A 457818-nucleotide genomic window follows, 5' to 3' on the forward strand; every position below is an offset into this window, starting at 1 on the left:
CGAGGCGATGTCGGTCGGCACCACCAACGTGCCGCTCGCCATAGGCCTCATCCTGATGATGTACCCGCCGCTCGCCAAGGTGAATTACGGCACCATGGGCGCCATGACCCGGGATCGCCGCGCCATCACCCTCTCCCTGGTGATGAACTGGCTGGTGGGCCCCATCCTGATGTTCGTCATCGCCCTGGTGTTTTTGCATGATCAGCCGGGCTACATGGTGGGCCTCATCCTGATAGGCCTGGCGCGCTGCATCGCCATGGTGCTGGTGTGGAACGACCTCGGCGGCGGCAGCAAGGAGTACGGTGCGGGTCTGGTGGCGCTCAACAGCGCGTTCCAGATCCTCACCTACAGCTTCATGGCCTGGCTGTTCATTACAGTGCTGCCGCCGCTGTTCGGGCTGCAGGGCTTTGCGGTGGACATCACCATGCTGGATATTGCGCAGAGCGTGCTGATCTATCTCGGCATTCCCTTCCTGGCAGGTTTCCTGAGCCGCCACTACCTGGTCAAGGCCAAGGGGGATAAGTGGTACAGAGAGCGCTTCATTCCGGCCATCTCCCCCATCACCCTGATCGCCTTGCTGGCCACCATAGTGCTGATGTTCAGTCTCAAGGGGGAGATGCTCGTCGAGCTGCCCATGGATGTGCTGAGGGTCGCTATCCCACTGGTGGTCTATTTCGTGCTGATGTTCTTCACCAGCTTCCTGGTGGGCAAGAAGCTGGGCATTCCCTATGACAAGAATGCCTCCATCGCCTTTACCGCCACCGGCAACAACTTCGAGCTGGCCATTGCGGTCTCCATCGCCGTGTTCGGACTGAGCTCGGATCAGGCCTTCGCCGGTGTCATAGGCCCGCTGGTTGAGGTGCCCGTGCTGATCGCCCTGGTCAACGTGGCCCTGCGCATGAAGCGCCACTATGGCAAAGCGGAGGCCCAGGCATGAGTGACCCCAAGATCACCATCTACCACAACCCGGCCTGTGGTACCTCTCGCAATACGCTGGCACTTATCCGCAACTCAGGTGTGGAGCCGACCGTCATCCACTATCTGGAGATGCCGCCGAGCCGCGAGACCCTGGTCACGCTCATTGCCGCCATGGGAATACCGGCGCGCGGGCTGCTGCGCCAGAATGTGCCCCCCTACGAGGCGCTGGGGCTGGCCGGGGAGGGATTCAGCGACGAGGAACTGATCGACGCCATGTTGTCCCATCCCATCCTGATCAACCGCCCCATAGTGGTGACCCCGCTGGGCACCAAACTGTGCCGTCCGTCAGAAGTGGTGCTGGAGATACTGCCGAGCCCCCAGCAAGGGGCCTTCACCAAGGAAGATGGAGAGCGAGTGGTGGATGAGCAAGGCCGGCGTATCGAGTGACAGTCCCTTTGCTGCCGCGCCCCGGCGGCAATCTAATGCGACCTGAGACGGGCTGACCACTAGGGGCAGACCGGCTCAGGCTGGCGAGGCAAGCACCCCATCCGGCCGTTGCAGGTGGCGAAGCAGATGGGGGATCAGGTGTCCGGCATCGGGCCCGACTCCTCTGAGGGTGGCAGAGGCGAAGTTGCGCTGTTTGGGCAGACCGACGAAGTACAAACCGGGCACCTGGCTGGCCCGCCCATCGCGCTGCATCACCTTGCCGGTTTCATCCATCACGGGCAGGCCCTCGAGAAAGGGCAGATTGGGGCGAAAACCGGTGGCAAACAGCAGAGTGTCAACGGCTTCATGCTGTCCATCTGCCCAGACGACACCCGTTGGGGTGATCCGGGTGAACATGGGGTGCTGCTTGAAATAGCCGTTTTTCAGCGCCTTGCGATAGGTGCCATTGTCCAGAACCGGGGTGCTCTGGTCGTTCAACCAGCGGGTTTTCTCCAGGCCTGTCCATTTCAACCAGGTGTGAAAATCGGCCCCCAGTATCCGTTGGGGGGCGAATCGGATGGCGTCTCGTGTGGCCAGCGTCACCTCGGCCACGGCGGCCAGATCATGGGCTATCTGCACGGCGGAGTTCGCCGCGCCAATGACGACGACGCGTTGGCCGCGAAATGGCGCTCCATGTCGATAATCGGCGCTGTGAAGCTGTGTGCCGTTGAAGTCCTCGCGTCCTGGAATATCGGGCAGGTAGGGGCGGCTGAAGGCCCCAGATGCCACTATGACAGCCCTCGCCTGGTAGTACTCTCCGCTGGCTGTTGTTATCTGGAAGCCCTGCTCCAAGCCCATGACCCGGGTGACTCTGACCCCTTGGCGAACCGGTAGCTGGAACCGGTCGGCATACTGCTCCAGGTAACGCACCACCTCATCACGACCGGGATAGTGACCCGGTGTGCCGGGGAAGGGCATGCCGGGCAGCGCGGAATAGGCCGCCGGTGAGAACAGCTTTAGGCTTTCGTAGTAATTGTGCCAGTTGCCGCCAGGACCTCTTTGCTCATCAAGGAGCATGAAGTTAAGCCCTTGCTGCTTCAGGTGCCAACCAGATGCCAAACCTGCCTGGCCTGCTCCGATGACAACGACATCAAATTGCTGACCCATCAAGTTCATATGTGCACATCCATACACGTATTTAGGTAAAGAAAAATCAATCTGATCTGCCTGGGCAGCACAGTGCGGTAATGTGCTTGGTGTGACGGAGGATCTCCTCCAGGCGCTGGACAATGGCCGGGCCATCCACTTCGTAGAACACCTGTCGCCCAACCTTGGAAGAGCGCAGTATCCCTGCATCGAGCAGCAGCTGGAGATGGCGGGAAACCACAGAGCGCTCCTGGGGCAACTCGGCCGCTATCTCCGTGATGTCTGCCCGGCCCAGCTGCATGACGCGTTTCAGGACGGCAACCCGTGGCGGCTCGCACAGAGCCTTGAAGAAGGCTCCATCCAGAGAGGCAATGGCGGCATCTATGGCCTGGGTTCGGGTCTGTACTGTGGTCATGGCTGGACTATATGTGCATATATGTGCACATGTAAAGTGCCAACATGAAGGCCTGATCAGGAGGGTACAAAGCGCGGGCTGATGAGAGCAGGGGATGAGGGCGGCGTTAGGGTCACGCCAGAGCACAAAACAGGCGTAGGGCGCATGCTGGCAGCCAGGGGGCGGCAGGAAAGCCCGGGGGTCTTGCGAACAGGTCGCCGGCAGGCTCAGGCACTGTAGTGATCAGGATCTCTGTTTTAAGCGAAAAAGGTTTGTTTTTAGTGCAAACCTTATATTAATCATATGTAATTAATATGGTTTCACATATTAGATGCTGCCTGTTTACCATTGGTAGCATTTTTCTCTATTGGTTGTCCCTGTTCTGATGGGGCCTGCCATGTCGCTGTCTCTTCCGGGTCGCCCACACTCCAGGCCTCGGTAGCGTGTCATTTCCACTTGTTGGCATGTGATTCAGCCCCTATTGGGATTCATGCTGAACAATATGGTCACCGTTTATAAGCAACTTGATCACATGAATACAACTAACGCATTAGACCTCATCGCCCGTTTCGAGCAGGCCAGCGATGAACGCACCATAGTGGCGTTGCTGCGCCAGTTGACGGAACAGGCAGGCTTTGACTATTTCCGGTTGGCCCTATTGTTTCCCAGTACCATACAGCGCCCGGATGTCATCATCTTCAATGGTTGCCCCCAGACCTGGGTAGATGCGTATACCCAGGCAAATTTCTTTGCCATAGATCCCGTCGTGCAGCGTGGCATGGTGCAGAGCACGCCCATTCTGTGGGCCGAGCTCATGGCGCAGGGGACATGTGATGAGCAGAGCCTGGCAGTCATGACGCTGGCGCAGGAGGCAGGCCTGCGCGATGGCATCACCTTTCCCTGGCATGGTGCCAACGGGCATGTGGGTCTGCTCTCCCTGATCACACGTGAACCTCGCAGCGAGCAGCAGTGGCTGGCGGCCGTGCCTTCACTGACCTGGTTGTCCATGCATATCTTCGAGGCCGTGGTACGGGTCTGTCTGGTGGGGTCGTCACCTCACGATGCCCTGAGCCTGCGTGAACTGGAAGTATGTCGCTGGGCGGCGGAGGGCAAGCAGGTGAGCGATATCGCCCAGATCCTGGGGATCACCCCCCGTACGGTGACATTTCATCTGAACAATGTGGTGAGCAAGCTGGGGGCTAGCAGCAAGTGCCAGGCCATCTCCTGGGCGCTCAAGCAGGGGGTCGTCCGCTTGAATGTGGAGCTGGCGTCCGTTGCCAATGTGGATGAGCAGCAGTGATCTCGTCCGCATGGCGCAACACATTGCTCAAAAAACGGAATATTAAACTGGTCAGGCAATCATTGGTGGACGAAAACGTTGATAAACACAACTTATTGCGCTGGACATGCTTCGATATTGTCGCGGTGAGATGGTAACCTATTGAAATTGCTCAATTAAAAAGAGTGGCATGGTCACTGCTAATGGTTTCGGTCGAGTGTCATTACCGTTCAACCCATCAGGAGCAAACTCATGCCAACTCCATGTTATATCAGCATCGAAGGTAAAACCCAGGGCAACATCACCGCCGGTGCCTTCACCTCCGACTCCGTCGGCAACATCTTCGTGCAGGGTCATGAAGACGAGATGCTGGTACAAGAGTTCCAGCACATCGTCACAGTCCCGACCGATCCGCAATCCGGTCAACCTGCGGGCCAGCGTGTCCACAAGCCGTTCAAATTCACCGTGGCCCTGAACAAGGCCGTACCGCTGATGTACAACTCCCTGGCCTCCGGCGAGATGCTGCCGAAAGTGACCCTGAAGTGGTACCGCACCTCGGTGGAGGGCAAGCAGGAGCACTTCTTCTCTACCGTGCTGACCGATGCCACCATCGTCGACATCGATTGCCAGATGCCCCACTGCCAGGATCCGGCGAAGTCTGACTTCACCCAGCTGATCCAGGTCTCCATGGCCTATCGCAAGATCGACTGGGAACACACAGTGGCCGGCACCTCTGGCGCCGATGACTGGCGTGCCCCGATCGAGGCATAAGCCCCGATTTTTTATCAACGTAATTCCTTTGTAGTGCCCCAGGGTTCTGGCGTCGTCAGTGTCAGCGGTCGCCAGACCCGTGCAAGCTTTCTCCGACCCGTTCAACCGGATGTGGTCGGAGCTTTTGTGTTTTGCCATAAGGCCGCAAGGCGGCTTGATGGCAAAACACAACAGAGGCCGGTCTTGATGTGTCCCACCATGGCATTGCTCGGTGACATAGGTGCCGACCACCAAGGGTTTCCCTTTCTCAGCTAGTTGTAGCCAGTCCTGATCTGCTCCTCGATGGCAAACCCGTCGCAATGGGAGCTTAGCCATCGCTTGCATGGTGATAGGCGCAAGCAGCGGACCGGCAGGATAAGGAGTCACTGATGGCAGACAGCACAGGATTACAATTTACCGTCAAGGTGGGGGCCCTGCCCGAGAGCACCTTCGTGGTGGCGGAGTTTGCCCTGGAAGAGGGGTTGAACCGGCCGTTCAACCTGCGCCTTGAGCTGGCAAGCCCCGAGCCCGATGTGGATTTCGGCGCCGTGCTGGACCAGCCCTGCGAGCTGCTGGTGTGGTACAACGGAGAGCTGCAACGGCGGGTGTGCGGGGTGGTGAGCGACATGGCGCAGGGGGACAGCGGCTTTCGGCGTACCCGCTACAGCCTTGAGGTTAAACCGGCGCTATGGCGGCTGTCCCTCCGCCAGAACTCCCGCATCTTCCAGGCGCAGAAGCCCGACGAAATCCTCAGTATCCTGCTGCAAGAGCACGGCATCACCGACTACGCCTTTGCGCTCAAGAATGAGCACGCCAAGCGGGAATACTGCGTCCAGTACCGGGAGACCGACCTCGACTTCGTCAATCGCCTCGCTGCCGAAGAGGGGCTCTTCTACTTCTTTGAGTTCGAGCAGGGCAAGCATCGCATCGTCTTTGCCGACGACGCGGCGGCCCTGACCGCCGGCCCCGAGCTCTTCTTCAACCTCGGCAACCGCTCCCTGGAACAGGGCCACTATGTGCGCCAGTTCCACTACCGGGAGGCGGTGCGCCCCTCGGATGTGGAGCTCAAAGACTACAGCTTCAAGACCCCGGCCTATGGGCTCTCCCACAAGAAGCTGGGGGCAGAGCTTGCGCACCAGCGCGATACCTACCAGCACTTCGACTACCCGGGCCGCTACAAGCTGGACCCGAGCGGCAAGGCCTTTGCCCAGCACCGGCTGGATGCCCTGCGCAATGACGCTGTCACCGGCAGTGGCAAGTCCAACAGCGCGGCCCTGCTGCCGGGCCAGACTTTTACCCTCAGCGAGCACCCGAACGGCAGCCTCAATGCCGACTGGCAAGTGGTGCGCATCAGCCACACCGGCTTGCAGCCCCAGGCGCTGGAAGAGGAGGGGGGCAGCGGCCCCACCGTTTACCACAACGAATTTGGGGTGGTGAAAGCGAGCACGACCTGGCGGGCACGCATCGACAGCCCGGAGGCCCCTCACAAGCCGATGGTGGATGGCCCGCAAATCGCCATCGTAGTGGGGCCGGAGGGGGAGGAGATTTACTGCGACGAGCACGGCCGGGTGAAGCTGCAATTCCCCTGGGACCGTTACGGCAGCTCCAACGAGCAGAGCTCCTGCTGGGTACGAGTGAGTCAGGGCTGGGCCGGCGGCCAGTACGGCATTATGGCCATCCCGCGCATCGGCCACGAGGTCATAGTGAGTTTCCTGGAAGGGGACCCGGACCAGCCCATCGTCACGGGGCGCACCTTCCACGCCACCAACCGGCCCCCCTACGAGTTGCCGGCCAACAAGACCCGCACAGTGCTGCGCACCGAAACCCATCAGGGGGAGGGCTTCAACGAGCTGCGCTTCGAAGACCAGGCTGGCAAGGAAGAGATTTACATCCACGGTCAGAAAGACCTGAACGTACTCATCGAAAACGACGCCGCCTGGCATATCAAGCACGACGAGCACAGGGACATCGACAATGAGCGGGTGACCCGCATCAAGGCCAACGACCACCTGATGGTGGAGGGGGAGAAGCGGGACCAGATCAAGGCGGACTACTCCCTCACCGTGGATGCCAGCATGCATCAGAAGCTCGGTCAATCCCTGCTGGTGGAGGCGGCCAGTGAAGTACACCACAAGGCGGGCATGAAGATAGTGATGGAAGCGGGCGCCGAGCTGACCCTGAAAGTGGGTGGCAGCTTTGTGAAGATTGATGCTGGTGGCGTGACCCTCAGTGGTGGCTCCATCAAGATGAACTCCGGCGGCAGCCCGGGCTCAGGCTCCGGCTGGGGTGGCCAGATGCCGATCCAGCCCGGCGCGGTTGAAGTGGTGGCGCCGCCGCCTCCCATGGACCCCGCACGTCAGATTGCGACGCTCAAGTCTGCCGAACCTGTGTGCGAGATCTGTGAGCAACTGGCCAGACAGGTGAACCCGTAATGGTTTTGCCCGCGTTTGAGTTGGCCACAGGGGAGCACCTCTATCTGTTGCTCGATGGCGGGCAGATCCCCGAGCTTGAGCGGCAGCTGTTTGAGGTAACCGATAGCCCTGTTTATCAACCTATATATCTCTATGCACCTTGGGATGCCCTGCGAGAAGCCTCTCCTTGCTTGGTTGAGGCGTCACCAGAGCTGCTTAACTGGTATTCCCACGGAGAAGATGAGTGGGGATATCTCCTTTCCTCTCGTCTCCCGTTATTACCACTCGCTGAGCGACTACGCCAATTGATCGAGGTTGAAAGCCCCTATGGTAGTTGTATTTTGCTCAAGATGGCTCAACCCGATGGCATGTTCCGCTTACTGCTCGATGACGAGCCTTGGCTTTGGCAGGCTATTGAGCAGGTATGGATCCCTGTGCACAGGTTGCTGCGCCCAAACTCCTCGGCCGAATGGTGGAACAAAAAGGTTTCCACATTGGAACGGCCAGTTGGCAAGTTGCTACGTCTGAGTGACGCCCAGTGGGCACGTCTTGGAGAGGTAACCTGGTTGAACACCCTAAATGGTATCTGGCGCCATATGGAGAAATGGTTCCCCGAACGTCTGGGTGAACAGCTTGATGCTCGTCAGTGGGTAGCAGAGTGGGCTGAATGGGGCTATGGCAAAGGGTTCGAAAGTACAAGGGACCTGCTGTTTTTCTTCAATGTACTGGGCTACCTCGGCATTACCTGGAAGGAGAGTGATGCTTATCCCGCCATCACGGCATTGATCATGCGTACTTCTTCACTCACCCCCTCACAGAGAATTGAGCAAGCTGCCGAGCGCGCCGAAACACAACACAGAATGGGAACTGAGATATGAGTGCTAATCAAGACGCTGCAGCAGCAAGCAGTGCCAATGCTCAGGGAAGCACCAAGGCTTGCCCATTGAAGAAGAACAAGATTCAACTATTGCCGGTTCGTTATGCGTTGGTTGAACAGAAAACGACCCATCCGGCCATAGCCAGCAACCATGCTGCCAACATCAAGTACCGCCCCGTCGGGATCCGATTGATTGATGAGACGAGCTATCTCTACCTGATCCACAGCAAGCGTCCCGATATCATTCATGCCTATCAACTGGCGGAGAACGGAGTCGTTGCCAAGCTGGAGCAGAAAGGACTGGCATCCGCATGGGGCAAGGAGGCGTTTGTTTATCAGGAATCGGACTCCACCATAGTGGTCAGTCGCTCCGGTTCTGTGCAGGTGCTTTACAGTCGCACCAAGATCTCGCCCAAGTTGCAAGGTCAGTTGTTGAGATCCCCCAAGCTGCGTCAAAAGATGATGCAAACCTGCAAGGTGGGCAGTTTCGATTGTCAAAATGGGTCTCGACATCTGCTGCCGCCTGAGCAGCTTGAGAAGCACCTTGCAGAGGTACACCCGCAGCAAAGCACTCACGCCAAAACCGAGCAATGGTGTTGGTTGACCCAAATGCCAAAAACGCAAAGTGCTAGCGTATTGACCAGCAAAATACTGCCTACTTACCAGGGGGAGGCCGCCATCCTGCTGCTGGAGGATCCGATCGGTCTGATGACCGAGTTGGCCAGCGCCTATCAGGCGATGGTGGAGCAAGAAGAGCAGTGGATGGCCGAAGGTTATAACCGGGCGGATTACTTTGCTGCGGCTCAGTTGCTCCAGCTGATTGAAATGAGCGACGACCTCTTGTTGATGCAGTCGGCGGACAATCAAAAGTTGGCCGAGTACAGCAAGGCCCATCCCAATGCGTTGGAAAATCGCTATCGCGACTATTGGAAGGCCAAGCAGGACTATGAAGCCGCATTGGAGAAGGTGAATCGTCCCAGTGCCTCGCCATTTGGCGATAAAAAGACGTTCGAAGCCTACCGCTCCGAGTTGGCCAAGAACGACGTGATGGCAAAGAAAGCAGGCGTCTCCAGTCAAGAGCTAAAGGCGATGTTTGATCGCGCTGGTGAGCAGAAGCAAGACCTGCTCTACGGCGAAAGCTGGATGGGCATGCGGATAGCACGAGGGATCCTGGAGCGTATTGATGAAGAGGCCATGCGCGCCTGGTACGGGCCGGCTCAGACCAAGGTCACCCATTGGCGGGAAACCTGTTTCCAGCTCGAAACCGACAGGGTTGCCATGTTGCCAGCGGCCTACACGGCCATTCCCGTCTATGACAAAGAGGTGCAGGAGCAGTTCAAACGTCGGCTGGAGTTGGAATATCACTGGTTGCTCGGTCTGGGGGACGATCCGGAACACAGGCAGAAAGTCAGTGCATTTTTCGCCACCCTGGGTGAGCAGAACACCCATCTCTGGGTCTCCAACGCCGACAATATCGCCACCGTTGAAGACTATGACGGGCTTGCAGGGGACATCAACAACGCGCTGGGGGTGAAGGACAGTACCAGTGCGCTGATCGATGGCCTGGCTGGCCTCAAGGAGTTTCAGGCGCAGATGGCAGGCATGCATCTCAAGCTCATAGACAGCGTCCCTGCTGAGTTGCAAGGCTCCATGAGCAGGCTGGCGTCGGAACTCGGCCGTCTGGCGATCCCCGAGCTGCAAAAAATGGCTGAACGGATACATGCGGCCCAGGGGCAGGCAGATAGCCTGCTGCGCCATGCCAGACCCGGCACCATTGCCATGCTGCTGGGTCAGGCGAAGAATGCGGCCGTCACCCTGGATATCGGCACACAGAGTGACGCCGGTTACACCCAGTGGCTGCAAAAAACCTTGGGCACGCTGGAGAAGCTGCGCGAACGGGCTGACTCTGCCACCCGCCAATACAACAAGGCGAGCAAGAGTACGCCCACCGACAGCAAGATCCGGGCTAGAGCCAATGCCGAGTGGGCCGCGGTGCAGCGTGAAAGTGCGGCGCTGCGCGAGCAGGTGTTTGCACACAGCCAACCGGTGGCCCGCCCCGGCGAGCTACACCCCGTATCCCATATCGTGATCAAGGCCAGCGGCGCGACCCTGACCGAGATAGAAGAGCATTTGCGTGTAAGCCGCGCCGCCTTGCGCAACCAGGTGCTGTTTGGCAATGCGGCCAGACCCGCCTTGGGCGGGGCAACCCTCAGCGGCAGCCTGGGTCTGGTGGTGCTGATGGCCAACTGGTTTAACTTCGCCAAAACATCGGGGGATCTGACCCATAAGAGTGAAAATACAAGAGCGCAGAACTTTGACTTATGGTCTGCCGCCTTGGGGCTGGTGGGAGCAGCATTGGCACTTGGTGTCGAGGTTGTACGCACCTCCGCTTATTGCCGCTGGCTCAAGGAGGGGGCTGAGAGCAGCCTAAAGAATGCTGGCAAGGTAGTAACGTTAGGAACCACATGGGTTGCTGGTCTGGGCACTTTTTCTGCACTTTCGGATGGTTATAAGCAAGCCTCTCAGATAGCTCGTCATTGGCGCCGGGGGGAGTGGGAGCCCATGGTCGCCTCGGCGATAACCCTGAGCGGTGATGGTTTGCAGGCCTATGCCAGCGGCAAGATAGCAGTGGCTGGTACCCGCATGACCATGGCCGCCATCGCCGGGGAGATCAGCTGGCAGCGGGCCGCCGCCGTCACGCTGCGCTTTGCGGTGCGCTTCAATCCCTATATGTGGCTGGCCAGCGCCCTGATCTTCGGCGGCGAACTGGCCTACAACTTCCTCAGCTCGGCCCCGCTGATGCGCTGGGTCAGCGAGTCCCGTTGGGGCAAACGCGGCATACTGCCATTTCTGCACGCCAATCAGGAGTGGGAGTACGACATTCAACTGCGCAAGTGGCAAGAGGTGATGCAGACCCCGCGCCTGAGGATTAAGTACCACACCGAGACCAAGACGCAGCAGCGCTTGATGGTGGGCACCATCGTCGATGTGCCGGTACAGCAACGGGTGTTGACCCAGCTGCGTATCCTGCTGCCCATGACAGCCCCCGAGCAGGTTAAACTCGCCGTCCTGGTGAAGAGCGAAGGCAAGCTGGTCGATTTCACCGACCACTTTCGCCAGACCGCTCCTGTAGCTCAGGAGGGGTTGTACACCCGCCTCGACTTCGACTGGCCCCAGGATGATGTCAGCAGACGACGCATGGAGTGGCTGCATCTGGTGCTCTCGGTCACTACGGCGGAGGACAACCAGTTGTTTGAGGAGCAGGGAGGGCTGCGCTTCTCCCTCAATCTGCAGCAGCTCCCGGGGCTGGAAGAGGCCAAGCTGGCCGGTGATGAGCCGGGCTGGAGCCAGGTGGAGGCACTCGACGAGGATGACTATTTCCCCCTGACCCGTGGCAAGATAGTGGCCCAACTGCAACCCCTGCTGAACCGATAACGAGGATCTATGAAACATTCCCCATTGCCGTTTTTTGCCGGCCAGCACCGCCAGGAGCGCCTCGGCGCCCGCACCGTATTCAGCCCTCTGCCGGTGATGACCAATGTACCGCCGATGCGCCGCACCGACTGGCTGACTAAAAAGTACCCCCATTATATCGAGCTGGGGGGGGCGGGCGGCTCTCTCTTTCAAACCCAAATTCTGTATTCGTTCTGGGTGCTCGGTTTACTTATCTTCGCCGGAATGTTCTGGGGGCCGCCAGGATCTGGCATGAGTAATGGTCAGGGTTGGGCTGGCGTCTGGGCTGGCAACTATCAGGAGGTCTGGGTTGGACATAACCAGTGGGTGATGGAGTTTAGCTGGATGAATCTGCTGGGGGCCGTTCTGGGATTGGGGATGGGGCCGGGGTTTGCCTTGTTTTTGACATTAAAAATGTTGTGGGAGCATCAGCAGCAGCTGCGCCGGGTGTTGCCATTTCGCTTTCACCGCCAGCGCCGCGAGGTGATGCTGTCGCGCTGGGACAAGCGCACCAAGCGCACCGAAGTCCGGATTTTCCCTTGGGAAGAAATGTGCGCCATGGTGGGAGAGGGGTCAGCGGTCTCGGTGAGTGGTGTCATGACCATGGCGAGCCTGTTTTTCGGTATCAACTCGGACGAGCGACCCGGCCACTTCTGGTCCGGCATGAACGTCGGCACCCTTAGCAAGGAGGTGGGGGCTAGCGAGTGGGAGATGATCCGCCGTTATATGGAAGAGGGGCCCGAGGCCATCGATGAGCCGGCTCCGGTCACCTTTGACGGCATGATTGAGGAGTTCTGTCGGGAGCGGAAGATACCCCGCAGCGCCTTCTCCCCCTTGCGCAGGCTCTGGTGGGAACTGAACGGTACCCGCTTTGGCATACTGCGCATCAATATCCAGAGCCGTTTGCAGCAGCGCTTTGCTGAGCGCTACTTCGCTGCCCATCCCGAGCTGGCAGCCTGGAGTGAGCCATTGCCACCCGAACAGTGGGCCAAGCCGAGCGAACGGTTGACCCGTTGCAACCAGCTGCTGGCGGAACAATATGCCCAGGGCCGTAATATCTTCACCGTGGGTGACGTGCGCGAGTTGCTGGGGGAAGAGATAACCCCGGAAGCAGCTCAGGCGTTGACACCCTAGACAGCAAGAATGCGTGGTCTTGCAAGCGGGCAATCGGTGCCAGGGTTTGCCAGTCTGTGGTCTGCCCATAACAGAGCCCCCCTTGCCAGTGGCAAGGGGGGCTCTGTCGTTCCAAGGGGAATGCCTGGTGCGGTTATGGCAAGACCTAAGGGGGCAACACCATGGGGCCGGCTACCGCAAGGGCAGCTTCGTCACCTCGCAGCACCCGAACTATCTCGAGGGCGAACTCGATGGCGGTGCCGGGGCCCTGGCTGGTGATGAGACGATGGGCATCATCCCGCACCACCCGGGCCGTACTCAGTTGCGCGGCGGGCAGGCGGGCCTGAAAGCCCGGGTGACAGGTGGCGCTGGCGTCCCCCAGCAAGCCGTGATGATGCAGTACCACGGCGGGGGCGGCGCAGATGGCCGCGCGCCAGCGGCCGAGGGCCGCCTGCTCCTTTAGCAGGTCGATGGCGAGGGGAGTGTCGCGGATCACTTCGCTGCCGGGCAGACCGCCCGGCACGACCATGGCATCGAAGTCACGGCTGGTCAGCTCATCGAGATGGCAATCCGCCACCAGCTGTACCCCGCGGGAGGCGCGGATCTGGCGCGCTCCCGTGGGGCAGCAGGAGGCCAGCACCACCTCTATGCCGCCGCGCACCAGGGTGTCGACGATGGCGACAGTCTCTATCTCTTCCGACCCCGGGGCCACCAATACCAGTACTGTCATCCTGTACTCCTTCATCGCCGGCAGTGCCGCTCTGCTCAGCGCTTCTCTTTGACGGCCTGATAGAGGCCCTGGTTGACCGGCACCGCTATGCCGTGGGCGGCGGCCTTGCCGAGCAGGAAGCCGGTGATGGCCTCGATCTCGGTCTCACGCCCCTGCTCCATGTCCTGATACATGGAAGAGTAATTGTCGGCGGTGAGTTCCACCACCGTCATGACGCGGCGCAGCAGCTCGTCGCTGCCGGTCGGCTGGCCTTCGGCCTGCATCACGTCAGCCACTTCCACGCAGATCTGTTGCAGCACATCGGCGAAGCGCGGGCCGGCCAGCTCGCCATTCTTGAGCTTGTAAAGCGCAGTGAGCGGGTTGATGGCGCAGTTGATGGCGAGTTTCTGCCACTGGCGGGTCAGGATCTGCTCATCCCAGCCGGCTTGACCGAGAGCGGTGGCGAGCTGGTCTGCCAGGGCGGAATGGGCCTTGGCGGCCTCATTGATCGGACCGAGCCAGGTTTCGCCCTTGCCGGTATGGCGGAACACGAAGTGGCCGCATTGCATGGCGCCGTGGCTGGTGACACCGGCAATGACGGGGTTATGCGGAAACAGCTGTACCACCTGTTCGGCTATGCCCATGCCATTGTGCAACAGCACTATGGGAACCCCTGCCGCCAGCTTGCCCACCAGGGGCGTCAGGGCCGACACAACCTGACCCGCCTTGGTCATCACCAGCAGTCGCTGGATGGTGCCGGGCTTGTCGATGAAACCCCGCTCGATGGCGAGCAACTGGGTGTGGCCCTCGAGGGAAGTGAAGTCGATGCCGGGGTGCAGGGTGGCGCGGTGCCGCTCGCTCAGCAGGACACGGGTCGGCTGGCCACTTTGGGTCAGCAAGGAGGCGAAGACGCCGCCCAGGGCACCGCAGCCCAGCAAGGACCAGTGAGGGGAGGAGGGGTGTCGGCTGTTTTTCAGGTTGTTGTCGCGTAATCCGCTTGGCATGGAGAGGCTCAATCAGGGTAGTGGCTGCGTTCCGAACAACTCGCTACCGGGGATAAGTGAAGATGTCGCTCGGCGGACACTAACGGGTCTCGCCATTCCTGTGCGCAGGGGATTCTAGCAGAGCAATCCCATTGAAATCAGCAAATTTGCCGGTTTTCTGGTAGATTTGCCCCTTTGTCAGCACAACCTGAAGTACAGCATGAGGAGCCCGGCTATGCCGTCATTCGATATTGTCTCTGAAGTCAAAATGAACGAGGTGTTGAACGCCGTCGATAACGCCAATCGTGAACTGGCGACCCGTTTCGATTTTCGTGGTGTGGAAGCCAGCTTCGAATTGAACAAGGAAGAGGTCAAGCTGGAGGCCGATGCGGATTTCCAGCTCAAGCAGATGGTCGAGATCCTGCGCGCAGCCCTGCTCAAGCGCAACATCGAGAACAGCTCAATGGACGTGGGTGACAGCGTTCACTCCGGCAAGCGTTTCCACCTGACGGTGAAATTCAAGCAGGGGATCGAGAAAGAGATCGCCAAGAAGCTGGTGAAGCTCATCAAGGATTCCAAGATCAAGGTGCAGGTCGCCATCCAGGGTGACGAAGTGCGCGTCACCGGCAAGAAGCGTGACGATCTGCAGGAGACCATGGCACTGGTGCGTGGCGCCGAGCTGGGTCAGCCGATGCAGTTCCAGAACTTCCGCGATTGATTATGAAGGGGGAGGGCCCTGGCCACTCCCCTCATCGAGGAAGCGCCATAAAAAAACCGGAGCAGATGCTCCGGTTTTTTGTGTCCGTGTGACGAGTTCGATTAGAACTTGTAGGTCACGGAGAAGTAGTGGCCGAAACCAGTGGTCTTCAGACCGTAGGAACCGTTCTGGATGCCATAGATGTCGTTGAAGTACTTCAGACCGTAACCGACGGCGTAGCGGTCGGAGTGCCAGTACAGGCCGTTGAACATGGCGGTACCGTCGGTGGAAGTGTCCTTGGCATCAAACAGGTGATCCAGGTAACCCTGATAGGCTACGAAGCTGCCGTTGGAGAAGGTGTAGAAAGGCTTGAACCAGTTCATGGAGAACTGATAGCCGTTCCAGCCCTGCTCGCCGCCGCCTTCGTTGACGTGACGGGCATACAGGTTCATGCCAACCTTGCCGAACCAGGGCACTTGTACGTCTGCACCCAGACCGGTCATGGCTTCAAACAGACCATCCGGACCACCCACGTTGATCAGGTTGGCGATGTAGACTTCCTGCACCGGGCCGAAGGAGAGATCTTTGCCGGTCATGGCATCGATGGAGATACGCGGTGCGAACTTGATGAACAGGTTGTCTTGGTTGTGCTTGTCGTCGTGACGGTTCTGGAAGATGTCGAAGACGTCGACGTAACCGTACAGATCGAAGATACCAGAGCGGCCACCAAACTCCATTTCGAAGTAGGTATCGTTGTAACCACCTTCAGATTCGCTGTAGGGCAGCTGATCGATGGTGTGCATCACGTTGAACTGGAACCACTTGTAGTCGTTCTTGTGGATGTCGCCGCTGTAATCGGCAGCAAGGGCCGGAGTGGCGGATGCAGCCAGCAGACCGGCAGCGATCAGAGTCTTGGTAAATTTGGCCATTTTATTGGTCTCTTGTGCGTTAGTTGAGGTTTTCCGTAGCCTGCCCACAAGGAGCGGAAGGGATTCTAGCCAAATAAATTCATCGGATAAACAAGAGCCAGGGAACTTTGTCCGGTTTTGTGAATCTAATCACCCCCAAAATGGCGCAAACGCTTGCTATTTGTCCGCTTGTGGTAACAAAGCATCGCCTCGTTTGGCAACCATGATGATCAGTATCATGACAGGGATGCCGAGCAGACTGGTGCCGACGAAGAAGCTGCTGTAGCCGATCTGTTCGACCACCTGGCCGGAAAAACCCGCCAGCAGCTTGGGCATCAGCAACATGATGGAGCTGAACAGGGCGTACTGGGTCGCCGAGAAGGCGACGTTGGTCAGGCTCGACAGATAGGTCACAAAGGCCGCCGTCGCAATGCCGGCGCTGAGGTTGTCCAGGGAGATGATGAGGGTCAGCAGCTCCAGATCGTGACCCACTTCGTTGAGCAGGGCGAACAGCAGATTGGTGCTGGCGGTGAGCACTGCGCCGAGAAACAGGATGCGCAGGGTGCCGAAGCGCATCACCAATACGCCCCCCAGGGCCGCCCCCACCAGCGTCATGATGACGCCATACACCTTGGTGATGGTGGCCACCTCCGTCTTGCTGAACTGCAGATCCACATAGAAGCTGTTGGACATCACCCCCATCACCACATCCGAGATGCGATAGCAGGCGATGAGCCCGAGGATCAGCAGGGCCGAGCCGCCGTAGCGGCGGAAGAAATCGGCAAAGGGGCACCAGATGGCCTCATAGGTCCAGGCGCCCAGCCCGGCCAGGGTCCGCGGCCAGCCCCGCTCGAGCAGCAGCGCCTTGCGCTCCATCTGTTGCTCGTTCTGGCGATGGAGGTCGATATCCGGCTCGTGGCTTAGCAGTGTGGTGATGATGCCGAGGGACATCAGTCCCGCCATCAGCAGGTAGGTGAGCTGCCAGCCGCGGTAGTCATAGCTGTCGTTGCTGCCAAGCCAGGCCGCCAGCGCCAGCGCGCCCGCCCCTGCCATTATCATGGCGAGCCGGTAACCCGTCATGTAGGAGGCCGCCATGGCCGCCTGCAGGCGCTCAGGTGCCGACTCGATACGGTAGGCATCGATGACGATATCCTGGGTCGCGGAGCAAAACGCCACCAGCAGGGCGAACAGGGCGAGCTGGGCGAGCTGGGTTTTGGGATCGCAATAGGCCATGCCCACCAGGGAGAGGGCGATCAGCACCTGGGAGAGCAGCATCCAGCTGCGTCGCCGCCCCAGCAGCCGGGAGAGCAATGGCAGCGGCATCCTGTCAACCAGCGGCGACCACAGCCACTTGAAGCCATAGGCCAGCGCCACCCAGCTCATGTAGCCGATGTCGGTCAGGCTGACATCGGCTTCGCGCAGCCAAAAGGAGAGGGTGCCGAAGACCAGCAGCAAGGGCAAGCCGGAGGAGAAGCCCATGGCAAACAGAGTGAGTACCCGCGCTTCCAGATAGACGGCGAGGGCGTCTCGCCAGCTTGTGGCGCGGTCCGGGGTGTGGCTGGGCGGGCGGAGATTGTTCAACTGCCTGACTCCTCAGAGAAAAGGGGGTCATTTTGTCAGGTTCGAGGGGGATAGCCAAGGCAAGCCGAACTGAGTGGCCCGGGATTCAGGGTCTTGAGCCGATGCAGTGGCGCGGACAGGGCCCCTCTGCCACGAGGAAGCTGGCGCAGGCCATCAGTTGCTGACGCAACCAGGTGTCTGTGATGAGTTGATGCTCGTCCCACAGATGCAGGCTGTGGAGCAGGTGCCAGAACACCCCCTCCTGCTCGGTGGCGGGCGCTTTGTCAATGGGGATGGCGGGCAGCGCCTGCCAGCGGGAGAGGAGTTGCCAGCTCAGATCCTCGAGCTGCCGATAGGGCATTTCCCGTGCCAGAAAGTGACGAACCGCCTGAGCCAGCTCAATGGCGTGTTGGGCAATGTAATCGTGACAAGTCACCGGAACCTCCTCTCTCTGCCTGGCCATGTCCCGCACAAATAGGACAAGGCCAGAGTATAGAAAGGGGGCGCCGGTGACCCGGGCAACGCTGTGGTGGAATGTGATCCGCCCCGCGTTATTTGTCTGCCAGCAGCACCACTTTTTTCAGGATGATGGGGCTGGTCGGCACGTCATTGGCGCGCAGTATGGAGCTGTAGCCGGTCTGGACCTGAGCCAGCTTGTCCAGCACCTCCATGCCCTGCACCACCTGGCCGAACACCGTATAACCGGCGCCGGCATTGGCGTTGAGGTTGTCGTTGTCCACCAGGTTGAAGTAGAACTGGCGGGTGGCGCTGTCGACCGCCTGGGTGCGGGCCATGGCGATGCTGCCACGCTTGTTGGGCAGGCCGCCCCTGGACTCGTTGACCACGGGGTCGAAGGTCGGCAGCGGCTGGAATTGCTGATTATAGCCCCCGCCCTGCACCACGAAGTTCTGGATCACCCGGTGGAACAGGCTGCCGTCATAGCTGCCATCCGCCACGTAGCGCAGGAAGTTCTTCACCGTCTGCGGCGCCTGCTTGGGGGCCAGCTCCACCACTATGTTGCCGTGGTTGGTCTCCATCTGGACTTTTTGTCCGGCGAACGCCAGGGGGGCGATCAGGGTGGCCAGTAACCAGAGTTTCTTCATTTATAAGCTCCTTGCTCAGCTAGGCTGGCCTTTGAGATAACCGCGCAGTGCCTGGTCGGCCATGATCTGTTGCAGCACGCTGCCCAGTTGCTGGTTCAGGGTGGACTCCAGATCGGCCATGGTAGGCTCACCCGGCTCCTCCTTGCTGGAAGACATGTTGAACTGCTTGGTCAGCTTGTTGCCCTGGAAGTCGGCGATCACCTGCAGGCTGACCTTGGACTTGGTGACATAGGTAAAGGTCTTCTCCTCGACCGTGACGGCGGCGGTGGAGATGGCCAGGGTCAGGTTGGTGGTGCCGCTGTTACCCACTTCGAGGCCTTGGCTGCGCAACCCTTCCGCCAGTTTTTCCGCCAGCAGGTTGTTGAGGGGCTGGCTGCTGTTGACCAGCACGGGAGCCTTCTCTTTCTTCTTGATGGAGAAGACATAGGCGGCCTCGCGCTTGTCCACCCCTTCCATGGTGATGCGGTTGCCAGAGTAGTACTGCTGGTTGGAGGGGATGACTTGCGGATTGAGCAACGCCGTCTCCGGCCAGTGGGTGGCACAACCACCCAGTATCAGGGCGGCCAGCAGCAAGAGTGACTTTTTCATCATGGGTTTCCTTTAGCTTTATCTTTAGCGTTTGATGGCTTTCAAAATAACGAATTTGCTGTTCGACGCAACGACTTGTGCGTTGGCAAACAAGCGCTTGAGTTTGTTGTGATAGTCCAGATGACGGTTGCCTACTATCCAGAGTTCACCCCCCTGAGGCAACACCCGGTGTGCGTCGGTGAACATCTGCCAGGCGATGTGATCGGTGATCGCCTGCAACTGATGGAAGGGGGGATTGCAGAGGATCCGATCCGCTGCCCCGACCGCCACGCCGTCGAGACAGTTGTTGACCATGAAGTGGGCCCGCGGCAGGGCGTCCGGCAGGTTGTGCTCGACGTTGAGCCGCGCCGAGGCGACCGCCATGTGGGATTCGTCGATGAAGGTCACCTCCACCTCGCTGTCCTTTGCCAGCAGCGAGAGACCCAGCACCCCGTTGCCGCAGCCAAGGTCTATCACCTTGCGGGCACTGTGGATCGGCAAATTGTCCAGCATGAAGCGGGCGCCTATATCCAGGCTGGTGCGCGAGAAGACGTTGGCATGGTTGTGGATGAGCATGTCGGTGCCCTCCAGCGGCCAGACGGTCGGGAAGGGGTTGGTCAGGGCAGAGCGATCGGCCTGCGGCTCGCAGTGAATGAGGCGCGCCTTCTTCCAGGCCAGCGAGGTGCGAGTCGCTCCCAGGTATTTCTCAAACAGCTTGAGGGTGGAGCTGTGAATGTCTTTTGCCTTGCCGGCGGCCAGGATGCGGGTGGCCGGGGTGACTACCGCACGCAGGGCCAGCAGTTGCTGCTCCAGCAGCGCCTGATACTTGGAGACCTTGATCACCACCAGTGCAGGGGCTGAAGGCAGCGGGGCCAGGGCATCCTGCAGGGTGATCCCGCTCGCCTCCAGCCCGTTCTCCGCCAGATTGGCCAGGGTGGCCCGCTCGCTGATGTAGGAGTCGCTCACGCAGACCGGGCCATGGCCGTGCAGATAGGCGGCCAGGGCGCCGAAGCCGTCGTTCATGATGATGACGGGGCCATCCTGTTCGAGCGGCTCCTCGGCCAGGGTGTTGATCAGGTACTCGTCCGCCGCATCCCAGGCCTGCAGGGGATCCTGGCTCTGCCGTGGGTAGCGATACAGGGTCAGACGACAATGGGCAGTGTCGAGCAGGGTTTGCATAAGTAAGAGAGTCCAAGGTGTTGCTGATAGATGACGCCTGCCCGCACCGTGTTGCCCGGCAGGCAGGGAAAGTGGCGCTATTCTAGCGGCGACGGAGAATTTCACCAGCCCGCAGCGAGGAGGCGCCCGGCCATCCTCTATATTGAAGCGGGCCTGATGCATCCGGCATGCAACCCTGGCTACAATGGCCGGATATTCAACGAGGGAGTCTTGCCCGTGAGCATGCAACAACAGATAGAGGCCAAACTGGCCGCCGCCTTGTCCCCCAGTCATCTGGAAGTGATCAACGAGAGCTACATGCACAGGGTGGAACCGGGATCCGAGAGCCACTTCAAGGTCATAGTGGTGAGCCAGGCCTTCGAGGGGCAGCGCCTGCTGGGACGCCATCGTCAGGTCAACGGCGTGCTGGCAGAGGAGCTGGCGGGGACCATCCATGCGCTGGCGCTACATACCTATACCGAGGCGGAGTGGCAGGCCCGGGAGCAGGCCCCCAAAACCCCGGGCTGTGTCAGCAAGTCCCCCTTTGCCTGACCCATTGACCTTTTCATTACCCAATTGTCGATTAATTAACAAAATTATCACGACAGGGCCGGGGCGCTAGCCTCCGGCCCCGAGCGCATTGGAACAGGGTAATGATTACTTTTTCTAATCAACCTTTGAGGCAAGGGAAAATACCTCCATATGGGTAGCAAAACAAAGAATCCTTTAAAACCACGGGTTGCAGGGATGGAAGGGAAATATTCATTGGAGGTTAATTTTGTGATAGGACGGGGATTTTCCCCATTTGGCGTGGCGACTGACTTGTCTAAGGTGGTAAACTCAGTCGCTTTTGAATGATCCTGTATGTTGCTGATTTGTTTGTTTTATCGACATTTTACCGCGATGTTGACGGGCTCATTCAACAACTCGTCGTGATGTATTTCTCGGCGCTAACCAACCTGTCTTCCCTTAACGGTAGTGCAAGTGAGTATGATTACAATTAAAAGAGGACTGGACATCCCCGTGCTGGGTGCTCCGGAGCAAGTAATCTACGATGGCCCGGCCATCACCCGTGTTGCTACACTCGGCGAAGAGTTCGTGGGGATGCGTCCTACTATGTTCGTCAAAGTAGGTGATCGCGTCATTAAAGGTCAGGAGCTCTTCGAAGATAAGAAGAATCCCGGCGTTAAATTCACGGCCCCTGCCACCGGTGTGGTTTCTGAGATCAACCGTGGTGCCAAGCGTGTTCTGCAATCCGTTGTCATCGACATCGATGGTTCTGACGAACAGGTGACCTTTGAACACTTTGCGTCTGCCGAGCTGGCACAGCTCGAGCGCAGCAAGGTGCAGGACATCCTGGTCGCATCAGGCCAATGGACCGCATTGCGTACCCGTCCATTCAGCAAGGTGCCGGCAGTGGGCTCTGCCCCGCGTGCCATCTTCGTCACCGCCATGGACACCAACCCGCTGGCCGCCAACGCCGAGATCATCATCAAGGAACAGGCCCAGGCCTTCCTCGACGGTCTGGCCGTGCTGAGCCGCCTGACCGATGGCACCGTCCACGTCTGCAAGGGCGAAGCCAGCCTGCCGCACGCCTCCCTGGCCCAGGTCAAGGAAGCCGTGTTTGTCGGCCCGCACCCTGCCGGCCTGCCCGGTACCCACATCCACTTTCTGGACCCGGTCGGTGCCAAGAAAGTGCAGTGGCACATCAACTATCAGGATGTGATCGCCTACGGCAAGCTGTTCACCACCGGTCAGATCTTCACCGACAAGGTGATCGCCCTGGCCGGCCCGAACGTGATCAAGCCGCGCCTGCTGCGCACCCGTCTGGGCGCCTGCATCAGCCAGCTGACCAACAACGAGCTGCGTGCGGACGAGAATCGCATCATCTCCGGTTCCCTGCTCAGCGGTGCCAAGGCCGAAGGGGTTCATGACTACCTGGGTCGCTACCACAATCAGGTGAGCGTACTGGGTGAAGGTCGTGAGAAAGAGTTCCTGGGCTGGGTCAAACCCAGTGCCGACAAGTTCTCCATCACCCGCACCACCCTCTCTCATCTGATGAAGGGCAAACTCATCAACTTCACTACCACCACCAACGGTAGTGATCGCTCCATGGTGCCTATCGGCAACTATGAGCGCGTGATGCCGCTCGACATCCTGCCGACCCTGCTGCTGCGGGATCTGGTCTCCGGCGACACCGACAGCGCACAAGCGCTCGGCTGCCTGGAGCTGGATGAGGAAGATCTGGCGCTCTGTGCCTTCGTCTGCCCCGGCAAGACAGAGTACGGCCCAGTCTTGCGTGAGTGCCTGACCAAGATAGAACTGGAAGGTTAAGCGATGAGTTTCAAGCAACTTCTTGAAAATATGGAACATCACTTCGAGCCGGGTGGCAAGTACGCCAAGTACTATGCCCTGTTCGAGGCGGCGTATACCCTGTTTTATACCCCCGGGTCCGTGACCCGCAATGCCGCCCACGTCCGTGATGCGATCGATCTGAAGCGCATGATGATCATGGTGTGGCTGGCCGTGTTCCCGGCCATGTTCTGGGGCATGTACAACGTCGGCAACCAGTCCATCGCCGCCATCGCCCATCTGGGCAGCGCGGCCGGTGCCGATACCTGGCAATACACCATAGCGACCCTGCTGGGTGCCTCGCTGGATCCGGCCGTGGCCGGCATCGGCAGCAAGATGCTGATCGGTGCGGCGCACTTCCTGCCCATCTACCTGACCGTGTTCCTGGTCGGTGGCTTCTGGGAAGTGCTGTTCGCCATGGTGCGCAAGCACGAGATCAACGAAGGCTTCTTCGTGACCTCCATCCTGTTCGCCCTGATAGTGCCGCCCGAGCTGCCCCTGTGGCAAGCCGCGCTCGGCATCACCTTCGGCGTGGTGCTGGCCAAGGAAGTGTTCGGTGGGACCGGCAAGAACTTCCTGAACCCGGCCCTGGCAGGTCGTGCGTTCCTGTTCTTCGCCTACCCGGGTCAGATCTCCGGCGATGCCGTCTGGGTGGCCGTTGACGGCTATTCAGGCGCAACTGCCCTGAGCCAGTGGGCTCAGGGCGGCCAGATGGCGCTGATCAACGGTGCCACCGGTGAAGCCATCAGCTGGATGGATGCCTTCCTCGGCAACCTGCCGGGTTCCATCGGTGAAGTCTCCACCCTGATGATCCTCATCGGTGCGGCCATGATCGTCTATATGCGGATCGCCTCCTGGCGCATCATCGCCGGCGTCATGATCGGCATGGTGGCGACCTCTCTGCTGTTCAACGTCATAGGTTCAGACACCAACCCCATGTTCAGCATGCCGTGGCACTGGCATCTGGTGCTGGGCGGCTTCGCCTTCGGCATGGCCTTCATGGCGACTGATCCTGTCTCCGCCGCCTTTACCAACAAGGGCAAGTGGTGGTACGGCGCCCTCATCGGCGTCATGGTCGTGCTGATCCGTGTCGTGAACCCCGCGTTCCCGGAAGGCATGATGCTGGCCATTCTGTTTGCCAACCTGTTTGCCCCCTTGTTTGACCATTTCGTGGCGCAGGCGAACATCAAGCGGAGGATCGCACGTGGCGTTTAATAAAGACTCTACTACCGGCACTCTCGCCGTAGTGACCGGTCTGTGTCTGGTCTGCTCCATCGTGGTCTCCGTGGCCGCCGTGGGTCTGCGTCCGGCCCAGCTGGAAAACAAGGCGCTGGACAAGCAAAGCAACATACTGTCCGTTGCCGGTGTCGATGTCAGCTCTGTGGCCAAGCGTGACCTGGCCCAGCTGTATGGCGACAAGATTGAAGCGCGTCTGGTGGATCTGGCCACCGGTGAGTTCGTTGACGGCGATGCCGACAACTTCGACACCAAGCTGGCGGCCAAAGATCCGGCCAAGAGTGTTCGTCTGGCACCTGCCGACGACAAGGCTGGTCTGCGTCAGATCTCCAAGCTGATCCCGGTGTTCTTCGCGAAAGATGCCCAAGGCAAGGTCGACAACATCATATTGCCGATCTACGGCCAGGGTCTGTGGTCCACCATGTATGCCTTCGTGGCAGTCGCGGCCGATGGCCAGACCATCAAGGGCATCACCTACTATGACCACGGTGAAACCCCGGGTCTGGGCGGCGAGATCGAGAACCCGGCCTGGCGCGAGCTGTTCGTCGGCAAGAAGCTGTTCGATCAGGACGGTCAGCCTGCGCTGCGGGTGATCAAGGGCCATGCTCCGGCTGGTTCCGAGCATGAAATCGACGGCCTGTCTGGCGCAACCCTGACCGGTAATGGCGTACAGCACACCTTCGACTTCTGGATGGGCCCCAAGGGCTTCGGTCCCTTCCTGGCCAAGGTACGTGCAGGAGAAATCAACAATGGCTGACAAGAGCGAAATGAAAAAATTGCTGTTGACGCCTGTGCTCGGCAACAACCCCATCGCACTGCAGGTGCTGGGTGTCTGTTCCGCGCTGGCCGTTACCAGCCAGATGAAGACGGCGTTCGTGATGACGCTGGCCGTTACCGCGGTCACCGCCTTCTCCAACCTGTTCATCTCCCTGATCCGCAACCAGATCCCGAACAGCGTGCGGATCATCGCCCAGATGGCGGTGATTGCCTCGCTGGTTATCGTGGTTGACCAGGTGCTCAAGGCCTATGCCTATGACATCTCCAAGCAGCTGTCGGTGTTCGTCGGCCTCATCATCACCAACTGTATCGTGATGGGTCGTGCCGAAGCCTATGCCATGAAGAGCGCACCGCTGCCCTCCTTCCTGGACGGCATCGGCAACGGTCTGGGGTATGGCGCCGTGCTGCTGGTGGTGGCGACTGTGCGCGAGATCCTGGGCTCCGGCACCTGGTTCGGCATCGAGCTGCTGCCGCTGGTGAACAACGGTGGCTGGTATGTGCCTAACGGCCTGCTGCTGCTGCCGCCGAGTGCATTCTTCATCATTGGTCTGATCATCTGGGGCGTACGCACCAAGGATCCCAAGCAGGTGGAGGCAAAGGATTAAGGTATGGAACACTATCTGAGTCTGTTGATTCGTTCGATCTTCATCGAAAACCTGGCGCTCTCCTTCTTCCTGGGGATGTGTACCTTCCTGGCGGTGTCCAAGAAGGTCAAGACCGCCATGGGTCTGGGTATTGCCGTTATCGTGGTTCAGACCGTTGCCGTTCCGGCCAACAACCTGATCTACAACTACGTGCTCAAAGACGGTGCCCTGGTCTCCGGCCTGGATCTCAGCTTCCTGAGCTTCATCACCTTCATCGGGGTGATCGCGGCCCTGGTGCAGATCCTGGAGATGGCGCTGGACAAGTACTTCCCGGCGCTCTACAACGCCCTCGGCATCTTCCTGCCGCTCATCACGGTGAACTGCGCCATCTTCGGCGGCGTCTCCTTCATGGTGCAGCGTGACTACAACTTCGTGGAGTCTGTGGTCTATGGCGTGGGGTCGGGTGCAGGCTGGATGCTGGCCATAGTCGCGATGGCAGGGATCCGCGAGAAGATGAAGTACTCCGATGTTCCGGAAGGCCTGCGTGGCCTCGGCATCACCTTCATCACCGCGGGTCTGATGGCACTGGGCTTCATGTCCTTCTCTGGTATTTCCCTGTAATCGGAAAGGAAATATAGATGGAAATTATTCTGGGTGTGGTCATGTTCACCGTGATCCTGCTGGCCTTGGTGGCAGTCATTCTGTTCGCCAAGTCCAAGCTGGTGACCGCAGGTGACGTGACAATCAGCATCAACGGCGACCCGGCCAAGGCTGTCACCAGCCCGGCGGGTGGCAAGCTGCTCGGCGTGTTGGCCGGCAGCGGTATCTTCGTCTCCTCCGCCTGTGGCGGCGGCGGCTCCTGTGGTCAGTGCAAGGTGCGAGTGAAAGCCGGCGGCGGCGACATATTGCCGACCGAGCTGGATCACATCAGCAAGGGCGAAGCCCGTCATGGCGAGCGTCTGGCCTGTCAGGTCACAGTCCGTTCCGACATGGACATCGAGCTGCCGGAAGAGATCTTCGGCGTGAAGAAGTGGGACTGTACCGTCATCTCCAATGACAACAAGGCCACCTTCATCAAGGAGCTCAAGCTGCAGATCCCCGATGGGGAGAGCGTGCCGTTCCGCGCCGGTGGTTATATCCAGATCGAAGCCCCTGCCCACCACGTGCAGTACAAGAACTTCGACATTCCCGAGGAGTATCGCGGGGACTGGGATCGCTTCAAGATCTTCGAGCTGGAGTCCAAGGTCAACGAGCCGATCATCCGCGCCTACTCCATGGCGAACTATCCGGAAGAGTTCGGCATCATCATGCTGAACGTACGGATCGCGACCCCGCCGCCCAGCAACTGGACTGCGCCTCCCGGCCAGATGTCCTCCTACATCTTCAGCCTCAAGGCTGGTGACAAGGTGACCATCTCGGGTCCGTTCGGCGAGTTCTTCGCCAAGGACACCGACGCCGAAATGGTGTTCATCGGTGGTGGTGCCGGCATGGCGCCGATGCGTTCCCACATCTTCGACCAGCTGCGTCGCCTGAAGTCCAAGCGCAAGATGAGCTTCTGGTACGGTGCCCGTTCCAAGCGCGAGATGTTCTATGTCGAGGACTTCGACATGCTGGCCGCCGAGAACGACAACTTCCAGTGGCACGTCGCCCTGTCGGATCCGCAACCGGAAGACAACTGGGATGGCTACACCGGCTTCATCCACAACGTCTTGTTCGAGAACTACCTCAAGAACCACGAGGCACCGGAAGACTGCGAGTTCTACATGTGTGGACCTCCCGTCATGAACGCTGCCGTCATCAACATGCTGAAAAACCTCGGCGTTGAAGACGAGAACATCCTCCTGGATGACTTTGGTGGTTAATCCATGCACAGTGTTGTAAAGACCTGGCTAGCCTTCGGGCTAGCCTTTTTCTTGACTGGGTGCGGTCAGGAATCGGTCCAATCGAAGCCGGAGATCCACATCACCGGCAGCACCATGGGCACCTACTACTCCATCAAGGTGGCGGATGCCGCCGTCACGGATGCCGCCAAGCTTCAGGCCGAGGTGGATGTCCTGCTGGAACGGGTCAACGATCAGATGTCCACTTACCGCCCGGATTCCGAGCTGTCGCGCTTCAACCAGCACAAGGGCAATACCCCGCTGGTGGTCTCCCGTGACACGGCCCGGGTGGTGACCGAGGCCATTCACATTGGCCGCGAGAGCCGCGGGGCGCTGGACGTCACCGTGGGCCCCCTGGTCAATCTGTGGGGCTTTGGGCCGGATGCCAAACCGACCAAGGTGCCATCCGACGAGCAGATCACCCAGACCCGGCAGAAGACGGGCCTCGGCAATCTGCATGTGGTAACCTCGGTCGACGCCGACACCCTGCAAAAGGACATCCCGGATCTCTACGTGGATCTCTCCGCCATCGCCAAGGGCTTCGGGGTGGACAAGGTGGCCGAGTACCTGGAGTCCCTGGGGGCGCGCAACTACCTGGTGGAGATCGGCGGCGAGCTGCGGATCAATGGCGTCAACGGCAAGGGTCATCCCTGGCGTGTCGCCATCGAGAAGCCGACCGCCAATGCCGGCTCGGTGCAGGAAGTGATAGTGCCAGGGGACAACGGCGTCGCCACCTCGGGGGACTATCGCAACTACTACGAGCTGGATGGCAAGCGCGTCTCCCACACCATAGATCCGCTGACGGGCAAGCCCATCACCCATCGCATGGTGTCGGTGACAGTGATCCACCCCTCCTGCATGACGGCAGACGGGCTGGCCACGGCGCTGACCGTCATGGGTACGCAGAAGAGCCTGGCCTATGCCAAGGAGCGGGGTCTGGCCATCTTCGTCATCACCAAGACGGACGAGGGCTTCGAGGAGGCTTACTCGGATGCCTTCAAGCCCTACCTGGCCAAGCAGCCCGGCTAACAGTACAGGTAGCGCCATCACTCATCGGGATGGCGCTGCCTGAGAATCTTGTCGCCGGATGCCGTTGAGCCGTATCTGGTTAAACAGTAAAGGGGTAATACCATGCAGATCTTTCTGATCACCTTCGGGGTGTTTCTGGTGGTGGTGGTGGCTATGGCCATCGGCTACATCTTCCAGAAGAAGACCATCTCCGGCTCCTGTGGCGGCCTTGGCACCATAGGGATCGAGAAGGAGTGTGACTGCCCGGAGCCCTGCGACAATCGCAAGAAGAAGATGGCCAAGGAAGAGGCCCGTCGCAAGATGCTGGTGGACAACCGCATCCTCTGAGGGCGAGCCCCTGTGCGGGGGCATCGAATCCACGCGAGCCGACCCTGGGTCGGCTCGCGTTTTCATGGCGCTCAGTAATCGTATTTGTGGCAGGATTTCTTGCTAAATTCCGCTTTCCTCTGCGCCAGCTCCTCCCTGGTGCCCAGCTCGTCCCCCTGCTTGATGGCCTTCTCCAGTATCTCTATGCGCTCAAACAGCCAGCTGCACTCGGCGGTCGGATGGTCCTTGGTCATGCCCGTCAGCGGCAACAGCAGCAGGCAGAGTCCCGGCCAGATCGCTCTCATCTCTCCTCCTTGAGTCTGATGTGGATGGTGCCTTGAGAGTCTATCCGTCCGTCGCCTTCCGTGCGCTGGCAGAAATGACAGGGCTGGGGTAGCATGGGGTCTTGACTGGTTATTCATACAGTGGTGTTGCCGCCTCGTCACCACAGCGGCGGGTGCACCCAACCACGCGGCAGGCGCCGACGGCTCAACAGACTCTGGCATGCGCAAGATCATTCACATCGACATGGACTGCTTCTTCGCCGCGGTGGAGATGCGGGACAACCCGGCCCTGCGGGAGGTGCCGCTGGCCATCGGCGGCTCGGCCGACCGGCGCGGCGTCATCTCCACCTGCAACTATGTGGCGCGCCGCTTCGGGGTGCGCTCCGCCATGCCGAGCGCCCTGGCCAGGAAGCTCTGCCCGCCGCTGGTGCTGCTGCCGGGCCGGATGGCCGTCTACAAGGAGACCTCCCGCCAGTTGCAGGCCATCTTCCTGCGCTACACCGACAGGGTGGAGCCGCTCTCACTGGATGAGGCCTACCTCGATGTCACGGACAGCCCCCACTGCGGCGGCAGCGCCACCCTGATGGCGGCCGAGATCCGCGCCGCCATCGCCCGCGAACTGGGGCTGACCGCCTCGGCCGGGGTGGCGCCGAACAAGTTTCTGGCCAAGCTCGCCTCCGAGCAACGCAAGCCGGACGGGCTGTTCGTGATAAGGCCCCGGGAGGTGGACGAGTTCGTGCGCCAGCTGCCGCTTGGCAAGCTACCCGGCATAGGCCGCAAGACGGCCCAGCGGCTGGAGTCCCTCGGGCTCTACTCCTGCGAGGATGCGCGCCAGCTCGGCAACGAGGAGCTGGTGAGCCGCTTCGGCAAGCTGGGGGAGATGCTCGCCGGTCGCATCTGGGGGCACGATGAGCAGCCGGTGCAAGCCCAGCGGACCCGCAAGACCATAGGGGTGGAGACGACCCTGGCCAGCGACGTGCTGGATGAAGCCGCCTGTTGGGAGGTGCTCAGCCGGCTCATTCCCGAGCTGGAGCTGCGCTTTGCCAGGGCCTGCCCTGCGGAGGCGCTGATGGGGCAGGGGATCAAGCTGAAGTTTGCCGATTTTCAGCAGACCACCGTCTATCGCAAGGGGAGCTACCAGGCGACCCGTTTCCACGATCTGCTGCACGAGGGGCTGCAACGGGCTCAAGGAAAACCCATCCGCCTGCTCGGTCTGGTGGTCGGCCTGCCAGGGGCCGGGGAAATCAATCAACTGAGCCTGGATCTCAGCTGATTTAGTTAAGTTTTTGTGTCCAAAACCGATACAGTGTTCACATCTGTAGACGTTAGGAAATCGTGGCATGAGTTCTCTTTCTGTTCAGGGACGGATCACCCTGATCGCCGGTTGTTGCCTGTTGGCCAGTGCCGCCGCACTGGTCGCCTCTTCCCTCTTCAATGCGGCCCGTATGCAGGAGCAGGTGCTCACCTCCACCACCCTGGAGGGGCAGCACGCGGCAGAAAACTGGATGAAGGCCATGGGGTCCACCCAGGCGGCCAGAGTGACCAGCTACCTCGACGAGGCCTATTTCAGGGCCACCCTGCTGGCGGAGGGCATTTTGTTCCAGCGCAAGAATGCGGCCGACAACTTCGTTCACTCCGAGGCGCTGCGCAATGCCGTGAACCAGCAGTTGCAGGACGCGGCAGAATCCTCCGCCAACCTGCTTGGGGTCTATGCGGTATTCGAACCCAACCAGCTCGACGGCGAAGACGCCAACTATCAGGGCTCGACCGCGCTCGGGGCCAACGACAAGGGGCGCTTCTCCAGCTACTGGGCCAGAGTCGACGGCAAGGTGACCCTGGAGGTGATGGACGAGGCGCTGCTGGCCAACGACAAGCCGTCCGGGCACGGTGGCCTGGAGAATGACTGGTACAGCTGCAGCATTCGCAGCCGTGCCCTCTGCCTGCTCGATCCCTATGTGGACGAGGTGGGCACCCGGCAGGTGCTGATGACCTCGGTAACGGCCCCCTTGCTGGATCAGGGGGCCCTGCTCGGCATGGTCGGGGTCGACATCTCGCTGGCCACCTTGCAAAACCTGGTGGAGGAGATGGACAAGACGCTCTATGAGGGGCAGGGCAAGGTGCTGCTGCTCAGTCACGAGGGCCGGGTGGCCGGGGTCGAAGGGTTCAAGGTCGCCCTTGGGGATACCCTGGATCAGCAGGGGCTGTCGGCGGATCTCAACGGCTGGCTCGCCAAGGGGGAGGTGGTCACGCGCTGGAGCCCGGATGGTGCCCTGCTGCAGACCTTCGTGCCGGTCAGCATGCGCGGGACGGATCGCCAGTGGGGCATCTATATCGAGCTGCCCCGCGCCGTGGTGCTCGCCTCTGCCCTGCAACTCCAGGATGAGCTCGAGACTCAGTCCCAGCGCAGCGTCGCCACCCAGCTGTTGATCGGCGGGGCCATCTCGGCCCTTGCTCTGCTCTGCATCTGGCTGATGGCTCAGCGCATCGTCGCCCCCATTCGCACCGTGGTGGCCCGCCTCAAGGACATCGCCAGCGGCGAGGGGGATCTGACTCAGCGCATCGACCTGCGCCGTGATGACGAGATCGGCGAGCTGGCGAAGTGGTTCAACAACTTCCTGGACAAGCTGCAGTCCACCATCAGCCAGGTGATCGATACGGTGGCCGGTACCCGGGCCAGCGCGGCGCTGGCGGCGCAGGGGGCCGAGCGCACCAGTGCCGGCATGCAGTCCCAGTATCAGGAGGTGGATCTGGTGGCGACGGCGTTCGAGGAGCTGAGCGCCACCGCCCTGCAGGTCGCGGGCAATGCCAGCTCGGCGGTGAGCGCGGCCAACCAGGCGGACATGGCGGCGCAGGAGGGCAAGTCCGTGGTTGCCGATACCCAGCAGGCCATGTCCAGGCTGATGGCGGTGATCAGCGACGCCAAACCGGTGGTGGAGCGGCTGGCCGCCAACAGCGACAACATCAACGACATCCTCATCGTGATCCAGGGGATAGCCGAACAGACCAACCTGCTGGCGCTCAATGCCGCCATAGAGGCGGCGCGGGCCGGTGAACAGGGTCGCGGCTTCGCCGTGGTGGCCGACGAGGTGCGCAACCTGGCCGGTCGTACCCAGAATGCCATCGTCGAGATCCAGAACCTGATAGGCCAGTTGCAGTCGGGCACAGAGGCGGTGGTCAAGGCGATCATGACGGGTCACAGCCAGGCGGATCTGACCCTCGGCAAGGTGGAGCTGTCGGTCAGCGTGCTGGAGCAGATCATCCATGCGGTGGCCACCATCCATCAGATGAACGAGCAGATAGCCAGGGCTGCGCAGGAGCAGAGCGGGGTGGCGGACGAGATCAACCGCAACGTCAGCAACATCCGCGACGTGAGCCACAACATCAGGGCCGAGGCGGCCACCTCTGCCGACAACGGACGGGAGCTGTCGCAACTGGCGGACAAGCAGCAGCAACTGGTGGGACAGTTCAGGGTATAGAGATAAGAAAAAAGGCGCCATCCAACCGGAGGCGCCAAACACATTCAGATGACAGACTGGGTTAAATCGCATCGATTTAGCCCTTCTTCCCGCAGAGGAAGAAACACAACACCACAATCGCTGTCGGCCCACTCACAAAAACCACATGTAAACCAACATGGAAGAGAAGGTGTGAGCCATATGGCAACGGATTGCGTGGCGAATTATGTTTATTCACTGGTCGACCCGCAACCGACAATTTATAATGCGCCCCATTAGAAAAACTCATCGTCGGCTGGTGTCATGTCTCGTCGTTTACCCCCGCTCAATGCCCTGAAAGCATTCGAAGCAGCGGCTCGCCACTTAAGCTTTACCCGCGCAGCAGAAGAGTTGTTTGTGACTCAGGCCGCCATCAGCCACCAGATCAAGGCGCTGGAGGAGTACCTCGGCATCAAGCTGTTCCGTCGCAAGAACCGCTCCCTGCTGCTGACCGAGGAGGGGCAGAGCTACTTCCTCGACATCAAGGACATCTTCGCCTCCATCTCCGAGGCCACCGACAAGTTGCTGGCCCGCAGCGCCAAGGGGGCGCTCACCGTCTCCCTGCAGCCGAGTTTCGCCATCCAGTGGCTGGTACCCAGGCTGGTGAAGTTCAGCGAGCGCCACCCCGACATCGATGTGCGGATCAAGGCGGTGGACATGGACGAGGGATCCCTGACCGACGATGTGGACGTGGCTATCTACTACGGCCGTGGCAACTGGCCCGGGCTGCGCTCGGACAAGCTGCACACCGAGTACCTGATCCCGGTCTGCTCCCCCCTGCTGCTGACCGGCCCCAAGCCCCTGCGCACCCCGGAGGATCTGACCAGGCACACCCTGCTGCACGACACCTCCCGGCGCGACTGGAAGGCCTGGTTCCGCCAGCTCGACATCGACGCCCCCAACGTTAACCAGGGGCCCATCTTCAGCCACTCCACCATGGTGATCCAGGCGGCGATCCACGGTCAGGGGGTGGCGCTCGGTCACAGCGTGCTGGCCCAACCCGAGATTGAGGCGGGTCGCCTCATCTGCCCGTTCGAGCAGGTGTTGGTGAGCAAGAATGCCTTCTACCTGGTGTGCCAGGAGCAGCAGTCCGATCAGGGCAAGATAGTGGCCTTCCGCGATTGGATGCTGGAGCTGGTGGAGCAGGAGGAGGCCCGTCGCCGGGCCCGTCTCGCCGATGGTTGAGGGGATGGATGTGACAAGAGAGGGGGCGAGCGACGCCCCCGTTCGCATTCTGCTGGCCCACGGCGCGGGCGCCGGCATGGATCATGGGTTTCTCGCCGAGCTGTCGCGGCTGCTGGCGGGGGCGGATATCGAGGTGGTGCGCTTCAACTTCCCCTACATGAGCAAACGGGCCCAGGACGGCAAGCGCAGGCCGCCGGACCGGCAACCCGTGCTGCTCGCCCACTGGCGCGAGATGGTGCGCGCGTTTGCCCACCCCCGGTTGTTCCTGGCGGGCAAGTCCATGGGGGGGCGGATGGCGGCCGAGCTCTATCATGACGGGGGCGACGAGATGAATGCTGCAGGATTGCTCATTCTCGGGTATCCTTTCCACCCCCCGGCCAGCCCCGATCGCTGGCGGGGTGACGTGCTCAAGCAGATCACGACGCCGACCCTGCTGCTGCAGGGGGAGCGCGACACCTTTGGCTCTCGCGCCGAGCTGGCCGATTTCCCCTTCTCCCCCGCCGTATCGGTCCACTGGCTGACCGATGGGGATCATGGCTTCAAGCCGAGGAAGGCCAGCGGCCTGAGCGAGCAGGAGAACCTGCGACAGGCTGTGGAGCGGATCAAGGGGTTTATCGCGGCGACCCCGTCCCGGTGTGCCTGAAGGGATGGCCGCGCGCAGAGAACGAGGAGAGAGGATGCAAGTCCATCGACATTGGCTGGTGCTGGCGGGTGGTTTCGGCCTGACGGCCACCATGCTGGGAGCCTATGGGGCTCACGGGCTGGCGGCGACCGGCATAGCCCCTTCACTGCTGGCGGCGTTCAACACCGCCGTGCAGTATCAGTTTTTTCACGCCCTGGCCCTGCTGGTGCTGGGGTGGTGCGGCGTGCGCAGCAAGGTGATTACCTTTGCTGGCACCGCCTTTGTGCTGGGGATCCTGGGATTCTCCGGCAGTATTTACGCCATGGTGCTGCTTGGCAGCAAGGGGCTGGGGCTCATCACCCCGGCCGGTGGCCTCTGTTTTATGTTGGGATGGGCGGCTCTGATATGGGCCGGCTGTCGTCTTGGAGGAAAAAATGAATAATCTGCTGCTTTATTGCCGCCCGGGTTTTGAGAAAGAGGCGGCGGCAGAGATCACCGAACGAGCCAGCAACATGCAGTGCTACGGCTTCGCCCGGGTCAAGGACGACAGCGGTTACGTGATTTTCGAGCTGTATGACGAGGAGCAGGCGGATCTGCTGGCCCGCAAGCTGCCGTTCCGTGAGCTCATCTTCATCCGCCAGATGCTGGTGGTGACCCATGAGCTGAAGGATCTGGACCTTTCCGATCGGGTTTCCCCCATCATAGAGGCGACCCGTGACTATGCCATCTGTGGCGATCTGCGGGTGGAAACGGCCGACACCAACGAGGCGAAGGAGCTCTCTGCCTTCTGCCGCAAGTTCACGGTGCCGCTGCGCCAGGCGCTGCGCGGCAACGAGATCCTGACCAAGAAGGAGACGCCGCACCGTCCGGTGTTCCACGCCTTCTTCATGGCCAATGATCACCTGTTGCTGGGCTACTCCTACTCCTTCAACAACTCCGAATTCCACATGGGCATTCCGCGCCTGCGCTGCCCGCCGGACGCCCCGAGTCGTTCCAGCCTCAAGCTGGAAGAGGCCTTCTATGTGTTCGTGCCGCGGGAAGAGTGGGAGCTGCGTCTCACCTCCGGCATGAAGGCCGTCGATCTGGGCGCATGCCCGGGCGGCTGGACCTATCAGCTGGTGCGCCGTGGCATGATGGTGACCGCGGTGGACAACGGCTCCATGGCCCAGTCCCTGATGGATACCGGTCAGGTCAAACACATTCGCGACGATGGTTTCGTCTGGCGGCCCGGCAAGAAGAACACCTACTGGCTGGTGTGCGACATGGTGGACAAGCCGGCGCGGGTGGTCCACATGATTGCCGACTGGTTCCGCGAGAACGACTGCCAGGAGGCCATGTTCAACCTCAAGCTGCCGATGAAGAAGCGTTATGCCGAGGCGGTGCACAACATAGAGGTGCTGCGGGAGATGCTCAAGGAGATCGACAATGCGTTCGTGATCCAGGCAAAGCAGCTCTACCACGATCGCGAAGAGATCACCGTGCACGTCTACAACAAGTTCTGGGTCTCCAAGCTCGAACCCAAGTCCTGAGCAGGGCACCCGCGTCACCCGGTGTGACGCCAAATAAAAACCGGACGGCTGACCCCGTCCGGTTTTTTGCTTTCTGATGCATCAGAAACGGTAGTCGAAGCGCATCATGGACTCGTCATCGGTGATCTTGAGCTCGATCTGGAGGGGAATGGTCTTGTCGGTGGGATTGAACTGCATCTTGACGCCGTCCCCCCGGAGCTTGACCGAGGTGTGGATGCCACCGGCGTTGAACTTGATCCTGGGTTTGTGCTTCTCGAAGGAGAGGCTCACGCTCTTCTCGGCCGTCAGGTTCAGTTTCTGGTAGGGCGTGACCCGCTGGGTGCCGTTGCTGTCGGTCATGATGTCCACGCCGAGGGAGAGCGGCTTGGGGCTCTTGAGCAGATCGTTGGTGTCTATGGTGGACTGCCAGGTCTGCTTGGCCGGCGGCGTGTGCTGAGGGGGCGGTGTCAACCAGGCGTTGTCGATGGGCCTGTCTAGTGCCATGGTACTGCTGCTGAAGATCAGCAAGATGAAAGTAGCACGCATGATGGATCTCCTTATCCCTCTTATGAACATAGTATTCATCCGACAAGGGAGATAGGGGGATCAGGTATAAAACGAAGGGAGCCTAAGCTCCCTTTTTAAATCAATCAGTTAGATATGATTTATAGACGGTCTATGATGGCCTGGGTGAATTCGCTGGTGGAGGCCGTGCCCCCCAGATCCCGGGTCACCCGATCGCCGGACTCGATGGTCGCCCGCACAGCCTCGCGGATGCGTTCGGCCTTGTCCTGCATGCCCAGGTACTCCAGCATCTGGATGGAGGCGAGGATCACCGAGGTCGGGTTGGCGATGTTCTTGCCGGCGATGTCCGGCGCAGAGCCGTGCACCGCTTCGAAGATGGCGGCGCCCTCACCTATGTTGGCACCGGGGGCCATCCCCAGACCACCGACCAGACCGGCGCAGAGATCCGAGAGGATGTCGCCGAACAGGTTGGTGGTGACCATGACATCGAACCGCTCCGGGTACATCACCAGGTTCATGCAGGCGGCGTCGACTATCATCTCTTCGTTCTGGATATCCGGATAGCGGGCGGCCACCTCGCGCGCCACTTCCAGGAACAGGCCCGAGGTGGACTTGAGGATGTTGGCCTTGTGGATGATGGTGACCTTCTTGCGCCCTTCCTGGCGCGCCAGCTCGAAGGCGAAGGTGACGATGCGCTCAGCACCGTCGCGGGTGATGATGCTCATCGCCTCGGCGCTCTGGTTGTCATCGCTGCGCTTCTGGCCGGCACCCGAGTACATGCCCTCGGTATTTTCACGCACCGTGATGATGTCGATGTTGTCGTAACGGCTCCTGGTGCCCTTGAAGGAGATCACCGGGCGCACGTTGGCGTAGAGGTTGAACTTCTTGCGCAGGGAGACGTTGATGGAGGTGAAGCCGCCACCGACAGGGGTGGTGAGGGGGCCCTTCAGGCTGACCTTGTTCTTCTCAATCAAATCGAGGGTGGACTGGGGCAGCAGCTCGCCGTGCTTCTCCAGTGCGACCAGACCGGCATCGGCATAGTCATAGTCAAAATCACAGCCGGCGTGGGTCAGGATCTGGATGGCGGATTCGATGATGCTGGGGCCTATGCCGTCGCCCGGAATGACGGTAATTTTTCTTTTTGACATGAGACGTATCCACTTCTAGGGAACAGAGGGGGAGGATTCGGCGGTTTTATACCATTTTTGCACCACTTCCTCCATGTTTCTTTACATTTTTCCCATTTATGTCAACAGGTACGGCCTGTTTCGGGGAATAGTGTGCCGGGGATCACGCCCCCGAGTCGGGCTCGGGCGGGTAGCGGATCTCCCTCAGGTTGAAGCCGAGGGGGATGTCCCGCTGCAGCCGCACCAGCCGCTGGGCCAGCAGGGCCTCATCCTTGTGCTGGCGCAGCTTGAGCAGAGGCTTGCCGGCGTCTTCCTGCTGGCAGGCGTCCAGCATGGCAACCAGATCGCCATATTGCTGCAGCAGCTGGGTCGCCGTCTTTGGCCCTATGCCCGGCACCCCCTTGATATGGGAGCCGCCGATGCCGGTCAGGGCCCAGAAGTCCACCAGCTGCGCCGGGACGACACCATATTGCTGCTGGACGAAGGCCTCATCCAGCCAGCGCTTGTTGAAGTAGTCGCGGACCCGGATCTGCGGGCTGATGAGCTGGCAGAAGCCCTTGTCGGTGGAGATGATGGTGGCCCTGGCGCCGTGCTGGGCGATCCCGCAGGCCAGGGTGGCGATAAGATCGTCCGCCTCGTCGGTCTGGGAGAGCAGGGCATCCACGCCGCACTCCCAGAAGGCGTCCTGCAGGTCGGCCAGTCCCTCCCTCAGCTCCTGTGGCATGGGAGTGCGCCCCTCCTTGTAGGCCGGATAGATCTCCTTGCGCCAGCTGTGTACCTCGCCGTCAAACACGGCGATGACGTGGGTCGGCTCGCTGGCGGCCAGCAGCTTCTTGCAGGTGTTGATGAGGTTGGCGCGAGTGGCGATCAGGGCCTGGGCCGGGGTCAGCGCCTGCTGGGCCTGCACCGCGTGCAGTCGGCGGATGAGGTTGAGGGCATCGATGATGAGCAGGTGTGGCCTGAGGTGTTGCATGGCAGGGAGCACTCTTGGCGGTCGGGACGGCCCATTGTAACAAGGGATGGGCGCCATGCTAACCCTGCGCCAGGGCCGGGAAGTGAAGGAGGGGCACCGGGCCCCTCCTGTCATCACGGGCACTGCGCCCTTATTTCACGATTTCGTAGCAGGGAATGTACTGGCTGCCCGGCAGCTTCATGCGCTGCTGCCTGACGAAGCTCTCCAGCAGCCTGTCCATCAGGTGCATCAGCTCCTTGTCGCCGTGCAGCTTGAAGGGGCCCTTCTTCTCGATGGCGCGAATGCCCCCTTCCTTGACGTTGCCGGCGACTATGCCGGAGAAGGCGCGCCTCAGGTTGGCCGCCAGCAGCTGGGGCGGCTGGTGGCGGTGCAGATCCAGGCTCGCCATGCTGGCGTGATCCGGCTCGAACGGCAGCTGGAACTCCGGCTCTATGCGCAAGGACCAGTTGAAGGAGTAGGCATCGCCCACCGATTTGCGGTATTCGCGGATCTTCGGCATCGCCTCCTTCATCACCCGCGCCACTTCCGGGGCATCCCCGACAATGATGCGGTAGAGGCTGGTGGCCGGCTCACCCAGGGTGGCCTTGATGAAGTCGTCGATGGCGCGGAAGTAGTCGGCGCTCTCTTTCGGACCCGTCAGTATGATGGGCATGGGCTGCCGCTCGTTGGCCGGGTGCATCATGATGCCGAGCAGATAGAGCAGCTCCTCGGCGGTGCCGACCCCGCCCGGGAAGATGATGATGCCATGGCCAAGACGCACGAAGGCCTCCAGCCGCTTCTCGATGTCCGGCAGTATCACCAGCTCGTTGACGATGGGGTTCGGCGGCTCGGCGGCGATGATGGAGGGCTCGGTGAGGCCGATATAACGGCCGTTGCGCACCCGCTGCTTGGCGTGGCCGACGGCGGCCCCCTTCATGGGACCCTCCATGGCACCCGGTCCGCAGCCGGTGCAGATGTTGAGCTCCCGCAGGCCCAGCTCGTTGCCCACGGCACGGGTGTACTGGTATTCCACCTCGTTGATGGAGTGACCGCCCCAGCAGACCACCAGGTTGGGATCCGCCCCCGGCAGGATCGCCTTGGCGTTGCGCAGTATGGCGAACACCACGTTGGAGATGTGGGTGGAGCTGGTCAGGTTGACCAGGCGGTTGGACTCCAGCTGGGTCGAGACATAGAGGATGTCGCGCAGCACGGAGAACAGGTGCTCCTGAATGCCGCGGATGATCTCGCCATCGACGAAGGCGTGCTCGGGGGCGTTGAACAGCTCGAGTTTGACCCCGCGCTCGCGCCGGATCACATGAATATCGAAGGACTTGAAGCGCTCCAGTATCTCTTTGGAGCTGTCGGTGTGGCTGCCGGAGTTGAGCACCGCCAGCGAACAGTTGCGAAACAGTTGATAGATATCGCTGGAGGCGGTCTGCTTGAGGCGATCCACCTCAAGTTGGGACAGCAGGTCCATGCTGCCCACGGGATTGATGTGTGTAATCATAATTTCCCCTTTCACTCGCTTGTTATCGTTGTGCTTTCCCTGGGGAGAAAACGGGATGCCATGGCATCCCTCGATTTCGATAGTAGAGGCAAGGGGTGGGGCAGGGGAATAGGGGGGCGGTGCGTTTGCCTGTTTTTTAGCCGCAGTTCAACCCGGGTTCAGGCCAGATTGACCTGATCCCGGCCCAGATTCTTGGAGCTGTAGAGTGCCTTGTCGGCGCGCTCGAATGCGTCCGTGGTGTGGTCCCCTTCGCGAAACAGGGTGGCGCCGATGGAGATGGTGATCTCGACTCTGGCGTCTCTGAACCGGAACGGAATGCTCTTGACCGTCTGGCGCAGGTTCTCCAGGGGTTTCTGGTATTTGTCCGGATTGATGTTCGGCAGCAATACCACGAACTCTTCCCCCCCGAAGCGGGCGATGAAGTCGGTATCGCGCAAGGCGTTTTGCAGGGCCTTGGCGACCACCTTCAATGCCTTGTCCCCGGCCATGTGGCCGTAGTTGTCATTGATGTTCTTGAAGTGGTCTATGTCGATGATCGCTAGGCACAGGGGGGTGCCGTAGCGCAGCCAACGCTTGTACTCGAGCTCGAGCCGCTCGTCGAGGGCCGCCCTGTTGTGCACCTGAGTCAGGCTGTCGAGGAACAGCTTGTGCTTCTGGATGGTGAGCCGTTTCTTGTACTCGGCCGTCTCCTCCTTCATCAGTCGCAGCTTGGCTTCCATGTTGGAGAGGTGGGTGAGCAGGTGACGCTCGCGGCTGGCCATGGCCTCCCGCTCCTGCTGCAGGCGGCGTATGGTATCCAGATGGCTGGAGATGGCTCCCTTGAGAGACAGCGGAGAATCATGGGTCGCCATGGTGCGATCGATGGCCGCGAGTTCCCGCTCCAGTGCCTGGCCGCTGAGGTGGGTGGCATTTTGCAGCGCCCGCCCCTCGTCCAGGGACTCGGTAAAGTTGAAATGTACCGCCGAGAGGCTCTCGTTGAGGGAGCTCAGGAAGGCCTGGGAGGATTTACGCTCCTCCCGCGTTCCCTCAATGATGAGCTCGATGATCTGCAGGCAGATCTCCGCCAGCAGGGGCGGGGTGATCCCTCCCAGCAGCTGGCGGCGGATGTCCGCCAGGCTCTCCCCCACGGCGCCGGCAAAGTCGAGCTCGGTGATGAGTCGCTGCAGCTCATCGGAGATCTGGGCGTGGGCCTTGATATCGAAGGAGTCGGTGGGTGCCGGGTTGGAGAGCTCGGTGGCCATCTCCGGGGCGAGCAGCGGCTGGCGTGGCAGCAGCTGGATCTTGATGGCCTGCTGGTAGAACTCCAGCAAGCGGATCACCTTCTTCTGGTGATCGCCTATGCCATAGCCCTCGGGGCTCGCGAGAAACTCCTTGAGGGAGCGACGGGTATCTTCCGGAAAACCTTTCAATGACTTGAGCTGTTTGCTGCCGAGATCGATGGCGGCCCGGGTCAGACTGATGGACTCCTCCATGGCGTGGCCATGTTGCTGCAACAGCTTCTCGATGACGGCGAGATCGGCGTCGAGGGAGGAGAGGGGAGGGTTGCCATCGAGCTTCTGCTTGAGCTTGGCGAGCCGGCTGTCCAGTTCACGATCGTGACCACGGCAGGCCTGCATCAGCTTGCCGATAAACTGGATGCTGCGGGTGCGTTCGGCATCGGAGAACGTGGTCATGCCATCGAGCTCCTGCTGTTTTTGCTGAAGGGATTCCCTGAGTCTTGCCAGTTGTCCAGTTACGGCAGCCATATCATTCATTGTTCAGGTCGCCCTGTTGTCATTATCGTTTTTGTGTCGTCCAGCAACAGTAAGCCAATGAAAGACCCCGTTGAGTACCTTGTTGTTATGGGTTATCCGGCACTTTCGTCCGTGAAAGCAAAAGCCAATTAACCCATTGCTTTTCATGAGAAGAATTTACTTTTACCAGTCCCTTGTCAATTGCCATCAAGCAGCATTGCCACACATCGCCATTAAAAAATGCGGCCTGTTGGCAATCGATGGCCGCCAGTTCCAGCCAGACGCTCTGCTGGTATTTGTCACTGAGTTGCATGGCCCCCGAGAGCGCCAGATAACAGAGATCGAACAGGCCGTGATGATCGAGGGCCATGGCCGCCTTGGGCAGGAAGGGGTGGCTGACGATGCCGAGGCTGATGTGCCTGTCCAGGGGGTATTCGCAGGGGAAGGCGGCCAGGGTATCCAGCAGCTCCTGTGCCAGCTGGTGCAGCTGGGCCACGTGGCGCTGGGGCACCACATAGAGCAGGTGCCCCTCGCGCAGGTCATAGATACGGCCATCCTTGGGGGTCAGCTGATTGATGTAGTGGCCGAAGGCCTGCTCAATCTCGCGGCTGACCTGATATCCATGCCTCTCCAGGCTGTTGACCAGGAAGGGCACCCGAAACAGCAGGTAGTGGAGCTTGTCGTCAAACTCGCTGGTGGGGCGCTCGCTCAGGTACCAGCGATCGGATTTTTGCTGGCGCTTGGCCATCTCGCGAGGCCAGCGGCTCATCAGTCGCTGCCAGTTGGCCAGGCCGCTGCGCGGCTCGATGAGCAGGGCTTCGCCCAGCTGTCTGGCATTGAGTCGGGCGACCCGCAGCTTGAGCCAGAGGGTGAAGAAGAGGTAGATGAACAGGACCAGCAGCAGGCCAGTGCTGACGCTGGTCCAGAGATAGCGCTCCTGCTGATGCTGGCTCTGGTCGAGGCGCTGCTCCAGCTCCTTGACCTGCTGGGCGCGCTCCACCTGGGCGTAGTTGTCGCGGACCGCCTCCTGCTCCAGATCGAGCTGCTGCTGGCGGACCAGCTCGCTGCGCTGGTGATAGTTCTTGTAGCTCTCGAGGGCCTGCTGAAGGTAGCCCTTCTGCTCGTAGGCGATGGCGAGCAGCCGGAAGATTTCAAACTGGCGGCGGATGTCGCCAATCCGGTTGGCCAGGGTCAGGGCATTCTCCAGCTGCAGGATGGCGATGCCCGCCTCCTGTTGCTTGAGGTGCAGCTCCCCCAGCAGCAGCAGGGTGTCGATCAGCGACTCCTTGTCGTCCCCCAGCTCGTGGGACTGGCGCGCCGCATTGAGGTAGTTGCGGGCCAGGGTGAGGTTGCCGGTCTGCAGATAGGTCTTGCCGATCTCGAACTTGAGGTGGGCGATGCGGGTGCGGTTGCTGCTCTCGTCCAGCAGATCCAGGGCGTTGAAGAAGTAGACCAGCGCCATGTTCATTTCCCCCTGATCCCGGTTGAGGCGGGCGAGCACTATCAGGGCGTCGCTGAGCAGGGAGGGGTTGCCGAGGGCATGGAAGTAGTTGGCCGCCTCGTTGGCATACTGGAGCGCTTTTTGCGGCTCCTGCTCCGCCTGATAGAGGCTGATCATCTGGTTCGACAGCAGGCCGAGGAAGAGGGGATCCTGCAGATTCTTGGCCTGCTGCTGGGCGTCGATATACTCCCCGAGGGCGAGCTGGGGCTGCCCGATCGCCTGATAGAGATCCCCTCCCACTGCGCTGACCCAGGCCCTGGCCAGGGGGTTCTTGGCCTGTTCCGCCCACTGGCGCGCCTCTGTCAGCTGGCGCTTGGCCAGATCGAACTGGCGCCCCTCCATGCTGGCGTTGACGTGCAGCAGGCGGCTGTAGACCTGCAGCTGACTCTCTTTGAGGCCGGGGTTGGTCAGCAGCTTGTCCAGCTGTTCGAGCGCCATAGTGCTGGCGCCAGGGGCATGCTCCTGCATCTCCCGGCTGCGGATCTTGAGGTAGAGACCATGGGCCTGCAGCTCGAACTGCTGCTCCTTCTCGGCCATGGCGATGCCCTTGTCGAAGGACTCCTGGGCCGGCTGGCTCTGTCCCAGCTGTTGCAGGCATTCGCCCTGGAGCAGGTAGGCGCCCGTGGTCTGGGTCGCAGTGCCATAGCTCAGGATCGGCTCCCGATAGCCGTATTCCTGACGGTTGCTGATGATTTGCTTGGGGTTATTGGCCGTGCGTTCGAGGAAGGAGGTGGCAATCTGGACACATCTGGCGGGATCGGTCAGCACCAGGGTCTGTGCCTGCTGCAGATCGATAGACAACTGCTCCTTGGCCAGATCCAGATCCGGAGCCGACAGGGAGGACATCATCATTGCCAGAAAAAACAGTTGATTCATTGGATTAAGAACGGCACGCAGGTGCAGGCATGTTATCCAAGCCCACCCCCGCCCGTCCAGAGTTCATTGATGACATGGGTGATGGGCCGGATCCCCCGGGTTGTGGCGCCGGGCTTACTGGCGGATGAGGCGCAGGTTGGCGGGCACCGGCTCCCAGTCGCTGCGGAAGGGGTTGATGTCCAGGCCCCCGCGGCGGGTATAGCGGGCATAGACGGTCAGCTGCTGCGGGGTGCAGAAGTGCTTGAGATCGATGAAGATGCGCTCTATGCACTGCTCGTGGAACTCGTTGTGCTGGCGGAAGGAGATGAGATAGCGCAGCAGCTTCTCCCGATTGAGGCGCGGGCCGCGGTAGTGGATCACCAGGGATCCCCAGTCCGGCTGGCTGGTGACCAGGCAGTTGGACTTGAGCAGATGGCTGTGCAGTGTCTCTTCCACTATGTCCGCCTCTGCGGCCCCTTGCAGCAGGGTCTGGTCAAACTCGTAGCTGTCGATCTCGATGTCCAGCTCGTCGATGCATTCACCCGGCAGCAGCGCTATCTGGTGGGGAGCCTGATCGAGGGGGAAGAGGGTGACACTCACATCCGCCCCGGCACAGGCGCTCAGATCCTGGACCAGCAGTGCCTGCACCGCCGCCAGGGAGTCGCAGCGGGTCTGGTTGAAGGAGTTGAGGTAGAGCTTGAACGACTTGGATTCGATGAGGTTAGGGCTGGTGGCGGGCACGGCCACTTCGCCGAGCGCGACCACGGGCTTGCCCTTGGCATTGAGCCAGGAGAGTTCGTACAGGGTCCAGACGTCGCAGCCCTGGAAGGGCAGCGTTTCGCCAAGGCCGAGATCGTCGCGGTTCAGACTGCGTGGCACGGGTTGCAGCAGGGACGGGGTGTACTGGCTGATGTAGGCGGACTGCTGCCCCAGGCTCAGGCCCTGCAACGCGCTGGCGCCTGCGTATCTCTCTTGTTTGCTCATGCTTGTTTGCTCACGCTTGTCTGATAAAGGGTTTGATGGTGCAATGCCCGGATTTTTCGGTCAGGTTCTTGCGGCGATCAGAGGCCGCTATTGTGGGGAATATCGATGTCGGATCAAGTCCTGTCTGCCCTGGAGCAGTTCTTTTTACGCTGGCAGCGCGATGGCGAGGCGAGGCGAGGGCTGCCTCTGTGCGAGTGGGAGGCCGACTGGCGCTCCCCTTGCGAGCTGGATGAGCCCAGGGAGGGGCGGGTGGCCTGGCGCCCGCACCGGCGCCCTGTGCCCGCCGACTTTGCGGCCATGGCCGATGCCCTGGAGCTGACCCTGCACCCGAGCGCCCTTGCCCTGTTTGGCCACTGGTTCAGCCGCCCGCTCCCCTGCTGCTACAAGGGGCTGCGCATCGAACTCATACTGCCGTGGAACGAGGCGGATCTGGATCTGCTCAAGGAGAACCTCATCGGCCACCTGCTGATGCTGCGCAAGTTGAAGCGCCCCCCTTCGCTCTTCATCGCCACCACCCGCAACGAGATGACGCTGATATCGCTCGACAACGAGAGCGGCCAGGTCTGGCTGGAGTGGCTGGACTCCGGTCGCCGTCTGGTGCTGGCCCCCTCGCTGCCCGATTTTCTCGCGCGGCTGGAAACCTTGCCGCAGTAGGCGGACCCGTTTTCCCTAGCCAAGCATGAAAGAAGGGCCTTGCCATCCGGCAAGGCCCTTCTTTCATGGGGGGGAACGGCGCAGGAGCTAGTCCTTGAAATCCCAGGAGAGGTTGGAGACCAGCCGGCAGGGATCGCACTTGAAGTCGAAGATCTCGTGCAATGGGGCTGCCAGTGCCCAGTGGCCGCCACAGCCCGGGCAGGGGCGTGCCAACTCCGCCGCCTTGCTCAGGCCGCCGACCCTGTAGAGGTAGTAGTAAGTCGGGATCCCGCAGAGCCCCTCCAGTCGTCTGGCCAGATCGCTGCCCCGGCGCTGCAGGCGGCTGCCCACCTCGCTGATTTCGTGCAGCACAGCGTGCTCGGCGATGGAGCCATTCATCTGCAACTGATCGCAGGCCTCCCAATCCTCCTGCCACTTGATGATCTGCTTGTGGTCGCCGTTGGCGATAGCGGGCAGACGGTAGAGCGGAATGGGGGCGAAATGATCGCCGCAGCGCAGGGGGGAGCAAGTGTGCACAAAGCTGGTGTAGAGCAGCATCCAGCTCGGCCGCTCGCCCTCCTGGCCGCAAGGATCCGTGCTGTCGGAGAGCAGATCCATGCCGAGCAGATGGGGCTTGGGGGCCAGCAGTCCCGCCTGGTGCAGGCCCTGTTCGGCCAGCGCGACCTGCTCGCTCTGGTTGTCCGGGTGCAGGCTGTCCTGCTCCGGGCAGACCACCCGGCTGACGAAGCAACCATCCTGCATGCTGGTGGGAAACTCCCGCCCCAGGATCTGCCCCTGGTAGCGCAGCATGTCGAGGTAGTTGACGATGGCCGGCTCGGCTTCGCCGAGGGAGGTGTCACGGTAGCATTCAAAGTTGAGTTCGAGGATATACATGGGGAGGCATCAATCCTGCTGCTGTTTGAGCAGCAGGGCGGTCAGGCGATCGACCTTCTGCTCGAGGCGATTGAGCTGCTCGCCCAGCTGTTGCAAATCGATGGCCTGGGCCGGGGCGGCAGCGGTGGGCGCGCTGGCCGGGGCTGGGTCTGCCGACTGGGGCTGTTGCTTCCACTGGCTCAACACCTTGAGCAGCTCCGCCATGGGCACGGGGTGACTGAGGCGGGCCTTGACCATGGCGGTGGAGGGGGTGATCCCCCTGGCACTCAGTTCATTGGCTATCTGGATGATCTCTTGGGCTGACATCTTGGCTCCTGCGCTGCTGTCTTGCTGCTTGCGGATGGTGGCACAGAGCTTAATCAAAGCCTGTCCATCAGGAAAGCGGCGCCAAGGGGGGAGGCTCAGTTTGTTGAGGTGGGGGAAACCGGGGCGATTGAGATGTGATTGGTGGCACAGAGCTCAAACCCCGGCCCTCGGGAAAGCGGGGGACGCGGGCCGCTCAGTTTGCCTGGCGCAGCATCACGTCCAGTTGGTCGATGGCTTCGGACCAGTCGGAGTCGTTCCAGAGTGCGTCGCGCAGGAACACGGCCTGGGAAGGGCTCCAGAAGCTGGCCTCTGGCAGCAGGGTCTGGTTGTCCAGATGGTGCTCACGGATGAAGCGGTGCAGGCTTATCTCGTCATTGGCCAGGCCCAGCTGGGCGAAGAGGGCAGGCATGTCATGGGTCAGCAATTCCATCTCGTGTCTCCTTGAAGGGCGATTGTCGAGAATTATAGCCAGCCGCCACGGCCTTGCCCTTATGGGCTAGGAGGGGAGGCGATGGGGCGGCAGCTCGACCCCGGCGACATGCAGGCCCTGCATGCAGAGCTGGCCCTGGTAATGGCTCTCCCCGTCGCTGGAGAACTCGAACTGGTAATAGGTCAGCAGGCGCAGGGGCTTGTGCCCCAGGGCGCGATGGGTGCGAGCCAGCGACAGCAGTTGCAGATCGTGATGCTGGCAGTATCGCCGCATATATTGCCAGGCCAGCTCCGCCTGGCGGCGCTGTTGCCAGAAGGCCCAGCCGATGGCTCCCAGCAGCAAGATTCCAAGCATTTCTCCCATCAGCGGGTTCCTTCTGTGATGTATGGCCTGGGCCGTGCTTCCCCGGGAAAGCACAGCCGCACCGAGAGTGGTTATACCGAGGCGAACAGTCGGCCTATGGCCTGGCCGAGGGCCTCGCTGCGCTCGGGGTCACGCAGCCTTGCCAGCATATCATTGCGCAGGGCGGGCAGTGTCACCAGCTCGGCAAAGACCTGATTGAAGAACTGGGTGGGCTGCAGGGCGAGCTGCTCCAGAAACAGCCCCAGCAGCTCGGGGTTTTTCAGATCGGGCCAGAGACGGCCTGCGATGGCGAGCAGCAGGGCCGGGCTCGGCCGGGTGTGCAACAGGGTGAGCAGCTTGTTGCTGCGCAAGGCATTGCCTGAGCAGGAGGCCAGCGCCCGGCACAGGTAGGCCAGGGTCTCGGCATTGGGGTCGGCACACTCCTGCTCCTTGCCGATGCGCTCGAGCAGGGCACCCTGCAGCGCCGGGGGCAGGGGGGCGTTTTCCAGGCTCTGGCACAGGGCGTAGAGCGGCTCCAGAGGGAGCCTTGGCAGCGCCTTGCACACCAGGGCCAGATTGCGTTCATCCTGCAGCCGCTCCGCCAGATCGGCGAAGCCTTGCAGCCCCAGGGCCTGCCACCCCTCTTCCCCCGGCGCCGCCAGGTAGTGGCAGAGGGCCTCGTAGTAGGCGGAAGGCGCCTGTTCCAGCTGGCGGGCCAGCTTGGCATGCAGGCTGGCCATCTTGGCCTCGGCCGGTCGGAAGGTGTAGGGATTGTCGGCCAGTCGCTGCGCCTTCTCCTCGTCCAGATCGCCGGTGAGCTTGTAACCCAGGGTCTCGATCACCTGATCCATGAAGTGCTTGGGGCCGCTGGCGATGAGCAGACCATGCTCGTCGAGGGCAAACTTGAGGAACCAGAGGTAGTGCCTGGATTCAGCTGGCTGGAAGAAGTGCACACCGAGCCAGGCATGCTGTTGCAGTGGCCAGGGGTAGGGCTCCTGCTGCTGTTCGATGCGAACGAAGAGATCGCTCGCCAGCGGGCGCACCTGGCGGCCCATGTCGAACAGCTGGAACTGGGTCTCGGCCTGGGTCAGAAATTCGGTCAGGGTATTGATGGCAGACATGAAGGCATCCGGCTGAATGTGATGCGGGCGATTATAAGGAGGCTGCATCAGATAGCCAGTGGTGCAGGTGCGGGCCATGAAAGTGATGGCAGCATGGCAGCCACCCCGGGGGCGGTGTATAGTAACGCCCCTTTTTGGCACGCGTGTTTGAATGAAGACGGGATCCCTGCCCTCTGGCAGCGGGATGACCGTCGAGACGAGGAAGAGGACGAGATGAATCAATATTTGCTGGTCGCCGGTCTGCTGGGTGAACTCACCGCCGAGTTGCAACGCCTCGAACGCTGGCAAGCCGAGCATCCGGGGGCCGAGGCGCTGGCGAGCGAGCTGCCGTTTTGCGTCGATACCCTGAGCTTCGATCAATGGTTGCAGTTCGTGCTGATCCCGCGCATGGAGCAACTGGTGCTGCTGCAGGCGCCGCTGCCCACCAGCGTATCCCTCTATCCCATGGCGAGCGAAGCCTACAAGGACGAGCTGGCCGAGGTGGCCGGACTGCTGCGCCTCATCGGTCGTTTCGATCTGCTGCTGACCGGAAAAGTGGTGGAGCAATGATCAATCCCCTGCCTGCCCAGCCACGGGCTCTGGCCGCGGCGTACTTCATTGGCGATACCCGGAGGGCGGCATGAAACTGACTCTGCTCTATCAGGATGACTGGCTGGTGGCGGTCAACAAGCCGTCGGGCCTGCTGGTGCATCGCAGCTGGCTCGACAAGGCCGAGACCCGTTTCGCCATGCAGATGACCCGGGATCTCATCGGGGGGCGTCATGTCTACCCCGTGCACCGGCTCGACAGGCCCACCTCTGGGGTGTTGCTGTTTGCCCTCGATCCCGCCGTGGCCCGTACCCTGACCGAAGCCTTTGCCGCCCGTCAGGTGCACAAGGAGTATCTGGCGCTGGTGCGGGGCTGGGCCCCCGAGCAGGGGCTGATCGACTATCCCCTCAAGGAGCAGCTGGACAAGATAGCCGACGCCATGAGCTCCCCCGATCGCCCGGCCCAGGAGGCGGTGACGGCGTTTCGTCGCCTGCACCAGGTCGAACTGCCCCACGCCGTCTCGAAGAAGCACCCCACCAGCCGCTACAGCCTGGTCAGGCTCTTCCCCAAGACGGGCCGCAAGCATCAGCTGCGTCGTCATCTGGATCACCTGTTCCACCCCATCGTCGGCGACACCACCCACGGCGATGGCCGGCATAATCGCTTCTTTCGCGAGCACTATGGGTGCGAGCGGCTGCTGCTGGTCGCCCACCGCTTGAGCTTCGAGCACCCGGTGCTCAAGGTGCCGATGCGGATCCAGGCGCCACTCGGCCCGGAAGTGCTGGGCCTGTTCGCCAGGCTGGGGTGGCCCGCCAGCGAGAGCGACTACGGCGCCTGACCCCCGTCATCATTTGTGACCTCTGACCGGGCTGTGGCATGCTGTAGGCCACGTCTGTCAGAGGAACCACTTATGGCTCAACGAGATACCCCGCTAGCAACCCCGCGCCCCCAGGCCCTGTCCGGGGCCAAGACTCCGGGCATGATGCCAGAGTCGGGCCCTCTCCTTCGCTCAAGGAGTCGCTGATGGCCGACATCGATATCCTGGTCGGCACCGTCTACGGCTCGGCCATGCTGGTGGCCGAGACACTGCGGGATCACCTGCAAGCCCAGGGGCATGTCTGCCAGCTCTTCGACGAAGCCGAGCTGACCGACATAGACGGGTCCCGCTTCTTGCTGATCGTCAGCGCCACCACGGGGCAGGGGGATATTCCTCCCAATCTGCAACCCTTCGCCACGGCGCTGGCCGATCGCGCTCCTTATATGAAGGGATGGCGTTATGCCCTCATCGCCATGGGGGACAGCAGCTATGAACACTTCTGCGGGGCCGGACGCAGGCTCGATGAGCTGCTGCAGGAGCTGGCCGCCGACGCCCTGGTACCGCGCCTGGAGATAGACGCGACACTGGAGGATGAGCCTGAGGTGGCGGCGCTGGCCTGGTTGAAAAGCTGGGAAAATAGGCTCTAGCCGGATTGCCTTAGTATTTTAAATTTCTCCCTCGTGAGCATGCTCACGGGGGAGTGTTATTTTGGGGCTCACTTAACCTTCCTTGAAATATATCCCGCATTTTATCGGGTTATTTTCCCCCGTCAGATCGGATTCCTCAGACCCATATTCATCAGAACGGCGACACATCAGAAAATTAAAAGTTCCGCACTGAAAGCGATTTCAATCATGTTTTCGTCACGGAGTGACTGATTAACCACTTAATCTTCATCGCAAATTAATAGTTGAAAGCGCTTTCTTTGGTGTGATTTTGCGAGCTTTATTTATTTATTGGTGTTTTATTGCCTTGTTTTGCATTTTCAGACTTGATGTATGTCGTCCGGGGTGGGGGCGCGCGATTTGTCACCGTTTTGTGAATCAGCTCATGTTTGTCGCGAAATTGGCTACATATAATCGACCCCGGTTATCGCTGAAACGTTTTTCAGTGATAAGAACTTGAATATCAGGATCACACTCCCAGCGGGAATAAGGAAAATGAAAATGAAAGCAAAGTGGCTCCCGATTGCAGCAGCAGTAACCGCTGCCCTGGCTTCTCAAGCCGCCTTCGCCGTTGATTTCCACGGCTACTTCCGTTCAGGTGTCGGTGTTTCCGGTGACGGGGACATGGTTAAATACAACGTCAACAAGGTTGGCCGTCTGGGTAACGAAAATGATACCTACGGCGAAGTGCAACTGGGTCAGGAAGTCTTCAACAAAGATGGCAAGACTTTCTATGTAGATTCCATGTTTGCCATGGCATCCAACGGTTCCAATGACTGGGAAGGCACCGGTACCGTCTGTAACTTCGACGCCAAACAGTGCAACGGCGACTCCGACTTCGCACTGCGTCAGTTCAACGTACAAGCCAAGGGCCTGCTGGGCTTTGCACCTGAAGCCACCCTCTGGGCCGGTAAGCGTTACTACCAACGTCACGACATCCACATCTCTGACTTCTACTACTGGAACATCTCCGGTGCCGGCGCCGGTATCGAAGGCATCCAGGCTGGTCCTGGCAAGGTCTCCTTCGCCTGGGTTCGCAACGACCGCAGCGCGGCCGATGTGTTCGGTCAGTACACCCAGACCGGTGTAGATGCCAACGGTGATCCGACCTATCAGAAGAACGAAGATCTGAACGTCAACACCCTGGACCTGCGTTATGCCGGTATCCCGCTGTGGCAAGACGGCTCTCTGGAACTGGGCGTTGACTATGCCATCGTCAACGAGACCGAAGCCCAGAAAGATCTGAAAAACGACAACATGAAAGACGGCGTCATGCTGACTGCCGAACTGACCCAAGGCATCTTTGGCGGCTTCAACAAGACCGTGCTGCAGTACGGTACCGAAGGCTACTCCAAGACCATGGCCTACTACGGTGATGGCTCCTGGTACGGTGCCGAAGCCAAGGGCGGTGCCGACGGCTACCGTATCATCAACTGGGGCGTCATCCCGATGGGTAACTCCTGGGAAATGGGTCACCAGCTGGTCTACGGTGTAGGCAACGAGATGTGGAGTGGTCACGACGAGACTCAAACCTTCTCCGCCGTTGTCCGTCCTATGTACAAGTGGGATGACTTCAACAAGACCATCTTTGAAGGCGGTATCTTCAAGGACAAGACCAGCTACACCAGTGGTGGCAGCGACAAGGATGGCGGTTACAAGCTGACCCTGGCGCAGGCCTGGTCTGCCGGTTCCAGCTTCTGGGCCCGTCCGGAAATCCGTGTGTTCGCTTCCTATCTGGCTGATACCGAAGCCGATGGCTCCGGTAGCAAGAACAGCTTCGAAAGTGGCACCTCCGATGACACCTGGCAAGTTGGCGTCCAGGCAGAAGCCTGGTGGTAAGCAATATCTTCAGTTAAGTTAGTCACTGCCCCCTGATGGGGGCAGTTTTGTTTAGCAGGATTTGGCAACCGGGTTATGGAGATAAGAAGAATGAAACTGGTAAAGATGTCTATCGCGGCCGTGGTTACCGCGCTGTTGGCCGGTTGTTCCGGTAGCATGGTGGTGCCCGTACAGGAACACGCCTCCATTCTGAGTAATGCCGATCAGGCCAAGCAGGCCCTCTCCCAGGCCAGCAGTTGCTGCCAGGGGTTCAACGAATTCAATTATGTGGCTCTGCCGGAGGGGGATACGCTCCTGACCCTGGATGGCAAGCAACCCAGCTATCAGTTTGACGAGGGGATGAGCTATTTTGCCGCCTATCGTCTGCCGGCCAATACCGGCAACCTGGCCATCACTCTGGCCTCCCAGGTGAGCAAGACGGTACTCGTGCCCAAGGTGATCATGCTGGATGCCCAGTTCAAGGTAACCCGCGTGCTGGGTGAATCTGTCTTCACGTATCAGCCAGCCCACCTGCTCGACAATGACAGGATCGAAGGCAAGGTGTTCGTGGACCGCAGCATGCCGGGCAATCCCGCGGCCGAAACCTACATGGTGATCTATGCCCCGGCCGACGAGCTGTCCGGCAGCACCACCATATTGCATCCCGCCAAGGCGTTTGCCCGTGCCAATGGCACTGTCGAGCCGGATATCAAGGATCCCGTCATCCCCCATTCCCCCTGGGGCCTGCTGCAACTCGAGGTCGTCGACATGGCCAAGGGGCAGGGCCTGGAAGCCGTGTTCAAGCCCGAGTATTCGGACAAGGTGGCGATGAGTCAGGCCAAGCCAGCCACGACGGCCGTGGCTGCGACGGCGGCGACTACTGCCGCTGTTGCCGCTACCCCCAGCACACCTGCCCCCGCCATGCTGAGCGAGACCGAGACCTTCTACAACAGCCAGATCGAGAAGGCGGTCAAGGCCGGGGATATCGACAAGGCGATGCAACTCGTGAGTGAAGCCGAGCGGGCCGGTTCAACCAAGGCGAAATCCGTCTTTATTGATGCGGTGAAGCGTTCACAAAAAAACTGAATGACTGAATATATGTAGACTAATATTTATTTCAGGCCTCCCTTGTTGGAGGCCTTTTTAATCGGTAGACTGGATAATATAAAACATCAATGTGTTACATTGAGTTACAATAAGTTTCCTTTGGCATTATGTAGTTTCTCTATGATTTATTTTGAAGTGATTCTTTTCTTTTTGCCGCGTGACTATAACAATACGAAATAATATTCAAGATTCCCTCCCTTCCCCTTATTTAATTATCTTGTGATCTCTCCTCCAAATTTATTATTCCCTTGGGTGCGGTGCAGGCATTTTAAAAGCTGCTGGGTTATATTCTGTTGGTCAAAATAAGCAACCCGGGAAACGCATCCAGTACAACGTCAGATGAAGAAGGTCGTCATCTATAGCTGCACTGAGTCGTTGACGGAAAAAAATCCATTCAGGAGCGCACACATGTTAAAAAATGCTTTCTCTAATCTGCAAAAGGTCGGTAAGGCGCTGATGCTGCCCGTATCGGTCTTGCCCGTTGCAGGTATTCTGCTGGGGGTGGGCGCTGCTCACTTCAGCTGGTTGCCGGAAATTGTCTCCCAGCTGATGGAGCAGGCCGGTGGTTCAGTGTTTGGCCAGATGGCACTGCTGTTCGCCGTCGGCGTGGCACTTGGCTTTACCAATAACGACGGTGTATCCGGTCTGTCTGCCATCGTCGGCTACGGCATCATGGTCGCGACCCTGAAGGTCATGGCACCTGTGATGGGCGTCGAAAGCATAGACACCGGTGTGCTGGGGGGTATCCTCGCCGGTGGTGTCGCTGCCTGGGCGTTCAACCGTTTCTACAAGATCCAGCTGCCCGAGTACCTTGGCTTCTTCGCCGGTAAGCGTGCCGTGCCCATCATCACCGGCTTCGTCTCCATCGGCCTGGGTGTTGTGCTTTCCTTCATCTGGCCGCCGATCGGTGGTGCCATCGGTGCCTTCTCCGACTGGGCTGCCAACCAGAACCCGGTACTGGCCTTCGGTATCTACGGCGTGGTCGAGCGCTCCCTGATCCCGTTCGGTCTGCACCACATCTGGAACGTCCCTTTCTTCTATCAGGCTGGTACCTGTGTCAACGCCGCTGGCGAAACCGTACACGGCATCATGACCTGCTTCCTGACTGCTGATGACGCTTCCCGTGCTGCCGGTAACGGCTTCGGTCAACTGGCTGGTGGTTACCTGTTCAAGATGTTCGGTCTGCCTGCTGCTGCGTTTGCCATCGCTCACTCAGCCAAGCCGGAAAACCGCGCCAAGATCGTTGGTATCATGGCCTCCGCTGCCCTGACCTCCTTCCTGACCGGCATCACCGAGCCTATCGAATTCTCCTTCCTGTTCGTAGCACCTGTGCTGTATGCGATTCACGCTCTGCTGGCCGGTCTGGCTTACGTCCTGACCAACATGCTGGGTGTCGTTCACGGTCACACCTTCTCCAACGGCTTCATCGACTTCGTGGTGCAATCACCCCGTGCCGATAACATGCTGCTGCTGGTCGGTCTGGGTCTGGTCTACGCCGTCATCTACTACGTGGTCTTCACCGTGGTTATTCGTGCCATGAACCTGAAAACCCCGGGTCGTGAAGATGAAGCTGCTGAAGAGACAGTTGGTCAAAGCAAAGACGAGATGTCTGCTGCCCTGGTGTCTGCCTTCGGTGGTAAAGAGAACATCGCCTCCCTGGATGCCTGCATCACCCGTCTGCGTGTTGGCGTGAAGGATGTGGCCAAGGTTGACCAGGCTGGTCTGAAGAAGCTGGGCGCCGCCGGTGTGGTGGTTGCTGGCTCCGGCGTACAAGCCATCTTCGGTACCAAGTCCGACAACCTGAAAACCGACATGGACATCTGGATGAAGAGCAACTAATCCTGTTGCCTGACGATCAGAGTTCTTGAAGAGGGAGGCGCAAGCCTCCCTTCTTGTTGGGCGCTGGTCAGCCCGCTGGGCGAGGGGTCGAGCAGATCCGGGGGGAGGACGTTGGCATCTCCCTGTGCATCGGCATTAAAAAAGGCGCCTGATGGCGCCTTTTGCTGGGTGGGAGACTGCCTAGAGTTTTTCCAGGTCCCGCTCTATTTCGCTTATCTTGTTCTGCACCACTTTTTCCAGGTGGCGCAGGTCGCGCAGGATTTTCTTCTTGATGTCCTGATCGATCTCGACCTGTACGCCCTGGGTCAGGTTATCCAGCTCATCCACCACGTACTTGAGGTTGGCGTTGATCTCGGTGACATCCTTGTACTCATGGGTGCCCGAGTCTATCAGCATGGTCTTGCGCTGACGGGGATACTTGAATTTGACGCTCTTGGCGAAGAACTCTCCCTTCTGCTTCTTGAAATAGATCTTGAGGATGTCGTGGTTGGCTTCCTGGCGCAGGGTATAGCTGTCCACTGAGGTGGGCTCCTGGATCCCCAGGCTCTTCAGATTCTCGTACATCGGGCTTCCTCGGTTTGAAACGATCCTGACCCATCTATCTTAACCGAGTCACAGTGGCTTGCCTGTGACAGGAGCGCCAAAATCACCAGGGCCCCAAAAGATTCCTTTTTGCCGCTGTTCGCCAGAGTCGTGCATGACGGCCAGCCAAATAGTCTGGCTGGGTTACCACCATAAAAAAGGGCGCCATCAGGCGCCCTTTTAATCACGGTAACGCGGATTACTCGTCGATGGAACGCAACAGGGCGTTGATGCCGACCTTGGCTCGGGTCTTGGCATCCACCTTCTTGACGATGACGGCGGCATACAGGCTGTACTTGCCGCACTTGGAGGGCAGGGAGCCGGAGACCACCACTGAACCGGCCGGCACGCGACCATAGTGGATCTCGCCGGTTTCGCGGTCATAGATGCGGGTGGACTGGCCGATGAAGACGCCCATGGAAATGACGGAACCTTCCTCGACGATGACCCCTTCAACCACTTCTGAGCGGGCACCGATGAAGCAGTTGTCCTCGATGATGGTCGGGTTAGCCTGCAGCGGCTCCAGTACGCCGCCGATGCCGACGCCGCCGGAGAGGTGCACGTTCTTGCCGATCTGGGCGCAGGAGCCCACTGTGGCCCAGGTATCGACCATGGTGCCTTCATCGACGAAGGCGCCGATGTTGACATAGGAGGGCATCAGCACTGTATTGGGGGCGATGAAGGAGCCCTTGCGAGCGGTGGCCGGCGGCACCACGCGCACGCCCGCCGCCTTGAACTGCTCGGCGCTGTAGTCGGAGAACTTGAGGGGAACCTTGTCGTAGTACTGGGCGTCGTCGCCCTTGATGATGCCGTTGTCATTGATACGGAAGTAGAGCAGCACGGCCTTCTTCAGCCACTGGTGGACGACCCACTCACCGGCAATCTTCTCGGCGACCCGGGCCTTGCCGGAGTCCAGCAGATCGATGGCCTCCAGGATGGCGGCCTTGGTGGCGGCATCGACGGAGCCGGGGGTGATGGAATCACGGCGCTCGAAGGCCGCTTCGATGGTCTGTTGCAACTGGGTCATGACAGGTTTCCTTTAAAAAATTCTGTTTGTTGTATCACACTTTTCCAATCGTTTTTAAGGGCTCTGGCCGATTTCTTCAAAAGAAAGGCGGTTTATTGTACTTGAGTGGCCCAACCACTTGTTCTGATTGATAAATCAGAACGATAAACGGCGTCTTGTGAAGCCTTTCCCGGGCCTTATCGCCCCTCCTCGTCCCCCTGCTCCTGGGGGTTGAGCTGATTGACCAGTCGCTCCTCCAGCGCCTGCTGTTCGGCCTGGTTCAGCGGCTCGCCTTCGAGGGTGGTGAGGCTGAAAAAGTCTTCTACCCGCTCGCCTATGGTGGTGATCTTGGCGGCATGCAGTTCGATGCCGCACTGCTGGAAGACGGCACCGATGCGGGCCAGCAGGCCCGGGGTATCCAGGGCGGTCAGCTCCAGCAGGGTGTGGCGGCTCTCCCCCTTCGTGGGTGAAGTGCGGGGCAAGAAGACCACCCGGGTCGGCACGCTGAACTGGCGGTGGCGCCGTGACAGGGGCTTGTTGCGTAGCACCAGCTTGCCCGGCTCCTGCAGCGCCTTCTCCAGCGCCTTCTTGATGGTGGCGGTGCGGTTGGGGCTGATGGGCTCGCCATTGGGTTCGAGCACGATGAAGGTGTCCAGCACATAGTCGTTGCGCGAATTCATGATCTGGGCGTCGTGGATGTTGAGGTTCTTCTGATCCAGCGCCGAGGCCACGGTGGCGAACAGATTCGGGGTGTCGCGGCAATAGATGAACACCTCGCTGCCGCCCCGGATGGGGTGTTTGCCGATGAGCACCAGGGGGGCAGGGTTGTCGCCGTGTGCGATGATCTTGCGGCAATGCCAGGCGATCTGCTCCGGGCTGTGGCGCAGGAAATAGTCGGCCTTGAAATCATTCCAGAGGGCGCTGACCGCTTCCTCGGGCACCTCGCGCTGGGCCAGGATCTGCCTGGCCTGACGCTGGTTCTCGCGGATCTTGAGGCGCATGTCCGGCGGGTTTTCCAGCCCCTGGCGGAGCGCCTTCTGGGTGGCGAAGTAGAGCTCCCGCAGCAATGTGCCTTTCCAGTCGTTCCACAGGGTGTCGTTGGTGGCGCAGATATCGGCCACGGTCAGGCAATAGAGCAGATCCAGGTGCAGTTCGTCGCGCACCTTGTGGGCGAAGTCGGTGACCACCTCGGGATCGTAGATGTCGCGGCGCTGGGCGGTGACCGACATCAGCAGGTGATGGCGCACCAGCCAGGCCACCAAGCGGCTCTCGTAGCGATCCAGTCCGTGCAACTGGCAGAACTCCAGCGCATCGACGGCGCCGAGCTCCGAGTGATCGCCGCGCCGTCCCTTGGCGATGTCGTGGAACAGGGCGGCGATGCTGAGCAGCTCCGGCTTGCGCAACTGGGTGAACACCTCGTGGCAGAGCGGGTGGGTCTGGCGGCTGGCCGGGTTCGGGAAGCGATGGATGTTCTGGAGCAGGCGATGGGTGTGCTCATCCACAGTGTAAGCGTGGAACATGTCGAACTGCATCTGGCCTACGATGAGGTTCCACTGGGGCAGATAGGCCGCGAGGATCCCGTACTTATGCATAAGAGTGAGGGGCTGGCCGATGCCGTTGGGGTGGCGCAGCAGCGCCATGAACAGACGACGGCATTCGGGCAAGTCCTGCAGCCAGCAGCTGAGGGTGCGTCTGGCCTCCCGCAGCTGGCGCAGGGTGGCGGAGTGGATGCCGGCGATGTCCGGGTGCTGGGCTATCTGGTAGAAGAGTCGCAGTATGGCGGCGGGGTCGCGGCCAAACAGCTCGGAGTCCACCGCATCGATGAGGCGGCCACGGAGCTGGAACTCGTCGCTGATGCGGCGTACATCCATGGCGGTGTTGCCGAGGATAGCCTCGTCAAACAGCTGCAGCAGCATCTCGTTGAGCTCGGCCACCCGCCGTACCGTCTGATAGAAGCGCTTCATCATCTGCTCGACCGGGCCGTTGCCTTCCCCCTCGAACCCCAGCATCTGGGCCACGGTACGCTGGCGATCGAACAAGAGGCGGTTGTCCCCCTTGTTGATGGCCATGTGCAGGGCGAAACGCACCTTCCACAGGAAGTTCTGGCAGTCGAGCAGCTCGCGGTACTCGGCCCGGTTGAGGAAGCCGTGGCTGGTCATCTCGAACAGTGTGGTGGCGCCGAAGTGGCGGCGGGCGACCCAGGCCAGGGTCTGGATGTCCCGCAGCCCGCCGGGATTGTTCTTGAGATCGGGTTCCAGCTTGTAGGCGGTGCCGAGAAACTGCTGGTGGCGCAGGCTCTGCTCCTCGCGCTTGGCGCGAAAGAAGGCCTCGCTCGGCCAGAAGTGCTGAGGCTGGGTGGCCGCCTGCAACTGCTCGAACCCCGCCAGGCGCCCGGTGATGTAGCGCGCTTCTATGAGGTTGGTGGCAACAGTGATATCGCTGCGGCCCTGCTCGATGCACTCGCTCACGTTGCGCACCGATTGCCCGACTTCCAGCTTGAGATCCCACAGCAAGGTGATGAACTCGCCGATGCGCAGCCCCAGCACCTCGTCCAGCTCGTCCCCTTCATAGAGGATGAGCAGGTCGATGTCGGAGTGGGGGTGCAGTTCACCCCGACCATAGCCGCCCACCGCGATCAGGGTCAGGCTGGTCTTGTCGAAGCCGAACTTGTGCCAGAGCCTGGTCAGCAGTGCGTCCATGTATTCGGAGCGGGTGGCCACCAGTTCGATGATGTTGTCGCCGGCATCGAAGCGCTCGTGCAGCCAGACAAGGAAGCGGCTCAGATACTCCTTGCAGTTGTCACGGGTGAGCTGGTCGTCGGGTAACAGGTGGGGGGAAAGCAGACTGGCATCCATGGCATCTCACACACAAGTGGCAGGCAAACGGCTGGAACGGGCAGTAAAAACCCCGGCGCTTTGAGGTCAGGGCCGGGGTTCGATGTTAGCTGTGTTTGATGACGCGGTCGATAGTGTCGTCGGGGCGCAAGGTGAGCACCTCGCAGCCATCCTCGGTGACCAGCAGGGTGTGTTCCCACTGGGCGGAGTCGCCGCCGTCCTTGGTGGTGACGGTCCAGCCATCCTTGGGATTGATGCGGCAGTGGTATTTCTTGCTGTTGACCATGGGCTCTATGGTGAAGCACATGCCCGGTTTCAGTTCCAGCTTGCCGCCGTTGCGGTAGTGCAGGATCTGCGGCTCTTCGTGGAACTCGCTGCCGATGCCGTGGCCGCAGTAGTCACGTACCACGGAGAAACCGGCCTGCTCGACGATGGGCTGGATCACGGCGCCGATCTCGGTGATGCACATGCCAGGACGCACCTGCTTGATGGCGGCGTACAGGCTCTCCTGCGCAACCTTGCACAGCTGGCGACGCAGGGGCGTGGTCTGGCCCACGATGAACATGGCGGAGGTGTCGCCGTGGTAGCCATCCTTGATGACGGTGATGTCCAGGTTGATGATGTCCCCTTCCCGCAGCTTCTTGTGATTGGGGATGCCGTGGCAGATCACATCATTGACCGAGGTGCAGATGGACTTGGGGAAGCCGTGATAGTTGAGCGGCGCGGGAATGGCCTGCTGTACCTCGACGATATGGTTGTGGCACAGGGTGTTCAGCTCGTCTGTGGTGACGCCAGCCTTGACATGGGGGGCGATCATGACCAGCACATCGGCGGCCAGCTGGCCGGCAATGCGCATCTTTTCAATCTCTTCCGGTGTCTTGATTTTAATGGACATGGGATCTCTCTTGGGGCCCGACTGCGCATCCTGCCGATGCCCAACAATCAGGTAATAAAAAATAGATGCGTTTGCAATCAGGGCAAAATTTTATCCCCAACCCCCGTTTACTTCCAGTGTGATCGTCATCGCAACGTCATCCAGCGGTCGCAGTCCCCGTCGGGATCCATTTTTAGCGGTCCACCTGGTGGTGTCCTGACCAAAGTTATGGTATAAAGCGCGCCGGAATGGGGAACTTGTGTCCTCATGCCATCACCCTTAATCAATAACACACACACATCGACACCTGTACCGGGGTGCCCCTTTGGGGTCGGTTACATGGGATGTGTGGAGGCCTAACCCCAATACAGAGGTATAAAATGGCTAAAGTTTCTATGCGCGACATGCTGCAAGCCGGCGTTCACTTCGGTCACCAGACTCGTTACTGGAACCCGAAAATGAAGTCCTACATCTTCGGCGCCCGCAGCAAGGTTCACATCATCAACTTGGAAAAAACCGTTCCGATGTTTGACGATGCCATGAACTTCATCAGCTCCGTAGCTGCCAAGAAGGGCAAGGTCCTGTTTGTAGGTACCAAGCGTGCCGCGTCTGAAGCCGTAAAAGAAGCCGCTGAGCGTTGCGACCAGTTCTATGTTAACCACCGCTGGCTGGGCGGCATGCTGACCAACTGGAAAACCGTTCGTCAGTCCATCAAGCGCCTGAAAGATCTGGAAACCCAGAGCCAAGACGGTACCTTTGACAAGCTGACCAAGAAAGAGGCGCTGATGCGTACTCGCGAAATGGACAAGCTGGAGAAGAGCCTGGGTGGTATCAAGAACATGGGCGGCCTGCCTGACGTTCTGTTCGTTGTCGATGCCGACCACGAGCACATCGCTATCAAAGAAGCCAATAACCTGGGTATCCCGGTAGTTTCCATCGTTGATACCAACTCCAACCCGGACGGCGTTGACTATGTCATCCCGGGTAACGACGACGCTATCCGTGCCGTACAGCTGTACCTGAATGCTGCTGCTGACACCGTACTGGAAGCTCGCGCTCAGGACATCGTTGTTCAAGCCGAACAAGATGGCTTCGTTGAAGCTGAGTAATTGATAAGGACTGTAAAGCCCTTATTAACCAAGCTGATGTAATTGGTTAGCAGGGGCCCTTGTGGCCCCTGTTTCTTGTCAATTCAAGACCGAGGATACTGGACATGGCTAACGTTACTGCCGCCCTGGTAAAAGAACTGCGCGAGCGCACTGCCGCTGGCATGATGGATTGCAAAAAAGCGCTGGAAGAAGCCGCTGGTGACATCGAGCTGGCCATCGAGAACATGCGCAAATCCGGTCAGGCCAAGGCCGCCAAGAAAGCGGGCCGTATCGCCGCTGAAGGCGTGATCTTCGCCCGTACCGAAGGCAACATTGCCGCCATGATCGAGCTGAACAGCGAAACCGACTTCGTCGCCAAAGACGCCAGCTTCATGGCCATGGGCCAGAAGATCGCCGACATCGCCGCGACCCAGAAAATTGCTGACATCGACGCCCTGAAGGCCGCCGATTTCGGTAACGGTGAGTCCGTTGAGCTGACCATCACCAACCTGATCGCCAAGATCGGTGAGAACATGAACCTGCGTCGCGTGATGCTGGTTGAAGGTGACAACCTGGGCACCTACGTACACGGTTCCCGTATCGGTGTTATCACCAAGCTGATCGGTGGTACTGCCGACCTGGCCAAAGATCTGGCCATGCACGTCGCTGCCAACAGCCCGCAGTTCGTCAAGCCTGAAGACGTGTCTGCTGAAGTCGTTGCCAAAGAGCGCGAAATTCAGATCGACATCGCCATCAACTCCGGCAAGCCGAAAGACATCGCCGAGAAGATGGTTGAAGGCCGCATGAAGAAGTTCACCGGTGAGGTTTCCCTGACTGGTCAACCCTTCGTGAAGGACCCGTCCATCACTGTGGCTGAGCTGCTGAAGAAAGAAGGCGCTGACGTTGTTTCCTTCACCCGTTTCGAAGTGGGCGAAGGCATCGAGAAGCAAGAGACCGATTTCGCGGCTGAAGTTGCAGCCCAGATCGCGGCCGCTCAAAAGGCCTAATCGAACCGGTTTTTCCGTTTCCCCAGACCGCGACTTATGTCGCGGTCTTTATATGACCAGGAATCAGTGACATGAGTACCAATCCCAAGCCTGCATACAGACGTGTTCTTCTGAAGTTGAGTGGTGAAGCCCTGCAAGGATCCGAGGGTTTTGGCATTGATCCAGCGGTGCTGGAGCGGATGGCCCAAGAGATCAAAGAGCTGGTTGAGCTGGGTGTTCAGGTCGGTCTGGTCATTGGCGGCGGCAACCTGTTCCGTGGTGCCGGTCTTGCCAAGGCGGGCATGAACCGCGTGGTGGGTGACCACATGGGCATGCTGGCGACCGTCATGAACGGCCTGGCCATGCGTGATGCCCTGCATCGTGCTTATGTGAATGCCCGTCTGATGTCTGCCATCTCCCTGCAGGGTGTCTGCGATTCCTACAGCTGGGCCGAGGCCATCAGCCAGCTGCGTGCCGGCAAGGTGGTGATCTTCTCCGCCGGTACCGGCAACCCCTTCTTCACCACCGACTCCGCAGCCTGCCTGCGCGGCATCGAGATCGAAGCCGACGTGGTGCTCAAGGCCACCAAGGTCGATGGTGTGTTCACCGATGATCCGGTCAAGAACCCGGATGCAGTGCTCTATCAAGAACTGAGTTATGATGAAGTTCTTGAAAAAGAACTCAAAGTGATGGATCTTGCTGCTTTTACCCTGGCCCGCGACCACGATCTGCCGATCCGGGTGTTCAACATGAACAAACCGGGTGCATTGCGTCGGGTTATCATGGGTGAGCCGGAAGGTACCCTGATCCACCACGTCAGCAAGTAAGACAAGCCTGAGCCGCCTGGCGCGCTTGTCCATTACGCCAGTAAACAAGATAGATACGGGCCGCATGCCGGCTCGTTCGCCAAAAGGAAAACCACTGTGATCAACGAGATTAAAAACGACGCCAAGGACCGCATGGCCAAGAGCGTAGAAGCGCTCAAGACCCAGATGTCCAAGATCCGTACCGGCCGCGCTCACCCGAGCCTGCTCGACGGTATCCAGGTGGAGTATTACGGTGCCGCCACTCCTCTGAAACAGTTGGCTAACGTAGTGGCAGAAGATGCCCGCACCCTGTCCATCTCCATCTTCGATCGCTCCATGATCCAGGCGGTGGAAAAAGCCATCCTGACCTCCGATCTGGGCCTGAACCCGTCCAGCAACGGCCAGACTCTGCGTGTGCCGCTGCCCCCGCTGACCGAAGAGCGTCGCCGCGATCTGACCAAGATCGTCCGTGCCGAAGCCGAAGGTGCCCGGGTTGCCGTGCGCAACATCCGTCGCGATGCCAACGCCGATCTGAAGGCTCTGCTGAAGGACAAGGAGATCTCCGAGGACGACGACCGTCGCGCCCAGGAAGAGATCCAGAAACTGACCGACGCCTTCGTCAAGCTGGTGGATGACGCCCTGGCCGCGAAGGAAAAGGAGCTAATGGAAATCTAAGCCTCCGACAGGTATATTACGAGCGCCGTGTAGTGCCCCTGCACGGCGCTTTTGTCTTTGTGGGAGAAATGAATGTCGCTTTTGGCAGCGCTAGGCGATAGCGCCAGCTCGTCCTTGCCTCGTCACGTCGCCATCATCATGGATGGCAATGGTCGCTGGGCTCAGAACCGTGGCAAGATGCGGGTCTCTGGCCACAAGGCGGGCGTGAAATCCGTGCGTGAGGCCGTGGCCTTTGCCGCCCGTGCCAAGATGGAGGCGCTGACCCTGTTCGCGTTCTCCAGTGAAAACTGGCGCCGCCCGGAAGGGGAGGTCAATGCCCTGATGGAGCTGTTCATGACGGTGCTTGGCCGCGAGGTGAACAAGTTGCACAGCAATGGCATCCGGCTCAAGGTGATAGGCGATACCGCCCGTTTCAGTGAGCGGCTGCAGGCCAAGATCGCCAAGGCCGAGGCCCTGACCGCCGGCAACCAGGGACTGACCCTCAACATCGCCGCCAACTATGGCGGCCAGTGGGACATCGCCCAGGCGGCCCGCAAGCTGGCTCGCGCCGTGGCAGCGGGCGAGCTGGATGCAGAGGCGGTCGATGAAGAGGCGCTGGCACGTCAGGTCTGCATGGCCGACCTGCCTCCGGTGGATCTGCTGATCCGCACCGGCGGGGATCATCGCATCAGCAATTTTGTGTTATGGCAGCTTGCTTATGCCGAGCTCTATTTTACCCCGGTCTTGTGGCCCGACTTTGACGAGGCCGAGTTCAGCGGGGCAGTTGCCTCCTTCGTTGCTCGCGAACGTCGCTTCGGGTGTACGGGTGAACAGATACGGGAATTGATCGCCGCGCAACAGACCGGCTAAACCCCGCTCCCAAGAGAGAGGTTTCTTTTGCTAAAACAACGAATTATTACCGCATTACTGTTAGTACCCCTGGTGTTGGGGGCACTGTTTTTCCTGCCATTGAAATTCTTTGCCCTGCTCGCTGCCCTGGTCTTTCTGCTGGCCAGCCGTGAGTGGAGCGCCTTCGTCTCTGCCCAGCCGCAACAATGGTTGCCGCTGGTATTCTGCCTGTTGCTCGGTGCCAGCCTGTTCTGGGTGCCGGTAGAGCAACTCTGGATCCCCCAGCTGCATCCGCTGGTGATGGGCGTGCTCTGGACTGCCATCAGCTGGTGGCTGCTCGGGCTGCTGCTGGTGCTGCGCTACCCCCGCAGCGCCAGGCTGTGGAAGGAGTCCGTCTGGCTCAAGTCCCTGTTCGGTCTGGTGACCCTGGTGCCCTTCTTCTGGTCCCTGGTGGCCATCCGCGGGTACAACTTCTATCACGACCCCATGATGGGGGCCTGGATCCTGCTGTTCGTCATGGGTCTGGTCTGGGCGGCAGATTCTGGCGCGTATTTTTTCGGCAAGGCGTTCGGCAAGCACAAGCTGGCGCCGGCCGTCAGCCCGGGTAAAACCATAGAGGGCATGCTGGGTGGGCTCTTTACCGCCAGCGTGCTGGCCATCGGCGTGACCTGGTTCATGGGCTTCGTGCCGGCCAAGATGGGGGTGATACTGCTCTGCTCCCTGCTGGCGGTGCTGGCGTCCGTGCTCGGCGATTTGACCGAAAGCATGTTCAAGCGGGAGGCCGGCATCAAGGATTCCGGCACCCTGCTGCCGGGCCACGGCGGCATTCTCGATCGCATCGACAGCCTGACGGCGGCGCTGCCCGTCTTCCTGCTCAGCTATCTGTTACTCGGTCAGGAGTTCTGATGCGCAATCTGGTCATTCTGGGAGCCTCCGGCTCCATCGGTCAGAGCACCCTCAAGGTGCTGCGGCAGAATCCGGGGCGCTGGCAGGTGCTGGCGCTGACTGCGGCTCGCAGCGTGGACGCCATGGTGCGGGACTGTCTTGAATTCTCCCCCCGTTTCGCCGTCATGGTGGATGAGAGCGCCGCCAGCGATCTGGCCGGGCGCCTCAAGACCCACGGCTGCGCCACCCGGGTGCTCTGCGGTCAGAGCGCCCTGTGCGAAGTGGCCGCTCACCCTGACGCCCACAGCGTCATGGCGGCTATCGTCGGTGCGGCGGGTCTGGCACCCACCATGGCCGCCGTGCGTGCCGGCAAGCGGATCCTGCTGGCCAACAAGGAGGCCCTGGTGATGTCCGGTGCCTTCTTCATGGAGGCGGTTCGCCACCATGGTGCCGAGCTGCTGCCCATCGACAGCGAACACAATGCGATTTTCCAGTGCCTGCCCGAGGCCATTCAGCGCGAGCCGGGCTTCTGCGATCTGGCGGGGGCGGGCATCAGCAAGATACTGCTGACCGGCTCAGGCGGCCCCTTCCGCTATACCGACATCGACGAGCTGGCCAGGGTCACGCCGGCCCAGGCGGTGGCGCACCCCAACTGGTCCATGGGGGCCAAGATCTCGGTGGACTCCGCCACCATGATCAACAAGGGGCTGGAGTACATAGAGGCGCGCTGGCTGTTCAACGCCCTCCCGGAGCAGATCCAGGTGGTGATCCACCCCCAGTCGGTGATCCACTCCATGGTGCAGTACAAGGACGGTTCAGTGCTGGCCCAGCTCGGCAACCCGGACATGTGTACCCCCATCGCCCACGCCCTGGCTTACCCGGCCAGGATTGAGTCCGGTGTGGAACCTTTGGATTTCTTCAATGTCGGAGAGTTCAGCTTTATCCGCCCCGACTACGCCCGTTATCCCTGCCTGGCACTGGCCATGGCGGCCTGCCAGCAAGGGCAGGCGGCGACGACCTCTCTCAATGCCGCCAATGAAGAGGCCGTCGCGGCTTTTCTTGCAGAGCGCATTGGATTTATGGATATTGCCAGAGTCAACGAATCCATCATGACGTCACTGGGCACCAGTGCCGCAGGTTCGCTGGAGGATCTGATTGCGCTGGATGGCAGGGCCCGTGCCCATGCCCAGCAACTGATAGAGGAGCTTGCCGTATGAACGGACTGTGGTGGCCTGGTGCCGCTCTCTACGCCCTCGAGCGCAGAACTGGACATGACCCCGAGGTGATCGGCTGATGGGCGCGTTGTTATGGAATATTGGCGCCTTCATCGTGGCCCTGGGGCTGCTGGTGGCGGTGCATGAATTTGGCCACTTCTGGGTAGCCCGCCGCTGCGGCGTCAAGGTCGAGCGTTTCTCCATCGGCTTTGGCAAGGCTATCTGGCGCCGCATCGGCAAGGATGGCACCGAATATGTGCTGGCCCTGATCCCGCTGGGGGGCTATGTCAAGATGCTGGACGGCCGGGTCGATGAACTCAAGCCGGGGGAGGAGGCACAGGCCTTCAACCACAAGAGCGTCTGGGCACGGATGGCCATAGTGGCGGCCGGCCCCATGGCAAACTTCGTGTTTGCCCTGTTCGCCTTCTGGCTGATGTTCATGATAGGGGTGCCCAGCGTCAAGCCGGTGGTGGGCGAGGTGCGCCCTGCGTCCATAGTAGCCCAGGCCGGCATAGAGCCTGGCATGGAGATCGTCGGCGTCGGCGACGAGGCCACCGGAGACTGGGAGAGCGTGACCTATGCCCTCATCAGCCATCTGGGAGACAAATCGGTACTGCTCAAGCTGAAGGCGCCAGGCGCCAGCTACGCCGTCGACAAGACGCTGATGCTGGATAGCTGGACCTTCGATCCGGACAAAGAGTCCCCCATCGGCAGCCTGGGGATAGTCCCTCTCGGCGGCAAGGTGCTGCCGGTGGTGCAGGCCATAGTGCCCTCGAGCGCCAGCGAGAAGGCGGGTCTGCAGGTGGGGGATCGCATCAAGGGCGTGGGTGATCAGGCGATCAACGAATGGACCGAATTTGTCGAGAGGGTGCAGCAGTCGCCGGAGCAGCCACTGCAGGTGACGGTGGAGCGCGAGGGCAGCGATCTGACCCTGACCCTGACCCCGGATGTGAAAAAAGTACGGGGCCAGCTGGTCGGTTTCGTCGGCCTGTCGCCGCAACTGGTTCCATTACCGGATGAGTATCGAGTTCTGTTACAGTATGGGCCTTTGCAAGCCCTGTGGCATGGGGTCCAGAAGACCTGGAGCCTGATCACGCTGACCTTCGACATGATCGGCAAGCTGATCGGTGGCATCGTCTCCCTGGACAACCTGAGCGGCCCCATCTCCATCGCCAAGGGGGCTGGCAGCAGCGCAGATTACGGGTTGGTCTATTTCCTCGGTTTCCTGGCGCTCATCAGCGTCAACCTGGGGATCATCAATCTGTTCCCCCTGCCGGTGCTGGATGGGGGCCATTTGGTCTACTTCCTCATCGAGGCAGTCACCGGCAAGCCGGTACCAGAAAAAATTCAGGAAATTGGGTTCAGGATCGGCGCCGCCATTCTGATGTTACTGATGGGCATTGCGCTGTTTAATGATTTCGCTCGCCTCTGAGGCTAGAGCATCAACAAGGACACATAAGAACAAAATGGCTGTTAAAAAAGCATTGGTGTTGAGTTGCCTGCTGGGAGCCAGCTTCCTGGCTCAGGCGGCCCCTGCCTCTTTTGTGGTGCAAGACATTCAGGTCGAGGGTCTGCAGCGGGTGACCCTGGGCGCCGCCCTGTTGAATCTGCCGGTCCGGGTCGGTGACTCCGTCGACTCGGTGGCCCTGGCCAACGCCATCAAGAAGCTCTATGCCTCCGGCAACTTCGAGGACGTCAAGGTCTATCGTGACGGCCAGGTGCTGCAAGTCGTGGTGAAGGAACGCCCGACCATCTCCAGCATCGAGTTTTCCGGCAACAAGGACATCAAGGAGGAGCAACTGACCCAGAGCCTGGAGTCCTCCGGCATCCGCGTCGGTGATCCCCTGGATCGTACCGTGCTGAGCTCCCTCGAGAAGGGACTCGAAGATTTCTACTACGGCGTGGGCAAGTACTCCGCCAAGGTCAAGGCCATAGTCACCCCGCTGCCCCGCAACCGGGTCGACCTCAAGTTCACCTTCGTGGAAGGGGAAGCGGCCAAGATCCAGCAGATCAACATCGTCGGCAACCAGGTGTTCCCGGAAGAGAAACTGCTGGCCCAGCTCTCCTTGAAGGACGACGTGCCCTGGTGGAACTTCACCGGCGATCAGCGCTATCAGAAGCAGAAGCTGGCCGGTGACATCGAAGTGCTGCGCTCCTACTACATGGACCGCGGCTACATCCGTTTCGCTCAGGAGTCCACCCAGGTCTCCATGACCCCGGACAAGAAGGGCGTCTACGTCACCCTGAACATCAAGGAAGGGGATCAGTACAAGGTCTCCGGCGTGCAGCTCAAGGGCGATCTCATCGACCGTGGCGGCGAGATGAAGGGGCTCATCCCCATAGAGGCAGGCAGCGTCTACTCCGCCAGCCAGGTGACCCACACCGAAGAGGTGCTCTCCAAGTTCCTCGGCCGTTATGGCTATGCCTACCCGAAGGTGGTCACCTTCCCCCAGGTCAATGACCAGACCAAGGAAGTCGAGCTCATCGTCAACATAGAGCCCGGCCCCCGTGTCTATGTGCGCAACATCAACTTCAGCGGCAACGTCACCACCAAGGACGAAGTGCTGCGTCGCGAGATGCGTCAGATGGAAGGCACCTGGCTCTCCTCCGACAACGTCGAGCAGTCCAAGACCCGTCTCAACCGCCTCGGCTTCTTCGAGACCGCGGAAGTGGACACCAAGCGGGTGGCGGGCAGCGACGATCAGGTCGATCTGGACTTCAAGGTCAAGGAGCAGCCGGCAGGCTCCATCAACGCCGGCATCGGCTACGGTACCGAGTCTGGTCTGAGTCTGCAGGCGGGCCTGCAGCAAGACAACTTCATGGGGACCGGCAAGAAGATCGGCATCAACGCCAGCACCAACGACTACTCGAAGAACATCGATCTCAGCTACAACGATCCCTACTTCACCGTCGATGGCGTCAGCCTGGGCGGCCGCCTCTACTACAACAAGTTCAGCGCGGCCGATGCCAACATCGTCGACTACGAGAACACCACCATAGGCTTCCGCCTCTCCAGCGGTTTCCCGGTCAACGAGAACAACCGTCTCGACTTCAGCCTCGGCTACGAGAACAACAAGCTGTCCCAGCCCAACCCCTATGTGCAGGTGGATGAGTTCTGGAAGGTGTACCAGGCCAACCTGGACGGCGACAACCGCATGGTGTTCAACACCGTGGACGTCACCGCCGGCTGGACCCGTTCCACCCTCAACAAGGGCCAGTTCCCGACCGCGGGTGACCGTCAGCGGGTGAACGCCAAGGTGACTGTGCCTGGCATGGACCTGCAGTACTTCAAGCTCAACGCCGAAGACGCCCATTACTTCCCGTTTGATGCCGACCACCAGTGGGTCATGCTGGCCAAGGCCCGCGCCTCTTACGGCAATGGCTACGGCAGCAACGGTGACTACGACCACGTGCTGCCCTTCTTCGAGAACTACTACGCCGGTGGCTTCGACACCCTGCGCGGCTTCAAGAGCAACACCGTCGGTCCTAAGGCGCTCTACTACTACAACCTGGGCGGTAACGATGTGATCCAGGGCACCGACAGCTCTGTGGGGGGCAATGCCCTGGCGGTGGCCTCCCTCGAGATGATAGTGCCGACACCCTTCGCGTCTGAAAGCTACCAGCCCCAGCTGCGTACCAGCTTCTTCATCGATGCCGGTACTGTGTGGGACACCACCTTCGAATATGGTCAGTACCAGAACCGTTGCTTCAGTGGTTGCAACTATCTGATGGACTATTCTGACCCCACCAATATCCGGATGTCTGCGGGTCTGTCACTGCAGTGGCTCTCCCCCATGGGACCCCTGGTGTTCGTGATTGCACAACCGCTCAAGAAATACGAAGGGGACGATACCGAAGTCTTCTCCTTCAACATCGGCCGTACCTTCTAAAGGCACGGACGCTCCCCCACTTCGGTGGGGGTATTCAATGATGGGACGCGCAGCTTGCGTGCCTCACCAGGTAACAAGCAGGTCCCAGAGATCGCTTGCACAATCAGGTAAATCAGGTAGCCCTCGACCGAGGGACCAAGGAGTAAGTGTGAATAAAGCGTTGAAAGTAGCTGGTTTGAGTTTTGCACTGATGGCTGCCGGTATGGGCTCCGCCTGGGCTGAGACCAAGATCGCCGTGGTCGACATGGGCGAAGTCTTCCAAAAGCTGCCCCAGCGTGAAGCCGTGGCCAAGAAGCTGAAGGGTGAGTTCGAGCCGCGCATGCGCGAGCTGCAGAAACTGGAATCCGACGGTCAGGCTCTGGTCGAGAAGTTCAAGAAGGACGAAGCCTTCATGAGCAACGAGCAGAAGAAGCAGAACCAGGAGAAGCTGGCCAAGCTGCAGATGGAGTTCAACCAGAAGCGTCAGGCGTTCGAGCAGGACAACGGCCGTCGTCAGGCTGAAGAGCGCAACAAGATCCTGACCAAGGTGCAGGCTGCCATCGATTCCATCGCCAAGAGCAATGGCTATGATCTGGTGCTGGAGCGCAATGCTGCTCCCTATGCCGCCAGCAAGCTGGACATCTCCAGCCAGGTTATCTCTCAGGTAAGCAAGAGCAACTAATTGATGGCATTCACTCTCGCACAGCTGGCCCAGCAACTGGGGGCCGAGGTCCATGGGGATGGGACCCGGGAAATCCGCAAGGTAGCGACACTGGAAAAAGCCGGGGAGGGGGAGATTGCCTTCCTGTCCAACAAGAAGTACCGGCATTTCCTGGAGCAGAGCAAGGCGACTGCCGTGCTCATCACTGAGGCGGACCTGCCGTTTTGCCCCACCAATGCCCTGGTGCTCAAAGACCCCTATGTGGGGTTTGCCCGGGTAGCCCAACTGCTGGACACCACACCGCAGCCGGCCACGGATATACATCCGAGTGCCGTCATAGCGGCGGATGTGCAACTGGGCGAGAGAGTGGCCATCGGCGCCAATGCGGTCATCGAATCCGGCGTCGTGCTGGGGGATGATGTCCGCATAGGTCCGGGCTGTTTCGTTGGCAAGAATACCCGACTGGGAGCACGCTCCCGGTTGTGGGCCAACGTCACCCTGTATCATAACGTGACCCTGGGCACGGATTGTCTGGTGCAAGCCGGCACAGTGATCGGGGCCGACGGTTTCGGTTATGCCAACGAGCGTGGCGAGTGGATCAAGATCCCCCAGCTCGGTGGCGTGACCATAGGCAACCGGGTGGAAATCGGTGCCTGCACCACCATAGACCGCGGTGCCCTGGAAGACACCCGCATCGCGGACAACGTCATCATCGACAACCAGTGCCAGATCGCCCACAACGTCGAGATTGGCTACGGCACCGCCGTGGCGGGCTCGACCGTGATGGCCGGTAGTCTCAAGGTCGGCAAATACTGTATCATTGGCGGCGCCTCCGTCTTTAACGGGCACATGGAGATCTGCGACCAGGCCACCGTCACCGGTATGGCCATGGTGATGCGACCCATTACCGAGCCCGGCATCTACTCTTCCGGCATCCCCCTGCAAACCAATAAAGAGTGGCGCAAGACCGCCGCCCGGGTGATGCGTATCGAAGAGATGCACAAGCGGTTGAGCCGACTTGAGAAAAAGCTGGATCAAGAATAATCACGATTGGTATAGGGTACTGTTTTGACTACTGAAAAGAAAAGCCTGGGGATCCAGGAAATCATGGATCTGCTGCCCCACCGTTATCCGTTCCTGATGGTGGACAAGGTGGAAAATTACGAGATCAGCGATGAGCGCAAGACCCTGCGCGCCATCAAGAACGTCTCGTTCAACGAGCCGATCTTCCAGGGGCACTTCCCGGCCAAGCCGGTGTTCCCCGGCGTGCTGATCCTGGAGGCCATGGCCCAGGCGACCGGTATCCTGGCCTTTACCATGGTGGGCAAGCCGTCCCCCAATGAGCTCTATTACTTCGCCTCCATCGACAATGCCCGCTTCAAGCGTCCGGTCGGCCCTGGCGATCAGCTGGTGCTCGACGTAGAGTTCCTGAAGGAGCGTCGCGGCATCGCCAAGTTCACCGGCGTTGCCACCGTCGACGGTGAAGTGGTCTGTACCGCCGAACTGATGTGTGCCAAACGCGAGGTGTAACCGTGATCGACCAGACTGCCATCATCCACGATACCGCCATCGTCCATGAGTCTGCCGTGATCGGCAAAGGGGTTGAAATCGGCCCCTTTACCGTTATCGGTGCCGAGGTGGAGATAGGTGACGACACCTGGGTGGGTTCCCACGTGGTGATCAAGGGCCCGACCAAGATCGGTCGCGGCAACAAGATCTTCCAGCACACCTCCATCGGTGAGGATTGCCAGGACAAGAAGTACGCCGGTGAGCGTACCTTCCTCGAGATCGGTGATAACAACGTGTTTCGCGAGAACTGCACAGTGCACCGCGGCACCACCCAGGACCAGAGCCTGACCAAGGTCGGCAGCGGCAACCTCTTCATGGTCAACGTCCACGTGGCCCACGACTGCATGATCGGTGACAACTGCATCTTCGCCAACAACGCGACCCTGGCGGGCCACGTTCACATCGGCGACTTCGTGATCTTCGGCGGTCTGTCTGCCATCCATCAGTTCGGCCGCGTCGGCTCCCACGCCTTCGTCGGTGGCTGCGCCGCCCTGAACAAGGACGTGCCCCCCTACGTGATGGCCGCAGGCAACTACGCCAAGCCGTTCGGGGTCAACTCCGAAGGCCTGCGTCGTCGTGGCTTCACGCCCGAAGCCATCTCGGCCGTCAAGCGTGCCTACAAGGAGATCTTCCGCTCCGGCAAGACCATCGAAGAGGTGTTGCCGGTACTGAGCGAGATGGCGGCCACCGAGCCGGCCGTCCAGCTCTATGTGGATTTCCTCAAGGACAACGAGCGCGGGATCATCCGTGCCTAAGCCTATCCGCATCGGCATAGTCGCCGGAGAGACCTCCGGCGATATCCTGGCTGCCGGTCTGGTGCGCGAGCTGCTGGCTCGCTATCCCGATGCCCAGTTCGAAGGGATCGCCGGGCCGCGCATGCAGGCCCTGGGCGTCAAGGCCCTGTTCGAGATGGAGGAGCTTTCCGTCATGGGCATCAGCGAGGTGCTGGGACGTCTGCCCCGGATCCTCCAGGTGCGCCGCGAGCTGCTGCGTCACTTTATCGCCAATCCCCCTGACATCTTCGTCGGGGTGGATGCACCTGATTTCAATATCGGGGTGGAGCTGAAACTGCGCCGCGCCGGTATCAAGACGGTCCACTACGTCAGCCCCTCGGTCTGGGCCTGGCGTCAGGGCCGTATTCACAAGATCAAGGCCGCCACCGACATGGTGCTCGCCTTCCTGCCGTTCGAGAAAGCCTTCTACGACCGTTTCGACGCCCCTTGCCGCTTTGTCGGCCACACCATGGCGGACGACATTCCCCTGGTGCCGGATCAGCGGGAGATGCGCGAGGCACTCGGCCTGGAGCCGGGCCGCCGCTGGCTGGCGGTGTTGCCGGGCAGCCGCAGCGCCGAAGTCGGCTTCATGTCTCCCGTCTTCCTCGAGGCGTGCAAGCACCTGACGGTGCACTGCCCGGATCTCGGCTTCATAGTGCCGCTGGTGAACGAGACGCGGCGCGAGCAGTTCCTCGCCATCAAGGCCGAAGTGGCGCCGGATCTTGACATGGTGCTGCTGGACGGTCAGGGCCGTGAGGCCATGATCGCCGCCGACGTGGTGATGCTGGCGTCCGGCACGGCCGCGCTGGAAGCCATGCTGGTGAAGCGGCCCATGGTGGTGGGTTACAAGCTCAAGCCGCTCAGCTACTGGCTGGCCCAGTGGCTGGTGAAGACGGAGTACGTCTCCCTGCCGAATCTGCTGGCAGACAGGATGCTGGTGCCCGAGCTCATCCAGCACGAGTGCACCCCGGCCAATCTGGTGGAAGAGGTCAGCAAGTTGCTGGAGCATGACAACAGCGAGCTCATCGCCACCTTCACCAAGTTGCACCAGAAGATCCGTTGCAACGCCGATGTGCAGGCCGCCGAGGCGGTGGCCGAGCTGCTCGACAGTTAGGGTGGCTGGCGGCGCGCTTTTGGCGTTATGTTGTGCTGATACTGGCCCTGCGGGGCCGGTTTTGATTCAAGGCCTGTGATATGACGATCGATATTCCACAAGACAAGCTGGTTGCCGGGGTTGACGAGGTGGGCCGTGGCCCCCTGGTGGGTGACGTGGTCACCGCCGCCGTGATCCTGGATCCCGCCAATCCCATTGAAGGCCTCGCCGACTCCAAGAAGCTCTCCGAGAAGAAGCGCCTCGCCCTCTATGGCGAGATCAAGGCAAAGGCCCTGGCCTGGTCCATCGGCCGCGCCACCCCGGATGAGATCGACCAGCTCAACATACTGCACGCCACCATGCTGGCCATGCAGCGCGCCGTGGCGGGCCTCTCCATGACACCCGAGCTGGTCTTTATCGACGGCAACCGCTGCCCAAGCTTGCCGATGGAGGCGCGTGCCGTGGTCAAGGGCGACAGCCTGGTGGCCGCCATCAGCGCCGCCTCCATCCTCGCCAAGGTGACTCGTGACGCCGAGATGACCGAGCTGGACAGCCGTCATCCCGAGTACGGCTTCGCCCGCCACAAGGGCTATCCCACTGCCGAACACCTCGCCATATTGGCCGAGCGCGGCCCCCTGCCCGAATATCGGCAGAGCTTCAAACCGGTGCGCCGGGCGCTGGGGATCGAATAACCATGGCCGATCCTCGTTTCGTCCACCTGCGGGTCCACTCCGACTTCTCCATGGTCGATGGCCTGCAAAAGATTGGCCCCATCGTCTCGGCGGCCGCGGCCAACAACATGCCGGCCCTGGCCCTGACAGATCAGATGAACATGTGCGGCCTGGTGCGCTTCTATGGCTCGGCCCACGGCAAGGGGATCAAGCCCATCGTCGGGGCGGATTTCTGGGTACAGAGCGATGAGCTCGGCGACGAGCAGTTCCGCCTCACCCTGCTCGCCATGGACAACGACGGCTACCAGAACATCACCCTGCTCATCTCCCGCGGCTACCAGCGCGGTCACGTGCAGGGGCGCCCCGTCATCGACAAGGGCTGGCTGGTCGAGCATGCCAAGGGGGTGATAGTGCTCTCGGGCGGTCGGGAGGGGGATCTGGGCAAGTTCCTGCTCAAGGGCAACCGCCAGATGGTGGAGCAGAGCCTCGCCTTCTACCGGACCCACTTCCCGGATGCCTACTACCTGGAGCTGCTGCGTACCGGCCGTCCCGACGAGGAGGTCTACCTGCACATGGCGGTGGCCATCGCCGCCGAGTTCGAGCTGCCGGTGGTGGCCACCAACGAGGTGGTCTTCCTCGGGGCCGATGACTTCGATGCCCACGAGATCCGGGTCGCCATCCACGACGGTTACACCCTGATGGACAAGCGCCGTCCGCGCCGCTACAGCCCGCAGCAGTACCTGCGCAGCCAGGAGGAGATGGCCGAGCTGTTCGCCGACATTCCCGAGGCGCTGGAGAACACGGTGGAGATCGCCAAGCGCTGCAACGTGACGGTGCGTCTCGGCGAATACTTCCTGCCGAACTTCCCGACCGGTGACATGACCACCGAAGACTTCCTGGTGATGAAGTCCAAGGAGGGGCTGGAAGACCGCCTGGCCTTCCTGTTCCCGGATCCGCAAGTGCGCGCCGCCAAGCGTGGCGAGTACGACGAGCGCCTCGACATCGAGCTCAAGGTGATCAACCAGATGGGCTTCCCGGGTTACTTCCTCATAGTGATGGAGTTTATCCAGTGGTCCAAGGACAACGGCATTCCGGTTGGCCCGGGCCGGGGCTCGGGGGCGGGATCCCTGGTGGCTTACGCCCTCAAGATCACCGATCTGGATCCCCTCGAGTTTGATCTGCTGTTCGAACGTTTCCTCAACCCCGAGCGGGTCTCCATGCCCGACTTCGACGTCGACTTCTGCATGGACAGACGGGACGAGGTGATAGAGCACGTCTCCGAGATGTATGGCCGGGAGGCGGTGTCCCAGATCATCACCTTCGGCAGCATGGCGGCCAAGGCGGTGGTGCGGGACGTGGGCCGGGTGCTGGGCCACGCCTACGGGTTCGTGGATCGCATCTCCAAGCTCATTCCGCCGGATCCGGGCATGACGCTCGCCAAGGCGTTCGAGGTCGAGCCCAAGCTGCCGGAGCTCTACGAGCAGGACGAGGAGGTCAAGGACCTCATCGACATGGCGCGCCGGCTGGAAGGTGTGGTGCGCAACGCCGGCAAACACGCCGGCGGCGTGGTGATAGCCCCCACCAAGATCACCGACTTCGCGCCGCTCTACTGCGACGATTCCGGCCATCACCCTGTTACCCAGTTCGACAAGAACGACGTGGAATACGCGGGGCTGGTGAAGTTCGACTTCCTGGGGCTGCGGACCCTCACCATCATCGACTGGGCGCTCGGCATGATCAACCCGCGCCTGGCCAAGGAGGGCAAACCGCCGGTCGACATCGCCGCCATCCCCATCGACGACAAGAAGTCGTTCGCGCTGTTGCAGCGCTTCGAGACCACGGCGGTGTTCCAGCTCGAATCCCGCGGCATGAAGGATCTGATCAAGCGGCTGCAGCCCGACTGCTTCGAAGACATGATCGCCCTGGTGGCCCTGTTCCGTCCGGGGCCGCTGCAGTCCGGCATGGTGGACAACTTCATCGAGCGCAAGCACGGCAAGGAGGCCATCTCCTACCCGGACGAGAAGTGGCAGCACGAGAGCCTCAAACCCATACTGGAGCCCACCTACGGCATCATCCTCTATCAGGAGCAGGTGATGCAGATCGCCCAGACCCTGGCGGGTTATACCCTGGGTGGGGCGGACATGCTGCGCCGGGCCATGGGCAAGAAGAAACCCGAGGAGATGGCCAAGCAGCGGGCCGGCTTCGAGGAGGGGGCGGTCAAGAACGGCGTCGACGGCGAGCTGGCGATCAAGATCTTCGATCTGGTGGAGAAGTTTGCGGGCTACGGCTTCAACAAGTCCCACTCCGCCGCCTATGCGCTGGTCTCCTACCAGACCCTCTGGCTCAAGACCCACTTCCCGGCGGAGTTCATGGCGGCGGTAATGACCGCCGACATGGACAACACCGACAAGATAGTGACCCTGGTGGACGAGTGCCAGCGCATGGGGCTCACCGTCATACCCCCCGACGTGAATACCGGCCGCTATCGCTTCTCGGTCAACGAGGACGGTCATATCGTCTATGGCATAGGCGCGGTGAAAGGGGTCGGCGAAGGCCCCATAGATGCGATTCTCAGCGCGCGGGATCAGGACGGGCCCTTCCGGGATCTGTTCGACTTCTGCAACAGAGTCGACATCAAGAAGCTCAACAAGAGGGTGATGGAAAAGCTCATCCTCTCCGGCGCCATGGACCGACTGGGCCCGCACCGCGCCGCCCTGATGGCGACGCTGGAAGAGGCCATGCGCGCCGCCGAGCAGCACGCCAAGGCGCAGGCGGTGGGGCAGGTCGACATGTTCGGGGTGCTCACCGAGGAGATAGACGACGTCAAGAAGGCGTTCGCCAATGTGCCGCACTGGCCCGACAAGGTGTGGCTGGAGGGGGAGCGCGAGACCCTCGGGCTCTACCTCACCGGCCACCCCATCAACCAGTACAGCGGCGAGCTGCGTCGCTACACCTCGGGCCGTCTGTGCGATCTGCATCCCACCTCCCGGGATACGGTGACCACGGCAGCCGGGCTGGTGATCGCGGCCCGCAGCATGGTGACCAAGCGCGGCAACAAGATGGGGATCTTCACCCTGGACGACAGATCCGGCCGTCTGGATGTGACCCTCTTCAGTGAAGCGCTGGAAAAATACGAAGAATTGATGCAAAAAGACCGTATTTTAGTGGTTTCTGGACAGGTCAGCTTTGATGACTTCTCCGGTGGCCTTAAAATGTCGGCCCGCGAATTGCTGGATATCAACGATGCGAGGGAGCGTTTCGCCAGGGCGATCCGCCTTTCCCTCGATGAACAACGCATTGACGAACGCTTTTTCCCGCGTTTGTGCGAGATTTTGGAGCCCGCCCGTGCCGGAGTCTGTCCGGTTCAGGTAAACTATCGTCGGCCCGGCTCCCGGGCGCGATTGACGCTCGGTACCGAGTGGCGGGTGACGCCCACCGATCAACTGATAGATGACTTGCGAGTCCTGCTTGGACGAGAGCGGGTTGAATTGGTTTTTGATTAGAGGATCTATTGTCCCTATGAGTCTTTTTCTGGATTTTGAACAGCCGATCGCCGAATTGCAGGCTCAGATCGATGAACTTCGCCATGTGAGCGAGCACAACAGTGCCGTGGATCTCAGCGAAGATATCCGTCGGCTGGAGAAGAAAAACGAAGAGCTGACCAAGAAGATCTTCGGCGATCTGGGTGCCTGGCAGGTGTCCCAGATGGCGCGTCATCCCCAGCGCCCCTACACCCTCGACTACATCGAGCAGATCTTCACCGACTTCGACGAGCTGGCCGGTGATCGCGCCTACGCCGATGACAAGGCCATCGTCGGCGGCATCGCCCGCCTGGACGGCGAGCCTGTGATGGTGATTGGTCAGCAGAAGGGTCGCGAGACCAAGGAGAAGATCCGTCGCAACTTCGGCATGCCGCGCCCGGAAGGGTACCGCAAGGCCCTGCGCCTGATGCAGATGGCCGAACGCTTCAAGATGCCGATCATCACCTTCATCGACACCCCGGGCGCCTACCCCGGCGTGGGTGCCGAGGAGCGTGGCCAGTCCGAGGCCATCGCCCGCAACCTGAAAGTCATGGCCGGTCTGACCGTGCCGGTAGTCTGCACCGTGATAGGTGAAGGCGGCTCCGGCGGCGCCCTCGCCATCGGCGTGGGCGATCGGGTCAACATGCTGCAGTACTCCACCTACTCCGTCATCTCGCCGGAAGGCTGCGCCTCCATACTGTGGAAGAGCGCCGACAAGGCTCCGGTGGCTGCCGATGCCATGGGCATCACGGCCCAGCGTCTGAAGGAGCTCAAACTCATCGACAGCATTGTCGAAGAGCCCCTCGGCGGCGCCCACCGCAACGTGGAGCTGATGGCCCAGCGCCTGAAGGATCGCATCAAGCAAGATCTGGCAGCCTTGCGCCCGCTGGACAGCGACCAGTTGCTGGAGCAGCGCTACCAGCGCCTGCTGGGTTACGGCTACTGCTGATGCCCGGCCTTGTGCCCTGATGAGTGCCGGAAGGCCCCTGCTGATGCGGGGGCCTTCTTTTTTGGGCTGAACCTTGGGGCCCTGCCGGCGGGGCGCCTCATCGCCCTTGATGGTGCATGCCATGGAATGGGTTGCGTTCGGTTGGACAAGCAGGGGAGAGAGTGCGTTTTCGACGGCTTTGTTCGCCAGCGTACAGACCGGGAGGGAGAAGGGGAATAGCCTGGGTATCAGGTATACAGGTTGCCGCCGATATTCCATTCATTCAGCCTGCATCAACGATGACAGCTCTGTGGTGTGAGAGGCAGGGCGCCATGGTTGGCAATCATCCAGATATTGCCAGCGTCATGTTCACTCGAAATGGAGTCAGCTCGTTATGAAAAAACCTAACAGCTTTACCAAGACATTCGTTGCCGCCCTGTTGTTGTCAGCCGTCACAGTGGGTTGTGCTTCAACGGCCAGCAAGGAAGGAACGGGAGAATATATCGATGATTCCGTGGTCACCACCAAGGTGATTTCTGCGATATTTTCCGACCCCGAACTTAAATCGGCAGAAATCAATGTGGAAACCTTCAAAGGGGTGGTGCAATTGAGTGGTTTTGTCAGCTCCAAGGCGAGTATCGACAGAGCCAGCAGGGTGGCCAGCGGGGTCAATGGAGTCACATCAGTCAAAAATGACCTGCGTCTGAAATAATGACCTGACTCAACCCTTGAACAATGAAATATAAGGGGTGGATATAGCCACCCCTTATTCACATAGATCCCCAGAGAAATCCCTTCTGTCGTCTTTCCGATAGGGCCATCGACATCCTTGCCGGTCTATGCTGGATCTTCTTTTGCCAGGTTGACATGCATGACGAAATGGCCCCGAGGTCCATGATGGGCCTCGGGGCTTTTCGCTAGAAAATGGCTATCAACAACCAGCTTGCGATAAAGCCGATGGCGATCGCTATGCCGATGCTGCCCATGGGATTGACCTTGATTTTCCCCCTAAGATCCTTGAGGTAGGTGACTCTGGCCTCCTTCATGTCATTGCCTTTCTCGCTCAGGACGGTGGCGGTTGAATTGACCGCCTTGGCCATTTTGTCGACCGCCTCGTGGGTGTTCTCCGTCATGTGTTTCACGGTGGGATGAACGCTGTGAGCGGCATGGTCTGCCTCTCTCTTCTCCCCCGCAGGGATAACAACGCCTTCATCTTTCGTGACTGAGGCGCTTTTTTCAGCTGGGCTCATGATATTTCTCCGTATCCGATGTGTGTCAGGGGGGCTACCTTCGGGCATGGATAGGTGGCTGAGGTGACAGTCCCATTGAGTCGTAATCCCGATAAATGACCGTGCTTCCCTGGTCTATGCAGTGGCACCCGAACAAGCATGCCGCCCACTGCGTCTGTCGATGTCAGAACGACATCAATATGCGTCATCCAGATTGCGGTGTCGGTACGTTAGGACACATAGACAGGGATTGGAGTATTTAAATGGACGGGCATATTGTCGCTCGGTGACCGAGATAGGTTTATCCCTGATGGCGGCGATTGTTTCGTCCCTGTCGCTTTTTCGCTCTATTATCTTTAACGCTGTATGGAATTTTCGTGTGAGTCGCCACCTGGAGAGAAAGATATGCCCGAGCATCATCCGCGGCTGAACCATTTGCTGGCGGCCCTGCCTCCCGAGGTCTACACGCGTCTGCTGCCGCACCTCGAATATATAGAATTACCCCTTGGCAAGGTGTTATATGAATCTGGCGATGCCCTGCGCCATGTCTATTTCCCCGTCGACAGCATCGTCTCCCTGCTCTATGTGATGAAAGACGGCGCTTCGGCGGAGATCTCCGTGGTGGGCAACGAGGGGCTGATCGGGGTGGCCCTGTTCATGGGGGGTGAGAGCACCACCAGCCGAGCCCTGGTGCAGAGTGCAGGCCACGCCTACCGCCTGAAAGGGCAGTTGCTGAAAAGCGAATTCAATCTGCACGGCGACATGCTGCACCTGGTGCTGCGCTACACCCAGGCGCTCTTGACCCAGATGGCGCAGACGGCGGTGTGCAATCGTCACCACTCCATCGATCAGCAACTCTGCCGCTGGCTGCTGCTCTCCCTCGACAGGCTCTCCGGTGACAAGCTCTCCATGACCCAGGAGCTGATCGCCAACATGCTGGGGGTCAGGCGGGAGGGGGTCACGGATGCGGCGAGCAAGCTGCAAAAGCTGGGGGTGATAGAGTACCGCCGTGGCCACATCACGGTGCTGGACAGGCCCAAGCTGGAGCAGCTCAGCTGCGAATGCTATGCGGTGGTCAAGGCCGAGACGGACCGGCTGTTGCCCTATCTGCCCATAGTCCCCAAACCCTGAACACACCCCATACCCGGACTCCGATAGCCTCCCCTGACGGCCATGGGGTGGCCGTCAGCGCGCCAGCGTGATCTCGAGCCTGTGCTGCCCCTCCTGAAGAGGGATGCGCAGTGGCAGGGGGGCGGGCGCCAGGAGCACGCCATCGAGTCGAACGCTTCCCCCTTGCTGCCCTGATGGGGGCTCGGCATTCACCTCTATCCTGTAGTGACAGTTCTCCAGGGTGATAGCCACGCTGAACCCGGGCCAGTGGCTGGGCAGTCTGGGGGTGATGAGCAGAGCCTGCCCCTCACGTGTTATGCCCAGTATGCCGTCGAGCCCTGCCTGATACATCCAGCCCGCCGCCCCCGTGTACCAGGTCCAGCCACCCCGGCCCTGATGGGGGGCGACCGAGTAGATATCCGCCGCCATCACATAGGGCTCCACCTTGTAGCGCGCCATGGCCGAGCCATTCAGGGCGTGGTTGATGGGGTTGAGCAGGGCAAATTGCCGGCAGGCCTTGTCCGTCTCCCCCAGGCGGGCAAAGGCCAGGACGGCCCAGACGGCGGCATGGGTATATTGCCCCCCGTTCTCGCGAAGCCCCGGGGGATAGCCGCGAATGTAGCCGGGGTCCTGGGTCAGGGTGTCGAATGGGGGGCTGAACAGCAGGGAGAGGCTCTCCTCGTAGCGCACCAGATGGTGCTCCAGGGAGTGCATGGCCATCCTGGCCCGGGCCGGGTCGGCGGCGCCGGAGAGGACGGCCCAGGATTGGGCGATGGCGTCTATCTGGCATTCCGGGCTCTCTCTCGCTCCCAGCCAGGTACCGTCGTCGAAGGTGGCCCGGCGATACCAGGCGCCATCCCAGGCATGCTGCTCCAGGGCTGCCTCGACCCGCTCGGCGTGAGCCAGCCAGCGTTCGGCGCGGCTGTCGTGACGGGCCCGGGCCAGGGGGGCGAACAGGCTGATGGTGCGCAGCAGCAACCAGCCCAGCCAGACACTCTCTCCCTTGCCGCCACTGCCGACCCGGTTCATGCCATCGTTCCAGTCCCCCGACCCCATGAGCGGCAGCCCCAGGCTGCCGGTGAGCGCCATGGCCTGATCCAGGCCGCGGGCACAGTGCTCATAGAGGGAGGCGACCTCCTCGCTGACCTGGGGCAGGAAGAAGGCATCCTGCTGATCCGGTCCAAGGGAGGGGCCCTCCAGGAAGGGGATCTGCTCCTCGAGAACAGCGTCATTGGCGCTGCTGCGCACATAGGTGGCCGTGGCGAGTGCCAGCCAGACCCTGTCATCCGAGATCCGGGTGCGCACCCCTTGACCGGAGTGGGGCAACCACCAGTGCTGCATGTCCCCTTCCACGAACTGGCGAGCCGCCGCCCGCAGCAGGTGTTGCCGGGTATCCCGGGGCGCGGCGAACCCCAGGGCCATGCCGTCTTGCAGCTGATCGCGAAAACCATAGGCCCCTCCCGCCTGATAGAAGGCGGAGCGGGCCCAGAGCCGGCAGGCCAGGGTCTGGTAGAGCAGCCAGCCGTTGAGCATGATGTCCATGGCCAGATCGGGGGTCTTGACCTGTACGGCGCCAAGCAGCCCCTGCCATTGGGCTTCGACCTTCGCCAGTACCTCATCGAGATCCTGGCGATAGCGCAGTATGAGGGCAGAGGCCTGCTCGTCCGACTCCCCCTGACCGAGCAGCACCAGGATCTCCAGCCGCTGGCCCGGCGCCAGATCAACGTGAGTCTGCAGCGCCGAGCAAGGGTCTATGCCGGCCCCGGTTCTGCCGGACAGGGGCCGGCCGCCCTGCAGCGCCGCCGGGGCGGCGAGCTGGCCCTGGTATCCCAAGAACTCGCTGCGATCGCCGGTCCAGCTGGTCTGGCTGCCACCGAGGTCGAGGAAGGCCACCCGCTCGGGGAAGGCGGCGTTCCAGGGATTGCGGGCCAGCATGGCCCCGGTCTGCTCGTCCATCCTGGTGGTGATGAAGGGGGCGCTGGCAGAGCGGGAGGCCCCCAGCACCCACTCCGCATAGCAGGTGATGCAGAGCCGGCGGGCGTTGCCGGTCAGGTTGTGCAGCGTCAGGCGAGAGATCTTGACGGCATCCGCCACCGGCACGTATTGCAGCAGCTCGCTGTGGATGCCGTGGGCCTGGTGCTCGAAGCGGCTGTAACCAAAGCCATGGCGGGCGACATACTGGCCCCCGTCGCGGATGGGCTGGGCTGTGGGGCTCCAGAGCGCCAGGCTGTCCTCGTCGCGAATGTAGATGGCCTCGCCGGTGGGGTCCGTCACAGGGTCATTGGACCAGGGGGTCAGCTGGTTCTCCTTGCTGTTGCCGGCCCAGGTGTAGCCACTGCCGAGGGCGGAGGCCTGGAAGCCAAAGCCGGGATTGGCGATCACATTGATCCAGGGGGCAGGCGTGGTCTGCTCGCCGCTGAGCAGGGTGACGTATTCGCGCCCCTCCCTGGCAAAGCCCCCCAGGCCATTGAAAAACGCCAGCTCGCGGTAATGGGGGGGCTTGATGGGCGCCTGGCCATGGCCCTTGGCGGGGGCGACCAGGGAGGGCCGCTGTGGCGGCTCCTTGAGGCGGGCGAGCTGCTCTTGCAGGGTGCCGCGGCGTGCTATCAGCACGACCCGCGCCGCGGCGTACAGCAGCTCGCACAGCTCGCCGCTCATCAGGTCGCGACGCACCGTGTAGACGGAGCCCTGGGCCAGCTCGGCATGGAAGCGCGGCCGGGACTGGCTGCTGCGCACTGCGGTGTCTATGCCGTTTTGCAGATCCTGCACATAGGTGGAGACGTGCTCGTTCATGATCACCAGATCCACGGCCAGCCGCTTCATCCGCAAGTATTCGTGGGCCAGCAGCAGCTCATACACCTGGGCCAGATCCTCCACATCGTCGATGCGCAGCAGCATGATGGGCAGATCTCCCGAGATGGACTGTTGCCAGAGGGCCGATTGCCGCGTCAGGCCACGGGCTATGGTGGCCGAGGCGGCGCGGAACCGGGTATCCCCATAGAGCAGGGGGGCGGCCAGCCGCTGGAAATTGGCCCCGTCGGAGGGCTGGATGTTGAGATGGTGCAACTGCACCTGGGCCTGGGTCCAGGCCAGCGTCTTGGCCCGCTGGAAGGCGTGGCGGTTGTGGTGCTGGTCGATGAGATCGAGCAGCGCCGGCCGAGAGGGGGCCACCAGGGTCCAGAAGGCGACATGGGTACTGCTGCCAGGCAGTACGTGGACCCGCTGGCGCAGGGCGAAGATGGGGTCGAGCACTGTGCCCGTGGTGTTGGAGAGGGGGACATGTCGCTGCAAGGCGTGGGCGGTGGCCAGGGTGCGCCCCTGGCCGATGAAGCGGGCACGATCGGATTCATATTGCAGGGTCCCGGCCAGATGGTCCTCGACGATGATGAAATGGGCGGCCCACACCTCCTCCTCCTCGGGGGATCTGGGCCGCCGGGTGGCGATCAGGGCCCCCAGCTCGGCCAGGTATTCGGTGACCACAAAGAGCTTGCTGAAGGCCGGGTGGGCGCGATCCGCCTCCGGTGTGGTCAGCACCAGCTCGGCATAGGAGGTGAGCTCGATATGACGAAGGCGGCGACCGCGGTTGCTCAGGGAGATGCGCCTCACTTCCCCGTCCGCCTCACCGGAGACCAGCACCTCCAGGGTGGTGGTCAGGCGATCGTGATGATGAACGAACTGGGCGCGATCCTCGGCGAAAACCACCTCTCCCTTCGGATCCGAGTTGCCAAGGGGATGAGCGCAGGGGGACCAGGTCTCACCGCTCTGGACATCATGGAGGAAGAGGAAGGAGCCCCAGTGGTCGCGGGTGGCGTCCTCCTGCCAGCGGGTGATGGCGATGTGGCGCCAGCGGCTGTAACCGGCCCCGGCCCCGGTCAGCATGACGCAGTAGCGGCCATTGGAGAGCAGGTGGGTGACAGGGGCCCCCAGGCTGGCCGAGGAGAGGCGGCGCACCGAACTCACCTCGAAGCCGCTCTGGGTGAGGGAGGCCTTGATCTCGGCGGCGTGGGGCCGAACGATGGCCATGTCCTGGGGGATCCGCTCCTGCAGCAGCAGATCGCAGGCCTGCACCATGGGGTCTTCATGGAAACGGTCGCGCATCTGCCCCCCGTGAAGGGCGTTGGCGAGGGCCACTATGGTCATCCCCTGGTGGTGGGCCATGAAGCTCTGCACTATGGCAACCTGCTGGCTGTCGGGCAGGCGTGAGGGGGTAAAGTCGAGGGCCTCGTAGAAGCCGTAACGGCCGCGGCCTCCCATGGCCGCCAGCCGCTGGAAGTTTGCCAGAGCCGCCCCCGGGTTGATCATGGCGGCCAGCCCGGTGGCGTAGGGGGCGACCACCCTGTCCTCGGCCAGCCCGCGCTTGAGGGCGAGCTGGGGGATGCCGAAATTGGAGTACTGGTAGGTGAACTCCATGTCCCTGGCGTTGTAGGCGGACTCCGAGATGCCCCATGGGATGCCGAGGGCGTGGCCGTAGCGGATCTGGGCGTCGACGATCAGCCGGCTGGTCTGCTCAAGCTGCGAGCCGACCGGGGCCCGCATCACCAGGGCGGGCATCAGGTACTCGAACATGGAGCCGGACCAGGAGATGAGGGCGGCCCCTGTGCCCAGGGGGGTGGCCGCCCGTCCCAGCCTGAACCAGTGGCTGGTGACGACATCCCCCTTGGCGATGGCAAACAGGCTGGCCAGCCTCGCCTCCGAGGCGAGCAGATCGTAACAGCTGCCGTCGAGCCGGTTGTCGGAGAGGGAGTAGCCGATGGAGAGCAGGCGGCGCTCCTGATTGAGCAGAAACCCGAAGTCCATCCCCATGGCGAGGGCACGGGCCTGGGCTGCCAGGGCGTGCAGCCGTCGCTGGCGCATCTCGGGGGCGGCAGCCTGATCCTGCAGATGTTCGGCCACCACCCGCTTGAGGGCCTCCAGCCAGAAGAGGAGCTCCTCCCCCTCCCGTTGACAGGCCTGCAGATCGAGCTGGTGCGCCGTGTTGCTGGCTTGCACCGTCAGCCGGGCGAGCACCGGTAACTGGTGGGTTGCCGACAGGGGGCGGGCGAGCTGGCCACGGATCTCCTTGAGGCTGGCGCCGAGCGCCTGCACCTGGCCGCTCTCCTTCATGGCGTAGGCCTGCAGAGCCTGCTCCGCCAGCAGGCAGGTATCCAGAATGCCGCTGCAAATGGCGCCGTCCCCTTCCTGTTGCTGCCAGCGCTCGCAGCCGGTGGCGATCACCAGCAGGTGGCCGGCGAGGTTGCCGCTGTCCACCGAAGAGACGTAGGCCGGCTCCAGGGTGAGCAGACTGCGGGTGTCGTACCAGTTGAAGAAGTGACCCTTGAAGCGGGGCAGACGCTGCATCACGGCCAGGGTGGTTTCCAGCCGCTTGAGGGTGGCGCAGCGCCCGGCCCAGCCAAAATCATTGGCCGCCATGGCGGAGAGCAGGTAGAGCCCCATGTTGGTGGGGGAGGTGCGATGGGCGATGACCTCCTGCGGACTCTCCTGCACGTTGTCCGGTGGCAGCTGGTTGTCCAGATCGGTGACCAGGGTCTCGAAATAGCGCCACGTCTGGCGGGCAACCAGGCGCAGCTCGGCGGCCTGGGCGGGAGTACAGCTCATCTGCCTGGTGAGGTCGGGGGGGCGGCTGGTCCAGTAGGCCACCAGCGGGGCCAGCAGCCAGAGCAGGCTGATCGGCAGCACCAGGGGCCAGGCGGAGGGGGCGCTCAGCAGGCTGAGGCCGCTGACCCCCATGGCCAGCAGCACCCCGGCCGTCATCAGCCGATAAAACCCGGTCCAGGCCAGGCGCGGTGAACCCGAACTCTGGGCCGAGGTGGTCCATTCCAGCAGGTGGCGATGGGAGAGGAAGAGGCGAAACAGGGTGCGCACTATGGCATCCGTCATGCGCCAGGCCTGATCGACCAGAAACACCAGGCTGAGCAGGGCCTGCATGAAGGCCCGCTGCAGCCGCTGGCCGACCATCCCCAGGTAGTGGCGCCACAGGATGTCCCGCTTGCGGGGGATCAGGGTGAAGAGCAGCGGCAGGAAGAGGGGCAGGGCCAGGGCTGCGAACAGCAGGAGGCTGGCGATTGTTGCTGTGCCCAGCGGCAGTTGCCAGCCGGCCAGCAGCGCCAGCAAGGTGCTTGGCGCCAGCAGGGAGCGGCAGAGGTTGTCAAACATCTTCCAGCGCCCGATGAGCGGCAGGGCATCCTGCCCGCGGCTGCGCCGGCAGATCCAGGCGAGCAGCTGCCAGTCCCCTCGGGTCCAGCGGTGCTGGCGCTTGGCACTGACGTCATAGCGGGAGGGAAACTCCTCGACGACCTCGATATCCGAGGCGAGCCCCGCCCGGGCGAAGATCCCCTCGAACAGGTCATGGCTCAGGTGGCTGTTGTCCGGCACGCGCCCCGCCAGGGCGGCGGTGAAGGCATCCACGTCATAGATGCCCTTGCCGGTGAAGGATCCCTCCCCGAACAGATCCTGATAGAGGTCGGAGACGGTGGCGGCATAGGGATCCATGCCCCCGGGCCCCGAGTAGAGCCGCTGATAGTAGGAGCCGTCCTGACCCAGCGGCAAGGAGGGGGTGACCCGGGGTTGCAGTATGCCGTAGCCATGGGTGACACGCTGGCGCCCGGCGTCGAGGTGGGGGTGATTGAGGGGGTGGGCCATCTTGCCAATGAGCCGGCTGGCGGCATCCCTTGGCAGGCGGGTATCCGCGTCCAGGGTGATGACATAGCGCACCCCCTGGGGGATGGCGGGGGGCTGGCCGTCCGTCGCCATGAAGCTGGTATCCGCCGCGCCGCGCAGCAAGCGGTTCAGCTCGTAGAGCTTGCCCCGCTTGCGCTCCCACCCCATCCAGCACCCCTCGCCCGGGTTGAACCTGCGGTGGCGATGGAGCAGCCAGAAGCGATCCCCCGAGGGGCCAGGGCCATATTTTTCGTTGAGCCGGGCAATGGCCTGGCGTGCCGCCGCCAGCAGGGCCTCATCCCCCGGCAGCCGCTCTTGCTGCGCATCCAAGCCGTCGCTGAGCAGGGCAAAGCTGATATCGCCGCTGACCCCGGAGAGATGATGCACCTCCAGCTGCTCGATCTGTGCCAGCAGTTCGGATGGCGACACCAGCAGGGTCGGCATGACCACCAGGGTGCGCAACGAGGGCGGGATGCCGTGGGTGAGATCCATGGCGGGGAGGGGGCTGGGAACCAGGTGCGCGCTGATGAGGTAGTTGACCAGGGCGGCGGCCACGGCATGGGCCGGCAGGAGTGCAAACAGGAAGAAGAGCCCCATCCAGGGTGACCAGGGCTCGCCCGCAGAGACCAGCAGAGAGTGGCTCAGGGCCAGCAGAAAGAGGGTCAGCAAGGTGATGATGCCGATGTAACCCCGGATGCCGAGCCTGGCGTAAAAGCGGTGCAGGCGAAGGCGCAGGGGAGGGCGAAATCCGAGCTCGGCCTCGAGGGCGGGTCGCCCCTCTGCGATCAGGTGATAGCCGGGCTCCGCTGCTCTTCGCCGGATCTCGTCCTGCTCCTCCTCTGGGGGGCGCCGGGTCGCGGCCAGGACCCTGGCCGTGACCGCCAGCTCGTCGTGGTCGGAGTAGCGAGCCAACTCTTCTATGGCCTGGCGGTAGAGGTTGCGGGTAGGGAAGTCCATCTCGGCAAAGGGGCTCTCTGCGCGCAGTTGATGGTCCACCAGGCTCATCCCCTCGACGAGCTCACTCCAGTCCATGCCGGAGATGAGCCGCATGCTGGTGATGACGTTGCGAATGGTGACATTGGAGGCACCCTGGCGCTGCTGGGCATGCTGCACCACCTCCTCCACCGACAGGCCTTGCCGGGTGAGGCGCTCCTCCAGCCAGCCGAGGGCCGGTGTGGTGTTGGGATCCTGATCCCGCAGCTGCTTGACTAGTTGGGCGGCAAACAGCTCCGAGAGCGGGCCGCTCGCCCGGGAGGCGATGTCTTCGTTGAGCGCCGAGACGGCGCAGCCCTCCACGAGCAGCCGGGTGCAGAGGGCATCGGCATCGGCTCTGATCTGCTGGGCCAGGGTGATCTGCTCCACCAGGCGGCGCAGGTTTTCAATGAGCACGATCCTGAGGGTGATGGGCACGGCCCACAGCTCCCCTATGGTCAGGGGCTGCACGCGCTGATAGGCGAGGATGAAGCGGCTCAGGATCTCGGCGTCGAAGTGGCTGTCGTTGTGGGCGATGAAGGCCCAGGCGATGCCAAAGACTCTGGGGTAGCCGGCGAAGGGGCCGGCGGCGAGCTTGGGCAGCTGACGGTAGTAACCGCCGGGCAGGCTGCTGCGGATCTCGTAGAGCTGGGCCTCGACCAGGTGATAGTTGTCGAGGAACCACTCGGCCGCGTGGGTCAGATCATGACCCAGCTCGAGCTCGGCGGCGCTGCTCCGGTAGGCGCGAGAGAGGACGGCCTCGTTGGCCTTGAGCCGCAGGTGCAGGGAGGGGACAGAGATGGGGGTCGCCGTCACCGGCTGCGCCTCCGCCAGGGTGGAGGCATGGAGCTCCAGCCGCTCTATGCCGAACAGCTCTTCACGAATGGGCTCCTTGCTCTGCCAGGGGCCGATGGCGCTATGCACGCCAAGCCATCCGGCTAACCACTCATTCATGGGCCCTCTCCTGCTCGTTCAGGGCGGGGGCAGAGCCGTCACTGCATGGCCGTTGGGACATGGGCAATCCTCGCTGGCAAGGGGTGACGGGGCTGCTGTCATCGGCATGCCGGATGAAGTGAAAACCCCGCCGCCCTGGTCAGAGGCAAGGGAGGGAGGCTGGCTGTCGCCGTGCCGGGGCTATGGGCCCCGGGCCGGCAACCGCGATGGGTCGCCGCGCCCCCGGCCTGACAAACGCAGGGGAAGGGGGCTGGCAACACTGAGACTATGGGGCAGGGGAAGGGGGCTGTCTGTTCGTTAACGTACATAAGGTGAGGGGCAGTTCACCGCCTCGCCTCAGTCGTCAGCCGAGATCGGTCGAGGCGAACCGCTCCCCCGTCGCCAGCGCCCGGCTGGCCAGGGCGGGGCTGTGCTGGTGGTGGCGGGCCTTGCCCTGCGCGAGGCGACGCCACTCCCGCCACAACAGCCAGCAGAGCGGCGGTGTCAGCAGCAGCACGGTCGCGGGCTGGGCCAGCAGCACGCCGTCGCGGCCCCACCAGAGCGGCAGCAGGAAGATGAGGGGCAGCAGCAGCGCCGTCTTGGCGGCCGAGATGACCAGGGCCTGGCGGGTGCGCGCCATGGATTGCAGCAGCACTATGCCGAACATGATGATCCCCTCCAGGGGTATGGCGGCGAGGTTGAGGGTCAGGCTGCTGACGGCGGCGGCCAGCAGCTCGGCATCCTGATCCCCGGTGTAGAGCATGGCGACCTGGCGCGGCAGCAGCTGGATCAGCAGCCAGACTCCCATGCCATAGGCCAGCGTGATCTTGAGCCCCATGGCCATCAGGAATCTGAGATCCCGCTGGCGCCCGGCCCCGGTGGCCTGGCTGATCAGCGGCTGGATGCCGAAGGCCAGCCCCTGCAGGATCACGATGAACACCGCCTCTGTGTAACCCGCCACCGTGAAGCCCGCCAGATCCTTGACCGAGCCGTGCACCATCAGCTGGCTGTTGTGCAGCAGCAGCAGCAGCCCCAGGTTGAACTGGGCGATCAGGCTCGGCAGCCCGGTGAACAGCAGCTTGGGCATGGCCGGTAAGCTGGGCACCAGCTGGCGCCAGTCAAGGCGCAGCCTGGCATGGGAGGTGAAGAAATAGCCAAGGCCAAGCAGGCTGACCACCCCTTCCGAGATGAGGGTGGCCTGGGCCGTGCCCACCAGTCCCAGCCCCAGGCGGCCGACCATGATGTAGTTGAGCAGTATGTTGAGCAGGGCGCCGCCGCTCACCAGCACCATGGCGAGGCGGGGGCGACCGTCGTTGCGCAGCAGATAGGGCACCGCCAGGTTGCTGGCCAGCAGCAGGGTGCCGCCTCCTATCCAGCCAAGGTAGTCGCTGGCCTGTTGCCAGGTCTCGGTATCCGGTGCTATGCCCAGGGCCAGCAGGATGTCGATGTGCCAGTGGTGCAACAGCAGCGGAGCCAGGGCCCCCAGCAGCCCCAGCAGCCAGAATGCATTGACCAGGGCCTGGCGGGCCAGGGCGAGGTTTCTGGCCCCCTGCTGGAGGGAGATGGCGGTCGCCGCCCCCATGGCGACCATGGCGGCGAGGCCGATCAGCACCATGATGACCGGGTAGACCAGGTTGATCCCGGCGAGACCGGCGGCCCCCACATAGTGGCCGACGAAGATGCCATCCACCAGGTAATAGGCGCCGGAGACCAGCATGGCCATGATGGAGGGGAGGGCATAGCCCCAGAAACGGCGGGTCATGGCCCGCTGACGGCGAATGAAATAGGCTGACATATCTGTGCTTCTGCCGGGTCGGGGATCGAAGCCACAGTGTAGATTCTTAGCTTTCTATTGATAATCCGGTGTTTATTTGATGCATTGATGAGTATTGCTCATCAGTCTCGCGGGCTATGGTGGGCCTTCAACATGTCTATCAGGGCCCGCAGGCCATGGCCCAGCTGGTGGCGGCTGGGATAGAAGAGATTGAAGCCGGCAAAGGTGGGGCTCCAGTCGGCCAGCACAGTCACCAGCCGACCCGCCGCCAGGGCCTCGCTCACCTCCTCCTCGTAGCAGTAGGCCAGCCCCAGGCCCGCCTCGGCCGCCCCCAGATAGAGGGCGGGAGTGCTGGTGGTCAGCGGCCCGCTCACCTCTATCTCCAGCAGCTCGCCGTCGGCGGCAAAGGCCCAGCGATAGTGGTGATGGGGGGTGAGGCGATAGCCGATGCAGTCGTGCTGGCTGAGCTCGGAGGGGTGCAGGGGGATGCCACGCCTTGCCAGGTAGTCGGGGGAGCCCACCACCAGATAGCGCTGCAGCGGACCCAGGGGCACGGCTATCATCTCCTGGGGCAGCAGATCGCCGTAGAAGAGGGCGGCGTCATAGCCATCCTCGATGAGACGGGGCATCAGCTCCTGCTCCACCACCTCCACCTGCATGCGCGGATAGCGCACCAGGTAGTCGATCAGCACCGGGGCCAGCACCTCCTGGATGGCGGCCCTGGGCGCACAGATCTTCAGCCTGCCGACCGGCTCATCCCCATGACGCCTCAACTCCTCCAGTGCCTCCTTCAGCTGACCCAGGGTCGGCAGCAGCTGCGTCAGCAATCGCTCCCCCGCATCGGTCGGCACCACGGCTCTGGTACTGCGATTGAGCAGCCTGACTCCCAGACGACTCTCCAGCCCCTTGAGGGAGTGGCTCAGGGCCGAGGCCGAGACCCCGAGCTCGAGGGCGGCCCTGCTGAAACTGCGGTGGCGGGCGACGGCGGCAAATACCGCCAGTTCGGCAAGATCGGTGCGGGTGATGGTCATGTTCAGCAAGGGGCAGTGGGGGAAAACCAAGGGTACGCCAAGGGCGGACGGGAGACAATCGGCACGCTGTCGCGGGGATTGTAACTGTCTTGTTGCTTTTTTCAGGGGGCTGAAAATCACCACCTATTTTTAATTTGTTAAAAAATTTTCGCAACACGGGGCCTGTAATGTGATCTTGCTCGTTTGAAAGGCGACTGAAGTCAAACTTTGGTTGATTAATTCAAAAAAACGCTGTGATTAATAGGGCCTTTTAACTAGAGTCAGCTCATCGGATGAGGTGCCTGTTGCCAAAATGTTAATTGGTCGCGAGCGACACCTTCAGCATCACGATCTCATGCCTTCGTTTGTTGCAATTTGGTTGTCACATGGAGTGATGGCCGGATCGCCGGGGCCTGAGAATAAAAAAGGACGAACAGCAGGTGTTCCAGGGAGAGGAACCGGGCCCATGCCCACTGACTAGTAAGAATCCACCTTCCTTGATGACAGGAACATCCCTATGTCTGACATGAATATTGCAGTTGAAGGCAGCTTGAGCAAAGCCTCCTCCCGTGGCATCAACAAGGCCGACCTGGTCTGGATGCTGGGCCTGTACGGTACCGCCATCGGTGCCGGTGTCCTCTTCCTGCCGATCAACGCCGGTGTCGGTGGTCTCTGGCCGCTGGTGGCCATGCTGGTCCTGGCCCTGCCGCTGACCTTCTTCGCACACCGCGGCCTGACCCGCTTCGTGCTGTCCGGCTCCACCCGTGATGGCGACATCACCGAGGTCGTGGAAGAACACTTCGGCAAGACCGCAGGCAAGTTCATCACCCTGCTCTACTTCTTCGCCATCTACCCGATCCTGTTGATGTACTCGGTCGCCATCACCAACACCGTCGAGAGCCTGATGGTGCACCAGCTGGGCATGACCGCACCTCCCCGTGCCATACTGTCGCTGGTACTGATCCTGGGCCTGATGGCGATCGTTCGCCTCGGCGGCCAGGTCATCGTCAAGGCGATGAGCGTGCTGGTGTTCCCGTTCGTGATCACCCTGATGGGCCTGGCGCTCTACCTGATCCCGCACTGGAATGGTGCCATCATCACCGAAGCCCCGGCCCTGTCCGACGCCTTCAACGGTGACTTCATCAAGACCCTGTGGCTGGCCATCCCGGTGATGGTGTTCTCCTTCAACCACTCCCCGATCATCTCCTCCTTCGCGGTGGACAACAAAGGCCGCTACGGCGAGAACGCCGAGAAGAAGTGCAGCAACATACTGCTGGGCGCCCACGTCATGATGGTCATGACCGTCATGTTCTTCGTGTTCAGCTGCGTACTGAGCCTCTCCCCGGCCGACCTGGCTGCCGCCAAGGAACAGAACATCTCCATCCTGTCCTACCTGGCCAACCACTTCGACAACCCGGTGATCGCCACCGTGGCGCCGCTGATCGCCCTGGTCGCCATCAGCAAATCCTTCCTGGGTCACTACCTGGGTGCACAAGAAGGCATGAACGGCCTGATGGCCAAGGCACTGCGCGAGAAGGGCAAGAAGGTCGAGATCAAGCAGCTGAACAAGGTGACCGCTCTCTTCATGATCCTGACCACCTGGGCCATCGCCACCATCAACCCGAGCATCCTCGGCATGATCGAAGACCTGGGCGGCCCCATCATCGCCATGCTGCTGTTCCTGATGCCGATGTACGCCATCGCCAAGATCCCGGCCATGCGCAAATACGCTGGCAACATCAGCAACGGCTTCGTGACCCTGATTGGCCTGATCGCCATGTCCGGCATCATCTACAAGCTGATTGCCTGATAATTCCGGTTACGCCGTTGAATGAAGAAGCCGCCTCCCAAGAGGCGGCTTTTTTATTTGCGGCGCAGAGTGCTTAACAAAGCCGTGGCAGCGGCCTAACATGGCGGGATGTTTTTCTAGACAGGACAAAAGGATATGTCTGGGTTGAAAAAGGATCTCGGGCTCTGGCAGGGGATGGGGCTGCTCGCCACCTCATTGCTCGGCACCGGGATCTTCGTGGTGCCGGCGACAGCGGCCTCGCTGGCGGGAGGGGCGTCGCTGTGGGCCTGGGTGCTGCTCATCGTACTGGTACTGCCCATCGCCTTCACCTTTGCCCGCCTCGGTCGCCGCTACCCCCATGCGGGCGGGGCGCCGCACCTCATCGGGCTCGCCTTTGGCAACGGCGCCGAGCGCTTCTCCGCCTTCCTGTTTCTGGCGGTGCTGCCGGTGGGGTTGCCTGCCGCCCTCACCATCGCCGCCGGTTTCTGGCACGCCCTGTTCGACATGGGGGAGTGGACCCTGTGGGCCATCCAGCTGCTGACCTTGCTCGGGGTCTTCCTGCTCGGCTTGAGGGGGGCGCGCTCCTCCGGCAACCTGCAACTGCTCATCGCCCTGGCCATATTGGGGCTGACCCTGCTCATCTGGTTCAAGGGGGATCTCGGCTGGCGTGATGGGGCCCAGCCGCTGCCGACGGCCGCCGAGTGGCCCGCCATGGGCACGGCGCTGGCGGTGATGTTCTGGTGCTTCGTCGGGCTGGAAGCCTTCGCCCACATGGGGGAGGAGTTCAAGCGACCGGAGCGGGACTATCCCCTGGCCCTGCTCGGCGGCGTCTTGCTGGCGGGGCTCATCTACTGGGTGCACTCCCTGGTGGTGCTGAAATACGGTCTCTATGGGGATGAGGCGACCAATGCCACCGCCATCCCGGCCCTGCTCTCCCTGCTGTTCGGCCCCACCGCCAAGTGGCTGGTGGCGGTGCTCGGCTACCTCTCCTGCTTTGCCAGCATCAACATCTATCTGCAAGGGTTTGCGCGCCTTATCTGGAGCATGGCGCGGGAGGGCAAGCTGCCCGCCTCCCTCTCCCGCCTCTCGGCCCGGGGTGCGCCCCTCAATGCCCTGTGCTGGGTGCTCGCCATCTGCCTGGTCTCCATCACCCTGATCCTCTGGCTCAAGCTGCCGCTCGATGAGCTCATCCGCTATGCCAACGGCAACTTCGTGCTGGTCTATCTGCTCTGTATGGCGGCGGGCTGGCGCCTGCTCGGCGGCATGGGCAAGGGGCTGGCGGGGGTGAGCGTCTTGCTCTGCGCGGCCGTGCTGGTGGCGCTCGCCTCCCAGGTGCTCTATGCGGTGGTGCTGAGCCTGGGGTATGGCTGCTTCTCCCTGTGGCGGCGCAGGCGCCGCCGCTCGGCATCAGACGAGCGAGTCTGCGCCATCAAGTAGCCACCCAAAAAAAGCCCCGCAGTGCGGGGCTTTTTGCTGGCTATCAGATGTGGTGGTGCTTAAAGGTCTGGCAGGTCGCTGCGCAGCAGGGCGTAGTGGTGAAGGGAGATGAAGCCATCCCCTTTCCACTCGCACTCCCGCGCCGTGCCTTCGTAGCGAAAGCCGGCTCGCTCCAGCAGGCGGGTGGAGGGACGGTTTGGTTCCTCCACCACCGCCAGCAGCCGGTGCAGCGCTGTGGTGCGGTAAGTGAGCGGGAGCCACTGCCGCAGCGCCGCGCTCATTACCCCCTTGCCCCAGTGTTCGGGGTAGAGCCAGTAGCCGATCTCGGCCCCTTTGTGCTGCGGGTCGGCATCGTTGTAGCCGATGGCTCCCAGCGGCTCTTTGGTGCGCGTATTGAGAATGAGGTGCCAGGCACCTCGGCCCGTGCGGGTCAGCTCGGCGTACCACTCCATCTGGGCCTGGCACGCCGTCAGGCTGTCGTAGCTGGTGCCGTAGTAGGCGATGACTCGCGGATCCGACAGGCCACGATAGATGTGGGGCAGGTCGGCATAGGTGACGGGATCCAGCCTGATCTCCGGTGGTGAAGTTGACGTCATGGTGGCTCCTTGCGGCCAGCCGTGGCTGGCCGCTTGTGTTGAGTCAAACAGGGGGGGATGGCCAAGGCGGTTCATGGCTGTGCTCATGATTCGACAAGCCCGAGCAAGCCGGCAAGCCTTGCCAGCTCATGGCGCCACTCCTGCTGTAGCCGCGGGGTCTGATGCCTGGGCTTGCGGGCGAGATCGGCGCTCAGCAGGGCATCGAGCTCATACCAGCGGGCCAGCAGTGCCTCTTCGTCATCCTCAGTGCTGGCAGCGGCCTGGCGAGCGTCGTGCCCGGATGGTCCGCCAGCTACCGGCCTCTGCTGGTGGTCGATCAGCTCGGCATAGGCCCGCTCGGCACTGTGGGCCTCCTGGATGCGTCCATCCCTGATCAGCCAGAAGCGGTTACAGCTGCGTTCGATCAGATCCCGATCGTGGGAGACCAGCAAGACGCCCCCGGGGAAGGCGTTCAAGGCCTCGGCCAGCTCCTCCTTGCCCGCCAGATCCAGGTGGTTGGTGGGTTCATCGAGCCAGAGCAGATGGTGGCTCGCCAGGGAGAGGGCGAGAAACAGCAGCCTGGCCCGCTCTCCCCCGCTCAAGGCGTGCACCCGCTGGCCATGACGGGAGTAGGGGAAGCCAGCGCGGATCAGGGCCTGGCGCAGTGTCACCTCCGGCAAGGGCGCCAGGGGATAGAGGGCGTCGCTCAGGGTGGCGTCCCCGTCCAGCTGCTGCAGGGACTGATCGTAGTAGGCGATGCTGGCGCCGGGGTGGCGATACCAGCCCTCACCCGGCCCTTGATCGCAGACCTCGCGCCAGCACTGGCGCAGCAGGGAGGACTTGCCGGTGCCGTTGGCGCCGAGCAGGGCGACCCTGTCGCCGGCCCGCAACCAGAGATCCTCGGCCCGCAGCAGGGGTGGCAAGCCGGGGGCGGGGCGCACCTCCAGGGCTTCCAGTCGCAGCAGGGCATCGGCGGGCAGCGCCTGCCCGTGCAGCTCGAGGCGCCAGGGGGCGGGTGCTGCGACCTGGCTCTGCTCCTCCTGCAGGCGGGTGATGCGTTTTTCCATGGACTTGGCCTGGCGCACCAGCTTCTCGTTGTCATGCTCCCGCCCCCAGATGGCGAGGCGCTTGCTGCTGGCACTCAGGCGATCTATCTCCTTCTGCTCGTCGGCCCGGCGCAGGCGTGCCTGCTCGTCCTCCTCCGCCAGCGCCACCCTGGCCTGACTGCAGGGCAGGGCGAAGCGATGGAGTCGTCCATCCCGCAGGATCAGGGTCTCGCTGGTCACCCGATCGAGCAGGCGGGCATCGTGGGAGACCAGCACCAGGGCGCCCCGCCAGCCCAGGAGGAACTGCTCCAGCCAGAGCAGGGCGGGCAGGTCCAGGTGGTTGCTGGGTTCATCGAGCAGCAGCAGGTTGGGCTGGCGCAGCAGGGCGCGGCCTATCTGCAACCGGCTGTGCTGGCCGCCGCTCAGGGCGCTGACGGGGAGCTCGGCCTGCTCTTCGAGCTGCAGCTCGGCCAGCATCTTGTCCACCTGCCAGTCGGCGGCGGGGTCACCCCCCAGGGCATCCTGCAGCACGGCGCGGGTGTTGAGCCCTTGCAGCCTTGGGGGCAGGTGCTGGGCCACGAACTCGCAGCGGCAGGGGGCAGCCTGCTCCACCCGTCCGTCATGGGGTTGCAGCTCACCGGCCAGCAGGGCGAGCAGTGTGCTCTTGCCGCAGCCATTGGCGCCAATCAGGCCCAGGCGATCGCCGCTCTGGATACCGAGATTGATGTGGTCAAACAAGGGGAGGTGTCCCGCAGTCATCTGCAGGGAGTGGGTACTCATCAGTGTCGTCATGCTCTTGCTCTCTTAAATGGCGGGATCGGAAATCCCTGTCATCAGGAGCGCTGGCGACAACGGTCGAGAAAGGTCTCGGTGTGGAAGGAGTCGGCTTTGCTCGAACCCGCTATCGCAGCGCGATGGTATGCAGGCAAGAGCATTCGAATGTGCCGAACAGGCGGGCCGAGAACATCGGACACGCTTGGATAACCATTTTTTACCTCCTTGTGTTTCGTTATGGTCAGGTGCGGCGATTATAGGCGTAGAAAAAATAGCCGTCTATCGGGGAATAGGGGGGATATCGGGCTGTTATGGGGGCATCTGGCAGTGAAAAGGGACCTTCATCGCAGCCTCCGGCAAAACAAGAGCCCCGCAGGGCGGGGCTCTTGAATCAGGTATGCGGGTGCATCAGATGAGAGGGATCAGTCGCGCGGTGTCTTGAGCGCCTGGATCACATCGTCATTGGGGGTCAGCCCCTCCACGTGATTGAAGCTCTCCAGCCCCTCCTGCGCATTGATGGTGAAGGCGTCGGCGCTCTGGTAGCTGCCGCTGCCGGCGCTCTCGACCAGGACGATGAGCTCGGGCTGCTTGTCACCGTTGAGATCCAGCAGCTTGAGCGCCTTGATGCTGCCATCGCGGGGCATCACCTTGCCGTCGATGAACTGATCCAGGGGAAACTCGGGGTTGGCGCCTGAGTAGAGGCGGACGTCGTAGCTGCCGGTGGAGGCGGGCTCACCGCGCCCCTCGCCGACGGTGAGCACCTGGCCCGTGGGCAGCGTCAGCTGCTGGAAGAATCCCTCCGCCGCCTGGGTGGTCAGGGGCAGGCTGAGCAGGCCGAGAGTAATGAGTAAGGCTTTCATGGATGTGACCCTTGTTGCTGCTTGTGTTGCGGTGTCAGTGGGCAGGGGCCTGGCCCCCGCCTTGTCTGTGGCCGACCCGGGGCTGGCGCTTGACCAGCCCCTGTCGACCCCCTGTTTACCATATCTTGACCCGTTTGGCCGGGTCCAGATAGAGCTTGTCACCCGGCTGTATGTTGAACGCCTCGTAGAAGGCGGGGATGTTCGGCACCACGCCGTTGACTCTGTACTCGGGTGGAGAGTGGGGATCCGAGGCGAGCAGCATCTGCATCAGCTCGGGACGATACATGCCCTTCCATACCTGGGCCCAGCCGAGGAAGAAGCGCTGCTCGCCGGTGAAGCCGTCCAGCACTGGGGCTTCCTTGCCATCCAGCGACAGCAGGTAGGCCTTGTGGGCTATGGTGAGGCCGCCGAGATCGCCTATGTTCTCCCCCAGGGTGAACTGGCCGTTGACGTACTGCCCCTTGATGGGCTCGAAGCGGTTGTACTGGGCCACCAGCCGGCTGGTACGGAAGCGGAACTCCTTGAGATCCTGGGGCGTCCACCAGTCGCGCATCACGCCATCACCGTCGGATCTGGCCCCCTGATCGTCGAAACCATGGCCCATCTCGTGGCCTATCACCCCGCCGATGGCGCCGTAGTTCACAGCGTCGTCCGCGCTCATGTCGAAGAAGGGGGGTTGCAGTATGGCGGCCGGGAAGACGATCTCGTTGTTGCTCGCGTTGTAGTAGGCGTTTACCGTCTGGGGCGACATGTGCCACTCGTCCCTGTCCACCGGCTTGCCGAGGCGGGCCAGGCTGTCGGCATATTCGAAGGCGCGGGCGCGCTGCAGGTTGCCCACCAGGTCATCGGCGCGGATCTCGATGGCGCTGTAGTCCTTCCACTTGTCCGGATAGCCTATCTTGGGCCTGAACTTGGCGAGCTTGGCCAGGGCCTGGGTCTTGGTGGCCGGCGACATCCAGTCCAGCTCCTGGATGCTCTGGCCGTAGGCGGTGCGCAGGTTCTCCACCAGCTGCTCCATGCGGGCCTTGGCCTCTGGCGGGAAGTAGCGCTCCACATAGAGCTTGCCCACCGCTTCCCCCAGGTTGTTGTCAAGTACGCCGAGGGCTCGCTCCCAGGGGGCGCGCTGCTTGGGCGTACCGCTCAGGGTGGTGCCGAAGAAGGCGAAGTTCTGGGCATCGGTCTGGCTGTCGAGGTAGGGGGCGAAATCGGTGATGAGCTGCCACTTGAGGTAGGCCTGCCAGTCGCCCATGGGGGTCTGCTTCATCACCTCGTCCAGGGCCGTCAGGTAGCTCGGCTGGCCTATGATGAGGCTCTGCTGGCCGCTCAGGCCGGCCTGATCCAGGTAGCTGTTCCAGTCGATGCTGGGGGCGAGGCGCTTGAGCTCGCCGATGGGGGCCTTGTTGTAGTTCTTCTGCCGATCCCGCAGGGCGACGTTGTCCCACTGGATCTGGGCGAGCCGGGTCTCGAGGGCCAGGATGCGCTTGGCCTTGGCCCCCGCATCCGCCTCGCCGAAGCGGCTCAGCATGCCGGCGATGTGTTGCTCGTATTTCTGCTGCAGCGCCTGGCTGGCGGCATCCTGCTTGAGGTAGTAGTCCCTGTCCGGCAGGCCGAGCCCGGATTGATAGAGGTAGACCGCATAGCTGTCCGGCGCCTTGGCATCGGCATCTATCCAGAAGCCGAAGGGGGCGCTGCCCCCCAGCTTGCCGGCGCGGGCGAAGGCCTGGGCCAGACCCTGCTGATCATGGATCTGATCGATGTCGCCGAGCAGGGGCAGCAGGGGCGTGGTGCCCCTGGCGTTGCGGGTCTGCTGATCCAGATAGCTTCGGTAGAGGTCGTGGATCTGCTGGGCCGGGGTACCGGTGGCGGCCTTGCCGTCCAGCCCCTCCACCAGCACCCGCACGTCCGCCAGGGACTTGTCCCGCAGCAGGTAGAAGGCGCCATCGGCGGGCCTGTCATCCGGGATCTTGGCGGTGGCCAGCCAGTGGCCGTTCACGTAGCGGAAGAAGTCGTCACCGGGTTTGACCCTGGTGTCCATGTTGGCCAGCGCGAGGCCGGAGTGCTTGTCTGCCTGGTCCGGTCCCTGACTGCAACCGGCCAGCAAGGCCAGCCCGATGAGGGCGGCCAGTATGCTTTTCTTATTGTTCATTGTCTGATTCCAATTCGGGTTACTCAGCGTCCCGGCCCAGGTCGGGAGGAGACTCACTCTAGCAGTCGGGTTAGCGCTTGATAAGCCCGACTCTGCTAAGATCGGCCTGGTCGTATTGGGGAAGCCTATGATTTCTCGTGTTTATTCTCGTTTTTGTCAGACTCTGCCCGCGCCGGAAGGTTCCCGGGGCCTGCTGGTGGCCTTCAGTGGCGGGCTCGACTCCACTGTGCTGCTGGTGCTGGCGGCGCGTTTTGCCCGGGAGCAGGGCCTTGCCCTGCGTGCCCTGCATGTCCATCACGGCCTGAGCCCTCATGCCGACGACTGGGTGGCCCATTGTGAAGGGGTGTGCCAGCAACTGGCGGTGCCGCTCATGGTCGAGCGGGTGCAACTGCAACGGGGCAACGGCGACAGCCTGGAGGCCCAGGCGCGGGAGGCCCGCTACCAGCGCCTCGCCGCCAGCCTGGGGGAGGGGGAGTGGCTGCTCACCGCCCATCATCAGGACGATCAGCTGGAGACCCTGCTGCTGGCGCTCAAGCGGGGCGCCGGATTGCGGGGGCTGGCGGGCATGGTGCCGAACCAGCCCTTTGCCGGCGGCCGCTTGCTGCGCCCGCTGCTCGAGGTCAGCCGGGCCGAGCTGGCGGAACTGGCCGAGACCCTGCCCTATGGCTGGGTGGAGGATGAGAGCAATCAGGATGTGAGCTACGATCGCAACTTCCTGCGCCAGCAGCTCATTCCCCAGCTCAAGGCGCGCTGGCCCGCCATGGCCCAGACGGCGGCGCGCAGCATGGCCCTGTGCGCCGAGCAGGAGGCGCTGATCAGCGAGCTGGCGGAGGCGGACTGGCAACGGGCAGGGGAGGGGGAGGCGCTGCGCATCGAGGCGCTGCTGCCGCTCTCCCCGGTGCGGCGCAACAACCTGCTGCGCCACTGGATCCGTCGTCAGGGGGGGGAGATGCCGTCCCGGGAGCTGCTGGGGCTGCTGTGGCAGGAGGTGGCGCTGGCGCGCGAAGACGCCAACCCCAGGCTGAGCCTGCAGGGGCTGGAGTGTCGCCGCTTTCAGGGACGACTCCACCTGGTGCCGCCCGGCCTTGCCCCTCGTGAGGAGGTGTTGCCCATCCGGGTGGGGGAGACGCTCTGCCTGCCGGACGGACTGGGGGCCTTCAGGCTGCTGTCATCGGATGGGGGGGAAGGGCTGCGCCCGCCACGGGAGGACGAGCCCCTGTCGGTGCGTTTTCAGGTGGCGTCCGGCGTCATGCTCAAGCCGGTGGGGCGGGTTGGCAGCCGGCGCCTGAAGAAGTTGCTGCAAGAGCACGGGGTGCCCTCCTGGCAACGGGGGCGTATTCCCATCCTCTATTACGGGGAGCAGGTGGCGCTGGTGGCCGGACTCTTCGTCTGCGACGGATTTCTGGCGCCCGAGGGGGGCATCAAGGGAGACTGGCTACGAGCCGTCACCCCGGAACTTGACTGAAGGCCGCCGAGGGAGTGCCAGGCCGCCCTATTCGGACGACCCTGTCACGCCGGCCTTCTTGCGGGCGTAGAGGTGGGCATCTGCCGTGGCATAGAGGCGCTGCACGTCCATGCCCGAGTGCCAGCTGGCGGCCCCCAGGCTGCAGCCCACCGAGAAGGCGCTGAGCTCCTTGTGGCTGTGCAGCACATGTTGCAGCCGCAGCCAGACCGGGCGCCAGGCCTCGGGATCGGCGGGTTGCAGCAGCAGGGCGAACTCGTCGCCGCCGAGGCGAAACGCCTGATCCGTGCCGCGAATGCAGCCCTGCAGCAGCTGGGCGAAGCGGCTCAGCACCAGATCCCCCACCGGATGACCCCAGGTGTCATTGACCTGCTTGAAGCGATCGAGATCCAGCAGCACCAGCACCAGACCGTGGGGCTCCCGGCAGTGTTGCTCCACCGCCCGGCCAATGGCCTCGTCGAAATAGGAGCGGTTGCCAAGCCCGGTCAGGTGATCGAGCCGCACCTGCTGCTCCAGCCGGCTCAGCCGCAGATAGAGCGGCAGAGGCAGGCAGAACAGCTGGTGATATTGCCCCAGCTGCCGCCGCTGGCCGTCGCTCAGGGGCTGCTCCAGCTCGTAGTGCAGCTGTCCGAGCAACTGCTCGTGCTGGCCGCGCAGCTCGAAGCGGTAGCTATGCAGCACCTGCCGGGCCTGGGGGGCGTGGGCGATGAGGCTATGGGGCTGACCGCAGTCGAGGTGGAGCGTGTGGATCCGGACAATCTTTGCCACCCGCTCGGCAAAGATTGCCAGCAGGGCGTCAAGATCCCGTTGCCTCAGCAGCTCCTGAAGCTGCTGATAAGTATCCTGCCCGGTCAGCGGCGTGAGCCGCTCCATCTGCTGTACCCACTGCTCTATGCCATGTCCGAAGCCGTTCAAAGACGATGTGTTTTCCACGTTGCAGCCTTACACCTCTCCACTCATTGTTAGGTTTCTTGCAATCCCCGTGCCCAAAATATGTTCGATGGAAAACAAAGGGGCTGGCTAGGCTTAGCAACATGAAATGGGAGGGCAAACAACCCCGTGCGCCGCTGGCCGCGCGCCAGCGTCAAGGGCGGGATCCTGCCCCGCAGCGACGAGGGCCGGAGAGTGCCAGGGGCCTGAGGCGGCGCGTCTCAGGGCCATGGGGACAGATAAGAGGGAGGGATGTGTGTACGCCGATGTGTTGATCCTGCTGCTCTCCGCCGTTCTGCTGGTGGCCATCTTCCGACGCCTGGGCCAGCCGGTGATCCTCGCCTATCTGTTCGTCGGCATGCTGCTCGGCCCCCATGGCGCGGCCATCGTCACCGGGCAGGCCATGATGCAGACCATAGGGGAGCTCGGCATCGTCTTCCTGATGTTCTCCCTCGGCCTAGAATTCTCGCTGCCGCGCCTGCTCGCCATGCGCAAGCTGGTGCTGGGGGTCGGCGGTCTGCAGGTGCTGCTCACCTCATTGCTGTTCTTCTGGCTCGGCTGGTGGTGGGGTCTGAGTCTCTCCCAGGCGCTGGTGGTGTCCGGCACCCTGGCCCTCTCCTCCACCGCCGTGGTGATCAAGCAGCTCGGGGAGTTGCAGCAACTCCATACCCGGCGTGCCCAGCTCGGGGTGAGCGTCTTGCTGTTTCAGGATCTGGCGGTGGTACCGCTGCTGGTGATGATCCCCATACTGGCCAGGCCCGAGGTGCAGGGCAGCGCCCTGCTGGCGGAGGTGGCCTGGGCCTCCCTCAAGGGGCTGTTCGCCCTCTCGGTGCTGCTGGCGGTGGGAAAGTGGCTGCTGCCCATGGTGTTTCACGAGGTGGCGCGGGCACGCTCCGACGAGCTGTTCGTGCTCAGTACCCTGCTGGTGGCCCTGCTGGCGGCCTCCCTCACCCAGTGGATGGGGCTCTCCATGGCACTCGGGGCCTTCCTGGCCGGCATGATGCTGGGGGAGTCCCACTACCGCCATCAGCTGGAGGTGGACATCAAGCCGTTTCGGGACGTGCTGCTGGGGCTCTTCTTCATCACCATCGGCATGACCATGGAGTGGACGCTGGTGGCGAACGCCTGGTGGCAGGTGCTGCTCTGCGTGCTCGGGCTCATCCTGTGCAAGTCGCTGCTGGTGCTGCTGGCGGGCCGGCTGATGGGGGAACGCAAGCGTGATGCCATGGCCGCCGGCATCATGCTGAGCCAGGTCGGCGAGTTCGGCTTCGTGCTGCTGGCGCTGGCGAGCCACCATGGCCTGCTCGGCCACGAGCTGGTCTCCCTGCTCATCGGCGTCGGCGTCATCACCATTTCTCTCACCCCCTGGCTGGTGCAGCGGGCCCTGGGGCTGGCCCACTCCCTCACCGACGCTACCCTGCTTTCACGCGCCGGGGTCGCCCAGTCGGGGCTCAGCAAGCACCAGCATGTCATCATCGCCGGCTTCGGGCGCACCGGGCAGACCTGCGCCCGCTTTCTCAAGTTAGAGGAGATCCCCTTTCTCGCGCTGGATCTCGATCCCGAGCGGGTGAGCGAGGCCAAGCTGGCGGGGGAGCAGGTGGCGTTCGGCGATGCCAGCCGGCGCGACATCCTGCTGGCGGCCGGTCTGATGCGGGCCCGCCTGGTGATCATCACCTTCGACGATCGCAAGCGGGTCGATGCCATGCTGATGCAGATCCGGGCGCTGGCGGGGGATCTCAAGGTGCTGGTGCGAACCCGGGACGACAGCTTCCTCGAGCACTACAAGCAGGCCGGGGCCTTCGAGGTGATCCCCGAATCCCAGGAGGGGGCCCTGATGCTGGTCTCCCACCTGCTGGTCAACTGCGACATCCCCATAGGTCGGGTGATCCGGCGCATGGAGCACGAGCGCAGCAGTCAGTACCGCTTTCTCCACGGCTTCTACTGGGGGGATCAGAGCGCGGGCAACCTGGAGACGGATCAGTTGCTGGAGCGGCTGCATCCCGTGCTGCTGCACGATCAGGCCTGGGCTGTGGGGCGCCGGGTGCGGGAACTGCCCCTGGGGGAGGTGCGCATCAAGGCGGTGCATCGCGGGGAGCGCAGCCTGGAGCCTAAGGCCGATCTGAGGCTGGTGGCGGGTGATCGGCTGGTACTCTTTGGGACGGCCGTGGCCATGGAGCAGGCGGAGCAGCGCCTGCTGGAGGGTCACTAGGCTGTGCTCTCAACATGCTCAGGGGCCCTTGCCCGGGTGGCGGCTCCCCCCTGGTGGAAGCAGGCCTGTTCAGGCCTCCTCGCGGATCCGCTCTTCGATGTCGAGGAAGGACTCGATGCGCTGGCGCTGATCCAGCGCATCCTGATACCCCAGCCTTATCAGCTGCTGACAGTAACCCGGGTGAAACATCAGGAAGCTGGCCAGGCTGCTGCTCTCCTGGCCGTTCACCCCCAGCACCCGCAGCAGGCGGCGTAACTGGGTCGGCAGCTTGGGCAGGTAGTCCAGGGCAATAAGATCCAGATCCTGGCTCGGCCTGACCACGCAGGTCTCCACCTGACGCAGCTTCAGACGGTTGCGTTCCCGCGCCGGGATCAGCGACAGGGTCTGGTTGATGCGCCCCAGCCGCTCCAGATCCGAATTGAGGGTGTCGGAGAAGACGGTGTTGAGCAGGTGGCTGGCGATGTTGGAGCTGGTCAGGTGATCCTGGCGGGGGGCAGCGCTCCCCTGATGGGGGGAGTCCAGGGTCACCAGCAGGATCCGCTCCGCCCCCAGGTGAATGGCGGGGCTCAAGGGGCTCAGCTGGTGGATGGAGCCGTCACCGTAGAAGCGTTCGCCGATGCGGGTGGCCGGAAAGACGAAGGGCAGGGCCGCCGAGGCCATCAGGTGATCCGAGGTGAGCAGGGTGCGCAGGCCGCGCCGCCTGGCCCGCTCCCAGGGCAGATGCTCGGCCCGCCCCTGGAAGAAGGTGGTGGAGAGGCCGTCGTCATAGTCGGAGGCGGTGATGGCGATGGCCTCCAGACTGCCATAGAGGATGTTGTCGTCGATGCGGTGATAGTCGATGAGCTGATCCAGCAGGCGGCGCAGGGGGGCGTTGTCGAACAGGTGGAAGGCGCGGTTGCTCTGGGGGCTGATGAGACCGGCCGAGCCCTGATACAGGGTGCGCCACAGCAGCTGGCAGGGGCGGAAGTCGAAGATGTGATGGGTCTCGAAACGGCGCCAGACCCACTCCAGCTTGCGCACCCCCAGGTGAAAACAGGAGGCGTAGCACGCCAGTGCCGTGATGTTGAGGGCCCCCGCCGAGGTGCCGCACAGTATGGGGAAGGGGATGCCGAGGTTGCGGGGATAGAGCTCGGCCACCGCCTTGAGTACGCCGACCTGATAGGCGGCGCGAGCACCACCACCGGTGAGCAGAAGAGCTGTATTGGGTCTGGCCATGCTGCTGCGCCTTATTGTGATTGCAAGGGCGGGTTGCCACCGCGCAATTTAACTATAAGACGTTGTATCCCGGATAAAAATGGGCCGCCTCATCATTTTTTGAGGCGACCGGTGCGGCGGGATCAGGCCGTGCCCCTGGGCTGGGTCAGCTGATCGAAAGCGGCGAAAACGGGGGGGCTTGCCAGGATGCGGCCATGGCCGAGCCCACGGGTACTCACCAGCCGGGTACGGCCGTCCTCTGCCGCCCGCAACGAGTCTTTATGGGGGGCAAACCTGTCCTCCTCGTCATGGACGATCAGGGCCACCCCTTCGCGATTGGCGAGCCGGCCGAGGGGGTCCACAGTGCTCAAGGGATGCTGGTATTCGTGCTCGATCTCCTTGACCACGGCATCGAACAGCCGGATGGAGTAGCCGGAACGGGCCACCATGCCATAGAGCTGGGGCACGTAGTCGAGCACGGGGGAGATGAGCAGCAGCGGCAGCGCGTCGAGGTCGGGGTGGCGGCTGCTGAGGGTGACGGCGCCTCCCATGCTGTGGGTGATGACCCCCTGAACTGGGCCGACGCGGGCGAGGATCTCGTCGAAGGCACGCACGAAGCGGGGCAGGTGACCCGTGCTGCCCTCGCTCTGGCCGTGGGCGGGGTGATCATAGGCCAGCGCCGTGAAGCCCTGGGCGGCGATATGGCTCATCAGCGGGTAGAACTGGCTGGCACTGCCGGACCACCCGTGCATCAGCAGCCAGACCGGTCCCTGGCCGAGGCGATAGCTCATCAGGGTGCCCTCTCCGGTGTGGATGGCCTGCTGCACCAGGCCGGCGGGGGCGGCGACCTCACGGGTGGGGCGCTGCGGGGTGAGCAGCAACTTGCTGGCGGTGCGTTTGGCGTGGGCCGGGGCCAGTGCGTGGTGCAGTCGGGTGCCAAGGCCCAGCAGCAACTTGCTCGGGCTGACGCGGCGGGTGTTGAAATAGATCTTGCTGCTCATGGTCATCCTGTGGTTTTTATGTGCGAACGCTCGTGCTTTTTTGTCTGTTTTTAAAAAGAAGAGCCAAAACCTCAGCGCCAGCTGGTCAGCAGATCTTCCACCTCGGGCCAGAAGTGACGGCCCGGATCCTGACACAAGTCCAGCGCGTTGAACACCTGATCTCCCAGATAGAGGCCATAGAGCCGGTAGACGGCGCGCCAGGGATCCAGGTCCCCGCGCCACTCTCCCTTCTCCTGGCCCTGCACCACCTGGCGAGCCAGGTAGTCGAGCCAGAAGCGCACCAGCTGGCGGGCCGCCTGCTGCACCTCCCCCTCCTGGGCCGAGGTCCAGGCGTCGAGGAACATGCAGCGTCCGGCAAAGCTCTGGTTCCAGGCCAGCCAGGCCTGCAGCAGGGCCAGCAGTTTTTCCTGCTGGGTGCCGTGCTGCTGCTGGCGCACCGGCTGGATCACCCGCTCCCGGAACACCTCGGCGGAATGGGTGAGCACGGCGATCTGCAGGTTGTCGCGAGACTGGAAATGGGCGAACAGACCGCTCTTGGACATCTCGCACGCACTGGCCAGCGAGCCTATGGTCAGGCTCTCGAGCCCCTGCTGGCTCGCCTGCTCGAACGCAGTCTGCAAAATGTTGTCGCGGGTCAGGCGGCCCTTGCTCATCGCACTCTCCTCTCTGGGTCCTGCAGCATAAAGTACGATCGTGCTAATTGTCGAGCCGCAAACCGCTATTGTGCTGGAGAGAAGGCGCTGACTCAGTTGTCCTCGGTGTCGAACGTGCGATGGGTTTGTGGCTACGGCTCAGTTGTCCTTGATGTCCATCTGCTGCAGGGCGATGACCGCCTGGGTGCGGTTCTTGACGCCGAGTTTGCGGAAGGTGGAAGTGATATGGGCCCTGAGGGTGACAAGAGTCTCAGTTGTCCTTGATGTCCATCTGCTGCAGAGCGATGACCGCCTGGGTGCGGTGCTTGACGCCGAGCTTGCGGAAGGTGGAAGTGATATGGGCCCTGAGGGTAACAAGAATCTCAGTTGTCCTTGATGTCCATCTGCTGCAGGGCGATGACCGCCTGGGTGCGATTCTTGACGCCGAGTTTGCGGAAGATGGCGGTGATGTGTGCCTTGATGGTGGCCTCGGAGACGTTGAGCTCCCAGGCGATCTGCTTGTTGAGGCTGCCGTCCCGCAGCATGATCAGCACCTTGTATTGCTGGGGGGTGAGGCTGGCCAGCTTGCTGGCGAAGTCGGGACCATCCTCGGACTCGGGGTGAAGGGAGATCCCTTCCGGCACCCAGTTATCTCCCCCGATCACCGTATTGAGGGCGCTGACCAGCTCCTTCATGGGAACCGACTTGGGAATGAAGCCCAGGGCCCCGAGGCGCAGCACCTGCTGGATGATGGCGGCATCTTCCGAGGCGGAGACCACGACGATGGGGAGGTCCGGGTACTGGCCGCGCAGATAGGCCAGTCCCTCGAAGCCGTTGGCCCCCGGCATCTTGAGATCGAGCAGCAGCAGATCGACTTCGGGGTGCTCCGCGAGCAGGTGGGTCAGGCTGTCGATGGAGTCGGCCTCCAGCAGCCTGGCCTCGTCGATGGCCATGTGCACCGCTTGATAGAGGGCGCCCCGAAACAGGGGGTGGTCATCTGCGATGACGATGGTAAATTGGCTGTCCATTGCTCACATTTTTGCTAACTGATTGTTTTGAAAAATCAAACTAGCACTGCTCCCCAAGGGGGTCAAACTCGCAGGTGTGCAAATGTGAGGCGACCATGAGATGTCGTGCCCGCGGGGCCGATGCCGGGTCATGAACAACCCCAACGCAGGAGGCAATAAATGGGATCCTTGGTATTGACGGTAGGCACAGGTTCCACCTGGGCGATGCGGGCGTCGCTGGTGCTCGCCATGAGCGGACTGGAGTGGCAGGAGCAGGTGTTCGATCTGGAGGATGCCAAGGCGTTGGCGCGGCTCAAGCGCACGGCGCCAGCCGGGCTGGTGCCCTGGCTGGATGACGGTGAGCTGCGGATCCACGACTCCCTCGCCATCGCCGAGTATCTCCACGAGCTGTGCCCGGCGCGCCACCTCTATCCGGTGGATAGGGCCGAGCGGGCATTGGCCCGCAGCCTCTGCGCCGAGCTGCACTCGGGCTTTGGCCAGATCCGCAGTCGCTTGCCCTTCTTCCTCGGTGCACCGACCCAGAGCGAACCCCCGGTAGAGACCCTGGGGGAGCTGGCCCGGCTGCAGACGCTCTGGTCCCAGGCTCGGGGGCCCTTCTACTTTGAGGAGGCGGGGATCCTCGATGCCTTCTATGCCGTGATGGCCTATCGGCTGGCGAGCTACGGCATAGACTTGCCCGGTCAGGCGGGGGCCTATCAGCAAGCCTTGCTGGCCTGGCCCCTGTGGCAGGAGACCCTGGTCAAGGCGCGGCTGCAGTGGCCGGCCATCGCCCGGCAGCCGGCATGAGGTGAAGGGGCCTGCGCAATAAGAGAGGGGAGCCATTGGCTCCCCTCTCGTTTGTCTGGTGCTGGCCGGGTTACGGCTGCCGGCCGGCGAACACCACCACCACCTTGTCCTCCCCCTTCTCCCGCACGAAGCTGTAGGGGGCATCGGACAGCTTCTTGTGGCTGCCTGCCGCCACCGCCGGGTGGGCGGCGCGGAACTGGCCGAGCCTTTGCCAGTGCTTGACCAGCTCAGCCTTCTCGCCGCTCCCGATCTCCTGCCAGTTCATGTCGGATCGCACGCTCTGATCGAACACGCCGCCATCCTTGGCCAGACCCCGGCCAGACTCGTCCCCGTAGTAGAGCTGGATGCCCCCCGGCAACAGCATAAAGCTGTTGGCGACTCTGCGTTGCAGCGGCACGTCCTGATAGTCACCAAAGAACAGCTTGGTGTCGTGGGAGCTGATGTAGCTCAGCACGTTGAACTCGGGATCCTGGTTGATGCGGCTGGCGTAGCTGGCATAGGTGGGATCGGCGCCTGCCATGCACTGGGCCTGGGGCAGGGCGAACTCCCGCTGATAGTCGAAGTTGATCAGGGAATCGAAGCCGTTCTGGTACCAGAAATCCTTGGCGACCCCGTGATCCCACACCTCGCCCACCATGTAGAAGGGTAGATCGTCGAGGGCCTTGCCCGGGTTGGCGGTCTTCCACTCCTTGAGCGCCGCCGTGCCCGCCTGCTTGAGCCTGGCCCAGACCGCCGGCTCCAGGTGCTTGACGGTGTCGGCCCGGAAGCCGTCGATGCCGAAGCGGCGTACCCAGTCGGTGTGCCAGGCAATGAGATAATCGCTGACGCTTGCGTTGGGGAGCGCCTTGGCCCGGGTATCCTGCTTGGCGGCGAGCAGAGGGGGCAGGCCCACCGGCTTGCTGGACTCGGTCAGGAAGTCCGGCAGCCCCGCCACCGAGCCGGTGACGTCGTCAGTGCCGGGCTGCGGGTAACCGGGCAGGCCTGCACGCACCCAGTCAGGGCCCCACCATTTGCTCCACTCGCTCGATTGGTAGTCGATAAACTGGTTGTAGCCATGCCAGTTGAGGCCACCACTCGGGCTCCACTGGTTCCAGGTGGCCGGCAACTTGCCGCTGTTCTGGGTGAGGTCGGTGAGCCCCAGATCCTGCAGATCCGCCAGGGTGGCGTAACCGGCGTGGTTCATCACCACGTCCAGGATGATCCGCATGCCGCGCTTGTGGGCCTCGTCCACTAGCGTCTTCAGGCTCTCCTCGTCGCCGTAGTTGGGATCTATCTTGGTGAAGTCCAGCGCCCAGTAGCCGTGGTAGGCATAGAAGGGGAAGTTGCCCTGCTCGCCGCCGCCGATGAAGCCGTGCACCTGTTCCACCATAGGAGTGATCCAGATGGCATTCATGCCGAGGCTCTTGATGTAGTCGAGCTTCTCGGTCAGCCCCTTGAAGTCGCCGCCATGCCAGGTGGCGACCTCATCCTGACCATCCTTCTGGCGGCCGAAGCTGTGATCGTTGGCGGGATCGCCGTTGTGGAAGCGGTCGGTCAGGAGGAAATAGACGCTCGCCTGATCCCAGCTGAAGGGGGCCGCCTTGGCCGCCTTGACCGGTTCGAGCAGCAGCAGGCCGCCGCTCTCCTTGCTCGGGGTCAGGGTCAGCTTGCCCTGGGTGACCACGGCCTCCTGTCTGGAGTAGGCATCCCGCAGCCGGGTGCCGTCGGGCCAGACTCCTTTCAGCAACACCGTCACCGGGCCACCATCCCAGGCGATACAGGGCTCTGTCGGGGGCTGGCGTTTGAACTCGCTCTTTTTGGTCGCCCGCAGCACCTTGAGGCTGGGGGTATCAGGGTTGAAGGTGAACTCGTAGTCCCCCGCCAGCATCACCCTCAGGTTGAAGCTTGCCCCCTTGCTGCACTTGTCCATGGGCTGGGCGGTGCCGAAGGGGAGCGCCTTGACCTCGGTCGGCCCGAAGCTGGTGCCGCAGCTGTTGCCGGCATCGCTGATGCGGATCTGGTGGCTGCCCTTGTCCAGCCTGTGGGTCAGGGTGACGGTGCCCTTGTCCAGCGTCAGCGCCTCTGCCACCGGTTTGCCATCCACGTGGAGATAGACCTCGGGGGCGGCCATCGCCTGACCGGCGAACAGTGGCGTGACCAGCAGTGCGAGCCACAGGGCTGATGGGCGGAGATCGAGACGAGACGAGGAGCGCATAGGCCATTCCTTGAGCTGAGTGGGGTCCGTTGAGGCACTCATTCTAGGGGGTGCAGGGTCGGGGTTGGACCGGTAAAACACCGATTTGTGACGTCAGTTCAAATGGTTACGTTTTCAAGCTCGGCAAAGTGTGATGACTGCCCTGCTGCCCGGAGCGAGGCGCCATAAAAAATGCCGGTCGATGGACCGGCATGTTCAGGTTGGGGTTGTTCGCCTGCGGGCGACCGCTCGTCAGACGGTAAAGAACTTGAAGTTGACGAAGGCCACCGCGATGAAGGAGGCGACCATGCCGCTGATGCAGAGCACCGCAGGGCGGATGGCGGGCCAGCGATGGGCCAGCAAGATGATGGCCAGCAGGGTCGGGTAGAGGCCGAACATATAACGCGGCATGGCGTTGAGCCCTGTCATCAGCGGTATGGTGCAGCAGATGAACATCAGGGTCGCCTCGGCCCAGCGCTTCTGGCTGAACAGGTAGCCGTTCAGGCACCAGCCGAAGATCACCATGATGGAGAGGTAGGCCTTGCGACCGCCCAGCTCGAAGCCGCTCAGCCACCAGTCCAGGGGGCTGTCCATGTAGCGACCCCAGGCGACCTGGATGTGCTTGAAGGCGAGCGCATCTCCGGTCAGGTGATAGAGGTAGACCATGTAGGAGAAGAGGCCGAGGGGGATGAGCCAGAGGGTGAACACCACCTTGAAGGCCCGCTCGGTGAAGCGGAAGAACTCGCGCCAGCCATAGGCCTGCAGCGCCAGGATCAGCACGGGGAACACCATCATTACCCCCAGGTTGCGGGTCCCGGAGATGAAGATGCCGAGGAAGGCGACCATCAGCCACTGCTCGCGGTAGGCGAACAGGAACATGCCCAGCATCAGCGCCATGAACATGGGTTCGGTGTAGCCGGACACGAAGTAGGCGGAGAAGGGGGAGAAGGCCAGCAGCCAGACCCCGAAGCGGGCTGTCTCATCCCCCAGCTTGAGCTGGCGCAGCACCAGCAGCATCAGCGGCAGGCTGATGAAGAAGGCGATGTTGGCCACCAGCATCAGGCCGATCAGGCTCTCCATGTTGAGCAGGCTGGAGAGCCCGCCGGCGAGCATGGGGTAGAGCGGCATGAAGGCCCAGTTCGCCGCGTTGCCCTTGCTCAGCCAGCGTGGGTAGAGGTCGTAGCCGTTCTCTATGATGCGCTGGAACCAGACGCAGTCGAACTGGCAATAGGCTTGCAGCGGGCCTATGTCGGGGGCGCCGTAGAGCTGGACACCGAAATAGCCCATGCCGTACAGGGCCACCCGGCTCAGCACGAAGGCGGCGATGATCATCAGCCAGTCGCGGCTGCTGATGCGCAGTGACGGGCGATAGGGGAGTGCATCCCCGGCGAGGGGAGGAGTATTGGTCATGTCATTCATCAGGCAAAAACCCAGACGCGAGAGAGTATGTAGGTGAGTACGGTAACGGTCAGGGTGGCAATCACCACCGGCAGCAGTCCGGAGAGACCCGCAAACAGCAGGCCGCTCAGGATGAGGTTACGCACCGCCAGGGAGAAGAGGGCCACCAGCAGAAACTTGCTGGCGGCACCTTGCTTCTGGAAGGTGATGTAGCGATGGCCGAAAAACGAGAACCAGAACGCGATGGCAAAGGCCAGGGTCGTGACCAGATGCTCAGAGATGGCGGGCCAGGTGTGGAACAGGGCGATGGAGGTGCCCAGATCGACGAGGGTGGCCCCCCCGCCGACAAAACCGAAGCGAACCAGCCGCCAGAATTCCTCGCGGGAGATCATTGGGACGCCGGCTCCTGCTTGTCCGCATCCTGCGCCTTCTCACTTTGGGTTGCCGCCGCATCCGGCTGCTTGCCCGCGTCCTGCTGGGCATACTGGCCGTAGATCCCCTCGATGAGGTAGACGGGGCGCTGCTTCACTTCCACGAACATGCGGCCTATGTACTCGCCTATGATGCCAAGGGACAGCAGCTGAATGCCGCCGAGGAACAGCATTACCGACATCAGGGAGGCGTAGCCCGGCACGTCTATGCCGAAGAAGAGCACCTGGGTGATGATCTTGAGGATATAGAGGAAGGCGATGAAGGAGACGCCGACCCCCACGTAGCTCCAGACCCGCAGCGGCCAGCTGGAGAAGCTCATCAGGCCGTCGAGGGCGAAGTTCCACAGCTTCCAGTAGTTGAACTTGGTTTCACCGGCGTGGCGTGCCGGACGCTCGTAGGGGACACCGACGGCACGGAAACCGGCCCAGGCGAAGAGCCCCTTCATGAAGCGGTTGCGCTCCGGCAGTTGCTTGAGGGCCTCGACCACCTTGCGATCGATGAGTCGGAAGTCACCGGCGTTCTCCGGCAGCTTGGTGCTGGTGGAGAGGGCGTTGAAGAAGCGGTAGAAGCCGCCGGCGGTGAGGCGCTTCATCGGGGTGTCGGCGCTGCGATCGACCCGGATGCCGTAGACGGTGTCGTAGTCACCTGTCTGCCACAGCTTGACGAACTCCAGGATGAGGGAGGGGGGATCTTGCAGATCCACGTCCATGGGGACCATGGCATCGCCCTTGGCCTGATGCAGGCCTGCGGTCATGGCCGCTTCCTTGCCGAAGTTGCGGGCCAGGTTGACCAGGGTCACGCGCGGGTCGCGGGCGATGGCCTGCTCGACCACTTCGCGGGTACGGTCGCGGCTGCCGTCGTTGACGAACACGATTTCAAGCCGGTCTTTGAGGGGGGCCAGTTCGGCATCTATCGCGCTGATGAAGGCGTCTATGCTCTCTTCCTCGTTGTAAACGGGCACGACCAGAGAGAGTCGAAAATCGGCATGCGACATGGGAACTTCCTTATTGAAAGAATTATTTTATAAGACTGCAGGGATCTTCAACTTCACTGAGCGACGGTCAGACGTACCGACTGGACGTTGAGCGGTGTCGGAGCGGAGAGCGCCAGGAAGTTGGGATGCTTGGGATCGGCCGTCAGGGAGTCGCCCGGCAGGTTGAGCCGGATCTCGTTGATGCCCGCCTTGGCCAGCTTGACCGTGGTGGTGAAATCATGACCCAGGGCCACCTTGAGCAGGGTGCCTGCTTCCGGGCTGTTGATCCTGGCCTGGATGGTGAGCTGCTCAGGTTGGGCCTGCTGCTTGGGCAGCACGAAATAGAGGCCGCCCTTGCCACTGAGCTGGGTGCCTTCGGCACTGGGCTTCTTGGCCCAGCCTTCGCTAGAGAGGAAGCGGCTCGGTTTGGTCAGGTTGAGCTCGTTGCCCGGCTGGTAAGTCATGCTGGAGTTGTGCTCCCAGAAGCGGGTCTTGCCTTCCAGGTAATAGAGCTTGTAAGCCAGGCTCACGTTGGGGTGAGCGGCCAAGTAGAGGGTGTAAAGGTAAAAACCGCTCAATGCCAGTATGGCAGCCAGAAAACCGAACTTTTTGTAGGTCATATTACTCACTCGATGCCCGACGGATAGGTAGGCTGGATTCGCGCATATGCTAATCCAATTGCAAAAAAAGCATAGTGGATCACAAAAATAAATTTGCTCACATATTAACCCCCAATGCCCCTGCAGACCAAGGGACTTTGGGGTCGTGTGCATCCTGCCTCTGCAGTGGGCTTGCAGCATGGCCTGGGGCCCTGTCCTGCCCATGGCTTCATCAGGCAAATGGCTGATATTGCGCATTGCTGTGGCAGGATCTGTCGCCATTTCTCTTCGGCAGAATTAAGATGGGCCGTCCCGCCGTCAAGGATGACTCATGAGACTGCTAGTTCTGTGCCTGCTCTGCTGCCTGCCCCTTCACTCGCTGTTGGCCCAACCGCTCTGTACTTCTCCCCTGCGCGTCGGTTTCGACGACTGGCCCCCTTATCACTATTACCAGCAGGAGAACGGCCACCGGGAGTTGCGCGGCTTCGCGGTCGACTATCTCAACGCCGTCTCGGCCAGGCTGGGCTGTCGCCTCGTCTATCTGGAGCGTCCCTGGAAGCGGGGGCTGCACGATCTGGAGCAGGGCCGGCTGGACATCGCCATGGAAGCCTATTTCGTTGAAGACAGGGCGCGCTATGCCTGGTTCTCCAACGCCTACAACCCGGGGCGCACGGCACTCTGGGTGCGCAAGTCCGGTGACAAGGGGGAGCAGGATCTGGCGAGTTGGCTGGCCAGGGGCAACAGGCTGGGGGTGACCAGGGACTACAACTATGGCCCCGAGATAGCCCGTCTGTTGCAGCGCTACCGCGCCCAGGTGAGCGAGGTCAATGACGTGCAAAACTATCGCAAGCTGCAGCTGGGACGGATAGACGGATTTCTTGGGGATATTCTGGCCACCCCCTGGGGTCTGAAGAGAGAGGGACTGGCAGAGGAGGTCGTCCCCCATATCATGGGGGTCTATGAGACGCCGACCTTCTTCATGCTGAGCAAGAAGACCTTGTCGGGGGAGTTTGTGCAGCGTTTCAACCAGGCGCTCGAGGCCGTTGGCAAGAGTGAGGAGCATGCGCTCATCTGGCGCCGTTACGTGCCCGCCCGCTAGCAAAGTCGCCAGCATTCACGCATCATGGGCACCTGACCGTGGCGCCTGACAGGCCGAAGTGAACCGATATGAGGTAAGCGTGGTAAGAAGCATGGGTAAGAAGTATTGGTTGGCATTGGCAAACCTTATCTGGCTGGGCTGCTGGCCGGTGGGCATGGTCCACGCCAGCACAGAACAGATGGTGGTGGCCAGTCCCAGCATCCAGCATGACTGGTATCAGAACAGCACCGCCGAGCAGGCGCGCCATGAGCTCGAACTGCAGCTGCAGGAGGCGGTACTTGCCCAGCTGCACCCGGATTTCTACCGGCTCTGGCAGCAGTTGCAGAAGACTCCGGCCGACAGGCGTGGTGCCCTCTATGACGAAGCCTTCGGCAAGCTGGCGCGTTTCCAGCAAGCCTGGCGCGCCATGGACCTGGTCGCCCGCGAGCAGATGCAGACCCTCAAGCTGGACCTGACCAAGCCCCTGGCCCACGAGCCCCTGGGTGACAACCTGCTGGATCAGGTCAAGCAGCTCAGGCCCCAGGTCGCCGAATACGAGGCCGTGCGCGACGAAGTGCGCAAGCTGCTGGCCATGCCCATGGCCAAGCATTGGCCGACTCTGGACATGCCGACCCTGCGAGCCGGGGAGAGCGCCACCGAGCTGGGGCAGATCCGCTCCATCCTCAACGAGCTGGGGGACGGTGCCCCCACCCATCAGGACAGCCTCTACGACGCGTATACCGAGCAGGCCATCAAGCAGTTCCAGCGCCGCCACGGCCTGACCGCCGACGGCATCATAGGCCGCCAGACCCGCTCCTGGCTCAATACCGGGCCGCAGGTGCGTGCCAGCCTGCTGCTGCGCAACCTGTGGCGACGGGACCTGGTGGATCACCTCGCCGGTCGCTACGTGCTGGTCAATATCCCGGATTACCGCCTGAGCGTGGTGGAGTCCGGCAGCGAGGTCTTCACCAGCAGAGTCATCGTCGGCAAGGAGCAGCGGGCCACCCCCATCCTCGCCAGCGAGATCCGCTCCATAGTGCTCAACCCCGCCTGGCATGTGCCGCGCTCCATCCTGAGCAAGGACATTCTGCCCAAGCTGGGTCGGGATCCCGCCTATCTGGATCGCGAGCAGTTCGAGGTGATCGACGGCGAGGGCAACCCGGTGCAGTTCAGCGAAGATGGCTGGCACCATGCGCTGGCGTCCGGCTTCCCTTACCGGTTGCGGCAAAAGCCGGGGGATCACAATGCCCTGGGGCGCTACAAGTTCTACCTGCCCAACAACGACGCCATCTACCTGCATTCGACGCCGCGCAAGGCCCTGTTCGAGCAGGGGGCGCGTGCCTTCAGCTCCGGCTGCATCCGGGTCGAGCACGCGGACGATCTGGCCGAGCTGCTGCTCGCCGACTCCCGTTATCAGCCGGACAAGGTCGCCAGCATACTGAAAGAGACCCAGACCAAGTGGCTGCCGTTGACCACTCCTATCCCTGTCTTCACCGTCTACTGGAGCAGCTGGATCGATGAAGAGGGACGTCAGCAACTGCGCAATGACATCTACGGATTCGATCGAGTGAGCTTCCAGAGCCGCTTGCTGTGATCCCCGCCACAGAGTGAAGCGCCCGGCTCATGCCGGGCTTTTTCATGGGCGCTTGCGGTTTGACATGACTTTCATGGGCGGGTAGTTTCGGCCTCTGTATCAAATTCATTCACCACTGTTACTTCACTCTGGAATGGACGGACAACGGATGCTGGAACAAGAGATAAGCCGACGCCGTCTGCTGCTGGGGGCCGGTTGCCTGATGGGGGCCAGCCTGCTGTCGTTCCCGGCCGCGGCGAGCCGCAGCACGACAGGGCGTGAACTCAGCTTCTTCAACCTCAATACCGGCGAGCGGGTCAACGCCAGCTATTGGGAGAATGGCCGCTATCTGAACGATGGCCTGGCGGAACTCAACCATATCTTCCGCGACTATCGCCGCAACGAAGTGTTCAACATCGACAGAAAGCTGTTCGATCAGCTGTTTCTGCTGCAGCACAAGCTGGGCCGCAAGGGGGAAATTCAGCTCATCTCGGGTTACCGCTCCCCGGCCACCAATCGCCAGAAGCGCCAGCGCAGCCGTGGGGTCGCCAAACACAGCTACCACACCCTGGGGCAGGCGGTGGATGTGCGGATCCCCGGCGTGCAGCTGGCGCACCTGCGCAAGGCGGCCCTGAACCTCAAGGTCGGCGGCGTGGGTTACTACCCCTCCGACAACTTCGTCCACCTCGATACCGGGCCGGTACGGAGCTGGTAACGGGTTGGCACAGGGTGGCCCCGAGCTGCTAGGCTCTGGACACTATCCAGAGGAGAGACAGATGAAGCATATTTTGCTTGGCGGGCTGATCGCCCTGCTGCTGACCGGGTGCAGCAAGCTGAACCGGGAAAACTACGACAAGCTGAAGATGGGGATCAGCTATGCCGAGGCGAGCGCCATCTTGGGCAAGGCGGAGCGTTGCGACGATGCGCTCGGCACCACCAGCTGCGTCTGGGGCGGGGACGGCAAGAACATCAAGATCCGTTTCATCGCCGACAAGGCCACCTTCTTCAGTTCGGAAGGGATCAACTGAGTCAGTTTTTCACTGTCATCAGCAACAAAAAAGCGCCATCCGGCGCTTTTTTGTTGCGTGCAATCCAGCCAATCCAGCCAGAAACTGGCGCGCTCAGTGGGTGGCGTACTGGTAATTGAAGGTGGGGAGTCCCCACTTGAAGCGCACCGCCAGCAGCCGCAGCACGAAGCCGATGCCGATGGCCCCGAAGGCGGCCCAGTCATTGGGCAGGCCTTGATCCAGTGCGAAGCAGTAGAGGGCGGCCGTCACCAGGGAGACGGCGGCGTAGAGCTCGCGCTTGAACACCAGCGGGATGCGCTGGCACAAGAGATCCCGCAGCACGCCGCCAAAGACGCCTGTCACCACCGCCATGATGCAGGCGATGCCGGCCCCGTGCCCCATCTCGAGCGCCCGGGCCGCACCAAAGATGGAGAAGACCACCAGTCCCAGGGCATCGAGGGCCAGGAACAGCTTGCCGAGATAGCGCATCAGCGGGGCCGAAATGACCCCCGCCATGGCCGCCCCCGCCACCAGCAGCACATATTCGGGGTGTTCCACCCAGAGCAGGGGATAGTGCCCGAGCAGCACATCCCGGATGGTACCTCCCCCTATGGCCGTCGCCGAGGCGATGATGACGACACCAAACAGATCCATCCGCCGCCGACCCGCCGCCAGCGCGCCAGTCATCCCTTCGGCCACCAGGCCGAGCAAGAAGAGTGCATGTAACATGAGTTATCCCAGGGTGCGAGAAAGGCCCGCATCCTAACAAGCCTGGCCTGGCACGACAAGCACTCTCATGTTTGCATTAGATTAAGTAATGAAAAGGGGGCCTGTGCCCCCGTTTTTGGTTATGACTGCGCGGCTCAGCGGCGGAGCTGTTCGCTGCGATACTGATCCACCCACATGGCGGTGGCGCCACAGATGGCGACCGGCATCACGAACAGATTGACCACGGGAATGGCGGAGAAGAGGGTGACCAGGGCGCCGAAGCTCAGGCACTTGCCGCGGCGCTGCTTCAAGGCATCGCGCATGGTGATGAAGTCGATCTTGTGGTTGTCGAACGGGTAGTCCACATACTGGATCGCCATCATCCAGGCGCTGAACAGGAACCAGAGCACGGGGGCCAGGGTCTGGCCCACCACCGGAATGAAGAACAGGATCATGCAGCCGATGGCCTTGGGCAGGTAGTACTTCAGCTTGGTCCATTCGCGGCTGAAGGTGCGCGGCACATCCTTGACCACGTCCAGCATGCCGGTGTCGCTCACCGCCTCGCCGGTGAGGATCTGCTCCACCTTCTCCGCCAGCAGGCCGTTGAAGGGGGCCGCTATCCAGTTGATCACCGAGCTGAAGATGAAAGAGAACACCACCAGTATGGTGATGAGGGCGATGGGCCACAGCAGGTAGTCGAGCCAGGAGAGCCAGGCCGGGATCTGCTGGTGCAGCCAGGCGAACAGGCCGTCGAGTTGCAGCAGCAGGGCATAGAAGGCGCCGGCGAACAGCACGAAGTTGACCAGCAAGGGGATCAGCACGAAGGTGCGGATGCCCGGCTGGCGGATGAGGGAGAAGCCGCGCAGGAAGTAGTCTGCACCGCTGACCGAATCTTTGACCATGTGAGGAGATTGGCTCATCTGAGATCCATCAATGAAGGGGTAGGGTGCCAGCATATTACAAACAAGCCTCCAATTTGGTAAAGTCGCGAACTATTCCTGATATCCCGCCCGGTCAGGCCGGGCGTCGGATGATATTCGTGGGCTGACAGCCCGCCCGCAGCCTCTTCACTTCTCCACTGATACGGGTCGCCATGCGTCTGAAACTGATCAAACTCGCCGGCTTCAAGTCGTTCGTCGAGCCGACCCGCATCGAACTGTCGGCCGACATGACCGCCGTGGTGGGCCCCAACGGCTGTGGCAAATCCAACGTCATCGACGCCGTGCGCTGGGTGCTGGGGGAGAGTTCAGCCCGCCACCTGCGCGGCGAGAACATGACGGACGTCATCTTCAACGGCTCCATCAACCGCAGCCCCCATGGCCGCGCCTCGGTGGAGCTGGTGTTCGACAATCCCCACAACCGGGTGCCCGGTGAATTTGGCCGTTATACCGAGATCTCGGTACGCCGCGAGGTGTTGCGAGACGGATCCAACCACTACCAGATCAACGGCCAGAAGTGCCGCCGCAAGGACGTGACCGATCTCTTCCTCGGCACCGGCCTGGGTCCGCGCAGCTACGCCATCATAGAGCAAGGCACCGTCAGCCGGCTGGTGGAGTCGCGCCCGGCGGATCTCAAGCTCTTCATGGAGGAGGCGGCGGGGGTCTCCCGCTACAAGGAGCGGCGCCGGGAAACGGAGCAGCGCATCCGCCACACCCAGGAGAACCTGGAGCGCCTCGGCGACATTCGTGGCGAACTGGGCTCCCGCCTCGAGCACCTCAAATCCCAGGCCGAAACCGCCGAGCGCTACAAGCAGCTCAAGGGTCGTTCGCGCGCCGCAAGGGCCGAGCTCATCGGCTCCGAGCTGTGGGCGCTGGAGACCCGCCTCGGCGAGGCCAAGAGCGAGCTGGCCCAGGCCGAGCAGGCGCTGGCGGCGCTCGATGCCAAGCGCACCGCCGACGAGGGGCGCCACGTCACCCTGTCGGTGGCCCGCCAGGAGGCCCAGGCCGAGCAGGCGAGTCGTCAGCAGCAGATCTTCCTCGGCGGCCAGGCCATCGCCCGCCTCGAGCAACAGCAGCTGCACCAGACCGAGCTCGGTCGCGACTGGCAGGTGCGGCGTCAGGCCCTCGGCGAGCGCATCGACAGCATCAAGGAGCAGCTGGCCAGCCAGCAGGAGCAGCAGGCCGAGGGCGTCCTCCAGGGAGAGGTGGAGTCGGCGCGCCTCGAGCAGTGTGAGCAGTTACTCGCCGACCAGCAGGCCGTTCGCCTCGCGGCCGGCGAGCGGCTGGAACTGGCCCGCCAACGCCAGCAGCAGTGGCAGCAGCAGCTCGGCCAGGCACAGGGCAGTCTCAACCAGACCCGCACCCAGTTGAATGGCCTGCAGGAGCTGCAGGCCAAGACCCGGCTGGCGCGACTCAAGCTGGCGGATGAACAGGCCGGCCCCCTCGGCGGGGAAGGTGAGAGCCTGCAACCCGCGCTGGATGCCCTGTCGGCCGAGCTGGCGCTCTCCCGGGCCCGCCACGGGGAGCTGGAGGCGCAATGGCAGGCCAGCCTGGCCAGTCACGAGGCTCTCAAGGGAGAGCGGGATCGGCAGGGCGGTCTGCTGCGCGAGCTCGGGGCCCGCCTCACCACTCTTAATCAGATGCTGGGGGAGCAGATGCTGGGCGCCACCCTGGCGGATCGGCTGCAGGTCGCCCCCGAGTGGACCCAGGCGCTGGACAAGGTGCTCGGGCGCTGGCTCACCGCCCAGCCGGGGGACCAATGCAACCTCGAGCAGGGGGGGCTCTGGATAGGCCCGGCTCACCCTGCGGTGCCTGGCACCCTGGCGGCCCGGCTCGAGGGGGATCACATCCCCGCCTTCCTCAACGTCATCTGGCTGGCCGATGACAGGGAGACGGCCCTGGCCCGCCAGCCATCTCTCTTGGCCGGTGAGTCTGTGCTGACCCCCGCGGGGGACTGGTTTGGCCCGAACTGGGCCGATCTCGGCCAGGGCGGCGCTCTCGGCACCCTGGCGTTGCTCGGTGAACGTGAGCGGTTACACACCGAACTGACCGCAGGGGAGCAGGCGCTGGTTCAGCTGGATGCCCAGTTGAAGGCAGCAGATGCCGACCGTGCCCATTTGCACAGCGCCTTTGAGGCGAGTCAGCGCACCCTGCGCGAGCAGGAGCAGCAATGGCAGCAACTGCGGGAAGCCTGGAGCCTGCAGCAGGGTCAGCGTCAGGAGCGGCTGCTGCGCCTCGGCCAGCTTGGGGAAGAGTTGATCCGGCTGGACAAGGAGCAGGCCGAGGAGGCCGAGCGACTGGCCGTGGCCCAGCAGCAGCTCGAGCTGGAAGAGGCGCACCTTGCCGAGCTGCAGGAGCAGGGAGAGCCGCTTGCCGAGGCACTCTTGCTGGCCCAGGAAGGGGTCACAGGTGCCGAGCGAGCGCTGGAGGAGGCGCGTGCGCGCCGGGAGCAGCAGCAGGCAAGCTGCCAGCGCTGGCAACTGGCGCAGCAAAATCTGGCGCAGCTCATCACCCTGCGCGAGCAGGAGCTGGCCCGGCTCGGGCTGGAGCTGGCCGAGCTAAAGGGACCGGACGCCCAGGCGGTGCAGGACATCTCGCCCCTGCTGGCGGAGCAACGCAACCTGGAGGCGCAGCAGCTCGCCTGCCATCAGCGGCTCGCCGAGCTGGAGCGCCAACTGGCCGAGCTGGAGCAGGCCAGAAGCGCCGATCACAAGCAGCTGGTGACCCTGCAGGAGAAACTCGCCCAGCTCAGACTGGAGCGGGAGCGCAACCTGACCCGGCGACAGGGGCTGCACGAGCAGTTCGAAGAGCTGGGAGTGCGCCTGGTGGATCTCGATCAGGCCGTGCTGATCGCCGCCGATCGCGGCAAGTTGCGCCAGGAGATCCACATGCTGGAGACACAAGTGGAGGCACTTGGCGCCATCAACCTGGCGGCGCTGGAGGAGTATGAAGAGGCGAAAACCCGCGCAAGCTACCTGGAAAACCAGTGCCAGGATCTGGAGCAGGCGCTGGAAACCTTGAGCCAAGCCATTAAAAGAATTGATAAAGAAACACAAATACGCTTCCGCGACACTTTCGATAAGGTCAACGAAGATTTAAAATCCCTGTTCCCGAAAGTGTTCGGGGGGGGCAGTGCCTGGCTTGAGCTGACCTCGGACGATCTTTTGGAAGCCGGAGTGAGCATCATGGCAAGACCTCCGGGCAAGAAGAATGCTACCATTGCCCTGCTTTCCGGGGGGGAGAAGGCGCTAACCGCCCTTGCGCTGGTTTTTGCCATCTTCAGACTCAATCCAGCACCCTTCTGTCTGCTGGATGAGGTGGATGCACCGCTCGATGAAGTGAACGTGGGTCGCTTCTGTTCTCTTGTCAAAGAGATGTCGAGCACAGTACAGTTCGTTTACATCAGTCATAATAAGGTCTCCATGGAGATGGCCGAGCAGCTGATAGGCGTCACGATGCAAGAGCCCGGGGTTTCTCGCATCGTGTCGGTTGACATCGGTGAAGCCGTCGCTTTGGCTGAGCAAAACTAGAAAGAGAAGCAGCTAATGCAGGAATTGCGTTACATCTTGGTTGCCCTGGGCGGTATTGCCATCGCGGCATTGCTCATTCACGGGTTGTGGAGCAACAGAAAGAACCGTCAGGCACCGATCAAGGAAAAACCCCTGGGTCGGATGGAGTCCAAGTCACGGGATCGTGACAGCGATGCGTTTGACAGCGATGGCATTGGCCAGGTGCGTGTGGTCAGCGGTGGCCGTCGTGCCGAGCCCAAGCTGCGCAGCGACGAGGCCCATCAGCCGGAACCCCGCCGTGCCGCCACAGTGCCCGCCTTCGATGACGACGAGGATGACGAGCTGCCGCCGCCCGTGGTTCGCAAGCCAGCCCCTCGTCCGGTGACGCCGCCGCCCGTCTATGAAGAAGAAGACGACTATGACGAGCCGAGCGCCGAGCCTGTCGAAGAGGTGCCTGCCGCGCCGGTACGCAAGCCTGCCCAGGTGATCCGCCGCACCCCGGTGCACCGCTCCCGCCCCCAGCGCGAACCCATGATGCAGCCACTGGACGACGAGCCGCTGGTGGAGCCGGCCTACGCCCAGGCGCCGACCTTCGGTGCCCGCGAGCCCGCGCCGCAGCAGCAAGTCCGCTATGCCCAGCCCGCGCCTGCGTATGAAGAGCCCGATTATGATGACGAGCCCGCCTACGAAGAGCCGGTCCAGGTGGCCGAGCCCGTCCAGGAGCTGCCGCCGGTCGAGAAGATCTGGCAGGACGTCTATGTCATCAACCTGATGGCGCGTCCTGGTCACGATCTGCAAGGGGCTACCCTGCTCTCCTCCCTGCTGGCGCTGGGTTTCAAGTTTGGCGAGATGGATATCTTCCACCGTCACGAGGATCTCAACGGCAAGGGTGAAGTGCTCTTCTCCATGATCAACATGGTCAAGCCGGGCACCTTCAACCCCTACCGCATGGAGCAGTTCAGCACCCCGGGTGTCTCCCTCTTCATGCAACTGCCCCTGCGCAGCAACGCGGCTTTTGCGTTCGAGCACATGCTGCAGGCGGCGGATCAGCTGGCGAGCGATCTCGATGCCATGCTGACCGATGCCTCGCGCAGCCCGCTCAGCGATGACGATATTGCCCGTTATCGCCATGAGCTGGCGGCCTACGAGGCCAGCCGCGACTGATGCGCCGTGGGCCTCAGCAATGAAAAGTGCGGTACCCCGGTGCCGCATTTTCATTTCTGCCCCAGACTGATTGTTCCATCACACTTCGAGACTTCTTCATGAGCGACATCCTCTCCCGCCACCGTCAACTGTGTGAGCTGCTGACCGAATACGGCCATCAGTACTATGTGCTGGACGAGCCGACTGTGCCGGACGCCGAATACGATCGCCTGATGCGCGAGCTGATTGCGCTCGAGGCCGAGCACCCCGAGCTGAAAACCCCGGCCTCTCCCAGCGTGCGGGTCGGCGGCCAGCCGCTCTCGGCCTTCAGCCAGGTGCGCCACGAGATCCCCATGCTGAGCCTGGACAACGTCTTCAGCGCCGAGGAGCTGCAGGCCTTCGAGCAGCGTATGCGCGACCGCCTCAAGCGCGAGATAAGCTTCACCTTCTGCTGCGAGCCCAAGCTGGATGGTCTGGCGGTCAGCCTGCTCTATGTGGACGGCCAGCTGATGCAGGCGGCCACCCGGGGGGATGGCGCCACGGGGGAGGAGATCACCGAGAACGTGCGCACCATCAAGGCCATTCCGCTCATCCTGCGGGGCTCGGGCTGGCCCGCCCGTTTAGAGGTGAGGGGGGAGGTCTTCATGCCCAAGGCCGGTTTCGAGGCGATGAATGCCAAGGCGCTGGCTGCTGGCGAGAAGGTGTTCGTCAACCCGCGCAACGCCGCCGCCGGCAGCCTGCGCCAGCTCGATTCCCGCATCACCGCCAGCCGTCCCCTGAGCTTTTACGCCTATGGCGTGGGGGTAGGCGGCGACGAGCTGGGGAACTCCCACTATCGTCGCCTCACTCAGCTCAACGCCTGGGGGCTGCCGCTCAGTCCCGAGGTGAAGCTCAAGGAGGGGGCGGCCGGCTGCCAGGCTTTCCACGACGACATCCTGGCCCGCCGTGGCGAGCTGCCCTACGAGATCGACGGCGTGGTCTACAAGGTGGACGACATAGCACTGCAACAGGAGCTCGGCTTCGTGGCCCGGGCCCCGCGCTGGGCCACGGCCCACAAGTTCCCGGCAGAAGAGGAGATGACCCTGCTGGAGAATGTCGAGTTCCAGGTCGGCCGCACCGGCGCCGTGACCCCGGTGGCCAAGCTCAAACCCGTGTTCGTCGGTGGCGTCACCGTCTCCAATGCCACCCTGCACAATGCCGACGAGATTGAACGCCTTGGCGTCATGATCGGCGATACCGTGATAGTGCGCCGGGCGGGGGACGTGATCCCGCAGATCGTCGCCGTGGTGGAGGCCCAGCGCCCCGCGGATGCCCGCGAGATCCTCTTCCCCACCCAGTGCCCTGTGTGCGGCTCGGCGGTGGAGCGACTGGAAGGGGAGGCGGTGACCCGCTGCTCAGGCGGCCTCTTCTGCGAGGCGCAGCGCAAGGAGGCGATCAAGCACTTCGCCGCTCGCCGCGCCATGGACGTGGACGGTCTGGGTGACAAGATAGTGGAGCAGCTGGTGGACAAGGGGCTGGTGAAGACCCCGGCGGATCTGTTCAGCCTCAACGCCATCCAGCTGGCGGGTCTCGAGCGGATGGGGCAAAAATCTGCCCTCAATCTGGTGGCGGCCATCGACAAGGCCCGCAGCACCACCTTGCCCCGCTTCCTGTTTGCCTTGGGCATTCGCGAAGTGGGGGAGGCGACTGCCCTCAACCTGGCCAACCACTTCCTCACCCTGGAGGCCCTGCGTGCCGCCTCGGTGGAGCAGTTGCTCGAGGTGGCCGATGTGGGCGACATAGTGGCCAAGCATGTCTATTACTTCCTGCGCCAGCCCCACAACATCGAAGTGCTGGAGGCCCTGCTGGCGGCAGGTATCCACTGGCCGGCCATCGAGAAGAAGGAGGCTGCACAACAGCCCTTCGCCGGCAAGACCTTCGTGCTGACCGGCACCCTCACCACCTTGTCGCGCAACGATGCCAAGGCGGCGCTGCAGGCCCTGGGGGCCAAGGTGGCGGGCTCGGTGTCGGCCAAGACGGATGTGCTGGTGGCAGGGGAAGCCGCTGGCTCCAAGCTCGCCAAGGCGCAGGAGCTCGGCATCACCGTCTGGACCGAAGCCGAGTTGCAGGCGGCGCTCCAGCCCTGAGTCGACAGGCGCACAAGAGAGACAGACCCGGCCATCTGGCCGGGTCTGTCGTTTTCGGGTTCAGTCGACATAGATCACCCGCCCCTGCCATCTGGGTGGTGCCTCAAGCTGCCAGCGTGCCAGCTCGCTCTTGCTGAACAGGTATTCGCCGCGCTGGGCGGCGCGGGGTGAGAGGGCCCCCGGCGCCGTGCCCGCCAGTATGGCATTGGCAAGCTCGGCCGCCTTCTCCCCCTGAGTGCGACCATCGAGCACCAGGCCGCCTATGGTGCGGCCCGGCCCTACCGCAAACTCCCAGAAACCGAACAGGGGCACAGGGCTGTTGGCGCTGGTCCAGGCCAGTACCTGCTGCTCGCTCACATGGAGCCCCTGCTCGTCAGTGAGTGTGTGATAGAGGCCGAGGAAGATAGCTTCATAGCCGTTCTGCCGACTGGCGAGCACCGTCTCCTGCCAGCGCCTGTAGTCGTTGAATTGCCGGCTGCTTACCCGGGTCTGGCCGACCTTGAGCTCGCTGCGGGCCTTGAACTCGTGCTCTATGGCGGTGCGCGCCACCTCGCTCTCGTCAAACAGCACCAGCGCCTGCCTGATGCCCCCCATCAGCTGGCTCATCTCGCTGATGTTGCGCTTGAGCAGGGGGCGCTCCAGCACGCCTGTGATCAGGGGGGAGCCGACCAGTCCCTTGGGGCGCGGGTTTTCGTTCATGCCGAGAAACACCACAGGGGTGCCGAGGGCGGCGATGGGGCGGGCGAGAGCATTGATGGCGTTGTCGTCGCCGAGCACCACCAGGGCCGGCTTGCGCGCCTGATAGGCCGCCATCCCCTGGCTGACGAGCTGCTCCCGGGTCTGGTGAGGCTGGCGCTTGGTATCCAGGTAGAGATGGCTGATGTGGTGTTCGCCCTTTAGGTGCTTCTTCAGGCCGGCGCTGTAGCTCTGATCCCACAGATTGGCCTGATGGTAGCTGCTGATCACCAGGATCTCGGCGGCCATCAACTGGAGCGGGAAAAGGGCTAGCAGGAACAACACCTTGGTCACGTTCATCTTCCATTGGCAGGACACTGCACCCATTATGTGCGTTCCGGCTCCTTGATGCCTTCGTCAATTGTTGTCAGATGGTGCCTTTCTTGCTTGGCTCCCTCATCGGGCGCCAGCCCGCCCCCCGTCTGGGATGCGCAGGAATGGCCTCTTTTGGCGCTGGCTGTGAACTGCGCCACTCCTTCCAAAACCTGTCCTGGATCAAGAAACGGGCTATCGCTTTGGGGCCTAATAGCTACCACATATAGGGTTTAGCATAAAAAAAACACCCATATATAGTGTTATCAAGCTGTGCATAAGTCGTCTCCCTCTCAGCGTCAGTCCTGGCCTCTCACGCCTCGGCTGAATGCATGTGCGCCGGGGATAGGGTGTGGAGAAGGGGACTCAACAAGGGTGAGCCCAGGGTGGCTGCCAGGCCTTTAATGCGGGGAAAATCGATGAAACCGGTAGTGATCAAACGTGATGGATGTCGCGCACCATTCAATGGCCAGCTGATCGCCGAGGCAGTGAGCCGGGCGGCGGAAGCGGTCAATCAGGCCAATCCGGCGCTGGCACTGCGCATTGCCAATGCGGTCAGTCAGGAGCTGGAAGGGCGGGGTGAGGTGGATATCCACGAGATCCAGAACCGGGTCGAGAACCACCTGATGGCTTCCGACGACAAGGCCATCGCCCGTGCCTACATCGAATACCGTCACGACCGGGATCAGGCTCGCGAGGCCCGCGGCCGGCTGGCCCAGGAGATCCGTGGCCTGGTGGAGCAGACCAATGCGGCTCTGCTCAACGAGAACGCCAACAAGGACTCCAAGGTGATCCCGACCCAGCGCGACCTGCTGGCGGGCATCGTCGCCAAGCACTACGCCATCAGCCATATGCTGCCCCGGGAGGTGGTGCAGGCCCACGAGAGCGGCGATCTGCACTTCCACGATCTCGACTACTCCCCCTTCTTCCCCATGTTCAACTGCATGCTGATCGACTTGCAGGGGATGCTGACCCACGGCTTCAAGATGGGCAATGCAGAGATTGACACCCCCAAATCCATCAGCACCGCCACTGCCGTGACCGCCCAGATCATCGCCCAGGTGGCGAGCCACATCTATGGCGGTACCACCATCAACCGCATCGACGAGGTACTGGCCCCCTATGTGACCATCAGCTGGCAGAAACACAGGGAAGTGGCCGAGGAGTGGGGCATCAGCGACGTGGACGCCTACGCCATGGCCCGCACCGAGAAGGAGTGCTACGACGCCTTCCAGTCCCTGGAGTACGAGGTCAACACCCTGCACACCGCCAATGGCCAGACCCCCTTCGTCACCTTCGGCTTCGGCCTCGGTGACAGCTGGGAGTCGCGGATGATCCAGGGGGCCATCCTCGGCAACCGCATCGCGGGCCTTGGCAAGAACAAGAAGACCGCCGTCTTCCCGAAACTGGTGTTTGCCATCAAGGATGGCCTCAACCACAAGCCGGGGGATCCCAACTACGACATCAAGCAACTGGCGCTGGAGTGCGCCTCCAAGCGGATGTACCCGGACATCCTCAACCATGACCAGGTGGTGAAGGTGACCGGCTCCTTCAAGACCCCCATGGGCTGCCGCTCCTTCCTCGGCGCTTATGAGGAAAATGGCGAGCTCATTCATGAAGGGCGCAACAACATAGGGGTGGTCAGCCTTAACCTGCCGCGCATCGCCCTCAAATCCCGCGACGAGGCGGATTTCTGGGACAAGCTGGATGCGGCCCTGCGAGTGGCCAAGCAGGCGCTGATGTACCGCATCAAGCGACTGGACGGCGTCAAGGCGCGGGTCGCCCCCATCCTCTATATGGAAGGGGCCTGCGGCGTGCGGCTGAAAGCGGACGACAACGTCAGCGAGATCTTTAAAAATGGCCGCGCTTCCATTTCGCTCGGCTACATAGGGGTGCACGAGACCATCAACGCCCTGTTCGGCACCCAGACTCATCTGTTCGATAGCGATGTGCTACGGGTGAAGGCCATCGCCATCATAGCGCGACTCAAGGCGGCCACCGACGAGTGGAAGGAGGAGACCGGCTACGGCTTCAGTCTCTACTCCACCCCGAGCGAGAACCTCTGCACCCGCTTCTGCCGCATCGATGCCAAGGAGTTCGGCGTGGTAGCCGGGGTGACCGACAAGGGTTACTACACCAACAGCTTCCACCTCGACGTGGAGAAGCAGGTGAACCCCTACGACAAGCTGGACTTCGAGGCACCCTATCCGCCCATCGCCAGCGGCGGCTTCATCTGCTACGGCGAGTACCCCAACATCCAGCACAACCTGGAAGCGCTCGAAAACGTCTGGGACTACAGCTATGACAAGGTGCCCTACTACGGCACCAACACCCCCATAGACGAGTGCTACGACTGCGGCTTCACCGGCGAGTTCGAGTGCACCTCCAAGGGCTTTACCTGCCCGCGCTGCGGCAACCACGACCCGGCCAAGGTGTCGGTGACCCGCCGTGTCTGCGGCTACCTCGGCAGCCCGGATGCGCGCCCCTTTAACGCGGGCAAGCAGGAAGAGGTGAAGCGCCGGGTCAAGCATATGTGAGCCGAGCCCTCACCCTGGCCCTCTCCCAGAGGGAGAGGGAACCGATAGTTGAGCTGTGGGGGCCGAAGAGCGACAGCCATCTCTTGTTCTGATTGGCAAGCTGGTTTCCTCGGGACTATCCGCAATACGTCGCTCTGCACCCTTCTCCCGCTCACCTTGAAAAGAGTGGGAGAAGGGCTGGGGATGAGGGGGCTGAAAATCCATCATCACTTGCCTGTCAAACAGTGAACCGAGAGACAAGATGCACTACCACCAATACTACCCGGTCGATGTGATCAATGGCCCCGGCACCCGGGCTACATTGTTCGTGTCCGGCTGCGAACACCAGTGCCCGGGCTGCTACAACCAGAGCACCTGGCGCCTCGATGGGGGCAAGCCGTTCGATGAGGCGATGAGCGATCGCGTCATCAGGGATCTCAACGACACCCGCATCAAGCGGCGCGGACTGTCGCTCTCCGGCGGCGATCCGCTCCACCCCGCCAACGTCCCCCAGGTGCTGGCGCTGGTGCAGCGGGTGCGGGCCGACTGCCCCGGCAAGGACATCTGGTGCTGGACCGGCTACCTGCTTGGTGAGCTCAGCCCGGCCCAGCGCGAGCTGGTTTGCTTACTGGATGTGCTGGTGGATGGCAAGTTCGAGAAGGAGCTGGCCGACCCCGGCCTGCTCTGGCGCGGCAGCAGCAACCAGATCATCCACGACCTCGACGTCTGGCGTGAGCAGGAGTACAAAAGCCGGATCCCCTGCCAGCTGCTGGCCTGAACATTGCGCTTCCTGGGTGCGCCGACCTCCGTCGGCTGAACCCTGGCTCAATCCCGGGTGAGAAAGGCGCGAAAGGTGTCCGCTGTGGTTTGCAGTTGTGGGCAATGCTGTTTATGGTTAGCCCATCCGAATCACATGACATCTTTCATGAGGAACCATGAGATGAACAATCTGCTCAAGATCCTGCTGGCCATCTTTCTGCCGCCGGTCTGTGCCTTTATCCAGGTGGGGCTCAGCCTGCATTTCTTCATCAACATAGTGCTGACCCTGCTCGGCGGCCTGCCCGGCATGGTTCACGCGCTCTGGCTGGTGGTCAGCGACAAGCGCGCCTGAGTCATTCCTATGCGAACAAGGCCAACCCCAGGGTTGGCCTTTTTATTGCCTGCGAGACTCGCCTGCCAGATGGGAGGGTTCTGAATGAGGTCGATTGGTTGACACTGCCCCTGGTCAAGCCGACCGTTCAGGGAGTCGAGCGGTCACAGGACAAGGAGTGTTGAATGAACTTGAAGATAGTGCTGCTGGGGGCCGCCCTGACGGCACTGTCAAAGATGCGCTATCGGGTCGCCAAGCAGAATCCGGAGGCCATCCCCGTCCAGATGGTGCAGAGCTTCCGGCTCAAGGGGAGGCCCCAATGACAAAGACCCCGGCCAAGGCCGGGGTCTTTGTCATTGTGCGGGGGAGCTGTTGCTGTCGGGGCTTACTGCTCCTTGCAGTCGTTGTAGCGGCTCTGCCACTCCCCGGCTTCATCGCGCATCTCCACAAATCCTTCCTTCCCCTTGTTCCACCAGACCACCTCGTGATCGTCGGTGTAGCGGGCCCCGGAGGCTGAGACCGCCTGGGGCAGGGTGTAGTCCTTGCCATCGGGCAGGGAGAGCTTGACGAAGTTCAGGCTCTCGTCCGAGAGGGAGAAGTAGCGCACCTGCACCTTCTGGTTCTGCTCGCACAGATAGGTGACAGGATCGCCCCCCGTGACTCCCAGTTTGCCAGCGCCCAGATCGCAGCCGCTCAGCAGGGTCAGGGTACCCAGACCCAGTAGTGCCAAATTGGCCTCTTTCATGTTGTCTCCTTAATCGGCGTCATATGGCATTGAGCCTAACAGTTTGGGCCTGCGTCGCAATCTTGATGAGTGCTGGCCGCGTCGGTAAGTGTCCGGATGCATCTATGAGTCAGGCCGGCACGGGCTGGCGGATGTCCGGTGTGGCGAGGGGGCACATCATGGCGCGCTCCAGTATATCCAGGATGTCGCTGTCTAGGGTCTCGTCAAACTTGCGGGCGAACAGGTGATCGCTTTGCTGCAGGGCGTCTGCGTCATCCACCGTGTAGTCGCGCGGGCGCAGCTTGATGTCGCCCATGGGGATCCAGTCGATGGCGCGCTTGTCATCGTTGACTATCTGGCCCTGATAGCTGGTGTTCATGATCACCGTCTGGAAGAAGCCCTCGTCGGCGATCAGGGTGTGGCGGTAGAAAGCCTTGAAGCGATCGACCTCGGGGCTGTGGCTGACGAACTCGCAGAAGGCCCGGCTCAGTATCATCCACTGGTTGCCAATGTAGGGGGTCACACCCGCCAGATAGGGACGGGTCTTCACCGGCTCGCATAGCAGCTCCTGGGCGGTTTCGGTCACATAGTGATCGATGCGGTGCAGGGTGTCCGGCCTGTGCTGGCGCTGATCCGCGACCTTGAGGAAATCCTTGCCCCTGTGATCGCGCAGGAAGTCGTGAATGTCGCGCTGGGAGCGCAGCGGGAAGTCCTGGGCGCTCAGATTGATGAAGAACTCCCACTCCTGGTTCTGCTCCAGCAGCGCCGCTATGCCGCGCAGCTCCGCATCCACCAGGCTGTAACCGCCCCAGAGCGCATTCTTGCTGGGCAGCGTGGCGGCGTTGGGGTAATCGGCCAGAAAGTCGGCTATCTCCTGCTGCAGCTCGGGGCCAGAGCGCTTGTCCACGTGGATCAGGTAGTGGTTGCTGTGGTGGTAAATCGCCCTGAACAGGCGCTTGAACTGATCGGGATAGCGATGAACCAGAATGAGGTAGGCAATCATGTCTATGTGTCCTGTGTGGGCGGCAGGGCGGCGCCAACCAGAACACGGCCTCAGGCCGCAGGCTTGATGCCGGTTCTCGTGGTCTGGCCGCTGTCGCAGAAAAAACGGATGGATGCAGATAACAACAGTGAGAGCCGGCTGCGACAGGGAGGGATGCGCCTAATGGCATCGGGTCGATACAGCGGGTCTGGCGACATCAGGTTGAGGGTGAGAGGTGGGCAAGGGCTGCCCTGGCTGGCGACTCTTTTGCATGACAAGCCTGTCATCAGGTGCAGAGCGCAATCGGCCGGTGAGTGAGGGGCCACAGTAGCACGGTTCCGGCCAGGTTCGGCATTTATCGCCTGCGCCGCAGAATCGTCACTCAATGGAGTCCGGATCTGGTCTCCATATTCACCGCAGTCTCCCAGGCCAGCACCCCGGCCGCAAAAAAAACGCCCCGCAGGGTTGCGGGGCGAAAGACAGCACATCCTTGGCCATTGGAAAGGGGATCAATAACCGAAGCGGGTTGCCTCGAAACGGTTGAGCAGACGGTGGATCAGGTAGCAGGCCAGCAGGGTGGCGACGATGGCAAAGAGGATGCTGCTGACCCGGTAGAGGGCGCTGAACACCAGATCGTTGCCCGGGGTCAGGTACTGGCCAAACAGAATGCCGAGGGTGGTGAGGGCGCCGAAGCCGACCCCGGAGCCGCTCGCCTCCTTCACGTGGGCATGGCTGAACAGCATGGCGCCGAGCCAAAGCAGGGGGGTCACCAGCAAGAGCAAACCGGACCAGTCGTAGAGCACCAGCTGGCCCAGGATGCCGAAACTCACCCCCAGCAGGGTGCCCATGGCGCGCTTGCGGGCGTAGCTCAGGGCCCCGTTCCAGTGCATGGGGAAGAGCACCAGCAGGGTGGTCGCCTGGGCGGACATGGAGTCGCGCAGATCGAACAGCTGGAATACCAGGAACGACAGGGTGGCGATGCTGGCACCTAGCAGGGCCTCGTGGCGCATCCGGTGGGGGGCCTTGGGAGAGGGGGCGGGGGCGGGCCGCGTCTCCGCATCCGGGATCAGGGCCGTCATCAGGTAGGCGATGAGCACCGACAGTATGCTGGCCCAGAGGTTGCTGAAAATGAGATCGTTCAGATCGGTTCCGGGGTAGCTGGCAAAGTGCAGCATGATGCTGAGGCTGAGCACGCCGTTGGCGCCAAACAGGAAGAGGCTGCCCCTGGACATGGCGGCGAAACGGTAGAGGAACAGCAGGAAGACGAGGGGGGTCATCAGCCCGGGATGACTGCCGAACAGGCCGCCCAGCAGGCCGACCTCCAGCCCGCACATGGCGGCGGAGGCGATAAGCTGGCGGGCGGCGTGGCCGTTCATCACCGGGATCATGCCAAGCAGCAACACAGGGGTGACGGTGAAGAAGACCCCGTTGCTCCAGCCGAAGATCTTGCACAGTACAAACCCCAGGGTGCAGCCGAAGGCGATGCGCAGACACTGGCGCAGCTCGTTGGCGGTGAGGGGTCTGTGCCACAGGTTCATGGTCGTCATCTCAATAGATGTAGTGCAGCAGGCTGAGCAGGCGGATCTGGCCGCGGGCAAAGAGCGCGCTCAGGGCGTTGTCCGGCAGCAGCTGGACGGTGGCGCGGGCCCCGGCCGGCAGATGGGCGGGCAACTGATCCAGGGTCAGGTGCAGGCGCAGTCGCTGGGCATCCCGCACCCAGCGATCCGATTCGATGGGGTTGGCCAAGAGGCCGTTGGCGTCGAACTGGCCGGCGCTGACCCCCGCATCCAGGCTGGCGACCCGGGCCGGATAGAGGCGGCCGGGCTCGCCGTCGAAGGCGACCAGTGCGCGGCTTTGCGGGGTGATGTTACGCAGGCTCTTCTCGCGAAAATCGGCGATCACATCCACCTGCTCCGAGACCAGGGCCAGCAGGGGAGCGCCCGCCGTGGCCACGCTGCCGGGCTTGAGCTGCAGGTTGGTGATGATGCCATCCTGGCTCGCATGGACCTGGCTGTAGGTGAGGTTGAGCTCTGCCTGGGCGAGGCGGTTGCGCGCCTGGCGCAGCAGCAGGTTGTCATCACCGGTGAGGCCACGGTTGACGCGAGCCTGCTCCATGCGGGCCTGGCTGGCCAGCAGGTTGGCACGGGCGGTGCGGGCGGCGCTGTCTGCGTCATCTTTCTGCTGCTCAGAGACCATGTGACGGCGATAGAGGGTATCGATGCGCTCGGCCTCCCGCTGTTTCTGGGCGGTCTGGGTCTGCAGCGAGCTGAAGTCGGCGGTGGCGGCGTTCAGGGTCGCATCCAGCTGGCGATTCTGTTGCTCGGCTTGATCTAGGGCGAGTCTGGCCTGCTCGACCGCGAGCTCGAAGGGGGCCGGATCCAGCACGAACAGCAGATCTCCCTGTTTGACGTGCTGATTGTTCACCACCGCGACCTCGATCACCTTGCCGCTGACCTGGGGCGCCATCTTGGTGACGACCCGAGTGGCCATGGCCTGGGGGGTGAGGGGCATCTTGATGTCGGCCAGCAGGAAGTAGCCGAACACCAGGATGAAGCAGGCCATGGCCCACTTGATCCAGCGTTTGAATTGTTGATCCGGGGTCATCTTATTCTCTCTCTTCATGCTGGGCACCGATCTTGCCGAGGGCATTGGCGGAGATGCGGTGCACTATCTCTTCAAACTGGGCCAGCTCCTGCTGGCTGATGCCCGCCAGCAGATCCCGGCGGACTTCCATGATGCGATCTTCGATCTTGTCGAGTAGCGCCTTGCCGGCCGGGGTCAGGGTGACGATGCGGGCGCGCTTGTCCTGGCTGCAGCAGTGGCGCTCGACAAGAGCCAGCTCTTCCAGCTGACCCAGGGTGCGCATCAGGGAGGGCAGCTCTATCTCCAGCGCCTCGGCCAGGGTCTTCTGGCTGAGGTGGCCGCCGAGGCGGCTCAGCTTCCAGAGCGCGGTCCAGCGCGGATGGGTCAAACCCAGGGGGGCCAGCTCGATATCGGCCACGGTGCGCCACAGCCGGTGCAGTCGCCCCAGCTGTTCGGCGAGGGAGAGCTCGCGCAACATCTCCAGATCCTTTTTCATGGCAGATACCTCATATACTTAGCCTGCTAAGCATTATATTTATTTCGCAGGCTAAGTAAAGCGTGATTCAGTTCACATTCAGTTTCTGGGGCAGGGGACGCGGGGAGGGCAATGGTGCTTAAGGTTTCAATGTTTTTATATGGCTTTGCAGGCCCGCTAACCGACAGCAGAGGAGGGGATACGTAGAGTGGCGCCACACCACCCGTTGGAGCATAACAATGAAAAACCTCTCTACCCCCGCAGTACAGATGAAGGGCGCCTGGAGCGACCAGCAGATCGCCGGCATGCCCATGATGATCTTCCTCGGGCTTGCCACCTGCGTCCTCTACGCCGGCTGGAACGGCTCCCTGCCGCTCGGCATGGTCGGCGCCCTGGCGCTGATGTTCGTGCTCGGCACCCTGCTGAGCGAGCTGGGCGAGCGGATCCCCCCCATACGGGAATACCTGGGGGGCGGCACCATACTCGCCATCTTCGGCGGCGCCGCGCTGTTCGAGTACCGGATACTGCCGGCCGAGGCGGGTGAGGTGATCAGCCGCTTCATGAAGGAGGGGGGCTTTCTGAACTTCTTCATCGCCAGTCTGGTGACCGGATCTGTGTTCGGCATGAGCGGTGCCCTGCTGAAAAATGCCGCCATGCGCTACCTGCCGGTGATCCTGGGGGGCGTGGCGCTGGCGCTGCTGAGCGTCGGCCTGGTCGGCTCCCTGATGGGGTACGGCTTCAAGAATGCGGTGCTGCTCATCGGTCTGCCCATCATGGGTGGCGGCATGGGCGCCGGCGCCGTGCCGCTGGTGGAGATCCTCTCCGGCCCCTTGCAGATGTCCAGCGCCGATCTGTTGTCGCGCATGGTGCCCGCCGTGGTGATCGCCAACACCCTGGCCATACTGGTGGGCTCCCTGCTGGCGCGCCTCGGTCGTCGTTACCCCTCCCTGACCGGCAACGGCAAGCTGATGGTCAAGGAAAGCAGCCAGAGCGTCGCCGACGAGCAAGCCGAGGCGCCGACCCTGCAGAGCCTGGGTCTCGGGCTCTTCATCAGCTCCAGCATGTTCGTGCTGGGATCCTTGCTCGGCAACTTCATCCCCATGCACCCCTTCGCCCTGATGATACTGGCGGTGGCCTTTATCAAGGTGAGTGGTGTGTTGCCCCGCCGTTATGAACAGGCGGCCGCCGACTGGTACCAGTTCGTGGTGAGCAACCTCACCCCCTCCCTGCTGGTGGGCATAGGGGTGGCCTACACCAGCATCCCCGAGCTCATCGGCGCCTTCTCGGTCAACTACTTCATCATGGTGCTGACCACTGTGGTCGGCGGCGCCCTGGGGGCTGCCCTGGTGGGGCGCATGATCGGTTTTTATCCCATAGAGGCGGCCATCACCGGCGGCCTCTGCATGGCCAACATGGGGGGCACCGGCGATGTGGCCGTGCTGTCGGCAGCCCAGCGCATGAAGCTGATGCCCTTCGCCCAGATCTCTTCTCGCCTCGGCGGGGCCGTGATGCTGATCCTGGCCACCGCCCTCATCTCTCTGCTCGCCTGACGACCGGATACAGGAAAACGACATGAACGACATCATGATGGGCACCAGTCTGCCCTATGCCGAACGCAAGCGTCAGGGGCTGATGGGGCGCATGCCCCACAAGGAGGAGTCCCTCTCCCAGCAGCGCCGCCGCATCTACCGCCTGGTCTCGGCCATGCAGAGCCCCTTCGATCAGCACCTGCTGCTGCGCCAGTTGCAGGAGGACAACCCCGTGCTGTTTTACGATCTGGTGCGCCACCATCTGCCGGAGCTGCTGCCCATCATCTACACCCCTGTGGTGGGTGAGGCCTGCCAGCGCCACAGCGATCTCTACCTGCGCAGCCACGGTCTCTACCTTTCCTGGCACGACAGGGACGAGCTGGACGCCATCTTCGCTGCGGTGGAGCAGGAGGTGGACGTCATCGTCATCTCCGACGGGGAGCGGGTGCTGGGACTCGGGGATCTCGGCATCGGCGGCATGGGGATCTGCATCGGCAAGCTGGCGCTCTACAGCGCAGCCGGTGGCATCAACCCGGCTCGCACCCTGCCCCTGTGCGTGGATGTGGGCACCAACAACCCGGCCCTGCTGGAGGATGACTCCTACCTCGGCTGGCAGGCCCCGCGCATCGACGGCGAGACCTACTACAGCTTCATGGACAAGGTAGTGGCGGCCATCCATAAACGCTGGCCCCGGGTGGTGCTGCAGTTCGAGGACTTCGCCGGCAAGCATGCCGCCAACCTCCTGGCCCGCTACCGGGACCAGCTCTGCATGTTCAACGACGACATCCAGGGCACGGCGGCGGTCGCCTCCGCCTGCGTGCTGGCGGGATTGCAACAGGCGGGAAGCAGGCTTGCCGACACCCCGGTGCTCATCGTCGGAGCGGGCTCGGCGGGCTGCGGCATCGCCGCCATGCTGGCCCGCCTGGCGGGCAGCACTGAGCGGGTGCAGCTGTTCGACCAGGACGGCCTGGTCTGCCTGGACAGGGCCAACCTGACTCCCTCCCAGCAGCCCTTCGCCCGCCCGGTAGAGGAGGTCTGCGGTTCCCTGCCCGAGCTCATCGCCCGGCTGCGCCCCGGGGTGCTGATCGGGGTGAGCGGCCAGGGCGGCCTGTTCGACGAGGCGGTGCTGACGGCCATGGGGGTGGCGTGCGAGCGCCCTGTGATCTTGCCGCTCTCCAACCCGACCCGCAGCGCCGAGGCGACCCCGGAGCAGGTGTGGCGGGCCACGAGCGGGCACGCCCTGCTCGCCACCGGCAGCCCCTTCGCCCCGGTCGAGGTAGGGGGGGAGATGCGGGTGGTCTCCCAGTGCAACAACGTCTATGTCTTCCCGGGCATTGGCCTCGGGGCCTGCGCGGTCAAGGCGCGGCGCATCAGCGATGGCATGTTGCAGGCGGCGGTGCGGGCGGTGGGGGCCTATCAGCTGGCGGAGGGGCGGTTGCTGCCCCCCATAGAGGAAGTGGGGGAGGTAGCCCGCGCTGTTGCCAGGGCCGTGGCCCTGACCGCCCGCGAAGAGGGGCTGGCGGATTTTGACGGTGATCCCGCGCCGCTCATTGACCAGACCTGGTGGCGCCCGCACTATTGGTCCGCCTCCTGAGCTTGCAAGGTTAATCGATGAAACTGCGCCACCAACTGGTCACCCTCTCCCTCGGGCTGTCACTGCTGCTGATCCTGATCCTGGGAGCCCTGCTCGCCCTCTTCATCCGCCACCTGCTGGAGAGCAACCTGGAGGAGAAGGGGAGCGATCTGGCCCGGGTGCTGGCGGCGGATACCCGGGTGGTGCAGGCCCTGCAGCAGGGTAATGATCCCGGCCTGCGGGACTATGTGCAGGGGATCTGCAACCGCACCGATGCCGCCTACATGGTGGTGACCGACGAGCATGCCCGCCGCCTGAGCCACCCCTCCTCCGAGCTGATCGGCGCAACCTTCCGTGGCGAGGACATCTGGCCGGCGATCCAGGAGCGGCGCAGTTATTGCTCCAGGGACAAAGGCACGCTCGGCCCGGCCATTCGCTGCTTCTCGCCGGTGATAGGGGCGGACGGACGCACCATAGGGGCGGTGGCGGTGGGTTACCTGATGAAGACGGTGGAGGGCATCTATCTGGAGCGGATCGCCCTGCTCATCAGTGCCATCGGCGCCGTGCTGGGCTGCGGCCTGCTGCTGGCGCTCTTGTTGCAGCACCGGCTGCGGCGCACCCTGCTGGATCTGGAGCCGGAGACCATAGTCAACCGCTTCGCCCAGCAGGATCTGGTGCTGGAGGGCATCTCGGAGGGGATAGTGGCCCTCGATGGCAATCATCGCATCAAGATGCTCAACAGCGCGGCCTTCTACCAGTTGCGGCTACCGGGCACCGGCCGCCACGCCCTGCTGGGTCAATCCCTGGCCGAGCTGGCCCCCAGCCTGCTGCCCGCCCTGAACCAGCAGGGGGGGGTGAACTTCACCGTGCAGGGGGAGGCGTTCGTCGGTCACTGGCAGGATCTCAGCGGTCGCGAGCCGGGCCGCATGCTGATCTTCAGCCGACCGGATGGCACCGGCAGCCTGGGGATGCAGGTGACCCATCTGCGCCAGTATGCCGAGATGCTGCGGATCCAGACCCACGAGTTCGCCAACAAGCTGAGCAGCCTCTCCGGCCTGCTGCAGCTCGGTCATGTGGAGCAGGCGGTGGAGCTGATCCAGCAAGAGAACGAGGCCTGCCAGACCATGTTGCAGGATCTGCTGCGCTCCATCGAGAACAAGCCGGTGGCCGGTCTCATCCTCGGCAAGTTCAGCCGGGCGCGGGAGCTCGGGGTCGAGCTGGTGCTGGATCCCGGCTCGGCCCTCGGGGAGTACCCGGCCGAGGTGTCGGCGGATCTCATCACCTGTATCGGCAACCTGCTGGACAACGGCATCAGGGCCGCCTGGGCGAACCGCCTGCGGTGCGCCCCCCGGGTGCTCATCTCGGTGGATGACTTCGGCCGCCGGCTGGTGATCGAGGTGGAGGACAGCGGTGAGGGGGTGGACGAGGCGCTGGCGGATCACCTGTTCGACTATGGGGTCAGCCGCCAGACCGGGGATCATGGCGTAGGTCTCTTTCTGGTCAAGAAGACGGTGGCCCGCCGTGGCGGTGTGATAGAATGGCGCCGCACCGCCGAACAGACAACCTTGTTCGGTATCTATTTGAATAAAAACCAATTGGTGTGAGTCATGAAGCCAATTTTCACTCTTGTTATCGAGGACGACGAGCGGATCGGCGCCATCCTGGCGGAGCTGATCTCCTCGACCCCGGGCTACTCCCTGCTGGGGCGGGCCGAGAGCCTGGCCCAGGCCGATCTCATGATGCGTGCCACCGAACCCCAGTTGCTGGTGGTGGACATCTCCCTGCCAGACGGCTCGGGTCTCGAGTGGGTGAACCGGCTGCGCAGCCACAATCGGGAGGTCCTGGTGGTCATGGTGACCGCCTCCTGCGACGTGGAGACCATACAGCAGGCCCTGAACCTGGGGGTGCAGGACTACATCATCAAGCCGCTGCGGCTGTTTCGCATCCAGCAGAGCCTGGACGAGATCCTGACCCTGCATCGCCGCCTGTGCGAGCGCGGCCTGCTGGAGCAGAGCGATCTCGACCGCCTGATGGGCAAGGGGCGCATTCAGCCGAGGGAGGTGCGCGACACCCCCAAGGGCATAGACGCCATCACCTTGCGCCAGGTGCTGGAGCTGCTGGCCGGGGAGCCGGACACCGCCTTCTCCACCGATACGGTGGCGCTGCGCCTGTCCCTCAGCCGCACCACGGCGCGCCGCTACCTGGAGTTTCTGGAGTCCGAAGACAAGCTGGACGTGGATCTCAACTACGGTCAGCGCGGTCGCCCCGAGCGGCGCTACCACTGGCGCCGGAGCAGCTAAGGCCGCTCGAATCCGGCGATGCAAAAAAGGGAGCCCGAGGCTCCCTTTTTTCATTGCGCAGCAACGGCGTTCGCCGGCTTATGCCCCTTCTACCAGGGCGGGGCGCACCCTCGGCTTGAACTGGGAGATCATGACGCCGGTCAGGATCAGGCCACCGCCTATCAGGTGAAAGCCGTGGATGGGCTCTCCCAGGGTGATGACGGCGATCAGCGCCGTGCACAGGGGCATCAGGTTCATGAACACAGAGGTGCGCTCCGCCCCCAGGGTGGCGAGGCCGCGCATCCAGCAGTAGGCCGCCAGCAGGGAGGAGGCGAGCCCGGCGAACAGCACCAGACTCCAGCCTTCGGCGGGTACCGCCAGGGAGTCAGCACTCAGGGCGACCGGGATCAGCAGCAGCACCGCCAGCAGGATCTGCAGATAGAGGTTGAGCCAGGGGCCGAACGGCAGTTGCCAGCGGCGGATCAGCAGGCCATAGAGCGCATAGCTGGCGGAGCCGAGCAGCATGAGGCCATCCCCCGGATTGATGCCGTCGTGCAGCAGGGCCAGGGGGTTGCCCTGACCCAGCAGCCAGAGCACCCCGAACAGGGAGAGGCTCATGCCGAGCAGCGCCTGCTTGCCCGGGCGCTGGCCGAAGAAGAGGGCGCTCTGCAGCAGGGTCAGCAGCGGTATGAGGGAGCCGATGACCCCCATGTTGGTGGCCGAGGTACTGTGGGCGGCGTAGTAGGCCAGGCACTGGTAGAGCACCATGCCAAGGGCCGCCAGCACCAGCAGCTTGCCGAGCCAGGGGCGGATCTCGGCACGGCGGCGCCACAGTTGCGGCAGGCAGAAGGGGGAGAGTGCCAGGGCGGCGATGACCCAGCGGTAGAAGGAGATGGCGGCGGGATCCAGCACGCCGGCGGCGGCCTTGGAGACCACAGTATTGGCGGCCCAGATCAGGATGGCGAACAGGGGGAAGAGAAAGGGCATAGGCACTCCTTGATACGATGACGAGAGTCTAGCCTTGTCTTGAACGATGCAAGTAGCGTAAATAAGACATGTCATAACCGCTTTGGGACAATCTGCATGGGCAGCCTCACCCTGGCCGAGCAGGATCGCCTGCTGGCCGACCCCAACCCCCTCTATTTTCGCTATAGCCAGATCCAGGGGGGCAACGCCTGTGCCGAGCACGCCCACCCCTGGGGCCAGCTCAGCCTCATCAGCCTGGGAGTCATGGTGGTGGAGGTCGAGGGAGAGCGACTGGTGGCGCCGGCCGACTACCTCATCTGGGTGCCGGCCAACCTGCCCCACAGCGCCTTCAACGAGCAGACCCTGGACTACACCTCCATCTACGTGAGCCACGCGCTGGCGCCGCGCCTGCCAAGGGAACCCCAGTTGCTGGAACTGACCCCCTTGCTGCGCGCCCTGCTGGAGGACTTTACCCAGCGCCGGGTAGGCCATCTGGAAGACGAGTGGGACGCCCGTCAGGGGGAGCTCTTCATCGAGAAGCTGGCCCGCACCCGCTGCCAGCCGAGCTACCTGCCCCAGAGTCGCGACCGCCTGCTGGCCCCGCTGCTGGCCGCCCTGCACGCAGCTCCCGAGGACAACCGCACCCTGGCCGAATGGGCCAAGGTCTTGCACAGCACCGAGCGCACCCTGGCGCGGCGTTGCCAGAAGGAGCTGGGTATGAGCCTGGGGCAGTGGCGCACCCGGCTGCGGCTGGTGAAAGCGCTGGACTGGCTGCGGGGGGACATGCCGGTGCAGGAGATAGCCTGGCGCCTGGGTTACACCTCGACCTCGGCTTTCATCGCCATGTTCCAGCGCGAGCAGGGATGCGCCCCCCAGCGTTATCGCCAGCAGCTGGGCCAACCCGGGGCCTGAGCCGGACGGCGGGGGCAGTAATGAAACAAGGGCGCCCGCAGGCGCCCTTGTCATCAGAGATGGCAGGCTCAGAAGAAGCCGAGGGGGTTGATGTCGTGGCTCACCAGCAGGTTCTTGGTGTTCTGGTAGTGGTCCAGCATCATCTTGTGGGTCTCGCGGCCTATCCCTGACTTCTTGTAGCCGCCGAAGGCGGCGTGGGCCGGGTAGGCGTGGTAGCAGTTGACCCAGACCCGGCCGGCCTGGATGCCGCGCCCCATGCGCCAGGCCAGGTTGCTGTCCCGGGTCCAGAGCCCCGCCCCCAGCCCATACTGGGTGTCGTTGGCAATGGCCAGGGCATCTGCCTCGTCCTTGAAGGTGGTGACCCCGAGGGCCGGCCCGAAGATCTCCTCCTGGAACACCCGCATCTTGTTCTGGCCCGAGAAGATGGTGGGCTGGATGTAGAAGCCCCCCTCCAGGCCGCTCACCTTGGCCGGGCCACCGCCTATCAGCATCTTGGCCCCTTCGCCGCGACCAATCTCCATGTAGCTCAGGATCTTGTCGAACTGCTCGCGGGACGCCTGGGCGCCTACCTGGGTCGTGGTGTCCAGGGGGTTGCCCTGCACTATGGTGCGGGCGCGGGCCAGCACCCTGTCCATAAACTCGTCGTAGATCTTCTCGTGTACCAGCGCGCGGGAGGGGCAGGTGCACACCTCGCCCTGGTTGAAGAAGGTCATCAGCATCCCTTCCACCGCCTTGTCGATGTACTGGCTCTCGTGCTGCATCACATCGGCAAAATAGATGTTGGGGGACTTGCCGCCGAGCTCGACGGTGGAGGGGATCAGCTTGTCGGCGGCGCAGCGCAGTATATGGGCGCCGACTTCAGTCGAACCGGTGAACGCCAGCTTCTGGATCCGGTCGCTGGTCGCCAGCGCCTGACCCGCCTCGGCGCCGAAGCCATTGACCACGTTGACCACGCCAGGGGGCAGTATGTCCTTGATGAGATCCATCATCAGCATGATGGTGACCGGGGTCTGCTCGGCGGGCTTGAGCACGCTGCAGCAGCCGGCCGCCAACACAGGAGCCAGCTTCCAGGCCGCCATCAGCAGGGGGAAGTTCCAGGGAATGATCTGGCCGACCACGCCGATGGGCTCCTTGAAGTGGTAGCTGACGGTGTGCTGATCCAGCTCGGCGGCCGAGCCCTCCTGGGCACGGATGCAGCCGGCGAAGTAGCGGAAGTGATCCACCACTAGCGGCAGGTCGGCGGCCAGGGTTTCGCGCACCGCCTTGCCGTTCTCCCAGGTCTCGGCGATGGCGAGCACTTCGATGTTCTGCTCGATGCGATCGGCGATGCGCAGCAGCAGGTTGCTGCGCTCGGTGACGCTGGTCTTGCTCCAGCTGGCGAACGCCTTGTGGGCGGCATCCAGCGCCAGCTCTATGTCGGCGGAGTCGGATCGGGCCACCTCGCAGAACACCCGGCCATCCACCGGCGAGATGTTCTCGAAATAGCGACCGGCGCGGGGGGCCACCCAGTCGCCCCCGATGAAGTTGTCGTAACGGGACTTGAAGCTGACCAGGGCGCCTGCCTGACCGGGAGCGGTATAAATCATCTCATCATCCTTATGTGTGTGAAGGTCCTGCCCGGCTGCATGTGCTGGCTGGCCGGGGTGGTACGCAGGGGGTATCGCAAGGGCCATGCCAAAGGGTCTGACCAGCACATGAAAGGTTACAAAAACGTTATCAAACTGGGTGCGGCGGCGTATCTTGGTTAACCAATGACCAAGGCTGTGGCGAGAAAACTGTGCCGTTTCTGGACAGTGGCCGCGACAGTCGTGCCGTTTTTGAACAGGAGGCGTGATGAGCGAGTTACTTCAATCCAGCTCCATTCATGCTCTGTATGAACAGGAGGCGTGATGAGCGAGTTACCGCAGTACAGTTCCAGCCCCAGTCCGATCCAGCGCTCCTGGCAGCGCTGCCTGCATCAGGGCCTGCTCCGCCAGCAGAGCGCCGAGCTGGACTTGCTTCCCCAGGGAGAGCTGTCGGCCCGCCAGGAGCAGCACAAAACGCTTATCACCTGCTTTCAGCGCTTCGTGTTGCCGCTGTTTGCCCAGTTGCTGGCGGGCAGGCCTTGTCGCCTGCTGCTGTGTGACGGTGAGGGGGCCATTTTGGCCGCCAGCGGTGACGATGGCTTCGCCCGCCACGCCGAGCGGATCTTCTTGCGCAGCGGCGCCCGCTGGGGGGAGGCGAGCAAGGGCACCAACGCCATCGGCACAGCGCTGGCCGAGCAGAGCGAGGTGCAGGTGCTGGGGGCGCAGCACTTCTTCGCCCAGCACAGCTTCCTCAGTTGCAGTGCCTGCCCCCTGCTCGGGCCGGACGGGCAACTGCTGGGGGTGCTCGACATCTCCACCGATGCGGCCCACCACGACGGCGATATGCTGGGCACTGTGCGGCTGCTGGCGATGACCCTGGAAAACGCCCTGCTGGCGCGTCAGCCGGGCTGGTTGGTGGATCTCGATCCCCAGAGTCTCTGGTCCGCCCGCCTGCTGCTGGGAGAGGGGGGCGAGCTGCTCGGGGCCAACCGGGCCGGACGGCTCTGGCTCGGCCAGCACCCGTTTGACGGCAAGCAGCTGCTGCGGGATCGCCGCGGCCTGCGGCTGGAGCCCGAACCTGTGGTGATTCAAACCGAAAACCAGCCCCAGCCAGCCGTTACCGCCGGGGTGCCCCTCAAGATGCTGGAGCGGGGCATCTCCCTGCTCATCGAGGGGGAGACCGGCAGCGGCAAGGAGCACCTGGTGCGTGCCCTGCACAGTCAGTCGAGCCGACGGGACAAGCCCCTGGTATGCGTCAACTGCGGCGCCCTGCCGGCCGAGCTGGTGGAGGCCGAGCTGTTTGGCTACGTGGGCGGGGCCTTCAGCGGCGCCCGCAGCCAGGGCAGCCAGGGTTATCTGCGCGCCGCCCACAACGGCATCCTGATGCTGGACGAGATCGGCGAGTTGCCGCTCCCGGCTCAGACCCGACTGCTGCGGGTGTTGCAGGAGCGCGCCGTCACCCCGGTTGGCAGCCACAAGCCCGAAGCGGTGGATTTCTGGCTGGTCAGCGCCAGCCATCGGGATCTGGCGGTCATGGTACAAGCCGGGACGTTTCGCGAGGATCTCTATTACCGGATCTGCGGCTGGCGCCAGCAGCTTGCGCCGCTGCGGGCCTGGTCACAGTGCGATCGCCTGGGGCTGATCCGGCGCCTGCTCTCGGAGATGGACCCGGACCTGCAACTGACGCCGGAGGCGGAGCGGCAACTGCTGACCCATCCCTTGCCCGGCAACGTGCGCCAGCTCAAGCAGGCGCTGGAGGTAGCCTGCGTGCTGGCAGAAGGGCAGGGCTGGATTGAACCCGCCCACCTGCATCTGCCCGAGGTGGCCGCCATGCCGGCTCCCCGGGGCGCCACCACCTTGCGCGAACAGAGCCGGCTGCGGGTGCAGCAGACCCTGACGGAGTGTGGCGGCAACGTGAGCGAGGCGGCGCGGCGGCTCGGTATCAGCCGCACCACCCTCTACCGGGCACTGCGGGAAGAGGGATAGGGGTGTTGCCGCACCGCTTGCTTGTGTAGACTGGGGCTCAGCGATGATTTTTCTTTATTTTTCCATGGCATGGAGTGCTCAGTGGTGAAAGGAATGATGACATCGGGAACCCGCTTCCCCAGGAGCTGGCGTCCGCCTCTTGCGGTGCAATGCCGACAGGATTCAGCCCGGCGGATGGCAGGCGACGCCCTGCACGCGGGCTGAGCCGACCAATCCCCCTGCGCCCACGAGGGCGTGTGTAATAACCTTGGATCTGGATCAGCACGGTGCGGAATCTCAAGGTGTAGAGTAAAAGCTCTTTTCCAGGTGTGATCGCCATGACCCCATCCTATTCCCGCGTGACCAATATGTTGTTCTGGAGCCTGCTGCTCGGCAGCCTGCTGGCCATCCTGGTGTTCGAGTTCGGGCCAGAACGGCGGCTGGATATCCTGAGCCAGGCCAGCCTGGCCGCCAGGGCCCAGGATGATCGCACCCATGGCGGCCAATCGATCACCACGCTGATCGCTGGTGGCGAAAAGCCCGCCATCGACTGCAAGCTGCGCGCGGGCCACAGCTCCCCCTTCTGTGAACTGATCCTGACCCTGTCTGCCCCCGAGCGGGGGCTGGATCTCTCCCACTTCAGCGGCGTGCGGGTCAAGTTGAGGGTGGAGGGGCGCGAGCCGCAGAGCTGGCGCCTCTATTTGCGCAACTATGATCCCGCCTACTCGATAGCCGGGGACGAGACTTCCCACAAGTTCAACGAGGTACTCTTTCGTCCCGACGATTACGGCCGCCTCCAGGACGTCCCCCTCAAGGTGTTTGCCCCCAGCTCCTGGTGGGTGCAGCAGTACCGGATCCCGCTGGCGCAGCAGGGGACGGATCTGCACCATGTCTATGCCATCGAGCTTGCCACCGACGACAGCATGCAGCCCGGGGACTACCGGTTGATCCTGGAGAATCTGGAGTTCTATGGCCGCTGGGGCAAGCCGGGGGACTTCTACCGCCAGCTGCTGCTGGGCTGGCTGATATACGGAATACTGCTGTTTCTGACCCAGTACCTGCTGATGGGAGACAAGCTGCGCAAGGCTCGTGAGGCGCGGCTGGCGGCGGAGGCGCTCAGCCAGAGCCTGTCCGAGCAGTACCGCCGCACCGAGGAGGAGGCCCGCTATGATCCCCTGACCGGGGCCCTCAACCGGCTCGGCGGCGAGAAGCTCCTGAGCGAACTGGGGGAGATGCCGCTCTCCTTCATCTACATCGACATCGATCACTTCAAGGGGGTCAACGACACCCACGGTCACCCCATGGGGGACGAGGTGCTCAAGCACATGGTGAGCGAGCTGCTGCGCCATTGTGACAGCCTGTGCCGCCTGGTGCGCTGGGGGGGAGAGGAGTTCGTGCTGGTCTGCCTGCACCATGAGCAGGCGAGGGCCGAGAGGCTGGCCGAGCGGCTGAGGGGGGCGCTGGAGGCCTACAGGGAGTGGCCCCTCGGGCTCAGGATCACCGCCTCCTTCGGGGTGGCGGAGCGGCGCGGGGACTCCCTTGAGCTGACCCTCAAGCGGGCGGACGAGGCGCTCTATCAGGCCAAGGAACGGGGGCGCAACCGGGTCGAGGTGGGCTAGGGCGCGGGTCTGCCAATCGACGCAGGGCCCTGCCTTCGCGAAGCTGATTGCGGCTGGAGCCCCGGCCTCCCAGCCGCTATGATGCGCGCCAGCCGGGGCGCAGGCCCCCCCTTCATCAGCCGAGGAGTTTCCCATGTCCCAACACCTAGGTGCCCTGACCCTGCTGGTGGCCGACTACGATCAGGCCATTCGCTTTTTTACCAAGGGTCTCGGATTTGCGCTGCTGGAAGACAGCCCCCTCGACGAGCCGGGCAAACCGGGCAAGCGCTGGGTGCGGGTCGCCCCGAAAGGTGCCTCCGGGTCGGCCCTGTTGCTGGCCCGGGCTGCCAATGCGCAGCAGCAGGCCGCCATCGGCCAGCAGGGGGGCGGCCGGGTCTTCCTGTTTCTCGAGACCGACGATTTCTGGGGTGACTACCAGCGCATGCAGCAGTACGGCGTGCATTTTTGTGAAGAGCCCCGCCACGAGCCCTATGGCACAGTGGTGGTGTTCGAAGACATCAGTGGCAACCGCTGGGACCTGCTGCAACGCATTGCTGCCAACTGAATCTGAAAACGTTTATCATCCCGCCTGTCATAACGTCATAAAAGTGTCACAGAAAGTTCTAATAATTGGCGCACCCATCTTCACAGAGGAGAGAGAAGGGATATGGCTAAGCGAATTCTGGTGGTCGAGGACGAGGCACCAATCCGCGAGATGCTCTGCTTCGTGCTCGAGCAAAAAGGATATGAGACGATTGAGGCAGAAGATTATGCCGATGGACTGGCGAAGGTGCGTGAACCTTACCCCGAGCTCATCGTACTGGACTGGATGATGCCAGGCGGCAGTGGTATCCAGTTCATCAAGCAGCTCAAGCAGGACGAGGTGACCCGCCAGATCCCGGTGGTGATGCTGACCGCCCGCGGTGAGGAAGAGGACAAGGTGCGCGGCCTCGAGGCGGGCGCCGACGACTACATCACCAAGCCGTTCTCTCCCAAGGAGCTGACCGCCCGGCTGCACGCCGTGATGCGCCGGGTCTCCCCCACCTCGGTGGACGAGGTGATCGAGGTGCAGGGGCTCAAGCTGGATCCCGTCTCCCACAGGGTCAGCGCCGAGGAGAAGGCGCTGGACATGGGGCCGACCGAATTCAAGCTGCTGCACTTCTTCATGACCCATCCCGAGCGGGTCTACAGCCGCGAGCAACTGCTCAACAACGTCTGGGGCACCAATGTGTATGTGGAAGACAGGACGGTGGACGTGCACATCCGTCGTCTGCGCAAGGCCATCGAAGAGACCGGGCATGACAGATTGATCCAGACGGTGCGTGGAGCCGGATACCGCTTCTCAACCCGTCTCTAGGGGATAACATGTTGCAACCTTACGCCTGGCGGCGACAGTTGTGGCGAATGGCGTTCTTCTACGCCCCCTTCGTCTTGGTAGGTTGGTTGATAGAACACCTCTCCCTCTGCCTGCTGGTGGCGACGGTGCTGCACCTGGGCTGGCACTACCGCTTCCAGAAGCGGCTGTCGGACTGGCTGTGGCACGATCGCAGCCTGGTACCGCCCCATGGCAGCGGCAGTTGGGAATACATCTTCAATGGCATTTACAAGTTGCAGCAGCGCCACCGTGCCCGGCGCCGCGAGCTGGCGGGTCTCATCCGCCGGTTCCGGGAGGGTGCAGAGGCCCTGCCCGATGCCGCCGTGGTGTTTCGCACCGACGGCAGCATCCTCTGGTGCAACCGGCTGGCGGAGCAGCTGCTCGGTTTTCGCTGGCCCGAGGATGCCGGCCAGCACATCGGTAACCTCATCCGTCACCCCGGTTTCGTCGCCTACCTCGGCAAGGGGCAGTATGACGAGCCGTTCGAGATGAGCTCCCCCATCAACGAGGAGAAGTTTCTCGAGTTTCGCATCATGCCTTATGCCGAGGATCAGGCCATGCTGGTGGTGCGTGACGTGACCCGGCTGCGCAGCCTCGAGAAGACCCGCAAGCATTTCGTCTCCAACGTCTCCCACGAGCTGCGCACCCCGCTCACCGTGCTCAAGGGGTACCTGGAGATGACAGAGGAGCCGCCGCCCCCCGCCATGTGGGCCAAGGCGCACCGGGTGATGATGGAGCAGACCATTCGCATGGACAACCTGGTCAATCAGCTGCTCACCCTGTCGCGCATCGAGGCAGCCCCGACCGTGGATCTCTCCCATCTGGTGGACATGCCCGCCATGCTGGGGCTGCTGGAGCAGGAGGCGCGTGCCCTGTCGGGAGAGAGTGCCCATCAGATCGAGTTTCAGGTGCAGCCTAACCTGTTCGTGAAAGGGGACAGGGACCAGCTGCGCAGCGCCGTCTCCAACCTGGTCTACAACGCCATTCACTACACACCGGCGGGTCGCAAGATCAGGGTGGAGTGGCGCAAGCAGGGGGCCATGGCGCTCTTTGTGGTGCAGGACGAGGGGGAGGGGATAGCCCCGGAGCACCTGACGCGGCTCACCGAGCGCTTCTATCGGGTCGACAAGGCGAGATCCCGCCACACCGGCGGCTCAGGCCTTGGCCTCGCCATCGTCAAGCATGCCCTGAGCCATCACGATGCCCAGCTCGAGATAGAGAGCCGGGTCGGCCAGGGCAGCCGTTTCAGCTTCCTCATTCCTGCCAGGATGGTGGTGGTAAAATAGCCTTTATTGACAACTGGTTAGCAATAAGAAAGGGGGCGGCGAGAGCGGCCCCCTTGGCATTTGTGCCGTGCTGGGCCCATGTCATCAAAGTGTCATATAAATTCCATAAATTTGTCACTGCCAGGTCAGATACTGGCGCCGTCTTAAGAACAGACCCAGCGTCACCTTGGGAAAGAGGGGACGGATAAAATTCAACAAGCTGGCTGATGCAGTCAGCTTGACCACCGCAAGACAGTGTTAATCGGCGCCATGTATTGGCAATTGCCTTCTGTAACTTTGGAGAGATTGGATGAAACTCAACAAACTGGCTGGTGTAATCGGATTCACCGCAGCAACCCTGTTTTCTGTCAGCGCCCTGGCTGCCGGTGTGGATAAAGATCTGCCGGATTACACCCCGACCAGTGGCATCTCGGGCAACCTGTCCTCTGTCGGCTCGGACACCCTGGCCAACATGATGACCCTGTGGGCCGAAGAATTTAAGCGCGTCTACCCCAACGTCAACGTGCAGATCCAGGCCGCCGGTTCTTCCACAGCCCCGACTGCACTGACCGAGGGCGTCGCCCAGTTTGGCCCCATGAGCCGTGCCATGAAGGCCGGTGAAGAGGAAGCATTCGAGAAGCGCTACGGCTACAAGCCGACCGCCATCCGCGTCGCGGTCGATGCCCTGGCGGTGTTCGTGAACAAGGACAACCCCATCAAGGGGCTGACCATGGAGCAGGTTGACTCCGTCTTCTCCAGCACCCTCAAGTGCGGCGAAGCCAAAGCCGCCACCAAATGGTCCGATCTGGGTCTGGATGGCAACTGGTCCAGCAAGGACCTGCAACTGTTCGGTCGCAACTCGGTCTCCGGTACCTATGGCTACTTCAAGGAGCATGCCCTGTGCAACGGTGACTTCAAGAGCGGCGTGAACGAGCAGCCGGGCTCCGCCTCAGTGGTGCAATCCGTCTCCGCTTCCCTGAACGGCATCGGCTACTCCGGCATCGGCTACGTTACCTCAGGCGTGCGCGCCGTACCGCTCTCCAAGGATGGCAAGACCTTCGTTGAAGCGACCGCAGAGAACGCCTTGACCGGCAAGTACCCGCTGTCGCGCTTCCTGTACGTTTACGTGAACAAGGCTCCGAACAAGCCGCTCTCCCCGATGGAGCAAGAGTTTGTGAAGATGATGCTCTCCAAGGCCGGTCAGACCATAGTGGCGAAGGATGGCTATGTGCCGGTCCCCGCCAAGATTGTTCAGGCCGATCTGAAGAAGCTGGGTATCATGTAATCCTGCTTTCGCACTCTATACAGACGAGCCTCCAAAACGAGCCCAAGCGGGCTCGTTTTTATTTTGGCGTTGCGGGATCTTTTTGGTCGCATGGGGTGGCGCCTGGCTTGCACCGGACGGCGGCATTCCCGAGAATAGGGCAACTTCACGGTAAAGGACTCTCTCATGCGTGCATCTTCCCTGTCCAAATTCGGCCTGGCAGCCTTGTGCAGCGCCCTGCTGGCCAGTTGTGCCCAGTCGCCAACCGGTCGCAGCCAGATGCTGCTCTTCTCCCCCCAGCAGATGAACCAGCTGGGGGCCGACTCCTTCGAGCAGATGAAGAAGCAGGAGAAGGTAAGCAAGGATGCCAAGGTGAATGCCTATGTCTCCTGCGTGGCCAAGGCGGTCACCGCCCAGGTGCCTGCCAGCTATGGCATCACCAGCTGGGAGGTGGTGGTGTTTGACTCCAAGGAGGTCAACGCCTTCGCCCTGCCCGGGGGCAAGATCGGCGTCTACAGCGGCCTGCTCAAAGTCGCCAAGAATCAGGATCAGCTCGCCACCGTGATCGGCCACGAGCTGACCCACGTGCTGGCACAACACTCCAACGAACGCCTCTCCCGGGATCAGCTGACCGGCATAGGGCTGGCGGTGGCCGATGCCGCCATCGGCAGCAGCCAGGGGGGCGGTGCCACCATGGCGGCGCTCGGGCTCGGGGTCCAGGTGGGGATCGCTCTGCCCTATGGCCGGGCTCAGGAGAGCGAGGCCGACCGGTTGGGGCTGGATCTGATGGCTCGCGCCGGTTTCAACCCGGCCGAGGCCATCCCCCTGTGGCAGAACATGAGTGCCGCCGCCGGGGGCAAGGCGCCGCCCCAGTTGCTCTCTACTCACCCGAGCGATGAGAACCGCATTACCGAGTTGCAGGCCCAACAGGCTCAGGCAGAGCCCCTGTATCGGCAGGCCCGTGCCGCTGGGTTGACTCCCCAGTGCAAGGCATAACACTGCGTCTGGCCCGTCCCGCCGATGCCGCCGCCATGACGGTGATGCAGCGGGCCAGCTGGTTGGCAGCCTATGGCGGCGTGCTCGGTGAGGATCTGCTGGCCCAGCTGGCGGTCACCGAGCATCTGCAGATCTGGCGTCGCCGGCTCGCCGAGCCGGCCCCCATCCCCATGCTGCTCTGTCAGGACGAGGTCGTCATCGGCCTGCTCTATTGGCACCCTGTCCATGAGGAGGGGCTGATGACGGCGCGCATCCGGGCGCTCTATCTGCACCCGGATCACTGGCGTCGGGGCCATGGCAAGCGGCTGTGGCAGGCGGTGGCGGTGCAGATGCGCCGGGCCGGTTGCGAGTGCGTCAGACTATGGCTGCTCGATGGCAATCACATCGGCGAGGGGTTCTACCTGCGCCGCGGCTTCGTGTTTGACGGCCAGGAGCGCACCCTGACGAGCCTGGGACAAGCTTGCCTTCAGCGGCAAATGTTCCGTTTGCTTTGAGCTGGCTCCCGTTTTTCGCCCATGGTCACTTTATTTTTTTTGCGAATTAATACAATGTGCCCCATCTGGACAGACTGAGGTGATTAGGTTCACCGGCAAGGGAGTGTGGCATGTATTACGGATTTGATATTGGTGGTACCAAGATTGCCTTCGCGGTGTATGACGGTGGCCTGAATCTCTGTCACGAAGAGCGCATGAGCACCCCCGGCAACGATTACGAGGGGCTGTTGCAGCTGATCCTGACGCGGGTCGAGGCTGCGGATGCGCGCTTCGGCGCGAAAGGCGCCGTCGGCATCGGGTTTCCTGGCATCATCAATCGCCTGGATGGGAGCATAGTGGCGGCGAACCTGCCCGCCATTCACGGTCGTCATCTGGGAGCGGATCTGGCAGGCCGACTGGCACGCACTGTCAGCGTCGACAACGACGCCAACTGCTTCCTCTGGTCCGAAGTGCACCAGGGGGCCGCCGCCGCGGCCGAGAGTGCGCTGGGGGTGACGATTGGCACCGGCATAGGTGGCGCCGTCTACTTGGCGGGCAAGCTCATCCAGGGTCGCAACTGGCTGGCGGGGGAGATAGGCCATTACCCGCTGCCGGCCACCATATTGATGAAGTATCCCGACCTGCCCCGTCCCCGCTGCGGCTGCGGTCGCCTGGTCTGTTTCGAAACCTACGCCTCGGGCACCGGCCTGGAGCGGCTCTATCACCACTTCAACGGCGAGCGCGCCAGTGGTCACCAGATAGTCACCCGTGCCGAGGCCCGGGAACCCGCGGCGCTCTCGGCCATCGACTGCTGGCTGGAGATCCTGGCCGCCGGGCTCGCCACCGCCATCTCGGTGATAGACCCCGAGGTGGTGGTGCTGGGAGGCGGCCTCAGCGGGCTGCCTGCCCTGTATGAAGAGCTGCCCAAGCGTCTGCCTGGTCACCTGCTGCCCGGCGTCGCCCTGCCGGCTATCCGCCAGGCCCGCTTCGGCGGCGCCGGTGGCGTGCGTGGCGCCGCCCTGCTGAATTTATGAGATCAGGCACTGGGTCTGATCTCCCCGGATAAGGAGTCATCATGACCCGTCTTGAAATCTGCATCGACAACCTGGAATCCCTGTTCACCGCCCAGCAAGCCGGGGCGGATCGCATCGAGCTCTGCTCTGCGCTGGGGCTAGGCGGTCTCACCCCCTCCTATGGTTTCATGCAGCAGGTGGCGCGCCACGCCACCATTCCTGTCTACGCCATGATCCGCCCCCGTGCCGGGGATTTCTGCTTCAGTGCCGCCGAGTTCGAACTCATGTTGCTGGACATCGCCGCAGCCCGGGCCGCAGGCTTGCAAGGGGTGGTGGTGGGTCTGCTGGACGAGGGGGGCAGGGTGCCTGCCGCCCAGTTGCAACAACTGGTCGAAGCGGCCGGTCCCCTGGGGGTCACCTTCCATCGCGCCATCGATCTCAGCTCCAACTGGCGCGCCGATCTGGAGACCATAGTGGCGGCCGGCTGTGAGCGTATCCTGAGCTCCGGCCATGCCCCGACCGCCCTGGCGGGTCTGGAGACACTGCAGGCGATGCAACAGACCCTGGCGGGTCGCGCCAGCCTGATGCCCGGCGCCGGGGTCAATGCCGACAACGTGCGCACCATACTCGAGTTCACCGGGGTGAGCGAGGTACACATGTCCGGCATGGGCTGGCGCGGCGGCATGGTGCCCCACGGAGTGAACATGGGCACCTCGGACGACGGCCGGGTCAATATCACCGACGGCGCCAAGGTGGCTGCGGTGAGGGCCCTGCTGGATCGCGCCTGAGTCAGGGTGTGGTTGTCGTCGCCTCTCCCTTCTCCCCTCGCGGGAGAAGGGCCGGGGATGAGGGGGATGTGAAGTCTCTCCCACGGGGGGGGAAATCAGGACGGCAGCCGGCAGCACCTCGCCAAAAAGTCTGATATTATCCCGTCTCTTTTACCCTCAGGACCCGGAGCAATATCTCAATGTCCCAATACGACTCTATCGAACAGAAGGCCAGCTATGGCATCGGCCGCAACATGGGTGATCAGCTGGCTCAGCAAGCCTTCGCCGGTCTGGATATCCCTGCCCTGCAACAAGGTCTGGCAGATGCCCTGAACGGCCTGGAGTTCGCGGTCAGCCGTGACGATATCAATGATGCCTTCCAGGTCATCACTGCCCGCATGCAGGAAGAGCAGGAAGCCGTTGCCAAGGCGGCCGCCGCCGATGGCGAAGCCTTCCTGGCCGATAACGCCAAGCGTGCCGACGTGAAAGTGACCGACTCCGGTCTGCAATACGAAGTCATGGTAGAAGGCAACGGCGCCGTGCCGGTGGCCGGTCAGTCCGTGCGTGTGCACTACCACGGTACCTTCACCCACGGTGGCGTGTTCGACAGCTCTGTCGCCCGCGGCCAGCCTGCCGAGTTCCCGGTCACCGGCGTCATTGCCGGTTGGGTGGAAGCGCTGCAGATGATGCCGGTTGGCTCCAAGTGGAAGCTCTACATTCCGCAGGATCTGGCCTACGGTGCCCGTGGCGCCGGCTCCATCCCGCCCTACTCCGCACTGGTATTCGAAGTGGAGCTGCTGGACATCCTGTGATCCGGCTGGCGTGATGCAAACGGCGACCTCTGGGTCGCCGTTTGTTTTTGCGCGCCGCCACGCCCAGGTGGATGAGCCATGGCCTTCTCGGGAGATTTGGATATAGTCAGGACGTCGCACTCTCGGCCACCCAGGGAGGCAGGCCATGGCTGCCATCATAGAAGTCGTCGATCTCATCAAGCACTTTCCCGGTGTCAGGGCGGTGGACGGACTCAGCTTTGCCATTCCCGCCGGTAGCTGTTTCGGCCTGCTCGGCCCGAACGGGGCTGGCAAGACCACCACCATAGAGCTGCTTGAGGGGATCCTCACCCCGGACAGCGGCCAGATCCTGTTTCATGGCGCCCCCCGCGGCCCCGACTATCGCTCCCGCATCGGCATCCAGTTCCAGCACACGGCGTTGCAGGATTTTCTGACGGTGCGCGACACCCTGCGCCTGTTCGCCAGCCTCTATCCCAACCCCCTGCCACGGGAGCTGCTCATCGAGCTGTGCGCCCTTGGCGAGTTCATCGACAGGGACAGCCGCAAGCTCTCCGGCGGCCAGCGTCAGCGCCTGTTGCTGGCCCTGGCCCTGCTCGGCGACCCCGAACTGTTGTTTCTGGACGAGCCCACCACAGGGCTGGATCCCCAGGCCCGTCACCACTTCTGGCAGCGGATAGAGGCGATCAAGGCCCAGGGCAAGACGGTGGTGCTCACCACCCACTACATGGACGAGGCGCAGCAACTGTGCGATCGCATCGCCATCGTCGATCACGGCCATCTGCTCAGCCTGGACACGCCGGCGGCCCTGCTGGCGCGGCACTTCGACGGCGTGCTGGTGCGCCTCTCGGATCACCCGGCCCTCGCCAGCCTGGGTTATCCGCTGCTGCCCCACGGCGATCAGGTGGAGCTGAGCTGCCCGGACGTGGCGGCCTTGCTGCCACGGCTGCTGAGTCTGGGGGTACCGCTGACCGGCATGCAGGTGCGCTCCCCCAATCTGGAGGATCTCTTCCTGCACCTGACCGGTCACAGCCTCCGGAGCGGTGCATGAAAAATCCCATCAAGCGCAGTGTCGTTGCGCTCTGTTACCCGCAAGCCTTGTTATCTCGACGGGGTTCGAGTCCGAGGAGCGGAACATGAAGGGAGCGATCAAGCGCATAGGCGCCCTCTTTTATGCCCGTACCCTGGAGTTCGTGCGCGACAGGGCGGCCCTGGTCTGGAACCTGCTTTTTCCGCTCTTGCTGGTGATTGGCTTCTCCCTCATCTTCTCGGGCCCCCCCAAGCCGCTGGTACAGATAGGGGTGGTGGGGGAGCTGACGACGGCCTATCAGCCCCTGAGCCATATCCCGTTGCTCAAGCTCATCCCCTATGACGACGAGGCGAGGGGCGTCCTCAAGGTGCGCCATCATCAGCTGGACTTGCTGCTGGCACCGGCGCGCGGTCACTACTGGGTCAACCCGGATGCGCCCCAGGGGACCATGGCTGAATATCTGCTGCGCCAGGCGGTGCAGGAGCCCTTGCAAAGGGAGGCCCTGAGCGGGCGGGCCATTCGCTATGGCGACTGGTTGTTGCCCGGGGTGATCGGCATGAACCTGATGTTCTCCGGCCTGTTCGGGGTGGGGTTCGTCATAGTGCGCTATCGCAAGAACGGGGTGCTCAAGCGCTTGCGAGCCACGCCACTCTCGGCGGCCGAGTTTCTCTGCGCCCAGTTGCTGTCGCGGGTGCTGATCACCCTGGTGGTGAGCCTGCTGGTCTTCCTGGTGGCTTACTGGCTGCTGGATGTCCCCCTGCTCGGCTCTGGCTGGCTGCTGCTCTTCATCGCCCTGGTCGGCGGGACCGCCATGGCCTCCCTCGGGTTGCTCATCGCCGCCCGCATTCAGAATGAGGAGCTGGCGAGCGGTTTGCTCAATCTCATCAGCTTGCCCATGATGTTCTTATCCGGCGTCTGGTTCTCGCTGGAAGGATCTCCCCCCTGGTTGCAGGCCTTGGCGGCCCGCCTGCCCCTCAGCCAGATCATAGAGGCGGCCCGCGCCGTCATGCTGGAAGGGGCGGGCTGGCAGGCGGTGGCGGGGATGCTGGCCCAGGTCATGGTGTTTGCCCTGGTGTGCATCACGCTGGGGGCGGTGTTATTCAAATGGAGCGCAAAATGAAGCCAATACTGTGGTTGCTGCTGGTGGCGACGCTGCCGGTGGATGCCGGCACCCTGCGCTGCAAGAGCGCCCTGCTGACCGAGGGAGACACCACGGCCGAGCTGCTGATCCGCTGCGGTCAGCCGATGCTCAAGGAGGATCTGACCCGCTACGAGGAAAACGGCTTCGGGGCTAGGATGACGGTCAAGTATGCCGAACGCTGGACCTACAACTTCGGCAGGAGTGAATTCATGCAGTTCGTCACCGTCGAAAACGGCGTCATCACCGAGATTGAAGATGGCCCCCGCGGAGGTTGAACCGCCGAGTACCGACCCCGTGTCGGCGCCCTGATATTGAGGCGCCTTATCCCGACCTCGTTTCCCGCCAAAAGATAGGCTGCTGGAGCCTGATCTCCCTCCGCAATAGCGCCATATCGACGCTGCCCAATATTTGCCCCAGCTTCCCCGCCTTGGGGCTTGCCGATAGAAAAGTGAGTCTGATGAGTCAGTTGGAGTCCGATTTCGCTGCCCCATCCCGGTGCGCCCCATTTTTTTGTGAAAATAATCCTCACAGTGGGAATGGCCTTTAACAGCAGGCTATTTGGTGAATAAGGGTCTACTTTTGATTCTGAGAGTGCATATCACATCGTTCGAACATTTTGTGCTGTTGCACCACTATTGTGCCGGGTTGCACCGATTGACAGGTTTTTGAAGCGCTGGATAAGCTGCAAAAAAGCAGGGAAACGATGGCATCTTGCTCGGTTTGGGTGCCAATTCGAATCAAACCACAGGGAAGAGTGACATGAAGCAGATACACAAGGCAGGTATGGTGATAGTGCTGTCGCTGGCGGCAGCCAATGTCTGGGCAGAGGGGACCCTGGATGCCGTGAAGAAGAAGGGGTTCGTGCAGTGCGGGGTCGGTGATGGCCTGCCCGGGTTCTCCAACCCAGACGCCAAGGGCACCTGGACCGGGCTGGATGTGGATGTGTGCCGCGCCGTCGCCGCGGCCGTGCTCGGGGATGCCGGCAAGGTCAAGTATGTGTCCCTCACCGCCAAGGAGCGTTTCACCGCCCTGCAATCCGGTGAAGTGGATCTGCTGTCGCGCAACACCACCTGGACCCTGACCCGGGACGGCTCGCTGGGCCTGACCTTCGCCGGGGTGAACTACTACGATGGCCAGGGCTTCCTGGTCAACAAGTCCCTCGGGGTCAAGAGCGCCAAGGAGCTGGACGGAGCCGCCGTCTGCATCCAGTCCGGCACCACTACCGAGCTCAACCTGGCGGATTACTTCCGCGCCAACGGCGCCATGAAATATACCCCAGTGGTGTTCGACACCTCGGATCAGACCGTCAAAGGCTTCGAGGCGGGGCGTTGTGATGTGCTGACCTCGGATCAATCCCAGCTCTACTCCCTCAAGATCAAGCTGACCAAGCCGGAGGATGCCCTGGTGTTGCCGGAGGTCATCTCCAAGGAGCCGCTGGGCCCGGCGGTGCGCCAGGGTGACGAGCAGTGGTTCAAGGTGGTGCGCTGGAGTCTCTACGCCATGCTCAACGCCGAGGAGGCCGGGGTCACCAGCGCCAACGTGGACGAGATGCTCAAGTCCACCAACCCTGATATCCGCCGTCTGCTCGGGCTGGAAGAGCCCAAGGGCAGCGTGCTGGGGCTGGATGACAAGTGGGCCTACAACATCGTCAAACAGGTCGGCAACTACGGTGAGTCCTTCGATCGCAACGTCGGCGCCGGTTCTCCCCTCAAGATCGACCGTGGCATCAACGCGCTCTGGAACAAGGGCGGTCTGATGTATGCGCCACCCATCCGCTAAATAGACAGCTGTCGGGGGGCCTGGCCCCCCATTTTCCCCTTGCCCTGGCTTTGTCGGAGTCATCCTCATGGCGATACAAGCATCAAACCATAGGAAAGAACAGGGCCGCTGGTGGTATGACGCTAAGGTGCGGGCGCAGATCTTCCAGTGCCTGGCCATTGCGGCCGTTCTCGCGTTTCTGTTCTACATCATCAACAATGCCCTGACCAATCTGGCGACCCGTGGCATCACCACAGGTTTCGATTTTCTGGGCAACACCGCCGGGTTCGGCATCTTGCAGAGCCTGATCCCCTACGACGAGACCTATACCTTCGGTCGCACCTTCGTGGTCGGCCTGCTCAATACCCTGCTGGTCTCGGTGCTCGGCATCCTGTTTGCCACCCTGCTCGGCTTCGTGCTCGGGATAGCGCGTCTGTCCCGCAACTGGCTGGTGGCCAAGATAGCCACCGTCTACATAGAGACGTTCCGCAACATTCCGCTGCTGCTGCAGATCTTCTTCTGGTACTTCTCGGTGCTGCGCACCCTGCCATCTCCCCGCGAGAGCGTGGAGCTGGGAGGGCTCGCCTTCTTGAACGTGCGGGGCTTCTATCTGCCCAAACCCTTGTTTGAAGAGGGATTTGGCTATGTGATCTGTGCCCTGCTGCTGGCAGTCGTCCTGAGCTGGGGGCTGAGCCGCTGGGCAAGGCGCCGTCAGGCGCTGACCGGCAGGATCTTCCCGTTCTGGCGCTGTGCGGCCGCTCTGGTGATCCTGCTCCCCGCCATCGTCTTCCTGCTGGCAGGCAGCCCGCTCTCCTGGAGTGTGCCCATACTGCAAGGCTTCAACTTCCGGGGCGGCTTGACGGTACTGCCCGAGCTCGCGGCGCTGCTGCTGGCGCTCACCATCTATACGGCGGCCTTCATCGCCGAGATAGTGAGATCCGGCATACTGGCCATCAGCAAGGGGCAGACCGAGGCCGCTTCCGCCCTCGGGCTCTCGCCCACCAAGACGCTGCGGCTGGTGGTCATTCCCCAGGCGATGCGGGTCATCATTCCCCCGCTGACCAGCCAGTACCTGAACCTCACCAAGAACTCCTCGCTGGCCACCGCTATCGGTTATCCGGATCTCGTCTCTGTGTTCATGGGCACCACCCTCAACCAGACCGGGCAGGCCATCGAGGTTATCGCCATGACCATGGGGGTCTATCTCATCATCAGTATTACCACCTCAGTCCTGATGAACATCTACAACCGCAGGATGACGCTGGTCGAGCGCTAGGGAGTTGTCATGTTTGTGAACGAGTTGCAGGAGGCGCTGCCGCCTCCCAATCATCGCCGGGGGCTGGTCGCCTGGATCAGGCAGAACCTCTTCCCCAACTGGTGGAACGGCCTGCTGACCCTGGTGCTGGCCTACCTGCTGCTGCCACTGCTCTGGTCTGCGCTGGACTGGGCTATCTTCTCCGCCAACTGGCAGGGAAGCAGCCGTGCCGACTGCACCCAGGGCGGGGCCTGCTGGGTCTTTATCGAGAGCCGTCTGGGGCAATATCTCTACGGCTTTTACCCGGTCGACCAGTATTGGCGCATCAATCTGGCTTTCGCCGGCCTGGCCGTGCTGCTGGCGCTGCTGATCTGGCCGCGCACCCCGCGCAAGGGCTGGCTGGCGCTCTTCACCCTGCTGGTGTTCCCTGTCATCGCCTTCGTGCTGATCCACGGCGGGGCCGGTCTCGAGGTGGTGGAAACCAACCGTTGGGGCGGCCTGATGCTGACCCTGGTGCTGGCGGTGGTGGGCATAGTGGTTGCCCTGCCATTCGGGATCCTGCTGGCGCTGGGACGCCGATCCCACATGCCGGTCATCTCCAGCCTATCCACTGTCTACATCGAGTTCTGGCGGGCGGTGCCGCTCATCACTGTGCTCTTCATGGCCTCCGTCATGCTGCCGCTGTTCATGACCAGCGAGGTGGAGCTCGACAAGCTGCTGCGGGCGCTCATCGGCATCATTCTGTTCCAGGCGGCCTATGTGGCCGAGGTGGTCAGAGGGGGGTTGCAGGCGATCCCCAAGGGGCAGTACGAGGCGGGTGAAGCCTTGGGGCTCTCCTACTGGAAGGTGATGGGACTGGTGATCATGCCCCAGGCCCTCAAGATCACCATTCCCTCCCTGGTGAACACCTTCATCTCCCTGTTCAAGGACACCAGCCTGGTGCTGATCATAGGGCTGTTCGATCTGCTGGCCATCTCCAAGGTGGCGCTGGCGGATCCGGCCTGGCTGGGTTTCTCAACCGAGGCCTATGTGTTCATCGCCATGATCTTCTGGATGTTCTGTTTTGGCATGTCCCGCTACTCCATCTATCTGGAGCGCAAACTCAACACCGGTCACAAGCATTAGGAGTAGTTTCGAGATGAAAACGGACGCTGTGGTAGAACTCAAGGACGTCAACAAGTGGTACGGTGAGTTTCATGTGCTGCGCAACATCAATCTGCAGGTGGGCAGGGGGGAGAAGATCGTCATCTGCGGGCCCTCTGGCTCGGGCAAGTCCACCATGATCCGCTGCATCAACCGGCTGGAGGAGCATCAGAGCGGTGACATCCTGGTCAAGGGCACGGCCCTGACCTCGGATCTCAAGAACATAGAGACGGTGCGCCGTGAGGTGGGCATGGTTTTCCAGCACTTCAACCTCTTCCCCCACCTGACGGTGCTGGAGAACTGCTGCCTGGCCCCCATCTGGGTCAAGCAGTTGCCACGCAAGGAGGCCGAGGAGATCGCCATGACCTTCCTGCGCCGGGTCAGGATCCCGGAGCAGGCCCTCAAGTACCCGGGCCAGCTCTCCGGTGGCCAGCAGCAACGGGTCGCCATCGCTCGCAGTCTCTGCATGAATCCCCAGGTGATGCTGTTTGACGAGCCGACCTCGGCGCTGGATCCCGAGATGGTGCGCGAGGTGCTGGATGTCATGGTGGAGCTGGCCCACGAGGGGATGACCATGCTTTGCGTCACCCACGAGATGGGCTTTGCCAAGCAGGTGGCGGACAGGGTGATCTTCATGGACCGCGGCCAGATCATCGAGGAGAACGTGCCGGATCAGTTCTTCGACCATCCCCAGTCGGAGCGGACCAAGCTGTTCCTCTCCCAGATCCTGCAGCACTGATGCGGATAAGGCGCGGCCCATCCCATGGAAAATAGCCCGCACGCTCGGTGAGCGGCGGGCAAAGACATGCATGAAAGCAGACTACAGACGGAAAGGAGTATGTCAGCCCGGCAACAGGGTGGTGGTGCGCAGATCGCGCACGGCCAGGTTGATCTGCCGGGCCAGGCTCAACGCCTGACGGCAGTCCAGCGTCTTCACATCGATGACTCCCCCCTTAAACTCGAATCGTCCCAGTGCTTCGACCATGAAGCTGCCGTGATGGAAGCTTTTGATATAGCGGGCAATTCTACGAGGAGACAACTGCTTGAACACCTTCATGGCAAGACACCCTGTTGTTTGGACAGGGCACACTATGCCGCCTCACCGTGACACTGATGTGACACTTGATAAAGGTTTGTATGAATCCTTGTTGCGGTGCGCTGGCGTCCTGCTCCCGGTGTAGAAAAAGTAGTGCCGCCCCTGACCCCGGCCCCGATATACTGCGTCCATCGCTGTATGGACAAAGGTGCCGCACGTGGAGTGGGTGGACGTAGTAGACGAGCAGGACAGGGTGATCGGAGTGGCCGATCGAACCCGGGTGCGTCAGGAGAACTTGCGCCATCGCGCCAGCTATATCCTGGTGCTCGATGAGGTCGGGCGCGTGCTGGTGCAGCGGCGCACCCCGAGCAAGGATTTTTGCCCCGGCATGCTGGACGCCTGCGCGGGTGGCGTGGTGACCACTGGGGAGGCGATGGAGCCCTCCGCCCGGCGCGAGCTGGCCGAGGAGCTGGGGATCCATGACGTGCCCCTGCACGACTTCGGCACCTTCTACGCCGAGGGGGAGGCGAGCGGGGGAGGTTATCGGGTCTGGGGGGGTCTGTTCAGCTGCCAGTATCAGGGGCCGCTGCAACTCCAGGCGGAGGAGGTGAGCGAGGTGCACTGGATGAGCCTGGCCGAGATAGCCGAGCGGGCCGCCGAGTTCACGCCGGACTCATTGCTCGCCATCGCCACCTGGCAGGCGCGACGCTCGCAATAAGGGCGAGGTGCGGGCGGCGACAGGGGAGCCGGTGTCGTCTCTTTCCGGCTTGGAGTAGACTGGGCCTCTTTCAATCACTTAAGGACGAGACATCATGATCACGGTCGGACAATCCCTGCCAGCGGGGGAATTTACCTTCATCACCGCCGAAGGCAAGCAGGTGCAGGACAGCCAGGCCCTGTTTGCGGGCAAGAAGGTGGTGTTGTTCGCGGTGCCGGGGGCCTTCACCCCCACCTGCTCCAACGCCCATCTGCCGGGCTATGTGGTGCTGGCGGATCAGTTCAAGGCCAAGGGGGTCGATGCCCTCTATTGTCTCTCGGTCAACGATGCCTTCGTGATGAAGGCGTGGCAGGCGGCCCAGAATGCCGACGCCATCACCATGCTGGCGGATGGCGACGGCAGCTGGACCCGGGCCCTGGGCCTGGCCAAGGAGACCGGCGCCTTCGGCGGCCTGCGTGCCCAGCGCTTTGCCCTGATCGCCAATGACGGCGTGGTCGAGCAGCTGTTCGTGGAGGCCCCCGGCAAGTTCGAGGTGTCGGATGCCGAGAGTCTGCTGGCCGCCTTGTGAATTGTTAATCGTCGTTTGATTTCAGCTTGAAATAGCAAGGCGGCTCGATACACTGAGGCCGCGTTTGGATGGAGCCAGGCTAGCCGCCTGGCTCTCGTGTTTGCAGCCGATGAGATGGAAGAATATGACCCTGGCTTTTGTTGCCCTGATTGCAGGACTGGCGTTGCTGGTCTGGAGTGCGGATAAATTTGTGGATGGCGCCGCCGCCACCGCTCGTTATGCCGGCATGCCGCCGCTGCTGATCGGCATGGTGATCATCGGCTTTGGTACCTCGGCCCCCGAGATGGTGGTCTCGGCCCTGGCATCCATGCAGGGTAATCCGGGCCTGGCCCTGGGCAATGCCTATGGCTCCAACATCACCAACATCGCCCTTATTCTCGGACTGACAGCCCTCATCAGCCCCATCGCCGTCTCCTCCCAGGTGGTGCGCAAGGAGATCCCCATATTGCTCGGCATCACCCTGCTGACCGGTGCCTTGCTCATCGATGGTCACCTGGGGCGTGGTGATGCGCTCATTTTGGGTGGCGTCTTCATCATGCTGCTGGGCTGGTCTATCTGGGCCGGGATCAAGGGGAAGGGAGACGCCCTGGACGCCGATGTGAATGTGGAGATCGACAGCGAAGCCATGCCGCTCAAGAAAGCCATCTTCTGGTTGATCGTGGGTCTGGTTCTCCTGGTCGGCGCTTCCCGCCTACTGGTGTGGGGCGCTGTGACCATAGCCCAGGCATTTGGCATCAGCGATCTGGTCATCGGTCTGACCATAGTGGCGGTGGGCACCTCGCTGCCTGAGCTGGCCTCCTCCCTGATGGCCATCAAGAAGAAGGAACATGACTTGGCGCTCGGCAACGTGCTCGGCTCCAACCTGTTCAACACCCTGGCCGTGGTCGGCATCGCCGCTGGCATAGCGCCCCTGGATGTGGAGCCTGCGGTGCTCTCTCGCGACTGGAGCCTGATGATGGGGCTGACCCTGCTGCTGCTGGTGATGTGCCTGGGCCGCAAGGGACAGGGCCGCATCAACAGGGTGGAAGGGGGCATCTTGCTCTGCATCTTCGTCGCCTATACCGGTTGGCTGTTGACCAGCCAGTTCTGATGTAGGGCAACGATGCACACAAGAAGGGGAGCCAATGGCTCCCCTTCTCTATATCGCTGGCGTGATCAAGCCGTTCAGGCCACCGCCACCAGTTTCTGCTTCTGGGCGCTGTCCAGAATGAGGATGCTCGCCTTGGGGAAGAAGTTGAAGGTGGAGGCCGACGCCCAGGTGTAGGCCCCCATCACCCGGCCTATGACCAGCTCGCCGATGGCCAGATCCGGCAGCATGATGCCGTCGCGAATCACGTCCACGCTGTCGCAGGTGGGGCCGGAGAGCACGGCATTGTGCAGCGGGCCTTGGGCGTAGGGGGTGCTCACCGGGTAGGTAACGTGGTCATAGAGCTGGCCGTTGTAGCTGCCGTAGAGGCCGTCATCCAGGTAGTACCAGATCTTGTCGCCGCGGTGGGCCTTGCCCATCACGCTGGAGACCGAGGTCATGGCCGGCGCGCTGATGAAGCGGCCCGGCTCGGCGATCTTCTGCACAGTGGCGGGCAGCTTGGCCAGCGCCTCGCGGATCGGGGCGCAGAAGCCGTCGATGTCGAACTCGCCACCGTCATAATCCACCGGGAAACCGCCACCGATATCCAGCACCCAGGGCTTGAGCCCCAGATCCCAGGCCTGCTCCATGATCTCGCGGCAGGCGTCGATGGCCTGCACGTGGCGACGGGCGTGGGGCACCTGGGAGCCGACGTGGAACGACAGCCCCATCACCTTGATCCCCTTGGCCTGGGCCAGTTGCAGCAGCGGCAGTGCCTGCTCCGGGGTGCAGCCGAACTTCTTGGAGAGATCGACCTTGGTCTCGGGATTCGGGAAGCTGACGCGCAGCAGCAGCTTGACCTCATCCTTGTAGGGCAGGAACTTCTCCAGCTCCAGCGGGTTGTCATAGACAAACACGGTACAGCCGAATTCCAGCGCATAACGGATGTCGCTGTCGCGCTTGATGGGATGGGTGTGAATGCAGCGTCCCGGGCGAACCCCTTGGCTGCGCACCAGATCCACTTCGCCATTGGTGGCCAGATCGAAACAGGCCCCCTCTTCCTTCAAGACAGAGACCACAGCCTCATGGGGCAGCGGCTTGAGTGCATAGTGCAAGCGCACATCGGGCAGGGCGGCGGCCAGGGCCCGATACTGTTTGCGGACGGCTGCCTTGTCGAGCAGCAGCAGGGGGGAGCCAAATTGTTCAACCAGCTGACGGTAATCTTGTGCGACCAGGGTCTCGTTCATTCTCTTTTGATCATCCTTAGGGGGCGTGATATGCCCAAGCCATATGCGATTGAACCGGCGACGGCCGGCTCAGGCGAGTGGTCCGGAGGGACCGACCAGGCACAATGCATAACTCCCTCGCAAAGTGCTTAGTTATGCGCGGGATTATCGACTTATTGAGTTTGTGTGCAAGCATTTTGATTGGATATGTTGGCAAGTATTTCTGGTCGAGACGAAACATCATCTTGATATGGGACAGTCTGCCCCTGTCGGTGCGCGCCATTGGCAGAGAAAATCTCATAAGCTATTGATAGTTAACGAACATTTAACATGTGTTCCGCTCATGGCCGGGACAGAAAAAAGCGGCGCCGAGGCCGGCCGAGTGGGAGACAGCTCACATTTTTTCGATTAACATGCCCGCTTCCTAATCCAAACTAGTTCGGATGAAGGTAGCAGGAGAGCGATGGGGGACCATCCACCGAAGAAGTGAATCTTTCAGGTACCGGGCAACCGGTGTGGACTGCTACTGGACGATACTCTGGAGAGACCCGTTAGATCGGGCGCCGAAGGAGCAAGGCACCATGACGACCCGCAAGGGCGGCTGGCGCCGGAAACTCTCAGGCAAAAGGACAGAGGGGATGGGATGGTTGTACCTGGGCTTGGCCCGCATCCGATCGCCTCTGGCCGATCGCGACACCTATGGGAAGATCATCCTTCTCCTCCTTAATCGTTGTTTTTTAAGGAGGATGCATGTCATCAATTCAATCGGCGCTCGCCGCCATCGATAGCTTTGTCTGGGGTCCGCCCCTGCTGATCCTGCTGGTCGGGACCGGCATCTATCTCACCCTGCGTCTGGGTCTGCTTCAGCTGGTGCGCTTGCCGCTCGCCCTGCGGTTGGTCTTTGGCCGCGATCAGGGTCAGGGCAAGCAGGGGGATGTCTCCAGCTTCGCCGCCCTCTGCACCGCGCTCTCTGCCACCATCGGCACCGGCAACATCGTCGGTGTTGCCACCGCCATCAAGCTCGGCGGCCCCGGCGCCCTGTTCTGGATGTGGATGGCGGCCCTGTTCGGCATGGCCACCAAGTACGCCGAGTGCCTGCTGGCGGTCAAATATCGCGAGCAGGATGCCAACGGTCAGATGGCGGGCGGCCCCATGTACTATCTGGAGAAGGGGCTCGGCTCCAAGCCGCTGGCCAAGCTGTTTGCCCTGTTTGGTATAGGCGTCGCCTTCTTCGGTATCGGCACCTTCCCCCAGGTCAACGCCATCTCCGACGCCATGAGCCTCTCCTTCTCGGTACCCCGGGAGGCGACCGCAGTGGTGCTGACCCTGATAGTGGCCCTGGTGACCCTGGGGGGTATCCAGTCCATCTCCAGCGTGTCGAGCAAGGTGGTGCCCTTCATGGCCATCTTCTACATCCTCGCCTGCGCCGGTGTGCTGGTGAACAACGCCGCCGCCCTGCCCGAGGCGATTACCCTGGTCATCAGCAGCGCCTTTACCGGCCATGCGGCCACCGGCGGCTTCGTCGGGGCCGGCATCATGCTGGCTATTCAGTCCGGGGTGGCGCGCGGTGTCTTCTCCAACGAGTCGGGGCTGGGCTCGGCCCCCATAGCCGCGGCGGCGGCCAAGACGGACTCCTGCGTGGAGCAGGGGCTGGTCTCCATGACCGGCACCTTCATCGACACCATCATCATCTGCACCATGACCGGCCTGACCCTGGTGGTGACAGGGGTGTGGAGCGGGGACTTGAGCGGCGCCGCCATGACCAGCCAGGCCTTTGCCCAGGGGCTGGATGCTCACATAGGCCAGTATCTGGTGAGCATAGGGCTGCTGTTCTTCGCCTTTACCACCATCCTCGGCTGGAACTATTACGGCGAGCGCTGCACCGAGTACCTGTTCGGGGTCAAGGCGATCAAGCCCTATCGCCTCATCTATCTGGTGCTGGTGGCGAGCGGTGCCTTCCTCCATCTGGACATGATTTGGCTCTTGGCAGATATCGTCAACGGCCTGATGGCGGTGCCCAACCTCATCGGCCTCATCGGCCTGCGCCACGTGGTGATCGCCGAGACCCGGGCCTACTTCAGCCGGGGTCAGGATAGTGAAGCCGAGCCGGAGCCGCAGACGGCCTGATTTGAGCGCTATTGAAAACAAGAAAGCCACGACCCGGGTCGTGGCTTTCTTGTTGGCGTCATCGCAATGAGTGTGGGGGGGCCTAGAAACCGGCCAGCAGCGCCTGCAGTCGCCGCCAAACCTGCGTCACCAGATCCTCGGGACTGCCCTGCCAACCGATCTGTTGTGCCAGGGTGGTGGAGGTGCCGGGTGCAAAGCGCAGCTCCCCGCCCGCCAGCTCGTAGAAGCGGCTCGCCATCCGGGTACCCTCGTCCACATCACCCGCCACCAGCAGCATGGCCTGGGCCAGCACGGCGCCCTGGTGATCCTGGCCCGGCGCCAGCCAGCGCTGGGCGGTGCCGGTGATCTTGCGACCCCCGATCACCAGATTGTACTGGCCGTCGCAAAAGGATCCGGGCACGAAGTCATAGTTTCCTTCAAGGCCGTGCTCCTCCAGCAGGGCCAGCAGCGGCGCCCCCAGCAGCCGGTAGTAGTGAGCCAGATCCGTGGTGGTGCGGGGCAGCAGCAGGGAGAGGTTGAGGATGCCGGCCCCGTGGGGCACTGCGGTGCCGCCGCTGTCGCGCACATGGACGGGCCAGCCTTCGTTGGCGAGCTGCTCGCAGGCCGCCTGATAGCGGGGCAGACGCATGTCCTTGCGGGTGACGATGAGGCACTGGGGTGCCTGCCAGAGGTGGGCACGCGCCAGGCCGTCACGGGCACAGTCCCGAAGCCAGCGTTGCTCCTCGGCCAGTATCTGATCCGGGGTGTGGCGGGTGGGCAAGGAGGGAAGCAGGGCATAGGGCATCAAGGGCATCAAGGGCATCAAGGGCATCAAGGGCATCAAGGGCATCCTGGGCAGAGGCTGCCGAGCACAGTACCCGTGGCGGCAAACAAGGTAAAGCCCCGCACGGCGGGGCGCTACCTGTTTGTTGACGAGAGAGTCAGGCCTGCGCGGCGGCGCGCCTGGGCAGCAGCAGGTTCATGATGATGGCGGTCAGACCGCCGGTGGCGACGCCGTAGGAGAGCACGCTTCTGGCCAGCTCCGGCAGGTGTTGCAGCACCTCCGGCACCTGCGCGACCCCCAGCCCCATGGCCAGCGACACCGCCAGTATCATCAGGGCGCGGCGGTCCAGCTCCTCGCGGGAGATGATGCGCACCCCGGCGGCGGCGATGGTGCCGAACATGACGATGGTGGCGCCCCCCAGCACGGGCTCGGGGATCTGCTGCACCAGGCTGGCGACCGCCGGGAAGAGGCCGAGCAGGGCCAGCATGGCGGCGATGAAGAGGCCGACATGGCGGCTGGCGACCCCGGTCAGCTGGATGACGCCATTGTTCTGGGCGAAGGTGGACATGGGGAAGGTGGAGAAGAGAGCCGCCAGCATGGAGTTGGCGCCGTCGGCCAGCACGCCCCCCTTGATCCGCGCCATGTAGACGGGCCCGTCCAGCGGCTCGCCCGAGATATCCGAGGTGGCTGTCATGTCGCCGATGGCTTCCAGCGCCGTCACCACGAAGATGATGGCGAGCGGCACGAACAGCTGCCAGTCAAAGCCGATGCCGTAGTGAAGCGGGATGGGCACCATCACCAGGGGGCCCTCGAAGGTGGGAGGGCTGACCTTGCCCAGCAACAGGGCGACGGCGTAGCCCGCCAGCATGGCAATCATGATGGCGGAGAGGCGCAGCCAGGGGTTGCGGCTGCGCTGCAGCAGCACGATGAGGCCGAGCACCAGCAGGGAGAGGAAGAGGTTGCTGTGGCTGGCGAAGCTGCCGTCAGAGAGGGCAGCATAACCGCCCCCCATGCTGATGAGGCCCACCTTGATCAGGGTCAGGCCGATGAGCAGCACCACTATGCCGGTCACCAGGGGGGTAATGATGCGCTTGACCAGATGGAGGAAGCGACTCATCACCACTATGGTGAGGGCCGCCGCCAGCATGGTGCCAAACAGGGTGCCCAGCAGATCCTCGGTGGGCATGGCGGCCTGCTTGAGGGCGAGACCGGAGGCGATGATGGGGCCGAGGAAGTTGAAGCTGGTGCCCTGCACCGACAACAGGCCCGAGCCGAGGGGGCCGAAGCGGCGGGTCTGGATGAAGGAGGCGATGCCGGACATGACCAGGGACATGGAGACGATGTAGCGGGTGTCGGCGGCGGGGAGGCCGAGGGCATTGGCGATGATGAGGGGTGGGGTGATGATGGCGACAAACATGGCGAGCATGTGCTGAAGGGCGGCGAACAGGGTCTGGGGCAGGGGCGGGACCTCGTCTATGCCGTAGATGAGTTCGCTGTGGGCTCGCCTGGGGGGATGGGTCTCTGGGGTCGCGCGCACGGCGGCAGCCTGTTCCATAAATACCTCTAAGTGTGGGGAGGGGGAGAAAATTGGGCGCTATTCTAGTGGCTGAACCTGGGCTGACCAGCGCTAATTGGATCAATCAAGGGTTTATTTTTCGATGGGTTGAAACGTTTGCGCGCGGCGATTATGATCCGCCGGTTTGTGTGAGGCAGTTCTCGTTATAAATGGGGGACATGCTGATGCATCCCGTGAGGGACGGTGTAGAATGAGCCCTCAGTTGTAAAATGGAGACTCTGGATGCTGAAGCTGTCGGAGTTCTGGAGTGCCCGCGCCCATTCCGAAGATTTCACCCTGACCCGCATGGGCTTTATGACGGTGCGTCTGCGCCTGCTCACCTGCCTGCTGATGGTGGGGTTGCCCGCCTGGGCGCTGGTGGACTGGCTGACTCTGCCCGCCACCCAGTTTGACGAATTGTTTCAGGTCAGGATCTTCTGCCTGCTGGCCCTCTCCCCCCTCATTCCCCTCTCCTATCTCATCCACTTCAAGCGCGAACGCATGAAGCTGGCGCTGGGCTACCTGATGGCGGTGATGATGCTCTTCTCCCTCATCTGTCTGCACAGCTTCGGGACGGAGCAGGAGCTGCAGGCGGGCTACATGGCGTTTCCCTATCTGCTCATCAGCCTGTTTGCCATCTTCCCCATACCGCTCTCCCTCAGCCTGCAACTGGCGGGCGGCATTCTGATCACCATGCTGGCGGGCAACTGGCTCCTAGTGGGCCAGCCGCTCCTGAGCGTGCAGACCCTCAACCAGGTCTGGCTGCTGGGGCTCTTCACGGTGGCGAGTGCCTGGGTGCAGTGCGGTCAGCTCAACATGCTGCTGCAGCTCTATCGGGAATCCACCACGGACGAGCTGACCGGCATGATGAACCGCCGCCTGCTGATGAAGCGGCTCGAGAAGGCCAGGGTCACCATGATCCGCAAGCAGGCATCCTTTGCCGTGCTGCTGCTGGATCTGGACAGATTCAAGCGCATCAACGACACCTTCGGCCATCTGGCGGGGGATGCCGTGCTGAAAGAGGTGGCGGCGACCTTGGCGGAGCAGCTGGAGCCCGGCATGGTGCTCGGTCGCTACGGCGGCGAGGAGTTCGCCATACTGCTGCCCAACTGCGCCGATCTGGCCCAGGCGAAACGGATCGCCGAGCGACTGAGGGTGGCGGTGGAGGCGCGGCTGGTGAAGAGTCCGACGTCGGATGAACTGCTGGAGGTGACGGTGAGCATCGGCCTGACTCTGTCCCTGCGCGGGGAGAGCGTCGAGGAGCTGCTCAACCGGGCGGACGAGTGCCTCTACATGGCCAAGATGGCGGGGCGCAACTGCGTGGTGGGCGAGCTGGCGAAGATGCCGGACAAGCCCGGGCCCACAAAGACGGATGCCGCCTGAGGGCGGCATCTTGTCTGGAGGGCTACATCAGTTCAGCCGGTACTTGCCTGACAACTGCTGGGCAAGCAGCTTGAACATGTTGAACACCGCCATTGTCTTGCCGGTCGGGGTGCCATCCTCGGCCAGGAAGAACTCCCCCTTGAACACTAGGATCTCCCCCTTCTGCTCCACCGAATCGGCACGCATGCCGTGGATGAAATCTTCGTGGCTCTTGATGATGCCGTTGGCCATCTCCAGCAGGGCAGTCTCGGTGATCAGCTCTTTTTGTGGTTGCATGTGCGTCTCCTTAAACGACTACTGGCAGGGCGCGGTGTGCCCCGCCGCTGATTGAAGAGGCGGTTAGCATACTGCAAGGGGGGATTTTCTGTCATTGATATGACCCCGCTTTTTGCCCGGCAGCGGGCAGCCGTCACCCCATCACCAGATTCTTGAGCCAGTGACGCTGGCGGATCCTGCGCTGCACCAGCAGCACCTTGCACAGCTCCTCCAGCAGCACCACGGCCACCACCCAGGAGAGAGGCCAGCCCAGCAGGCTGACCGCCACCCAGGCGAGGGGCAGGCCGATGCACCACATGGCGACGATGTCGATGAAGATGCTGTAGTTCACGTCGCCCCCCGAGCGCAGCACCCCGACAATGCCCACCATGTTGAACACCTTGAGCAACATGCCGAGGCACATGATGGCAAGCACCTGACCCGCTTCCCCCATCAGCTCGCCGGGCAGGTTGCCGACCCACTGCAGCAGGTTGGTCTGCAGCAGCCAGACGGCTATTCCCACCAACAGGGCGCCTATGGGGGCGAGCAGCAGGAACAGCTGGGAGTGTTGCCAGGCCGCCTCGTATTCCTCGGCCCCGAGCCGGTGGCCGAGCAGGGTGGAGCAGGCCACCGCCAGCCCGAAGAAGAGAGAGATGAGGATGCTCTCGAGGGTGCCCAGGGTGGTCATGATGGCCAGGGAATCTGTGCCCAAATGAGCGTAAAGGAAGCCGTAGAGCAGCATGCCGAAGGCCCAGAGCCCGTCGTGGAACAAGAGCGGCAGGGCGATCAGGGTGAAGCGCACCACCTCCTTGCGCCGGAAGGCGTCCCACCAGTCCTGTCTGCGCGGGATGAGGCGTGGCTCCTGGCGCCACACATAGGCAAGCAGCAGCGCCGTCTGCAGCAGCCGTGAAATCGTGGTGCCCCAGGCCGAGCCCGCGACCCCCATGGCCTCGAAGCCGAAGTTGCCGAAGATGAGGGCGTAGTTGAGGATGACGTTGGCGATGATGGCAATGATGCCGATCCGGGTCGGCGCCGCCGCGTTGCCCACGGAGCGCAGGGCCGCCTCCAGGGGCACGACTATGGCGGTACAGAGGATGGTGGCACCGGTGATCATCAAAAACTCGTCGGCCAGCAGGCGCAGCGCGGGATCCTGGCTGGCAAAGCCGAGTACGCTGCCCGGCGAGAGCACATAGATGAGGGCAAACGGCAGGCTCACCAGCAGGGCGCCCACCAGGGCCAGCGCCAGGGAGCGGCGCACTCCGGCCAGCTCGCCCCGGCCATAGTATTGGGCCGCCAACACCGAGACCCCGCCAGAGAGCCCCGCTATCACCAGCAGGTTGAAGAAGAAGACCCGGTTACCCAAGCCGACCGCCGCCACAGCCGTGGTGCCAAGCTGGCTCACCATCATGATGTCGATGAGACCGAGCAGGGAGAACATCATGGATTGCAGCGACACCGGCAGGGCCAGTCGCCACAGTCGGGTCATGAACTCACGATCGGTGGTTTGTTTTAAAATCGCTTGCCAATAATTCATATATGTTAACCGGGTATGTGAAAAGCAAGGTTTGTCATGGGTATGATAGGGGGTGATGCGGGTGGCTTCACTGTGAGCACCTCTCGGCTTTCTTGTTCAAAACTATCATGTTGAGGCGTTATGGCATTTGTCAGCGAGTGTCTTGAGATAGCTCCCGGCTGCGAGGAGCGGATGCTGGGGCGCGAAGGTCTGCCCCTGCTGGGGGAGGCGGGAGTCTTCTTGACCGGTCTCTCGAACATCCGGGAGCACTACCTTATTCGCCGCAACAGACCCGAGTTCCACATCCTGATGGTGAGCCATGACGAGGGGGGCGTCCTGCTAACCGATGACGGAGAGCTGCCCATCCCGGCGGGAGCCCTGGTCTTTCTCCCCGCCGCCGTGCCCGGCGGCCTCAGGTTGGTGGGGGAAGAGTGGCGCACCAGCTGGATCCTGCTCGATGACGTGCCGCGCTGGCAGCATCTGCACCGGCTCGGCCACCGCATCTGGCAGGGGGAGGAGGGGGAGCAGCTCTACCATCTGCTCAGCCTGATGCAGGGGGAGGGAGTGCGATCACCCTTGCAGCCCCAGCTGCTCAGCCTGTTGCTGGCCCTGCTGGACCGCACCCTGCAAGGGGAGGTGCGCGGCACCCCCGAGCTCAGGCTGCAGGCGCTGTTTCGCCGGGTGGAGGCGCGTCTCGATGAACCCTGGAGCGTGACCCTGCTCGCCAGCCAGATGGCCTGCTCTGTGCCCCATCTGCACCGGCTCTGCCAGCAGGTGTTCGGCATGGGGCCCATGGCCTGGCTGACGGGGCTTAGGATGAACAAGGCGCGCCAGCTGCTGCTCTATACCAACTGGCCCCTCGGCGAGCTGGCGGCCCGGGTCGGTTACAGCGACGGCGCCAACTTTGCGAACCGTTTTCGCCGCCTCACTGGTCAGACCCCCGGCGCCTTTCGTCGCCTGGGTCGCAAACCTGTTGCCACTGAGGTGCAAACCCTTTGAAATTGTTGGCCCAAGCCCATAGGATCGGCGGGCCACACAGTCAAGGTACAGATCCATGTTTGAAGATAATAATCAGAAACGTCCCCTCTACATTCCCTACGCCGGCCCGGCCCTGCTGGAGACCCCGCTGCTCAACAAGGGCAGTGCCTTCACCAGCGAGGAGCGCAGCAGCTTCAATCTGGAAGGCCTGCTGCCCCAGAACATAGAGACCATAGAAGAGCAGGCCGAGCGCGCCTATCGCCAGTTCATGGCGTTTGGCAACGACATGGACAAGCACATCTATCTGCGCAACATCCAGGACACCAACGAAACCTTGTTCTATCGCCTGCTGAACAACCACCTGACCGAGATGCTGCCGGTCATCTACACCCCGACCGTGGGCAAGGCGTGCGAGGAGTTCTCCAACATCTACCGTCGTGCCCGCGGCCTCTTCATCTCCTATCCGGACAAGGACAGGATCGATGACATGCTGCAAAACGCCACCAAGCAGAACGTCAAGGTGATAGTGGTCACCGACGGCGAGCGGATCCTGGGGCTGGGGGATCAGGGCATCGGCGGCATGGGCATTCCCATCGGCAAGCTCTCCCTCTACACCGCCTGCGGCGGCATCTCGCCAGCCTACTGCCTGCCGGTGGTGCTGGACGTGGGCACCAACAACCAGCAGCTGCTCAACGATCCCTTCTACATGGGCTGGCGCCATCCGCGCATCTCCGGGGAGGAGTACGACGAGTTCGTCGATGCCTTCATCCAGGCAGTCAAGCGCCGCTGGCCCGAGATCCTGCTGCAGTTCGAAGACTTCGCCCAGGGCAATGCCACCCCGCTGCTCAACCGCTACAAGGACGAGCTGTGCTGCTTCAACGATGACATCCAGGGCACAGCAGCCGTGACCCTGGGCAGCCTGATCGCCGCCTGCAAGGCCTCCGGGGCCAAGCTCTCCGAGAAGCGGGTCGCCTTCCTCGGCGCGGGCAGCGCCGGTTGCGGCATCGCCGAGCAGATAGTGGCGCAGATGAAGGCCGAAGGACTGAATGATGCCGAAGCTCGCGGCCGGGTCTTCATGGTGGACAGGTTCGGCCTCATCACCGACAAGATCCCCAACCAGCTCGACTTCCAGCGCAAGCTCTCCCAGCCGCTGGAGCGGATCAAGGAGTGGCCGGTGGGGGACAACATCTCCCTCCTGGAGGTGATGGAGCACGGTCGTCCGGACATCCTGATCGGGGTCTCCGGCCAGCCTGGCCTCTTCACCGAAGAGGTGGTCAAGACCATGCACAAGCACTGCAGTCGCCCCATCATATTCCCGCTCTCCAACCCCACCTCCCGGGTGGAGGCGACGCCGGCGGATCTCATCCGCTGGACCGACGGCCAGGTGCTGGTGGCCACCGGCAGCCCGTTCGCGCCGGTGGAGTACAAGGGCAAGCGCTACGTCATCGCCCAGTGCAACAACTCCTTCATCTTCCCGGGCATCGGCCTCGGCGTCATCGCCTCCGGCGCCACCCGGGTGACCGACGCCATGCTGATGTCGGCCAGCCGGGCACTGGCTGAGTGCTCCTCCCTGGTGAAGGGAGAGGAGGGCTCCTTGCTGCCGGATCTGGCGGATATCCATCGGGTGTCCCGCTACATCGCCAAGATGGTGGCCAAGACCGCCATGCTGCAGGGCAAGGCGGTGCAGACCCCCGATGATGTGATAGACCAGGCCATAGAAGCGAACTTCTGGCGGCCGGAATACCGCCGCTATCGTCGCACTTCGTTCTGATCGAAGAGGCCGCAAAAGCAGAAGGGATGCGCAAGCATCCCTTTTTTGTGCACGGCAGAGGCGGATGAGGGGTTATTGTGCCGGTTGCTCGGCAGCGGGCTCGGTGGCCGCTGGTGCGGCGGCCTGCACGCCGGTCACCCGGATCTCGACCCGGCGATCCGGGGCCAGGCAGTCGATGAGGGCGGCTCTCGCCTTGACGTCATCGCACTGGGTGCCGGTGACCGGATTGCTCTCGCCATTGCCCTGGATGCTCACCTTGTCGGCGGGCAGGCCCTTGCCGATGAGGAAGTTGGCGACCGTGCTGGCACGGGCCTCGGACAATGCCTGATTGTTGGCATCCGAGCCGATGCGGTCGGTATAGCCCATCACCACGGCGTTGCCATCCTTGGGCTTGATGTCGACTATCTGCTGGTAGAGGTCTTCCAGGGCGGCCATGCCTTCCGGCTTGAGCTCGGCCTTGCCAAAGGCAAATAGCACGTCCGAACTCAGGTTGAAGGTCTGATCCACCGGCTCGGGGGGCGGCGGGGTCACCACCAGGGGGGCGGCCACCGGCACTGCGGCCACGGTGCGGTTGGGGTGCAGTACCAGCTCTAAGGTCGCGGTACTGATGTCGCTGACCCAGCGCTGGGTGCCGCTGCCCAGCTTGTCGTTGTCAGGATCGTCCCCGACCCGCACCAGGTAGCGGTAGCGCGCCTGGATATCGACCCAGTCGGTGAGCCTGGCGGTCAGCCCCAGACCCGCCAGCGGGGCCAGGTTGTCATCGCCACCGTTGACGGAGTCGACGTGGTAGAGATAGCCGCCACCTTCGGCGAACACCGAGAAGATGTCGCCAAGGGGCAGTCGGCCTATCACCGACAGGGTGGCCCCCTGACTGTTGAAGTCGTTGCTGGCGATGTCCCAGTCACCGGTCGACAGATAGCCGAGTTCGGCGCCCAGGTTCTCGGTGAAGTTGTAGCCGACAAAGGCGTCGATGGCTGTGGCGTCCTTGTCGACATCCTGGCTGAAATCATTGATGTCGTGGGCAATGGCCCAGCCTCCCCCAGCCCCTATATACCAGTCGTGAGCAGGCGCAGCCTGGGCGCCACTCGTCGCCAATGCCAATGCAATCCACACGGGTTTCAGTCTTATGTTCATCGCGTATCCTCGTCGATGTTGGGTGTTATAGGGCTCCCAGCCCTTTGTTATGTATAGCCACCATTATGTATAGGCGATATGAGAGGTTTAACCACTTAAGTGGCGCATCTGTATGGAGAATTCGTGAGAAAGCAGGCAAGTGTGGCGCTTTGGACACAGCCTCGGGCGGGCATGGGGGGCAACAAAAAAAGGGGCCGTACGGCCCCTTTTTTTCAGGTGCGGATTGACCGCATCAGCTGAACTTACTGTTGAACTTCCTGCACGCCGGTGACACGCACTTCGACGCGGCGATCCGGTGCCAGGCAGGCGATCAGCTGGTTCTTGCCCTTGACGCCGTCACACTGGGTGCCGGTGACCGGATTGGCTTCGCCACGGCCCTCGATGGCCACCTTGCCAGCCGGCAGACCCTTGCCGACCAGGAAGTCGGCCACGGTGCGGGCACGGGCTTCGGACAGCTTCTGGTTGTAGGCGTCAGAGCCGATACGGTCGGTGTAACCGACTACCACGGCGCTGCCATCTTTCGGCTGAACGTCAACGATCTGCTGATACAGGGTGTTGAGGGCGGCAGTCCCTTCCGGCTTCAGGGTGGATTTGCCGAAGGCAAACAGCACGTCAGAGCTCAGGGAGAAGTTCTTGTCGACCATGACGGGCTCGGGAACCGGCTCGGGAGCCGGTGCGGCCACAGGGGCTACATAGGCTTTGCGGTTCGGGTGCATCACCAGTTCCAGGGTCGCGACGCTCATGTCGGTCTTCCAGGTCTTCTGCTCGTCACCCAGATCCCAGATGTAGCGGTAGCGGGCCTGCAGATCGAGCAGATCGGAGACCTTGGCGGTCAGACCCAGGCCGGCCAGGGGCGAGGTGCCGTTGTCGCTCTCGCCATTGCCGTTGACATGGTTGAAGTAGGCACCGCCTTCGGCGAACACGGAGAAGATGTCACCCAGCGGCAGACGACCAAGGGCGGACAGGGTAGCGCCTTGGGTCTTGAAGTCGACGCCATCGACGCCACCCTTGCCTGCATAGAGATAACCGAGCTCGGCCGCGTAGTAATCGTTGAAGTTGTAACCGCCGAACAGGGAGATCGCGGTGGCGTCCTTGTCGGCATCCAGACCGAAGGAGTCCAGGTCATGGCCATAGGCCCAACCTGCACCCATACCTGTGTACCAGTCATCGGCCGCCTGGGCGGTGGAGGTTCCCATGGCTGCAATAGCCAGAGCAATCAGGGTTGGAGCCATTTTCATTTTCATCATTTTATCCTCGTTGAGTTGCCGTGCTACGGGCGTACTGCGCACTCTTTGTTATACCGATCGCAGATGACACTTCATGTTGCGATTCCGTGACCTGGTCACGGACGGCTTGAATAAAAAATGGATGGTAACCTGGATTCTCATGAAGCTGTTTCTCCATGGACAACTAACCGGGCAATAAGCACTTTTAATAGTTCATCCAATGTCTTACAAGCGCAGCTACTGTATTCTTTTGAATCGGCTTGATCAAGTTTCTGCACAGAAATGCAGCTGTGGGGTTGGCGCGACGGGGACGCGGCCTGACCTGCGAGGAGGGGCGGGGGCAAGCTGGTGAGACAGAGGGTGACGTTTGAGACGACCGACATGCAAAAGGGGATGCCGTGGCATCCCCTTTTCGCGTTATCTGAGCGGAGTCAGATTACTGCTGAACTTCCTGTACGCCGGATACGCGCACTTCTACGCGACGATCCGGGGCCAGGCAGGAGATCAGCTGAGCCTTGGCGGTTACGCCGTTGCACTTGGTGCCGGTAACCGGGTTGGCTTCGCCACGACCTTCGATGGCAACCTTGCTGGCAGCCATACCCTTGCTGACCAGGAAGTTGGCAACGGTGCGGGCACGGGCTTCAGACAGCTTCTGGTTGTAAGCGTCGGAACCGATACGGTCGGTGTAACCAACAACAACGGCGTTACCGTCTTTCGGCTGGAACTCGACGATCTGCTGGTACAGGGCGTTCAGGGCTTCCACGCCTTCGGCCTTCAGGCTGTCTTTGCCAAAGGCAAACAGCACGTCGGAGTTCAGGGCGAAGTTCTTCTCAACGATCTGCGGAGCAGGAGCAGGAGCTTCTTCAACAACAGGAGCCGGAGCCGGAGCTACGTAGGAAGTACGGAACGGGTGGTAAACGGCTTCCAGGGTCGCAACGCTCTGGTTGGACTTGTAGCGTACGTTGTCGGCGTGCAGGTCAGCCACGTCCCACATGTAGCGGTAACGAGCTTGCAGATCCAGCGCGTCGTTGACCTTGTAGGTCACACCGGCACCGGCCAGCGGGGATACCTTGGTATCGCTGGTGCCCATACCGTCGGTGTGGCCCCAGTAGGCGCCAGCTTCACCGAACAGGGAGAAGTCGTTGCCCAGCGGCAGACGAGCGATACCGGACAGGGTGGCACCCTGGCTCTCGTAACGGTTGCCATCGGTGTTGCCACGGCCGGTGTACTGGTAGCCCAGTTCGGAACCGAAGTACTCGTTGAAGTTGTAACCGACGAAGGCATTGGCAGCAGCCGCGTCTTCTTCACCAGCGTTCACGCCTTCGATCTTGTTCAGACCGTTGAAGTGAGTTGCACCGACACCGGCACCGAAGTAGATATCATCAGCGGCGTGTGCAGCAGTTGCACCCATGGCAGCCATGGCGATGGCGATCAGGGAAGGAGCCATTTTCATCATAAAATTAATCCTCGTTGAGATGGCACGTTGTTCACGTGCTTCGCACTTTGTAATTTATGTAAGCTGCTGGCTCTGCCGGGCAACAAGAGTTGCGCCGAGCAGGGATCCTAGATCCATCCAGGAGGCACGTTAACTGGGTGCACAAGTGAGCGAGTTGCACTATCGGGAGCGCATACTTCGCCACGAACAGCCGATGTCATTCCGATGACGTGGCGCACTTTATGCTCATTTCAAAACATGATCAAGCTCACAGATAATCTGTGGGGCAGATTGTGTCGTATGGATAACTGGCTGTTTATCTGGATTTATTAGTGATCCAAGTAGGCGCGATGCAGCTTTCGCTCAAGCTTCATATAGGCCTCAACCCAAGCGTGCTGCGGGGTGGCGATGGCGTCCCTGGTCGCAAAAACCGCGAGATAGTCGGCCTCGGTTGCTTCGCACAGCAAGGGTGTGAAGCCGAGTAAAAAATGACGGGCGAGATAGGGGTCCAGGGGCCAAATATTGAGGATGGCCCTGGCCACCGGCTGAATCGCGGCTGAACAGATGAAATGTTGATGGCCGGCCTCCAGCCACAGGGCCATCTCCTGCAGGCCCTGCTCGGGCACCAGTCCCCCATCCCCTTTCTCCGTCGCCAGCGTCATATGGTTACCGTTGCCAAGCAACAGGCGGCCATCTTGCTGCAGGACTCCGTCGTGGCTGCGCAGGGGCAGCGGGGAGGCTTGCTCGAGATAGAGGCTGCACTTGTCCGGGAGGGAAGCCAGTACGGATGCGGCCTCGCTCTGCATGGCGGCGGGCAGCCAGAGTGCCTCGGCCCGGGTTTGCTGACTCTGACGGAGCTGACGGGGGAGGGAATCCGGGTCTGAATCCGGGTGAAGTCGGGAGATGATGCCGGGAAATGCCATGCTGAATACTCTTTAAGGGATAACCGGCGAATTATACGAGTTATGGCCGTGGCAACAATAAAGGTTTCTCTTCGAGACTGTTTACCTGAAGCGACTCTGCGATTACCATCCCCGAGGTTTGTTAGGGTTGTCGTCGAAAGACGCTTATTAAAGATAGAGGCTCGACCATAACGAGTCCGTTCAAAACTGATACACTTGACTACGAGTCGTCGCGAAAAATAAAGGTGGAGTGAATCCGCCGAACGGAGTATGGAACACATGAATTCAAATATCGTAACTGTTGGCAAGAAGATCCGTCAGATCCGCGAAGCGGTTGGCCTGAGCCGTCCCAAGTTTGCCGATCTGCTGGGCGTCCCCCCGACTACCCTGAAGAACTATGAACTGGGTTACCGTGAAGTTGGAGGCGCCTTCCTGGTCGCCCTGGCTCATCACCCGGAGCTGCACAAGTTCACCCTCTGGCTGCTGGCCGACAAGAAAGTCGCCGAAATCGGCCAGATCGGTCCGGACGATATTGCCAAGGCTTGATTGCCTGAGCCTTGATAAAAATGCCGCCCGCGAGGCGGCATTTTTTATTTGTCAAAACAGGCATTTATTTAAATAACGAGTGTGTTGTGTGCTTCATGTGGCGATTTCAACTAAATCACCTTGGCAAGCTGGATTAATCCCCGGAAAATTCCGACCCTTTAATTTCAGGCCCCTGATCCACAAAGCGAGACACGCATGAGCAATACCCTTCCCAAGGCCAGAGATGGCTTTACCAGCACCTTCGGCGTGCTTGCCGCGACCCTGGGTTCGGCGGTCGGCCTTGGCAACATCTGGAAGTTTCCCTATCTGACCGGTGAAAACGGGGGCGCCGGTTTTCTGCTGGTCTATGTGATCGCCACCCTGCTGGTGGGGCTGCCGGTGATGATCTCGGAGATCATGCTGGGGCGTCAGGCAAAATCCGATGCGGTGAGCGGGCTCATCAAGCTGGCGCCCAAGGGGCAACCCTGGTGGCTGATCGCGGCCATGGGGGTGACGGCGGCCTTCCTCATCATGTCGTTTTACTCCGAAGTGGCGGCCTGGGTGTTTGCCTACATCTTCAAGGCGGCCAGTGGCGAGATCCTCTCGACCGATCCCGCCGTCACGGGGGCGGCCTTCAATTCGCTCATCACGGATCCCTTGCAGAGCCTGCTCTGGCAATGGCTGGTGCTGGCCCTGATGGGGGGCATATTGCTGATGGGGGTGTCGAAGGGAATCGAGGCCGTCACCAAGCGACTGATGCCGGTGCTCTTCATCCTGCTGCTGGTGATCGGCATCCGCAGTCTGACCCTGCCCGGGGCGAGCGAGGGACTGAGTTTCCTGTTCTCTCCTGATTTTTCCAAGGTCACCGCCGGCGTGGTGCTGACGGCCATGGGGCTGGCCTTCTTCAAGCTCTCCATCGGCATGGGCTGCATGATGACCTATGGCAGCTACTTTCGGGACGATCAGCACATACCGCTCACCACTGTCCGGGTGATGTGCGCCGATCTATTCGTCTCCATGCTGGCGGGGATCGCCATCTTTCCGGCGGTGTTTGCCTTCGGCTTCGAGCCGACCGCCGGCCCCTCCCTGCTGTTCATCACCATTCCGGCGGTGTTTGCCAGCATACCGTTCGGCCACCTCTTCATGGTGCTCTTCTTCGTGCTCTCCGCCATAGCGGCAACGGGGGCCATGCTCTCCATTCTGGAAGTGCCGGTCTCGGTACTCTCCGAGCGTTTCCACATGAGCCGAAGAAGGGCGACTCTGCTCAACCTGCTGGTGCTGGGGGCGGTCGGATCGACCTGTGCGCTCTCCAACAGCACGCTGGCAGACGTGCAGATAGCCGGCAAGACCTTCTTCGATCTGTTCGACTTCGTCTCTTCCAATGTGTTGATGCCCCTTGGCGGTATCTTCCTCTGCCTGTTCGTGGGCTGGGTCTGGGGCTTCGAGCGGATGAAGGCCGCGCTGACCAATGGGGGCGAGCTGGAGCTGGCCATCCTCAAGCCCCTGTTCTTCATCATCCGTTACGTGTCGCCGCTGCTCATCCTGATCGTCATGCTCAAGGGGCTGGGGCTGTTCTGAGCGCCAGCCACCCTGACAAAAAGAGCGCCCAGGGGCGCTCTTTTTATTGGGATTTTGTCCGGAGTCCTCAGATCAAACCGAGTCGGGAGAGCTCCTCCTTGAGCTGGTCCAGGTTGCGCTCGACGCAAGCCTCTCCCTCGTTGATGGCATCGCTGGCGTGGTGGAAGTCCATGATGGAAAGGCTGCCAAGGCGCGGACAGAGCTGGATCTCGGGGGGATCCCCGGCCATGCGGGCGCGGGTGATGCGCTCCTGCATGATGTTGATGGAGCCTGTCATCACCCCCCACATGCCGGGGGTGCTGGGTTCTCCCCGGCCCAGCCACTGGCTGAAGAGGCCTCCCGGAGCGGGTTCGTCCGGCTCGTCGGTCCAGGGTTGATGCATGTCGGTGTTGAGGTTGACGGCGATCACCACCTCGGCCCCCATGGCCCTGGCCAGGGAGATGGGGACAGGGTTGACCACGGCGCCATCCACCAGCCAGCGATCATCGATCCGGGTCGGGGTCAGAATGCCGGGCATGCCGCAGGAGGCGCGCACGCACTGGCGCAGAGGCCCCTCTTGCAGCCAGATCTCGCGGCCGGTATCGAGCTCGGTGGCGACGCAGGCGAAGGGCAGCGGCAGGCTCTCGATGGCGGGATCCCCCAGGTGGCTGGCGGCGATGCCAAACACCTTGTCACCGCGGAACAGGCCGCCGGAGAGGGCGGGATCGAGCAACCCCATCACCTGCAAGCGGCTGAAGCCGCGCACCCAGGACTCCAGTTTGTCCAGCTCGCCGGCGGCATAGGCGGCACCGACGAAACTGCCGATGGAGCAGCCGGCCACCAGATCCGGTTTGACACCGAGGCGCTCCAGCGCCCGTATGATGCCGATGTGCGCCCATCCGCGGGCGGCGCCGCTGCCAAGGGCCAGGCCCAGGCGGGGTTTTCGTGCCACAGTGCATCTCCTGTCGTGAATTGGGGTTCCAGCTTACTCCTGCTTCTCCTGTGCGTCACCCTGCCAGCCTTCGCTGCGATTGCGACCATTGGCCTTGGCCTGATAGAGGGCGATATCGGCACGGCTGATCACTTCCTGCAGGCGAACCTCGGGGCCCTGGCGGCAATGGCCCAGGCTGACGGTCACCCTCAGTTCGGGGGCTATCTCGGTCCAGTCGTGTTCCGCAATCCGCAGCCGCAGCTGTTCGGCAAGCTGAGCCAGGGGGAGATCCTTGTCCGTGACCAGCAGCAGAAACTCCTCGCCGCCCCAGCGGATCAGGGTGCAGCCCCGGTCCTGCAGAGGCTGGCAGAGCTGAACCAGACGGATCAGCACCTGATCCCCCACCCCGTGACCGAAGCGATCGTTGACCAGCTTGAAGTGATCGCAGTCGAACATGATGGCGCCTATGTGGCGGGTACCCGCCAGTATGTGGCGGCGCTCGAAGGCATCGAAGTGGTGGCGGTTGAAGGCGCCGGTCAGCGCGTCATGGCTGGAGAGGTAATTCAACCGACGATTGAGACGGCGGGATCGCAGGCTGGAGAAGATGGCCACCACCAGACAGAGCAGGGTGAGGAGCGCCGTTGCCGATTGCCACAGCAGCATCTCGATCAGGGGCAGCAGTGCGATGCGGTGGATCAGGATGAGCGGCGTGTCCGGGACGGGATGGACGAGCTGGAAGGCGCCCTGCTGCCAGTGGTAGTACTCCTGCGGTGCCCCTCGCTTGAGGGGCGGCGCCGTGCCGGACTGGCTGCTGGCCAGGATCTGCCGGTGCTGATTGACCAGAAACAGGGTGCCGCTCTGGGGCGAGAGTCGGCGCAGTGTCTGCTCCAGGGTGGCTATCTCTATGTCGATGCTGATCAGGCCGATGATCTGCCCGGCCTGGGTAATGGGCTGAGACAGGGTGATCATCTGCCCTTTGCCGGCAAAATCCTGATAGGGGCGCGACAACGTGGCGTGCTCGGCGGGCGGGTGGCGGGTCAGTGCCTCCTGCCAGTAAGACTTGTGGTAGATGTCGGGGTCGAAACGAAATTGGTTGGAGGGCACCCAGGGGTAGAGATAGATGAAGTTGTCGGTGCTGGTGAAATAGATCCAGGCCACGGCCTTGTCCAGCAGCTTGCTGGCGGTCGCGAGCAGGGGAGAGAGGCTGAGCGCCAGGTGTATTCGGGCTTCCCGTTCACTGCCCGGGGCGGGCAAGGGGCCCAGTCCGGTCAGGTTGCCGATGAGGGCGGGGGGCAGATCGACGGGGATGCGATCCAGGCTGATGTGCCCGCTCGAATCGGCTTGCAGCGCAGGATAAAGCTGGCGAGAGAGGGCCGACTGGGGGTTGCTGCGCAGCCGCTCTTCGGCCTGGCCGCGCATGGCCTCGAGAAAGGTCTCCATCCTCTGATGCTGGCTGCTGAGCTGGGCCGCGGCATTGATGACGTCACGCCTGTTCAGCTCGGTGATCTGGCGCAAGGCGTGTTGCAGGGCGAGCAGCAGCAACAGCATGCTCAGTCCCAGCAGCAGCCACTGCAACCGATATTTGGCAAAGGCATGGGGTAATGTGGGCATGGGGCACCGGGAAGATGACGGGAGCGGCACCTCAGTGTAAGGCAGAAAAAAAAGTACAGTCTCAGCTGGATGTGATTTTGATGATCTTCCACCCGGGCTGTTACGTTTTGTCACATTTATACATAGTCACGGCATAGTCAGGGGGTAACATGGTGCCATCATTGATGAAGTTCCCTCTTCTCCTTATCTCTTACCTTGCATGGATTGTTTGATGAAAATGCGCGTATGGCTGTGGCTTGTTCCTCTTCTCCTGCTGCTGGGGGCCGGCACCTGGTATTTCCGGCAGGCCAAACCGGTCAGCAAGCCCGAGCCCAGACAGGTCAACATCAGGGCGGAAACGGTCAGGCAGAGCCTGGCAGAGCCCTCCATCAAGCTGGTCAGCAAGCTGGCGGCCAATCGCTCCGTGGTGGTCAGCCCCGAAGTCACGGGGCGCATCGTCAATATTGCGGTGCGCTCAGGTCAGCGGGTCAAGCAGGGGGAGACCCTGATCGCCCTGGATGCGGGCAAGCAGCAGGCCGAACTCGCCGAGCAGAGCGCCAGCGTGCGCGACGAGAGCCGCAAGCTGCGGGACATGCGTCGCCTGGTGGCGCGCGGTGCCATCACCAATTCGGAGCTGGAAGGGCAGGAGGCGACAGTGGCCCAGGCCCAGGCCAGGGTCGACGCGGCGCGCTATGAGCTGTCATTGCGCACCCTGGCGGCCCCCTTCGACGGCACCGTCAGCCTGATCGATCTCAGCGAAGGGGCCCTGGTCAACAGCGGCGACGTGCTGCTCCACCTGGACGAGCTGGCCAGATTGCGGCTCGATCTGGCGGTGCCGGAGCGCTACCTCTCCCTGCTCAAACCCGGCATGACGGTGACGGCCACCAGCTCGGCCTGGCCGGATCAATCCTTCTCCGGCGTGCTGGAGACCCTCGACAGCCGCATCTCCAACGAAACCCAGAACATCAAGGCGCGGGTCATACTTCCCAACCCCGGCGGCCAGCTTCGGCCCGGCATGCTGATGAATGTGGATCTCTCGCTGCCTGCCCAGAAGATGACCCTGATCCCCGCCCAGTCGGTGGAGTATGCGGGGGAGCTTCGCTTCGTCTACCGCCTGGAGGCGGACGGCCGGGTGAAACGCATTCCGGTGGAGCTGGGGGACACCCATGGCGAGGAAGTGTGGGTGCTCAAGGGGCTGAACGTCGGCGATCGCATCGCTGTGGAGGGGCTGGTCAACCTGCGTGACGGCGCCCTGGTCCGCGATCTGACCGAGGTAAAAGGCTGATGTGGCTCTCCGATATGTCAGTGCGCCGCCCCCTGGTGGCGGTTGTCATCAGTGCCCTGCTCACAGTATTCGGTCTGGTGGCTTTCGCCAAGTTGACGGTGCGGGAGATGCCGGACGTGCAGACGCCCTCCGTCTCCATCACCACGACTTATGAGGGGGCCGCCCCCGAGGTGATGGAGAGCCAGGTTACCAAGCCCATCGAGGATCAGCTCTCCGGTATCAGCGGCATCAAGAACATCAACTCGGTGACCCGCAAGGGACGCTCCTCCATCACTGTGGAGTTCAAGCTCGGCTGGAATATGCTGGAGGGCACCTCGGACGTGCGCGACGCCATCTCTCGCGCCCGGCCCAAACTGCCGGATGAGGCGGACGAGCCCATGGTCACCAAGGACAACGGCAACGGCGACGTGGCCATCTGGCTCAACTTCAGCAGCACCCAGATGGATCGCACCGCCATGACAGACTATGTCAACCGCATGCTGGTCGACTCCTTGAGCCTGGTGGACGGGGTGAGCGAGGTGTCCCTCTCAGGTGACCTGACTCAGGTGATGTATGTGAGGCTGCGCCCCGCCGACATGGCGGCTCGCGGCATCACTGTGGCCGATGTGCAGGATGCCCTCAAGCGGGAGAACATCGAGTTGCCCGGGGGGGAGATCCGCAACAACAGCATGACGATGGCGGTGCAGATAGCCCGCCTCTACCACAGCGCCGAGGATTTTCGCGGCCTGCCGGTGAAGACGGCCGTCAATGGCCAGAGCATCTATCTGGCGGACATCGCCGACGTTGAGGTGGGAGCCAAGAACGAAGACAGCGCCTATCAGCGCAACGGCCGCGAGAGCTTAGGGATTGGCATAGTCGCGCAATCCACCGCCAACCCCCTGGCGGTGGCCCAGGGCATAGAGCGCAAGATGACAGAGATGCAGCGCTTCCTGCCAGCGGGGGCCACCCTGGAGGTGGACTATGACTCCACCGTCTTCATCAAGCAGGCCATCGACGAGGTGTACGAGACCCTCGCCATCTGCGCCCTGCTGGTGGTGGCCGTGCTCTACCTCTTCCTGGGGCAGGCGCGCACCACCCTGATCCCCGCCATCACTGTGCCGGTGTCGCTTATTTCGGCCTTCATCGGTGCCTGGTATCTCGGTTTTTCCATCAACCTCATCACCCTGCTGGCGCTCATTCTCGCCATCGGCCTGGTGGTGGACGACGCCATAGTGGTGGTGGAGAACATCCACCACCACCTGCAGCGGGGTGAATCTCCCCTGATGGCGGCCTGGCACGGCACCCGGGAGGTGGGCTTTGCCGTGGTGGCCACCACGGCCGTGCTGGTGATGGTGTTCGTGCCCATCGCCTTCATGGAGGGCATGGTCGGGCGACTCTTTACCGAGTTTGCGATCCTGCTATCTCTCGCGGTGCTCTTCTCCTCTCTGGTGGCGCTCACCCTGACCCCGGCCATGGGCTCCTGGCTGATGCGTGCCGTCGACAAGCCCAATGCCCTGACAGCAGCGCTGGATCGGGGCCTCGGCCGGGTGGAGACACAGTACCGCAAGTTGCTGGGCTGGGTGCTGCGCCGCTCCGTCTGGATGCCGCTGGTGCTGCTGCTCTGCCTGGGGGGCATCGGTGTCCTCTTTGGCAAGTTGCCCGCGAGCCTCACCCCGACCGAAGACCGGGGGGTCATCTATGTGTTCGTGAAAGGGGCAGAGGGCACCAGCATAGAGCGGATGAAGCGCAACATGCAGCAGGTGGAGGCCGCCATCATGCCGCTGCTCGGCAAGGGGGTGGTGCAGGCCATGAGTTTCAGCACCCCGGCCTTCGGGCGCGGCGGCGATCAGACAGGCATGGTCATCATACAGCTCACCGACTGGGCGGTGCGGGACGAGACCGCCACCGAGTTTGGCCGTAGCTTGAGCGGGCGGCTGGCCGGCATTCCGGATGTGATGATCCGCACCTTCCAGCCCGGATTCAGGGGAGGCTCCACCGCCGCCGTGCAGTTCGTGCTGCAGGGCTCCGACTATGCGGAGCTCTATCAGCAGGGGCTGGCGCTGCAACAGGCCGCCGGCCAGAGCGGATTGATGCTGACCCCGGATCTCGACTACGCCGAGAAGACCCCGGAGCTGCAGGTGACCATAGAGCGGGAGCGGGCCAGCCAGCTCGGCATTCCTGTCTCCACAGTAGCCAGCTCCCTGCAGGCCCTGCTCGGCGGCGTCAGCCAGACCACCTATGTGGACAGGGGGGAGGAGTATGACGTCTACCTGAGGGCCAACCAGACCCAGTTCAACGGCATCTCGGACGTCAGCCGCATCTATCTCAAGGCCGCCAGCGGCGAGATGGTGAGCCTCTCCACCCTGGCCACCGTCACCCAGGTGGCGAGTCCGCAGCGCCTCAACCACTACCAGCGTCAGAAGGCGATTGCCCTGACCGCAGACGTGGCCCCCGGCCACACCCTGGGGGAGGCGCTCGACTTCCTCGATGGCTGGGCAGGGGAGCATCTGCCGAGCGGCATGACGGTGGATTACGCCGGTGAGTCCAAGGATTATCGCGACAACCAGGGGGAGATGGTGATGGTGTTCGGCCTCGCCCTGCTGGTGGTCTACCTGGTGCTGGTGGCGCAGTTCGAGAGCCTGCTGACCCCCACCGTGGTGATGGTGACTGTGCCCCTCGGCATCTTCGGCGGCCTGCTTGGCCTCTGGCTCACGGGACAGGAGCTGAGCATCTACAGCCAGATAGGGATGATCATGCTGATCGGCATGGTGACCAAGAACGGCATCCTCATAGTGGAGTTCATCAACCAGCTGCGCCAGCGGGGGGAATCCTTCGAGGAGGCCATCATAGCCGCCTCGGTGCGCCGCCTGCGCCCCATCCTGATGACCTCACTCACCGCCATCATAGGTGCCGTGCCCCTGATGGTCTCCATGGGGGCGGGGTATGAGAGCCGGATGGCTGTGGGGACCGTGGTCTTCTTCGGGTTGTCGCTCGCGACCCTGATCACCCTGCTGATAGTGCCGGCCATCTATCACCTGATCGCCAGAGGGGCGGGGATGACGGGGGCGCGGGATCTGCTGGTGGACGAGGCGCTGGCCGAGGGGAGCGCCCCGGTCAGCGAGGCCGCCCCCGAGAGCCGGGACAAGCCGGCGGCCTGATCCTGCCCCCCATCCGGGGGGCGGGATGCAAAAGAGGTGGCGGCCGAGGCCGGGCTGGTTAGCATATGACCAGTTCCCACAGGGGTCATCCTTCATGCTGCCATCCGCCATCTACGAGCCGTTGCCTTTTCTCTATCTGGGCAGCGGCTTGCTGCTGTTGAGCCTTGCCGGGCAGCCTGCGCTGCTGCTGGCCGGGCTGGCCTTCTATCTGGCCGGGTCGCTCGCCTGGTTCAGGCGAAGTGCCCATCGCAGGCCAGACAAGTCTCGCCAGCCGCGGCGGCGAGGTTGGCCGCAGTGGCTCTACGAGAGCCGCCCCTTCGCCCTCATCCTGCTGGGCCTGTTGATGCTGCGCCTTGCCACTCACCCCATCTTCCTGGCGCCAGCCTTCATCTGGTGCCTGCTCGGTGGCTATCAGCTGCTGCTGCGCCACCACCACAGGTTTATGCCGGCCCGCCCCTCTCTCTGAGGGCGGCCGCTTCTCCCCTTGTTCTATGGGGGCAAAAAGCCATCGCCCCCGCCTGTCTCTGCCGGTATAATGCGCGACCCGAATTGTTCCAGGTGTTCAAAATGCAGCCGGTTACCCACCTTTTCTCCTATCCCCGCTACTGGGCCGAGTGCTACGGCACTGCGCCCTTCCTGCCCATGTCCAGAGCGGAGATGGACAAGCTCGGCTGGGACAGCTGTGACATCGTCCTGGTGACCGGTGACGCCTACGTGGATCACCCGAGTTTCGGCATGGCGGTTATCGGCCGCATGCTGGAATCCCAGGGCTTTCGGGTCGGCATCATCGCCCAGCCGGACTGGTCATCGAAAGATGACTTTATGCGCCTGGGCAAGCCGAACCTCTTCTACGGGGTGACCGCGGGCAATATGGACTCCATGATCAACCGCTACACCTCCGACAAGAAGCTGCGCCACGACGACGCCTACACCCCGGGGGATGTGGGCGGCAAGCGGCCGGATCGCGCCACCCTGGTCTACACCCAGCGCTGCAAGGAGGCCTTCAAGGAGGTCCCCGTGGTCATCGGCGGCATAGAGGCGTCCCTTCGCCGTATCGCCCACTACGACTACTGGTCCGAGACCATCCGCCGCTCCATACTGCTGGACGCCAAGGCCGACATCCTCATCTACGGCAACGCCGAGCGGCCCCTCATCGAGGTGGCGCACCGCATCGCCAATGGCGAGACCATAGAGACCATGCAGGACATTCGCGGCACCGCCGTGATCCGCAAGGAGCCGCTGCCGGGCTGGCGCGGGGTGGATTCGAGCAAGCTCGACCAGATCGGCCGCATCGATCCCATCATGAACCCCTATATGGAAGGGGCGCCCTGCTCGGATGACGAAGGCACGGCACCGGTGGAGCAGGAGGCCAAGCCCGTACTGGTGCAGCCGCCGAAGCAGAAGCCCTGGGAGAAAACCTACGTCAAGCTGCCGGCGTTCGAGCGGGTGAAGGAAGACAAGGTGCTCTACGCCCATGCGTCGCGCATTTTGCACCACGAGACCAACCCGGGTTGTGCCCGCGCGCTCTCCCAGGCCCACGGCGATCGCATCATCTGGGTCAATCCGCCCGCCTTCCCGCTGGAAACCGACGAGATGGACGGCGTGTTTGGCCTGCCTTATCAGCGGGTGCCGCACCCGGCCTATGGCAAGGAGAAGATCCCGGCCTACGAGATGATCAAGACCTCGGTCAACATCATGCGTGGCTGCTTTGGTGGCTGCTCCTTCTGCTCCATCACCGAGCACGAGGGGCGCATCATCCAGAGCCGCTCGGAAGAGTCGATCATCAAAGAGATCGAAGAGATCCGCGACAAGGTGCCGGGCTTCACCGGCGTCATCTCGGATCTCGGCGGCCCCACTGCCAACATGTACCGCTTACGTTGCAAGAGCCCCAAGGCCGAGCAGACCTGTCGCCGTGCCTCCTGCGTCTGGCCGACCATATGCCCGCACATGGACACCGACCATACCCCGACCATAGATCTCTATCGCAAGGCGCGGGATGTGAAGGGGATCAAGAAGATTTTGATCGCCTCCGGGGTGCGCTACGACATAGCGGTGGAAGATCCGCGCTACATCAAGGAGCTGGCCAAGTACCACGTCGGCGGCTACCTCAAGATCGCACCCGAGCACACCGAAGAGGGCCCGCTCTCCAAGATGATGAAGCCGGGCATGGGCAGCTACTACAGCTTCAAGGAGCTGTTCGACAAGTATTCCAAAGAGGCGGGCAAGCAGCAGTACCTGATCCCCTACTTCATCTCGGCCCACCCGGGCACCACGGATGAAGACATGGTGAACATGGCGCTCTGGGTCAAGACCAACAGCTTCAAGCTGGATCAGGTGCAGAACTTCTACCCGTCGCCGCTCGCCAACGCGACCACCATGTATTACACCGAGAAAAACCCCCTCAACAAGGTGAGCCGCCAGGGCGGGGACGTGTTCGTGGTGAAAGGGGAGCGTCGCCGTCGCCTGCACAAGGCGCTGCTGCGCTACCACGATCCGGCCGGCTGGCCCATGATCCGCGAGGCCCTGCTGGAAATGGGCAAGGGCCACCTGATCGGTAACGGCCCCAACTGCCTGGTGCCACCGGAAGGACGTGGCGAAGCCAAGGCCGAGCGCAGCATCAACAAGGGGCTGAAACCGGCCCTGACTCGCCACAGCGCTATCACGCACCAGTGCAGCAATGGGGCTGGCAACAAGGCAACGGGCGGCAAGCCGGTGGGTTCCCAGCTGCAGAAAGGCGCGGGTAATGGCAAACCGGCCGCACAAGGCGCAGGTCAGAGTGCTGGTAAGAGCAAACCGACTGTCAAACCCGCCCATAAGGGCAAAGCGCCAACCCGCGCAGGCTCGGCCAAGCCGGGCGCCAAACCCGCCGTTCAAGGCGGCAAGCCTGCTGCCAAAGGAAATGGCGCCAAGCGACCGGCTCGCTGATATTTCCGTGCTTGGGAAGGGCCAGAAATAACAAGGGCGACCAGATGGTCGCCCTTGTTTTATTTGTATCTCGTATGTTGGCAGGAGGAAGCAGTCGCTCAAGATAGCGGTTGGTATCGATAACTATATGTTTTTTTATTTATATTTAACATTTTTAACTATAGGCGGGCAGTATATGTACCATTGATACGGCTGACTACACCGGGCAAGTGGCCACGACCTGCTCATTCTCGATCTTCACCAACATAGTCACAGGTTGGAGTTGCTTGGCAATGACTGCTTCCACTGCCCGTAGATCCCTGGCGATCTGTTCTTTGCATTGTGAGACTTCAGCCACCAGCCGGTCGTTCCATTCCAAGAGCGAGAGCTTACGTTCGTTCACGGTGAGGTTCTTGTTCCAGAGCGCCGACATAGACTTCACCTTCCGTCGCATGAATGCGTCGGTGCTGGAAAGCAGATCGCCGCCTTCCACCAGCTCCTCTATGGCCTCCTCGATGCTCCGCTTCCTGGTCTCCTTCAGACGGTCCTCACCTGGATAGGCGGCCAGGAGCTGCAAACCGCAAGCTCTTGCTCGGATGCAGAGCAGCAACTGCTGGTACAGATCATTCAGGAGATTCTGGTGCCCGCGGATAGCATCTTCCATGCCCTTCGACCCGAACATAGTCTCGTCTTTCACGTTCAGGATTGCCTGGTTCTCGTGTCGGATGTCGGCCATAAGGTGCTCTTGGACCTGGATCAGTTGGGCTTCATGGTACTCAATCTGGCTCCGAACGCTTTCGGATAGCTCACCAGAGAGGACTGCCTGTGCCACCTGCTCGAAGTAGCGAGTAGCGCCCTTTATAACAGAGCAGCGCTCGTTCTTCTGAAAGTCAAGGATCCTGTCGACGCTCATTTTTATCTCGGAGAGCTTCCTGCTGATGTCCGCCAAGTGTTTCTGTGCAACTACCACCGATGCCACCTGGAGCAAGGCCGATGCGTTTACGATTGTGGAAAGTTTGTTGGGATCCATCAGGGTGCCGTGACTGGGCTTACCATCGATCATTGTTATGAGCCTGTAGCCATCCTGCCCCTTGGCCTTCAGTAGCGGCCCGTTGATCACGACCTCCATATATTTACCTGTCGCGACCTCGCCAGCCGTCGCTAGGCTTGGTACTCCCTGGAGGAGAGAATTGAGCCTGCTAATGCCATCGTCACCGTCAACAGGGTTCCATTCAACCACCTTCGGCTTCGGGATGCGCGCTAGCGACAGCACCGGGACTTCTTCAGACGTCCCGATGACGAGCGCGTCCGAACGAACCAGAGACCGGACTGCAGGTGCCGTATTAGCAACAGTCTGATGCACCCGAGCCGGGCTTGTGACCTCCAGGTGCTTCTTGCGCAGGTACGCGATGTGCAGGACGCAAGGAACCGTCACTGAGAAGGCGGGATCTGCGATGCTGAAGACCGCCGCACCCCACCCTATTGGGCCGAGAGCCAACCGTGCCATCAGCAGAGTGCCGCCTTCCCGGATGACGTTTTTCGCATTGATATTGGTTCCTTTGGCTGCATCGGCACGAGCCTCCGCGATGAGTATCTCTCGCTCCTCCTCACTAAGCGCTTTCCACTGTCGGTCTAGGAAGATGGTCAGCAGGTTACTCTCGTTCCTGACTGTCTCGCCATCGCGGCACGGAACGTCGAGTTTCTTGCAGACGTCGAGGACCACCTCGTCATAAGAGGGCCCTTCTCCGCCGCGCATCAGGTTCCGGATCGTGTTCCCGCCGAACAGCCGAATTTCGTCTGCGATGAACCGGTGGTACTTGGTGTGGTCGGGACTGTGTCGCTTGTAGTCTTCGTTGATGTCCAGTAGGTTTGAGAGCTTTTCGGTGATGCAGATCACCAGAGGATCCAAGTCTTCCTTGGTGCAGGCGGACAGAAGGGCGTACAGGTCCCCCTTGGCGATGTCCTTGATCTTTGTTCTCATTCAATTTCCTCATGGCCCGATCTCGTATGTTGGGCTTTACAGGCTTAGCGCCAACCTCCGTTTGTGGAGGTTGTGACTGGGCAGAGCGAAGCTCAACGTTTAGCGCGACGCCAATGTTACCGAACCATCCAATGTTTATCAGGTGGCTATTCCCTTATTCCGTACCAGAAGCAATATCAGTGGCCCAATTACGGTTTATCTATCCCATCACTGATGTTGGACTTCGCAAGCTCCGCACCAATCTACGAATTACAAAAAAACACGCTACCGCCCGTGGATTACAGCCATTGACCGGCAGGGTATCCATCATGGTTCAACAGGCACTGATGAGTAGACTAAGCCAAACGAATCAGCTCATGCGAGCTCAGAAGTAATGCAACCATCAGAAAATCATCGTTTTTTGAGCCGTATCATCAAAGAGCTTAAGCAGGTGCGATAAAGGCGGGCAAGCTGGTGCGGCTTTGCTATCTTGTTCAGCCTATGGATAAGGGGAGGGGTTGAATGGCCGGTTCCCTTGCACAGGAGCAATAGATGGCGGTTAAAGCAAAATCCAGAAGAGAGAAGATTGGCAGCGGGCTCGGGCTGGTGCTGGGGGTCATCGGCTTCAACCTCATGGTGCCCCTGCTGTTTGAGAAGCAGGCAAGCTTTGATTTCAACCAGCTGCTCTGGGCTGTGGTCAGCGCCATGGTGAGCTCCGAGCTGGGGGGCAGAGTGGGCAAGTGGCTGGATGCCAGAGAGCAGGCCAAGGGGCTCTCGAAAGAGCTCGAATAGAAAGCTCTCTATAGCAAGGCCGGATGCTACCCTGCGGCTATCGCACTCATCACAAGGAATTCCCATGCGCATTGCCCTCGTAGGTCTTGGTGATATCGCCCAGAAGGCCTATCTGCCGCTGCTGGCCAGCGACGAGCGAGTGACACCGCTGCTCTGTACCCGCAATCCAGCGGTGCTGGATAAGCTGGCCCACCAGTACCGCATTGCCGAGTGCTTTACCGAGGTGGACGCGCTGCTCGCGAGCCGCCCGGATGCCGTGATGATCCACGCCGCCACCTCGGTGCACTTCGCGCTGGCCCGCCAATGTCTGCAAGCAGGCATCCCCACCTTCGTCGACAAGCCGCTCTGTGACAACGCCGCCGAGGTGGAGGCGCTCGCCAACCTCGCCCTGGCGCAGGATTGCCCGCTGTTTGTGGGCTTCAACCGCCGCTATCTGCCTGCCATGAGCGCCGCCTGCAGCCAGCAGCTTACCGAACTTCACTGGCAGAAGCACAGGCATGCCCTGCCTGGGTTGCCGCGCCAGTTCCTGTTCGACGACTTTATCCATGTGCTCGACAGCCTCTGCTTCTATGGCGGCGCCCCGAGCGGGGATCTCCATGCTGTGCTAAGGCGCAGTGCCCAGCAGCCCGAGCGGCTGGCCGGAGTGAGCGTCGCCTGGCAGAGCGGTCAGGCGGCCGTGAGCGGCAGCATGAACCGCAGCGCCGGCCTCACCGAGGAGCGCATCGACGCCTATGGCGACAACCTCTCTTTGCATATCGAGAACTGTACCAGAGGCACCCTGACCCGGGGCAAGGTGGTGCAGACCCTGGCCCCCGATGACTGGCAGCCGGTGCTGGCGAGCCGGGGTTTTGTCGCCATGCTGGTCCACTGGTATCAGCAGATTGAAACGGGCAAGGCAGATGGGGGACTTATCGAGAGCTATCTGCACAGCCACCGGCTGGCGGAGCGACTGGTTGAGCTGGCGGGGGAGTGAGCCCGGCTCGCCCTTCCCATGGACTGCCGATGGGCAGCGGGGGCGAGAAAACAACCAGAGTACTGTACAAGATGGCGCATCCCTGCGCGGTTGACAGGGGAGGGCGCCGCCGCGCGAGCCAAGGGGGCGCTTGTTTGCTATCTTGGCGCCCATGAAAGATTTGCAGAGCAACAGAGTGTGATGAACAACGTTTCGCAAATGGCGCCGGGTTTTCCTCGGGTCGCTGATGAGCGCCCGGTCGCGGCGGACAAGGTGATCCCTTCATGAGCATTATTCTGGGCATAGACCCCGGTTCGCGGATCACCGGCTACGGCGTCATCCGCATAGTCGCGGGCAAGGCGGAGTATCTGGGTTCCGGCTGCATTCGCACCGACCTGGGCGAGCTGCCGTCGCGCCTCAAGCAGGTGTATGACGGGGTGAGCGAGATCATCACCCAGTTCAAGCCCGATGACTTTGCCATAGAGCGGGTCTTCATGGCCCGCAACGCCGATTCGGCCTTGAAGCTGGGTCAGGCGCGGGGCAGCGCCATAGTGGCGGCGGTCAATGCCCTGCTGCCGGTGAGCGAATACTCGGCGACCCAGATCAAGCAGGCGGTGGTGGGCACGGGTGGTGCGGCCAAGGAGCAGGTGCAGCACATGGTGACCCATCTGCTCAAGCTCTCTGCTACCCCCCAGGCGGATGCGGCGGATGCCCTCGGGGTGGCGCTCTGTCACTTCCACACCCGCCAGAGCCTCATCAAGATGGCGGGGCGTGCCACCGGCTCGGTACGTGGCCGTTACCGCTGATCCCTGGACGGGCTCTGCGAGGATGCTTATAGCGTCTGACACAACCCTGTTGCCCGGCGTGCTGTTGTCAAAAGCGCTGATTGGGTCACAATTTGTCGCACGATCAGGGGGGACTCTGATGAGAAATGGGGGCGGCGCGGGTGCTGAAGCTCCCGCCGAATCAACAACTTGTGATGCACATCACACATTCTGCGTAAAATAAGCCGGCTTCGTCTTACTCCACCACACTCCCATAATATGGCGCCTGTTGAATAGCAGTGTCCGTATGAGCCTTTTCCTGGCTCCTGTTCTAGTCATCATCGGGAGATATGAGAGTGAAACCATTTGCAGCTGAATTTATGGGCACCTTCTGGCTGGTGCTGGGGGGCTGTGGCAGTGCCGTGCTGGCTGCCGCTTTCCCGAATGTGGGGATAGGCCTGCTGGGCGTGGCCCTGGCGTTCGGTCTGACCGTGCTGACCATGGCCTTCGCCATAGGCTACATCTCTGGTTGTCACCTGAACCCGGCCGTGACCCTGGGTCTGTGGGCCGGTGGCCGTTTCCCGGCATCGGGCGTCGTGCCTTACATCGTGGCTCAAGTCCTTGGCGGGATAGCGGCGGGTGGCGTGCTCTATGTGATCGCCAGCGGCCAGGCCGGATTTGACGTGAGCGCCGGCTTTGCCTCCAACGGTTATGGTGAGCACTCACCGGGCGGTTACAGCCTGCTGGCGGCACTGGTGTGTGAAGTGGTGATGACCGGCTTCTTCCTGTTCGTCATCATGGGGGCCACCGACAGCCGCGCACCGGCGGGCTTTGCCCCGATCGCCATCGGTCTGTGCCTGACCCTTATCCACCTCATCAGCATCCCGGTGACCAACACCTCGGTGAACCCGGCTCGCAGCACGGGTGTGGCACTGTTCGTGGGTGACTGGGCCGTCAGCCAGCTCTGGCTGTTCTGGGTCGCTCCCATCGTCGGTGCCATTCTGGGGGCATTGGCCTATCGCGTGATCGCCACTAAAGAGTGAGCAGTTACTGAACTATGTGTGGTATCGACACGCCTGCGGGCGTGTTTTTTTGTTTCTGGAGGGCAGCAAAACCGGGATGACCCCGGTGTTATTGGTTGGTTGAGGAAGAGGAGGGAGGGGCTTACAGGCCCCTGGCGCTCAGCATCTCTTTATAGCGTTGGTGCAGCAGCTTGACCCGCGCCACATAGGCGCGGGTTTCGGCGTAGGGCGGTATGCCACCGTGTTTTTGCACCGCACCGGCCCCGGCGTTGTAGGCGGCCGTGGCCAGGGCAACGTTGCCGTCATACTGCTTGAGCAGGCCCGCCAGATATTTCACCCCGCCGAAGATATTCTGCTCGGCCATCAGGGCATTGCCGACCCCGAGCTCGCGGGCAGTCGCCGGCATCAGCTGGGTCAGCCCCATGGCCCCCTTGCGGGAGACGGCCAGCGGGTTGAAGGCGGATTCGGCGTGGATCAGCGCCCGGATGAGGGCTGGCTCCACCTGATAAGTCTTGGCCGCCGCCTGTATGGTGCTGGCATAGTCGTAGAGGAAAAGACCTGTGGTGCGCCAGTTGATCCTGGAGGCGGGATCGCAGGCGTAGCAGTCATTGAACAGCAGCAGCTCGTAATGGCCCTGCTCCGGCATCATGTCGGAATAGCGCACCACACCGTTCTTTTGCACCGACTTGTAGACCTGGATCTGGCGCGCGGCGGGAGGCGGAGCGGGCTCTGCCACCTTGGGTGACGGGATCGACTCGGATGTCAGGACCACCACCTCGGCCGGTGGCGGCGTCTGACTCCAGGCACTGAGGGGGAACAGTGGAATGGCTCCCAGCAACATCCATGCTTTCAACGGCTTGCTCCTTAAGCCTTGTTAGCCACGTTGAGTAAAGCATCCGGGGCGAGGCAGAACAAGGGCCCCGACGACGAGTCACAAGAAAAGCCCGGGCAGAGGGGGCCATCAGCCCCCCGAGGTGGGTTCCACCGCCTCGCAAGGGGCAGTGGACGGCGCCGCAACTCCCCAGCTGGCTATTGGCTTTTTTGTAAGTTAAAGGCGTGTTATCTTGCTGTTGCTCCACTCTGGTCTGATCTCTTCGTGGGGCCGGTTGATGGGTCAAGAGAGGGCCAGGTGGCCAGAGCGAAATGGGTATGAGAAGCAGGCGGGCGATGGAGCTCAGATTCGAAGAGTACTGCGATGCGGATCTTTCCCTGATCAGGGACTATTACGAGACGACGTTTTCCCACTATGTACCGGATCTGGCCGAACGGATCTTCGTGGTACGGGATGCCCATTGGCTGGTGGGGGCCGTGCGCCTGCGCGATGAACAGGACTATTACCACCTCTGCGGTTTCCGGCTGTTGCCGCACTACCAGTCATTGGGGCTGGGTTCCCGGCTGCTGCAGCACGCCTGCAGCGATCTGCTGGACAAGCCCGTGATCTGCCACGCCTTGCCCTTCGAGAAACCTTTCTACCTCAAGGCGGGCTTTGCCCACCTTCCCCTGCATGAACTCGACGGACCGCTTCATACCCTCTATCACCAGCAGCGCGAACAGGGTTACCAGATCGAGCTGCTGGTGCGTCAGGCGATGGCCACTGTCTACAACTGATCCTTCGGCTTGGTCAGCAGGCGGATCTTGCCCGGTGACAGCTCCAGCCCCAGCAGGTTCTCCTTGAGCCAGGCCTGGTTGGGATCCTTGTCGTCGAGCTTGTAGACGGGCTGGGTCTCCAGCCGCTTCTCCATGCTCTGCAGCAGCATCCTCAGCATGAAACCGAACTTCTGCTCCGCCGCCGCGGGCTCCAGCTTGTAGTCAATCAGCTTCATGTTGTCGAGGAAGAGCGCGCTCTGGGTCTTGTCGTAGCGCGGTCTGGCCTCATAGGTCATGTTCAGCAAGGCATCGTACTGGGTCTGGTCCGGCAGGGAGATCTTCAGCTTGCCCTTGCCAAAGACCCTGGCGGTATCCGGGCTCTGGCGACCGATCTGGACATCGCTCTGCTCGAGCTGGACATGGGCCTTGATGATGCCGGGCAACTCCAGCTGTTTGTCGACTTGCACCTGGGATTGCAGGTACTGGTTTATCTGTTGCTCATTGATGTCATATGAGCCTTGACCTAGCATGGCCAGACTCAGCAGCATAGATTGCAGGATCATGCTAACGACCTGATAGAATGGGTTTGTCCCACAGCATACCATTGTGGCCCTGTGGGATCTGCCCATGCCCTTTGTTCATTACACCAAGGAGTTGTCTTGCTCGACGGTCTGGAATACGACATTCAGTTGCTGTTCTCCCGCTTTCTCGGCTGGCTGTTGCTGTTGTTTCACACCGTGATAGTGGCGGGGATCTCCCTGCGAGTGGTGATGAAGCGACGCCCCATAGGGGTATCCCTCGCCTGGCTGGCGCTCATCTATGCCATCCCCTTCGCCGGGGTCGGCTTCTATGTGCTGTTTGGGGAGATACGGCTCGGCCGCAAGCGGGCCGAACGTGCCCAGGCCATGTATCGCCCTTATGCCATCTGGATCCGCCAGCTCGCCCGCCTCTTCCCCCAGCACTGCTGCGAGGTGGGCAGCAAGGCGCGCCCGCTCCATGATCTGATCCAGGGGCGGCTGGCCATGCCCATGCTCTCGGGCAACCGGATGACGTTGCTGCACAGGCCCGACACCATCATTCAGGAGATAGTGCGCGACATCCGCGGCTCCTCCCAGTCCTGCTACCTGGAGTTCTACATCTGGCATCCCGGCGGGGACGTGGACGCTGTGTGCGAGGCCCTTGTCGAGGTGGCGGCGCGCGGCGTGGATTGTCGCTTGTTGCTCGATTCCGTCGGCAGCAAGGCCTTTTTCCGCTCCCATTGGCCAAGAACGCTGCGCTCGGCCGGGGTCAAGGTGGTGGAGGTGCTGCCGGTCGGGGCCTGGCGCATTCCGTTCCAGCGCCAGGACTTGCGCATGCACCGCAAGCTGGTGGTGATAGACGACAGGGTCGGTTACACCGGCTCCATGAACATGGTGGATCCCCGCTTCTTCAAGCAGGATGCCGGTGTCGGCCAGTGGGTCGACATCATGATCCGGGTGCAGGGGCCAGTGGTGCCCCTGATGTGGTCCACCTTCGTCTGGGACTGGGAGATGGAGACCGGCGAGCGGCTGCTCGACAGCCTGCAGCACGAACCCGAGGCCTGGCCGCAAACCAACTATCGGGCCCAGCTCATCCCCTCCGGCCCCTTCGTCGGCGGGGACTGCATCCAGCAGAGCCTGCTGCTGGCCATCTATCAGGCACGCCACCACCTGGTGCTGACCACCCCCTATTTCGTACCGGACGATCCCCTGGCGGCGGCGCTCTCCTCGGCGGCGGCGCGGGGCGTGCTGGTGCAGCTGGTGCTGCCTGCGCGCAACGACTCCCTGATGGCCAACCACGCCAGCAACTCCTTCATGGAGGATCTGCTGGCGGCCGGGGTCGAAATTTACCGCTATGATGCCGGTCTGCTGCACACCAAGAGCGTGCTGGTGGACGACGACTTCGCCCTGGTGGGCACGGTCAATCTCGACAGACGCAGCCTCTGGCTCAATTTCGAGATCACTCTGCTCATCGACAATCCGGTGTTTGTCGCCGAGATGAATCAGCTGGTGCAGGGCTACATGCTGGAGGCGACCCCCATGTCGCTGACCCAGTGGCGGGCCCGCCCCTGGTACAAAAAATTGCTGGAGAACATCTTCTATCTGTTCAGCCCCTTGCTGTGACAGTCGAGAATGGGCCATGAGCCGGGATCTGGCTTGCTTGTGTTCCCATCCTCCCCGTAGAGTGCGCCTAGGCACCCGCCATAGAAAAATCAGGAGTAAGAGAGCAGATGAAAAAGACAGTGGCCATGGCTGCCGGAGCGGCATTGGTGGTGGGTGGGCTGGGCGCCTGCTGGTACACGGGCAATGCCTTCGATCGCATCCTCGGGGAGCAGATCGTGAGGGCCAGGCAGGAGAGCGGCGTCGAGATCACCTGGTTGCCCACCAGCGAGAACCTGTTCACCCGTGATGGGGTGCTCAAGGTGGTGGTGACACCGGAGACGCTGGCGAGCTTCGATCCCCAGATGGCGGGAAGCGACCCCATCGAGCTGCAGCTGCGCGTCAACAGCCGCCTGCTGCCGCTCTATATCAAGAGCAACATGCTGCTCGACACCTCGGCGGGGACCCTGGCCCCGGTCTTCACCGCCCTCGGCATGCAGCAGTGGCAGCTTGGCCTGGAGTCGGCCAGCAGCCTCTGGACCATGAGCAACAGCTCCCGTTTCTGGGCCAGCGACTTCAAGGTCAAGGAGGGGCTCAACGAGTTCAGCTTCCTGCCCCTGAGCGGCGATTATCGCGGGGATCTCGATGGCAATGGCCACCTGGTCTTCCAGTGGCTGGGCATGACGGTCCACGATGCGCAGAGCAAGATGGATCTGGCCCTGGCGGATCTCAAGGGCAGTGCCGACATGGCCGAAATCAGCGGCATCTGGCTCTCTCCTAACAGCGAGATGACGCTGTCCGCCCTCTCCTTGCAACTGCCGGAGAGCGTCAAGCTCTCGTTGCAGGGGGTCAGCACCAACACCCAGCTGGCGGGGGACGATGCCCAGACCCTCTCCAGTCGCTATCAGATGAAGGTGGCGACCCTCAACCTGGAGAACGAGAGCGACAGCCTGGCACTGACCCAGGGAAGTCTGGATCTGGCGCTCAAGGGGCTGGATCTGGAGGGCTATCAGACCCTGCAGGAGGCCAGCAGCCAGCGGGTGGACGAGGCGGCTATCCAGCAGGCGCTGGACAAGATGCTGCAACGGGGCGCCACGCTGGAGCTGACCGATCTCAGCGCCCGGCTCAACGGCGAACCCGTCAGCCTGAAAGGGGAGGCCAAGCTGGCGCCAACGACCCTGGCACAGCTGATGGGAAGCGAGGAGGGGATGCAGGCCCTGTCCGGGCTGCTCCATGCCAGCCTCGGGGACCAGCTGGGCAAGGCGGTGCCGCAGCTGGCGCCCATGCTGGCCCAGTTCACTGCCCTGGGTTACCTGAAGGCGGAGTCGGCGCACCTCAATGCCGAGCTCAAGCTCGACAAGGGGTTGGTCACCATCAACGGTTTGCCACTGCCTCAATAAGTGCAGTCAGACGAAAAAGGCTCCCTCGGGAGCCTTTTTGCTGGGCGTCGAACGACGGACAGGTTACTTGAACACCACCGTCTTGTTGCCGTAGACGAAGACCCGCTCGTTCAGCACCAGCTCCAGGGCACGGCTCAGCACGGATTTCTCCACATCCCGCCCCGCCTTGGCCATGTCGTCGGCGCTGAAGGCATGACCCACGTGGATCACGTCCTGCTCTATGATGGGGCCTTCATCCAGATCGTCGGTGACGAAGTGGGCGGTGGCACCGATCAGCTTGACCCCGCGATCGAAGGCCTGACGATAGGGGCGGGCACCGATGAAGGCGGGCAGGAAGGAGTGATGGATGTTGATGAGCTTGCGCGGATAGGCCTCCACGAAGCTCGGGGTCAGTACCCGCATGTACTTGGCCAGGATCACGTAATCCGGTTGGTAGCCGTCGATGAGGGCGCGTACCTGCTCCTCGTGCTCGGTGCGGCTGAGATCTTCATGGCTCACGGCATGGAAGGGGATGTCGAACTTGCCGGTCAGCTCGGCCAGGGTGTCGTAGTTGCCGATCACCGCCACTATGTCCATGTCCAGCGCGCCGGCGTAGTTCTTCATCAGGATGTCGCCGAGGCAGTGGGTCTCCTTGGTGACCAGGATGACGATGCGCTTCTTGCCCGCCTTGACCAGCCGGCGCTGGGCGCCCGCCGGCAGGGCGTCGTCGAGATCCGCCAGCAGGGTCTCGTCATTGAAACGCCCCTCCAGCTCGGTACGCATGAAGAAGCGACCGTTTTCGTGATCCACGAACTCGTCGTTCTTGTTGATGTTGAGCTGGTGCTTGTAGCAGATGTTGGTGATCTTGGCGATGAGCCCCTTGGCGTCGGGGCAATCGGTCAGCAGTATTTTCTTTTCCATCTCTGTCATGATTCCGTTTGTGGTGTTGGCGCCCGAGTCTGCGCGGGCTGCACGTTTTTGCTGGCACTATGCCATAAACAAAATCAGAAAGGACAGCGCGCCGTGCACCTGAGTGGCAAGTCGCCAGCGGGCGGCGGTGCGCGGCATCCTATTCATCTTTGATGGGTTTTGGGCTGGTATCCTGCGTTTTTTTTCTTTAGGCTGTCTGCGCTTATTCTCAGGGCGGGGTGAAATTCCCCACCGGCGGTATCCCGATCTGACTCGGGGAGCCCGCGAGCGCCCGACCCAGGTTTGGAACCTGGGTCGGGGTCAGCAGATCCGGTGAGATGCCGGAGCCGACGGTCACAGTCCGGATGAAAGAGGATAAGACAGATATTGCAGTCATGGCTCCCCGCGGGCCGGCTGCTGCATACCTATCTCTGTCTGCCTTTCCATGCCCTGATTCTGGTCCTTGTCTTATTTAGGAGTCTTACCATGAATCAGTCTCTACTCAGTGAATTTGGTGATCCCATTGCCCGCGTCGAAGCCGCGCTGGCCGCATTGCGTGCCGGTCAAGGTGTGCTGGTAGCCGATGATGAAGATCGGGAGAACGAGGGTGACCTCATCTTCGCCGCAGAATCCATGACCAACGAACAGATGGCCATGATGATCCGCGAATGCTCCGGCATCGTCTGCCTCTGTCTGACCGATGAGCGGGTACGCCAGCTCGAGCTGCCCATGATGGTGGAGGCCAACTCCAGCCATTATCAGACCGCCTTCACCGTGACCATAGAAGCGGCCCAGGGCGTCACCACTGGTGTCTCCGCCGCCGACCGCATCACCACCATCCAGGCCGCCATTGCCGACGGCGCCCGGCCGTCGGATCTGCATCGCCCCGGCCATGTCTTCCCGCTGCGTGCCCGCACCGGCGGTGTGCTGACCCGGCGTGGTCATACCGAAGCCACTGTCGAGCTGATGCAGCTGGCCGGCCTCAAGCCTTACGGAGTCTTGTGCGAGCTGACCAAGGCCGATGGCTCCATGGCCAGGTTGCCCGATCTGGTGGCCTTTGGTCGCCAGCACCGGATGCCGGTGCTGACCATCGAAGATCTGGTGCAATATCGTCAAATGCTGTCAGAACGTTCGGCTTAAGCTTCATACGAAATTGTAATAAGGGCATTTTTTGGTTACGCTTGGTGCGAACCTCATCCAGAGCACTCGTTTTTGACTTAGATTTGCACAAAAAGTGTGCGTTTAAAAAAAAATGAGGGTTTTAATGCATTTATCTGTGATGGGGCCTATCCAAACTCGTATTTATTTGTGCCATAATCACGCCGCTTGCTAAACGTCTGGCGAGTTAAAGGGAGCTTTAAAAATGAAGAAAATGTTGTTGGTAGGTGTTGTTGGTCTGTCTGCCCTGCTGGGCGGTTGTGCAAACACCAGCGAACTGGAAACTTCCGTTCAGAATCTGTCTAACAAAGTTGACCAACTGGCTCAAGATGTTAGCGCAGTTCGTGCTGATCAATCCAAGATGGCTGCTGATATCGCAACTGCTAACCAAGAAGCAGCTCGTGCTAACCAGCGCATCGACAACATGGCTACTTCCTACAAGAAGTAATCCATGCGAAAAAATGGCGCATTTTAATGCGCCATTTTTTTTGCCTGAAATTCGTCATTTCTCTTATTACTGCACTGCCTGCCTGAACAAGGCAATGCCGATTGCTCGGCATCCCCTGATATCTTCATCGATCAATAAAGCAGGCTATAGAGCTTGCGACGATAACTCTGCGCAGCCGGGTGTGCCCCCATGGTGGTCAGGATATCGAGATAGATCTTCTTGGCATCGCCAAATGCCATGTCGCGCTTGAGAATGTTGAACAGCAATGCCAGGGCTTCTTCCTGACGGCCGACCTGACTGTATTGCACCGCCAGCTCCTGGCTGAGGGCGTCGTCGTCCGGTGTCTCGGCGTGACGCTGCTCCAGGGCACGCAACTCGGGGCTGTCGCTGGCTTGCAGCGCCAGGGCCAGGCGGGAACTCAGGGTCTGATAGTGATCATCCTGTGCCACCATGGGGATGGTCGCGAGCAGGGCCTGTGCCTCATCCAGCAAATTCAGATCCAGCGCCGCCTGTACCAGCCAGAGGCTGATGTCGTGACGCTCGGGGGCCAGTCGGTGGGCCTGGGTGAGATGGGCATGGGCCACATCTGCCTGACCCCCAGTCAGGGCCTGCTGACCCTTCTCGAGCAGCAGCTCCTCTTCCTTGGGGGCGAAGGCGGCGAAGTACTGGCGCAGGGTGGCCTCATCTTGCGGGCCTTCCAGGATGGCCTGCTCGTCCGGGCGCCCCTGATGGAACAGCACCAGTGCGGGCAGCGCGCGCAGACCCAGCTGGCTGGCCAGGGGTTGCAGCTGGGGATCGTTCATGTCGACCTTGGCCAGGGTGACTGCGGTATTGGCCGGGCCGACCAGGGTCTCCACCAGCGGGGTCATGCCCTGGCATTCTGGCATCTGCGGGGCGTGGAAATAGATGACGACCGGCTTTTTCATGGACGCATCGATCAGTTCGGCGTGGAAGTTCTGGGGATTGATGTCGACGATCATGAGGCTGACTCTCGGAAAATGGTGTGGATCAACATGGGGTCCAGGGGCGTGGATTTCAAGCGCTCGTCCAGCAGGTAGCCATTGATCTGGCGAGTCGGGGCGGCGAGGCTCAGCCAACCGCTGCCAAAACGCCAGTCCAGCACCAGATAGCTACGGGTATCGAGCCTGTTATCCAGCCGCCACCCCTCTTTTGGCACAAAACGCACCTTGTCGAGCCCGGCGGCAATGCCGGCCCCCTGGGCTTTCAGCACCGCCTCCTTACGTGACCAGAGCCGATAGAAGGCCGAGGCCTGCTCCCGGGATGGCAGGGTGCACAGCCACTGATATTCGTCAGGGGCATAGAAACGCTGGGCCAATGGCAGAACGGGGCGCTGGCGCAAGCCCATCTCGACATCCACGCCGAGAGGGCCTTGCTGGCAGAGGGCGAGCACCAGCCAGTCTCCGCTGTGGCTGAGATTGAATTGCCAGTCATGGCTGACCAGAGCGGGTTTGCCGTGCTCGCTGGTGCGAAACACCAGCGTATCGGGCGGACAGCCAAGCCGCTCGGCCAGCAGGCGGCGCAGCAGTATCCGGCCGAGCAGGTACTCTCGCTGGCGGCCAGGCTGGCGGATCTCATGCCAATGGCGATATTCGTCCGGCGAGAGCTCTGATTGCAGCCCGATCAACTGCTCTGCGTCGATGAGCGCCGGTTTTAACAAATAGAGATCCGCATAGAGCATAATATTTCACTTTAAAATGAGGTCGAAACAGCGATAACGATCCGTTTTGACAGGGCAAAACCGCTACTTTTGCGATTGTATATTGTTTGGCCATGATCACATTAATCATGCAAAACAGTGCATTTCCTTGCAAAAATGTGAGGTCGATAGGGATTTTCGCTTGCCTCGATAGAATTCTTGGATATAGTCGGGTGCTGTTGCCTTATAAATTGCCCTGTCGGGCTGCATTTTAACAAGTTTCACTCTATTTGCGGGGATAAAGGATTGCGCCACCTGATGCTACTGCTGGTCGCGCTCGGAATGGTGGGTTGTGCTTCTGCACCCCAGACCGAGGTCGCGAGCAAGATCGAGGTTTCCATGATGGAACCCGTGATTGAACCCGAAGTTTCACCCACCCCAGATGTCAACGAAATCCTGACCGTATACAAAGAGTGGCGTGGCGTCCCTTACCGCATGGGGGGCAGCAGCCAGCGAGGCATAGATTGCTCCGCCTTCGCCCGTGAAGTGTTCCGCAATGCCGTCGGCATCGAATTGCCCCGCGATACCCGCTCCCAGGTTCATGAAGGCACCCGCGTTTCCAAGCAGGATCTGGTGGAAGGGGATCTGGTCTTCTTCAAGATCAACCGCCGCCTCAATCATGTGGGCATCTATGTCGGCAACGGTGAGTTCATCCACGCCTCCACCCGCGCCGGGGTGACCCGCTCCAAGCTAGACAACTCCTATTGGCGCAGCAAGTTCTGGCAGGCACGCCGGATCGAGATCTGAGTCAGGCTGGACAAACGGCTCGCAGTACGGACTGTTTTTCCAACCTCACTTGAACCGGGCTCCTCGAAGCCCGGTTTTTTATGGCCCTCGTTTAGACTTTCCCTGGCCGACTCTCTATAGTGTGGCCCCTTCGATCCTCGGCAGGCCCAGCATGAAGACCCAGCATAAATCCGGATTGCACCCGCGTAATCGCCACCAGACCCCTTACGATTTTGACGCTCTCTGTCAGCGTACCCCCGAGCTGCTGCCCTTCGTGTTCGTCAACGAGCATGGCACCCGGACCCTGGATTTCGCCGATCCGGCCGCCGTCAAGGCGCTCAACCGGGCCCTGTTGGCGTTGCATTACGGCATCCAGCACTGGGATCTGCCGCCGGGCTACCTCTGTCCTCCCATTCCGGGCCGGGTCGATTACCTGCATCGGGTGGCGGATCTGCTGGCCGAGAGTGTGGGGGAAGTACCAAGGGGCAAGGGGGTGCGGGTGCTGGACATAGGCGTCGGGGCAAACTGCATCTATCCCCTGCTGGGGACCCGTGAGTACGGCTGGCGCTTCGTGGGGTCGGACATCGACCCCGTGTCGGTCAAGGCGGCGACCCTGCTGGCGGCGAGCAATGGCCTGGGCAGCCAGATAGCGTGCCGCCATCAGGAAAACCCCAAGCAGATCTTTCGCGGCATCCTGGGTCCGAAGGAGCGCTTCGCCCTGACCCTGTGCAACCCGCCGTTCCACGCCTCTCTGGCAGAGGCGAGCAAGGGGACTGAGCGCAAGCTGCGCAACCTCGGCAAGGCGGTGACGGGAGCTCCCGTGCTCAACTTCGGCGGCCAGAAAGCGGAGCTCTGGTGCGAGGGAGGCGAGGCAGCGTTTCTGGCCGGCATGATAGAGCAGAGCAAGGAGTTTGCCGGTCAGTGCCTCTGGTTCAGCTCGCTGGTGTCGAAAAAGGAGAATCTGCCTGCCGCACGAAAGGCGCTGGCTCGGGTGGGGGCGCAGGATGTCAGGGTGATCGACATGGCGCAGGGCAACAAGGTGAGCCGGATCCTGGCCTGGAGCTTCCTGGACGAGGCGAGCCGAACCGCCTGGTGGTCTGCCCCCGGCCGCTGAGGGAAAGGGGTGTTGAGAGTAAAAACACCCCAGACTGCCTCCTTTTCCTGCCTTGACGGTTTCCGCCCAGGAGCCGCCACCGCAATCGTTTTTCCGCTTTATGCCTGCCCATTTTTCCCTGCGTGTTAGTGACCACTTTCATCCCCGGTACAGTTGTACGCCGAGATTTTTTTGTACTTACCTGTGAAACTTTCATAAAATGGGACTGGTTAGACCTCTTTACAGGCTTTGAATCGAATAGGGATCGGTACATGAAAGTTGTCGATTTTCTGAAGCACAAGCGCGAAATCCTGGCGCAGCACCCCTTTGAGCTCAAGGATTGGCTCTCTCCGGCGATCCGTGACTACTGGCGTGAGTTTCAGCAAAAGGCACACCTTCACCCTTTGCTGGGACGGGTGCTGGATCTGCAGGCCGACCAGTCGCTGGTGCGGCAGCAGCGCGCATCCCAGGCTCAGGCGGTCAACAGCCAGCCGACCCTGATCGAAGGGAATGCGGTGGAGCTGAGTGGCGAAGCCGCCACCCTCTACGCCGAGCTGCAGGCCCGGATCGGGGAAGAGACCCATGTGGGTGAGTGGTTGCAGATAAACCAGGGGTTGATCGATCAGTTCGCGGCCGTGACCGGGGACCATCAGTGGATCCACACCGACCCCGAGCGTGCGGCGGCCGAGTCGCCGTTCAAGACCACCATTGCCCACGGTTTCCTGACCCTGGCCCTGCTGCCCCAGCTCACCGGCTCGGTGGACGAGGCGACGCCGGAATTCCCGAGCGCCCGCATGGTGGTGAATTTCGGTCTGGAGCAGGTTCGCTTCCCATACCCCATCAAGGTGGACAGCAACATCCGTGCCCGTACCAAGTTGTCCAGAGTGACTCCCATCAAGGGCGGGCTCGAGCTGCTCAAGGAGATCAAGATAGAGATCGAGGGGATCCGCCGCCCTGGCTGCGTCATCGAGTCGGTCACCCGTATCTATTTCTGACGCCCGTCCCTCACGGCGATACACACAGGCCCACTTCGGTGGGCCTGTGTCGTTTCCGGGTTCCTAGAAGCTGGCGCCCAGGGTGATGATATGGCGCCACTCCTTCTCGCTCAGACTGGTCCTTGCGTCCTGATAGTCGAGCCAGGCGTCGTCCCAATCCAGCTCGCTCGACCAGGAGAGGCGCAGGTGATCGTTGAAATAGTACCTGAGCCCCAGGCTGCCGTTGATGGACTGCTGTCTGGTCAGATAGGGTGAGGGCTGATCGATGAACTTCTCGTAGCGCCCCTTGCTGAAGAGTTCAAACTTCTCCTGCCACAGCTCGAGGGGCTGGCGATAATCCCATCCCAGGCTGAGGAAGGGGTAGTTGATGATCCGCTCGTCGAACAGATCCGAGTTGCTCCACACATCAGGGGTGAAGTAGGCCCGCTCCAGACCCAGCTGGCTGATCAGCTCCAGGCGGCGTCGCTTGTCATTCCAGAAGCGGTAGCCGGGGCCGGAGGCATAGTCTATTTCCAGATAGCCGGCCTCGATCAGGTTGTAGTCGATGTCCACGGAGGAGCTCAGGAACCAGTGGTCGTCGAAGAAGAAGTCGAGCTTGGGCTTGAGCTTGTATTCGTGGCTGTCGGTGATGTTGTTCGCCGTCTCGTAGATATATTCGCCATCCAGGCTGTAACGCCAGTCCAGATTGGCCAGCTCGGTGGAGACCTTGAGGTTGACGTTGTTGGTCTTCTTGGTGTTCTCCTTGAGCTTGATGTTCAGATCGCTGGTGCCGGTCAGGAGCCAGGCATTCACTTCGTCAGGGGAGTCCAGCAAGGGTATCCCCGTCTTGGTCAGGGGCTTGGGTTTCTCCTGTTTGTCCAGCCGCCAGCGCTTGATGGCATGGCGCTGGACAGTCAGGGCCTTGCTATAGGATGGCTTGATGCGGATCTGCTCGTCCGTGATCTCTTCTATGGTGCCGGTCAGGCGATCGCCGTTCTGCATCCACAGGATGTCCGCCATCGCGGCTGAGCCGGGCAGCAGGGTCAACAGGAGTGCCAGCAGGGGAAGGCCGCATCTCGTCATGGTGATCTCCGGGAGAGTCTTAGCCGCTGATGGGGCGGGGCAGCCCGTTCTTGTCGTCGAGCAGGGCCGTCACCCGGGAGCCATCTATCTCGGGGGCCGCGATGAACTGCTCGACCTCGGGGGAGAGCACCAGCGGGGCACCCTCTGACATCTCCTCCTCGGTGCGGGAGAGAGGGGAGTGCACCTCCAGCCAGCGGCGACCGTCCGGCTCCAGCGCCGTCTTGACCGGCTGGTTGATCACCTGCACCCGGGTACCGACAGGCACCAGGCTGAACAAGGTCTCTATGTCATCCGGGCGCAGCCGGATGCAGCCCGCGCTGACCCGCAGACCGACCCCGAAATCCTTGTTGGTGCCGTGAATGAGGTAGTCCTTGTTGCCATAACCCAGGCGCATGGCGAACTTGCCGAGGGGGTTGTCCGGGCCCGGGGGCACCACGGCCGGCAGGTCTATGCCCTTTTGCTCCAGCCAGGACTTGCGCACCATGGGGCCGGGTACCCAGGTCGGGTTCGGATTCTTCGCGATGACGGTGGTGGTCATCTCAGGGGTCTCGCGGCCTATGTCACCTATGCCGATGGGCAGCACCATCACCTCCGCCTTGTCCTTGGGGAAGTAGTAGAGTCGCAGCTCCGGCAGGTTGATGACGATGCCCTCCCGCGGCACATCGGGCAGCAGCATCTGGGTCGGCAGGGTCAGCCGGGTGCCGGGTGTGGGCAAATAGGGATCTACCCCGGGATTTGCCTCGAGCAGCGCCAAAAAGCCAATTTGGGTATGTTTGCCGACCAGCTCCAGATGATCGCCAGGTTGAACTATGTAGTCTTCCAGCTCACCGATGAGACGGCTGTCCGCCGGCGGAAGCGGATAGGTTTTCGACCAGGCCGGCGTGGTCCAGAGGCTGGTAGCGGCCAGCAGCAGTGAGACGATACGGGTATTGCGCATGGTGTTTCCTATCGGCAGTTCTCGAGGGAAGCGCTTCCCTCCCCAAAAATGAGCGGAGATTGTCAACCAATCGACCGGGGATTACCAGCGTCGGACCGCGCTTCTCCCGGGCCGGATTGAGGCAGGTTGAGGGGGATTTTCGGCCCTCAGCCCCTGGTTTGTCGGGGAAAGGCGGATAAGCCTGGATCGGCGCCGGGGTGGTCGGCCCTGAGACCATGTCTGACACCTTGGCGCCGCATGTCGGCAAGCAAGCCTGGGCCTGGCAAGGGGGGGAGAGTCGCCACAGGCTGACGGTTTAATAGCCAGTCGTCTGATCTGCAACGAGATTTACGTTGATTTCCCGACTCGGGTTGGGTCAATATGAGGGCCCGCGGAGAGATGCCGGAGTGGCCGAACGGGATTGACTCGAAATCAATTGTGGCAGCAATGCCACCCAGGGTTCGAATCCCTGTCTCTCCGCCATTTATGCCCTTCAAGCACGCGCCAGTCGCGGGTTTGTCATTTCCAGCCTATGCCAGCCCATATCTCAGTTCAGCTATGGCCAATGCCTTTCAGGGGAAGCTTCCCTGTTGGGGGTTATGGGAAAGGCAGGGAACCTGGATAAACGCCCCCATTCCGGGTCCATCTCCCATTAGCTAACGCTACTGATGTGCCGGTCTGGATGTCACCATGCACAGCCATGGCTGTGTATGGTTGGCGTACTTCTCTACTTCACGAATATGCCAGTCAGGTCTGCTGTTGCCCCGGAAGATTCAGGGGGGAGGGGCGTTGCCAAGACGCGCACTCAGAGTTCGAGTTGCACACCCAGCTCCACCACTCTGTTGGCCGGGATCTGGAAGAAGTCGGTTACTCGAAGAGCGTTGCGGTTCATCCAGATGAACAACTTTTCACGCCAGCGCGCCATACCCGGTATGTCCGTGCTGATGAGGTACTCGTAGGAGAGGAAGAAGGTGGTGGTATTGAGCCGCACCTTCAACCCCTGTCTGGCGCACTCCTGGAAGATCGCCTCCATGGATGGCGCCTCCTGGTAGCCGAAATGGGCCACCACCTGCCAGAATCCTTCCCCGATCTGCAGCAGTTCCAGCCGATCCTCCCCCGTCAGCCAGGGCTCATCCTTCACCTTGATGGTCAGGAAGATGACCCGCTCGTGTAACACCTTGTTGTGCTTTAGATTGTGCAGGAGTGCGTGGGGCACGACCTTGACGGATTTGGACAGGAATACGGCCGTCCCCGGTACCCGTAGCGGCGGACGTATCTGGATATTGTCGACGAAGCCCTGCAAGGATAACGCCTGGCGCTCGAGCTTCTCGAGCACCAGCTCGCGGCCACGCTTCCAGGTGGTCATCACCACGATGATCAGCAGGGCAAACAGCACGGGCAGCCAGCCCCCCGCGAGGAACTTGGTGGTATTGGCGCTGAAGAAGGCCAGATCCATCACCAGCAGCGGCGTACCCACCAGGCCGATCAGCCAGAGCGGCTGTTTCCAGCGCTGGAAGGCGACCACCATCAGCAGCAGCGTGGTGATCACCATGGTGCCGGTCACGGCGATGCCGTAGGCGGCCGCCAGGTTGCTCGAGCTCTTGAACCAGAAGATCACCAGCACTATGCCGCCGAGCAGCAGCCAGTTGACCAGCGGCAGATAGATCTGCCCCTTCTCGTGCTCGGAGGTGTGGCGGATCTCCTGGCGCGGCAGAAATCCCAGCAAGATGGCCTGGCGCACCACCGAATAGGCGCCGGAGATGACCGCCTGAGACGCAATCACTGTCGCCATGGTGGCCAGCACGATCAGCGGCAGTGTCATCCAGCCGGGGGCCAACAGGTAGAAGGGGTTCTCGATGGCTTCTGGGTGGTTCAGCAGCAAAGCGCCCTGGCCGAAGTAGTTGAGCAGCAGCGCCGGCATCACCCAGCAATTCCATGCCAGCTGGATCGGACCCCGTCCGAAGTGCCCCATGTCGGCATAGAGGGCCTCGGCTCCGGTCACGCACAACACCACAGCGCCCAGCACCACGAAGGCCGTTCCCGGTCTCGCCAGCAGGAAATCCAGGGCGTAGAGCGGGTTGATGGCTGCCAGTATGGCGGGCGTCTTGGCTATTTCGAGTACGCCGAGCAGTGCCAGTATGGTGAACCAGAGCAGCATGACGGGCCCGAACCAGCGTCCGATCCCGGCGGTGCCGTAGTGCTGGACGCCAAACAGCACCACCAGCACGATCAGGGCGATGGGGAGCACGAAGGGCGCAAGCTCCGGGGCCATGATCTCCAGCCCCTCGACGGCGGAGAGGACGGATATCGCAGGAGTGATCACCGCATCCCCGACAAAGAGCCCCACTCCGGCCAGCCCCAGCAGCATCACGACGGTGCGTGCGCGGGTGGAGAGGCGCCGGGCGGCGAGGGAGGCCAGGGTCAGTATGCCCCCTTCCCCCTTGTTGTCAGCCTTCAGCACCAGCAACACATATTTGAGGGACACGACGAGCATGATGGTCCAGAAGAAGAGGGAGACTATGGCATAGATCTCTTCTTTACCCGGCTCTAGCCCCATATTCCCGGCAAAACTCTGTTTCAGGGCATAAAGCGGACTGGTGCCTATGTCACCGTAGACGACCCCCAAAGCCGCCAGCGTGATGGTCATGCGACCTCGCCCCGCTTCGTTGCTCATTATGAAATCCCATTTCAATTCATTATGTTAACCATAGTATGGCTCGCTATCTCGAAAGTGAAATGGCGACTGCTGGCGGGCCGTTCGGGTTGAACCTTTTGCTGTCTGCCCGTTCCACCGGTAGCCATGGGCTCTCGTAGCCTCTGGAGGGGCAAGAGCGTTTCTCCTCGGTGTATGGGGCGTTGCAGAGGAGCCAGCCGCGGATCCAGGTCCATTCTGCACGAATGTTCGGCGGGCGGCGGCCAGAACCCTATGGACAGCCGGTGAATTCAGGCCAAGTTCAGCGCTCCCCCGGTATGGTGCCCGGCGTCGATGCGAGGCAACGAATGGCAAACTGAGGTGGCTGCAGGCTGAGCTCTGTCCGTTTCTCTTCAAGGCCGCCAAGGCACTGAGGGACGGCGGTATGGGGTGACATCCTGAACCGGGTTTGCTCTCACGGACGACGCCCCTTTTCTGCCGCGACGAGCGGCCGTCCCCATGCCGCTCCATGATCTCTTTCTGCCGCACCGGCGGCCCCCATTCTCATGCCGTCCAGGAGGACATATGACCGAATGCCATCTGCCCAAGTGCAACCCCGCCTCTCTCATTCGCCAGATAGGGATAGGTCTGGCGGCCGGCGGCCTCTGCTTGCTGATACTGAGCTATGTGAGCCCTGCTCGACAGAGCGCCCCTGAGACGGCCCCCGCGCCAGCAGAAGCCTCCTCGCCCCAATCCCAGACGAGCGGCGCCGCGGCAACCGCCCGCCAGGGGGATGAGGCGAGCTTCCCCCTGCCGGCGCTGACGGCCGGAGCTGATGGAGAGAAAGGAGAGGGGATGACCGCCGGGGTGACAGTCACCCCCATGATGGGCGAGCCGAGCACGGCCCTCTCCACAGGGCCGCAAGAGATAGCGGCGCAAGAGCAGGAGCCACCCATGGGGATACCGGCGAGCCTCCCCCCAGCAGCGCCTCAGCCTGTGGCCAAGGCTGCAGTCCCCTCCGAGCCGGTGCCCAGGCCTGCCTCCAAACCGTCGCCCACGTCCGAGAGCAAGCCCGAAATAAAGCCTGCGGCCAAGGCGCAAGCCACGGCGCCCGGCAAGGTGAGTCTGACGCCAGCCAGGGTCCTGCAACAGAAGAACGGCAACCACCTCAGCGTTCAACTGATGGGGTCCCGCAGCCTAGAGGCGATAGCGCAGTTTGTGCTCGCCAACCGGCTCACTGGCCAGGTGTGGGTCTATCAGACCCGGTTCAACGCCGGCCCCTGGTACGTGGTGCTGAAGGGGGAGTATGCCGGCATGAGCCAGGCCCAGGCGGCCATTCGCACGCTGTCGCCAGCCCTGCAGAAGGCGGATCCCTGGCCCAAGTCATTCGCCCAGGTGAAGCGCGAATTGCAGCAGTAACCCTGCTGCCTGGATGACGGGGCTCAGCCCTTGCGGCTGGCGAGCTGAGCTTGTCCGTGATCGTCGCCTGTACAGGCCCCGCCCGGGGATCCCCTTCGCCATCTGTCCAAGACAAAAAACAGCCGCAAGGCGGCTGAAAAAGCGAGTCATCGTTCGTGACCAGTCCGTAGGCATTCGCTCACATCGCTCGTGCGGCCAGGTGCGGCACCTGAGCGGGCCGGGTCTGGGAGCGGATCCTCATCCGTTCTTCCCGTTATCCGTTCATCTGGGCAGGTTGCAGCCGCTTGCCGCTGCCTACCACCAGCGTGGCCACCATCAACAGCACAGCGCTGCCAGTCAAGGTGGCGTCTATGGTGTAGTGATCGAGCAGCCAGCCTCCGATGCCAGCTCCCAGCATGATGGAGAGCTGGATGGCGGCAACGATGAGGCCGCCACCACTCTCGGGGGCATCCTGGATCCCCCGGGCTATCCAGGCGGACCAGGCCACTGGAATGGCGGCATTGATGGCGCCCCACAGGGTCAGCATCAGCGCGACGCCCCAGAAGGAGTGCTGCATGGTGAGCAGGCCAAGGGTGATGAGACCAAGTATCAGGGGCAGCCATCGCAGCAGCCGATAGAGGTGGCGATGCAGGGTGGCGCTGGCCACTGCGGTGCCCACGAAACCGGCCATTCCCAGTGCCAGCAGCAGGGAGGAGAGCTCCGGCAGGCTTGTTTGTGTACGCGTTTCCAGAAACGGCCGGAAGTAGGTAAACGCACAGAAGGCGCCAGCAAAGGTGAGCATGACGCCGAGCATGGCCATCGCCACATTGGGCCGCGTCAGCAGTCCCAACGCTTGTGCCATGCGGCGTTCGCTTCGCATCGAGGGCAGGCTGGCTGCCATCCATAGCAGGTTCAGCACCACCAGCGGGGTTAGCAGCCAGAACACGCCCCGCCAGCCGATGATGCCACCCAGATAACTGCCGAGCGGAGCGGCAAAGGCGGTCGCGACGGCATTGCCGGTGTACATCAGACCGAGGGCTCTGGGTACCGAGTCGGAGGCCACCAGCCTCATGATGGTGGCGGTGGCCAGTGCCCAGAATCCGCCGATGACTATCCCGAGCAGGGCCCGGGCCAGCATCAGCAGTGCAAAGTTGGGGCTCAGCGCGATCAGGATGAGGGATAGCAGCATCACCAGTGTCAATACCATCAGCACATGGCGCCGCTCATGGTGGGCGCAGACCCGGGTGACCAGCAGGCTGGCGATGACGGCGAAGAGACCCGAGATGGAGATGGCAAGGCCCGCCTGACCATCACTGACACCGAGATCGCGGGCGATCGGGGTCAGCAGGCTGACCGGCATAAACTCTGCGGCGATCAGCAGGGCCACGCAGAGGGACATGGCCCCCACGGCCCCCCAATGCTCTTGTACCACGGGGGCGGATTCGACAGCGGCATGATGAGTCTTCATTTCACGACCTGATATTGAAGGAATGATGGTGCGTCATTTGACGGCTTCAATGGTGAGGGCGCCCGAGGGCTGGGCGGTCAAGGCATCCAGACCCGATTCAATGCGCCCCAGCTTGATAAGTCCGGTTGAATAGCCAAAGTCCCGATAGAAGATCGCGAGATTTCCCCAGGGGGCGTAATAGGTGAGATCCCCCACGCCCGGGTCTATACCCTTTGGGGCGCCCAGCGTGATCAATTTGCGCGGCAGATAGGCAATTTTTTCGGTCTCGGCGTAATCCTCGATCGGCAGTGTCAGGGGGAGCATGGCGAAAAAGTCCCGGGCGCTGTGATTATCTTCCAACCTGGCCGTGATGATCTGGCCGGCGATCGTCATCTTGATATTCATGGTCTCTCTTGGGTTCTGATTTGCTGTTCGGGTGGCGGCTGACGCACAGGTCACCATCAGGAGCAGGGTTATCGCACAGGCGAATATGCCTCTGATCATCATTCGTCTCCCTGCATGGGCGCGGATTAGTCAGATGAGAAAAACGCGGCTAAGGGGCCGCCGCGTTTTCGGCACTTACTTCAGGTTGGTCTGGAAGAACTGTTCAATCTTGTCAAACGGGATCTTGTCCACCTGATCGTACAGATCGACGTGGTTGGCGCCTTTGACGATGTACAACTCCTTAGGCTCATTGGCTGCCGCGTAAGCGGTCTCGCTAAAGTAGCGTGAATGAGCTTTTTCGCCGTGAACCAGCAGCAGCGGACGTGGCGATATCTCCTTGATGTAACTCAATATCGGCATATTCATAAACGAGATCGGTGTGGTCTGGGTCCATGCGTTACCTGAGTTGACAGCCCTCGGGTGGTAGCCGCGCTTGGTCATGTAGTAGTCGTGGTAGTCCACCAGAAATTGCGCCTCGCCACCCTTAAGGGTGTTGTAGGCGGGTTGGTAGGCTGGCGCACCGTTTTCGGCATCCTGCCAACGCTGTTGACTCAATTGCTCCAGTACCTTGGTTCGTTGATCAAGGGTCATGCTGTCGTTGTAGCCCTTGTACATGACGCGGGTCATGTCGTACATGGTACTGGCGACCACGGCTTTGACCCGCTTGTCCACAGCGGTCGCATTGAGGGCCATGCCGCCCCAACCGCAGATACCTATGATGCCAATGCGGTTAGGGTCTACTTCTTTTTGCAGGCCGAGGAAATCGATGGCGGCACTGAAGTCTTCGGTGTTGATGTCGGGCGAGGCCACATTGCGCGGTTGGCCGCCGCTCTCGCCGGTGTAGGAGGGATCAAACGCCAGCGTGGCAAAGCCGCGCTCGGCCAGGATCTGGGCATAGAGGCCGCTCGACTGCTCTTTTACGGCACCAAATGGACCGCCCAAGGCAATCGCGGCGAGCTTGGCAGCCCCCCGATTTTTCGGCAGATAGAGGTCGGCGACCAGGGTCAGGCCGTAGCGGTTCTTGAAGCTCACCTTGCGATGCTCGACCTTGTCGCTTTGAGCAAAGGTCTTGTCCCATTGGGTCAGCATGGAGACAGGTTCTGTGGGATTGGCCGTTTGGGCATGGCTCATGGTGGAGACCCCGGTTAATGCTGCGCCCAGCAGCAGGGCAGACGCGACAGCTGTCAGCTTCTTGGGAAGAACATTCATGGTAAAGCTCCTTGAATTCGGATTTCTGATTCGTGGTCCTGAGGAGGGCTTGATGGTGTTGTGACCCAGGCACTGCATTCTAGTTAGAACTGATGGTGATGATTAGGCGGGTATTTTTGATAACATTAATGCGAAATAGTTATTAATTTGGCGTTCAATGGGCGTTGAACAGGCCATGGCTGGCTGAAAATAGATGGGTGGAACAAGATGACAAGCCGCGAGAATTACAACGATCTCCACGTCTTCATGCTGGTTGCCCGGGAAGGCAGCTTTACCCGGGCGGCAGCCAGACTGGGACTGGCCCAGTCCGGGATCAGTCGCACCATCCGGGAGCTCGAGGCCAGGCTCGGGGTGCAACTGCTGGTGCGCACTACCCGCAGTCTGTCACTGACCCAGGCTGGCGAGCAGTTGTACCGCATGGCACTGAGCGGCTTTCAGTCCCTGGATGCGGGGCTGGCTACGCTAGCCCATTTTCGCGACATCCCTTCCGGCACTGTGAGGATCAACGCCAGTCAGCACGCCATCGACAAGGTGCTGCTGCCCAAGCTGGCCATCTTCAGACAGCGTTATCCTGACATTCGACTGGAGCTCATCAGCGAAAGCCGCTTCGTGAACATCATCGACGAGCGCTTCGATGCCGGTGTGCGACTGGGCGGCGAGGTGGGCGAGGGGATGGTGGCCGTGCGCATTACCCCTGATATGGAGATGGTGATGGTGGCGACGCCGGATCATTTTCTGCAATACGGCTTTCCGCAGACGCCGGCCGAGCTGGCGGTCCACCCCTGCATTGCCTACCAGTTTGCCGATGGCAGTCTCTATCAGTGGGAACTGTGGCAGGAGGGCAAACTCGTCAAGCATCGACCGCAGGGACAGTGGGTCTTCTCCGACAGCTACTTGGAGGCGGCGGCAGCAAGAATGGGGTTGGGGTTGGCCTATGTACCTGAGGAGCTGGTCACCGATGAACTGGAACGCGGAACCCTGATCCGGGTGTTATCGCGGTTTAGCCACCGTCTGGAAGGTATGTATCTTTACTACCCTCATCGCAACGTATCACCCGCCCTGAGAGCCCTCGTCGACACGCTGAAACACTGAAGGCAGAAGCCGACGGATGGCAGTTTCTGCCTGTGGCGGCGACAGGCCGGCGAGCCTGCCGTCCTGTGCAAGGCCCCATGGCGTGCGGCAGGACGGGGCTCAGCCCTTGCGGCTGGCGAGCTGACGCAGCAGCTGGGTGCTCTGGTGCAGGCTCTGCTGCTGCACCTCGCTCAAGGGGCACTGCTTGAGCACGTATTCGGCGCTGGCCACCACCGTCTTCCAGCGTGGCGCCTTGGGCAGGGTGTCCAGGCTCAGGTATTTGTCGAGAGTACGGGTCTGGGGGCTGGATCTGTCCATGTAGACGCGCCACAGCTTGCTCTTCTCCGCCAGCACTATCTTGCCCTTGCCGGTGCTCTGCTGCCAGGTATCCAGGGTGAGGCGCATGGTGTCCACCAGAGCCCGGCGCAAGGGTTCGTCATCCTGCTGGCGAATGAGGTTGTCCGCGAGCGATCTGAACTCGCCCCCCAGCCGGCTCAGCTCACCCAGCAACTGGCCGTCTTCGATGATGGCCTGGCGCGACAGGCTCTTTAGGGCGTTCTCCAGGGCCATCACCCTGTTGTCGTCCTGGCGCTGCTCGGTGCTGAGGGTGAGGGCGAAGGCGTGCTGGCCCCCCAGGCTGATGGGCAGGGCCCGGGCATTGAGTCCGTCCTTCTGGCCCGCCACCAGGAAGCTCAGATCCTGCTCCGGCCGCGCCACCATGTCGGGCCACTGGCTCGCCAGCGGGGTCGCCAGCCACTCGTCCAGCGGCAGCCCCTCCATGGCTTCCGGCTCCTGGCCCAGCAAGCGGGCCAGGGCGCGGGAGGCAAACAGCACCACCCCCTGCTCGTCGATGAAGACCATGGGATCGGCCCCCTCCCCAAGCAGCGCCAGCAGCCGCTCCTGATCCTGATGCAGCTGGGCCTGCAGGCGCAGGCGGTGCTCTATCTCCTGCTTGAGCAGGTGATTTTCCACCAGGGAGGCGCGGCCTGCGCTGGCCTCCAGCAGGGCCCTGACCCGGGCAAACAGCTCCTCCTTGCAGAAGGGCTTCACCAGATAGTCGTTGGCCCCGGCGTTGAAGCCCTCTTCGATGTCCTTGGGCTGGTTGAGGGCGGTGAGCAGCAGCACCGGCAGCTTGTCCTTGGGATGCTGCTGGCGCAGCCGGCGACAGACGTCGAAGCCCGACAGGGTCGGCATCATCACGTCCAGCAGAATGAGATCCACCGGCTCCTGGGCCAGCTTGGCCAGGGCGTCGTGGCCGTCGCTGCTCGGCAGTATGCGGTAACCGCAGGGCTGCAGCAGGTGGCGCAGTATGTGCAGGTTGATGGGCTCGTCATCCACCACCAGTATGAGAGGCGCGTCTGGTGGGGGCGGGGGCAGATCGTCGCTCTCCCAGTCCGGCAGTATGAGGGGTTGCTGGCGCACCAGCTGATGCTCTATCTGGCGGCTGTCGAGGGTCAGGCTGCCTGCCTTGCCGCTGGCAAGGGGCAGGGTGAAGGCGAAGGTGGAGCCGACGCTAGGCTCGCTCTCCACGAACAGCTCGCCCCCCATCAGGTGCACCAGCTGGCGGGTGATGGACAGACCCAGCCCGGCCCCCTGCTTGCTCACCTCGGGGCTCATCTGCACCAGGGGCTCGAAGATGTGCTCCAGGTGCTCTTTGGCAATGCCGATGCCGGTGTCCGTCACCCTGATGCGCAAGAAATTGCCCTCCACCTGGGCGCTCAGCACCACCTTGCCCTGGGGGGTGTACTTGATGGCGTTGCCCACCAGGTTGTAGAGCACCTGTTCTAGGCGCTGCTCGTCCGCCAGCACCGGCGGCAGCTCGGCCGGGCTGATGTCCACCAGAGTGAGGGGCTTGGCCTGCACCAGGTGCTGGCAGAGATCCAGCACCAGCCGGATTACCCCCTTGGAGGCGACCGGCTGGGGATGGATCTCCAGCTGGCCGTAGCGCATCTGGTGGTAGTCGAGCAGATCGTCCACCAGCCGGGCCAGGCCGTCGGCGCTCTTGATGATGAGGCCGAGCTGATTTTGCTGCCCTTCGGTCAGGTCCTGCTGACTGGCAAGCATGGACTCCGCCATCCCCTTGATGCCGTGGATGGGGGTGCGCAGCTCGTGGGAGGTGTTGGCCAAGAGCTCGTCCTTGAGCTTGTCCGCCTGTTGCAGGCTGAGGTTCTGCTTGTGGGTCAGCTTGACCTGCTGTTGCAGCTCCTGGGTCTGGCGCTCGATAAGCTCAATCTTGTCTTTCACCGAGCGCTGCATGTGACGAAACGCCTGGGCCAGCCGGTCGATGTCGTCGTCGGTGCGGGGAATGGTGATGGGGTGCTCCAGGGCGCCATCGGCCACCTGCTCGGCGGCGGCGGTGAGGGATCGCAGGGGCGCCGTGATGGAGTGGGAGAGCCAGCGTGAGAACAGGATAAGCAGCAGCAGGGAGCACGCCCCCAGCAGGATCACCAGGGTCTCCAGCTGGCGGATGGGGGCATAGGCCTCGCTGGTGGAGATCTCGGCGATGAAGGCCCACTCGGTGTCGAACACCTTGACCTGGGTGTAGGCGGCCAGCACCTCGTCATCGTGATAGGAGAGGAAGGGGCCGACCCCCTGCTCGCCGGAGAGGGCCTTGATGACCAGCGGTGTCTGCAGTGGCCGGAAGTTGGGGCTGAAGCTGTTCTCCACACTGAATTCGGGGGCGAGAGAGGCGTTGGCGCGCATCCGCTTGTCCGGGCCTATGAGGATGGTCTCGCCGGTCTCGCCGAGCCCCTCCCGCTCCGCCATGATCTGGTTGAGCTTGTCCGGCAGCAGCTCGAAGATCACCACGCCGCGCACATAGTCGTACTGCATCACGGGGGCGGCCAGATAGGCGACCACCTGGCCAGTCAGCTCGTTGCGGCCAAAGTCGGTGAACTCGAAGATCTGCTGGGGCTTCTGGCCGCCGTCGAGGCGACGCTTGATCTTGGCGAAGGTGTTGCCAAGGCCGCTGGCCTGATAGGGGCCTGAGAGCAGGTTGGTGGCAAAGTTGGGGTGCTTGGTGACCGAATAGACAACGTCGCCGTTGAGGTCCACCAGAAAGATGTCGCTGTAGTTGGACTTGCGCACCATGTCGGCGTAGCCGCGGTGAAACCGCTGGTGCACCCGGCCATACATCTCGTCTGCCAGGATCAGGGCGCTGATGGAGGGCTCTATGTCCACCTGGCTGTCCGGCTGTTGCAGCTTGTCCCAGGAGCCGGGCACATAGCGGGCCTGGGCGCGGGCGCGGGCCTCCTGGGGCGTGGTGCCGAGCTTTTCGAAGGCCCCGGTGAAACCGTAGAAGCGACCGATACTGTTGCCGGCAAAGTCCTGTTGGGAGAAGTTGATGATCTGCTCTTTGAGGTTGCCGAAGTAGTCTTCCAGCTGGCTCTTCTTGATGTTGCGCACCGAGACCAGATGGTTGGAAGTCTGGGTGGTGAGGTCCTTGCCGTGGCTGTAGAGGAAAAACAGGGTGACGACCAGGAAGGGCACCAGGCCCAACATGAAGAAAGCCAGCATCAGCTGCGGTCTGAGCCCACGAGGCCTGAAGATCCATTTCATGGTGTGATTTTCAATTGAGAATCCAGTTACTAAGCGGCTTGAGTTTCTGATTAAAGGCTAACTATTTCAATGGCTTTATCTTAAATTCGCTCGTCGGGTCACAGGGCGTGGCGGGAATTTTGAGCAAGGCGTTTAAAGCCTGAGCAAACGCTCCGTAAAAGTGCTCAAAGTCATAAAAAAGGGTTGTGCCCGGGCTCGGGGTACGTATAATGCGCCTCGTTGTCAGGCAACTGGCATCATGCAGTCAGGCGGGAATAGCTCAGTTGGTAGAGCACGACCTTGCCAAGGTCGGGGTCGCGAGTTCGAGTCTCGTTTCCCGCTCCAATTTTCCATCGCACCAACGGTGGATATCACTTTCAAGACAATCAGTCTTGTCAGCATGGCGCGTTAGCAAAGCGGTTATGCAGCGGATTGCAAATCCGTTTAGTCCGGTTCGACTCCGGAACGTGCCTCCATCTTTTTCCTCAGTTTCATTCCTGTTCCATGCCCTGTTTCATTCCGGAAACCTCTTTCGGCATATCCCCTTGCGTTCAATATCCTTGCTGGGTCAATAACAGCTCGCAGCCCTGCTTGCGCCACTCTCTTTGCAGATAGTGACTTATCTCGTCGAGGGATTGCCCCCGATACTGAGGTTGCAGTTCGGCGGCGTGGCCGGTCAGATCGGCCATCTTCTGCTTCAGTTGACCGCACTGCCACAGGCTGACGACAGGCACCCCCTGGTACGCCAACGTGATGGCGTCATTCTGGTTGAGCCGCCACTCCTGCCACTGTGACCAGGCGAGCAGACCCAGCGCGCTCAGGACAGCAATGTCTGCCAGTTTCATGCGCTTTTCTCCCCATTTACCTGCCCATGTTCTAACTCTTGCCCAAGGCGTGGTTTTTGCCAGCCTTGTTACTCTTTGGTTAAATAATGTAACCCAGTTTCACTTTCTGGTTTTTAGGCGGTTTTTTTATAAAAAAAGGGGCTTGTTGGTGTAGTAATCCTACAGCTTGTGGAGTAATCTTTGCTCAGTGGTCTTACCAGTGAGGCGTTAAATCATGTTTCATCCCTTCTCCCTGACTCAGATAATCCTTCGCCGCATCTTCGTACTGATGGTGGGTCTGCTTGCCTTCCCGGTGATGCTGTTTCGCCGGGATCGCGCCCGCTTCTACAGCTACCTGCACCGGATCTGGAACAAGACCAGCACCAAGCCGGTGTGGCTCAAGATGAGCGAACGCGGGGAGCGGATCTTCTACTGATCCCTGCCCACAATGAAAAAAGACAGCCCAGGCTGTCTTTTTTTATGGCCTGCCCCCGGCATGGGCCTCTTTCCCGCATGGCTGAGAAGTCAGTCCCAGGCTTGCAGTCGGGTGGGCACCTGCCTTGGCCATCCAGAACCTCTCTCCCCTCTACACCCCCGATGGCGCCCCGTCATGCCTCCCGGCCGAGTTCGGCCAGCGCCGCGCGCAGGCGGGCGAGGCCTATGGGCTTGAACAGGCAGTCGTTCATGCCGGCGGCCAGGCAGAGCTCCCGCTCCCTGGGCAAGGCGTGGGCGGTAAAGCCCCAGATCGGCAGCTCATGACCACGGGCGCGCAGGTTGCGGGTCAGTTCGAAGCCGTCCATCACCGGCATCTGGCAGTCGGTGATGACGAGGTCGAAGGGGTGGCTGCCGACGGCGCGCAAGGCCTCCAGCCCGTTGCTGCGCACGCTCACCTCGTGTCCCAGGTGCTTGAGCTGCTGGCGCAGCAGGATCTGGTTGGCATGGTTGTCATCCACCACCAGTATCCGCAGCCGGGGCCCTGGCTCCCGGGGAGGGAGGAGGGTGGCCGTCACCTGCGGGAGAGCCGGGGTGGCCAGGGTCAGGGGCAGTCTTATCTCGAGGCGGGTCCCCCGTCCCGTCTCGCTGTCGATGCCTATCTCTCCTCCCATCATCTGGCACAGGATGCGGGCCAGGTTCAGGCCAAGGCCGCTGCCCGGGTACTGCTGGGGGGAGTGCGCACGGTAGAAGGGGGTGAACAGCTGGGGCAGCTTGTCCGCCGGGATGCCGACCCCGGTATCTGCGATGACCAGGTGCAGCACGGGGGCCTGCAGGGTGTCTCCCGTCAGGGCGGCGCTGATGCTCACCTCGCCCTGCTCCGTGAACTTGATGGCGTTGCCGATCAGGTTGAAGAGGATCTGGCGCAGTCGAAGGGAATCGATCAGCACAGTCGGCAGGGGGGCGCCGGGCAGCTCGACGCGATAGGCCACCCCCTTTTGCCCGGCCATGCCCCCGAACACCCGGGTGACCGACAGCAGCAGCGGCGTAAGCTCGCAGGGGGTCGGGGTCAGGGTCATCTGGCCCGCCTCTATGCTGGAGATATCCAGGGTATCACCGAGCAGATCCAGCAGACCGTGCGCCGAGTCCGCGGCGATGCGCAGCAGCTCGGCGCTGTGACGACTGAGGGCGGGATCCTCGGTGGCGAGTTCCAGCATGCCGAGGATGGCGTTCATGGGGGTACGGATCTCGTGACTCATGGTGGCGAGAAAGTCGCTCTTGGCCCGGCTGGCGCTGTCGGCCTGCAGCTTGGCCTGGCGCAGGGCCTCCTCCAGCTGCTTGCGGTCCGTGATGTCGATCCAGCCATCGATCACCCCGCTGATGACGCCCTCGCCATCGAAGTAGGGCACCATCCAGTGATAGATGTGGGTCTGGCTCCCTTCGCGGTTGAAAATCCGATCGACGAAGATGGGCTGGCCATGCTGCAGCACCTTGGCAAAGTCCTGCTCCAGGGCGGCGATGCTCTGGGAGTCGATCAGTCCTTCCAGTCCCTGGACGAAGGGGTGCCCCATGACCTCTTCCGGGCGGGCACCGAGCTGGGCCAGGTATTTGCTGTTGCACAGCAATACCTTGCCGCTCTTGTCGCGCACCACTATGGGGTGGGGCTGGCTCTCCCCGAGCGCCTTGATGAACCTCACGTGGGCCTCCAGCTGCTGGCGGGAGGCCTGCTCGGCGCGGGCCAGCCGCTTGAGCATGAGGTTGCGGTAGAGCAGCACCAGGGCCAGGGCGAAGAGTACCGCAAACAACAGGTAGAAGGCGTGGGCGTGGCGCTCGATAAAGCCGGGCACCGGCAGTTTGCGGTTGCGCCACTCGTAGCTCACCATGGCCAGCTCGTTGGGCGGGATGGCGAGCAGGGTCTTGTCGAGGATATTCATCAGCATCTCGTTGCCGGGCTGGCTGGCAAAGCCCATCCGGATGGGCTCGTCATCGGCGGGCCCCGCGATGCGCAGCCGGGTTCGCGGATCATTGTCCAGGGCGTGGCGGGCAAAATAGAGCGGCACTATGGCGGCATCCAGCCTGCCCCCCTCGACGGCCTGCATCGCCTCCTCGGCGCTCTCCATGATGGTGAGCCTGCTGTCCTCCAGCTGATCGGCGAGCGGGTTGTAGCGGGTGATCCCCAGGCGCTTGCCCGCCAGACTCTGCAGCGAATCAATGCTCTCCTCCCCCTGATGGGTGAGGATCACGTAGATGTCGTCCGTGGCATAGGGGACCGAGGGGCGCAGGCCATAGCGCTCGGCCACGGGCCGGGAGATGGCACCGATGAGATCGAGGCGCCCCGATCGGATGGCCTTGTCCCGCTGCCGGTCGGAGTCGAAACGGATGAACTCGAAGGAGAGGCCGGTGCGTTTGCTCACCTTGGCCAGCATGTCGACCGTCATGCCGGTGAGCTGGCCGTCGTGATCCAGGGCGCCATAGGGGTAGAGGTTGTCCATCAGCCACACCCTGATGGGGGGTGACTGGCGTATCCAGGCCCGCTCGGCGGCGTCATAGCGCTCGCTCGCGCTGTCATTCATGTCACGTATGGGCCCGTTCCACTGGCTGAAGATGGCATTGCGGGTCCCGTCGTCGATGGCCTCCAGGCCGCGGTTGATGAGGCCGAGCAGGGCCGGCACGCGGGCGGAGAGCGCGAAGCGAAAGTCGGCCGGTGCCAGGCTGGGTTGTGCCTCGCCGCGCAGCCTGAGGTGGTCGAAGCGCTCGCTGTTGAGATAGTGCATGGCGTGGGCGTCGCTGAGCAGTATCTCCTGGCGGCCGAAGAAGACGGCGTCGAAGGCCTCCATGTTGGAGGGGTGGGTCACCAGGGTGAGGGTGGGGTAGTAGAGCCTGAACCTCTGGGGATCAATCTGCCCCGCAACGGCGGCGACGCGCTGGCCCGGGGTCAGCAGGGGACCCTGATAGGGTTTGGGGGTCGAGAAGACCAGGGCGCTGCTGAAGTAGGGCCGGCTGAGCCGGATCCCGGAGGCCTCGGTGTCCGCCAGGGTCAGGTTGCCGAGGTTGACCAGATCGATTTCTCCCCGGCGCAGGGCGAGCAGGGCGCTCTCCTTGTCGGCGAAGCGGTGCAGTGACAGGGGTTTTTGCAGCAGATGGGCGAGGATGCCGAGGTAATCGGCGGAGATCCCCTCGAACCTGTGCCGGGAGACGATCATGCTGAAGGGGCGGTAATCCTCTGCGAGGAGCCCGACCCGCAGCTGCCTTGCCTGCCGCAACCAGCCCTGCTCGGCCTTGGACCAGCGGGGAGGGACTATCTCGGGGTCGTGACGGCTGTGCAGGGTCAAGGCCAGCGCAGGCTGGATGAACAGCAGACAGAGCAGGATCAGTGATCGATAGAGGTTCATCATGCCACCTGGAACGGGACAGCCATCCTTGCCGGGTCTGGGTCAAAGGCGGCCATTCTACCGGAAAATGGCTATAACGAGTCCCTTATTTGGCCGTAGCCAGCATGAAAGGCACAAGGATGGCGGCATGAGCCGCCATCCTTGTCCAGGGGGGGCGGGATCAGCCGAACCGGTAGGCGCCCATATAAAGGCTGCCGTAATCCCAGCTCTGGTGCAGCCTGTTCGGCCTGTCGCTTCCCGCCGCCCCGAGCGCCACGAACAGCGGGCGCAGGTGATCGTCATGGGGATGGGACTCCACGGCGCCAGGTGCCCGGGCCCGATAATCTTCCAGCGCCGCCCTGTCACCCTCATCCATGGTCTGCTCCAGCCAGTGCACGAAGGCGCTTGCCCAGCGTGGCACCGGGCTGTCGTCCGGCCCGAGCGCCCTCAGGTTGTGGGTGATGGCGCCGGAGGCGAGGATGCCTATGCCCTGGGCGCGCAGGCCCTGCAGCGCCTCCCCCAGTTGCCACAGCTGGGCCGGGGTGAAGCCAGCCGGGATGGAGAGCTGCACCAGGGGGAGTTCGCTCTGGGGATCCATCAGGGAGAGGGGCGACCAGACCCCGTGATCCAGCTCCCGGTGTACCGCAGTGGCGGGCAGGCCCGCCAGCAGCAGCTGATCGCCCACCGCCTCCTGCAGCCACTGGGGGCTCTTGGCCGGCCAGCGGATTTGATAGAGGGGCTCGGGGAAGCCGTAGAAGTCGTACATCAGGGCCGGGCTCGGCTCGACGTTGAGCTGCAGCTCGCTGCGGCTGAACCAGTGGGCCGAGATCACCACCAGTCCCCTGACGCCCTCAAGGCGCAGCTGTTTCAGGAACTGGGTGGCAGGCTGATCCCGCAGCACCAGATCCGGGGCGCCGTGGGAGATGAACCAGACGGGGGCGATAGCCATAGGGAGACTCCTATCAATGAGGCCGGCACGCAGAGCATGGCCGGGTCAGGGCAAGGGGCCACTGACGATGGGGTCATTATCTGCCCCCGATAGGAAGTTAACAATGTGGCAATATGTATAAGCACTGTTCACTATGAGTTGATAGATGAAGACGGGAGATGAGCCTAAAACAACGGGGCCAGCATCGCCATGCTGGCCCCGTTGTTCTTCATCAGCCGGTTATTGCTGGATGCCCGGCGGGCTCTCGCCTGGTGGTGGCCGAGCCAGAAGCCTTACTGAATACCCAGCAGCTCCACGTCGAAGATCAGCACCGAGCCAGGTGGAATTTTACCGGCAGCCCTGTCGCCATAGGCCAGGTTGGCGGGGATGTAGAAGCGGGTCTTCTCCCCTTCCACCATCAGCTGCACCCCTTCGGTCCAGCCCTTTATCACCTGATTGAGGCCAAACTCGATGGGCTCGCCGCGGGCGACCGAGCTGTCGAATACGGTGCCGTCCAGCAGCTTGCCCTCGTAGTGCACCTTCACCTTGCTGGTGGCGGTGGGGTGAACAGTGCCGCTGCCCTGGGTCAGCACTTCGTACTGCAGGCCGGAGGCCGTGGTGGTCACCAGGGGCTTCTCCTTGTTGCTGGCGAGGAACTCGGCGCCCTTGCGCACGTTCTCTTCGGCCAGTTTCTTGTTGTTGCTGCTGGAGTAGAGGTAGTAGGCCACCCCGGCGACGAGCAAGGCGATCAGAATGAATTTCATCGGTTTTCCTATTCCCTGAAATGCAAAGAGTGCAATGAGAACGGCATCTTATCCCAGTTGGGGAGGGAGGGCGAGTGGGACGCAGGGGGATCTGACGAGGCTGGCAGAGGATCAGGGGGCCAGGATCTGGCCCCCTGGTTTCAAGGTGGCAGCTTACTTCGCCGCCACCATCATCAGGGCGGGCAGGGCGAAGAAGAGCCCGGCCACATAGCCCAGCGCCAGCAGCTTGTTCTCGCTGCCGACCCTGGCCAGGGTCTCGGCGGCCTTGATGGGCAGCTCCCGCAGGAAAGGGACCCCGTAGATGAGCACCACGGCAAACAGGTTGAACAGCACGTGGACCAGGGCGATGGTCAGCGCCAGCTGGGCACCGGCACCGCTGATGGCGGTGGCGGCCAGCAGGGCTGTGATGGTGGTGCCTATGTTGGCCCCCAGGGTGAAGGGGTAGAGCTGACGGGTGGTGAAGACGCCGCCGCCGGCCAGGGGGATCATCAGGCTGGTGGTGGTGGAGGAGGACTGCACCATCACCGTCATCAGGGTACCGGAGGCGATGCCGGTCAGGGGGCCACGGCCCAGGGCCTTGTGCAGCAGCTCCTTGGCGCGGCCCACCATGACCCGTTGCAGCACCTTGCCGAGGCTGGTGACGCAACCCAGGATCAGCAGTATGCCGATGACGATGGTGGCGATGGCGGGGCCCTTGCCCGGCAGGAAGGCTACGACCGCGTCGATGAGATCCAGCGACGGCGAGATGAGGGGCTTCATGAAGTCCATCCCCTTCATCGACATGTCGGCGGAGCCCATCAGCAGGACTGAGATCCACTCGGCGCTTTGCTGCAGCAGGCCGAACATCAGCTCAAGGGGCAGGAAGATGAAGACCGCCAGCAGGTTGAAGAAGTCGTGTACTGTGGCGGCGGCGAAGGCGCGGCGAAACTCGCCTCTGTCCCGGATGTGGCCGAGGGAAACGATGGTGTTGGTGATGGTGGTGCCGAGGTTGGCCCCCATCACCATGGGGATGGCCATCTCCATGGGCAGGCCACCGGCCACCAGGCCGACGATCACCGAGGTGACAGTGCTGGAGGATTGCACCAGGGCGGTGGCCAGGATGCCGAGCAGCAGGGCGACGAAGGGGTTGTTGGCGAAAGCGAAGATCTGGGCCGCGCCCTCGGCGCCGCCGGAGAAGCCCTTGAAGCCGTGGGAGACGGCGCCAACGGCGACCAGGATCAGGTAGATCAGCGTGATCACCGCGAGCCAGTTGAACAGGGGGCCGGGACGGCGGGTCTGCTGGGGTGCGGAAGATGCGGTGCTGTGCATATGGCCTCTTGGGGTCGTTCTGCGTTGAAATGGACGGGCGCATTACAGCAGCGCTCCATGACAGAAATATGACAAAGTGACACTTTTATGATGTTTTGGTGACAGGGCGGCAGGGGGCGTCGCAGACAAAAAGTGTCGGAGCAAACGGCGATATGGCGCCATCCGGCACAGAGTCGGCCCCCGCCCTTGCACCGAGATCCCAGGGTTATATGCTGTCAGGCTTTCCTGTCTTCAAACTGAGGAAGTGATGATGCGTGCATGGGTTTTGTGTCTCTCTCTGGGTCTGCTGTCTGCCGGTGCGCAGGCCAGCGTGTTCAAGTCCGAGTGCAACCTCGACAAGGCGGCCAGAAACGAGGCGATGAATGCGACCCTGGGGGTCAAGGGCAACTGCGATGCGGACAAGCTGGTGCGTCAGCAGAAGGAGAAGGCCAAGGCCGAGGTGAAGAACACCACCACGGGCGTGCTGGACAAGAAGACGGCGGGCCTGAAAGAGGCAAAGCAGAACACCGGTGCGGCCCTGGACAAGCAGACCGCCGAGCTGAAACAGACTCAGGACAAGGTCAACCAGACCCGCAAGGATGTCAAAGCCGTGGCCAAGGATCCGGTCAAGGCGGCCGCCACCGCGGTGATCAACCAGGGGTGAGGGATAGTCCGGCACAGGTCTGCATGCAAGAAGGGGAGCCATGGGCTCCCCTTCTGTTTGGCTGTCGTCCGGCCGGGCTTACTGGCCGTCGGCCGTTTCCTCGTACTGACGGAAGGGGATGCGGAACACCGCCAGGCGCAGGAAGAGGTAGGTGACCCCGATCCCCGCCCAGATGAGGCCAAGCTCCAGGGAGCTCTGCTCCAGGTTGATCCAGAGCGCGCCTATGGTGGCGGCCCCCAGCAGCGGCAGCACCAGGAACAGCAGGTGCTCCTTCAGGCTCTTGTTGCGCTGCTCGCGCACCCAGAACTGGCCGATGACCGACAGGTTGACGAAGGTGAAGGCCACCAGGGCGCCGAAGTTCACCAGCGCCAGCGCCATGTCCAGATCGAAGGACACCGCGGAGAGGGCCAGGGCCCCCACCAGCAGCACGTTGATGGCCGGGGTGCGCCAGGTGGGGTGGATGTAGCCGAACACCCGCTCCGGGATCATGCGATCGCGCCCCATCACGTAGAGGATGCGCGAGACGCCGGCGTGGGCCGCCATGCCGGAGGCGAGCACGGCCGCCGTGGTGCACACCAGCACCACGCTCTGGAACAGGGTGCCGCCGACGTAGAGGGCGATCTCAGGCAGCACGGCATCCGGCTCCTTGAAGCGGGCCAGGTCCGGGAAGAAGAGCTGCAGGCTGTAGGAGACGGTGACGAAGATGATGCCGCCGATGAGCGCGGTCAGCACTATGGCACGGGGGATCACCTTGCCGGCGTTCGGGGTCTCTTCCGACAGGGAGCTCAGGCCGTCGAAGCCGAGGAAGGAGAAGCAGAGAATGGTGGCGCCGGTGAACAGCGGCAGCATGCCGGCGGACTCAACGTGGAAGGGGCGGCTGCTCAGCAGGGTGCCGGTTCCTTCGCCGTGCAGCAGTCCCCAGGCGATGAGGCCGAGGAAGGTGAGGATGATGGCAACCTGGATAAAGACGATGAAGCCATTGAGGTTGGCCACCAGCTTGATGCCGCGCAGGTTCAGGAAGGTCATCACCGTCACCAGGCCGAAGATGAAGATCCAGGGATCGACGTTCGGGAACATGGCGGTCAGATAGATCTTGGCCAGCAGTATGTTGATCATCGGCATGAACATGTAGTCGAGCAGGGAAGACCAGCCCACCATGAAGCCCACATAGGGGTGGAACACCTTCTGGGCATAGGTGTAGGCGGAGCCTGCGGACGGGAAGCGACGCACCAGGTGGCCGTAGCTGAAGGCGGTCAGCAGGATGCCGCCCAATGCCAGCAGGTAGGCGGTGGCGACCCGGCCCTCGGTGATGTCACCGACGATGGCGAAGGTGTCGAACACGGCCATGGGGGTCAGATAGGCCAGGCCCATCACCACCACCTGCCACATGCTGAGGGTTTTTTTCAGACGAACGGGTTGCTGGCTCACTCAGGCTCCCTCCTTGCACGGCAGGCAGGAGGTGGAATGGCGTGAGGCCATGGGACTGGTTTCTCGCATCCGCAGCGGATCGGTATGCAAACCACAGACGTTGGTCGCGCGGCGACCAAAGCAGGTTCCGGTGACAACCGGAGACAAAGCCAATAAGAGCCCCATGTTTTTCCTCATTGCGGCATTAGGTTCATCTGAACCTAGATATCATTTCCGGAATGGTTCCGGCCTCGAAGTAGACACTTGTTTTCAAAATGAAAAATAACCGATGTGAGGATCACATCGGTTATTCAAATCGGCGCGCATTTTGCCCCAGATGGGGGGGGATGACAAGCCAGGATCGGCATTCCCGGCAAGAGAATGCACAAGGACAGGGTTTACATCAAAAAACCGCGCCTATTCCGGGGTCGACGACAGGGGGGCCAGCCCGCTGCTGGCAAGGCTTGCCGCCTGCTGGCTCGGTAGCGAGACCCGCCAGACGGTGGTGCGCAAAAACAGGTAAATCCCGCCGATGGCGGCCCAGATCAGCCCCAGCACCAGGGAGGTCTGCTCCAGGTTGAGCCAGAGTATGGCCACAGTCCCTGCCCCGAGCAGGGGCAGCACCAGGTATTGCAGGCGATCCTGCCAGGTTTTGTTGCGCCCCTGACGCAGGTAGTAGCAGGAGATCACCGACAGATTGACCACGGTGAAGGCCACCAGGGCGCCAAAGTTGATCAGCGCCAGGGCGATCTCCAGATCGAAGCTGACGGCCGACAAGGCCAGCAGGCCCACCAGCAGTATGTTGAACACCGGGGTGCGCCACTTGGGATGGATGTAGCCGAAGGTGCGCTGGGGCAGCACCTTGTCCCGTCCCATCACGTAGAGGATGCGGGAGACCCCGGCGTGGGAGGAGAGCCCCGAGGCCAGCACCGCCACGCAGGCACAGACCAGCACCACGCTCTGGAACAGCTTGCCGCCGACGTAGAGGGCGATCTCCGGCAGCACGGCGTCCGGCGCCTTGAAGCGGGAGGCATCCGGGAAGTAGAGCTGCAGGGCATAGGCCACCACCACGAAGATGAGGCCGCCAAGCAGGGCGGTCAGGATGATGGCCCTGGGGATCACCTTGCCGGCCTCCGGGGTCTCCTCGGAGAGGGCGCTCAGGCTGTCGAAGCCGAGGAAGGAGAAGCAGAGGATGGTGGCCCCGGTCAGCAGCGGCAAGATCTCTGTGCTGCTGCTGTAGATGGGCTGCAGGCTGAGGGTGCCGAACCCTTCCCCCTGATAGACCCCATGAGCGAGCAGGCCGAGGAAGACCAGCATGATGGCCACCTGGATGAAGATGATGAGGCCGTTGAGGTTAGCCACCAGATCGATGCCGCGCAGGTTGATGGCGGTCATCAGCACCGTCATGCCGAGGATGAAGATCCAGGGCTCGACGCCGGGGAAGAGGGCGCTCAGATAGATCTTGGCCAGCAGCATGTTGATCATCGGCAGGAAGATGTAGTCGAGCAGGGAGGACCAGCCCACCATGAAGCCCACCACGGGGGAGAACTCCCGCTGGGCATAGGTGTAGGCCGAGCCCGCGATCGGGTAGTGACGCACCATCTTGCTGTAGCTGGAGGCGGTGAAGAGCACCCCGACCAGGGCCAGCAGGTAGGCGGTGGTGACATGACCCTGGGTGATGTCGGTGACGATGCCGAAGGTATCGAACACCACCATGGGGGTCATGTAGGCCAGGCCCATCACGACCACTTGCCACAGGGTCAGGGTTTGTTTCAGTCGCGCAGGGCGTGGGGCCATGGGGCCGTCTCCTAAGAATGCAGTGGTGAAGGGCCTGCCTGCCGAGCAGGGCCCCATGACAGGGTGACTGGTCACTGAGGGAGCCAAGTGCTCCTGCCATCATTTTTTGGGGGCGAGATGATACCGTATAAGCAGGCCATCCGCGATGGACGGCCTGTCGTTATCTGACGATATTGTTCGTGCCAGCGAGAAACGTGGGCACTAGCCCTGACTGGCGGCGGCCAGCGCCTGCTCCAGCAGGTCGAGTCCCTCGTCGATCAGCGCCGGGGAGGCGGTGAGGGGGGCGAGGAAGCGGATGACGTTGGCACGCACGCCGCAGGCCAGCAGCACCAGGCCCCGTTTGCCTGCCTCTGCCACCAGCCGTTTGGTGAGATCCGGGTCCGGTTTGATGGCATCGCGCCCCTTGACCAGCTCCATGGCCACCATGGCGCCGGGGCCGCGGATGTTGCCTATGCTGTCAAATCGCTCCGCCAGCTGGTGCAGGCGCGCCTTGATCTGCTCCCCCTGCACCAGGGCCTGCTGGTTCAGGCGCTCCTCCTCGATGACCTCCAGCACCGCCAGGGCGGCGGCGCAGGCGATGGGGGAGCCCGCATAGGTACCCCCCAGGCCACCTGGCTTGGCGGCGTTCATCACCTCGCTCTTGCCCACCACGGCGGAGAGCGGGAAGCCGCCGGCCAGGCTCTTGGCGAGGGTCATGATGTCCGGCTCGACGCCGCTGTATTCGGTGGCGAAGGTCTTGCCGGTGCGACAGAAACCTGTCTGGATCTCGTCGCAGATGAGCAGTATGCCGTGCTGATCGCAGATCTTGCGCAGCGCTTGCAGGAAGCTCGGGGAGGCGACATAGAAGCCACCCTCACCCTGCACCGGCTCTATGATGATGGCGGCCACCCGGGCCGGTTCGATGTCGGCGCTGAAGCAGAGATCCAGCGCCGCAAGGGCATCGGCCTCGCTCACCCCCAGGTAGTCGGCCGGGAAGGGGAGGTGATAGACCTCCCCCGGGAAGGGGCCGAAGCCGGTCTTGTAGGGCACCACCTTGCCGGTGAGCGCCATACCCATCATGGTGCGGCCGTGGAAGCCGCCCTTGAAGGCGATGGTGCCGCTGCGGCCGGTGTGGGCGCGGGCTATCTTGATGGCGTTCTCCACCGCCTCGGCACCGGTGGAGAGGAAGAGGGTACGCTTGGGGGTCGGGCCCGGCACCAGGGCGTTGAGCTTCTCGGCAAGCTTGATATAGCCCGGGTAGGGGGTGACCTGGAAGCAGGTGTGGCTGAACTTCTCGAGCTGCTCGCGCACGGCGGCGACCACCTTGGGGTGGTTGTGGCCGGTGTTGAGCACGGCGATGCCGGAGGCAAAATCGATGTAACGGTTGCCCTCCACGTCCCACAGCTCGGCGTTTTGCGCCCGGTCGATGAAGACCGGCAGCAGGGTGCCGACGCCCTGTACCACGGCCGCTTCGCGGCGCGCTTGCCACGCCTGGTTTGAATGCTGTTCTGACTGACTCATCTTTCCTCCCTGAGGGGCATGGCCCCTGATATTCCTGTGCAATCTGCTCGTCGATTGAACCGCGCACTGCCATCTGGCAGGGCGGCATGTCTGGTGCGGGGCGCGGGTGGCGTACCGCAGGGCGCCGTCGAGGCTCTCGTGAGGCCGAGCTGGCGCCCATGTCTATCTATAAAAACGATGGACGGGTGTCAGAGGCATCTTTTTCAGCGATGCCTCTGCGGGGCATGGGCATCAACGGATGCCGCCAAAGCAGAGGTATTTGGTCTCGAGGTACTCCTCCAGCCCCTCTGCCGCCCCTTCCCGACCCAGTCCCGACTCCTTGATGCCGCCAAAGGGGGCCAGCTCGGTCGAGATGATCCCCTCGTTGATGCCCACCATGCCGTATTCCAGCTGCTCGGCCACCCGCCACACCCGGGCAACGTCCCGGCCATAGAAGTAGGCGGCCAGGCCATAAGGGGTGTCGTTGGCGATGGCGATGGCCTCGGCCTCGGTCTCGAAGCGCACCAGGGGGGCGACGGGGCCGAAGATCTCTTCCTGCAGTATGGGGTTGTCCCGGGTCACGCCGGTCAGGATGGTGGGGTGGTAGAAGAGCGGGCCGGCGGGGTGGGCTTGCCCCCCCACCAGCACACTGGCCCCGGCGGCCTCGGCCTGGCTGACCAGGGAGGCGACCTTGTCGGCGGCGGCGGCATTGATGAGGGGGCCGATCTGGGTGCCTTCACCCATGCCATCCCCCACCTTGAAGGCGCGCACCGCGGCGGCCAGCTTCTCGGCGAAGGCGTCATGGACGCTGGCCTGCACCAGGATGCGGTTGGCACAGACGCAGGTCTGGCCGGCGTTGCGGTATTTGGAGGCGAGTGCCCCGGCCACGGCGGCGTCGAGGTCGGCATCGTCAAACACGATGAAGGGGGCGTTGCCACCCAGCTCCAGGGAGAGCCGCTTCATGGTATCGGCGCACTGGCGCATCAGCAGCTTGCCGATGCGGGTGGAGCCGGTGAAGGAGAGCTTGCGCACCTTGGGGTTGCGGCACAGCTCGTCGCCCACGACCGAGGCCTGATGGGAGGTGACTATGTTGATGACCCCGGCGGGAATGCCCGCCTGCTCGGCCAGGGCTGCCAGCGCCAGCGCGCACAGCGGTGTCTCGGCGGCGGGCTTGATGACGATGGTGCAACCGGCGGCCAGTGCAGGGCCGGCCTTGCGGGTGATCATGGCGATGGGGAAGTTCCAGGGGGTGATGGCGGCCACCACGCCCACCGGCTGCTTGATGGTGGCCAGGCGCCGGTCGCCGGAGAAACCGGGAATGGTGCGGCCATAGGCGCGTTTGCCCTCTTCCGCGAACCACTGGATGAAGCTGGCACCGTAGGCCACCTCGCCCTTGGCCTCGGCGAGCGGTTTGCCCTGCTCGCAGGTCATGATGCGGGCCAGTTCATCCTGGTTGGCCATGATCAGTTCGAACCAGGTGTGGAGCCGGCTGCCGCGCTCCTTGGCGGTGAGGGCGGCCCAGGCGGGCTGGGCATTGTGAGCCGCCGCTATGGCGAGCCGGGTGTCCGCCTCGCCCATGTCGGGTACCTGGGTGATGAGCTGGCCGGTCGCCGGGTTCAGGACCTCGAATCGTTGTCCGCCATGGGCCTCGCACCAGCGGCCATCTATATAGGCAAGGGACTTGATCAGGGAGAGTGCGGGTTGTGATGCTGACATAGATAGGAAGCCTCGATTGTGGGTCTGGGTGGCCAACTCATCCCGTGGTGCCACCGTATAGAATAATAAGCACCTAACGACCATAAAGTGAGCCGAAATGTTTTTCAAGTGTTAAATATATTTGAGTGAATGGTGCGGTGCATGCTAGAAATGGGGCTCTCAGGACGATTCTAGCGTTTCTCATCCGGTGAGGTGTGCAAAATAATGAACATACTTGGCTGTGCAGGATAGCGAACAGGGTGCCGGGATTGACGCATTATTTTAACCAGTCGCCACAAGGTATTCGAATGGCCATACAAGGAGGTGGGGATGCAGCAACCACAAGGCGAGGTCCAGTGGCAGACCATGACGGATAACCCCTTGTCTGACAAAGGGATGGATAAAACCATGGGGGAGCGGCTCGCCCTCTTGCGCCGTCGCCTCGGGCTCTCCCAGCGCCGGGCCGCCGAGCTGAGCGGCCTGACTCACGGCGCCATCTGCATGATAGAGCAGAACAAGGTGAGCCCCTCGGTCGCCTCGTTGCAAAAATTGCTCAGCGTCTACGAGCTGCCGCTCTCCCGCTTCTTCGCCGAGGAGGAGGCGCGGGCGCCGAGCGTGGTGATCAAGGCGGAGCAGCTCATCGAGCTGGGCAGCCAGGGGGTCTCCATGAAGCTGGTGCACAACGGCAACAATCGTCGCCAGCTCGGCTTCATGCTGGAGACCTATGCCCCGGGCACGGACACCGGAGGGCAGGTCAAGCACCTGGGGGAGGAGGTGGGCACAGTGCTGGAGGGGTCGGTCGTGCTGAGCCTGGCCGGGCAGACCTATCAGCTCAGCGCCGGAGACAGCTATGTGATCGACACCGGCGAACCCCACAGCTTCAGCAATCCGTCGGGGCAGGTCTGCCGCATCGTCAGCGCCCACACCCCCGCCAGCTTTTGACATTCAACAGCACGAACATTGGAAACGAACCGGTAAGGAAACAGGGATCATGACCGAACATGTAAAGAGTTACTACGCAGCCAGTGCCAACCCGCACGCCCCCTACCCGACGCTCACCGAGCAGCTTGAGTGCGACGTCTGTGTCATAGGGGCCGGGTATACCGGCCTCTCCAGCGCCCTGCACCTGGTGGAGAAAGGTTACAAGGTGGTGGTGCTGGAGGCGGCCAGGGTGGGGTTTGGCGCCAGCGGCCGCAACGGCGGCCAGATCGTCAACTCCTACAGCCGCGACATCGACACCATAGAAGCGAACTGCCCGCCGGATCAGGCCAGGCTGCTCGGCTCCATGTTGTTTGAGGGGGGAGACATCATCCGCGAGCGGATCCAGCGCTACAACATCCAGTGCGATCTGCAGCAGGGCGGTGTCTTTGCCGCCGAGACCCAGAAGCAGCTCCACGAGCTCAAGGCACAACATGCCCGCTGGCAGAAGTGGGGCAACGATCAGCTGGAGCTGCTCGATGCCGAAGGGGTGCGTGAGGTGGTGGCAAGCGATCGCTACGTCGGCGCCCTGCTGGACAAGCGCGGTGGTCATATCCACCCCCTCAACCTGGCGCTGGGGGAAGCGGAAGCCATCCGCACCCTGGGGGGCCGCATCTTCGAGCAATCCGCCGTCACCAGCATCACTCCGGGCCAGATTGCCCAGGTGAAGACGGCCAAGGGGGCGGTGAAGGCGCGCTTCGTGGTGGTGGCCGGCAACGCCTATCTCGGCAATCTGGTGCCGGAGCTCGCGAGCAAGAGCATGCCGTGCGGCACGCAAGTCATCGCCACCGAGGTGCTGGGGGAGGAGCGGGCTCGCGCCCTGCTGCCGCAGAACTACTGCCTGGAAGATTGCAACTACCTGCTCGACTACTACAGAACCACAGGGGATCACCGGCTGATCTACGGCGGCGGCGTTGTCTATGGGGCGCGGGATCCGGCAGACATAGAACGGCTGATCATCCCCAAGATGCTCAAGACCTTCCCGCAGCTGGCGGACGTCAAGGTGGAGTACACCTGGACCGGCAACTTCCTCTTGACCCTGTCGCGCCTGCCGCAGTTTGGCCGTATCGGTCACAACATCTACTACATGCAGGGTTACAGCGGCCACGGCGTGACCTGTACCCATCTGGCGGGCAAGCTGCTCTCGGAAGTGTTGAGTGGTCAGGCGGAGCGCTTCGATGCCTTCGCCAAGCTGCCGCACTACCCCTTCCCGGGTGGGCGGCTGTTCCGCATCCCCTTCACCGCCGCGGGGGCCGCCTGGTATACCCTGCGAGACAGGCTGGGGGTGTGACGCCCATAAACGGCATAGCGCTATGGCGTCATGACTGCCGAATGGTGAAGGGCATGGGCTTCTGGTGATTCGGCGGCCGCATTATGGAGAGTGGCAAGCCATTTCCTGCACCGCAGGAGACTGCCTACCCTGCAAGAAAAACTGGGGGGGCTCATAAACGATGATCGCACTATGGCGTCATGACTGCCGAATGGCGAGGGACCTGCGCTTTTGGTGATATGGCGGCCAAATAGGGGGAAGCCACTCCCTGTTGGGCTGAATTGCGTTGAGTGGGAGGGCGTCCCAGGCACTCCTCTCAGGGTGACTAAGCTGCCAGCAGGTGAGCGCTGGCAGCCAGAAGGCAGATGAAACGACAGGGGGAGGCATCATGCCTCCCCCTCTGCTCTGGGTGAACAACTTGAACCAGCTTTAATAGTGTGGGGTCATCGTCTGCCCGCTCAGGTTCTATCGGATCGCCGGTCTCAGAATCTATAGGGGAAGCGCAGCCCTATGCTGTAGTCGGGTGCATCCGTGGTGAGCCCTGCCGACCAGTTGACCGCCATGGAGAGCTTGTCCGTAATGGCCCAGGTTGACCCCATGCCGAAACTGGCGGCGTTGGCATCGGAGCCGGTGACCTTCTCCATGTCAAAGCCTTCGGCTCCCTGGCTGGATTCGAGGGTGATGCGCTGGTTGATGTTGAAGGAGAGGCTGAAGCGCTCGTTCAGTGCAAACGCGACCCCCAATCCATATTCATACCAGTCACCGAGCTGGATGCTGCCTGGCTGATCGCCGGGCTGGTAGGAGACATCGTCAAAGTCTTGCTTGAGGCTGTGGCCATAGTTGAGGTTGGCGAACAGGATGGCGGGGTCCATGGTCTTGACCAGGGAGAAGCCGGTGGACAGCTGCCAAAGCCCGTTGCCGGTGGCGAGATCCTTGGGGACCATCAGGTTGCCGGACTCCGAGGTCATGATCTCTATCCCGTAGGGATCCTTGCCGGTCGGCGCCTTGGCCCGCAGGTTCCAGACCAGATCCGGCCAATCTTCATCCTCGGCCAGGACTCTGTAGTAGATGGCGAGGCTGAGATCGCCGAGCCCGCCATCGCTGACGGTCTGCTCCTCAAACTCACGGCTGGAGTTCTCCTTGCCAGTGCTCTGGTAGTTGGTGTTGCGATACATATAGGGCACGGCCAGTTCCAGCTGCCAGCGATCATTGAGGGTGTAACGGGTCACCAGGTCTGCCGTCCATTGATCGGAGCGGACTCTGTCCAGATTGATTTCGCCAAGGAAGATGGCGTCCAGGGCAAGAAAACCGCGCAGGGCGAGATCCTTGCGATTGTAGTGCTGATAAGAGAGGCCGAAGTCGAGGGTCAAGGCACGATCGAATACGTTGTGCTGCTCGATCATCAGGTCTTCGGTACTGCGACCGACTTCGGGGGCCCGGCGAGCCGGGTCAGGTTGGGAGGGGGCCGCGGCGGCAGCCCCTTCTGCGGCGACTGTGGTCGCACCGGTGGCCTTGACGGCCTCCAGGCGGGCCTGTAACTGATGGAGTGCCTGATTTTGCTGGATCAATTGCTGACGCAGCTGATCAAGCTGTTGTTGTAGGGCCTCTTCCTCTGCGGTCGCGCCCCAGCAGGCGAAAGGGGTCAGTGCAATCAACAGCACGGTAGACTGTTTCATCGAGATACGTCCTTGTTGTTTATTATCCTTTTTATAGTTCAGTCCATGGGATTCATCTGTTCTCAGCGAGAAAGCCAGATCCTGGTCTGATTGAGGGTCTGCAAACCGTCACCCCTGACTCTATTGAGCTGCAGCAGACCTCGACTGAAATCGGTTCCTCTCAGACTCTGTTCCAATCGGACTCGTCCATCGGACGAGTTTAGTTGCAGCCCGGCATAATTGCCTGAAACTCGGTAACTGGCAGTACCAAGGTTCCCCTGATGCTCGTAATTGCCCGCGGAGACGATCTGTCCCGTCATTTCGGGGGCCGTCAGTGTAATCCCCGCCTGGTTCACGGAGCTGTTGCCGCTCCCCTCCAGCTGCACGACTTGCACCAAGCCCGCGCCTTGTACGGGGGCACTCTGAGGCGTCGTTGTTACTGTCTTGACCTCATCCTTGATGCGTACATCCAGTTTGGGTTTATTTTGCACCACGCTCAGGGCCAGGTTCATGGCGGCAGTTTGCTGGGCCTGGGCAGTCGTCAGGGTTGAAATGAACTCGATGCCGAAATAGCTGATCCCGTGGGTACTGACATAGCGACCGCGTAAATGGGCCAGCTCTCCATCGGCCAGTTCAGGAGCAAAATGGTCTGACAGCAGTGCCAGAGGATCCGAATCGGCCAGCAGTGGGCAGGCAAAGCCACCCAGACTGCAGATGAGGCATATGGCGGGTCGGGTATTCATGATGACCTCACATTAGCTCTTTGTGCTGAAAACCAAATTCCAGCAAGGATGTTTCATTGACGGGGGCGAACAGCCCATCTTTTCCTCTGGCAGAGAGTGGAGGAGAAGGATTGGCCAGAGGCGCATCCGGGCGATAACCGGCACCAATAACGGCGAGCAGTATGCCGTTCCAGCTTTCCTTGAACTCCTGGAACGTAATGACACGATTTCCGAGGGCCGGATCTGCCAGATAGACACGGTCGTGGCGATCGATGGCACGCAGCACGGCAAAGTGCTGATAGCCGCGAATATTGAGCAGCACTATGGTGGGTACTCTCACCTGCCGCAATTTTTCATCTCCCAGGCGATACCCTCTGACGCGCATGCCGAGCATTTGCAAATATTGCTTCATGTCGAGCATGGAGAAGCCATAGCGTTTGACCTGTTCCGGGTCTGTCATGGCCAACATGCCATCCATCACCCAGCGTTCATTCGTTGTATGGCCGTAGGAGTAGCGCAGTATGGTTGCGACGGCGGCAGCCCCACAGCTGAAATCTGTCTGTTGGCGCTCGATATTGGCATAACGGCGCTCCAGAATGCTCTGTACCGGTTTGTTGAGATCCCCCAGTGCCGGAAGATGTTCTCCCAATGGCATATTGGCCGACCAGGCCGCAGGGCAGAATAACAACAACAGTAGCCAGCGCATTGAGACCTCCATGTCCTGAAAAAAGGGGGCGCAAAGGCCCCCTCTGAAGTGCATTACTTGGCAAAACCTGCGGCCAGCGAGAGGTTGTTCGCTTGCAGATTGTTGGTGCCCGACGACACGTTCACCCCGATGTTGCCCACGGCACCGTTGAAGGCGCCGCCATCGATGGTTGCCCGGTTGAAGGTTTCGCGGCTGGTGTAGGTATTGACCACGGGGATGAAGCCAGTTGCATAGCCACTGAGCTTGATATCACCCTCTTCCTCGAACTTGAACTTGGAGTCCTTGCTGCCATTATCGTCCTGATTGTCATAGTCGATGTGGCCCCAGAGACTGCCGCCATTGGGATGATCACCATCTTTCCAGATTTCCGGATAGACGTTGTTGGTCTGCTTGCTCGTCCCTTCGTACTCACCCTCGGCTTTGAGCTTCAGGAAGATGGGGTTGTAGTCCACGGTCTTGGTGGCACTCAGGCTCTTGTTCTCGGTCATGTTCTTGGACACGCTCTGGCTGTTTGCCACTGTGGCCACGGCCATGTTGCCGGTGGACACCGAGGCTGCCATGTTGTTGGCCTGGACGTTACCCGAGCCAGATGTCACGTTGGCACCTATGTTGCCCGCGGCATTCTGGAATGCCCCGTCGCCGATCCCGGCCTTGTTCTGATGACCGTGGTTGGTAGTCCAGTTTTGGCTGGCACTTTGGGTGGAGAAGATCTCGGCATCCGAAGAGCCACCGGGCATGCCTTGTTGTTGGCCGCGGCCCATGATGAACTCGGCATCGACTTCGTCATAGGCTGCTAGGGAAGCGCTGTTGCCTTGTACGTTGGAGTCACCGGCTGCTACGTTGGCGCCGACGTTACCGGATGCACCCTCGAAGGAGCCGTCAATCTTGCTCGTGTTCTCCGTTCTTGTGTTGGCAGTGCCGATCATGGAGCTGGATTGCTGGTTGTCCACCACCGCCATGCCGAGTTTGTTGACATTGATGTAGCCGCCGATGCGAACGTCGCCTTCGTACTCCACATCGACCTCTGCCTTGACCTTCTTGGTCAAGGTTGCCCCTGTCTCATCCCTGTCACCGCGGTAATCGGCGGAGGCGGTGCCCGACATGGCCATGACAACCGCAGCGGCTAATGAGCTATAAATAAGTCCACGCATAATGAGTCTCTCCATTGAACTTTCTGTGGAAGATTTGCCCATCGGCTGAATCTACGCCCCCGGACTCGGCTTCCGATCCCTGCGACATCATGGGGATGTCGTTACTGCGCCAGCCAGAGGCAGGGAGACCATGTTAACTGCCTGGTTTCCCTGTCCCGTGACCTGGTTCACCTGGATGACGCCTTTGCTGCCCGTCAGGGCGTTGTCGTCCAGATAGATACTGGTGGTTGTGTTGGAGGGCACCTTGCCCGCAGGTGTCTTTGCAACACTGGTGCTGAGGTTGATGTCGGTCACCACGCCGATGCCGCTGTCATCCAGCGACAAGGCGAAGGCATTCAGCTGTTGGTTGGCCTCACCGGCACCCTGATTGATCCCGACCAGCCCCTGGCTCTGGCTCAGCGCCGAGCCCAGAATGGCCACGCTCTGGTTGCCATTGAGATTGGTAGTGGATTGATTCTGCTGACTAAACTGAACGATGGCCGGCCCTGATAGCGCTATGGCGGCGAGGTTGCCCTGCTGGTTGTTATTACCGGCGACCATATTGACACCCATGGCGCCACGAATATTGCTGAGGGCTTGCGAGCCGAGATCAACACGATTCTCTGCTTGTGACTGTTGTGCGAATACGGAAAGGGAAATAATTGCCAGTGCAATATATGTTTTCATGCTCTGTCTCCATATGCCAGGAGGGCTTATTAGAGAGAGCAATGAATGTGCCAGTTGGTAACTTGTTGATATATATTGTTTTTGTATTTGAGTTATTTGTGTTTAAGTCTCAGTTTTGATAATGAACTTTTATATGATTCATCAACACATTGTTTATCAATGACTTTATTGTTTCTCACCGTTAATTTTGCTGTCTCATTATTGTGGTGTCATCAGTCTAAATGCGGGATGGTTTATAGTTATCATCGTCTGGTTATCTTGAGTTGGTGTCATTTGACGATCGCCATGCCCTTTCCAGATGAAAGAGTGAGCCTCAAAGAGCAATGGTCAGACTCTCTCGTGCAGAGGCTATAACAAGGAGTTTTCCCTATGACAGAAACGGCATTGTTACTCATCAATTCATGTGCCGTGCTGGAAAGCCTGCTGATAAAAGGCGAGTGGCAAGTGGAGCAGGCGAGTTCCCTGGCGGTGGCAGAACAGAAATTGCAGGAAAAGGCGTATCCCCTGGTGCTGGTGGCCATCAAGCCGGAGCAGCATGACGCCTTGTATTCCCTGATTGGCCAATACTCCAGCAGCCTGTGGATTGGCCTGATCGAGCGTGATTGCCTGGCCAGCGAAGCCCTGCGCAACCTGCTTGCAGCCTGTTTCCATGATTTCCACACCTTCCCGCTCGATCAGGAAAGACTCTCCCACAGCCTGGGTCATGCGCTGGGAATGGCGCAGCTCATCCGGCGCCATCGACCCAAGATGCCGGCTCAGCTGCGCTTCATCCAGGGGGAGAGCAGCGCCATTCGTCAGTTGCGCGAGCAGATCATGCGGCTGCAACATTGTCGCCTGCCCGTGCTGGTGACCGGACCCAGCGGAACCGGCAAGGAGCTGGTGGCTCGTGAGCTGCACTACAGCACCTTCGGTGAAGACAGTCCTTTTGTGGCCGTCAACTGCGGCGCCATGCCCCATCAGCTGATCCAGTCCGAGCTGTTCGGCCACGTCAAGGGGGCCTTCACCGGTGCCCAGAGCCGCAAGATAGGCAAGATTGAGGCGGCCGATGGCGGCACCCTGTTCCTCGACGAGATCGGGGAGTTGCCACTGGAGGACCAGGCGACCCTGCTGCGCTTCTTGCAGGAACAGAGCATAGAGGCCGTGGGCAGTCATCTGACCCGGACTGTGGATGTGAGGGTCATCGCAGCCACCAATATCGACGTGGAGCAGGCGGTGGCCAGCGGCGGATTTCGCATGGACCTCTACTATCGGCTCAATGTGGTACGGCTGCGCACCCCTGCCTTGTGCGAACGGGCCGAGGATATCCAGCTGCTTGCCGACGATATACTGGCAGAAGTGCGGGGAGGGCGGATGCTGAGCTTTACCCACAAGGCGCGTCAGGCCATGCAATCCTATGGCTGGCCTGGCAATGTCAGGGAGCTGCGCAACCGGGTGCAACGGGCTGCAGTCATGTGTTCGGGCCCCTTCATCGAGGCCGATGACATGGAGCTGACCAACATGGATTCCCTGTTGCTCGATGGCTCGCTCAAAGCCGTGCGTGAGGCAGCAGAGCGCCAGGCGCTGCAACGGACGCTGGCCCGTTTCCCGGATCAGCTGGAGGAGGTGGCGCGCACCCTGGACATCTCGCGCGCCACCCTCTACCGTCTGCTGGACAAGCACGACCTGCTGTAGTCCTCGTCATTGCGTGCATGGCGGCTCTTGCTCCATGCCGTTCGGTGCCAAACCCCGGGCAACAGGCCCGGGTTTTTATTTGTGCAAATGTGCACAACCCGGCCGGGCGGCGGATGCGTTCGAGGGGGTCGTCAGGAGGCGTGCGTTGCCAGCTGGCACAGACGGCGCGCCGCCTCCTCTTCACTTTGGACCACCTGATGGACGCCGCGGATCAGCAGGTGATGCACCTCTTCCGCCTGGTGACCACAGGCGGCAATGCGCAGCAGGTCTCCCTGTTCACGGGCTCTCGCAGCAATTTCTCCGGCCAGCAGGCTGTCATCCAGGGTGATGAGCAACCAGCTGGCATCGGGGAGCGCCACCGAGAGCAGGTCGTTCTGGATGGGGTGGCCTGCGAGGCAGGTGATCCCCTGAGCGCGCCAGGGTTCCAGCAACTGCTCATCCGGATCTATCACCACCATCTCCCTTCCTTGCTCATGCAACTGCCGAATCAAATGGCTGCCGATGGCGTCGGCCCCGACCACCACCACATGACCCTGCAGGGGACAGAGGGAAGTACCGGTCTCGACCTGGGGCTCAGGCTTGCTTCTTAGCCAGCTCTCGACCTGGTTGAACACCAGTGGATTGAGCATGATGGAGAAGCAGGCGCCCACCAGCACCAGATCGCGCGCCACATCGGGCACCAAGCCGAGCATGGCACCCAGCCCCATCAGGATGAAGGAGAACTCCCCCACCTGGGCCAGGCTGGCCGAGATGGTCAGTGCCGTGCGCACGCTGTGGCCAAACAGGCGCACTATGGCGAAGGCCGCCACCGACTTGCCGATGACAATGACAAAGAGGGTTGCCAGCACCGCCATCGGCTCGCGCAGCAAGATGGTGGGGTCAAACAGCATGCCCACAGAGACGAAGAAGAGCACGGCGAAGGCATCCTGCAGTGGCAGGGTATCGTTGGCAGCCTTGTGGCTGAGGTGGGAGCTGTTCATCACTACCCCGGCGAAGAAGGCGCCGAGGGCGAAGGAGACACCGAACAGCTTGACCGCCCCGAAGGCGATACCCAGGGAGCAGGAGAGCACGGCCAGGGTAAAGAGTTCGCGGGAGCCGGTGGCGGCGGTGCGGGCCAGCATCCAGGGGATGAGGCGGCGGCCCCCTATGGTCATCAGTGCGATGAAGGCGGCCACCTTGGCCAGGGTGAAGCCCAGATCCCGGAGTACATGGGCCAGGGTCAGGGCCTCGCCTCCGGTCTGCAGGTTCGCCAGTATGGGGAGCAGCACCAGGGCCAGCACCATCACCAGATCCTCGACGATGAGCCAGCCGATGGCGATGCGCCCCTCCTTGGTATCCAGTTGCCCCCGGCTCTCCAGCGCCCGCAGCAGCACCACTGTGCTGGCGGTGGAGAGTGCCAGCCCGAACACCAGGCCGGCGGTGATGCTCCAGCCGAGCAACTGGGAGAGGCCGAGCCCGAGCAGGGTCGCCAGGGTGATCTGCACTATGGCGCCCGGGATGGCGATGTGTTTGACCGAGAGCAGATCTTTCAGGGAGAAGTGCAGGCCGACGCCAAACATCAACAGAATGACGCCGATCTCCGCCAATTCGGGGGCGAGTCTCAAATCGGCCACATAGCCGGGGGTGAATGGGCCGCATACGACCCCGGCTGCCAGATAACCCACCATGGGGGAGATGCGCAGGCGTTGAGCCAGCATGCCAAAAAGATAGGCGAGCACGAAGCCGCCAACCAGGGTTGTGATCAGGGGGAGTGAATGGTCCATGTCGTCACCTCGCTAATGGCAGTCAGGGGCTACCAGATCACCAGGAGGCGAAGAGGGCAGCTGTCAATGAGCAGGGGGCGAAAGAGACAGAAGTTGGCCGCATCAAGCACAATATCTTGGAGGCAACAGATGCCGTTTCCATTGAAAAGTAATGTATTTTTACTGCTCGAGCAACACTTATCCAAGTTTCAGATCTAATTTGACTTCAAGCTCATATAAAACATTGTTTTGTGAGTGGTTAAAAAGTCTTTTCCGGTAAATATTGGCAGGAGTAATCAATCCTTGATGGGTTTTTGGCTCGCCGGGGAGCCAAGATGACGGAGGCGGCCTCCTGGCCGCCTCCGTTGATGCGCACCAAGGATTACTCGCCCCTGGCAACCCCCTCCCGCCTCGGGTCTGCGGCGCCAAACCAGCCACCGGCATTGCGTTGCACCCCCTGCAAGCCCGAAGTCTGCTCGCTGAGCACTATCTCGTGTCCCCTGGCCTTGAGCCCCTGGATAACGGACTCGGGCGTGCGTCCCTGCTCCAGCTCGGTGGGGCCGTTGCGGCTGCCGAAGTTGGGCAGGTCGATGGCCTGCTGCAGGTTCAGCCCCCAGTCCTGGGTGCCGAGCAGCGTCTTGCCCACGTAGTTGATGATGGCCGAGCCACCGGGGGAGCCCAGGCTCATCTCCAGCTGCTTGCTCTGCTTGTCGAACACCAGCAGGGGCGACATGGAGGAGCGCGGGCGCTTGCCGGGCTCGACCCGGTTGGCCACCGGCAGACCGGCGGCATCCACCGAGGTGAAGGAGAAGTCGGTGAGCTGGTTGTTGAGCAGGTAGCCGTTGACCATCAGCCGGGAGCCGAAGCCGTCCTCGATGGAGCTGGTCATGGAGACCGCCATGCCGTCCCCATCCACTATGGAGACGTGGCTGGTGGAGGGCAGCTCAGGGGTGGCGTCCTTGCCCATGGTCAGCGCCAGTGGCGGCGTGCCCGGTTGGGCGACGCCCATGGACTTGGCACCGATGAGCCGGCCCCGCTCGGCGAGATAGCCCTTGTCCAGCATGCCGCGCACCGGCACCTCGACGAAGTCGCCGTCGGCCACGTACTGGTTGCGATCGGCGAAGGCGAGTCGCGCCGCCTCGCTGTAAAGGTGGATCGCCTCGCTTGAGGCGGCCAGCCGGCCGTCCGCCCCCTGTACCGGCCTGAGGGCCGCCATGTCGCGGCTCTCCAGCATGCCGAAGATCTGGCCGAGGGCCAGGGTGCCCGAGGAGGGCGTCGGGAAGCCGCACACCTCGCTCTGGCGATAGTCAAAGCAGAGGCCGTCCCGCAGCCTGGCGCTGTAGCTGGCCAGATCCGCGGCGCTCAGCACCCCGGGGTTGGTGGGATGGGCGTGGACTTTGGCCACCATGGCCTCGGCGATGGGCCCTCGATAGAAGGCATCGGCGCCATCCCGTGCCAGCGTCCTGAGTACCCCGGCCAGTGCCGGGTTGGTGAGGCGGGTGCCCGCCGCCCTGGGGCTGCCATCCGCCTGATAGAAGTAAGCCCTGGCCTCGGGGTCTTTGGCCAGATAGGGATCCTTGGCGAGCAGGGTGGCGAGGCGGGGGCTTATCACAAAGCCCTGCTCTGCCAGGGCGATGGCGGGCTCGAACAGGCTGGCCCAGGGCAGCTTGCCATAGCGGGCGTGGGCCAGCGCCAGGGCGCGTACAGTACCGGGGGCGCCGACCGAGCGACCGCCCACCACACCGTCATAGAACGCCATCGGCTTGCCGTCCTTCATGAACAGCTGATCCGTGGCCGCTGCCGGTGCCGTCTCCCGGCCATCCACGGCCGCCACCTGCTTGCCATCCCACACCAGCATGAGGGAGCCGCCGCCGATCCCGGAAGATTGCGGCTCCACCAGAGTCAATACCAGCTGGACGGCGATGGCCGCATCGACGGCGCTGCCGCCCGCCTTGACGATCTGGTAACCCGCATCCGCCGCCAGCGGGTTGGCCGCGGCCACCATGAAGTCGCGCCCCTGCCAGCCCGGCTTGTCGGTCCAGCCGCTGGCCGCCTCGGGGGCTGTCAGGGTCTGGGGAGGGGGGACATAATGAAAGGCACTCTGGGGGGCGCAGCCGGTGAGCAGGCCGAAGGCCACCAGCAGGGCGAGGGGTTTGAGGGACATGACAGGCTCCTTGTCGGTTTATTGTACAGTCATCGGAATGTGGCACAGTTGGAGCCCGATTGAAAGATTGTCTTTATACTCATATGGTTACAAAAATCTCAAGGAGGGCCCAGGATGCACAAGGAACGACTGGTGAGGCGTTGCGTGACGGGGCTGCTCTGCCTGCTGCTGGCCGCCTGCGGCGAGCCGGGGTTCAGACCCCTGGGGGCGGGGGAGACCATACTGGCCTTTGGTGACAGCCTGACCGAAGGGCGCGGTGCCAGCCCGGCCCAGAGCTACCCCAGCGTACTGGCGAGCTTGAGTGGTCACCCCGTCATCAATGCCGGGGTGTCGGGGGAACTGAGCCAGGCGGGCAGGGCCCGCTTGCCGGCGCTGCTGGCCGAGCACAGGCCCGCCCTGGTGATCTTGCTGGAGGGAGGCAACGACATGCTGCGCGGCAGCGGCGAGGTGGCGCTCAAGGCCAATCTCGCCGCCATGATAGAGGCGGTGCAGGGCAGCGGTGCCCAGGTGCTGCTGGTGGCCGTGCCCCGCAAGTCCCTGTTTGCCGATGGTGCGCCGCTATACGGGGAACTGGCAGAGCAGTATGGGCTGGTGCTGGACGAGGAGAGCATTGGCGAGCTGCTGCGCAGCCGCGAGTTCAAGTCCGACGCGGTGCATCTCAATGGGGCGGGTTATCGCGCCCTGGCCGAGCGGCTATACCGGCTTTTGCAGGAGCGCGGCGCGTTCTGAAGCGGGTGCTCCTGCCGTGTCGGCGGGGCTACCCGGGATCAAAAAAAACCGCCGAGGCGGTTTTTTTTACAGGCAAGGGACAACTCAGAGGGACTGCTCTTCGCCACCCAGGGCGGCAAACAGCGCCGGGATGAACTGGGCCAGCTCGGCGGTCACCAGGGCAAAGTCCGCATCCAGGCGGGCGGCGGGATCCTCGCTGGTCACGTCGTCGTTCTGCTCGCGCAGCTCTTCGCTGAACTTGAGGCGCTTGATGGAGAGATCGTCCCCCAGCACGAAGCTCAGGGTCTCGCCCCAGTTCAGGGCCAGCTTGGTCACCAGCTTGTCGTTGGCCAGGTGATTCTTGATCTCGTCGCTCATCAGATCCTGCTGCTTGCAGCGGATGATGCCGCCGTGTTCCATGGCACTGCGCAGCTCGGCCTCGTCTTCCAGGGTGAAGCTGGCGGGCAGATTGCCCTCGTTCAGCCACTCGGTCATGGTGATCTCGGGCGGGTTCTTGAGGGCCACCGGCACCACGGGCAGGGTGCCTATGCTCTTGCGCAGCAGCGCCAGCAGATCGTCCGCCTTCTTGGCGGAGCCGGCGTCCACCACCATCAGGTTGTCGGCCGGATTGATCCAGGCGAAGGTCTGGCTGGTGCGGCTGAAGGCGCGGGGCAGCAGGGTGTGGAGTATCTCCTCCTTGAGGGCCTCCTTCTCCTTCTTCTTGAGGGCGCGGCCCTGCTCGAATTCGATCGCTTCCACCTTCTCCGCCAGCATCTCCTTGACCACTGTGCCCGGCAGCATCTTCTCTTCCTTGCGGGCGCAGAGCAGGATATGGCCAGAGGCGCTGTGAGTCAGGGTGGAGCCGAATTTACCGAGGGGCTTGACCCACCCGAACCGGGAGATGTCCTGACTGCCGCACGGGGTGAAGGCACAGGCCTCGAGCTGGGTTTCCAGCTGATCCACGGTCAGGTCAAAGGGGCGGGTAAAGCGATAAATCTGCAGGTTTTTAAACCACATGGCGTCCTCGGTCTCATAGATTGTCCGGCGGGCATTGTACTAGAGAGGCGCTTTGTGATCAGCCAATCATTCTCGCTAAATAAAGGGCGATCGACTTCACATGGCCTCATCTTGACCGCCCGTCTTGTCATCGAACTCCCCTAGACTGCGAGTGTTCAAATTGTTAACAAGGATGCGAATATGTTGAGAGCGAGCCGGCCGGAAGACATGGAAGAGATCGTCGAGATCTGGCTGCTGGCATCCTTGCAGGCCCATGATTTCGTTGACGCTTCCTGCTGGTGGCAGGCTCAGGAGGAGCTGCGTACCCGCTACCTCGACCACGCCCGCATCTGGGTGTTTGAAGAGCGCGGGGAGTTGCTCGGTTTCATGGCCCTGGTGGATGACTACCTGGCGGCTCTCTTCGTGCGACCCGACCGCCAGGGGCGCGGGGTTGGCCATGCCCTGCTGCAGGAGGCCAAGCAGCAAGAGGGGGCGCTCCATACCCGGGTCTTCGTGGAAAACGAGCCGGCGGTACGCTTCTATTGCCGCCACGGGTTCAGGATAGGGGGTGAGGTCTCGGATCCCCTGACCGGTCATCCCCAGTACCAGATGCATTTCCAAGCCGTCTGAATCTGACGTCACCGGCCTGTTTTGCTTGAAAAAAGAGGGGCGTATCCTCATCTTGTCCTCATCGGGTACCACTGGCACCCCCCCTCTTATCTTTCGAGCCGTTTTTCATGAAGATCCTGCACACAGCCGACTGGCACCTTGGCCATCAACTCCATGGTCATGAGCGCCGCTTCGAACACGATGCCTTTCTCGACTGGCTGACCGACACCATCAAGACGCGGCAGATCGACGCCCTGCTGGTAGCAGGGGATCTGTTCGATACCGCAAATCCTCCCGCCAGCGCCTGGCAGCAGCTCTATCGATTCCTGGCCAGGCTGCGCGCCGAGATGCCCCGCCTCAACATGGTGCTGATCGGTGGCAACCACGACTCTCCCTCCAAGCTGGACGCTCCCCACGAGCTGTTGCGGGCCTTCGACCTGCATCTGGTGGGCAGCATCAGCCGGGACGGGGAGGGCAAGCTCGAAACCGATCGCCTGCTGGTGCCGCTGCAAGAGAGGGAGGGCAAGGTTGCCGCCTGGTGCGCCGCCGTGCCTTTTCTTCGCAGCAGCGACCTGCGGGTGGAGCCGCTCGAAGAGGGGCAGGATCGGCTGATCGAAGGAGTTCGCCAGATCTACCGGGAAGTACTGGCGCAAGGCCGCGCGCGCTGCGAGCCCGGTCAGGCCCTGATCGCCATGGGCCACGCCTACCTGGCCGCGGGTCAGCTCTCCGAGCTCTCCGAGCGGCGGGTGCTCGGCGGCAATCAGCACGCCCTGCCCGCCGACATCTTCGCCACCGCCGACTACACCGCCCTTGGCCACCTCCATCTGGCCCAGAGCCCGGCCGAGGGGGTGCACTACAGCGGCTCGCCGCTGCCGCTCTCGCTCGCCGAGGCCAACTACAACCACCAGGTGCTGGAGGTCAGGTTTGAGGGGGGCAAGCTGGCGGGGCTGGAGCGGATCCCTGTGCCCCGCGCGGTGGAGATGATCCGCCTGCCCCAGGGCACCCTGGAAGAGGCGCTCACCGCCATAGAGGGGCTCTCCCTGCCCGACTGTCCCCAGGAGGCGCAGCCCTTCCTCGAGGTGAGGCTGCTGCTGCCTAAGCCCGAGGCCCGCATCCGCGAGCGCATTCTGGCGGCCATGGCGGGCAAACCGGTACGCCTCGCCCGCATCAGCACCCAGTATCAGGGCTCGGGGGAAGGGCTGGCCGATGGCCGCGAGCGGCGCAGGCTGGATGAGCTCTCCCCCACAGAGGTGTTCCGTCTCTGCTATCAGCGGCAGTTCGAGGGGGAGCCGGCGGCCGAGCTGGTCGCCTCGTTTGAAGAGATCCTGGAGCAGGTGAAGGAGTCCAACTCATGAAAATCTTGTTGCTCTCCGGTGAGGGCAAGGCCCGAGCAAGCCGCCCCGAGCATAAAGAGATGCGGATGAAGGAGTGCCATTCATGAAAATCTTGTCTCTTGCAGGGGAGAACCTGGCCAGCCTGACCGGGGCTTTCACCATCGACTTTACCAAGGGGGCGCTGGGCGCCGCCGGGCTCTTTGCCATCACCGGCAACACGGGCGCGGGCAAGAGCACATTGCTCGACGCCATCTGTCTCGCCCTCTATGACGAGATGCCGCGCTTTATCGCCAATCGCAAGCACGTGGCCGAAGTGGGCAGGGCGGATGACGAAGAGAAGCTCAAGGCCAACGACGTGCGCGGCATTCTCAGTCGCGGGCACGCCAGCGGCTGTGCCGAGGTGCAGTTCCGCGGCTGTGACGGCCGCATCTGGCTGGCGCGCTGGGCGGTGCGGCGGGCCCGCAATCGCTCGGAGGGGCGCTTCCAGGCCCAGGAGCGCAGCCTGACCGACGTCGAGTCGGGGCAGGTCTTTTCCGGCAGCAAGCGGGAGCTGCAGGATCGCATCGACGAGCTGGTGGGCCTCTCCTGGGAGCAGTTCCGCCGCGCAGTGATACTGCCGCAAGGGGAGTTCGCCGCCTTCCTCAAGTCGAGCGCCGATGAGCGCTCCGCCCTGCTCGAGCGGATGACGGGCACCGAGCTCTACTCCGCCATCTCCATCCAGACCCATGAGCGGGCACGGGCCGAGCAGCAGGCGCTGGCGACCATACAGCAGCGGCTCGGCGACGTGGTCCTGATGGACGACGAGACACGCGAGCACTGGGTCGCCCGGCAGCTGAGCCTCTCCACCAGCCTCAAGCACGAACAGCAGCAGCGTCAGCTGTTGCAGGACTTGCGGGATCTCAACGGCCGGATTGCCGCCCAGTTGCAGGCCTGCCGGGAGGGGCAGGAGGAGCTGGCCGCCGCCGAGGCTGCCCATGGCGAGGCGGCGCCTGGGCGGGAAGAGTTTGCCCGCGCCGAGCAGGCCCAGGTGGCCCGCGCCGATCACGATGAACTGGCCCGCCTCACCCTGGAGGTGCAGCAGCAGGAGCTGCAGATAGGCCAGCTTGCGCCTCAGTTGGAGCAAGTTGAACCTGTGTTGCAGCAGGCCGCGCTGCGCGAGCAGCAACTGCTGGCCGACAAGATTGCCGCCGAGCGGGAGTGGGGCGCCCTGCAACCCGAGCTCAAGCGGGCGCAGGAGCTCGATACCCGGCTCAAGGAGAAGAGCCAGCAGTTGCAGGAGACCCGGCAGCAGGGGACCCAGGCACGGGCCCTGCAACTGGCGCTGCAGCAGGAGTGGCAGCAGCAGGCGAGTCGGGTCGAGGCCCTGACGGTGCGCCGTCAGCAGTGGGCTCTCTGGCTCGAGGAGCGCAAGGCCCTGGCCCCGCTGGCGCGCCAGTGGCAGCCTTTGCTTGCGGCCATCCAGGACTGGGCGGCGGACAGGGAGTTGTTGCAACGGGTGCTGCAAAGCCGTGAGCACAAGGGCCATGCCCTGCGGGATCTTGCCAGCCGGCTGGCGCTGGGGCAGCAGGAGCGCGACTACTGGCAGCAGGAGCGCACCCGATTGCAACAGCAGCACGATGAGCTGCAGGCGCAGGAGTGGGACACCGAGGTCGCCAGGGCGCAGGAGCAGCGCCAGGCCCAGACCGAGCAACTGGCCCGGGTTCGCCAACTGCTGGAGCTGGCCCAGTCGGGCCGCAACCACAGCGAACAGCAGGAGCGCTTGCTGCAGGAGATGGCGCTGCTCGAGCAGCATCTTGCCCGGCTGAGAACCCAGCATGAGGAGCTGGCTCCGGCGCTGGCGCGGCTCGCTACCCAGCGCGGCGAGGCGCGCCATGCCCTGGAGCAGGCCCGTGCAGTTGCCAGTTTCGAGCAGTACCGCCATGTGTTGAGCGATGGCACCCCCTGCCCGCTCTGCGGCGCCGAGGAGCATCCCTACACCCGGAGCCAGCCCCAGGTGGCCGGCATACTGGCGCAACTGGCCGAGCGTGTCCGCCAGCTGGATCTGGAGTGGGAGCAGCTCAACCATCAGCATATTCAGGGGGAGAGCGAGCGGGTCGAGCTGGCGCGTCAGCTGGTCGCCCGTCAGCAGCATCAACCCGAGCTGGAGGCGCGATCCGAGCAGATGGTCCAGCGCTGGCTGCAACTGGGAGGGGATGCCCTGCTGGGGCAGGGGCTGCCCTTGCGGCAAAGCCCGGCGCAGTGGACCGAGCTGCTGGCTCGCCTGCTGGCGCAGGGGGAGGCTCTGGAGTCGGATCTCGTGGCCGGGCAGCGGAAACTGCAGCAGGCCCAGCAGGGGCAGCAGAGGCTGCTGGGGCTGCGCAGCCAGCTGACCGAGCTGACCGCCCGCCATCAGCAGTTTGAGCAGCAGTGGCAGGATGCCGAGCGGCAGAAGATTGAGTGGGAGGCCGAGCTGAAGGCGCTGGCCGAGCAGGAGGCGTCACTGCGCCAGCGCCTGGCACTGGGGGAGGCTCGCCTCGATGAACAGATGGGGGCGGAGCCCTGGCGCCAGTGGCTCGGCAGCCGGCAATGGCAGGAGTGGCAGCAGACCTGCGAGGAGTATCTGCGCGGACAGAGCGAATGGGAGCAGCTAGGGGGCGAGCTGGCCACTCTGACCCCGGCCCTGAGCGCCCAGGAGGCGCGGGTGCAGAGCCAGAACGAGCTGTTGCAAAAGCTGGAGCGCGACTACAAGGAGCATGAGCAGCAGCGTCAGGGACTGCTCGCCAGCCGGGAAGCCTGCCTCGGAGGCCGTGCCATCGCCCTGGTCGAGCAGGAGTGGCAGCAGCGGCTGCAACTGGCGGCCAGTCAGCTCGAGGAGGCGGTGACCGCTCTGCGGGTCGCCCGGGAGAAGCAGACCGAGCTCAAGGCCAGGTTGACCCATCTCGAGCAGGACAGGCAGGTGAGCAGCCGTCGTCGCCGCGATGCGCTGGGGAGCTGGGCGGCCCATGCCGGCACCCTCGGCATCGCCGAATATGATCTGCGTCGACTGCTGGCCATCACGGCGGATGAGCTCAGGGCTCGCCGCACCGCCTTGCAGCGTCTGGACGATGCCCTGGCCGAAGCCCGCACCCGGCTGACCGAGCGTCAGCGGGCGCTGGCTCAGGAGGAGGCCAAGCTGGCGCGCTATCGGGAGCATCATGGGGAGCTGGCGGCCCTCACGGCCGAGGCCCTTGCCGAGCGTCTGGGGGCCTGCGAGGCCCGCTGCGGCGAGCTGGAAGAGCAGTTGTTCCAGTGCAAGAGCACCCTGGCTCAGGCCGAGGCGGCGGCGCTGAAGGCGGGGAGCCTGCAGGAGGCACTGGCTGCCCAACAGGCGGTGGCGGATCACTGGCTGCAACTGTCCGAGCTTATCGGCTCCGCCAGCGGCGCCAAGCTGCGCACCTTCGCCCAGAGTCTCACCCTGGAGCGTCTGCTGCTGGAGGCCAACGCCCAGCTCGGCGAACTGTCGCCGCGCTATCGGCTGGAGCGGGTGCCCGGCACGGATCTGGCGCTGCAGGTGGTGGATCTGGACATGGGGGACGAGGTGCGGTCTGTGGACTCTCTTTCCGGCGGCGAGAGCTTCCTGGTGTCGCTGGCGCTGGCGCTGGCCCTCTCCAGCCTCTCCTCCCGCCAGACCCAGGTCGAATCACTGTTCATCGACGAGGGGTTCGGCACCCTGGATCCGGACAGCCTGGATCTGGCGCTCTCCAGCCTGGACTCCCTGCAGGCCGCCGGTCGCCAGATCGGGGTCATCTCCCACGTTCAGACCCTGGTGGAGCGGATCGGCGTGCAGATCCGGGTCGAGGCTCTCGGCGGTGGCGAGAGCCGGGTGGTATTGCCCTGAGGGTGACGCTTCAGCCATAACAAAAAGGCTCCGGTATCGGAGCCTTTTTGTTGCTGTTGTCCGCCCGGGCTATTTTTTATCGGGCAACATATTGGTCAGTGTGTTGTCCTTGAGCACATGGTGGTGATAGATGGCGGCCCCTGCGTGCAGGGCTATCAGGGCATAACCAATGTTGGCCAGCGTCTCGTGCAGCTCTTTTATCGTTCCCTTCAAGCCATCATCCGGCGTGATAAGGGCGGGCAGCTCAAATCCGAAGAAGGGGATGGGCTTGCCACCGGCGCTCAGCAGCAGCCAACCCAGCAGCGGCGTCAGGATCAAAAAGCCGTACAGGGCCAAATGGGCGAGGTGGCCGAGCTTGAGCATCAGGGGCGAGGGGGCGGGCACTATGTGCGGCGAGGGGCTGCCAAAGCGCACCAGCAGCCGTGCCACTACCAGCGCCAGAATGAGCAAGCCCACCATGAAGTGACACTCCTTCATCAGGTCGCGTCCGGCCGAGCCCTTGGGGAAAATATCCCTGAACTCCATCAGCCCATAGACGGCCACCATCAGCAGCAGGGTCAGCCAGTGCAACCCTATGCTCAGGTTGCCATAACGTTGTTCCGTATTCTTCAGCATCTTCATCTCCTTCCGGAGGGCGCATTGCATCGCCCTGGTCCATCCCGTCACGCATGGCGCCGGGATCCCGTGGTTTCCACACCCATGCTACAAGGCTTGTCGGACAATGCCTTGATCTCGAACGCGCTTTTGCATCGGATTGCCCTTGCCCGGCCAGGGAACCAGCTAGCCCCAGATGGCTGAGAGGCTGGCGGACCCAAGGTGTTGCCCATAAAAAAACCGAAGCCCAGGGCTTCGGTTTTTTGTTGCAGCAGCTGGCACCAGCCAGCGTTGCATTATTTCTTGATGCGGATAACCGGGGTCTCGCCCACAGTCACGGCGCCAGTCATCTTGATCAGCTCTTTGATCTCGTCCATGTTGGAGATGACGACCGGGGTCAGGGTAGACTTGGCTTTCGCTTCCAGTACGGCCAGATCGAACTCGATGATGGTATCACCGCGCTTGACCTTCTGACCTTCCTGGGCGATGCGGGTGAAGCCTTCGCCCTTCAGCTCGACGGTGTCGATACCGAAGTGAACGAACAGCTCGATACCAGAGTCGGATTCCAGAGAGAACGCGTGGTTGGTCTCGAAGATCTTGCCGATGGTGCCGTCACACGGAGCAACCATCTTGTTGCCAGCCGGCTTGATGGCGATGCCGTCACCGACGATTTTCTCGGCGAAGACAACGTCAGGCACATCTTCGATGGGCACGATTTCGCCAGACAGCGGAGCGAAGATTTCGATGCCGCCGGTGTCAGAACTGTCATCGGAGACCAGTTTCTTCAGTTTATCAAACAGACCCATAGTAAAAGCTCCTAGAGATGATTGTCGCTGTTTGCAGCCGATCTTAGCAGACTGCCTTCTGCTTAATAAAGTTATCTACACAGGCTTCGATTTCGGCGGCGGTCGCATAGCTCAGTGCCTGGTCTGCCATTGCCTTCACATCTTCGAAGTTGGTGTTGCGGATAAGCTTCTTGATACGCGGTACAGAGATGGCGCTCATGGAGAACTCATCCAGACCCATACCCAGCAGCAGCAGGGTGGCGCGTTCGTCACCAGCCAGTTCACCGCACATACCGGTCCACTTGCCATTGTCATGGGAAGCGTCGATTACCATCTTGATCAGGGTCAGGACGGAGGGTGACAGCGGGTTGTACATGGCGGAAATCATCTCGTTACCACGGTCGACGGCCAGGGTGTACTGGGTCAGGTCGTTGGTACCGATACTGAAGAAATCCACTTCCTTGGCAAGATGATGAGCCATCACGGCGGCGGCCGGGGTCTCGATCATGATACCTACTTCGATGGATTCATCAAAGGCTTTGCCGTCGGCACGCAGTTCGGCCTTCAGCTGTTCCACAGTGGCCTTGAGGCTGCGGAACTCTTCGACGGAGATGATCATCGGGAACATGATGCGCAGTTTGCCAAAGGCAGAGGCACGCAAGATGGCCTTCAGCTGGGCGTGCATGATGTCTTCGCGATCGAAGAAAATACGCACGGCACGCCAGCCCAGGAAGGGGTTCATCTCTTTCGGGAAATTCATGTAGGGCAGTTCTTTGTCGCCGCCGATGTCCATGGTGCGGACGATGATCGGCTGATCCGGCATGGCCTCTGCCACTTCTTTGTAGGCCTTGAACTGCTCGTCTTCGGTCGGCAGCGCATCACGGTCCATGAACAGGAACTCGGTGCGGTACAGACCCACGCCTTCGGCGCCGTTGCGGATGGCACCCTCGGTATCCTTGACGGTACCGATGTTGGCGCAGACTTCGACTTGGTGACCGTCCAGGGTGATGGCAGGCAAGTCTTTCAGCTTGGCCAGCTCGTCTTTCTCGGCCTGGAACTGGGCCTGGAACTTCTTGGCCTCGGTCAGCTGCTCGGCGGTCGGGTTGATGATGATCTGGTTGTTGATGCCATCCAGAATCAGCATGTCACCGTTGTTGACGCGCGCAGTGATGTCGTTGGTGCCCACTATGGCCGGCAGCTCAAGGGAGCGGGCCATGATGGAGGTGTGAGAGGTACGGCCACCGATGTCGGTGACAAAACCCAGCACGTATTTCAGGTTGATCTGAGCGGTTTCAGACGGGGTCAGGTCTTTGGCGACCAGGATCACCTCTTCGTCTATGGTGCTCAGGTTGACAACGGCGATGCCCAGCACGTTCTTCACCAGACGGGTACCGATGTCACGGAAGTCGGTGGCGCGCTCGCGCAGATAGGGGTCGTCCAGCTCGGCCATCATCTTGGCGTACTGTTCGATCACCTCATAGATGGCTTTGTCGGCGGATGCCTTGTTGTCTTTGATGAAGGATCTGATATCCCCTTCCAGCTCCTCATCTTCGAGCAGCATGATGTGGCCTTCGAAGATGGCCTCTTTTTCTTCACCGAAGGTACGACCGGCCATCTCTTTGATGGCTTCCAGCTGTGCGGCTGACTTGGTGCGGGCTTCGAGGAAGCGGTTGATCTCGACGTCAATCTGGTCAGCAGAAATCTTGCCCTGATTGATAACGATTTCATCTTCTTTCAGAAGAAGCGCCTTACCGAATGCGATACCGGGGGACGCAAGAATGCCAGATATCATAATCCTTCCTATTAAAACGACTGTGGGGGAGGAGTAAAGCTGGATTACTCCAGCTCGTCCATCAGGGCAACCAGCTTCTCAACGGCTTTCTGAGCGTCCGGGCCGTCGGCCTGGATGGTCACGTTGGTGCCTTTGGTCAGGCCCAGGGTCTGCAGCTTGAACAGGCTCTTGGCGCTGGCGGATTTGCCACCGGAGACCACAGTGATCTCGCTTTGGAATTCTTTGGCTTCTTTCACGAACTGAGCTGCGGGACGGGTGTGCAGGCCGTTTTCAGCAGTAATAACAACAGACTTCTCGTACATGGTTTCACCCCATATTATTGATATTGTGTGGAGAGATGGTCGCTAATGAGGCTTCCTGTCTCACCGTGTCAGTATGGATATGTTGTAAAGTAACGAAATCAGACCTGCAATGGTTTAATCCAGGTCAATTTTCTGTGCAGTATTCGGCGTCCAGGCTAAGTCTTTTCGTTATCGGGCTGTAAGCCGCGTCAGGACTGGCCTGAAATTAATTTATAACGAAAAATAACACTTTGTTACCTTGTGATACCTAGCCGGTAAACACCTCGTGACGCGGCACAGGATATGAGATTTATCACAGAATGTCTGCTTTTTTTGTCAGACCCAACTTTGTTATTTTACCCCAAAAAATAAGGGGTCGACTGACACTGATGGCTACTGAGTTTAGCGCATAATGAAAACGGCGCCCCAGGGGCGCCGTTGTTTTGATGTAAGACGATCAATTACTGCTGCAATTCCTGCTCGCTGAACACGCCGGCGAAGAGGGCGCTGGAGAGGTAGCGTTCGGCGGCGCTTGGCAGCACGACGACGATTGTCTTGTCCTTGAACTCCGGCAGCTCGGCCAGACGGGCGGCAGCCACCACGGCGGCGCCTGAGCTGATCCCCGCCAGTATGCCTTCCTCTTCCATCAGGCGGCGAGCCATCTCGATGGACTCCTCGCTGCTCACCTGTTCGACGCGATCCAGCAGGGTCAGGTCCAGGTTGCCCGGAATGAAGCCGGCGCCTATGCCCTGGATCTTGTGGGGGCCGGGCTTGATCTCTTCACCCGCCAGTTTCTGGCTGATGACAGGAGATTCGGAGGGTTCGACCGCCACGGAGATGATGGCCTTGCCCTTGGTCTGCTTGATGTAGCGGGAGACCCCTGTGATGGTGCCGCCGGTGCCGACCCCTGCCACAAACACATCCACCTCGCCGTCGGTGGCGTCCCAGATCTCGGGGCCTGTGGTTTGCTCATGGATCTCGGGGTTGGCGGGGTTTTCGAACTGCTGCAGCAGCACATACTTGCCCGGCTCGGATTCCAGGATCTCGTTGGCCTTGGCGATGGCGCCCTTCATGCCGAGGGGGCCTTCGGTCAGCACCAGGTTGGCACCGAGCGCCTTGAGCAGCTTGCGGCGCTCCAGGCTCATGGTGGCCGGCATGGTCAGGGTGATGGGATAGCCACGGGCCGCCGCCACGAAAGCCAAGGCAATGCCCGTGTTGCCGCTGGTCGGCTCGATGATCTCCTTGCCCTTGGTCAGCACGCCGCGTTTCTCGGCATCCCAGATGAGATTGGCGCCGATCCGGCACTTGACGCTGAAGCTCGGGTTGCGGCTCTCGATCTTGGCCAGCACGCGGCCCTTGGTAACACGGTTGAGACGAACCAGCGGGGTGTTGCCTATGGTCTGGCTGTTGTCCTCAAAAATTTTGCTCATGGTGCTATCCCTGTGTTTGTTAAGGCGATGAAACAAGATTACCCTGTGGTTTCTGAATGAGAAGTGACGAATCGTTATAACAATATGTTATTACAACATATAGAACTTATTCTTTATTACCGAGGCCCAGGGCGGGCCTTGTGCTACCAAGGGAACGGACGCCATGGGATTTGCAGGAAGCGATCGCTATCTCGCATCAAAGTCACTGAGTATGGCCGTCAATGCCGCCATAGTGTTGGAGAAGCCGCTGCTGATCAAAGGTGAGCCGGGCACCGGCAAGACGGTGCTGGCTGAGGCGGTCGCCGAGTCGTTCGGTGCCGACCTCATCAGCTGGCACATCAAGTCCACCACCAAGGCCCAGCAGGGGCTCTATGAATATGATGCGGTGGCCCGGCTGCGTGACTCCCAGCTCGGGGATCCCCGGGTGGGTGAGATCCACCACTACATTCGTCGGGGCAAGCTGTGGCAGGCGTTTTGCGCCGAGCAGCGCCCTGTGCTGCTCATCGACGAGATCGACAAGGCGGACATCGAGTTTCCCAACGATCTGTTGCTGGAGCTGGATCGGATGGAGTTCGAGGTCTACGAGACCGGCGAGCGGGTCAAGGCGCGCCAGCGTCCCGTCGTCATCATCACCTCCAACAATGAGAAAGAGCTGCCGGACGCCTTCCTGCGCCGCTGCTTCTTCCATTACATCCGCTTCCCCGACAAGGCCGAGATGCAGGCCATCGTCCAGCTGCATTATCCGGATCTCAAGGAGAGCCTGCTCGCTGAGGCGATGGATCTCTTCTTCGAGCTGCGGGCGGTGGAGGGGCTGCGCAAGAAACCCTCCACCTCAGAGCTCTTGGATTGGATCCGCCTGCTGCTGGCCGATGACATAGCCCCCGAGGCGCTGCGCAGCCGGGAGCTGGGCAAGCTGGTGCCCGCCCTCTATGGCGCCCTGCTCAAGACGGAGCAGGACTTGCACCTGTTCGAGAAGCTGGCCTTCCTGGCGCGGCGCGGCGGCTGAATGCTGATCGACTTCTTCACCCATCTGCGCCGCCACCGGCTGCCCTGCAGCCTGCGCGAGTTGCTGGATCTCCATGGTGCCCTGGCTGCCGGACTCGCCAGCGTGGACATGGACGACTTCTACCGCTTGTCCCGCTGCCTGCTGGTGAAGGACGAGGCCCACCTCGATCGCTTCGATCGCGCCTTCGCCGAGTATTACGAGGGGCTGGAGGCCATCCCCCTGCTGCCGGAGACGCTGCCGGATGACTGGCTGCGCCAGGAGTTCGAGCGGCTATTGAGCTCTGAGGAGAAAGCCTTGCTCAGCTCCCTCGGCGGGCTCGACAAGCTGCTGGCCACCCTCAACCAGCGCCTGCGCGAACAAAAGGCGCGCCACGCCGGCGGCAACAAGTGGGTGGGCACCGGGGGCAGCAGCCCGTTCGGCCATGGCGGCTTTCACCCCGAGGGGATCCGCATGGGAGGGGAGGGGCAGCATGGCAAGGCAACCAAGGTGTGGGAGGCGCGCCACTACCGCAACTTCAGCGACGACTCGCCGCTCGGCCAGCGGGCCATCCAGCTGGCCCTGCGCAAGCTCAGGCGCTGGGTGCGCAAGGGCAATCCCTCGGAGCTGGATCTCGACGACACCATCAGCAGCACGGCCCGTCAGGGCTGGCTCGATGTGAAACTGCGCCCCGAGCGCCACAACGGGGTCAAGCTCTTGGTGTTCTTCGATGTGGGGGGATCCATGGATGCCCACGTGGCCGAGGTGCAGCGCCTCTTCAGTGCCCTGCGCCACGAGTTCAAGCACCTGGTGTTCTTCTATTTTCACAACTGCCTCTATGACGTCGTCTGGCAGGACAACCGCCGCCGCACCCAGGAGCGCGTCGATACCCTGAGCTTGCTGCGCACCTACGGCAGCGACTATCGGGTGATCCTGGTGGGAGACGCCAAGATGGGCCCCTACGAGATCACCTGGCCCGGCGGCAGCGTGGAGCAGTGGAACGAGGAGCCCGGCCAGGTGTGGCTGGCGCGACTGCAGCACCACTTCCCCAAGCTGGTGTGGATCAACCCGGTCCCCAGGCAGGAGTGGCTCTGGCACCCCTCCATCAAGTTGATGAATGACGTGATTGGCGGGCGCATGCACCCGCTGACCCTGGCTGGTCTCGCCGGAGCGATCGATCAGCTATGAACCTCTGAACCCTAAAAAAAACAGACAAGCCGGGATTGCACCCGGCCAGGAGCAAAGATGACCTCTATCGTAATCAGTGGCTCAGGCCTCTATACCCCGCCCTTTGCCGTCAGCAACGAAGAGCTGGTGGCGGCCTTCAACCAGTATGTGGATCTCTACAACGAGGAGAACGCCTCCGCCATCGACGCCGGCCAGCTCCCTGCCAAGCAGCATTCGAGCTGCGAGTTCATCGAGAAGGCCTCGGGCATCAAGAGCCGCCATCTGGTGAGCAGAGAGGGGGTGCTGGATCCGGACATCATGCAGCCCCTGCTGGCGGAGCGCCCCGATGACCAGCCCTCCATCATGGTGGAGATGGCGGTGGCCGCCGCCGAGCAGGCGCTGATCGCCGCCGGTCGCGAGCCCGGCGAGATCGATCTCGTCATAGTGGCGGCCTCCAACATGCCGCGCCCCTATCCGGCGCTGGCCATCGAGCTGCAGCACTATCTGGGGGCCAGTGGCATGGCCTTTGACATGAACGTGGCTTGCTCTTCCGCCACCTTCGGCATCAAGACGGCGGCGGATCTGCTGGCGGCCGGCACCGCCAGACTGGCCCTGGTGGTGAACCCGGAGATCTGCTCGGGCCACCTCAACTTCCGCGACCGGGACAGCCACTTCATCTTCGGCGACGCCTGCACCGCCGTGCTGCTGGAGCGGGAAGACGATTGCCAGGTGGCCAACCCCTGGCAACTGGTGGCGAGCAAGCTGGTGACCCAGTACTCCAACAACATCCGCAACAACTTTGGCTTCCTGAACCGCTTCAGCCCGCGCACCCGCTATGGGGATGACAAGCTGTTCCGCCAGCAGGGGCGCAAGGTGTTCAAGGAGGTGCTGCCCCTGGTGTGTGACCAGATAAGCACTCAGCTCGATGAGCAGGGGTGGGCGGCAGACTCTTTAAGCCGGCTCTGGCTCCATCAGGCCAACCTCACCATGAACCAGTTCATCGGCCGCAAGCTGCTGGGCCACGACGCCAGCCAGCAGGAGGCGCCGGTGATCCTGGACAGCTATGGCAATACCAGCTCGGCGGGCTCCGTCATCGCCTTCCACCTGTTCAACCAGGACTTGCCGAGCGGGGCCCGCGGTGTGCTCTGCTCCTTCGGCGCCGGTTACTCCATCGGCAGCCTGTTGTTGCAGCGCCTCTGAGTGCCACCATCCGGCGGCAGCAAAAAACCACCCGAGCGGGTGGTTTTTTTATGGGCCTAGGCTCGTGAAGATCAGGCGGGCTCTATGGCCGACACCATGCAATCTGGCTCGCTGATGCGAAAACGCACATTGAGGTCGAACAGCCTGACGCCGTACTCCTTGTCGTCCGGCTTGCCCTTCTTGTAGGCGGGGCGGGGATCCTGGGCCAGCACCTCGCTCACCAGCTGGCGCAGCTCGGGGTGAGCCTTGAGCCAGGGCATGAGCTGCTGCTCCGCCTCCGGGGTGAAGCTCACCGACAGCGGCGGTGTGGGGGCCTCGGGGGCGAAGCCGCCACGGGCGTGGGGCAGGCTGTCGGCATAGGGAATGTAGGGCTTGATGTCGACGACGGGGGTGCCGTCCAGCAAGTCCACGGCGCCCAGCTCGAGCCACAGCTTGCCTCGCTCTCGGCCCACCCCGTGCAGCTCGACCACCGAGAGGCCGAGGGGATTGGGGCGGAAAGTGGAGCGAGTGGCAAAGACCCCGACCCGCTCGTTGCCGCCGAGGCGCGGCGGACGCACCGTCGGGTGCCAGCCCTGGGCCATGGTCTGGTGAAACACGAAGCTGAGCCAGAGGTGGGAAAACTGCTCTATGCCGCGCAGCACGTCCGGCTGATCGTAGGGAGGCAGCAGCTCCAGGCGGGCGCGGGCCGATTTGACCAGGCCTGGCTGGCGGGGGATGGCGAACTTCTCCTTGTAGGGAGAGCGGATGATCCCTAGGGTGTCGATGTCGAACTTCATGGCGGATCCTGGCTGAAAACCCCGGCAATGTAGCACAGGCGGGCTGAAAACGCAGGGGTCGCCACAGGAGGGAGCCCTTGCCGCCCGCTGTGATCCCGGTCGCAGAGCGCGGCATCTGAGGCTGTGCCCAGGGGCCAACTTGCGTAGGGTGGGGGAAGAAAGGGATTGGCCGGGGTCATGGCGCCGCGGCGCACAGGAGAGACAGGGATGAAACTGCTTATTATCGGCGGTACCGGGTTCTTGGGCCGCCACCTCACCTCGCTGGCCCTGGATTGGGGTCATGAGGTGACGCTGTTCAATCGGGGTCACCGTCAGCACCCTGACTGGCGTGAGCTGACCCGGCTGCAGGGGGACAGGGATCAGAACCTGGATCCCTTGCTGGGGGAGGGACTGCACTGGGATCTGGCCATAGACACCTGCTGCTATGACCCAGCGCAGGCGGCCAGCCTCTCGGCGGCCCTGCTCGGGCGCTGCGAGCGGCTGATCTTCATCTCCACCATCAGTGTCTATCGGGACTTCGCCCGGCCAGAGATGGACGAGTCGGCGCCGCTGCACGAAGTGGCCCCCGGCGAGTCAGCCAGTGACTACGGTCCGCTCAAGGTATTGTGCGAGGCCGAGTATCGGGCCCGCTGGGGGGAGCGGCTCTGCATACTGCGCCCCGGCGTGCTGTGCGGCCCCTTCGACCCGACCGGCCGCCTGGCCTGGTGGGTGCAACGGGTGCAACAAGGAGGATCCTGGCTGTTGCCGGGGGAGGGGCAGGACAGGCTGCAATACCTGGACGTGCGCGACTGCGCCGAGTTCGTGCTGCGGGCCGCCGAACAGCGGCTGGAGGGTTGCTTCAACCTCGTCAAGCCCGGCATCTTGCTGGTGGACTGGGTGGAGCGTCTGGCGGCCCGCCTGATACCGGCTTCCCCCCTGCAACCGGAGTGGACCCCCTGGCCCGCCCTGATCGCGGCCGGGGTCGAACCCTGGCAGAGCTATCCCACGCTGCTGCCCAACACCCAGGCCGAGTTTGCCGGCTATGGCAGCATCAGCGCCGAGGCCGCCATCGTTCATGGCCTGAACTTCCGGCCGCTGGAGGAGACGGTGGCCGATCTGGTGGCGTGGCTGGCCAGCAACGAGCAGGCGACTACGGCGGGCATGACCCTGGCCGAGGAGGCGGCGTTGCGGCAGCGGGTGCGGGAGCTCTCACCGTCATAGGTCGGCAGGGGGGAGCGCAGAGGCAAACGAGAGAGGGCACCCCGGGGTGCCCTCTCTCGTTTTGCCCTGGCGTCAGCGCAGCAGTGCGCCGCACTCTGCCAGCAATGCCCTGAGCACGGCGCGATGGCAGCGGGACTCCTGCTCGCAATAACAGCCTACCGACAGCTGGGTCTGGTGGGAGAGGGCCGCCAGCAGCGCCAGATCGTGGCGGGCAGCGGGGCTCGCCATCTCTGCCTTGTACTGCTTGCAGAAGGCGGCCCACTGGGCCGGGGTCTCGGCGGCCTGGCCCAGCTTCATGGTGTCGGGACTGGGGGCCAGGTTGGGGAACCAGACGTCGTACCAATCCTGGCTGGCAAAATCGCTCTTGGGCACGCCGCGAGGCGGACGGCGCACTGTGCCGATGCGTAAGCCTTCACCCTCGAGACGGGGGCTGCCGAGGCGGACTATGGCGAGGGCCATGCCGAGACCTTACTTCTCTTCGGCCACTTTCAGCGCCTGGCCGTAGCAGATCACCTGTTTCAGGCAACCCGGCACGTCGCTGAATTCGGCGCACTTGTCGAAGCTGACGCCGTTGCCGCCCATGTCCGCCACGCGGCGACGAGCTAGAGTGCGGGCCTCACCAGCATTGGGCACCGCCTGGTTGGCGTCGGCCTGGCAGGATTCGCCCTCGACTGTGCCGAGGTAGAGGTAGTTGAGGTCGGCGAGCTGGTTCTGCTCATAGATCCGGACGCCGCCCGGCTTGAAATACTCGTCGAAGTTTTCCTTGTCCAGATTGCTGTTGAAGGCGAAGTCGGCACAACCGGAGGCAATCAGGGGCATCATCAGGATCAGGCGTTTCATGTCGAGGTCTTGTTGAACAGTGAGGGGGCCATTATAGGGGTCAGTCGCTGCCTGCGGCCAGCCCCATTTTTCGCCCGGGAGGCGAGGTGTGACGGGGATCTTGGCACTATCCACAAGACAAGGGGCACATCTGTGCCCCTTGTTCATTTGCTTTCATCAGGCGGGAGCCAGCCGCTGGTGCAGGCTGCGGTAGTAGTCATCTTCCAGCAGTGCCTGGTGCGGGGCGCAGAGGCGGATCTTGCCCTCTTCCATCAGGGCCACCCTGTCCATCTGCTCCAGCCCCAGCAGGCGGTGGGAGATGAGCAGCAGGGAGCGCTCCGCCCCCAGCTTGAGCAACAGGGCCATGATCTCCCGCTCGGTCTGGCTGTCGAGGCCTTCGGTCGGCTCATCCAGCAGCCAGAGCGGTGCATCGTGCAGCAGGGCGCGGGCTATGCCGATGCGACGGCGCTCGCCGCCGGAGAGGGGGCGGCCGCCATCCCCGAGCCAGGCGTCCAGCCCGCTCTCTGCCTCTTCATCCTCGCCTGCCAGCAGGGTGGCGAGCCCTACCTGGGTGAGGACCTCGGTCAGCCGCTCGTCGCTGGCGTTGGGGGCGGCCAGCTTGAGGTTGCCGCGCAGGGTATCGGCAAACAGATGCACCCGCTGGCTGACCACTGAGCAGGAGGCGCGCAGGGCCTCTTCGCCATACTGGGTCAGCGGCTTGCCATCCAGCAGTATCTCGCCGGTCTGGGCCGTCCACTCCCGGGTCAGCAAGCCCATCAGGGTGGACTTGCCGCACCCTGTCTGTCCCAGCAGCGCCAGCTTCTCGCCGGGGTTCAGTTGCAGGGTGCAGCCTCGCAGCACGGGGCCGTCCTGGCCCGGGTAGCTGAAGTGGAGATCCCGTATCTGCAAGGCGCCTTGAGTCGCGGGCGCTTGCTCCTCTCCCCACTCCGGCGCCTTGGCCTCTTGCAGTATCTCGTTGAGACGACGGGCCGAGGTGAGGCTGGTGGAGAGGTGCTGGAAGGCACCCGCCAGGGGCAGCAGCGCCTCGAAGCTGGCCAGGGTGGCGAACACCATCAGCGCCGTGATGGGATCCGGGGTGCCACCGCCGACGCCGTGACCGGCGAGCCACAGCATCAGGGTCAGGGTCCAGCCGCTGAGCAGCTGCACCGAGAAGCTGGCGAGGCCGCTCACCCTGGCCATGCGGGCCTGGGCCTGGATCAGGGCCTGCTCGGCCTGTTGCAGCTCGGCCAGCGCCTTGGGGGCGGCGGCGAACATCTGCAGCTCGGCATGGCCGTCCAGGTAATCCACCATGCGGGTGCGCATGGTGGATTTCTCGGCGATGAGTCGCCGACCGGGGGCCCGACCGGCGAAATAGAACACCAGGGGCAGGGCCAGCATGCCGAAGAGCAGTATGGCCCCCAGGGTCAGCGCCAGGCGGCTGTCGAAGAAGGAGAGGAAGAACACCAGCCCGGCGCAGCTGAGCAGGGCCGCCCCTATGGGGGTGAGGAGGCGCAGGTAGACGTGATCCATGGCGTCGATGTCGGCCACCAGACGGTTGAGCAGATCCGCCTGACGAAAACCGGCCAGGGTGCCGGGGGAGAGGGGGGAGAGTCGTTGCCAGAACCAGACCCGCAACCGGGTGAGCACCCGGAAGGTGGCGTCGTGGCTCACCACCCGCTCACCCCAGCGGCTGGCGGTGCGCACTATGGAGAAGAAGCGCACCCCGCCGGCCGGGGTCATGTAGTTGAAGGTGTCCCGGCTGGCGACCGCCAGCCCCGCCACGGCGGCGGCGGAGAGGAACCAGCCTGATAAAGAGAGCAGCCCCATCCCGGCCACCAGGGTGACCAGGGCCAGCAGCAGACCAAGGGAGAGGCTGAGCCAGTGCTGGCGGTAGAGACGCAGGAACGGCAGTAGATCAGTCATCGAGAGAATCCCCTGAACGTTGGGACAGCAGACGGGCGAAGGGCCCCTGTGCCTGGCAGAGTTGTGCAAAGTGGCCTTGCTCCACCAGCTGGCCGCGCTCCAGCACCAGTATGTTGTCCATCTGGCTGAGCTGATCGAGGCGGTGGGTGATCATCAGCAGGGTCTGGCCCACCGCTGCCTGTTCGAGTGTGCTCATGATGGCGCGCTCGGAGTGGCGATCCAGGCTGGCAGTGGGTTCATCCAGCACCATCAACTGGGTGGACTTGAGCAGGGTGCGGGCCAGGGCGAGGCGCTGGGCCTGACCGACGGAGAGGCCACCGGCCTGATCCCCGACCGGGTAGTCAAACCCCTTCTCCCTCGCAAACTCCCAGGCCTGGGCCCGCACCAGGGCGGCTTCCAGCTCGGCATCGCTGGCCGTTGGCCTGGCCAGCAGCAGGTTGTCTCTCAGGGAGGCGTGGAACAGCTGGGGGTTCTGGGAGAGCCAGCCCAGTTGCAGCCGCCACTGGCTCATGTCCAGCTCGGCGAGCTCCTGGCCGTTGACGCGGAGCGAACCGCGATAGGGGGCAAAGCCGAGCAGGGCGTTGACCAGGGAGCTCTTGCCCGCCCCGCTGATCCCGACCAGCGCAGTGCGCGTGCCTGCCTCAAGGGTGAAATCGATGGGGCCGACCAGCACCTTGCCCTCGGCGCTCAGCACCTCCAGGGTGCGGGCCTCCACCCTGATGGGACCATCGGCCTGGAAGGGAGCACTCCCTGAGGCCGGTTCGCTGACCTCGGCCTCGAGAAACTCCAGCAGCTGTTCGGCGGCGCCTATGGCCTGCGCCTTGGCATGGTAGTGGGCACCGAGTTCCCGCAGCGGAGCGTAAAACTCGGGAGCGAGAAACAGCACGAACAGGCCGGTAAAGAGCGTTACCTTGACGCCATAGTTGCCGAAGTTGAGGTGATCTATGTAGGAGAAGCCGAAGTAGACCGCCACCAGGGCCACCGCGATGGCGGCGAAGAACTCCAGCACTGCCGTGCTCAGGAAGGCGAGCCGCAGCACCTCCATGGTGCGCTCCCGAAAATCTTCCGAGGCGTCGCGAATGGCTTCACCCTCCGCCTGGGTGCGCATGAAGAGCTGCAGGGTACGCAAGCCCTTGAGGCGATCGAGGAAGTGGCCGGAGAGCCGCGCCAGGGACTGGAAGTTGCGGCGGTTGGCATCGGCGGCGCCGACGCCCACCAGGATCATGAAAAGCGGGATGAGGGGCGCTGTGCCGAGCAAGATAATGCCGGCGGCCCAGTTGACCGGGAACACGGCCACCAGGATCACCAGGGGGATGAAGACGGCTATGGCCATCTGGGGCAGATAGCGGGAGAAGAACTCCTGCATGTCTTCGATCTGCTCGAGCAGCAGGCTGGCCCAGCTGCCGGCGGGGCGGCGCTGGATATAGGCAGGGCCGAGACGGGCGAGGCGGGTGAGGACCAGCTCGCGGATGGCCTGGCGCACCGCACTGCCCGCCTTGAAGCTCGCCACCTCACGGCCATAGGCCAGCGCGGCCTTGGTCAGGGTCACCAGCAGCAGGGCAATAAAGAGGGGAATGGACTGCTCGGGCGTGGTGCCCTCTATGATGAAGCCGTGGAGCAGGGTGGCCAGCAGCCAGGCCTGCATCACCATCAGTATGCCCTGACCCATGCCGAGACCAATGGAAAGGCCGATCCAGCGCCGGCCATGGCCCGATTGTTTGCGCAACCAGCCATAGAGATGTTTCTGCTTGTTCTTGTCCATTACCACCCTCCTCGGTCGAGTGGCGCAAGACTATCGTCGCCCCCACGGCTTGGCAACCTTGCCGTTCCGGGAGAGCGGGACTGTTTGCTTGAAAAGTGACCGCCATGCTCACAACTTGGTCGAACAGATTGATTTCCGGCAAAAAATACCGGAGCGGTGATTGCGCTCGCCAGCAAAATGCATATAGTAGAGGCCACTGACGCGGGTGTAGTTCAATGGTAGAACGGTAGCTTCCCAAGCTGCATACGTGGGTTCGATTCCCATCACCCGCTCCACATTCTGATACCCGGTACCTGTCCCGTCTCGTTGCTGCCTCCTTCTGGCACGTCTCTTCAGACGCCGATTTCATGCCTTGTATCTGCTGCGTTCTTGATGCCTTGCGGGCATCGTATAATGGCTATTACCTCAGCCTTCCAAGCTGATGATGCGGGTTCGATTCCCGCTGCCCGCTCCAGCTTTCATGCAAAAAGCCCACTCGGTCGAGTGGGCTTTTTGCATTGGTGGATCCGTGCGGTGGCGCCCAGCACAAACAGAAGAGGCGCCTACAGGCGCCTCTTGTCTCGCGGGGCAGAAGAGGATTATTCCTGCTCCAGCTCGCCACAGAAGCGGTAACCTTCGCCATGAATGGTGGCGATGATCTCCGGGGTGTCGCCCACGCTCTCGAAGTGCTTGCGAATGCGGCGGATGGTGACATCCACGGTACGGTCGTGGGGCTTGAGCTCACGGCCTGTCATCTTCTTGAGCAGCTCGGCACGGGTCTGGATCTGGCCCGGGTTCTCGCAGAAGTGCAGCATGGCGCGGAACTCGGAGCGGGGCAGCTTGAACATGTCGCCCGCCGGGCTGACCAGGGCACGGCTGTTGATGTCCAGCGCCCAGCCATTGAACAGGTAACGCTCCACCAGCTTCTTCTCTTCGCCACCGGCGGCCACGTTCATGGTGCGGCTCAGCAGGTTGCGGGCACGAATGGTCAGCTCGCGGGGGTTGAACGGCTTGGTGATGTAGTCATCGGCGCCGATCTCCAGCCCCAGGATCTTGTCCACTTCGTTGTCACGGCCGGTCAGGAACATCAGGGCGATGTTGTCATCTTCACGCAGCTCGCGTGCCAGCAGCAGGCCATTCTTGCCTGGCAGGTTGATGTCCATGATCACCAGGTTGATGGTGTGGCTGGTCAGGGCCTGATGCATCTCGTCGCCATTGTTGGCTTCCAGCACTATGTAGCCTTCGGCCTCGAAGATGCTCTTGAGGGTGTTGCGGGTGACCAGCTCGTCTTCGACGATCAGAATATGTGGTGTTTGCATGAGTATTCCCAGATTCTTATCAGTTAATTATCGAAATTTTAACACTCTTTGGCGTTATCCGACCGGTCCTGAAAATTTATTACGTCATCCTGGGTATGAATATCAGGTCGAATCATCGCGAATTTGGTATCTATGTTGGCAAACATCCCTGTGCCGCACATAGGCTCTCAACAAGTCTGATCGAGAGAAGCCTGGAAGGGTAGTCCATTACAAAAGTTGCTGCATTTTATCAGTTAACAGGCGCATAACAACACTCTTTGCCGTCAGATAGCAACTTTTTAACTCAGGTTTGATATAAGTCAATCCCGAGGTTCGCTGCATCATACTTGGGCTGGCCCGCTTTTTCGCCCTTAAGAAATGTAATGGGATGCAACATGTGGTTGACATGACTTTGTGGGAAAACTACAGAAATGTGTGTTTTATTGCCCCCTTCGCCCCGCCCCCCTGGCCTGCCTATGCCATCGTCACGGCCTGGAATCCGGCCAGCCGCTGGGTGGGGATGCGCCGCAACGCCCGGCGTCAACGAGCCTTGTCACGCCAGCTTGCCGATGCCCTGGTGATGGGGCCCGTGTGGGGCAGCGATCCGGATGAGCGCTGGCAGGAGGCGTCCCTGTTGCTGCGTCTCCCTCGGGCCGAAGCCATGCGGCTGGCCGCCCGCTTCGGGCAGAACGCCCTCTACTGGGTGGAGGAGGGGGAACTCTGGCTGGTGCCCGTCCTGCTGAAGGGGGCGCCATGCCACCTTGGCAAACTGGCGTCCCGCTGGACTCTCAGATCCTCTGCATGATGAGAGGCTGAACGGGCGTCACACCATACGGGGATAGCGGCTGTTCGCTGGATTGTCAGCCTGTCCACATGATGAAAGAATGAGCGGACTCATTCACTCCATGGAAGGATGCTGACAATGCTGGATCTACTGCCCGACCTTTGCGATCAACATGGCGATGCCCTGCAGGTGGCAGAACCGCTGTTTCACGATTATGGCGGCAAGCCGCTGTTTTACGGCCAGGCGGTCACCCTCTCCTGCTTCGAGGACAACAGCCTGGTGCGCGAACTGGTTAACCGTCCAGGTCATGGCAAGGTGATGGTGATCGATGGGGGCGGCTCCCTGCGCCGGGCGCTGCTGGGGGACCAGCTGGCCATCAAGGCGGTGGAGCAGGGGTGGGAAGGGATCCTTATTCACGGCGCCGTGCGGGATCTGGGCACCCTGGCGACGCTGGCGCTGGGGGTCAAGGCGCTGGCGGCCTGTCCGGTCAAGACCGAGAAACGCGGACAGGGGGAGCTGGATGTGGTGCTGTCGTTTGCCGGGGTCAGCATAGCGCCAGGGGATTATGTCTATGCCGATCTCAATGGCGTGCTGGTCAGTGGCACCAGGCTCCTCTGATCCCTCAGAAGTTGAACCCCACCCCCAGAGTGAGGAAGTGCTCTGTGCTGAAGGCGCTGAGGCCGTAGTTGGCGGTGATGGCCAGCTGCGGCGTCACCAGCAGACTGCTATTGAGCTCCACCAGGGTGCTGGCTTTGCTCGTTTCCAGCTGTTTGAGCTGGCTGCCGATGTTGAGCGAGGGGGAGAGGCGGTAGCGCACCCCCGAGCTGATATTGAAGCCGGCCTGTTCACTGTGGCGCCCCACTGCGGGCCCGGCCTCCATGTAGAGGCTGATGTCATCCTCTACCGGATACTGGTAGCCGGTGTTGATGAGCCAGATATCGAAATTGTCGCCGGTATGGGTTTGGTTGCCGAGCAATACGCCGGAATAGCTTTTCACGTAGAGCTGGCTGTCTGATTCGGTCTGGAGAAAACTCCAGTCGGCAGCCTGGGCCGAAAAGGCGAGGCTTGATGCGAGTGCGATGACGAGAGACTTGACCATTCGTTTCCCCTCCCTGGGTCCGAACAGGACTACAAGCATGGCACATGCCAGCAGGGAGTAAAGGGAACCCCGATCACAATAAAAGAGTTTTAATCGGCGCCAGAGTCGTGCTAAACAAGCCCCTCACTCTGTGTCTTCACGACTTTCTCCATCACGAGGTGAACTCATGAACAAGAAACTGACCCTGCTGGCCGCGCTGGCCCTGGGAGGCTGCGCCATGGCAACGGGTTCCACCCTGGCAGAGCTGCAAGCATCCACCTGGCAGTTGCAAGGGGCGAGCGGTGATACCTTCACCCTGCAGGTCGCCGGTGACAAGGTGGCGGGCAAGGGCGGCTGCAACCGCTACTTTGGTGGCATCACCCAGCAGGGCGACGGCGTATTGACGCTGGGCGCCATGGGCTCGACGCGCATGATGTGCGCAGGGGATCTGGCTGGCAAGGAGATGAACTACCTGCAGACGCTGGAGAAGGTGGCGAGCTTCCAGATAAGCGGCAAACAGCTGGTGCTGAAGGATGCCGACAAGGCCACGCTGCTGACCTTCGATGCGGTGAAATAAGCGGGCTTGTCGTCAGGGGCTGTCGCAGCCTGACGCCAGAAAAAGGGACGCCACGGCGTCCCTTTTTGCTGCATCAACCGGGCTCATCCCCCCCGTTGAAAGCGAAAACGCTTCTTGCGCCTGTAGGGATAGACATCCTCGAACACCCCCTCCTTGATGTTGCCCTGCAGCATCTTCCAGTAGTTGGCATCGAACAGTTCCTTGTGCACCTGCATCATGATCTCCCGCACCTGGGGCTTTTGCAGCAGGAAGGTGGCGAACTCCTCGGGGAAGATGTCGTTCGGGGCCACCGAATACCAGGGCTCGGCGCTCCACTCATCCTCCGGGTAGCGCGGCGGCGGGATCTGGCGGAAGTTGCACTCCGTCATGTAGCAGATCTCGTCGTAGTCATAGAAGACCACCCGGCCGTGGCGGGTCACGCCGAAGTTCTTGAACAGCATGTCACCCGGGAATATGTTGGCCGCCGCCAGCTGGCGGATGGCGTTGCCATACTCCTCCAGGGCGAGCCGGGTCTGCTGCTCGTCCGCCTTGTCCAGATAGAGGTTCAGCGGGATCATCTTGCGCTCTGTGTAGAGGTGCTTGATCACCAGCTTGTCGGCGGTGATGGTGAGGGCAGAGGGGGCCACCGACTTGAGCTCGGCCAGGAGCTCGGGGGAGATGCGGTCCAGGGGAAACTCGAAGTTGGTGAACTCCTGGGTGTCGGCCATGCGGCCCACCCTGTCGTGCTGTTTCACCAGCCGGTACTTCGCCTTCACCTGCTCGTGGCTCACATCCTTGGGCGGGGTGAACTCGTCCTTGATCACCTTGAACACCACATCGTAGGAGGGGAGGGTGAACACGCTCATCACCATCCCCTTGATGCCGGGGGCGATGACGAACTGCTCCCGGCTCTGGGCCAGGTGCTGCTGGTAGTGGCGATAGAGCTCTGTCTTGCCGTGCTTCTGGCAGCCGATGGCGTTGTAGATCTCGTAGTCCGGCTTGCGGGGCATGATCTGGCGCAGGAAGAGCACGAACAGGGCCGGCACAGGGGCATAGACCATGAAGTAGGCGCGGGCGAAGCCGAACACGATGGAGGCCAGCTCTGGCTCGAAGATGACGGTGTCCACATAGATGCTCTGGCCCGTGCTGAGCAGGGGCAGGATGAAGGGATGCACCTCGCCTTTCACCCGAATGAGCCCCACCAGGTAGGCCCCCTTGTTGCGGTAGAACACCTCCTTGAGCAGCTCGATGGCGAACGGCTCCTCGTGCAAGATGGCCGGGCCGCTCTCCGCCAGATGGCGATGAATGTCGATGATGTCCCGCTGCTTGTCTTCAAAGGGCAGGGTGAAGCTGTAATCTCCGAGCAGCTGGCTCAGGGTCTGGGGCAGGTGGGCAAGGTCGGTGCGATAGACTCGCAGCAAGGCGCTCAGATCCGGGTGTTCCCCCCGGCTGCGAAAGGGGTGGATGTAGAGGTTCTCGTCGCGGATGTTACGATGGCGGAAGATCCGGCGATAGACGGAGTTGAAGAAGGACTCCGCCACCTCGAAGTTGTCGCAGCGGGGCAGCAGATCGCTGAAGGCCCCCTTCACCTGCTTGAGCAGGGCCTGGGTCGGCAACTGTTCCCCCATCATCTGCTTGATGAGGGCCGTGGTGGCGCCGACGTGATGATCATAGAGGCGAATGCGCTCGCGCCCGGCGAGCTGCACCCCCAACCAGTCGCTGTTCTCGAAGCGGCTCTTGCTGCCCTGGGTTATCTCGAGAAAGCGGCTGTAAAACGATTCGAAACGCTGCAAGATCGTCTCGGCGACCGCCTGTTCCAATGGCTGCTGCATCTCTCTCTTCCTTGTGATGTATCGGGCCCATGGCGTCTGTGCCGGTAGGTCGGGGGCCCACTCGTCCGGCCACTATGGCAACATCCAAACATCTGTTCAAGTGGCAATGTTCGGGGATAAACGGTAGATTGCGCCCCTGTTTTGCCGGCGGTTTGCTGCAGTTCGCGGCGTCGGCCCTGTTCAGGAGAAACCCGATGAAACTCTATTTTGTACTGGTGGCCCCCGCTCGTGCGGCGAACGTGGGTGCGGCCGCCCGCGCCATGAAAACCATGGGCTTCGATGCCATGCGACTGGTGGGGAGCCGGGTACACGAAGAGGAGGAGGCGAGTTGGGTCGCCCATGGCGCCCAGGAGATCCTGGCCGGGGCAGAAGCCTTCGACACCCTGGAAGATGCCCTGGCCGACATGGATCTGGTGGTCGCCACCACGGCCCGCCAGCGTGGCCGCTATCAGCACTACCTCACCCCGGCCGAGATCCGCGATCAGATCCGCGCCAAGCCTTCCCTTGGGAAGGTGGCCATCGTCTTTGGCTGCGAGGAGTCGGGTCTCTCCAACGAGCAGCTTGCCCAGGTGGATCTCATCAGCTACCTGCCCCTCAAGGTGAGTTATCCCTCTTTGAATCTGGGACAGGCGATCATGCTGTATGCCTACGAGATGAGTCCCCTGCTGGACGAGCCCCAGGCAGTAGCAGAAAATTTTGATGGTGCCGGGCAGGTTCGCGTACTCAAATCAAAAACAGCAGAATTACTTGGTGAACTCGGGGTTTCTCAGGATGAAAAACTGCATCAATGGGTGATGGACCGAGTGCCCATGCTGCCGCAGCGGGATCTGAATATGCTGCATCTGCTCTGCAAAGACCTTGCGCGCCGATTTGGGCGTGAGTAGCAAAGAGGTTTAGGTTGACAGCCCAAGGTCCGGCAAGGTATTGCTAACAACCAGTTTCGTTCAAGAGTGTTCGTCATGCAGCTATTCACCAACATCATCACCACCACCATTATTACCGGTACCACCACAGGTGGCACTGGGGCCGGTTGATGCGCTGACGAACAAGCACAGAAATCTTAAAAGGCCCGTACCCACCCAGTACGGGCCTTTTTGTTGGATTGGTTTTTAGATTGAATTTCATAGATTTACAGGGAGAGAAAGCGATGAGAGTGTTGAAATTTGGCGGGTCGTCACTGGCCGACGCAGAGCGTTTCTTACGGGTCGCCGATATTGCGGTGAACACCCACGGCCAATCCCAGGTTGCCCTGGTGTTGTCGGCACCGGCCAAGGTGACCAACCACCTGGTCGCCCTAGTGGAGCAGACCAGTCGCGGCATGGATGCCAGCGCCACCCTGTTCGAGATCAACGGCATCTTCTCCCGTCTGCTGGCGGGCTTGAAGGCGGCCTACCCGGCGCTGGATGACAAGGCGCTGCAGTCTCGTCTCACCAATGAGCTGGATCAGGTGGAGCGCCTGATGCAGGGCATCCGCCTGCTGGGCCTCTGCCCGGACAACGTCCAGGCCCGCATCCTGAGCCGGGGGGAGAACCTCTCCATCGCCTTCATGCACGAGCTGCTGCGGGTGCGTGGCCTCGAACTGGATCTCATAGTGCCGGAGCAGTTGCTGGTGACCGATGGCGGTTATCTCGAAGCCCATGTGGACATCGAAGCCTCCCGCCTGCGCTTTGCAGCCAAGGGTCTTCGTTCCGACTGTCTCTACCTGATGCCGGGCTTTACCGGTGGCAGCGACAAGGGCGAAACAGTGCTGCTGGGCCGTAACGGCTCGGATTACTCCGCCGCCGTCCTGGCCGCCTGTGTGGACGCCGAGTGCTGCGAGATCTGGACAGACGTGGAAGGTTGCTACAACTGTGACCCGCGCCTGGTGCCGGATGCCTACCTGCTGAAAACTCTCTCCTATAAAGAGGCGATGGAGCTCTCCTATTTCGGCGCCAAGGTGCTGCACCCGAAAACCATCGCCCCCGTGGCCCAGTTCCACATCCCCTGCCTCATCAAGAACAGCTTCAACCCCCAGGGGCCGGGCACCCTCATCGGGGTCGATCAGGGGGACGATGACCTGAAAGTGAAGGCCATCTCGGATCTCTCCGGCATGTGCATGTTCAACGTCTCCGGCCCCGGCATGAAGGGCATGGTGGGCATGGCCGGTCGCATCTTCTCCGCCGTCTCCCGCGCCGGGGTCAGCATAGTGCTGATCACCCAGTCCTCCTCCGAATACAGCGTCAGCTTCTGTATCCACAGCTATGACAGCGACAAGACCCGCAAGGTGCTGGAGCGCGAGTTCGAGCTGGAATTCAAGAACCAGCTGCTGGATCCGCTCGAGATCATGAGCGATCTCGCCATCATCTCCCTCATCGGGGATGGCATGCGCACCAGCAAGGGGATGGCGGCGCGCTTCTTCACCTCCCTGGCCCAGGCCTCCATCAACATAGTCGCCATCGCCCAGGGCTCGAGCGAGCGCTCCATCTCTGCGGTGGTGCGGGATCGCAAGGTGGCGGAGGCTATCAAGGCGTGCCATCAGAACTTCTTCGGCAGCCAGCAGTTCATCGATCTCTTCGTGGTCGGTGTGGGCGGCGTCGGCGCTGCCCTGGTAGATCAGATTGCCCGCCAGCAGCCGGTGCTCGCCGAGCAGGGCACCGGCCTGCGGGTGGTCGGCATCGCCAACAGCCGCCAGATGGCGGTCAACAAGGATGGCCTGAGCCTCGCCAACTGGCGTGAGCAGCTGGTGGAAGCCCGGGACAGCTTCAGCCTGGAAGCGGTGAAGAAGCTGGTGGAAGAGAGCCACCTCATCAACCCGGTGATCGTCGATTGCACCTCGAGCGAGGCCGTCGCCGTCCAGTATGCGGACTTCCTGGCCGCCGGTTTCCACGTGGTCACCCCGAACAAGAAGGCCAACACAGGGTCGCTGGATTACTACAAGGCGCTGCGCCGCACCGCCCGCCAGACCCGCCGCAAGTTCCTCTACGAGACCAACGTGGGCGCGGGCCTGCCGGTCATCGAGAACCTGCAGAACCTCATCAAGGCCGGGGACAAGCTGCGCGCCTTCGACGGCGTCCTGTCCGGGTCGCTCTCCTTCATCTTCGGCAAGCTGGACGAGGGGATGGCTTTCTCCGAGGCGACCAGGATTGCCCGTGGCAACGGCTTCACCGAGCCGGATCCTCGCGACGATCTCAACGGCATGGACGTGGCTCGCAAGCTCTTGATCCTGGCCCGCGAGGCCGGCATGGCGCTGGAGCTCTCCGATGTGGAAGTGGAGCAGGCGCTGCCCCCTGGCTTTGATGTGAGCGGTGATGTGGAGTCCTTTATGGCTCGTCTGCCCGAGGCTGATGGCTGGTTCCGCGATCAGTTTGCCCTGGCTCAGAGCGAGGGCAAGGTGCTGCGTTACGTGGGCTCCATCGAAGGGGGCAAGTGCAAGGTCGCCATCAAGGCGGTCGGTGCCGACGAGCCCCTGTTCAAGGTGAAAGACGGGGAGAACGCGCTCGCCTTCTTCTCCACCTATTACCAGCCCATCCCCCTGGTGCTGCGCGGCTATGGCGCAGGGACCGAAGTGACTGCCGCCGGCGTCTTCGCCGACGTGCTGCGCACCCAGAACTGGAAGCAGGAGCTGTAACATGAGTTCAGCGATGAACCCCGATTTTGAACAAGATGCCATGGTGCAGGGCGGCAGCGTGGTCGCCTATGCCCCGGCCTCCAGCGCCAACCTGAGCGTGGGATTCGATGTATTGGGGGCGGCGCTCGCCCCCGTGGATGGCTCCCTGCTGGGGGATCGCGTCCAGGTAAAGGCGGCCGATGTGGCGTTCGCCCTCTCCTGCGTGGGCCGCTACGCCCACAAGTTGCCGGACGATCCCAAGAAGAACATCCTCTACGACTGCTGGCTTGCCTATGGGGAGGCCCTGGAGAAGCGCGGCCTGACCCTCAAGCCGCTGGCGATGGTGCTGGAGAAGAACCTGCCGGTGGGCTCGGGCCTGGGGTCGAGCGCCTGCAGCGTGGTGGCGGCCCTGGAAGGGCTCAACGCCTTTCACGGCGCGCCGCTTGATGAACACGACATGCTGCTGCTGATGGGGGAGATGGAAGGCAAGATCTCCGGCTCGGTTCACTACGACAACGTGGCCCCCTGCTATCTCGGCGGCATGCAGCTGGTGCTCGAAGAGCACGGCGTCATCAGCCAGGGCATTCCGGTGTTTGACGAGTGGTACTGGGTGGTCTGCTACCCGGGCACTGTGGTCTCCACCGCCGCCGCCCGCGCCATACTGCCGGCCCAGTATCGCCGCCAGGATTGCCTCACCTATGGCCGCCGCCTGGCCGCCTTCGTGCACGCCAGCTACACAGGGCAGGAGGGGTTGGCGGCGAGCGTGCTCAAAGACGTGATTGCCGAACCCTACCGCGCGGCGCTCATCGAAGGATTCAACGAGGTGCGGGCTCAGGCGGCCCAGAACGGGGCCCTGGCCACCGGCATCTCCGGCTCAGGCCCCAGCGTCTTCGTGGTGATGAAGGATCTGGCCCAGGCCGAGCGGATGAAGGATTGGATGGACGCACATTTTGTGCAGAACGAAGATGGATTTGCCCGGGTCTGCAAACTGGACATGGCCGGGGCACGGGTAACAGGAAGCGAGCTATGAATCTTTACAATATCAAGGACAAGAGTGAACAGGTGAGCTTCGCCCAGGCGGTGCGTCAGGGTCTGGGCCGCGAGCAGGGGCTCTTCTTCCCCGAGGTGATTGCGCCCCTGGCCGAGGTGGATGCCCTGCTGGCGTTGCCGCTGGCCGAGCGCTCGGCTCGCATCATCAGCCACCTGCTGGGGGACGAAGTGCCCGCGGCCAAGGTGAGCGAGCTGATCGACGCCGCCTTCACCTTCCCGGCGCCCCTGGTGAAGCTCAAAGACGGCACCTATGCCCTGGAGCTGTTCCACGGTCCGACCCTGGCGTTCAAGGACTTCGGTGGCCGCTTTATGGCCCAGTGTCTGGCGACCTTCCGCACCAACGACAAGATCACCATCCTCACCGCCACCTCCGGCGACACCGGCGCCGCCGTGGCCCACGCCTTCTACGGGCTGGAGGGGATTGAGGTGGTCATTCTCTATCCCAAGGGCAAGATCAGCCCCCTGCAGGAGGCGCTCTTCTGCACCCTCGGCGGCAATATCCGCACCATCGCCATCGACGGCGACTTCGATGCCTGTCAGGCGCTGGTCAAGGATGCCTTCGACGACGAAGGGCTCAAGACCGCCATCGGCCTGAACTCCGCCAATTCCATCAACATCAGCCGCCTGCTGGCCCAGGTTTGCTACTACTTCGAGGCGGTGGCCCAGCTGCCAAAAGCCGACCGCGCCAAGGCAGTTATCAGCGTGCCGTCCGGCAACTTTGGCAACCTCACCGCGGGCCTGATTGCCAAGGCGCTGGGGCTGCCGGTGAAGCGCTTTATCGCCGCCACCAACGCCAACGACACAGTGCCGCGCTACCTGAAAACCGGCAGCTGGGAGCCGCACCAGACGGTCGCGACCCTGTCCAACGCCATGGACGTGAGCCGCCCCAACAACTGGCCGCGCGTGGAAGAGTTGTGCCGCCGGGAAGGCTGGGCGCTGGAGACCCTGGGCTCTGGCATGCGCAGTGATGCCGAAACCCGCGATGCTCTCAAACGCCTGCACCAGCTCGATTACCTGTGCGAGCCTCACGGCGCCATCGCCTGGGATCTGCTGAACGAGCAGCTCGCCGAGGACGAGGTAGGGGTCTTCCTCTGCACCGCCCATCCGGCCAAGTTCAAGGAGTCGGTAGACGAGATCCTGGATCTGGATGTGCCGTTGCCGGGCCCGCTTGCCAAGCACGCCGCCCTGCCGCTGCTCTCCCACAACCTGCCCGCAGACTTTGGCCGCCTCAAAGCCTTCCTGCTCGGTTAAGCACCCATGAAAAATGAAAATCCCCCGCCTTTTTGCAAAGAGCGGGGGATTTTTTATTTCCGGCATAGGGCGGGGAATCCAGCCCTGGATGATCACCCTGAAACAAAGGATCACAGTATGAGCCAGCATCCCCTTCGCACATTGATCGAGACCTGCGACGCCGCCATCTCCCGGCGCGACTTCGATGCCCTGATGGCCTTCTACGCCGAGGACGCCGCCCTGGTGGTCAAACCCGGCATGGTGGTGCGCGGCATCCCCGCCATTCGCCGCGCCTTCACCGCCATCTCCGATTACTTTGATGGCCAGCTTGAGGTGACCCAGGGGGCCATGGAGGTGATAGAGGGGGCCGACAACGCCCTGGTGATCATGGAGACCATGCTGCGCTATCCCGATGGTGAGGGTGGCTGGATCGATGAAGCCCGACGCGCCACCTATGTGTTTCGCAGGGAGGCGGATGGAGAGTGGCGCTGCACAATCGACAACTCCTATGGCACTGCGTTGCTGGCGGCGCAGCGGCCCGGCGACCAGCCTGCTACCGACTAGCAAAGTGCCACGGGATCCGCGCAACCAAGATCAGGCATCCAGGCCGGGCAACCTTAGCCGCACACAGGGCTTCGTTCTGCCCGGGAGGGGGCATCACAGCGGAGCTCCCGGCGCAACTCCCCGTTTTGGTTGTACCTCACAACCTGCGGGTGAAAGGCGCGCTGATAGTGATTGCTGCGACTTTTTTACGCATCTGGTTTGCACTCTTGTCGTTATGCTCGCCCTTGGCAGCACAACCCTGTCGGCGGGTCATTTCCGGCCCCCCGGGGCCCATTGACCCGGCCTGCCGTGGCTGCTAATCAGGGGGCTGCTTGACACCCTTCATGGACGAGCAGGGCCGCAGATGCCTCGAAGGCGCGGCTGATCGACAACAACACCACAGTGCAGGGAGCAAACCATCATGTGGCCGTACCGAAAAATAGTGACCCAGTCCCTCAAGACTCCCCTGATGATCGCCAGGATCATGTTTTACCTGGCCCTGTTATTGGTATTCCCCCTGCCAATGATGATGTTATCGGACTCTCCGGCGGCAGAGATGGGGCGTTTCTCTTACGTCCTGGTGACGTTTCCCATCGCCATGGGGCTGATGCTGATATCGAGCCTGATGGCCATCCTGATCGCCATGGTGGAGTCGCGAAACCAGCAGCCACCCCAGGGGCGGTGGTAAGAGAGCCTTCGCCTTGTGAGCCATCCAATAAAAAACCATCCCGGGCGGGATGGTTTTTTTGTGTCCGATCACCCAGCACGGCGGCCTGATGGCCCTGATATAGCCCGACGAGTTCCAACCTGGGGCCCCCACCTTTTTGGCCGATGCTGCCCCACCATCTGGTGGCAGATTTCGCCGAGCCGAGCGTGTTTTGCTCGGGTAAGTTGCAAAGGGTCAGCCGATAGCACCTTCTTTGGTCACAGAGGAGGCTTTTTTATGCTGCAAGAGCCGTGAAGCGGGGAGCTAGGCTCATCGACAGGTGGCTGGTGGTGGACTGGAGCACAGGCGCTCAGTTTAAAAAGGGCTCGACTTAAGATGAAAATCCAGTATTTTGGATTTGCTTCCTTTATTTTGGATTTAACATGGATTTTCAACAGATGCTGGCGGCGCGCCTGCACGGGCTGCGCGAACAACAAGGCTGGTCGCTGGAGCAACTGGCCGAGCGCTCCGGGGTGAGTCGTTCCAATATCTCCAATATCGAGCGCGGTCAGAGCAGCCCGACCGCAGTGGTGCTCGATAAACTGGCCACCGCGCTAGGCGTGCCGCTCGCCTCGCTCTTTACCCGTGAGCCCGAGGAGTCGGTCTCGCCCTGTAGCCGTGTTGAAGAGCAGCCGGTCTGGACCGATCCGCAATCCGGTTATCAGCGCCGCCATCTGACGGCATTGTCTCAGGCGCCGCTACAGATGGTGGAGGTGTGTTTTCCCGCCGGGCAGAGCGTGCAGTATGCACCTCAGCCGCTGCCGACCCACTGGCACCAGCAGATCTGGCTGCTCGATGGCGAGATGCAGATTGAATCGTCCGAGGGGCAGTGGCAGCTTCGCGCCGGCGATTGCCTCTGCATGAGCATTGAGGGGGGCACCCGCTTTATGAATCCGGGCAGCACGACCGCCCGCTATCTGGTCGCCCTGGTACGCTGTACCTACTAAAGGCGGCGCGTGGCACTAGCCAAAGAGGGCGCGCAGCAGGGATGAACCCAGGTGCTGGCTATATCTGGGAAAGACAATGTGCCGAGCACCCATAAGCGCCGAGAGCGGCGCGTTGCAAGGTCCGGCACGAAACAAGGGCAAGCAGAGAGAGGAGATAAGGGATGCAAATCAGACTGGATGATGTGACCGACCCGCGCGTGATGGCACTACTGGAAGAGCACTTGAGCGATATGCGCGCCATCTCCCCTCCCGAGAGCAAGCACGCCCTTGATGGTGCGGCGCTGCGCGCATCCGATGTCAGTTTCTGGACGTTGTGGGATGGGGAAGAGGCGGCCGGTTGTGTAGCCCTGAAACGGCTGGAGGCGGGACATGGTGAGATCAAATCGATGCGCACCGCCACCCGCTACCGCCGCCGTGGCATTGCCCGTCAACTGCTGGCTCATGTGCTCGAAGAGGCCCATCTGCGCGGTCTGACCCGCCTTAGCCTGGAGACGGGCAGCCAGCCCTTCTTTGCACCGGCTCATCGCCTCTATCACGCCTTCGGGTTTGAGGAGTGCGGCCCCTTTGGTCATTACCGTGAGGATCCCCATAGCCGGTTTATGACCAAAGCATTGTGAGTCGTATTACGGCTTCCTGGTGGGCAAATAGAAGAGGGTATATTTAGGGGGAATTTGGACACCCACCTTTTGAAATTGCTACATCTGAACACGCTGCCCACCGATAAACGTCGCTTGTGTGCACGACATTTATCGGGTTATTGGAGGCGCAGTGTGTGATGACAGATAAAGCTAGACAATAATGGCTGGCTCAGAAAGGTGGGGCCCTAACTTTCTGGTGGAATTTGATACCGAATGACGTGTGCTCTAAAGTAGGGTTAGTAAGACACCGGCTTGAGGCCGGTGTCAGGTGATAACTAGAACTGTACAATATTAGATTAGTGTTATTTTTCTGATAATAGGACTTGGTTGACTAGTTTGAGTAGTCTGGTAACGTTACTAATTCGATTATCTTCATCAATTTCTTCATTTAACCATTCCTTAGACTTCTCGAGATATTCAATTGCAACAGAGTCTCGGTATTTATTCCAAAACTGCAATGCATGGTCCGCATAAGACATTGCATGGAAAGCTTTTCTGATATCAGCAGTATGACATTGTTCTAGAGCATTCATACTTTCATCCAATGCTTTCCTCACATCGCTTGAGTTTGGTCTGTCTATATTTGCTCTAAATTTTATAATTGCGTATGAATTTTTTATAGACCAGTTTTTTTGACCGCTGGATGATATTGCATCATCGATAACTTTGAATGCTAGATCGTGCTCTCCTCTACGACTTAAGTAGAGTGCTTTTTGTTGTAAATTAAAAGGTGAGTTGTGCTTACGATAAATTGTGTCGTATATTTTCTCCCCGTCCTCATATATTGGAAATGCCCTTTCAAATAGTCTGGCGTCATATGCCTTTCTTTTAAAGGCGTCAAAGTTTGGTACACAAAAACGGGGGACGTTGTTATGGAAGTTGGTTAGCATCTTTGCTAAGTCTTTTGTTGGTGCGATACTTGATATGTGATCTGCCAGTAAGTTAGACCTAATCGCAAAGTAATCTTGATTATCATCTGAAAGCTCACCAACATATTCAGACAAACTACTACTTAGTATATTCACAAGGTCATAAATTTCATTGTATTGATTATAACCTCGATTGAAGTAACTATATAGTATATCCATAGATGTTACACTTCGGCATGTATGTAAATAGCATGCCAATAGAAATAACTGTACAAGATTGTCATCTTTATTCCTCAGTTCAGAGATTACATTGTTAAAGCGCTCTTTTATAGATGGGGTTCTACAACTTTTCTCAATAAGTTCAAATAGAGAGTCACCATCTTTTTTCTTGTATGCATATTTCTTTTTTAAATCTATAGGTATTCCATTTGTTATCGCTTGAGCATCTTGATCACTTAATGATGTTATATCAATAACATTGATTCCTTTTCTCAAGAAATTGGCGCGAGATGCTGAAAGGTAAGCATAATCCCTCTCAGCGATAACAAGTTGAATATTTTTCTTTTTTGCAAGAAAATCGAGAGCTTCTATTGATGTCGATAAATTGTCAAAAAATAACAAACTGGGGATGTCGGATAAGTTAGATGCGATGTATTTTGCTTTTTCTACGGACAAATTAGAAATGAAAAGCTTGACGCCATTGAAATCGTGAAATGCAGCCAATTGCATTAAAAGTGTCGTTTTACCTGTCGCAGGGCCTCCTGTTATAAGGATGTTTTTACCCTGATTGAGATATTCTTCTATTGTGTTGTAAAAAGCGAGTTTTGTTACTCTAGGTGAATAGATGTCACTCCAAGTGGGTGTTGCACCTTGGTAAAAATCTTGTATAGCACGGTGCTTTATCTCTGAGTGGCTTGGCACTGCGTACTCAGGTAGTGGGTTATTATATTTGATGTCTATTTTATCAGGGGCAGGATTTACGCCTCCTAAATAATCTAGAAATTCTTCTGTATCAGCAGTTATTATTTTTAGGTTGAGAGATCTATAATATTCTATGTCGTCATTTGATGTATGCACTGGATGTACAATGATCCATGCGTTTTTAATACTGCTGTCATTTATTGCATCATGGAAGACTTGGAGGGTACCTGCATCCTTTAATGAGTACCCCCAAAATAGTGTAGGATATCTATTCATGAGACTTCTGAAATAATTCCACCTATTGGGGTCATTATAAAACGCACTGGCTATATCAAGATCTCCGAAAATTAGAGGTGATTCATTGTTAGTCACACAACCATGTAGATGAATATAATCAACTGCGGTTTTATCATTAATACTCACGCCATTTAATTTCGCATCATTTACATATTTTTTCTTGCTGTCTGCAAAAATACATTCTAGTAAATTATCGACATTAGTAGTAAATATAAACTTAGGGTTAATCAATTCTAAGTTATTATATTTTTCGTTAAAACTTCCTATGTTGAATCTCTTTTTTATATAGCTTTCGAGTTCGTCTTTTTTAGATCTAGATAAGAAAGTACATAATTGAGGTAATTGTAATGCTTTTGGGGCACTAGGGAATAATTCTAGCAGCTCAATTCTGAATTCATCTCCTATAGGAAGATTTCGACCATGGTTATCTTGTGCTAGGACTGAAAAACCAGCACCGGTGAAGATATTGATGCCTTCTCTAAGGCTACGTTCAAAAGTACTTTGGCTTTCAACTTTCATCATCACCTCAATATATATAATAATATGAACATTTAAACTAATATGCTTTTTATATTGTATCGAATTGGATGTTTAAAAAACCATCTTGGTTTCCATAAATAAATCGGTGAAAGTTATATTTTCTAATCGATTAAATTTTCGCTTAAGAGAGGAATGTTTTTTAAAGCCCACGCTACCGCCCCTGGATTACAGCTTCCAATGCGCTCCATCAACAACCAGCGGACGGGGTCCGGATGGTTCTATAGACGCCGAATGACCAGCATATCCTCAAGCCTCATATGCAAACCAGTCAGAAAGTGACGCAACTATCAGGAAGATCTGCGTTTTTTGCGCCAGCTCAACAATTGAAGCGAAGGCGCCGGGTGGCCGGAGCGGGGGCAGGGAGGGGGTTGTCGGCAAGGAAGGGCATTTTGTTGTCACGGGGCGGGGGAACTATAGTGCAGCGAGGCGAGAGTGCCTCGTTTGGCCCGCGTGAGTGGGGGCTAACCACAATGGATAGAACGATGGGAGTTGGTCATATGAAGCGGATCCTGATGGTGTTGAGTCTGTGTGTGACGGTCATGGGCATGGGAATGGGGGTGGCCCAGGGCGCAACCTCTGGCGCGCAGCAAGAGTGCGAGGCCCAGGCGGCGGCGAAGAAGCTGGCGGGCGCCGCCAAGACCAGCTTCGTCGGCAAGTGCGTCAAGGATGCCTCGGCCAGCACCAAGGCGAGCCAGTGTGAGAAGGCGGCCGCCGACAAGAAGCTGGCGGGGGCTGCCAAGAACAGCTTTATCCAGAAGTGCGTGAAGACGGATGCAGCCGCCGACAAGACGGCTCAGTGCGAGAAGGCGGCCGCCGACAAGAAGCTCGCCGGGGCGGCCAAGAACAGCTTCGTGCAAAAGTGTGTCAAGACCACCTGAGCCCTGGGGCCAGGGGTGAGCGAGCACCTTGGGAAGGGGCTCGCCTAAGGGATAGAGAGGGGCCATGGGCCCCTCTCTTGTTGTGATGCCGGTCTGTGGTGCCCAAGCAAGATGGACGTTATCCCGGCGCCCTCGGCATGGGCGGTGCAAGGCCCCTTGGTGAGGGATAGCCGCGCCGATCCGCCTCTTTTTTGATTAAATATATATCCATTAAAAAAACAACTACTTACTGGTGTTTTGTTGGCTTTGTTTCAGGTTTTTTCAATTTTTGGGAAATCTTTTCTCCCCTGGGCCGGTTCTATTGGACGTAACCGGATGAGATGCGCCGGAGACACCACTCTAGACAACAAGGAATAGGGATATGAACGTGAAAAAGAGTACTGCCATCGCCTCTGCCATGACGGGTCTGCTGGCCCTGGGTGCCCAGTTCATCGCCGCGCCAGTCATGGCGGCGGACGACAAGGAGAAGTGCTACGGCGTGGTCAAGGCGGGCAAGAACGATTGCGCCACCAAGGGCGGCTCCTGCGCCGGTACCGCCAAGATGGATGCCCAGGGCGATGCCTTCGTGGTGATGCCCAAGGGCCTGTGCGAGAAACTGGCGGGCGGGTCGCTGCAACCCAAGTAAGCCCAGTGCCATGGTGTGGCGCCCGCCACATCATGGCCCCTTCTTTTGAGAGAGCCCTGCCATGAACCCCTTGATCGGTATAGGTTTACGCCCCCCCCACTACGACGAGATCCGCCAGACCCTGCCCGGGGTAGGCTGGCTCGAGGTGCACAGCGAAAACTACTTCGAGCGTCACAGTAAAGGCTTTGAGGTGCTGGCCGAGCTGGCTGGGCACTACCCAATCAGCCTGCACGGGGTCGGCATGTCGCTGGGCTCCGCCGACTCGCTCGACCCTGCGCACCTGCGCCAGTTGGCGGCCCTGGTGGCGACCATAGCGCCGGTGCGGGTCTCGGAGCACCTGAGTTGGGGCAGCATAGACGGGCGCTATTTCAACGATCTGCTGCCCATGCCCTACACCCGAGAAGCCCTCTCGCACATGAGCGACAAGGTAGACAGGGTGCAGCAGGCCCTGGGCCGGCAACTGCTCATCGAAAACCCCTCTTCCTATCTGCAACTGCCCGGGGAGATGGGCGAAGCGGCGTTTCTGGCCGAGCTGGCGCGGCGCAGCGGCTGCGGCATCTTGCTCGATCTCAACAACCTCCATGTCAGCAGCGTCAATCACGGCTTGGATTGCGCCGACTACCTGGCCGCCATCGATCTGGAGACGGTCGGGGAGATCCACCTGGCCGGTTTTACCGACAAGGCGTTGCCCCAGGGGCACCTCTATATCGACACCCACAGCACCCCGGTGGCGCCCCCTGTGTGGGCGCTCTATCGGCAGCTGTGCCAGCAGCGCGCCATCCCCACCCTGATCGAGTGGGATCTGGAGATACCCCCGCTGCCTGTGCTGCTGGGGGAGGCGCAACTTGCCAGCGAGATCCTGAGCGCGGCGCAGCGAACATCCGAGGAGCCCGCCCATGTCTGAGCTTGCTTCCCTTCAGAACGCCTTTGCCAGCGGTCTGCTCGGCCAGGATGACGCCATACTGGCGCAGATCCAGCCTGGGCGCTTTGCCCCCGACGCCGTGCTGCAGATCTATCGCAACAACGTCATCCTCGGCCTCACCGAGGTGCTCGCCAGCAGCTATCCCGCCGTCGCGGCCATGGTGGGGGAGGCGTTCTTCGCCGCCGCGGCCCGGGGATTCGTGTTGGCCGAGCCCCTGGAGGAGGGGAGCGTCATGCACTATGGGGAAGGCTTTGGCGACTGGCTCACCCGCCTGCCGACCACCCAAGCCCTGCCCTGGCTCGGGGAGCTGGCCCGCTTCGAGTGGCTGCTGGAGCGTGCCTCCCTGCTGGCGCCCGAGTCCAGGCGCTGGCCTGCCGAGCGGCTCGCCGCCCTTGCCCCTGCCCAGTGGGATCGGCTGGTGCTGCACCCCGCCTGCGATCTGCTGCTCCTCGAGAGCCGTCATCCTGTGCTGGCGCTCTGGCAGATGGCCCTGCACGGCGGGGAGACGGTCAGCGAGCTGGATGCCCCCTGCTGGCTGGCCCTTAAAAAACGCCCCGGCCACAGGGTCGAACCCATCCCTCTGGATGCAACCCCCTGGCGCCTGCTGCAGGGCTGCCAGCAGGGCAGGTCGCTGGCCAGCCTGCTGGCACAGGATCCGGCCATGGCCGAGCACCTTGCCCCCCTCATCACCCTCGATCTGCTGGTCGATCTGGAGCTTGCCCCATGACAACACAGACTCTCTCCAAGCCGCTTGGCCTCTTTGCCGAGCGTATCCTGCCCTGGTGCAGCGGCGCCCTGCTGCTGCTGGCCAGACTCTGGGTCGCCGCCGTCTTCCTGCGATCCGGCTGGCTCAAGTTCACGGCCTGGGACTCCACCCTCTACCTGTTCGAGTTCGAGTACCAGGTGCCCCTGCTGCCCTGGCAGTGGGCGGCCTACGTGGGCACCGCGACCGAGCTGCTGCTGCCGCTCTTCCTGCTGGCGGGACTCTTCACCCGCCCGGTCGCCTTGCTGCTGTTTGGCTTCAACGCCATGGCGGTCATCTCCTATCCCACCCTGTGGGCGGGGGGCTTTCACGATCACCAGCTGTGGGGCTGGATGCTGCTGACCCTGGCGGTGTGGGGCGCAGGCCCCCTGTCATTGGATCACTGGCACCTTGCCAGGGGACGCAGCGGCCATTAACGTGGCTGTCAGATGAAGGGGCCTGCGGGCTCCTTCTTGTCATGCTACCCGAGGAGAAAAAGATGATGGTTCGCGAGGCCCTGGCCGCCGATATTCCCGCCCTGGTGCGCCTTCGCATGGCGCTGTTTGGTGAACTGGGGGAGCTCGATGACCCGCAGGCGAGCGATGCGCTGTGGCAGGCGACCCAATCCTATTTCAGCACGGCACAGGCGGATGGCAGCGCCCGCTCCTGGCTGGTGGAGGTCGAGGGAGAAGCGGTGGCGTGCGGTACCCTGGCTCTCTTCGTGCGGCCACCCTATCCGGGCAACCTGGCGGGGCGCGAGGCCTATCTGCTCAACATGTATACCTTGCCAGCCTGGCGCAAGCGGGGCATGGCGAGCGCCCTGCTCGATGCCATGGCGGCCCATGCCCGGGAACAGCGACTGGGCAAGCTGTGGCTGCACGCCAGCGAGCAGGGGCGTCCGCTCTACGAGCGACTCGGTTTTGTTTCCAATCCGGCCTGCCTGGAGTGGTGTCCCGCCCCCTGAACTAGCCGCAGTGATCCTCGGCAGATGCTGTTACGTACTGGCAACCCTTGGCGGCCTAGTCGCTTTTCTATACACTGCGCGCCCCCCATGCCCCAAGGTCATCTGACCACTCATATTGGGACTTGCGGGGCCGATACAGTCAGTGGGGGAGGCTGTGGTGCCGATCCGGATCGTCAACGAGGTAGGAGTCTTATGTTCAATCACAAACTCAAGGCGCAGTTGCAGGCCTGTCAGGCCCGGCTCGATGAAGAGCAGGGCTTCGCCCAGGGGATCAAGGGCGGTGCCGCGACCATCATCTTCAGCCCGGACGGGGAGATCCTGGAGGTCAGCGACCCCTTCCTGAGCCTGATGGGATATGGCGCGAACGAGCTGCTTGGGCGTCACCATCGCCTGCTCTGCCCCGAGAGCTGGACCGGCTCCACCGACTATCAGCAGTTCTGGAGCCGCCTGCGGCAGGGGCAGCCCCAGTCTGGCACCTTCGAGCGCGTTAATCAGAAGGGCGAGACCCGCTGGCTGGAGGCGAGCTATGTCCCGGTGAAGAGCCAGGGCAGGGTGACCCGGGTGGTGACGCTGGCCAGCGACGTGACGGCCCGGCATCAGCGGCTACAACACCTGGAGGCGCTCTCCCAGGCGCTGGACCGCTCCCGGGCCATGATAGAATTCACCCCGAGCGGCGAGATCATCAGCGCCAACGCCAACTTCCTCGACGCCATGGGTTATCGCCTGAACGAGATTGCGGGCAAGCATCACAGGATCTTCTGCGACGAGGCCTTCCTGCGCGAGCAGCCCAAATTCTGGGAGGAGCTGGCCCGTGGCCAGTTCAAGTCCGGCCTCTTCATGCGCCACAACAGCCGGGGGGAGGCCGTCTGGCTGGAGGCCACCTACAACCCTATCCGTGACCAGAACGGCAAGGTGGTGAAGGTCGTCAAGTTCGCCAGCGACATCACGGCCCGCATCGAGCAGAACCACGCCACCCGGGAAGCGGCCCGCCTCGCCCACAGCACGGCGCAGGAGACCTTGAGCAGCGCCGAGGCCGGGGCCGAGCGGCTGCGTGCCGTGGTCGATACCTCTTCCCTCATCGCCACCCAGGTGGATCAGGCCATCGCCCTCATCGGTCAGCTCAACGAGCAGTCCAGGAGCATAGAGGCCATCGTCTCGACCATCAGCGGCATCGCCGATCAGACCAACCTGCTGGCCCTCAATGCGGCCATAGAGGCGGCGCGGGCGGGGGAGCAGGGACGGGGCTTCGCCGTGGTGGCCGACGAGGTACGCCAGCTGGCGGCCCGCACCTCTCTTTCCACCGCCGAGATTGCCAAGGTGGTGCAGAAGAACCGCGAGCTGACCGCCAGGGTGACCGACGACATGGCCGGGGTGGCGGGCAGCGCCGAACTCGGCAAACAGCAGATAGCCGAGGTGGACAAGCTGATGAGCGACATCCACCAGGAGGCGAGCCGGGTCTCGCAGACGGTCTCGGCACTCTCCATCTGAACCCCCTTCTCTGGCGACACTCTCTGTCAGGATCGCCAAAAGAGTGAGCGAACGAGCCCCCAAGCTGAACCCTGGCTGTATGACCCCGGCCTTGTGAATTGTGGCGATCCGCCGCCTTGTTTAGGCTGCCGCCTCATTTTTCATTGAGCGGGTAGAAAACAATGGCAGTACGACACAAAGGCAGGGCACTGGCCCTGCTGCTGGGGACGGTGGCGAGCATGGGGCTCAGCGGTTGCATGGGGCAGATGGGGCTCTCCTCCATGGTGACCAAGGGCAACCTCAGCGTGGTGGACAATCGCTACGGCCGTGCCGGTGTCTTCGTGCTGCTCTCCCCCGTCTATGGCCTGGCGGCGACGGCGGATCTGTTCGTGTTCAACACCATCGAATTCTGGTCGGGCAAGAACCCCATCACCGGCAAGTCGCCGGCCCTGGTGGATCACAAGGCCGATGCGGTGATCAAGGTCAACCAGCATCTGGATCCGGCCCTCAACAAGGTGCCGCTCGCCATGCTGCCGCAAGGGGTGCGCGAGGTGAAGGTGAGCTACCCGGACGAGCGCACGGCCCAGATGGAGATCCACTACATCGACGGTCATCGCGACATGATGCGCGGGGAGATGCGCGGCGAGCTGCTGGACATCTACCTGGATGACAAGCTGGTCTCGACCCTGACCCGCAAGCAGCTGGACGAGAAGGCAAACGCGGGCAAGGTGGCGGTTTAACCTCTTCAGAAAGCTGATCTTTTTTTCTCTGAAAAGGGTATAAACAAGCGGCTGGCAAGATCGCCATTATGTCTAAGGGAGTAGGCTATGACGGTGACCGGATTGCGGTTGGCTGAATTGATTGGTTCCCTCAGCCATGCCCTGGACATGACTGAGGGTCAACCACGGGGGCACTGCATCCGCTGTTGCTGGATAGGTGCCCGCCTGGGGGAGCGGCTGGGACTGGATGCCCGGCAGCGCCATGACCTCTATTACACCCTTCTGCTTAAAGATCTGGGGTGCAGCAGCAATGCCGCCCGCATCTGCGAGCTCTATCTCACCGACGATCTTCACTTCAAGCGCGACTTCAAGCTGGTGGATGGCTCCCTCTCCGAGGTGGTCAACTTCGTGCTGGGTCACACCGGCTTGCAGGCGGATCTGCTCGGTCGTTTTCGCAGCCTGTTCCACATCTTTCGCAACGGCGATCAGATAGCCAACGAGCTGATCCAGACCCGCTGTCACCGGGGGGCGGACATCGCTCGCCAATTGCGCTTCAGTGACGAGGTGGCCAACGGCATCCTCTCCCTCGATGAACACTGGAATGGCAAGGGGCGACCGCTGCAACTGGCGGGGGAGGCTATCCCCCTCTTCTCCCGCATCGCCCTGCTCTGTCAGGTGGTGGATGTGTTCCATGCCGCCGCAGGTCCGGATGCGGCGCAGAGGGAGCTTCGCGAGCGCAGCGGCAGCTGGTTTGATCCCGCCCTGGTCGGCGAGTTTGAAGCGCTGGCGGACGAGGATTTCTGGCAGGGGCTGGTGGACCCCAGGCTGACCGAGTGGGTCTTCGACCACTCGGCCGGGCAGGGGGAGGTGGCGCTCGATGAGGATTATCTGGACGAGATAGCTGCGGCCTTCGGCCAGGTGGTGGACTCCAAGAGCCCCTATACCGCCGGCCACAGCGGCAGGGTGGCGCTCTATACTGACATTCTTGCCGCCCAGATGGGGCTGTCTGAATCGAGACGACGCTGGCTCAAGCGGGGTGCCCTGCTCCACGACGTGGGCAAGCTCGGGGTGAGCAACGCCATCCTCGACAAGCCGGGCAAGCTAGATGCGCAGGAGTGGGCCGCGGTGCAGATGCATGCCGCCTATACCGAGGAGATCCTGGGCCGCATAGGGGCGTTCAGGGAGCTGGCCCAGGTGGCCGGGGCCCATCATGAACGGCTCGATGGCAAGGGCTATCCAAGGGGGCTAAGCGGCGCAGAGATTGCTCTCGAGACACGCATCATCACCACCGCCGACATCTTCGACGCCATCACCGCCAAGCGCCCCTATCGCGACGCCATCCCCGTGCCCCAGGCGCTGGAGATGATGGCCGAGCATCTGGGCAGCGCCATCGATCCCGACTGTTTCGCCGCCCTTCAGGCGGGGATCCGGGACTTCTCCCTCTACCTCAGCCCCGAGCAGCCCCTGGCGCAGGCCGGTTAAGGCCGCTGGCGTCGTCATGGCCCGGGTAGCCGGAGACCAAAGACAGGAACGCCCCGCATTGCGGGGCGTTTTGTTAGCCCGGCTTGTTGCCCTGGCTGCGGGGCGGGTTCATCACCAGCCCCAGCAGGCGGTGGAGGTGGGCAATCTGCTCGGTGAGCTGCAGGTTGAGCCAGAGGTAGCCGCTGATGGTGGCCTCGTCATCGGCCCCCGGACGCACCTCGGCCTGCACCTCGGCGGCCGCCGCCTGCAATCTGGCGATGGCCTGCTCGGCGGCGCTGCTGTCGCCGCTCTTGAGCATGAGGGCGAGCTGGATGATCACCGCCTCGGTGGCCTGCTGGCAGGCGCGCAACCCGGGGTGGCTCTGCATCAGGAAGTGGCTCTGGCGATCGCGCCAGTAGGTGTTGGCCAGCATCTCCAGGGTGCAGAAGGTGTTGCGCATCGTGGTCTGGACGGCCTCGAACAGGGCGCTGTTGAGGCGGGTCTCCTTGACGGCGGGCGCCAGCAGGGGGCGCAGGCTGACTATCTTGGTGAGCAGGCGGGCGTGGCTTTGGGCCAGCCTGGGGCGCTCCAGGATATTGGGGGAGAGGTGGGTGTGATAGAGACGCCCGGCCTGCTGCAGGCTGTCGTGCATCTGCAGCCGCCAGTGGGTGTAGGCCCGCTGGGGGTAGATGCTGCAAAACAGCAGGGCCAGCATGGAACCCAGGATCACGTCGCCGCTGCGCCAGAGCGCCGTCTCTATGTCTCCCGGCACCCCGCCGACTATGACCCCCAGGGTGATGCCGATGAGCAGCCCCACATAGGGGCGCTTGCCGAGCGCCAGGTAGCCGCACAGGAACATGATGGCGCAGCACCAGACCAGCATCAGCGGCAGGGAGTAGAGCTCCAGATAGAGGGCCACCACCCCGCAGGCGGCGCCGAAGATGGTGCCGACCACCCGTTGCAGCGCCCGGGAGAGCACATTGCCCCAGAACGAGATGGGGCCCATCACCACCACTAGCGTGATGAGGGGCCAGGTGCTCTCCGGCAGCTTGAGCTCCCGGGTCAGCAGGAAGGTGAGGGTGAAGGCCAGGGCGATGCGCAGGCCGTGGACCAGGCGGTAGCGACCATAGATCAGCAGATCGAAGCGGGAGAGCGGCGTGTTCAGGCGCAAGGGAGTCGTCTCATGTCAGGTTGATCTTCTCGTGTTGCCGTGCCAGCCGACGCTCCCCATCAGGGCAAGAGGCGGATCCGGACCCGCTCACCTGGGATGATGGCCGATCGGGCAGGGCATTCGATCACGCAGTTGGCCAAGGGCAGGGCAGAGGGCATGAAAGCACTTGCCGGGCGCACCTGCAAGCAGCCGCTGGCATCCTGGCTGAGGTGGCCGGGCAGGCAAGCCTCCCCCGCCGGATTGGGCATGGCCTCCAGGGCCAGGGCGAACAGGCGCAGCGGCGGCGATAAAGGGGGCTGGTTGCTTGCATCCCGGGGCAGCCGGGCGCAGATGAAGTCGGCGATGGCGTCCAGGGCCTCGAAACGAAACTGGGGCAGGGTCGTTGCCTCGGGCTCATCGCTGATGAGCGCCACTATGTCCGGGTCGCCTTGGAACAGCAGGGGCCTTCCGAGGGCGCGGCGATGGAGCTCTATCTTGGGAAAATGGTGATGCTTGAACCCCTCGACCAGCAGCAGATCGAGCCGCTCCCAGTCGAAGCGGGCCAGCAGCGCCTCCAGGGAGGGCTCTTGCTCCGGGGTTTCGCAGATCAGGGCGTGGCGCAGGGAGGAGGCCGCCATCACCTGGCGGGCACCGGCCTGGCGCAGGCGATGGCTGTCCTTGCCCGGCTTGTCCATGTCGAAGTGGTGATGGGTATGCTTGAGCACCCCGAGCCGCAGGCCGCGCTGGCCGAGCAGGGGGATGAGGCGCTCCAGCAGGGTGGTCTTGCCGGTGCCGCTCCAGGCGACGAAGCCGAGCAGGGATCCTGGGGCGCTCATGGTCGCAGGCCCCCCGCCAGCGGCTCCGGATGTGACAGGCTCGCCTCGTAGGCGGCGAGCTCGGCCGGGCTGTTGAGATTGACGAAGGCATCAGGCGCATCGGCAAAGGGCACCACCGTCATCCGGTGGCGGGCAAACCAGGCCCCCGTCTTGCGCTCTCCCTCTGCCAGAGCCAGTTGCAGGGAGGGCAGCAGGGCGCGATGGAGCAGGGCGACCACGGGTTGCAGGTGCTGGCCGTCGTGGGCCACCAGCAGCTCGCTCTGCGGCGTCATGGCGGCGCGAAAGCGGGCCATCAGATCCCGTGGCAGGGCGGGGCCGTCACAGGGCACGAACAGCACCCAGTCGTGGCGGGCGGCGGCAAGGCCAGCCTGCATGCCCGCCAGCGGCCCCTGAAAGTCGGCCTGCGTGTCGCCGATGACGGGGGCCAGCGCCCGGTAGCGCTCCTCGCTGCGGTTGGCGTTGATCAGCACCTCGTCCACCTGGGGGCGCAGGCGCTCGAGCACGTGGACTATCAGGGGCTTGCCCGCCAGGGGCACCCAGCCCTTGTCGTCGCCCCCCATGCGGGTGGCACGGCCACCGGCCAGGATCACGGCGGTGACGGGGAAGGGGAGATCGCTGCGGCTCATGGGGCTCCAGGGGTCTGTGAGGTGACATGCCGCCTGTTCAGCCTCTGCTCTAGCAAGGGCGCTGGCGGCATCGAATGTCTGCCGATCTTGCGCCAAGCGCCCCGCCGGGGCAAGCCCGGCGGCCATGAGCCCGGCAGGAGAGGGGGCTTTGGCCGCAGGGTATGCCCAAGCTCACAAAACCGAATCCCCAAACGTCATATGATCCCCTGCAATCTGAGTCTTGCTCTCCTGCCTAATGGCAACTTCATGTAAATCAAAGAGAATGACTATGGCTACCGGACAATATCTGCTGTGGAAAGACGCACAGGGAGAGGACTTTCGCCCCGTTGCACTGACAGGCACCGATCTGCTCAACGATCGCAATCTCAACAAGGGCACCGCCTTCACCGAACAGGAGCGGGCCGACTTCGAGCTCGACGGCCTCTTGCCGCCCCAGGTGCAGACCTTCGAAGCCCAGCTGGAGCGGGTCTATCAGGGTTTCTTGAGCGCCTGCAGCGACATCGAGAAGTACCAGAACCTGCGGGCCCTGCAGGATCGCAACGAGACCCTGTTCTACGCCCTGCTGTCGCGCCACGTGGAGGAGATGACCCCCTACATCTATACCCCGACCGTGGGCAAGGCCTGTCAGGAGTTCAGCCACCGCTTCCAGAAGCCGCGCGGTCTCTACATAACCCCGAAGAACGTCGATGACATGGGCTCCCTCGCCCGCCACATGGACGCCAAGGCGGTGCGCATCATCGTCGTCACCGACAGCCAGGGGATCCTCGGCATCGGGGATCAGGGGGTGGGGGGCATGGGTATCCCCATCGGCAAGCTCTCCCTCTATACCCTGGGGGCCGGCATCCACCCCGCCTGTTGTCTGCCCATAGCGCTGGACGTGGGCACCGACAACCAGGCGCTGCTGGACGATCCCATGTACCTGGGTCAGCCCCACAAGCGTATTCGCGGCAAGGAGTATGACGACTTCATCGACAAGTTCGTGGCCGGGGTCAAACGCCACTTCCCCAACGCCGTCTTGCAGTGGGAGGACTTCAGCAAGTCCAACGCCTTCAACAACCTCTCCCGCTACCAGCAGACGCTGCCTTCGTTCAACGACGACATCCAGGGCACCGGGGCCGTGGTGCTGGCGGGCATCATAGGGGCGGTCAAGTCCAAGGGCGAGACCCTGGGCCAGCAGCACTACCTGGTCTATGGGGCCGGGGCTGGCGGGGTCGGGGTGGCGGATCAGATCTGCGCGGGGATGATCCGCGAAGGGCTGGACCCGCAGGCGGCGCGGGATCGCATCTACATCCTGGATACCCAGGGGCTGGTGTGCGACAACCGCGAGGGGCTGGATGAATACAAGCGCCGCTACGCCAAGCCGGGCCTGCTGCTGGCCCAGTGGGATCTGCAGGGCAAGGCGGGGCTGACCGAGGTGCTGCGCCACGTGCCCATCAGCGTGCTGCTCGGCACCAGCGGCGCCGGTGGCGCCTTCCAGGAGGAGCACATCCAGCTGATGCTGGCCCACTGCGAGCACCCCATGGTGTTCCCCCTCTCCAACCCCACCGCCAACTGCGAGGCGCTGCCGGAGGACATCTTCCGCTGGAGCCAGGGCCGCGCCATAGTCGCGACCGGCAGCCCGTTCAAGGATGTGCACCATGAGGGCCAGACGTTCCGGATCGGGCAGGGCAACAACGTCTTCATCTTCCCGGGGGTGGGGCTGGCCGCCATTGTCAGCCAGATCCGCGAGATAAGTCCGGAGATCTTCACCACCGCCGCCTTCGCGCTGGCGGAGTGCGTGGATGAGGCGGATCTGGCCCGGGGCACCGTCTACCCGCGGATCAGCGAGCTGCGCAGCATCTCGGTGCACGTGGCGACCGCCGTGCTCAAGGACATAGTGCGCCGGGATCCCTCCCACCCGCTGATCGGCCAGGATCTGCAGCAGCACATCCTGAGCCACATGTGGGAGCCTGTATATCTGCCCTACCGCAGGGTCTGAGGAGCGCGCCGGGCCTGATGCCCGCGCGGATAAAATGAAAGAGGGTGGCCCTGGCCACCCTCTTCTTGTTGACCCAGCCACGCCGGCGCGGGCCGCCACCACTCAAGGCTGAGTGGGCGGTGGCAGCAGGCTGTCATCGACGCTGCCGTCACCCCTGAGCTTGTTGCCATTGGCGTCGACGGCGTCCCTGCCGTTGTCATCGACGCTGCCGTCACCTCTTAGCTTGTTGCCGTTGGCGTCGACGGCGTCCACGCCGTTGTCGTCCACACTGCCATCGCCCCTGAGCTTGTTGCCATTGGCGTCTACGGCGTCCACGCCGTTGTCATCGATGCTGCCATCACCTCTTAGCTTGTTGCCGTTGGCATCGACGGCATCCACGCCGTTGTCATCGATGCTGCCGTCACCTCTCAACTTGTTGCCGTTGGCATCGACACCACTGTCATCCACCCGGCCACCGGCATGACGCTCCCCGCCGGCATGCCTGTCGCCACCGCCGTGGCGATCGCCGCCGGCATGCTCACCCTGGCCATGGTCATCGCCGCCGTGACCACTGTCGTCACCCCCATTGTTTCCACTGTGGCTACTATTGCCGCCACCGCCGCTATTGTTTCCAGAATGGCTACTATTGTCCCCGCCACTGTGGCCGCCGCCTCCGCTGCCACTGTTGCTGCCACCTCCACCGCTATTGCCGCCCCCGCTGGCACTGTTGCCGCCGCCTCCACCGCCACTATTGCCGCCTCCGCCACTATTGCCACCCCCGCTGCCACTGTTGCCGCCGTCCCCCCCTTTGTTGTGAACGATCAGCGAGTTGGCGATATAGCTGTGGCTGCCGTCCAGAATGAGGTTGAACAGCGCCGTGGTGGGCGGGCTGTCGACCCAGTAGAGAGACTCGACCAGCAGCTCGGCGGGCTGGGCCGCCAGCGCCAGGTTGCCAGTGAGCGCGACCGCTGCCGGTCCGCACAGGATGCGCATGCCGGTAAAGAGCGGCTGCACCGCCAGGGTGGGTTGCTCGGCGCGGGTCATGGCGGGCGAGATGGCCACCCAGCCGCGGGTGCTCAAGAAGGGGTGCTCGGCGGTAAAGAAGGGGGGCAGATGATTGAGCCCGTAAAGTCTCCGGTTGCCCAGGATGACGCGCTCGACCGCCAGGATCCGGTTGATCTGGCCATGTTGATCCCGCACCTGTTCACCGGCCTGCAGCGTTTCGATGGGGCGCTCGCTGCCATCGGCCATCTGGATGCGGGTGCCGGCGACGAAGCAGGACTTGGCATGGGCCTGGTTCGGCTGCCATTGATGGTGGTCGAAGTCATAGCTGAAGGGGGTGGCAAACAGGGCCAGGGCGATGGCCGATCCCACCAGCAGTCGGCGCTGGCTGGGTTTGAACGAGGGCAGTGACATGGGTAGCTCCTTGTCTGGCTGGATTCACGCAGTCAAGTATAGAGGAGCACCCCGCTGAAACCCTTGCCATGCTATCTCGCCAGAAAAACGATTGGCGTCGGCTACAAAAGTGCGTAAAATCGCATACTCGATGCTTGTAGCAACGAATCCCGCCTAAAAAGCCAGTTTCATGCCCTCCCCAAGCAGTAAAAGGTAACGAATGACGCCGAATGGCGCATCTCATGCCTTGAAAAAGTCTTGTGATGACTGAAAAGTGTCAATTATCCCTGTCAGTTATCAAAAAATTAAGGATACCCATGTTTTCCTTGGTCAAGCAAAGCGTCGCCGGGCTGCAAATTCTGTTTGTTGCCTTTGGTGCCATGGTTCTGGTGCCCCTGCTCACCGGATTGAACCCCTCCATGGCACTGCTTGGCGCCGGTGTAGGCACCCTGCTGTTCCAGCTCTGCACCCGTCGCCAGGTGCCGATCTTCCTCGGCTCCAGCTTCGCCTTCATCGCCCCCATCATCTATGCCACCCAGACCTGGGGCCTGCCCTCCACCATGTTCGGTCTGTTTGCCGCCGGTTTCATGTACTTCATCCTGGCGGCCCTCATTCGCGTGCGTGGCATGGGTTTCGTGCACAAGCTGCTGCCCCCTGTGGTGATTGGCCCGGTGATCATGGTGATCGGCCTGTCGGTGGCCCAGGTGGCCTGCAACATGGCCATGGGCCGTGCCGGGGCCGAGCAGGTGGTGGCGCCTGCCACAGCGCTGACCCTGGCGGGGATCTCCCTGGCGGTGACCCTGATCGCGGCCGTGTTCTGCAAGGGCTGGATCAAGCTCATCCCCATCCTCTCCGGCGTCATCGCCGGTTATGTGGCCGCCGTGCTGATGGGTCAGGTGAGTTTCGATGGCATGGTCAACGCCCCCTGGCTGGCGCTGCCCCACTTCGAGACCCCGGAGATCAACTGGGCCGCGGCGCTGTTCATGCTGCCGGTGGCCATCGCCCCCTGCATCGAACACATCGGCGGCGTGCTGGCCATCGGCGGTGTGACCGGCAAGGACTACACCAAGGATCCTGGCCTGCACCGCACCCTGGCCGGTGACGGCATCGGCGTCTGCTTCGCCGGTTTCATCGGTGGCCCTCCCGTCACCACCTATGCGGAAGTGACAGGCGCCGTGATGATCACCCGCAACTTCAACCCGGTCACCATGACCTGGGCCGCCGTGTTTGCCATCATTCTGGCCTTCTTCGGCAAGTTCAACGCCCTGCTCACCTCCATCCCCATGCCGGTGATGGGCGGCATCATGCTGCTGCTGTTCGGATCCATCGCCGCCATCGGTCTCAAGACCCTGGTGGAATCCAAGGTGGATCTGGGTCTGTCCCGCAACATCGCCATCGTCGCCGTGACCCTGACAGTGGGTGTCGGTGCCCTGGAGATGAAGATCGGTGACTTCGCCCTGGCCGGTGTCGGCCTGGCCTCGGTGGCCGCGATCCTGCTCAACCTCATCCTGCCCCAGCACTCCGAAGAGGGTGTCATGGCGTCGGCCAAGGACTGAGCGGACTGAGTGACGAGCCGTCAGCCAGAGCGATGACAGGAGGCCACCCTTGGGTGGTCTCCTGCTTTTGTGGCCTCCCGCCGCGAGAGCCTGGATCCATCGGGGCTCGGCCTGGCGACTACAATCAGTGGCGTTGTTCACAGTCAAGGAGACGAACATGAAGACGAGATGGATCCTGGCCCTGGTTGGGCTCATCTGGGGGGGCGCGGCCCAGGCCGGTGCGGTGCGCTACCAGGTCGACGGTCAGCCCTTCGAGGGATATTACCTGGCTGCCGCCGACAAGCAGGCACCCCTGGTGGTGCTGGTTCACGACTGGGACGGGCTGACGGATTACGAGGTCAAGCGGGCCGAGATGCTGGTGGCGCTCGGTTACAGCGTGTTCGCGGTGGACTTGTTCGGGGCAGGAATCAGACCGACCGCCGTGGAAGAGAGGAAGAAGCTCACCGGGGCGCTTTATCAGGACAGGACCAGGATGCGCAAGCTGTTGCAGGCAGGGCTCGCCGAGGCGGGCAGGCAGGGCGGCCGGCTCGACAATGCGGTGGCGATGGGTTACTGCTTCGGCGGCGCCGCCGTGCTGGAGCTGGCCCGCAGCGGTGCGGATCTCAAGGGGATCGTCAGCGTCCACGGGGGGCTGGAGACCCCGGCCGGTCAGAACTACGAGCAGACCAGGGCCAGCCTGCTGATCCAGCATGGCAGCGCGGATCAGGCGGTGTCGCTGGGCCAGTTCGCGGCCCTCATCACCGAGCTGGAGAGTGCCGGCATCAGGCATGAGGCGACCAGCTACAGCGGCGCCCCCCATGCCTTCAGCGTCTTTGGCTCGGACAACTACCGCGCCGATGCCGATGCCAAGTCCTGGCGGCGCTTCACCGAGTTTCTCGGCGAGGTGACCAAGGGGTAGGGCAGCCTCAGGTGGCGCAGCGGGATCATGCCATCGATAGCCCCTATGGCGGGGCCCCACGGCTTGCCGGCCGGGTCAGCAGAAGTTCAGTGACGCTGTTTATACTGACTCGATGAGGTACTTGTATCTGGCCAGTCCCCCCGGGACACCGGACGGTGAACGCTGATAACGGGTCACTGTGATGGCCTCTGACCCGATTCTGGATCGGGAGGCCCCCTCAGCCCCCGCACATGAGACACGAAGGAGTAATGACATGCGTCTATGGACTCATATTCTGGCCGTTCTGCTGCTGGTTGGTTGTGCCAAGGGAGATACCCCCGCCGAGCAACGCAGCCACATTCAACAGATGCGCCAGCAGACCCTCTCCACCCTGTATGGGCAGGATGCAGGCACCAGACAGGAGGTGGCAAGATCCAAGGGTTATGCCGTCTTCACCAATGTGAACAACAACCTGCTGGTACTGAGCGCCGGCAGTGGCTATGGGGTGCTCCGTGACAACCGCACCGGTCGCGACACCTACATGAAGATGGCGACCGCTGGCATGGGGATCGGCATGGGGATCAAGAAATTCCAGGCCGTGATCATCTTCAACGATGCCGCCGCCCTGGACAGATTCATCACCACAGGTTTCGATGCCAGCGCCCAGGCGGATCTGGCCGCCAAGTCGGCGGACGATGGCAAGGTGGTGGTCAGCGAGGCGGCCAATGCCGACTTCCAGAAGGTGAAGATGTACCAGCTTACCGAGAAGGGCGTGGCGGTGCAGGCCACCATGCAGGGCTACAAATACTGGCCGGACGATGATCTCAACGGCACCAGATAAGGCCCAGACCCAGGGGTCACTGCGCGGCGCTCATCAGAGCGCCGCGTGCATTTCTGCGGCCTTGAACCTCCCTAGGCGGGCTTGTCCAGCGCCAGCACCCTCACCCACATGGCCCCTTCCCCCACATGTTGGCGGGATGAGAGGCTGAGCTCCCCCGTCTGCGCCGCGATGCGATGCACGGACAGGCTGTGGGACTTTTGTCCGGTGGCGATCAGATAGTGGCCGCTGTGGTCGATGGCAAAACCACGGGGACAGGATTCGGTCGGGAAGTGGCCCAGCAGGGTCAGGGCGCCGTCTCCCTCATCGACCCCGAACAGGCTGAGCAGGCTGCTGGCCCGCTCGCTGGTGTAGAGAAAACGTCCATCCGGGGTCAGGTGGATGTCGGCCCCCCAGCGCTCTCCCTGATAACCCTCGGGCAGCATATCCAGGCTCTCCCGCGCGCCGATGCGACCATCCGCTTCCCTGTGGTAGCGGTTGAGGGTGGCATCGAGCTCATTGAGGCAGTAGATATCGCCGTTGGTGGGGTGCAGCGCCAGATGGCGGGGCCCGGCGCCTGGGGCGGTGTGGATGTCGCCGAGGGGATGGGGGCTCAGCTGACCATCCTCTCCCAGGGTGAAGCGGCGGATGAGGTCCTCCTTGAGGCAGGCCACCAGCAGCTCCTGATGACCCTGTTCCGTTGTCAGCAGGGTCACCGAGTGGGCGGCCATCAGCCGGTCGATGCGCTGGTGGGGCGCCAGCACTCGACCCGCGTCATCCATGGGCGAGACGCTGACATGGTCGAAGGCGTAGGAGGCGGCAAAGAAGAGGTGCCCTGTCCCATCGGTGCAGCTGTGGGAGGCGCTGCCATCGAGCGGCGCCGAGGAGGGCGATCCGAGCCGGCCATCCGCGGCTATGGGGTAGCTCAGCACCCGAAAGTCGGGGCGCACCCCCGCATAGAGCCAGGCCTTGTCCGGGCTGATGACCAGGGGCTGCACCTCGCCGCCGGTCTGGACTTGCTGCAGCGGGACCAGCTCGCCTTCTTCCAGTCGAAACACATGGATCAACCCGCTCACCGGGTTTGCCACATACACCACTTGTTCCATTGCACGCTCCAGAGAAAAAGAGTGCCCCGCGAGGGGCAGGGAGATAAGACATGGTCCCATGGATGGCGCCCGCCATCCACAGCCTCATGGCAACGCGTCAGGGCAGACTCAGGATCTCTTGTATGACGGGCACCACCGAGAGGGCAAGCAGGGCCGCCATGGCATGGTTGAACCGGCGGCGGGCGAGGGCATTGGTCAGCCAGCGTTTGAGCAGGGTGCCGCACAGGAGCCAGAGCCCGACGCAGGGGAAAGAGACGATAAAGAAGGTCAGGGCTATGGTCAGGTTCTGCTGGTAGAAGTCGGCCCCCGCGCTGGTGAAGGCGGCGATGGCGCCGGTAGCGACCACCCAGGCCTTGGCATTGACCCATTGGAACAGGGCGCCCTTGAGGAACCCCAGGGGGCGGGCAGAGGCGTCTCCCGTCACCTCGTCGGCGGAGCGGGCAATCAGCCAGGCGAGATAGAGCAGATAGAGGGTGCCCACGCACTTGATGACGAAGTGCAGGCTGGGGAAGAGGGTGAACAGCTGGCCGAAACCCAGTCCCACCAGCAACAGCATCAGAGTGAAGCCGACGCAGATCCCCATGAGCAGCGGCAGGCTGCGCCTGATCCCGAAGTTGGCGCCGGCGCTCATCACCATGATGTTGTTCGGTCCCGGGGTGACCGATGCCGAGATGGCAAAGAGCACCACGGCGTGGAGATAGTCCATGAAATCCTCGTGGGTGACATTCCGTTGTCTTCCCTATATTGGGGGCCTGCTCCCGCTTTCAAGTCCGGCTGCCCGGGTAAAAAAAAACAGGCTCCGATGAGGAGCCTGTTTGCGGGGGCAGGAGTTCGGCATCAGGCCGGCTTGCCACCATTGGGTGGCGGCAGGGCCGGGCGGGATTCTATCTTCTGCTCGTCCCCTTGCTTGTTCTTGATGTGAACGTCCATCTGGTTGAACGCGATGTCGATGCCGTGTTCACGGAACAGTACGTCTATCCGGCGGTTCAGCTCATCGATGGCCGGGTTGCGATCCCCGAGCTCGCTGACGAAGAAGCGCAGCTCGTGATCCAGGGTGCTGGGGCCGAAGGTGAGGAAGTAGACGATGGGAGCAGGGTCTTTCAAGACCCGGCTGTTCTCCGTGGCCGCCTGCATCAACAGCTTGCGGGTCAGCTCCAGATCCGAACCATAGGCCACCCCGACCCGGGCGATGACCCGGGTGACGGTATCGGACAGAGACCAGTTGATCAGCCGCTCTATCATCAGCTGCTGGTTCGGGATGATCACCTCCTTGCGGTCGAAGTCGGTGAGGGTGGTCGAGCGGATGCGGATCTTGTTGACCGTGCCCGAGATGGTGCCGATGGTGACCGTATCCCCGATCCGTACCGGGCGCTCGAACAGTATGATGATGCCCGAAATGAAGTTGGAGACGATCTGCTGCATGCCGAAACCGATACCGACCGAGAGGCCGGCGGCCAGCCACTGCAGCTTCTCCCACTGGACCCCCAGCATGGCCAGCGCGGTGAGCGAGCCCATCCCGATCAGCACATAGTTGAGCATGGTGGTGAAGGCGTAGGCGGTGCCCTGGGCGAGGCGCAGCTTGGAGAGCACCAGCACCTCCAGCAGGCCCGGCAGGTTGCGGGCCAGCGACAGGGCCGCCCCGAACAGGAAGAGGCCGGTCAGCACATCGCTCAGGCTGATGGGGTAGAGCACGGCGTTGGCACCAGTGCCCTCGCTCTTGTGCCACAGCACCACGCTGTCGAGGTAGGTGAAGACAGCCACCAGATCGGACCAGAGCCAGTAGAAGGCGACGCCGAACACCAGCAGCAGCATGATGCGGGTCAGACGCAGGGACTGCTGGCTGACCTCTTCCAGATCCATGGGCTGCTCTTCGATGGCCTCGCCCCCTTCCGCATCTTCCGAAGGCTTGTGCTCGCGCTTGGCGACGGCGCGGCGGTAGGCCAGACGGCGGGCCGCCAGCTCCAGACCACGCAGGGCGGTGCGATAGACCAGGCTCCAGATGATGATGAGGTAGAAGGATTCGATCAGGCGACCGGTCAGCTTCAGAGCGGTGTAGTAGTAGCCGAGGGCCGCCAGCACCATCAGGGCCACAGGCGCCAGCGCCAGGGCGACTGCCGTCATGGTCTGCAGCATGCTGGCCTCGCCCTTGATGCGGGCGCGGGAGATGGGCAGTACTAGGTAGGCGGTCAGCCCCAGCAGCAACATGGTCAGCGCCTGGCCGATGACGTCATTGCCAAGGGAGGAGGGTTCCACCACCGCCTTGGTCGAGAGCATGATGAGGGGCAGCAGGGGCAGCCAGAGGTAACGCATGCTGGTGCGCTTGGCCTGCAACTCGTCCCGCGGGATGCGGAAGTGGCTCTCGCCGATGCCGCCGGGGCGCATCACCGACAGGTAGACGCTGAACACCAGGTAGCCCAGTGCCAGATTCAGGGTGATCTGGAAGATGAGGCGCGGGCTCAGCAGGCCGCAATAGGCCAGCAGCAGGCCGGCGGCCAGGATGAAGAGGGTACCCGGCAGGCGCTGCAAAACGGTGTAGAGCAGGGCGCGCGGGGTGTGCCACTGGCTGTCTTGACGGAAGCGGCCGAGGTCCTTGGCGATCCGCTGCTGGCGCTTGACCAGGGTCGGGCGTTTCCACAGCAGCAGGCCACCCACCAGCAGCAGCGGGAAGGCGAGCAGGGAGACCGCCAGCAGCATGTCGCCCCAGCCTTGCCAATCCGGCTTGAGCACCCAGTCGGAGACCTGCTTGTAGGCATGGCCCGGCCAGTTGATGAACCACTTGCCATCGATGGGCTTGTTGCTGCTGACCCAGAAGATGTGCTGTTGCAGGGTGAATTCGATGGAGGCATAGATGCGCGTCAGCTGCTGCTGGGTGAGCTGCAGGCTGATGGCGTTGGTCAGCTGGGCATCCATCTGGCGGTTGAGCTGATCCAGCAGGCTGATGCGGGTGTCGATCAGCTTGACCAGGTTCGCCTTGTCCTCTTCGCTGACGGTCTCCCTGCTGTTGGCGATCAGGTTGTCCAGATATTGGCCCTTCTGGAACAGCTGATCCCGTTGCTGGCTCAGTTCAAACTGGGCCAGGTGCAGGTCGGCGATCTGCTCTTCCAGGTTCTTCACCAGGGTGGAGGGGGCGGCCTCCAGCTGCTGGTAGAGCTGATAGAGGATGCGTGACAGCAGCAGGTTGCCCTTGAGCATCTGCACCTGTTCGTTCAGGTTGCGCTCGGTCTGGGTGCCGCGCTCCAGCCAGCTCTTGGCCTGCAGGTTTTTCTGTGCGAGCAGGTTGAGGTTGGTGGTGGCGCTGATGAGCTGCTGGCTGAGCTGGTGGTTGATCTCCTGCTCTTTTTGCACCAGCGGATTGTCCTGGGTGGCGACCAGTTCACCGGTCTGCTCGGCGGCCTTCTCGGTGTCGCCGAGGCGCTTGGCGCTGCTCTGCTCCTGCAGGGCCTGCAGTTTCTGCTCTTCATGGGCGAGGCGCGCACTCTGATAGTCGCGCTGCTTGACCGCCAGATCCTGCATGCTGGTGCGGTTGTCCAGATCCTTTTGCAGGTTGGCCAGTTGCAGGTCCAGCAACGCCAGCTCGGTATTGAGCTTCATCTTCTCGGCGCTGCTCACGCCGTCCCCGGAGTTCAGGCGAGTGCGGATCTCCTGGCTGCGTTGATAGGCGCGGCTCATGTTGGCCTGGGCCCGCTCCGGCAGGGTTTGCAGGCTGGTGATCTGGCTGCCGATGGTGCCGAGGGCCTCCTGGGCATCCTGCATGTTGGCCAGCACTTCCGGCTGACGGCTCTCCAGCTCCGCCAGGCTCATGCTGGCGTATTCACTCTTGAGCTGCTCAGGACCCTTGTCCTGGGCCAGGGAGTCTATCTTGGCGCCTATCTCTTTCATTTCGCCGGGCAGGGAGCGTACCCGCTGTGTCAGCGCCTTGGCCTTGGCCTGCTCCTTCTCGATGCTGTCGAGCAGGGCTAGGGTATCGGTCAGCAACTTCTGATCCGCCTGCTGGCTGACGGTCAGGGTCTCTGACTTGCCGAGGGCATCGAGCGCCCGCTGTACTGTGGCGCGCTGGGGCAGATCCTGCGCCATGGCTTGGGGGGCGCAGAGGCTGATGAGTAAACAGAGCAGCGGCAACAGGGTGGCCGAGGCTCTTCTGAACTGTATTGAGGGCATAAAACGTCCGGGTGATTATGCGAGATTCGGGAGGTTTCCCACTGGGGGGAAATCCGCGTGGATTCTAGCACCGGCGCGAGAGAGGCAGCAGGGGGGGAGAGATAAAAAAAACGGCGCCCCAGGGCGCCGTTTTATCGGTTCAAGACGGATTAGAGTACGTGAACGGAGGCGGTGTTGGTGGTACCGCTCGGTACCAGGGCACCGGAGACCATGACGACCACGTCACCCTTCAGGCCCATGCCGCTTTGCAGTGCCGCTTCTTTGCCGATGCGATAGAAATCGTCGGTAGAGGCGATGCTGTCAACCACGTGAGCAACCACACCCTTGGTCAGGACCAGTTGGGCAGCAGTTTTCTTGTTGGTGGTGATGGCCAGGATCCAGGCTTTCGGGAAGTACTTGCGAATGGCCTTGGCAGACTTGCCGCCTTCGGTGGCAACCACGATCAGCGGGGCATCCAGCTTCTCGGAGGTCTCTACGGCGCCTTTACAGACGGCTTCGGTGATGCGCAGCTTGTTGCTGTCGTTGGCAGCAGACAGGTTGGACGGCATCACGGCGTCGGTACGCTCGCAGATGGTGGCCATGATGGTCACGGCTTCCAGCGGGTACTTGCCCTTGGCGGATTCGCCGGACAGCATGACGGCGTCGGTACCATCCAGGATGGCGTTCGCCACGTCACCGGCTTCGGCGCGGGTCGGACGCGGGTTCTTGATCATGGAATCCAGCATCTGGGTGGCGGTGATGACCACTTTACGTGCCTTGTTGCACTTGGTGATGATCATCTTCTGGGCGAAGATCACTTCTTCAACCGGAATTTCCACACCCATGTCGCCACGAGCAACCATGATGCCGTCGGAGACAGCCAGGATGTCGTCGAAGTTGTCCAGGCCTTCCTGGTTTTCGATCTTGGAGATGATCTGGATGTTCTCGCCACCGTGGGCCTTCAGGTGCTCACGGATTTCCAGCACGTCTTCTTTCTTGCGAATGAAGGAGGCGGCAACGAAGTCCACGCCCTGCTCGCAACCGAAGATGAGGTCACGCTTGTCTTTCTCGGCCAGGGCCGGCAGCTTGATGGAGACGCCCGGCAGGTTGACGCCCTTGTTCTCGCCCAGATCACCGTTGTTCAGCACCTTGCAGATGACTTCACGCTCGGTGATTTCGATGACGTCCAGACCGATCAGGCCGTCATCCACCAGGATGCGGTTGCCGACGCGCAGGTCGTTGGCGAAGCCGGCGTAGGTCACGGCGACTTTGTCTTTGTTGCCAACCACTGTCTGGTCGGTGGTGAAGGTGAAGGTCTGGCCGGCGACCAGAGAGACATCGTTGCCACCTTCCAGCTTCATGGTACGGATTTCCGGACCCTTGGTATCCAGCAGGATGGCTGCGTGCTTGCCGGTCTCGGCCATCACTTCACGCAGGTTGCGGATACGGGTGCCGTGCTCTTCGTAATCACCGTGAGAGAAGTTCAGGCGCATGACGTTCATGCCGGCGTCGAGCATCTTGCCGAGCATTTCTTTGGATTCGGTCTTGGGACCTATGGTGCAGACGATTTTGGTCTTTTTCATGTCAGTCTTCATGGTTAAGGAGTTTCCGCCGTGCAATATACACCAGTTTTTGGATACTTTTTATGATCCAGAAACAACGTTTTGAGCTAAAAACGCCTCAATTTGAAAGATAACGTTTTCGCTCACAGCTGATTTTAGGGGCTAAAATAATTGATTTTCCGCGAGTGAGGCCATTTGGTTCCCATTTTTCGCCCCCCCCGATGGTGTGCACCCATGTTGTTAAATGACAAACAAGGGATGAGACAGCCAGCGAGGGAACCTGGGCCCCTTTCCCCCTCTGGCCGTCACCCAGTGTAGTCATTGGTCCGCCACAACGCAGGGCGGGCCTCAGCGTCCGACCAGGCGCGTCGCCCACGCAGGCAGTGCCCCTGTTGCAGGCTTAGCCGAAGAACCAGTAACCGCGGTTGATGAGACGGGTCAGCAGCTGCAGGAAGCCGGCCTGATCGGCGAGTTCCACCATGTCGGCCTGGGTGATGATGTCCTTGTCGCACAAGAGCGAAATGGCGGCCGCATCTTCGCTTGGCAGGGTCCAGGCCTCGCCGTCGATGTAGCAGCTACGGCTCTCGCCGCTGAACCAGACAGAGCGCAGCCCCGGTACCTTGATGGCGGGCTCGCCCTGGGTCAGCAGATCGGCCACTTCCTCGGCGCTGTAGTCAGGCTCCATGGGGCTCACGTCCAGATCGTGCTTGGCCTCGGAGATCATGGTGCCAAACCACTCCTTGAACAGGGTCTCGTCATCCAGGGCCTGTTGCATCAGCTCGCGCAAGCGGTGCAGCTCGTGGGGCTGGATCTCGCCGTGACGGGCGCGGGGTTTGAGATCCGGGTCACCGTAACGCTCGGTGCGCAGATCGTTGTCGATCAGGTGATCGGCAAAGGACGAGATGAGCGCTTTTGCGTCCGGTGCGCGGAAACCCACGGAGAAGTTCAGGGAGGGCTCGATGGCGTAGCCCTCGTGGGGGAATCCGGGCGGGATGTAGAGGATGTCGCCCGGCTCCATGATGGCGTCGATGATCGCCTCGAACGGCTCGCAGTGCAGCAGGGCGGCGTGGGCGGCAAACTCCTCGAGGGGCTTGGCATCGCCGACCCGCCAGTGACGCTTGCCCTGGCCCTGGGTGATGAAGACGTCGTAGTTGTCGATGTGGGGGCCGACGCCACCGTGAGGGGTGGAGAAGCTCACCATCACATCGTCAAAGCGCCAGCCCGGGATGAACTGGAACGGCAGCGCCAGCTCGTGCACCTCGGGAGCCCAGTGGTTGCAGGCCTGCACCAGCACTGTCCAGTTCTCTTCCCCCAGGTGGTCGTATGACTCGAAGGGGCCGTGAGCCGCTTCCCATTTGCCGTCGAAACGGGTCACCAGGCGGGATTCGATGACCTCCTCCATGGCCAGGCCCGCCAGCTCGTCCGGGCTGATGGGATCCTGAAAGTCTTTGAAGCCACCCTTGATGAGGAGCGGGCGCTTCTGCCAGTAATGCTCGAGGAAGTGGGCAATATCCAGATTGAGTTCGTACATGGTGCTTCTCGTATCTTGTGAGAGATCTTGCCCAAACCTGGCTTGGGCAAGGGCTCTGAAATGGCCCGATGGCCTATGACGCTATCGAATGAGCCAAAATCAACGGGGGCCCTGCCGTCATGACAGGGCCCCCGCCGGTTCGGTTTAGCCGCTTACTTCAGCAGATCGACCAGACGCTGGGCCTGACCGAGGTAGTTGGCCGGGGTCAGCTTCTTCAGTTCGACCTTGACGGCCTCGGGCAGTTCCAGGGTATCGATGAAGGTGCGCATGCCTTCGGCATCCACACGGCGGCCACGGGTCAGCTCTTTGAGCTTCTCGTAGGGTTTCTCGATGCCGTAGCGGCGCATCACTGTCTGGATGGGCTCGGCCAGCACTTCCCAGTTGGCATCCAGATCGGCGGCCATGGCATCGCTGTTCGCTTCCAGCTTGGAGATCCCCTTGAGGGTCGCCTGATAGGCAATCAGGGAGTAACCCACGGCCACACCCAGGTTGCGCAGCACGGTCGAGTCGGTGAGATCACGCTGCCAGCGGGAGATGGGCAGCTTGCTCGCCAGGTGCTGGAACACGGCGTTGGCCAGCCCCAGGTTGCCTTCGGAGTTCTCGAAGTCGATGGGGTTGACCTTGTGCGGCATGGTGGAGGAGCCGATCTCGCCCGCGATAGTGCGCTGCTTGAAGTGACCCAGGGAGATGTAACCCCACACATCGCGGTCGAAGTCGATGAGGATGGTGTTGAAGCGGGCCATGGCGTCGAACAGCTCGGCGATGTAGTCGTGGGGCTCGATCTGGGTGGTGTAGGGGTTCCAGGTCAGGCCGAGGGAAGTCACGAACTCCTCGGAGAACTGGTGCCAGTCCACTTCAGGGTAAGCGCTCACGTGGGCGTTGTAGTTGCCCACGGCGCCGTTGATCTTGCCGAGGATCTCCACCGCCATGATCTGCTTGTACTGGCGCTCCAGGCGATAGGCGACGTTGGCCATCTCCTTGCCCATGGTGCTCGGGGTCGCCGGCTGGCCGTGGGTGCGTGACAGCAGCGGCATGTCGCGGTACTCGTGGGCCAGGCGCTTGAGCTCGCTGATGAGCTTCTCGCAATAAGGCTTGATGACCTCGTCCCGGGCGGTTTTCAGCATCAGACCGTGGGAGTTGTTGTTGATGTCTTCCGAGGTGCAGGCGAAGTGGATGAACTCAGCGACGGCGGCCAGCTCAGGGTTCACTTCCACCTTCTCTTTCAGGAAGTACTCCACCGCTTTCACATCATGGTTGGTGGTGCGCTCTATCTGCTTGATGCGCGCGGCGTCCGCTTCGTTGAAGTTCAGGACTATGCCGTCCAGCAGGGCGCTCGCGGCCGCACTCAGGGCAGGGACTTCCGGGATCCCGGCGTGGCTGGCCAGTTTTTGCAACCAGCGCACCTCGACTTCGACGCGAAAACGCAGCAGACCGAATTCGGAGAAGATGGGACGCAGGGCATCGGCCTTGTCGCCATAACGACCGTCAATCGGGGAAACAGCAGTCAGCGCGGACAGCTCCATGGGGTGAACTCCTGATGTGTGTGGGGGGTTAGAAACTCAAAAACGTTTGGCCAGTTCCACCATCTTCTTGCGAGCGAAGATGATCTGGGTACGGCTGCCGCCAAGCTGGCGCCAGAGCACGGCGGCACGGATGCCTGCCAGCAGCAGGGCGCGCACCTTGTGCTGCACCAGGGGCTGCTGCAGGAACAGCGGGGTGCCCGCTACCTGGATCCTGGGGCCTATCGGGCTGATAAGATCGCTGTAGATGCTCGCCATGTTGGCCAGGATCTGCTCGTCGAGCAGATCGAAATGCTGTTGCTGGCGGCCGATCTGTCCGATCCGCTCCCCCAGCATGTTGAGAATGTCCTTGCGCTTGGCCAGCTTGCGCTCCAGCGCAATCAGGCTCACCACGTAGCGGGTCAGCTCGGCGTTCTTCTGGCTGCCGTCGGCCCCCAGCTGCTCCACCAGGGCGCGGTAGCCGTCGCGGATGGCGAGGTGGCTGCCGAACACTTCCAGCGGCTGCTTGGGATCGGTCACCAGCACGCTTTGCAGGCTCTCGCGCAGGGAGGCCTCGTCACAGCTGCCGTCACGGGCCACTTTTTGCACCAGATAGGCCGCCTGGCAGATGCCGGCGAAAGCCATTGTTCTGTCTTGGAATTTGTCGCTCACGTCTGCTGCCTTCTGTTAAGGATTCAAACCGGATGGCTGAAACGCTGTTCTATGATGCCGCCGCCCAGGCAGACTTCCCCGTCATAGAAGACGGCGGATTGACCCGGGGTCACCGCAGCCTGTTTCTCGTCGAAGATGACCCTGATGGTCTCGTCGTCGATGGGCTGGATGAGGCAGGGGATGTCCTGCTGGCGGTAACGGGTCTTGACGGTGCAGCGTAGCGGCGCCCGGATCGGGGTGCGATCCACCCAGTGCAATTGGCTGGCGATCAGGCCATCGGAGTAGAGGCGGGGATGCTCCCCCTGCGCCACTACCAGGGTGTTGCGCTCAACCTCTTTGTCCACCACGTACCAGGCCTCTTCGGTCGCATCCTTCATGCCGCCGATGCCGAGCCCCTTGCGTTGGCCCAGGGTGTGATACATCAGGCCTTGATGCTCGCCTATCACCTTGCCGTCCACGGTTTCGATGGGGCCGGGCTGGGCGGGCAGGAACTTGGCCAGGAAGTCCTTGAACTTGCGTTCACCGATGAAGCAGATACCGGTGGAGTCCTTCTTCTTGGCGGTGATGAGCTCGAGCTGCTCGGCGATGCGGCGCACCTCCGGCTTCTCCAGATCCCCGACCGGGAACAGGCTCTGACCCACCTGGGCTTCGCTCAGGGTGTAGAGGAAGTAGCTCTGATCCTTGTTGTTGTCGAGACCGCGCAGCAGGCGCGGGCGGCCTGTGCTGTCGTCACGGCGCACATAGTGGCCGGTGGCGATGTAGGTGGCACCCAGCTCTTCGGCGGCAAACTCGAGGAACGCCTTGAACTTGATCTCCTTGTTGCACAGGATATCCGGGTTCGGCGTGCGCCCCGCCTTGTACTCTTCCAGGAAGTGCTCGAACACGTTGTCCCAGTACTCGGCGGCGAAGTTGATGGTATGCAGCTTCATGCCCAGCTTGTCGCAGACGGCCTTGGCATCAGCCAAATCCTGGGAGGCGGAGCAGTACTCGTCCGTGTCGTCTTCTTCCCAGTTCTTCATGAACAAGCCTTCGACCTGATAACCCTGCTGCTGGAGCAGGTAGGCCGAGACGGAAGAATCCACGCCGCCGGACATGCCGACGATCACCTTGATTTGGCTGTTGTCTGTCATTAGTCGAAGTTACCAGTTCGTTTAAACGGGGCGTATTCTACCAGAGTTTTGCGCCCCCGGTCACATCTCCCTGCCGTCGTTCCCCTCGGGAGCCCGGCGACGGGAAATCGTTTTTCTGCTGCTGGCCATCGAGGCCAAAAAAGAGTGTCAAATGACCTCAAATAAAGGCCTTGAGCGCCGACAGCGGCAGGCGGGTGCCCCCCAGATAGTCCTGGATGCACTGCCACACCAATGGGCTGCGCAGGGCCGGCTTGCACTCGGCTATCTCCGCCAGGGTGAGCCAGTGGCAGGCCAGCACATCGCCGTCGGGATCCTCTGGATGGTGCTGACCCGGCGCCTTTTCAAGGTCGAAGATGACGGCGGTACGCACGAAGGTGGCCTCGCTGTCCGCCGGTTTGAACAGATAGACCCCGAGCCAGGCGCTGGGGGTGGCAGTCAGCCCCGTCTCCTCTTTCAGTTCGCGGCAGGCCGCCTCAATCAGGTTTTCCCCCGGCTCCACGTGGCCGGCGGGCTGGTTGAAGCGGCGCTGCCCCTTGATCTCCTCTTCCACCAGCAGGAAGCGGCCTTGCCAGTGCACCAGGGCGGCCACCGTCAGGTGGGCGGGCAGGGGCGGGTGTTCGATCATGATGACTCCTTGTCGCTGGGGTGGCGGGCGGGTCGGCGGGCCGTGCCCCGGCCGCTGCTGCGGGGTTTGTTCTCGCCCGTCGTGGGTGATGCGGGCTTGCCCGTGCCGCGTGGCTTGTCCCGTTGCGGGGGCTGGCTCGCCCGGCGCGGCGCCTCGCCTGCCGGTTTGGCTGCGCTGCCACTGGCTCGGGGTGATGACGGCTGGCGCCTGGCCGGTGCCAGCTCGGGGGCGGGCAGGCTGCGGCTCTGGCCGGGTGCCAGACCGTCTTCTTGCCAGTTACCCAAGGTCCAGTCGCCGATGGCGTAGCGGATGAGGCGCAAGGTGGGGTGGCCGATATGGGCCGTCATGCGCCGCACCTGACGGTTGCGCCCCTCCACAATTTTTATCTCAAGCCAGCTGGTGGGGATCTCCTTGCGCATCCGTATGGGCGGGTTGCGCGGCCACACGGCAGGTTCATCCATAATGCGCGCCCCGGCGGGCAGGGTCATGCCGTCGTTGAGCTCCACCCCGGCGCGCAAGCTGGCCAGCGCCGCCTCGCTCGGCACGCCTTCCACCTGCACCCAGTAGGTCTTGGGGGTCTTCTCCCCCGGCTGGGTGAGGCGCGCCTGCAGCTTGCCGTCGTTGGTGAGCAGCAAGAGCCCCTCGCTGTCGCGGTCGAGCCGACCTGCGGCATAGATGCCGGGCTCTTTGATGTAATCCTTGAGGGTTTCGCGCCCCGCCTCGTCGGTGAACTGGCAGAGCACCATGTAGGGCTTGTTCAGCAGCAAGAGCTTGCGATCTGCCGGTGCCACCTCTGGTTTCTGCCCCGCCACTCTGGCGTCGCCCGCCTGCCGGGTGCCGGCCCGTGAGCGGGCAAGGCCGGGCTTGTGGGCTTCATCCTGTGTGGGGCGGCCAGCGGCGCTGGTGCGGCCGGAGAGGGAGAGGCGGGGACGGGCAGGTTTCATCGCGTGCATACCAAAAACAGGGGATACCGGAGTGTATCACGGAGGCGCCTGCCGTGGGTCATCGGGGACGGGCTCGCCCTGGGGGCGATAAATCGAGCGACCTGCCCTTGCAGCGCCTCTCAGCTCAGCAGGCTGTCGATGACGATGGCCTGGCGGGCGGGGGCCGAGCTGGCGTGCAGCAGCGCCGTGCTGACCACCTCGTCCATCAGGGCGCGGGCCAGCCGGGTGAGGGGGCGCAACTGCTCGGGGGCCAGTCCGGCCGGAATGGCCAGCAATATGATGGTCTGCACAGGCCCGAGTGCCGAACCCCAGGGGAGGGGCTCATCGCAGCTGAGCAGCGAGAGGGCGGCTTTGGTGATGGCGGGGCAGATCACATGGGGCATGGCAAGGCCCGGCCGGATGATGGTGGCGGCAAGCCGCTCCCGATCCGCTATGGCCTGCTCCAGCGCGGCTCTGTCACGTACCCGATCCGCTGGCAGCAGATCCACCAGGGCCTGCAACGCCAGGGCCTTGTCGAGGGGCGCTGAGCTGTGGCCGAGCTGGGCGAGGGAAAAGCCGTAGTCGGGCAGGGCGGCGGCCAGGCGCTGCTCGGCCGGGGCCGAGGTGGCGGGGCGCCCCAGCGGCTGGCCCAGCTCCACGCACCAGCAGGTGAAGGCCATGTGGGCCAGCTCCGCATCCAGCCCTTCGATCAGCAACTGGCAGAGATCCCCGGGCTGGGTGGCCAGGGTGAGCAGGGCGAGCTGGCTGCTCGCCTCTGCCCGCTGGCGACGGCTGATGTTGATGAAGAGGATCTGGGACTTGAACAACCCGGCCAGTCGACAGAGCTGCTTGGCCTGGGTGATGGTCAAGCCCAGGTGGCAGCAGAAGGTGAGCTCGCGGCGGAGCATTCAGGTGCCGGGGGTGGAGGCTTTGAGCACGGCGGCGGCGTCCAGCAGCACGGACTCCAGGGATACCTGGCGCACGGTGCAGCCGAGGAAGCGCTCCTTCTGCTCTATCTCGATGTCGGAGGCGATCAGCACCAGATCCGCGCTGGCGATGTCCCTGGCGGTCAGCACGTTCTCCAGCCCCATGGCGCCCTGGGTCTCCACCTTGATCTTGAGCCCCAGCTTGTCGGCGGCGCTTTGCAGCGCCTCGGCGGCCATGTAGGTGTGGGCGATGCCGGTGGGGCAGGCGGTGACGGCGAGGATCTTCATGGGCTCTCTGGACAAGTGGGGATGGGGCCACAAGATAGCGCCAAGCGGGCGGGTTTGCCAAAGGTGCGGGGTGAAAGTGGGATCTTGGCCGCGCCCACAGGCCTTGGCTGCGCAAGGGGTGAGCAGAGAAGGGGCATTGGCAGGCGCTTGGCATGAAAAAACGGCCCGCCAGAAAGGGGGGCCGAATGCACACTACGGAGTGAAATGTGTTGCTGTTATCAGGCGGACTGGGTGGCCAGCTCGGCGGCTCTCAGCTCGCGCTTGATGCGGCGGATCTTGCGCTCCTCGGCCACGGCGACGCAGGCCATCAGCACCAGGCAGGCGGCGGCGGCCATGTCCAGCGCCGCGAAGGTGCCGGTCCAGCCGGTCAGGCCGAAGATGGGGGTGCCGTCGGCGATCATGCCCAGACCCAGCTTGGCGAAGCTGTCACCGATGAGGTAGGCGAAGGTCCCCTTGACCCCGTCGGCCACGCTGATGCCCTGTTTCGGCACGAAGCCCACGGCGGCCACGCCGATCAGCAGTTGCGGACCGAATACCAGGAAGCCCAGCAGGAACAGGGAGCCCAGGAACATGAACTGGGTGGTGGCGTGCTGGTAGAGCCCCAGGGTGGCGATGATGAGCGCCAGTGCCACGCAGGCCACCAGACCACGGCGACCGTTCGCCAGATCCGAGAGGTAACCCCACATCAGGGTGCCGACCAGGGCGCCCACTTCGAAGAAGGTGAAGCCCTGGATGGCGACTTCCTTGGAGAAGCCGAGCTCCTGGTGGGCATAGACGGTGGACCACTGGTCGATGCCGATGCGCACCACGTAGAGGAAGATGTTGGCAAAGCAGAGCAGCCAGATCACCTTGTTCATCAGCACGTACTTCACGAAGATCTGCCACTTGGTCAGCTTCTGCTCTTCGGTGGCGATGTCCTCTTCGCTCGCGACTTCGTCAAACAGCTCTTCCACCTTGCCCAGACCATAGGCTTCCGGCGAGTCGCTGCCAAAACGCAGGCCGACGAAGCCGACGATGAGGGCGATGATGGAGGGGAAGATAAACATGCCGAGCACGTTGCCATCGAATAGGTAGTTGGCACCGAACAGCGCCACACCGGCCGCACCGGCGCCGCCCACGTTGTGGGAGAGGTTCCACATGCCGAGGTAGGTGCCGCGCTTGTTGCGGGGTGTCCACTTGGTGATGGTGGAGTAGCTGCAAGAGCCACCACAGCTCTGGAAGAAGCCGCTCAGGGCATAGAAGAAGATCATGAAGTAGAGGCTGAACCCGGTGCCCCCCATGCTGGCGCTGAAGCCCAGCATGCAGAGGGCGGAGAGGATCAGCATCAGCGGCAGGAACTGCTTGGTGTTCTTGCCGTCGGCATAGTAGGAGACGACCGTCTTGCCCACCCCGTAGGTGATGGAGAAGCCAAGGCCTATCATGCCGAGTTCGGTCATGGAGAGACCGTACTCCTGGATCATGTCGTTCTGGGCGATGTTGAAGTTCTTGCGGATCAGATACATGGTCAGATAGCCAATGAATACAACCAGATAAGATTGCATGAATGGCTTGAACCAGAGCTTGCGCCGGGCTTCGACCGGCAGGTCCAGGGTGGGGATCCGGACCTGTTCGAGCAGTTTAAACATCTTCGTTCATCCTCTGCGAGATAGACGCTATTCCCGCCGCGTTCCTCATTTGTGTATTGAACTCGTTCAATCTGTTATGGGAGGTCACGCCACGGGAAGGGCGACAGGAAGAGGGCGAACTGCAGAGCGCTCCCCTGTCGATTGAACCCATGCCCGAACGCACCATGGCGTGCCGGGTAACTACATCAGGTAGGTCGACTGTAAAGAGGCGGGCTGTGGATGGCGTGAGAGCCATGCCTAGGGGGATTAGGAAAATTTCCTAGTTTGGCGGCTTGTGGCCCTGAAGCGTGAAGGGGATCACAGTGTCGGCTCACAGGGCCGCGCGCCCGGGATGGTACGGCGCCGCAGGGGCAGGCGCCGTCAGGCTCGCAAAAAGGTGGTCAGGGCTGGGGCGCGCAAAAGCAAGGAGGCCACCCGGGGGTGGCCTACTGTCATCTCAAGTGCCTGTGGTGCGAAAAGGGTCAGGCCGCCTTGGCCAGTGCCACTCCGTCACTCTTCTTTACCCGCAGCTTTTTCAGGGCAACCGCCACCACGCCGGTGACGATGGCGCCGCAGATCATGCAGAGCAGGGCCAGCAGCGGCTTGTTGACGGCGCCCAGCAGGGCCACGATGGGGCCGCCGTGGGCGACGCTGTTGGTGATGCCAAACAGGAAGGCCATGACGGCGGCGGTCATGCTGCCCAGCACGTTGGCGGGGATGACGGCGAGCGGGTCACGGGCGGCGAACGGGATCGCCCCTTCCGAGATACCCACCAGGCCCATGGCACCTGCGGCTTTGCCCGCCTCGATTTCGGAGGCATCGAAGATACCGAGCTTGCGACCGAGCACGGTCGCCAGCGACATGCCGAGCGGCGCCGCCGGTATGGCGCAGGCCATGGCCCCCATGAACTGGGTCTGGCCGGAGGCTATCATGCCCACCGAGAACAGGAAGGCCACCTTGTTGACCGGGCCGCCCATGTCAAAGCCCGCCATGCCCCCTAGCACTATGCCCAGCAGCACCAGGCTGCCACCGCTCATGGAGAGCAGCATGGCGTTCAGGCCGGTCATCATGTCGGCGATGGGCGCACCGATGATGAAGATGAAGACGGCGGCGATAAAGAGCGACCCGACGATGGGGGCGATCAGGATGGGCACCAGGGGCTGCACCATCTTGTGGTAGTGACGGGTGGCAATCCAGCGCACCAGATAACCGACCAAGAGGCCCGCTATGATGGCACCGATAAAGCCGGTACCGGCGTCGGCACCGTAGAAGCTGCCGTTGTTGGCGATCCAGCCGCCGATAAAGCCCGGCGCCAGGGCGGGGCGATCACCTATGGCGTAGGCGATATAGCCCGCCAGAATGGGGATCATCAGGGTGAAGGCGGCGACGCCCACGTTGAGGATCTGGTTCCACATGCTCCCTGCCGGGATCTGCATGCCGCTCGGGGTCGGGTCGCCACCGATGGCGAGCGCCAGGGCGATAAGCAGGCCCCCGGTCACCACAAAGGGGATCATGTGGGAGACGCCGTTCATCAGGTAACGGTAGAGATCCGAGCTGCCGCCGGAGCTCTTCTCCTCGCTCTTGCGCTCATCCTTGTCCGCCACATAGGCGGGGGCCTTGAGGGCCTGCTCGATGAGGCCCTTGCCATCCTTGATGGGGGCTTTCACCCCGGTCTTGATGAGCGGCTTGCCGTTGAAGCGGGCCATGTCCACCTGCTTGTCACAGGCCACGACTATGGCGCTGGCGCGGGCAATCTCGGCCGCAGTCGGGCTGTTCTTGACGCCGATGGAGCCATTGGTCTCCACCTTCACCTCGTACCCCAGCTCCTTGGCGGCGCGCTCCAGGGATTCCGCCGCCAGATAGGTGTGGGCGATCCCGGCCGGGCAGCCGGTGACGCCGATGATGAGGCCCTTGTCGGCGGCCGGGGTGGCCACTTGCGGCTCTTTCTTCTCGAGCAGCAGGGCCAGCGCATCGGTAGGCGTCTTGGCTGCCAGCAGGGCATCGATAAAGCCCTCTTCGATCAGCTTGGCGGAGAGCTCGGCCAGCACCTCGATATGGTGATTGGCGCCGCCCGCCGGGGAGGCAATCATGAAGAACAGCCGGGAGGGCATGCCATCCTCGGCGCCGTAATCGATGCCGGCGCGGCTGATGCCGATGGCCACCGCCGGGGTGCTCACCGCCGCACTCTTGGCGTGGGGCAGGGCCACGCCTTCCTCGAAGCCGGTGTTGTCCAGCTCTTCCCGGGCCCACAGGTCCTTGATGAACTGCTGCTCGTCGCTGACCTTGCCTTGGGCGACCAGCAAGCGGGTCATCTCGCTGAAGACCTCCTCCTTGCGCGTGGCCTTTAAATCGAGCGCGATCAGCTGCTCGTTGATAAGGGTGGTGATCATGGCGTTCTCCCTGCTCCCTTGATGGAGCCTGTTGGCATGCCGTGCACACGGCATGCAGACAAAATTGACACGACTATTATCGCGTCGGGGCGCAAGCAACCCTATCGGACAAATGTGCGAATGACTGGATTTTTGTGCGGTAAAATCCCGAGTGTGAGCCGGATCCCAAAGCGAGGAGTTGGGCACCATTAGCGAATTCAATTGGTTTTTACATATAAAATCATGTCGTTAGCGGGCATTTCCTTGCGGCTATATTGCTGTGGCCCTACCAGTCTGGACGAGAGATAGGAGCTTCTTCTGTAAATTTGTGAGGGGGATAGAGGGAGAAAGATGTGAGGCAGCGCACATAAATGGCTGTCATCAGGGGAGCTTGGGGGAGTGCAAGCTGGAGAAATGGGCTTGTCAGCGACTCCGGCTGTTGTTGCTTGGCGTGATAGCGATGCACTGGCCAGCCAATTACCGCCATTGCTGCCGCGACGAGAGTCACGATCAGACAGAGGCGTCCCACCGTCCGCTAAAGCAAATCCATATGAAAATCCTGCCGGATAAGTTCCGGGTTCAAGCCGAGTGGCGCCGTAATGACCAGGCTGGATATGAATTTCACAAGCAATCTGGTTCAGTTATTGGGGGACGTCTGTATTGATTCATTCTTGTATAATCCAGTTAGCTCTATTGGATTAAGTAAGGACATGCTTGAATATGGTCACTTTTCAGTTTTCCATTTCGAAATAGACATCAGGTGCCATCGAATTAAGCATCCACCTACTCCGTTGAAGGTTGTCGTGGCGTTCGAAAATTCAATATCCAAGATACGCCAATACCAGAATCAGCTTTGCTAGTCGAACCTACGATATTTATTATTTACGTGGCATCATCATCCATAGACCGCAGAGGGCGACACCCATGCCCAGCAATCGAGTGACTGAAAAGGCTTCTCGAAAAAACAACAGTCCAATAGGTAAAAGCAAGAGTGTACCTGCTGCATTGGTCAGGAATGAAGATATCCCTAAATGGCCACCGGCTCGATACAGCAACAAGAATCCAAGCTCAATTCCTAAAATTCCCAGCGCCACGCCCGCAACACTCCAGTTTAATATTTGGAAGCTGCGACTACCGTCATAAAAATAAATGCCAGGTAAACATAATAAAAGGGCGATGCCATAACTCAAGGACAGAGATAAAAATGGATTGACACCGCTAGGTACAAATTTAATCGAAAGATGGTATACGACCGAACCTGCAATCGCAAGAATGACAGCTAAAACATACATCGTGAACTCCAGCTAAAAAATAAAAGCATGCTCAGTCTAGCGGATGCCACAGTTCATAGGTAGACTGCAAAAATGTATGGCAGCTATAAGATTCCTTTATGACAAATGACTTTGATACCGCGCTGCTGCGCTCTTTCGTGAGTGTCGTACGATGTGGCAGCATTAACCGGGCCGCAATATTGCAAGGGAAAACACAGCCAGCGCTTAGCCAACAAATTCAGCGTTTAGAGCAGCAACTAGGCCATGCATTGCTGCTTCGCTCCAACAGAGGAATACGTTTAAGTACGGAGGGGGAGGCGTTATTACCTTATGCAGAACGCATTTTGAGTCTGACCGATCAACTGAGTCTAAAGCCTGCATCACAAGGTAAACTGCATTGCAGTATTGGTTTGGTTGAAGATCTTGTGAGTAATCACTTTACCCGCGTACTAGCAGACTTTGCTTGTGTGCATCCAGGATTAAGCTTGCGGGTTGAGGTGACTAACAAGCAGTCACTATTTGCTGCGTTTGAACGTGGTGAGTTGGATGTGTTGGTCAGCATGCCGATTGCCAATGCGCCAGCACCAATTCAGGAATTCAGTTTTCCACTTTATTGGTTTGCAGCTCATGGGTTCGAACATCAAGGTGAATCATTACCTTTAGTCATTTTCAGTCAACCTTGCTCATGGCGTAACCGCATATTAGAGGCATTGAATAGAGAAGGTATTCCTTGGCATATAGCATTTGAGAGCAGTAGCCTTGCAGCTTTACAGGCTGCTACAGAGGCTGGGCTGGGTGTCGTCGCTTTATTTTCTCAAACACCCCCAAAGCATAGCCAGAGATTGACCCAGCTCCCTGCACTCCCAAATATTACCATTGCAGTTTATCGCCAGCGAGGAGATATGGATAAGACGGTTCAAGATCTAACCAATCTGTTTCTAAGAGAAATGCAGCATAATGTTGTAACGCCAAATGATGGTGAAGGACAGTAGAGCACTGAATAAAGGGGCTCAGCCCAGTTTGTGCGATCAGGAAGCGCTTCATGGGCAAGGTGCCGTCGTTTCGATTGCCGTCTCGTTGGATATATGGCTCATCTCGTATCCTGTGCTAAAAATCTTGGGCTGGTGCTGAACGAAGTGAAGCCAAGGTTTACCGCGAAATGTATCGTTAATTCTGGTGTGCCAATCTCTTGCATCCACGTTTATTCCGTTCTGGCTGGCGCAATAATGCTCGCCTGTCGGGCTTAGCTACGCGCTGCGCCAACCTAAAAACCACGCTACCCCCTGTGATAACAGCAGCCAGTCTGCTCAATACTCGAGAAACTTCTCGCCGCAGCGCTCGCAAATCAAGTGCTTTACATGGGTAGCCTGATAGGCCAGGGTCTCGCCAAATGCCCAGTTGGTGAGGGTGCTGGAACGAAAGGCCTGCCAGAAGGCCTTGCGCGGATCCTTGGGCATGATGTCCTGACTGTGGTCGCGGGCCACCAGCACCACTATATGGCGGGTGCGCTCCCCGCACTTGTCGCAGCGGTGGATCTCGCTCTGCAGCTGCTGTTCGTTCTGTTTTTGCTGTTCACTCTGGGCTGTCATGATGCACTGGCTCCCGCTCTGGATGGCGCGCCCATCATATTCCTCTCCACTTGGCGCTCAATCCCCCAGATAGAGGGCGAAGCATTGGCTGCCATCAACTTCTCTGCCTGCTCGGTCGAGGGGATCGCATGAGCCTTGGCATGACAGTCGGCCTGAGCCCGGCGCCATGACTCCGGGCAGGCAATGACAGGGGCCCGAAAGGGCCTCGCTCCTTGGTGTATGCCGCGGTTCGACGGCGGATAAAGGGTGGTTTGTCAGTGACTTGGGGCGGCTTCCCAAGTTTCATCGCGGTTTTCTTAACCCAGGCTGTCTGCGCCGTGGCTTTCGGTGGACGGCAAAATGCCCCGTTGCTCTACTCCTCGCCTGGTTCAAACAGCCGCAGCGACAGGCGGCCCCGGCGCACGCGAGCGCGCTGGGCAAGGGAATGGTTTAGGGAGGAATGGGTAATGGCAGTGGGCAAGTGGTGGATAGCAGGATTGGCAGCGCTGGCGCTGCTGGGGTGTGGCAGTGATGACGAGGAAGGCTCAACGGCGGAGGGGCCCTCCCTCGCCTCGTTGCGGATTAGTCCGGAAGAGATCAGGGTCCCCGTCGGCATCGAGCAGCAGTTTCAGGTGCAGGCGACCTGGGATGATGGCGCCGTGCAGGATGTGACCGGGCATCCCGACCTTGTCTGGAGCAGCAGCGACACCGCCGTGGTCAGGGTGGATGATCAGGGCCTCGCCATGGGGGGCGGCCCGGGCACGGCCACCCTGACCAGCACGGGGACAGTCAATGGCGAGTCTCATAGCGCCACCGCCAGGGTGGAGGTGATCGATGCCTATGTGACAGAGCTGCAACTGACCCCGGTCACGGCCAGGGTGCCGGTGGGATTGAACCAGCCCTTCGTGGCCATCGCCACCTTCTCCGACGGCCAGTCGCGAGACGTGACCAAGGCCTCGGCCCTGCAGTGGCGCAGCAGTGACGAGGGCAGCGCCCTGGTCAGCAACGAGGCCGGCAACAAGGGTCTCGCCACCGGGGTGGCGGTCGGGGAGCCGAACATTGAGGCCAGCGGCACCCTCAACGGCGCCTCCTTCCAGGCCTCGGCCCCGCTGGCGGTGACGGATGCGGTGATCACCGGGCTGGACATCCATGCCCCCGAGGATCCGCTGCCCATGGGGTTGAGTGCGCAGCTGCACGCCTTCGCCACCCTGTCCGATGACAGTGATCCCATAGAGGTGACCGAGCATGACGCCTTGACCTGGTACAGCAGCGATCCGGCGGTGGCGAGCATCAGCGAGACAGGGCTGGTCACCGGGCTGACTCCGGGGAGTGCCACCATAGGGGTGAGCGGCATGATCAACGGGGTCTCCGTCGAGGCGACCGAGCCGCTCAGGGTGAGCTCGGCCGCCGTCATCGGGATCGAGGTGCAGTCCATGGGGGGCGCCATTGCGGCTGGCCTGCAAACACAGTTTGTCGCCATTGCCTATCTCACCGATGGCACTTCGTTCGACGTCACCGACAACGCCCTCATTCAGTGGCAAAGCAATCAACCCGGGATAGCGAGCGTCAGCAACCAGGGGGGGAGCAAGGGGCTGGTGACGGGCCTGACGGTGGGAACTGCCACCATAATGGCGAGCGGCACCCTGGATGGCACCGCCTTCACCGCCTCGGCTCCGGTGACCGTCTCATCCGCCGTGGTGACCAACCTGGAGGTAACGCCACCGGATGCCTCTGTCATGGTGGGAGACAAGGTGCAATATCAGGCCATGGCCACCCTCTCCGATGGCCACAACCAGGAGGTGACGGACGACGACGCCATCCTCTGGTCCTCCGATGCGCCTGCCGTCGCGCCCATCAGCAATGCCTCTGGCAGCCGGGGGGAGGCGAGCGGCCTGAGCGAGGGATCTGCACTCATCAGCGCCAGCCTGGGGGGCGTCACCAGCACGGCGGCCCGGCTGACCGTGATGCCGACGGCCCCCGAAGCCCCCATCGTCATCGAGCCGCGGCAAAACCAGTTGGCCTCGTTGCAACTGAGCCCGGAGGCCTTTGCATTCTGGAATAGGACCTCCATCAACTCCCCCGAGGGGCAGAGTGCCCTGAAGGATCTGACCGGACAGGTCTACAGCCAGTTCAGCGATGCCTTCGACTTCATCACTGTGGTGATGAACAACGACGATGTCCCCGCGGGCATGCCCACCGGTGAATATGCCCACGTCAGAAACGATGTGACGGGCATAGGCCTGGGTATGTTTGATGAGACGGCGGCGTTTCACTCGGACGGCAAGCTGCAGGGGGTCTTCTTCCTCTACAAGAAGAAGTACCTGTCGACCTCGACCTATGGCCCCATCCTGCACGAGATGGCCCATCGCTGGGCGAACTGGGTGGTGCCACCCGTTACCGGGCACTGGGCTCCCTGGCTCGGCATCGTCGGCCAGCTGAACAACGTGAGTGCCAACTACGCCGACATCGAGCTCTACCTGATGGGGTTGATGGACGCCTCCGAGATGACGGATCCCGCCAGTCTCGATGCCTATGCCCTGATCCCGGCCGATCAGAAGCCCAGGGTGCCGAGCGCGGCCACCTCGCAGAAGGCGTTTCGTACTCTGCTGCTGATCCTGTCGGATCGGCCGCTCACCGCCACCGAGATCCAGAACTATAACAACGGGGCCACCCTGCTGACCCGGACAGACAACCCCTCCCAGCAAGGCACCAACTTCCACAAGATGACCAGAGGCAGAGGCACCCTGACGGTGAACGGGCTGGATACCCTGGTCAAGCCGACCCCTTAATCCGGCTATGTAACAGGTGAGCGCGCCGCGAACGGACGGCTGACACGGCCGATGCCGCCCGCCCGTGAGGGACAATCATCCGGAGCCAGTCACTGGCTCCGGATTTTTTATGGGGATGGCAAGGGGGGCTTGGGGGGAGGCGAGCTTGCGCCCTCATCTTCTGCCACTGCAAAAAGGGGCCTCGGGGCCCCTTCTGTTCAGCACGAAAAACCGGCGTCGTCAGGCGACCTTGCTGCTGCCAGCCAGGGTGCGGGCCAGCAATCCATCTGGATTGTGGATAGCATCCTTCGTTTTGACATCGATTATTTCGATATTAGCGAAGCGCTCTCTGTGCTTGATGGCCACGTCATGGGCCAGGATGACGCAGCGGGCGTTGGCCACGTCTTTGGGGGTGATGCGGTTGATGATGCCGTTGGCGCCTTGTGTCTCCACTTTGAGCTTGATGCCGGCCTTGGCGGCCGCCTTCTGCAGGCTCTTGGCGGCGAGGAAGGTGTGGGCCACCCCTGAGGGGCAGGCGGTGATGGCGAGCACTTCTGCCTCACCTTCCGCTTCGATGACCTCGTAACCGCCATCCGGGGTGGCTACCTCTTCCTCTTCGGTCACCGGTTTTTTCAGCAGGTTGACGATAAGGGCCGTGGTCAGGGCGCCGAGCACTGTGCCCAGGATATAACCCATCTTGCCTTCCACCACCGGCAGCACTATCCAGCCGCCCCAGGGGGCATGGTTGATGCTGTGCATCATGAAGCCGGTGATGTTGCCGACGATGCCGCCCGCGACGATTGCCGGGATGACCCGCACCGGGTCGGCGGCGGCAAAGGGAATGGCCCCCTCGCTGATGCCTATCATGCCCATGATGGCGGCGGCCTTGCCCGCTTCACGCTCTTCCTTCTTGTAGCGACGGGGGGAGAGCAGGGTCGCCAGCGCCATGCCAAGGGGCGGCACGCAGATGGCGATGCCGACGCCCCCCATCAGCCAGGGTTGGGTGTTGACCTGGGTCTGGGCGAACAGAGTCGCCACCTTGTTGACCGGGCCGCCCATGTCGAAGGCGGTCATGCCACCCAGGATGGCCCCCAGCATCACCTTGCCGGAGCCTGCCATGCTGGAGAGCCAGTGGTTCATCCCCTCCATCATGGCGGCAATGGGCGCACCTATCACCCACATCACTATGCCGCACACCAGGAAGGTGCCGATCAGCGGATAGATGAAGATGGATCCGAGCGAACTCATGGAGTCCGGTAGTTTTATTCGTTTGAGCTGATTGACGATGAGGCCGGCGATAAAGCCCACCAGAATGGCGCCGAGAAAACCGGTGTGGTACTGCTGCACCGCTATCCAGGAGCCGATCATGCCGGGCGCCAGGCCCGGTTTGTCCGCCATGGAGTAGGCGATGTAGCCGCCGAGCACGGCGGTAAAGAGGGTGAGGCCCGCTATCCCCATGTCGGCCATGTCCTTGAGCACGCCTGCCTCGGGCACGGCGCCCTTGCCGCTCATCATCACCGAGAGCGACAGCAGAACGCCCCCCGCGACGATGAAGGGGATCATGTGGGAGGTGCCAAACAGCAGGTGCTGCTTGAGGGTGTTGAGCTGGCCCTTGATGCTGCGATCCTGGGGTTCGGGTGCGCTGGGTTGCGGCGCCCTGAGCTGGGCTGGCTTGTTGCCGGCCGCACTGGCGGGAGCCTGGGCCGCCAGCAGCTTGAGCACCTCGGCCTTGCTGGTGGCTGCTTGCACCTGCGGGATAAAGCCCGGCTCCAGCAGCTTGGTGGAGAGCTCGGCCAGCACCTCGATATGATGGTTGGCGCCCCCTGCCGGGGAGGCAATCATGAAGAAGAGTCTGGAGGGCAAGCCATCTTCGGCGCCGTAGTCTATCCCCTGGCGGCTGATGCCGATGACGATGGCGGGCTGCAGCACCGCCTCGCTCTTGGCATGGGGCAGGGCGACCCCCTGTTCAAACCCTGTGTTGTCGAGGTTTTCCCGCGCCCAGAGGTCGCGCACGAACAGATCCTGACTGGCTATCTTGCCGCAGGCTTTGAGCCGGGCGGCCAGCTCCACAAAGAGCCCCTGTTTGTCGTTGGCCGCTATGTCGAGGCAGATCAATCCTTCGTCTATCAAGGAGGTGAGCATAGGTGTCTCCTGGCTCCTTCTCGGAGCCGTTGCGATGGGTAACAATTGACCCGCCTATTGTTTCGCCCTTGCCCCAGAGTCGAAATCGGATATATGTGCCCTTTACTGGATTTTTGTGTCAGCGCCCCCGTCCTGTGACCCCGCTCGCATTTTGATGTCACCGTGGCGAATTGGTTTTATAAATTTTATTTCGTTTTAAAACAAATGGTTGCTAGTGTTTTTTATCCTGTTGTCAGAAGTGAGTGGCCATATGCCGCTCCCACACCAGAAGCACGAGTTGGAGATTTGTGTGCTGTGGCCACGCCCTGAAGTGTGAGCCGCCCGGCAAAAGTGCGGCCCGGGAGCAGATTCGCATGGGCGAAGGGGGCCCAAGCGGAGGTCGTGAAAAAAATGTGCATAACCAGAAGCCCCGGGAAAGTGTGGCGGAAAGGCCGAGGTGAATGCTTTCAATGTACTGATAATGAAAGAAAAAACAGGATTTCCCTGCACCTGGTTAGTCGAGTTTCGCATGGCTTCATAAGAAGCCAATTGCTGTTTTTTAGATTGGTTTTTGCATAATAAATCGTTTATTTAGTTGGACAATCGGTGAAGACTTGGTGTCCAATCGGGTAGAGCAGGTTGGCCAACAGTGCCGTCAGCCAGTGTGTAACCCGAGATGTAAGGAGACATCCTGATGGAAAAACTTGACCAAGAAATCGACACCATGCGCCAGGAATTCGAGTCACAGGGGCAAAAACAGGCCCATGACAAATGGCAAGCCAGGGTTGATGAACTGCAGCGGGAACGCTCGGAAGCTCCCCAGCCGGAAGTGGCAGAACACTAGCCCCCGACGGCCATGATGGCCATCGGTTGAGCAGATAATGAAAAACCACCGCCCTGACTCAGGGCGGTGGTTTTTTTTCAAGACACTCATCGGCCTTCCTTATTCCTTGACTGCGGCCAGCGGCACCGAAGGGCAAGGGATCAGGCAGGGCTCGACTGCGGTTGTCGCCACATGCGGTACATGGTGTGGCAGTTGACGAACAGGAAGCTCAGCTCAATCAGGCTGCCGCCGATGGAGCCAATCAAGATGTTGTGGCTGGTCCAGCACAGGCCACCCGCCAGCATGCTGAGCCGCAGCGTGATGCCCTGGGCCCGAAACAGTCCCCAGGTCCCTATGGTGGTGCCTAGGATGGGCAACCACTGCACCGGGCTGGTGATCCCGGGGATGCCGAGCCCCCAGACCAGAAGCAGGAAGAACAGCATCACCCATGGGCTGCGGGTGTGCCCTGAGACGGTGGTACGAATGCAACTGAGGCCTGCACTGAGGGCTGCAGTACTGGCCCCCATCAGGAGGAAGTGGAGGGCGATGGCCCCCTGATAGAGGCAGAGTCGCAACCGAAAACGCCCGTCATCCCGTTGCCGGAAGGCGCTGATCCCGACCAGCATGGCGGCGAGGCCGATGCCTTGTGCCAGGGGTTGTTGTTGGAACAGCGTCCAGAGTGGCATCAGCCAGCCGAGATCCAGGTTCACAGGCAGCCCCCGCTCAGAAACAGTATTCGCCCTCTGCGCTCATTGCGCGGGCCAAGGGCTGGCTGCGCCTTGGGCTTGGGAAGCAGGGCGATGAGCGGGACTACTGGGGTCAAGGGAGCATGCATGGGGAAGCCTTCGACGCGAGGGCCATCAGAAAATGGCCCTCGTCTATTCATGATGTTGTTGATGATGCCTTAGCAGCGATTGCCGGCGCGGGCGACCCGCCCCTCGGCCAATAGCCGGTAGTGACCGGTGGCGGCGGGGACGAAGGCGGACTGCCCCTTCTCCAGGCGCAGTGACTGCTCACCCTGCTGGAGGGTCACTGTGCCATCGATGGCAAACAGTATCTCGGCGCTGGCGGTGGTGAGTGCATGCTCACCGGCCGGGTAGACGCTGAAGGTGAAGTCAGGTACCGGCACCTCGAAGTGCTGTACCGCTCCTTCAAGGTGGGGGGCCAGCAGGATCTGATCGTCCGGCTTGGGCAGGCAGCGGGTGCAATCCAGCAGCTCGGCCACGTCTATGTATTTGGGGGTGAGCCCGGCGCGCAGCACGTTGTCGGAGTTGGCCATGATCTCGAGGCCGGTGCCGCGTACATAGGCGTGGGGGGTGCAGGCATCGAGGAACATCGCCTGACCCGGCTGCAAGGTCACCACGTTAAGCAAGAGCGGCGAGAAGAGACCAACATCGCCCGGGTACTGGGCGGCCAGGCTGGTGATCAGCGCAAAGGTCTCGTCATCCTGACGGGCGGCGGCATAGGCCAGCAGGCCCACAAGGGCGGCTTCCTTGCGCGCGCCGTCCAGGATCAGCAACTGGTGGAAGAAGTGCTGCAAGCCCGCCTCATCCTGTGACTGGCGCAGCGCCGCGGTCAGCTCGACCAGCGCCGGCAGCGCCATGGCATCGAACAGCGCCAGTATGGCCGGGATGGCGCGAAAGCCGTTCATCGCCTGATAGGGGGTGAGGGCAAACACCAGCTCGGGCTTGTGGTTCGGATCCTTGTAGTTGCGGTTGGCTGCCTTGGGCGAGATGCCGGCGGCCTCTTCCTTGGCAAAACCAGCTTCGGCCTGGGTCTTGCTGGGATGCACCTGGATGGAGAGGGCCTTCTCGGCGCACAGCACCTTGAACAGGAATGGCAGGCTACCGAAGCGGGCCAGGGTGGCCTCACCCAGGACAGCGGCCGGGGCGGCGTCGATCAGGGTCGAGAGCTTCTGGGCATCGCCTGCCAGCGTGACCTCGGAGCAGCCGTTGGGGTGGGCGCCCATCCACAGCTCGGCCTGAGGCTTGTTATCCGGGTTGGGGATGCCAAACAGGCGGGTGAGGGCGTCATAGCTGCCCCAGTCATAACCTTGAATCGGATTTTGCATCAACAGAAAGGAGGGCAGATCTCGACTGCTCATAAGGGACGCCTCATTTGTCGTGAAGAAAGTGGTTTGAAGAAAAGGGTGGAATTGACGGTCCGGCCCGGACTATAACATGGGCGGCCTTTGCCGCCGCAATCGCTTGCCTCTCTCTTGATCGGGATCATCATGTCACTCATCTTCAGCCAGCTGCTCGACGGCGCACTCCACGACCAGGTTCCCTTTGAACAGATCTGGTTTGCCCAGGATCAGGGGGTGCCGCCCGGCTTCAGCTACCAGGTCAACTTCCCGCGTCTCGAGCTGGTATTCAGCGGCGAATACCTCAACCAGATCTGGGACAGGGAGTCGGGTTGCCGGGAGGTCTGCGTGCTGTCGGGGCAGGCGCTCTACATACCCCCCAATGGCTGGAACAAGCCACTCTGGACCACCGACTGCTCTGTGCTGAGCCTGCTGTTTGGCAAGCGCCAGCTCGGTTTCAGCCTGGTGAGCAAGCGCCGGGAAGACCCGGATTTCTTCGATGTGCAAAAGCACAGCATCATGGCCCGGGCCGGCCATGTGAATGAACACATACTGGCGGCCCTCAACGTGCTGGTGGAAGACCCGGGCCGCTCCCCCACCGACAACCACCTGTTGCAGGCGCTGCTTACCAGTACCCGTCAGCTGCTGGCGGAATCCACCTTCGAGCGGCCGAGAGGGGCTGACCTGTTTCACGGCATCTGCATCTATATCCAGGAGAACTTTCACCGCCCCATCACCCGTGATTCCATCGCCCACCGCTTCAACGTCTCGGCGAGCCACCTCTCCCACCTGTTTCGCGAACAGGGGCACATGCGCCTGGCGGATTACATCAGCTGGGTACGCATCGATAGGGCCAAGTTCATGCTGAAAAAATACCGCTTCCGGCTGGAAGAGGTGGCCAGTCGCTGTGGTTACGGCGATGTGAACTATTTCTGCCGGGTGTTCAAGCAGAAGACAGGGCTGACCCCCTCCCAGTACCGCGCCCTGAGCCAGCCTCAGGGGCAGAGCGAGAGCCTGACGCCATGACGGCGGCGCTCGCCATGGTGGAACTGCACGGGCTTGCGCCTCATGGGGAGCGGACAGAAGTGGCGCATTGTGATCCAGTCCCCGACTATGGTCGGACATGCACGCCCGCCATTTGATTATGCAAATGGATGGGCTAAGATGGCCGCGCGCAACGATCAGATTGATAACAAACGGAAGTTAGGAGATGCCGATGGAAAGCAAAGTAGTTATCCCGACCCAGGGTCAGAAAATCACAGTCGATGCCAGCGGCAAGCTGCAGGTTCCCCACAACCCCATCATTCCGTTTATCGAAGGGGATGGTATAGGTGTGGACGTGACCCCGGCCATGCTGAACGTGGTGAACGCTGCGGTCGAGAAAGCCTACAAGGGCGAGCGCAAAATCGCCTGGATGGAGATTTATACCGGCGAGAAATCGACTCACGTCTATGGCGAAGGTGCCTGGCTGCCGGCCGAAACCCTGGATTTCATTCGTGAATACTGCGTGGCCATCAAGGGCCCGCTGACCACCCCGGTCGGTGGCGGTATTCGCTCCCTCAACGTGGCCCTGCGCCAGGAGCTGGACCTCTATGTCTGCCTGCGCCCGGTCCGTTACTACGAAGGGACCCCGAGCCCGGTCAAGCACCCCGAGCTGACCGACATGGTGATCTTCCGCGAGAACGCCGAAGACATCTACGCCGGCATCGAGTGGAAGGCGGACAGCGATGAAGCCAAGAAGGTCATCGCCTTCCTGCAAAACGAGATGGGCGTGAAGAAGATCCGCTTCCCCGAGTCCTGCGGCATCGGCATAAAGCCCATGTCCAAGGCCGGTACCGAGCGTCTGGTCCGTGCCGCCATCGAGTACGCCATCGACAACGATCGCGACTCCGTGACCCTGGTGCACAAGGGCAACATCATGAAGTTCACCGAAGGTGCCTTCAAGGATTGGGGCTATGCCCTGGCCCAGAAAGAGTACGATGCCCAGCTGATTGACGGCGGCCCCTGGTGCTCCTTCAAGAACCCGAAGACCGGCAAGACCATCATCGTCAAGGACGTCATCGCCGATGCCTTCCTGCAACAGATCCTGCTGCGTCCGGCCGAGTATGACGTCATCGCCTGCATGAACTTGAACGGCGACTACATCTCCGACGCCCTGGCTGCTCAGGTCGGTGGCATCGGCATCGCCCCTGGCGCCAACATCGGCGACGGCGTGGCCCTGTTCGAGGCGACCCACGGCACTGCGCCCAAGTACGCCGGTCAGGACAAGGTGAACCCGGGTTCCCTCATCCTCTCCGCCGAGATGATGCTGCGCCACCTGGGCTGGACCGAAGCGGCCGACCTCATCGTCAAGGGCATGGAAGCGGCCATCGCCAACAAGACAGTCACCTATGACTTCGAGCGACTGATGGAAGGCGCCACCCTGCGCTCCTGCTCCCAGTTCGCCCAGGACATGGTCGACCAGATGTGATCGGCAATCCGAAAAAGCAAAACCGGCGCCATGAGCGCCGGTTTTTTTATGGGTGACAGGGCAGAAAGCCTGAAGGTGCCGCCCTCAGGTGGTCTTTTCCACGTGCTGCTGGTAGAGCTGCTGCCATTTGCTGGTTTCGGCCTCATCCCCCTGCGCCTGCCAGAACTCGCAGATGGAGTTGGCGAGTTCGGAAGCCATGGCGTGATCGCCATCGCGACGGCTCATCAGATATTGTCCAAGCCAGCTTTGATACTGTTTCATAGCCCGATCTCCTTATCTAAGGTGCCCCTGGTGTCGCTCGCCGGCACAGGCCGCCAGCATTGACTCAACCGGGTCACTTGTGGTGCTGCGCCGCCGCTCGTTGTGCCCACCGGACTGGGTGGTGATCTTGCAGGATCAAGGCGACAACGGGGCGCAGATGTCGAAAAACGGCCTCTATCGTATCACAAAATAACCAACTTGGGGGGATTGACGGCAAGGGGAGGGGCATGGGGAGTGGCAACACCTGGGCAAAGAGCATGCCATCTTGCTGATCCCAGAAGAGAAAAACCCGCCAGGGTGGCGGGTTTTTCGGTTGAAAAAAAGATCAGAGGCGGGCGGTGGCGAGGTATTTCTCCATCTCCTCGGCGGGTACCATGCCGCCGCCGGTGGCCCACACCAGGTGGGTGGCCTGGGCCATGCGCCGGGCATCCAGAGCGCGCGATGCCTGCCAGTCGCCATCGGCGCTGACCCGCCAGGGGCCCGGCATGCCGGCCAGGGCCGAGGGCTCGAGGCGGATCTGCTCGTCCCGGGCCAGCAGCCCCAGCAGGTCATACATCTCCTGGTCGCTCAGGGTGTAGAAGCCATCGAGCAGCCGCTCCATGGCGCGGCCGACGAAGCCGGAAGCACGCCCCACCGCCAGACCGTCGGCGGCGGTGAGGTTGTCTATGCCCAGATCCTGCACCGCAATAGCGTCGTGCAATCCGGTGTGGACTCCGAGCAACATGCAGGGAGAGTGGGTGGGCTCGGCGAAGAAGCAGTGGACGTTGTCCCCGAACGCGAGCTTGAGGCCAAAGGCCACACCGCCGGGGCCACCGCCGACACCGCAGGGCAGGTAGACGAAGAGCGGGTGCTCGGCATCCACCTTGATGCCCATCTCATCGAACTGCTTTTTCACCCGCTCACCGGCTACCGAGTAGCCGAGGAACAGGGTGCGGGAGTTCTCGTCGTCGATGAAGAAGCAGTTGGGATCGCGCTCGGCCTCCTTGCGCCCCTGCTCCACAGCTACCCCGTAATCTTCGGCATATTCCACGACGATCACCCCGTGTTCGCGCAACTTGCGCTTCTTCCACTCCCGCGCATCGGCGGACATGTGGACTGTGACGGTGAAGCCAAGCTTGGCACTCATGATGCCAATGGACATGCCGAGGTTGCCGGTCGACCCCACCGCAATGCTGTACTGGCCGAAGAAGTGGCGTAACTCGTCCGTGAACAGCTTGCGATAGTCGTCCTCTTCACAGAGCAATCCGGCCTTGATGGCCAGCCGTTCGGCGTGGGTCAGTACCTCGTAGATGCCGCCACGGGCCTTGATGGAGCCGGAGATGGGCAGGTGGCTGTCTTTTTTAAGCAACAACTTGCCGGTCAGCTCGACGCCGTAACGCTCATTGAGCGTTGCCTGCATCGCCGGGATGGCCGCTATCTCGGACTCCAGAATGCCCTTGCTGGCGCGGGTCTCGGGGAAGGCGTCACACATGTAGGGGGCGAAGCGGGCGAGCCGGGCGGACGCATCCGCCACATCGTTGCCATCGAGCCCCACATAGGGCAGACCGACCGCCAGCGTAGTGACATTGGGGTTGAACCAGGTCACCGGCTCGAGCGCTATCAGGGATTGCACCAGCGGGAATTGGGTAATGAGCTGTTGGACGTCGATGTTTTTCATGGGATGTCTCTGTCTTTTACACGATATAGGAGAGCAGGAAGGTACCGGCCAGCGCCATCAGGGAGGCGACAAAGGTGGCACTGGTGTAGTACTTGAGCGTTTCATTCAGGGTGGCACCGCAATACTGTTTGACCAGCCAGAACAGGGAGTCGGTCACCATGGTGCAGCCGATGGCGCCTGAGCCGATGGCCAGGGTCATGATTTCGGGGCTGATCTCGGGGTAGTGCACCATGATGGGGGAGACGATGGCGGTGGCCCCCATCATGGCGACGGTGGCCGAGCCCACGGCGGCGTGCAGCACTATGGCCACCAGCCAGGCGAGCAGTATGGGGTGCATGTCCAGCTGGGAGAGGATGGTCGCCAGGCTGTCCCCTAAGCCACTGGCCTTGAGCACGCCATTGAAGGCACCGCCCGCCCCTATGATGAGCAAGATGTTGGCGATGGAGGAGAAGCACTCCTCGGTCTTGTCCAGCAGCCCTTCCATCTTCATGCGCTGACGGATCCCCAGCACGTAGTAGGCGGTGAAGGCGGCGATGAACATGGCGGTGATGGGGTTGCCGATAAACTCCAACACTGTGTAGAGGTGGCTTGCGTGATCCATGTTGAGCTCGGCCACCGTCTTGGCCAGCATCAGCAGTATGGGCAGCAGCACGGTGAACAGCGAAGCGCTCAAGGTCGGGAGGCTTGCCTCATCCCGGGCCTTGATGTCGGCAAAGGCGGCGGGCACCTCCTTGAACGGCACCCGTTTGCCCAGCAGTTTCAGGAACAGGGGGCCGCCCACCAGGGAGGCAAAGAGCCCGACCGCGAGGCCATAGACGATGACGGAGCCGATGTCGGCACCCAGCTGACTGGTGACGTAGAGCGCGGCCGGGTGGGGTGGCACTATGCAGTGCACGGCCATCAGGGCGGTGCAGAGCGGGATGGCCAGGGTCAGCAGCGAGGTTCTGGTCTTGCGGGCGATGGAGAAGGCGAGCGGAATGAGCAGCACCACACCGACTTCGACAAACAACGTGATGCCGCACACCAGACCGACCAGCACCATGATGACCTGAGGCGAGAGCCAGCGGCACTTTTGCAGGGCGAGACCGATGCGCTCCGCCGCCCCCGATACCTCCATCATCTTGCCGAGTATGGTGCCAAGGCCGATGACGGCGGCGAGAAAGCCCAGGGTGCCGCCTATGCCTTCCTCCATGGCGTTGACCATCTTGACCGGGTTCATCCCCATCATGGTGCCGACATAGAAGCTCGCCAGCAGCAAAGCCAGGAAAGGATGCACCTTGCCTTTCACTATGGTGAAGACAATCAGAATGATGCTAGTCAGCAAGGTACCGACGACCCACACTTCAGAATTCATACTGCGCCTCTATGTGTCATGAATGATGATTAGGCGCCTATTGAATGAAAATGACGGGCGGCTGACAAATGATGAAAACGACCTCTTGGATGAGCTGCATTGATGCAAAGGTGCCGCATTCATCACATTTAGCGGTATTTCTGTGACTTGGGTTCGGTTACGTCATCCTAAATATGGGCGTCCGGGATATCATGACGGCGATATTGAGCCTGTGATGGGGAAGGCGGATGTATACCGAAGACAACTATGTATCGAGAAACAAGCTGCTGAACGGTTATCAGCTATCCAAGCTGCACACCTTCGAGGCGGCGGCTCGCCACAGCTCCTTCGCCCTGGCGGCGGATGAGCTGGCGCTCAGCCCGAGCGCGGTGAGCCACCGGATAGGTGCGCTGGAAGAGGAGCTCGGCTTCAAGCTGTTCCAGCGCTTTCACCGCAAGGTGATGCTGACGACTGAGGGGCAGCGGGTCTTCTGGGCACTCAAGTCGTCACTGGAGTTCATCAATCAGGAGATCCTGGAGATCAAGAATCAGGAGCTGTCCGGTTCCCTGACTGTTTACTCCCGCCCCTCCATCGCCCAGTGCTGGTTGGTGCCGCGGCTCGCGGATTTTTCCCGCCTGCATCCCCAGATCGATCTCAACATCATGACCGGCAACGAGAACGTCAACCTGCACGGCTATGGCATCGACCTGACGATCTATTTCGACGACAAGGTGCCGGAGCGGCTCGCCATCCACCCGCTGATGGATGAATACATGGTGCCGGTGTGCAGCCCCGAATATGCCGAGCGGCACCAGTTGCTCGATAACCCGGATAACTTGAACCACTGCCGCCTGCTGCACGACAGGCAGGCCTGGGGATATGACTCCGACACCGACGAGTGGTGCAGCTGGGCTCGCCAGGCCGGGATCTCCCTCGATGGCTGCCAGTCGAGCATGGGCTTCGATCGTTCCGATCTCGCCATCATCGCCGCCATCAATCATGCCGGCGTGGCCATGGGCCGCAAGAACCTGGTGCGCCAGCGGCTGGAGCGCAACGAACTGGTGGAGCCCTTCCCGGGCAAGGCGGTTCGCTGCCATCAGCGCTACTACATGGCCACGCTCCCCCATCGCCAGTGCCCCAAGATCCAGGCATTCATCGAATGGATAAGCGCCCAGGCAAAGGAAATTGATTGAACCAGGGGCGGGGATACAGAGTGCTGCCCGGTCTCGATCTCGTTTCATTCGACCTTAGAATGAAGCGGACGATATTTGTACATTTCGTGCTGGTGGCTGTGGGTCGCGGTATGGCTTGTTATATATGAATGCAGGTTCTTGGATGACACCCCTTTTATCTCTGTGACAAATACCTGGAGAAGTGGGGCCGATTAACCCATGTTGAAGAAATAATGTCAGTTGAGCGGCGATCCGATAAGATCCCTGATGTGAATTAACCACAATGAATAATGACCATGAGATTGTCAGGAATAGCGCTGGCGCTATAAAATCATTATGTTGTTATCGAGTGGACATGCTATTCTCAAAATGAGTTATCCCTGTGACATACAAAAATAATTCTGTGAGGAAGTAATGAACGAGTTTCTGAAGGTTCTGCTGAACATTCGCAGCTTGCGCGCTGCCATTCGTGAACTGCCGTTTGAGCAACTGCAAGAAGCGAAAGAAAAGTTTGATCTGGTATATAACGAGCGTGCCGAGTCCGTAGAGCAAGAGCGGGCCGAGCAGGAAGAGCGTCAGCGCAAGCTGAGCGAATTTACCGAGATGCTGCAACAGGCTGGCATCGACCCGCGCGAGCTGATCGGCAGCGTGGCCACTCCGGCCGCTGCTGGCGCGACCAAGAGCAAGCGTGCTCCGCGTCCTGCCAAATACAAGTATCAGGAAGATGGTCAGGAGAAGACCTGGACCGGCCAGGGCCGCATGCCCAAAGCCATTGCCGAGCAAGTTGCGCTGGGCAAGGATCTGAACGACTTCCTGATCTGATTGTCAGGATAGCGTCGTCAATAATGCCGCCCAAGGGGCGGCATTATTATTTTCAGGATCCTGTCTATCTATTGCCCATCCAGGAAGCCCCTAATTAGGGCCGCCTGTCCACAATAGCCATGACCATCATGGGCCAATAAAAAGTATCCATTGGCGGTAAGCCAATCGCTGTCGCGCCTCGCCTGTGACACAATGAGGACTCATACAGCCCATTTGTTATCTCTGATGACACAAGATAACAAATAATGGCTCGTCGCCGTGGGATGAAATAGGTGGATTGGCGGCCATGCCTCCTGCTTTGCCTGGCCGCCCATTTTTCTATCAATGGGGAAATTCTTGTCCCTCTCGCACTATTTTTCGTTCCCCATGACTGCCCTATTTGACACCCCTGTTCAGACAATATGTGAATGTCATTTATCGGTGCAGAGATTGAATAGGGGCCTGGCGACCCCGCTGCGAATAAATAGGAAATAGGTCAGCTGACCGGCTGGCCGAGATCACTGCGAAGGGGAATGGCGCGACTGTTTGCAAATTGACGGCGCGCCATGACCCCATCGGCCAGCATGGCCAGCAGGCTCTCACTCTCTTCCCAGCCAAGGCAGGCATCGGTGACCGACAAGCCATATTGCAGCTCACTCAGTGGCGCCGGTTTCTGGCTGCCCCCTTGCAGAAAGCTCTCGACCATGACGGCGACAACGGCAGTGCTCCCGCCCCGCAACTGGCGGCAGAGCTCCCCGGCGACCAGGAGCTGGTTCTGGTGCAGCTTCTGGCTGTTGCCGTGGCTGCAATCCACCATCAGCCGAGGGTTGAGCCCCTGGCGCGCCAGGCGTTCGGCCGCGTCCATCACGTCGCTCTGGTGATAGTTCGGCAGGGTGCCGCCGCGCAGTATGATATGGCCGCCCGGATTGCCTTCGCTCTTGATCACCACCATGCCCCCCTGACTGCCAGGAGCGGTGAACAGGTGGGAGGCCTCGCTGGCCAAGATGGCATCGATGGCCACCCGGATGTTGCCGTCGGTGCCGTTCTTGAAGCCGACGGGGCAGGGCAGGGCCGAGGCCAGTTGCCTGTGTACCTGGGATTCGGTGGTGCGGGCGCCGATCGCCCCCCAACTGATGAGATCCGCCAGATAGAGGAAGCTGGTGGTATCGAGGAACTCGGTGGCAGTGGCCAGCCCCAGCCGGTTGATGTCGAGCAGCAGCTGACGGGCCAGGTGGAGCCCGTGACCGATGTCGTTACTGCCATCGAGATGAGGATCGAATACCAGTCCCTTCCAGCCGACTGTGGTGCGCGGTTTCTCGAAATAGGTGCGCATCACTATCTGCAGGCTCTCCTGATACTCGGTGGCGAGCCGTGCCAGCCTTTTCGCATAATCGAGGGCGGCGACGGGGTCGTGGATGGAGCAGGGGCCTATCACCACCAGCAGGCGATCGTCCGCCCCGCTCAGGATCTGGCGTACCTGGTGGCGGTGCTGGTCAATGTGCTGCGCCATATCGGCCGAGCAGGGATGCTGTGCCAACAGGTCGGCAGGGGTGGGGAGCGCCTCCACCGCGAAGGCGCGCATTACCGAATTCAAAACTGCCATCTGGGGTTACCTTGCTGTGCAAATGGGGTCGACGATGGGCCCGGAACGCCCGGGAGTCTGGAACAGAGGGTCTGCGCCCAGGACATATCGTCTTTATTGAGAGTGATTATCATTATCTTGCTGTCCGTCTCAAATGCAAGCACTACCGAGAGGATCACCAAAGATGGGGGGCGGGCCGTAAGAGGGGGAGGGGAGAATGGCAACCAGGCCCGCTCCCGAGCGGGAGAAGGCCTGACAAGTACAAGGAATACAGGTGGTTATCAGCTATCCATCACGACGTGGCGATCCTGATGGTAGGCGTCTTCATCCTTGCCGCTGCGCCAGTAAGGCACGGCGTAGACCCGCTGGCGATCGGTGTCCAGGGTTCGCCTGACATGACGACGCAGGGGCACCACCAGACCCTCTTCCCCCCCGAACCAGAAATAACTTCCCTCGGCGGCCATGGGCTGGGCGGTGAAGTACTCCACTAGGGGGCCGGTCTGGTCCGGCGTGCCGACAAACCAGCGCAGGCTGACGCTTACTGGCAGCGACAGATCCTGCACATCGTCCTGATGGGGCACCAGCAGGGCGATATGGCCCCGGGCCTCTGCCGGCATCACCTCGGCCATGGCGCTGATGGCGGGCAGGGAGGTGAGATCGCCGGCCATGTAGTAGTGATCGGCCAGCTGCAACATGGGGTCCGGGCCGCCCGGGCCCGAGATGGCGAGCCTGTCCCCCGGCTTGGCGTGGAGGGCGAAGCGGCTGGCGGGGCCGACATCACCGTGCAGGGCGAAGTCGATGTCGATCTCCAGGGCCTCGCGGCGGAAGGCGCGGATGGTGAAGGTGCGGATGATGGGCTTCTGGCTCGGATCCTCCCAACGGGGACCCTTGGGGGTCGGGGTGGGCAGCACTATTTCGCTCTGGCCCGGCCGGGGCAGCATGATCTTGATATGGGCGCCGCCACAGCTGAAGGGGTAATCCGCCAATTCGGGGCTGGTCAGGCAGACTCGGCGCAGATGGGGGCTCACATCGTGGACATGCTTGACGGTGAGCAGGCGAGGGCGATTGACCGGGGCGGACTGTGACATTTGAGTACTCCTGACAGACGAGAGCGCTCATTTTTCATTAAATGAAAATTATTATCAATTGCTTTGTGGCAGGGAAGGGGCAAGGGCAGCCAGCATGGAGGCCATGCCGGCTGCCCTGGGTGACTGACCGGACTCTAGCTCCGATCGCTCCCTCCCAGCGCCCGGTAGATCCCGGCCATGGTCTTGAGCTGGCTCTGTTGCTGGGCCAGCACGCCGAGCTCGGCATCCCACAGTCGATTCTGCTCGTCCAGCCAGGGCTGAACCCCGGTGGCGCCCGCCAGGAAGCGGGCCCCCGCCAGCCGTTCGGCCTCTTTGGCATAGGCCAGCTGCTGCTCGAGATAACGCAGCCGCTGTTCCCCCTGCTGGCGAGCGGCCAGGCCGTCCTCCACCTCCAGCAGGGCCGTATAGAGCTGCTTGCGAAACTCGGTCTCGGCTATCTGATAGTCAATCTCGGAGCTCGCGATGGAGAGCCGGGTCTTGTTGTACTCGAGGAAGGGGAGCGCCAGGGTCGCGCCCAGGGTCCCCACCGGGTTTTGCAGCACCTGGGTCAGGGTGTCCGAGGTGGTGCTGGCGCCGCCGGTGAGGCTGAGGGTGGGGTAGAAACCGGTGCGGATCTCGTCCCCTCTGGCCAGCGTCTTGCGAAGGCGCAGCTCGGCGGCCCGCACGTCTGGGCGCCTGCTCAGCACATCGGCGGGAATGCCGACCGCCAGCGTCGGAATGGGGCCCATGGCGAGGGACGTCGGAGCAAACTCCAGCGGGCCGCTGCTGCGGCCGAGCAGCAGGCGCAGGGCGTTGCCGGCCTGCTCCCGTTGCAGGGTGAGGGAGGCGAGCTCCGCCTGCTTGCCAGCTTTCTGCTGGCTGGCCTGCACCAGATCGAGGCGGGTGACGGCCCCGGCGTCGTATTTTGCCCGGGTCAGCCGCTCTATCCGCTCGTAGTTGGCCAGCTGACGCTCGCCAAGGGAGAGGGCCGAGCCAAGGTAAGCCAGCTGCCAGTATTGCTCCAGGGTCTTGCCTACCAGCATCAGGCGGGTGGCGGCGCTATCCTGCTCGCTGGCCTCTGCCTCCCACTGGGCCTGATCCCGCACCGAGGCGAGCCTGCCCCAGAGATCCACCTCATAGCTCAGGTTGAAGGAGGGGCCCAGGTTGCTGCTGGCGCTGCCGTCCTTCATGTTCTTGTTGCCGCTCGCCCCCAGGCTGGCGTTGACCGAAGGGGTGAGGTTGGTGTCGGCGAGATCGGCGCCGAGCAGGGCGCTCTTGAGCCTGAGCCCCGCCACCTGCATGTCCGGGTTGGCCGCGAGCACCTTATCGACAAGTTGGTCGAGGGCGGGATCCTGGAACCCCTGCCACCAGAGCCCGGCCTGCTGGCCGCCAAGATCCCGGGCGTCCTGCTGCCACTGCGGCGCCACGTCCAGCTCGGGTCTGTGGTAGGTGCTCTGCTGGCTGCAGGCACTGAGGCAGGTGGTGAGAATCAGGCTAAGAGCTGTTCTCGACAAGCGGCTGCGCTCCTGGCTGGATAAGTTGTGCATCATCATTCCCTCGCCAGTGCCTCGACCGGATCGAGCCGGGCCGCATTGCGGGCGGGCAGGTAACCAAACAGGATCCCGATGAGCGAGGAGCAACCGAAGGCCATCAGGATGGAGAAGAGCGAGAAGCGCATCTGGAAGCTCTCCACGAGCAGGGAGAAGATAAAACCGATGAAGATGGCCAGGCCGATGCCGAGCAGGCCCCCCAGCAGGCTGACCATCACAGCCTCGATCAGAAACTGTTGCAAGATGTCGGACTGGCGGGCGCCGACCGCGATGCGGATCCCTATTTCGCGGGTGCGCTCCACCACAGACACCAGCATGATGTTCATCACCCCGACCCCGCCGACGATGAGGGAGATCACCGCGATGGCGGAGACCAGCAGCGTCAGGGTGGCCGTGGTCTTCTCCACCGACTTGATGATGCTGTCGCTGCTGAAGGTGAAGAAATCCTTCACCCCGTGGCGCTGGGTCAGCAGTGCCACGGCGGCCTGCTCGGCCAGCGCGGGCTGGACCCCGTCCTTGACCCTTATGGTGATCTGGCTGAAGTGATTCTGGGAGATGAGGCGGCTCATCACGGCGCTGTAAGGCAGCCAGACATTGACCGACTGGCTGCTGGGACCAAAGCCGGTCTCCTGGGCCACCACCCCGACGATGCGCACCGGCAGGGTGCCGACCAGTACCACCTGGCCGACGGGATCCGTCTTGCCAAGCAGGCTGGCGATGGTCTTGCCATCCACCACGGCCACCGCCGTCCGGCTGCGGATGTCCCGCTCATCGAGCAGGCGACCCTGGGTGAGGGTCATCCCCTTGACCCGGAAGAAGTCGCTGCCGACCCCTACCACGCTGCCGCTGCTGGTCTTGTTGCGATAGCGCAGCTGGCCCGAGGTGGCGATCTGGGGGCTGGCCCCCTCCAGATAGGGCTGGCCGAGCAGGGCGTCGAGATCCCGCTCGTTCAGGGTCTGGATGCTGGCGGCCTTCTCGTCACCCCAGTCCTTGCCGGGGAAGATGTCGATGGTATTGGTGCCCATGGCGTTGATGTCGTCGATCACCTTGGCGCGGGCCCCCTGGCCCAGCGCCACCACGCTGACCACGGCGGCGATGCCGATGATGATGCCGAGCATGGTGAGGAAGGTGCGCATGCGGTGGGCCAGCATGGCGTGCAGGGCCATGCGACCCGCCTCCCGGTAGCGATCCCAGCCCTGGCTGCTGCGCCTGGCTACGGAGGCTGTGGCGATCCGGCCCGGCGCCGGCTCGCGCGCTTCCTGCCCGGCGGCTGGTCGGGGGAGGTCGGAAGATACCTGATCGACAGCGGTCTGCGGGATCTGCTGGCTCTCTTCCATCCCCTGGGCCTTATTCGGGGAGATGACTGGGCTGGCCGCCGGTTGGCCGCTGTCTTCCACCACGCGTCCGTCCCGCAGGGTGATGATGCGATTGGCGTGGTTGGCCACCGCCATGTCGTGGGTCACCAGAATGATGGTGTGACCCTGTTCGTGCAGCTCCTTGAGGATGGCCATCACCTCCTTGCCGCTGTGGCTATCCAGCGCGCCGGTGGGCTCGTCTGCCAGGATCACCTCGCCGCCATTGGCCAGCGCCCGGGCTATGCTGACCCGCTGCTGCTGGCCGCCGGAGAGCTGGCCCGGCCTGTGGTGGCTGCGATCGCTCAAGCCGAGGCGGGTCAGCAGAGTACGGGCACGTATCTGGCGCTCGGGGCGGGATGTGCCGGCATAGATGGCGGGGATCTCCACGTTGGCGGCCGCATCCAGATGGGGCAGCAGATGGTAGCGCTGGAAGATGAAACCGAAGTGGTGGCAGCGCAGCCGCGCCAGGGCCAGGGCATCCAGGCCGGCGGTGTCCTGACCGCGAAACAGGTACTGGCCGCCGCTCGGGCGATCGAGACAGCCAAGCAGGTTCATCAGGGTGGATTTGCCGGAGCCGGAGGCACCGACGATGGCCACCATCTCCCCCGCCGCTATGGTCAGATCCAGCGGGTGCAGCACAGTCACCTCGTGCTCCCCGCTCTGGTAGCGGCGCTCTATGCCCTTGAGCTGGATCAGGGGCTCGCTCACGGGACCATCTCCATCTCGTCGTTCTGGACGGGCTTGCCCTGCTCCAGTGTCACCTTGTCCTGCTCGTCGAGGCCGCTCACCACCTCTATCTTGATGTCATCCTTCATGCCGGTCTTGATGCGGCGAGTCTCTTTCTGCCCGTCCTCCTTGAGCAGGGAGACCTCATATTCGTTCTCCCCCAGCTTCTTGCCGAGGGCGGTATGGGGGATGGCCAATACCTGTTTGCGTTCGCCCAGCACTATGGTGACCTGGGTCGTCATGGCGACCCTCAGCTGATGGTCGGGGTTGGGCACATCGAACAGGGCGTAGTAGTAGATGGCGGCATTGCTGGTGGTCGTGGTGTTGGCGCTCTGCTCGTTGATGTTGGTGGGGGCCAGCTCGACAGTGCGTAGGGTGCCGTGATAGCGGCGGTCCGGGTCTCCGATCAGGGTGAAGTAGACCGGCATGCCGGCCCTGACCTTGGTGACGTCCGCCTCCGAGATCTGCGCCTTGACCGTCATGGTGTCCAGGTTGGCGAGCTTGAGCAGGGTCGGGACCGTCTGGCTGGCGGCCAGGGTCTGCCCCTGGCGGGTCACTATGCTGACGACGGTGCCATCCATGGGGGCCTGGATGCGGTTATAGCCGAGCTCCGTCTTGGTGCGCTCCACCTTGATCAGGGCGTTGTCGATGTCCGCCTGAGCGCTTTGCAACTCGGCCCGGGTGACGGCCAGCTGCGCCTCTGCACTCTCCAGATCGGCCCGGGAGCTCGCCTCCTGCCTGAACATCTGCTGCTGGCGGCGCCAGGCCAGCTCGTTCTGCTTGAGCTGCGCCTGCTTGATCTTGAGCTGGGCACGGCGGCTGGCCAGCTCGGCCTCGGCGGTCTTGAGGTTGTTCTGGGCTATCAGGGGATCTATCTCTGCCAGCAGATCCCCCTGTTTGACCTGTTGCCCGGCCTCCACCGCCAGATAGGTGACCTGACCCGAGACCTGGGCCCCCACATCCACCTGCTCTATGGCCTGCAGGACGCCGCTGGCCAGCACCGTCTGCTCCACGTCCTGACGGGTCACGGTCGCAGTCAGCACCGGGTCCGGGGTCTTGCCGGGCCAGGCCAGCCAGACCACGAGGGCCAGCAGCGTCAGGGCGAACAGGGCGTACTTGCCTGGTTTTGGAAGAGTCTTCATTTATCACCTGAACGAAACGAGCGAAGGCGTGCAAGGGCGATATCCTGCAGCAAATGGCACTTAAAAAGAAGCGAGCAATGTGTAAGAAATCATGTAGATGAAGTTGTCAATTAAGGGAGGCGAGTGTCAGCCGGGGGAGGGAAGGCCAGACCTGCATGATGCCCGCAGGGGGCGGTGCAAGGGGCTTGGGAGGTCTACGAGGGGATAAATGCAGGAAGCCCGCTCGTTGAGCGGGCTTCCGGGTACTCAGCCGACGGCCTTGAGTTGCTCGGCATAGGGCTCGTGGCAGATCTGGATATCGACGGGCAGCTTGTAGATGAGCAGGCGGGCCAGCGAACCCTCCATCCAGTGGTGGCGGCTGCCGACCAGCAGGAGCGAGGTCGAGTGGGAACTCAGCCACTGGCCCAGATCCCTGACCACGTCATCGACCACCAGGCAGTGGTAATCCACCGGATGAGGCAGCAGGGTGATGAGTTCGCTGATGATGGCCTTGGCATCCAGCGTGCCCTGGGCGCTGCGCTCTTCCTCGGACAGCGACAGGCTCTTGCGGCGCACCTTGCTGCTGTGGGTCAGGTGCAGCAGGGTCAGGTCGCAGCCCAGCCCCTGTGCCAGGCGGCTCGCCTTGGCCAGCGTCTCCTGCTCGTAATCCTTGCCTTCCAGCAACAGCACTATGTTGGTGTGGGTCATAAGCAGTTCTCCTTGGCATGGCGCGGGTCACCGGGGACAAAGGAGCTGTCCCCTACCACAATGATCCCGCTCTGTATTGCATGGTACTCACTTGTCTGCGGGCGCCAGACGTCATCCTTTGTCGGTGAGGGCGCGCAATATCATCTTCGTTTACATCAGCATAACAGACGCAGTTGAACGGAGAATGAAGACATGCCGCCCATGACCCCCTTGATGGAGGAATGGCATGGGTAAATGGTCTATGGGCAGCATAGCTGTGGGATTTTTCTTGGATGAGCCTGGTGATCATGCTGCTCGCCAGGCTTCAAGCCAAGGTGCCGGGACCTGGTGCCGAAGGGCGGGCAATCTCAGTGGCGGTCGGGGGGCCGCCACTGTGACAGGGCTTAGCGGGGCACTTTTGACAACTGCTGGGTCAACCAGGGAAGCCCCTCTTTCTTGCGGCTGAGGGCCCCCGCCAGCTGGACCGGCTCGGCGGGCAGTATGCCCCTGCTGGCAAAGTGGAGCTCACTGCTTCCCTTGGCCAGATCGGTCAGCATCAAGACATAGCCATCCAGCGAGTCCAGGGCCAGCCTCTGCGCCATGGCCTGATGCAGCTCCTCCATCCGGCTGTGGACCTGGCTAGGATCCATCACGCAGATCTGGCTGACCATGAGGGAATGGCCCGCTATCTGGTAAGCCTTCTCGTCGGCCACGAGCAGCTCGCGCAGGGGGGTATCGCCCAACTGGGTGCGCCGCTCCAGCAGGGTCTGGGCAAAGGGGGCCAGGGCCAGATCGGCGATGGGCAGCAGCCGGTCGACCGCTAGCCTGTCCTCTGCGGTGGTGGTGGGGGAGGTGAAGTTGAAGGTATCGCTGATGATGGCCCCCAGCAACAACCTGGCCTGGGCGCGGGACAGATTGGCATGGCCCATCAGCTCCAGCAGCACGGTGGCACTGCACCCGACCGCCCTGATCCAGGCATCGAGGGGGCCACGGGTGATGAGGGTGCCGATGCGGTGGTGATCGATGAGGCCCTGCACATCGGCCTCGGCCAGCCCCTCAGGTCCCTGCTCCAGTTCGCTGAAATCCACCAGAAAGACCGGCTTGTTGGCGATGCTGCCCGTCAGAACCGGGGGGGCCTCCACCCCTGCCGTCTCCAGGATGAAGCGGGTCTCGGCAATGGGGTCACCCAATGCATAGGCCTGGGCGGGGCGACCCTGACGGTTGAGCCAGTCGGCGGTGACCAGCGCGGTGCAGATGCTGTCGCTGTCGGGATTCTTGTGGCCAAAGACATGAAGCATGAGGCGGTTCCTGATGTGGGGTGATGGGCTCGGCCGCATGTCGCGGCGCCGGGCCAGAGAGGGTCATGGGGCCCGAGTTGGTTCCACTTTACTGTCTGGCGGTGATGGGGGCAAATCCGGCCAGGCTCTGGTTTCTGGCCTGGGGCATTGAGAGTCGAGAAGGGGAGGGCGCACCGCCGTCATTGACCAGGGCCGCTGGCGGCGGGTCCGGGGGATGGTTCGCCTTTCCGGGCAGGTTGCTTGAGAGGTTTGCTACTCGCTTATCCAGTCAGGTGGCCGAAGGCTTGATGGCTCGCCACTCAAGGCAGGCTGCCGGAGAGTGGTTACTCACCTCCCCGATCAGGCCACCGAAAAGGTTGATGATATGCCAGGACTGGTGCCGGGAGGCAGGTGACTCACTCCCGGTCAGGTTATCGAAGGGGCTGATGGGGCTCGCCGCCCTGGGGCGGCGAGGGGGGTCGATGGCTTGCCGCGCTGCCCTCAGGAGGCAAGCAGCTCGCGGGCGTTGGCCAGGGTGTTGTCGGTGATCTGATCCCCCCCCAGCAGACGGGCCAGCTCGTTGAGGCGGGCCCCCTGGTTGAGCGCCTGCATCTGGGTCTCCGTGGTCTTGCCGTCCGTGTGCTTGCTGACCACCATGTGCTGGTGGCCCTTGCCGGCCACCTGGGGCAGGTGGGTGACCACCATCACCTGGGTGGATTCGCCGAGCTGGCGAAGCAGACGGCCCACCACGGCTGCCGTCGGGCCGCTGATCCCCACGTCCACCTCGTCGAAAATCAGGGTGGGGGTGGAGATCTTGCGGGCGCTGATCACCACTATGGCGAGGCTGATGCGCGACAGCTCGCCGCCGGAGGCCACCTTGCCCAGCGGCTGTATGGGTTGCCCCGGGTTGGTGGTGACCATGAATTCCACTCGATCGATGCCGAGTGGCGACAGGCTGCTCTGGGCGTCGGGGCGCACCTCGATGGCGAAGCGGCCATCGGGCATCGCCAGCTCGTGCATGCTGGCGGTCACCTGGGTGGCCAGCTCCTGGGCATAGCGCTGACGGCTCTGGCTGAGCACCTCTGCCGCCTGGACAAAGGCCTGACGGGCCTCGGCCAGTTCATCCTCCATCCCCTCTAACCGCTCCTCATCGGAGTGGAGGCGGGCGAGATCGCTGGCCAGCTCCTGATGGTGCGACGGGAGATCCGCCGGCTTGACATGGTGCTTGCGGGCTAGGTTGATCGCCTTGGAGAGGCGGGCCTCCAGCTCGTTGAAACGCTCGGGATCCAGCTCCAGCAGATCCAGATAGCTGCGCAGCTCGCTGTGGCTCTCCTGCACCCCGATCAGGGCTTCGTTCAGCATGCCGAGCACGTTGCCAAGGCGGCTGTCCATGCCGGCCAGGGTCTCGGCCCTGTCCACCGCCACCTGCAGCAGGCCGGCTATGGTGGTCTCCTCGTTGTCATAGAGCAGGTCGAGGCAATAGCCGCACTCCTGCATCAGCTCGGTGCCGTTGGCGAGGCGCTGGTGCTCCTCTTCGATGGCCTCAAACTCCCCGGGTTGCAGGGCGAACTCGTCCAGCTCCTGCACCTGATACTCGATGAGCTGGCGACGGGCCTCCCGCTGCTGCTGCTCGGCCTTGAGGCGGTTGAGCTCGTTCTGCAGCTGGCGCCACTGCTGATAGTGCTGGCGCACCTCATCGAGCAGCAGGTGGTGACCGGCATAGCCGTCCAGCAGGGCGAGCTGATAGTCAGGCTTGAGCAGCAGCTGATGCGCGTGCTGGCCGTGAACGTTGACCAGCAACTGGCCCAGGCTCCTGAGCTGCACCAGGGGGACTGGGACGCCGTTGATGTAGCTGCGCGAGCGCCCCTCGGCGGAGAGTACCCGCCGAACTATGCACTCACCGTCGTTCTCCAGCTCGTTGGTGGCGAGCCAGGCGCGGGCGGCCGGGTTGCCGTCCAGCAGGAAACGGGCACTGACTTCCGTCTTGTCGCTGCCCGGTCGCACCATGCTGGCTTCGGCCCGCTCGCCGAGGCAGAGGCCGAGGGCGTCGATGGCAATGGATTTGCCTGCCCCCGTCTCCCCTGTGATGCAGGTCATGCCGGATTGCAGATCGAGTTCGAGAAACTTGACGATGGCGAAGTTGTTGACGGTCAGCTGGGTCAGCATGGTCTCATCCTGTATGGGTCAACATTACTGTGTATGTATCCAGTATATACTGGTCTTATATACAGTAAAGTGTGCGGAGCGGGATTTTTTGCCGGGCAAGGGGGTGAGGGGCTGTGCGAGGAGGTTACACAGGGAGAGACACTGAACCGTCATGGCATCCTATGGGGGATGTGTCCTTAGGGGCCAGGTGCGCGATCAGCCTGTATTGGTTCACCTTTATGGGGTCTTGTCGAGGCAGTGAACTTGTGGAGTCGGGGTGGCTGAGACACACTCGAGACAGGCATGGCTCGGGTTCAACGGGCAGGCCACCATGCTCTTCACCAAGGATGCGTCTAGATGATCCACACCCCGACCCTGTTGTTGATCTCCCTGGCAATCAATCTGATGTCGGCACTGCTCATGTTGTTCATCCATTTCTTGAAGCCTGGTCGGCGCAACTTCCTGTTCTGGTCCCTGTCGGCCTTCCTCTTCTCCCTCTCCATCTTGCTGCTCAGTCTGGGGATAGGAAGTGGTCATCCGGCCCTGGGGATAAGGGTCGGTGGCCTGGTCTCCCTCATGAGCATATTACTGTTGCTGGCCGGCTTTTATGCCCTCTATGGCCTGTCCTGGCGCCCCCGCGTCCTGTGGGGCGGGGTTGCCCTGCTGCTGCTTGCCTATCTGGGGCTGTCGAGCCATTTCGAGGTGCGCATGGTGCTGGCCCTGATGGAGTCTGTGGTCTACCTCTGGTGTGCTTGTCTCATCGTTTTCCTCAGCCGGCACCAGAAGCGGGTACTTCATGCCGTCGCCGTCATCTACCTGCTGCATTTCACCATACTGCTGAGCCAGGGGTTGCTGCTCCTGCTGGGAGCCAATGGCCCCGTGAGTGAGGGAGACTGGCTGCTCGATGGGATCTTCTTCATGCACATGGTGCTGACCATAGGCTCGGTATTGCTGCTGCCCCTGGTGGCCTATGTGGAGGCGGAGCAGGCGCTGCTGGCCCTCTCGGAGCGGGATCCCCTCACCGGGGTGCTCAACCGGCGCGGCCTGTTCAGGCAGGGGGAGCGGGCGCGGCCAGGGCAGATGCGCTGCGTGGTGGTGCTCGACATCGATCACTTCAAGCGCGTCAATGACCGATTTGGTCACGGTTGCGGTGATGAGGTGATCCGGTACGTGGCCAGGGTGCTGGTGGCCGAGACGCGCAAGGATGATCTGGTTGGGCGCATAGGTGGCGAGGAGTTCGCCATCATCATGGGAGGGGTGAACGGCCAGATGGCCCATGGCATCTGCGATCGGATCCGTCGCCAGATAGAGACTGGCTCCCGTCAGGGGGCCTGCCCGCCGTGCGAGGGGGTGACGGTCAGTGTGGGGGGCGTCTGCGCGGGCGCGGAGTCAGGGCTGGCGCACTTGCTGACGAAGGCCGACGAGGCCATGTACAGGGTCAAGGCGGCGGGGCGAAATGGCGTGCATCTGCAGCTCGAGCCCGGACCGCTTCGGCTGGTTGAGGGCGGCGAGGGCTAGCCCCTCGCCGCCAGGCTTGCTGCGGCCCGGGCCCGCTGGCTAGAACAGCTTGCTGCCCCAGCCGAGCTTGTTGCGCAGCACGTGGAAGTAGCTGTAATCCAGCGGGTGCACCAGATGCAGCTTGTGCTGGCTCTTCTTGATGAGGATCTCGTCCCCCGGGTGGACCGCCAGGGTCACCTGGCCGTCGCAGCTCACCTGCATGGCATCATCCTGATTGTCGGGGGAGACCAGCAGCCGTACCTCGCTGTCCGCGTCCAGTACGATGGGACGGCTGCTCAGGGTGTGCGGGAACATGGGCACCAGCGTGATGGCGTTGAGCTTGGGGGTGAGGATGGCGCCCCCCGCCGACAGGGAGTAGGCGGTGGAGCCGGTGGGGGTGGCCACTATGATGCCGTCCGAGCGCTGGCTGTACATGAAGCTGCCATCGATATAGACCTCGAACTCGATCATGTGGGCTATCTTGCCCGGGTGCAGCACCGCCTCGTTGACCGCCAGGTTGCTCGACTTGCGCTCGCCGTGGCGATAGACGGCGGCCTCCAGCAGGAAGCGGTGCTCGCTCTTGAAGTGGCCGGACAGCACCTGCTCCAGGGGCAGCAGGTAATCCTGGGGGGAGAGATCGGTCAGGAAGCCGAGGTTGCCCCGGTTCACCCCTATCACCGCCACATCGAACCGGGACAGCACCCGGGCCGCCCCCAGCATGTTGCCGTCACCGCCGACGACGATGGCCAGATCCGCCTGCTCACCGAGCTGCACCAGATCCATCACGTTGTCACCCAGCATGCCAAGGGTCTGGGCGACCCGGCTCTCCAGCAGCACCCGAAAACCGCGGGTACTCAGGTATTGATACAGGCCGCTGAGGGTCTGGTTGGCCCCTTCGTGGTGGGGCTTGCCGATGAGGGCAACGGTTTTGAACGGAGAATCCATAGGTTATCGGGTCTGGGGAAGTCTTGCGGGGAGTATACCGCGCTTTGCCGGGGATTTGTCTGTCTCCATGGCCCTTGGCGCAATCGGCCCCGAAAAGCGGCAAGCTGGCCGGCTGGCGGCAGGCATTGTGCCTGATATGGCCTTTTCCCCTTGAAAGCCGGGGCTGCGTCCCCATAATAGCGCCAACACAGGGTCCGTTGACGCGTGTCGCTTACCTGAACGTCAGCAACCCCTCATAAGTAACCCCTGAATATTGGAGATGTCATGAGCCACGAAGAACAAAAGGTTGAAGCGATGGAGCAAGTGGAAGCCCAGCCAGTCGAGCCGACCGATGTAGACAGTGAAGTGACAGCCGAGCAGGCCCGCATTGCCGAGCTGGAGGCCCAGTTGGAGGCAGCCCAGCAGGCATCCCTGGAAGAGCGTGAGCGCGCCGTGCGTGCCGTCGCCGAGATGGAAAACCTGCGTCGCCGCGCCGCTCAGGACGTGGAGAAGGCACACAAGTTCGCGCTGGAGAAGTTCGCCGCCGAGCTGCTGCCGGTGCTGGACAACCTGGAGCGTGCCATCGAGCTCGCCGACAAGGAGAGCGAAGCGCTCAAGCCGATGATCGAAGGGGTCGAGCTGACCCTCAAATCCATGCAGAGCTCGGTGGCCAAGTTTGGCCTGGTCGCCCTGGATCCGCAGAACCAGGCGTTCGACCCCAACGCCCATCAGGCCATGAGCATGATAGAGAACGCCGAGCTGGCGCCCAACACCGTCATCGCCGTGATGCAGAAGGGCTATGAACTCAACGGTCGGGTGATCCGTCCGGCCATGGTGATGGTCTCCAAGGCCCCGGCCTGAGCTCCGTCCCTGTGCTGAGCCCGCCGCTCGGCGGGCTTTTTATTGGTAGCGGCGCCATCAGGGTATTTGTTGGCGCCATTTGGCAAGCACTCTTGCGCCCAAGGGGCAAGAATGCGCGGTTTTTTAAGGTCAGGGCTTGAAGCGTCGGCTTGAGACCCCATATAGGTGGCAAGGCCACGGCGGCATCTGATTTCAGTGGCATGGAAATTTAGGTGACACGGAAAGAATTTGATGTCGGGTGCTTGAAAGCCACAGTGGCAGGCCCCACCTAGCCGTTAACGTATTTAAGGCGAGCCCCTCGCCAGTTTATTCAAAGTATTTGGAGATTCGTCAAATGGGTAAAATCATCGGTATTGACCTGGGTACTACCAACTCCTGCGTTGCTATTCTGGATGGCGACCATGCTCGCGTGATCGAGAACGCGGAAGGCGACCGTACTACTCCGTCCATCATTGCCTATGCCGATGACGGCGAAATCCTGGTTGGTCAGCCGGCCAAGCGCCAAGCCATCACCAACCCGAAGAACACGCTGTTCGCTATCAAGCGTCTGATTGGCCGTCGTTTCGAAGATGAAGAAGTACAGCGCGATCTGAAGATCATGCCGTACGCCATCGCCAAGGCTGACAACGGTGACGCCTGGGTAGAAGTCAAAGGCAAGAAAATGGCACCGCCGCAGATCTCTGCCGAAGTGCTGAAGAAGATGAAGAAGACCGCCGAGGATTACCTGGGCGAGCCGGTGACCGAAGCGGTCATCACAGTACCGGCCTACTTCAACGACGCCCAGCGTCAGGCCACCAAGGATGCCGGTCGCATCGCCGGTCTGGATGTAAAACGCATCATCAACGAACCGACTGCTGCGGCCTTCGCCTATGGCGTGAACAAGGTCAAGGGCGAGCGCAAGGTTGCCGTCTATGACCTGGGCGGCGGTACCTTCGACATCTCCATCATCGAGATCGACGAAGTGGAAGGTGAAACCACCTTCGAAGTACTGGCGACCAACGGTAACACCCACCTGGGTGGTGAAGACTTCGACAACCGCGTCATCAACTACCTGGTAGACGAGTTCAAGCGCGAGCAGGGCATCGACCTGCGCAACGACCAGCTGGCTCTGCAGCGTCTGAAAGATGCCGCCGAGAAAGCCAAGATCGAGCTCTCTTCCGCCCAGCAGACCGACGTCAACCTGCCGTACATCACTGCAGATGCCACAGGTCCGAAGCACATGAACATCAAGGTGACCCGCGCCAAGCTGGAATCCCTGGTGGAAGACATGGTGAAAGACTCCCTGGAGCCGGTTCGTGTCGCCCTGAAAGACTCCGGTCTGGCCGTTGGCGAGATCGACGACGTCATCCTGGTGGGTGGTCAGACCCGTATGCCGCTGGTTCAGAAGACCGTTGCCGACTTCTTTGGCAAAGAGCCGCGTAAAGACGTCAACCCGGACGAAGCCGTGGCCATGGGTGCTGCCATCCAGGGTGCCGTACTGTCCGGTGACAAGACCGACGTACTGCTGCTGGACGTGACCCCGCTCTCTCTGGGTATCGAAACCATGGGCAGCGTGATGACTGCGCTGATCGAGAAGAACACCACCATCCCGACCAAGAAGTCCCAGGTGTTCTCCACTGCCGAAGACAACCAGTCTGCCGTGACCATTCACGTGCTGCAGGGTGAGCGCAAGCGCGCCAGCGACAACAAGTCCCTGGGCCAGTTCAACCTGGAAGGCATCCGTCCGGCACCGCGCGGTCTGCCGCAGATCGAAGTGACCTTCGACATCGACGCCAACGGCATCCTGCACGTCTCCGCGAAAGACAAGGAGACCAACAAGGAGCAGAAGATCACCATCCAGGCCTCCTCTGGTCTGTCCGATGACGAGATCGAGCGCATGGTACGCGAAGCCGAAGCCAACGCGGCGGAAGACAAGAAGTTCGAAGAGCTGGTGCAGACCCGCAACCAGGCTGACGGTCTGGTCCACTCGGTACGCAAGCAGGTCACCGAAGCCGGTGACGCCCTGCCTGCCGACGACAAGACCAAGATCGAGACTGCACTGTCCGAGCTGGAAGCCGCCATCAAGGGTGACGACAAGGCTGCCATCGAAGCCAAGCAACAGGCCCTGATGGAAGCGTCCCAGAAGCTGATGGAGATTGCCCAGCAGCAGGCTCAGGCGCAAGGCGCCGGTGCCGAGGCCGGTCACTCCTCTTCTTCCGCCAAGGCTGACGACGACGTGGTCGACGCCGAGTTCGAAGAAGTGAAAGACGACAAGAAATAAGCCCAACCCAGATGGGCAGAGCAGACTCTGCCCATCGGCTCAGAATCTGTTCGCGGTCTGTCGCGAGAGGCCGTCAGCAAGGTAAAGAGCAGCGCAGGAACCGGAGTGTATGTGAATACATGAGGATTCCGAGCAGCACATGAGCCTTGATCACGGCTTCGTAGTAAGAGTGTGAGCAGATTCGTCAATGAATTTACGGGCGTTGGGTAACCAACGCCCGTCTGCATAACGGCTCAAGTAGAACAGGATGAGTATGTCGAAGCGCGATTTCTACGAAGTGCTCGGGGTATCGAAAGGTGCCGACGAGCGCGAGATCAAGAAGGCGTACAAGCGTCTGGCGATGAAGTATCACCCGGATCGCAATCAGGGTGATGCCGCATCGGAAGAGAAGTTCAAAGAGGTCAAGGAAGCCTACGAGGTCCTGACCGACGAGAACCTGCGTGCCCGCTATGACCAGTACGGTCATGCCGGCGTGGATCAGAGCCAGGGCGGCGGCCAGGGCGGCTTCGGCGGTGGCGCCGATTTCGGTGACATCTTCGGCGATGTGTTTGGTGACATCTTCGGCGGTCGTGGGGGTGGTCGTCGCGGCCCGGCCCGTGGCTCCGACCTGCGCTACAACATGGAGCTGACCCTGGAAGAGGCGGTGCGCGGGGTCTCCAAGGAGATCAAGATACCGACCCAGGTCCATTGCGAGGTCTGCAACGGGTCCGGTGCCCACACCGGCAGCCAGGCCCATACCTGCCCGACCTGTCACGGCTCCGGTCAGGTGCAGATGCGCCAGGGCTTCTTCGCGGTGCAGCAGGCCTGCCCCCACTGTCACGGTCGCGGCAAGATCATCAAGGATCCGTGCCGCAAGTGCCATGGGGAAGGGCGCTACCAGAAGACCAAGACCCTGTCGGTGAAGATCCCGGCGGGCGTCGATACCGGCGATCGCATCCGTCTCTCCGGCGAAGGGGAAGCGGGGGAGGCCGGCGCACCGGCAGGGGATCTCTACGTACAGGTCCACGTCAAGGAGCACGAGATCTTCGTCCGTGACGGCAACGATCTCTACTGCGAGGTACCCATCAGCTTCACCACGGCGGCGCTGGGCGGCGAGATCGAAGTGCCGACCCTGGATGGCCGGGTCAAGCTCAAGGTCACGGCGGAAACCCAGACCGGCAAGCTGTTCCGCCTGCGGGGCAAGGGCGTCAAGTCCGTGCGCTCCGGCCAGGTGGGGGATCTGATGTGCAAGGTGGTGATCGAGACCCCGGTCAAGCTGACCGAGACCCAGAAAGATCTGCTGCGCCAGCTGGACGAGTCCTTCAGCGGTGCCGCCGCCAAGACCCACAAGCCGAAATCCGAAGGCTTCTTCGAAGGGGTGAAACGCTTCTTCGACGATCTGACCAAGTAATCACCGCAAGCGTGATGCAAGCCGGCCTCTGTGCCGGCTTTCTTTTTGCCTGCCATTTGCCCCGGATCCGCCCTATTGAGTGGATCCCGATGAGGGATCCTCCTCACAACTCCCGGCGGTTTTCCCTGTGCAAACGTTACTCTGATCACAAGTGGCTGAAACGGTTTAGCTGGCATATTGAGTTAGCTAAAGCGGTTTAGCTATTCTCTGCTCGTCCATAACAACAGCGCCCGGACGGGCGGCAGATGACAGGTGAGGAAGATGACGATGTTCAAGAGCAAGTTGGCGCTGGCGGTGGCGCTGGGATTGGGGATGAGCAGCCCGCTGTGGGCGGCGGAGGGCGGTATCGAAGCGCGTCTGGCGGCGCTGGAGGCACGGGTGCAGGCGGCCGAGTCCCGCGCCGCCGCTGCCGAAGCGCGGGCCGACGAGGCCCAGAGCAAGGCGAGCGAGGCCCGGGAGACAGCAGTGGTGGCCAAGGCCCAGAGCGAGAAGGTGGACAAGCAGACCGCCGGTGCCCAGGGCTTCGAGTTTCACGGCTACGCCCGCTCCGGCCTCCTGGTCAACAGCAACGGCAACGGCGGGCGCGGCGGCCCCTACCTCACCCCGGCCGGCTCTGTGGGCGGGGCCGTGGGTCGCCTTGGCAACGAAGACGACACCTACATGGAGGCCAACCTGCTGAAGACCCAGACCTTCGATGACGGCAGTTGGGCCCGCTACAAGCTGATGCTGGCGGACGGGGTGGAGACCAGCAATGACTGGACCGCCAGCGATTCTAGCCTCAACACCCGTCAGGTGTTTGCCGAAATCGGCGACCTGGCGAGCTTCAGCGGCCCCTTCCAGCACTCGGTGCTCTGGGCGGGCAAGCGCTTCGATCGGGACAACTTCGACATCCACTGGCTCGACTCGGATGTGGTCTTCCTGGCCGGTACTGGCGGCGGCGTCTATGACGTGCAGCTGGCCGACAGCTGGAAGGCGAACTTCTCCCTCTACGGCCGTGACTACGGCGACATCAGCGCCAGCGGCCTGTCGGACATAGAGAGCTACATCCTCACCATGAACAACAGGTTCGGCAACTGGCAATGGATGCTGAACGGTTTGTCTGCCAAGGACAACGAGGCGCGCATCAACGACGGCGGCGTTGGCAGCGAGGCGGCGAACAAGGGGGCGCACACCCTGCTGGCCTACCACGGCGAGAGCTTCTTCGGCATCAATCCCGGCTTCTCCAAGGCCGCCGTGCTCTACGGCCATGGCCTGGGGGCCGAGCTCAAGGGGTTGGGCTCCGACAGCGAGCTGCTGCCGGATGCCGACGCGGTGCGGGTGGCGGTCTTTGGCGCCACCGATCTCAACCCGCGCTGGCGTTTTGCCCCGGCCCTGCTGGCGGAGCAGAGCCAGGATCGCTACGTGAAGGGGGACGAGTATCAGTGGCTGACCCTCAACACCCGGGTGGCCCAGGTGCTGAGCCAGAACGTCGAGCTGGTCTACGAGGCCGCCTGGCAGTACATGGACCTTGATCCCAAGGGCTACAAGGGCCGCCAGGCGGTGAGCGGCAACTTCACCAAGCTCACCTTTGCCCCCACCTTCAAGGCGCAGACCGCCGGCTTCTTCGAGCGGCCCGAGCTGCGGGTGTTCGCCACCTGGATGGACTGGTCTTCCGAGCTCGACAACTATGCCAGCACCGATGCCATGGGCCAGAGCGATTTCACCGCCGGTGGCGAGTGGAACTTTGGCGTGCAGATGGAAACCTGGTTCTAGTTCGTTATCCCGATCACAAAAATGGCAGCCGGCGCCGGGATCTGTTGGTTGGCTAAAACGGTTTAGCTGATAATGCCGACCAAGAGAACAGAGCCCGGCTCTGGCAGTGGATCCGATGCAGCAGTGGAGTAGCAAGGTGGGGAATCGTGTGTGGGTAATGGGGGATGCGGTGGTGGATCTTATCCCGGAAGGGGAGCTGCACTACCTCAAGTGTCCGGGCGGTGCGCCCGCCAACGTGGCGGTGGGGGTGGCGCGGCTCGGCGGTGAATCGGCCTTTATCGGTCGGGTCGGCGCCGATCCCTTCGGCCGCTTTATGGCCGAGACCCTGGTGGCCGAGGGCGTCGATATCCGTCATCTGACCCAGGATCCGGCCCATCGTACCTCCACGGTGCTGGTGGATCTCGATGAGGCAGGGGAGCGTAGCTTCACCTTTATGGTGCACCCGAGCGCCGATCAGTTCCTGAGCCCCGCCGATCTGCCGGTCTTCCAGGCCGGGCAGTGGCTGCTGACCTGCTCCATCGCGCTGGCCAACGAACCGGTGCGCGGCAGCTGTCTGCAGGCCATGGCGACCATCAAGGCGGTCGGGGGGCGGGTCTGTTTCGACCCCAACCTGAGGCCCGAGGTGTGGGGCAATCCGGCCGAGATGCTGCCGCAGGTAAGCGCGGCCATGGCCCTGGCGGACGTGGTCAAGCTCTCGGTGGAGGAGCTTCAACTGCTGAGCGGCGAGGATGATCTGGCTGCGGGGCTCGCCACCATAACGGGGCCGGCGCTGGTGCTGGTGACCCGGGGGGCGGCCGGTGTGGTGGCCCGCCTGGGTGGCGAGCAACTGGAGTGGGTGGGGCCAAAAGTGACCCCGCTCGACACCACGGGGGCGGGGGACGCCTTCGTCGCCGGACTGCTGGTGGCACTGGCCGAACGGACCTCGCTGCCGACGCTGGCCGAGCTGCCCGCCATCCTGGCCCAGGCCCACGGCTGTGGGGCGCTTGCCACCACCGCCAAGGGGGCCATGACGGCGCTGCCGACCCGCACCGAACTGGATGCCTTTTTGCTATTGGGCGCGATCGAGCGCAAGCGGCCGTTGATCTGCGGCTAGAAGCCCGGGTCAACAGCCCCTACTCTCATGTGACAAGGGCCCGCCAGCCGGCGGGTCATAAGAGGAAGATTATGAATATCAGTGCGATAGCCAAGGATCTGGTGCCCCTGCTCGGGGGCAGGGAGAACATCGTCAGCGCCGCTCACTGCGCCACCCGGCTGCGGCTGGTGCTGGCAGACGACAGCAAGGTCAACAAGGCTGCCATCGACAAGCTGGAGGGGGTCAAGGGGTGCTTCAGCAACGCCGGCCAGATCCAGGTGATCTTCGGTACCGGTCTGGTCAACAAGGTCTATGCGGAGTTCGTGGCGCTGACCGCTACCGGCACCGCCAGCAAGGCGGAGCTGACCGACCTGGCGACGGCCAAGCTCAATGTGGCCCAGCGCCTGGCACGGACCCTTTCCAACATCTTCGTGCCCATCATCCCGGCCATCGTCGCGTCCGGTCTGCTGATGGGGCTGCTCGGCATGGTGCGCACCTACGGCTGGGTCAATGCCGACAGCGCCCTCTTCGTCATGCTGGACATGTTCAGCTCGGCAGCCTTCATCATACTGCCCATCCTGATCGGCTTTACGGCGGCGCGGGAATTTGGCGGCAACCCCTATCTGGGGGCGACCCTCGGCGGCATCCTCACCCACCCGGCGCTGACCAACGCCTGGGGCGTGGCGGGGGGCTTCAAGACCATGGACTTCTTCGGGCTGGATGTGGCCATGATCGGCTACCAGGGCACCGTCTTCCCGGTGCTGCTGGCGGTCTGGTTCATGTCCCACCTGGAGAAGCAGCTGCGCAAGCGCATCCCGGACGCCCTGGATCTCATCCTCACCCCCTTCCTGACCGTCATCATCACCGGCTTCGTGGCGCTGCTCTTCATCGGTCCGGCGGGTCGGGTGCTGGGGGATGGCATCTCCTTCGGCCTGAGCGCCCTCTATGAGCAGGCGGGCTGGCTGGCAGGGCTGGTATTCGGCGGCACTTACTCGCTTATCGTCATCACCGGCATCCACCACAGCTTCCACGCCATAGAGGCGGGGCTGCTCACCAACCCGGCCATAGGCGTCAACTTCCTGCTGCCCATCTGGGCCATGGCCAACGTGGCCCAGGGCGGTGCCTGCCTCGCGGTCTACTTCAAGACCCGGGATCTGAAGATCAAGGCGATTACCGTGCCGGCGGCCATGTCCTGCCTGCTCGGCATCACCGAGGCGGCCATCTTTGGCGTCAACCTGCGCTACATCAAGCCCTTCCTGGCCGGTCTGTTCGGCGGTGCCTGCGGCGGCGCCTACGTGGTGGCGGCCAAGGTGGGGATGACGGCGGTGGGGCTGACGGGCATTCCGGGCATGGCCATCGTCCAGCCTATGAGCCTAATCCACTACGTCATCGGGCTGGTGATCGCCTTCGGTGCCGCCTTCGCCGCCTCCTACCTGCTCAAGTACAAGGTGGAGTGATGAAGGAAAGCCATCTCCTCAACCAGGTTGTCCGGTCCCTGCTGGCCGGACAGCTCAAGGCGGCGGCCGATCCCCATCGGCCCCGCTGGCACCTGGCAGCCCCGGTGGGGCTGCTCAACGACCCCAACGGCTTTATCGAACACGATGGGCGCTACCACCTCTTCTACCAGTGGAATCCGCTCGGCTGCAGCCACCGCAACAAGGGCTGGGGTCACGTCACCTCGACCGATCTGCTGCACTGGCAGCACGAGCCGGTGGCGCTGCTGCCCACCGAGGCCTATGAGAGCCACGGCTGCTATTCCGGCTCGGCGGTGAGCGACGAGCAGGGGCGCCTGACCCTCGTCTACACCGGCAACGTCAAATACCCGGACGGCAGCCGCACCGCCTATCAGTGTCTGGCCCGCGCCGACGGTGAGGGTGGTTTTTCCAAGCTGGGCCCCGTGCTGGATCTGCCCCAAGGCTACAGCGGCCATGTGCGGGACCCCAAGGTGTGGCACGACGGTCGGCAGTGGCTGATGGTGCTGGGAGCACGCACCCTGGACGGCAAGGGGGAAGTGCTGCTCTATCGCGGCGACGGGCTGGATGCCTGGACGTTGGTGGGCCCAATCGCCGGCAGCGGGCGCGGGGGACTGGGGGACTTTGGCTATATGTGGGAGTGCCCGGACCTGTTTGCGCTTGGTGAGCGCCATCTGCTGATCTGCTGCCCCCAGGGCATAGCCCCCCGGGGGGAGGATTACCGCAACCTCTATCAGTGCGGCTGGCTGGCGGGGCAGTTCGATGGCGAGCACTTCGCCCACGGGGCCTTCCACGAGCTGGACCGAGGCTTCGAGTTTTATGCTCCCCAGACCACCCTAGACAGTCAGGGGCGCCGCCTGCTGTTCGGCTGGCTGGGGCTACCGGAGGAGAACGAGATGAGCCAGCCCACCATCCCCTATGGCTGGATCCATCAGATGAGCTGCCCGCGGGAGCTGTTCTGGCAGGACGACTGGCTCTGCCAGCGGCCGGTGGCGGAGATCGAGGCCCTCAAGGGGGAGCTGACCCGCTTCGAGGGGGCAGTGGGCGAGCTGCCGAGCCTGGCCATCGACTCGGCCTGGCTCGATCTGGCCCTGAGCGGTGAGGGTCGTCTCGGGTTCGGGGCCCTGGCCGAGCTGGTGTGGCAGCCGGGGCGCATCGTGCTGCGGCGCCAGAACTGGCAAAGCGGGGAGTGGGAGGCGCGATCCTGCCCCTGGCTTGGGGGGAGTATCACCGTCTTGTGCGATCGCTCCAGCCTGGAGTGCTTCGTCGACGGCGGACGCCAGAGCCTGTCGACCCGCTACTTCCCGGGGGAAAATCCCGGACTTTCCGTCAGTTACGACAGCGAAGGCAGCAAAATTTGCCTTGATCACTGGCCGCTGGCGGCCTGCCTAGTACAATAGCCCGGTGCTAGTCAGCCGGGAGGCCAGGTGGAGAAGAAGAAACGGATCACTATTGCCCAGATAGCGGAACTGGCGGGGGTCTCCAAGGCGACCGCCAGTCTGGTGCTCAACGGCAAGAGTGCGGAGTACAGGATTGCCGACGATACCCGCAAGCGGATCCAGGCGGTGGCGGACGAGTGCCACTACCAGCCGAGCTTTCATGCCCGCTCCCTGCGGGAGACCCGCAGCTACACCTGGGGGCTGGTGATCCCCGATCTCACCAACTTCGGGTTTGCCAGCATAGCGCGCGCCCTCGAGGCCCACTGCCGGGAGGCGGGGATCCAGCTGCTCATTGCCTGCTCCGAGGATGACCCCACCCTGGAGCAGCGGGTGGTGGACAACCTCATCAGCCGCCAGGTGGATGGGCTGATTGTCGCCTCCAGCGGTCACAGCGACGACATCTACGCCCGCATTCACGACCGCCTGCCGGTGGTACAGCTCGACCGTCACATCGGCGAGTCGCGCCTGCCCATGGTCATTTCGGACGCCTGCAAGGCCACCGCCGAGCTGGTGCAGGACATGGCGATCGATTGCGAAGAGGAGATCTACTACTTCGGCGGCCTGCTGGATCTCTCCCCCAGTCGCCACCGGCTGGCGGGCTATGAGCTGGGGCTGCACCGCGCCGGCCTTGAGGCGGATGCCGTCCGGGTGCGCCATCGCGACTATCAGCCGAGCTCGGGTTATCAGCTGATGGCCGAGCTGGTGGCCGAGCTGGGAGCGCCGCCCCGCGGGCTCTTTACCGCCTCCTTTACCCTGCTGGAAGGGGTGCTGCGCTACCTCAACGAGGCGGGCCTGATGGAGGCGGGGATGCGGCTCTGTACCTTCGACGATCACGATCTGCTCGACTGCATTCCCATGCGCATCGACTCCGTGGCCCAGGATTGTCCGGCCCTGGCCCGGGCCGCCTTCGAGCTGATGCAGCAGTTGATTGCGGGCACGCCGCCTGCGCAGACCGCCCAGGTGATCCCCCCCAGGGTGCGCTGGCGCAGTCGCCGTTAGCCACCCAGGTTCAGGCCCCATATGAAAAAGCCCCGCCAATACTGGCGGGGCTTTTTGCTGTTGGTTGCGGGTTCAATCCGTGGTGCTGGCGCGCCAGAAGATCTGCTTGATGCGGGGATGCTCCCCCAGCGTCTTCATCAGGGCGTCCAGCTCGTCGCCATCGATGGAGGTGGCGAGCAGCACCGCCGAGATCTCGATGTCCTGCTCCCCGAAGGGCTCTATATCCAGCTCGCTCAGGGGGTAGTTGGCCTGCTCCAGCTTCTGCTCCAGCCAGGGGAGCACCTCTTTCTGGTGAGTGCGGCGGATGAGCGCCGTGACGCGGTAGGTCACCTCTGTGTCGGTGTTGTCCACCGGATGACGGTTGATCTGGTTGACCAGGGGGCGCAGCAGGGTGTTGGCCGCCAGCACGAAGAGGGCGCCGAGCACCGCCTCCATGGCGAAGCCGGCACCGCTGGCCGCCCCCACCGCCGCCACGCCCCAGAGGGTGGCGGCGGTGTTGATGCCGCGGATGTTGCCCGATTCGCGCATGATGACACCGGCGCCGAGAAAGCCGATGCCGGAGACGATATAGGCCACCACGTGCACCACCCCATAGCTGCCGCCGTGCAGGTCATAGATGCGCTGGGCCAGGTTGACGAACAGGGCCGCCCCCACGGCGACCAGCACGTTGGTGCGAAGGCCGGCGGTGCGCTGGCGGTACTGGCGCTCGAGGCCGACCAGGCTGCCCAGCACGAAGGCGAGCAGCAGGCTGGCCAGGGTGTCGAGCAGGGCAAGCAGATCAAATTGTTGCCACATTCTCATGGGGTACTCCTTCTGATGAGTGATGGCTGCGCGCCATCCATGATGAAAAGCCGCACAAGAGGGCGGAAGATCCCGGCGATGATTGCGCTGATGGTCAGCAAAAAATGAAACACGGCGTGCGGGCGTTGCCTGCGCATCCCCGTAGGGCGCCGGGCAGAGAGCGAGCCTCAGCGTTCAGGGGGCCAGCATGGCCGGCCCCTTGAACGCTGGTTAACAGAGTATGGTGCTGTCAGGTGCGCTCGGGATCGCCACCGCGCGGGCGCAGTTCCCAGCGCACAGGGTGAGCGGCCCCGACCTGATGGACAAACTGCACCAGATAGCGGCGCTGGGGCGGGGTGCACCTCAGGTTGAGCACCAGCTCACGCCCGCCGCTGCGACCCGGTGTCATGGACTGCACCGGGTGCAGCCCGGCCGGTTGCAGGGTGTGGCTCACCATCTCCAGCACCTGCTCCAGATCGGCGCGATCCTCGCAGCGGATCTGCAGCCGGTAGTGGTGCTGACGCCGTTTACCCCGCAGCCAGCGCGGCAAGATGCCAAGGCCCAGCTTGTTCAGCAGGGGGTGAGTCGATACAGACTGGGTTGATATCAAACGCATAGCAGCCTCCTTGTGGGAAGCAGAAACTATGCAGGCAAGGCGCTCATGGCAGTTGGCCAGGAGTCACCCGACGTCAAGTGTAAAAAGAGAAGAGGGGAGTGGATTTCCGCTTCTCGCAGGGTTGCGAGTTGCGGCAGAGGGACTCTGCGGCTAGCTCGCGACCTGGGTGCCGACGACAGGAGTCGGCGTGGATCTGTCACTTGATGAGTTGCCCACCGACGGTCTCCGCTATTGATTAGAGGCGACATGGTAGCCGATACGGCTGCCGGGGTAAACCCTGGGCCATCGGCAGCAACATATTGAAACAAAATGAGGTTTTACCAAAAGAGGGCCCGAATGCCCCGGTTTTGCGGCCCTGGTTGGGATGATGTCATGGGAATTTTCTCTCATCTTTTTACTTTAGATATTGCTAATTTAATGCTGATTCATACAATGGAGAGAATATCAGAAATTGCTAATTTACTGCGATGGGCCCATTCGACGAGATGACCGGACAGGTGACGGACGCCGCCGCCCTGCTCAAGGCGCTGGCTCATCCCGAGCGCCTGATGGTGCTCTGCCAGCTGGTGGAAGTTGAGAAGGGGGTCGGGGAGCTGCTGGCCCACAGCCAGCTTGGGCAGTCGGCCTTCTCTCAGCAGTTGTCGGTATTGAGGCGCCAGGGGCTGATCCGCTCTCGCAAGGTCTCCCAGCAGATCTACTACTCCCTGGTGAGCGAGGCGGCCGCCGATGTGCTGGCGGTGCTGCAAACCCATTTTTGTCACTCAGAAAATAAGGAATCTTGATTATGGAAGGCCAATGGTTGCTCTCCCTGGGCGGGGGCATGCTGGCAGGGCTGTCTGCCCTGATCCTGATGCTGTTCAACGGCAAGGTGGCCGGGATCAGTGGCATCCTGGCCGGTGCCTTGCAACACAGACAGGCCTGGCGCTGGCTGTTTCTGCTGGGACTGGGGGGCGGTGCCTGGCTGGCGCTGACCCTGGGCTGGGCCAGCATGCCCGCCTTCACTGGTTTGCCCGGCTGGCCCGTCGTGCTGCTTGCCGGCCTGCTGGTGGGCATAGGCACCCGCCTTGGCAATGGTTGCACCAGCGGTCACGGCATCTGCGGCATGGGGCGGCTCTCCCTGCGCTCCATCGTCGCGACCCTGACCTTTATGGCGGCCGGTGTCATCACCGTCTTTCTGACCCACCACCTCTTCTGACAGGTTGATTGCCATGAGATTGCTGACAAGTTTGCTCGCGGGTTTGCTGTTCGGGTTGGGGATGGCCATCTCCGGCATGGTGGATCCGGCCCGGGTCATCGCCTTTCTCGATCTGGCGGGAGACTGGGATCCCAGCCTCGCCTTCGTGATGGGGGGGGCCCTGCTGGTCTTCATGCCGGGCTACTTCCTGCTGGTGAAGCCTCGCAGTCGGAGCCTGCTGGGGGAACCCATCGTCGCAGTGCCACCCCCCCTGCTGGATAGCTCCCTGGTAGGCGGAGCCACCCTGTTCGGCATCGGCTGGGGGCTGGTGGGCATCTGCCCCGGGCCGGCCCTGAGCCTCATCTCCAGCGGCCAGCCCATGATATTGCTCTTCATCGTGGCCATGGTGGCCGGGATACTGTTGTTTGATAAGGGGGTGGCGAGGGGATGGGGCAAGGTGAGCCCATCCCGTTCCCGCTGATGTCATGAGGTTGCAGCTTGCGCCGCTGCCCGGTTAAGCGCCACCGCGAGGGGCGCGGCGCGCTGGCCATCAGCCTGATTTTCGGGATCCTGCTCTCCTCCTTGCCCACCCCGATGGTGGTACCCTTGCTCTAGTATGCCCTGCTCTCCCGTCACTCATGACGGGAGTTAATAGCGAAAGCGAAATGATGCCCTGCTCTCCTGCCGGACGTGACGGGGGTCAATAGCGAAAGGATGCGCGATGAAGAGAGGCTGGCTGTGGTGGGCGGCGGGCGCCGGGGTGGCGCTAGCGGCCCTGGCATGGTGGTGGCGACCGCAGGGGACGCCCGTCAAGCTGGTGGAGGTCGGGCGGGGGGATGTGCTGGTGACCCTGGTCAACACCCGGGCAGGCACCATCAAGTCGTGCCAGCGGGCCGGGCTCAGTCTGCCCGGTGGCGGCGTGGTGGAGCAGATCGCCGTCAAGGCCGGGGACAGGGTGGCGCAGGGGGATCTGCTGCTGACTCTCTGGAGCGAGGACATTCGCGCCGATCTCAGCCGCGCCCGCGCCCAGCAGGCCCTCGGCAAGACCCAGAGCGAGGAGCGCTGCAGCGAGGCCACCTACTACGAGCGGGAGGCCCGGCGGCTGGCCACCCTGCTCGCCAAGAACCTCACCTCCCGCACCCTGGCCGAGCAGGCCCAGAATCTGGCCGATACCCGCCGCTATATCTGCCGGGCCTCCCGCCAGCAGGAGCGGGTCGACGAGGCGCTGGTCGCCCAGGTGGAGGCCCGCCTTGCCGAGCGCCGCCTGCAGGCCCCCTTTGCCGGCGTGGTGGCGGAGGTGAACAGCAAGCTTGGCGAATACATGACCCCCTCACCCCCAGGGGTGGCCATGCCCCCCGTTATCGATCTCATCGACGACCACTGCCTCTATGTCTCAGCCCCCATCGATGAAGTGGATGCCGCCCGCCTGAAGGTGGGCCAGCACGCCAGGGTCTTGCTCGACGCCATGCCCGGGCGCGACTTTGCCGCCATCGTCACCCGCATCGCCCCCTATGTGAAGGAGCTGGAGAAACAGGCCCGTACCGTGGAGGTGGAGGCGGTGCTGACAGCCCCGCCCGGCGACGTGCCCCTGCTTATCGGCTACAGCGCCGATCTCGAGGTGGAGGTGACCCGCGCCACCGGGGTGCTGCGGGTGGCGGCCAGCAGCCGGGCCGACGATGGCAGCGTGCTGCGGCTGGAGGGCGACCGCCTGGTGCGGGTCCAGCCCCGCTGGGGAGTGGAGAACTGGAACTGGATAGAGGTGGCCGAGGGGCTGGCCGCCGGTGACCGGCTGGCGGCCCAGCCCGGCCAGATAGTCGGGGAGGGGCCCTTCACCGCCGCCACGGAGCAGGCGGATGAGTGACCTCATTCGCCTCGAGGCCGTCAGCCGTCGCTTCATCCTGGGGGGCAGCGAGGTGGCGGCCCTCGCGCAAGTCTCCTTGCGGGTCGCCGAGGGGGAGTATCTGGCGGTGATGGGCCCCTCGGGTTCGGGCAAGTCGACCCTGCTCAACGTGCTGGGGTTGCTGGACCGGCCAGACGAGGGGCGTTACTGGCTGGGAGGGGAGGATACCGCCACCCTGTCTGAACCGGCGCTGGCCCAGTTGCGCGGCCATCGCATCGGCTTCGTGTTCCAGTCGTTTCATCTCATCCCCCGCCTGACCGCCCGGGAAAACGTCGAGCTGCCGCTGATGCTGTGCGGCGTCCTTCCCGCCGAGCGCTACCGCCGCAGCCAGCGCCTGCTGGGGGAACTGGGGCTGGACAATCGGGCCGACCACAGGCCGGCCGAGCTCTCCGGCGGTCAGCGCCAGCGGGTGGCCATCGCCCGGGCCATGGCCATGGCGCCGCGCCTCATCCTGGCGGACGAGCCCACCGGCAATCTCGACTCCCGCTCCGGGGAGGAGGTGATCACCCTGCTCGAGGGGCTCAACCGGGAGCAGGGCATTACCCTGATGGTGGTGACCCACGATCCCCGCATCGGCGAGCGGGCGGGCAGGCGGATCCTGATGAACGATGGCCGCATCAGCAGCGACAGCGGTGGGGGCTGAATGCGGCGCCCCGATGCCCTCCGCTTCGCCGCCGTGGCCCTGCTACGCCAGCGCGCGCGAGCGCTGGTGTTGATCCTGGCGGTGAGCCTGAGCGTCACCTCTGTGCTGCTGCTCACCGCGCTGGGGGAGGGGGCGAGGCGCTATGTAGCCGAGCAGTTCAGCGCCCTTGGCAAGGATCTGCTGGTGATGTTCCCGGGCCGCAAGGAGACCACAGGCGGGTTGCCGCCGGTCACCGGCAACAGCCTGCGGGAGATCACCCTGGATGACATGCACTACCTGGGCCAGCATCAACCCCAGCTCAGGCTGGTGCCGCTGGTGATGGGCTTTGCCGAGGCCAAGCAGGGTGCCCGGGTGCGCCAGACCATGCTGCTTGGCAGCAGCAACGGGCTGCGGCATACCCACGGACTTGAGCTGCTCTCCGGCCGCTGGTTGCCGGGGGACGCCGGGGAGGACAGGCCGGTGGCCCTGCTCGGGGAAGTGGCGGCCCGTGAGCTGTTCGGTCAGGCCGATCCCCTCGGCCAGTGGCTTCGCTTTGACAATCGCCGCTTTCGGGTGGTGGGTGTCTTCACCAGCCAGAGCAGCAATCTGGGGATGGACATGGCCGAGGCGGCGCTGATCCCGGTGGGCAGCGCCATGGGGCTGTTCAATACCGAGGGGCTGTTTCGCCTGCTGATCCAGCCGCTGGGAGGCCAGGCGGTGCCCCCGCTGGTGCAGCGGCTGGAGCAGCTGATGCAGGCGCGCCACGGGGTGCTCGATATCACCCTGGTGCGGCGCGACGCCATGCTGGCCACTTTCTCCACCATTCTGGCCACCCTCACCCTGGCGGTCGCCGGTATCGGCGCCATCAGCCTGCTGGTGTCCGGCATCATGATGATGAATCTGGCGCTCATCAGCACCCGCCAGCGAACCGGAGAGATAGGCCTGCTCAAGGCACTGGGGGCCGACAGCCGCCAGATCCGCCAGCTGTTTTTGTGGGAGGCGCTGTTGCTGAGCGGCGGTGGTGCCATCATGGGTACCCTGCTGGGCTATGTCCTGGTGGCCCTCGCCGCGCTGATCTGGCCCAGTTTCCCGGCGGCCGTGCCCTGGCTTGCGACCCTCTGCACCATCCCCGCGGCCCTGCTGACAGGGCTCTTCTTCAGCTGGCTGCCCGCTTCCCGGGCGGCGCGGCAGGATCCGGTCAGCAGCCTGCGCAGCGGGCAATGGAGCGGTGGCTGATGCGCCTCGTCGATCTGCTGTTCTGGCTCTGGCGTGCCTTGCTGGCAGGGCGCAGTCGCAGCCTGCTGTCGGCGCTCGGCATCGCCATCGGCATCGCCTCTGTGACCCTGCTCACCGGCATAGGCGAGGGGCTCAGGCTCTATCTGCTCGACAGCTTCTCCCAGTTCGGTACCCGCCTGATTGCCGTGACTCCGGGCAAGACCGAGACCGCCGGCGGCCCGCCCGGCATCCTCTCCAGCAGCCGCCCCCTGCTGCTGGAGGATGCCGATGACCTCGCCAGATTGCCGGGGGTAGAGGCGGCGCTCCCTGTGGTGCAGGGGCAGGGGGAGGTGCGCAGCCGCGGGCTGACCCGCAGCACCGCCATTCTGGGCACCGGCTCGGCAGCGCTCTCCGGTTGGCGCCTCACCCTGGCGCAGGGGCGCTTTCTGCCCGCGGATGACAGTGCCATGCCCCGCGCCTATGCGGTGCTGGGCGCCAAGGTGGCGGCTGAGCTGTTCCCTGGCGGCGATGCGCCGGGGAGTCTGCTGCGGGCCGGGGATCGCCGCTTTCGGGTGGCCGGGGTGCTGGCCCCCAAGGGGCAGTTTCTCGGCTTCGATCTGGATGACATGATCTACCTGCCCGCGGCCCATGCACAGGCGCTGTTCAACAAGGAAGGGCTGCAGGAGATAGATGTCATCTATGGCGCCGGGCAGGCGGAGCCCGAGATCACGGCCCCGCTCCGACGGGTGCTGATCGCTCGCCACGGCGCCGAGGATTTTACTCTCACCTCCCAGCAAGACATGCTGGCGAGTCTCGACAAGATACTCTCCATCATCAAGCTGGCGGTCGGCGGGCTGGGGATCATCTCGCTGCTGATCGGGGCGGTCGGCATCTTCAGCATCATGAGCATCGCCCAGCAGGAGCGGATCCCCGAGGTGGGGCTGCTGATGGCGCTGGGCTGCCCGCGGCGCCGCATTCTATTGCTGTTCCTGCTCGAAGCCGTGGTGCTGGCACTGCTGGGGGGCGTCATGGGGCTGGCCCTGCTAGGAGGGCTCAAATTGTTGTTCGCACTGCTGGCGGCCGGCTTGCCGCTCAGCCTCCATCCCCTCTATCTACTGCTGGCCCTGGGGGGCAGCGCCCTGGTCGGTCTGCTGGCCGGGGTCGCTCCCGCCCTGCGGGCGGTGCGCCTGAACCCCGTGGTCGCCCTGCGGGGTGACTAGGCGACGACCTCCCTGATCTGCAATGGGCGCTCTGGTTTGAACAGGGGGAAGTAGCGTCTGTCCGCCTGGCTCATATGGCCGACCACCAGCTCCTGAAGGATGAAGTTGAGCAGCTCGTCGTTGCCGAGAGTCCCCGCTTTGGCGGCGGCCATCAGCTGGCCGGCCTTGTCGAGCAGCCTTTGGTGATCCAGGCGGTGGCTGGCAAGCTCCCCGTAGTCCCACTCTGCCAGCAACTGCTCCTCGAAGGCGAAGTGCTGACGGGCCATCTCGAACAGGCTCGCCAGACTCTCCAGAAAGGGCTCGCGATTCTCGCCCGGATCCTTGATGTGCTCCAGCAGGCGGTTGGCCAGCATGAAGAGCTGGTGATGTTCGGCATCGATGCGGGGATGGCCGCACTCATGGCCGGGGTGCCACAGCAGGGTCCCCTGCGCCGGATCCCAGGTGGCCGTGAACAGGCAGACCCGGCCACGGCCCTGGTTCTTAGCCTGATACATGGCCTGATCGGCGTGGTGCATCAGGGTCTTGGGGTCGGAGCCGTGCGCCGGATAGAGGGCCACCCCTATGCTGCTGGAGATGCGCAGCGCCTGCTGCTCGAGCTGGAATGCATGGTGCAGGCTCTGGTGCAGCTTGTCGGCCACTCCCAGGGCGGCATAGCCGGTATCGGGCAGCAGGATCACGAACTCGTCGCCGCCAAGCCGCGCCACCAGATCCTCCTCGCGCACGCAATGGCCCATGCGCTCGGCCACCAGCTTGAGCAGCAGATCCCCGGTCTCGTGGCCGAAGGTGTCGTTGATCGGCTTGAAGTGGTCGAGATCGATGAAGATGAGGGCCAGGGGACGATCGGGCTCCTGCTGCAGCCTCTCTTTCAGCCGCTGTTGCAGCAGCCGGCGATTGGCCAGGCCGGTGAGGGGGTCGTGGAAGGCGAGGCGGCGCATCATCTCCTCCCGGGCGGCCCGCTCGGTGATATCCCGGGTCACCCCCAGGATGGCGTCCGGCCGCGCCCGGGTGTTGCCGTGCAGGGTGGTGACCGTCTCTATGGCCACCAGATGGCCATCCTTGTGGCGCAGCTGGGAGTGGATGACGCAGCGGGTCTGGGCCTGTTCACCCCGTTGCCAGGCGGCCAGGGCGGCGGTCATCTCCTCGCGCAGCCGTTTTCGGGACTCGTCGGGCAGCAGTTGCTTGAGTGACATGGTGAAGAGCTCGTCGGGCTCGTAACCGCTGAGGGGCCCTATGGCCGGGCTGACGTAGCGAAAGCGCAGGGAGGCGGTGTCCATGGTCCAGATGACGTCGGCGCTGTTCTCGGCCACGAAGCGGTAGTGCTGCTCGCGCTGGGCGAGTTCGCGGGTGAGCCGCTGGCGATCCCGCGCCTCCTGGCGCAGCCGCAGGTGGAGATACAGGAAGATGCCGAGCAGCACCAGCAGGCTGAAGGTGATCAGCATGGCCACCGCCACGCTCCTGTCGAGCAGTTGCCGCTGCTGGTGCAGCCGGGCCTGCGCCGGGTCGTAGATAAAGGGGGCCAGGCTGGGCACGGCCTTGAGCATGCCGGCCTCCAGATAGGTTCTGGCGATCTGCAGCCAGCGCTCCTGCTGCATGTAGCCCGGCTCTATGAGGTCGGGCTGCATCAGCGCCCGGGTTTCGCGTGCCTCGAACGCCAGCTGCTCGCGTCCGGACCCGCTCGGATACTGCGTCATGATGAGGTCTATCATCTCCTCGGGATTGTCCATGGCATAGCGCCACCCCTTGAGGCTCGCCTGCAGGAAGGCATGGACCCGCTCCTGCCTGGTGACGAGCTCGTGCTCCGAGGTAAAGAGGTTGTCGCCGTAGAAGTCAAAGCCGATGTCGCGGGGATTGAACACCCGGTAGGGGATGTTCAGCTGCGCCAGCGCAAAGGGCTCGGTGGAGCTGTAGGCACTGATGGCGTCCGCCTTGCCGGTCAGCAGCGCCTGTACCCCCTGCTCGTAGGGGAGGGTGTTCCACTGCCTGGTCTGCGTATAGTGATGCAGATAGGTCAGCAGCTCGTTGGAGCCCGGCTCCAGCATCAGCCGCTTGCCGGCCAGATCCGCCGGGGTGCGGATATCGGGTCTGTCCAGGGTGAGCAGCACCAGGGGGGAGTGCTGCAACATGGCGGCGAGCACCACCACGGGGCGACCGGCAGCCCGGGCCAGCAGCAGATCGCTGCCACGGATGCCGAACTGGGCCCGGCCCGTGGTCACCTCGTTGATCACATCGGTGCGGGGGCCGGCCTCGCGCAGGGTGACCTGCAAACCGGCGTCTCGATAGAAGCCCTTGGCGATGGCGGCATAGTAACCGGCGAACTGGAACTGGTGCTGCCAGGGGAGCTGTACAATGACGCGCTCGTCTGCGCGCAGGGAGGGGGTGATCAGGGCGGATATCACCACCCATATCGACAGTAGCCAGCAGCCAGGCTGGCAGGATGCATCGGACTCCGGCATACCGCTCTTCTCTCGGGAGGTGCTCTGCTGGTTAGAGTCAGACAATTTCTTCTCCTTCGCAAGGGGAGGAAAGCCCATAAAGCGCAGGAGTGCGGGCCATTAAAACTCATTTTTGTGTCATTCATCACGCTGGATGGAGGAACAGTGCATTTTGGCACCTCATCTGGCCAGGCAGCGGCCCCTGGTGGATGAAAAAGAGAGTCATTTCATGTCCCTCTTTGCACTTGCAGGCCGCTCCGTTGCTGATAGATTGCATTTTTCGGCGCGTCCAGGCCAACTCCAGCCATCCTGTCCATAGTGGATGACCGGGCGGGGGGCGCTGGGGACGCGCTCAGGGGAGGACGCCCCGGGAGCAGGGTGATATGGTAGTCTCCCCCTTTTCCAACGAGGTCCCCCTATGTCTCCTCCCATGTCTCCCTTGCGCCTGCTCGTATCCGATTCTCACGACCCCCTGTTCAACCTGGCGGTGGAGGAGTGCATCTTCCGCCAGATGGATCCCGCCCAGCGGGTGCTGTTCCTGTGGCGCAACGCCAATACGGTGGTGATAGGCCGGGCGCAGAATCCGTGGAAGGAGTGCAACACCCGCCGCATGGAAGAGGACGGCGTGACCCTGGCGCGGCGCAGCAGCGGGGGCGGGGCCGTGTTCCATGATCTCGGCAACAGCTGCTTCACCTTTATGGCGGGCAAGCCCGGTTATGACAAGAGCGTCTCCACTGCCATAGTGCTGGACGCGCTCAAGCGGCTCGGGGTCGAGGCCTTCGCCTCCGGGCGCAACGATCTGCTGGTGGCGACCCCGGACGGGGATCGCAAGGTGTCGGGTTCGGCCTACAGGGAGACCCAGGATCGCGGCTTTCACCACGGTACCCTGCTGCTGGAGGCGGACCTCGGCCGGCTCGCGAACTACCTCAATCCCGATCCCAAGAAGCTGGCGGCCAAGGGGATCACCTCGGTGCGCAGTCGGGTCGCCAACCTCTGCGAACTGCTGCCGGGGATAGATCACCAGCAGCTGAATGACGCCCTCATCGAGGCCTTCTTTCACTACTACGGTGAGCGGGTAGCGCCCGAGCATATCTCCCCCGAACAGATGCCGGATCTGCCCGGCTTCGCCGACACCTTCGCCCGCCAGCGCAGCTGGGAGTGGAACTTCGGCCATGCCCCGGCGTTCAGCCATCAGCTGGACGAGCGTTTCGGCTGGGGCGGGGTGGAGCTGCACTTCGACGTGGAGAAGGGGGTGATAGGGCGGGCGCAGATCTTCAGCGACAGCCTGGATCCGGCGCCCCTGGATGCCCTGGCCGAGCGCCTGGTGGGGACACCCTACCGGCCAGAGGCGATGGCGGCGCTGCTGCGCTCGCTGATGGGTGATTTCCCGGCCAGGGCCCATGAGCTGGCGGAGCTGGAGGCCTGGTTGGTGACGGCCCTGCGCTAAGAGACATGACCCGGATCACGAAACGGAGCACGGGCTCCGGTGCCAGGGTGCCGCCAGCCCCCGACTGCCGTGGCCATGATAAAAAGTAGGGCAGGCCATTAGTTATTGTCGCTGTCTCAAGTGCCGCCCCGGGGGTATAACCGGGGCACATTTGCAGTACTAATGGTCTTATCATGAGCGATCTTGTCTATCTGAAAGATGAAGGCGTCAACGCCGTCCACCCCGAGTTCTCCGCCCGTTTCGCCACAGTCAAAGCCAACTTTTTCTCGCGCAATCCCGATCTCTGGCCGGTGTTTCGCGAGCCCGGTTTTGCCACTCTCAACGAGTTTCGCGCCCGTGGCCTGGCGCCGGATGCTCGGCTGAACGCCTGGCCAGATGGCCGCGCCCGTCTCGCCGATCTCTGCGAGACCATGCCGGTGCCCGCACAGATGCGCACCCCGGGCGAGCCCATGACGGAGCTGCTGTTCGCCGGTGCCCTGTCGAAAGACTGGGAGAACCCCTCCAGCGTCGAGAACGTCATCACAATGTCGGCGGATCCCGCCATCTACGGCGCCCAGATGGGCATCTTGGCCAACCCCAATCTGGTCTACTCCGAATACGCCGGGGTGGCAGAGGAGCTGGAGAAGAAGGTGGTGCGCCAGATAGCCCTGCTGGCGGGTTACGACCCGGCCCGCGCCACCGGCATCTTCACCCAGGGGGGGACCTTCTGTAACCTCTACGGCTACCTGCTCGGCATCCGCAAGAGTCTGCCGGAGGCCAAGCACAAGGGGCTCGGCCACTATCAGGACTACCGCATCATCAACTCCCAGGGCGGTCACTACTCCAACATCACCAACCTCTCCCTGCTCGGGGTGGACATAGAGCACAAGACCATCCGCATCCAGGTGGGGGAGAACAACGACATCGATCTGGCGGATCTCGAGCGCACCCTGACCGCCTGCTTTGCCCTGAAACACGTGGTGCCCACCATCATGCTCACCATGGGCACCACCGACACCTTCGGGGTGGACCAGGTGAAACCCGTGGTCGAGCTGCGGGACAGGCTGTGCGAGCGGTTCGAGGTGGCGGTCAAGCCCCACATCCACGTGGATGCCGCCATCGGCTGGTCGATGATCTTCTTCCTGGAGTACGACTTTGCCGCCAACCCGCTGGCCATCAATGCCGCCACCCTGGCGGGCATAGAGCGCAACGTGAGCCGCTTCGCCGAGCTCAAATACGCCGACTCCTTCACCGTCGACTTCCAGAAGTGGGGTTATGTGCCCTACACCTCCAGCCTGGTGATGATCAAGGAGCAGGAGGATCTCAAGGCGATGGAGAACGACCCTGAGAACTTCTCCTACTTCGAGCGGGACATCCAGGGCCAGACCCACTTGCAGTCCACCATAGAGTGTTCCCGGGGGGCGAGCGGCCTGTTCGGCGCCTACGCGGCCCTCAACTACCTGGGGGTGGAGGGCTATCGCACCGTGCTGGCCCACTGCCTGCAAAACGCCAACTACTTCCGCTTTCGTCTGAGCCAGCTTGGCAACGTCAAGCTGGTGGCCCAGGAGAACCAGGGGCCGAGCGTGGGCTTCAAGATCTACAACCCCGAGTGGGTGCAGGATCCGGAGGCCGAGTTCGCCTTCGAGCTGGCCCGCAGCCCGGATGCGGCCTACAAGGCGCGGCTGGCCCGCAACACCGACTACCACCGCAACCTGTTCAAGGAGCGCGGCAAGGTGGGGCTCTACACCAACTGGGTGGAGGCGGTGGCGCACTCGGAGTACGACGCCCGCGGCAAGTACTCCTACATCGCAGGGGAGAAGGCTGTCTTTATGAACCCCGCCTGCACCCGGGAGCAGATTGACGCCTTTATCGACCATATCCGCGGCTGAACGGCCTCGATTGCCAGGATCCGGATAGCAAAACGGCGGGATAATCCCGCCGTTTTTTATTACCGTGGCCAGCACTCACTGCTTCTGCAGTTGGGTCACCGTCAGTTTGCCCGCCGGGTTCTCGGCGTGGAACAGGACTGCATCCCCCACCTTCAGATCCTTGAGCAGGGCCGGATCCGCCAGCAGGAACACCATGTTCATGGGGGGCATCTTGAGGTTGGCGATCGCCTCGTGCTTGATCCCCACCTTGCCGTTGGGGGCGTCGATGCGGCTGATGACCCCCTTGGTCATCGTCATTTCGCCCATCTCGTTCATGCCGTCCATTTGTCCCATCTGGCCCATGTCGTGGCCCTGGTGGTTCATCATCTCCTCGGCCTGCAGGCCGGTGTGGGTGGCAAGGCCCATCAGCAGGGTCAGGGTCAGCGTCTTGTAGTTCATGGTTTTTACTCCTCATTCTCATTGATTCAACAGTGGTGGTCAGTCGGCTTGCCGGGTTTCGGCCTTGCCAAGGCTTCGGCTGCGCCACAGGTAGTAGGCGGCGGGCAGCACCAGGAGAGTCAGACCTAAGGCGCTCACCATGCCGCCGATCATCGGCGCGGCGATGCGCTGCATCACCTCTGAGCCGGTGCCGTGGCTCCACATGATGGGCAACAGGCCGGCGATGATGGTCACCACCGTCATCATCTTGGGGCGCAGGCGCAGGGCGGCGCCGTGAATGACTGCCTGGTGCAGGCCCGCCTTGTCCGGCTTGCCGCTCGCGACAAGGTCATCCCAGGCGTGGTTGAGGTAGACCAGCATCAAGACACCGGTCTCCACCGCGACGCCTGCCAGGGCGATAAAGCCCACCCCCACCGCCACCGAGAGGTTGAAGTCCAGCAGCCAGAGGGTCCAGATCCCGCCCACCACCGCGAGCGGCAGAGTGGTGAGAATGAGCAGCACCTCCTGGAAGCGGCGAAACGCCAGATAGAGCAGCAGCACTATGATGGCGACGGTCAATGGCACCACGTAGGCGAGGCGCGCCTTGGCCCGCTCCATGTATTCGTATTGCCCGGACCAGGTGAGGGCGTAGCCCGCCGGCAGCACCAGCTGCTGCTCCACCTCGGCCTTGGCCTCTGCCACAAAGGAGCCGATGTCGCGGCCGCGAATGTCGACGTAGACCCAGCCGTTCAGGCGCGCATTCTCGCTGCGCAGCATGGGGGCCTCGTCGCTGATGTAGACCCGGGCCACGTCCGCCAGGGCGATGCGCGCACCGCTCGGGGTGACCAGCGGCAGCAGCTCCAGGCTCGCCACCGAGTCGCGATAGCTCTGGGGGTAGCGCAGGTTGATGGGGTAGCGCTCGCGCCCCTCTATGGTCTGGCCCACCTCCATGCCGCCCACCGCGGTGGCGAGCACCGCCTGCACATCGGCGATGTTGAGGCCGTAGCGGGCCGCTTTGAGCCGGTCGATGTCCACTTTGACGTAGCGACCGCCCGCCACCCGCTCGGCGTAGACCGACGCAGCCCCCTCCACCTTGCCGACTACTTGCTCAAGCTGCTGGCCGAGCTGCTGGATCACCTTGAGATCCGGCCCCGCTATCTTGATGCCGACCGGGGTCTTGATGCCGGTGGCCAGCATGTCGATGCGAGTCTTGATGGGAGGCACCCAGGCATTGGTGAGGCCGGGGAAGCGGATGAGGGAATCGAGCTCTTCTTTGAGCTTCTCCGGGGTCATGCCGGGGCGCCACTGATCCCGGGGCTTGAGCTGGATGCTGGTCTCCATCATCACCAGATCGGCGGGGTCGGTGGCCGAGTCGGCGCGCCCCGCCTTGCCGAACACGTTCTGCACCTCGGGCACTGTGCGGATCAGCTTGTCGGTCTGCTGCAAAATCTCCCGCGCCTTACCCACCGAGATATTGGCCGCTGTGGTGGGCATATACATGATGTCCCCCTCATCGAGCGGCGGTATGAACTCGGAGCCCAGGTACTTGAGCGGCCAGAAGCCCGCTACCGTCACCACCGCCGCCAGCATGAGCGTGGTTTTCGGACGAGCCAAGACGGCTTTCAGCAGTGGCACATAGCCCTGGCTTAGCCAGCGGTTCAGCGGGTTGGCCTGCTCGGCCAGCACCTTGCCACGGATGAAGTAGCCCATGATCACCGGCACCAGCGTGATGGCGAGCCCGGCCGCGGCGGCCATGGCGTAGGTCTTGGTGTAGGCGAGGGGGTGGAACATCCGCCCCTCCTGCGCCTCCAGCGCGAACACCGGCAGGAAGCTGATGGTGATGATCAGCAGGGAGAAGAAGATGGCGGGCCCCACCTCTATGCTTGCCTCGGTGATGATGCGCCAGCGGTTCTTGTCGGTGAGCGCCTCCCGCTCCATGTGCTTGTGGACGTTCTCGATCATCACTATGGCGCCATCCACCATGGCGCCGATGGCGATGGCGATGCCCCCCAGCGACATGATGTTGGCGTTGATCCCCTGCAGGTGCATCACGATAAAGGCGGTCAGGATGGCGATGGGCAGGGTGATGACCACCACCAGGGATGAACGCAGATGGAACAGGAAGGCGAGGCAGACCAGCACCACCACCGCGAACTCTTCCAGCAGCTTGCCGGAGAGGTTGTCGATGGCGCGCTGGATAAGGTCGGATCGATCGTAGACGGTGACGATCTCCACCCCCTGTGGCAGGCTGCTTTTGAGCTCTGCCAGCCGCGCCTTGACCCCGTCGATGGTGTGCTGGGCATTCTCGCCATAGCGCATGACGATGATGCCGCCCACCACTTCCCCCTCGCCGTTGAGCTCGGCGATGCCGCGCCGGCTCTGGGGCCCGGTGACCACATCTGCCACGTCACCCAGCAGCAGCGGAGCACCGCGCACATTGGTACCAAGCGGGATCTGTTTCAGATCCTCCACGCTCTTCAAATAGCCATTCGAGCGCACCATATACTCCGCCTCCGCCATCTCGATGACGGAGGCGCCGGTCTCCTGATTGCCCTGCTGGATGGCGGTCTCGATGAGGGAGAGCGGTATGCCGTAGGCGCGCAGCTTGTCCGGGTCGACCCGCACCTGATACTGGCGCACCATGCCGCCGACGGTGGCGACCTCGGAGACCCCCTCCACCGTCTGCAACTCGTACTTGAGGAACCAGTTCTGCAGGGAGGTGAGCTCGCTGAGGTCGTGCTTGCCGGTTCTGTCGACCAGGGCGTACTGGTAGACCCAGCCCACCCCGGTGGCATCGGGGCCGAGCTGGGGGCGGGCGGAGGCGGGCAGATTGGGAGCCACCTGACTCAAATACTCCAGCACCCGGGCACGGGCCCAGTAGAGGTCGGTGTCGTCGTCAAACAGCACATAGACGAAGGAGTCGCCGAAGAAGGAGTAGCCGCGCACAGTGGTCGCCCCCGGCACCGCCAGCATGGCGGTGGTGAGCGGGTAGGTGACCTGATCCTCCACCACCTGGGGCGCTTGGCCCGGATAGGCCGTCTTGATGATCACCTGGACGTCGGAGAGATCCGGCAGGGCGTCCACCGGGGTCTGTTTCACCGACCAGAGCCCCCAGGCGGTGAGCATGAGGGTCAGCAGCAGCACCAGAAAGCGGTTGCCCACGGACCAGCGAATAATGGAAGGGATCATGATCTGGCTCCTTTCTCAAAGGGTGCAGAGAGCGGAGTTCGGTTGCCTGCCAAGCAGAAAATGATGGAAGGGATCATGGCTTGGCTCCCATATCGTGCTGGCTGTGGTCCATGGCTTCCATTTCGTCCATCGCTGGCTTGGTGGCGTCGCCGGTTGCTGGCGTTTTCTCCTGATGGATGCTGGTGATGCGGTACTCGTCCCCCTCCTGCATCACCTGCAGATGGAGGGTCTGCCCCTCGGCCAGCTTGCTGATATCGACCCCTTCGGCGACGGTGAACTCCATCTCCATGGCGGGCCACTGCCACTCGGGGATGGGCTGGTGGGCCACCATCAGGGTGCGACTGGCCAGATCGATGCTCTGTACAGCCCCTTGAGTCCACACCTGGGCGGGACGCACCGCCGTCATGCGCTGGAAGTCCGAGTCGATGGCCGATTCGGAGTCGAGCAGGAACTGGGCCGAGCTGACGATGCTGTCCCCCGCTTCGACTCCCTCCCTGATGGCAACCTTGTCGCCAAACTGGGGGCCCAGGGTGACGGCCACCGACTTGAAGCTGCCATCCCCCAGGGCCAGCACCAGCCTGTCCTGGCTGCCGGTGCGGATCACCGCTTCGCTCGGCACCACCAGCTGTGGCTCTCCTTTACCGGTGTGAATGTTCACCTTGGCGAACATATTGGGTTTCAAGAACTCGTCCGGGTTGTCAACGCGCAGCCGCACCTTGAGAGTACGGGTGGTGGCATCCAGGGTCGGATAGAGGTAGTCCACCCGCCCCTGCCAGCGGCGGCCCGGGGCGTAGTCCAGGGTCATGGTGACCGGATCCCCCACTTTGAGCTCGGCGGCCTGGCGCTCGAACACCTCGGCGCTCACCCACACCTGCTGGAGGGTGCTGATGTTGAACAGGGCAGCGGCGGGCTCCACATACTGGCCTTCTCGCACCTTGAGCTCGGACACATAGCCGCTGCTGGGGGCGTAGATGGCAATGGTTTCGCGCACCTGACGGCTGCGCTTGAGGGCGGCAATCTGATCCGCCGGCACCTGCAGGGATTTGAGCTTGCCCTCGGCGGCGCGCAACAGCAGGGGGTTGCTGGTGTTGAGGGCCAGCAGGTACTCGTGCTGGGCGTTGACCAGATCCGGGGCGTAGAGCTCGTAAATCAGGCTCCCTTTGCTCACCTTCTGCCCCTCGCTCTTGATGGCGAGGGTGCGGATCCAGCCCGCCATGCGGGCGTTGATGGCCTCCAGCCTGTCTTCGTCATAGCCGACATAGCCCACCGTCTCGACCTGCTGTTGAAGGGGCAGCTTCTCCACCTTGGCGAGCCGCACCCCCAGGTTCTGCTGGATCTCGGGGCTGATGGTGACGGTGCCCGGCGAGCCGTTTTTCTGCTCCTCATAGACGGGGATGAAGTCCATCCCCATGTTGTCCTTGGCGGGGCCGTCGCGCTTGTCGCGGGGATCCATGGGGTTGACCCAGTAGAGCGGCGTCTTCTCCTTGGTACTGGCGCCATCGGTGCTCTGTTTGGCGGCCCAGTAGCCGCCACCGGCGCCGAGGGCGAGCAGGAGGGCAGACATCAGGACTGTCTTGTTCATGACTGGCCTCCGGCACGGGCAGGGCAGGAGGAGAGGGCGCCCGCGAAGGCGACAAAGTTGGCTGGTGACATGATACGTCTTCTCTTGTACAGGCCGCCGGATGGGCAAGGCATCACCCAGGGGGCTGGCGGCAAACGGGGCGCAGCGGTAAACGTCAGCGTGCGCTCGGCTCCCTGTTGCTGGCAGGGCCAGTGGTCACAGGGTCAGGCAAGGCGGCAGGAAACGAGCAAGCACAAGCTTGCCGCCGCCGCGAGAGAAGGGCTTTCTAGTGGAGCAGCACCGACAGCATCAGGTGTCGGCGCGGCCAGGAGGGAGGGTGGGTGCCGCGGATACGCAGCAAGGGATCGCGCAGCCAGTTGTCCAGTGCGCCGCTTGCCGTCCCGAGGGGCAGCAGCAACAGCGGCAGGGCGAACAGGGTCAGCAGGGCCGCCAGCAGCGGCAGGCCGGTACCCATTGGCGAGGTGAGGCCGCCGTGCATCTGGCACTCGTCCTGATTGAGGTCGGCGGCAGCGCTGCCGCCACCGCCATCGTGGCAGGAGAGCCCCTGCATGGCCGCGGGCATAGTGTCGGCACTGGTCATGGCGAGGGAGGAAGAAGTCGCCTCTTCCCTTGCCGCCGCACCATGCCAGCTGATGCAGAGGGTGAGATTGCAGACGAGCAGCAGCGCCAGCAACAGCCGGGCGATGAGCACTGTGGGCAATCTCGATGACAACATGGGCGGTTTCCCTGTGACGGATGAGTCGAATGTAAACCTTGCCTAAAGGAGAAGGTCAAGGTTTGGCAAAACCCGTCAGCCAAAGAGTTGATGTGGATTAAGAAAGGGCGGGGGTAGTGAACAAGAAAGCCCCCGCATGGGCGGGGGCTGGCTCTCTTTGCGAGGGGGTGCCTGGCGCCGGGATCAGGCGAAGCAGGCCCAGATGGGAGCGTGATCGGAGGGCTTGTCGATGCCGCGCAGCTCGTAGTCGATGCCGGTTTCGGTCACTTTGTCCTTGAGGGCATTGGACGCCATGATGAGGTCGATGCGCAGGCCCCGGTTCTCGTCAAAGCCCTTTGAACGGTAGTCAAACCAGGAGAAGCGCTCGCACTCGGTGGGGTTGGCGGCGCGGAAGGTGTCGGTCAGCCCGAACCCCTTGAGGCGCTCCATCCATTCCCGCTCTATGGGCAGGAAGGAGCACTTGCCCTCCCGCAGCCAGCGTTTGCGGTTCGCCTCGCCGATGCCGATGTCGAGATCCGTGGGGGAGATATTCACATCGCCGATCAGCACCAGCTGATCGTCCGGCGTGTGGTGAGTCTCGAGGTAGTGTTGCAGGTCCTCATAGAACTTCTGCTTGGCCGGGAACTTGGTCTCGTGCGCCTGGTTCTCCCCTTGCGGGAAATAGCCGTTCATCACCTTGATGAGGGATCCGTCTTCCCGCTTGAAGCTGGCCATGATCATGCGGCGCTGGGCATCCTCGGGGTCTGTGGGGAAGCCTTTTTGCACCTCGAGGGGCGGCTGCTTGCTCATGATGGCGACCCCGTAATGGCCCTTCTGACCGTGGAATGCCACGTGATAGCCCATGGCCTCCACGTCCGCCAGCGGGAACTCATCGTCGTGCACCTTGATCTCCTGCAGGCCGATCACGTCCGGCTGGTGCTTGTCGATGATGGCTTGCAGCTGATGAAGACGGGCGCGCAGGCCATTGATATTGAAAGAGATGATCTTCATGTCAGGGATGCTCATGTCGTTTTTATTAGTCGCTATTGGACTAGGAATCCGGTCTGGATGCAAGAGGGGCCAGGGGAGGGGGCGTGCAGCCTCCCTGTGCCCCGGCCCCGGGCTTAGCGGGTCATCTTCTTGACAAACACCACCACAAACAGCGCCAGGGTGAAGCTGCCGGTGAAGGCCTCGAAGGCGGCGAAGATCCGCGACAGGCCGACCGGGGTGAAGTCGCCGTAGCCCAGGGTGGTGAAGGTCACCACGCTGTAGTAGAGGCATTCGAGCAGGAAGATGGCGTTCTCTTCGAGGGTCGCCTCCGGGCGATAGATGAGGTGGTTGCCCGCGAAGTTGAGGCCGCAGAAGAAGTAGAAGATGCTGCAGATGAAGATGAGCAGCAGGGAGAAAAGCACCACCCGCATGGGGGCCTCGCCGTAGCCGCAGAACAAGTCCACTATCCAGGAGGCGAAGCGCTGATAGGACCAGAACGGCATCTGCAGGCGGCGCATGGTGAGCTCCTGCTGGATGTAGCGGCCTGACATGGTGAAGATCCCCTGGGCCTCCGAGGCCTTGCGCAGATCCCGGTAGGTCTCCTCCGCCTCCTTGAACCAGATCCTGGCCTGTGCCGGATCCCGCTCGCTTCGCCCCTTCCTGTCCTGCATCAGCCGCTTGCCGGTATCCAGGTTGTCGAGCCGGGTGTTCTTCCAGCGGATGCCGAGCAGGTTGACGTCGTGCAACTCGGCGCAGTGCAGGTTGGCGTCACTGACATCGGCCTTCATCAGGCTACCGCCCTTGATGCGGATGCCGTAGAGGTGGGCGCCCCGCAGGTTGGCGCGATAGAGGTTGCACTGCTCCAGCAGGAATCCCTGGGGGCCCTCTCTGTTCACCAGGTTGAGACCGGCGAGATCGGCGCGGGCCAGTTGCAACCCGTGGCACAGGCCCCCCTGGCGCACATAGTGTTCCAGTGCTGCGGCTGTGTCCGGGGATGAGTGGGAGGCATGGGGGTCGTGCCAGTGGCACAGGTCGTGATCCCCCGCCTCTTCGCTGCAGTGGCGGCCATCTGCCACCAGGTATCGGCACATCGCCATGCTGTCGCCCCTCCTTGCCTGAGTCTGTATCAGCATAGGTGAGGGAGAGGCGCCGCTGGCTAGGCTATCTGGTTAAATTCCTGGCGCAGCTTGCGAAAGCGGTCCTGCTGGGCGGGATTCAGGGGGATGCCCTCCAGCACCTCCAGGGTCTCCTTGCACTCGGCGCCGAATTCCGGGCTCTTGCGGTTCTTCTGCATCAGTTGCAGCAGCACCTGGATCTTGTTGAGGGCGGCGCCGGTATTGGCGGGAGCCCGGCGCAGGGCCTCGCGGAAATGGCCGAGGGCCTGCTCCAGCTCCCCGCTCTGGTAGGCCTTGATACCGAGATCGTTGAGCTGCTGGTAGCGCTGACGGCGCTCCTGCACCGTCTTGTCGTCCCGGGTCACCTGGATGCAGGTGGTGAGCAGCCGGTCTTCATCCTCCGCCAGCAGGGATTGCAGGCTCTCGGCGTACTCGAACTCCCCGAGCTGGTAGAGGGCGAGTATGGTCTCGCCGAGCAGGGCGGTGGGCATGGTCTCGGGCTTGTCCAGCCAGTTCTGGTTGGCGCGATAGAGCATCTTCTTGCCCTTGAGCAGCTCCCCCAGGGCGATCCGCACCCTGGCCTGACAGATCTGCTCGAACACCGGGTAGTTGAACTCCGACATCATCAGGGAATCCCGAATGCGCGACAGGGCCGAGTTCACCTGCTTTTGCAGGTTGGCGATGTGATAGCCGTCGTTGCTGTTGAGGGCGTAGAGAGTCAGGGTCTGGATGTAGGCCCCCAGGTAGTGGGGAGTGCGGTGGATGGAGTTGCGCGACAGATCGATGAGGGAGAGCAACACATCCTTGGCTTGGCCATAGTCGTGGCGCAGCAGGCACACTTCTGCCAGCCGGCGGGAGAGCTGCACCGACTGGGGGGAGATGTCCACCGCCCGGCGCAGCTCCTGCTGGGCCAGCTCCTCCTTGCCAAGGGAGAGCAGGGACTCCGCCAGCCAGAGATGGGCCTCCACCATCAGGGGAGTGTTCTTCAGGGTCGCCTGCAGGTGGCTCACCGCCTCGTCATAGAGCGCCAGACGGTAGCAGGCCTTGCCCAGGGTCAACCTGGCCCAGCTGTTCTCCTGCCCGGCCAGCAGCTGGCGCATCAGGCTGCGTGCCTCCTTGGCCAGGCCGAGCTTGAGCTGGGTATCGGCCTGCAGGCAGCGGCAGAAGTTGGCGAAGCGCGGCACCGCATCGGCCTGTCTGGCGCAGGCCTCGACCAGGGCCGGGAGATCGTTCTGGGTGAGGGCAATGAAGACGCTCTCCAGAGACTGGCGACGGGCGAGGGCGCGTTTCAAGCGAAACGAGAACTGCTCCTGGGAGAAGGGCTTCATCAGGTATTCGTCGGGCTCGGCCTCCAGCGCGCTCAGCACCATGGCGCGGGAGCTGTCGCTGCTGACCATGATCACCACGCTCTGGGGAGGGATCAACTGCTGGTCCCGCAGGCTCTCCAGCAACTGGCGACCGTTCTCGCCCGCCCCCAGCTCGTAGTCCAGCAGATAGATGTCGAAGCTCTCTTTCTGGCAGCGGCGGCGCGCCTCGTCGGCGGAATTGATGTAGGTGATGCGGTTGATGCCGATGTTGATCAGCATCGCCTTCATCATCATCTGAAAGGAACGCTGCTCGTTGACCAGCAGGATGCGCCTGGGTTTGGGCTGGGCTTTCTTCTCTGGTGCGGGATCCGGTGTCTGCATCTGTCTTGCATTGAGGCGCTGCGGGCTGGTGGGAGAAGTGTGCCACCAAAGTCCGCAGGCAGGCAATTGAACATGGGAAGGGGACCCCGTTTTTCCCACCGAGCGCAGAGGTGGGCCGCAATAAAATCATGTCGCTCCCTTGATCTTCGTCAACCGGACGCGAGATGGCAGTGGCGCGGTTCAGCGCGCTTTTTAGACTTGAAGGGAGGCAGATCCCGGCGATCTGCAGCCATCACCCGTACCACAAGGAGGAATCAAATGAGTTTGCTACCGAGCCGAACCAGCCTGTTTGATGACCTGTTCCACGACATGGCCTCCGGCTTCTACATCCGGCCCCTGCACGGGGATCCCCTGCCCAGCCGGATCACGCTGGATCTGAGGGAGAGCGACGGCGGTTACCTGTTGCAGGCCGAGCTGCCCGGGGTGGCCAAGGAGGACATCCAGATAGATGTGCACGGCAAACTGGTGACCCTGAAGGCGGAGATCCGCCAGCACGACAGCCAGAGCAAGGAGGATCGCTCCCTGCGCAGCGAGCGCTACTATGGCAGCGTGTCGCGCACCGTCGAGTTGCCGGTGGAGGTGGCGCCGGACCAGGTCAGCGCCCGCTTCGAGAACGGCATCCTCACCTTGCAACTGCCCAAGCAGGCGGTCACCCCGGCGCCCCATCGCATCCCCATCGAATAGCGCGCTGTCATGAAAAGGCCCCGCATTGCGGGGCCTTTTTGTTCATGGCTGTCTGCGCACCAGGTAGGGGGCAAACGCCGGGGTGTGCTTCGCCGCAAAACCCTGCTCCGTCTTGATGATGAGATAGACCGCCAGCTTGTGCTCGGTGGCAAAGGCCATCGCCTGCTCGGGCCCCATCACCATGAGGGCGGTGTCGAGGGCATCGGCCTCCAGCGCCGTGGGGGTGATGACGCTGGCGGAGACCAGCTTGTGGGTGACGGGCTCGCCAGTGGCGGGATCGATGATGTGGGAGTAGCGCCGGCCATCGAGTTCGTAATAGTTGCGATAGCTGCCGGCGGTGCTCAGGGCCATGCCGTTCGGGGTGACCACGTCCTCGATGGCGCCCGGCCTGTCCGAAGGCTCGACGATGGCCACCCGCCAGGGGTTGCCCTTGTCATTGTGTCCCTTGCTGCGCACGGCGCCCGCCACCTCGACGAGGTAGTTGTGCACTCCCTTGCGCTCGAGCAGCGCGGCGATGTCGTCGGACGCCGCCCCTTCCCCCAGGGTGGAGAGATCCAGATAAAGGTCGGGGATGGCCTTGCCGAGGAGGAAATGGTCCCCTTGCGGCGTCAGGCTGAGCTTGTCGATGCCGACCCGCTCCCGCGCCTTGGCAATCTGCTCTGTGGTGGGCCGCTTGACCGGACGCTTGTCCGGCCCGAAGCCCCACAGGTTGACCAGGGGGCCCACTGTGACGTCCAGCTTGCCCTGGGTGAGGCGCCCCGCATCCATACCCTGCTGAACTATCCTGGCCATGCTGGCCGGTATGACCATGGGGGCCTTGCCTGCGTCCTGATTGAAGCGGGAGATGAGGGAGCCAGGATCATAGGTGGAGATCTCCTGATTGATGCGCGCCAGCAGGGCATCGACCTCCCCCTGCAACGCGGCCTGGCCACCGGGGAAGGGGTCGCTCAGGGTCACCGCATAGTAGGTGCCCATGGTGTTGCCCTGAATGCGGGTCTGGGTCGGAGCCGGCTGACAGGCGGTCAACAGCAGCACCAGGGAGAGCAGCAGGCCGCGGGGGGCCAGGGAGAGGGTCTTCATCTTGCATTCTCGCGGGAGTCATCGACGGGGGAGCAGCTTAGCCAAGGGCGCCGCAATTGACGAGCCCCTGGCGCCGGGCCTGGGTGGAAATAATTAAGCCGCGCTGGGGGTGAAGCCGGCGGATCTGTTCCACAGTTCAATGGACCCGGGAGTGACCTGGCCCGCAGCTTTGAGCAAAAGCCGCTGCCCTCCGGCGACATTTGGGTACAATGAAGATCGATCATGACAGCATCTTTACGCGTCGCCGTGCGATTCGACAGACAAGGGTGCTGCCATTCCTCGTCAATCAAAGGAGAAGATGATGAAAAAGGTGTTAACCCTGCTGCTGCTGAGTTCCCTGGCTGCCCCGGCCCTGGCCGATGAGTGCGCCTTGGTCATCGAAGGCAATGACGCCATGCAGTACAACCTCAAGGAGATGAGCGTACCGGCCACCTGCAAGGAGGTGACTGTCACCCTCAATCACACGGGCAAGCTGCCGGTGGCCAACATGGGTCACAACTGGGTGCTGGCCAACACCGCCGACTATCAGGCCGTCGCCACCGCTGGCATGAGCGCCGGCGCCGATCACGACTACCTGCCCAAGGACGATGCCAGGATACTGGCGCACACCAAGCTGGTGGGGGGCGGCGAGAGCACCAGCGTCACCTTCAAGACCGAGGGGCTGGCTGGCAAGGATCTCACCTTCTTCTGCTCCTTCCCCGGCCACTTCGCCATGATGAAGGGCACCTTCAAGATCGGTTAAGCCGCTTGTTGGGTGGTCATGAAGAAAAAAGCCGGGATATCCCGGCTTTTTTTATGATGCTGATACCTGGTGTCGATCGTGGGGTACAGAGGAGCCAAGCGATTGGATGAATGGTGCGTTTCGTGATCTTGCGAGGGGTGGTTTCGGCGCAGACAGGATAAAATCAGCCGCAAACGGGCCTGTTAGTCCGAATGCCGACTGGACGGATTTAAGTGATGAGAGCAGTAAAATGGGTAGTCGGCTGTTGCCTGATGCTGGTGTGCGCCCTGGCGCTGGCGGCAGAGCCCCCGGTCAAGAAGAGCCGCAACGGCATCTGCCACCCCCAGGGTGGCACCTACTACGGCCGCACCAAGCATTATGTTCCCTACGACAGCATGCAGGCCTGCCTCGACAGCGGGGGCCGTGCACCCAAACGTTGAGCCAGACTCCAGGGCCTGCGCGGGTGTCTCCCTTACCGGGCTTGCAGGGTAAAGAAGGCTAGTGTGGTCTTTTTCCCGCACTCGAAGCGGATGCTCTCCTCCCCCTTGACCACCAGGGTCTCGTTGATGGCCACGGCCTGGCCTGCCACCGTCAGCTGGCCGCTCAGCAGGTGGCAGAGGTAGGTCTTGTCCGCCTCCAGGGTGAGGGTGAGAGTGAAGGGCACATTGAGCACCCGCACGTTGGCGCTGATGCGCGCGGGATCGTAGATGAGCCCCAGATCCGTCACCTCTTTTTTCAGCAGCTCGCAGTGGGTCTCGTCATCCCCGCTGAAGTGGGCCGCCTCGAAGGTGGCATAGGGGTGGCCGTTGAGCACGAAACCGGCCCCGCTGACGGGCAGCAGGATGCGCTGATAACCGGGAAACTTGGAGAAGGGGCCCGCCGCCTTGATGGGGGCCGAGCTCAGCCGGTAGTCAAAGTCGAGCTTCTCCAGGCTCGAACCCGGGGGGGAGACCAGGATCTGGGCCGTGGTGCCCTGCTTGTTTTTCCAGGGCATCTTCAGCTGGTCAGACTCTTTAATCAGGGTGATCACGTTGGCGCCTCGGCGAGGAGTGGGGAGAGTGAGGCCAAGTGATACCATCCCGCAGGCCTACCCACAAGGCGCGGGGGCCTGGGGGCGGGTCGACTGCCCAGAATGTCGCCACTGCGGCCCCTGACCATGACAGGCCCCGGATGAGGTGCTCAAGATGTCGCCGGTCGGCGGGGGGATGGCAGGCCAAACGCCGAGGCTGTGATCCTGACGCTGTTAAACGGGCCCGAGGTCGCTACACTGGCACTTCTGCCCTATGGAGGCCCTATGACCCACAAGATCATTCTGGATACCGATCCCGGTATCGACGACGCCATGGCAATACTCTTTGCCGAGGCCCACCCCGCCATCGACTTGCTCGCCATCACGACGGTGTTTGGCAACGCCACCATAGAGAACGGGACTCGCAACGCCCTCTGGCTCAAGCAGAAATACGGCATGAAGGCAGAGGTGGCCCAGGGCGCCGCCGCGCCGCTGCTGCGCGAGCCCGTGGGGCCTACGACTGTGGTGCACGGTCCGAGCGGGCTGGGTGATGTGGAGGCGGGGGAGGTGACCCTGACCCCGGATCCCCGCCCGGCCTGGCAATACATAGTCGAGACGCTGAAGGCCAACCCCGGCGAGATCACCCTGGTGACCATAGGGCCGCTCACCAACCTGGCGCTGGCGCTCGAGGCCGCCCCCGAGATCACCTCGCTGGTGAAGCAGGTGGTGGTGATGGGGGGCGCCTTTGGCGTCAACGGCCATCGCGGCAACGTGACCCCCTATGCCGAGGCCAACATTCACGACGATCCCGAGGCGGCCGATCGGGTGTTCACCGCCCCCTGGCCCCTGGTGATCATCGGGCTGGACGTGACCCAGCAGAGCTTCTTCAGCAGCGCCTATCTGGATGCGTTGCGGGACGATGCCGGTGAGCCCGGTCGCTTCCTGTGGGCGGTGAGCCGCTTCTACCTGCGCTTCTATTCCGAGCGCATCGGCCTCAATGGCTGCCACGTGCACGATCCGTCCGCCATCGCCTACGTGATCGACCCCGAGCTGTTCACCCTGCGGGAGGGCCCGGTGCGGGTCATCGACCATGGCCCCGCCATAGGCCACACCCTGCAGAAGTTCGACGGCAAGCCCCATCCCCACGATGAGTGGGCGGGCTATCCGGCCCAGCGGGTCGGGGTGGCGGTGCGGGATCAGGCCCTGCTGGCGCTCTATCGCGACACCCTGGTGGCCTGGGGCAAGGATTGCTGACTCGGGGATGGGCAAAACGTGATGTCCGCCCACTCCTCGCCGCCTGTCGCCACATATACTGGCGCACATCGAGGCTGGCAAAGGGAGAGAGAGATGGCCTGGTTGTCGTTGTTGGTGGCAGTCGCCCTGATCGGGTGGTTGATGACCCTGGGGCGCGGCGCCCTGTTCGAGATCCGGCTTGCCCCTGGCAAGGTGCAGGTGAAGCGAGGCTCTGTGCCGCCGCGCTTCCTGGCCCAGGCCAAACAAATCCTGCAGCAGGATCCGGTGCGAGGGCGCATCCTGGGTCAGCGCGATGGCAACGGGGTCAGGCTGGTCTTCTCCCGCTCCATTCCGGAGCCCGTGGCCCAGCGCCTGCGCGACGTCTTTCCTTACGGGGACTATAGAGGCGCGGCCCAGACCCCGGATGGGCGCAATTCTCGCTGACCGTTTTCTCTTGACGCTGTCGTTCACTTCCGGCGCCGGGCACTTTGCCCGGCGTCTGCTTTTTTCCTCAGGCCAGAGAGAGCGCCGCTATCAGCGCGGCCCTTGCAAGGGCTTCATTACCTCGATCAGAAAGTCGATGAAGGCGCGGGTCTGGGGCTTCAAGAAGCGGCCGCCCCTAAACACCGCATGGATCTCGTCATGACGATCCTCGTACGGGGAGGCTTGCCACTCTGACAGCAGGGGTTGCAGGGTGCCGTTGTCCAGCCCCTGCTGCACCATCCAGCTCGACAGCAGCAGTATGCCGGAGCCCGCCTCGGCCGCGCACAGCAGCGGCGTGCCGCCGACCGAGGCGAGGTTGCCCCGCACCGCGACTCTGTGGCGCTGCGCCCCTTGCCGGAAATACCAGTGCTGGCGCTGACGGCCATGGCCGCGGATCAGGCAGTTGTGGTGCGCCAGCTCATCGGGATGGGCGGGCTCGCCATGGCGGGCCAGATAGGCGGGGGAGGCGACCAGCAGGGTCCGGTTGGTGAGCAGGTGGCGGCTATGGAGGCCGCTGTCCACTGGGCGTCCGATGCGCACCGCAACGTCCACGTTTTCGGCGTCGAGATCCACCAGCCGGTTGTCGAGCTCGATCTCGAGCCGCACCCCGGGATAGCGGGCCAGGAAGGCCGGCAGGCGCGGCGCCAGCCAGCTGGTCCCGAAGCTCTCGAACACCGAGACCCGAAGCGGGCCCTCTGGCGCCACCGGCAGGGGTTGCAGGGATTGCACCAGCTGATCCGCCTCCTCCAGCAGGCGCACCGAACGGGCAAGGAAGTACTCCCCCTGCTCGGTCAGCACCAGCTGGCGGGTGCTGCGCTTGAACAGCGGGATCCCCAGCTGTTGCTCCAGCGCATCTATGGTGCGGGTCACCGAGGAGGGGGCCAGGTTGAGGGCGCGGGCGGCCCGGGAGAAGCTCCCCGACTCCACCACCTGAGCCAGGATACGGACGCGATCCAGCATGGGAGTACCTTTGCGGTAAATGCAAAACTGTTGCAGGTTATGGCGGTATTCTATCCATGGATGAAAGCGTGAACAATGTGCTCATCGCCCACCTGAGGGCCTCTTCACGGGAGTATTGCCATGTCAGAACGTATCCAGCTTGCCAGCCAGGTGCCCGCCGCCATCTCGGCCATGATGGGCCTCGAGTCCTATCTCGGCGGGACCGACATTCCGCTGTCGCTCAAGGAGCTCATCAAGCTGCGGGCCTCCATGCTCAACGGCTGCGCCTACTGCATCGAGATGCACGCCGAGGTGGCGATGAAGCATGGGGAGAGCCCCCAGCGCTTGCTGGCGTTGTCCGCCTGGCGCGAATCCCCGTTGTTCGATGAGCGGGAGCGGGCGGTGCTGGCCCTGACCGACGAGGTGACCCTGATCGGCGAGCGAGGGCTCACCGAGGAGAGCTACCAGCAGGCTCTGGCCCTGCTGGGGGAAACCCTGCTGGCCCAGTGCCTGATGCAGGTGGTCACCATCAACGCCTGGAACCGCATCGCAGTGGCGACCCGAATGGAGCATAAACACCCCTGAGGGAGACCCTGTGATGGGACGTTGTCTCAAGCGGGCCTATCTGAGGCCCGTTTTTCATGGTGGGCCCCAGACAGGGCAGCCCCTTCCGTGCTTACGTCTGCCTCGGGAAGTTAATCATACATTCGTTTGATTAATTATTTTTTTATTCCACCTCGGAATATACGCATCCAGATCAAGGAATGGGGAAGGCGCCTGTGCATCGAAAGAGGTCTGAATGGCTCTTTTTCACCCTGTTTCTCCCTCAGAAAATAAGGGCAATAAGCCGATTTGATTAATTGGTGAGCGATTTTGGCGGGGAGATAAATTAACGGGAGATGAATCGAAGGTCTGTGAATTTAATAAATTGGTCGCTGTCAAGGGATTAACATCTGATACCTCTTTTCACCACCCTTGGAACATTTTTGGGATTAATTTTTCATGTTGTTCACATGCCGGTCTGATGCAATAAAATGCGGCATTTTTATTATACCAATAAGCCTTGAAACGATGAGGACATTGCATGAGACCTTTTGAAGTAAAGAGGGGCTTGGGCGCTTTGCTGTTGATGGCAACCGCTGGCTTGCTGAGTGGCTGCGACATGGCTCTGATGAGCCCCAAGGGGCAGGTTGGTCTGGAGCAGAAGTCACTGATATTGACCGCACTCGGGTTGATGTTAATCGTGGTGATTCCTGTGATTATTATGACGGTGGCATTTGCTCGTAAATACAGAGCATCCAATACCACTGCCAAATACACCCCGGATTGGTCTCACTCCAACAAGATTGAAGCGGTCGTCTGGACCGTGCCCATCATTATTGTTGCCATCCTGGCAGTGATTACCTGGAAAACTTCCCACTCCCTCGATCCCTACAAGCCGTTGGAATCTGACGTCAAGCCGATCCAGGTCGATGTCATCTCCCTCGACTGGAAGTGGTTGTTCGTCTATCCGGAGCTGGGGATCGCCTCGGTCAACGAGCTGGCCTTCCCGGTCAACACCCCGATCAACTTCCGGGTGACCTCAGACACAGTGATGAACTCCTTCTTCATCCCCCAGCTGGGCGGTCAGATCTACGCCATGGCCGGGATGCAGACCAAGCTGCACCTAATTGCCAACGAGGCGGGTCAGTACAAGGGGATCTCCGGCAGTTACAGCGGCGCCGGTTTCTCCGGCATGAAGTTCAAGGCGATTGCCACCCAGGACCAGGCCGGTTTCGATGCCTGGGTCGCCAAGGTGAAACAGTCTCCCAAGATGCTGAGCACCATGGGTGAGTTCGATGCCCTGGCCAAGAAGAGCGAAAACCACCCGGTTGAGTACTTCGCCAGCGCCGATCCCAAGCTGTTCGTCAATGTGATCAACAAGTTCATGGGTGGCATGTCCCATGGCGGCCATGAGTCTGCAAAAGACGGCGCCATGGATCACGAGGCCATGAAGCATGACGCTGCAAAAGAGGGCGCCATGGATCACGAGACCATGAACCATGAGTCTGCAAAAGAAGGCGCCATGGATCACGAGACTATGAAGCATGACGCTGCAAAAGAGGGCGCCATGGACCACAAGGCCATGAACCATGACGCTGCAAAAGAAGGGAGCATGGACCACGCGGCCATGAGTCATGACGAGCATGCCGGACACATGGCCACGTCTATGGCTGACAAGAGTGTGAAAGCAGGATCCGAGGAATAATCGATGTTTGGAAAATTGACACTCGAGGCTATTCCGTACCATGAACCCATCATCATGGTCACGATAGCCGGTATCATCTTGGGTGGGCTGGCGATTGCCGGTCTCATCACTTATTACGGCAAGTGGCAATATCTGTGGAAAGAGTGGCTCACCTCGGTGGACCACAAGCGCCTCGGTATCATGTATCTCATCTTAGGCATGGTCATGCTGCTGCGCGGCTTCGCCGATGCGGTCATGATGCGTGGTCAGCAGGTCATGGCCTCCGCCGGTAGCGAAGGCTACCTGAACGCGCACCACTACGATCAGATCTTCACCGCCCACGGCGTCATCATGATCTTCTTCGTGGCCATGCCGCTGGTGATCGGTCTGATGAACATAGTGGTGCCGCTGCAGATCGGTGCCCGTGACGTCGCCTTCCCCTTCTTGAACAACCTGAGCTTCTGGTTTACCGCCGCGGCCGTGGTGCTGATCAACGTCTCCCTCGGGGTCGGTGAATTCGCCCAGACCGGCTGGCTGGCCTATCCGCCCTTGTCGGGGCTGGAGTTCAGCCCGGGGGTAGGGGTCGATTACTGGATCTGGAGTCTTCAGATTTCCGGTCTCGGGACCCTGCTGACCGGTGTCAACTTCTTTGCCACCATCATCCGGATGCGTGCCCCCGGCATGACCATGATGCGTCTGCCGGTGTTCACCTGGACCGCCCTGTGCGCCAACATCCTGATCATCGCCTCCTTCCCGATCCTGACCGTCACCATCGCCCTGCTCACCGCAGACCGCTACCTGGGTACCCATTTCTTTACCAATGACATGGGTGGCAACATGATGATGTACATCAACCTGATCTGGGCCTGGGGTCACCCCGAGGTGTATATCCTGGTGCTGCCGGTGTTCGGGATCTTCTCCGAAGTGGTGGCGACCTTCTGCAAGAAGAAGTTGTTCGGCTACACCTCCCTGGTGTGGGCGACCGTGGCCATCACAGTGCTCTCCTTCGTGGTCTGGCTGCACCACTTCTTCACCATGGGGTCCGGTGCCAACGTGAATGCCTTCTTCGGCATCACCACCATGATCATCTCCATCCCGACCGGGGTGAAGATCTTCAACTGGCTGTTCACCATGTACCGCGGTCGCATCGAGTTCACCTCGCCCATGCTGTGGACCGTCGGCTTCATCATCACCTTCACCGTGGGTGGCATGACAGGGGTACTGCTCTCGGTGCCGGCTGCCAACTTCGTGCTGCACAACAGCCTGTTCCTGATCGCCCACTTCCACAACGTCATCATCGGCGGCGTGGTGTTCGGTTGCTTCGCAGGTATCACCTACTGGTTCCCGAAGGCGTTCGGCTTCAAGCTGGATGACGTCTGGGGCAAGCGTGCCTTCTGGTTCTGGATCACCGGCTTCTTCGTGGCCTTCATGCCGCTCTACGTGCTGGGCTTCATGGGCATGACCCGTCGTGTCAGCCAGAACATCGATCCCGAGTTCCACGGCTGGCTGGTGGTTGCCGCCTGCGGCGCCGGCCTCATCGCCCTCGGCGTCTTGTGCCAGCTGATCCAGGTCGTGGTCAGTATCCGTGACCGTGAGAAGAACCGTGACTGGACTGGCGATCCCTGGGGTGGCCGTACCCTGGAGTGGGCCACCTCCTCTCCGCCCCCCTTCTACAACTTCGCCATCGAGCCCAAGGTGAAGGGTCTGGACGCCTTCTGGGAAGCGAAAGAGGACGGCAGCGCCTATCGCCAGCCGGCCAAGTACGCCCCCATCCACATGCCGAAGAACTCCGGTGCCGGTGTCATCATCGCCGCCTTCAGCGTGGTGTTTGGCTTTGCCATGATCTGGCACATCTGGTGGATGGCCATCGCCGGCTTCGTCGGCATGATCGCCACCTGGATCATCCACAGCTTCAACGACGATGTGGACTACTACGTACAGGTTGACGAGATCGAGCGCATCGAAGGTCAGCATTTCGACAATATCAACAAGGTGGCTTAACTCCATGGCGACTGACGTTCTACATCACTCTCACGGTGCCCATGAGGATGGGCACCATGATGCCGGTGCCACCAAGGTGTTCGGCTTCTGGATCTACCTGATGAGCGACTGCATCCTGTTTGCGACCCTGTTCGCAACCTATGCAGTCCTGGTCAACGGCACCGCCGGCGGCCCCACCGGCAAGGACATCTTCGAACTGCCGTTCGTGTTCGCCGAAACCATGCTGCTGCTGCTGAGCTCCATCACCTTCGGGTTCGGCATGCTGGCCATGAACAAGAACAAGGTCTCCGCGGTCAACACCTGGCTGCTGGTCACCTTCATTCTTGGCGCCGGCTTCATCGCCATGGAGATCTACGAGTTCCATCATCTGATCGTCAATGATGCGGGCCCGGATCGCAGCGGCTTCCTGTCCGCCTTCTTCACCCTGGTTGGTACCCACGGTATCCACGTGACCAGCGGCCTTATCTGGATCATCGTGATGATGGTACTGATCAGCAAGAAGGGGCTGACCGAGCGCAACCGCACGCGCTTGATGTGCCTGAGTCTGTTCTGGCACTTCCTGGACGTGGTGTGGATCTGCGTCTTCACCGTGGTTTATCTGATGGGGGTCATGTAAATGAGTCATTCTGTTGACAATCACGGCGCCAGCCACGGCAGCGTCAAGTCCTACATGACCGGCTTCGTGCTGTCACTCATCCTGACCGCGATCCCGTTCTGGATGGTGATGGACGGCTCCGCCTCCCATGCCATGGTGCTCGGCACAGTGGTGGCCATGGCGGTGGTGCAGATCTTCGTGCACCTGATCTACTTCCTGCACATGAACACCTCCTCCGAGGAGCGCTGGAACCTGGTGGCACTGGTCTTTACCGTGCTCATCATCGCCATCGTGGTCGTGGGTTCCCTGTGGATCATGTACAACCTCAACATCAACATGATGGTTCACTGAGCGGCTTGATGTGATGATGAAGCAATACCTGCAAGTGACCAAGCCGGGCATCATCTTCGGTAACCTCATCTCGGTTATCGGCGGCTTCCTGCTGGCCTCGAAGGGGAGCCTGGATGTGCCCCTGTTCATCCTGACCATGGCGGGGGTGTCACTGGTGGTCGCCTCCGGTTGTGTGTTCAACAACTACATCGACCGGGACATCGACTGCATCATGGAGCGCACCAAGAACCGCGCCCTGGTGAGGGGGCTCATCGCCCCCGGTGTGTCGCTCTGGTATGCGAGCGCGCTGGGCGTTGCGGGCATTGCACTGCTCTACTTTGCGGCCAATCCGTTGGCCGCCTTGCTGGCGGTGCTGGGCTTCCTGGTCTATGTGGGGGTCTACAGCCTCTACATGAAGCGTCACTCTGTCTATGGCACCCTGGTCGGCAGCCTCTCCGGCGCCGCGCCACCGGTTATCGGCTACTGCGCGGTGAGCGGCCAGTTCGACTCGGGGGCGCTTATCCTGCTGGCGATCTTCAGCCTGTGGCAGATGCCGCACTCCTATGCGATTGCCATCTTCCGCTTCAAGGATTACCAGGCCGCCAACATCCCTGTATTGCCGGTGGTGAAGGGGATTTCTGTGGCCAAGCACCACATCACCCTCTACATACTGGCGTTCATGGTGCCGACCCTGATGCTGTTCCTCGGCGGCTACGCCGGTTACAAGTACCTGATAGTCGCCACCGCGGTGAGCGTCTGGTGGCTGGGGATGGCGCTGTCTGGCTACAAGGCGGCGGTGGATGACTCCCTCTGGGCCCGCAAGTTGTTCATGTTCTCCATCGTCACCATTACCTGCCTCAGCGTGATGATGTCGGTGGACTTCCAGCCGGACGCAACTCCCGTGCTGGTGAGCATGCTGCCTTGAGTCACTGTGATATGACGCAGGAAAATCAATAGAATCCAGAGCCGGGAACCTTCCCGGCTCTGTTATTATGTGGCCCGCCCCACGGGGCGCATTGTCGGCTTTTTCGGGTGTGGCGTGCCTTGTCATCCGCCCCTTTGTGTCTCCTCTCTCTGACCTATCGAGGCCATCATGAATGATTTCACCATGACGAGGGGCGAGCGCCGCGCGACCTGGGCGCTCGGCTCCGTCTTCTCGTTGCGCATGCTCGGCATGTTCATGGTCCTGCCGGTGCTGACCACCTACGGCATGTCCCTGGCGGGCGCCTCGGAGGCGCTCATCGGTCTGGCCATCGGCATCTACGGCATGACCCAGGCCCTGTTCCAGATCCCCTTCGGGCTGCTCTCCGATCGCATCGGCCGCAAGCCCCTTATCGTCGGCGGCCTGCTGATGTTTGCGGCAGGCAGCGTCATCGCCGCCCTGAGCGACTCCATCTGGGGGGTCATCGTCGGGCGCGCCCTGCAGGGGAGCGGCGCCATCTCCGCCGCCGTCATGGCACTCCTGTCTGATCTCACCCGGGAGCAGAACCGCACCAAGGCCATGGCCTTCATCGGGGTGAGCTTTGGCATCACCTTCGCCATCGCCATGGTGACAGGCCCCCTGATCACCCAGGCGGTGGGGTTATCCGGCCTCTTCTGGCTCATCGCCCTGCTGGCGCTGGCGGCCATCGCCATGGTGATCTGGGTGGTGCCGACCCCGGCTGCCCACCTGCAAAATCGCGAGTCCGCCATGGTGCGCGGCGGTTTTCGCACCGTGCTCACCAATGGGCGTCTGCTCAAGCTCAACCTCGGCATCCTCTGCGTCCACACCCTGCTGATGTCGAGCTTCGTGGCGCTGCCGCCCCTGCTCGAACAAGCAGGCCTGGCCCGGGAGCACCAGTGGCAGGCCTATCTGGCCACCATGCTGATCGCCTTCGTGAGCGTGGTGCCCTTCATCATCTATGCCGAGAAACACCGCCAGATGAAGCGGGTGTTCCAGGCCTGCGTGCTGGTGATGCTGGTTGCCGAGCTGGTGCTGTGGCAGGCAGGCCTGCAGCTCTGGGGGCTGCTGCTGGGGCTGCAACTCTTCTTCGTCGGCTTCAACGTGATGGAGGCGCTGCTGCCGTCTCTTATCAGCAAGGAGTCGCCCCCGGGTTACAAGGGCACCGCCATGGGGGTCTACTCCACCAGCCAGTTCCTCGGGGTCGCCATCGGCGGCAGCCTGGGGGGGCTGCTCTACAGCCTGGGGGGCGGCCCCCTGGTGTTTGGCGGCTGCGCCGTCCTGGCACTGCTCTGGTTTGGCGTCAGCCTCACCATGGCCGAGCCTCCCTACGTCAGCAGCCTGCGCATAGTGCTGCCGGAAGGGGTGGCCGCGAGTCCGGCCCTGGAGCAGAAGATCCGCGCCTGCGACGGGGTGAGCGACGTGCTGCTGGTGCCTGAGGAGCACTCCCTCTACGTGAAGGTGGACAGTAAGCGCCTGACCCGCAGCGATCTGGAGCGGCTGGTGGCCCTCTGAGGGCAGCCAGGGGCGCGGCTGCTATGCTGAGATCCTCAATCACAGGAGGAAAGGCTCATGTCATATGTGGACGGATTCGTGATCGCCGTGCCCACGGTCAACAAGCAGGCCCTGATCGACCATGCGGGGCTGTTTGACCCCATCTTTCTCGAATATGGGGCCACCCGGGTGCTGGAGTGCTGGGGGGATGACGTGCCCCACGGCAAGCAGACCGACTTTTACCGCGCGGTGGCGGCCAAGGAGGACGAAAGCGTGGTCTTCTCCTGGGTGGAGTGGCCGAGCAAGGCGGTACGGGATGAGGCCATGACCAAAATGATGAAGGATCCCAGGATGGATCCGGCCAGCCCCATGCACCAGACCATGCCCTTCGATGGCGCCCGGATGATCTTCGGGGGCTTCACCACAGTGCTGGAGCTCAAGGGCTGATACCCGCCAGAGCCAAAAGCCCGACTGGTCTTTGAGGGCTTCACCATTGTGGCTGGAGCTCAAGGGCTGATACCCCGCCAGCGACGCCCAGGCCCGTCAGATGATGAAAAAGCCCGCCATTCGGCGGGCTTTTTGCTGGGCGTTATCTCATGGTCGCTGTCCATGGTGGCAGTTCAGCCCGGACGCCAGAAGGGCTTGTCCCCGAGGATGGTGGCCCTGTGCATCACCCGGCGCGCCGGCAGGTAGTCGGCATTGGCATAGTGCTGGGTCACCCTGTTGTCCCAGATGGCGATGTCGTTCTCCTGCCAGCGCCAGCGCACCTGAAACTCGGGGCGGCGAATGTGCTCGAACAGGAAGCCCAGCAGCGCCTCGCTCTCCTTGGAGGGCAGCCCAGGTAGCCGGGTGGTGAAGCCCTCGTTGACGAACAGCGCCTGCCTGCCGCTCACTGGATGGGTGCGGATCACCGGGTGGCGCAGGGGCGGGTGACGGGCCACGGCAGCCTGCCAGCGCTGTCGCTCGGCCTCGCTGCCGTCGTGGCGGTGAGCCGGGAATGACTTGGTGAAGTCATGCTCCGCCTCCAGCCCAGCCAGCAGCTTTTGCAGGGGAGGGGAGAGCGCCGCCAGCGCCGCTATGCCGCTGGCCCAGAGGGTGTCTCCCCCCGTGGGGGGCAGCTGCTTGGCCGCCAGTATGGCCAGCGCCGGGGGGGTCTCGATAAAGGTCACGTCGGTGTGCCAGTTGTCGTTGTCCGGCGGATTGCCGTCGTGGGTGTCGAGCACGATGATCTCCTCGGCCTCCTCGGTGTGGGGATAGACGGGATGGATGTGCAAGTCCCCGAAGCGGTTGGCCAGCGCCCGCTGCTGGCGGGGGCTGATGGGCTGGTTGCGCAGGAACAGCACCTGGTATTTGAGCAGGGCGCGGTGGATCTGCTCGAACTGCCCCTGAGTCAGGGGATCGCCGAGGTCTATCCCGGCGATCTCGGCGCCGATATGGGGGCCGAGGGGGGTGATGGTCAGCTTGTCGTTCATTGTTCTTCTCCATGCCAGGGGGTCAGCCTGCGCTGTAGGGCTCTCAAGCCCAGTTCCAATAGGAAGGCGATGTGAAGGATCACCATGGGAGCGGTCAGCTTGTGGTTCATTGTCCTTCTCCATGCCAGGGGGTCAGCCTGCGCTGTAGGGCTCTCAAGCCCAGTTCCAATACGAAGGCGATGTGAAGGATTACCATGGGAGCGGTCAGCTTGTGGTTCATTGTCCTTCTCCATGCCAGGGGGTCAGCCTGCGCTGTAGGGCTCTCAAGCCCAGTTCCAATAGGAAGGCGATCAGAGCGATCACCAGAATGCCTGCCAGCACCACGTCGGTGGCGAGAAACTCGCCGGCAGATTGCACCATGAAGCCCACCCCGCGGGTGGCGGCGATGAGTTCGGCCGCCACCAGGGTGGACCAGCCCACCCCGAGGCCGATGCGCAGCCCGGTCAGTATGTCCGGCAGGGCGCCGGGCAGTATCACGTGCCACAGCACCTGCATCCGGGATGCCCCCAGCGCCTGGGCCGCCCGCACTCGCACCGCTTTGGCGCTCTGCACCCCCGCCAGGGTCGCCATGGCCACGGGGGCGAAGATGGCCAGATAGATGAGCAGCACCTTGGAGGTCTCGCCGATGCCGAACCAGATCACCATCAGGGGCAGGTAGGCCAGCGGCGGCACCGGGCGGTAGAGCTCGATCAGCGGATCCAGCATGCCCCGCACCGTGGGGCTGAGCCCCATGGCGATGCCGGCCGCGATGCCAAAGAAGGCCGCCGCCACCAGGGCGATGAGGATGCGACCCAGGCTGGCCCCCAGGTGTTGCCACAGGGTGGCGTCCATGAAGCCCTGCGGCCCGGCTATGGTAAGGAGCTGTGCCAGCACCCGCTGTGGGGGCGGCAGGAACAGGGGATCGACCCAGCCGAGCCGGGCCACCAGCCACCAGAGGGCCAGCAGGGCGATCAGGGTGGCGAGGCTCAGGGTCAGCCGGCGCGGCAGCGGCCAGCGCAGGGTGCGCCTGCCGGCGCCCAGCTGTCGGGTGAGGGCGATGCTCATGCGAAGGCCTCCCGCTCTGCGAACACCCGGCCGAGCACGTATTCACGGCGCTCGATAAAGGCCGGATCGGATTTGATGCTGCGACAGGGTTCCCCGGCGACGAAGCGGCGGCCGAACTCCAGGGTCAACCGCTCCATCACCCGGCCGGGGGAGGGGGAGAGCAGCACCAGCTCGGTGGCCAGAAACACCGCCTCCTCGATGTCGTGGGTGATCAGCAGCACCTGGCGCCTCTCCTCGTGCCACAGGCGCAGCAGCAGGGTCTGCATCTGCTCCCGGGTAAAGGCATCCAGGGCGCCGAAGGGCTCGTCCAGAAGGAGCAGTTGTGGCCGGGTGGCCAGGGCCCGGGCGATGCCGACCCGCTGGCGCTGGCCGCCGGAGAGCTGCCAGATGGCGCGCTCCCCCGACCCTTCCAGCCCCACCTTGCGCAGCAGCGCCAGGGCCTGGTCATCGCGCTCGGCGCGGGGCACCCCGGCCAGTGCCAGGCCGAGGGCCACGTTCTCCCGCACATTGCGCCAGGGGAGCAAGCCCTCACTCTGGAACACCACGCCGCGCTCGGCGCCGGGGCCGGTGACCTGCTTGCCCGCCAGGCTTATCTGGCCGTGGTGGCAGGGCTCGAAGCCCGCCACCAGGTTGAGCAGCGTGGTCTTGCCGGAGCCCGAGGGGCCGAGCACCACCATCAACTCCCCCTCGGGGAGGGAGAGGTTGATGTTGTCGAGCACCCGCCTTCCGGCGTACTCGGCGGACAGATGAGAGAGCTGCAGCATGGTCGTCTCCTCGATGCTTACTGGGCCACGGACTTCACGAAGCGATCGGTCACGAACTGGCGGTAGTCCGAGGCGGCGTTAGGCACCTTGCCCTGGCTCTCGAGGAAGCGGGCCGTGTCGATGATGGTCTGGTTGACCAGGCTGCTGAGCTCGGCGCTCTGGGCCTTCGCATCGAGGTAGGTGTTGCCCTTGACCAGGCCGGGCACCTCGGCCGCGGGAACGCCGCTCAAGGCCGAGAGCTTGCTGAGGTTGTCAGGCTGGGTCAGCCAGTGATCCGGGTTGGCGATATAGTCCCGCTGGGCGGCCAGGGTGCTGTTGACGAAGGCCTGCACCACCTCGGGGTGGGCCTTGGCAAAGTCCTTGCGCACCACCCACACATCCAGGGTCGGTGCCCCCCATTCGCCCACCCGGGCCGAGTCGGTCAGCACCTTGCCCTCCTTGGTCAGCTGGTTGAGGGCCGGGGCCCAGACGTAGGCGCCGTCGATGTCGCCCCGCTGCCAGGCGGCGATGATGGCCGGGGGTTGCAGGTTCACTATCTGCAGCTCGGCGGGGTCGACGCCCCAGTGCTTGAGGGCCGCCAGCAGGCTGTAGTGGGTGGTGGAGGTGTAGGGCACGGCGATGCGTTTGCCCACCAGATCTTCGGGTTTTGCGAGCCCCTTCTTCACCACCAGCGCCTCGGACTCCCCGAGCTTGGAGGCGAGCAGGAACACCTCTATGGGCAGGTTCTGGCTGGCCGCCACCGCCAGGGGGCTGGAGCCGATGTTGCCTATCTGCACATCGCCGGAGGCGAGGGCCCGCACCACGCTGGCGCCACTGTCAAACTTGCGCCAATCCACGGTGGCGCCACTCTCCCTGGCGAAGGTGCCGTCGGCCTGGGCTACCTTGGCGGGCTCTGCCGAGGTCTGGTAGGCGACGGTAACCTCGAGCGCCTGGGCCGATTGCAGGGTCAGCGCCAGTGCCGCAAACCAGAGGGAAATTCCTTTTCCTTTCATGATGTCGTTCCTTGAATGACGGGGTGGAAACCGCATCTTTCCCCGAATGGCGCGGGGAATGAAGGAACGAGAAGGCAGCTGTCATGAGTTATGGTTCTTAGAAAAAGAACGGTAAATCAATGAGGTAATTCACATATGCCGGCTTGTGCCTAGCTTGTGCGAAAAAGAGGGGATGCACTGCCAGAAGGGGGGACAGCCAGAGAGGGAGGAGAGGGGGGCATGAAGGAAGGGCGGCCCAGAGGAGGGCCGCCAGGGCATGGGGCTGGTCTAGCGCTCCAGCAGCGGGGCCGAGCGGTAACTCCAGAGGCCATAGGTGCGCAGGGCGTCGCGGTAGATGCCGAGCAGCTCCTCCGGGCTCGCCTTGGCCAGGGCCGAGAGGGGCTTGTCCGGGTAGGCGACGCTGTCGATGCGGATATTGGCCGGGCCGCTCTGCCAGCAGGCGATTTCCAGCAGGGTCTGGCCCCGACGCACGTGGCTCGCCGAGCTCACCAGGGTGGCGTACTCAATCTCGTGGCGGGCGAGGGCATAGCCGCTGTAGAGGGCGTTCTCCACCGTGCTGGTGGCGTAGTTCTCCTCGATGATGCGGGAGCGGTCTATGCCCTTCTTCGCCAGCCAGTCCGCCATCAGCTTGCCCTCGGTCTGGCGGTTCTGGGGCACGCCGCCGGTGAGGATGATGAGGGCCGCCGGGTTGGCCTGGGCCAGGGCGCGGGTGGTCTCGAGGCGCCCCAGCAGGATCTCGTGCATGGAGCCATCTGGGTTGAGGGCATAGCCCAGGGTGACGATGGCCTGTCGCCCCTTCTTCTCGCCCCGCCCCTGGCGCTCCTTGAGGGGGGTGGCAACCACCCGGTCGACGGTATCGAACAGCCGCTGCAGATCGGCGGCCCGACCGGCATTGAGCTCGCCGACCCGCTTGACGTAGCCATCGGATTTGGCCTGGTTGCCCTTGAAGCGCTGCCAGGTAGCCAGATAGGTGTTGAGATCCAGATCGTCAGGCGCCGTGCTGAGGGCCTGCTCGAACAGGGCGATGGCTCTGTCCACGTTGCCGTTGTAGATCTGGGCGTTGGCCGCTGAAATGAGCAGATCGGTGCGGTAGGGTTCGAGCTGGTGGGCCTGCAGCAGGAGCTCGGTGACCTGCTCCATGTTGCTCGGCATCTTGGCGGTGAAACCCGCATCTGAGACCCGGGCGGGGGAGTGGAAGATGCGGGCGGCATCCGCCAGCAGCTGATCCACCACCTGGCGTTTGCTGATGTACTGGTCGTAATTTTGCTCCTTTTGCAGGGAGCGCACCGGGGCGGCCCAGGCATCGGAGGCGGTGACCACCGGCAGCGCCAGCAGGCTGGCCAGGGTCAGGGCAATCGCAGTTTTCTTCATCATGGCGTTCCACCTAGGGGGAGGGGCGCTATGCCATGGCATGCTCCCCTGGAGCCTTTTTCAATTAAAACAGGCGCTTGGTAATTGCCTACTCTACTCCTTTCCCGATGAAAAAAACGTGAACCGCTTCGGTTATCCCGGTCACCCCCTAGCGCAGGCCCAGACGCTCGTGGAGAAACCCCAGCCAGGCCTCCACCTTGGCAGGCAGGTGACGGCGCTTCGGATAGAGGCACCAGATGCCGTGCTCGGGCAGGGCGTGGTCTGGCAGCAGGGGCACCAGCCGACCGGTGGCGAGATCCCGCTCCACGATAAAGTCCGGCATATTGCCTATGCCGAGCCCCGCCAGCAGCGCCGTGTGGATGGCGTCGCTGTTGTTGACCTCGAAGTTGCCGCGCGGGGTGATGGCCACCTCCCCCTCGGGGCCTTGCAGCCGCCACTGGGTGCCGCCGCGAAACAGGGAGTAGAAGAGGCAGTTGTGGCGCTCGAGATCCGCCGGGGTGCGGGGCGTGCCGGCCCGCGCCAGGTAGGCGGGGGCGGCGCACAATGTGCTGTGACAGGGGGCGAGGCGGCGGGCGACCAGGCTCGAATCTTCCAGCTCGCCGATGCGCACCGCCACGTCGAACCCCTCGGCCACCAGATCCTGTAGGGCGTCGCTCATCTCCAGCTGCAACTGCACCTCGGGATAGAGGGCGAGAAATTCGGGGATAAGGGGGGCTATGTGGCGCCGACCATAGACCATGGGCACCGTCACCCGCAGCAGGCCGCGCGGCGCCGATAGCAGGGCGCCGATGGCATCTTCCCCTTCGCTTGCCAGGCGCACCGCATGGCGCACCGTCTCGAAGTAGCGCTCCCCCGCCTCGGTCAGGGCGAGGGAGCGGGTGGTGCGGTAGATAAGCTGGCAACCGAGGGTTTGCTCGAGCTGGCTCACCTTCTTGCTTAGCACCGACTTGCTGAGGCCGAGCTGGCGGGCTGCGCCGGAGAAAGTGCCCGCCTCCACCACGGCGACGAAGGCGGGGAGCAGGGCGAAGGCATCCTGGTTCATGTTGTTCTCAATGTGGAAACAATGTTGTTCCACGAGGGTAGATTATCCCCATATCGAAAACAATTTATCCTGCTCCTCAGTTCAACCAAGGAGTGACCCCATGATCCCCCCGCTTATCGACCGCCGCCCCGGACGCCTCGCCCTCGGCCAGACACTTGGCCAGACCATCGGCACCCTGGCCGCCTTCGCCGCCGGCCTGTTGCTGGCGTTGATGATCGCCCAGAACGGCGCCCTGGCCCGCGCCACCGACCCCTGGCTCGGGAGCTGGCTGGCCCACGGGGTCGGCACCCTGGTTGCCGCGCTCCTGTGGTATCTCGCCCCCCGATCTCCGACGCCGGAGGCCGCCCCGCCCTGGGCCTGGCTCGGCGGCCTGCCGGGGGCGCTCACCGTGGTGCTGGCGGCCCTCTGCCTAAACTCGCCCCTCGGCATGGCGGGCACCCTGGCCCTGCTGCTGCTCGGCCAGCTGCTGTTTGGTGCCCTGTGCGATGGCTTCGGCTGGCTCGGGCTGGCCCGCCGCGGCCCCTCGGGGAAGGACGCGCTCGCCGCCCTGCTGGTGCTGGCCGGCGCCCTGCTCATCGTACTTTGCGAGGAGACACACCATGACCATATTGATCCTGCTGGGACTGCTCGCCGCCTTGCTGGTGATGGCCGGCGCCCTGCTTATCGTGCTGCATTAGGAGATACACCATGACCATATTGATCCTGTTGGGACTACTGAACGGCGTGGCGGTGAGCCTGTCGCGCACCCTCAATGGCCGCCTCGCCAGCGCCCGGGGCGCCATGACGGCCTCCCTCGCCAACCACCTGCTTGGCTTTGGGCTGCTCGGTGCCCTGCTCATCCTCAAGGGGGCGCCCTGGGAGCGGCTCGCCGGGCTCGATCCCTGGCTGCTGCTCGGCGGCGTGCTGGGGGCGCTGTTCGTGGCCATCAGCAGCTGGGCCATAGGCCGGGTCGGCGCCCTGGCCTGCGCCCTGCTGATCGTCGCGGGCCAGCTGGCGGGGGGCGCGCTGCTCGATGCCCTGGCCGGACGGCTGGCCGCGAGCGATCTGCTCGGCATCCTGCTGGTGCTGGCGGGCGCCGCACTGCAACGCTGGCAGGGCGGCAAGCCGCGCTCCTGAGGATGAGCGGCGATGGCGTGGCGACACCCGCAGTGTTAGGTGACAAGAGTGCCGCCCTTGCCTGGACGGAAAATGCCGCACGCCAGCCAGATCAAGGCCTAGGTGGAAGGGAAAAGGCGAAAGAAAGTGAGGAGGAAGGTAAAGGAAGGCAAAGGAGAACAAAGAAAGAGAGCCCTCCTATAAGCCAGGCCCAAAACGCAGAACACCGGCGCTAGGCCGGTGCTCTGAAATAACAGGGTCTCGCCCCTGCTCGGGGCGTCGCGGCCATACGCCGCTTAGGCGTAGAAGGCCTCGACGGTGCCCTTGACGGTGATCAGCATGGGGTTGCCGTAGCGATCCTTGGCCTTGGGGGAAGGGATCTTCACCCAGCCTTCGCTGATGCAGTACTCCTCGACATTGGTGCGCTCCTTGCCGTTGAGGCGAATGCCGATCTCGTGCTCGAAGCACTTCGCCACGTGGTGCGGGCTACGCGGGTTGGCCGCCAGACGGTCGGGCAGTGCAGGTTTGTTGTCGCTCATTTTATAGACCTGAGTGTGATAAAAAGTGGGTCATTGTAGGCAATGCCCGCCACGGGCTCAAGGCTGGGCTGCGTCCCATGGGGGTGGACAAGGCCCGGCTACAGTTGCAGCTCGGGCAACAGCGTCGCCTGCTCCTGAAAATGGTGGCAACGGCGCTCAACGTCGTCTCGGTAGCGTGCCAGATAAGCCAGCTCGGCGGGATTGTCTGTCTCAACCATGGCGATAGCGGCATCCAGATGGTGAAGGATGTCGTTGGCCACCTTGTGCAAGATCTGTTGCAACAGGCGTTTGGGCAGCTCACACGCCTCGGCCATCTCCAGCAACTGCCATGCGTTGACCGCCTCGGGAGCAAACTCGTCGCCGATGGCCATGGCCAAATGCTGGTTGAACTCGGGGTAAAGCCCCACATTGACCAGATCGTACCAGGGGGTGGGCATCAGCCCGGCTTTTGATACGAAGAAGCTGTAGTTCTTGCCGTGGGCATCGTGATTGTTGACGCAGAGGTTGAAGAGCAGCCATTGCAGCATGTCCAGTCTGGCCTGCGCCGGATTGACACAGAGGACGCTGAGACTGAACAGCAGTGGCAGGCTCACCCCTTCCCGAATATGGGCCACGTCCCGCCCGTCACCGAAGTTGCGTTCATATTTTCGGGCGACGGGAAACCCCAGCCCCTGACAGGCATCGATCATATGGCGACGGCGCACCCTCAAGCCATCCTCATCGAGGCGCCGATCGAACCGTTCCACCAGCAAACCTCGGTGGGACTTATCGCCTTGGCCGACCCTGTGCAGTTCGACCTGTGCCACCGGCATGCCCAGCAGTGCGGCCAGTCGCATGGTCACAAACTCATTGATCACCAGATGAGGGTGATGCTCGAACTTGAGGAGGTGGGTGGAACAGAGCTCGCCCTCGCCAAATCCCAGCGTCCCCTCGAGTCGCAGCAGGTTGAGCTTGGCCTGCACGCCCGCAACCGACAGGCGGGGGCGACCATCCCAGACTTCCAGCGGCCAGATCTCGGGCTGATCGAGGCGCAGCAACAGCTCTTCCGGGGTGATGGGGCGAAAATGGGTGGGGACGTCGGGCTCTGCCGGCAGGGTAAAGGTGACAGCCCCGGAGACATCGCGACCTATGCCGTGGATCAGAGCAAAGAGATTGCTGCGCGAAACGGAGAGCGCCTCAATCAGGTGCTCCAGCCCGCGATTTTCTGGCAGCAAGTTGCCCAGATATGCCCGGACTTGGGCGCTGCTGGCCGAGCCATCCAACGCCAGCGGCGGGGAGAGCGGGAATCCGCGCGCCTGCCACTCAGGTGTATAGCCGAGCTGAAACGCATCCCGGCTGGAGTCATATTCGAGATGGCCGATCAGCTGATTACCCAGCCGAAGTTCCAGCCGATGGTGCTCAGAACCACTCATCATCACCGACCTCTGGTTGGCTATTGCCGCTCGCTACCTGTGAGCCCATTTCCTGCACCAGTTGCAAGCGCAGCCCCAGCGCCTTCATCACCTGCAACAGGGTCGAGAGGTAGACATCCCCCCCTTTTTCAATCTTGATCAGGGTCTTCTTGGAGATGCCGCACAGTGAGGCCGTCACCTCCTGGGTCATCCTAGCTGCCTTGCGTCTCTCGCGGATCGCCAGCCCCAGCGAGGCGGGATCCAGTTCTTTCGGGCCGGTTTGCAACGATGCGTCTGCCATCATGATCACGAAAAAAAGTGTAGGTTGTTACACCTTAACCCATGGTAAGAGAAAACAGCAATCAAAAGTGTACGATAGTGCACTTTTTATGGTCCTGGTGCTGGTTGTGAGATTAAAGTGTAGAGGAGTTCACTTTTCAGGGCGGAAAAGTTGGTGAGGGATGGTCTGGGGGATGGCCGAGGGGCTGGGAGGATGCCGCTTGCAGAGCAGCATTGCACTTCACTTCACCGAGCGATGGCCTAAATTTCCTTTCGCTGAACCAGAGTGATAATTTTGGTTTCAGTGAAAAAACGGCTTATGGGGATGCGCAATGTTTTTCCAAACATATTACCGATTAGATCCGTGGAGATTTGAGCCGCCGCTAAAGGATTTTGGGGCAATCCAATTCGATGATCCTAAGCAGATGTTTTCGCTGTTCATGCGTTACATACATGTGTTCAGCGAGGATGAAGAACCGCAAGTGCTTGTACAAACAATTCATCGCAAGGATGACATTCCGGATTCGGTACGCGTCGTGTTTACCGGAGAGGCAGAAATCGATTGGAGTCTTGGAGGAGAGAATCAGAACGGGTTTACAAACTTGCCTGACGACTATCGCGATTTCATAGTTGCGTTGCACGGGAGTATGGACCGCATGGCGTCTGAAATATTCAATGTGGTTCGTTGGCGCATGGGAATCGTCGGTGGACCATTGGGACTTCAGAGCGAATGGTCATCTATGAGATGGCACGATGACAGCAAGGGCGAGAAGATTATCGACGAGCATGGGTTCTTGAACCGTCAAATGATCGCCGGAGTATTCACTCTCCATATGCCAGAAGTGCAGGACGCCGATTTCGATGAGGAGTGTCGAGCGAATGTCGAAACCCTAATTCAGTTTCAATCCAAGCAACCGTTGTATCACGATCTTTTTCGTGAAGCATGGCAGAATCAACGGGACAATCCTCGAAGTGCACTTGTAATGGGGATTGCCGCAGCAGAGACCGGATTCAAGACAACTATGACGGACTTGAATCCGTCAGTGACTTGGATTGTCGAGAACTTACAGTCTCCGCCACTAGATCTGATGTTGCGCAACTACATGGCGCAACTGCCCGCAAGGAATCAGATTAACGGTGAAGTTCGTCGACCACCTAAAAAGGTAATTTCCGTGATCAAGAAGGGTATCGAATTGCGGAACAAGCTAGTGCACGGGCGTGAAGAAACAGTAACAACCGAAGATGTACGCGAAATGCTCGAAGCCGTTCGCGACTTGCTGTACATGCTGGATTATTACCGAGGACATGGTTGGGCCATGGAGAGACTGAGTCCTGAAGTAGCTGCAAATCTCCAGGAGCAGTAGCGCTCGTTGGCGACAGAACAAGGAAATAGAAAAGGGAGCCTGTCAGGCTCCCTTTTACGTGGTTATGCGAACTGGCATATCAGGGACACAAACAGCTGACCCGATATTCAACCTTATCGATTGGTCGCGGCCTTCATCCCTTCCACAAATTCCTTCAGACGAGTGAGCATATGCTCCGGGTTCTTGTGGTGGGTCTCGATGATCTTCACCACGGCGGAGCCGGAGATGGCACCGGCGGCGCCGGCCTTGATGGCTTCACGTACCTGGGCCGGTTCGCTGATGCCAAAGCCGAGCAGGGCGGGGGGGGCATTGAACTTGCGCAGGGTATTGATGAGGCCATCCACAGGCATGCCGGCCTTGGTCTCGGCGCCAGTCACGCCGGCGCGGCTCACCAGGTAGGTGTAACCGCTGCCGAGTTCGGCCACGGCTTTCAGGGTCTCGGTGTCACCGTTGGGCGGGGCGATAAAGATGCTGTCGATGCCGAACCTGTCGGCCGCCGCCTTGTAGGGGGCGCACATCTGCACCGGCACGTCGGCCACCAGCACCGAGTCCACGCCCGCCTGCTGGCACTTCTCATAGAAGCCGTCGATATGGCGCACATAGACGAGATTCGCGTAGACCAGCAGGCCGATGGGCAGCTGCGGGTACTTGGCGCGGATGCGGCCAAGCAGGCCGAAGCAGTCGTCCGGGGTGGTGTGGCTGGCAAAGGCGCGCAGGGCCGCCCCCTGAATGGTGGGGCCGTCTGCCACCGGATCGGAGAAGGGAATGCCCAATTCGAGGGCGTCGGCGCCCCCCTCGACCAGGGCATCGACGATGGCCAGGGAGAGTTCGGGGGTGGGGTCACCCAGCATCACGAAGGGCACAAAGGCGCCCTGATTGGCCTTGTCCAGACGGGAGAAGAGTTGTGCGTAGCGATTCATGACAAGGTTCCTTCTTTTTCAAAGATGTCGGCAACGGTGAAGATGTCTTTGTCGCCACGGCCGGAGAGGTTGACGATGAGCACCTGCTCTTTTTCAGGTTCGCTGCGGGCCATCTTGAGGGCATGGGCCAGGGCGTGGGAGGACTCCAGCGCCGGTATGATGCCTTCGGATTTGGCCAGCTCCTGGAAGGCGTCCAGCGCCTCCTTGTCGGTCACCGAGGGGTACTCGGCGCGGCCGATGGCGGCCAGGTGGGCGTGCTGGGGGCCGACGGAGGGGAAGTCGAGCCCCGCCGAGACGGAGTAGGACTCCTGGATCTGGCCCTGGTTGTCCTGCATCAGGTAGGAGTGCATGCCAAAGAAGACCCCCTTGCTGCCGTGACCGAGCGGTGCACCGTGCTCGCCGCTCTCTATGCCGTGACCACCGGGCTCGACCCCGATAAGGCGCACTTCCTTGTTGTCAATGAAGTCAGCAAACATGCCGATGGCGTTGGATCCGCCGCCGACGCAGGCGATCACGGCGTCGGGCAAGCGCTCTTCTTTTTCGAAGCACTGTGCCTTGGCCTCCTCGCCGATCATCTTCTGGAACTCCCGCACGATAGTGGGGAAGGGGTGGGGGCCGGCGGCGGTGCCGAGCAGGTAGTGGGCGCTGTCGTAATTGGCAGCCCAGTCGCGCAGCGCCTCGTTGCAGGCATCTTTCAGGGTGGATGAGCCGGAGTGCACCGGTATCACTGTGGCCCCCATCAACTTCATGCGAAACACGTTCGGCTTCTGGCGCTCGCAATCCTTGGCACCCATGTAGACCCGGCACTTGAGGCCGAGCAGGGCGCAGGCCAGGGCGGTGGCCACACCGTGCTGACCGGCGCCGGTCTCGGCGATGATCTCGCTCTTGCCCATGCGCTTGGCGAGCAGGGCCTGACCCAGCACCTGGTTGGTCTTGTGAGCGCCGCCGTGCAGCAGATCTTCACGCTTGAGGTAAAGGCGGGTCTTGGTCCCCTTGGTCAGATTGCGGGTCAGGGTCAAGGGGGTCGGGCGACCGGCATACTCGGTGAGCAGCTCCTGAAATTCGGCAACGAAGGCCGGGTCATCCTTGGCATCGACGAAGGCCTTCTCCAGCTGGAGCAGGGCGGGGATCAGGATCTGGGGCACATACATGCCACCAAATTCACCAAAAAACGGATTGAGCAGGGTCATGGTTATCTTCCTTTACATTCTGCAATTGAGATCAGGTATGAGCCTTGGCGGGCTGAGGCGTATGGCTGGGGCACATACATGTCATCGACGAAATTCACCGAAAAACGGGTTGAGCAGAGTCATAGATTATTCCTTGTGCTTATAGGCAAATGCAGTTCATTAATTTGGTGCATGTTCAGAGGGCGCGCAGGGCACTCCTACAGTTGGCGCAGGGCGCCAAAGGCCACCGCCAGCTTGTGCGCATCCTTCTGGCCCGGGGCACTCTCCACCCCGGAGTTGAAATCAAGGCCGAGGCAACCCACCTGGGCGGCCTGCAGGGCGTTGTCGGGATTGAGCCCTCCCGCCAGCATCAGGCGAGATTTATCCAGGCCCGTCAGCATGGCCCAGTCGAACGCCTGACCGGTGCCGCCGCTCTGGCTGCCGACTTTCGTATCCAGCAGCAGACGATCCGCCGGGAAGTCGAGGGCGGGCAGCGGCTCGCCGCTTTCCTTGCCAAGAGAGACGCCCACCGCCTTCCAGATCTGGCAAGCGGCAGGCAGCAGAGCGCGCAGGCTTTCGATATAGGCGGCGTCCTCATCCCCGTGCAGTTGCACAGCGGCGAGGTTCAGGGCCTCCACCGTCTTGGCGATGGTCTGGGGCTGGGCATTGCGAAACACCCCCACATAGGAGAGCTGCGCGCCCGCCATCACGGCGCGGGCGGCGGGGATGTCCACATAACGCGGGCTTTTGGAAACAAAGATAAGGCCGCCAAACACCGCACCCTCCTGATGGGCGGCGGCGGCATCCTCGGGGCGGGTGAGGCCGCACACCTTGTTCTGGCCCAGGACAAGCTTGCGTACCGCCGCCTCCAGATCCGGCTCGCTCATCAGGGAGGAGCCCACCAGGAAGCCCTTGGCATGGGCGCGCAGATCCGCCACCTGGGCGCGGTGGTTGATGCCGGACTCGCTGATCACCACCCGATCGCTCGGAATATCTTTGGCCAGCTGCTTGGTGCGGGCGAGATCCACGCTGAGATCCCGCAGATCCCGGTTGTTGATGCCAATCACGGGGGCGCCGAGGGCCAGGGCGCGATCCCGCTCCTCTGCGTTGCTCACCTCGGTCAGCACCCCGAGGCCCAGCTCCTTGGCAACCTCGAACAGGGCGCGATAGCCCTCGTCGGTGAGCACCGAGAGCATCAGCAGTATGGCGTCCGCCTGATAGTGGCGGGCCAGATAGACCTGATAGGGGTCAATCATGAAGTCCTTGCACAGCACCGGCTGCTTGACCCGGGCGCGTACCCTGGGCAGGAAGGCGAAATCCCCCTGGAAGAACTGCTCGTCGGTCAGCACAGAGATGGCGGTGGCGTAGTTGCCATAGATGTCGGCGATGGCCTCGGGGCTGAAGTCGTCGCGGATCAAGCCCTTGGAGGGAGAGGCCTTCTTGCATTCGAGAATGAAGCGGGTGGAGCCTGCGCGCAGCTCTCCCTCGAAGTCCCGATCGCTTGGCACCAGGGCGCCCTGGAAGCTTTCCAGGGGCTGGGCCAGCTTGCGGGCCGCGACCCACTCCTGCTTGGCGGCCACTATCTTGCCGAGAATGGTCTGGTTGATGGAGGCCCGATTCAGGAAGGCATCGGGGGAGGAGAGGGGGTCGAGCATCTCGATATCCTTGCTAAGAGTGGTACTGCCTTGTTGGCTGCCGTGAGTAGTGACTGACATCATGCCTCCTGATGGCTCAGGGTGGCGAGTGCCTGGGCGAGCAGGCGGGTTTCACCGCTTGCAAGCTTGGCCAGCACCTGCGCGGCCGCCTGCTTGAAGTCCGGGGCCTTGCCCGCCATCACCAGCAGCGGCGCCACGTTGGCGGCGATGGCGGCGTTGTGGGCCGCTGTGCCTTCGCCCGCCAGTATGGCGTCCGTGATGGCGCGGTTCTCCTCCGGCTCCCCCCCTTGGATGGCGCTGACCGGGTAGGTCTCGAGGCCAAAGTCTGCCGGGGTGAGCAGGTACTCGCGAATTTCGCCGTCACGGATCTCGGCCACCTGGGTCGGACCGTGAATGGCCACTTCGTCAAGCCCCGCGCCGTGTACCACCATACCGGTTTTCAGCCCCAGTGCCAGCAGGGTTTCGGCGATGGGACGCACCAGCTCGGGGGCATAGACCCCCATCAGCTGGTAGCTGGGGCGGGCCGGATTGATAAGCGGCCCCAGCACGTTGAACAAGGTGCGGGTCTTGAGGGCCTGGCGCACCGGCATGGCGTGGCGCACCCCGGCGTGGTACTGGGGGGCGAACAGGAAGCAGATGCCGAGCTCATCGAGACAACGGCGGGCCTGCTCCGGGCTCATGTCGAGCTTGATCCCCATCTTGTCCAGCAGATCGCTGGAACCTGACTTGCTCGAGACCGAGCGGTTGCCGTGCTTGGCCACCTTGAGGCCGCAGGCGGCGGCCACCAGGGCCGAGGTGGTGGAGACGTTGATGGTGTTGAGGCCATCGCCACCGGTGCCGACTATGTCGCAGAACCCATAGTCCGGGCGCGGGAAGGGACGGGCCTCCGCCAGCAGCGCCTCGGCGGCGCCGGCGATCTCCTCCGGGGTCTCCCCCTTGATCTTGAGAGCCGTCAACAAGCTTGCGAGGACGATGGGATCCACTTCGCCACGGACCACCTGACCGAAGGCGTCGCGGGCGGCGTCGCGGGTGAGAGACTGCCCCTGATAGAGGGTGTTGAGATGATGATGCATGGGGTCTCCTTACCGCACGTGGCTTTCTGGACGGGTGATGTGGGCGAGGGCCTGGGTCAGCAGGCGTGCCCCTTCCGAGGTCATGATGGATTCCGGGTGGAACTGGAATCCCAGCACCCGCTCGTCCCGTTGCTCGATGGCCATGGGCATGCCCTGATAGTGGGCAATCACAGTCAGCTCTTCCGGTACATAGGTCGCCACCAGGGAGTGGTAGCGGGCCACCGGCAGCGGGCTTTGCAGCCCCGCGAAGGCGCCGTGACCGTTGTGCTCAATCAGCGAGCGTTTGCCGTGGACTATCTCGCCCGCCGCCCCGACGGTGCCGCCGTAGGCTTCGCACAGGGCCTGATGACCGAGGCAGATGCCGAGGATGGGCACCCGGCCGCGGGCCAGCTTGATGAGATCGATGAGGCAACCGGCCTCATGGGGGGCGCCCGGTCCCGGGGAGAGCACCAGCACCGCATCGCCGTCACAGGCTTCTATCTCCTGCATGATACGGGTCGCCGGCAGGCTGTTGCGGTAGATGCGCACCGGATAGCCCAGGGTGCGGAACTGGTCCACCAGGTTGTAGGTAAAAGAGTCGAAGTTATCGAGCAGGAAGATGTTAGTCATGGGACTGCTCCTTCGAAGTGCAGAACTGATCGGCCGGGGCGCTGTAGGTAAAAGAGTCGAAGTTATCGAGCAGGAAGATATTAGTCATGGCTCACGTCCTTATGTTGCTCCTGCTGGGCGCTCAGGGCTTGCAGGGAGGTGCCATGGCTGGCGGCGATGGCGGCCAGCACGGCGGCCGCCTTGGCGCGGGTCTCGTCCGCTTCGGCCTGGGGCTTGGAGTCATAGACCACGCCGGCACCGGCCTGGACATGGGCCAGACCCGCTTTCACGAAGGCGGAGCGGATGACGATGCAGGTGTCCATCTCCCCCGCGCCGTTGAGGTAGCCCACGGCGCCGCCGTAGCTACCGCGGCGCTTGCCTTCCACCATGCGGATAAGCTCGCTGGCCCGCAGCTTGGGGGCGCCGGTGAGGGTGCCCATGTTCATGCAGGCCTGATAGGCGTGCAGGGCATCGAGATCCGAGCGCAGGCGGCCCACCACCCGGGAGACCAGGTGCATCACGTGGCTGTAGCGATCCACTTTCAGCAGATCCTTCACGTAGCGGGTGCCGGGCTCGGAGATGCGGGCGATGTCGTTGCGACCCAGATCCACCAGCATCAGGTGCTCGGCCACCTCTTTCTCGTCCTGGCGCAGTTCGAGCTCGATGCGGCCGTCCAGATCCAGATTGATGCTGCCATCGGGGTTGAGGCCACGGCGGCGGGTACCGGCGATGGGGTACATCTCCACCTGGCGGCTGGCGGCGCAGAACTTGACAGCGCTCTCCGGGGAGGCGCCAAACAGGGTGAAGCCCTCATCCTGCACATAGAACATGTAGGGGCTGGGGTTGGTCTGCTTGAGGCGGCGATAGGCGGCCAGCGGGTCGGGGCAGGGCAGGGAGAAGCTGCGGGACGGCACCACCTGGAAGATGTCGCCGCGGCGGATGAAGCCCTTGAGCTTCTCCACTTCGGCGCAGAACTGCTTGTCGCTCTTGTCGATATGGAGGTTGCCGGTGAGGGGCTTGGCGCCCTGCGCCACCGGTTGCGGCTGCTGGCAGGCCTGCTTGAAGGCCTCGAGGCGCGCGGTCAGCTGTGCGTAACGCTCATCGAGCCGGCTCTCGTCCTGCTCGCCGCCAAAGAGGCAGGCCAGCAGCGCCGTGCTCTGCTTGATGTGATCGATGGTGATCAGGGTCTCGGCCACATAGAAGCAGTAGTCGGGGCAGTCGTTGCTCCCTTCCGGCACCTGTGGCAAGTCTTCAAAGGAGGCGATGAGGTCGTAGGCGAAGCTGCCTCCCATGAAGAGGGCCTCTTTACCCTGCTGGCACTCAAGCTCCCGTTGCAGGGTGCGCAGCACGTCCAGCACGCTGCTGCCCTTGAGGCGGCTGTCTTCGTCAAGGGTGCGATCGGAGGCCGGGAAGTCGAGCTGCAGCTCGTCCGCCCCCCGGGTCTGGGTGACGACGGCGGGTAGGCGCTGCTCGAGCAGACGCTGCAACTGGACGCCGTTGCTGGTGAGGGCGCGGACCCGCACAGTGCGGCCACGGCACTCGATGCGCAGGCAGGCATCCACCAGCAGCAGGCTCTGGGTGCCGGCCTTGGAGTCTATCTCCACCGATTCCAGCAGCAGGTTGTTGGGGCTGTCCTGGCAGAGCCGGGTGTAGAGCGCCAGGGGATCTGTCACATAAGGGGCATTGAGCCTGATGGTATCGAATTCGCCCAGGGGTAACCGGGTCTTGTTGCCTGTCATAATGCCTTCCCTTGCATGTGTTGTGTGTAACCGATGGTCATGGCGTTTCTCTCGAATTGGGATTGGGTTTTCGTCACGTCAGCGAGTTCGCCATCGCCATGTCAGTGCACTTGTCTGAATTGTCGGTTTCATCACAGGTCCATTTGCCGGATAATAAAAAAGCCCGCTGGGGTCAGCGGGCTTTTTCTTTGGGTTCTTAATTTGCTGTCAGATTACAGGTACAGCAACGACCACACGCCCGCATGTCAGGGAGTGTGCCACCACCAGATGGTCAGGATGGAAGTCGTTTGCATGATAGAGTCCTGTAAAAAGATGTTTGCAATGAAGTGCCTACAGAAAACGATAAAGCCGCGGCCAAGTCAAGTCGCTTTTTTGCCTTCTTTTTCCCAAGCAGGCCCCCTGATGAGAGCGAAACAAGCCGATGAGATTCGATCTTCACTGTCATACCACGGCCTCGGATGGCGTGCTGAGCCCCGCCGATCTGGTGCGCCGCGCCGCCGAGAAAGGGGTGGAAGTGTTAGCGGTCACTGACCACGATACCCTTGACGGGCTTGATGAAGTCCGCGCAACGATCAAAGCTGAGCAGTTGCCGCTGCGACTGGTGAGCGGGGTCGAGATCTCCACCGGTTGGGAGCACCACGAGATCCACATAGTGGCGCTCGGGGTGGATGAAAAAAATCCGCAGCTGGTCACCTTCCTGGCCGGTCAGCGGGCCCGTCGCGAGGCGCGTGCCCTGGAAATAGGGCGTCGTCTGGAGAAGTGCCAGATCCTGGGCACCTATGAAGAGGCCAAGGCCCTGGCCGGTGACGCCGCCGTGACCCGCGCCCATTTTGCCCGGGTGCTGGTGGCGCGCGGGGTGGCCGACAACATGCAAAAGGTATTCAAGAAGTACCTGAGCCGGGGCAACAAGGGCTATGTGCCCGCCGAGTGGCCGGAGATGGGCGAGGCCATCACCGCCATTCACGCCGCGGGCGGGTTGGCGGTGCTGGCCCACCCCAGCCGCTACGATCTCACCGCCAAGTGGATCAAGCGGCTGCTGGTCGCCTTCAAGGCGGCCGGTGGCGATGCCATGGAGGTCTCCCTGCCCCAGCAGAGCCCCCAGGAGCGGGCCAACCTCGGCCAGTGGGCCAAGGAGCACGACCTCTATATCTCGGTGGGATCGGATTTTCATTTCCCCTCCAACTGGACCGAGCTGGGCCGCCATCTGTGGCTGCCCAAGGAGGGCATGCCACTCTGGCTCGGCCACCCCGATCACTTCGGGCTCAGCCAGGAGCAGCATGCCAGCCTGTTGGCCAGCCGCTGACAGGAGGAGGCCGATCCGGCCGGATCGCGTCTTTGGTACGGGCGAGTCTGTGCCAAACAGGTTAAGGTAGTGTCATGGGCCAGGCGGCCCGTGACCATGAAGCGGGCACCCGGTGTGCCCCTATCGCGAGAAGAGCATATGAGTCAGCATTTTTACGTACATCCGGACAATCCCCAGGTTCGCCTCATCGGTCAGGCGGTGCAGATATTGCAAAGCGGTGGCGTCATCGTCTATCCCACCGACTCCGGCTACGCCCTGGGCTGCCAGATGGGCAACAAGGACGCGCTTGAGCGCATCTGCCGCATCCGCCGCATCGAGCCGAACCACGACTTCACCCTGGTGTGCCGGGATCTCTCGGAGATCTCCACTTACGCCAAGGTGGACAACACCGCCTTCCGGCTGGTGAAGAACAACACCCCCGGGCCCTACACCTTCATCTTCAAGGCCACCAAGGAGGTGCCGCGCCGCCTCATGAACGAGAAGAAGAAGACCATCGGCATCCGGGTGCCCGCCAACAACATCGCCCTGGCCCTGCTGGAGGCCCTGGGTGAGCCGCTGCTCTCCACCACCCTGATCCTGCCGGGCTCCGAGATGGCGGAGTTCGATCCCGAAGAGATCGCCGACAAGCTCGGCAAGCAGCTGGATCTGGTGGTCAACGGCGGCTATCTGGGCGAGCAGCCCACCACTGTGGTGGACTTCTCCGACGACGAGCCCGTGCTGCGCCGTCGCGGTGCCGGGGATCCGACGCCGTTTGAGTGATACTGCCGAGCCCGTACCCGAGGCGATGATCGCGCCGGGTACGACGGGGGAGGGGTTGCTTCCCCCGCCTATGGCCCCCTCGCCCATCGCCAAAGTGCTGGGGCAGCCCTACCATGAGCTGCCCCAGGATCTGTTTATTCCGCCCGATGCGCTCGAGGTGTTCCTCGACACCTTCGAGGGGCCGCTGGATCTGCTGCTCTACCTCATCCGCCGTCAGCAGTTGGACATCCTGAACCTGCCTATCCTGCAGATCACCGCCCAGTACATGGAGTACGTGGAGCTGATGCAGGGGCTCAATCTGGAGCTGGCGGCGGAATACCTGCTGATGGCAGCCTGGCTCGCGGAGATAAAATCCCGTCTGCTGCTACCCAAGGCCCCGGAGCTGGAGGACGAGGAGGAGGGGGAAGATCCCCGCGTCACCCTCATTCGCCGGCTGCAGGAGTACGAGCGCTACAAGCTGGGCGCGGAGCGGGTCAACGCCTTGCCGAGGCTGGAGCGGGAGATCTTCATCGCCACCGCCCTGCCACCGGATTTTGGCGCCTTGAAGCCGCTGGCCCCCGATGTTTCGCTGGTTGAGCTCGCCCTTTACATGCAAAGTGTGGTAAAACGCGCGACTCATTTTGAACATCACCAGATCCGCCGCGAGCAGATCCCGACCCGGGTGCGCATGGCGGAGATCCTCGCCATGCTCTCCCTGGGCCAGACCCTGCGGCTGGAGCAGGTGCTGCGGGCCGAAGAGGGACGCATGGGGGTGCTGGTGACGTTTCTGGCCCTGCTGGAGTTGTGCAAGGAGCAGCTGATCTGGATCCTGCAGGCCGAGCCGCTGGGGCCGATCCATTTTGCATTGGCGAGCCAGGGGGAAGGGGGAGAGCATGAGCAGGTACACTGAGTGGCGGTTCGCCCCAGGCAGTCCGGACGGGGAGGGCAACCGTGGCGCTGCCCACTGAACGACTCAAGACCCTGATTCAGGGAGGGGTGCGTAATGGCGCTTCCTGCTGAACGTTTAAAAACCCTGATCGAGGCGGCGCTGTTCGTGGCCGGTCGTCCGCTCAATGTCAGCGAGCTGAAAAGCAGCGTGCTGGCGGATTATCCGGTGACCAGCCGCTATGTGCAGCTGCTGCTGGCGGAGCTCAGGCAGGACTACAGCGAGCGGGGGGTGGAGCTCAAGGAGGTTGCCTCCGGCTGGCGCTTCCAGGCCCGCCAGGAGTATGCCGAGGAGCTGTCGCGTCTGTGGAGCGAACGGGCGCCCCGATATTCCCGTGCCGTGTTGGAAACCCTGACCCTGATTGCCTATCGTCAGCCCATCACCCGGGCCGAGATAGAAGCCATCCGCGGGGTGGCGGTATCGAGCCAGATCATCAATACCCTGAAAGAGCGCGGCTGGGTGCGCAGCATAGGTCACAAGGAGGTGGTGGGTCGCCCCGAGCTGCTCGCCACCACCCGAGAATTTCTGGACTATTTCAATCTGCAGAGTCTGGAGCAGCTCCCCGAGCTGGATCCCGAACTGCACTCCCCCTTGCCGGTCATGCTGGGCGAGGGGAGCGACGGTCAATAAGCGGCAGGCCGTCTTGAGAATGAACGTGGTGGCGATGCCCAGAGGGCGCGTCACAGGAGTCAATGTTGTCCGCTATGTCAGCGGGCAGCGATCAACAATCAGGTAAACCCGATGAGTGAAAAACTGCAAAAAGTATTGGCCCGCGCGGGTCAAGGCTCCCGTCGTGAGATGGAGGCCCTGATCACCGCAGGTCGGGTCAGCGTGGATGGCAAGGTCGCCATGCTGGGGGATCGCGTCGAAGTGAACGCCGTGATCCGGGTGGATGGTCACCAGGTCAAGACCCGTGCGGCGGAAGAGCAGATCTGCCGCGTGCTGGCGTATCACAAGCCCGAAGGGGAGATGTGTACCCGTCACGATCCGGAAGGCCGTCCCACCGTGTTTGATCGTCTGCCCAAGATGGACGGGGCCCGCTGGATTGCGGTCGGCCGCCTCGACGTCAACACCTCTGGTCTGTTGCTGTTCACCACCGACGGTGAGCTGGCCAACCGGCTGATGCACCCGAGCCACGAAGTGGAGCGGGAATACGCGGTGCGCGTCTTTGGCGAGATCACCGAAGCCATGCTGCAGCGCCTGCGCAAGGGGGTGCAGCTGGAAGACGGCATGGCCAAGTTCAACAAGATCAAGCCGGCCGGCGGTGAAGGGCTGAACCAGTGGTTCAACGTCACCCTGACCGAGGGGCGCAACCGTGAAGTGCGCCGCCTGTGGGAATCCCAGGAAGTGCAGGTGAGCCGCCTGATGCGCATCCGCTACGGCGACGTCACCCTGGATCGCGGTATCCCCCGCGGTGGCTGGCAGGAGCTGAAACTGCCCGAGGTGAACTACCTGCGCGGCCTGGTCAACCTGCCCAACGAGACCGAGTCCAAGGTCGACCTGCAGCAGGATGGCAAGAGCACCCGCCACAAGCAGGCCGCCCAGATCCGTCGCGCCGTCAAGCGCCACAAGGATATGCAGGGCAAGGAGCCGCGCGCTCGCAGCACCACTGCCCGTCGCAAGCCGCAAGCCTCGACCCGCAACTCCGGCACCGGCAGCAAGTAAGCCGATGCCTGTGGCATGAGGTAGTCGGCCCGGGCAAGGCAAAAGCCCGCACCCTCTGGTGCGGGCTTTTTGTTTGTGGCGATTCTCCTCTCCCTTTTGAAGGAGGAGGTCGGAAAAGGGTGGCTGCGGGAGAATGAGCGTCAGCAAGGTTGCCCTGGCGGGGCGGGCTTGTTAGCCTTTCCCGCACTGAATACAGGAGATAAGAATGAGCAAGGTACTGGATGAGCTGCTGGCACTGCTGGCGCTGGAGAAGATCGAGGAGGGCCTGTTTCGGGGCCAGAGCCAGGATCTCGGGTTGCGATCCGTGTTTGGCGGGCAGGTAATGGGGCAGGCCTTGTCAGCCGCCAAGCAGACGGTGGCCGTGGATCGCCAGGTCCACAGCTTCCACTCCTACTTCCTGCGTCCGGGCGATGCCAACAAGCCCATCGTCTATGACGTGGAGAACATCCGCGACGGTCAGACCGTCTCCACCCGTCGGGTCAAGGCTATCCAGGGCGGCAAGCCCATCTTCTACCTCAATGCCTCCTTCCAGGTAGAGGCCGAAGGTTTCGAGCATCAGGCCCAGATGCCCGCCGGCATCACGCCCCCCGAGCAGCTCAAGAGCGAGCTGGAGCTGGTGCGCCCCTACGAGCAGATGATCCCGGCCGCCCTGAGGGACAAGATCCTGTGCGAGAAGCCGCTCGAGATCCGCCCCGTGACCCTGGTCGACCCCATTCGCCCGGACGTGCACGAACCCCTGCGCTACACCTGGTTCAAGGCCAACGGCCCGGTGCCGGACGATCAGCGGGTGCATAACTACCTGCTGGCCTATGCCTCCGACTTCCACTTCCTGTTTGCCGCCCTGCAGCCCCACGGGGTGTCGTACTGGGAGCCGGACATGCAGGTGGCAACCATCGATCACTCCATGTGGTTCCACCGGGAGTTCCGGCTGGATGACTGGCTGCTCTACGTGGTGGACAGCCCGAGTGCCAGCGGCGGCCGTGGCCTGGTGCGCGGCCAGTTCTTCACCCGTGACGGCGTGCTGGTAGCCAGCACCATGCAGGAAGGGGTGATCCGCCGCCGGGGCTGAACCTGCCTTCATCACGGTGCATCAACAAAAACGGGAGCCGATGGCTCCCGTTTTTTATTGCGGCGCAGGCCCTCAGGCGGCGTCACGCTCCGGGGCAGCCAGGGTCTCTTCGCCCTGGGCGAAGCGATCGGCCCAGAGGGCGATGACGCCGTCACCCGTGACGTTGCAGGCGGTGCCGAAGCTGTCCTGGGCCAGGTAGAGGGCGATCATCAGGGCGATGGAGGCTTCACCGAAGCCCAGCATGGAGGTGAGCAGGCCCAGCGCCGACATGACGCCGCCGCCGGGGGCGCCCGGCGCCGCAATCATGATGACGCCGAGCATCATGATGAAGGGCAGCATGGTGCCATAGCCCGGGATGGCCAGGTGCTCGGAGAGGAACATCACAGCGGTGGCGCAGGTCACCAGCGTGATGGTGGAGCCACAGAGGTGAATGGTGGCGCACAGGGGCACGGTGAAGTTGGCGATGCCGTCGCTCACGCCGTTGTTCTTGCTGGCCTGCAGGGCCACCGGGATGGTGGCGGCGCTGGACATGGTGCCAAGGGCGGTGAAGTAGGCGGGCAGCATGTTCTTGATGAGCATGGCGGGGGAGCGGCCCAGCGCCAGCCCGGTGCCGATGAAGAGCACGGAGAGCCAGAGCCAGTGCATGACGATGGCCATCACCAGCACCACGCCGAAGGTCTTGAGGGTGGCGAAGACGGTGCCTTCCACCGTCATCTCGACGAAGACGCCGGCGATGTAGAAGGGCAGCAGCGGGATAATCACGCGAGCCAGCAGACGGTCGATGATGTCACGGCCCTGATCGGCGACCCGGCGCAGGTCGGTGGCCTGGGTGGCGCTGATGCCGATGCCGAACACGAAGGCGGCGGCCAGGGCCGACATCACCCCGAACAGCGGCGGTATCTCCAGATTGACGTAGGAGGCGAGCTTGACGGCGGCTTGCGCCGTGGGCTCGGCGGCCGTGGTCAGCTGCGGGATCAGCTGGCTCGCCACCGTGAAGGCGAACAGGCCAGCCAGTATGGTGGAGCAGTAGGAGAGGGCCACCGTCTTGCCCAGCAGCTTGCCGGAGTTCTTCGGCAGGCTGGCGATGCCGCTCATGATGAAGAACAGGATGATGAGCGGAATGGTGAAGGTGATCAGCTGACCTATCACTGTCTTGGCCGTGAACAGCACCCGTGCGACCCATTCCGGGGCGTAGAGGCCGAGCAGGAGACCGGCGAGGATGCCGGCAATCAGATTGAGGACGAGTTTCATGGGGGAATCCAGGTGTTGGTGTCTGTTTTGTTATTTAATCTTGATTTTAATGCCGCTTTTTAACACAAATGCCGCATCTTGTCTGCCATCAACTGGTTAACTCAGAGTTAAATATTGTTATCTGGATGCTGAATCACGTCGGGCACCCTGTCTGGATCGACGGCCGCGATATTGATTAATTGTGGCGGTGTTGGGGTCGCGGATCAGCAGGGCATGGAGCCAGCGGCCGTGCACGGCATCCTGGCTGCACCAGCTCTGGTGCAGCTCAAACGGCAGGGGGGCGATCAATTGCGTCAACCGGGCCTCATCGAGCCGGGTCAGCAGCGGGTATTCCTCCTGTGAGGGGAGCAAGGGGCTGGCGGGTTCACTCTCGCCATAGGGGAAGGAGCAGTAGAGGGGCCCCTGGGGTTTGAGCAGGCCGGCGAGGTGCATCAGGACGGGGGCAAGCTCATCCTCTGTCAGGCAGGGCAGCGAGCCGCTGGCCCAGATGCCGTCATAGGGCAGCACGTTGTGCATCTGCTCGAAGCGGCAGACCCGCACCGGCTGGCCGCACAGGCGCGAGGCGGCGCTGGCCTGGCTCAGGCTGGCATCGAAGGCGGTGACCATGAACCCCAGTTCCCGAAAATGGTGCAGATCCTCCCCCGCGCCGCAGCCCGCTTCCAGCAGGTGTGCGCCCGGCTGCAAGCGAGCCAGGAAGGGGGCGTGGGCCTGGCCGATGAGGGCGGGGCGCGGCGCCTGAAGGGCAGCGTTTCGGGTGCCTTGGGCGGGTGACTGTGGCAGTGGCATAGGGCTCGTCTCTAAGGTGGGCGGCTACTCTAGCAAATTTGCCCCGCTCTGTTCAGATCTGCTGAGGATCCTCCCCGGCCCTGCGTGGCATCAGCGCTGTCAGGGGCGGCGCAAGAGCGAGGGAGAGGGGTTGGCGAGCAGGCCGAGCAGGGTGTCGAGCAGGAAGTCGGCCTCCTGAATCAGGTTGATGCGCTCCGGGAAGTGCAGCCAGTTGATGATGTAGCCGTCCAGGGTGCAGTGCAGCAGTGTGGCGGCACGGCGCAGATCCAGGGTCTGGGGCAGGTGGCCGAGGCGCACGGCGTTGCCCAGGGTGATCTCCAGATCCCGGAAGAAGTTGAACGATTGCACGCGCATGTGATCCCGCAGGGAGATGGCCTCTCCTTCCAGCGACTCCAGATTGAACATGATGGTGAACATCTGCTGGTGGGCGGGCTCGGTGCTGATCTTGTGCATCACCTCCTTGAGGAAGAGGCGCAGCTTGCCGAGGGGATCCGGCTCCTGCTCATCCACACAGGCATCTAGCTGGTGGGAAAGGGGGGCGCACAGCTCCTCCCACAGGGTGACGAACAGCTCCTCCTTGTTCTTGAAGTGCCAATAGATGGCGCCTCGGGTCAGGTCTGCCGCCTTGGCGATGTCGGTCAGGTTGGTCTTCGCCAATCCCTGTTGGCAGAACAGATTCAGGGCCGTGCTCATGATGTGGCAGCGGGTCTGCTGCGCTTCTTCTTTGGTTCTTCTGGCCATCGGATCCGTACCTGTTAAAAGGGGAAAAAGTTACTTACATACATTTATGAATGTATGTATATTGCCTCATCTTCGCAGTTTTACCAACAGGGGCCCTATAAACCCTGTGGTTTTGTGGTTTTTTTTGTTTGAAACAGAGGCTCAGAAACTCCATGCATAAACACATTCTCGCACGTTCGGTGGGCCTTGCCTTGTTGGCAAGCGGCCTGCTGGCTGGTTGTGGCGACAAGGGCGAGGCCGGGCAAGGGGCGGGAGAGATGCCGCCTGCCGCCGTGGACGTGGTCACTCTCCATGCCGCGCCGCTGCAACTGATGTCAGAGCTCACCGGCCGCACCGCCCCCCTGCGGGTGGCCGAGGTGCGTCCCCAGGTGAATGGCATCATCCTCAAGCGCCTGTTCACCGAAGGCAGCGACGTCAAGGCCGGCCAGCTGCTGTACCAGATCGATCCCGCCGTCTATCAGGCCGCCGTCGCCAGCGCCAAGGCGAATCTGGCCAAGGCGCAGGCCAACGAGCAGAGCGCCCGCCTCAAGGCCCAGCGTTATGCCGAGCTGGTGAAGGTGAAAGCCATCAGCCGTCAGGAGTATGACGACGCCGACGCGGCCTGGAAGCAGCAGGTTGCCGAGATCGGGGCCGCCAAGGCCGCCCTGCAGAGCGCCAACATCAACCTGGCCTATACCAAGATCACCGCCCCCATCAGCGGCCGCATCGGCAAGTCTGCGGTGACCGAGGGGGCTCTGGTCACCGCCCAGCAGGCGGACAGCCTCACCTCCATCCAACAGCTCGATCCCATGTATGTAGACGTGCGTCAGTCCACCGCCGATCTGCTGCGCCTCAAGCGCCAGGTTGCCGCCGGCAAGCTCGTTCAGGACGAGAGCAAGGGCGCCAAGGTGCGCTTCCAGCTGGAAGATGGCAGCAGCTACAGCGAAGAGGGCTCATTGCAGTTCTCCGACGTGACAGTGGACGAGACCACCGGCATGGTGACCCTGCGGGTCCTGGTCCCGAATCCCCATGATCTGCTACTGCCCGGCATGTTCATGCGCGCCACCCTGCAAGAGGGCGAGCGCCCGCAAGGCTTGCTGGTGCCGCAGACCGCCGTGACCCGCACGCCCAAAGGCGGGGCCACCGTCATGGTGGTGACCGCGGACAACAAGGTCGAGCTGCGGGAAGTGCAGCTCAGCCGCGTGGTTGGCGACAGCTGGGTGGTGGAGTCCGGCCTCAAGGCTGGCGAGAAGGTGATAGTGGCCGGCCTGCAGAAGGTCAAACCCGGTGCCCTGGTGGCGCCCGCTGAGCGCGCCAGCAACACCACGACAGCACAAGCCGATCAGACCCCGGTCACCAAGCAGTAGGATGGAGTAGTCGCCTCATGGCACGATTTTTCATAGACAGACCCATTTTCGCCTGGGTGATTGCCCTGGTGATCATGCTGGCCGGGGCCATGGCCATCATAGGCCTGCCGGTCGCCCAGTACCCCACCATAGCGCCGCCGGCGGTTGGCATCTCCGCCAGTTACCCGGGCGCCTCCGCCAAGACGGTGGAAGACTCGGTGACCCAGATCATCGAGCAGAACATGACGGGGCTGGATCACCTGCTCTACATGTCTGCCCAGTCCGATTCGTCCGGCAACGTCAGCGTGACCCTCACCTTCAAGCCGGGCACGGATCCCGACATCGCCCAGGTGCAGGTACAGAACAAGCTGCAACAGGCCATGTCGCTCCTGCCCCAAGAGGTGCAGCAACAGGGCGTGCGGGTCCAGAAGACCTCCAGCAGCTTCCTGATGGTGGCCGCCTTCATCTCCACCGACGGGTCCATGACCAACGATGACCTGGCGGATTACGTGGTGGCCAACATCAAGGAGCCCCTGAGCCGTCTGGACGGCGTGGGTGACATCACCTTGTTCGGCAGCCAGTACTCCATGCGTGTCTGGCTGGATCCCCACAAGCTCAATCGGGTGCAGATGACCCCGGGAGACGTGCAGGCCGCCATCAAGGCCCAGAACGCCCAGGTTGCCTTCGGCAAGCTGGGGGGCACCCCTGCGGTGAGCGATCAGCAATTCACCGCCACCATCATGGGCCAGACCCGTCTCTCCACCGTGGAGGAGTTCAACAACATTCTGCTGCGGGTGAACCAGGATGGCTCCAAGGTGCTGCTCAAGGATGTGGCCCGGGTCGAGCTCGCCGGCGAAAGCTACGATGCCTCCGCGCTCTACAACGGCCAGGCCACGGCGGCGGTAGCCATCAAGCTGGCAACCGGTGCCAACGCCCTGGACACCGCCGAGCATGTCCGGACCAAGCTGGGTGAGCTCTCCGACTACTTCCCGGCCAACATGGAGATCGTCTACCCCTACGACACCACGCCCTTCGTGAAGATCTCCATCGAGGAGGTGGTGCAGACGCTGATCGAGGCGATCTTCCTGGTGTTCTGCGTCATGTATCTGTTCCTGCAGAACTTCCGGGCGACCCTGATCCCGACCATAGCGGTGCCCGTGGTGCTGCTCGGTACCTTCGGCGTCATGGCGGCCTTCGGCTTCTCCATCAACACCCTGACCATGTTCGGTCTGGTGCTCGCCATCGGCCTGCTGGTGGATGACGCCATCGTAGTGGTGGAGAACGTGGAGCGGCTGATGAGCGAGGAGGGGCTCTCCCCGCTTGAAGCGACCCGCAAGTCCATGACCCAGATCACCGGCGCCCTGGTGGGCATCGCCCTGGTGCTGTCTGCCGTGTTCGTGCCCATGGCCTTCTTCGGCGGCTCGACCGGCGCCATCTATCGCCAGTTCTCCCTCACCATCGTCTCGGCCATGGTGCTCTCGGTGCTGGTGGCCCTGATCCTGACCCCGGCACTCTGCGCCACCCTGCTCAAACCCATGAAACACGGGGAGTTCGGCGCCCAGCGCGGCTTCTTCGGCTGGTTCAACCGCTTCTTCGACACCAATGCCAACCGTTACCAGAACGGCGTGCGCAAGGTGATCAAGCAGGGGACCCGTTACAGCATCATCTACCTGGCCATGCTGGCGGTGCTGGCGGTGCTCTTCATGCGCCTGCCCACCTCCTTCCTGCCGGAAGAGGATCAGGGGGTCATCATGTCCATGGTGCAACTGCCGGTGGGGGCCACCAAGGAGCGTACCGAGGTGGTGCTGGCCGACATGCGCGACTACTTCCTCGAGAACGAGAAGGACAACGTCGATTCGGTGCTGACGGTGGCGGGCTTCAGCTTCGCCGGTAGCGGCCAGAACAGCGGCATGGCCTTCATCAAGTTGAAGGACTGGAGCGAGCGTCAAGGGGAGGAGCGCAGTGCCAACGCCATCATAGGCCGCGCCATGGGCTATCTGTTCAGCATCAAGGAGGCGCAGGTGTTCGCCTTCAACCTGCCTCCCATCCCGGAACTCGGCACGGCCACCGGCTTCGACTTCTTCCTGCAGGACCGCGGTGGTCTGGGGCACGAGAAACTGATGCAGGCCCGTAACCAGCTGCTCGGCATGGCGGCGCAGGATCCCAACCTGGTGCGGGTGCGCCCGAACGGGATGGAAGACACCCCCCAGCTCGACATCAAGATCGATTACGAGAAGGCGCTGGCCCAGGGGCTCTCCATCAGCGACATCAACAACACGTTGTCGGCGGCCTGGGGCTCCTCCTATGTGAACGACTTCGTCGACAGAGGCCGGGTCAAGAAGGTCTACTTGCAGGCTGACGCACCTTTCCGGATGAACCCGGAGGATCTCAAGCTCTGGTACGTGCGCAACAGCGCGGGCCAGATGGTGCCCTTCTCCGCCTTCGCCAGCACCGAGTGGAGCTTCGGCTCGCCCCGTCTTGAGCGCTACAACGGCGTCTCCGCCATGGAGATAGTCGGTGAAGCGGCGCCCGGCAAGAGTACCGGTGACGCCATGGCGGCCATCGAACAGATGGTGAAACAGCTGCCGGAAGGCATCGGCATCGAGTGGACCGGTCTCTCCTTCCAGGAGCGTCAGGCAGGCTCCCAGGCGCCGGCGCTCTACGCCATCTCGCTGCTGGTGGTCTTCCTCTGTCTGGCTGCGCTGTACGAGAGCTGGAGCATCCCCTTCTCTGTCATGTTGGTGGTGCCGCTCGGGGTGCTGGGCGCCATACTGGCGGCTACCCTGCGTGGCCTGGAGAACGACGTCTATTTCCAGGTGGGCCTGCTCACTACTATCGGGCTCTCGGCCAAGAACGCCATCCTCATCGTGGAGTTCGCCAAGGAGCTCCATGACAAGGGGATGAAGCTCGGCGATGCGGTGGTGGAAGCCTCCCGCCAGCGTCTGCGTCCGATCCTGATGACCTCGCTCGCCTTCATCCTCGGTGTCTTGCCGCTGGTGATAAGCACTGGTGCCGGCGCCAGCAGCCGCAACGCCATCGGCACCGGCGTCATGGGGGGGATGATCACGGCCACAGTGCTCGCCATCTTCTTCGTGCCGCTCTTCTTCGTGCTGGTGATGCGTTACTTCACCAAGCAGAGTTCAGCCGAGGAGCGCGCCGCGCTGACCAAGGAGACCCAACATGACTAAGACCCTGGTCGCCCTGAGTGTGACGCTGCTGCTGGGGGCCTGCTCCATGGCCCCCGATTACCAACGCCCCGAGCTGCCGCAAGGCGCCTCCTGGCAAGAGAACCTCGCCACCCAGGGGGCGCTGGCGCCCTGGCAGCAACAGTTCCTCGATCCGGCGCTGCAAAAGCTGATCGACACTGCCCTTGAGAACAACCGGGATCTGCGGCTCGCAGCCCTCAACGTCGAGGCCTATGAGGCCAGATACCGGATCCAGCGGGCGGCACAGTTGCCGACCCTGGCCGCCAGCGGTTCCGGCACCCGTCAGCAGGGATCCGACGATCTCAGCAGCACGGGGCAGGGGGGCATCAGCAGCCAGTACGGCGCCGACATCGGCATCACCGCCTATGAGCTGGACCTGTTTGGCCGGATCCAGAGCCTGAAAGATCAGGCCCTGGAGAACTACCTGGCGCAAATCGAGACCCAGCGCAGTACCCAGATAGCGCTGATCGCCTCGGTGGCGAATGCCTACCTCACCCTGCTGGCGGATCAGGAACTGCTGGCGCTGAGCCAGGCGACCCTGGCCACCGAGCAGGAGAGCTATGCCCTGACCCAGCACAAGTACCGGCTGGGGGCGGCCTCCGAGATGGAGCTGGCGCAGGGGCGCACCGCGCTCGAGAACGCCAGGGTCAGCCAGGCGCAATACCAGCGTCAGGTGAAACAGGACAGAAACGGTCTGGCCCTGCTGCTCGGCACAGAAGTGCCGGTGCTGGAAGGGCAACCGGCGACCCTGGCCGAGGTGAAGCTGGCACCGATCCCGGTGGGGGCCCCCTCCAGTCTGCTGCAACAGCGGCCAGACATACTGGCGGCGGAGCACAGCCTGAAGGCGGCCAACGCCAATATCGGCGCGGCCCGTGCCGCCTTCTTCCCGACCATCTCGTTGACCGCGACGGCGGGTACCGCCAGCAACCAGCTGAGCGGGCTGTTTGACGGTGGCACCGGCACCTGGACCTTCATGCCCCAGATAAACCTGCCCATCTTCGACGGTGGCAAGCGCATTGCGGATCTGGACGTGGCCGAGGTCGGCACCAAACAGGCGGTGGCGAGCTACGAGAAGAGCATCCAGACCGCCTTCAAGGAGGTCGCGGATACGCTCGGCGCCCAGGCGGACTACCAGCAGCAGTTGCAGGCCCAGCAGGATCTGGTGGATGCCAACCAGACCTACTTCAAGCTGGCGGAGTTCCGCTACGAGCAGGGGGTGGACAGCTACCTGACCCGCCTCGATGCCCAGCGCTCCCTGTTCAGCGCCAGACAGGGGCTCATCAGCACCCGTCTGGCCCAGCTCAGCAACCAGGTTGCCCTCTACAAGGCGGTCGGTGGCGGCTGGCAGGCACCCAAGGAGGCCCTGGCAGCCTCCGAAGGGCAGGGCTAGTCTCTCTCGCTGACAGCGTGACAGCCACAGGGCGAACCATCTGGTTCGCCCTGTTTTTTTAGGTGCGATTGACCATGCAAGGCCCATCCTGGTTGCGGGGAGAAACCCGCCCAGACCGGGAACAAGCCTGCACAAGTGCCTTCTAGGATGTGCACCAGCCCTTACCGTCATCACCGGCCAGAGAAAACCGGCGACCGGCTCGCAGCCAGCATCCGGTTCGTTCGCTGAGTCCGGCCGAGGGGATGCTATTAATCGCATAAGCTACGCACTAATTATTCTTTCAAAGAATAAATGGGGGGATCTTATAGTTGGTCACTCGACTCTCATTCCAAGGACGTGCAATGAAACGACTCGTGCCCGCCACCCTGCTCGCCGCAGGACTGGCCCTGGCCCCGCTGGCCCAGGCCGCCACCCTGCTCAACGCCTCCTACGACGTGATGCGTGACTTCTACAAGGACTACAACGCCGCCTTCCAGAAACACTGGCAGGCGGAAGGCGGCGAGCCGCTGCAGATCAATATGTCCCACGGCGGCTCGAGCAAGCAGGCGCGGGCAGTCATCGACGGCCTGCCCGCCGATGTCATCACCATGAACATGGCCACCGACATCAATGCCCTGGCCGAGCATGGCGGCCTGGTCCCGAAGGATTGGGCGGCCCGCCTGCCGGACAACAGTGCGCCCTTCACCTCGGCCACGGTATTCATCGTGCGCAAGGGCAACCCCAAGGGGCTGAAGGACTGGCCTGATCTGCTCAAGGAGGGGGTGCAGGTGATAGTGCCCAACCCCAAGACCTCGGGGAACGGCCGCTACACCTACCTGTCGGCCTGGGGCTATGTACTGGAGCAGGGGGGCGACGAGCAGGCGGCCAGGGCGTTTGTCGGCAAGCTGTTCAAGCAAGTCCCCGTGCTCGACACCGGTGGCCGCGCGGCTACCACCACCTTCATCCAGAACCGCATAGGCGATGTGCTGGTCACCTTCGAGAACGAAGCCGAGATGATCGCCCGCGAGTTCGGTCGTGGCAGCTTCGAGGTGGTCTACCCGAGCGTCACCGCCGTGGCCGAGCTCCCGGTAGCCGTGGTCGACAAGGTGGTCGACAAGCAGGGCACCCGCAAGGAGGCCGAGGCCTACCTGACCTACCTGTGGTCTGACGAAGGCCAGCGCATCGCCGCCAACAACTACCTGCGTCCGCGAAGCCCGGCTATCCTCGCCGAATTTGCCGACCGCTTCCCGAATGCCACCTTCCTCAACGTGGTGAAGACCTTTGGCGAGTGGCCTGTTATCCAGAGCACCCACTTCAAGGAGGGCGGGGTGTTCGACCAGATCTATGCCGTGCGGTAAGAGGCACCCGAGCGGCCAAAGCCCGGCCAGGTGCCGCCATCTTGGGGCCATTCGTCTGGGGCTCACGCCTTGACTGCTGAGCCTCCCGGCTGGCGTGTCAGGGGCAGAATGGAAGAGCCGGACATTGCCGGTACTTGAAAGAAATGGGCTGGGCGCTCGCAGGGACAATCAGAGCCCTGGCGGGGGCCCACATCACAAAAAGCACAAAGGGTTAGCGTCTGAATGAAGCTAACCCTTTGTTTTACCTGGTGCCGGAAACAGGAGTCGAACCTGCGACCTTCGCATTACGAATGCGCTGCTCTACCAACTGAGCTACACCGGCTTGTCTCTAGATTCCCGAAAATGTGCTGGCAAGTCAATGAGCCTGGACTGTTTTTATGAGCCTGCTCATGGAGTTACGGGCACACCTCAGAGATCGACGAATTCCGGAATGTGGGCGCGGCCACGGCTCTCGAGAAACGCGAGCAGGGCGCGGGGAGAGCGTGCCAGGATCAGCTCCTCGGGGAAGCCGACCTCTGTCACCAGCCGGTGGCAGTGGTCAAAGTCCCCCAGGCTGAAGGCCACGTGGGAGTCGGAGCCGAAGGTGAGGTAGGCACCCAGATCCCTCGCCGCCTCGACGATGGCGCGGCAGTTGCCTTCACTGCCCGGACGGGAGTGACTGAAGGAGGAGTTGTTGATCTCCAGCGCCACCCGGTATTCGGCGGCGGCCCTGACCACGGCCTGGATGTCGATGGGGAAGGCGGGGTTGCCCGGGTGGCTTATCATGTCGACCCGGCCGCTCTTGATGGCGTTGATCATGGCCTGGGTATGGGTTGCCTGATCGCAGGGGGGGAACACGGGCTCATGGAAGCCGGCCATGATCATGTCGAGGCGCGACTCGTAGCGCTCGGGGAAGTCTATTTCGCCGTCGATGTTCTTGATGTTGGCCTCGATGCCGCGCAGTATGCCGACCCCGTCCACCACCCGCGGCAGGACGTGCAGGTTGACGAAATGCCAGAAGTGGGGCGCATCGGCCATGTCGGGACCGTGATCCGTGGTGGCAAAGAGCTTGATCCCCTTGGCCTTGGCAATGGGCAGGTAATCGTGAATGGTGCTGTAGGCGTGGGTGCTGGCGACGGTGTGCGTGTGGGTATCGACCTGGTACTTCATCTTTTCTCCCCTCTGGCATGAGGCGCCAGCATAGCAAGATTGGCGGAGTCGGGCCATGTGGCGGATTGCCATACTTTGTCACAAATTTCGCCAGGACTGACAAAGTCTGACCATCTTTGTCTGCGAACATAGCCCCATCGATGCAAGCCTGAACTCTCATCGATGAGCCGAAACTGGATGATTTGACTCACTTTTCCCCACCGTCGCCCCTGCGGCGGTTTTTTTTCGCCCGCAATTCTCGCCGCCATCCGGACAAAAAAATGCCCAACTAGCATGACGCAAGTTGGGCGAGACTTAATGTTTAATTGCAGTGGCATAGATATAGAGTCCTGCCTGGCCGCTAAGTTCCCATCTTGTTCCCGCTTTTTTGATTGAAAACATTTCGCCAACACCCGTTCACATTCTCTTGACATGACTGGGCATGAAACGTACTTTTTAAACATTCGTTTAAGTGAGGTGTCCAGTGAGTAAAATCGATACCAAAAACCGTATTCTCGACGCCGCCGAGGTGCTGTTTGCCGAGCGGGGATTCGCCGATACCTCGTTGCGTCTGATCACCAGCGAGGCCGATGTGAACCTGGCCTCGGTCAACTACCACTTCGGCTCCAAAAAGGAGCTGATCCAGGCGGTGCTCGATCGCTACCTGAGTATCTTCATGCCAGCGCTGGATGCGCGCCTACAGACCCTGATGGCGCAAGAGCAGCTGACCCTGCTGCAGGTGTTCGAAAGTTTCGTCGACCCCCTGATGAAGCTGGTGGCGGTGCGGGCCAACGGCCCGGCGCTCTTCATGCAATTGCTGGGGCGCGGCTACATCGACAGCCAGGGCCACCTGCGCCGCTTCATCACCACCCACTACGGGGCGACCCTGCACGGGATCACCCAGGCGATTTCCAAGGCCAACCCGGCCCTGTCACCGGCGGATCTCTTCTGGCGCCTGCACTTCACCCTGGGCACAGTGGTGTTCACCATGGCCTCCGCCGATGCCCTGCGTGACATCGCCCAGGCCGATTTTGGCCAGCAGCTCGATGTGGAAGGGCTGGTGCGCAACGTTATTCCTTATCTGGCGTCCGGTGTCGGGGCGCCCGTGGAGTCGACCAGGCTCTCCCTGGCCGTGTAATACCTAACAATAATCAACGGAAACAGTGAAATAGAAGGAACTTCGGTATGATCACATTGCTTGTCCTGCTGGTGCTGGCGATAGCCGTGGTGCTCGGCGTGCCCGCCATCCGTAAAAAGGTGGTGACCCGTCCTGTGTTCGGCATCTTCAAGAAGATACTGCCGCCCTTGTCGGCCACCGAGCGGGAGGCCATGGAAGCCGGCTCCGTCTGGTGGGATGGCGAGCTGTTTCGCGGCAACCCCGACTGGAAGAAACTGCACGGTTACGGCAAGGCCGAACTGAGCGCCGAGGAGCAGGCCTTCATCGACAATCAGGTCGAGACCCTGCTCGCCATGGTCGACGACTTCAAGATCGTCAACGAAACCAAAGACCTGCCAGAGCCGGTCTGGGACTATCTGAAGAAGGAAGGCTTCTTCTCCCTGATCATCCCGAAATCCTATGGCGGCCGCGAATTCTCGGCCATCGCCAACTCCACCATAGTCACCCGCATTGCCACCAAGAGCCTGAGCGTGGCGGTCACCGTCATGGTGCCGAACTCCCTCGGTCCGGGCGAGCTGCTGATGCACTACGGTACCCAGGCCCAGAAGGATTTCTGGCTGCCGGGGCTGGCCAACGGCAAGGAAGTACCCTGCTTCGCCCTGACCGGGCCGGAAGCGGGCTCCGATGCCGGCGCCATTCCGGACAAGGGGATCGTCTGCAAGGGCATGTACAAGGGTGAAGAGGTGCTGGGTATTCGCCTCAACTGGAACAAGCGCTACATCACCCTGGCCCCCCGTGCCACAGTGCTGGGGCTGGCGTTCAAACTCTATGACCCGGAGAAACTGCTGGGTGACAAGGAAGAGCTCGGCATCACCTGCGCCCTGATCCCCACCAGCCACCCGGGTGTGCGGGTCGGTGATCGCCACTACCCCATGGGGCTGGCGTTCCTGAACGGACCGACCTTCGGCAAGGATGTGTTCATTCCGCTCGACTGGATCATCGGTGGCCCGGATTACGCCGGCCGCGGCTGGCGCATGCTGGTGGAGTGCCTCTCCGCCGGTCGCGGCATCTCGCTGCCTGCCCTTGGCACCGCCTGCGGTCACATGGCGAGTCGCACAGTGGGGGCCTACTCCTACGTGCGCAAGCAGTTCGGCATGTCCATCGGCAAGTTTGAAGGGGTGCAGGAAGCGCTGGCCCGCATCGGCGGCCTCACCTATCAGCTCGAAGGGGCCCGTCGCATGACCGCAGGTTCCCTGGATCTCGGTCAGGCGCCGGCCATCGTCACTGCCATCTCCAAGTACCACATGACCGAAATGGCGCGCCAGATCATGGATGACTCCATGGACATCCACGCAGGTCGCGCCATTCAGCTGGGCCCGAAAAACTACACCGGCTACGCCTACATGGGCATTCCGGTGGCCATCACGGTGGAAGGGGCCAACATCCTGACCCGCAACCTGATGATCTTCGGGCAGGGGGCCACTCGCTGCCACCCTTACGTGTTTGCCGAGCTGGAAGCGGCCGCCGACACCGACGTGGAGCGCGGCCTCGAGAAGTTCGATGCCCTGCTGATGAAACACATCGCCTTCGGTACCGGCAACTTCTTCGGCGCCCTGTTCCAGGGGCTGACCCTGGGTCAGTTCAACAATGCCCCTGTGGCTGGCGAAACCGCCCGCTACTACAAGCAGCTGTCCCGGATGAGTAAAGGGCTGGCCCTGTGCGCCGACGTCTCCATGCTGATGCTGGGTGGCGATCTCAAGCGCAAGGAGATGATCTCCGCCCGTCTTGGCGACGTGCTGAGCCACCTCTACCTGGCCTCCGCCACCCTCAAGCACTACGAGGATCAGGGCCGCATGGTCTCGGATCTGCCGTTCGTGCAGTACGCTGTGGAGCGCAACCTCTACCTCATCGGCAAGGCGTTCGAAGGCTTCTTCCAGAACTTCCCGAACAAGGTGGTGGGCGCCGTGCTCAAACGCGTGGTGTTCCCGTTCGGCGTTGGCTACAAGATGCCGGCAGACGAGCGCTGCCATGCCATCTGTCTGGCCATGATGACCCCGGGCGAGTTCCGCGACCGTCTGACTGCACTCTGCTACGTGGGCAAGGATGACGCTGATCCGGTCGGTCTGATGGAGCGCGCTTTCCAGGCCATGGTGGCGGTGCAGCCCATTGAGAAGAAGCTGGTGCAGGCCCAGAAAGAGGGCAAGCTGCCCCGCAAGATGGCCCTGCCGGAGCTGGTGGCCGCGGCCCTGTCCCAGTCCATCCTCGGCAAGGAGGAGGCCGACAAGCTGCTGGCCGCCGATGCCCTGCGCTACGAGGCGATCCAGGTGGACAACTTCGCCCCTGGCGAGCTGGAAGGGTTGTCTCAGCCGAACCCGGTTGTGCACGCCGCCTGATCCCGAGAGTGAACCGACAACCGGCCCATGTGGCCGGTTTTTTTGTTTGTTAACCAGGCATTTACAACCTCGATTAATTCCAGTTAAATGCAATGGCCCCTCACCCTTGGGGCAGGAAGCAAGGCCAGCGGAATGGCCGATAACAACAACTCAGGAAGAGTGAATGAACCTCGCCAAAACGGCGATCGAACGCCCCATCTGGGTGGCGGTCTCGGTCGTGCTCATTTTTTTGCTGGGCCTGCTCAGCATCCGGGGACTGCCGATCCAGCTGTTTCCCGACATCGATCGTCCTCACCTCAACATCTCGGTGGACTGGCGCTCTGCCTCGCCCCAGGAGATGGAGTCGGAAATCACCGACCCCATCGAGCAGGAGATGCAGGGGGTACAGGGGCTCAAGGCGCTTACCAGCAACAGTTATCCCGGCTTTACCGAAATCGACCTGGAGTTTGCCCTCGGCACCGACATGCAGCGGGCCCAGCTCGACGTCATCTCGCGCCTGAACCGGGTCTCCGGCCTGCCGGACAAGATCGGCGGCCCCTACGTCAACAACTACAGCAGCAACGACACCCTCACCTTCTTCTTCATCCAGCAACTGCCGGGTGCCAAGGGGGCTATCGACGATCATCAGGCGCTGATCGAGGCGAGGGTCAAGCCTGAGCTTGAGCGGATCCCCGGGGTATCGACGGTCGACATCGAGGGGATCAACGAGCGCCAGATCCAGATCCGCTTCGACCCCTATCGCGCCGCCGAACTGGGGGTGGAGATACCCGTGCTCGCCAGCCGGGCAACCACTGGCTGGGACGTGTCGGCCGGCACCCTCGACATAGGACGCTGGGAGTACAAGTTGCGCTTCGCCGGTCGCTACGACGTGGCCACCCTGGGGGACAAGGTGGTGGACTGGCGCGACGGCCTGCCCATCTACCTGCGGGACGTGGCGGAAGTCAGGGTGTCCCGGGAGGAGAACCCGGTGCTGCGCATCCAGAACGGCAACACCGCCATCGCCGCCCAGATCTTCAAGGAGAGCGGGGCCAATGCCCTGGCGGCGCTGGAGGGGATCAAGCTCAAGGTGGAGGAGCTCAACCGCGAGGTGCTGGAGCCGGTCGGGCTGCACATGGAGCAGTCGTTCGACGCCTCCCTCTACATCAACCGGGCGGTGGGCATGGTGACCGCCAACCTGGGGCTGGGGGTGCTGCTCTCCTGCGCCATCCTCTGGGTCTTCCTGCGCCAGCTCAAGGCGACCCTGATGATAGCGATCGCCATCCCCATCAGCATCATGCTCACCTTCTGCCTGCTCAAGGTGATGGGCAGGACGCTGAACATCATCTCCCTGGCGGGGATCGCCTTCGCGGTCGGCATGGTGCTGGATGCCGCCATAGTGGTGCTGGAGAGCATCTACCGGCGCCATGAGCGGGGGGATCTCGGCAAGGCCGAGGCGGCGCTGGAAGGCACCAGCCGGGTGTGGACCGCCCTGGTGGCTTCCACCCTCACCACTGTCGCCATCTTCCTGCCGGTGCTCTTGCTCAACGATGTGGAGGGGCAGCTGTTTGCCGACCTTGCACTCACCATCGCCTGCGCTGTGACCGTCTCCATGGTGGTGGCGGTGACTGTGCTGCCCGCCGTGGCGGCGCGCTGGATGGGGCGCGAGCGGCTGGTCGATCCCTATGACGGACTCTGGCGGCGTACTACCCGCCATGTTATCCGCTGGACCGGCACTGCCCCCCGGCGCTGGACTCTTATCGTCCTGATGATGAGCGGGCCAGTGCTGGCCAGCTGGCTGCTGTTGCCCAAGATGAACTACCTGCCGGACGTGAAGCGTGACGCCATCGATGTGTGGATGAGCTTCACCCCCGGGGTCAACCTCAAGGCCCAGCGGGAGGAGGTGATAGACACGCTCATTGCCAGGCTGGATCCCTACATGAAGGGGGAGAAAGAGCCCGCCCTCAAGAACTACTACATCTTGCGCTACCCGGGCGGTGCCCAGATCGGGGTGCGCCCCAGGGACGAGACCCGGATCAAGGTGCTGGAGCAGCTCCTGATGAAACAGCTGCTGGTGGGCATACCCGATACCCGGGTCTTCGGCGGTCAGGGGTCGCTCTTTGGCGGCTTCGACAGCGAGAACGGCATCTCGCTGCTGATCCAGGGTGGCGAGCTGCCGGCGCTCTATCAGGCGGCCAGGGAGAGCATGGCCATGGTACAGCGCGACTTGCCGGGGGCCCAGATAAGGCCTGAGCCCGGGCTCGACTTCACCGCCCCCGAACTGCGGCTGGTGCCCCAGGACAGGCGTCTGGCCGAGGTGGGTTGGGATCGCAGCCCCTTGCCCGCCATCATCCAGACCTTCGGCGACGGCCTGCGGGTTGGCGAGTATTTCGACGGAGAGGAGCGGCTCGACATCCTGCTGATGGGCCAGGCCTCCGCCAATCCGGACGAGCTGAAGGCGGTGCCACTGGCCACCCCGTCCGGGCGCATCGTCCCCCTCGGCGAGCTGCTGCGGGTGGAGCCCGGCCTCGGGCCTGAGAGCATCTTTCGGGCCGACGGGCGGCGCAGCATCAGCCTGCAGATCACCCCGCCTGAGGGGATGAGCATGGAGCAGGTGCTGGAGACCCTGCAGACCAAGAGCTTTGCCGCCATCCGGCCGCTGCTGCCGGTCGGGGGTGAGCTGCGGGTTGCCGGCAATGCCGACAGCCTGCAGCAGGCGCTGGACAACCTCGGCGGCATCTTCCTGTTCGCCGTGATGATACTGCTCATCTTGCTGTGGGGGGTCTTCGCCTCCCTCAAGGATGCCGTGCTGGTGCTGCTGACCCTGCCGCTCGCTACAGTGGGCGGCGTGCTGGCGCTGCACCTGAGCGGCCTGCTGGTGCCGCTGCCGATGGACCTGCTCACCATCATCGGCTTCGTGATCCTGCTGGGGCTGGTGGTCAACAACGCCATCCTGCTGGTGCACCAGACCCGCATGGCCGAGCGGGAAGGGATGAGCCGCCAGTCGGCGGTGGCCGATGCCCTGCAAAGCCGGATGAGGCCCATCGCCATGACCAGCCTCACCAGCATCTTCGGCATGCTGCCGCTGATGCTGAGCCCGAGCGAGGGCAGCGAAATCTACCGGGGGCTCGCCACCGTCATCGTTGGCGGCATGAGTTGCAGCACCCTGTTTACCCTGATCCTGTTACCCGCCTTCCTGCGGCTGGGTGAGCGGGTCGACGCGCCCCACGCCATCCGGCAGCGGGCCTGAGAAGGAGCCTATCGATGATGCAGATGTTCACAAGGATGATGATGACCCTGGCCCTGCTGGCAGCAGGGCCTGCCGGGGCAAAGGTGGTGACCCTGGCGGAGGTGACCCGGGGGGAGGCGGGGGCCAGCATCTGGGTCAGCGGCACTGTCGCGAGCCGCCAGCAGGCGGCCCTCAGCGCCGAGGTGAGCGGCCGGGTGGAGTGGATAGCCGAGTTTGGCAGCCGGGTGAAGGCGGGAGACGAGCTGCTGCGCCTGGACGCAGCCACTCTGCGCCTCTCCCTCGAGCAGTCCCGGGCCGAGCAGGCGAGGGAGGCGAGCAACCTGCGCTACGCCCGTGCCGAATACCAGCGCCTCGAGCGGCTGCATCAGCAGAAGAGTGCCTCCCAGAGCCAGTACGACAAGGCGCGCTATGACGTGGAGCAGGCCGAGCTGGCCGACCAGCTGGCCCGGGTACAGGTGCGCCAGATCGAGGCGCAGTTGCAAAGGACCCACATCTTCGCCCCCTTCGATGGGGTGGTGAACGAACACTTTATCCAGCCCGGCGAGCACGTGGACGCAGGAGAGCAGGCGCTGGAGCTGGTCAACCCGGAGCAACCGGACATCCGGCTGCGGGCACCCATCGTCTGGGCCAGCCAGCTGGAGGATCAGGCCAGGTTGCGGGTGGAAGGGGAACAGCTCAGCGGCCACGCCGTCTATTACCAGCGTGCGGTGAGCGCCGATCCCAAGTCGCGCCTCATCGAGCTGCGCCTCAGGCCAGAGGCGGGCCGCTTCATCATCGGCTCGCCGGTGCGGGTGGCGCTGCCGCTCGGGGAGCAGCAGACCATGTTGCTGCCGCGGGATGCCCTGGTGCTCGGCACCGAGGGGAGCGTGGTCTATCAGGTGGAGCAGCGCGGCGAGGCGCTGACCGTGAACCGGGTGCCGGTGACGGTGCTGTTCGGTGACAACCGGCAGGTGGCGGTGAGCGGCGCCCTCAAGCTGGGGGACAGGGTGGTGGTGCGCGGCGCCGGCAGCCTGCAGGATGGGGACAAGGTGGAGCTGTTTCGTGGTTGAACCTGGTCTGGCGTCATAAAAAACGGCTCCCGCAGGAGCCGTTTTTGTCGATGTCCAAGCGAGGGATTACTCGACCATCATCACCTTGCAGGTGTTGGTACTGCCCACGGTTTCCATCTTGTCGCCGTGGGTCAGCAGCACCATGTCGCCGCTCTGGACCAGGCCCTTGGCCTTGAGCACGTCGAGCGCTTCGCGGCACACCTCGTAGACCGGCTTGCTCTCGTCGCCGTCGAACAGCACAGGGGTGACACCGCGGTAGAGGTTGGTCCAGGCCAGGGTCTTGTTGTGGGGAGACATGGCGAAGATCGGCAGGCCGGAGCTGATGCGGGACATCAGCAGCGGTGTGGTGCCGGACTCGGTCAGTGCCACTATCGCCTTGACCCCTTCCAGGTGGTTGGCGGCGTACATGGTGGACATGGCCACGGCCTCTTCCACCGAGGTGAAGGTGTAGCTCATGCGGTGGTTGGAGACGTTCAGACTAGGATGCTTCTCGGCACCGACGCAGACGCTGGCCATGGAGGTGACTGTCTCGATGGGGAACTGGCCGGCGGCGGTCTCGGCGGAGAGCATCACCGCATCGGTGCCATCCAGCACGGCGTTGGCCACGTCCATCACCTCGGCACGGGTCGGCAGCGGGGCGTTGATCATGGACTCCATCATCTGGGTCGCGGTGATGACGACGCGGTTCAGGCGACGGGAGTGACGAATGAGCTTCTTCTGCACGCCCACCAGCTCGGGATCGCCGATCTCGACGCCGAGATCGCCACGGGCCACCATGACGGCATCGGAGCCGAGGATGATGTCTTCCATCGCCTCGTCGGTGGCGACGGTTTCGGCGCGCTCGACCTTGGCCACTATCTTGGCGTTGGAGCCGGCTTCGCGGGCCAGTTCGCGGGCATAGCGCAGATCATCGCCGCTGCGGGGGAAGGAGACGGCCAGGTAGTCCACGTTCATGCGGGCGGCGGTCTTGATGTCTTCCTTGTCTTTCTCGGTCAGGGCCGGTGCGGAGAGACCGCCCCCTTTCTTGTTGATGCCCTTGTTGTTGGAGAGAGGCCCGGCCACTGTGACAGTGGTGTGAATGCGGGTGCCTTCGACCTGCTCGACTTTCAGTTGCACGCGGCCATCGTCCAGCAGCAGGATGTCGCCGGCCACCACGTCGTTTGGCAGACTCTTGTAGTCGATGCCGACCTGCTCCTGGCAGCCTTCACCCTTGCCGAGAGCGGCATCGAGAATGAACTTGTCACCGATGGCGAGGTAGATCTTGCCATCCTTGAAGGTGGAAACTCGGATCTTGGGGCCTTGCAGGTCCCCCATGATGGCCACATGGCGGCCCAGCTTGGCGGCGATTTCACGCACCTGGTTGGCGCGCAGGATATGATCTTCAGGAGTGCCGTGAGAGAAGTTCATCCGCACCATGTCGGCACCGGCGCGGATGATCCCCTCGAGGATGCCGTCGCGATCGGTCGCCGGACCGAGTGTGGTTACAATCTTTGTACGTCTTGGCATGAAAGACTCCAATGTGAAGTTGATATGACTTGAAATACTGCCCCGTCAAGCATGTGGCATGGCGCCTGCTTGCAGGCCATCTGGGTGGCCTTGTGTTATTAAATTACGATACTACACCAAGCCAGGTGGCATAGACAGTCGGGGGCGGACCCCCGAATGATTCAGGAATTATGCGGGGTATCAAAGCGGGATTCGCGCAAACCTTCTTTGACTTTCTTCAGGTTTTCGCGAAATTTCATGCCGCGGCGCAGGGTAAAGCCGGTTGCCAGCACGTCCACCAGTGCCAGCTGGGCGATGCGCGACGCCATGGGCATATAGACGTCGGTGTCTTCCGGCACGTCCATTGAGAGCACCAGGTTGCACTCGCGGGCCAGGGGGGAATCCTTGGCGGTCATGCCGATGACGGTGGCATCGTTTTCACGGGCCAGGGCCGCGATTTCCACCAGCGCCTTGGTGCGGCCGGTGTGGGAGATCAGCACCACCACATCCCCTTCGCTGCTGTTGATGCAGCTCATGCGCATCATGACGATGTCGTCGAAGCTCACCACCGGGATGTTGAAGCGGAAGAATTTGTTCTGGGCATCGCGGGCCACGGCGGAAGAGGCTCCCAGGCCGAAGAAGCTGATCTTCTTGGACTGGGTCAGGATATCGACGCAGCGGTTGATGGCGGAGATGTCCAGGCTGTTCTTGGCGGCATCGAGGCAGGCCATGGTGGATTCGAAGATCTTGGCGGTATAGGTGTCGGGCCCGTCTTCCGCTTCCACGTGGCGGTTCACATAGGGGGTGCCGTTGGCCAGGCTCTGGGCCAGGTGCAGCTTGAAGTCGGGGAAGCCCTTGGTGTCGAGACGACGGCAGAAGCGATTGACGGTCGGTTCGCTGACGTCGGCCAGCTTGGCGAGGGTGGCAATGCTGGAGTGAATGGCGGTCTGGGGCGACGCCAGGATCACTTCAGCCACCTTACGCTCTGATTTACTGAAACTTTCCAAATTGTTCGTAATTTTATCGAGGGTATTCATCATTACCACCAGGCATTTTTGTAATTTAACTTCAGTGTCTGTGCACTAAATTCACAGCTCAAGCAGGTTTCCAATCTACTTGATGACTATACAAGACAAGCGCTTATCGGAACTAATCTCGTCCCCACAAAGTATGACTCATGTCTAATTATTTCGTGCTTTTGGTTACAAACTTCCATCCGCCCCTTGAAAACGCTTACAAATGTTGCAAAGCAACAACACTGTGAGCGGGCGCACAGTTGCATTCATCCGACGCGCCGCAAGGGAAGGGGCTCGGGTAGTATTGCAACCAAATAATTATGTCGGGACGGTAAGGGCCGCCCCGAGTCGGTAACGAAGGAGTTTGTTATGCAGCATACCCATGCGCTGGTGGGCGACGTAGGCGGTACCAATGCCCGGCTGGCCCTCTGCGAGCTGGCGACCGGCGCCATTTCCGAGGCAAAGACCTATTCCGGACTGGCCCACCCCAGCCTGGAGGCCGTGGTGCGCCTCTATCTGGAGGAGCATGGCGTCAAGGTGGGCGAGGCCTGCATCGCCATCGCCTGTCCCATCAATGGCGACTGGGTCGCCATGACCAACCACAGTTGGGAGTTCTCCATCCGCGAGATGCAGACCAACCTCGGCCTGGATCGCCTGCAGGTGATCAACGATTTCACCGCCGTCTCCATGGCCGTCCCGGTGCTGGCTGAGGCGGATCGCATCCAGCTCGGCGGCGCCGCGCCCGTGGCCGGCAAGCCCATCGCCATCTATGGCGCAGGCACCGGCCTTGGGGTGGCGCACCTGGTGCAGGCGGGCGAGCAGTGGCTCAGTCTGCCGGGGGAGGGCGGTCACGTGGATTTCGCCGCCAACACGGAAGAGGAGGATGCGGTGCTGCAGGTGATGCGTGGCGAGCTGGGCCATGTGTCGGCGGAGCGTTTCCTCTCGGGCCCGGGACTGGTCAATCTCTATCGCGGCCTGGTCAAATCCGATGGCCGTGAACCCGAGCCCTTTGCCCCGAAAGACATCACCGAGCGGGCGCTGGCGGGTGACTGCCTGGATTGCCGCCGCACCCTGAGCCTGTTCTGCGTGCTCATGGGCCGCTTTGCCGGCAACCTGGCGCTCAACCTGGGAACCTTCGGCGGCGTCTACATCGCCGGCGGCATAGTGCCACGCTTCCAGGAGTTCTTCATCAGCTCCGGCTTTCGGGTCGCCTTTGAGGACAAGGGGCGCTTCAAGCCATATCTGAAGGACATCCCGGTGTTCCTCATTACCCATGAGGGCCCCGGTCTGCTGGGGGCGGGCGCCTATCTGCGCCAGTCCCTCGGGATCCGCCTCTGAGGCGGATAAAGAATGCGCAAATGGTTCAGTCCCGATTCAGTGACCCTGGCGTAGAGTGACATCACGTACTCAAGAGGGCAGGGTTTCACAGGGAATTGGAAGCTGTCTTCATCCGCTGGGTGCGAATTGTCACCTGACAAGCCTGAACTGTTTCACCGGCCCTTGCGGCCGGTTTTTTTTATGTCTGTCCACCTGATGTCGTGGCATTCCCCCCATGAGGGCACCATAGGGGACGCCGTATCCAGGAGGATGTGGCAGGGCCGGTGAACCCTCATAAAGTGGTCTGAGAATGATGGAGGGATCTGGAAGGTGCTGGAGCCAGGCAGGGCAGAGCCTGCATGGAGATAGAGGTAAGGAAG

The 457818-nt window shown here is 62.3% G+C and carries 389 protein-coding genes, 6 tRNA genes, 1 pseudogene and 2 riboswitches (1 of these 398 only partly in view); of the genes and pseudogenes, 214 read left to right on the top strand and 182 right to left on the bottom strand.

Translation table 11 applies throughout. The features are described 5' to 3' along the window. Positions 1-937: the 3' portion of an ACR3 family arsenite efflux transporter gene (gene arsB / locus WIR04_RS05085; RefSeq protein WP_338890977.1), read on the top strand. Its footprint begins 140 nt before the window's first position; the window shows 937 of its 1077 coding nt (coding positions 141-1077); its start codon lies beyond the left edge, outside the window; it ends in the stop codon at positions 935-937. Further along, entirely contained in the window at positions 934-1365 is a 432-nt protein-coding gene (arsC, locus tag WIR04_RS05090; protein WP_338890979.1) for a glutaredoxin-dependent arsenate reductase, read from the top strand. The genes arsB and arsC overlap by 4 nt, the downstream gene beginning before the upstream one ends. 75 nt (positions 1366-1440) lie before the next feature. On the opposite strand, the gene WIR04_RS05095 is transcribed toward arsC, so the two are convergent. Then, the gene (locus tag WIR04_RS05095) at positions 1441-2520 is read right to left on the bottom strand and encodes an NAD(P)/FAD-dependent oxidoreductase (RefSeq protein WP_338890981.1); all 1080 of its coding nucleotides are present in this window, start codon (positions 2518-2520) and stop codon (positions 1441-1443) included. A 37-nt stretch (positions 2521-2557) separates the two neighbouring features. Beyond that, the gene (locus tag WIR04_RS05100; protein ID WP_025327972.1) at positions 2558-2905 is read right to left on the bottom strand and encodes an ArsR/SmtB family transcription factor; all 348 of its coding nucleotides are present in this window, start codon (positions 2903-2905) and stop codon (positions 2558-2560) included. A gap of 511 nt (positions 2906-3416) precedes the next feature. Between WIR04_RS05100 and WIR04_RS05105 the strand changes: the two genes are divergently transcribed. From WIR04_RS05105 to WIR04_RS05130, 6 genes are all read left to right on the top strand, one after another. After that, positions 3417-4184: a LuxR family transcriptional regulator gene (locus WIR04_RS05105; RefSeq protein WP_338890984.1), complete on the top strand. Its 768-nt coding sequence runs from the start codon at positions 3417-3419 to the stop codon at positions 4182-4184. Between the two features lie 231 nt (positions 4185-4415). Next, entirely contained in the window at positions 4416-4934 is a 519-nt protein-coding gene (hcp1, locus tag WIR04_RS05110) for a type VI secretion system effector Hcp1 (RefSeq protein WP_025327970.1), read from the top strand. A 368-nt stretch (positions 4935-5302) separates the two neighbouring features. Beyond that, complete coding sequence (locus tag WIR04_RS05115; RefSeq protein ID WP_338890986.1) at positions 5303-7345, top strand: type VI secretion system tip protein VgrG; 2043 nt, start codon at positions 5303-5305, stop codon at positions 7343-7345. After that, a complete protein-coding gene (locus tag WIR04_RS05120; protein WP_338890988.1) occupies positions 7345-8202 on the top strand; it encodes a DUF4123 domain-containing protein in 858 nt (285 codons plus the stop codon). Before WIR04_RS05115 ends, WIR04_RS05120 begins: the two co-directional genes overlap by 1 nt. A 65-nt stretch (positions 8203-8267) precedes the next feature. Beyond that, positions 8268-11636, top strand: a complete 3369-nt coding sequence (locus tag WIR04_RS05125; protein WP_338890990.1) for a toxin VasX — start codon at positions 8268-8270, stop codon at positions 11634-11636. A 9-nt stretch (positions 11637-11645) separates the two neighbouring features. Next, a complete protein-coding gene (locus tag WIR04_RS05130; protein ID WP_338890992.1) occupies positions 11646-12788 on the top strand; it encodes a hypothetical protein in 1143 nt (380 codons plus the stop codon). Between the two features lie 145 nt (positions 12789-12933). On the opposite strand, the gene WIR04_RS05135 is transcribed toward WIR04_RS05130, so the two are convergent. Then, positions 12934-13497 carry a DJ-1 family glyoxalase III gene (locus WIR04_RS05135; RefSeq protein ID WP_338890994.1) on the bottom strand — a complete coding sequence of 188 codons (564 nt, stop codon included), beginning with the start codon at positions 13495-13497 and terminating at the stop codon, positions 12934-12936. Positions 13498-13532: 35 nt separating this feature from the next. Then, the gene (locus WIR04_RS05140; protein ID WP_289978061.1) at positions 13533-14480 is read right to left on the bottom strand and encodes a ketopantoate reductase family protein; all 948 of its coding nucleotides are present in this window, start codon (positions 14478-14480) and stop codon (positions 13533-13535) included. A gap of 214 nt (positions 14481-14694) precedes the next feature. Between WIR04_RS05140 and WIR04_RS05145 the strand changes: the two genes are divergently transcribed. Beyond that, complete coding sequence (locus tag WIR04_RS05145; RefSeq protein ID WP_025327959.1) at positions 14695-15177, top strand: YajQ family cyclic di-GMP-binding protein; 483 nt, start codon at positions 14695-14697, stop codon at positions 15175-15177. A gap of 101 nt (positions 15178-15278) precedes the next feature. On the opposite strand, the gene WIR04_RS05150 is transcribed toward WIR04_RS05145, so the two are convergent. The 6 genes from WIR04_RS05150 to WIR04_RS05175 all read right to left on the bottom strand — a co-directional run bounded on the left by WIR04_RS05150 (position 15279) and on the right by WIR04_RS05175 (position 20473). Beyond that, complete coding sequence (locus WIR04_RS05150) at positions 15279-16085, bottom strand: outer membrane protein OmpK (protein WP_025327958.1); 807 nt, start codon at positions 16083-16085, stop codon at positions 15279-15281. Positions 16086-16241: 156 nt separating this feature from the next. Beyond that, a complete protein-coding gene (locus WIR04_RS05155) occupies positions 16242-17645 on the bottom strand; it encodes an AmpG family muropeptide MFS transporter (protein ID WP_420883445.1) in 1404 nt (467 codons plus the stop codon). Between the two features lie 85 nt (positions 17646-17730). Beyond that, positions 17731-18060, bottom strand: a complete 330-nt coding sequence (locus WIR04_RS05160; RefSeq protein WP_338890999.1) for a hypothetical protein — start codon at positions 18058-18060, stop codon at positions 17731-17733. Between the two features lie 115 nt (positions 18061-18175). Then, the gene (locus WIR04_RS05165; RefSeq protein ID WP_106886050.1) at positions 18176-18727 is read right to left on the bottom strand and encodes a peptidylprolyl isomerase; all 552 of its coding nucleotides are present in this window, start codon (positions 18725-18727) and stop codon (positions 18176-18178) included. A gap of 15 nt (positions 18728-18742) precedes the next feature. Then, positions 18743-19315 carry a YajG family lipoprotein gene (locus WIR04_RS05170; RefSeq protein WP_025327954.1) on the bottom strand — a complete coding sequence of 191 codons (573 nt, stop codon included), beginning with the start codon at positions 19313-19315 and terminating at the stop codon, positions 18743-18745. A 24-nt stretch (positions 19316-19339) separates the two neighbouring features. Then, positions 19340-20473 carry a methyltransferase gene (locus WIR04_RS05175; protein ID WP_338891003.1) on the bottom strand — a complete coding sequence of 378 codons (1134 nt, stop codon included), beginning with the start codon at positions 20471-20473 and terminating at the stop codon, positions 19340-19342. A gap of 222 nt (positions 20474-20695) precedes the next feature. On the opposite strand from WIR04_RS05175, the gene WIR04_RS05180 reads away from it, so the two are divergent. From WIR04_RS05180 to nqrM, 9 genes are all read left to right on the top strand, one after another. Next, a complete protein-coding gene (locus WIR04_RS05180) occupies positions 20696-21004 on the top strand; it encodes a BolA family protein (RefSeq protein ID WP_303806327.1) in 309 nt (102 codons plus the stop codon). A gap of 438 nt (positions 21005-21442) precedes the next feature. Next, entirely contained in the window at positions 21443-22786 is a 1344-nt protein-coding gene (locus WIR04_RS05185) for a Na(+)-translocating NADH-quinone reductase subunit A (RefSeq protein ID WP_338891005.1), read from the top strand. Between the two features lie 3 nt (positions 22787-22789). Beyond that, on the top strand, positions 22790-24019 hold the full coding sequence (locus WIR04_RS05190; protein ID WP_042649549.1) for an NADH:ubiquinone reductase (Na(+)-transporting) subunit B: 1230 nt from the start codon (positions 22790-22792) through the stop codon (positions 24017-24019). Beyond that, entirely contained in the window at positions 24009-24797 is a 789-nt protein-coding gene (locus tag WIR04_RS05195) for a Na(+)-translocating NADH-quinone reductase subunit C (RefSeq protein ID WP_202046957.1), read from the top strand. Before WIR04_RS05190 ends, WIR04_RS05195 begins: the two co-directional genes overlap by 11 nt. Continuing rightward, the gene (locus WIR04_RS05200; RefSeq protein ID WP_005330711.1) at positions 24790-25422 is read left to right on the top strand and encodes an NADH:ubiquinone reductase (Na(+)-transporting) subunit D; all 633 of its coding nucleotides are present in this window, start codon (positions 24790-24792) and stop codon (positions 25420-25422) included. Before WIR04_RS05195 ends, WIR04_RS05200 begins: the two co-directional genes overlap by 8 nt. Before the next feature lie 3 nt (positions 25423-25425). Continuing rightward, complete coding sequence (gene nqrE / locus WIR04_RS05205; RefSeq protein ID WP_005330713.1) at positions 25426-26022, top strand: NADH:ubiquinone reductase (Na(+)-transporting) subunit E; 597 nt, start codon at positions 25426-25428, stop codon at positions 26020-26022. A 17-nt stretch (positions 26023-26039) separates the two neighbouring features. Next, positions 26040-27263: an NADH:ubiquinone reductase (Na(+)-transporting) subunit F gene (gene nqrF, locus WIR04_RS05210; RefSeq protein ID WP_025327948.1), complete on the top strand. Its 1224-nt coding sequence runs from the start codon at positions 26040-26042 to the stop codon at positions 27261-27263. 3 nt (positions 27264-27266) lie between these two features. Then, positions 27267-28310: an FAD:protein FMN transferase gene (locus WIR04_RS05215; RefSeq protein WP_338891013.1), complete on the top strand. Its 1044-nt coding sequence runs from the start codon at positions 27267-27269 to the stop codon at positions 28308-28310. A gap of 102 nt (positions 28311-28412) precedes the next feature. Next, positions 28413-28637, top strand: a complete 225-nt coding sequence (nqrM, locus tag WIR04_RS05220) for a (Na+)-NQR maturation NqrM (RefSeq protein WP_005330718.1) — start codon at positions 28413-28415, stop codon at positions 28635-28637. 71 nt (positions 28638-28708) lie between these two features. On the opposite strand, the gene WIR04_RS05225 is transcribed toward nqrM, so the two are convergent. After that, positions 28709-28921 (bottom strand): hypothetical protein, encoded by a 213-nt coding sequence (locus WIR04_RS05225; RefSeq protein WP_005330720.1) that lies wholly within the window; start codon positions 28919-28921, stop codon positions 28709-28711. 199 nt (positions 28922-29120) lie between these two features. Here WIR04_RS05225 and dinB point away from each other — a divergent pair, with 199 nt between their 5' ends. The 6 genes from dinB to rlmM all read left to right on the top strand — a co-directional run bounded on the left by dinB (position 29121) and on the right by rlmM (position 35730). After that, the gene (gene dinB, locus WIR04_RS05230; RefSeq protein ID WP_338891016.1) at positions 29121-30173 is read left to right on the top strand and encodes a DNA polymerase IV; all 1053 of its coding nucleotides are present in this window, start codon (positions 29121-29123) and stop codon (positions 30171-30173) included. A 67-nt stretch (positions 30174-30240) separates the two neighbouring features. Further along, on the top strand, positions 30241-32376 hold the full coding sequence (locus tag WIR04_RS05235; RefSeq protein ID WP_338891018.1) for a methyl-accepting chemotaxis protein: 2136 nt from the start codon (positions 30241-30243) through the stop codon (positions 32374-32376). A 282-nt stretch (positions 32377-32658) separates the two neighbouring features. Then, entirely contained in the window at positions 32659-33579 is a 921-nt protein-coding gene (locus WIR04_RS05240; RefSeq protein ID WP_025327944.1) for a transcriptional regulator GcvA, read from the top strand. Positions 33580-33583: 4 nt separating this feature from the next. Continuing rightward, complete coding sequence (locus WIR04_RS05245; RefSeq protein ID WP_338891021.1) at positions 33584-34222, top strand: alpha/beta family hydrolase; 639 nt, start codon at positions 33584-33586, stop codon at positions 34220-34222. A gap of 34 nt (positions 34223-34256) precedes the next feature. Beyond that, the gene (locus WIR04_RS05250) at positions 34257-34643 is read left to right on the top strand and encodes a DUF423 domain-containing protein (RefSeq protein WP_307764101.1); all 387 of its coding nucleotides are present in this window, start codon (positions 34257-34259) and stop codon (positions 34641-34643) included. Next, positions 34636-35730: a 23S rRNA (cytidine(2498)-2'-O)-methyltransferase RlmM gene (rlmM, locus tag WIR04_RS05255; RefSeq protein ID WP_025327941.1), complete on the top strand. Its 1095-nt coding sequence runs from the start codon at positions 34636-34638 to the stop codon at positions 35728-35730. The genes WIR04_RS05250 and rlmM overlap by 8 nt, the downstream gene beginning before the upstream one ends. 81 nt (positions 35731-35811) lie before the next feature. Here the strand turns inward: rlmM and WIR04_RS05260 are convergent, their stop codons facing one another. The 7 genes from WIR04_RS05260 to queF all read right to left on the bottom strand — a co-directional run bounded on the left by WIR04_RS05260 (position 35812) and on the right by queF (position 44893). After that, positions 35812-36255 (bottom strand): hypothetical protein, encoded by a 444-nt coding sequence (locus tag WIR04_RS05260; RefSeq protein WP_338891025.1) that lies wholly within the window; start codon positions 36253-36255, stop codon positions 35812-35814. A 119-nt stretch (positions 36256-36374) separates the two neighbouring features. After that, the gene (locus WIR04_RS05265) at positions 36375-37382 is read right to left on the bottom strand and encodes an isocitrate dehydrogenase (protein WP_025327939.1); all 1008 of its coding nucleotides are present in this window, start codon (positions 37380-37382) and stop codon (positions 36375-36377) included. A 142-nt stretch (positions 37383-37524) separates the two neighbouring features. Continuing rightward, the gene (gene xni, locus WIR04_RS05270) at positions 37525-38334 is read right to left on the bottom strand and encodes a flap endonuclease Xni (RefSeq protein ID WP_338891029.1); all 810 of its coding nucleotides are present in this window, start codon (positions 38332-38334) and stop codon (positions 37525-37527) included. Between the two features lie 130 nt (positions 38335-38464). Next, on the bottom strand, positions 38465-39820 hold the full coding sequence (gene ppnN / locus WIR04_RS05275; RefSeq protein WP_338891031.1) for a nucleotide 5'-monophosphate nucleosidase PpnN: 1356 nt from the start codon (positions 39818-39820) through the stop codon (positions 38465-38467). Between the two features lie 158 nt (positions 39821-39978). Further along, positions 39979-41574 carry a GGDEF domain-containing protein gene (locus WIR04_RS05280; protein WP_338891034.1) on the bottom strand — a complete coding sequence of 532 codons (1596 nt, stop codon included), beginning with the start codon at positions 41572-41574 and terminating at the stop codon, positions 39979-39981. A gap of 85 nt (positions 41575-41659) precedes the next feature. After that, entirely contained in the window at positions 41660-43930 is a 2271-nt protein-coding gene (locus WIR04_RS05285) for a hypothetical protein (RefSeq protein WP_338891036.1), read from the bottom strand. A gap of 114 nt (positions 43931-44044) precedes the next feature. After that, positions 44045-44893 (bottom strand): NADPH-dependent 7-cyano-7-deazaguanine reductase QueF, encoded by an 849-nt coding sequence (queF, locus tag WIR04_RS05290; protein ID WP_338891038.1) that lies wholly within the window; start codon positions 44891-44893, stop codon positions 44045-44047. Between the two features lie 105 nt (positions 44894-44998). Between queF and syd the strand changes: the two genes are divergently transcribed. Further along, positions 44999-45547 carry a SecY-interacting protein gene (gene syd, locus WIR04_RS05295; RefSeq protein WP_338891040.1) on the top strand — a complete coding sequence of 183 codons (549 nt, stop codon included), beginning with the start codon at positions 44999-45001 and terminating at the stop codon, positions 45545-45547. An 87-nt stretch (positions 45548-45634) separates the two neighbouring features. Here the strand turns inward: syd and WIR04_RS05300 are convergent, their stop codons facing one another. The 5 genes from WIR04_RS05300 to WIR04_RS05320 form a co-directional block, all read right to left on the bottom strand. Continuing rightward, positions 45635-46420 (bottom strand): Zn-ribbon-containing protein, encoded by a 786-nt coding sequence (locus WIR04_RS05300; RefSeq protein ID WP_025327932.1) that lies wholly within the window; start codon positions 46418-46420, stop codon positions 45635-45637. Positions 46421-46429: 9 nt separating this feature from the next. Further along, positions 46430-46726 (bottom strand): hypothetical protein, encoded by a 297-nt coding sequence (locus WIR04_RS05305; RefSeq protein ID WP_338891042.1) that lies wholly within the window; start codon positions 46724-46726, stop codon positions 46430-46432. 193 nt (positions 46727-46919) lie between these two features. Beyond that, positions 46920-47156: a DUF2789 domain-containing protein gene (locus WIR04_RS05310; protein WP_025327930.1), complete on the bottom strand. Its 237-nt coding sequence runs from the start codon at positions 47154-47156 to the stop codon at positions 46920-46922. A 66-nt stretch (positions 47157-47222) separates the two neighbouring features. Beyond that, complete coding sequence (locus WIR04_RS05315; protein WP_025327929.1) at positions 47223-47519, bottom strand: DUF3301 domain-containing protein; 297 nt, start codon at positions 47517-47519, stop codon at positions 47223-47225. A gap of 71 nt (positions 47520-47590) precedes the next feature. Further along, positions 47591-48619: a DUF3549 family protein gene (locus WIR04_RS05320; RefSeq protein WP_338891045.1), complete on the bottom strand. Its 1029-nt coding sequence runs from the start codon at positions 48617-48619 to the stop codon at positions 47591-47593. Positions 48620-48832: 213 nt separating this feature from the next. Between WIR04_RS05320 and WIR04_RS05325 the strand changes: the two genes are divergently transcribed. From WIR04_RS05325 to ptsG, 6 genes are all read left to right on the top strand, one after another. Beyond that, positions 48833-49168: a YqcC family protein gene (locus WIR04_RS05325; RefSeq protein WP_025327927.1), complete on the top strand. Its 336-nt coding sequence runs from the start codon at positions 48833-48835 to the stop codon at positions 49166-49168. 70 nt (positions 49169-49238) lie between these two features. Further along, positions 49239-49985, top strand: a complete 747-nt coding sequence (truC, locus tag WIR04_RS05330) for a tRNA pseudouridine(65) synthase TruC (protein WP_338891048.1) — start codon at positions 49239-49241, stop codon at positions 49983-49985. Between the two features lie 185 nt (positions 49986-50170). Beyond that, on the top strand, positions 50171-50611 hold the full coding sequence (locus tag WIR04_RS05335; protein ID WP_025327925.1) for a flavodoxin: 441 nt from the start codon (positions 50171-50173) through the stop codon (positions 50609-50611). A gap of 519 nt (positions 50612-51130) precedes the next feature. Further along, a complete protein-coding gene (locus WIR04_RS05340; RefSeq protein ID WP_025327924.1) occupies positions 51131-52468 on the top strand; it encodes a maltoporin in 1338 nt (445 codons plus the stop codon). A 90-nt stretch (positions 52469-52558) separates the two neighbouring features. Further along, the gene (locus tag WIR04_RS05345; RefSeq protein WP_338891050.1) at positions 52559-53533 is read left to right on the top strand and encodes a MalM family protein; all 975 of its coding nucleotides are present in this window, start codon (positions 52559-52561) and stop codon (positions 53531-53533) included. A gap of 429 nt (positions 53534-53962) precedes the next feature. Further along, on the top strand, positions 53963-55393 hold the full coding sequence (ptsG, locus tag WIR04_RS05350) for a PTS glucose transporter subunit IIBC (RefSeq protein ID WP_025327922.1): 1431 nt from the start codon (positions 53963-53965) through the stop codon (positions 55391-55393). Positions 55394-55573: 180 nt separating this feature from the next. Here the strand turns inward: ptsG and WIR04_RS05355 are convergent, their stop codons facing one another. From WIR04_RS05355 to map, 4 genes are all read right to left on the bottom strand, one after another. Continuing rightward, the gene (locus WIR04_RS05355) at positions 55574-55957 is read right to left on the bottom strand and encodes a DUF3461 family protein (RefSeq protein WP_025327921.1); all 384 of its coding nucleotides are present in this window, start codon (positions 55955-55957) and stop codon (positions 55574-55576) included. 217 nt (positions 55958-56174) lie between these two features. Next, the gene (dapD, locus tag WIR04_RS05360) at positions 56175-57002 is read right to left on the bottom strand and encodes a 2,3,4,5-tetrahydropyridine-2,6-dicarboxylate N-succinyltransferase (protein WP_025327920.1); all 828 of its coding nucleotides are present in this window, start codon (positions 57000-57002) and stop codon (positions 56175-56177) included. Positions 57003-57178: 176 nt separating this feature from the next. Continuing rightward, positions 57179-59836 carry a bifunctional uridylyltransferase/uridylyl-removing protein GlnD gene (glnD, locus tag WIR04_RS05365; RefSeq protein WP_338891056.1) on the bottom strand — a complete coding sequence of 886 codons (2658 nt, stop codon included), beginning with the start codon at positions 59834-59836 and terminating at the stop codon, positions 57179-57181. An 85-nt stretch (positions 59837-59921) separates the two neighbouring features. Continuing rightward, positions 59922-60710, bottom strand: a complete 789-nt coding sequence (map, locus tag WIR04_RS05370) for a type I methionyl aminopeptidase (protein WP_106886071.1) — start codon at positions 60708-60710, stop codon at positions 59922-59924. Positions 60711-61069: 359 nt separating this feature from the next. On the opposite strand from map, the gene rpsB reads away from it, so the two are divergent. The 18 genes from rpsB to WIR04_RS05460 all read left to right on the top strand — a co-directional run bounded on the left by rpsB (position 61070) and on the right by WIR04_RS05460 (position 80968). Continuing rightward, positions 61070-61798 (top strand): 30S ribosomal protein S2, encoded by a 729-nt coding sequence (rpsB, locus tag WIR04_RS05375; protein ID WP_025327917.1) that lies wholly within the window; start codon positions 61070-61072, stop codon positions 61796-61798. A 104-nt stretch (positions 61799-61902) separates the two neighbouring features. After that, positions 61903-62784: a translation elongation factor Ts gene (gene tsf, locus WIR04_RS05380; protein ID WP_338891060.1), complete on the top strand. Its 882-nt coding sequence runs from the start codon at positions 61903-61905 to the stop codon at positions 62782-62784. A gap of 71 nt (positions 62785-62855) precedes the next feature. Beyond that, the gene (pyrH, locus tag WIR04_RS05385) at positions 62856-63590 is read left to right on the top strand and encodes a UMP kinase (protein ID WP_025327915.1); all 735 of its coding nucleotides are present in this window, start codon (positions 62856-62858) and stop codon (positions 63588-63590) included. Between the two features lie 96 nt (positions 63591-63686). Beyond that, on the top strand, positions 63687-64244 hold the full coding sequence (gene frr / locus WIR04_RS05390; RefSeq protein ID WP_025327914.1) for a ribosome recycling factor: 558 nt from the start codon (positions 63687-63689) through the stop codon (positions 64242-64244). A gap of 72 nt (positions 64245-64316) precedes the next feature. Next, entirely contained in the window at positions 64317-65093 is a 777-nt protein-coding gene (uppS, locus tag WIR04_RS05395) for a polyprenyl diphosphate synthase (protein ID WP_139436553.1), read from the top strand. 27 nt (positions 65094-65120) lie between these two features. After that, positions 65121-65978, top strand: a complete 858-nt coding sequence (locus tag WIR04_RS05400) for a phosphatidate cytidylyltransferase (RefSeq protein ID WP_025327912.1) — start codon at positions 65121-65123, stop codon at positions 65976-65978. After that, a complete protein-coding gene (ispC, locus tag WIR04_RS05405; protein ID WP_338891064.1) occupies positions 65978-67174 on the top strand; it encodes a 1-deoxy-D-xylulose-5-phosphate reductoisomerase in 1197 nt (398 codons plus the stop codon). Before WIR04_RS05400 ends, ispC begins: the two co-directional genes overlap by 1 nt. 76 nt (positions 67175-67250) lie before the next feature. Beyond that, positions 67251-68603 carry a sigma E protease regulator RseP gene (rseP, locus tag WIR04_RS05410; protein ID WP_338891066.1) on the top strand — a complete coding sequence of 451 codons (1353 nt, stop codon included), beginning with the start codon at positions 67251-67253 and terminating at the stop codon, positions 68601-68603. A 34-nt stretch (positions 68604-68637) separates the two neighbouring features. After that, positions 68638-71061, top strand: coding sequence for an outer membrane protein assembly factor BamA (bamA, locus tag WIR04_RS05415; RefSeq protein WP_338891068.1), 2424 nt, complete (start codon positions 68638-68640; stop codon positions 71059-71061). A gap of 148 nt (positions 71062-71209) precedes the next feature. Then, entirely contained in the window at positions 71210-71722 is a 513-nt protein-coding gene (locus tag WIR04_RS05420) for an OmpH family outer membrane protein (RefSeq protein ID WP_025327908.1), read from the top strand. A 3-nt stretch (positions 71723-71725) separates the two neighbouring features. Next, a complete protein-coding gene (lpxD, locus tag WIR04_RS05425; RefSeq protein ID WP_106887881.1) occupies positions 71726-72745 on the top strand; it encodes a UDP-3-O-(3-hydroxymyristoyl)glucosamine N-acyltransferase in 1020 nt (339 codons plus the stop codon). A 63-nt stretch (positions 72746-72808) separates the two neighbouring features. After that, complete coding sequence (gene fabZ / locus WIR04_RS05430) at positions 72809-73231, top strand: 3-hydroxyacyl-ACP dehydratase FabZ (protein ID WP_223302594.1); 423 nt, start codon at positions 72809-72811, stop codon at positions 73229-73231. Positions 73232-73233: 2 nt separating this feature from the next. Beyond that, a complete protein-coding gene (gene lpxA, locus WIR04_RS05435) occupies positions 73234-74025 on the top strand; it encodes an acyl-ACP--UDP-N-acetylglucosamine O-acyltransferase (protein ID WP_082030063.1) in 792 nt (263 codons plus the stop codon). Continuing rightward, on the top strand, positions 74018-75157 hold the full coding sequence (lpxB, locus tag WIR04_RS05440) for a lipid-A-disaccharide synthase (protein ID WP_307764114.1): 1140 nt from the start codon (positions 74018-74020) through the stop codon (positions 75155-75157). Before lpxA ends, lpxB begins: the two co-directional genes overlap by 8 nt. An 80-nt stretch (positions 75158-75237) precedes the next feature. Then, positions 75238-75828, top strand: coding sequence for a ribonuclease HII (gene rnhB / locus WIR04_RS05445; protein WP_111909931.1), 591 nt, complete (start codon positions 75238-75240; stop codon positions 75826-75828). 2 nt (positions 75829-75830) lie between these two features. Further along, a complete protein-coding gene (gene dnaE, locus WIR04_RS05450) occupies positions 75831-79310 on the top strand; it encodes a DNA polymerase III subunit alpha (protein WP_338891081.1) in 3480 nt (1159 codons plus the stop codon). Positions 79311-79326: 16 nt separating this feature from the next. Then, positions 79327-80277: an acetyl-CoA carboxylase carboxyl transferase subunit alpha gene (accA, locus tag WIR04_RS05455; RefSeq protein WP_025327902.1), complete on the top strand. Its 951-nt coding sequence runs from the start codon at positions 79327-79329 to the stop codon at positions 80275-80277. Between the two features lie 373 nt (positions 80278-80650). Continuing rightward, entirely contained in the window at positions 80651-80968 is a 318-nt protein-coding gene (locus tag WIR04_RS05460) for a BON domain-containing protein (RefSeq protein ID WP_025327901.1), read from the top strand. Positions 80969-81173: 205 nt separating this feature from the next. Here WIR04_RS05460 and WIR04_RS05465 read toward each other — a convergent pair whose 3' ends face one another. After that, entirely contained in the window at positions 81174-81506 is a 333-nt protein-coding gene (locus WIR04_RS05465) for a hypothetical protein (protein WP_307764117.1), read from the bottom strand. Positions 81507-81890: 384 nt separating this feature from the next. Here WIR04_RS05465 and WIR04_RS05470 point away from each other — a divergent pair, with 384 nt between their 5' ends. Beyond that, entirely contained in the window at positions 81891-82616 is a 726-nt protein-coding gene (locus WIR04_RS05470; RefSeq protein WP_338891085.1) for a Crp/Fnr family transcriptional regulator, read from the top strand. A gap of 54 nt (positions 82617-82670) precedes the next feature. Here the strand turns inward: WIR04_RS05470 and WIR04_RS05475 are convergent, their stop codons facing one another. From WIR04_RS05475 to WIR04_RS05485, 3 genes are all read right to left on the bottom strand, one after another. Then, positions 82671-91178 (bottom strand): GH36-type glycosyl hydrolase domain-containing protein, encoded by an 8508-nt coding sequence (locus tag WIR04_RS05475; RefSeq protein ID WP_338891086.1) that lies wholly within the window; start codon positions 91176-91178, stop codon positions 82671-82673. A gap of 343 nt (positions 91179-91521) precedes the next feature. Next, positions 91522-92952, bottom strand: coding sequence for an MATE family efflux transporter (locus WIR04_RS05480; protein ID WP_338891087.1), 1431 nt, complete (start codon positions 92950-92952; stop codon positions 91522-91524). 101 nt (positions 92953-93053) lie between these two features. Then, complete coding sequence (locus WIR04_RS05485) at positions 93054-93962, bottom strand: LysR family transcriptional regulator (protein WP_338891089.1); 909 nt, start codon at positions 93960-93962, stop codon at positions 93054-93056. Positions 93963-94458: 496 nt separating this feature from the next. Between WIR04_RS05485 and WIR04_RS05490 the strand changes: the two genes are divergently transcribed. Both WIR04_RS05490 and yjeH read left to right on the top strand, forming a co-directional pair. Continuing rightward, positions 94459-95751, top strand: coding sequence for an HAAAP family serine/threonine permease (locus WIR04_RS05490; protein WP_338891091.1), 1293 nt, complete (start codon positions 94459-94461; stop codon positions 95749-95751). Positions 95752-95886: 135 nt separating this feature from the next. Further along, positions 95887-97167 carry an L-methionine/branched-chain amino acid transporter gene (yjeH, locus tag WIR04_RS05495; RefSeq protein ID WP_338891093.1) on the top strand — a complete coding sequence of 427 codons (1281 nt, stop codon included), beginning with the start codon at positions 95887-95889 and terminating at the stop codon, positions 97165-97167. 59 nt (positions 97168-97226) lie between these two features. Here yjeH and WIR04_RS05500 read toward each other — a convergent pair whose 3' ends face one another. From WIR04_RS05500 to WIR04_RS05515, 4 genes are all read right to left on the bottom strand, one after another. Then, complete coding sequence (locus WIR04_RS05500) at positions 97227-97763, bottom strand: GNAT family N-acetyltransferase (protein ID WP_338891095.1); 537 nt, start codon at positions 97761-97763, stop codon at positions 97227-97229. Between the two features lie 83 nt (positions 97764-97846). Next, positions 97847-99580, bottom strand: coding sequence for an ABC-F family ATP-binding cassette domain-containing protein (locus WIR04_RS05505; RefSeq protein ID WP_338891097.1), 1734 nt, complete (start codon positions 99578-99580; stop codon positions 97847-97849). A gap of 404 nt (positions 99581-99984) precedes the next feature. Further along, positions 99985-100422 (bottom strand): PliI family lysozyme inhibitor of I-type lysozyme, encoded by a 438-nt coding sequence (locus WIR04_RS05510; RefSeq protein WP_338891099.1) that lies wholly within the window; start codon positions 100420-100422, stop codon positions 99985-99987. A gap of 115 nt (positions 100423-100537) precedes the next feature. Then, complete coding sequence (locus WIR04_RS05515) at positions 100538-102568, bottom strand: M13 family metallopeptidase (protein WP_338891101.1); 2031 nt, start codon at positions 102566-102568, stop codon at positions 100538-100540. A gap of 127 nt (positions 102569-102695) precedes the next feature. On the opposite strand from WIR04_RS05515, the gene tilS reads away from it, so the two are divergent. Beyond that, complete coding sequence (gene tilS / locus WIR04_RS05520; RefSeq protein ID WP_338891103.1) at positions 102696-104033, top strand: tRNA lysidine(34) synthetase TilS; 1338 nt, start codon at positions 102696-102698, stop codon at positions 104031-104033. Positions 104034-104060: 27 nt separating this feature from the next. Here tilS and WIR04_RS05525 read toward each other — a convergent pair whose 3' ends face one another. After that, complete coding sequence (locus tag WIR04_RS05525; protein ID WP_338891105.1) at positions 104061-104963, bottom strand: GGDEF domain-containing protein; 903 nt, start codon at positions 104961-104963, stop codon at positions 104061-104063. A gap of 253 nt (positions 104964-105216) precedes the next feature. Here WIR04_RS05525 and WIR04_RS05530 point away from each other — a divergent pair, with 253 nt between their 5' ends. Further along, the gene (locus tag WIR04_RS05530) at positions 105217-107169 is read left to right on the top strand and encodes a cation:proton antiporter (RefSeq protein ID WP_338891107.1); all 1953 of its coding nucleotides are present in this window, start codon (positions 105217-105219) and stop codon (positions 107167-107169) included. Positions 107170-107238: 69 nt separating this feature from the next. On the opposite strand, the gene WIR04_RS05535 is transcribed toward WIR04_RS05530, so the two are convergent. From WIR04_RS05535 to WIR04_RS05555, 5 genes and pseudogenes are all read right to left on the bottom strand, one after another. Then, positions 107239-108384, bottom strand: a complete 1146-nt coding sequence (locus WIR04_RS05535) for a patatin-like phospholipase family protein (protein ID WP_338891109.1) — start codon at positions 108382-108384, stop codon at positions 107239-107241. A 122-nt stretch (positions 108385-108506) separates the two neighbouring features. Then, on the bottom strand, positions 108507-109364 hold the full coding sequence (locus WIR04_RS05540) for an alpha/beta fold hydrolase (RefSeq protein WP_338891111.1): 858 nt from the start codon (positions 109362-109364) through the stop codon (positions 108507-108509). 71 nt (positions 109365-109435) lie between these two features. Next, entirely contained in the window at positions 109436-110017 is a 582-nt protein-coding gene (locus tag WIR04_RS05545) for a TetR/AcrR family transcriptional regulator (RefSeq protein WP_262111195.1), read from the bottom strand. 138 nt (positions 110018-110155) lie between these two features. After that, positions 110156-110257, bottom strand: a pseudogene (locus tag WIR04_RS05550) (DNA-binding response regulator); the annotation flags it as partial. A 122-nt stretch (positions 110258-110379) separates the two neighbouring features. Next, positions 110380-111024: a response regulator gene (locus WIR04_RS05555; protein ID WP_025327882.1), complete on the bottom strand. Its 645-nt coding sequence runs from the start codon at positions 111022-111024 to the stop codon at positions 110380-110382. 159 nt (positions 111025-111183) lie between these two features. Between WIR04_RS05555 and WIR04_RS05560 the strand changes: the two genes are divergently transcribed. Beyond that, positions 111184-111810: a glutathione S-transferase gene (locus WIR04_RS05560; protein WP_163136538.1), complete on the top strand. Its 627-nt coding sequence runs from the start codon at positions 111184-111186 to the stop codon at positions 111808-111810. Between the two features lie 70 nt (positions 111811-111880). Here the strand turns inward: WIR04_RS05560 and WIR04_RS05565 are convergent, their stop codons facing one another. The 5 genes from WIR04_RS05565 to WIR04_RS05585 form a co-directional block, all read right to left on the bottom strand. Next, complete coding sequence (locus WIR04_RS05565; RefSeq protein ID WP_338891118.1) at positions 111881-114004, bottom strand: alpha-amylase; 2124 nt, start codon at positions 114002-114004, stop codon at positions 111881-111883. A gap of 231 nt (positions 114005-114235) precedes the next feature. Further along, a complete protein-coding gene (locus tag WIR04_RS05570) occupies positions 114236-115402 on the bottom strand; it encodes a membrane protein (RefSeq protein WP_025327879.1) in 1167 nt (388 codons plus the stop codon). Then, a complete protein-coding gene (locus WIR04_RS05575) occupies positions 115402-115773 on the bottom strand; it encodes a GtrA family protein (protein WP_005324511.1) in 372 nt (123 codons plus the stop codon). The genes WIR04_RS05570 and WIR04_RS05575 overlap by 1 nt, the downstream gene beginning before the upstream one ends. Then, positions 115770-116807 carry a glycosyltransferase family 2 protein gene (locus WIR04_RS05580; RefSeq protein ID WP_025327878.1) on the bottom strand — a complete coding sequence of 346 codons (1038 nt, stop codon included), beginning with the start codon at positions 116805-116807 and terminating at the stop codon, positions 115770-115772. The genes WIR04_RS05575 and WIR04_RS05580 overlap by 4 nt, the downstream gene beginning before the upstream one ends. Positions 116808-116860: 53 nt before the next feature. Beyond that, entirely contained in the window at positions 116861-117406 is a 546-nt protein-coding gene (locus WIR04_RS05585) for a hypothetical protein (RefSeq protein ID WP_025327877.1), read from the bottom strand. A gap of 310 nt (positions 117407-117716) precedes the next feature. Here WIR04_RS05585 and WIR04_RS05590 point away from each other — a divergent pair, with 310 nt between their 5' ends. From WIR04_RS05590 to WIR04_RS05605, 4 genes are all read left to right on the top strand, one after another. Next, positions 117717-118484: a substrate-binding periplasmic protein gene (locus WIR04_RS05590; RefSeq protein ID WP_338891121.1), complete on the top strand. Its 768-nt coding sequence runs from the start codon at positions 117717-117719 to the stop codon at positions 118482-118484. Positions 118485-118575: 91 nt separating this feature from the next. Then, a complete protein-coding gene (locus WIR04_RS05595; protein ID WP_338891123.1) occupies positions 118576-120057 on the top strand; it encodes a L,D-transpeptidase family protein in 1482 nt (493 codons plus the stop codon). A gap of 148 nt (positions 120058-120205) precedes the next feature. Next, positions 120206-120751 (top strand): YcbK family protein, encoded by a 546-nt coding sequence (locus WIR04_RS05600; RefSeq protein ID WP_139746296.1) that lies wholly within the window; start codon positions 120206-120208, stop codon positions 120749-120751. Positions 120752-120812: 61 nt separating this feature from the next. Beyond that, positions 120813-121064: a DUF3862 domain-containing protein gene (locus WIR04_RS05605; RefSeq protein ID WP_205641252.1), complete on the top strand. Its 252-nt coding sequence runs from the start codon at positions 120813-120815 to the stop codon at positions 121062-121064. A gap of 93 nt (positions 121065-121157) precedes the next feature. Here the strand turns inward: WIR04_RS05605 and WIR04_RS05610 are convergent, their stop codons facing one another. Next, on the bottom strand, positions 121158-121772 hold the full coding sequence (locus WIR04_RS05610; protein ID WP_042649503.1) for a trimeric intracellular cation channel family protein: 615 nt from the start codon (positions 121770-121772) through the stop codon (positions 121158-121160). A 134-nt stretch (positions 121773-121906) separates the two neighbouring features. Then, on the bottom strand, positions 121907-122671 hold the full coding sequence (gene cysZ / locus WIR04_RS05615; protein ID WP_163153521.1) for a sulfate transporter CysZ: 765 nt from the start codon (positions 122669-122671) through the stop codon (positions 121907-121909). Between the two features lie 173 nt (positions 122672-122844). Between cysZ and WIR04_RS05620 the strand changes: the two genes are divergently transcribed. From WIR04_RS05620 to ligA, 3 genes are all read left to right on the top strand, one after another. Beyond that, complete coding sequence (locus WIR04_RS05620; RefSeq protein ID WP_338891130.1) at positions 122845-126219, top strand: AAA family ATPase; 3375 nt, start codon at positions 122845-122847, stop codon at positions 126217-126219. A gap of 15 nt (positions 126220-126234) precedes the next feature. Then, entirely contained in the window at positions 126235-127362 is a 1128-nt protein-coding gene (zipA, locus tag WIR04_RS05625; RefSeq protein WP_338891131.1) for a cell division protein ZipA, read from the top strand. A gap of 98 nt (positions 127363-127460) precedes the next feature. Beyond that, positions 127461-129467 carry an NAD-dependent DNA ligase LigA gene (ligA, locus tag WIR04_RS05630; protein ID WP_338891132.1) on the top strand — a complete coding sequence of 669 codons (2007 nt, stop codon included), beginning with the start codon at positions 127461-127463 and terminating at the stop codon, positions 129465-129467. Positions 129468-129527: 60 nt separating this feature from the next. On the opposite strand, the gene WIR04_RS05635 is transcribed toward ligA, so the two are convergent. After that, positions 129528-130502 carry a hypothetical protein gene (locus WIR04_RS05635; protein ID WP_307764443.1) on the bottom strand — a complete coding sequence of 325 codons (975 nt, stop codon included), beginning with the start codon at positions 130500-130502 and terminating at the stop codon, positions 129528-129530. Between the two features lie 431 nt (positions 130503-130933). Between WIR04_RS05635 and nrdD the strand changes: the two genes are divergently transcribed. The 4 genes from nrdD to WIR04_RS05655 all read left to right on the top strand — a co-directional run bounded on the left by nrdD (position 130934) and on the right by WIR04_RS05655 (position 134443). Beyond that, positions 130934-133051 carry an anaerobic ribonucleoside-triphosphate reductase gene (nrdD, locus tag WIR04_RS05640; RefSeq protein WP_338891133.1) on the top strand — a complete coding sequence of 706 codons (2118 nt, stop codon included), beginning with the start codon at positions 130934-130936 and terminating at the stop codon, positions 133049-133051. 241 nt (positions 133052-133292) lie between these two features. Next, the gene (gene nrdG / locus WIR04_RS05645; protein ID WP_338891134.1) at positions 133293-133808 is read left to right on the top strand and encodes an anaerobic ribonucleoside-triphosphate reductase-activating protein; all 516 of its coding nucleotides are present in this window, start codon (positions 133293-133295) and stop codon (positions 133806-133808) included. Between the two features lie 162 nt (positions 133809-133970). Then, entirely contained in the window at positions 133971-134141 is a 171-nt protein-coding gene (locus WIR04_RS05650; RefSeq protein WP_025327864.1) for a YqaE/Pmp3 family membrane protein, read from the top strand. A gap of 164 nt (positions 134142-134305) precedes the next feature. Further along, a complete protein-coding gene (locus WIR04_RS05655) occupies positions 134306-134443 on the top strand; it encodes a hypothetical protein (RefSeq protein WP_338891135.1) in 138 nt (45 codons plus the stop codon). A gap of 62 nt (positions 134444-134505) precedes the next feature. Here the strand turns inward: WIR04_RS05655 and WIR04_RS05660 are convergent, their stop codons facing one another. From WIR04_RS05660 to slyA, 5 genes are all read right to left on the bottom strand, one after another. Further along, complete coding sequence (locus WIR04_RS05660) at positions 134506-134865, bottom strand: MliC family protein (RefSeq protein WP_307764139.1); 360 nt, start codon at positions 134863-134865, stop codon at positions 134506-134508. Between the two features lie 109 nt (positions 134866-134974). Next, the gene (locus tag WIR04_RS05665; RefSeq protein ID WP_338891136.1) at positions 134975-135847 is read right to left on the bottom strand and encodes a beta-1,6-N-acetylglucosaminyltransferase; all 873 of its coding nucleotides are present in this window, start codon (positions 135845-135847) and stop codon (positions 134975-134977) included. Between the two features lie 488 nt (positions 135848-136335). After that, positions 136336-137364 carry a DUF2955 domain-containing protein gene (locus WIR04_RS05670; RefSeq protein WP_338891137.1) on the bottom strand — a complete coding sequence of 343 codons (1029 nt, stop codon included), beginning with the start codon at positions 137362-137364 and terminating at the stop codon, positions 136336-136338. A gap of 10 nt (positions 137365-137374) precedes the next feature. Continuing rightward, on the bottom strand, positions 137375-138430 hold the full coding sequence (locus WIR04_RS05675) for an HlyD family secretion protein (RefSeq protein WP_338892464.1): 1056 nt from the start codon (positions 138428-138430) through the stop codon (positions 137375-137377). Between the two features lies 1 nt (position 138431). Then, the gene (gene slyA / locus WIR04_RS05680; RefSeq protein WP_025327859.1) at positions 138432-138905 is read right to left on the bottom strand and encodes a transcriptional regulator SlyA; all 474 of its coding nucleotides are present in this window, start codon (positions 138903-138905) and stop codon (positions 138432-138434) included. Positions 138906-139123: 218 nt separating this feature from the next. On the opposite strand from slyA, the gene WIR04_RS05685 reads away from it, so the two are divergent. Genes WIR04_RS05685 through WIR04_RS05700 form a run of 4 tightly spaced genes read left to right on the top strand, consistent with a single transcriptional unit; the run spans position 139124 to position 144286 of the window. Beyond that, entirely contained in the window at positions 139124-140434 is a 1311-nt protein-coding gene (locus WIR04_RS05685) for a 2-hydroxycarboxylate transporter family protein (protein ID WP_338891138.1), read from the top strand. A 22-nt stretch (positions 140435-140456) separates the two neighbouring features. Next, complete coding sequence (locus WIR04_RS05690) at positions 140457-142007, top strand: NAD-dependent malic enzyme (protein ID WP_338891139.1); 1551 nt, start codon at positions 140457-140459, stop codon at positions 142005-142007. A 17-nt stretch (positions 142008-142024) separates the two neighbouring features. After that, positions 142025-143590, top strand: coding sequence for an ATP-binding protein (locus WIR04_RS05695; RefSeq protein WP_338891140.1), 1566 nt, complete (start codon positions 142025-142027; stop codon positions 143588-143590). A gap of 3 nt (positions 143591-143593) precedes the next feature. Next, positions 143594-144286, top strand: coding sequence for a response regulator (locus tag WIR04_RS05700; RefSeq protein WP_005324712.1), 693 nt, complete (start codon positions 143594-143596; stop codon positions 144284-144286). Between the two features lie 78 nt (positions 144287-144364). Here the strand turns inward: WIR04_RS05700 and WIR04_RS05705 are convergent, their stop codons facing one another. Next, on the bottom strand, positions 144365-145252 hold the full coding sequence (locus WIR04_RS05705; RefSeq protein ID WP_338891142.1) for a DMT family transporter: 888 nt from the start codon (positions 145250-145252) through the stop codon (positions 144365-144367). A 96-nt stretch (positions 145253-145348) separates the two neighbouring features. Between WIR04_RS05705 and WIR04_RS05710 the strand changes: the two genes are divergently transcribed. Next, positions 145349-146143 (top strand): helix-turn-helix transcriptional regulator, encoded by a 795-nt coding sequence (locus WIR04_RS05710; RefSeq protein WP_338891144.1) that lies wholly within the window; start codon positions 145349-145351, stop codon positions 146141-146143. 68 nt (positions 146144-146211) lie between these two features. On the opposite strand, the gene WIR04_RS05715 is transcribed toward WIR04_RS05710, so the two are convergent. Next, on the bottom strand, positions 146212-147729 hold the full coding sequence (locus WIR04_RS05715; RefSeq protein ID WP_338891146.1) for an aldehyde dehydrogenase family protein: 1518 nt from the start codon (positions 147727-147729) through the stop codon (positions 146212-146214). A gap of 303 nt (positions 147730-148032) precedes the next feature. Here WIR04_RS05715 and WIR04_RS05720 point away from each other — a divergent pair, with 303 nt between their 5' ends. The 18 genes from WIR04_RS05720 to WIR04_RS05805 all read left to right on the top strand — a co-directional run bounded on the left by WIR04_RS05720 (position 148033) and on the right by WIR04_RS05805 (position 166278). After that, positions 148033-149694: a sigma-54-dependent Fis family transcriptional regulator gene (locus WIR04_RS05720; protein ID WP_338891148.1), complete on the top strand. Its 1662-nt coding sequence runs from the start codon at positions 148033-148035 to the stop codon at positions 149692-149694. Positions 149695-150011: 317 nt separating this feature from the next. Further along, a complete protein-coding gene (locus tag WIR04_RS05725) occupies positions 150012-151292 on the top strand; it encodes a GGDEF domain-containing protein (RefSeq protein WP_338891150.1) in 1281 nt (426 codons plus the stop codon). 133 nt (positions 151293-151425) lie between these two features. After that, a complete protein-coding gene (locus WIR04_RS05730; protein ID WP_338891151.1) occupies positions 151426-151836 on the top strand; it encodes a VOC family protein in 411 nt (136 codons plus the stop codon). Positions 151837-151938: 102 nt separating this feature from the next. After that, positions 151939-152628, top strand: coding sequence for a phosphate regulon transcriptional regulator PhoB (gene phoB, locus WIR04_RS05735; protein ID WP_005338414.1), 690 nt, complete (start codon positions 151939-151941; stop codon positions 152626-152628). Positions 152629-152636: 8 nt separating this feature from the next. Continuing rightward, complete coding sequence (gene phoR / locus WIR04_RS05740; protein ID WP_025327849.1) at positions 152637-153932, top strand: phosphate regulon sensor histidine kinase PhoR; 1296 nt, start codon at positions 152637-152639, stop codon at positions 153930-153932. A 289-nt stretch (positions 153933-154221) separates the two neighbouring features. Continuing rightward, positions 154222-155196 carry a PstS family phosphate ABC transporter substrate-binding protein gene (locus WIR04_RS05745; protein ID WP_025327848.1) on the top strand — a complete coding sequence of 325 codons (975 nt, stop codon included), beginning with the start codon at positions 154222-154224 and terminating at the stop codon, positions 155194-155196. Between the two features lie 165 nt (positions 155197-155361). Beyond that, positions 155362-156171 carry a M48 family metallopeptidase gene (locus tag WIR04_RS05750; RefSeq protein WP_042648620.1) on the top strand — a complete coding sequence of 270 codons (810 nt, stop codon included), beginning with the start codon at positions 155362-155364 and terminating at the stop codon, positions 156169-156171. Further along, entirely contained in the window at positions 156159-156665 is a 507-nt protein-coding gene (locus WIR04_RS05755) for a GNAT family N-acetyltransferase (protein WP_338891154.1), read from the top strand. Before WIR04_RS05750 ends, WIR04_RS05755 begins: the two co-directional genes overlap by 13 nt. 110 nt (positions 156666-156775) lie before the next feature. Further along, positions 156776-157678: an ROK family protein gene (locus WIR04_RS05760; RefSeq protein WP_338891156.1), complete on the top strand. Its 903-nt coding sequence runs from the start codon at positions 156776-156778 to the stop codon at positions 157676-157678. Between the two features lie 41 nt (positions 157679-157719). Then, positions 157720-158445, top strand: a complete 726-nt coding sequence (locus WIR04_RS05765) for a copper homeostasis protein CutC (RefSeq protein WP_025327844.1) — start codon at positions 157720-157722, stop codon at positions 158443-158445. 179 nt (positions 158446-158624) lie between these two features. Next, positions 158625-159236 (top strand): FKBP-type peptidyl-prolyl cis-trans isomerase, encoded by a 612-nt coding sequence (locus WIR04_RS05770; RefSeq protein ID WP_005324672.1) that lies wholly within the window; start codon positions 158625-158627, stop codon positions 159234-159236. A 145-nt stretch (positions 159237-159381) separates the two neighbouring features. Next, on the top strand, positions 159382-160263 hold the full coding sequence (locus WIR04_RS05775) for an ABC transporter ATP-binding protein (RefSeq protein WP_338891159.1): 882 nt from the start codon (positions 159382-159384) through the stop codon (positions 160261-160263). A gap of 85 nt (positions 160264-160348) precedes the next feature. After that, positions 160349-161362 carry an ABC transporter permease gene (locus WIR04_RS05780; RefSeq protein ID WP_338891161.1) on the top strand — a complete coding sequence of 338 codons (1014 nt, stop codon included), beginning with the start codon at positions 160349-160351 and terminating at the stop codon, positions 161360-161362. Then, entirely contained in the window at positions 161359-161658 is a 300-nt protein-coding gene (locus tag WIR04_RS05785) for a DUF2845 domain-containing protein (RefSeq protein ID WP_139438182.1), read from the top strand. The genes WIR04_RS05780 and WIR04_RS05785 overlap by 4 nt, the downstream gene beginning before the upstream one ends. Before the next feature lie 484 nt (positions 161659-162142). Continuing rightward, positions 162143-163162: an amino acid ABC transporter substrate-binding protein gene (locus WIR04_RS05790; RefSeq protein WP_025327839.1), complete on the top strand. Its 1020-nt coding sequence runs from the start codon at positions 162143-162145 to the stop codon at positions 163160-163162. Between the two features lie 67 nt (positions 163163-163229). After that, complete coding sequence (locus tag WIR04_RS05795) at positions 163230-164417, top strand: amino acid ABC transporter permease (RefSeq protein ID WP_338891166.1); 1188 nt, start codon at positions 163230-163232, stop codon at positions 164415-164417. 9 nt (positions 164418-164426) lie between these two features. Beyond that, positions 164427-165521, top strand: coding sequence for an amino acid ABC transporter permease (locus WIR04_RS05800; RefSeq protein ID WP_025327837.1), 1095 nt, complete (start codon positions 164427-164429; stop codon positions 165519-165521). Between the two features lie 13 nt (positions 165522-165534). Then, positions 165535-166278, top strand: coding sequence for an amino acid ABC transporter ATP-binding protein (locus tag WIR04_RS05805; RefSeq protein ID WP_005328952.1), 744 nt, complete (start codon positions 165535-165537; stop codon positions 166276-166278). Positions 166279-166380: 102 nt separating this feature from the next. On the opposite strand, the gene WIR04_RS05810 is transcribed toward WIR04_RS05805, so the two are convergent. Continuing rightward, the gene (locus WIR04_RS05810; RefSeq protein WP_025327836.1) at positions 166381-166596 is read right to left on the bottom strand and encodes a DUF1107 family protein; all 216 of its coding nucleotides are present in this window, start codon (positions 166594-166596) and stop codon (positions 166381-166383) included. 196 nt (positions 166597-166792) lie between these two features. On the opposite strand from WIR04_RS05810, the gene yfcD reads away from it, so the two are divergent. The 3 genes from yfcD (at position 166793) to WIR04_RS05825 (ending at position 168951) form a co-directional block, all read left to right on the top strand. Beyond that, on the top strand, positions 166793-167293 hold the full coding sequence (yfcD, locus tag WIR04_RS05815; RefSeq protein ID WP_338891170.1) for an NUDIX hydrolase YfcD: 501 nt from the start codon (positions 166793-166795) through the stop codon (positions 167291-167293). Between the two features lie 94 nt (positions 167294-167387). Further along, the gene (locus WIR04_RS05820) at positions 167388-167861 is read left to right on the top strand and encodes a peroxiredoxin (RefSeq protein ID WP_338891172.1); all 474 of its coding nucleotides are present in this window, start codon (positions 167388-167390) and stop codon (positions 167859-167861) included. Between the two features lie 124 nt (positions 167862-167985). Beyond that, positions 167986-168951, top strand: a complete 966-nt coding sequence (locus WIR04_RS05825) for a calcium/sodium antiporter (protein WP_025327833.1) — start codon at positions 167986-167988, stop codon at positions 168949-168951. A 74-nt stretch (positions 168952-169025) separates the two neighbouring features. Here WIR04_RS05825 and WIR04_RS05830 read toward each other — a convergent pair whose 3' ends face one another. Next, on the bottom strand, positions 169026-170174 hold the full coding sequence (locus WIR04_RS05830; RefSeq protein WP_025327832.1) for a type III PLP-dependent enzyme: 1149 nt from the start codon (positions 170172-170174) through the stop codon (positions 169026-169028). Positions 170175-170681: 507 nt separating this feature from the next. After that, positions 170682-170796: riboswitch (glycine riboswitch) on the top strand. A gap of 107 nt (positions 170797-170903) precedes the next feature. On the opposite strand from WIR04_RS05830, the gene WIR04_RS05835 reads away from it, so the two are divergent. Continuing rightward, a complete protein-coding gene (locus WIR04_RS05835) occupies positions 170904-172280 on the top strand; it encodes a sodium:alanine symporter family protein (RefSeq protein WP_338891175.1) in 1377 nt (458 codons plus the stop codon). 82 nt (positions 172281-172362) lie between these two features. Here WIR04_RS05835 and WIR04_RS05840 read toward each other — a convergent pair whose 3' ends face one another. Both WIR04_RS05840 and WIR04_RS05845 read right to left on the bottom strand, forming a co-directional pair. Beyond that, positions 172363-173064 carry a lipoyl protein ligase domain-containing protein gene (locus WIR04_RS05840; protein WP_338892468.1) on the bottom strand — a complete coding sequence of 234 codons (702 nt, stop codon included), beginning with the start codon at positions 173062-173064 and terminating at the stop codon, positions 172363-172365. Between the two features lie 136 nt (positions 173065-173200). Then, entirely contained in the window at positions 173201-174598 is a 1398-nt protein-coding gene (locus WIR04_RS05845) for a nucleobase:cation symporter-2 family protein (protein ID WP_338891176.1), read from the bottom strand. 243 nt (positions 174599-174841) lie between these two features. Here WIR04_RS05845 and WIR04_RS05850 point away from each other — a divergent pair, with 243 nt between their 5' ends. Beyond that, the gene (locus WIR04_RS05850) at positions 174842-175981 is read left to right on the top strand and encodes a GGDEF domain-containing protein (RefSeq protein ID WP_338891177.1); all 1140 of its coding nucleotides are present in this window, start codon (positions 174842-174844) and stop codon (positions 175979-175981) included. A gap of 27 nt (positions 175982-176008) precedes the next feature. Here the strand turns inward: WIR04_RS05850 and WIR04_RS05855 are convergent, their stop codons facing one another. Both WIR04_RS05855 and WIR04_RS05860 read right to left on the bottom strand, forming a co-directional pair. After that, positions 176009-176257, bottom strand: coding sequence for a DUF2498 family protein (locus WIR04_RS05855; RefSeq protein WP_025327828.1), 249 nt, complete (start codon positions 176255-176257; stop codon positions 176009-176011). 133 nt (positions 176258-176390) lie between these two features. Beyond that, on the bottom strand, positions 176391-177770 hold the full coding sequence (locus tag WIR04_RS05860; RefSeq protein ID WP_025327827.1) for an MATE family efflux transporter: 1380 nt from the start codon (positions 177768-177770) through the stop codon (positions 176391-176393). A gap of 120 nt (positions 177771-177890) precedes the next feature. Here WIR04_RS05860 and WIR04_RS05865 point away from each other — a divergent pair, with 120 nt between their 5' ends. Both WIR04_RS05865 and WIR04_RS05870 read left to right on the top strand, forming a co-directional pair. Further along, the gene (locus tag WIR04_RS05865) at positions 177891-178748 is read left to right on the top strand and encodes a helix-turn-helix transcriptional regulator (protein WP_025327826.1); all 858 of its coding nucleotides are present in this window, start codon (positions 177891-177893) and stop codon (positions 178746-178748) included. Positions 178749-178803: 55 nt separating this feature from the next. Beyond that, complete coding sequence (locus WIR04_RS05870; protein ID WP_338891179.1) at positions 178804-180498, top strand: NAD-dependent malic enzyme; 1695 nt, start codon at positions 178804-178806, stop codon at positions 180496-180498. A gap of 72 nt (positions 180499-180570) precedes the next feature. Here the strand turns inward: WIR04_RS05870 and WIR04_RS05875 are convergent, their stop codons facing one another. From WIR04_RS05875 to WIR04_RS05890, 4 genes are all read right to left on the bottom strand, one after another. Beyond that, positions 180571-181632, bottom strand: coding sequence for an OmpA family protein (locus WIR04_RS05875; RefSeq protein WP_338891180.1), 1062 nt, complete (start codon positions 181630-181632; stop codon positions 180571-180573). Between the two features lie 242 nt (positions 181633-181874). Next, a complete protein-coding gene (gene ompA / locus WIR04_RS05880) occupies positions 181875-182876 on the bottom strand; it encodes a porin OmpA (RefSeq protein ID WP_338892470.1) in 1002 nt (333 codons plus the stop codon). A gap of 418 nt (positions 182877-183294) precedes the next feature. After that, positions 183295-184314, bottom strand: a complete 1020-nt coding sequence (gene ompA / locus WIR04_RS05885) for a porin OmpA (protein ID WP_025327822.1) — start codon at positions 184312-184314, stop codon at positions 183295-183297. Positions 184315-184622: 308 nt separating this feature from the next. After that, the gene (locus WIR04_RS05890) at positions 184623-185216 is read right to left on the bottom strand and encodes a hypothetical protein (protein ID WP_307764168.1); all 594 of its coding nucleotides are present in this window, start codon (positions 185214-185216) and stop codon (positions 184623-184625) included. Between the two features lie 258 nt (positions 185217-185474). Here WIR04_RS05890 and WIR04_RS05895 point away from each other — a divergent pair, with 258 nt between their 5' ends. Next, positions 185475-185741 carry a helix-turn-helix domain-containing protein gene (locus WIR04_RS05895; RefSeq protein ID WP_005298604.1) on the top strand — a complete coding sequence of 89 codons (267 nt, stop codon included), beginning with the start codon at positions 185475-185477 and terminating at the stop codon, positions 185739-185741. Between the two features lie 195 nt (positions 185742-185936). Continuing rightward, positions 185937-187298: a sodium-dependent transporter gene (locus tag WIR04_RS05900; RefSeq protein ID WP_338891181.1), complete on the top strand. Its 1362-nt coding sequence runs from the start codon at positions 185937-185939 to the stop codon at positions 187296-187298. Positions 187299-187365: 67 nt separating this feature from the next. Here the strand turns inward: WIR04_RS05900 and WIR04_RS05905 are convergent, their stop codons facing one another. Then, complete coding sequence (locus WIR04_RS05905; RefSeq protein WP_338891184.1) at positions 187366-188229, bottom strand: patatin-like phospholipase family protein; 864 nt, start codon at positions 188227-188229, stop codon at positions 187366-187368. Between the two features lie 33 nt (positions 188230-188262). Continuing rightward, positions 188263-189819 (bottom strand): diguanylate cyclase, encoded by a 1557-nt coding sequence (locus tag WIR04_RS05910; protein WP_338891185.1) that lies wholly within the window; start codon positions 189817-189819, stop codon positions 188263-188265. Positions 189820-190030: 211 nt separating this feature from the next. On the opposite strand from WIR04_RS05910, the gene WIR04_RS05915 reads away from it, so the two are divergent. The 4 genes from WIR04_RS05915 to WIR04_RS05930 all read left to right on the top strand — a co-directional run bounded on the left by WIR04_RS05915 (position 190031) and on the right by WIR04_RS05930 (position 197145). Then, entirely contained in the window at positions 190031-191083 is a 1053-nt protein-coding gene (locus tag WIR04_RS05915) for an efflux RND transporter periplasmic adaptor subunit (RefSeq protein ID WP_338891187.1), read from the top strand. Further along, positions 191083-194220 (top strand): efflux RND transporter permease subunit, encoded by a 3138-nt coding sequence (locus tag WIR04_RS05920; RefSeq protein WP_338891189.1) that lies wholly within the window; start codon positions 191083-191085, stop codon positions 194218-194220. Before WIR04_RS05915 ends, WIR04_RS05920 begins: the two co-directional genes overlap by 1 nt. Positions 194221-194314: 94 nt before the next feature. Then, positions 194315-194686: a hypothetical protein gene (locus tag WIR04_RS05925; protein ID WP_163136619.1), complete on the top strand. Its 372-nt coding sequence runs from the start codon at positions 194315-194317 to the stop codon at positions 194684-194686. A gap of 101 nt (positions 194687-194787) precedes the next feature. Then, entirely contained in the window at positions 194788-197145 is a 2358-nt protein-coding gene (locus tag WIR04_RS05930; protein WP_338891191.1) for a YgiQ family radical SAM protein, read from the top strand. A gap of 196 nt (positions 197146-197341) precedes the next feature. Here WIR04_RS05930 and WIR04_RS05935 read toward each other — a convergent pair whose 3' ends face one another. After that, entirely contained in the window at positions 197342-199105 is a 1764-nt protein-coding gene (locus WIR04_RS05935) for a hypothetical protein (RefSeq protein ID WP_338891192.1), read from the bottom strand. A 531-nt stretch (positions 199106-199636) separates the two neighbouring features. On the opposite strand from WIR04_RS05935, the gene WIR04_RS05940 reads away from it, so the two are divergent. The 4 genes from WIR04_RS05940 (at position 199637) to aqpZ (ending at position 202635) form a co-directional block, all read left to right on the top strand. After that, positions 199637-199876 (top strand): hypothetical protein, encoded by a 240-nt coding sequence (locus WIR04_RS05940; RefSeq protein WP_338891194.1) that lies wholly within the window; start codon positions 199637-199639, stop codon positions 199874-199876. Between the two features lie 64 nt (positions 199877-199940). Continuing rightward, positions 199941-200849, top strand: a complete 909-nt coding sequence (locus tag WIR04_RS05945; RefSeq protein ID WP_338891196.1) for a Gfo/Idh/MocA family oxidoreductase — start codon at positions 199941-199943, stop codon at positions 200847-200849. 263 nt (positions 200850-201112) lie between these two features. Beyond that, on the top strand, positions 201113-201634 hold the full coding sequence (ruvC, locus tag WIR04_RS05950; protein WP_025327806.1) for a crossover junction endodeoxyribonuclease RuvC: 522 nt from the start codon (positions 201113-201115) through the stop codon (positions 201632-201634). Between the two features lie 314 nt (positions 201635-201948). Continuing rightward, positions 201949-202635, top strand: a complete 687-nt coding sequence (gene aqpZ, locus WIR04_RS05955) for an aquaporin Z (protein WP_338891199.1) — start codon at positions 201949-201951, stop codon at positions 202633-202635. Between the two features lie 121 nt (positions 202636-202756). On the opposite strand, the gene WIR04_RS05960 is transcribed toward aqpZ, so the two are convergent. After that, positions 202757-203455, bottom strand: coding sequence for a lytic transglycosylase domain-containing protein (locus WIR04_RS05960; protein ID WP_307764445.1), 699 nt, complete (start codon positions 203453-203455; stop codon positions 202757-202759). Between the two features lie 326 nt (positions 203456-203781). On the opposite strand from WIR04_RS05960, the gene WIR04_RS05965 reads away from it, so the two are divergent. After that, entirely contained in the window at positions 203782-204222 is a 441-nt protein-coding gene (locus WIR04_RS05965) for a GNAT family N-acetyltransferase (RefSeq protein WP_374048927.1), read from the top strand. On the opposite strand, the gene WIR04_RS05970 is transcribed toward WIR04_RS05965, so the two are convergent. Further along, the gene (locus WIR04_RS05970; RefSeq protein WP_041204328.1) at positions 204213-204764 is read right to left on the bottom strand and encodes a DUF1439 domain-containing protein; all 552 of its coding nucleotides are present in this window, start codon (positions 204762-204764) and stop codon (positions 204213-204215) included. The two genes, WIR04_RS05965 and WIR04_RS05970, sit on opposite strands and share 10 nt — an antisense overlap. Positions 204765-204860: 96 nt before the next feature. On the opposite strand from WIR04_RS05970, the gene cls reads away from it, so the two are divergent. Together cls and WIR04_RS05980 are read left to right on the top strand one after the other, a co-directional pair. After that, positions 204861-206342: a cardiolipin synthase gene (gene cls / locus WIR04_RS05975; protein ID WP_307764181.1), complete on the top strand. Its 1482-nt coding sequence runs from the start codon at positions 204861-204863 to the stop codon at positions 206340-206342. Between the two features lie 107 nt (positions 206343-206449). Further along, a complete protein-coding gene (locus WIR04_RS05980; protein ID WP_338891204.1) occupies positions 206450-207718 on the top strand; it encodes a DUF945 family protein in 1269 nt (422 codons plus the stop codon). Between the two features lie 63 nt (positions 207719-207781). Here the strand turns inward: WIR04_RS05980 and purU are convergent, their stop codons facing one another. After that, a complete protein-coding gene (gene purU, locus WIR04_RS05985; protein WP_005326970.1) occupies positions 207782-208618 on the bottom strand; it encodes a formyltetrahydrofolate deformylase in 837 nt (278 codons plus the stop codon). A gap of 209 nt (positions 208619-208827) precedes the next feature. Continuing rightward, positions 208828-208987, top strand: a riboswitch (FMN riboswitch). 105 nt (positions 208988-209092) lie between these two features. Here purU and ribB point away from each other — a divergent pair. Together ribB and WIR04_RS05995 are read left to right on the top strand one after the other, a co-directional pair. Further along, positions 209093-209746 (top strand): 3,4-dihydroxy-2-butanone-4-phosphate synthase, encoded by a 654-nt coding sequence (gene ribB, locus WIR04_RS05990; RefSeq protein WP_338891207.1) that lies wholly within the window; start codon positions 209093-209095, stop codon positions 209744-209746. A gap of 223 nt (positions 209747-209969) precedes the next feature. Beyond that, positions 209970-210212 carry an Lpp/OprI family alanine-zipper lipoprotein gene (locus tag WIR04_RS05995; RefSeq protein ID WP_025327798.1) on the top strand — a complete coding sequence of 81 codons (243 nt, stop codon included), beginning with the start codon at positions 209970-209972 and terminating at the stop codon, positions 210210-210212. 131 nt (positions 210213-210343) lie between these two features. On the opposite strand, the gene WIR04_RS06000 is transcribed toward WIR04_RS05995, so the two are convergent. Continuing rightward, positions 210344-211192, bottom strand: coding sequence for a tetratricopeptide repeat protein (locus WIR04_RS06000; RefSeq protein ID WP_338891211.1), 849 nt, complete (start codon positions 211190-211192; stop codon positions 210344-210346). Next, on the bottom strand, positions 211189-211911 hold the full coding sequence (locus tag WIR04_RS06005; RefSeq protein ID WP_338891213.1) for a 4'-phosphopantetheinyl transferase family protein: 723 nt from the start codon (positions 211909-211911) through the stop codon (positions 211189-211191). The genes WIR04_RS06000 and WIR04_RS06005 overlap by 4 nt, the downstream gene beginning before the upstream one ends. A gap of 276 nt (positions 211912-212187) precedes the next feature. On the opposite strand from WIR04_RS06005, the gene WIR04_RS06010 reads away from it, so the two are divergent. The 3 genes from WIR04_RS06010 to WIR04_RS06020 all read left to right on the top strand — a co-directional run bounded on the left by WIR04_RS06010 (position 212188) and on the right by WIR04_RS06020 (position 214743). Beyond that, positions 212188-212676: a C40 family peptidase gene (locus WIR04_RS06010; protein WP_025327795.1), complete on the top strand. Its 489-nt coding sequence runs from the start codon at positions 212188-212190 to the stop codon at positions 212674-212676. Positions 212677-212827: 151 nt separating this feature from the next. Continuing rightward, positions 212828-213769 carry a 23S rRNA (adenine(1618)-N(6))-methyltransferase RlmF gene (gene rlmF, locus WIR04_RS06015; RefSeq protein WP_338891214.1) on the top strand — a complete coding sequence of 314 codons (942 nt, stop codon included), beginning with the start codon at positions 212828-212830 and terminating at the stop codon, positions 213767-213769. Between the two features lie 251 nt (positions 213770-214020). Continuing rightward, positions 214021-214743: a MaoC family dehydratase gene (locus WIR04_RS06020; RefSeq protein ID WP_338891216.1), complete on the top strand. Its 723-nt coding sequence runs from the start codon at positions 214021-214023 to the stop codon at positions 214741-214743. Between the two features lie 63 nt (positions 214744-214806). Here WIR04_RS06020 and WIR04_RS06025 read toward each other — a convergent pair whose 3' ends face one another. Further along, a complete protein-coding gene (locus tag WIR04_RS06025; RefSeq protein ID WP_025327792.1) occupies positions 214807-215805 on the bottom strand; it encodes a DUF481 domain-containing protein in 999 nt (332 codons plus the stop codon). Positions 215806-215824: 19 nt separating this feature from the next. Further along, complete coding sequence (locus tag WIR04_RS06030) at positions 215825-216742, bottom strand: L,D-transpeptidase family protein (RefSeq protein ID WP_338891218.1); 918 nt, start codon at positions 216740-216742, stop codon at positions 215825-215827. A gap of 372 nt (positions 216743-217114) precedes the next feature. On the opposite strand from WIR04_RS06030, the gene WIR04_RS06035 reads away from it, so the two are divergent. After that, a tRNA-Ser gene (locus WIR04_RS06035) sits at positions 217115-217204 on the top strand. A gap of 322 nt (positions 217205-217526) precedes the next feature. On the opposite strand, the gene WIR04_RS06040 is transcribed toward WIR04_RS06035, so the two are convergent. Further along, positions 217527-219395, bottom strand: coding sequence for a potassium transporter Kup (locus WIR04_RS06040; protein ID WP_338891220.1), 1869 nt, complete (start codon positions 219393-219395; stop codon positions 217527-217529). 543 nt (positions 219396-219938) lie between these two features. Here WIR04_RS06040 and WIR04_RS06045 point away from each other — a divergent pair. Next, positions 219939-220772 carry an SPOR domain-containing protein gene (locus tag WIR04_RS06045; RefSeq protein WP_338891222.1) on the top strand — a complete coding sequence of 278 codons (834 nt, stop codon included), beginning with the start codon at positions 219939-219941 and terminating at the stop codon, positions 220770-220772. Between the two features lie 253 nt (positions 220773-221025). On the opposite strand, the gene WIR04_RS06050 is transcribed toward WIR04_RS06045, so the two are convergent. From WIR04_RS06050 to WIR04_RS06060, 3 genes are all read right to left on the bottom strand, one after another. After that, positions 221026-222219: an MFS transporter gene (locus WIR04_RS06050; RefSeq protein WP_338891224.1), complete on the bottom strand. Its 1194-nt coding sequence runs from the start codon at positions 222217-222219 to the stop codon at positions 221026-221028. Between the two features lie 33 nt (positions 222220-222252). Next, positions 222253-222603, bottom strand: coding sequence for a cyclophilin-like fold protein (locus WIR04_RS06055; RefSeq protein ID WP_338891226.1), 351 nt, complete (start codon positions 222601-222603; stop codon positions 222253-222255). 174 nt (positions 222604-222777) lie between these two features. Beyond that, positions 222778-223851, bottom strand: coding sequence for an alpha/beta hydrolase (locus tag WIR04_RS06060; RefSeq protein WP_338891228.1), 1074 nt, complete (start codon positions 223849-223851; stop codon positions 222778-222780). A 207-nt stretch (positions 223852-224058) separates the two neighbouring features. Here WIR04_RS06060 and WIR04_RS06065 point away from each other — a divergent pair, with 207 nt between their 5' ends. Beyond that, positions 224059-224943, top strand: a complete 885-nt coding sequence (locus WIR04_RS06065; RefSeq protein WP_338891230.1) for a LysR family transcriptional regulator — start codon at positions 224059-224061, stop codon at positions 224941-224943. Between the two features lie 99 nt (positions 224944-225042). Here the strand turns inward: WIR04_RS06065 and WIR04_RS06070 are convergent, their stop codons facing one another. Further along, the gene (locus WIR04_RS06070; RefSeq protein ID WP_338891232.1) at positions 225043-228480 is read right to left on the bottom strand and encodes an ATP-binding protein; all 3438 of its coding nucleotides are present in this window, start codon (positions 228478-228480) and stop codon (positions 225043-225045) included. 248 nt (positions 228481-228728) lie between these two features. Here WIR04_RS06070 and WIR04_RS06075 point away from each other — a divergent pair. After that, positions 228729-228804: transfer RNA gene (locus WIR04_RS06075), tRNA-Gly, on the top strand. A 57-nt stretch (positions 228805-228861) separates the two neighbouring features. Beyond that, positions 228862-228935, top strand: a tRNA-Cys gene (locus WIR04_RS06080). A 75-nt stretch (positions 228936-229010) separates the two neighbouring features. On the opposite strand, the gene WIR04_RS06085 is transcribed toward WIR04_RS06080, so the two are convergent. Then, the gene (locus tag WIR04_RS06085) at positions 229011-229304 is read right to left on the bottom strand and encodes a hypothetical protein (protein WP_338891233.1); all 294 of its coding nucleotides are present in this window, start codon (positions 229302-229304) and stop codon (positions 229011-229013) included. A gap of 214 nt (positions 229305-229518) precedes the next feature. Here WIR04_RS06085 and WIR04_RS06090 point away from each other — a divergent pair, with 214 nt between their 5' ends. Then, positions 229519-229719: a YbfA family protein gene (locus WIR04_RS06090; RefSeq protein WP_025327782.1), complete on the top strand. Its 201-nt coding sequence runs from the start codon at positions 229519-229521 to the stop codon at positions 229717-229719. 172 nt (positions 229720-229891) lie between these two features. Here the strand turns inward: WIR04_RS06090 and WIR04_RS06095 are convergent, their stop codons facing one another. The 4 genes from WIR04_RS06095 to WIR04_RS06110 form a co-directional block, all read right to left on the bottom strand. Beyond that, positions 229892-233107 carry a response regulator gene (locus WIR04_RS06095; RefSeq protein ID WP_338891236.1) on the bottom strand — a complete coding sequence of 1072 codons (3216 nt, stop codon included), beginning with the start codon at positions 233105-233107 and terminating at the stop codon, positions 229892-229894. A gap of 160 nt (positions 233108-233267) precedes the next feature. Beyond that, complete coding sequence (locus WIR04_RS06100; RefSeq protein WP_338891237.1) at positions 233268-234035, bottom strand: class III extradiol ring-cleavage dioxygenase; 768 nt, start codon at positions 234033-234035, stop codon at positions 233268-233270. Positions 234036-234307: 272 nt separating this feature from the next. Continuing rightward, on the bottom strand, positions 234308-234778 hold the full coding sequence (locus tag WIR04_RS06105; RefSeq protein WP_338891239.1) for an FKBP-type peptidyl-prolyl cis-trans isomerase: 471 nt from the start codon (positions 234776-234778) through the stop codon (positions 234308-234310). Positions 234779-234931: 153 nt separating this feature from the next. Next, positions 234932-236086: a Na/Pi cotransporter family protein gene (locus tag WIR04_RS06110; protein WP_338891241.1), complete on the bottom strand. Its 1155-nt coding sequence runs from the start codon at positions 236084-236086 to the stop codon at positions 234932-234934. A gap of 250 nt (positions 236087-236336) precedes the next feature. Here WIR04_RS06110 and WIR04_RS06115 point away from each other — a divergent pair, with 250 nt between their 5' ends. Continuing rightward, on the top strand, positions 236337-236729 hold the full coding sequence (locus WIR04_RS06115) for a hypothetical protein (protein WP_338891243.1): 393 nt from the start codon (positions 236337-236339) through the stop codon (positions 236727-236729). Between the two features lie 78 nt (positions 236730-236807). Here WIR04_RS06115 and WIR04_RS06120 read toward each other — a convergent pair whose 3' ends face one another. From WIR04_RS06120 to WIR04_RS06135, 4 genes are all read right to left on the bottom strand, one after another. Beyond that, positions 236808-238118, bottom strand: coding sequence for an APC family permease (locus tag WIR04_RS06120; RefSeq protein WP_374048934.1), 1311 nt, complete (start codon positions 238116-238118; stop codon positions 236808-236810). 435 nt (positions 238119-238553) lie between these two features. Further along, a complete protein-coding gene (locus WIR04_RS06125) occupies positions 238554-239933 on the bottom strand; it encodes an APC family permease (protein WP_338891245.1) in 1380 nt (459 codons plus the stop codon). Between the two features lie 201 nt (positions 239934-240134). Beyond that, positions 240135-241433, bottom strand: a complete 1299-nt coding sequence (gabT, locus tag WIR04_RS06130) for a 4-aminobutyrate--2-oxoglutarate transaminase (RefSeq protein ID WP_338891247.1) — start codon at positions 241431-241433, stop codon at positions 240135-240137. 231 nt (positions 241434-241664) lie between these two features. Then, positions 241665-243128, bottom strand: coding sequence for an NAD-dependent succinate-semialdehyde dehydrogenase (locus tag WIR04_RS06135; RefSeq protein ID WP_338891249.1), 1464 nt, complete (start codon positions 243126-243128; stop codon positions 241665-241667). A 309-nt stretch (positions 243129-243437) separates the two neighbouring features. Between WIR04_RS06135 and puuR the strand changes: the two genes are divergently transcribed. Further along, the gene (gene puuR, locus WIR04_RS06140; RefSeq protein ID WP_025327772.1) at positions 243438-244049 is read left to right on the top strand and encodes an HTH-type transcriptional regulator PuuR; all 612 of its coding nucleotides are present in this window, start codon (positions 243438-243440) and stop codon (positions 244047-244049) included. 49 nt (positions 244050-244098) lie between these two features. Further along, a complete protein-coding gene (locus WIR04_RS06145; protein WP_338891252.1) occupies positions 244099-245376 on the top strand; it encodes an FAD-binding oxidoreductase in 1278 nt (425 codons plus the stop codon). Between the two features lie 461 nt (positions 245377-245837). On the opposite strand, the gene WIR04_RS06150 is transcribed toward WIR04_RS06145, so the two are convergent. From WIR04_RS06150 to WIR04_RS06170, 5 genes are all read right to left on the bottom strand, one after another. Beyond that, positions 245838-247031, bottom strand: a complete 1194-nt coding sequence (locus WIR04_RS06150) for a transporter (RefSeq protein ID WP_025327770.1) — start codon at positions 247029-247031, stop codon at positions 245838-245840. Between the two features lie 62 nt (positions 247032-247093). Beyond that, on the bottom strand, positions 247094-247753 hold the full coding sequence (locus WIR04_RS06155; RefSeq protein WP_139744216.1) for a hypothetical protein: 660 nt from the start codon (positions 247751-247753) through the stop codon (positions 247094-247096). 7 nt (positions 247754-247760) lie between these two features. Then, positions 247761-248438: a C39 family peptidase gene (locus WIR04_RS06160; protein WP_338891258.1), complete on the bottom strand. Its 678-nt coding sequence runs from the start codon at positions 248436-248438 to the stop codon at positions 247761-247763. A 53-nt stretch (positions 248439-248491) separates the two neighbouring features. Continuing rightward, entirely contained in the window at positions 248492-249484 is a 993-nt protein-coding gene (locus WIR04_RS06165) for a hypothetical protein (protein WP_338891260.1), read from the bottom strand. Positions 249485-249676: 192 nt separating this feature from the next. Next, positions 249677-250255 (bottom strand): hypothetical protein, encoded by a 579-nt coding sequence (locus WIR04_RS06170; RefSeq protein WP_226989642.1) that lies wholly within the window; start codon positions 250253-250255, stop codon positions 249677-249679. A 369-nt stretch (positions 250256-250624) separates the two neighbouring features. On the opposite strand from WIR04_RS06170, the gene WIR04_RS06175 reads away from it, so the two are divergent. Next, positions 250625-251926, top strand: a complete 1302-nt coding sequence (locus tag WIR04_RS06175; RefSeq protein ID WP_338891262.1) for a sigma-54 dependent transcriptional regulator — start codon at positions 250625-250627, stop codon at positions 251924-251926. A 131-nt stretch (positions 251927-252057) separates the two neighbouring features. Here the strand turns inward: WIR04_RS06175 and ybaL are convergent, their stop codons facing one another. Further along, positions 252058-253689 carry a YbaL family putative K(+) efflux transporter gene (ybaL, locus tag WIR04_RS06180; protein ID WP_338891263.1) on the bottom strand — a complete coding sequence of 544 codons (1632 nt, stop codon included), beginning with the start codon at positions 253687-253689 and terminating at the stop codon, positions 252058-252060. Between the two features lie 361 nt (positions 253690-254050). Beyond that, on the bottom strand, positions 254051-255832 hold the full coding sequence (gene ggt, locus WIR04_RS06185; RefSeq protein WP_338891265.1) for a gamma-glutamyltransferase: 1782 nt from the start codon (positions 255830-255832) through the stop codon (positions 254051-254053). 114 nt (positions 255833-255946) lie between these two features. Here ggt and WIR04_RS06190 point away from each other — a divergent pair, with 114 nt between their 5' ends. Next, positions 255947-256561 carry an arylesterase gene (locus WIR04_RS06190; RefSeq protein ID WP_338891267.1) on the top strand — a complete coding sequence of 205 codons (615 nt, stop codon included), beginning with the start codon at positions 255947-255949 and terminating at the stop codon, positions 256559-256561. An 84-nt stretch (positions 256562-256645) separates the two neighbouring features. On the opposite strand, the gene rdgC is transcribed toward WIR04_RS06190, so the two are convergent. Continuing rightward, positions 256646-257557 carry a recombination-associated protein RdgC gene (rdgC, locus tag WIR04_RS06195; protein WP_263684342.1) on the bottom strand — a complete coding sequence of 304 codons (912 nt, stop codon included), beginning with the start codon at positions 257555-257557 and terminating at the stop codon, positions 256646-256648. A 180-nt stretch (positions 257558-257737) separates the two neighbouring features. Here rdgC and WIR04_RS06200 point away from each other — a divergent pair, with 180 nt between their 5' ends. From WIR04_RS06200 to WIR04_RS06210, 3 genes are all read left to right on the top strand, one after another. After that, positions 257738-258166, top strand: a complete 429-nt coding sequence (locus tag WIR04_RS06200; protein WP_338891271.1) for a GNAT family N-acetyltransferase — start codon at positions 257738-257740, stop codon at positions 258164-258166. 107 nt (positions 258167-258273) lie between these two features. Further along, the gene (locus WIR04_RS06205; RefSeq protein WP_338891272.1) at positions 258274-259500 is read left to right on the top strand and encodes an exonuclease SbcCD subunit D C-terminal domain-containing protein; all 1227 of its coding nucleotides are present in this window, start codon (positions 258274-258276) and stop codon (positions 259498-259500) included. An 82-nt stretch (positions 259501-259582) separates the two neighbouring features. After that, on the top strand, positions 259583-263335 hold the full coding sequence (locus WIR04_RS06210; protein WP_338891274.1) for an AAA family ATPase: 3753 nt from the start codon (positions 259583-259585) through the stop codon (positions 263333-263335). 69 nt (positions 263336-263404) lie between these two features. On the opposite strand, the gene WIR04_RS06215 is transcribed toward WIR04_RS06210, so the two are convergent. From WIR04_RS06215 to cysK, 5 genes are all read right to left on the bottom strand, one after another. Continuing rightward, positions 263405-263950 (bottom strand): cytochrome b, encoded by a 546-nt coding sequence (locus WIR04_RS06215; protein WP_338891276.1) that lies wholly within the window; start codon positions 263948-263950, stop codon positions 263405-263407. Positions 263951-264225: 275 nt separating this feature from the next. Beyond that, the gene (gene crr, locus WIR04_RS06220) at positions 264226-264735 is read right to left on the bottom strand and encodes a PTS glucose transporter subunit IIA (protein ID WP_005325875.1); all 510 of its coding nucleotides are present in this window, start codon (positions 264733-264735) and stop codon (positions 264226-264228) included. A 43-nt stretch (positions 264736-264778) separates the two neighbouring features. Beyond that, positions 264779-266506, bottom strand: a complete 1728-nt coding sequence (ptsI, locus tag WIR04_RS06225; protein ID WP_338891280.1) for a phosphoenolpyruvate-protein phosphotransferase PtsI — start codon at positions 266504-266506, stop codon at positions 264779-264781. A 44-nt stretch (positions 266507-266550) separates the two neighbouring features. After that, positions 266551-266808 carry an HPr family phosphocarrier protein gene (locus tag WIR04_RS06230; protein ID WP_005303128.1) on the bottom strand — a complete coding sequence of 86 codons (258 nt, stop codon included), beginning with the start codon at positions 266806-266808 and terminating at the stop codon, positions 266551-266553. A 440-nt stretch (positions 266809-267248) separates the two neighbouring features. Continuing rightward, entirely contained in the window at positions 267249-268217 is a 969-nt protein-coding gene (gene cysK / locus WIR04_RS06235; protein ID WP_025327755.1) for a cysteine synthase A, read from the bottom strand. A gap of 163 nt (positions 268218-268380) precedes the next feature. Here cysK and WIR04_RS06240 point away from each other — a divergent pair, with 163 nt between their 5' ends. From WIR04_RS06240 to WIR04_RS06250, 3 genes are read left to right on the top strand one after another with little or no spacing between them, the layout of a single operon-like run. After that, a complete protein-coding gene (locus WIR04_RS06240) occupies positions 268381-269223 on the top strand; it encodes a MoxR family ATPase (protein WP_338891282.1) in 843 nt (280 codons plus the stop codon). Then, on the top strand, positions 269224-270387 hold the full coding sequence (locus WIR04_RS06245) for a vWA domain-containing protein (protein WP_338891284.1): 1164 nt from the start codon (positions 269224-269226) through the stop codon (positions 270385-270387). 57 nt (positions 270388-270444) lie between these two features. Continuing rightward, positions 270445-271566, top strand: coding sequence for a beta-ketoacyl-ACP synthase III (locus tag WIR04_RS06250; protein ID WP_338891286.1), 1122 nt, complete (start codon positions 270445-270447; stop codon positions 271564-271566). A 71-nt stretch (positions 271567-271637) separates the two neighbouring features. Here the strand turns inward: WIR04_RS06250 and tsaA are convergent, their stop codons facing one another. Further along, a complete protein-coding gene (gene tsaA, locus WIR04_RS06255) occupies positions 271638-272342 on the bottom strand; it encodes a tRNA (N6-threonylcarbamoyladenosine(37)-N6)-methyltransferase TrmO (RefSeq protein WP_338891288.1) in 705 nt (234 codons plus the stop codon). A 207-nt stretch (positions 272343-272549) separates the two neighbouring features. Here tsaA and WIR04_RS06260 point away from each other — a divergent pair, with 207 nt between their 5' ends. Next, positions 272550-273542, top strand: a complete 993-nt coding sequence (locus WIR04_RS06260; protein WP_338891290.1) for an NAD-dependent epimerase/dehydratase family protein — start codon at positions 272550-272552, stop codon at positions 273540-273542. 72 nt (positions 273543-273614) lie between these two features. Here the strand turns inward: WIR04_RS06260 and WIR04_RS06265 are convergent, their stop codons facing one another. The 4 genes from WIR04_RS06265 to cydD all read right to left on the bottom strand — a co-directional run bounded on the left by WIR04_RS06265 (position 273615) and on the right by cydD (position 278046). Next, a complete protein-coding gene (locus WIR04_RS06265) occupies positions 273615-274001 on the bottom strand; it encodes a DUF488 domain-containing protein (protein WP_338891292.1) in 387 nt (128 codons plus the stop codon). A 9-nt stretch (positions 274002-274010) separates the two neighbouring features. Beyond that, the gene (gene rcsF, locus WIR04_RS06270; protein ID WP_005325859.1) at positions 274011-274382 is read right to left on the bottom strand and encodes an Rcs stress response system protein RcsF; all 372 of its coding nucleotides are present in this window, start codon (positions 274380-274382) and stop codon (positions 274011-274013) included. A 156-nt stretch (positions 274383-274538) separates the two neighbouring features. Continuing rightward, a complete protein-coding gene (gene cydC, locus WIR04_RS06275) occupies positions 274539-276284 on the bottom strand; it encodes a heme ABC transporter ATP-binding protein/permease CydC (RefSeq protein ID WP_338891295.1) in 1746 nt (581 codons plus the stop codon). Further along, positions 276277-278046: a heme ABC transporter permease/ATP-binding protein CydD gene (cydD, locus tag WIR04_RS06280; protein WP_338891296.1), complete on the bottom strand. Its 1770-nt coding sequence runs from the start codon at positions 278044-278046 to the stop codon at positions 276277-276279. The genes cydC and cydD overlap by 8 nt, the downstream gene beginning before the upstream one ends. 201 nt (positions 278047-278247) lie before the next feature. On the opposite strand from cydD, the gene WIR04_RS06285 reads away from it, so the two are divergent. Beyond that, positions 278248-278321, top strand: a tRNA-Gly gene (locus WIR04_RS06285). Between the two features lie 104 nt (positions 278322-278425). Then, a tRNA-Gly gene (locus WIR04_RS06290) sits at positions 278426-278500 on the top strand. A gap of 124 nt (positions 278501-278624) precedes the next feature. Here the strand turns inward: WIR04_RS06290 and arcA are convergent. Beyond that, entirely contained in the window at positions 278625-279344 is a 720-nt protein-coding gene (gene arcA, locus WIR04_RS06295; protein WP_010673581.1) for a two-component system response regulator ArcA, read from the bottom strand. 385 nt (positions 279345-279729) lie between these two features. Here arcA and WIR04_RS06300 point away from each other — a divergent pair, with 385 nt between their 5' ends. Both WIR04_RS06300 and WIR04_RS06305 read left to right on the top strand, forming a co-directional pair. Beyond that, positions 279730-280128 (top strand): DUF3293 domain-containing protein, encoded by a 399-nt coding sequence (locus WIR04_RS06300; RefSeq protein ID WP_338891298.1) that lies wholly within the window; start codon positions 279730-279732, stop codon positions 280126-280128. Positions 280129-280245: 117 nt separating this feature from the next. Next, positions 280246-280725, top strand: a complete 480-nt coding sequence (locus WIR04_RS06305) for a putative 4-hydroxy-4-methyl-2-oxoglutarate aldolase (RefSeq protein WP_338891300.1) — start codon at positions 280246-280248, stop codon at positions 280723-280725. Positions 280726-280729: 4 nt separating this feature from the next. Here the strand turns inward: WIR04_RS06305 and WIR04_RS06310 are convergent, their stop codons facing one another. Further along, positions 280730-281206 carry a hypothetical protein gene (locus tag WIR04_RS06310; RefSeq protein ID WP_025327744.1) on the bottom strand — a complete coding sequence of 159 codons (477 nt, stop codon included), beginning with the start codon at positions 281204-281206 and terminating at the stop codon, positions 280730-280732. A gap of 166 nt (positions 281207-281372) precedes the next feature. Between WIR04_RS06310 and WIR04_RS06315 the strand changes: the two genes are divergently transcribed. Then, complete coding sequence (locus WIR04_RS06315; protein ID WP_338891305.1) at positions 281373-281762, top strand: META domain-containing protein; 390 nt, start codon at positions 281373-281375, stop codon at positions 281760-281762. 83 nt (positions 281763-281845) lie between these two features. Here WIR04_RS06315 and aceK read toward each other — a convergent pair whose 3' ends face one another. After that, the gene (aceK, locus tag WIR04_RS06320; RefSeq protein ID WP_338891307.1) at positions 281846-283573 is read right to left on the bottom strand and encodes a bifunctional isocitrate dehydrogenase kinase/phosphatase; all 1728 of its coding nucleotides are present in this window, start codon (positions 283571-283573) and stop codon (positions 281846-281848) included. A gap of 194 nt (positions 283574-283767) precedes the next feature. Here aceK and WIR04_RS06325 point away from each other — a divergent pair, with 194 nt between their 5' ends. From WIR04_RS06325 to WIR04_RS06360, 8 genes are all read left to right on the top strand, one after another. Beyond that, positions 283768-284457 carry a tRNA/rRNA methyltransferase gene (locus tag WIR04_RS06325; RefSeq protein ID WP_338891309.1) on the top strand — a complete coding sequence of 230 codons (690 nt, stop codon included), beginning with the start codon at positions 283768-283770 and terminating at the stop codon, positions 284455-284457. 263 nt (positions 284458-284720) lie between these two features. After that, positions 284721-287180 (top strand): bifunctional aspartate kinase/homoserine dehydrogenase I, encoded by a 2460-nt coding sequence (thrA, locus tag WIR04_RS06330; RefSeq protein WP_338891311.1) that lies wholly within the window; start codon positions 284721-284723, stop codon positions 287178-287180. Between the two features lie 40 nt (positions 287181-287220). Further along, on the top strand, positions 287221-288189 hold the full coding sequence (gene thrB / locus WIR04_RS06335; RefSeq protein ID WP_338892473.1) for a homoserine kinase: 969 nt from the start codon (positions 287221-287223) through the stop codon (positions 288187-288189). Next, positions 288186-289460, top strand: coding sequence for a threonine synthase (thrC, locus tag WIR04_RS06340; RefSeq protein ID WP_338891313.1), 1275 nt, complete (start codon positions 288186-288188; stop codon positions 289458-289460). The genes thrB and thrC overlap by 4 nt, the downstream gene beginning before the upstream one ends. Positions 289461-289577: 117 nt before the next feature. Continuing rightward, complete coding sequence (locus WIR04_RS06345; RefSeq protein WP_338891315.1) at positions 289578-290003, top strand: SgcJ/EcaC family oxidoreductase; 426 nt, start codon at positions 289578-289580, stop codon at positions 290001-290003. Between the two features lie 400 nt (positions 290004-290403). Beyond that, entirely contained in the window at positions 290404-290670 is a 267-nt protein-coding gene (locus tag WIR04_RS06350) for a hypothetical protein (protein ID WP_163135396.1), read from the top strand. Between the two features lie 401 nt (positions 290671-291071). Then, complete coding sequence (locus WIR04_RS06355; RefSeq protein ID WP_025327735.1) at positions 291072-291635, top strand: helix-turn-helix domain-containing protein; 564 nt, start codon at positions 291072-291074, stop codon at positions 291633-291635. Between the two features lie 161 nt (positions 291636-291796). Beyond that, positions 291797-292252: a GNAT family N-acetyltransferase gene (locus tag WIR04_RS06360; RefSeq protein WP_025327734.1), complete on the top strand. Its 456-nt coding sequence runs from the start codon at positions 291797-291799 to the stop codon at positions 292250-292252. Positions 292253-292575: 323 nt separating this feature from the next. Here WIR04_RS06360 and WIR04_RS06365 read toward each other — a convergent pair whose 3' ends face one another. Beyond that, on the bottom strand, positions 292576-294879 hold the full coding sequence (locus WIR04_RS06365; RefSeq protein WP_338891320.1) for an SIR2 family protein: 2304 nt from the start codon (positions 294877-294879) through the stop codon (positions 292576-292578). A gap of 560 nt (positions 294880-295439) precedes the next feature. On the opposite strand from WIR04_RS06365, the gene WIR04_RS06370 reads away from it, so the two are divergent. The 9 genes from WIR04_RS06370 to WIR04_RS06410 all read left to right on the top strand — a co-directional run bounded on the left by WIR04_RS06370 (position 295440) and on the right by WIR04_RS06410 (position 302699). Continuing rightward, entirely contained in the window at positions 295440-295778 is a 339-nt protein-coding gene (locus tag WIR04_RS06370) for a hypothetical protein (RefSeq protein WP_420883457.1), read from the top strand. Between the two features lie 361 nt (positions 295779-296139). Then, the gene (locus WIR04_RS06375; RefSeq protein WP_025327732.1) at positions 296140-296403 is read left to right on the top strand and encodes a DUF2282 domain-containing protein; all 264 of its coding nucleotides are present in this window, start codon (positions 296140-296142) and stop codon (positions 296401-296403) included. 61 nt (positions 296404-296464) lie between these two features. After that, entirely contained in the window at positions 296465-297307 is an 843-nt protein-coding gene (locus tag WIR04_RS06380; RefSeq protein ID WP_338891322.1) for a DUF692 domain-containing protein, read from the top strand. After that, a complete protein-coding gene (locus WIR04_RS06385) occupies positions 297300-298052 on the top strand; it encodes a DNA-binding domain-containing protein (RefSeq protein ID WP_338891324.1) in 753 nt (250 codons plus the stop codon). Before WIR04_RS06380 ends, WIR04_RS06385 begins: the two co-directional genes overlap by 8 nt. Further along, positions 298049-298504: a DoxX family protein gene (locus WIR04_RS06390; protein WP_338891326.1), complete on the top strand. Its 456-nt coding sequence runs from the start codon at positions 298049-298051 to the stop codon at positions 298502-298504. The genes WIR04_RS06385 and WIR04_RS06390 overlap by 4 nt, the downstream gene beginning before the upstream one ends. A gap of 62 nt (positions 298505-298566) precedes the next feature. Then, positions 298567-299031, top strand: a complete 465-nt coding sequence (locus WIR04_RS06395) for a GNAT family N-acetyltransferase (RefSeq protein ID WP_338891328.1) — start codon at positions 298567-298569, stop codon at positions 299029-299031. Positions 299032-299223: 192 nt separating this feature from the next. Continuing rightward, positions 299224-300519, top strand: a complete 1296-nt coding sequence (locus WIR04_RS06400; protein WP_338891330.1) for a PAS domain-containing methyl-accepting chemotaxis protein — start codon at positions 299224-299226, stop codon at positions 300517-300519. 161 nt (positions 300520-300680) lie between these two features. Beyond that, positions 300681-301238 (top strand): DUF3332 domain-containing protein, encoded by a 558-nt coding sequence (locus WIR04_RS06405; protein ID WP_111910250.1) that lies wholly within the window; start codon positions 300681-300683, stop codon positions 301236-301238. Positions 301239-301325: 87 nt separating this feature from the next. Then, positions 301326-302699, top strand: coding sequence for an HD-GYP domain-containing protein (locus tag WIR04_RS06410; RefSeq protein ID WP_338891335.1), 1374 nt, complete (start codon positions 301326-301328; stop codon positions 302697-302699). Between the two features lie 73 nt (positions 302700-302772). On the opposite strand, the gene WIR04_RS06415 is transcribed toward WIR04_RS06410, so the two are convergent. From WIR04_RS06415 to mobA, 3 genes are read right to left on the bottom strand one after another with little or no spacing between them, the layout of a single operon-like run. Then, a complete protein-coding gene (locus WIR04_RS06415) occupies positions 302773-303849 on the bottom strand; it encodes an FUSC family protein (RefSeq protein ID WP_338891337.1) in 1077 nt (358 codons plus the stop codon). A gap of 59 nt (positions 303850-303908) precedes the next feature. Further along, on the bottom strand, positions 303909-304664 hold the full coding sequence (mobB, locus tag WIR04_RS20935; protein WP_420883446.1) for a molybdopterin-guanine dinucleotide biosynthesis protein B: 756 nt from the start codon (positions 304662-304664) through the stop codon (positions 303909-303911). Further along, complete coding sequence (mobA, locus tag WIR04_RS06425; protein ID WP_338891339.1) at positions 304661-305290, bottom strand: molybdenum cofactor guanylyltransferase MobA; 630 nt, start codon at positions 305288-305290, stop codon at positions 304661-304663. Before mobA ends, mobB begins: the two co-directional genes overlap by 4 nt. A 268-nt stretch (positions 305291-305558) precedes the next feature. Here mobA and WIR04_RS06430 point away from each other — a divergent pair, with 268 nt between their 5' ends. Then, a complete protein-coding gene (locus tag WIR04_RS06430; protein WP_338891341.1) occupies positions 305559-307268 on the top strand; it encodes an NAD-dependent malic enzyme in 1710 nt (569 codons plus the stop codon). Positions 307269-307370: 102 nt separating this feature from the next. Here the strand turns inward: WIR04_RS06430 and WIR04_RS06435 are convergent, their stop codons facing one another. After that, positions 307371-308663 carry a hypothetical protein gene (locus tag WIR04_RS06435; RefSeq protein ID WP_338891343.1) on the bottom strand — a complete coding sequence of 431 codons (1293 nt, stop codon included), beginning with the start codon at positions 308661-308663 and terminating at the stop codon, positions 307371-307373. 296 nt (positions 308664-308959) lie between these two features. Between WIR04_RS06435 and WIR04_RS06440 the strand changes: the two genes are divergently transcribed. The 3 genes from WIR04_RS06440 to WIR04_RS06450 all read left to right on the top strand — a co-directional run bounded on the left by WIR04_RS06440 (position 308960) and on the right by WIR04_RS06450 (position 311916). Then, a complete protein-coding gene (locus WIR04_RS06440; protein ID WP_338891345.1) occupies positions 308960-310198 on the top strand; it encodes a uracil-xanthine permease family protein in 1239 nt (412 codons plus the stop codon). A 157-nt stretch (positions 310199-310355) separates the two neighbouring features. Further along, positions 310356-311096 (top strand): dienelactone hydrolase family protein, encoded by a 741-nt coding sequence (locus WIR04_RS06445; protein ID WP_338891347.1) that lies wholly within the window; start codon positions 310356-310358, stop codon positions 311094-311096. Between the two features lie 253 nt (positions 311097-311349). After that, complete coding sequence (locus WIR04_RS06450) at positions 311350-311916, top strand: YSC84-related protein (protein ID WP_338891349.1); 567 nt, start codon at positions 311350-311352, stop codon at positions 311914-311916. 71 nt (positions 311917-311987) lie between these two features. On the opposite strand, the gene WIR04_RS06455 is transcribed toward WIR04_RS06450, so the two are convergent. From WIR04_RS06455 to WIR04_RS06525, 15 genes are all read right to left on the bottom strand, one after another. Beyond that, a complete protein-coding gene (locus WIR04_RS06455) occupies positions 311988-312998 on the bottom strand; it encodes a beta-propeller fold lactonase family protein (RefSeq protein WP_338891351.1) in 1011 nt (336 codons plus the stop codon). A 97-nt stretch (positions 312999-313095) separates the two neighbouring features. Continuing rightward, the gene (locus WIR04_RS06460) at positions 313096-313704 is read right to left on the bottom strand and encodes a LysE family translocator (RefSeq protein WP_338891353.1); all 609 of its coding nucleotides are present in this window, start codon (positions 313702-313704) and stop codon (positions 313096-313098) included. Between the two features lie 131 nt (positions 313705-313835). Then, a complete protein-coding gene (gene mscK, locus WIR04_RS06465; RefSeq protein ID WP_307764243.1) occupies positions 313836-317156 on the bottom strand; it encodes a mechanosensitive channel MscK in 3321 nt (1106 codons plus the stop codon). Between the two features lie 149 nt (positions 317157-317305). After that, positions 317306-318718, bottom strand: a complete 1413-nt coding sequence (gene pykF, locus WIR04_RS06470; protein ID WP_025327713.1) for a pyruvate kinase PykF — start codon at positions 318716-318718, stop codon at positions 317306-317308. Between the two features lie 379 nt (positions 318719-319097). Beyond that, entirely contained in the window at positions 319098-320228 is a 1131-nt protein-coding gene (locus tag WIR04_RS06475) for a cupin domain-containing protein (RefSeq protein ID WP_025327712.1), read from the bottom strand. Between the two features lie 152 nt (positions 320229-320380). Continuing rightward, positions 320381-321751 carry an adenylosuccinate lyase gene (purB, locus tag WIR04_RS06480; protein WP_338891357.1) on the bottom strand — a complete coding sequence of 457 codons (1371 nt, stop codon included), beginning with the start codon at positions 321749-321751 and terminating at the stop codon, positions 320381-320383. 36 nt (positions 321752-321787) lie between these two features. Beyond that, positions 321788-322399, bottom strand: a complete 612-nt coding sequence (hflD, locus tag WIR04_RS06485; protein ID WP_025327710.1) for a high frequency lysogenization protein HflD — start codon at positions 322397-322399, stop codon at positions 321788-321790. 23 nt (positions 322400-322422) lie between these two features. After that, a complete protein-coding gene (gene mnmA, locus WIR04_RS06490) occupies positions 322423-323529 on the bottom strand; it encodes a tRNA 2-thiouridine(34) synthase MnmA (protein ID WP_106886237.1) in 1107 nt (368 codons plus the stop codon). Between the two features lie 157 nt (positions 323530-323686). Continuing rightward, positions 323687-324154 (bottom strand): NUDIX hydrolase, encoded by a 468-nt coding sequence (locus WIR04_RS06495; RefSeq protein ID WP_338891359.1) that lies wholly within the window; start codon positions 324152-324154, stop codon positions 323687-323689. Continuing rightward, complete coding sequence (locus WIR04_RS06500) at positions 324151-325098, bottom strand: pseudouridine synthase (protein WP_338891361.1); 948 nt, start codon at positions 325096-325098, stop codon at positions 324151-324153. The genes WIR04_RS06495 and WIR04_RS06500 overlap by 4 nt, the downstream gene beginning before the upstream one ends. 119 nt (positions 325099-325217) lie before the next feature. Beyond that, entirely contained in the window at positions 325218-325985 is a 768-nt protein-coding gene (locus tag WIR04_RS06505; RefSeq protein WP_338891363.1) for a PTS sugar transporter subunit IIA, read from the bottom strand. Then, on the bottom strand, positions 325986-326291 hold the full coding sequence (locus WIR04_RS06510; RefSeq protein ID WP_338891365.1) for a PTS fructose transporter subunit IIB: 306 nt from the start codon (positions 326289-326291) through the stop codon (positions 325986-325988). A 218-nt stretch (positions 326292-326509) separates the two neighbouring features. Further along, on the bottom strand, positions 326510-327916 hold the full coding sequence (gene uhpT, locus WIR04_RS06515; RefSeq protein WP_025327704.1) for a hexose-6-phosphate:phosphate antiporter: 1407 nt from the start codon (positions 327914-327916) through the stop codon (positions 326510-326512). 461 nt (positions 327917-328377) lie between these two features. Next, a complete protein-coding gene (locus WIR04_RS06520) occupies positions 328378-330285 on the bottom strand; it encodes a fructose-specific PTS transporter subunit EIIC (RefSeq protein WP_338891368.1) in 1908 nt (635 codons plus the stop codon). An 857-nt stretch (positions 330286-331142) separates the two neighbouring features. Continuing rightward, positions 331143-331556: a hypothetical protein gene (locus tag WIR04_RS06525; protein WP_080741044.1), complete on the bottom strand. Its 414-nt coding sequence runs from the start codon at positions 331554-331556 to the stop codon at positions 331143-331145. A gap of 98 nt (positions 331557-331654) precedes the next feature. On the opposite strand from WIR04_RS06525, the gene WIR04_RS06530 reads away from it, so the two are divergent. Beyond that, positions 331655-332527, top strand: a complete 873-nt coding sequence (locus tag WIR04_RS06530) for a LysR substrate-binding domain-containing protein (RefSeq protein ID WP_338891371.1) — start codon at positions 331655-331657, stop codon at positions 332525-332527. Positions 332528-332842: 315 nt separating this feature from the next. On the opposite strand, the gene WIR04_RS06535 is transcribed toward WIR04_RS06530, so the two are convergent. Further along, positions 332843-333124, bottom strand: coding sequence for a hypothetical protein (locus WIR04_RS06535; protein ID WP_338891373.1), 282 nt, complete (start codon positions 333122-333124; stop codon positions 332843-332845). A gap of 446 nt (positions 333125-333570) precedes the next feature. On the opposite strand from WIR04_RS06535, the gene WIR04_RS06540 reads away from it, so the two are divergent. Then, positions 333571-335892: an Ig-like domain-containing protein gene (locus WIR04_RS06540; RefSeq protein WP_338891375.1), complete on the top strand. Its 2322-nt coding sequence runs from the start codon at positions 333571-333573 to the stop codon at positions 335890-335892. Between the two features lie 219 nt (positions 335893-336111). Here WIR04_RS06540 and WIR04_RS06545 read toward each other — a convergent pair whose 3' ends face one another. Then, positions 336112-338013 carry a PTS fructose transporter subunit EIIC gene (locus WIR04_RS06545; protein WP_338891377.1) on the bottom strand — a complete coding sequence of 634 codons (1902 nt, stop codon included), beginning with the start codon at positions 338011-338013 and terminating at the stop codon, positions 336112-336114. A 673-nt stretch (positions 338014-338686) separates the two neighbouring features. On the opposite strand from WIR04_RS06545, the gene WIR04_RS06550 reads away from it, so the two are divergent. Continuing rightward, positions 338687-338836 (top strand): hypothetical protein, encoded by a 150-nt coding sequence (locus WIR04_RS06550; protein ID WP_338891379.1) that lies wholly within the window; start codon positions 338687-338689, stop codon positions 338834-338836. Between the two features lie 140 nt (positions 338837-338976). On the opposite strand, the gene WIR04_RS06555 is transcribed toward WIR04_RS06550, so the two are convergent. Continuing rightward, on the bottom strand, positions 338977-339525 hold the full coding sequence (locus WIR04_RS06555) for a YgjV family protein (protein ID WP_338891381.1): 549 nt from the start codon (positions 339523-339525) through the stop codon (positions 338977-338979). 194 nt (positions 339526-339719) lie between these two features. Beyond that, the gene (manA, locus tag WIR04_RS06560) at positions 339720-340919 is read right to left on the bottom strand and encodes a mannose-6-phosphate isomerase, class I (RefSeq protein WP_338891383.1); all 1200 of its coding nucleotides are present in this window, start codon (positions 340917-340919) and stop codon (positions 339720-339722) included. 129 nt (positions 340920-341048) lie between these two features. Here manA and WIR04_RS06565 point away from each other — a divergent pair, with 129 nt between their 5' ends. Both WIR04_RS06565 and icd read left to right on the top strand, forming a co-directional pair. Beyond that, complete coding sequence (locus tag WIR04_RS06565) at positions 341049-341924, top strand: AraC family transcriptional regulator (RefSeq protein ID WP_338891385.1); 876 nt, start codon at positions 341049-341051, stop codon at positions 341922-341924. A gap of 190 nt (positions 341925-342114) precedes the next feature. After that, entirely contained in the window at positions 342115-343368 is a 1254-nt protein-coding gene (gene icd, locus WIR04_RS06570; protein WP_025327693.1) for an NADP-dependent isocitrate dehydrogenase, read from the top strand. An 84-nt stretch (positions 343369-343452) separates the two neighbouring features. Here the strand turns inward: icd and WIR04_RS06575 are convergent, their stop codons facing one another. The 3 genes from WIR04_RS06575 to dsdX all read right to left on the bottom strand — a co-directional run bounded on the left by WIR04_RS06575 (position 343453) and on the right by dsdX (position 346640). After that, positions 343453-343629 (bottom strand): hypothetical protein, encoded by a 177-nt coding sequence (locus WIR04_RS06575; RefSeq protein WP_080675191.1) that lies wholly within the window; start codon positions 343627-343629, stop codon positions 343453-343455. Positions 343630-343954: 325 nt separating this feature from the next. After that, positions 343955-345286 (bottom strand): D-serine ammonia-lyase, encoded by a 1332-nt coding sequence (locus tag WIR04_RS06580; RefSeq protein ID WP_338891389.1) that lies wholly within the window; start codon positions 345284-345286, stop codon positions 343955-343957. Between the two features lie 16 nt (positions 345287-345302). Further along, on the bottom strand, positions 345303-346640 hold the full coding sequence (gene dsdX / locus WIR04_RS06585; protein WP_338891391.1) for a D-serine transporter DsdX: 1338 nt from the start codon (positions 346638-346640) through the stop codon (positions 345303-345305). Positions 346641-346867: 227 nt separating this feature from the next. Between dsdX and dsdC the strand changes: the two genes are divergently transcribed. Both dsdC and WIR04_RS06595 read left to right on the top strand, forming a co-directional pair. Next, positions 346868-347812, top strand: a complete 945-nt coding sequence (gene dsdC, locus WIR04_RS06590) for a DNA-binding transcriptional regulator DsdC (RefSeq protein WP_338891393.1) — start codon at positions 346868-346870, stop codon at positions 347810-347812. 393 nt (positions 347813-348205) lie between these two features. After that, complete coding sequence (locus tag WIR04_RS06595) at positions 348206-348613, top strand: H-NS family nucleoid-associated regulatory protein (protein WP_025327689.1); 408 nt, start codon at positions 348206-348208, stop codon at positions 348611-348613. A gap of 475 nt (positions 348614-349088) precedes the next feature. Here WIR04_RS06595 and WIR04_RS06600 read toward each other — a convergent pair whose 3' ends face one another. From WIR04_RS06600 to recN, 8 genes are all read right to left on the bottom strand, one after another. Continuing rightward, a complete protein-coding gene (locus WIR04_RS06600) occupies positions 349089-350195 on the bottom strand; it encodes a 3-deoxy-7-phosphoheptulonate synthase (RefSeq protein WP_025327688.1) in 1107 nt (368 codons plus the stop codon). Between the two features lie 260 nt (positions 350196-350455). After that, positions 350456-351262, bottom strand: coding sequence for a siderophore-interacting protein (locus WIR04_RS06605; protein ID WP_025327687.1), 807 nt, complete (start codon positions 351260-351262; stop codon positions 350456-350458). Between the two features lie 134 nt (positions 351263-351396). After that, positions 351397-352794 carry an efflux transporter outer membrane subunit gene (locus WIR04_RS06610; RefSeq protein WP_420883447.1) on the bottom strand — a complete coding sequence of 466 codons (1398 nt, stop codon included), beginning with the start codon at positions 352792-352794 and terminating at the stop codon, positions 351397-351399. Further along, entirely contained in the window at positions 352791-354854 is a 2064-nt protein-coding gene (locus WIR04_RS06615; RefSeq protein ID WP_338891396.1) for a MacB family efflux pump subunit, read from the bottom strand. The genes WIR04_RS06610 and WIR04_RS06615 overlap by 4 nt, the downstream gene beginning before the upstream one ends. Then, entirely contained in the window at positions 354851-356014 is a 1164-nt protein-coding gene (locus tag WIR04_RS06620) for an efflux RND transporter periplasmic adaptor subunit (RefSeq protein WP_338891398.1), read from the bottom strand. The genes WIR04_RS06615 and WIR04_RS06620 overlap by 4 nt, the downstream gene beginning before the upstream one ends. Before the next feature lie 246 nt (positions 356015-356260). Continuing rightward, complete coding sequence (locus WIR04_RS06625; RefSeq protein WP_163135351.1) at positions 356261-356701, bottom strand: universal stress protein; 441 nt, start codon at positions 356699-356701, stop codon at positions 356261-356263. 383 nt (positions 356702-357084) lie between these two features. Continuing rightward, the gene (locus tag WIR04_RS06630; RefSeq protein ID WP_338891401.1) at positions 357085-357978 is read right to left on the bottom strand and encodes a DHHA2 domain-containing protein; all 894 of its coding nucleotides are present in this window, start codon (positions 357976-357978) and stop codon (positions 357085-357087) included. Positions 357979-358458: 480 nt separating this feature from the next. Next, positions 358459-360123: a DNA repair protein RecN gene (gene recN / locus WIR04_RS06635; RefSeq protein ID WP_338891403.1), complete on the bottom strand. Its 1665-nt coding sequence runs from the start codon at positions 360121-360123 to the stop codon at positions 358459-358461. A gap of 336 nt (positions 360124-360459) precedes the next feature. On the opposite strand from recN, the gene WIR04_RS06640 reads away from it, so the two are divergent. Continuing rightward, positions 360460-361620, top strand: coding sequence for a GGDEF domain-containing protein (locus WIR04_RS06640; protein ID WP_338891405.1), 1161 nt, complete (start codon positions 360460-360462; stop codon positions 361618-361620). A 39-nt stretch (positions 361621-361659) separates the two neighbouring features. Here WIR04_RS06640 and nadK read toward each other — a convergent pair whose 3' ends face one another. Beyond that, on the bottom strand, positions 361660-362544 hold the full coding sequence (gene nadK, locus WIR04_RS06645) for an NAD(+) kinase (RefSeq protein WP_025327679.1): 885 nt from the start codon (positions 362542-362544) through the stop codon (positions 361660-361662). A 264-nt stretch (positions 362545-362808) separates the two neighbouring features. On the opposite strand from nadK, the gene grpE reads away from it, so the two are divergent. From grpE to WIR04_RS06685, 8 genes are all read left to right on the top strand, one after another. After that, complete coding sequence (gene grpE, locus WIR04_RS06650; protein WP_338891408.1) at positions 362809-363384, top strand: nucleotide exchange factor GrpE; 576 nt, start codon at positions 362809-362811, stop codon at positions 363382-363384. 334 nt (positions 363385-363718) lie between these two features. Further along, the gene (gene dnaK / locus WIR04_RS06655; RefSeq protein WP_025327677.1) at positions 363719-365644 is read left to right on the top strand and encodes a molecular chaperone DnaK; all 1926 of its coding nucleotides are present in this window, start codon (positions 363719-363721) and stop codon (positions 365642-365644) included. A gap of 253 nt (positions 365645-365897) precedes the next feature. After that, positions 365898-367034 (top strand): molecular chaperone DnaJ, encoded by a 1137-nt coding sequence (gene dnaJ, locus WIR04_RS06660; RefSeq protein WP_025327676.1) that lies wholly within the window; start codon positions 365898-365900, stop codon positions 367032-367034. Between the two features lie 261 nt (positions 367035-367295). Then, entirely contained in the window at positions 367296-368786 is a 1491-nt protein-coding gene (locus WIR04_RS06665) for a carbohydrate porin (protein ID WP_338891411.1), read from the top strand. Positions 368787-368901: 115 nt separating this feature from the next. Then, a complete protein-coding gene (locus WIR04_RS06670; protein WP_338891413.1) occupies positions 368902-369879 on the top strand; it encodes an aminoimidazole riboside kinase in 978 nt (325 codons plus the stop codon). Between the two features lie 71 nt (positions 369880-369950). Next, on the top strand, positions 369951-371315 hold the full coding sequence (locus tag WIR04_RS06675) for a sucrose-specific PTS transporter subunit IIBC (RefSeq protein ID WP_338891415.1): 1365 nt from the start codon (positions 369951-369953) through the stop codon (positions 371313-371315). Then, positions 371315-372730: a sucrose-6-phosphate hydrolase gene (locus WIR04_RS06680; RefSeq protein WP_338891417.1), complete on the top strand. Its 1416-nt coding sequence runs from the start codon at positions 371315-371317 to the stop codon at positions 372728-372730. Before WIR04_RS06675 ends, WIR04_RS06680 begins: the two co-directional genes overlap by 1 nt. Before the next feature lie 27 nt (positions 372731-372757). Continuing rightward, positions 372758-373768, top strand: a complete 1011-nt coding sequence (locus WIR04_RS06685; RefSeq protein WP_338891419.1) for a substrate-binding domain-containing protein — start codon at positions 372758-372760, stop codon at positions 373766-373768. 72 nt (positions 373769-373840) lie between these two features. Here WIR04_RS06685 and WIR04_RS06690 read toward each other — a convergent pair whose 3' ends face one another. Together WIR04_RS06690 and WIR04_RS06695 are read right to left on the bottom strand one after the other, a co-directional pair. Beyond that, positions 373841-374569 carry an MgtC/SapB family protein gene (locus WIR04_RS06690; protein ID WP_025327670.1) on the bottom strand — a complete coding sequence of 243 codons (729 nt, stop codon included), beginning with the start codon at positions 374567-374569 and terminating at the stop codon, positions 373841-373843. 229 nt (positions 374570-374798) lie between these two features. Next, positions 374799-375164 carry a hypothetical protein gene (locus WIR04_RS06695; RefSeq protein ID WP_338891421.1) on the bottom strand — a complete coding sequence of 122 codons (366 nt, stop codon included), beginning with the start codon at positions 375162-375164 and terminating at the stop codon, positions 374799-374801. Positions 375165-375631: 467 nt separating this feature from the next. Between WIR04_RS06695 and WIR04_RS06700 the strand changes: the two genes are divergently transcribed. The 7 genes from WIR04_RS06700 to WIR04_RS06730 all read left to right on the top strand — a co-directional run bounded on the left by WIR04_RS06700 (position 375632) and on the right by WIR04_RS06730 (position 381295). Further along, on the top strand, positions 375632-375946 hold the full coding sequence (locus WIR04_RS06700; protein ID WP_338891423.1) for a metalloregulator ArsR/SmtB family transcription factor: 315 nt from the start codon (positions 375632-375634) through the stop codon (positions 375944-375946). 2 nt (positions 375947-375948) lie between these two features. After that, positions 375949-376359, top strand: a complete 411-nt coding sequence (locus WIR04_RS06705) for a YeeE/YedE family protein (protein ID WP_338891425.1) — start codon at positions 375949-375951, stop codon at positions 376357-376359. Positions 376360-376372: 13 nt separating this feature from the next. Beyond that, positions 376373-376819: a YeeE/YedE family protein gene (locus WIR04_RS06710; RefSeq protein ID WP_338891427.1), complete on the top strand. Its 447-nt coding sequence runs from the start codon at positions 376373-376375 to the stop codon at positions 376817-376819. A 240-nt stretch (positions 376820-377059) separates the two neighbouring features. Continuing rightward, positions 377060-378199, top strand: coding sequence for an efflux RND transporter periplasmic adaptor subunit (locus tag WIR04_RS06715; protein WP_338891429.1), 1140 nt, complete (start codon positions 377060-377062; stop codon positions 378197-378199). Further along, positions 378192-378881, top strand: coding sequence for an ABC transporter ATP-binding protein (locus WIR04_RS06720; RefSeq protein WP_338891431.1), 690 nt, complete (start codon positions 378192-378194; stop codon positions 378879-378881). The genes WIR04_RS06715 and WIR04_RS06720 overlap by 8 nt, the downstream gene beginning before the upstream one ends. Next, positions 378882-380096, top strand: coding sequence for an ABC transporter permease (locus tag WIR04_RS06725; protein ID WP_338891433.1), 1215 nt, complete (start codon positions 378882-378884; stop codon positions 380094-380096). It begins immediately after the preceding gene. After that, entirely contained in the window at positions 380096-381295 is a 1200-nt protein-coding gene (locus WIR04_RS06730) for an ABC transporter permease (RefSeq protein ID WP_338891435.1), read from the top strand. Before WIR04_RS06725 ends, WIR04_RS06730 begins: the two co-directional genes overlap by 1 nt. Here WIR04_RS06730 and WIR04_RS06735 read toward each other — a convergent pair. Next, a complete protein-coding gene (locus WIR04_RS06735; RefSeq protein ID WP_338892477.1) occupies positions 381292-383748 on the bottom strand; it encodes a diguanylate cyclase domain-containing protein in 2457 nt (818 codons plus the stop codon). The two genes, WIR04_RS06730 and WIR04_RS06735, sit on opposite strands and share 4 nt — an antisense overlap. A gap of 409 nt (positions 383749-384157) precedes the next feature. On the opposite strand from WIR04_RS06735, the gene WIR04_RS06740 reads away from it, so the two are divergent. Together WIR04_RS06740 and WIR04_RS06745 are read left to right on the top strand one after the other, a co-directional pair. After that, positions 384158-385174 carry a lipoate--protein ligase A gene (locus tag WIR04_RS06740; protein WP_338892479.1) on the top strand — a complete coding sequence of 339 codons (1017 nt, stop codon included), beginning with the start codon at positions 384158-384160 and terminating at the stop codon, positions 385172-385174. Between the two features lie 173 nt (positions 385175-385347). Further along, complete coding sequence (locus WIR04_RS06745; protein ID WP_338891437.1) at positions 385348-387042, top strand: pyridoxal phosphate-dependent decarboxylase family protein; 1695 nt, start codon at positions 385348-385350, stop codon at positions 387040-387042. Positions 387043-387117: 75 nt separating this feature from the next. Here the strand turns inward: WIR04_RS06745 and WIR04_RS06750 are convergent, their stop codons facing one another. From WIR04_RS06750 to WIR04_RS06780, 7 genes are all read right to left on the bottom strand, one after another. After that, on the bottom strand, positions 387118-387480 hold the full coding sequence (locus WIR04_RS06750; RefSeq protein ID WP_338891439.1) for a copper-binding protein: 363 nt from the start codon (positions 387478-387480) through the stop codon (positions 387118-387120). A 39-nt stretch (positions 387481-387519) separates the two neighbouring features. After that, entirely contained in the window at positions 387520-390648 is a 3129-nt protein-coding gene (locus WIR04_RS06755; protein WP_338891441.1) for an efflux RND transporter permease subunit, read from the bottom strand. Between the two features lie 73 nt (positions 390649-390721). Beyond that, positions 390722-392230 (bottom strand): efflux RND transporter periplasmic adaptor subunit, encoded by a 1509-nt coding sequence (locus WIR04_RS06760; RefSeq protein ID WP_338891443.1) that lies wholly within the window; start codon positions 392228-392230, stop codon positions 390722-390724. Positions 392231-392495: 265 nt separating this feature from the next. Continuing rightward, positions 392496-392945, bottom strand: a complete 450-nt coding sequence (locus WIR04_RS06765) for a hypothetical protein (RefSeq protein ID WP_338891445.1) — start codon at positions 392943-392945, stop codon at positions 392496-392498. Positions 392946-393128: 183 nt separating this feature from the next. Further along, entirely contained in the window at positions 393129-393935 is an 807-nt protein-coding gene (gene xthA, locus WIR04_RS06770; RefSeq protein ID WP_307764295.1) for an exodeoxyribonuclease III, read from the bottom strand. Positions 393936-394048: 113 nt separating this feature from the next. Then, positions 394049-395011 carry an ion channel gene (locus WIR04_RS06775; RefSeq protein ID WP_025327653.1) on the bottom strand — a complete coding sequence of 321 codons (963 nt, stop codon included), beginning with the start codon at positions 395009-395011 and terminating at the stop codon, positions 394049-394051. 59 nt (positions 395012-395070) lie between these two features. Continuing rightward, complete coding sequence (locus WIR04_RS06780) at positions 395071-396717, bottom strand: response regulator (protein ID WP_338891449.1); 1647 nt, start codon at positions 396715-396717, stop codon at positions 395071-395073. Between the two features lie 258 nt (positions 396718-396975). Between WIR04_RS06780 and WIR04_RS06785 the strand changes: the two genes are divergently transcribed. Continuing rightward, positions 396976-397401, top strand: a complete 426-nt coding sequence (locus WIR04_RS06785; protein WP_307764298.1) for an Hsp20/alpha crystallin family protein — start codon at positions 396976-396978, stop codon at positions 397399-397401. A gap of 42 nt (positions 397402-397443) precedes the next feature. Here WIR04_RS06785 and WIR04_RS06790 read toward each other — a convergent pair whose 3' ends face one another. Continuing rightward, complete coding sequence (locus WIR04_RS06790; protein WP_338891452.1) at positions 397444-398481, bottom strand: FAD:protein FMN transferase; 1038 nt, start codon at positions 398479-398481, stop codon at positions 397444-397446. Positions 398482-398782: 301 nt separating this feature from the next. Between WIR04_RS06790 and azu the strand changes: the two genes are divergently transcribed. Then, positions 398783-399223 carry an azurin gene (gene azu, locus WIR04_RS06795; RefSeq protein WP_338891454.1) on the top strand — a complete coding sequence of 147 codons (441 nt, stop codon included), beginning with the start codon at positions 398783-398785 and terminating at the stop codon, positions 399221-399223. Positions 399224-399438: 215 nt separating this feature from the next. Continuing rightward, positions 399439-399642: a hypothetical protein gene (locus WIR04_RS06800; protein WP_025327648.1), complete on the top strand. Its 204-nt coding sequence runs from the start codon at positions 399439-399441 to the stop codon at positions 399640-399642. Between the two features lie 32 nt (positions 399643-399674). On the opposite strand, the gene WIR04_RS06805 is transcribed toward WIR04_RS06800, so the two are convergent. Continuing rightward, the gene (locus WIR04_RS06805) at positions 399675-400232 is read right to left on the bottom strand and encodes a HutD family protein (RefSeq protein ID WP_338891457.1); all 558 of its coding nucleotides are present in this window, start codon (positions 400230-400232) and stop codon (positions 399675-399677) included. A 264-nt stretch (positions 400233-400496) separates the two neighbouring features. On the opposite strand from WIR04_RS06805, the gene WIR04_RS06810 reads away from it, so the two are divergent. Beyond that, positions 400497-401465, top strand: a complete 969-nt coding sequence (locus tag WIR04_RS06810; protein WP_338891459.1) for a nucleoside hydrolase — start codon at positions 400497-400499, stop codon at positions 401463-401465. Positions 401466-401558: 93 nt separating this feature from the next. Next, positions 401559-401888: a DUF3634 family protein gene (locus tag WIR04_RS06815; RefSeq protein WP_338891461.1), complete on the top strand. Its 330-nt coding sequence runs from the start codon at positions 401559-401561 to the stop codon at positions 401886-401888. A gap of 90 nt (positions 401889-401978) precedes the next feature. Here WIR04_RS06815 and WIR04_RS06820 read toward each other — a convergent pair whose 3' ends face one another. Next, positions 401979-402887 (bottom strand): LysR family transcriptional regulator, encoded by a 909-nt coding sequence (locus WIR04_RS06820; RefSeq protein WP_338891463.1) that lies wholly within the window; start codon positions 402885-402887, stop codon positions 401979-401981. Positions 402888-403007: 120 nt separating this feature from the next. Between WIR04_RS06820 and WIR04_RS06825 the strand changes: the two genes are divergently transcribed. From WIR04_RS06825 to WIR04_RS06860, 8 genes are all read left to right on the top strand, one after another. Further along, positions 403008-403451: a carboxymuconolactone decarboxylase family protein gene (locus WIR04_RS06825; protein ID WP_338891465.1), complete on the top strand. Its 444-nt coding sequence runs from the start codon at positions 403008-403010 to the stop codon at positions 403449-403451. Positions 403452-403995: 544 nt separating this feature from the next. Further along, the gene (gene cyoA, locus WIR04_RS06830; protein WP_338892481.1) at positions 403996-405114 is read left to right on the top strand and encodes a cytochrome o ubiquinol oxidase subunit II; all 1119 of its coding nucleotides are present in this window, start codon (positions 403996-403998) and stop codon (positions 405112-405114) included. Positions 405115-405117: 3 nt separating this feature from the next. After that, positions 405118-407094, top strand: coding sequence for a cytochrome o ubiquinol oxidase subunit I (gene cyoB / locus WIR04_RS06835; protein ID WP_338891467.1), 1977 nt, complete (start codon positions 405118-405120; stop codon positions 407092-407094). Further along, positions 407015-407710: a cytochrome o ubiquinol oxidase subunit III gene (locus tag WIR04_RS06840; protein ID WP_080675188.1), complete on the top strand. Its 696-nt coding sequence runs from the start codon at positions 407015-407017 to the stop codon at positions 407708-407710. Before cyoB ends, WIR04_RS06840 begins: the two co-directional genes overlap by 80 nt. Next, positions 407711-408040: a cytochrome o ubiquinol oxidase subunit IV gene (locus tag WIR04_RS06845; protein WP_025327639.1), complete on the top strand. Its 330-nt coding sequence runs from the start codon at positions 407711-407713 to the stop codon at positions 408038-408040. It abuts the gene before it with no gap. A 10-nt stretch (positions 408041-408050) separates the two neighbouring features. Beyond that, positions 408051-408944, top strand: coding sequence for a heme o synthase (gene cyoE, locus WIR04_RS06850; protein ID WP_106886300.1), 894 nt, complete (start codon positions 408051-408053; stop codon positions 408942-408944). A 168-nt stretch (positions 408945-409112) separates the two neighbouring features. Next, on the top strand, positions 409113-410474 hold the full coding sequence (locus tag WIR04_RS06855; protein WP_338891472.1) for an MFS transporter: 1362 nt from the start codon (positions 409113-409115) through the stop codon (positions 410472-410474). Between the two features lie 57 nt (positions 410475-410531). Further along, positions 410532-410900 carry a DUF1428 domain-containing protein gene (locus WIR04_RS06860; protein WP_168234689.1) on the top strand — a complete coding sequence of 123 codons (369 nt, stop codon included), beginning with the start codon at positions 410532-410534 and terminating at the stop codon, positions 410898-410900. 173 nt (positions 410901-411073) lie between these two features. On the opposite strand, the gene tauD is transcribed toward WIR04_RS06860, so the two are convergent. The 6 genes from tauD to WIR04_RS06900 all read right to left on the bottom strand — a co-directional run bounded on the left by tauD (position 411074) and on the right by WIR04_RS06900 (position 417138). Next, positions 411074-411925 (bottom strand): taurine dioxygenase, encoded by an 852-nt coding sequence (gene tauD, locus WIR04_RS06865; RefSeq protein WP_338891475.1) that lies wholly within the window; start codon positions 411923-411925, stop codon positions 411074-411076. Between the two features lie 216 nt (positions 411926-412141). Beyond that, positions 412142-412969 carry a taurine ABC transporter permease TauC gene (gene tauC, locus WIR04_RS06880; RefSeq protein WP_338891477.1) on the bottom strand — a complete coding sequence of 276 codons (828 nt, stop codon included), beginning with the start codon at positions 412967-412969 and terminating at the stop codon, positions 412142-412144. Beyond that, complete coding sequence (gene tauB, locus WIR04_RS06885) at positions 412966-413733, bottom strand: taurine ABC transporter ATP-binding subunit (protein ID WP_338891479.1); 768 nt, start codon at positions 413731-413733, stop codon at positions 412966-412968. Before tauB ends, tauC begins: the two co-directional genes overlap by 4 nt. Positions 413734-413750: 17 nt before the next feature. Next, positions 413751-414725 (bottom strand): taurine ABC transporter substrate-binding protein, encoded by a 975-nt coding sequence (tauA, locus tag WIR04_RS06890; RefSeq protein ID WP_338891481.1) that lies wholly within the window; start codon positions 414723-414725, stop codon positions 413751-413753. 267 nt (positions 414726-414992) lie between these two features. Further along, positions 414993-416096 carry an ElyC/SanA/YdcF family protein gene (locus WIR04_RS06895; protein ID WP_103244540.1) on the bottom strand — a complete coding sequence of 368 codons (1104 nt, stop codon included), beginning with the start codon at positions 416094-416096 and terminating at the stop codon, positions 414993-414995. A gap of 148 nt (positions 416097-416244) precedes the next feature. Then, a complete protein-coding gene (locus WIR04_RS06900; RefSeq protein ID WP_338891483.1) occupies positions 416245-417138 on the bottom strand; it encodes a LysR family transcriptional regulator in 894 nt (297 codons plus the stop codon). A 100-nt stretch (positions 417139-417238) separates the two neighbouring features. Between WIR04_RS06900 and WIR04_RS06905 the strand changes: the two genes are divergently transcribed. Both WIR04_RS06905 and WIR04_RS06910 read left to right on the top strand, forming a co-directional pair. Then, positions 417239-417829, top strand: a complete 591-nt coding sequence (locus WIR04_RS06905; protein WP_338891485.1) for a DMT family transporter — start codon at positions 417239-417241, stop codon at positions 417827-417829. Beyond that, the gene (locus tag WIR04_RS06910; RefSeq protein ID WP_338891487.1) at positions 417826-418254 is read left to right on the top strand and encodes a DMT family transporter; all 429 of its coding nucleotides are present in this window, start codon (positions 417826-417828) and stop codon (positions 418252-418254) included. The genes WIR04_RS06905 and WIR04_RS06910 overlap by 4 nt, the downstream gene beginning before the upstream one ends. Before the next feature lie 275 nt (positions 418255-418529). Here the strand turns inward: WIR04_RS06910 and WIR04_RS06915 are convergent, their stop codons facing one another. The 3 genes from WIR04_RS06915 to WIR04_RS06925 all read right to left on the bottom strand — a co-directional run bounded on the left by WIR04_RS06915 (position 418530) and on the right by WIR04_RS06925 (position 420464). Then, positions 418530-418772 (bottom strand): DUF3297 family protein, encoded by a 243-nt coding sequence (locus WIR04_RS06915; RefSeq protein WP_338891489.1) that lies wholly within the window; start codon positions 418770-418772, stop codon positions 418530-418532. A 98-nt stretch (positions 418773-418870) separates the two neighbouring features. Then, on the bottom strand, positions 418871-420187 hold the full coding sequence (locus WIR04_RS06920) for a HipA domain-containing protein (protein ID WP_338891491.1): 1317 nt from the start codon (positions 420185-420187) through the stop codon (positions 418871-418873). Then, a complete protein-coding gene (locus WIR04_RS06925) occupies positions 420171-420464 on the bottom strand; it encodes a helix-turn-helix domain-containing protein (RefSeq protein WP_234035411.1) in 294 nt (97 codons plus the stop codon). The genes WIR04_RS06920 and WIR04_RS06925 overlap by 17 nt, the downstream gene beginning before the upstream one ends. 310 nt (positions 420465-420774) lie before the next feature. On the opposite strand from WIR04_RS06925, the gene WIR04_RS06930 reads away from it, so the two are divergent. Continuing rightward, on the top strand, positions 420775-421806 hold the full coding sequence (locus WIR04_RS06930; protein ID WP_338891494.1) for a hypothetical protein: 1032 nt from the start codon (positions 420775-420777) through the stop codon (positions 421804-421806). A 113-nt stretch (positions 421807-421919) separates the two neighbouring features. Here the strand turns inward: WIR04_RS06930 and trpA are convergent, their stop codons facing one another. The 6 genes from trpA to WIR04_RS06960 all read right to left on the bottom strand — a co-directional run bounded on the left by trpA (position 421920) and on the right by WIR04_RS06960 (position 428950). Further along, complete coding sequence (gene trpA / locus WIR04_RS06935; protein ID WP_338891497.1) at positions 421920-422726, bottom strand: tryptophan synthase subunit alpha; 807 nt, start codon at positions 422724-422726, stop codon at positions 421920-421922. Further along, positions 422723-423916, bottom strand: a complete 1194-nt coding sequence (trpB, locus tag WIR04_RS06940) for a tryptophan synthase subunit beta (protein ID WP_338891499.1) — start codon at positions 423914-423916, stop codon at positions 422723-422725. Before trpB ends, trpA begins: the two co-directional genes overlap by 4 nt. Before the next feature lie 197 nt (positions 423917-424113). Then, positions 424114-425613, bottom strand: a complete 1500-nt coding sequence (gene trpCF, locus WIR04_RS06945) for a bifunctional indole-3-glycerol-phosphate synthase TrpC/phosphoribosylanthranilate isomerase TrpF (RefSeq protein ID WP_338891501.1) — start codon at positions 425611-425613, stop codon at positions 424114-424116. After that, positions 425610-426623, bottom strand: a complete 1014-nt coding sequence (gene trpD, locus WIR04_RS06950; protein WP_025327621.1) for an anthranilate phosphoribosyltransferase — start codon at positions 426621-426623, stop codon at positions 425610-425612. The genes trpCF and trpD overlap by 4 nt, the downstream gene beginning before the upstream one ends. 9 nt (positions 426624-426632) lie before the next feature. After that, on the bottom strand, positions 426633-427232 hold the full coding sequence (locus WIR04_RS06955) for an aminodeoxychorismate/anthranilate synthase component II (RefSeq protein ID WP_025327620.1): 600 nt from the start codon (positions 427230-427232) through the stop codon (positions 426633-426635). Between the two features lie 80 nt (positions 427233-427312). Continuing rightward, positions 427313-428950, bottom strand: a complete 1638-nt coding sequence (locus tag WIR04_RS06960; RefSeq protein WP_338891504.1) for an anthranilate synthase component 1 — start codon at positions 428948-428950, stop codon at positions 427313-427315. Positions 428951-429371: 421 nt separating this feature from the next. Here WIR04_RS06960 and rnm point away from each other — a divergent pair, with 421 nt between their 5' ends. The 6 genes from rnm (at position 429372) to tesB (ending at position 434671) form a co-directional block, all read left to right on the top strand. Then, positions 429372-430253, top strand: a complete 882-nt coding sequence (rnm, locus tag WIR04_RS06965; RefSeq protein ID WP_338891506.1) for an RNase RNM — start codon at positions 429372-429374, stop codon at positions 430251-430253. Positions 430254-430391: 138 nt separating this feature from the next. Beyond that, a complete protein-coding gene (locus WIR04_RS06970; RefSeq protein WP_025327617.1) occupies positions 430392-431012 on the top strand; it encodes an L-threonylcarbamoyladenylate synthase in 621 nt (206 codons plus the stop codon). Next, positions 431005-431901 (top strand): segregation and condensation protein A, encoded by an 897-nt coding sequence (locus WIR04_RS06975; RefSeq protein ID WP_420883448.1) that lies wholly within the window; start codon positions 431005-431007, stop codon positions 431899-431901. Before WIR04_RS06970 ends, WIR04_RS06975 begins: the two co-directional genes overlap by 8 nt. 93 nt (positions 431902-431994) lie before the next feature. Further along, positions 431995-432567, top strand: a complete 573-nt coding sequence (gene scpB / locus WIR04_RS06980) for an SMC-Scp complex subunit ScpB (protein ID WP_025327615.1) — start codon at positions 431995-431997, stop codon at positions 432565-432567. A gap of 111 nt (positions 432568-432678) precedes the next feature. Further along, positions 432679-433602, top strand: coding sequence for a 23S rRNA pseudouridine(2605) synthase RluB (gene rluB / locus WIR04_RS06985; protein WP_005323472.1), 924 nt, complete (start codon positions 432679-432681; stop codon positions 433600-433602). Positions 433603-433807: 205 nt separating this feature from the next. Then, positions 433808-434671 (top strand): acyl-CoA thioesterase II, encoded by an 864-nt coding sequence (gene tesB, locus WIR04_RS06990; RefSeq protein ID WP_025327614.1) that lies wholly within the window; start codon positions 433808-433810, stop codon positions 434669-434671. Between the two features lie 72 nt (positions 434672-434743). On the opposite strand, the gene WIR04_RS06995 is transcribed toward tesB, so the two are convergent. From WIR04_RS06995 to WIR04_RS07005, 3 genes are all read right to left on the bottom strand, one after another. Next, positions 434744-435922: a dicarboxylate/amino acid:cation symporter gene (locus WIR04_RS06995; protein WP_338891511.1), complete on the bottom strand. Its 1179-nt coding sequence runs from the start codon at positions 435920-435922 to the stop codon at positions 434744-434746. Between the two features lie 117 nt (positions 435923-436039). Next, complete coding sequence (locus WIR04_RS07000) at positions 436040-436708, bottom strand: class I SAM-dependent methyltransferase (RefSeq protein ID WP_338891513.1); 669 nt, start codon at positions 436706-436708, stop codon at positions 436040-436042. A gap of 99 nt (positions 436709-436807) precedes the next feature. Further along, entirely contained in the window at positions 436808-437449 is a 642-nt protein-coding gene (locus tag WIR04_RS07005; protein ID WP_025327611.1) for a TetR family transcriptional regulator, read from the bottom strand. A gap of 152 nt (positions 437450-437601) precedes the next feature. On the opposite strand from WIR04_RS07005, the gene WIR04_RS07010 reads away from it, so the two are divergent. The 4 genes from WIR04_RS07010 (at position 437602) to WIR04_RS07025 (ending at position 444707) form a co-directional block, all read left to right on the top strand. Then, positions 437602-438795, top strand: coding sequence for an efflux RND transporter periplasmic adaptor subunit (locus WIR04_RS07010; RefSeq protein ID WP_338891515.1), 1194 nt, complete (start codon positions 437602-437604; stop codon positions 438793-438795). A 17-nt stretch (positions 438796-438812) separates the two neighbouring features. Beyond that, entirely contained in the window at positions 438813-441962 is a 3150-nt protein-coding gene (locus WIR04_RS07015) for an efflux RND transporter permease subunit (RefSeq protein WP_216987184.1), read from the top strand. Then, positions 441955-443370, top strand: coding sequence for an efflux transporter outer membrane subunit (locus WIR04_RS07020; protein WP_307764331.1), 1416 nt, complete (start codon positions 441955-441957; stop codon positions 443368-443370). The genes WIR04_RS07015 and WIR04_RS07020 overlap by 8 nt, the downstream gene beginning before the upstream one ends. Positions 443371-443711: 341 nt before the next feature. After that, positions 443712-444707 carry a sulfate ABC transporter substrate-binding protein gene (locus tag WIR04_RS07025; protein ID WP_338891519.1) on the top strand — a complete coding sequence of 332 codons (996 nt, stop codon included), beginning with the start codon at positions 443712-443714 and terminating at the stop codon, positions 444705-444707. A gap of 246 nt (positions 444708-444953) precedes the next feature. On the opposite strand, the gene WIR04_RS07030 is transcribed toward WIR04_RS07025, so the two are convergent. Together WIR04_RS07030 and WIR04_RS07035 are read right to left on the bottom strand one after the other, a co-directional pair. Then, a tRNA-Thr gene (locus WIR04_RS07030) sits at positions 444954-445029 on the bottom strand. Positions 445030-445115: 86 nt separating this feature from the next. Continuing rightward, the gene (locus WIR04_RS07035) at positions 445116-445856 is read right to left on the bottom strand and encodes a phosphatase (protein ID WP_338891521.1); all 741 of its coding nucleotides are present in this window, start codon (positions 445854-445856) and stop codon (positions 445116-445118) included. A gap of 463 nt (positions 445857-446319) precedes the next feature. Here WIR04_RS07035 and WIR04_RS07040 point away from each other — a divergent pair, with 463 nt between their 5' ends. The 4 genes from WIR04_RS07040 to WIR04_RS07055 all read left to right on the top strand — a co-directional run bounded on the left by WIR04_RS07040 (position 446320) and on the right by WIR04_RS07055 (position 453620). Next, entirely contained in the window at positions 446320-446973 is a 654-nt protein-coding gene (locus tag WIR04_RS07040; protein WP_307764334.1) for a TetR/AcrR family transcriptional regulator, read from the top strand. 47 nt (positions 446974-447020) lie between these two features. Next, on the top strand, positions 447021-449345 hold the full coding sequence (locus WIR04_RS07045; RefSeq protein ID WP_106886327.1) for an acyl-CoA dehydrogenase: 2325 nt from the start codon (positions 447021-447023) through the stop codon (positions 449343-449345). A gap of 163 nt (positions 449346-449508) precedes the next feature. Then, on the top strand, positions 449509-452571 hold the full coding sequence (locus WIR04_RS07050) for an efflux RND transporter permease subunit (RefSeq protein WP_338891524.1): 3063 nt from the start codon (positions 449509-449511) through the stop codon (positions 452569-452571). Positions 452572-452585: 14 nt separating this feature from the next. Next, complete coding sequence (locus WIR04_RS07055) at positions 452586-453620, top strand: efflux RND transporter periplasmic adaptor subunit (RefSeq protein WP_338891525.1); 1035 nt, start codon at positions 452586-452588, stop codon at positions 453618-453620. Between the two features lie 66 nt (positions 453621-453686). On the opposite strand, the gene pyk is transcribed toward WIR04_RS07055, so the two are convergent. Continuing rightward, positions 453687-455126: a pyruvate kinase gene (pyk, locus tag WIR04_RS07060; RefSeq protein WP_025327578.1), complete on the bottom strand. Its 1440-nt coding sequence runs from the start codon at positions 455124-455126 to the stop codon at positions 453687-453689. A 161-nt stretch (positions 455127-455287) separates the two neighbouring features. Continuing rightward, positions 455288-456145, bottom strand: coding sequence for a MurR/RpiR family transcriptional regulator (locus tag WIR04_RS07065; RefSeq protein ID WP_041204309.1), 858 nt, complete (start codon positions 456143-456145; stop codon positions 455288-455290). Between the two features lie 345 nt (positions 456146-456490). Here WIR04_RS07065 and glk point away from each other — a divergent pair, with 345 nt between their 5' ends. Further along, complete coding sequence (glk, locus tag WIR04_RS07070; protein ID WP_338891529.1) at positions 456491-457459, top strand: glucokinase; 969 nt, start codon at positions 456491-456493, stop codon at positions 457457-457459. Positions 457460-457818: the final 359 nt, after the last annotated feature.

It is taken from the genome of Aeromonas rivipollensis, assembly GCF_037811135.1.
In the GTDB taxonomy this organism is placed as follows: Bacteria; Pseudomonadota; Gammaproteobacteria; order Enterobacterales; family Aeromonadaceae; genus Aeromonas; species Aeromonas rivipollensis.

What these genes read in the sequence shown, in the direction of transcription:
- arsC (WP_338890979.1), top strand. Translation starts at nt 934, where the DNA reads ATGAGTGACCCCAAGATCACCATCTACCACAACCCGGCCTGTGGTACC.
- WIR04_RS05095 (WP_338890981.1), bottom strand. Translation starts at nt 2,520, where the DNA reads ATGAACTTGATGGGTCAGCAATTTGATGTCGTTGTCATCGGAGCAGGC.
- WIR04_RS05100 (WP_025327972.1), bottom strand. Translation starts at nt 2,905, where the DNA reads ATGACCACAGTACAGACCCGAACCCAGGCCATAGATGCCGCCATTGCC.
- WIR04_RS05105 (WP_338890984.1), top strand. Translation starts at nt 3,417, where the DNA reads ATGAATACAACTAACGCATTAGACCTCATCGCCCGTTTCGAGCAGGCC.
- hcp1 (WP_025327970.1), top strand. Translation starts at nt 4,416, where the DNA reads ATGCCAACTCCATGTTATATCAGCATCGAAGGTAAAACCCAGGGCAAC.
- WIR04_RS05115 (WP_338890986.1), top strand. Translation starts at nt 5,303, where the DNA reads ATGGCAGACAGCACAGGATTACAATTTACCGTCAAGGTGGGGGCCCTG.
- WIR04_RS05120 (WP_338890988.1), top strand. Translation starts at nt 7,345, where the DNA reads ATGGTTTTGCCCGCGTTTGAGTTGGCCACAGGGGAGCACCTCTATCTG.
- WIR04_RS05130 (WP_338890992.1), top strand. Translation starts at nt 11,646, where the DNA reads ATGAAACATTCCCCATTGCCGTTTTTTGCCGGCCAGCACCGCCAGGAG.
- WIR04_RS05135 (WP_338890994.1), bottom strand. Translation starts at nt 13,497, where the DNA reads ATGACAGTACTGGTATTGGTGGCCCCGGGGTCGGAAGAGATAGAGACT.
- WIR04_RS05140 (WP_289978061.1), bottom strand. Translation starts at nt 14,480, where the DNA reads ATGCCAAGCGGATTACGCGACAACAACCTGAAAAACAGCCGACACCCC.
- WIR04_RS05145 (WP_025327959.1), top strand. Translation starts at nt 14,695, where the DNA reads ATGCCGTCATTCGATATTGTCTCTGAAGTCAAAATGAACGAGGTGTTG.
- WIR04_RS05150 (WP_025327958.1), bottom strand. Translation starts at nt 16,085, where the DNA reads ATGGCCAAATTTACCAAGACTCTGATCGCTGCCGGTCTGCTGGCTGCA.
- WIR04_RS05165 (WP_106886050.1), bottom strand. Translation starts at nt 18,727, where the DNA reads ATGAAGAAACTCTGGTTACTGGCCACCCTGATCGCCCCCCTGGCGTTC.
- WIR04_RS05170 (WP_025327954.1), bottom strand. Translation starts at nt 19,315, where the DNA reads ATGAAAAAGTCACTCTTGCTGCTGGCCGCCCTGATACTGGGTGGTTGT.
- WIR04_RS05175 (WP_338891003.1), bottom strand. Translation starts at nt 20,473, where the DNA reads ATGCAAACCCTGCTCGACACTGCCCATTGTCGTCTGACCCTGTATCGC.
- WIR04_RS05180 (WP_303806327.1), top strand. Translation starts at nt 20,696, where the DNA reads ATGCAACAACAGATAGAGGCCAAACTGGCCGCCGCCTTGTCCCCCAGT.
- WIR04_RS05185 (WP_338891005.1), top strand. Translation starts at nt 21,443, where the DNA reads ATGATTACAATTAAAAGAGGACTGGACATCCCCGTGCTGGGTGCTCCG.
- WIR04_RS05190 (WP_042649549.1), top strand. Translation starts at nt 22,790, where the DNA reads ATGAGTTTCAAGCAACTTCTTGAAAATATGGAACATCACTTCGAGCCG.
- WIR04_RS05200 (WP_005330711.1), top strand. Translation starts at nt 24,790, where the DNA reads ATGGCTGACAAGAGCGAAATGAAAAAATTGCTGTTGACGCCTGTGCTC.
- nqrE (WP_005330713.1), top strand. Translation starts at nt 25,426, where the DNA reads ATGGAACACTATCTGAGTCTGTTGATTCGTTCGATCTTCATCGAAAAC.
- nqrF (WP_025327948.1), top strand. Translation starts at nt 26,040, where the DNA reads ATGGAAATTATTCTGGGTGTGGTCATGTTCACCGTGATCCTGCTGGCC.
- WIR04_RS05215 (WP_338891013.1), top strand. Translation starts at nt 27,267, where the DNA reads ATGCACAGTGTTGTAAAGACCTGGCTAGCCTTCGGGCTAGCCTTTTTC.
- nqrM (WP_005330718.1), top strand. Translation starts at nt 28,413, where the DNA reads ATGCAGATCTTTCTGATCACCTTCGGGGTGTTTCTGGTGGTGGTGGTG.
- WIR04_RS05225 (WP_005330720.1), bottom strand. Translation starts at nt 28,921, where the DNA reads ATGAGAGCGATCTGGCCGGGACTCTGCCTGCTGCTGTTGCCGCTGACG.
- dinB (WP_338891016.1), top strand. Translation starts at nt 29,121, where the DNA reads ATGCGCAAGATCATTCACATCGACATGGACTGCTTCTTCGCCGCGGTG.
- WIR04_RS05235 (WP_338891018.1), top strand. Translation starts at nt 30,241, where the DNA reads ATGAGTTCTCTTTCTGTTCAGGGACGGATCACCCTGATCGCCGGTTGT.
- WIR04_RS05240 (WP_025327944.1), top strand. Translation starts at nt 32,659, where the DNA reads ATGTCTCGTCGTTTACCCCCGCTCAATGCCCTGAAAGCATTCGAAGCA.
- WIR04_RS05245 (WP_338891021.1), top strand. Translation starts at nt 33,584, where the DNA reads ATGGATGTGACAAGAGAGGGGGCGAGCGACGCCCCCGTTCGCATTCTG.
- WIR04_RS05250 (WP_307764101.1), top strand. Translation starts at nt 34,257, where the DNA reads ATGCAAGTCCATCGACATTGGCTGGTGCTGGCGGGTGGTTTCGGCCTG.
- rlmM (WP_025327941.1), top strand. Translation starts at nt 34,636, where the DNA reads ATGAATAATCTGCTGCTTTATTGCCGCCCGGGTTTTGAGAAAGAGGCG.
- WIR04_RS05260 (WP_338891025.1), bottom strand. Translation starts at nt 36,255, where the DNA reads ATGCGTGCTACTTTCATCTTGCTGATCTTCAGCAGCAGTACCATGGCA.
- WIR04_RS05265 (WP_025327939.1), bottom strand. Translation starts at nt 37,382, where the DNA reads ATGTCAAAAAGAAAAATTACCGTCATTCCGGGCGACGGCATAGGCCCC.
- xni (WP_338891029.1), bottom strand. Translation starts at nt 38,334, where the DNA reads ATGCAACACCTCAGGCCACACCTGCTCATCATCGATGCCCTCAACCTC.
- ppnN (WP_338891031.1), bottom strand. Translation starts at nt 39,820, where the DNA reads ATGATTACACACATCAATCCCGTGGGCAGCATGGACCTGCTGTCCCAA.
- WIR04_RS05280 (WP_338891034.1), bottom strand. Translation starts at nt 41,574, where the DNA reads ATGAATGATATGGCTGCCGTAACTGGACAACTGGCAAGACTCAGGGAA.
- WIR04_RS05285 (WP_338891036.1), bottom strand. Translation starts at nt 43,930, where the DNA reads ATGAATCAACTGTTTTTTCTGGCAATGATGATGTCCTCCCTGTCGGCT.
- queF (WP_338891038.1), bottom strand. Translation starts at nt 44,893, where the DNA reads ATGAGCAAACAAGAGAGATACGCAGGCGCCAGCGCGTTGCAGGGCCTG.
- syd (WP_338891040.1), top strand. Translation starts at nt 44,999, where the DNA reads ATGTCGGATCAAGTCCTGTCTGCCCTGGAGCAGTTCTTTTTACGCTGG.
- WIR04_RS05300 (WP_025327932.1), bottom strand. Translation starts at nt 46,420, where the DNA reads ATGTATATCCTCGAACTCAACTTTGAATGCTACCGTGACACCTCCCTC.
- WIR04_RS05305 (WP_338891042.1), bottom strand. Translation starts at nt 46,726, where the DNA reads ATGTCAGCCCAAGAGATCATCCAGATAGCCAATGAACTGAGTGCCAGG.
- WIR04_RS05310 (WP_025327930.1), bottom strand. Translation starts at nt 47,156, where the DNA reads ATGGAATTGCTGACCCATGACATGCCTGCCCTCTTCGCCCAGCTGGGC.
- WIR04_RS05315 (WP_025327929.1), bottom strand. Translation starts at nt 47,519, where the DNA reads ATGGGAGAAATGCTTGGAATCTTGCTGCTGGGAGCCATCGGCTGGGCC.
- WIR04_RS05320 (WP_338891045.1), bottom strand. Translation starts at nt 48,619, where the DNA reads ATGTCTGCCATCAATACCCTGACCGAATTTCTGACCCAGGCCGAGACC.
- WIR04_RS05325 (WP_025327927.1), top strand. Translation starts at nt 48,833, where the DNA reads ATGAATCAATATTTGCTGGTCGCCGGTCTGCTGGGTGAACTCACCGCC.
- truC (WP_338891048.1), top strand. Translation starts at nt 49,239, where the DNA reads ATGAAACTGACTCTGCTCTATCAGGATGACTGGCTGGTGGCGGTCAAC.
- WIR04_RS05335 (WP_025327925.1), top strand. Translation starts at nt 50,171, where the DNA reads ATGGCCGACATCGATATCCTGGTCGGCACCGTCTACGGCTCGGCCATG.
- WIR04_RS05340 (WP_025327924.1), top strand. Translation starts at nt 51,131, where the DNA reads ATGAAAGCAAAGTGGCTCCCGATTGCAGCAGCAGTAACCGCTGCCCTG.
- WIR04_RS05345 (WP_338891050.1), top strand. Translation starts at nt 52,559, where the DNA reads ATGAAACTGGTAAAGATGTCTATCGCGGCCGTGGTTACCGCGCTGTTG.
- ptsG (WP_025327922.1), top strand. Translation starts at nt 53,963, where the DNA reads ATGTTAAAAAATGCTTTCTCTAATCTGCAAAAGGTCGGTAAGGCGCTG.
- WIR04_RS05355 (WP_025327921.1), bottom strand. Translation starts at nt 55,957, where the DNA reads ATGTACGAGAATCTGAAGAGCCTGGGGATCCAGGAGCCCACCTCAGTG.
- dapD (WP_025327920.1), bottom strand. Translation starts at nt 57,002, where the DNA reads ATGACCCAGTTGCAACAGACCATCGAAGCGGCCTTCGAGCGCCGTGAT.
- glnD (WP_338891056.1), bottom strand. Translation starts at nt 59,836, where the DNA reads ATGGATGCCAGTCTGCTTTCCCCCCACCTGTTACCCGACGACCAGCTC.
- map (WP_106886071.1), bottom strand. Translation starts at nt 60,710, where the DNA reads ATGTCCATTAAAATCAAGACACCGGAAGAGATTGAAAAGATGCGCATT.
- rpsB (WP_025327917.1), top strand. Translation starts at nt 61,070, where the DNA reads ATGGCTAAAGTTTCTATGCGCGACATGCTGCAAGCCGGCGTTCACTTC.
- tsf (WP_338891060.1), top strand. Translation starts at nt 61,903, where the DNA reads ATGGCTAACGTTACTGCCGCCCTGGTAAAAGAACTGCGCGAGCGCACT.
- pyrH (WP_025327915.1), top strand. Translation starts at nt 62,856, where the DNA reads ATGAGTACCAATCCCAAGCCTGCATACAGACGTGTTCTTCTGAAGTTG.
- uppS (WP_139436553.1), top strand. Translation starts at nt 64,317, where the DNA reads ATGTCGCTTTTGGCAGCGCTAGGCGATAGCGCCAGCTCGTCCTTGCCT.
- ispC (WP_338891064.1), top strand. Translation starts at nt 65,978, where the DNA reads ATGCGCAATCTGGTCATTCTGGGAGCCTCCGGCTCCATCGGTCAGAGC.
- rseP (WP_338891066.1), top strand. Translation starts at nt 67,251, where the DNA reads ATGGGCGCGTTGTTATGGAATATTGGCGCCTTCATCGTGGCCCTGGGG.
- bamA (WP_338891068.1), top strand. Translation starts at nt 68,638, where the DNA reads ATGGCTGTTAAAAAAGCATTGGTGTTGAGTTGCCTGCTGGGAGCCAGC.
- lpxD (WP_106887881.1), top strand. Translation starts at nt 71,726, where the DNA reads ATGGCATTCACTCTCGCACAGCTGGCCCAGCAACTGGGGGCCGAGGTC.
- fabZ (WP_223302594.1), top strand. Translation starts at nt 72,809, where the DNA reads ATGGATCTGCTGCCCCACCGTTATCCGTTCCTGATGGTGGACAAGGTG.
- rnhB (WP_111909931.1), top strand. Translation starts at nt 75,238, where the DNA reads ATGACGATCGATATTCCACAAGACAAGCTGGTTGCCGGGGTTGACGAG.
- dnaE (WP_338891081.1), top strand. Translation starts at nt 75,831, where the DNA reads ATGGCCGATCCTCGTTTCGTCCACCTGCGGGTCCACTCCGACTTCTCC.
- accA (WP_025327902.1), top strand. Translation starts at nt 79,327, where the DNA reads ATGAGTCTTTTTCTGGATTTTGAACAGCCGATCGCCGAATTGCAGGCT.
- WIR04_RS05460 (WP_025327901.1), top strand. Translation starts at nt 80,651, where the DNA reads ATGAAAAAACCTAACAGCTTTACCAAGACATTCGTTGCCGCCCTGTTG.
- WIR04_RS05465 (WP_307764117.1), bottom strand. Translation starts at nt 81,506, where the DNA reads ATGAGCCCAGCTGAAAAAAGCGCCTCAGTCACGAAAGATGAAGGCGTT.
- WIR04_RS05470 (WP_338891085.1), top strand. Translation starts at nt 81,891, where the DNA reads ATGCCCGAGCATCATCCGCGGCTGAACCATTTGCTGGCGGCCCTGCCT.
- WIR04_RS05475 (WP_338891086.1), bottom strand. Translation starts at nt 91,178, where the DNA reads ATGAATGAGTGGTTAGCCGGATGGCTTGGCGTGCATAGCGCCATCGGC.
- WIR04_RS05480 (WP_338891087.1), bottom strand. Translation starts at nt 92,952, where the DNA reads ATGTCAGCCTATTTCATTCGCCGTCAGCGGGCCATGACCCGCCGTTTC.
- WIR04_RS05485 (WP_338891089.1), bottom strand. Translation starts at nt 93,962, where the DNA reads ATGACCATCACCCGCACCGATCTTGCCGAACTGGCGGTATTTGCCGCC.
- WIR04_RS05490 (WP_338891091.1), top strand. Translation starts at nt 94,459, where the DNA reads ATGTCTGACATGAATATTGCAGTTGAAGGCAGCTTGAGCAAAGCCTCC.
- yjeH (WP_338891093.1), top strand. Translation starts at nt 95,887, where the DNA reads ATGTCTGGGTTGAAAAAGGATCTCGGGCTCTGGCAGGGGATGGGGCTG.
- WIR04_RS05500 (WP_338891095.1), bottom strand. Translation starts at nt 97,763, where the DNA reads ATGACGTCAACTTCACCACCGGAGATCAGGCTGGATCCCGTCACCTAT.
- WIR04_RS05505 (WP_338891097.1), bottom strand. Translation starts at nt 99,580, where the DNA reads ATGACGACACTGATGAGTACCCACTCCCTGCAGATGACTGCGGGACAC.
- WIR04_RS05510 (WP_338891099.1), bottom strand. Translation starts at nt 100,422, where the DNA reads ATGAAAGCCTTACTCATTACTCTCGGCCTGCTCAGCCTGCCCCTGACC.
- WIR04_RS05515 (WP_338891101.1), bottom strand. Translation starts at nt 102,568, where the DNA reads ATGAACAATAAGAAAAGCATACTGGCCGCCCTCATCGGGCTGGCCTTG.
- tilS (WP_338891103.1), top strand. Translation starts at nt 102,696, where the DNA reads ATGATTTCTCGTGTTTATTCTCGTTTTTGTCAGACTCTGCCCGCGCCG.
- WIR04_RS05535 (WP_338891109.1), bottom strand. Translation starts at nt 108,384, where the DNA reads ATGGCCAGACCCAATACAGCTCTTCTGCTCACCGGTGGTGGTGCTCGC.
- WIR04_RS05540 (WP_338891111.1), bottom strand. Translation starts at nt 109,364, where the DNA reads ATGAGCAGCAAGATCTATTTCAACACCCGCCGCGTCAGCCCGAGCAAG.
- WIR04_RS05545 (WP_262111195.1), bottom strand. Translation starts at nt 110,017, where the DNA reads ATGAGCAAGGGCCGCCTGACCCGCGACAACATTTTGCAGACTGCGTTC.
- WIR04_RS05555 (WP_025327882.1), bottom strand. Translation starts at nt 111,024, where the DNA reads ATGGACAGCCAATTTACCATCGTCATCGCAGATGACCACCCCCTGTTT.
- WIR04_RS05560 (WP_163136538.1), top strand. Translation starts at nt 111,184, where the DNA reads ATGGGATCCTTGGTATTGACGGTAGGCACAGGTTCCACCTGGGCGATG.
- WIR04_RS05565 (WP_338891118.1), bottom strand. Translation starts at nt 114,004, where the DNA reads ATGCGCTCCTCGTCTCGTCTCGATCTCCGCCCATCAGCCCTGTGGCTC.
- WIR04_RS05570 (WP_025327879.1), bottom strand. Translation starts at nt 115,402, where the DNA reads ATGAATGACATGACCAATACTCCTCCCCTCGCCGGGGATGCACTCCCC.
- WIR04_RS05575 (WP_005324511.1), bottom strand. Translation starts at nt 115,773, where the DNA reads ATGATCTCCCGCGAGGAATTCTGGCGGCTGGTTCGCTTCGGTTTTGTC.
- WIR04_RS05580 (WP_025327878.1), bottom strand. Translation starts at nt 116,807, where the DNA reads ATGTCGCATGCCGATTTTCGACTCTCTCTGGTCGTGCCCGTTTACAAC.
- WIR04_RS05585 (WP_025327877.1), bottom strand. Translation starts at nt 117,406, where the DNA reads ATGACCTACAAAAAGTTCGGTTTTCTGGCTGCCATACTGGCATTGAGC.
- WIR04_RS05590 (WP_338891121.1), top strand. Translation starts at nt 117,717, where the DNA reads ATGAGACTGCTAGTTCTGTGCCTGCTCTGCTGCCTGCCCCTTCACTCG.
- WIR04_RS05595 (WP_338891123.1), top strand. Translation starts at nt 118,576, where the DNA reads ATGGGTAAGAAGTATTGGTTGGCATTGGCAAACCTTATCTGGCTGGGC.
- WIR04_RS05600 (WP_139746296.1), top strand. Translation starts at nt 120,206, where the DNA reads ATGCTGGAACAAGAGATAAGCCGACGCCGTCTGCTGCTGGGGGCCGGT.
- WIR04_RS05605 (WP_205641252.1), top strand. Translation starts at nt 120,813, where the DNA reads ATGAAGCATATTTTGCTTGGCGGGCTGATCGCCCTGCTGCTGACCGGG.
- WIR04_RS05610 (WP_042649503.1), bottom strand. Translation starts at nt 121,772, where the DNA reads ATGTTACATGCACTCTTCTTGCTCGGCCTGGTGGCCGAAGGGATGACT.
- cysZ (WP_163153521.1), bottom strand. Translation starts at nt 122,671, where the DNA reads ATGAGCCAATCTCCTCACATGGTCAAAGATTCGGTCAGCGGTGCAGAC.
- WIR04_RS05620 (WP_338891130.1), top strand. Translation starts at nt 122,845, where the DNA reads ATGCGTCTGAAACTGATCAAACTCGCCGGCTTCAAGTCGTTCGTCGAG.
- zipA (WP_338891131.1), top strand. Translation starts at nt 126,235, where the DNA reads ATGCAGGAATTGCGTTACATCTTGGTTGCCCTGGGCGGTATTGCCATC.
- ligA (WP_338891132.1), top strand. Translation starts at nt 127,461, where the DNA reads ATGAGCGACATCCTCTCCCGCCACCGTCAACTGTGTGAGCTGCTGACC.
- WIR04_RS05635 (WP_307764443.1), bottom strand. Translation starts at nt 130,502, where the DNA reads ATGAACGTGACCAAGGTGTTGTTCCTGCTAGCCCTTTTCCCGCTCCAG.
- nrdD (WP_338891133.1), top strand. Translation starts at nt 130,934, where the DNA reads ATGAAACCGGTAGTGATCAAACGTGATGGATGTCGCGCACCATTCAAT.
- nrdG (WP_338891134.1), top strand. Translation starts at nt 133,293, where the DNA reads ATGCACTACCACCAATACTACCCGGTCGATGTGATCAATGGCCCCGGC.
- WIR04_RS05650 (WP_025327864.1), top strand. Translation starts at nt 133,971, where the DNA reads ATGAACAATCTGCTCAAGATCCTGCTGGCCATCTTTCTGCCGCCGGTC.
- WIR04_RS05655 (WP_338891135.1), top strand. Translation starts at nt 134,306, where the DNA reads ATGAACTTGAAGATAGTGCTGCTGGGGGCCGCCCTGACGGCACTGTCA.
- WIR04_RS05660 (WP_307764139.1), bottom strand. Translation starts at nt 134,865, where the DNA reads ATGAAAGAGGCCAATTTGGCACTACTGGGTCTGGGTACCCTGACCCTG.
- WIR04_RS05665 (WP_338891136.1), bottom strand. Translation starts at nt 135,847, where the DNA reads ATGATTGCCTACCTCATTCTGGTTCATCGCTATCCCGATCAGTTCAAG.
- WIR04_RS05670 (WP_338891137.1), bottom strand. Translation starts at nt 137,364, where the DNA reads ATGAACCTGTGGCACAGACCCCTCACCGCCAACGAGCTGCGCCAGTGT.
- WIR04_RS05675 (WP_338892464.1), bottom strand. Translation starts at nt 138,430, where the DNA reads ATGACCCCGGATCAACAATTCAAACGCTGGATCAAGTGGGCCATGGCC.
- slyA (WP_025327859.1), bottom strand. Translation starts at nt 138,905, where the DNA reads ATGAAAAAGGATCTGGAGATGTTGCGCGAGCTCTCCCTCGCCGAACAG.
- WIR04_RS05685 (WP_338891138.1), top strand. Translation starts at nt 139,124, where the DNA reads ATGAAAAACCTCTCTACCCCCGCAGTACAGATGAAGGGCGCCTGGAGC.
- WIR04_RS05690 (WP_338891139.1), top strand. Translation starts at nt 140,457, where the DNA reads ATGAACGACATCATGATGGGCACCAGTCTGCCCTATGCCGAACGCAAG.
- WIR04_RS05695 (WP_338891140.1), top strand. Translation starts at nt 142,025, where the DNA reads ATGAAACTGCGCCACCAACTGGTCACCCTCTCCCTCGGGCTGTCACTG.
- WIR04_RS05700 (WP_005324712.1), top strand. Translation starts at nt 143,594, where the DNA reads ATGAAGCCAATTTTCACTCTTGTTATCGAGGACGACGAGCGGATCGGC.
- WIR04_RS05705 (WP_338891142.1), bottom strand. Translation starts at nt 145,252, where the DNA reads ATGCCCTTTCTCTTCCCCCTGTTCGCCATCCTGATCTGGGCCGCCAAT.
- WIR04_RS05710 (WP_338891144.1), top strand. Translation starts at nt 145,349, where the DNA reads ATGGGCAGCCTCACCCTGGCCGAGCAGGATCGCCTGCTGGCCGACCCC.
- WIR04_RS05715 (WP_338891146.1), bottom strand. Translation starts at nt 147,729, where the DNA reads ATGATTTATACCGCTCCCGGTCAGGCAGGCGCCCTGGTCAGCTTCAAG.
- WIR04_RS05720 (WP_338891148.1), top strand. Translation starts at nt 148,033, where the DNA reads ATGAGCGAGTTACCGCAGTACAGTTCCAGCCCCAGTCCGATCCAGCGC.
- WIR04_RS05725 (WP_338891150.1), top strand. Translation starts at nt 150,012, where the DNA reads ATGACCCCATCCTATTCCCGCGTGACCAATATGTTGTTCTGGAGCCTG.
- WIR04_RS05730 (WP_338891151.1), top strand. Translation starts at nt 151,426, where the DNA reads ATGTCCCAACACCTAGGTGCCCTGACCCTGCTGGTGGCCGACTACGAT.
- phoB (WP_005338414.1), top strand. Translation starts at nt 151,939, where the DNA reads ATGGCTAAGCGAATTCTGGTGGTCGAGGACGAGGCACCAATCCGCGAG.
- phoR (WP_025327849.1), top strand. Translation starts at nt 152,637, where the DNA reads ATGTTGCAACCTTACGCCTGGCGGCGACAGTTGTGGCGAATGGCGTTC.
- WIR04_RS05745 (WP_025327848.1), top strand. Translation starts at nt 154,222, where the DNA reads ATGAAACTCAACAAACTGGCTGGTGTAATCGGATTCACCGCAGCAACC.
- WIR04_RS05750 (WP_042648620.1), top strand. Translation starts at nt 155,362, where the DNA reads ATGCGTGCATCTTCCCTGTCCAAATTCGGCCTGGCAGCCTTGTGCAGC.
- WIR04_RS05760 (WP_338891156.1), top strand. Translation starts at nt 156,776, where the DNA reads ATGTATTACGGATTTGATATTGGTGGTACCAAGATTGCCTTCGCGGTG.
- WIR04_RS05765 (WP_025327844.1), top strand. Translation starts at nt 157,720, where the DNA reads ATGACCCGTCTTGAAATCTGCATCGACAACCTGGAATCCCTGTTCACC.
- WIR04_RS05770 (WP_005324672.1), top strand. Translation starts at nt 158,625, where the DNA reads ATGTCCCAATACGACTCTATCGAACAGAAGGCCAGCTATGGCATCGGC.
- WIR04_RS05775 (WP_338891159.1), top strand. Translation starts at nt 159,382, where the DNA reads ATGGCTGCCATCATAGAAGTCGTCGATCTCATCAAGCACTTTCCCGGT.
- WIR04_RS05780 (WP_338891161.1), top strand. Translation starts at nt 160,349, where the DNA reads ATGAAGGGAGCGATCAAGCGCATAGGCGCCCTCTTTTATGCCCGTACC.
- WIR04_RS05785 (WP_139438182.1), top strand. Translation starts at nt 161,359, where the DNA reads ATGAAGCCAATACTGTGGTTGCTGCTGGTGGCGACGCTGCCGGTGGAT.
- WIR04_RS05790 (WP_025327839.1), top strand. Translation starts at nt 162,143, where the DNA reads ATGAAGCAGATACACAAGGCAGGTATGGTGATAGTGCTGTCGCTGGCG.
- WIR04_RS05795 (WP_338891166.1), top strand. Translation starts at nt 163,230, where the DNA reads ATGGCGATACAAGCATCAAACCATAGGAAAGAACAGGGCCGCTGGTGG.
- WIR04_RS05800 (WP_025327837.1), top strand. Translation starts at nt 164,427, where the DNA reads ATGTTTGTGAACGAGTTGCAGGAGGCGCTGCCGCCTCCCAATCATCGC.
- WIR04_RS05805 (WP_005328952.1), top strand. Translation starts at nt 165,535, where the DNA reads ATGAAAACGGACGCTGTGGTAGAACTCAAGGACGTCAACAAGTGGTAC.
- WIR04_RS05810 (WP_025327836.1), bottom strand. Translation starts at nt 166,596, where the DNA reads ATGAAGGTGTTCAAGCAGTTGTCTCCTCGTAGAATTGCCCGCTATATC.
- WIR04_RS05820 (WP_338891172.1), top strand. Translation starts at nt 167,388, where the DNA reads ATGATCACGGTCGGACAATCCCTGCCAGCGGGGGAATTTACCTTCATC.
- WIR04_RS05825 (WP_025327833.1), top strand. Translation starts at nt 167,986, where the DNA reads ATGACCCTGGCTTTTGTTGCCCTGATTGCAGGACTGGCGTTGCTGGTC.
- WIR04_RS05830 (WP_025327832.1), bottom strand. Translation starts at nt 170,174, where the DNA reads ATGAACGAGACCCTGGTCGCACAAGATTACCGTCAGCTGGTTGAACAA.
- WIR04_RS05835 (WP_338891175.1), top strand. Translation starts at nt 170,904, where the DNA reads ATGTCATCAATTCAATCGGCGCTCGCCGCCATCGATAGCTTTGTCTGG.
- WIR04_RS05840 (WP_338892468.1), bottom strand. Translation starts at nt 173,064, where the DNA reads ATGCCCTATGCCCTGCTTCCCTCCTTGCCCACCCGCCACACCCCGGAT.
- WIR04_RS05845 (WP_338891176.1), bottom strand. Translation starts at nt 174,598, where the DNA reads ATGGAACAGGCTGCCGCCGTGCGCGCGACCCCAGAGACCCATCCCCCC.
- WIR04_RS05850 (WP_338891177.1), top strand. Translation starts at nt 174,842, where the DNA reads ATGCTGAAGCTGTCGGAGTTCTGGAGTGCCCGCGCCCATTCCGAAGAT.
- WIR04_RS05855 (WP_025327828.1), bottom strand. Translation starts at nt 176,257, where the DNA reads ATGCAACCACAAAAAGAGCTGATCACCGAGACTGCCCTGCTGGAGATG.
- WIR04_RS05860 (WP_025327827.1), bottom strand. Translation starts at nt 177,770, where the DNA reads ATGAATTATTGGCAAGCGATTTTAAAACAAACCACCGATCGTGAGTTC.
- WIR04_RS05865 (WP_025327826.1), top strand. Translation starts at nt 177,891, where the DNA reads ATGGCATTTGTCAGCGAGTGTCTTGAGATAGCTCCCGGCTGCGAGGAG.
- WIR04_RS05870 (WP_338891179.1), top strand. Translation starts at nt 178,804, where the DNA reads ATGTTTGAAGATAATAATCAGAAACGTCCCCTCTACATTCCCTACGCC.
- WIR04_RS05875 (WP_338891180.1), bottom strand. Translation starts at nt 181,632, where the DNA reads ATGAACATAAGACTGAAACCCGTGTGGATTGCATTGGCATTGGCGACG.
- ompA (WP_338892470.1), bottom strand. Translation starts at nt 182,876, where the DNA reads ATGAAAATGAAAATGGCTCCAACCCTGATTGCTCTGGCTATTGCAGCC.
- ompA (WP_025327822.1), bottom strand. Translation starts at nt 184,314, where the DNA reads ATGATGAAAATGGCTCCTTCCCTGATCGCCATCGCCATGGCTGCCATG.
- WIR04_RS05890 (WP_307764168.1), bottom strand. Translation starts at nt 185,216, where the DNA reads ATGGCATTTCCCGGCATCATCTCCCGACTTCACCCGGATTCAGACCCG.
- WIR04_RS05895 (WP_005298604.1), top strand. Translation starts at nt 185,475, where the DNA reads ATGAATTCAAATATCGTAACTGTTGGCAAGAAGATCCGTCAGATCCGC.
- WIR04_RS05900 (WP_338891181.1), top strand. Translation starts at nt 185,937, where the DNA reads ATGAGCAATACCCTTCCCAAGGCCAGAGATGGCTTTACCAGCACCTTC.
- WIR04_RS05910 (WP_338891185.1), bottom strand. Translation starts at nt 189,819, where the DNA reads ATGCCCACATTACCCCATGCCTTTGCCAAATATCGGTTGCAGTGGCTG.
- WIR04_RS05915 (WP_338891187.1), top strand. Translation starts at nt 190,031, where the DNA reads ATGAAAATGCGCGTATGGCTGTGGCTTGTTCCTCTTCTCCTGCTGCTG.
- WIR04_RS05920 (WP_338891189.1), top strand. Translation starts at nt 191,083, where the DNA reads ATGTGGCTCTCCGATATGTCAGTGCGCCGCCCCCTGGTGGCGGTTGTC.
- WIR04_RS05925 (WP_163136619.1), top strand. Translation starts at nt 194,315, where the DNA reads ATGCTGCCATCCGCCATCTACGAGCCGTTGCCTTTTCTCTATCTGGGC.
- WIR04_RS05930 (WP_338891191.1), top strand. Translation starts at nt 194,788, where the DNA reads ATGCAGCCGGTTACCCACCTTTTCTCCTATCCCCGCTACTGGGCCGAG.
- WIR04_RS05935 (WP_338891192.1), bottom strand. Translation starts at nt 199,105, where the DNA reads ATGAGAACAAAGATCAAGGACATCGCCAAGGGGGACCTGTACGCCCTT.
- WIR04_RS05940 (WP_338891194.1), top strand. Translation starts at nt 199,637, where the DNA reads ATGGCGGTTAAAGCAAAATCCAGAAGAGAGAAGATTGGCAGCGGGCTC.
- WIR04_RS05945 (WP_338891196.1), top strand. Translation starts at nt 199,941, where the DNA reads ATGCGCATTGCCCTCGTAGGTCTTGGTGATATCGCCCAGAAGGCCTAT.
- ruvC (WP_025327806.1), top strand. Translation starts at nt 201,113, where the DNA reads ATGAGCATTATTCTGGGCATAGACCCCGGTTCGCGGATCACCGGCTAC.
- WIR04_RS05960 (WP_307764445.1), bottom strand. Translation starts at nt 203,455, where the DNA reads ATGTTGCTGGGAGCCATTCCACTGTTCCCCCTCAGTGCCTGGAGTCAG.
- WIR04_RS05965 (WP_374048927.1), top strand. Translation starts at nt 203,782, where the DNA reads ATGGAGCTCAGATTCGAAGAGTACTGCGATGCGGATCTTTCCCTGATC.
- WIR04_RS05970 (WP_041204328.1), bottom strand. Translation starts at nt 204,764, where the DNA reads ATGATCCTGCAATCTATGCTGCTGAGTCTGGCCATGCTAGGTCAAGGC.
- WIR04_RS05980 (WP_338891204.1), top strand. Translation starts at nt 206,450, where the DNA reads ATGAAAAAGACAGTGGCCATGGCTGCCGGAGCGGCATTGGTGGTGGGT.
- purU (WP_005326970.1), bottom strand. Translation starts at nt 208,618, where the DNA reads ATGGAAAAGAAAATACTGCTGACCGATTGCCCCGACGCCAAGGGGCTC.
- ribB (WP_338891207.1), top strand. Translation starts at nt 209,093, where the DNA reads ATGAATCAGTCTCTACTCAGTGAATTTGGTGATCCCATTGCCCGCGTC.
- WIR04_RS05995 (WP_025327798.1), top strand. Translation starts at nt 209,970, where the DNA reads ATGAAGAAAATGTTGTTGGTAGGTGTTGTTGGTCTGTCTGCCCTGCTG.
- WIR04_RS06000 (WP_338891211.1), bottom strand. Translation starts at nt 211,192, where the DNA reads ATGATCGTCGACATCAATCCCCAGAACTTCCACGCCGAACTGATCGAT.
- WIR04_RS06005 (WP_338891213.1), bottom strand. Translation starts at nt 211,911, where the DNA reads ATGCTCTATGCGGATCTCTATTTGTTAAAACCGGCGCTCATCGACGCA.
- WIR04_RS06010 (WP_025327795.1), top strand. Translation starts at nt 212,188, where the DNA reads ATGCTACTGCTGGTCGCGCTCGGAATGGTGGGTTGTGCTTCTGCACCC.
- rlmF (WP_338891214.1), top strand. Translation starts at nt 212,828, where the DNA reads ATGAAGACCCAGCATAAATCCGGATTGCACCCGCGTAATCGCCACCAG.
- WIR04_RS06020 (WP_338891216.1), top strand. Translation starts at nt 214,021, where the DNA reads ATGAAAGTTGTCGATTTTCTGAAGCACAAGCGCGAAATCCTGGCGCAG.
- WIR04_RS06025 (WP_025327792.1), bottom strand. Translation starts at nt 215,805, where the DNA reads ATGACGAGATGCGGCCTTCCCCTGCTGGCACTCCTGTTGACCCTGCTG.
- WIR04_RS06030 (WP_338891218.1), bottom strand. Translation starts at nt 216,742, where the DNA reads ATGCGCAATACCCGTATCGTCTCACTGCTGCTGGCCGCTACCAGCCTC.
- WIR04_RS06040 (WP_338891220.1), bottom strand. Translation starts at nt 219,395, where the DNA reads ATGAGCAACGAAGCGGGGCGAGGTCGCATGACCATCACGCTGGCGGCT.
- WIR04_RS06045 (WP_338891222.1), top strand. Translation starts at nt 219,939, where the DNA reads ATGACCGAATGCCATCTGCCCAAGTGCAACCCCGCCTCTCTCATTCGC.
- WIR04_RS06050 (WP_338891224.1), bottom strand. Translation starts at nt 222,219, where the DNA reads ATGAAGACTCATCATGCCGCTGTCGAATCCGCCCCCGTGGTACAAGAG.
- WIR04_RS06055 (WP_338891226.1), bottom strand. Translation starts at nt 222,603, where the DNA reads ATGAATATCAAGATGACGATCGCCGGCCAGATCATCACGGCCAGGTTG.
- WIR04_RS06060 (WP_338891228.1), bottom strand. Translation starts at nt 223,851, where the DNA reads ATGAATGTTCTTCCCAAGAAGCTGACAGCTGTCGCGTCTGCCCTGCTG.
- WIR04_RS06065 (WP_338891230.1), top strand. Translation starts at nt 224,059, where the DNA reads ATGACAAGCCGCGAGAATTACAACGATCTCCACGTCTTCATGCTGGTT.
- WIR04_RS06070 (WP_338891232.1), bottom strand. Translation starts at nt 228,480, where the DNA reads ATGAAATGGATCTTCAGGCCTCGTGGGCTCAGACCGCAGCTGATGCTG.
- WIR04_RS06085 (WP_338891233.1), bottom strand. Translation starts at nt 229,304, where the DNA reads ATGAAACTGGCAGACATTGCTGTCCTGAGCGCGCTGGGTCTGCTCGCC.
- WIR04_RS06090 (WP_025327782.1), top strand. Translation starts at nt 229,519, where the DNA reads ATGTTTCATCCCTTCTCCCTGACTCAGATAATCCTTCGCCGCATCTTC.
- WIR04_RS06095 (WP_338891236.1), bottom strand. Translation starts at nt 233,107, where the DNA reads ATGAACCTCTATCGATCACTGATCCTGCTCTGTCTGCTGTTCATCCAG.
- WIR04_RS06100 (WP_338891237.1), bottom strand. Translation starts at nt 234,035, where the DNA reads ATGGCTATCGCCCCCGTCTGGTTCATCTCCCACGGCGCCCCGGATCTG.
- WIR04_RS06105 (WP_338891239.1), bottom strand. Translation starts at nt 234,778, where the DNA reads ATGAAATTCATTCTGATCGCCTTGCTCGTCGCCGGGGTGGCCTACTAC.
- WIR04_RS06110 (WP_338891241.1), bottom strand. Translation starts at nt 236,086, where the DNA reads ATGCACAGCACCGCATCTTCCGCACCCCAGCAGACCCGCCGTCCCGGC.
- WIR04_RS06115 (WP_338891243.1), top strand. Translation starts at nt 236,337, where the DNA reads ATGCGTGCATGGGTTTTGTGTCTCTCTCTGGGTCTGCTGTCTGCCGGT.
- WIR04_RS06120 (WP_374048934.1), bottom strand. Translation starts at nt 238,118, where the DNA reads ATGTGGCAGGTGGTGGTGATGGGCCTGGCCTATCTGACCCCCATGGCC.
- WIR04_RS06125 (WP_338891245.1), bottom strand. Translation starts at nt 239,933, where the DNA reads ATGGCCCCACGCCCTGCGCGACTGAAACAAACCCTGACCCTGTGGCAA.
- gabT (WP_338891247.1), bottom strand. Translation starts at nt 241,433, where the DNA reads ATGAGTCAGTCAGAACAGCATTCAAACCAGGCGTGGCAAGCGCGCCGC.
- WIR04_RS06135 (WP_338891249.1), bottom strand. Translation starts at nt 243,128, where the DNA reads ATGTCAGCATCACAACCCGCACTCTCCCTGATCAAGTCCCTTGCCTAT.
- puuR (WP_025327772.1), top strand. Translation starts at nt 243,438, where the DNA reads ATGCAGCAACCACAAGGCGAGGTCCAGTGGCAGACCATGACGGATAAC.
- WIR04_RS06145 (WP_338891252.1), top strand. Translation starts at nt 244,099, where the DNA reads ATGACCGAACATGTAAAGAGTTACTACGCAGCCAGTGCCAACCCGCAC.
- WIR04_RS06150 (WP_025327770.1), bottom strand. Translation starts at nt 247,031, where the DNA reads ATGAAACAGTCTACCGTGCTGTTGATTGCACTGACCCCTTTCGCCTGC.
- WIR04_RS06155 (WP_139744216.1), bottom strand. Translation starts at nt 247,753, where the DNA reads ATGAATACCCGACCCGCCATATGCCTCATCTGCAGTCTGGGTGGCTTT.
- WIR04_RS06160 (WP_338891258.1), bottom strand. Translation starts at nt 248,438, where the DNA reads ATGCGCTGGCTACTGTTGTTGTTATTCTGCCCTGCGGCCTGGTCGGCC.
- WIR04_RS06170 (WP_226989642.1), bottom strand. Translation starts at nt 250,255, where the DNA reads ATGAAAACATATATTGCACTGGCAATTATTTCCCTTTCCGTATTCGCA.
- WIR04_RS06175 (WP_338891262.1), top strand. Translation starts at nt 250,625, where the DNA reads ATGACAGAAACGGCATTGTTACTCATCAATTCATGTGCCGTGCTGGAA.
- ybaL (WP_338891263.1), bottom strand. Translation starts at nt 253,689, where the DNA reads ATGGACCATTCACTCCCCCTGATCACAACCCTGGTTGGCGGCTTCGTG.
- ggt (WP_338891265.1), bottom strand. Translation starts at nt 255,832, where the DNA reads ATGTCCCTCAAACCCCTCGCCCTGCTGGTGGCCTTCGGCCTGCTCACC.
- WIR04_RS06190 (WP_338891267.1), top strand. Translation starts at nt 255,947, where the DNA reads ATGCACAAGGAACGACTGGTGAGGCGTTGCGTGACGGGGCTGCTCTGC.
- rdgC (WP_263684342.1), bottom strand. Translation starts at nt 257,557, where the DNA reads ATGTGGTTTAAAAACCTGCAGATTTATCGCTTTACCCGCCCCTTTGAC.
- WIR04_RS06200 (WP_338891271.1), top strand. Translation starts at nt 257,738, where the DNA reads ATGTTGAGAGCGAGCCGGCCGGAAGACATGGAAGAGATCGTCGAGATC.
- WIR04_RS06205 (WP_338891272.1), top strand. Translation starts at nt 258,274, where the DNA reads ATGAAGATCCTGCACACAGCCGACTGGCACCTTGGCCATCAACTCCAT.
- WIR04_RS06210 (WP_338891274.1), top strand. Translation starts at nt 259,583, where the DNA reads ATGAAAATCTTGTCTCTTGCAGGGGAGAACCTGGCCAGCCTGACCGGG.
- WIR04_RS06215 (WP_338891276.1), bottom strand. Translation starts at nt 263,950, where the DNA reads ATGCTGAAGAATACGGAACAACGTTATGGCAACCTGAGCATAGGGTTG.
- crr (WP_005325875.1), bottom strand. Translation starts at nt 264,735, where the DNA reads ATGGGTCTGTTTGATAAACTGAAGAAACTGGTCTCCGATGACAGTTCT.
- ptsI (WP_338891280.1), bottom strand. Translation starts at nt 266,506, where the DNA reads ATGATATCTGGCATTCTTGCGTCCCCCGGTATCGCATTCGGTAAGGCG.
- WIR04_RS06230 (WP_005303128.1), bottom strand. Translation starts at nt 266,808, where the DNA reads ATGTACGAGAAGTCTGTTGTTATTACTGCTGAAAACGGCCTGCACACC.
- cysK (WP_025327755.1), bottom strand. Translation starts at nt 268,217, where the DNA reads ATGAGCAAAATTTTTGAGGACAACAGCCAGACCATAGGCAACACCCCG.
- WIR04_RS06240 (WP_338891282.1), top strand. Translation starts at nt 268,381, where the DNA reads ATGGGATTTGCAGGAAGCGATCGCTATCTCGCATCAAAGTCACTGAGT.
- WIR04_RS06245 (WP_338891284.1), top strand. Translation starts at nt 269,224, where the DNA reads ATGCTGATCGACTTCTTCACCCATCTGCGCCGCCACCGGCTGCCCTGC.
- WIR04_RS06250 (WP_338891286.1), top strand. Translation starts at nt 270,445, where the DNA reads ATGACCTCTATCGTAATCAGTGGCTCAGGCCTCTATACCCCGCCCTTT.
- tsaA (WP_338891288.1), bottom strand. Translation starts at nt 272,342, where the DNA reads ATGAAGTTCGACATCGACACCCTAGGGATCATCCGCTCTCCCTACAAG.
- WIR04_RS06260 (WP_338891290.1), top strand. Translation starts at nt 272,550, where the DNA reads ATGAAACTGCTTATTATCGGCGGTACCGGGTTCTTGGGCCGCCACCTC.
- WIR04_RS06265 (WP_338891292.1), bottom strand. Translation starts at nt 274,001, where the DNA reads ATGGCCCTCGCCATAGTCCGCCTCGGCAGCCCCCGTCTCGAGGGTGAA.
- rcsF (WP_005325859.1), bottom strand. Translation starts at nt 274,382, where the DNA reads ATGAAACGCCTGATCCTGATGATGCCCCTGATTGCCTCCGGTTGTGCC.
- cydC (WP_338891295.1), bottom strand. Translation starts at nt 276,284, where the DNA reads ATGACTGATCTACTGCCGTTCCTGCGTCTCTACCGCCAGCACTGGCTC.
- cydD (WP_338891296.1), bottom strand. Translation starts at nt 278,046, where the DNA reads ATGGACAAGAACAAGCAGAAACATCTCTATGGCTGGTTGCGCAAACAA.
- arcA (WP_010673581.1), bottom strand. Translation starts at nt 279,344, where the DNA reads ATGCAAACACCACATATTCTGATCGTCGAAGACGAGCTGGTCACCCGC.
- WIR04_RS06300 (WP_338891298.1), top strand. Translation starts at nt 279,730, where the DNA reads ATGACTTTGTGGGAAAACTACAGAAATGTGTGTTTTATTGCCCCCTTC.
- WIR04_RS06305 (WP_338891300.1), top strand. Translation starts at nt 280,246, where the DNA reads ATGCTGGATCTACTGCCCGACCTTTGCGATCAACATGGCGATGCCCTG.
- WIR04_RS06310 (WP_025327744.1), bottom strand. Translation starts at nt 281,206, where the DNA reads ATGGTCAAGTCTCTCGTCATCGCACTCGCATCAAGCCTCGCCTTTTCG.
- WIR04_RS06315 (WP_338891305.1), top strand. Translation starts at nt 281,373, where the DNA reads ATGAACAAGAAACTGACCCTGCTGGCCGCGCTGGCCCTGGGAGGCTGC.
- aceK (WP_338891307.1), bottom strand. Translation starts at nt 283,573, where the DNA reads ATGCAGCAGCCATTGGAACAGGCGGTCGCCGAGACGATCTTGCAGCGT.
- WIR04_RS06325 (WP_338891309.1), top strand. Translation starts at nt 283,768, where the DNA reads ATGAAACTCTATTTTGTACTGGTGGCCCCCGCTCGTGCGGCGAACGTG.
- thrA (WP_338891311.1), top strand. Translation starts at nt 284,721, where the DNA reads ATGAGAGTGTTGAAATTTGGCGGGTCGTCACTGGCCGACGCAGAGCGT.
- thrB (WP_338892473.1), top strand. Translation starts at nt 287,221, where the DNA reads ATGGTGCAGGGCGGCAGCGTGGTCGCCTATGCCCCGGCCTCCAGCGCC.
- thrC (WP_338891313.1), top strand. Translation starts at nt 288,186, where the DNA reads ATGAATCTTTACAATATCAAGGACAAGAGTGAACAGGTGAGCTTCGCC.
- WIR04_RS06345 (WP_338891315.1), top strand. Translation starts at nt 289,578, where the DNA reads ATGAGCCAGCATCCCCTTCGCACATTGATCGAGACCTGCGACGCCGCC.
- WIR04_RS06350 (WP_163135396.1), top strand. Translation starts at nt 290,404, where the DNA reads ATGTGGCCGTACCGAAAAATAGTGACCCAGTCCCTCAAGACTCCCCTG.
- WIR04_RS06355 (WP_025327735.1), top strand. Translation starts at nt 291,072, where the DNA reads ATGGATTTTCAACAGATGCTGGCGGCGCGCCTGCACGGGCTGCGCGAA.
- WIR04_RS06360 (WP_025327734.1), top strand. Translation starts at nt 291,797, where the DNA reads ATGCAAATCAGACTGGATGATGTGACCGACCCGCGCGTGATGGCACTA.
- WIR04_RS06365 (WP_338891320.1), bottom strand. Translation starts at nt 294,879, where the DNA reads ATGAAAGTTGAAAGCCAAAGTACTTTTGAACGTAGCCTTAGAGAAGGC.
- WIR04_RS06370 (WP_420883457.1), top strand. Translation starts at nt 295,440, where the DNA reads ATGGGCATGGGAATGGGGGTGGCCCAGGGCGCAACCTCTGGCGCGCAG.
- WIR04_RS06375 (WP_025327732.1), top strand. Translation starts at nt 296,140, where the DNA reads ATGAACGTGAAAAAGAGTACTGCCATCGCCTCTGCCATGACGGGTCTG.
- WIR04_RS06380 (WP_338891322.1), top strand. Translation starts at nt 296,465, where the DNA reads ATGAACCCCTTGATCGGTATAGGTTTACGCCCCCCCCACTACGACGAG.
- WIR04_RS06385 (WP_338891324.1), top strand. Translation starts at nt 297,300, where the DNA reads ATGTCTGAGCTTGCTTCCCTTCAGAACGCCTTTGCCAGCGGTCTGCTC.
- WIR04_RS06390 (WP_338891326.1), top strand. Translation starts at nt 298,049, where the DNA reads ATGACAACACAGACTCTCTCCAAGCCGCTTGGCCTCTTTGCCGAGCGT.
- WIR04_RS06395 (WP_338891328.1), top strand. Translation starts at nt 298,567, where the DNA reads ATGATGGTTCGCGAGGCCCTGGCCGCCGATATTCCCGCCCTGGTGCGC.
- WIR04_RS06400 (WP_338891330.1), top strand. Translation starts at nt 299,224, where the DNA reads ATGTTCAATCACAAACTCAAGGCGCAGTTGCAGGCCTGTCAGGCCCGG.
- WIR04_RS06405 (WP_111910250.1), top strand. Translation starts at nt 300,681, where the DNA reads ATGGCAGTACGACACAAAGGCAGGGCACTGGCCCTGCTGCTGGGGACG.
- WIR04_RS06410 (WP_338891335.1), top strand. Translation starts at nt 301,326, where the DNA reads ATGACGGTGACCGGATTGCGGTTGGCTGAATTGATTGGTTCCCTCAGC.
- mobB (WP_420883446.1), bottom strand. Translation starts at nt 304,664, where the DNA reads ATGAGCGCCCCAGGATCCCTGCTCGGCTTCGTCGCCTGGAGCGGCACC.
- mobA (WP_338891339.1), bottom strand. Translation starts at nt 305,290, where the DNA reads ATGAGCCGCAGCGATCTCCCCTTCCCCGTCACCGCCGTGATCCTGGCC.
- WIR04_RS06430 (WP_338891341.1), top strand. Translation starts at nt 305,559, where the DNA reads ATGGCTACCGGACAATATCTGCTGTGGAAAGACGCACAGGGAGAGGAC.
- WIR04_RS06435 (WP_338891343.1), bottom strand. Translation starts at nt 308,663, where the DNA reads ATGTCACTGCCCTCGTTCAAACCCAGCCAGCGCCGACTGCTGGTGGGA.
- WIR04_RS06440 (WP_338891345.1), top strand. Translation starts at nt 308,960, where the DNA reads ATGTTTTCCTTGGTCAAGCAAAGCGTCGCCGGGCTGCAAATTCTGTTT.
- WIR04_RS06445 (WP_338891347.1), top strand. Translation starts at nt 310,356, where the DNA reads ATGAAGACGAGATGGATCCTGGCCCTGGTTGGGCTCATCTGGGGGGGC.
- WIR04_RS06450 (WP_338891349.1), top strand. Translation starts at nt 311,350, where the DNA reads ATGCGTCTATGGACTCATATTCTGGCCGTTCTGCTGCTGGTTGGTTGT.
- WIR04_RS06455 (WP_338891351.1), bottom strand. Translation starts at nt 312,998, where the DNA reads ATGGAACAAGTGGTGTATGTGGCAAACCCGGTGAGCGGGTTGATCCAT.
- WIR04_RS06460 (WP_338891353.1), bottom strand. Translation starts at nt 313,704, where the DNA reads ATGGACTATCTCCACGCCGTGGTGCTCTTTGCCATCTCGGCATCGGTC.
- mscK (WP_307764243.1), bottom strand. Translation starts at nt 317,156, where the DNA reads ATGCCCTCAATACAGTTCAGAAGAGCCTCGGCCACCCTGTTGCCGCTG.
- pykF (WP_025327713.1), bottom strand. Translation starts at nt 318,718, where the DNA reads ATGAAAAAGACCAAAATCGTCTGCACCATAGGTCCCAAGACCGAATCC.
- WIR04_RS06475 (WP_025327712.1), bottom strand. Translation starts at nt 320,228, where the DNA reads ATGTACGAACTCAATCTGGATATTGCCCACTTCCTCGAGCATTACTGG.
- purB (WP_338891357.1), bottom strand. Translation starts at nt 321,751, where the DNA reads ATGGAGCTGTCCGCGCTGACTGCTGTTTCCCCGATTGACGGTCGTTAT.
- mnmA (WP_106886237.1), bottom strand. Translation starts at nt 323,529, where the DNA reads ATGACAGACAACAGCCAAATCAAGGTGATCGTCGGCATGTCCGGCGGC.
- WIR04_RS06495 (WP_338891359.1), bottom strand. Translation starts at nt 324,154, where the DNA reads ATGATCGAACACCCGCCCCTGCCCGCCCACCTGACGGTGGCCGCCCTG.
- WIR04_RS06500 (WP_338891361.1), bottom strand. Translation starts at nt 325,098, where the DNA reads ATGAAACCTGCCCGTCCCCGCCTCTCCCTCTCCGGCCGCACCAGCGCC.
- WIR04_RS06505 (WP_338891363.1), bottom strand. Translation starts at nt 325,985, where the DNA reads ATGCTCCGCCGCGAGCTCACCTTCTGCTGCCACCTGGGCTTGACCATC.
- WIR04_RS06510 (WP_338891365.1), bottom strand. Translation starts at nt 326,291, where the DNA reads ATGAAGATCCTCGCCGTCACCGCCTGCCCCACCGGCATCGCCCACACC.
- uhpT (WP_025327704.1), bottom strand. Translation starts at nt 327,916, where the DNA reads ATGTTTAAACTGCTCGAACAGGTCCGGATCCCCACCCTGGACCTGCCG.
- WIR04_RS06520 (WP_338891368.1), bottom strand. Translation starts at nt 330,285, where the DNA reads ATGATCACCACCCTTATCAACGAGCAGCTGATCGCGCTCGATTTAAAG.
- WIR04_RS06525 (WP_080741044.1), bottom strand. Translation starts at nt 331,556, where the DNA reads ATGTATGTTTTAGCTGTCATTCTTGCGATTGCAGGTTCGGTCGTATAC.
- WIR04_RS06530 (WP_338891371.1), top strand. Translation starts at nt 331,655, where the DNA reads ATGACAAATGACTTTGATACCGCGCTGCTGCGCTCTTTCGTGAGTGTC.
- WIR04_RS06535 (WP_338891373.1), bottom strand. Translation starts at nt 333,124, where the DNA reads ATGACAGCCCAGAGTGAACAGCAAAAACAGAACGAACAGCAGCTGCAG.
- WIR04_RS06540 (WP_338891375.1), top strand. Translation starts at nt 333,571, where the DNA reads ATGGCAGTGGGCAAGTGGTGGATAGCAGGATTGGCAGCGCTGGCGCTG.
- WIR04_RS06545 (WP_338891377.1), bottom strand. Translation starts at nt 338,013, where the DNA reads ATGCTCACCTCCTTGATAGACGAAGGATTGATCTGCCTCGACATAGCG.
- WIR04_RS06550 (WP_338891379.1), top strand. Translation starts at nt 338,687, where the DNA reads ATGGAAAAACTTGACCAAGAAATCGACACCATGCGCCAGGAATTCGAG.
- manA (WP_338891383.1), bottom strand. Translation starts at nt 340,919, where the DNA reads ATGAGCAGTCGAGATCTGCCCTCCTTTCTGTTGATGCAAAATCCGATT.
- WIR04_RS06565 (WP_338891385.1), top strand. Translation starts at nt 341,049, where the DNA reads ATGTCACTCATCTTCAGCCAGCTGCTCGACGGCGCACTCCACGACCAG.
- icd (WP_025327693.1), top strand. Translation starts at nt 342,115, where the DNA reads ATGGAAAGCAAAGTAGTTATCCCGACCCAGGGTCAGAAAATCACAGTC.
- WIR04_RS06575 (WP_080675191.1), bottom strand. Translation starts at nt 343,629, where the DNA reads ATGAAACAGTATCAAAGCTGGCTTGGACAATATCTGATGAGCCGTCGC.
- WIR04_RS06580 (WP_338891389.1), bottom strand. Translation starts at nt 345,286, where the DNA reads ATGAAAAACATCGACGTCCAACAGCTCATTACCCAATTCCCGCTGGTG.
- dsdX (WP_338891391.1), bottom strand. Translation starts at nt 346,640, where the DNA reads ATGAATTCTGAAGTGTGGGTCGTCGGTACCTTGCTGACTAGCATCATT.
- dsdC (WP_338891393.1), top strand. Translation starts at nt 346,868, where the DNA reads ATGTATACCGAAGACAACTATGTATCGAGAAACAAGCTGCTGAACGGT.
- WIR04_RS06595 (WP_025327689.1), top strand. Translation starts at nt 348,206, where the DNA reads ATGAACGAGTTTCTGAAGGTTCTGCTGAACATTCGCAGCTTGCGCGCT.
- WIR04_RS06600 (WP_025327688.1), bottom strand. Translation starts at nt 350,195, where the DNA reads ATGGCAGTTTTGAATTCGGTAATGCGCGCCTTCGCGGTGGAGGCGCTC.
- WIR04_RS06605 (WP_025327687.1), bottom strand. Translation starts at nt 351,262, where the DNA reads ATGTCACAGTCCGCCCCGGTCAATCGCCCTCGCCTGCTCACCGTCAAG.
- WIR04_RS06610 (WP_420883447.1), bottom strand. Translation starts at nt 352,794, where the DNA reads ATGATGATGCACAACTTATCCAGCCAGGAGCGCAGCCGCTTGTCGAGA.
- WIR04_RS06620 (WP_338891398.1), bottom strand. Translation starts at nt 356,014, where the DNA reads ATGAAGACTCTTCCAAAACCAGGCAAGTACGCCCTGTTCGCCCTGACG.
- WIR04_RS06625 (WP_163135351.1), bottom strand. Translation starts at nt 356,701, where the DNA reads ATGACCCACACCAACATAGTGCTGTTGCTGGAAGGCAAGGATTACGAG.
- WIR04_RS06630 (WP_338891401.1), bottom strand. Translation starts at nt 357,978, where the DNA reads ATGCTTCATGTCTTTGGCCACAAGAATCCCGACAGCGACAGCATCTGC.
- recN (WP_338891403.1), bottom strand. Translation starts at nt 360,123, where the DNA reads ATGCTGACCCAGCTGACCGTCAACAACTTCGCCATCGTCAAGTTTCTC.
- WIR04_RS06640 (WP_338891405.1), top strand. Translation starts at nt 360,460, where the DNA reads ATGATCCACACCCCGACCCTGTTGTTGATCTCCCTGGCAATCAATCTG.
- nadK (WP_025327679.1), bottom strand. Translation starts at nt 362,544, where the DNA reads ATGGATTCTCCGTTCAAAACCGTTGCCCTCATCGGCAAGCCCCACCAC.
- grpE (WP_338891408.1), top strand. Translation starts at nt 362,809, where the DNA reads ATGAGCCACGAAGAACAAAAGGTTGAAGCGATGGAGCAAGTGGAAGCC.
- dnaK (WP_025327677.1), top strand. Translation starts at nt 363,719, where the DNA reads ATGGGTAAAATCATCGGTATTGACCTGGGTACTACCAACTCCTGCGTT.
- dnaJ (WP_025327676.1), top strand. Translation starts at nt 365,898, where the DNA reads ATGTCGAAGCGCGATTTCTACGAAGTGCTCGGGGTATCGAAAGGTGCC.
- WIR04_RS06665 (WP_338891411.1), top strand. Translation starts at nt 367,296, where the DNA reads ATGACGATGTTCAAGAGCAAGTTGGCGCTGGCGGTGGCGCTGGGATTG.
- WIR04_RS06670 (WP_338891413.1), top strand. Translation starts at nt 368,902, where the DNA reads ATGCAGCAGTGGAGTAGCAAGGTGGGGAATCGTGTGTGGGTAATGGGG.
- WIR04_RS06675 (WP_338891415.1), top strand. Translation starts at nt 369,951, where the DNA reads ATGAATATCAGTGCGATAGCCAAGGATCTGGTGCCCCTGCTCGGGGGC.
- WIR04_RS06680 (WP_338891417.1), top strand. Translation starts at nt 371,315, where the DNA reads ATGAAGGAAAGCCATCTCCTCAACCAGGTTGTCCGGTCCCTGCTGGCC.
- WIR04_RS06690 (WP_025327670.1), bottom strand. Translation starts at nt 374,569, where the DNA reads ATGAGAATGTGGCAACAATTTGATCTGCTTGCCCTGCTCGACACCCTG.
- WIR04_RS06695 (WP_338891421.1), bottom strand. Translation starts at nt 375,164, where the DNA reads ATGCGTTTGATATCAACCCAGTCTGTATCGACTCACCCCCTGCTGAAC.
- WIR04_RS06700 (WP_338891423.1), top strand. Translation starts at nt 375,632, where the DNA reads ATGGGCCCATTCGACGAGATGACCGGACAGGTGACGGACGCCGCCGCC.
- WIR04_RS06705 (WP_338891425.1), top strand. Translation starts at nt 375,949, where the DNA reads ATGGAAGGCCAATGGTTGCTCTCCCTGGGCGGGGGCATGCTGGCAGGG.
- WIR04_RS06710 (WP_338891427.1), top strand. Translation starts at nt 376,373, where the DNA reads ATGAGATTGCTGACAAGTTTGCTCGCGGGTTTGCTGTTCGGGTTGGGG.
- WIR04_RS06715 (WP_338891429.1), top strand. Translation starts at nt 377,060, where the DNA reads ATGAAGAGAGGCTGGCTGTGGTGGGCGGCGGGCGCCGGGGTGGCGCTA.
- WIR04_RS06720 (WP_338891431.1), top strand. Translation starts at nt 378,192, where the DNA reads ATGAGTGACCTCATTCGCCTCGAGGCCGTCAGCCGTCGCTTCATCCTG.
- WIR04_RS06725 (WP_338891433.1), top strand. Translation starts at nt 378,882, where the DNA reads ATGCGGCGCCCCGATGCCCTCCGCTTCGCCGCCGTGGCCCTGCTACGC.
- WIR04_RS06730 (WP_338891435.1), top strand. Translation starts at nt 380,096, where the DNA reads ATGCGCCTCGTCGATCTGCTGTTCTGGCTCTGGCGTGCCTTGCTGGCA.
- WIR04_RS06735 (WP_338892477.1), bottom strand. Translation starts at nt 383,748, where the DNA reads ATGCCGGAGTCCGATGCATCCTGCCAGCCTGGCTGCTGGCTACTGTCG.
- WIR04_RS06740 (WP_338892479.1), top strand. Translation starts at nt 384,158, where the DNA reads ATGTCTCCCTTGCGCCTGCTCGTATCCGATTCTCACGACCCCCTGTTC.
- WIR04_RS06745 (WP_338891437.1), top strand. Translation starts at nt 385,348, where the DNA reads ATGAGCGATCTTGTCTATCTGAAAGATGAAGGCGTCAACGCCGTCCAC.
- WIR04_RS06750 (WP_338891439.1), bottom strand. Translation starts at nt 387,480, where the DNA reads ATGAACTACAAGACGCTGACCCTGACCCTGCTGATGGGCCTTGCCACC.
- WIR04_RS06755 (WP_338891441.1), bottom strand. Translation starts at nt 390,648, where the DNA reads ATGATCCCTTCCATTATTCGCTGGTCCGTGGGCAACCGCTTTCTGGTG.
- WIR04_RS06760 (WP_338891443.1), bottom strand. Translation starts at nt 392,230, where the DNA reads ATGAACAAGACAGTCCTGATGTCTGCCCTCCTGCTCGCCCTCGGCGCC.
- WIR04_RS06765 (WP_338891445.1), bottom strand. Translation starts at nt 392,945, where the DNA reads ATGTTGTCATCGAGATTGCCCACAGTGCTCATCGCCCGGCTGTTGCTG.
- xthA (WP_307764295.1), bottom strand. Translation starts at nt 393,935, where the DNA reads ATGAAGATCATCTCTTTCAATATCAATGGCCTGCGCGCCCGTCTTCAT.
- WIR04_RS06775 (WP_025327653.1), bottom strand. Translation starts at nt 395,011, where the DNA reads ATGGCGATGTGCCGATACCTGGTGGCAGATGGCCGCCACTGCAGCGAA.
- WIR04_RS06780 (WP_338891449.1), bottom strand. Translation starts at nt 396,717, where the DNA reads ATGCAGACACCGGATCCCGCACCAGAGAAGAAAGCCCAGCCCAAACCC.
- WIR04_RS06785 (WP_307764298.1), top strand. Translation starts at nt 396,976, where the DNA reads ATGAGTTTGCTACCGAGCCGAACCAGCCTGTTTGATGACCTGTTCCAC.
- WIR04_RS06790 (WP_338891452.1), bottom strand. Translation starts at nt 398,481, where the DNA reads ATGAAGACCCTCTCCCTGGCCCCCCGCGGCCTGCTGCTCTCCCTGGTG.
- azu (WP_338891454.1), top strand. Translation starts at nt 398,783, where the DNA reads ATGAAAAAGGTGTTAACCCTGCTGCTGCTGAGTTCCCTGGCTGCCCCG.
- WIR04_RS06800 (WP_025327648.1), top strand. Translation starts at nt 399,439, where the DNA reads ATGAGAGCAGTAAAATGGGTAGTCGGCTGTTGCCTGATGCTGGTGTGC.
- WIR04_RS06810 (WP_338891459.1), top strand. Translation starts at nt 400,497, where the DNA reads ATGACCCACAAGATCATTCTGGATACCGATCCCGGTATCGACGACGCC.
- WIR04_RS06815 (WP_338891461.1), top strand. Translation starts at nt 401,559, where the DNA reads ATGGCCTGGTTGTCGTTGTTGGTGGCAGTCGCCCTGATCGGGTGGTTG.
- WIR04_RS06820 (WP_338891463.1), bottom strand. Translation starts at nt 402,887, where the DNA reads ATGCTGGATCGCGTCCGTATCCTGGCTCAGGTGGTGGAGTCGGGGAGC.
- WIR04_RS06825 (WP_338891465.1), top strand. Translation starts at nt 403,008, where the DNA reads ATGTCAGAACGTATCCAGCTTGCCAGCCAGGTGCCCGCCGCCATCTCG.
- cyoA (WP_338892481.1), top strand. Translation starts at nt 403,996, where the DNA reads ATGGCAACCGCTGGCTTGCTGAGTGGCTGCGACATGGCTCTGATGAGC.
- cyoB (WP_338891467.1), top strand. Translation starts at nt 405,118, where the DNA reads ATGTTTGGAAAATTGACACTCGAGGCTATTCCGTACCATGAACCCATC.
- WIR04_RS06840 (WP_080675188.1), top strand. Translation starts at nt 407,015, where the DNA reads ATGTGGACTACTACGTACAGGTTGACGAGATCGAGCGCATCGAAGGTC.
- WIR04_RS06845 (WP_025327639.1), top strand. Translation starts at nt 407,711, where the DNA reads ATGAGTCATTCTGTTGACAATCACGGCGCCAGCCACGGCAGCGTCAAG.
- WIR04_RS06855 (WP_338891472.1), top strand. Translation starts at nt 409,113, where the DNA reads ATGAATGATTTCACCATGACGAGGGGCGAGCGCCGCGCGACCTGGGCG.
- WIR04_RS06860 (WP_168234689.1), top strand. Translation starts at nt 410,532, where the DNA reads ATGTCATATGTGGACGGATTCGTGATCGCCGTGCCCACGGTCAACAAG.
- tauD (WP_338891475.1), bottom strand. Translation starts at nt 411,925, where the DNA reads ATGAACGACAAGCTGACCATCACCCCCCTCGGCCCCCATATCGGCGCC.
- tauC (WP_338891477.1), bottom strand. Translation starts at nt 412,969, where the DNA reads ATGAGCATCGCCCTCACCCGACAGCTGGGCGCCGGCAGGCGCACCCTG.
- tauB (WP_338891479.1), bottom strand. Translation starts at nt 413,733, where the DNA reads ATGCTGCAGCTCTCTCATCTGTCCGCCGAGTACGCCGGAAGGCGGGTG.
- tauA (WP_338891481.1), bottom strand. Translation starts at nt 414,725, where the DNA reads ATGAAAGGAAAAGGAATTTCCCTCTGGTTTGCGGCACTGGCGCTGACC.
- WIR04_RS06895 (WP_103244540.1), bottom strand. Translation starts at nt 416,096, where the DNA reads ATGAAGAAAACTGCGATTGCCCTGACCCTGGCCAGCCTGCTGGCGCTG.
- WIR04_RS06900 (WP_338891483.1), bottom strand. Translation starts at nt 417,138, where the DNA reads ATGAACCAGGATGCCTTCGCCCTGCTCCCCGCCTTCGTCGCCGTGGTG.
- WIR04_RS06905 (WP_338891485.1), top strand. Translation starts at nt 417,239, where the DNA reads ATGATCCCCCCGCTTATCGACCGCCGCCCCGGACGCCTCGCCCTCGGC.
- WIR04_RS06910 (WP_338891487.1), top strand. Translation starts at nt 417,826, where the DNA reads ATGACCATATTGATCCTGTTGGGACTACTGAACGGCGTGGCGGTGAGC.
- WIR04_RS06915 (WP_338891489.1), bottom strand. Translation starts at nt 418,772, where the DNA reads ATGAGCGACAACAAACCTGCACTGCCCGACCGTCTGGCGGCCAACCCG.
- WIR04_RS06920 (WP_338891491.1), bottom strand. Translation starts at nt 420,187, where the DNA reads ATGATGAGTGGTTCTGAGCACCATCGGCTGGAACTTCGGCTGGGTAAT.
- WIR04_RS06925 (WP_234035411.1), bottom strand. Translation starts at nt 420,464, where the DNA reads ATGGCAGACGCATCGTTGCAAACCGGCCCGAAAGAACTGGATCCCGCC.
- WIR04_RS06930 (WP_338891494.1), top strand. Translation starts at nt 420,775, where the DNA reads ATGTTTTTCCAAACATATTACCGATTAGATCCGTGGAGATTTGAGCCG.
- trpA (WP_338891497.1), bottom strand. Translation starts at nt 422,726, where the DNA reads ATGAATCGCTACGCACAACTCTTCTCCCGTCTGGACAAGGCCAATCAG.
- trpB (WP_338891499.1), bottom strand. Translation starts at nt 423,916, where the DNA reads ATGACCCTGCTCAATCCGTTTTTTGGTGAATTTGGTGGCATGTATGTG.
- trpCF (WP_338891501.1), bottom strand. Translation starts at nt 425,613, where the DNA reads ATGATGTCAGTCACTACTCACGGCAGCCAACAAGGCAGTACCACTCTT.
- trpD (WP_025327621.1), bottom strand. Translation starts at nt 426,623, where the DNA reads ATGCATCATCATCTCAACACCCTCTATCAGGGGCAGTCTCTCACCCGC.
- WIR04_RS06955 (WP_025327620.1), bottom strand. Translation starts at nt 427,232, where the DNA reads ATGACTAACATCTTCCTGCTCGATAACTTCGACTCTTTTACCTACAAC.
- WIR04_RS06960 (WP_338891504.1), bottom strand. Translation starts at nt 428,950, where the DNA reads ATGACAGGCAACAAGACCCGGTTACCCCTGGGCGAATTCGATACCATC.
- rnm (WP_338891506.1), top strand. Translation starts at nt 429,372, where the DNA reads ATGAGATTCGATCTTCACTGTCATACCACGGCCTCGGATGGCGTGCTG.
- WIR04_RS06970 (WP_025327617.1), top strand. Translation starts at nt 430,392, where the DNA reads ATGAGTCAGCATTTTTACGTACATCCGGACAATCCCCAGGTTCGCCTC.
- scpB (WP_025327615.1), top strand. Translation starts at nt 431,995, where the DNA reads ATGGCGCTTCCTGCTGAACGTTTAAAAACCCTGATCGAGGCGGCGCTG.
- rluB (WP_005323472.1), top strand. Translation starts at nt 432,679, where the DNA reads ATGAGTGAAAAACTGCAAAAAGTATTGGCCCGCGCGGGTCAAGGCTCC.
- tesB (WP_025327614.1), top strand. Translation starts at nt 433,808, where the DNA reads ATGAGCAAGGTACTGGATGAGCTGCTGGCACTGCTGGCGCTGGAGAAG.
- WIR04_RS06995 (WP_338891511.1), bottom strand. Translation starts at nt 435,922, where the DNA reads ATGAAACTCGTCCTCAATCTGATTGCCGGCATCCTCGCCGGTCTCCTG.
- WIR04_RS07000 (WP_338891513.1), bottom strand. Translation starts at nt 436,708, where the DNA reads ATGCCACTGCCACAGTCACCCGCCCAAGGCACCCGAAACGCTGCCCTT.
- WIR04_RS07005 (WP_025327611.1), bottom strand. Translation starts at nt 437,449, where the DNA reads ATGGCCAGAAGAACCAAAGAAGAAGCGCAGCAGACCCGCTGCCACATC.
- WIR04_RS07010 (WP_338891515.1), top strand. Translation starts at nt 437,602, where the DNA reads ATGCATAAACACATTCTCGCACGTTCGGTGGGCCTTGCCTTGTTGGCA.
- WIR04_RS07015 (WP_216987184.1), top strand. Translation starts at nt 438,813, where the DNA reads ATGGCACGATTTTTCATAGACAGACCCATTTTCGCCTGGGTGATTGCC.
- WIR04_RS07020 (WP_307764331.1), top strand. Translation starts at nt 441,955, where the DNA reads ATGACTAAGACCCTGGTCGCCCTGAGTGTGACGCTGCTGCTGGGGGCC.
- WIR04_RS07025 (WP_338891519.1), top strand. Translation starts at nt 443,712, where the DNA reads ATGAAACGACTCGTGCCCGCCACCCTGCTCGCCGCAGGACTGGCCCTG.
- WIR04_RS07035 (WP_338891521.1), bottom strand. Translation starts at nt 445,856, where the DNA reads ATGAAGTACCAGGTCGATACCCACACGCACACCGTCGCCAGCACCCAC.
- WIR04_RS07045 (WP_106886327.1), top strand. Translation starts at nt 447,021, where the DNA reads ATGATCACATTGCTTGTCCTGCTGGTGCTGGCGATAGCCGTGGTGCTC.
- WIR04_RS07050 (WP_338891524.1), top strand. Translation starts at nt 449,509, where the DNA reads ATGAACCTCGCCAAAACGGCGATCGAACGCCCCATCTGGGTGGCGGTC.
- WIR04_RS07055 (WP_338891525.1), top strand. Translation starts at nt 452,586, where the DNA reads ATGATGCAGATGTTCACAAGGATGATGATGACCCTGGCCCTGCTGGCA.
- pyk (WP_025327578.1), bottom strand. Translation starts at nt 455,126, where the DNA reads ATGCCAAGACGTACAAAGATTGTAACCACACTCGGTCCGGCGACCGAT.
- WIR04_RS07065 (WP_041204309.1), bottom strand. Translation starts at nt 456,145, where the DNA reads ATGATGAATACCCTCGATAAAATTACGAACAATTTGGAAAGTTTCAGT.
- glk (WP_338891529.1), top strand. Translation starts at nt 456,491, where the DNA reads ATGCAGCATACCCATGCGCTGGTGGGCGACGTAGGCGGTACCAATGCC.